The following is a 451,432-nucleotide window of genomic DNA, read 5'->3' as shown; positions in this document are numbered from 1 at the left end:
CAGGAGCCGGTCCAGCGGGTGCGCGGAGCGGGGGCCAGGTCCGCCGCCAGGGCGGGTCCGTGGCTCCGGAGGGCCAGGTGGAGTTCCAGCAGGTCCGCCAGCTCGGCCTGCCGCGCGGGGTCCTCGGGCCAGAGCTCGGGCTGGTCGAGGATCTCGAAGCACCGGGCCTCGTCTTGGAGGCGGGGGTCGGGGCGGTTGGGGTCGGGGGCGGGGGTCATGGCTGGGGTCCGAGGGTCTTGCGGAGCTTCTGGAGGCTTTGGAAGAGCGTGGCTTTGACGGTGCCTTCGGCGCAGCCCAGATCCAGGGCGATCCGCTTCACCGGATGTTCATGCACGTAGTAGGCGAGAACCATGGCCCGCTGGCGGGGGGTGAGTCCGTCCAGAGCCCCGCGAAGGGCCTGGAGCCGTCGGCTTTGGTCCACGGATTCCCAGGGTGAAGCCTGGTGGGGGTCCGGTGCGTCAAAGGTCTCGGGAGGGGATACCTCTCGCCCTCGTCTACGCAGATGGTCCGTCGCCGCATTAGCCGCCAGCGTAAAAAGCCAGGCGGCCACCGGACGACCGTCCTCAAACCGTTGGCAATGCTGGAGGCATTTGAGGAAAACCTCCTGGGCCAACTCCTGGACGACCCCGGCCTCCCCCTGGAGGCGGCGGTGCAGAAAGGCGCAGAGCGGCCGCTCGAAGCGGGCCATGAGGTGGGCCAGGGCCTCCTCGCGTCCGGCCTTGAGCTGGGCCATCCAGTATTCGGGGGACTCCGCCTCCGGCCCGGCGGGTTCGCCGCCGGGACCCGGAGACAGGGGCAGGACCGCGCTCATGCCGCCACGCTCATGCCTTGGGGCCTCCGGTCGGGAGGCGGAAGGAGAAGCCGGGCTGGCCGAGCTTTTCCATCACCAGCTTGAGCTGGTCGGGCGTAAGGGTGCAGCGCAGGCCCACCCGGCGCTTCTCCTGGAGAAGCTCGGGAGTGGAGCCCGGCGTGGCCTGGACCGCATTGGCGGCGGCGACCAGGCGCTGGAGCCAGGGCGTGACCTGGTTGATGCCCTCGGGGGTGCCGGCCAGGGCCAGCTCGAAGCGGATGGGCTGGTCCTTCTCGGTGGCTGGCGTGATGCTCCAGAAGAGGGCGTTGACACCCTGGGGCAGATCCTTGATGAAGGTGCTTTCCAGGTTCTGGCGCAACCCGCCCAGCAGCGTCTCCGGCTGGAGGTAGCCCTGGAAGGGTGCGCGGGCGCTGATCCACTCGGCGGCGAGGGCCGCATCGGGCTGGGCGGCCAGGCTGCCGCGCGTGGCCATGCGGTTGAGGGCCTCGAGGGAGCCGATCCAGACCTGGCCCTGCTCGTCGCTGGCGGCGCGGATGTGGGCCTTCGTCCCCTGGGCCTCGATGTCGAGGATCACATGGAGGGGCCAGTCCCGGCCCTGCAGGCGCAGGCTACCCTCCTGAGGGAAGGACTCGGCCAGGGCCGAGACCAGGGCGGTGGGGTCCTTGAACTGGTTGAGCTGGATGAGGACATGCTCCAGGCCCTTCTGGAGGTTGTCCTCGCCCTTTTGCGGCATGCCGATGACATGGAAGGTCACCCGCCCGGTTTCGTTGCGGGGATTGATTCGGGCCTTCTGGAGGAAGAGGTCCAGGGCCCGCTCCACCATGGGATCCCGGGAGATCAGGGACTGGACATCCTTGTGGGTCAGCACCCAGCCCGCCTCGCCGGAGAAGGCCGCGAGGCTGTCGGCCGGCGCGGCCTGCACCCAGCCCGGGACCCGGGGCTTGGGCCGGCAGGAGGTGGCGAAGGGAAGGCAGATCAGAGCCACCGCGGCGGGGATCAGAAAAGCGGCGGGGCGTCGCATGGGGGCTCCTGGACTTGGGCTACGGGATCGCACTGGGAGCGTTTACCCGAGGGTCCGAAGGGCGGCGGGAAGATGGGGGCTGCGGAGCAGCTGCTGCTGTTCCGCCTCGGAGAGGAGACCCCAGATGCGGACGGAGGCCTCCCGGGGGGTCTTCGGGTTGAGCAGCAGCTCCGACATGATGGCGGCGTGGGCCATGAGCACGGGATGGCCCGCGATCTGCTCCAGCACGGCGCGCGGGGTCAGCTTGTTGCGGGCGAGCCGGAGGAGGACGCCCGGGTCGAGCTGGCGGTCGGACACCATCCGGCGGAGCGTCTCCTCGTCCTGGAGCACCTCCTGGGGCAGATGGCGCATGAGTTCGCCGCCGGAGGTGCGAAGCGCCGCGATGCGGTCGGGGATGTCGAGGGAAAGGTAGAGGTTCCGCAGGGATTCCAGGGCCCGCCGCTTGACTTCGAGATGAAGGAGCCGCGGGTCGCGCAGGATCTCGAGGGCGGGCTTCAGCCCGGGGAGATGCGCCAGCAGCCGCAGGGCCGTGGCTTCCGTCAGGTGGGGCTGGTGGATCAGGGCCTCGGCCACCAGCGGCTCCTCGGACCAGGCCGGGTGCGCGGCCACGAGCTCAGCCCGGGCCTGGTCGAACGCGGGCAGGGTGGAGGCCAGCAGGCGGGGCGTGAGGGCCGGGTTTTCCAGGGCCAGGCGGAACACCTGGGGATCCGGATCCTTGAGGATCTGGCTGATCTGGTCCTCCTGGGTGGCCTGGGTGGCCAGGAAGACCCGCTCCTCCATGGTGGCCCAGCGGCCCTCCTCGCCGCGCTCCGGCAGGGCCGAGGAGAGCCCGGACTGCTGGCGCTGCAGGCGGTCGTAGAAATACTTCACCACCCGGAGCAGCTGGGGCGACTGCCGCTTGGCCCAATAGGTGATGAACTGGTACTCACTCTCCTCCAGCTGGGTGAAGTAGCTCACGATGCGGCGGAGGGCGGCCCGGTTGCGGGCCCCGTGCTCCAGGGCCGCCACCAGGTGTCCCGAGAGGGCCAGGCGCCGGGAGAGCTCCGGCGGGCAGCCCGGGGCCTCCTGCAGGCTGTCCCGCACGGGTTCCCGGAAATACCAACGGGCCTCGGCGTAGACCTCCTCGAAGAACCCGGGATCGGCGCTCTGGGCCAGGGCCCGGCACACCAGATCCTCGGAGACCAGCGGATTCTGGAGGGCCGCCAGGCGCAGGTCGGCATCGGGATCCACGAGGAAGCCCAGCAGCTCGTCCGGCTGGGCTGTCTGCTTGGCCCGGGCCAGGCGGTCCTCCTTGTGCAGGCCACGGCCTGACGCCTGGGGGGGCAGGGCGGCGGGCGGGGCCGTGAGGGCATCCCAGTCCGGGTGTTCCGGGGGAAGGGGAGGCAGCTCCTGGGTGTTCCCGGTGGCGGAGACGGTCTTGGCCAGCTGTTTGGCCAGGAGCTTGGCCACGGGCTTGAGGGGGGGGCTCAGCTGCGAGTAGAGCGTCTTCACGGCCTCCGAGCGCTCATCTTTCTCGGCGGCGGGGGCCTGGTCCATCTCGCGCATCTGGTCGAAAAGGGAAACCACCATCTCCAGGTCGCGGCGGATGGCTTCGGGGGTGGCCTCATTCTCGGCCAGGCCCAGGAGGATGGGCCAGTGGGCCAGCCAGTGGGGTGTGCGGGCCATGAGGGTCAGCAGGCGCGGCGAGGCCAGAGAGCGGGCGAGCCCCTCCAGCATGTGCACCTGGCTGTCCGTGGGCAGCTGGGGCCGCACCAGGGCCAGATGGCGGAAGTGGATCCGTTCGGATTCTGCGAGGCTGGCGAGGAACGCGCCTTCCGCTTCCGACACGATCCCTCCGTTCAGGCGCAGGCGGCTTGGAGGAGGGCCAGGAGTTCCGGATCTTCCCGGAAGAGCAGGGCGTCCACCAGAGCGCCCTTGAGCCCCTGGTGGGCATGGACCGCGGCGAGGTGGCGCGGGGAGGTGATGCTGCCGCCCATGACCACGGGCAGGCCCGTCGAGGAGGCCAGCAGCTGCGCCGTCTCGAAATCGGGATCCGAGCCGGGATCCTCGGGAATGTCCACGAACAGCAGCCGTCGGAAGCCGTAGGCCTTGGCCCGGAGAGCCAGGTCCTGGGCACTGAGGGTCGAAGCATCCACCCAACCCGAGCGGTGGACCTTGCCGCCCCGGGCGTCGATGGCCGCGGTGAGGAAGGGTTGGAACCGCGCCATCAGCTGCTCAGCCACCATGGGGGACTTGTGGAGGATGGTGCCGGCCACCAGCCAGGCCGCGCCCTGGTCGATGAAGAACTGGGCCTGGTCGGAGCTGCGGATGCCACCGGCCACCTGGATGCAGACCTTGCGGTCCCGGGCGTGGCAGCGCTGGAGGATCTGGGCGATGAGGTCGCGGTTGTTGCCCTTGCCCATGGCCGCGTCCACATCCACGAGGGCCATGCGGGTGGTGCCCTCGTCGAGGAGCCGGGCTGCGAGCTCCAGGGGCGCCTCGGCGCACGGATCTCCGTCCCCCGTGGTGGGGACCACACGGCCGTGCTGGAGGTTCAAAGTCGGGTAGATCTTCAAGCGTACACCCCGGTAGACCGGCAGAGGGGAGTGTAACGCAAGGCTTGGGCCTATGTGGATCCCGTGAGCAGATCCAGGAGCCGCCGGGCGGCATCCCCTTCGGCCCGCTTGCGGGAGGGGCCGCAGGCCTCGGCCTGGAGGGCGCCTACCTCGGCGCGCACCGTGAAGCGCGGCGCGTGGCCTGGGCCCGACTGGGACACCTGGGTGTAGACGGGCGCCGGACGGCCCAGGCGGGCGGCCGTCTCCTGCAGGGTGGTCTTGGGGTCCAGCCGGGCCCAGGCCTCGGGGGCGGCGGACCGGATGGGCTCAAGGAACCGCGCCTCCACCAGGGCCAGGACGACGGCCGTACCGTCCTGGCCCGAGGCCTGGGCATCCAGGAACAGGGCCGCGAGAATGGCTTCCAGGGCGTCGGCCAGGGGCTTGGGGCCCATGGGCGGGGCCTTGCGCGGGTGGGTGGCGGTGAGGGCGCGGTCCAGGCCCAGGTCGAGGGCCCACTCGTGCAGCGAGTCCGTGCGCACGAGGACGCCACGGAACTTGCTCATGGGGCCTTCCTGCCAGTCCGGGCGCTCCCGGTGCAGCAGGAACGCCACGGCGAAATTGAGGAGGGCGTCCCCCAGGAACTCCAGCCGCTGGTTGTCCCGGCCCTTGGAGGCGGAAATGTGGGTCAGCGCCTCCTGGAGCAGGGCGCGGTCCGCGAAGGGGTGGCCCAACCGGGCCTCCAGATCGCTCAGGCTGTCGGGGCGTCGGGCCGTGGTCAATTCGCCAGCTCCGGGGGGAGCTTCCGGTTGAGCCGGGCCTTGTTGAACGCGGTCCTGAACCGGATGTTGCGGGTCATCTGGCCCACGAGGCCCTGCTGCCGGGCTTCGCGGACTTCCTGGACGAACTCGGCCGTGCGGCCCTGTTCCCACAGCACCGCAGCCAGCCACGCACGGGCATTGGCATTATAGGGATCCGCCTTGAGGGCCTGCCGGAAGCCGTGGACGGCCTTGTCGGGCTGGCTGTCGGCCAGTTGGATGGCCTCGCTGAGGGACACATGCCCGAGGTTCATGCGCTCATGGGTCTCCAGCTTGTCGAGCTTCTCGGGCTGGTAGCGCTCGGGTTGGTCGATGACCCGGGGTTCCTCCGCCTTGCGCTCCGCCACGCGGGGTTCGGCGGATTTGGCGGCGGGACCGGGGGGCTCGCCGATCCCGGGACCGCCCCCGGGGCCGGCCTCGGAACCAGGCTTGGTCTGGAGCGCAGGGGCGGCCTTGGCGCCTGGTCCGGAGGTCGCCGCGCGGGTGGCCGGATCCGCCTTCGGATCGGCAGGGGCGGCGGAAGGCAGAACTACCTCCGGGGCCGAGGCCTCGGGGTGGCCGCTTCGCAGCGCCCACCAACCCGCGCCGCCGACGCCGGCCAGGACGAGGGCCGCGAGGCCGATCCAGAGGCCCCGCCTGCTGCTGGCAGCGGGGGGAGGCGCCGTCGGCGCAGAGGTCGGCGGGACCGAGGCCGGCGCGGGCGTGGTCAGGGTCACCGGTGCCTGGACGGTGGGGGCCGAGGTCGGGGAGGTCGCCGCGGCTCGGGCCGGAGCTGTGGGGGCGGAAGTCTGGAGGAGCGAAGTGGCCTCCTCCACCTGGCCCTGCCAGGAGGGATCCTTGGCCGAGCGCAGGGCCTTGGCCAGGTCCTCGGCCGTCTGGAACCGCTCATCGGGGTTCTTGGCGAGGGAGCGGTCCAGCACCGAGCGGATGGCGGGGCTGAGGCCGCGGAGCTTCTCGACCTCGATGGGCTCGGGCTCCTCGTTCACGATCTTGTACAGCACGGTGGGGGTGGTGTCGCCGGCGAAGGGCTTGCGGCCGCTCAGGCACTCGTAGAGCATCACGCCCACGGCGAAGAGGTCACTGCGGGGATCGGGCTTGCCGGTGCGGATATACTCCGGCGCCATGTAGCTCACCGTGCCCATGACCATGCCCGTGGCCGTCATGTCCGAGTTGCTGATCTTGGCCACGCCGAAATCCATGACCTTGGCGTGGAGCCGCCGCCCGTCCTGCTGCACGCGCACATTGGTGGGCTTGATGTCGCGGTGGACGATATGCTGGCGGTGGGCGAAACCGAGGCCGTCGCAGACCTGGGCCAGCACCTCGAGGGCCTCGGAGCGCGTGAGGGACTGCTCCTGGAGCAGCTCGTCCAGGTCGTGCCCCTTCACGAATTCCATGGCGATGTAGAGCACGCCCTGGTCCTCGCCGAATTCGTAGATCGTCACCAGGTTCGGGTGGTTGAGCACGCCAGCGGCCCGGGCCTCCCGGGCGAAGCGCTCCTTGGCCTCCCCGCCCTGCGCCGCCGCGGGCAGGATGGTCTTGATGGCCACCTCGCGGCCGATGGAGGGATCCACGCCGAGGTAGACCTCGCCCATGGCGCCATTGCCCAGCACGCGCTTGATCTCGAATTTGCCAAGCTTCTCGAACATGAGAGGAGACCCCTGGGCATGGAGTGGTTGGAGGGACAGCATAGGTCCACTCCTGATCCGGGCCAAGGGACTTGGGATATTTCGGCATCCCCCGGCCTGTTTCCGACTGGCATCCTGGCGCGGAACATGCAAACTTGGATGCAATCCACCCGGAGCCCCGGTGCCCGAAGTCCGTCTCCGCCATTTTCTGCCGGCCCTCATGGGGTCCCTGCATCAGCAGCGGGCCGAAGGGGAGCTTGTACTCGAGCAGAACGATGGCACGCGCCGGCTGTACTGGGCAGGGGGCGACCTGGTGAACCTCCGCAGCGATGCGGTGGGCGAGCAGTTCGGCAATTTCCTCATTCGGCGGGGCGTGCTGGACATGGCATCGCTCAAGGAGCTGCTGGCCGATGGCGAAGGCTCCCGCATGGGCGACCGCGTGGTGCAGTGGGGCCTTCTGACGGTCGCCGAGCGGGACAATCGCCTGCATGAGCTGATGGGTTCGGTGCTGCTCCACGCCATGGAGCATCCGATCCTGAAGATGACTTGGAACCCCGGGGCGCTCGACGAGAGCCTCACCGGCGAGTTCCAGTTCCGGCCGGACCATCGGCGGCTCGTGTGGGACACCTTCCAGAACGCCAAGATCGACCGTGAGCTGGTGGAGATGTTCCGCAGCGAACCGGATTGGCGCTGGGAGGCGCGGCCGGATCTGCTGGAGGCCCTGAGCGATCTGCCCCTGACGCCCACCCTCGCCTACGCGCTGTCCCTGCTGGGCCATGAGGCCCTGGGCTACGAAACCATCGGTTCCCTCTCGAGCCTGCCCGCGGACGAGGCCGCCCGTCTGGTGGCCACGCTTTGGGCCCTGGGGGGACTCACCCTCGTGAAGGGCGACCTGCCGCTCGTGCCCAAAGAGGAGCCGCCGCCGATCCCACCGCCGACGCTGATCGAGCCCGAGGTTGAGCCCATCCTGCTGGAGCAGGACGACCTGGTGTTCGAGCCCCACGCCGACCCCATGCCCCTCCCGCCCCCGACGCCTTCTTCGCTTCCCCCCTTGCCGGAGGCCCTGGACCTGACCTTCGCAGAGCCGGCGCTGAGCCTGCCGCTGCTCCCCTCCGCCGCGGAGGAGGAGGCCCTGTCGCCCGCCGAGCGGGCCCACCGGCTGGTGATCAAGGCGAAGTCCTACATGATGCAGGCCCGGACCAGCGAGGCGATCCGCGCCCTGGAGCAGTCCATCAAGCTGGATGGGGATTCGGGTTCGGCCTACGAGGCCTGGCTCCTGCTGGGACGGCTGCGGATCGGCAATCCCGCCTGGTCCACCCGCGCGGTCGAGGCCCTGCAGGTGGCCTCCCGCATCAACCCCCGCGCGGCCGAGCCCTGGGCCCTCATGGGCGAGCTCTACCACCGCAAGGGCTTCCAGGCCAACGCCCAGGGCTGCTTCCGGCGCGCCCTGGAGTTGGATCCCTCCGTGGCCGTGCCCTCGGACTACGGTGGCGACGATGGTTCCGGCCCGTCCGCTCGTGAAGGCCACGGCCTCATGGGCAAGCTGAAGGCCATGCTGGGGCGGGAGAAGGGCTGACGGCCTCCATGGGCCAGATTGGATCAGCCCTGGGCGAGGGATCGACGGGCCTGTGAGAACTTGAGCCCCGCCAGGCTGCAGAGTCCGGCGGTGGCTCCGCGGCCGGGGGGGATCGATTCGCGGATGAGGTAGGGCTTCAGGGTTCCCGCCAGGTCATCGCCGGGGCCGAGGATGAAGATGTCGGGGAAGTCCGCGCGGCCCATCTTCTGGGCTACCGCGACCACCCTTTGTTCCGCTTCGGCCACGCTGAGGCCCGGCCCCTCCGCCGGTGGGAGCAGGACGAGGGCCACGGGATCGCCCGGAGTGAAGGCCATCAGGTAACTCACCACCACTTCCACCCAGCCGGACTGGGTCCAGTCGGGGGTAAAGAGGAGCGCCGTGGCCACGGGGGTAGGAGGCGGTGACGCCTCGGCTCGGAAGCGCAGCGGCTGGCGTGTGGCGAGGATGCGGACCCGCTCGGCGACCCTTTTGACGGGCCCTTCCCAGCTGAGGTTCGTCTCTGCGTAGGCCCGGGCCAGGGCTCCCTTGGCCCGGGCTTCCTCAGGATGGAGGGCCACGCCGGACAGGCATTCGGCGAGAAAGGCCTCGTCGGGCTCTTCCAACCAGAAGCCGGCGGGACCGGGCAGGAGGTCATCCACGCGGGGGATGGCGAGGGGCTGGCTGGGAATCCGGTACGCCCAGTCGCCCTGGGTGAAATCCATGGCCGCCCCTCGGCCTGTCACGATCACGGGAAGGCCGCTGGCCATGGCCTCGGCGATGGGCAGCCCGAAGCCCTCGCCCCGGTAGGGCATCACGAAGGCGTGGCAGCTTCGGTAGAGGGCCGACAAGTCCGCCTCCGAGAGGTCCTGCTGGAGGAACTCCACCTCCGGAGCCAGGGGGTCGGTCCGGAGGGACTCCAGCTGGGCCTGGAGTTCTGAGCCACTGTAGACGCCTCCGCCCTGAGCCTTGATGACCAGGCAGACATCATCGGCCGCAGTGAAGGCCCGGCGGTAGGCCCGGAGGAGCACATCGAAGCCCTTGCGGTAGATGGCGCCGCCCACATACAAGAAGCGGAAGGGCTTTCGCGTCTTCAGGGCGAATCTGGGGCCTTCGGGGCAGAACCGGGTGGTGTCCACACCCAGGGAGATGACCACCACCTTGTCTTCCGGCACACCGCTTTCGAGATAGCGATCGCGCAACCAGGAGGTGTAGACCCAGATTTCGTCCACGGACGCCACCATGGGGCGGACCCAGGCCTGGGGGAGGCCGCCGAACTCCCAGGGCTGGATCATGACCCAGCAACCCGACCGCGGCGGGGAGAAGCGGGGCGGCCACTGATGGCGGACATGGACGCCCACTGGACCCGCCGGCGGGCGATTCACGCGTGCGGCCAAGGGCAGAAAGGCGGGGTGGTCCTCGGGACGGAACTGATCGGCTTCATAGGGAATCAGACACAGATCCAGGGTCTCCTCGCGCAGCAGGCCGAGGCTGATCTGACGGTTCACATGCGCCAGACTGTGCCACACGAACTGGGATCCTTCCCACACCACGGAGGGTGATGCGCCTCCCGCGGCGAGGCCCTCGCGATTCGTGGATGGGACCGATTCCCAGAGGCCCTTCCAGACCCTCAAGGTCTCCCTGGCCACGGATTCCCAGCTGAACCGGCCGGCCTGGGCCACTCCCCGGGCCTTCAGACCCTGCCGCAGGGACTCGTCCCCGAGCAGTGCGAGCATGCCCTTGGCCAGGGCCGCCGCATCGCCAGGGGGGATCATCAGCGCGGCATCGCCGGCCACCTCGGGCAGTGAACTCGAGGTGGTGGTGATGACGGGGCACCCGCAGGCCATGGCCTCCAGCACAGGGAGCCCGAACCCTTCATAGTCCGAGGGGAACAACAGGGCCGTCGCCGAACGATAAAGGCATTCCAATTCGGGCCTGGGCAGGAAGCCCGTGAAGACCACGCTCTGAACGCCCTGTGTGCGAAGTCGATCCCGCCAGGCCCGGGCGGCGGGGCTATCGAGGCTTCCCACCACGACCAGCTGTACCACCTGGGATCGGCGGACCTCCGCAAAGGCCTGGAGGCTGAGGTCGAAGCGCTTGTGGTCATCCAGGGCCCCCACCACGAGGAAGAAGGGATCCTCGAGCCCCCACTCCGACCGGACCCTTTGGATGGTTTCAGGGGAGGCCGGGGCCCCTGGGTGTTTATTGAGGCCCGCCAGGATGGAGTCCAGACGGGTCTCCGGCAGACTCAGGTGGGCAATGAGATCCTGACGGGTGTGTTCGGAACAGGTGAGGACCTGCGCGCGGCTCTGTTTCAGCGCGTCGAGACGCTCTGCATATTCATCCTGGAGATCCTGGGGCCAGCGATCCAGGTAGCGCTCCCGGAGGAGGAGGGGGATCAGGTCATAGAAGGTGACGGTGAGGGGCGTTCCCGCCGGGAAAGCGGGGCCCACCAGGATGGGGTTGGGCACGAAGAGGAGATCGGGTACATGGACGAGGTCGTGGTCCTCCGCCCGGAAGGCTCCGAAGGACGAGAACTCGATGTTGGGAAGGGAGCGGAGGCGGTCCAGCGCCCAATTCGAAAGCTCCGGCGTGTCCAGAAAGAGCCGGTAGCGCCAGCGGGGTGTGAGGGCGGCGAGTGCCTGGAGGTGGTGGACGGTGTAGTGGCCGATGCCCTGCTGGGTGGAGCCCAGGTTGGAGAGTGTGCGTCCATCCACGCCGATGGTGCGCTCCCAGGAGCTGGCCTCGACCCTGGGATGGGCGTGGACGGACCCCTGGGGCCGCCGGCCCGTCGCGACCCAGTGCCGGTACCACCGGCCTCCCAAGAGCACGGCCATCAGGTCGCGGGTGCTTTCTTCCCAGGTCAGGCGCCGGATCCCGCGTGAATCGGGTGCGCGGTTTTCCGCGGCGCGCGCCAGCCATTCCGCTACGCGATCGGCCAGGACCTCGGGATCCGGTCCCGCGAAGTAGAAGGCGCCGTCTCCTGCGACCTCACGGAACACGGGAATGTCCCGAGCCAGGATGGGGAGGCCGTGCTCGGCGGCCTCGATCAGGGGGAGGCCGAACCCTTCGCCTTCGCTGGCCGCGATGAGGCAGCTGGAGGCGTCGTAGAGCTGTTCGAGGTATTCGTCACTGGCACCTTCGATCCAGAACAGGCGCTGATTCCGCTCCGGGTGATGATGGCGGATGCGGTGGACCAGCTTCTCCACGGACCAGCCCTCGCCTCCCACAAACAGGAGGTTCGCGTCCACCCCTCGGGCCCAGAGCCGGTCAAAGGCCTCCAGCACCTGCCGGTGTCCCTTGCGTGGTTCCAGCGTGGCCACCATCAGGAAGGTGGGGCGCTTCCGGAGCTCCATGAGCAGTCCCTCGGCCTCTGGAGGGACCCCGCGGGTAGGCAGGAAGGCCCCCAGGTCCGCCCCCAGGTGGAACCACCCCACGGGAAGGGGGGTCTTCCGCCGGGGGCCCTGGACCTCGAGCCAGGCCAGCGTTTCATCTGCCACGGCTTTGGAAATGCAGATGAGCCCGTCCATCTCGGCCAGCCTCGAAAGCCAGGGGGCATGGAGGAGGGCCGAACCCTGGCCCGGGAAGGCGTGGGGGAGAAGGATGGGGAGCAGGTCGTAGACGAGAGAACAGACCCGGACCCCGGCCCGTCGAAGGGCCTGGAAGGTTTCAGGCTGGATCAGGACCGCCTCGTGGTTGAGGTCGAGCCCGAGGAAGACATCCCCGCGCGCGGCGGACATGGGTTCGTCCTGGACATCGGGCCCCTGGCCGAGGCGATGCAGGAACTGGCGCGCATAGAGGAACCCGGGCCGCTCGGGGTGGGCGTAGACGGGCTCGACCTGGAATCCGGCCGGGGGGTGCGCCAGTAGCTCGCGCATGACATTCCGCACGACCCGTTGGATGCCCGTTTTCCGGTCGTAGAGGGCCAAGTTGGTCACATCGACCAGCAGTTGGCGGAGGGCCGGCGGCGCCACCCTTCCCTCGCGGCGGGAGGCGTCTGCGCGGAGGCTGGCGGAATGGCGGGGCTTGGACATGAGGAACCTAATGGGTGGGGAAGGTGGACCCAGGCCGGACCATCGGATGGGGGGCACGCGCAGCTTGATTCATGGCCGGCGGGTTAGATCGTTTCGGAGGCGCAGGAGCCCCGCATGGTCCGGAACAAGCCGCAAACCCTGCTCCAGGAAGGCCAGGGCGGGCCCGGACTGGCCCTGGGCCAGCATCCCCACCGCCGCCAGCCAGTGCCAGATGCCTTCGCCCCCGTTGGGACAGGCCTGGAGCGCCTCCTGGGCGTCCCTGGAGGCCAGCTCGTTCTGTTGGGTGTCCAGATCCAGCTTGATCAGGGCCCGGTACAGGCGCTCGTTTGCGGGGCTGTGGCCGAGGCCCTCCCTCAGGGTCGCCCGGGCCCTGTCAGGCCAGCCCGCCTGGTGTTCGAGGCTGGAGAGCAAGTGCACAGATGGGGCGAAGCCGGGGTTGGAAGCGATGGCTTTCTTCAAGGCCTCCACGGCCTCCCTGGGGCGCTGAACCGCCGCGAGGGCCAGCGCCTGGACATGGCGCGCCAGCGTGTTGCGGGGCTCGGAGCGCAGCACACGCTCCAGGAGGGGCAGGGCTTCGGCGGGATTCCCCAGGTTCAGCCGGGCTTCCGCGGCGGCGATCAACACAAAGGCGGGAGGGTGTTTCTCCAGCTTTTGGAAGGCCTTGAAGGCCTTGAGGACCAGCTTCCAGTCCTCCAGCATCTTGGCTTGCATGAGCAGCAGAAATTGCGCGTGGGCATTGCCCGGCGTCCGCGCGGCTTCCTTCTCGGCGATGGCCAGGTACAGGGGCTGCTTGGACTGGTCGTAGTCCGTGGCGAGCTTCCCATAATGATGGATGACAGCGGGGCAGGTCCCCACGGGGAGCCCCTTCGCCTGGAAATACCCATCCAGGATCTCGTGGATGGCCCCTCGAAAGGCCAAGTCCGGGAAGTTTCGGCAGAGGCGCAGCAGGGGGACATCCACGAAGTAGGAACAGGAGGAGCCCTCTGTGTACGAAGATGTATTCCGGCTGGGCACTTGGTCGAAGCAGAGTACATCTCCCGTGGGCACATAGCTTCGGACGGGCAGGCAGAACGCCGGGGCACCCCCGGGCTGGAGGGCGTCCCGGATCACCGCGTGGTCCGCCCGGTCCACGGCCTCGTCGGCATCCAGCACCAGCACCCATTCCTGAGTGCAGAGGCCGAGGGCGGCGTTTCTCGCGGCGGCAAAGTCGTTGCACCATTGGAAGTGGCCGATTTTGGCGCCAAAGGATGAGGCGATCTCGAGGGTGCGGTCCGTCGACCCCGTGTCCAGGATCACGATCTCATCGACCAGGCCCTCGACCGAGCCCAGGCAGTGGAGGAGGTTGGCCTCCTCATTCTTGACGATCATGGCCAGGGACAGCGTGGACATGCCCCATTGGAGCCCGGCTGGCCCCCGGCGGCAATAGTGATGGAAGCCGTCCCACGAGCCCTTCAAAAAAAGTTAAAGGTTTTTCGACCCCGGCCCGAAAGGGAGAAAGTCGGGGGTTTCCCCCACACAACTTGGTGGCACGGATGCCGCCGTTTGCATCACGGAGGATGCTATGTCAGTTCTCAATAATGTTGCCGCCCTGGGCGCTGCCCGTCAGATCGGCGTCACCAGCCTCAACCTCCAGAAGACCGTGGAGCGCCTCAGCACCGGCAAGCGCATCAATCGCGCGAACGACGACGCCGCCGGCCTGTCCATCGCCAACACCCTGGGCGCTGACGCCCGGGTCGCCACCCAGGCCTCCCGGAACGCCATGGACGGCTACTTCCAGGTCCAGACCGCGGACTCCTACATGGAAGAGGCCACGGCCCTCGCCACCCGCGCCGCCGAGCTGGAATCGGCCTACAAGGGTGCCGACACCGCCGGCAAGACCGCCATCGACGCCGAGTACAAGACCATCGGCGATGCCATCACGAAGTTCGATGGCCAGCGCGCGACCATCACCGCTGATGCCGGCGTCTACGGTTCGGTCACCGCCACCAAGACGGCCGTCACCGCTCTCGCCGCCTCCGCGGCCAGCGGCAATGCTGCCACCGTCCTGGCGGACATCGCCAAGGAGCGCGGCAACTACGGCGCCGTCATGACGCAGCTGCAGAGCTACGGCAACTCGCTCGCGACGATCTCCGAGAACAAGACCGCCCAGTACGACCAGATCATGGGTGCGGATATCGGCGCCGAAGTGGTGAAGATGTCCAAGTTCCAGATCCTGAACCAGGCGGGTATCAGCGCCCTGAGCCAGGCCAATTCGGCCGGCCAGTCCGTCCTCGCACTCCTTCGCTAGTAGGGATGGCTGATCACTCGGGGGGGCAGGTCAAACCTGCCCTCCCGAATGTCGGCTGAGGAGGCTGAAATGGCCGATCTCATCACCCCCACAGGCAGCTTGGCGGCCGGCGTTCAGGCGGTTTTCTTCAACGCTCCGAAGGCCCAGCCGGTCTCAGACCGACCCGCCCAAGTTGACGAACCCCGGCCCGCACAGCCGGGAACGGGGAATCCAGGTGCACCCGCGATGACGCTTGATCGGGCCGTGGAGGCCCTGCAGGCGCATGTGCAGCAGTCCTCGTCGGAACTCCGGTTCCTGGTGGACAAGGGCACGGGAAAAATGTATTTCAAGGTCGTCGACCACTCCACCGGAGAGGTCATCCTTCAGATTCCCTCCGAGGAGGTTCTGGGGGCGGCGAGGAAATTGCGTGAGATGGCCGACGCCAAGACCGCCGCTGGCATCCTGGTGGACCAGAAGGGCTGAGCCCGGCTGGGAGGGAGGTATTCCATGGCATCGTCGTCGGTCAGCTTTTCGGGCATCTTCTCGGGCGTCCAGACGGATCAGCTGGTGACAGCCATCCTCCAGCAGGAAAGCCTTCCACTGCAGCGCTTGCAGGCCCGGCAGGCGGCCAACACCAAGCGCACGACTGCGCTGACCACCATGAGCAGCAACCTGGCGGCCCTGGGTTCCAGCCTGGCGGCCCTCAGCGCGACGAGTTTCGACGCCCGGAGCGTCGCGAGTTCGGATCCCAACGGCACTTATGTTTCGGCGACCGCTTCGGGGGCCGCCGTAGGCAGTTATGACCTCCGGGTCACCCAGGTTGCCACCAGGGCCCGGATCTCGCCGGCCCAGGGCCCGGATCTCGGGGGCCCCACCAACACGATGGCGGTCGCCAACCCCCAGACCACTGCGATCTTCGCCCCGGGGAGCACCGAGAGCTTCGGCATCCGGGGGACGGATGGCGTGGTTCATACCTTCTCGCTCACCGATCCGGCTCAGAACAACCTCAACGCCCTGCGGGATGCCATCAACGCCTCCGGCGCGGGCGTGACCGCCTCGGTGGTCAACACGGGATCGGGCTCCACGCCCTATCAGCTGGTGCTGACGGCCCAGGACACCGGGACGGGCTCCACGCAGGGGGTGATCACCCTGGCGGACCTGACGGCCGGGGGCTCCACGAACACCATCGGCATCACCGCCTCCGCCGACCCTGTGACGCTGGCGGGTGGGCTGCAGTCGCCCGCAGCGGTGGACGCCCTCTTCACCTTGAACGGCGTTTCGCTCACCCGGAAATCGAATGTGGTGACCGATGCGGTGGATGGGATGACCTTCACCCTCAAGCAAGGTGGCCAGACGGGCAGCACCACCCTGACGGTGAGTCAGGACAAGTCCGCCATCACGACGGCCATGCAGGATGTGGTGAGCAAGTACAACACCCTGCTCCAGGCCTACAAGGCGGCCACGGCCGTGACCAAGGACAGCTCCGGCAACAAGACCGCGGGTGTGCTGACCGGGGACGGACAGACCCGCGCCATCATGCAGCAGGTGCGGGCCGCCCTCACGGGGGTCGCCACGGGGCTGCCCGGTGGCGCGACGCTCACGGCACCTTCGGCCGTGGGCCTCAAGACCGGGGCCGACGGAACCCTCTCTCTCGATGTCACGGCTTTCCAGAAGGCCCTGGACACGGATCCGGCCGCCGTCAAACAGATCTTCACGAATGCGGCCGGTGGTGGTGTGGCCCAGGTGACCGGCAAGACCATCACCGACATCACGGCCGCCGTCACGGGCAGCCTGGCCCAGGACATGCAGCAGATCACCCTCCAGAACCAATCCCTGACTTCCCAGATCAGCACCTGGCAGTCGCGGATGGATCGCCGGAAGGCCGTGCTCACCGCGCAGTTCGCCCGAATGGAGTCGGCGGTGTCGCAGTTGCAAGGGTCCGCCACGGCGCTGTCCAAGCTGAGTTGAACTTGAGTTCGTCCGGGCTCGGACCGATGAGAATCTGAAGGAAGGCATTCCCCATGACTCCTTATAGCCGCGCCACTGATCAGTACCTTGCCCAGAAGGTCATGGGCGCTTCGCCGGAGCAGTTGGTCGCCATGCTGCTCGAGGCTGGGCAGCGGTACCTGCTCAAGACCGTGCAGGCCATGGGCCGGCGCGATTGTCCGGGCCAGGCACAGGCCACGGACCGGGTCTTCGCCATCCTCCAGGAACTGACCCTGCGCCTGAACCGGGAAGAGGGCGGGGAACTGGCCACCAACCTCCTCCGCACCTATGAATGGTGGGGCCGGGAATTGATGCAGGCGAACATGAAGCGGCAGCCCGAGAGGCTGGAGCGCATCAGTGAGCAGATGGGCGACCTGAAGCAGACCTGGGAACAACTGCATCAGATGAAGGTGGGCGCGGCTCAGGCCCAGACGCCCTTTCTGACCGGCGCCCTCGCGGGATGAGTGACGCCCTGGTGCTCGGGCTGGTAGAGGAGCTGGAAGGCATCCTTGCGGACCCGGCGTGGGTTCCCGACCCGGACTTCCTGCTCGGATGGAACCAGCGGTTCGCGGAAGCCGCGGCCCGCGCCGAGCGCGGTCCGGAGTGGCCGGAGATCCTCAAGCGCGCCCATGCGTTAGGGGACCGGGTGCCTTCAGTCGTCGACCGGTTGGCCAAGGAGATGGATGCGATCCGGCATGAGCTCGCGGGGCAGGAGCGGGGCCAGCGCGCACTCAAGGGATACGGCGCCAGCGCCCGCTAAGAGCGCCTAACACCCTTCCCGAGATCGCGCGGGGAGACGCGTAGCGGGGGCACTGCGCACGGCGTGCGTGACGCGGCATCGCGACGCCCGCCGGGGCTGTACCGAGGGTTCTAATGGGCCTAGGCCGTTCCGAACAGCCGGTCGCCCGCGTCGCCCAGGCCAGGGAGGATGTAGCCCTTGTCGTTGAGCTGGCGGTCGACGGCGCCCACGACGATTTTCAGGTCGGGATGGTCGGCGTGGAGGCGCTCGAGGCCCTCGGGGGCGGCGAGCAGTGCGACGAGGGTGAGGTTCACGGCGCCGGCGCTCTTGAGCTGTCGGACCGCTTCCGATGCGCTGCCGCCCGTGGCGAGCATGGGGTCGAGCACGAAGACGGGGCGCGCCTCGAGCATGGGCGGGAAGTTCCGGTAGTAGGGTACGGGCACCAGGGAATCGTGATCGCGGTAGAGCCCGAGGTGGCCGACCTTGGCCGTCGGGAGCAGCTGCAGGAAGGAGGGCAGCAGGCCGAGCCCAGCACGCAGTACGGGGACCAGCACCAGATCGAGGGACTTCAGGCGGAGCGTGGTGGTGCGCTCCAGCGGCGTTTCCACGACCACGGATTCGACGGGAAGGTCGCGCGTCGATTCGACCGCGAGGATCAGGCCGACCTCTTCGATCAGCGCACGGAAGAGGCTGCCGGGTGTCTTGCGATCACGGATGAGGGAGAGCTTGTGATGGACGAGGGGATGGTCAAGCACATGGATCGTCATGGGTGCCTCGGGCGTTTCGGCGGGGTTCCACGGGCCGCATTCACGGCGCCGCAGAGGTGATGGATGGCGCGAGTTGAAGCCTAACAGGAGGAGCCTGCGACCCGCGGCACGAAGCGGAACCACCCGCGCACAGGGCGTTCCGACGGTTCCAGGCCAGGATCGCGACGGAGTGTGGCCGAAGGGATCGCAGGCCGTGAAGCGCGCGATGGTGCGGGTTCCCAGGGGTCGGCGCGAACACGCGCATCGATGCGGCGTTGCTGGATCCAGCGGTGATCGCGTGGATCGGATGGAGGAGAAAGCGGTTCACCCGAGTGGGAAACGAATGGGCACCTGGGGGGGAGGTAGCGTCAAAAAAAATGAAGATTTTTCGTTTTTCTCTGTTGACCTCATCCAGATCGCTGGTTTTATGTTGAATCAGAGGAAAAACGACCGATCATCTTCCCCATAGGGCCAACAGCGAGGTATCTGAGATTTGGAGCGTGGGAAATGCTAAAGAAAGTCGCCATCTTCAAGGCCCTGGATGTGGAAATCAAGAAGCAGCGGGGCCCTGTGGCGGTGAAAGATGCCTACAAGGGTCATCATTCGTTGAAGGAAGAGCTTAGCCAGCCTGGAATCACTATCTTAGGTGAGGTGGCCGGGGGCGATCCCGGCCGTGGCCAGGTCCGGGAGTCGTACAAAGCCTCGACCCATGCCAAGAGCCTGGTCGAAAACGGAGCCCGGGCCCTGTCGGTGGCCACGGACAAGTTCCTCTACTACGGCGAGGACAAGCACCTCTCCGAAGTCCGGGGCCAGGTGAAGGTGCCCTTGATCCGCCGCGAGTTCATCTTCGAGGAGTACCAGGTCGAGGAGAGCAAGATCCTCGGCGCGGACGCCATCTTCCTGATGCCAGCCCTGCTGAGCGATGAGCGCCTCCAGGTGCTCCTGAAGTTCGCCACCAGCAAGGGACTTGATGTCGTGGTCGAGGTGACCTCGGAGGCTGAGTTGCAGCGCGCCGTGGAAGCGGGCGCCGACATCATCTGCGCCGTGGGGAGGAACCTCGATACATGGGCCGCCTCATGGGATCAGGCCGTGGCGCTGGTCAAGAAGGTGCCCAAGAGCTGCCTGAAGCTGGTCGAGGGCGGCATCCACCGGTTGGAGCAGATCAAGCAGATGGAGGCCCTGGGTGTCCATGGCCTGGTCATCGGCGATGCCCTTCTCGATGACTACTATCCCGGCAAGCGCCTGGCCCAGATCCTGGCTGGCGTGGAGCCCCCGAAAAAAGCCGCGAAGCCCAAGGGCAAGACCGGCTCTGCCGCTGAGGCGGCGCAAGCCCCCACGGCTGCATCTGCAGCCAAGGAACGCCCATCCACCCCGCGGAAAGATGTGTCCGCACCTGGCATGAAAGATGCTAAGGACAAACCATCTTTCCGTACGACCCCTTCCAACCTCGCCCAAAAGGGCGCAAAGGAGCCACCCATGGCCGAACTGACCAACCTGGTCGCCCCCACCGAACCCGTCGCCGCCAAGAAGCCGGCGAAGAAGGCTGCCCCCAAGAAGAAGGCCGCCGCCAAGAAGCCCGCCGCGAAGAAGGCCGCGCCGAAGAAGGCCGCCGCCAAGAAGCCGGCTGCCAAGAAGGCCGTGAAGAAGGCCGCGCCGAAGAAGGCCGCCGCCAAGAAGCCGGCTGCCAAGAAGGTCGTGAAGAAGGCCGCGCCGAAGAAGGCTGCTGCGAAGAAGGCTGCGCCGAAGAAGGCCGCCGCGAAGAAGGCTGCGCCGAAGAAGGCCGCTGCCAAGAAGACCGTGAAGAAGGCCGCGCCGAAGAAGGCCGCCGCCAAGAAGCCGGCCGCCAAGAAGGTCGTGAAGAAGGCCGTGAAGAAGGCCGCGCCGAAGAAGGCCGCCGCCAAGAAGCCGGCCGCCAAGAAGGTCGTGAAGAAGGCCGCGCCGAAGAAGGCCGCCAAGAAGTAGGGCCAATCGGCTCATCCAACCTGGCTAAGATCAGAGGGGCGCGCTGGCGCGCCTCTCTGAGCCGGGTGTCTCCATGATCATCATCGACCGCATTGCCGCCCTCGAAGTGCTCGACAGCCGGGGTAATCCCACGGTGCTGGCTCGAGTGCACCTTTCCGATGGGACGGTCGGTCAGGCCCTTGTTCCCTCGGGTGCCTCCACGGGGAGCCGCGAAGCCCTCGAGCGCCGAGATGGCGACAAGAAGCGCTACCTCGGGAAGGGCGTCCTCGGCGCCGTGGACGCCATCAATGTCGAACTGGCGGTCGCGCTGCAGGGCATGGATCCGCTCCAGCAAGCCGAGCTCGACGAGCTGATGTGCGACCTGGATGGGACTGAGAACAAGGCCCGCCTGGGCGCGAACGCCATCCTGGGCGTATCCATGGCCCTGGCCGACGCCGCGGCCCAGGCCTCCCGCATGCCCCTCTACCGCTATCTGGGCGGAGCCTCCGCGCGGCTGCTCCCCGTGCCGATGATGAACATCCTCAACGGCGGGGCGCACGCGGACAACAATGTGGACATCCAGGAGTTCATGGCGCTGCCGGTGGGTGCCCCGAGCTTCCGGGAGGCCCTCCGCTGGGGAGTCGAGGTCTACCATGCCCTCAAGGGCGTCCTGAAGGCCCGTAAGCTGTCGACGGGGGTCGGGGACGAGGGCGGATTCGCTCCGAACCTGGGCTCCAATGAAGAGGCCTTGGAGCTCATTGGCGAGGCCGTGAAGAAGGCGGGGTTCAAGCTCGGCAAGGATGTCTTCCTGGGGCTGGACTGCGCCGCCAGCGAATTCCACACGGGCAAGACCTACGCCCTGGACGGCGCCCACAAGACCCCGGCCCAGCTGGTGGCGTATTACGAAGGCCTGGTGGCCCGGCACCCCATCGTCTCCATCGAGGACGGCTTCGCCGAGGGGGATTGGAAGGGCTGGAAGGCCCAGACCGTCGCCATGGGCGCCAAGACCCAGCTGGTGGGCGACGACCTCTTCGTGACCAACCCGGCGATCCTCGCCAAGGGCATCCAGGAGGGCGTGGCCAATGCCATCCTGATCAAGCTGAACCAGATCGGGACGGTCACCGAGACCCTGAAGGCCGTGGACATGGCCCACAAGGCCGGCTACCGGGCCATCATCAGCCACCGGAGCGGCGAGACCGAGGACAGCTTCATCGCGGACCTGGCCGTGGCCACCGGCGCCGGGCAGATCAAGACCGGAGCCCCCTGCCGCACCGACCGCGTGGCCAAGTACAACCGCCTGCTTCAAATCGAGTGGGAACTGGGCGCCGCCGCCCAGTATGCGGGCCGCGAGGCCTTCGGATCCCGCCTTAGTTAGGAGAACCCGGGCATGAACGCCAACTGGCTCCTGAAGTCCTCCACCCTGTGGGGCGTGCTGGGAGCCTCGGGCCTGCTCTCCCTGATGGCGCTGCTCTTCTCGGAGGGCGGCCTGCCCGAACTGCGCAAGCGCGAAGCGGAGCTGGCCACCGCCCACGCCCGGCTGGTCGAGCTTAACCGGCGCAACCGGGAGCTGCTGGAGGAGGTCCAGCGCCTGGCGGCGAAGGACCCCGAGCTCATGGAAGCCCTGGCCCGCCGCCAGGGCTACGCGCGCCCCGGCGAGACGGTCTACACCTTCCGCAACCGGGAGCGGTAGCTTGGAACTGCATCTCGCCTCCGCCTCGGGCAATGTGTTCGGCTACCTCTGGGCTGATGAGGCTAAAGATTGTTCTGGCGAGGATTATGCGAAAATCTTCTGCCCGAGGGGCCACGGGTTCGGTTTAGATGGCCTTTTTTTGATGCAAAAGCCGGAATCGGGGTTCTGGCAGCTGGAGCACTGGGATACCGACGGCTCTAAATCCTTTTGTTCCAATGGAAGCCGGGCGGCCATGGCCCTCCCGGGAGCCCCGGAAGGCCCCCTGGTCGAAGCGCTCTCCAGCGGCGAGCGCATTCTCCTGCGCCGGGACGAAGACGGTGTCGGCATCCGCATGCCCGAGGGGACGGGCTTCGGCCTGCGGCCCGTTCCCATGGCCACGGAGGTACCCGCGGGCTTCGGCTGGATCGGCAACCCGCAGCTGGTCCTGCGCGTGCCATCCGTGGCGGCGGTGGACCTCCCGGTCCTGGCGCCGCCGCTCCGCCATCACGCCTCCCTCATCGGCGGAACCAATGTGAATGTGGTCGAGGTGCTCGGGCCGGGCGAGGCGCGCATCCGTTCCTGGGAGCGCGGCGTCGAAGGCGAAACGCTCTGCTGCGGAACCGGCAGCGCCGTCGCGGCGGCCTGGCTCGCCCGGACTGAAGGCCCCGGCACCTGGCGGCTCCACACGGCGGGAGGCGAGGTGGTCACCGTGAGCCTCGCGCTGGACGCGGAGGGCGCGTGGCACGACTTGTGGCTTTCCGGCCCGGTCCGGCGGTTGGGGATTGTTCATCCAGAACCCTCGCTCCTGCTGCGGATGCGCCACTGATCGCACCGGCACTTCGCCGTGGAACCCGACCTGCTAGACTGGCGTGTTCCACACCCGAAGGGATGCCGAGATGCGTGGTTTGTCCAGCGCCAGAGCGATGATGAGGGCCGCCTGATGCGAGCCCGGGTGGTGGCATTGGCCAACCAGAAAGGCGGGGTGGGCAAGACCACGACGGCCATCAACCTCGCAGCTTCGCTTGCGATGATGGAGAAGATGGTTCTGCTGGTGGACTTCGATCCTCAGGGCCACAGCACCACTGGTCTCGGGTTCCCCAAGCCGGACCACCGTGCGGGATCCTACGCGCTGATGAAGGGCGCCCCAGCCGAAGCCCTCGTGCTGAGCACGGAAGTGCCCATGATGCAGGTGATCCCCGCAGGCAAGGATCTGGCGCAGCTGGAGTTCGAACTCTTCGAGCTGCCCCAGCTCCAGGTGCTGAGGCAGGGTCTTGCGCCGCTCATGGACCGCTTCGACTACATCCTCATCGATCCGCCGCCCAGCCTCGGCATGATCACCCTGAACGCCCTCACCGCGGCGGACGAGGTCATCGTCCCCATGCCTTGCGAGTTCTTCGCGCTCGATGGACTGGCAGAACTCACCGAAACGCTCCGGCGCATCCAGGCCGGTCCGAACCCCCGCCTCCGGCTCGGTGGAATCCTGCTGACCATGGCGGAGGAGCGGACCAACCTCGGGGCGGCGGTCGCCGCCGAAGTGCGCCACGCCTTCCCGGGCAAGGTCTTCCAGACCATGATTCCCCGCAACATCCGGCTCGCCGAGGCACCCAGCCACGGCAAGCCCGTGGCCTTCTACGACCTGCGATCCAAGGGCGCCCAGGCCTACCTCAACCTCGCCAAGGAGTGGTTGGAGTTGGATGTGCCCGCGAGGAGGGAAGCTTGATGACCCAGCTGAAGCGCCCGGCCCTGGGCCGGGGACTGACCTCGCTCATGAGCCAGATGGCGCCGGACGATGCCAACCAGCGAGAGCTGCCCCTGGGCAGCCTGGTGCCCAACCGCGCCCAGCCCCGCACGCACTTCGACGAGACCGCCCTGGCGGAGCTGGCCGAAAGCCTGAAGCAGCACGGCATGGTCCAGCCCATCGTCGTCCGCAAGGTCGGCGAGCAGTTCGAGATCATCGCCGGCGAGCGCCGCTGGCGGGCGGCCCGGAAGGCCGGCATCGCCATGGTGCCGGTGGTGATCAAGGAGGTCCCGGACGACCGCCTGTTGGAATTCGCCCTGGTCGAGAACATCCAGCGCCAGGAGTTGAACCCCATCGAGGAGGCCACGGCCTACTGGCAGCTGGGGGAACACCTCCGGCTCACCCAGGAGCAGGTGGCGGACCGCGTCGGCAAGTCGCGTCCGCAGGTCGCCAACACCCTGCGCCTGCTGCGCCTCCCGGCGGAGTTGAAGGCGGATGTCTCCCACGGCCGTCTCAGCACCGGCCATGCCAAGGTGCTGCTCGGCGTGGCGGATCCCCGCCTTCAGGAACAGCTCGCCCATGAGGTCGTGGAACAACAGCTGAGCGTGCGCGCCCTGGAGGCCCGCATCCAGCACCTCCAGAAGCAGAGCAAGACGAAGGGCAAGAAGAAGCATCCCCAGGAGTTGTTTATCAAGGCCGCGGCGGAGGAGCTCACCCAGTCCTGGGGCACCCGCATCGAGATCAAGGCCAAAGGCAAGACGGGCACCCTGGTCATGCACTACGGCAGCGAAGGCGAGTTGGACCGCCTCTTCGAGGCCCTCAAGCACGGTCCGGCGAAGCGCCGCTAGCACCGTGTCCCAAGGTTAGGAGTCCCCATGTCGTCCTGGTTCGTGAAGAAGCGTCAGCAGAAGACCGCCGTCGAGGAGAAGACCGTCCGCGTGCCCGAGGGCCTCTGGATCAAGTGCGAGGCCTGCAAGGAGTTGATCTACCGCAAGGAGCTGGTCAACACCCACAATGTCTGCCCCAAGTGCGGCTACCACTTCCGCATCGGGGTGGATGAGCGGCTGGAGAACCTGATGGACGAGGGCTGGACCGTCCTCTTCAGCCACCTGCGGAGCGGGGACCCCCTCGGGTTCGTCTCCACCAAGAGCTACAAGGACCAGCTGAAGAAGCTGGAGCAGGCGGGCCAGACCGAGGATGCCGTGGTCGTGGTGGAGGGCACCCTCTCGGGCACCCCGGTGGTGGCCGCCGTCATGAACTTCGACTTCCTGGCCGCCAGCATGGGCAGTGTGGTGGGTGAGAAGATGCGGCTGGGGGCTGAGCGGGCCCTGGAGAAGCAGTGCGCCTTCCTCATCGTGAGCTGCAGCGGGGGTGCCCGCATGCAGGAGGGCACCCTGTCCCTCATGCAGATGGCCAAGGTCAGCGCCGCCCTGGCCAAGCTCGACAAGGCCGGCCTGCCCTACCTCAGCATCCTGACCGATCCCACCACGGGCGGTGTGAGTGCCAGCTTCGCCATGCTGGGCGACCTGAACATCGCCGAGCCCAAGGCTCTCATCGGCTTCGCCGGCCCCCGCGTCATCGAGCAGACCATCAAGCAGAGCCTTCCCGAGGGCTTCCAGCGCTCGGAATTCCTTCAGGCCCACGGCATGGTGGACAAGGTGGTGAACCGCGATCACCTCAAGGATTTCATCGCCGCCTGCCTGGTGTGGATGATGCCTTCGCCCAGGGACTGATGAACGGCGGCCTGGACCTCGTCAACATTCCGCGCCTTCAAGAGCGGGGACACCTCGGCATCAAGTGCGGGCTGGAGAACATCCATGCCCTGCTGGATGGGCTGGGCCGCCCCGACGAGGGCTACCCGGTCATCCTCATCGCGGGCACCAACGGCAAGGGCAGCACCGGGGCCTTCCTGGCGCACATGCTGAAGGCCGCGGGCTTCGTGGTGGGGTGGACCACCTCGCCTCATCTGGTGGATGTCACCGAGCGCATCTGGGTGGATGGCGAGCCCATCGGTGCCGGCGCCCTGGAGCTGTTGCTGGGAGAGGCCTTCGAGGCCGAGGCCCGGGCGGGCCTCCAGGCCACCTACTTCGAGTTGATGATCACGGCGGCCCTCTCGGCCTTCCGCATGACCGGCGTGGAAGTCGCCCTGGTCGAGGTGGGCATGGGCGGGCGCTGGGATGCCACCAATGCCACGGAACCCCTCCTCACCGTGCTCACCAGCGTGGGCCTGGACCACCAGCAGTACCTGGGCGACACCCGGGAGGCCATCGCCCGGGAGAAACTCTGCACGGCCCGCGACGGCCGTCCCCTCGTGCTGGGCCCCACCCTCGATCCCGCGTGGATCCGCCCCCTCCTCTCCAGCGAGCCCACCCTGCATCCCGCGCCCCACCTGGGGCCCGCCGACATCCGCTGGGACCACTCGCGAGTCGGCGGCAGGCGCGTGGGGCTGGCGGGGCTCCACCAGCTGGACAACCTGGCCACGGCCTTCGAGGTGGTGCGTCAGCTCCAGGCCCTGGGTTTCCCCATTCCCGATGACCGCCTGTGGCCGGGGGTGGCCGAGACCCGCTGGCCCGGCCGCCTCTGGAGGGTGCCTGGGCTCGAAGGCGTGTGGATGGACGGCGCCCACAACCCCGATGGAGCCCGGGTGCTCGCCGATCATGCCCTGGCTTGCGGCGTCCGGCCCCACCTCTCCTTCGGGGCCATGGGCGACAAGGACTTGGCGGGCGTGGCCGCGGAGCTGAAGCGGATGCGACCCCTGTCGGTGACCTTCATCCAGGGCGATGCCCCACGGTACGCCACGGCCTCGGCCCTGGGGCAGGCCTGGGGACTGGAGGCCCCGATGCTGACCCTGCGGCAGGCGGTGGCCCACCTGAAGGCGCCCTCCGATGCCCCGCGCCTGGTGACGGGCTCCCTCTACCTGGTGGGCGACCTGCTGCGCGAGTTCGGGATTCCCGCCCGCTGACCGGACCCAAGTTCCGGGGCGCGTCGGCCGATGAGATGGCGTGCGACGAATCCTGTTGATGGCCTGCCTCGCGGGTGCCCTGGGCGCCCAGGCGCCGCACCGCATCCTCGCGGTGGAGCGCAAGGGCCTGCCCCCCTACGAAGTCGCCGACCGCATCTACCGGCTGGAAGGAGGCCAGGACCGCGGGCTCCGGGTGGGCCACCGCCTGGCCTTCCGACATCCGGGCGAAGCCAGGACGCTGGGACATTTCCGGGTGGTCGAGGTGCGGGCCACCGAGGCCGAAGCGCGCTTCGAGCCCATTGGAGCCGCCTATCCGCTGAAGGGGGATCTGGCCTGCCGCGAGGATCTGGCGGGCCTGCCGGTCCTTGCCCTCCCGGAGCCCGGACCGATCCCCGTCCCGGTCCAACCTGACCGGCCGGCGGGGCCGCCGCCGCAGGAAGGGGTGATCTTCTTCCTGCCCCAGCGCGCCGACCTGAGTCCCGCCGGGCACCAGAAACTGAAGACCTGGGTGGAGGCCTGGGGCGCACCGGGCCGCTGGGTCGTGCAGGTCCCCGCGACCAAGGCCCTCAAGCCGACCCTTCAGAAACAGCGGACGGAGTCGCTGCTGGCCGGGCTGCGGGAGCTCGGCATCGAGCACCCGGTTGTGGAGACCGATCCGCGGACGGCGGACGGCAAGTACGATCCAGCCTGGATTCGCCACTGGGACTGAGGCGCTAACCTGGACCCATGTCCTCCGGTTCCGCTCGCGCCGTCGCCCTCGCCCTCGTCGCCAACGGGGGAATCGCCGTCTCCAAGTTCGGCGTCTTCCTGCTCACGGGCAGTTCGAGCCTCCTGACCGAAGCCATCCACTCCACCGCGGACTGCATCAACCAGGCCCTGCTCTTCCTCGGCATGCGCCAGGGCGCCAAGCCGGCCACGGCGAAGCATCCCCTGGGGCACGGCCAGGCAGCCTTCGTGGCCAGCTTCCTGGTGGCCCTGCTGCTCTTCAGTGTGGGCGGGCTCTACTCCCTGGTGGAGGGCCTCCACAAGATCCGGCATCCCGAGCAGCCGCACCAGCTCGGATGGGCCGTGGCCCTGCTGGCCTTCGCCCTCGGTCTGGAGGGTTGGTCCCTGCGCGGCGCCCTCCGCGCGGCTGGACCCGAGCGACGGGGGCGCTCCCTGCTGCGGTACCTGCGCCAATCCAGCAGCACCGAATTGGTGGTGGTGCTGGCGGAGGACATCGCAGCCCTCCTGGGCCTGCTGTTCGCCCTGGCCGCCGTGCTGCTGACCCTGGTCACGGGCAACCCCGTGTGGGACGGCATCGGGAGCGTGGCCATCGGCGTCCTCCTCATCGCCGTGGCGGGCTTCGTCGGCGTGGAGGTGACCAGCCTCCTCCTGAACGAGGCGCCGCCCCTGGCGTTGAGGGCGGCCCTCCGCGCCGCCGTGGACGAGGATCCGGCGGTGGACCGCGTGCTGAATCTGGTGGCCGTCCTCGTGGGGAGCGACCGTCTCATGGTGGCCCTGCAGGTGAAGTTCCGGGACCAGCCCAGCGGCACGGCCCTGGTGGCGGCCATCAATGCCCTGGAGCGCCGCCTCCACGAGCGTTTTCCCCAGATCCAGCACCTCTTCGTGGAGCCCGACGAGGTCTGAGGCCGATCATTCCCCGATGATCTTAATAAGGATGCGCTTGTCCCGCCGGCCGTCGAATTCGCCGTAGAAGATCTGCTCCCAGGTGCCGAAATCCAGGCGGCCGCCGGTGATGGCCACCACCACCTCCCGGCCCATGATCTGGCGCTTGTGATGGGCGTCGCCGTTGTCCTCGCCGCTGCGGTTGTGGAGGTAGCCTCCCTGGGCGGGATCGGATCCCGGATTGAAGGGCGCCAGCCGCTCCAGCCAGCGGAGGTAGTCCTGCTTGAGGCCGGATTCCTCATCATTGATGAACACGCTGGAAGTGATGTGCATGGAGTTCACCAGGCAGAGGCCCTCCTGCACCCCGCTGTCCCGGACGGCGGCGGCCACTTCCTCCGTGATGTTCACGAAGCCGGTCCGGCCGGGGACATGGAGCGTGAGGACCTTCCGATGGCTCTTCATGGGCGAAGCATAACGAAAACCCCGGGCCGGAACCCGGGGTTCGTGAAATCGGGGGGATCAGTAGCCGACGATCTGGAAATCGTCGAAATTCATGCGGTTGGCACTACCATCGGTCTTGCGGACCTCGAACCGGATGCCGCCGGCCACATTGACGGTGAAGGTGGCGGTGGCGAGCGTGGTGGAGGAGGTGGTCACGGTGCTGCCGGCCTGGGTCCAGGTGGCGCCGCCGTTGGTGGAGTACCAGAGGCCCCAGGTGGAATTGCCGTCGGTGCCGTACTTGGCGTGCTTGAGGGAGACGGTCTTGGCCCCGGTGGGGAAGGTGAAGCCCATGGTCACCTTGCCGCTGTTGCGGACGCGCACACTCTGGGCGCCAGCCTTCCGGTCGCTGGTGGTATTGCCCAGGAGGGCGTCATCCAAGGTCCAGGTGCCGGTGGCCAGGGCCACGGTGCCGATGGCGTAGGCGCCTTTGGTGCCGGTGTTGAAGGACTCGGTCAGGCTGGATCCGGCGCTGGCGGTGAAGGCCGCCGCGATGGTGTGGTTGGCGGTCACATTGCTGAAGGTGTAGGTGCCGAGCGCCCCCTGGTTGACGCCATCCACGGTGACGCTGCTGATCACATAGCCCGCGGCCGGGGAGATGGTAAAGGTCTGGCTTCCGCCGTTCGCCACGCTGACGGCACCCGCCGGGCTGATGGCTCCGCCCGTGCCGGCGCTGGCGGTGAGGGTGAAGGAGGCGGCGTTCACGGTGATGGTGCGGGTGGCCGAAGCGGCCTGCCCCTGATTGCTGGTGGCCGTGAAGGTGGCCGTGTAGGTGCCGGCCGTGGGGTAGGCGTGGCTGACAGGGCCGAGGGCCGCGGCGGTGCCGCCGTCTCCGAAAGCCCAGCCGTAGCTCAGGGTGCTGCCATCCGAGATGCTGGCGCTGCCCTGGAAGGTCACGGCACCTCCGGCGGTGATCGTCGGATTGGAGGCGGGGGAGACGATGCCCACCACCGGGACCGGAGCGCTGGCCGCCCCCGCCAGGTAGGTGGTGGCGTTGAGGAAGAAGGCCCGGTTGCTGTTGAGGGTGTAGCTGTTGTGGAGGGCCTTGCCGGAAGTGCTGGTGGTGCCGTCATCGGCCGGGGCGCTGTCGCTGATGGCCACCACCCGGCCGGCCCCCACGGTGCAGGTCACGATGAAGGAGCCGGTGTCTCCCGACACCTGGGTATGGAGGATCTCCTGCACATTCGGGTTCTGGGCGGGGTTGAGGTTCAGGTAGGAGTAGGAATGGAAGTCCATCAGGCCCAGCGAGCCGTAAGTCCCGCGGATGATGGCCTGCTCGGCGGGGCTGGTGCCCAGGGCGAAGGCCGTGCTGGTGGTGTTCGCCAGCGCATCGCCCGGCCCGTGTCCAGGCACAAACGAGAAGCCGTAGGGATTGCCGCCGTTCACTGTCACCAGATCGTTGAACACCGTGTAGGCGTCGGTTCCGCCCGTGCCGCTGTAGCGGACGGCACCAGGATGGTTGCCGACCATGAAGAGGCCGCCGCCGTTCTGCACGAAGGTGAAGATGGCCTGCTTCTCAGCGGTCGTGAACTTCAGATACGGCTCAGGGATGACATAGACCGCGTAGTTGCTCAGGTCCTGGGGATTGGTGGCATCGCCATAGGTCACACGCCCCGTGGGCGGGAGCGTCTGCACCGCATACCCGGCCTTGAAGAGGTCGAAGCCCCAGGCGCTGATGCCGCCGTTCCAGTCCGCTTCGGAGGCAGGCGCGGCCGGGCTGGGGTTGGGCTCGCTGGCGGAGCAGATCACCCACTCGGCCGAGGTGCCGGCCTCTTCGTGCCGGGTGTGGTCGAAGAGGATCTTTTTCGGGGTCTGGGCCCTCAGGCCCAGACCCAGGCTCAGGGCCAGGATCGGGATCAACAGGATGCGGAACGCGCGCATGGTCACCTCGTGGAAAGGAAGGATTCCACCCCATTCCACCCGCCCCGGGCGTGACCGCGAGGTGAATTCGGCGGTCTTAACAACAATTAACATCCGGGTCCTCTCGGCGCCTCCAGGGCACACTGGTGGGACCCTTCCAGGACCCGACATGCTCCTCGTCTCCGCCTTCCTCCTCCTGCTGCAGACGCCGGTACCCGCCCCGGCCACGACCCCGCCCCCAGATCCCGTGCCGCCCGCGCGCATCGAGCTGACCACGCCCTTTCCGGTGCACCTGGGAAGCGTGGGGCCGCGCGAGATCCGCGAGGCGGTCTACGGCATCAAGAGCACCCACGACCGGCCCTTCCACCTCCGCGTGCTGGACCTTTCCCTCGGCCTGAGCCTGGAGGGGGACCAGCTGGCCGCACCCCTGCAGCCGGGCGAGGTCCGTCGGGTGAAGGTGAAGGTGGATCCGTCGGGCCTGCTGGGGTTCATCAAGGGGGCGGTGCGCCTGGGCACGGACGATCCCGGGCAGCCCAACTACATCCTGCGCTACGACATGATCGTGCGGCCCGAGGTGTCGGTGGATGCCGAGCGGAAGACCTTGGGCGAGGTGGCACCCCACGAGAGCCCGGAGCTCCGCTTCCATTTTCGCCGCGAGGGTGGCGACCCCCTCAAGCTGGTGCTGGCCTCCGAGCTCCCGCCCCACCTCGAGGCAGACCTGATCCACGAGGGCGAGACCGGAGACTTGCGCCTGACCCTGCGGCCTGGTCGGCTCCAGCCCGGCGTGGCGGCGGGGCTGGAGGTGCTGAAAGTGGCCACCAACGCCCCCCAGCAGCCCCTGTTCACGCTGTATGTGGACTGGCGGATCGTGCAGCCGGTGATGGCCAGCCCCTCGCGCCTGGTGTTCACGGACCCGAAGACCACGCTCCTCAGCGTGGAGCTGACGGCCCGCGATGGCCGCCCCTTCCGCATTCTGAAGACTGAGATCGAGGGGCAGGGCTTCAGCCTGCTGGACGCCCCGGGGCCGGAGGCTGCCCGCCAGGTGCTGCGGATCCGCCGCACGGGCCGCACGGCCGAAGCCATGCTGGTGCTCCGGTGCTCCAACCTGGAGGCGTCCCTGAAGGTGCCCCTGCGCTATCTGGATCCGAAGGCACGGCCCGCGAAGGGGGCCGTGCCGGCCCCATCCCCCGTGGAAGAGGCGGGACCGCGGCACACGCATTGATCCAAACCCGAACTCGGGTCTGAACTTGGGCCTGAACTTGGATCTGGGCGCCGGGTCCGGGAATCAGAGGCTGGCCGGGGCGGCTTTGCTGCCTTTGAGGCGGAGGGTCACCTTGATGACCTGGCCCTCCCGCAGGACATCGAAGACGACCTCGTCGGCGGGGGGCTCGAGCTCGAGCATGGCCAGGAACTGGCCCTCGTTCTCGATGACCCGGCCCTGGTAGGCCAGCAGGATGTCGCCCATGGTCTTCACGCGCCCATCCGCATCCACTTCCAGGGGGCGGAGCCCCGCCCGACCGGCGGGTGAATCCGCATCCACCTCTTTCACCACCAGGCCACGGGTGATGCCGAAGACCCGGTGGGCCTCGTAGGCGAGAAGGGCGACGAAACCCATGCGGGGGGGTTCCAGGCGGTCCCGGGCAATGAGCTTGGGCACGATGTCGTTGAGGGTATCGACGGGGATGGCGAAGCCGATGCCCACGGAGGCCCCCGTGGCCGCGGCGATGGCGGTGTTCATGCCCACTAGGCGCCCCGTGCTGTCGAGAAGCGGGCCGCCGGAGTTGCCGGGGTTCACCGCGGCGTCCGTCTGGATGGCGTTCAGGATCCGCGTGTTGTAGCCCGTGTCGATCCCCCGGCCCAGCGCGGAGATGACGCCCTTGGTCAGCGAGTGGTCCAGGCCGAAGGGGTTGCCGATGGCCATGACGGACTGGCCCACCTGGAGGTCGTGGCTGCGCCCGATGGGGATGGGGCGCATGGCCTCCAGGGGCGCGAAGACCTGGAGCACGGCGATGTCGAGGGCGAAGCTGGTGCCGATGACCCGGCCTTTGTAGGTCTTCCCGTCGGCCAGCGTGACCTCCACCTCGTCCACATCGCGGACCCGCCGCCCACCCTCCTCCACGGTGATGACATGGTGGTTGGTGACCACATGGCCCCACTCATCCCACACGAACCCGGTGCCCGTGCCGGTGGGGACCTTGGTGATGTCCAAAGTCCGGAGGTCCTGCACGGGGGCGATGGCCGAGACATACACCACGCTGGGCTTGGCCTCCTTGAAGCGCCGGATCGTGTTCTTCTCCTCGGCCCCCAGGGGTGCCCTCTGAGTCACGGTTCGGGGCTTCGCGTGGGCCCGGAAGCGCTGGATCGTCGCATCCTCCGTGGGGGCGGATTTGGGAGGCTCCTGGCCCTGGAGGAGGGCGGTCAGGAGGAGGAGGGTGCAGGACAGGCGGATCATGGGGGCTCCCTCCGAGATTATGCGGCCTTGCCTCCGTCTGCGCCTTCACCGCGGTGAGCCGCGCCAAACCTTGTAACCTGGAGCCACCCCATGTCTGACTCCACCCGCTCTCGCCACTCGACGCTCCTGCTGGGCCTGGCCTTCCTCCTCCTTCTGGGATTGGGATCGGGCGCGGCCTGGCTGATCGCCCGCGGCAACCTCCGCGGTCCCTTCAGGGTGCTGCTGATCTCACCGCCTCCGGGCGCCGGTTCAGGCCTGGACGCCGCCCAGTGCCGCGCCATCGGGGCCCTGGTCCAGGACCACCTGGAGCAGCTCGGCGGTCTGGCCATCACGAGCGCCACCAGCGTGCCCGAGGATCTGGAGAGCCTCCGGACCCATCCCCACACCTTGGCCATCCTGCTGGAGCCGTCCCGCCAGGGGGAGTTGCTGACGCTGGCCTACCGCCACGCCGGAGTGGAACGCCCGGCGGGGACGCCCCTCGCCTGGGTCCGGCACGAGGCCCAGCCCCTGAGCCCTTCCGCATCCTTCGAGGGTTTTCTCCGCGGGTTCCCGCGGACGCTCCAGACCCAGGGTCCCCGGTTGTGCCCCCAGGCGCCGGCGGCCTTCTGGGACCTGATCCAGGCCGGGGCCTGGCGCCTCCAGAACGATCACCTGGATGAGGCCATGACCCTCGCGGATCGGGTCGCGGCAAGAGAACCGGATTGCGCCAGCGCCTGGATCCTCGTGGGCAACCTCCGGTACCGCCGAATGCTCAACAATCCGGCAGCCTTCCGGCAGGAGCAAGCGGAGGCGGAGGCCCTGCTCCAGCGCGGCCTCGAATTGGCCCCGGGCCATCCGCGGGCCACCTTCCTGCTGTCGCTGCTCAAGGCCGACAGCGGCAATCAGGCCGACGCCCTCAACCTGCTCCTGCAGGCCCGGCGGCGCCAGCCGCACAATCCGACCCTCCTGACGGGCGTCGCCTACGCGGCCCGGGGGGCGGGCCTGCTGCCCTTCTCCCGCCGGGCCATGGCGTTGCGGGACGAGCTGGCCCTCGCCAAGATCCAACCCCAGGCCGTGGACATCACCTGCCTCTACACGGGTGAGATCCAGCGCTTCGAGGCGAGCCTCCAGGAGCAGCCGGGCCACCTGCGCAGCACCTCCGGGGTGCTCCCCTTCTACCGCGGGTACCTGGCCCTGGTGCGGGGTGACCGGACGCTGGCGCAGCTGGAGTTCCGGGCGGCCGCGGCCCTGTCCAGGGGCTACCCGAACATCCTCCGGCTGAGCCAGATCTACGATCTGATCCTCTCGGACCAGAAGGATGAAGCCTGGAAGAAGCTGCGGGAGTACGACCAGGAGCGCATCGGCATGCGTGAACCCGATGGGGAGTTCACGCTGCGGCTGGCGGAGGCCTACGCGATGCTGGGAGACCGGGCCAGCGCCATGGACATGGCGGGCCGGGCCTTTGCCCGAGGCTTTGGCTGCACGGCCTGGTACGAGCGCAGTCCCATGCTGGAGCCCCTGCGGGGGCTGCCGAAGTGGAAGGCCCTGCTGCAGCACCTGAGGGAGCGCCAGTCCCTCATGGAGGAGCGCTTCCCCATCGGGCTGCTGGAGGACAACTGACCCCGGGGAAAGCATCGCTTCGGCAGGATCAAGGGCCCCGGTAGACTGAGATTTCGCCCGACTGGGGGGTTCATGACCACACTCACCGCATCCGAGACCGCCGCCGTCCTGCCCGAAGGCTACCTGCCCCGACACAAGGTGCGCTTCGTCACTGCCGCCAGTCTCTTCGACGGGCACGACGCCAGCATCAACATCATGCGACGCATCCTCCAGGCCACGGGCTGCGAGGTGATCCACCTGGGCCACAACCGCTCCGTGCTGGATGTGGTGGAGACCGCCATCCAGGAGGATGCCCAGGGCATCGCGGTGTCCAGCTACCAGGGCGGCCATGTCGAGTACTTCAAGTACATGGTGGACCTGCTGCGGGAGCGCGGCGCGGGCCACATCCAGGTCTTCGGCGGCGGCGGCGGCGCCATCTCGCCCGAGGAGGTCCGGGAGCTGGAAGCCTATGGCGTGGCTCGTCTCTACAGCCCCGAGGATGGCCGCCACATGGGCCTGCAGGGCATGATCGACGACATGGTGCGCCGGTGTGACATCGACCCCCGCACCACCCCCGAGTTCCATCGCCTGGCCCGCCGCATCACCCGGATCGAGCTCGGCGATGCCAGCGCGCTTCCCGCAGGCCACCCACCCCAGGCGACGGCGGTCCTCGGCATCACTGGCACGGGCGGCGCGGGCAAGTCCTCGCTCATCGACGAACTGTTGCGCCGCTTCCTGGTGGATTTCCCGGACAAGCGGGTGGCCGTGCTCAGCGTCGATCCCACCAAGCGCAAGACCGGCGGCGCCCTGCTGGGCGACCGCATCCGCATGAACTCGCTGTACCACCCCGAGCTGCGCGACCGGGTCTTCATGCGCAGCCTGGCCACCCGCAGCGCGGCTCACCGTGCCACCAGCGAGGCCCTGGTGGCCAGCATCGCCGCCGCCAAAGCCGAGGGATTCGACCTGGTGATCGTGGAGACCGCGGGCATCGGCCAGAGCGATAGCGAGATCTCGGACCTCGTGGATCTGTCCATGTATGTGATGACGCCGGAATATGGCGCCGCCAGCCAGCTCGAGAAGATCGACATGCTGGATTTCGCCGACCTCGTGGTGCTGAACAAGGCGGACAAGCGCGGCGCCGAGGACGCCCTGCGCGATGTGCGCAAGCAGTACCAGCGGGCCCACAAGCGCTTCAGTGAGCCGGCGGAGGAAATGCCGGTCTATGCCACCTGCGCCAGCCAGTTCAACGACCCCGCCACCAACTGGCTCTTCGTGAATCTGGTGAAGACCATCGCCGCGAAGACCGGACTGGCTTGGGTCTCGAGGCTCGAGGCCGTGGCGGGGAATCCCCGGCGGGCCGCCATCATCCCCCCGGAGCGCGTGCGCTACCTGGCCGAGATCGCCGACGCGGTGCAAGGCTACAAAGCCTGGGCCCGCCGCCAGATGGAGACCGCGGAGCTGGCCCACGCCCTGTGGACGAGTCTTGTGGCCCTGGGCGACAAGGTGCCGCCAGCAGGGAGCTTCTACGATGCCGCACACCTCGTGGAACCCGCCGAAGGGGATCAGGGCGTGGCCATCCTGCTGCTCCGCCAGCGTTACCAGGAGCACCTGGGGGAACTGCACGCCGAAAGCCGCCGCCTCATCCGCGACTGGTCGGAATTGAAGCGCAGCTATACCGAGCCTGAGAATGTCTATGTGGTACGAGGCAAGGAGATCCGAACCGCGAACTACACGGTGTCTCTCAGCGGTACCCTGGTGCCGAAAGTCGCCCTGCCGCCCCATTCGGGGTGGGGCGAGCTGCTGCGCTGGCAGCTGCTGGAGAACCTGCCGGGACGCTTCCCCTTCACGGCCGGCGTCTTTGAGTACAAGCGCGTGGGCGAGGATCCCACCCGCATGTTCGCGGGCGAGGGCACGCCCGAGCGCACCAACAAGCGCTTCCACTTCGTGAGCAAGGGCCAGCCCGCGGTCCGTCTCAGCACGGCCTTCGACAGCGTCACCCTCTACGGGGAGGATCCCCACGGCCGCCCCGACATCTACGGCAAGGTGGGCAACAGCGGCGTGTCCGTCTGCACGGTGGACGATGCGAAGAAGCTCTACTCGGGCTTCGACCTGCTCTGCCCCACCACCAGCGTGAGCATGACCATCAACGGCCCCGCGCCCACGATGCTCGCTTTCTTCCTCAATGCGGCCATCGACCAGCGGGCCGAGGCCTGGCTGAAGGAGCATGGCCAGCTCGAAGCGGCCCAGGCGAAGATCGAGGGGATGTACGCGGCGAAGGGCCTGTCGCGCCCCCGCTACGAAGGCGCCCTGCCCGAGGGCAACGACGGCCTCGGGCTCGCCCTGCTGGGCGTCACCGCGGACGAGATCCTGCCGCCGGAGGTCTACGCGAAGCTCCGTACCGAGGCTCTGCAGACCGTGCGGGGCACGGTGCAGGCAGACATCCTCAAGGAAGATCAGGCCCAGAACACCTGCATCTTCAGCACGGAATTCAGTCTCAAGGTCATGGGGGACATCCAGTCCACCTTCATCGAGGAGAAGATCCGCAATTTCTATTCGGTGAGCATCAGCGGCTACCACATCGCCGAGGCCGGGGCGAACCCCATCAGCCAGCTGGCCTTCACCCTGGCCAACGGCTTCACCTTCGTCGAGTACTACCTCTCCCGCGGCATGCACATCGACGACTTCGCGCCGAACCTCAGCTTCTTCTTCAGCAACGGGCTCGATCCGGAATACAGCGTCATCGGCCGCGTGGCCCGGCGCATCTGGGCCGTGGCCATGAAGGAGAAATACGGCGCCAACGACCGCAGCCAGAAGCTGAAGTACCACATCCAGACCTCGGGCCGCTCGCTCCACGCCCAGGAAATCGACTTCAACGACATCCGCACCACCCTGCAGGCCCTCTACGCAATCTACGACAACTGCAACAGCCTGCACACCAACGCCTACGACGAGGCCATCACCACGCCCACGGAAGAAAGCGTGCGCCGGGCCATCGCCATCCAGCTCATCATCAACCGCGAGCTGGGCCAGGCGAAGAACGAGAACCCGCTGCAAGGCGCCTTCTACATCGAGCAGCTGACGGAGCTGGTGGAAGAGGCCGTGCTGCTCGAGTTCCGCCGCATCGCCGACCGCGGCGGCGTGCTGGGGGCCATGGAGACCATGTACCAGCGGGGCAAGATCCAGGAAGAATCCATGCAGTACGAGCACCTCAAGCACAGCGGGGAACTGCCCATCGTGGGGGTGAACACCTTCCTGAATCCCCAGCCGCCCGAGCTGGGCACGCCCGAACTGATCCGCAGCACTGAGGCGGAGAAGCAGCAGCAGATCCGGAACCTCAGCGCTTTCCATGCCCGCAATGCCGACCGGGCCCCCGCGGCGCTGAACCGCCTGAAGGACCTGGCCCGCGCCAACGGCAACCTTTTCGACGCCCTGCTCGATGCCGCCAAGGTCTGCAGCCTCGGCCAGATCAGCCAGGCCCTCTACGAAGTGGGCGGCCAGTACCGGCGGAACATGTGAGCGACCGCCGGGTGGTGAAGCAGGCTGCGGGGCAGCCTGCGAAGCCGGGGCCCGGCGAGGAGCTCATGCCACGAGCCACCAGGGGATCGGGAGAGCCTTATCATGGGGTTCAGATGGTCCGCGCTGCCCTGATCCTCGCCCTCGCCGCCCTGGCGCCAGCTCAGATGCTGGGCGCCAGGGCGCCGAAGGCCGGGCGGGCGTCCACGAAGCCCGGCGTCACCTACCTCTACACCTACTACGACCGGCAAGGCCGCCTGGTGATCAACAACCTGCCCCCCAGCTACATGAAGGGGCAGGGGCTGGTGCTGAAGCATGTGGGCGTGGGCAAGGTGCGGCTCGCGATCACCACCGCGGAGATGGCCCGGGCCCTCAAGAGCCCGGAACTCATCGCGATGGTGGACGAGATCGCCTCCGCCGAAGGCGTGGACATGCACCTGGCCCGCGCCATCATCCAGGCCGAGAGCGCCTTCAACTACAAGGCCCGCTCCAAGGCCGGGGCCCTGGGCCTCATGCAGCTGATGCCCTCCACGGCGGAGCGCTTCGGCGTCGTGGATCCCTTCGATCCGCGCCAGAACATCTCCGGCGGCGTGAAATACCTCAAGTGGCTCCACGACTACTACCAGGGGGACCTCACGCGGGTGGTGGCGGCCTACAACGCCGGCGAAGGCGCGGTGAACCGCCACAAGGGCGTCCCGCCCTTCCGCGAGACCCGGGCCTATGTCCCGAAGGTGCTGGATCTCTACCAGCGCAAGGCCGTGCAACCTGATCCCAAGCTGGCGGGCAGCATGGGGCTGCTCCAGAAGGGCCGGGGCGGCTTCAAGGTCGAGGAGCAGAAGACCGTGCCGGAGCCCACGGTTCAGCAGCGGGCGGCCACGCGCATCTACCAGTGGACCGATGCCAACGGCCGGGTCCAGATCAGCGACCAGCCCCCGCCCAAGGGCACCGCCAGCGTGAAATCCTTCGGGGAGCCCTGATCTCGCCTTGGTGAGGGTGCCCGTGAGGGGGATGGATCAGGTCCGATTCGCCTCGCCGTCGCGCACGAAGCTCTCCAGGGCGGCCAGACTCGCCTGGAAGGCCGCCTCCAGCCGCACCGGCAGGTCTGCACCGGCATCCACGGAGCCGCCGCGGCCCAGCTGCTCGAGCTCCGCGCCCAGGGTGCGGAGGGTCTTGGCGCCCAGGGCTCCGGCGCCCCCCTTGAGGGCGTGCCCGGCCCGGGAGAGCGCCTCGGCATCCTGCTGGGCGATGGCCTGGAGGATGGCCTGGATGCGACGGGGCGTGTCGTCCTGGAAGATGCCGATCATTTCCGACACCAGGCCATGGGCGCCATCGTCCAACTCCACCAGGTTCTGGAGGGTGGTCAGGTCGAGGAGGTCGGATGAGACCATGGGAGACTCCAAGGTCCCATGCTGAGGCAGGCGGATCCGTTCGTCCAACGGGATCCCAGGTGGCCCCGGGAACGCTTGGGGTTACGCTGGAAACATGACCGAAACCGCACCCATGACCCCGGCGGAGACCGCCCTCTCCCTGCTGTTCCGCAAGCTCCACCCGCACCTGGAGGATGCCGCGCACGCCCTGGCCCAGGGGGCCGCCCGGCGCGACCTGGAGCGCCTGCACCTGAAGCTGATCACGGCCCGTCTCAAGACCGTGGAGCTCCTCGAAGCCGCCGCCGAGACCCTGCCGGAGGATGCACCTCTGGCCGAGACCCTGGATACCCTGGCGGCCAACCTCACACCCGTGGGGGAGAGCTACCGGCAGAGCCTCGTGCTCACCCAGCTCTGCCTGGAGGAGGCCCCGGCGGAACTGCTGCCCCACGCGCCGGAAGGTTGCGTGGCCGGGTCGACCTGGGGAGCGCGGATGACGGACTTCCTGGCCCACCTGAGGGACCCCGACTTCCAGGCCCGGCGGCGTTGGGAGGCCGTGGCGGAAGACATCGGGGAGACCGAGGAGGAGTAATCCCTTTCCGCCGATTCCATAATTCATACTAATTTAGTCAAGATTGTGATCCCCCTCACCGGTGAGGGATTCCAGAGTGGAAGTCCGGCCCGTCGGCCGACCCTGGGGGATCCATGAACCTCGACCGCTACCATGAGCAGCATGCGGACATCCGCCAGCAGGTGAAGGACCTGCAGCAGCGGATCGAGCCCGAGGCCCTGGCCGCCGACCCCGGTGCCGCGCGGCAGAGCCTGGTGACCCTCGGAGCCCGGCTGAACATCCATCTCGCCTTCGAGGACACGGCCCTCTATCCGACGGTGCTCAAGCACCCCGACCCCCGGGTCCAGCAGCGGACCCGCCAGTACATGGAAGAGATGGGCGGCATCAAGGCGGCCCTGAAGGACCACCTGCAGCGGTGGCTGTCGACGGGGCGCGTCCAGGCGGAGGCGCCGGCCTTCCGGAAGGAAACGCTCGCGATCCTGCAGGCTCTCCGGACCCGGCTGGAAGCCGAGGACCGCGACTTCTACCCGATGCTGGAGACGCTGGCGGTCTAGCTAGACTTCGGCGATGAGCTCGATCTCGACCTTGGCGCCGCGGGGGAGCGCCGCCACCTGCACGGTGCTGCGGGCGGGCTTGGCGCCGCCGAGCGCCTTCTCGTAGACGGCGTTGAAGGCGGCGAAGTCAGCCATGTCCGTGAGGAACACGGTGGTCTTCACCACGCGGTCCCAGCCGGTGTTGGCGGCGGCGAGGACGGCAGCGAGGTTCTTCATCACCTGCTCGGCCTGGGGCTCGATGGAGCCGGTGACCATCTCCATGGTCTCGGGCACGAGGGGGATCTGGCCCGAGGTGAAGAGGTGGCCGCCGGAAATCTGGGCCTGGCTGTAAGGGCCGATGGCGGAGGGGGCGTTCGGGGTGCTGATGGTGCGCATGGGAACTCCAGGAGAGCCAGTCTAGCCCTGACCGTTCTTTTTGCCCCAGCGCCGCTTTTTGTGGCGCCAGTTGCGGTTGGGGCGGGTGACAGAGGGGATGGGGGCGTCGAAGGGGGAGGCGGGCTGCTCGGGTTCGTCCTCGCCCTCGCCGTCATCCAGCCGGCGGGGGCCCTCCTCGATCTGCTGCAGCACCCACTGGGCCGTGCGGTGCATGAGGGCCGCGAGGCAGAGGCTCGTCTCGATGCGGGCGTGGGGCAGGGGTCCGAGTTGGGTGAACACGGAGGGATCCGGCGGGATCACCCGCGGGATGCCGACTTCAGGCAGGGGCATGGGCAGCGCGTCGTAGGCCTCGTCGGGCAGGCGGCGCCAGGGTTCGGGCTGGGCCTGCTCGCGGCCGAGGAGATCCGCCACGGTCTGCCGTTTTTTGGGCGGACGGCCCCGCTTCTTCGGGGCGGCCACGGCGGCGGCATCCAGGGCCGACTGGAGGGCCTGCATCACCTCGTCGCGGGTCTTGCCCCGCAGATCGAAGAGCAGCCAGGGGTCGCGGTCCAGGGCTTCCGCCATCACATAGCAGACCGCCGCCACATGCTTGCAGGGATTGGCCCAGTCCGGGCAGTCGCAGTGGGTCTGCAGTTCCTTGGGCACGCGCGGGTAGAGGCTGGCGCCCGCCTCGCGGAAGGTCTCGTCCAGGCCCTGGGGCATCTCGCCCGCCAGCAGGGAGGCCACGAAGCGGCTCTCCTGGGCGATGCGGTCCAGGGCCTTCTCCCACTGGGTGGGGGTCAGGGCGGGCAGGCCGAGGGTCACATTGTAGGTCTTGCGGCCGTGGACGCGGGCCTGGATCTCGCCGGGCTGCACGCCGAAGTGCGACACATGGCCGTCCTCCGCGTACTTCTTGCCGCGAGGCAGCCGGTTCTCGTAGTCGTCCCCCAGCTTCTCGAGGCCCTGGATCCAGAGGCGGCCCCACCAGGTGGCGCCGAAGCGGTCGGCGTGGCTGATCATGGCGCCACCTCCTTGACCTTGCGCCGAACGGGCTTGGGCTCGGACTTGGCCTCGGGCTCTTCGCCGTTGCCTTCATCGGGATCCAGCAGCTCGGCATCGGGATCCAGGGCGACCAGGCGGCGCAGGGCGTCGTCGTCCAGTTCCGTGAGCCAACCTTCGCCGGTGCCCACCACGCGGTCCGCCAGGTCCCGCTTGGATTCCAGCAGGGCGTCGATCTTCTCTTCCAGCGTGCCGATGGTGACGAGCTTGTGCACCTGCACATTCTTCGTCTGCCCGATGCGGTAGGTGCGGTCCGTGGCCTGGTCCTCCACGGCGGGGTTCCACCAGCGGTCAAAGTGGAAGACATGGGTGGCCGCCGTGAGGTTCAGGCCCACGCCGCCGGCCTTGAGGCTGAGCAGCAGCACCGGGGAGGAATCCGGGTCCTCCTGGAAGCTGCGGACCAGCTCGTCGCGGCCTTCGCGCGTGGTGCCGCCGTGGAGGAACGGGGGCTCGAAACCAAGAGCGTCGTGGAGGTGGATCTGGAGCCGGTCGCCCATCTCCTTGAACTGCGTGAAGACGATGGCCCGCTCGCCGGCCTCGACCACTTCCTCGAGCATTTCCGTGAGGCGGTCCAGCTTGCCGCTCCGGCCCCGGTAGGGCCCTTGCGCCTTGAGGAACTGGCTGGGGTGGTTGCAGATCTGCTTGAGGTGGGTCAGCAGGGCCAGGATGCGGCCCCGACGCTCGATGCCGCTGACGGCGTCCAGCTCCTCGTCCATCTTCTCGACGCGGTACTGGTAGAGCTCGGCCTGTTCGCGACTCAGCGTGGTGAAGACCTTCATCTCCTGCTTCTCGGGCAGGTCCTGGATGATGGTCTTGTCGCTCTTGAGGCGGCGGAGGATGAAGGGGCCGATGCGCTGGCGCAGCTCGGCGGCGGCGTCCGGATCGCGGTACTTCTCGATGGGCGTGGCGAAGTGCTCCTTGAACTGGGATTCGCTGCCGAGGTAGCCGGGCAGGCCGGCGCTCATGATCGCCCACAGCTCCGTGAGGCGGTTCTCGATGGGCGTGCCCGTCAGGGCCAGCCGGAAGCTCCCCCGCAGCTTGCGGATCGCCTTGGCCTGGGCCGATCCGGCGTTCTTGATGGCCTGGGCCTCATCGACCACCACCATCCCCCAGGCCCGAGAGGCGAAGGTCTCCTCCTCGCGGCGGACGACGCCGTAGGTGGTGAGCACCAGGGTGTGGGGCTTGAAGGTGGCGGGCAGGCGGTTCCGGTTGTTGCCGTGGTGGACGAAGACCGGGACGCTGGGGGCGAACTTGGCCAGCTCGCGCTCCCAGTTGCCCAGCAGGGAGGTGGGGCAGACCAGCAGGGTGGCGGGGCCGTGCTGAGGGCTTTGCTCCTGCCGGTGCAGCAACAGGGCCAGCACCTGGATGGTCTTGCCGAGGCCCATGTCGTCGGCGAGGATGCCGCCCAGGCCCAGGCGGGAGAGGCCCTCCAGCCAGGCAAGGCCCCGCAGCTGGTAGGGGCGCAGCTGGCCATGGAAGGTGGCGGGCTGGGTGATGGGCTTGTCGGGGAGGACCTTCAGGTCGTTGAGGGCCGCGCCGAAATCGCCGGCGACTTCGACCTCGATGGCCTCGCTGACGCCGGGGATGCGGGCCGTGCCCGTGAGGGCCGCGGCCAGGGCCTCGCCCTTGGTCATGCTCTCGAAGCCCGCACCCCGGCTGGCCTGGATGACCGTCGAGATCTGCTTGAGGGTCTCGGGATCGAGGGCCACCCACTTGCCCTTCCAGGCCACCAGCGGGTGCTTGAGGCTCGCCATCTGGGCGAAGTCCTCCACGCTCAGCGCGTCGTCGCCCAGCATGAGCGACCAGTCGGCGCTGACGCTGCCGTCGAGCCCGGCCTGGGCCAGGGGCTCGTCCTCCTCCACGCTGCGGGCCCCCAGGCGGACCTTCGCGCGCAGGCGCTTGGCCCCGCCGAAATCCGCCAGGTCCCCGGGGATGTGGACGAGGAAACCGGCTTCCTTCAGCTGGGCGGCACCGCGGGTGAGGAAGCTCCAGGCCTCCGTGGGCCGGAGGACCAGATCTTCGGGGCGCTGGCCGGAGAGGGCGCGCTCCAGGGCGGGGAAGAAGGGGACGGCGCGGGCCAGGCCGCGCAGCAGGGTCTGGCGGGCCTGAAGCACCTCGGGCTCGGTGGACGGCTCCCAGAGCCGGGCCACGCCCAGGTCGGTGCCGGCTTCCGTCTCCAGGCCCACCTTCAGGATCCAGCCCTCTTCCGCCAGCCGGTCCGCATCCTGCACGGTCTGATCGGCCGCGGGCACGGGCGGGGCCTCCAGCCGCAGGCTGGGGCGCACCCACTGGGGCCGCGCGCCCTCGCTCCACTGGGCCAGCTGCTCGCCCAGGGTGCGCTCGGTGATGCCGATGGTCGGGAATTCGGGCAGCTGGTGGGACAGGGCCACCATCAGGCGCTCGTCCCAGGGCAGCCGGTCGCGCTTGTGGCCGCGGAGCCGGTGGATGAGGCCCAGGCGGGGATCGTCCCCGGCCCGCAGGCCCCCGGCCACGAAGCGCATGATGAAGTCCGCGCCGTCCTCCAGGAAGGCCGTCAGCACGGCGTCGGCGGCGGGGGGCATGGCCAGGTCGTCCTCGATGTCGAAGGCATCCAGGTCGCCCAGGGCCACGGTCTTGGTGAAGGCCCAGGTGTCGTTCTCGGGGAAGGCCAGGGCCGCCGGGGGCATGGCCTCGGCGAGCTGGCGCAGGGCGGCCCGGTCGGAGGGGCTGGTGAGGCTCACGCCCCAGCGGGCCTTCCAGGGCTGGCCCTTGGTGTCCAGCTGGGGCAGGATGGCCCCGCGGACCACCAGCGACTGGAGCAGGCGCAGGGCCGTGGCCCAGTAGCGCAGGGTGGGACCGGCATTGCCCGGGTGGAGGGCGAGGGACGACAGCCAGGGATAGGCCCGCTGCCACCGCAGGGGCACGGCGTGCATCTCCACCAGGGTGGCGTCCGGCAGGAAGATCTGGGCCTTGGCCGGGGTGAGGCGTTCGCGGCCCTGGAGCTCGCCCGGCAGGGTGCGGAGGGCACGCACCCACTCCGCGGCCCCGACGGCCTCGGGCATGCAGAGCAGGAAGCCCCGATCTTGGGGGCGGTACTGGATGAAGGGGTTCAACATGAAGGGGCTGTAGGCTGTAGGCAGCAGGCTGTGGATGAAAGGGTTGAAGGATGAAACTCGGGTTTGCAAGCGATCATGCGGGGTTCGACCTGAAAGAGCGGCTCAAGACCTGGGCCCTGAGTCAGGGGCATGAAGTGGTGGATTTCGGCACGGATGGAACCGCCTCGGTGGACTACCCGGATTTCGCGCATCGGGCGGCGGAGGGCCGGGACCGGTGGGAGCGCCTGGTGCTGGTCTGCGGATCCGGCATCGGCATCAGCATCGCGGCAAACCGCCATGCTGGCATCCGCTGCGCACTGGTGACCTCCCCTGAGCACGCGGCGCTGGCTCGGCAGCACAATGACGCGAACGCCATCGCTTTCGGCCAGCGGCTGACGGATCCGCTCAAGGCGGAATACTACCTCAAATCGTTCCTGGAAACACCTTTTGAAGGAGGGCGCCACCAGGGGCGGGTGGACAAGATCGAATGGAAGGGCTGCTGATGCGCGGGAATGGCGAGCTTCGAAGCCTGGCCTTTGAGACGGGCGTGCAGCTCCACGCGGCCGGCTCCTGCCTGGTGAAAGTGGGCCGGACCCATGTCCTGTGCGCCGCCAGCCTGGAGGCCAAGGTGCCGGGGTGGATGAAGGGGCGGGGCACCGGCTGGCTCACGGCCGAGTACGGCATGCTTCCCGCAGCCACGAACACGCGGTCAGACCGCGAGGCCACCAAGGGGAAACAGCAGGGGCGCACCGTGGAAATCCAGCGGCTCATCGGCCGCAGCCTGAGGCAGGCAGTGGATCTGGCCGCCCTGGGCGAGCGCACCCTCTCGGTGGACTGCGATGTGCTGAACGCCGATGGCGGCACCCGCTGCGCCGCCATCACCGGCGCCTGGGTGGCCGTGGCGCTGGCGCTGCGGTCCCAGGGGCTGGAGGCGGCCCTGATCCGCCAGTTGGCGGCCGTGAGCGTGGGTCTCGTCGAGGCCGGTGAGGGCCGCCGGGGCCTGGTGCTGGACCTGGAATACGAGGAGGACCATCGGGCTGCCGTGGACTGCAACTTGGTGGCGGCCCGCCCGACGATGGGGGCGGGCGGGGACTTGATGCTGGTGGAATGGCAGGGCACGGGCGAAGGCCGCCCGTTCAGCCGGGCCGAGGCAGATGGCCTCGTGGACCTGGGGCTGGCCGGGTGCGCCACGCTCATGGAGGTTCAGCGGGCGGCCCTCGCATGAGGAGGGTGCGGCTGGCCCTGGCCCTGGGGCTTCCAGCCCTGCTGGCGGGCCAGGCTGCGCCTGCAACGCCCCCTTCGGCGGCACCACCCACGGCGCCCCGGCGCATCGAGGTCACGGTGCAGCCCCCGGACATGGTGTTCCGCTTCGCGCCCCGGGTGGTGATCCCGGGGATGCCCAAGGTGGCCCTGGCCCTCAGCGGCGGCGGCGCCCGCGGGCTGGCCCACATCGGCGTGATCCAGCGCCTGGAGGAGGTGGGATTTCCCCTGGGCAGCGTCACGGGCACCAGCGCCGGAGCCCTGGTGGGCGCGCTCTACGCCAGCGGCTTCTCGGGGCGGGAGATCGAGGAGCTCTTCCGCAGCCGGGACCTCACCCGGGCCTTCCTGGAACCCCTGCTCCGCAACCCGGGTGAGACCCTGGGCGAGCAGGAGGAACACGAGTCCACCTTCCTGTCCATCGAGCGGCAGAAGGGCCAGACCACCCTGGCCCAGGGGCTGCGGACCGGCGCCGAGGTCCAGCGCACGCTCCAGGGCCTGCTGGCCCGGGGCGCCTACTTCTCCGGCGGGGACTTCGACCAGCTTCAGCGGCCGCTCCGCATCCTGGCCACGAACCTGGAAACCGGGCAGGGGCGGGTGTTCGGCAACGGCGACCTGGTGGAGGCCGTGCGCGCATCCATGGCCGTCCCGGGAGGCTTCCGGCCCGTGATGATCGATGGCCAGCAGTATGTGGACGGCGCCCTGGTGGAGAACCTGCCCGTCTTCACGGCCAAGGAGGCCTTCCACCCGGATGTGGTCATCGCCGTGGACATCAGCTCGCCCCTGGAGCGCCGGCAGGCCACCAGCATCTTCTCCGTGGCCACCCGCAGCCTGGATCTGGTGGTGGAGCGCCGCCAGTGGGAAAGCCGCGCCGAGGCCGACTTCCTCATCCGCCCCGAGATCCGGGATGCGCCCTTCCTGGAGTACGGGGGCCTGGCACCCAAGCTCGTCCTCCAGGGGCGCGAAGCCTTCGACGCCCGGCTGGAAGAACTGGGCGCCCTCCTGCGCCGGAAGGCCGGCGGGCAAGAGCTCGTGGCGGCGACCCGGGTCGTCTTCGAGAGCCCCTACCCCATCGACGCGTCCCTGGAAGGGCTGCTGGCCGCCACCTTGAAGCCCGGCGCCGAAGGCTACCGGCTCCTGGACATCCAGATCCTCCTCCAGCAGATCCTCGTCCACGGGTTGGCCCAGGACGCCTGGGCCACGGTGGATGCAGGCCAGGTGCTGACCATCCACATGCGGCCCTACCCGGCCATGACGGAGCTGCAGGTGGACGCCCCCGCCGCCTGGCTTCCCCTGGTTCACCAGGCCCTGGCCGAGGAGGTGAAGCTCGGCGCACCCTTCAACCCCCAGGTGTTCGGCGGCCAGATGTCCCAGCTGGTCTACCGCCTGCTCATGGAGGGCAGCCCCTTGGTGGATGCCCGGGGGTCCAGCTTCGATCCCGCGACGGGGCGCCTCCGGGTGGTGCTCCAGGAACCCCTGATCTCCCAGGTGGAGGTCTGGGCCGTACCTGGCCCTCCCGTGGATGAAGTCCGCCTGCGCCGGCTGCTGGGCGAACTGGAGGGGCGGCCCTTCCGGCCCAGCGAGCTCCAGAACCGCATCGCCCTGGCCGAGCACCGCCTATACCTCTCCGTGCTGCACTACCTGATCCGCCCGGACGGCAAGGGCGGCTGCATCCTCACCCTGGTTCCCGTGCCCCAGCAGCGGGATCGGCTGGACATCTCCCTGGGTTACGAGAGCACGCTGGGCAGCCAGCTGGGCCTGTCCTACCGGGCCCTCAACCTGGGCTTCCAGGGCACCGAGCTGAACCTGAGCGCCGCCCGCAACCGACTGCAGGAGCAGGCGAGCCTGTCCCTGCGCAGCCCTTTCGGCTTCGCCCCCGGGGCGGGCGTCGAACTGACGGGGAACTACTGGCAGCAGCGCCTGGAATTGCCCTTGAACTGGACGGCCCCGGAACTTCCCAACGGGGGCGCGGGCGCCCGGATCAGCGCGTCGGATCTGATCCTGCGGACCTATGCCGGGTTCAGCAATCTGGGCACAGGCAAAGTCAGCCTGGACCTGGGCCGCCGGGATGCCGCCTACCGGGAGACGGGGCTGCGCCGGACCCAGGCCCAGAACACCGCCTACCTGTCCGCCGAGTGGGACAACTTCGACCGCCATACCTTGCCCCGGGAGGGTCTGCTCCTGAGGGGGCGCTTCGGATTGGGCGAGACCCGGGCCGGGGCCCTGCCTGCGGGGGACTTCCAGCAGGTCTATTTCCGGGCCCGGGGCGTCCACCCCTTCAGCGAATTCCTGGGGGCCGACCTGGATCTGGAATGGAGCCAGGGCCGCCACCTGCCCCTGGACCGCTGGTGGGCCCTCGGCGGCCCCTCCTTCGTCATCGGCTCCCGGGCCGTGGGCTACCTCGCCCCCAACTTCGCCGCCCTGCGGTTCGGGGTGCCCTTCCGGGTCTATGCCGGGCTGGGGCTCACGCTGGAGGCGGTGCCGCGCTTCGACATGGCCTGGCTGTCCCGGGAGGCGAGCAGCCTCTTCCGTTCGGACGCGAACCTCCGTCCCCAGGGAGCAGGCCTCATGCTGCGCACCACCCTGTCCAATTTCTATGTGGAAGTGTCCTACGGCTTCCTCCGGCAACGGTCACCCCAGGAAACCGGACAGGTCTCCGGCAGCTTCAATGTGCTCATCGGAACCCAGCCCTTCGATCTCTGGAAGCGGCGGTAGCCGCCTACCCGGGCTCCCACCTGGGCTTCGGGGCAGGTTCTTGGAGCGGGCGGTCTGCACCGGGTGGTCTGTGATCCCCTGCACAGGGGCCCCCGGCGCCCCGGGCTGATAACCTGAAGTGCTGCGATTCACGCGCTCTTTGCCGAGGCCGCCATGCGCTACCTGCCCTCTTCCCCTGTCGAGGATCGTGCCCTCCTGGACACCATCGGCGTCGCCCGCGCCGAGGAGCTGCTGGCGGGCATCCCGGAGGCCCTGCGGTTGAAGAGGGACCTGAACCTGCCCACCCAGGGCTCCGAGCAGGAGGTGGCCTGGGAGATGGTGGGCCTGGCCAACAAGAACACCCGTTTCTGCGCCCAGTTCCTGGGGGCCGGCGCCTATGACCACTTCGTGCCCTCAGCCATCGACGCCATGGTGAGCCGCCAGGAATGGTTCACGGCCTACACGCCCTACCAGCCGGAGATCAGCCAAGGCACGCTCCAGCACATCTTCGAATACCAGACCCTCATCTGCGACCTCACCGGCCTGGATGTGACGAACGCCAGCCTCTACGACGGCGGCACGGCCTGCGTGGAGACGGCCCTCATGGCCGTCCGCGTGGCGAAGAAGCGCAACACCGTCCTGGTGAGCCGCGGCCTGCACCCGCTCTACCGCGAGGTGCTCAAGACCAATTTCGCGCCCCATGACGACCTCCAGCTGGTGGAGGTGGGGCTCAAGAACGGCGTCACCGACCTGGCCGACCTGCAGGCGAAGCTGAATGGCGATGTGGCCGCCGTGATGGTGGGCTACCCCAACTTCCTGGGCGCGGTGGAGGATCTGACGGCCCTGGCCGGCCCCGTCCACGCCGCCGGCGCCCTGCTGGTGAGCGTCACCCAGGAGGCTTTCGCCTTCGGCTGGCTGGAGGCCCCCGGCAAGGCCGGCGCCGACATGGCCTGCGGCGAGGCCATGTCCTTCGGCAACAAGCCCACCTTCGGCGGACCCTTCCTGGGCTTCCTCGCGGTGAAGGACGCCCACAAGCGCGAGATCCCGGGCCGCGTGGTGGGCCAGACCAAGGATCTGGAAGGCCGCACGGGCTATGTGCTCACGCTGACGGCCCGCGAGCAGCACATCCGCCGCGACAAGGCCACCAGCAACATCTGCTCGAACCAGGGGCTCGTGGCTCTGCGCGCCAACATCTTCCTCCAGCTGGCGGGCCCGCAGGGCCTGCGCGGCCTGGCGGAGCAGAACGCCGCCAAGGCCCAGTACCTGCGCCAGCGCCTGCTGGAGCTGCCGGACATGGAGCCGGTCGATGACCCGCCCTTCTTCAACGAGTTCGTGCTGCGCTACCGGGGCGACATGGCGGCGCTGCAGGAGGCCTGCCTCGCGGAGAGCCTGCTGCCGGGCCTGGACCTGGGCCGCTTCTACCCCGAATACGAAGGCTGCATCCTCTGGTGCGCCACCGAACTCCACACCCGCCGGATGATCGAGAGCCTCGTCGAAATCCTGGCCCGCGTCCCTGCCACCGTCTGAGGAGATGGCCATGTTTCTGCGTCAGCGCGAACCCCTCTCTTTCGAACGCTCCGTCTCCGGAAAGCGGGGCATGGATCTGCCCAAGCTCGATGTGCCCGAGGCCAAGGACACGCGTCCCACCCACCTCAAGCGCAGCGGCTTCGACGCCCTGCCCGAGCTGAGCGAGGTGGAGGTCATCCGCCACTTCACGCGCCTCTCCAAGTGGAACTACGGCGTGGACGACGGCATCTACCCGCTGGGCTCCTGCACCATGAAGCACAACCCGCGGCTCAACGAGAAGGTCGCCGGCCTGCCGGGTTTCACCGACAGCCACCCCATGGCCCCCGATGCGCTGGTGCAGGGCAACCTGGAGATGATCTACACCCTCCAGGAATGGCTGAAGGAGATCACCGGCCTGCCCGGCGTCACGCTCCAGCCCAGCGCCGGCGCCGCCGGCGAGCTGACGGGCGTCATGCTCATCCGGGCCTACCATGTGTCCAAGGGTGCCAAGCGCCGCGTGATCCTCATCCCCGACAGCGGCCACGGCACCAACCCTGCCACCGCCGCCATGGCCGGATATGAGGTGGTCGAGCTGCCCTCCCTGCCGGATGGCACCATCGCCTTCGACGATGTGACCGATCCTGTGAATGGCAAGGTCCGCAAGGGCCTCAAGACGCTCGTGAGCGAGCTCGGCACCGAGATCGCCGGCGCCATGATCACGAATCCGAACACCGTGGGCGTTTTCGAATACCGCTTCAAGGAAGTCAGCGACCTCCTGCACAGTGTGGGCGCCCTGGTCTACATGGATGGGGCCAACATGAACGCCCTGGTGGGCGTGGCCCGGCCTGGGGATTTCGGCGTGGATGTCATGCATCTGAACCTCCACAAGACCATGTCCACCCCGCACGGCGGTGGCGGTCCCGGCGCCGGCCCCGTCTGCTGCGGCGAGAACCTGATGCCCTTCCTGCCCGTGCCCGTCGTGGTGCGCGACACCGTGAAGGTGGGCGAGGGCGAGGTGCCCAGGCACTCCTACCGCTGGGACTGGAAGCGGCCCCAGAGCATCGGCAAGGTGCACACCTTCTACGGCAACTTCGGCATCCTCGTCCGGGCGCTCACCTACTGCCTGAGCCACGGCTCGGACGGGCTGAAGGAGGCCACGCTGCGGGCCATCGTGAACGCCAACTACATCCGCGCCCGGCTCAAGGGCGCCTATGCCCTGCACATCGATTCCCCGAGCCTGCATGAGGTGGTTTTCAGCGACACGCTGCAGGCCAAGCACGATGTCCACACGCTCGACATCGCCAAGCGCCTCATCGATCACGGCTACCACCCGCCCACGATCTACTTCCCCCTGATCGTGCCCGGCGCGCTGATGATCGAGCCTACGGAGAGCGAGGACAAGGGCGAGCTGGACGCCTTCTGCGACACGATGCTCGCCATCGCGAAGGAGGCCGAGACCGACGCCGAGGCCCTGCACCAGGCGCCGACCCTCGCACCCCTGCGGCGCATGGACGAGACCACCGCCGCCCGCAAACCCGTGCTGCGGTGGGCGAAGGGCTGAGCCGCGCCGCTTATGTTGGGAAAGGGACTGGCGCTTCTGCTTCTTCTGTCCATGGCTGCGCCTGCGGCCACCGCAGAGGAGCGGAAGAAAGCCCCTGTATCGTCCATCACCCAGGATGAGAGTGGCCTTCTGATCGTGTCGGTGACGCTCCACTCCATGAAGAGTTGGGACACCACGAGGACCTTCCGGTTCCTGCTAGATACAGGAGCCAGCTGCTGCATCGTGGATTGGTCCGTGCCCTCCGAATTCTTCTGGGACGAGCCCCAAACTGAAACCACTGCTAAGGACATCGCCAACCAGAGCATCGTGGCCCCGACTGTGCTGTTAAAGCGAGTGGAAGTGGGCACCGTGATCCGAGATGGGGTGTTTGCCACACGCATGGACCTCCGAAACCAGATCGGACGGTTCCAGGACCAACCAGTGGACGGCATCCTGGGCATGTCGTTTCTGCGTGGCACCCGATTCGTAATCGATCCAAATACCAACCGCCTGATTTGGTGGGGTTATCACTTCAGTCCTGGTGTGGCGGTTCCCTTGTCCGAGTCCCCGGGCGGTCCCTGGATCCACATTCGTCTCGGAAATCAGGAGGTGTTGGCTACGGTGGATACCGGCATGAGTGGTGGTGTGGATCTTCCCATGGCTCTTAAGCCCAAAGGGGAAGGTGGGGCGACCGTATCCATGGGCCTCTCGGGGGTCCTAGTCGCAGGTTCGGATGTAATGGTGAACCGCCTGGAAGCTGGATCCTCGGCCTGGGTCAACCTAACGGTGGGTTTTCAGAGCGAGGACAAAATGGGCCGCATCGGTGTCGATGTCTGGATGGCAGCACCGGTCTGCTTTGATTTCATCACCAACCACCTGACCTTCTCTCAGGATGCGGCGGGAAACCTGCCCATCCGCCGCGAGTCCAACCGGAATCTGCCCCTGCAGTGGGACCGGAACGGCCGTGTACCACGGCTCCTGGTCTTCCTGGTGAAACCCGGAAGTGCCATGGAAAGGGCCGGATGCAAGCCTGGTGATGAACTGATCCAGGTAGGCAGCCTCCAGGGCCCAATGCTTACGCGGCGCGCGGTCCAGGATCTGGTGGCCTCTGGAGTTCAACACATTTGGATCATTCGCCGGAATGGGGTGGAACTGAAGCTGAACTTCGGACCGGTCTGAACCCCTCAGGCCAGCCTTCACCGATTTCAACGGTTCAGCGCCGGTCGAAGCGCGGGGCCATCACGAGCAGCGTCTGGGTGGAGGCGATGCCGGGGAGCCGGGCCACCTCATCCCGGATGCGGTTGAGGTCCTCCAGGTGCTCCGCCTCCAGCTGCAGCACCAGATCGATGTCTCCGCTCACGCTGTCGGCCACCCGCACCTCGGGGAAGGCCTCCAGCATGCGCAGGGCCCGCTCGTGGCTGGGCCCGCTGCCGCGCACCAGGAGGTAGGCCCGTACACCGGGCTTGGCCTCGAAGCCCAGGCGCAGCGTGTAGCCCAGAATGACGCCCTCGCGCTCCAGGCGCTTGAGGCGCTCCTGCACGGCCGACCGCGAGAGGCCCACCCGCGCCGCCAAGGCCACCTGCGTGAGGCGGGCGTCGGTTCCCAGCTCCGCGAGGAGGCGGCGGTCCATGTCGTCAAGGTCGGGCCTGGGCATGTCCCCATTCTGGCAGTTTGCCGGTGTTCCGGCACCCTGCCGTCTACACGGCGGCAGGCGAACCGCGAACCCTGGAAGTCCGCCGGGCCGAGAAGCGGTTTAGAGGAATCCGGCCGGGTCGTTCATCACATCCCCCTTCGACCACTCCCTTTCCCACGGAGGCCCCATGCGCCTGAAAACCACCCTCATCCTCTCGGCCCTGGTGGCCGGGCTCGCCGCGCGCGAAGTCGCCAAGGATTCCCCCCTGACCCGCCAGGAGCAGCAGCAGGCCCTTGCGCGGATCATCGAGCTGGTCCGCGACGAGTATGTTTTCGCGGATGTGGCGGCCAGGGCCGCCGAAGCTTTGGGTGAGCGCGCCTCGGCCATCGTGGCCGAGGGGTCCGCCGAGCGGTCGGCCTTCATCGCCAGGGTCAACGCCGAACTCAAGGATCTGACCCGCGATAAGCATGTGAGCGTGCGGAAGGCGATCCCCAACTTCGACAAGCCCGTGGGGCGACACGGCATCGAGAAGGTGGAGCGCCTCAGGGGCGAGGTGGGCTACCTCCGGGTGGACCGGTTCTTCCAGGCGGACGAAAGCCGCCCGCTCTTCGACCAGGCCATGGATCAGCTAGCCGGCAGCAGGGCGATGATCATCGACCTCCGGGAGAACCGCGGCGGCGGCGATGCCCTCGCGCTGCTGGCCTCCTACTTCCTTCCCGAGCGTGTGCTCCTGAACAGCCTCGTCTTCCGGAAGGACGAGACCATGGAAGTCTGGGCAGGTCCTTCCACCCGCGCGGCCTTCACCAAAGTGCCGGTCTATGTGCTGGTGAGCGGCACCACTTTCTCGGCGGGCGAAGCCTTCGCCTACGGCCTGCAGCAGCGGGGCCGGGCCGTGCTGATCGGCGAGCGCACCAAGGGCGGCGCCAACCCGAACCGCTTCTTCCCCGTGGGGCAGGGCCTGGAGTTGTCCCTGTCCGTCGGGCGCACGGTGAACCCGGTCAGCGGCACCAACTGGGAGGGCGGGGGCGTGCAACCGGATGTGCTGGTCCCAGCGGACCAGGCGCTGGACAAGGCCCTGGAGAAAGCGCTGGAAAAACTGTCTGCCACGGCGGCCAGAGCCTGAGGTCTTCCCGCCCGCGCCGTTCCGGCTGCGGCGAGGTTGAGTGGCCCCCTCGATTTGTCTGTTCCAGGAATCCCATGCCCCTGCCTCGACTTTCGCTCCGTACCTCCCGATTCCGCCGGGGCCCCGGCCCGGATGCCGGCCGCCGGGTCCTGGCGGGGCTGCTTGGCCTGGTCGCGGTGGCAGGTTGCGGGGGGGCCGCCGGCCAGAGGAGTGGGCCGACTCCGGCTCCCCGGCCGCCGGCCGCCTACGACCTGCTGTTCGACGGCCAGAACCCTGAAGGCCGGCGCCTGCTCTACCGGGTTCGCCTGGAAGGTGGCGAGCCGGAGGTGCTGGGTCCCGGCTACGAAGGCACCCGGCCCCAGGCCCGGCCCGACGGCCGGACGCTGGTCTATGCCTCGATCCCCACGGCGGAGGACCCCGCACAGCTGATGCTGGTGGATGACTTCGCCCGGCCTGCCGCCCTCCTGTCGCCGCCCGGAAGCCCCACTGAGCGGGAGGGCGCCTGGTCGCCGGATGGCACACGCCTCGCCTTCCACTCGCAGCTGGAGGACCCGGCTGGCGACATCTTCACGGCGGATCTGCGGGGCCGGAGTCTGGAGAACCGGCGCAACCTCACGCCACACCAGGCCGGGGACCCGATGATGTCGCCCGATGTCACGCCCGCCTGGTCGCCGGACGGCACGCGCCTCGCGTTCACCTCGTATCGCCAGGGCAGTCCAGCCCTGTGGCTGATGAATGTCGACGGCACCGGGGCCCGCCAGCTGACGCCCACCAGCAGCGTGTCGGGCGACTACTTCCCCACCTGGTCGCCGGATGGCCGCTGGATCGCTTTCCAGCGCCTCACGAGCGAGGGTGCCCAGATCGGCATCCTCCCGGCCGCGGGTGGGACGCCCACCTTCCTGCCCTTCGCGGGCAAGGCCTACGCGCCAGCCTGGTCCCCCGATGGCGGCTGGATCGCCTTCAGCGGCCTCGTGGACGGGGAGTACGACATTCACCTCCAGACGCCGGACGGCCGGGGCCTGCGGCGCATTCCGCGGACCGGCGAGGATCGGGGCCCCAGCTGGATCCGGCGCACGGGCCCCTAAGCTCCGGCAACCTGCCGGCCATCCGGCATCCTGCCGCCTAGACCGGGCGGCCCCCCGGCCGAAACCTGAAGGACTCAGGAGGTTCCATGCGTCGCGCCCTGTTCGTCCTGCCTGCCCTGGTCCTGACCCTCGCCGCCCAGGAGGCCGCCCCCATCGCGCCCCCTGTGACGGCCGATCAGCGGAAAGCCGTGGTGGAGACCCTCGCCAGGGAACTGAAGGCCCGCTATGTCTTCCCTGAGGTCGCCGAGACGACCAGCGCCGCGCTGAAGGCCAAGGCGGCCCAGGGCGCCTACGATGGCGCCGTCACGGCCCAGGCCTTCGCCGAAGCCCTCTCCAGGGACCTGCGGGAGGCGGGCCGGGACGGCCACTTCCGGGTGCGCTTCGATCCGGCCTTCAAGCCCGCGAGCGACGATGACGACAAGCCGCCCACGCGCGACGAGGTGGCGCAGATGCGGCAGTTCTCCCAGCGGCGGGGCTTCGGCATCGCCAAGGTGGAGCAGCTCCCGGGCAATGTGGGCTACCTGGACATCCGGGGCTTCGGCCCCACGGAGTTCGTGGGACCGGCCTTCTCCGCGGCCCTCTCGCTCCTGTCAGGCACCGAGGCCCTCATCCTCGACCTGCGCCAGAACGGGGGCGGCGATCCCGAAAGCGTGGCCTACCTGGTGAGCCACTTCTTCGAGGAGGGCGACACCCGGCACCTCAACTCCATCTACAACCGGCCGAAAAACACGACGCGTCAGTACTGGACCACGGCGACCGTTGCCCCGCGCTACGCGAAGCCCGTCTATGTCCTCACCTCGGCCCGCACCTTCTCCGGCGGCGAGGAGTGCGCCTACGATTTCCAGACCCAGAAGCGCGCGACCCTGGTGGGCGAGACCACGGGCGGTGGCGCCAATCCCGGTGGCGCGGTGCTTTTGGGGCATGGTTTCAACGCCTTCATCCCCACGGGCCGGGCCATCAACCCCGTCACCGGCACCAATTGGGAGCGTGTGGGGGTGAAACCGGACCTGGCCGTGCCCGCCGCCGAGGCGCTGAAGGCGGCTCATGGGGCGATCCTCCGGGGCATCCTCGAGAGGGAGAAGGATCCCGACTACCGCAAGCGCCTGGAGGGCATCCTGGCCCGCGTGGAGAAGGGTGAGGCGGAACCCGTCCGCTACGCTCGGTAGGTCTCCTCGGAGACCACGCGACCCTCTTCCAGCTCGACGAGGTGCTCGCCGAAGGCCTCGGCATCGCCGGGATCGTGGCTCACCACCACCAGGGGCAGGTTCTCCTGGGCGGCCAGATCCTTCAGTTCGAGGCGCAGGCGGTCCCGCATGCGGTGGTCGAGGGCGGAGAAGGGTTCATCCAGCAGCAACAGGCGGGGCCTCGCAGCCAGGGCGCGGGCCAGGGCCACGCGCTGGCGCTGGCCGCCGGAGAGCTGGCCCGGGTGGGCCGCGGCGAAGCCCCCGAGGCCCAGACGGTCGAGCCAGGGCAGGGCCTGCGCCAGCGCGGCGCGGGAAGGGCGGCGCCAGGTGCGCGAGAAGCTGAAGGCCACATTCTCCGCGGCCGTGAGGTGCGGAAACAGCGCGTAGTCCTGGAAGAGGTGGCCCACATCGCGGGCCTGGGGCGGGAGGTGCAAGCCCGTGGCGCTGTCGAAGAAGGCGCACTCGCCCAGCTGGATGCACCCGGCCTCCGGGCGCAGAAGGCCCGCGATGGCGCGGAGGGTGAGGCTCTTGCCAGCACCGGAGGGGCCCGACAGCACCAGCGACCGGGCCGAGGTGGCGAAGGCCACTTCCAGGTGGAAGGGCCGCTCCCGGCCCCGCAGGGTGCCCCGAATGTCCACGCGCAGCTTCATGGCCAGGGCTCCCGCCCCGCGCTGCGGGCGTCGTGGCCGCGGAGCAGCCGCGCCGCGACGAGGAGGACCAGCAGGCAGGTGGTGGAGGTCACGATCACCAGCGTGGTCGCCAGACCGTCCTGGCCCGCCTGCACGGCCTCGTAGACCGCCACGGACAGCGTCTGCGTGCGGCCGGGGATGCTGCCCGCCACCATGAGGGTGGCGCCAAATTCGCCGAGGGCCCGGGCGAAGGCCAGGAGGGTGCCCGCCAGGATGCCGCGCCAGGCCAAGGGAAGGGTGACGCGGAAGAACACGCCCAGGTCGGACACGCCCAGGGTACGGGCCGCCCGCTCGTATTGCGGATCCACCTGCTCGAAGGCCGCGCGGGCGGCCTTGAGGGCCAGGGGGAAGGAGACGATGGAGGCCGCGATCACGGCCCCCTGCCAGGTGAAGATGAGCTGGATCCCGAAGGTGCGGTCCAGGAATCCCCCCAGCGCTCCGCGTCGTCCCAGCAGCACCAGCAGGTAGTAGCCGAGCACCGTGGGGGGCAGCACCATGGGCAGCGTGCAGAGGGCGTCCAGCAGCTCCCGTCCGGGGAAGGGGCGGCGGGCCAGGAGGAAGCCCAGGGCCGTCCCCGCCAGCAGCACCAGCAGCGTGGCCAGTCCCGCCACCTTGAGGGACAGCAGCAGGGGGATCCATGCCTGGTCCATCAGGGCCCGATCCATCAGGGGGCGGTGAAGCCGAAGCGGGTGAGGACCGCCCGGCCTTCCGGCGAGAGCACCAGGGCCACGAAGGCGCGGGCGGCCTCGGCCTGGCGGGTGCCCGTGACCACGGCGAGGGGATAGGTGACGGGGGTGCGGGTGGGCACGGTGGCGACCACCCGCACCTTGCGAGTCTGGATGGCGGCATCCGTGGCGTAGACGAAGGCGGCGTCCACTTCGCCCCGGGCCGCGTAGTCCAGGCACTGGCGGACGCTCTGGCCGAAGACGGCCTTGGCCTCGACGGCCCGCCACAGCCCCAGGGCCTCCAGGGCCTCACGGGCATAGCGGCCTGCGGGCACGCTGGCCGGGTTGGCGATGGCCACGCGGCGGACCTGGGGCTGGAGCAGTTCAGCCGGGGTGGCGGGGCCCCGTGCCTCGAGGGGGACGATCATCACCAGCGCGTTCCCCGCGAAGGTCGCGCGGGAGGCCGCATCCACGGCCCCCTGGGCCACGGCCCGGTCCATGGCGGTCTGATCCGCGGAAGCGAACACATCCACGGGGGCCCCGGCGAGAATCTGCTGCAGCAGCTTGTCCGAGGCGCCGGTGTTGAGCACGACCTTGGTGCCCGGATGCCGCGCTTCATGGCGTTGGGCCAGCTCCTGGAAGGCTTCGGCAAGGCTCGCGGCGGCGGAGACCACCAAGTCGCCCGCCCGCCCGGCGGTGGCCAGGGACAGGGTGAGGAGGAGGCAGCGCAGCAGAGGGGGTCGGGCGAGGGGCATGAGACCTTCCGGGGGTCCGCTATATCCCACTGAATATATCGGACCCGAAAGGCCCCGGTCAAAGGCCGTCCTGCCCCGACAGCAGGGTGGTCAGCGCCTTCAGGTCCGCCGCGGCTGCCCGGGCCGCCTTGGCCTCCAGGCTGCGGTACCGGGCCAGGACCTTGATTCCCAGCGGCGTGAGCGTAGCTCCGCCCCGGGTTGCCCCGCCCTTCTCGGTGGCGACCAGGGCCTCCCGGAAGCAGCGGTTCATGGTGTCCACCAGCAACCAGGCCCGACGGTAGCTCATGCCCATCAGGCGCCCCGCCGCCGCGATGGAGCCCGTCTCCTGGATGGCCTCCAGCAGGTGCGCCTTCCCGGGGCCCAGGGCGATCTCGCCGCCCAGGTAGAACCGGACGCGGAGATCGAGGGAGGGGGCGGGCTTGGACATGGGGGCTCCGGCGGTGGCGCGTCCCCATGATCCCCCCGGGGACGCGATCCGTGAATCCACGGATCGCGCAGGAAACCGAATCCCGTCGTTCGGGATTTCCGTCATGCTGCAAGGCGAACCACGCCATCAGTCGGACCCACCCCTGGATGTGCCCATGGTCTCCTTCCTGAGTCGAATCCGGATTGCCGCCAAGCTTTGGCTCGGCTACAGCATCGTGGCGGGCATCCTCGCGGGGCTGGCCCTGATCCAGCTCGGCGTGTTGCACGACGAAGAGAACCAGGCCCTGCGCATTTTCGAGAAGCGCATGGTCCCGGTGCGTCAGCTCAAGATCGTGTCGGACGCCTACAGCATCCGCATCCTCTTCGCGGCCCGTCAGGTGCGGGGCGGGACCCTGGAACCCGCCGAGGGCCTGGCCCAGGTCCGGGCTGCGCGGAGGGAGGCGGGGGAGCAGTGGGCCGCATTCAAGGCCACCGCCCGGGACCTGTCGAACCCGGAAACCGTGGCCCGCGTGGATGCCCTCTCCACCTACCTGATGAGGGATCTGGACACCCTGGAGCAGCTCCTGGCGGAAGACCGGCTGCCGGCCCTCGGGCGCTTCGTGGACGATGATCTCCTGCCTCAGATCCTGCCCCTCACGAGCCTCATCTCCGGCCTCGTCCAGGTTCAGGAGGACGCCGCCCAGCGCAGCGTGGAGGCCATGTCGGCGCGGGCTTGGCGGACGCGGACCTGGTCCTACATCACCATCCTGGGGGGGCTGACCGCAGCCCTGGTGCTGGGCTATCGGATCGCCCGCGACCTGTCCGGCAGCATCCGGCGGATGGTGGAGCAGGTGCGTCGGGCGGCCGAGGGTGACCTGGAAGTCCGGGTCCACATCGGCGGTCGGGACGAGCTCGCCGACATGGGGCGGGAGCTGAACCGCATGATTGCGCGGCTGAGGGACACCATCCACGCCCTGGCGGAGCGCGAAGCCAGCGAGCGGGCCGTGCTCCACAGCGCCCAGGTGGCCATCATCGCCCGCGACAACGACGGCACCGTACGGCGCTTCAATCCCTACGCGGAACAGCTCCTGGGCTTCCGGGCCGAGGATATGGTCGGCCAGACGGCTGCGCCTTGGGTCGACGCGGAGGAGATGGAGGCCTGCGCCCGGGTGCTCTCAAGGCAGCTGGGTCATCCGGTGACCTCGGGAACTGAAGTGATCCGGCTGCTCACGGAGGCGGGTCCCGATCAGCGGGAGTGGACCTTCCTGACCCGGGACGGGCGGCGCGTACCCATGCTGGTGGCCCTTTCGACGATCAGCGGGGCCCGGGGCGAGCGGGTGGGATTCCTGAGCATCGGCTCCGATCTGACGGAACGCAAAGTCCTGGAGGCCGAACTCCGGGCCAGCGAGGCCCGAGCCCAGGCCGCGAACCACGCCAAGAGCGCCTTCCTGTCGAACATGAGCCACGAGCTCCGCACCCCCCTGAACGCCATCCTCGGCTACGCCCAGTTGATGAATCGCCGGACGGAGCGCAGCCCCGAGGACCGCGACCAGCTCGGGCGCATCCTGTCGGCCGGCGAGCATCTGCTCTCTCTGATCAACGATGTGCTGTCCCTCAGCAAGATAGAATCCGGGGGCCTGGAGCTGCGCCTGGGATCTTTCCGCCCCCTCACCCTGATCGAGGGCTTGGTGGACCTGCAGCGGATCCGGGCCGAGGCCAAGGGGCTCGAGCTGAAACTGGAGGCGGACCCCTCCCTCCCGGCCTACCTGGAGGGCGACGAGGCCAAGCTGCGCCAGGTCCTGGTGAACCTGGTGGGGAACGCGGTCAAGTTTACGGCCAAGGGATCCGTCACCCTGAGCGCCCGCTACGCGGCGGGTCGGGCCGCCTTCAGCGTGACGGACACGGGGGCGGGGATCAGCGAGGAGGATCAGCGCCAGCTGTTCCAGCCCTTCTTCCAGGCAGGCAGCCAGGCCGGGAACGCCGAGGGTACGGGGCTCGGTTTGCACATCAGCCGATCCCTGGTGCACCTCATGGGGGGCGACATCGCCCTGGAAAGCCGGGTGGGGCAGGGCAGCTGCTTCACCTTCAGCCTGCCTCTCCCCGAAGGGGAGCCGCCCCTGGAGCTGGAGGACCGGGGGCAGGTGGTCGGCCTGGAGCCCGGCCAGCGGAAGGTCTCCATGATGGTGGTGGACGACCGGCTGGAGAACCGCGATCTGCTGGCCCGGCTGCTGGGTTCCGTGGGGTTCCAGGTCTACAGCGCGGCCGATGGCGCCGAGGCCGTGGAACTCTGGGAGCGCCACCGGCCGGAGCTCCTCTGGATGGATCTCCGCATGCCCCGGATGAGCGGCTTCGAAGCGCTCCAGGTGATCCGGGGGAAGGAGCTGGAGCAGAACCTGCCCCACACCTTCATCGTGGCGATCTCCGCCAGCGTCATCGATTTGGATCGCGAGACCCTGCGCAAGGCAGGCTTCGACGACTTCATGGGCAAGCCCTTCCGGGAGTCGCAGCTCTTCGAGCTGGCGGGCCGCCTGCTCGGCCTCCGCTTCCTGACCCGGGAACCCGAGGTGGGGCTGTCGCCGCCCGGGGCCCTGCTGGACTGCCTGCATCTTCAGTCCGCGACTTGGCGCGCCGATCTGAAGGAAGCGGTGTTGATCGGAGACACCGAGGCCGCCTTGGCCCTGGTGGGCCAGTTGGGGGCCGATCCCGTCGCCGAGGGTCTGCGCCAGCTGCTCAAGGCCTACAAGCTCCAGGAACTGCTCGACGCATTGAACGGATGAGGAGGGAGACGACCATGCTGGTGCCCCAAGGCGACATTCTCATCGTCGACGACAACCCCGACAATCTGGACCTGCTGAGTGCCGTCCTGCGGGAGCGGAATTACCGGGTGCGCGCAGTCCCCTCGGGGGCGATGGCCCTCGAGGCGGCCCGCCGCCACCCGCCGGAGCTGGTCATGCTGGATGTGAACATGCCCGGCATGGATGGCTACCAGGCCTGCCAAGCCTTCAAGGCGGATCCCGTGCTCCAGCGGATCCCCATCATCTTCATCAGCGCCCTCGACGATCCGCTGGACAAGGTGAAGGCCTTCCATGTGGGAGGGCGGGACTATGTCACCAAGCCCTTCAGCGCTGAGGAGGTGCTGGTGCGGGTGGAGCACCAGGTGAACCTCGGCCGCCTGCAGCGCGAGCTGGAGATCCAGAACCAGAACCTGGTGGACGCCAACCTCAAGCTGAAAGAGGTGAACACCCTCAAAACCAACTTCACTTCCATGCTCGTGCACGACCTCCGCTCGCCGCTCACGGTGCTGGGGCTCGTCTTGGAAAAAATAAAAAACGGCGGGACCGTTCGCGAGGAGGCCATCGAGAAGGCGGAGGAATCCTGCACCCGGATCAAGACGCTGCTCGACGAGATGCTGGAGATCTACCGCAGCGAGAGCGGCCAGCTCCCCATGGAGTTCTCGGAGATCGACACGACTTCCTGGTTGTCGGCCCTGCTGGCCCCGTACAACCTGCGTGCCGCCGCCACCGGGGTGGAGTTCCAGCCGGCCGTTCCCGAGGGCCTGCCCGTGATCCAGGGAGACCGCCTGAAGCTGGACCGCGCACTGGTCAACCTGGTGGACAACGCCTTCAAGTTCACGCCCCGGGCCGGGGCGGTGCGCGTGGAGGCGGGAGTCGAGTTCGGATCCGGCGTGGAGGCCGGCATGCGCTTCCTGAGGCTGTCGGTGATCGACACAGGCCGGGGCATCCCGGCGGGGGACCTGCCCTTCATCTTCGATCCCTTCCGTCAGGCCGAGCGCAGCGACGCCGCCAGGGGCGTAGGGCTTGGCCTCGCCATCGTCCAGCGCCTGGTGGCCGCCCACCGGGGCCAGATCCGGGCGCAGAGCCAGCTGGGCTTCGGGTCGAACTTCACCATCCTGATCCCCTGCTGACGATCCCGTCGGCCGAAGGCACAATAGAGGGTTCCCTGGAGCCCCCATGCGCATCCTTCCAGCCCTGATCCCCAGCCTGGCGTTAGGCATCCCCCTGGTGGCCCAGATGACCGCTCCCGTGCAGGCCCAGTACCAGGAACGGGCGGACCGCTTCCTGAAGCTCGTGAATGCGGGCTACCAGGCGCTCTACTATGTCAATTCCGAGGCCACCTGGGCGGCGGCCACGGATGTGAAGCCCGAGCACGATGCCGCCGCCGAGTGGGCGGGCAAGGCCTTCGCCGCCTTCAACGGCAATCCCCTCGTCATCACCGAGGCCAAGGAGCTCCTGAAGCACCGCGCCCAGCTCGACGAGAAGACGGTGCGGCAGCTGGAACGCGTGCTGCTCATGCCCTACGGTGCCGAGGGCCCCATGACCCAGCCCAAGCTGGTGGCCGACCGCATCGAGGCGGAGACGAAACAGATCTCGCTCATGAACGGGTTCCAGTTCAAGGTGGCCGGGAAGCCCGTGACCGCCAACGACATCGACAACAAGCTCTCCTCCAGCCGCGACCTGGCGGAACGCCAGCTGTGGTGGGAGGCCAGCAAGGAGATCGGCCTTCCCCTGAAGGACGGCCTGGTGCGTCTGCGGGACCTCCGCAACGGGGTGGCCAAGGAGCTGGGCTACCCCGACTACTTCGCGCTCCAGGTGGCCCGCTACGGGCTGACCAAGGACGAGATGGCGGCCTTCAACCGGAAGTTCCTGGCGGAGCTGAAGCCCCTTTACCTTCAGCTGCATACCTGGGTGAAGTACGAGATGGCGAAAAAGTACGGCCAGCCGGTGCCCAAGGCCATTCCCGCCCACTGGATCAACAACCGCTGGAGCCAGAACTGGACCGGCTTCGTCAGTGCCGTGGACTTCGATCCCTACTTCAAGGGCTGGCAGCCCGAACGCATCGTGAAGACCGCCGAGGCCTTCTACACGGGCCTGGGCTTTGAGGCGCTGCCCGCCAGCTTCTGGGTCAAGTCCGACCTCTACCCCGTCAAGGCCGGCGATCCCCGCAAGAAGAACGCCCACGCCTCCTGCTGGCACCTGGACCTGGACAAGGACATTCGCTCGCTCATGAGCGTGGAACCCAACGCCCAGTGGTTCGAGACCGTGCACCACGAGCTGGGCCACGGCTACTACTTCATGAGCTACACCAACCCGAATGTGCCGCCCCTCCTGCGGGACGGGGCCAACCCCAGCTTCCACGAGGGCGTGGGCGAGCTCATCGCCATGGCCACCCGGCAGATCCCCTACCTCAAGGGCGCAGGCGTGCTGCCGGCCGACTACAAGGTCGACCAGATGCAGGTGCTGCTCAACGACGCGCTCGAGGTGGCCATCCCCTTCATGTACTGGGCGTGCGGCACCATGCCCGAGTGGGAGGCCGAGTTCTATGGCGGCATGCCGGCGGACCAGATGAATGCGCGCTGGTGGAAGCAGGTGCGCGACCTGCAGGGCGTGGAGCCGCCGAGCCCCCGCGGCGAGCAGTTCTGCGACGCCGCCACCAAGACCCACATCAACGACAATCCCGCCTATTACTACAGCTACGGCTGGGCCACGGTCTTCAAGTTCCAGATGCACGACCACATCGCCCGGAAGATCCTCCACCAGGATCCCCGCGCCTGCAACTACGCGGGGAACAAGGAGGTCGGCGCCTTCCTGAAGAAGATCCTGGCCAAGGGCGCCACGGAAGATTGGCGGAAGGTGCTGAAGGAGGCCACCGGCGAGGACCTGTCCACCCGGGCCATGATGGACTACTTCAAGCCCCTGATGGCCTGGCTGGAGCAGCAGAACAAGGGCCGGCAGATCGGATGGGATTGAGCATGGCGGATCGCTCCCAGGCCCAGGTTACCAGGGCCCTCACGCGGGACCACCAGGTCCGGTTGTCCTCGCTGGATGCCAGCCCCCTGTGGGATGGCGTCCGGCGCGCCCATCCCCACCTGGATCCGGAGGCCTGTGCCTGTCTGACGGAGCTGCTCTCGGCCACGGCCCTGCTGCAGGGGCGGACCCTCTTCGCCGAGCGCCTGCAGCTCCTGGTGAAGGGCTCGGGTCGTGCCAAGGCCGTGGTGACCGACTGCTGGCCCGACGGCACCATCCGGGGTGTGCTCGACCTGGGGAAGCCCGAGGCCCCGTCGTGGATCGCCGGGCCCGGCGTGTTCCAGGTCATGCGCTCCAACACCTCGGGTCAGCCCTATGTGGGGCACCTGCCCCTGGTCGAGGGTGGGATTCAGATCCAGGTGGAGCACTACCTTCAGCAATCGGAGCAGATCCAGGCCAGCCTCACGCTCTGGTGCGACCCGGGCACGGGCGAGGCCGGGGGGATGCTGGTGGAACCGCTGCCGGACTGCCCACCCGCCCGCCTGGCCCGGCTGGTCCAGGCCATCGAGGGCCTGGAGGTGGTGCCCTTCTGGGAGCGTACGCCGGGCTTCCTGGCTTCTTGGGTCTCCCAGGGGGAGGGCGTCGAGGAATTGGCCTCCTCGGATCTCTTCTACCGCTGCCGATGCACTCGGGAGGCCCTGCTGGAGACCCTGCGCCGCTTCCCCGCCGACCAGAAGGCGGACCTCTTCAAGGAGCCCGGGCCCCTCGAGGTCCGCTGCGATTACTGCGGCACCCTCTATCCCATCACCCGCGAGGATCTGCTGGCAGGGGAGGCCTGATGGCCGTTCGCGTGGCCATCGCCGGCCGGGGGCGGCCCCTGGGCTCACCGGTCTCGGTGTGGGTTGCCTTCCGCGCGGTGCCCTTCCTGGTGGCGGGGATGACCAAGCTCTGGTCCTACACCCTGCGGGTGCGTCGCGAAGGCTTCGAGGCCGTCGAGGATCTCGTGGCCCGGGATGAACGCGTCATCCTGAGCTTCTGGCACCGGCGCCTCTTCATGATGCCCCTGGCCTATCCCTTCCGCCGCCGGAACGCCGCCGGCGAGGTGCGGGGCGTGGCCATCCTGTCGAGCGACAGCAAGGATGGCGAGCGCAGCGCGGCCACCTGGCGCTGGTTCGGCATCCATGCGGTGAGGGGCACCGCCAGCGACGACGGCGCCAAGGCCCTGGTGCGGATGATCCAGGCCGTGAAGCAGGGCTGGGACTTCGGCATCACGCCCGATGGCCCCCGGGGCCCCCTCATGGCGCTGAAGCCTGGCACCCTCGCCCTGGCCCGCAAGACCGGCGCCTGGATCGTGCCTGTGAGCCTGGCCTTCGACCACAGCTTCCAACTGAAGACCTGGGACCGCATGGTGATCCCGTTTCCGTTCGCCACCTGCGTGATCAAGTACGGAAGGCCGTACCAGATTCCGCCGAAGGCGGATGACACTGCGGAGGCCGTGCGGCTCCAGCGGGAGATGGATCTTCTGGAAACCTGGGCTGAAGGGATCTCCCATGCCTGAACTCGCCGTGGTCTCCCTCTCTGGCGGCATGGATTCCTGCGTGACGGCCGCCATGGCGAAGGCCCAGGGCTTCGAGCTGGCCCTGCTCCACGCCGACTACGGGCAGCGCACTCAGGAGCGCGAGAAGCAGGCCTTCCGTGACATTGCCGAATTCTACGGCGTGCCCGCGCATCGGCGCTTGATCATCGGCTTCGACACCCTGAAGACCATCGGCGGTTCTGCCTTGACGGACGCCTCCATCGCCCTGCCCGAAGGGGAGTTGGACCGGCCCGGTGTGCCCGTGAGCTATGTGCCCTTCCGCAACGCGCACCTGCTGGCCACCTGCGTGAGCTGGGCCGAGGTGCTTGGCGCCACGGCCATCTTCGTGGGCTTCGTGGAGGAGGACAGCAGCGGCTATCCCGACTGCCGCGAGGCCTTCCTCCGCAGCTTCGAGCAGACCGCCAACCTGGGTACGAGGCCCGAGACGAACCTGGCTTTCCACGCGCCGCTCCTCCACCTCCGCAAGGCCGAGATCGTGACGAAGGGCCGGGAGCTCGGCGCGCCGCTGCACCTCACCTGGTCCTGCTACCAGGGCGAGCAGGAGGCCTGCGGTCACTGCGACTCCTGCCACCTGCGGCTGCGGGGCTTCCAGCAAGCGGGATTCCCCGATCCCATTCCGTACGCGTTCATCCCCGATTCCCTGAAGGTGTGACCATGGCCATCAAGAAGAGCCCCCAAGCCTCCCTCCCCGAACAGCTGCCACAATTCGTGGTCACGCGGCCCACGGGGAAGCTCGATACCTTCGTGAGCCCCCGGCCGGGACGGCCCTTCACCATCACCTTCGAGACGGAGGAGTTCACCTGTCTCTGCCCGCTCACGGGCCAGCCGGACTTCGCGAAGCTGCGCATCCTCTACCAGCCGGACCAGCTCTGTGTGGAATCCAAGTCGCTCAAGCTCTACCTCTGGAGCTTCCGCGACCGGGGCGCCTTCCACGAGGCGGTCACCAACCAGATCCTCGACGATCTGGTGGCGGCCCTTCAACCCCAGTGGATGCGCATCGAGGGCGACTTCCTCATCCGCGGCGGCATCCGGACCGTCGTCGTGGCGGAACACGGGACGAAGCAGTAGGCGCCCCCATGAAGGCCGTCATTGCGCTCGGTTCGAACCTCGGTGACCGCCGGGCGCACCTGGAGGCGGGGTTGGCCGCTCTGCGCACGCTCGGCCCGGTGGTGCCTTCGCCCCTGGTGATGGAAACGCCGGACGAGTCCGGTCGGGGGCCCGCCTACCTCAACACCGTGGCGGTCCTGGTGACGGGGGAGACGGACCCTCGCCGCCTGCTGGAGGCCCTGCTGCGCCTGGAGCTGGGCGAGGGGCGGGATCGCAGCGCCGGACGGAACGCGCCCCGCACCCTGGACCTGGATCTCATCACCACGGACGGTCCGCCGGGAAGTTGGACCTGGGCGGCGCCGGAGGACCTGCGCGCGCTGGGTCCCGAGCTGAGCCTGGACCTGCCCCATCCCCGCGCCTTCAGCCGGCCCTTCGTCCTCGAACCCTGGCGTGCGCTGTCCGATCCCGGGGCATGCGGCGGAGTGATCCCAAGAAACTGATCAGCACCAAGACACCAAGGCACCAAGAACAGGCGATGCCGTTCTTGGTGCCTTGGTGGTTCAGCCTTGCTCTTTACTTGGTCCAGCGCTCGCACCAGCCGAGCACGGTCTCATACCAGAGCTTGCTGTTCTGGGGCTTGGCCACGAAATGGGTCTCGTCGGGGAAGTAGAGCAGCTGGCTGGGGACGCCCCGCACCTGGAGGGTGTTGTAGAGCTGGAAGGCCTCGGTGACGGGCACGCGGTAGTCCAGCTCGCCGTGGATGACGAGCATGGGCTTGGTCATCTTCGCGATGGCGCTGCTGGGGCTCTGGGACTGCCAGCGGGCCTTGGTCTCGGCACTCTCCCAGGGCCAGCCCTTGAACTCCCAGTGGGGGAACCAGAGCTCCTCGGTGCCCAGCTGCATGGACTCGGTGTTGAAGATGCTGGCGTGGGTCACGAAAGCGGCGAAGCGCTCGGGATAGTGGCCGGAGATCCAGTTCACGGCGTAGCCGCCATAGCTGCCGCCGGCGGCCACCACGCGCTTGGCATCGGCGTTGGGGTACTGCTTGAGCACGGCATCCAGGGTGCTCATGAGGTCGGTCATGACCGCGCCGTTCCAGTCGCCGCTGATGGCGTCCGTGTAGGCCTGGCCGAAGCCCGTGGACCCGCGGGGATTGGGCAGCACCGTGATGAAGCCGCGGCCGGCCCAGGCCTGGGCGTTCCACCGGGGATGCCAGGCATCGGCCCAGGCGCCCTGGGGGCCTCCGTGGATGACGAAGGCCACGGGATAGGTCTTGTTGGGGTCGTAGCCCACGGGCTTCACCACGAAGGCGTGGGTCTTGGCGGGCTTGCCGTCCACGGCCACGGTATCGATCCACAGCTCTTCGCCGGGGTTCAGGCTCAGGTCCTTGGCCAGGGCCTCGTTGTGCGTCGTGGCGCGCACGGCCTTGCCGGTCCTGAAGTCCACGGTGTAGAGGTCCTGGGGCGTGGTGAGGCTGGTGGAGACGACGATGGCCTGGCCCTTGGCCAGCGCGAAGCCCTCGATGTGGAGGCCCGTGCTGAGGCGCTGGAGGGCCTTGCCGTCCCAGCGGAAGAGGTCCGTGTGGCCCTGCTGTTCGGAAGTCCCCACGAGGTCCTGGCCCTGCCACTGATAGTCGCCGAAGCTCTGGTCGAAAGCCTGGGTGGTGCGGACCACCTGGCCTGTGGCCCGATCCATGACCCAGAGTTCCCACTTGTCGGCCTCGAAGCCGGGGCGGCGCTGGGCGCGCCAGGCCAGGTACTTGCCGTCCGGCGAGTAGCGGGGCGAGTTGTCCATGGCCTTGTTGGTGGAGAGCAGCTTCGCGGGGCCGCCCGTGAAGGCCACCTCGTAGATCTCGCCGTTGGTGCTGGTGGCCTTGGTCTGCTCGGGGGCGGATTCAAAGGCCAGCGCCTTGCCGTCTGGCGCCCAGGCGAAGCCATCTCCGGCGGAGACATCGGCGTAGTTTGGGACATCGGTGGTGAAGCCGGCCGTGAGATCCCGGGGCGCGGCGCTGCCGTCGGCGGGCACCACGAAGAGGTGGCTCACCTGCTGGGGATCCTTCCACTCGTTCCAGTGCCGGTAGCTCAGGGTCGTATAGAGGCGCCCCGAGACCTTGGAGGCCTCCTTGGCCTTGAGGTAGGCCGCGTTCTCCGCATCGACACCGCTGGGGACGGTGGTGCTGAGGAAGGCCAGCCACTTGCCGTCCGGGCTCCAGACCTGGCCCGAGGCGCTGCCGCTCAGCTTCGTGACCTGGTGCTTGGCTTTCGTGCCCAGGTCCACCACCCACACCTGGCCGCCGGACTGGTAGGCCAGCCGCTTGCCGTCGGGGCTGAAGCGGGGGCGGCTCTGGCTGCCCGGGCCGAGCTCCAGTTCCTTCGCCTCGCCGCCGGCGGGCTTGAACCAGATGCGGCTCACGGACTTGTTGGCCGCGAAGTCCACGGCGCCCACCTGGTAGGCCAGGTCGCCGGAGGCCGACAGCTGGGGTTCGGTGACGCGCTTGACCTTGAACAGGTCATCCACCTGGAGGGGGCGGCTGGCCAGCAGGGGCAGCGCCGCGGCGAGAAGGAGGATCGGGGTCTTCATGGGTACTCCGGACATCAGTATTCGGATTGCAGGTAGCGGGCGATGACGGTGCGCTGGATCTCGCTGGTGCCTTCGCCGATGGTGCAGAGCTTCACATCCCGGTAGTACTTCTCCACCGGGTAGTCCTTGGTGTAGCCGTAGCCGCCGAGGATCTGCACCGCCTCGTTGGCCACGCGGCAGGCCACCTCGGAGCTGTAGAGCTTGGCCATGCTGGCGGCCTTGGCGTAGGGCAGACCCTGGTCCTTCAGACCAGCGGCGCGGTAGATGAGCAGGCGGGCGGCCTCGATCTCTGTGCCCATGTCCGCCAGCTTGAATTGGATGCCCTGGTGATCGGCCAGGGGCTTGCCGAAGGTGTAGCGGATCTTGCTATAGCGCACGGCCTCCTCGAAGGCGCCCTGCGCCATGCCGAGACCCAGGGCTCCGATGCTGATGCGTCCGCCGTCGAGGGTCTTCATGGCCTGCTTGAAGCCCAGGCCGTCCTCGCCCAGAAGGTTGGCCTCGGGCACTTTCACATCCTCGAGGATCAGCTCGGAGGTGTCGCTGGCCCGGAGGCCCAGCTTGTTCTCCTGCTTGCCGGCCCGGAAGCCGTTCATGCCCTTCTCCAGCACGAAGGCGCTGATGCCGTCGGCGCTGCTGCGGCCGGGCTCGGCGGGGCGGGTGCGGGCCATCACCACGAAGATGTCGCCCACGGTGCCGTGGGTGATGAAGGTCTTGGTGCCGTTCAGGATGTAGTGCGAGCCTTCCTTCTTGGCGGAGGTGCGGAGCGAACCCGCGTCGCTGCCGGAGCCCGGCTCGGTGAGCCCCCAGGCGCCGAGGGCCTGGCCGCTGGCGAGGGGCTTCAGATACTTCTGTTTCTGAGCCTCGCTGCCCATCGCGAAGATGTGGTTGCTGCACAGGCTGTTGTGCGCGGCGATGGTGATGCCCACGGACCCGTCCACCCGGGAGAGCTCCTCCACCACCACGGCGTATTCCAGGTAGCCCATGCCGGCGCCGCCGTACTCCTCGGGAAAGATGATGCCCATCATGCCCATCTCACCCAGCTGCTTCACCACGGCCATGGGGAAGGTCTTGGCCTCGTCCCAGGTCATGACATGGGGGCGGATCTCCTTTTCCGCGAACCTGCGCACTTCCTGGCGCAGGGCTTCAACATGCTCGGGGAGCGTGACATCCATGGGGGCCTCGCTTCAGCGGAGGGTGGCGACCGTCGTGGGGGTAGCGCGGGTGGTGAGCTGCTTCTTGTGGAGCAGGGCCTCGGCCTCCGGCATCACCTCCAGGGCCCGGAGGATGGCGGGGTCCTTCTCGCACTGGATCTTGAAGCCCGCCTCGATGCCGAAGGCCACATTCTGCATCTCGATGGAGAGCTGTTCCTGCATGGCGGCGAGGTTGGCCTCCCACTCCTGATCGGTGATCGGCAGCTTCTGTTCCAGAGCCCAGGCGCGGAAGCGGGCCATGACGATCTCGTCCGCATGCTGGCCGGGCTTGATGCCGAAGTGCTCCTTCTCGTGCACGGCGTAGCGGAAGAAGGCCGAGTGGCGGAAGCGGAGGTTGACCATGAAGTCGCTGAACTTGACGGAGGGGATCGAGTAGTCGGGGTTGATGCCGCCCCCGCCGTAGACCGTGCGGCCCAGGTCGGTCTTGAAGGCCGGTCCCTGAGGCTTGGTGTCCTTTTCGTCCTCGGGATTGTAGTAGTCGTCCAGGCCGTGCGTGTAGTCCCGCTGGATGCTGCGGCCTGAAGGCGTGTAGTAGCGAGCCGTGGTGAGCAGGAGGCCCCGGGAGCGGTTGATGGTCACCACGCTCTGGACGAGGCCCTTGCCCCAGCTGGTCTGGCCCACGACGAGGCCCCGGTCGTGATCCTGCACGGCGCCGGTGACGATCTCGCTGGCGCTGGCCGAGCCCCGGTTGATGAGGATGACCAGGGGGAACGGGTCGAGCTGGGCGCCCTTGCTGGTGCGGGTCTGGTTCTCGTCCCGGCCGTCACGGCCCTTCTGGCTCACGATGAGCTGGTCGGGGCCGAGAAGCTGGCGGCAGATGCCGATGGCCGCATCGAGCACGCCTCCGCCGTTTTGCCTCAAGTCGAGGATGAGCTGCTTCATGCCCTGCTTCTTCAGGGTGGTCACGGCCTTCTCGAACTCCTCCGAGGTGGTCTCGCCGAAGTCCTTGATGAGGATGAAGCCCGTGGTGGGGTTCAGCATGAAGCTGTAGTAGACGCTGTTGGTGGGCACCTCGGCCCGGGGGATGGAGAAGCGGAGCAGGTCGGGGACGCCGGTGCGCTGGACGGCGATCTCCACCAGGGTGCCCTTTTCGCCGCGCAGCTTCTGGAGGGCCGCATTGGAGCTCATGCCCTCCGTGTTGGCGCCGTCGATCTCCTTGATGATGTCGCCGGAGCGCACGCCCAGGCGCTCGGCCGGGCCGCCCTTCATGGGGCTGATGATGGCGATGCCCTGGTCGTGCTGCTGGATGATGGCGCCGATGCCGAAGAAGGAGCCCTTCTGCTCTTCGCGGAGCAGGCGGAACTCGCTCTCGTCCATGTAGTTCGAGTGGGGATCCAGCGTGTGCAGCATGCCCTGGATGGTGGCGTGGGTGAGCTGCCGGGGGGCGGGCGGCTCGGGGCTCTGCTTCTGCACCAGATCCATGACTTCGGTCAGGGTCTCGAGGCTGCGCTGCCGCGCGCCCTCACCGTTGGTCCGGGCCAGCAGCGGGCCCGCCACGGCGACGGTGACCGCCATGACCATCCACATCCAATTGCGCTTGACGAAACGGGCCATGAGGCTCCCGGGGAGAATGCCTCCAGGATACCCCTGCTCCGGGCTAGAAGCCTTCCAGGATCCTCTGGGCCACGGGGGCCATGCGCTCCCGGCTGGTCCGGGTGGCGTAGACGATGCTTTCGAACTGCCGGTAGGCGAGCTCGAGGTCATCATTCATCACCAGGTAGTCGTAGGCGTGGTAGAGCTCCATCTCGTGCCGAGCGTGGCGCATGCGGATGCCGATCTGCTCGTCGGAATCCTTGCCGCGGCTGCGCAGGCGCTGCTCCAGGGCCGCGGCTGAGGGCGGCAGGATGAAGATCATGCGGGCATCAGGAATGGCCCGCCGCAGGTTCAGGGCGCCCGTGGTCTCGATGTCCAGCAGGACATCCAGGCCCGTGGCCAGCACGCCGTTCAGCCAGTCCCGGCCCGTGCCGTAGCGGTGGCCGTAGACCTGCACCCACTCCACGAAGCCGCCCTCGCGCACCATCGCGTCGAAGCGGTCTTCGTCGATGAAGAAGTAGTCCCGGCCATCGACTTCGCCCGGCCTCGGCTTCCGCGTGGTGAAGGAGATGGAGAAGATCAGGTCCGGCACGCTCTGCACCAGCCGCTGGGCCAGCGTGGACTTGCCCGCCCCCGATGGGGCGGAGACCACGAATACATTGCCGGGATGGTGGATCAAGGGCCCCTCCAGCTTCCACTTTAACGGAAGGAAACCTTGGAAGGTCATGGGGATGGAGGGCCCTGGCTACAACCCGTCCTCGGCCTCCGGCGGAACGGGCTGGGGCGCCTGCTTGAAGATCGCCGAGGCGCTGCGCCGGCCGTCCATGACGATGTGGACGGGGGCCTCCACCCGGCTGTGGACGAGGCAGCCCGAGCGCCAGATCTCAGGCTGCCGGCGAAGCCAATCCCAGTCCAGGAGGCTGGAGCCGCGGGGGTAGGGCACGGTGAAGTAGCCGATGTTCAGCGAAGTCACATTGTGGAAGAAGTGGGAGCCCAGCGAGGCGTCCGCCTGGAAGTTCTCCATGGCGTACTCCACGATCACCTGGGCGCAGGAGATCATGGACCACTGGATGGGGATGCCCAGGTGGCGGTCATTGCTGCCCCAGCGCCCGGGGCCGAGGAGGACATACTTCCCGGCCTCCGCCCGAAAGCGGTCGTTGAGCTTTTCCAGTTCCGCGGCGAGCGCGGGGGTCTCGAACTTGTCGAAGCCCTCGGGGTCCACCCAGACGATGTCCCGCAGGCCCTCCACGATGCCGTTGCCCACGCAGCGTTCCGAGAAGAGGAAGAGCTCCGCCGGATCGAGGTCCGCCGTCGAGAGGTTCACATCACCGCTCTCGAGCAGCTGATGCTTGATCTGCAGGAGGGTGAAGGTGGGCTTTCCAGTCTGGGGGTCGGGATCGAGGTTCACCGCGAACTCGATCTCCACGGGTGTCTCCATGGCTTCCCGGACAAGCTCGAGCAGGCGCTGGAGGATCTGAGCCAGGGGGAACTGATCGTACTTGAGGATGTTCCGGAAGTTCACGATGCGCGGCCCCGGCGCGTCGAGTCCATCGTGGATGCGGTCGTCGTTCCAGTCCCAGACGGAGGCGCAGTGGTGCAACGCGCCGTCCTTCTCCGCTTCCTGAATGTCGAGGTGGAGGAGGGTTCCATCCTCGCCGCCGTAGAGGTCGACGGAGGTCCGGCTCATGTCCAGGGCATAGAAGTGCTTCTGGGTGGTGCGCAGCTGCTCCTTGGGCGGGAGCATGTCCATCTCGGGGTAGGGCGGCGCGAAGCGGTAGGCCTTCCCGCCCTCGACCACATACTTGCCCAGGCCCACGGCGATGTTGGCGATGCCGTCCTGGGGCTGGGTGTAGGCCACGGGGTAGTAGTTGAAGGATTGGGCCACCCCGGAGAGGTGCGGATAGAAGCGGTCGCCGAAGCGGCTGCCCGACACCTCCTGGATGAGGATGGCCATCTGCTCCTCCTCGATCTTGTAGTCGATGGCCTGGAAGTAGGAGCGGGAGGCCTTGGAGTAGACGGAGGCGTACACCAGCTTGATGGCCTCGGCCAGCTGCGCTTCCCGCACGGCGGGATCCGGGTGGTTGTTGGGCAGGAAGAAGGTGTTGTAGAGGCCCGCGAAGGGATGGGAGAGGCTGTCCTCCAGCAGGCCCGAGGAGCGCACGGCCAGGGGCACCGTCGCGTGCTTGGCAAGGAAGAGGCGCAGCTTGGCCATCAGCTCCGGGGTGAGGGAGCCTGCGAGGAACCGGCGTTTGATGACATCGTCGTCCGCCTCCTCCTGGAGCATCTGCCGGAGGTCGTGGCGGTTGATGAAGTCCGTGAACTCCCCGGTGCCGATGATCGCCGACCGCGGGATGCGGATGGTCGCCCCGGGGATCTGGCTCTCCAGGTCCAGGCGCGAGAGCAGGGAGTGCGTGAAGGCCACACCGCGGCCCTTGCCGCCCATGGACCCGGCGGCCAGGCGGAGGATGTTGGGCTCGTCCTTGGGGGTGGAGTCCGTGAGGGGCACCACCTTCCCGAGGGTCTTCATGCGCTGCACATAGTCGCCCACATTGATAAGGAAGGTGCGCATCTCCTCGGGGTCGCGGTAGTCCGAGATGCGGAACTTGGCGAGCACCTTGGCCACCTGGACCTCGCCGCGGGCCATGATCCACGCCGAGAAGTGGTTGCGGGAGGCGTGGTAGACCAGGGTTTCCACGGGCACGCTGCGCAGCTTCTCCCGCAGGTCCTCCATGTTGGTGGCCCGGGCGATCTCGGCCCCCTGCTTGTCGCGGAAGATGAAATCGCCGAAGCCCAGCCGCTCGTAGAAGAAGCTGGAAAGCTCGGCGCCCAGCGTGTACGAGTTCTTGTTCAGAAAACCGCTGTTCAGGGCCGTGGCCCAGGATTCCTTGAGGGGATCCGAGGACTGCAGCAGGGTGGGCAGGTCGGGGATCCGCTCCTTGAGGGCGCGGATCAGCTTGATGCCGGCCTCTCGGTCCAGCACACCGCCCTTGGGGTACTTGCGGTCGGAGATCACACAGAGCAGGCAGTCCTGGAACTGGTCGCAGAAAGCCATGGCCTCCTCGTACGAGGTGGCGAGGATGACCTTGGGCCGGACGCGCATGGCCAGGGTGCGGGCCATGCGGTCCACATTCTGGTCCTTGGCCAGGCGCGTGGTCTGCTTGAGGATCTCGCTGTAGAGGATGGGCAGGTACCGCGAGTAGTAGCGGATGCTGTCCTCCACCAGCAGGATCACGCGGGTGAGGCCGACCCGGGTGTCGTTGAGGACATTCGCGCTGTCCTCCATGAACTTCACCATGGCCATGAAGATCTCGGAGTTGCCGTTCCACACGAAGATCTGGTCGTAGTGGCGCAGCAGATCCTGGCGCCGCCGGTCCATGACGCCCACCTCCACATTGTCGTTCAGCAGGAGGTAGATGGGGATCTTGGCGTCGGCCTTGCGCAAGGCACGGGACAGCTCGATGTGGCCACCCTGGCCCAGGCGGCTCATGACGATGATCATGTCGAAGTGGCGGCTGGCGCACTTTTCCAGGGCCTCATCGACGGTGGACACATTGGTCACCCGCGGCGGGTTGCTCATGTTGAGCTGGTAGTACCCCTCGAAGAGGATCTCCGTCAGCAGGCCGTCCTGCTCCAGCGTGAAGGCGTCGAAGGCCGGCGCCACCAGCAGGATCTCCCGCGCGCGCAGGGGCATCAGGTCATGGAAAATTTCCTTGTCCGTGGCGTATTTGTGGAAGATCTCGTTGAATTCGCGGCTGATCATTGGGGCCCCGGCGATTTCAGGCAGTGTAGCGATCTACACAGAAAAGGGGGGCCGCATGCGGCCCCCCTTTTCTGTGTACGGGAAAGAACGGGAACTACACGAGCCCCTGGTCGATCATGGAGTCGGCCACCTTGATGAAGCCGGCGATGTTCGCGCCGTTCACATAGTTGCCGGGGGTGCCGAAGCGGGCAGCCGCGTCGGCGCAGGACTTGTGGATGTTGATCATGATCTGGTGCAGGCGGGCATCCACTTCCTCGGCGGTCCAGCCCAGGCGCATGGAGTTCTGGCTCATCTCCAGGCCCGAGGTGGCCACGCCGCCGGCGTTGGAGGCCTTGCCGGGGGAGAAGAGGATCTTGCCCGTGTTGGCCTGGAAGAACTCCACCGCATCCAGGGTGCTGGGCATGTTGGCGCCTTCGATGACGGCCTTGCAGCCGTTGGCCATCAGGTTCTTGGCCTCGTCGAGGTTCAGCTCGTTCTGGATGGCGCAGGGCAGGGCCACATCGACCTTCTGCTCCCAGGGGCGCTTGCCCGCGTGGAACTGGGCGGTCTTGAACTTCTGGGCGTAGGGGGCCACGGACATGCGGTCGATGCGGAGCATCTCGGTCATGTACTCGATCTTCTCGCCGCTGATGCCGTCGGCGTCATAGATGTAGCCGTCGGGGCCGGAGATGGTGACGACCTTGGCGCCCAGCTGGGTGGCCTTGGTGACAGCGCCCCAGGCGACATTGCCAAAACCGGACACGGCCACCTTCTTGCCCTGCATGCTGTCGCCCTTGGTCTTCAGGGCCTCTTCGGCGAAGTAGACCACGCCGTAGCCCGTGGCTTCGGGGCGCACGAGGCTGCCGCCCCAGTACTGGCCCTTGCCGGTGAGCACGCCGGTGAACTCGTTGGCGAGCTTCTTGTACATGCCGAACATGTAGCCGACTTCGCGGCCGCCCACGCCGATGTCGCCCGCGGGCACATCCGTGTCGGGGCCGATGTGGCGGAAGAGCTCCATCATGAAGGACTGGCAGAAGCGCATCACTTCAGCGTCCGACTTGCCGTTGGGATCGAAGTTGGAGCCGCCCTTGCCGCCGCCCATGGGCAGGCCGGTGAGGCTGTTCTTGAAGATCTGCTCGAAGCCCAGGAACTTCAGCGTGTCGAGGGTGACATTGGGGTGGAAGCGGATGCCGCCCTTGTAGGGCCCGATGGCGCTGTTGAACTGCACGCGCCAGCCGTTGTGGATGCGGATCTGACCCTTGTCGTCCACCCAGGGCACGCGGAAGGAGATGGCGCGCTCGGGCTCGACCATGCGCTCGAGGATCGCGTTCTTCTTGTACTTGGGCTCCTTCTCGAGGACCGGGGCGAGGGAGTGGAGGATCTCGGTGGCCGCCTGGATGAAGAGGCTTTCCCAGGGGGCCTTCTTCTTGAGGCCCTCAAGGACTTCGTTGACATACTGGCTCATGGTTCCTCCGGTGAAGGAAGGGGGGTGAAACCGGCGCCGGAGCACCGGTCGGAAGGGGGCATGAAGGGAAGGTCCGCGGTGCCCGTCCCGAGGCCGCGCGGCATGGTTCAAAGGCCGGAAACAGGACGACATGACTCTAGCCGCAGGAGCCGGACCCGGGGAGGGGCAGGTCTCAAGAGGTGATGGGAAGCACTAAATCGGGGGCTATTAGCGGGGATTTGATTCGATTGTTTGACGGAATGTCAAGCGGCTCTCCGAAGGGAATCTCACCCCGGGGCCGTCGTAGGTACCGATCCTGAGGGGCCCCATCGATCAAGTGGTGAGATGAAAGATGCTCAGAAGTGCATGGCCTCGCCAGCTGCCAGCCCAGGACCACCTTCCGTCTCCGCAAAGGCATGGAAGGTGTCCCGGAAGCGGTGGTGATGGCTTCGGAAGGCATCGAGGATCATGGGGTCGAAGTGGCCAGGACGGGTCCGGCCATCCCCCTGCGTGATGATCGTCATGACCGTCGGGTGGTCGAGGGCGGGCTTGTAGGGGCGACGGCTGCGCAGGGCATCGTAGACATCACAGATGTTCATCAGCCGCGCCGCCAAGGGAACCACCGCCCCCCTGGCGCCACTCGGGTATCCGCTGCCATCCCAGCGTTCATGGTGATACAGGGCGATCTCGGCCCCCATCTTGAGGTAGGGGGAGAGGCTGTTCCCCAGGATGTCCGAGCCCATCCGGGGATGCTCCCGCATGAGGGCCCACTCATCCAGGGAGAGGCTGCCCCGCTTGAGCAGCACCTGATCCGGGATGCCGATCTTCCCGATGTCATGCATGGGACTGGCGAAGAAGATCTGGTCGATGAACGCCTCATCCATGCCCAGCACGCCAGCCAACTCCCGGCAGTAGTAGCTGATGCGCTGGACATGGGCACCGGTCTCCTTGTCCCGATGCTCCGCGGCGCGGGTCATGGAGAAGATGGCTTCCAGGTAGCTGTGCTGCAGCTCCAGGGTCCGCTCGGCCACCCGCTGTTCCAGCACCTCGTTCTGCCGGCCCAGCTCCTTATGCAGCAGGCGCACCTCCAGGAAGTTGTGGACCCGGGCCAGGACCTCGGCGAGATCGAAGGGTTTGGTCACGAAGTCCTTGGCGCCGGCCTTGAGGGCCCGCAGCTTCTGATCCGGTTGGGCGGTGATGACCAGTACGGGCAGGTAGCCGCCCGGGGCGTCCCGCTGAAGCGCTTCCATGACCTGGAAGCCGTCCATCCCCGGCATCCGGAGGTCCAGGAGGATCAGGTCGTAGGCCCATTGGGCATGCAGGTCACGCACCCTGGTCGGGTCCATGGTCGAGCTGAGGGAACCGTATCCTGCATCCCGGAGCATGCGCTCCAGCAGGAGGACATTGGCCTCCTGATCGTCCACGATGAGGATCTTGCCCTGGAGGATCTCGGAGAGCTTGATCATGGCCACCGGCCCGTGACGGGATGACTGGTCGGCTGCCCATTCCGCCGTACGACCACCCGGGCCCATTCGCGAGGCCCCGCATTGGCAGCGACCGTGAGGACGGGAGTCGGCCGTTCTTTGAAGGCCTTCTTCCCGGGGCCATGATCGGCGAGGGCTCGCATGGTGGATCCTCTCTTCTGGCCCGGTTCAGCCGGGCAGATCGTCCACCGAGATCGGGTGGCCGCCCTTCGCGTCTGGGGTATGCCAGACATAGGTTCGGCGCGGCCGTGGATCAGGCCCGAGAAGCTCCCTGGCGACCCGATGGCCGCGAGCCCGGCCTCGGTTGGCCAGGCCCTTCAAGTCTCGGCGGAGGCGGGGACCCGACTTGGGTGTGGTGAGGGCCACCACAACGGCGCCGAGTGCTGCGCCCACCAGGAATGTGATCAGGGATGGGAGGGCGGATGGGTGCGGGTTCTGGCTCATCAGGAAGACTCCGGAAGGGGTGCAGAGGATGAGTGGAGCCGGGGGGCCTTTCGGCTTGGCCCGGCCCGGAATCCGGCCTATTCCCAGTAAGGGGAGTGGCCGTAGTAGGTGTGGAGATCCCGGTTCCACTTCTCGTCCGACATCGAAGGCCAGTGGTCCGCATCGAAGCCGGGGGCCCGCTCCAACCGGTCCTTGGGAACCTGGAGGACATACTGGTTGTTCGTCAGGTCGTACTCGAAGGAACTGAAGGGAATGGCGAACAGCTTTTCCCCCAGGCTGAGGAAGCCCCCGAAGCTCATGACCACATAGGCCACTCGGCCGGTCCGGGGGTCGAGGACGATCTCCTTGATGCTGCCCAGCGTCTCCGCATGAATGTCCACCACACGGGTGCCGAGGATGCTGGAAGCTTTCACGGGCGAATTGGAAAACAGAATGAGCTGGCTCATGTCACTGCCCCTGGGACGCATGAAATGGAAAGACGGGCCTCAAGGATTGGTGGCCTTGAGGCCTTGAGGGGGAGACAATTCAAGGCTTCTCGCTGGACCGGTGGAATTCCGAACTGAAGCGGGTCCAGGCCTTCTCCGTACCCAGCTTCAGGCTCTCCCAGGCCTCCTCACTCGCCTCCTTGAGGCTGCTCAGCCGGTGGCCCGCATCCTCGTGGAGGCGTTGAAGGTGATCGATGGACTGGTCGTAATGAACCTTGGCGGCCACTTCTGCGCGGCTGGCCTTGGCCTTGATGACATCGATATCGGCCTTCCACTGCGCCAACTGCGCCTCCAATTGGCTTTCATAGTTCTTGCGGTGCTCTAACATGGGGGCCTCAAAGAAAAGGGCGGAGGCCCGGCGGACGGAAGAAATTCGCCTGCCGGGGGCGCGGGTGATGGGTTACTTCTTCGTCGTGTCGAGCGGCGTCTGGTCATCCCTGCCGGGCGTGCCACCGGGCTTGACGGAGCCACGGTCCTTCTCGCGGGCATTGAGCTTGGGCTCGTGCTTCGGGGGCAGGTCGTGATTCGACTCGTGGCGGGACAGGTCATCGACTTTCTTAGAGGCCGTGGTCTCCCGTGGTTTGGGGGTGTCGCCGATCTGGGGATCCAGCCCCGGGGGGGGAGTTTGGGGATTCGGGGTGGGGCGGGACTGGATCAGGGGAATCTCGTGGATCGTCATGGTGGCTCCTAGAACGGGGTGGGATTGGGAGGGTGCATGGAGGTGTCGACCCGGTGGCTCGCCTGCCGACCCTCGCGGGTCGAGCGACAGGCAAACTGCAGGCTGAAGAGGGCGAGGCCCGTCAGCCAGGCAAGCCCGAATGCAACTCGGCGGACGAGGGTAGTGGGCACGCTCAAGGCAGGACTCCTCTGGGTGGAGTCTCTCTGCGCACGATTCAGGCCATTTCCTAAGGCGCTATTTATAAGTGGTTAAGTCATCTCGGGGTCGAGGCAGGGGTGATTTCTTCCATCAAGATGAAGGACCCATCCTTCAGTCCGGAGGGAGGGGGGCTCACCCTCAGAAGCGCATGGCGTTGCCGACGGTGAACTGCCAGCGCGCCTGGTAGGGCTCACGGTTCAAGGGCACGGCCACGCTGAGCAGGATGACGCGACCCAAGCTGCTCTTCAGATTGCCCAGGCGGAGCCCCAGACCCGCATCCGAGTAGGTGCGGGACCAGCCCAGCCCGTCCAGGCGGCGCACCGAACCCAGATCCACGAAGGCGCTGTAGCCCAGTCGGACGAGGCCCCACCACCGCTGATCCGTCAGCAGCCGGTAGTTGAACGAGGCGGTCCACCGGGCATCTCCCGGGTGCAGCTGGTTCGGAAACCCTCGCAGACCCTGATCGCCGCCGAGGTAGTACCAGGTCTCGGGATCGGGTCGCTGGGCCCGGTCCACGGTCACCATGCCCGCCAGGATGTGGTCGGGTGCCAGCTTGTGGTATCGGATCAGCGAAACACCCAGGTGGCTGTTCTCCAGGCCTGTGGCGGGCCGCCGACCATCCCAGGAGAGGGCGACTAGAGTGAGGTCCTCGCTGGAGCTGGACCAGCCCCGGGCGGCCTGGACCTTGAAGAACGGGGCAGCCAGGGAGGAGCCCCAGGCCCGACTGTAGGTTCCCAGCTCCGCATCGCCATTCCAGGCCAGGTTGTAGTCCTCGGGGGTGTCCATGCCCTGCAGATCCAGGAAGCTGTCGAAGGCATCCTTCTGGGTGGAGAGGGTGAGGGCGGGACCTCGCAGGCGGCGATTGGTCAGGGTGGGCGCGAGGAGAGGGCCGGGGAGTGCCGTACTGGTGATGGAGCCATAGGTGGTGTCGGCGCGATGCAGGGCCAAACCCAGCCGCCACGCCCGATGATTGGCGGCATAGACAGCCTTGGCGCCCATCAGGCGGATCTCATCCTGGATGAAGGGGGCCTGGAACACCTGCTTGCCCTGATCGTACAGGTAGAGGCTGGCGTGGATCTGGGACAGCGAGGCCCCCGTGGACCAGGGCGTGTCCAGGGCGAAGAAGGGTCTCTCCAGCTTCAGGCTGCGCGTGTAGCCATCGGTGAGGTACTGGGTGTGGAGGGCCAGGGTCCAGCGGCTGCCGAAGACCTGCGGGTCGCCGTAGGCCAGGCCCCAGGTGCTGCGCTCGTGATCCTTCGAGAGGTCGAAGGCGACGCTCTTGCCCCTGCCCATGAAGTTCTTCTCGTCGAGGCCGAAGTCCATGGCCCGCTGGCCGCCCACCTGGGAGTAGCCCCCATTGATCTGGGTGGTCCAGGCATCGCGGACCCGCACGCGGGCCGTGAGGGTTCCATCGGGCTGAACCTCGGGATCGATGTGGGCATCCTTGACGAAGGGCAGGGCGCGCAGCAGTCGCTCGGTCTCATAGATCCGCCGCTCGTGCACCCGCTCCCCTTCGGAAAACAGGAGCGCCCGACGGATCACCGCTTCCCGCGTGGAGGCGTGAAGATGGTTGGCCGTTCGGCCGATCCAGGTGTTCTCGTCGGGCTTGCTGAGGTCGAAAACATCACCGATGTCCACGACGATGCGCCCGATGCGGGCCTGGCTGGCCTCGTAGCCCTGCCAGGCCCGCGGCATGGAGGCAGCCGCGAAGGCCAGGCTCGCCGTCGCGGGAACCATCCAAACTCCAAGCCAGCGGAGGTGTGACGATCGGTCGTCCATGGCGCTGGCCTGGCTAAGGGCGGCCGCTGATCTGCTGGAGCATCAGCACCACCATGGCGATTGGAAAACTCCCGGGCATGTCGATCTCCTAGGGTGTCCGCTTGCTTCCCACCAGCAGCAGGCCCAGACCGCCGAGAATGGCCGCGGCCCCGAGGATGGGCGGCCACCGAACGGCGTGAGTCCGATCCGCGGTCACATGGATGGCTCCCAGCTCGGCCACGGTCTCGCGGGTCGTGAAGGTGATGCCCTGGTACATGATGGCTGCGATGCCGATGACGATCAGGCCGGCCGCGAAGGTGAGGTTCATGCGCATGGGGTCATCCAAGGTTGATTTGTGCAGGCGCAGGACGGACAGTCCCCGTCGCCGGCCCGCAGCGGTTCGGTGGTTGTCATTCGAGAAGCGGCTCATCGATGCCGGTCCCCGCCCCGCATTCGGGTCTCGTGGGACTCGTGGGTGCGGGCCACCGCCCTGCAGGCCGCAAGCGCGAGCAGGGAAAATCGGGAACTGGGAGCCTGTCGGTTCATGGGTCACTCCAGGGGGGCCTGCTGTCAGACGGTGCTGTCTCCCCGATCAGGAAGGAACCCCGGTCATTCGTGATCCCCAGGGCTGAGCCCGGGCGTGTCTGATCTAGGCGGAGCAGGTTCCGGGCCATGGCTCATGTCCCCTTGGTGCAAAGGTTGGCGCTCGCCGTTCCGCCGGTGACCCCAAGGCTTCCATCAAGTTGATGGGATCCGCCTTCAATACGAAGGGGGCTCCATCCCCGCGTCCAAAAAAAAGTGGCGCCCCCCGCCGTGGCTACCCATCTTGATACGCCAATACATCAAATCAAACCAACCAAGGATGTGACCTATGGCCCCTCTCACCCACCTCCGTCGCAGGGTCCTCGTCCTGGTGGCCGGCGCGCTGCTCCAAGGCGCGCTGGGCGCCCAGGAATCTGCTGCCAAGGCGGCGCCTTCCGAGCTCTCCCGCTACCGGGCGGCGGAGAAGCTGGGCAGGGCCCACCTTGCCAAGTTCGACACGCTGGACTTCGATGTGTACTCGAACCAGAGGTGGGATCGCTTCCCGGAGAGCCACGCCCCGGACATCCTCGTGCACTACCCGGACGGGCATACGACGAAGGGGCTCGAGGCGCACATCGCCGAGCTGAAGCCGATGTTCGTCTTTGCCCCGGACACCCACATCAAGGTCCATCCCGTGAAGATCACCCAGGGCGAGTGGACCAGCGTCATCGGCGTGATGGAAGGCACCTTCACCCAGCCCATGCCGATCGGCGACGGCAAGACCATCGCACCGACGGGCAAGGCCTTCAAGCTCATGATGTCCACCGTGGGCCACTGGAAGGGCGGCACCATGGATGAGGAATACCTCTTCTGGGACAACCAGGCCTTCATGAAGCAGCTCGGCCTGGCGCAGTGATGAATCCGGACTCGAATTTCCAATCCATTCCCCACGGGTGCCGTGTTGTCGCGAAAGGACCATCCATGAAACGACTTGTCCTGGCCGTTCTGTCCGTTGTCGCCTTCCCGATCTTGGCCCAAACAAGCACCTGGACCATTGACCCCAACCACACGCGGCCGTCCTTCGCGGTGCGGCACCTCTTGATCAGCACCGTCCGCGGCGATTTCGGGCATACGGAGGGTCAGATCAAGATCGATGAAAAGGACATCACCCGATCAAGTGTCGAGGTCACGATCGATGTCACTTCCATCGACACCCGGGTGGCGGCACGCAACAAACACCTGCTCAGCCCGGACTTCTTCGACGCGGCCAAGTTCCCGAGCATGACATTCAAGTCGACCAAGGTTAGCCACGCGGGCCCGGGCAAGCTGAAGGTCACCGGCGACCTGACCATGAAGGGCGTGACTCAGTCCGTGGTGCTAAATGTGGTGGGACCGACCAAGGCGGTCACGGACCCCTGGGGCGGTACTCGTCGAGGCTTGGCTGCCACCCTCACGGTAAGCCGCAAAGCATTCGGCATTGCCTTCGACCCCGTCGGCATCAGTGATGAAGTGATGATCATCATCGACACGGAGTTCACGAAGGTCCAGCCGACTACGGCCAAGTAGAAGGCCGCGGGTCCTGGCTAACCCTTGAAGGCCACCTGCCGGTGCGATCCATCGCAGAAGGGCTTCCGCCCGGAGGCTCCGCAGCGGCAGAAAGCCGTGGTCCCCACGCAGGCCTGCTCACCGCCATCCGGCAGCGCCAGGGTCAGTTCTCCGCGGAGGACCAGGGGACCATCCGGCACCAGCTCGGCCCGGACACCGACCGGGGGCGGCCCAACCTCGTTCCGCTTGATGCTGAGCGCGCCGGAGGGGCATTTCGAAACTTGATCGAGGATCTGCTCCAGGTCAGCCGCATCCAAGTCCACCCAGGGGCGGCGAGACGGATCGAACACGGCGGGGAGGCCGTGGAAGCAGCGGCGGGCGTGAATGCAGACACCAGGTCGCCAGACGATGGTGACGCCGTCACGGGTGTAGTGCTTGACGATCCCACGCCGCATGGGCTCCTCCTCGGGCCCCAGCATACGAGGGCCGATGGGATTTGAGCGAACCACCAGCCAGGCGCTCCGGCAGGGTGCAGGACACCGCTTTGTGAAATGTAAAAAGCAGATGCCAAAGTCAATCGCAACCCATTGCCCGTCTGTCGCTACAACCTAGCTTCTACGCTGTACCGCCCATGGGTCGAGTTCACCATCCACCGTTCATAGACCACAGGGGAGTCCGACATGAGCCGCTACCCCATCGCCGTGATCGTCGGCAGGCTGCGCAAGGAGTCCTTCAACCGCAAGCTGCGAACGCCATCGTCAAATTGGCGCCGTCCGATTTCGTATTCAAGCAAGTGGAGATCGAGGATCTGCCTCTCTATAGCGAGGAGGATGATGCCCATCAGGCCGCCTTGGTACTGCGCTTGAAGGCCGAGATCGCCGCAGCCCAAGGCCTGCTGTTCGTAACCCCGGAATACAACCGTTCGATCCCCGGTGTCCTCAAGAATGCCATCGACCATGCCTCGCGCCCGTACGGCCAAAGCGCCTGGACGGGCAAGCCCGCAGGGGTGCTGGGCGCCTGCCATCGACAGCATTGGTACCCCCTTTGCGCAGCAGCATCTGCGCAATGTCCTCGCGCACCTGGATGTGCCCACGCTCGGCCAACCGGAAGCCTTCATTCCTGCCAAAGAAGGGCTGCTTGACGCCCACGGCAACATTGGGGCGGGCAGCCGAGGGTTCCTGCAGGACTGGATGAATGCCACGGATGGCCGTGAAGGACTCGCCTCTGAGGGACGGCGCGCAATAGGTCATGGACAACCGAAGTGACCGGAATCCTTCAGGCGGCCTAGACAGAGGGATCTTTCGAGGATCACCCGTCGCCGCGTGAGGTATTAACAAAATCCTAACGCCGCGCGTCCAAACCCTAACGCCGCCCTAATGTCCTGAAGCTCATTCTGCTTCGACTGGCTGGTGAGCCAGGCTTGGAGCCTCGATGAAAGCCTCTCTTCTCCTGTGTGCATGGGCAGGCTTGCCGGTGCTGGCTCAGATTACATCTCCAGCTCCTGTCGGCCCCGGGCCAGCAAAGGCCGCGGAGCCCTTCGCCTTCGCCGACTTCACCTGGCTCAATGGGAATGCCCGCACCAAGGAGGCCGTGCTCGATTCGAAGTATTTCACGGGCGAATTCCGGGCCGATGTCAACGCGATCTACAGCTTCAACCACCCGCAGGACCACACGCTCGTGGGTTCCTGCGAGACAGGCCGGACCAATGAGATCCAGGTGCAGCAGGTGGGCCTCGGCGGAGACTTCCACTGGGACAATGTCCGGGGCCGAATCATGACGCAGTTCGGGATGTACTCCACGATGACGCCCCGCAATGACGCAAGCCCGACCCGGGGCCAGTGGCAGGCGGACAACGCCTACCGCTATCTCTCCGAGGCCTACGGGGGATACCACTGGGATGTGATGAACGGCATCAACCTCGATGCGGGCATCTTCATGTCCTACATCGGCCTCTTCAGCTACTACAACTTCGACAACTGGGCCTACCAGCCCTCGTATGTTTCCGCCAACACGCCCTGGTTCTTCAACGGCATGCGCCTCCAGGTCTTCCCCACGGACAAGCTGAAGTTGGAGCTTTGGCTCATCAACGGCTGGCAGTCCTACAACACCTTCAACAACACCCCCGGCATCGGCGCCTCCCTCAACTGGCGCCCAACGGGCAGCCTGAATGTCATCTCGAACAACTATTTCCTGGGCGCGGACACGCCGGGTAACCCGAAACGCACCCGCCGCCACACGGACAACAGCATCCAATGGAAGTACTACGACCAGCCCGAGTCCCTCCTGAGCAAGATGGCCGCGACATTCACCTTCGACCTGGGTGACGAACAGGGCGGCGGAGTGAGTCGTTCGGGGACTGCGGCCGAGCCCAAGCAGTATTTTGCCGGCTGGATGCTCTACAACCGGTTCTGGTTCGCCCACGACCGCCATGCCATCACCATCGGCGGCGGCGCCATCACGAACCCCGGCCGGTACCTTGTCCTGGTGCCCCCAGTCAACGGGGCCACCGCGGCCTCGGGAACCCCCTATTTCACGGCCAACCCGGGTGATCCCTTCCATGCATGGGATTACTCGGTGACCTACGATTTCATGCCCAGTCCATACATCACCTTTCGCGGCGAGTTCAACAGGCGTGGTGCCAGCGTGCCCTATTTCGCCGGAGCAAACGGCGTCACACCTCCGGGAGGCAATCAGGGCCCTCTGGGTTCTACCGTGGCTGGCTGGGCGCCCGATCTCCGCCGGACCGAAAGCCGTATCAACCTGGCCCTGCTTGTGAAGCTCTGATCTTGGCCCCTCCCCATGCGCCTGCTCATGCCGTGGTCCCCCCCTCTCGCCGCCTTCATCGGGTGGTTGGGAACCCGGATTGCACTGGAGATGGGGTCTCACGACTCGAAACGAATAGGGGAGGTGGTCTTGGCCTTGGCAATCATGTGGTTCCCCTTGGTGGCCTGGCTCCTCACTCAATGCTTTGGGGACTAACCATGGAGCAGCCATGACACCTGCTTTGTTCATCGCCGCCCTGCTGGCATTGGGCCTGCTCGCCTACCTCGCCTTCGCCCTTCTCAGCCCGGAGTCCTTCCAATGAGCTACGCCTGGGCCCAGAACCTCGTCTTCCTGGTCGTCCTTCTCGCCTTGGCCTTCCCGCTGGGTGCCCACATGGCCAAAGTCCTGGAGGGGGATCGGACCTTCCTGCATCCATTGCTGGGCCCGGTGGAGCGTGGAATGTATCGCGCCATGGGCCTCCGTTCTCAGGAGGACATGGGCTGGAAGGCTTATGCCTGGTCCATCACGCTCATCAAGCTGATCGGACTTGGCGCCGTGTTCCTGCTGCTGAAGACCCAGGCAGCCTTGCCGCTGAATCCTGAAGGGATGGGCAATGTCGCCACCGATCTGTCCATCAACACGGCTGTGAGTTTCATCACCAATACCAATTGGCAGGCCTACAGCGGCGAGAGCACCCTCAGCTACCTCACCCAGATGCTGGGCCTCGCCGTGCAGAACTTCCTGTCTGCTGCCACGGGCATGGCCGTGTTGACGGCGTTCATCCGGGGAATCACTCGGCGAAACGCGACGGGCCTGGGCAATGCCTGGGTGGACCTGGTTCGAAGCACCCTCTATATCCTCCTGCCCCTGTCGTTTGTGTTCGCCCTGTTCCTGGTATCCCAAGGTGTCATCCAGAATTTCAGCGCCTATGTCCACACCAGCGGCGGGCAGGTCCTGGCCATGGGGCCAGCCGCCTCCCAGGTCGCCATCAAGATGCTGGGGACCAACGGGGGAGGCTTCTTCGGCATGAACGGTGCGCATCCATTCGAGAACAGCACGCCCCTGTCGAACTTCGTACAAACCGTGAGCATCCTGCTCATTCCCGCCGGCCTTTGCGTCACCTTTGGACGCCTGGTCAAGGACCGCCGCCAAGGATGGGCCCTCCTTGCGGCCATGAGCGCCATCTTCATTCTGGCCCTGACCGTCTGCACACAGGCAGAGTTGAAGGGGAATCCGTCCCTGTCGAACGCGGGCGCCACTCAAGCCGCAGCCCTTTCACAGACCGGCGGCAACATGGAGGGCAAAGAGGTCCGCTTCGGTGCAGGCGCGTCGGCCCTCTGGGCCACGGCCACCACCGCCGCCTCGAACGGATCCGTGAATGCCATGCACGATTCCTTCACCCCCCTGGGGGGACTCGTCCCCATGCTGCTCATGCAACTTGGCGAAGTGGTGTTCGGAGGTGTCGGTTCGGGTTTGTACGGAATGCTGATGTTCGTTCTGGTGGGCGTCTTCATCAGCGGGCTGATGGTGGGTCGCACCCCGGAATACCTGGGGAAGAAGGTGGAGGCCTTCGACATGAAGATGGCGGCCCTCGCCATCCTCCTCCCCTGCGCCGCGGTGCTGATGGGTTCCGCCATCTCCGTGCTGTCGCCTGCGGCCACCGCTTCCGTCAGCAACCCGGGGCCTCACGGGTTCAGCCAGATCCTCTACGCCTGGAGCAGCGCCGCCAACAACAACGGAAGCGCCTTCGGCGGGCTGAATGCCAACACCCCCTTCTACAACTACGGACTCGCCATCGCCATGCTCCTGGGCCGATTCGGCGTCATCTGGCCGGTTCTGGCGATGGCTGGATCCCTTGTCCAGAAGAAGCACACACCCGAAGGCCTCGGGACCCTGCCCACCCACACGCCCCTTTTTGTCGGCGTGCTGATCGGGGTGGTGCTTCTGGTCGGTGCCTTGACCTTCATCCCAGCCCTGGCGCTTGGCCCCATCGCCGAGCACCTGTCCCTGCGTTGAGGTGCGGCATGGATGGTTCACATTCCCTTGTCTCGATAACCGAACCCTCATGAAGGAGGGCATGGTGGTTTCCCATTCCCGGCAGGACATCCAGGCTCGCCCCCTTTTCAAATCCCTCATCGTGCGCCGGGCGGCAGTCGACGCCTTCCGGAAGCTCAATCCGCTTCATCAGCTCCGCAATCCGGTCATGTTCACGGTGTGGGTGTGCAGCGCCTTCACCACCGGGCTGTGGATCCAGGCACTGGGGGGCCATGGCGAGGGGCGGCCCTCCTTCATCCTGGCCATCACCTTGTGGCTCTGGTTCACCCTGCTCTTCGCCAATTTCGCCGAGGCCATGGCGGAAGGTCGGGGCAAGGCCCAGGCGGATTCCCTCAGGAAATCGAAGAAGGATGTGAAGGCCCGCCGGCTGCTCGGGAAGGACCGGACAGGACCTTCCGAGATGGTCGGCGCTACGGCATTGCGCATCGACGATCTCGTGCTCGTGGAGGCTGGCGAGACGATCCCGGGAGATGGCGAGGTCGTGGAGGGCGTCGCGACCGTCAACGAGAGCGCTATTACGGGCGAGAGCGCACCGGTGATCCGGGAGAGCGGCGGGGATCGCTCCGCTGTCACAGGAGGAACCCTGGTGCTTTCGGACTGGCTGCTCATCCGCATCGCCTCCAACCCCGGCGAGAGCTTCCTCGACCGCATGATCGCCATGGTGGAAGGCGCCAAACGCCAGAAGACACCCAATGAGATTGCGCTGGACATCCTTCTCGCGGGACTCACGATCATTTTCCTCCTGGCCACGGCCACCCTGCTGCCCTACTCGATCTACGCCACCCGGGCGGCGGGCCAGGGCCACCCGGTGAGTCTGACGGTTCTCGTCTCTCTGCTGGTGTGCCTCATCCCCACCACCATCGGCGGGCTCCTGAGTGCCATCGGCATCGCTGGCATGGATCGCATGATTCAGGCCAATGTCATTGCCACATCCGGCCGAGCCGTGGAGGCGGCGGGGGATGTGGATGTGCTGCTGCTCGACAAGACCGGCACCATCACCCTGGGTAACCGGCAGGCTGTGGCGTTCATTCCGGCGGAAGGCATCGAGCCGGAGCATCTCGCGGATGCCGCACAGCTCTCCTCCCTGGCCGATGAGACACCCGAGGGACGAAGCATCATCGTCCTGGCCAAGGAACAATATGGTCTTCGCGAGCGGGATCTCCACGCCCTGGACGCCCACTTCATACCTTTCACGGCCCAGACCCGGATGAGCGGGGTCAATCTGGGCGACCGCCAGATCCGCAAAGGTGCGGCGTCGGCCATCGAGGACCATGTTCAGGGCCTGGGCGGCAGGTTTCCGGAGGATGTGCGACGCGCCGTCGACCAGGTATCCACGGCGGGAGGGACTCCGCTCGTCGTGTCGGAAGGACCACGCGCCCTGGGCGTGATCCAACTCAAGGACATCGTGAAGGGCGGCATCAAAGAGCGCTTCGCCGAACTGCGCGGCATGGGCATCAAGACCGTCATGATTACCGGTGACAACCCCCTGACGGCCGCTGCCATCGCGGCCGAGGCGGGCGTGGACGATTTCCTGGCCCAGGCCACCCCCGAAGCCAAGCTCAAGCTCATCCGGGAGTACCAGGCCGGCGGCCGGCTGGTGGCCATGACGGGCGACGGCACCAACGATGCACCGGCCCTCGCCCAGGCCGATGTGGCCGTGGCCATGAACAGCGGCACCCAGGCGGCCAAGGAGGCCGGAAACATGGTGGACCTCGACTCGAACCCCACCAAGCTCATCGAGATCGTCGAAATCGGCAAGCAGATGCTCATGACCCGGGGATCGCTGACCACCTTCAGCATCGCCAACGATGTGGCCAAGTACTTCGCCATTCTCCCGGCGGCCTTCGTCGCCACCTATCCCGCCCTGGGAGCCTTGAACATCATGCGGCTGCACAGCCCGGAGAGCGCCATCCTCTCAGCGGTGATCTTCAATGCCCTCGTGATCGTCGTGCTCATTCCGCTGGCGCTCCGCGGCGTGACCTACCGGCCGGTGGGAGCCGCCCAACTGCTTCAGCGCAACCTGCTGCTCTACGGCGCCGGCGGCCTCGCCGTTCCGTTCGTGGGCATCAAGCTCATCGATTGGCTGCTCGTCACCCTTCACCTTGCCGCCTGAGGCTCACCCATGAACCTGCAACTACGACCGGCCCTGATCTCCTTCCTGGCGCTGAGCCTCCTGACGGGAATCGCCTATCCCCTGGTGGTCACGGGGCTCGCCCGGCTTCTGTTTCCCCGTCAGGCCGCAGGGAGTCTCATCACCAAGGATGGCCGTGTCCTCGGCTCAGAGTGGATCGGCCAATCCTTCTGCTCGCCCGGAGAGTTCTGGGGCCGCCCCTCGGCCACCGTGGATGCCGCAGGAAAACCGCTTCCCTATAACGCGGCCAACAGCGGCGCGTCGAACCTGGCCCCCAGCAACCCGGCGCTGGGGAAGCTCGTCCAAGAACGGATGGCAATCCTCCGAGCCGCCGATCCGCAGGCCACGGGCCCCGTGCCGGTAGACCTGGTCACTACATCAGGAAGCGGCCTGGATCCCCACATCAGCCCGGCCTCGGCCGAATTCCAGATCCCCCGAGTCGCCCGGGCCCGCGGACTGGAGGTCGCGCAGGTGAGGGCGCTGGTGGCCGCTCACACGGAAGGCCGGCAGCTCGGCTGCCTGGGGGAGCCCCGCGTGAATGTCCTCAAGCTGAATCTGGCACTAGCAGAGCTGAGGTAAAAGGCAGGACACTGCGGTGACTGCGCTGCGATAGCCTCCCCATGCCCGAACCCCGCCGGCCCGACCCCGATCAGCTGCTCCGACAGGTGCAGGAGGCAGAGGCCATCCAGCAGCGTGCGAAGCTGAAGGTGTTCTTCGGGGCGGCGCCCGGTGTCGGCAAGACCTACGCCATGCTCTCCGAGGCCCAGGAGCGCCGGGCAGAAGGGGCGGATGTGGTCATCGGTGTGGTGGAAACCCACGGCCGCAGCGAGACGGCCGCCCTGATCGAGGGCCTCGAGGTGCTTCCCCGGAAGGAGCTCGCGTATTCCGGCCAGTTTCTTCCGGAGTTCGATCTGGAGGCGGCTCTGGCGCGAAGGCCGAGCCTGATCCTCATGGACGAGTTGGCCCATGCCAATGTGATGGGCTCCCGCCACGCAAAGCGATGGCAGGATGTGCTCGAGCTGCTGGATGCGGGCATCGATGTCTACACCACCATGAATGTGCAGCACCTGGAGAGCCTCAAGGATGTGGTGGCCCAGATCACGGGCATCATCGTCCGCGAGAATGTTCCGGACACACTCCTCGAACGGGCCGATGAGATTGAACTGGTGGATCTGTCGCCGGATGATCTGCTGGTTCGCCTCAAGGAGGGGAAGGTCTACCTGCCCGATCAGGCCCGGCATGCGAGAGATCACTTCTTCCGGAAAGGGAACCTCCTGGCACTTCGGGAGCTTGCCCTTCGCCATACCGCGGAGAATGTGGATGTCCAGATGCGGCGCTACATGGAATCCGAGGGCATTCGGAAAACCTGGGCCGCGGGTGAACGGCTGCTGGTCTGCGTGGGCCCCGATGGCCTCTCCGAGCGGCTGATCCGCGCCACCCGCCGAATGGCCGGCGCTCTCGGAGCCTCCTGGATCGCCCTTTATGTGGAATCACACCGGCATCTCCGGTTCAGCGAGGAGGAACGCAGCCGGGTGGAGGCCAACCTGAGGCTGGCGGAGAAACTAGGGGGGGAGACGGTCGTTCTCGAAGGCTGCGGACGGGCGGAGGAAGACATCCTGGCCTTCGCCCGGGACCGCAACATCACCAAGATCGTGGTGGGGAAGCCCACCCGTTCTCGCTGGCTCGATGTGCTGACAGGCTCTCCGGTGGATGACCTGATCCGGACCAGCGGCGATATCGACATCTATGTCATCACGGGCGAAGCCGTGGCCTCCAACCCCAAACCCAGCCTGCGATCTCACATTACCAGCCCGCTGCGGAACTACCTGTTGAGCGTCCTGGCGGTCGCCGTATCAACGGCCGTCGCGGGGCTCGTCTTCCGGCGCGCGGAATTGGCCGACATCGTGATGGTCTACCTGCTGGGGATCCTCATCGTGGCGACCCGGTTCGGTCGGGGGCCTTCGCTGCTCGCCTCCCTGCTGAGCGTGGCCGCCTTCGACTTCATCTTCATCCCACCCTATTTCACCTTCGTCGTTTCCGACTTCCGCCATGTGGGAACCTTCTCGGTGATGCTGCTGGTGGGGGTGGTCATCGGAAACCTCACCGAGCGGATCAAGGCCCAGGCCCGCCTGGCCCGAAGCCGCGAACAGCGCACCCAGGCCCTCTACCGGCTCGGGCAGGAGCTGGCCCAGAGCGCCAGCTCCACGGCCCTCGTGGCGACCGCCATCCAGACCGTGGCGAACCAGTTCCATAGCCATGCGGTGGTCCTCCTGCCGGAACCCAGTGGAAGCCTGGCTGCCCTCGTCCACTCCCAGGGATTTCCATTGAGCAGCCAGGAACATGGGGTGGCCCAGTGGGTTTTCGAACACGGGGAGCCCGCGGGCCTCGGGACGCTGACGCTGCCCGGTGCCCGCGCCACCTACCTGCCCCTTCGGGGCACTCGCGGCACCCTGGGGGTGATGGGGGTTCTGCCCGATGGCGCGCCCCAGTGGAGCGAGCCGGATCAGCACCAGCTGCTGGAAGCCTTCGCCAACCAGACGGCCCTGGCCCTGGAGCGGGCCATTTTGGCCGAGCAGAGTCATGCGGATCGCCGACGCGCCGACGAGGAACGCCTGAGAAATGCGTTGCTCAGCTCCGTCTCGCATGATCTGCGGACCCCGCTCGGCGTCATCACGGGTGCCGTCAGTACCGCCCTGGAGACCCCCGACCTGCCGGAATCCACCCGCCGGGACCTGCTGACCACGGCCCAGGAGGAGGCCCAGCGTCTGCACCGGCTGGTCAGCAACCTCCTCGACATCACCCGCCTGGAGTCGGGGGCGCTCGACCTTCAAACGGAATGGATCCCCGTGGAGGAGTTGATCGGGGCCGTGCTCAACCGCCGGGAATTGGGTTCAGATGCCGCCCGTGTCAGGATTCACCTTCCGGAGGCTCCGCCTCTCGTCTCCATGGACCCGGTCCTCATGGAGCAGGTGCTCATGAATCTGCTGGACAACGCCATGAAGTATTCCCCGGCCGGATCTCCCGTGGACATCAAGGTCTGGACGACCCAGCACACCCTCACCATCTCGGTGACGGATCAAGGGCCGGGCATCGCCGAAGGTGAAGCGGAGCGGATCTTCGAGAAGCTGGCCCGGGGCGAAGCCGCCGCCAGCCGCCCCGGCGCCGGCCTGGGCCTGGCCATTTGCAAAGGCATCGTGACGGCCCATGGAGGGCGCATTCAGGCGGTCAACCACCCCCAAGGCGGGGCCCAGTTCCTGGTCACCTTGCCCCTGGGAGCGCCGCCGTCCCTGCCGGAGGAAGGTTCATGACCGCTCCGGCCCCGCTTGTCCTGCTCGTGGAGGACGAACCTCAGATGCGGCGTTTCCTCCGGGTCGCGCTTGAGGGCGGTGGCTACCGTTACCTTGAGGCCGGTACGGCCAGGGAGGGGCTTGAACAGACGGCCCAGCACCAGCCCCAGGTCATCCTGCTGGACCTCGGCCTACCCGACCTGGATGGGCTGGAAGTGCTGGCCCGCTTGCGGGAGTGGAGTCGGATTCCCGTGATCGTCATTTCGGCCCGGGGTCAGGAGGCCGACAAAGTGAAGGCCCTGGACCTGGGTGCGGATGATTACCTCACCAAGCCATTCGGCACCAGCGAATTGCTGGCCCGGGTCCGGGTGGCCCTGCGCCACGCGGATCCGAGCTCCCAGTCCGATCCGGTCTTCCTGCTGGATCGTTGGCGCGTCGACTTGGGCAAGCGCCAAGTATGGGTCGCGGGAGAGGAGATCCACCTGACGCCCTTGGAATACAAACTCTTCACGACCCTGATCCGCCACGCGGGCAAAGTGGTCACCCAGCGGCAGCTGCTGAAGGAAGTTTGGGGTGGCGTCGCGGCGGCCCAGCCGCTTTACCTGCGCGTCTACATGACCCAACTGCGGCACAAACTGGAAGTCGATCCATCCAGACCGACCTATCTCCAGACCGAACCGGGTGTTGGCTATCGCCTGCGGACCGATGAATAGGAGTAACTCTCAACGCTTCTCGGTTCTTCAGCCTCGTTCAACACCTGGGACAGCGGGAGGTGGATATCTAGGCCATGCGGTTCCTCCTTCGAAAAAGGGAGGGCCGCCGACCTCCGGAGGGCCGTGGCGTCATTGCGGCGGATCTTCGGGGTGAGCGAATGGCGGGAGGGCCAGGTAGTGGACCTGCCGAGGTGCGTTTGCTGGTAGCTGATGAAGCTCCGACCTTGCGCTGATACTCGGGCTCCGAAATCCTGAGCCACTTCATCCTGTCCTGCCGGACCTCAGGTTTGGGTATCCAATATGCCCCGTTCAATACCTTCTCGGTAAAATCAGTAATTACACTCTCCTCAAAACCGGATTGGGCGAATTACGAATACCTTCGTCCCCGCCGTCCAATTTGAAGTTAGCTGCCCCCCATTGGAGCATTCACATGAGTAAGAACAAGTCAGTCGTCAAAAGGTTCAATCACGAAGTCATCGAAAACCTCGATATGGTTGCCTTCTCCGATCTCGTCTCACCAGAATTCATTAACCATTCAGCACCGCCTGGGGTCTCAAAAGGACCAGATGGATTTGCAGCATTCTTCACCAATGTCCTTCACCAAGCTTTCACAGATATCAAAGTTTTGATTCATGATCAGCTTGAAGAAAACGGTAAGGTTGCCACTCGAAAAACCATCGAAGGTACACATTCCGGGCCGTTCTTTGGTCATGCCAAGACTGGCAGACGAATCCTCATACAAGTAACCGACATCGTGCATGTGAAAGATGGTAAATACATTGAACACTGGGGAAGTGCCGATATTTACGGGGCCATTGCCCAAATTTCGAAAGCTTGATTGTCGTTCTCGTGGCGTCTAACCCTCAGCTCAACTCGGACCCCGCCTGCATTGCCTTCCGTTCTCTCTCAGCTTCTCGCTTTCTCGGCTCCGCTCCGCGCCTCGGTGCAGGCGGGGCCGGTTCGCTTCACTCGTAAGAGGCCTTTGGTCGGGGCAATTGGTCCAGTCATCCCAGTGCCACCAGGATGGTTGGGAAGCGTAAAATGTCCGTACCAGATTAGGAAGCATAAGGTGTCCATTTGGCGATCTTATGCTTCCCACCACCTCCACCAAACAAAGGGACCCTCACGGGTCCCTTTGTTTGGTGGAGGTGGTGGGAGTCGAACCCACGTCCAAGACATGCCGGTTGGCGGTTCATCCACAGGCTTGGTCCGTTCTTGGAGCCTCCCGGCGGGGAACGGACGAGCCGCTCGGGACGCTTGCCTCCTGGATTTCGGCCGCCGTCAGGGGGCGTCGCGGCAGCCTATCTGGTGCCTCCGTCCGGCAGGCCGAAGCCACCCTTTCGGAGGTTTAACGAGCCCGCTACCCAGAGATCGCGAGTACTCGCTCGGAGCCTAGGTTGCCCTAGGCAGCGAGAGCCAGTTCGAAGTTATCGTTGGCAGTTTGATGTGGGCGGCTTGATGAGGGGGCCAGCCGTCCAACCCCCGCCTGCACCGGACACCCGGATCACGACCTGTCGAAACCGGTCACCCCCGTGTGTGGTGTTGCTCCCCTTCGCCCCCTCGAGGGTTCAGTTGAAGCGGAGGTTGAGTATGGTGGGGGGCGGGGGGATGCACAAGCCCCGGGGGCTACTGCCCTCGCTTTCGCCGCACGGTGACGGACTCTCCGCCGATGCCCCAGTTGTCGGTCTCCACCTCGTCGATGACCACCACCGTGGTCTGGGGGTTCTTGCCGAGCACCTCCACCAGGAGCTGGGTGGCACCCTGGATGAGCCGGGCCTTCTGCTCGGAAGTGGCGCCTTCGCGGGTGATGCGGATGTTCACATAGGGCATGGCGGCCTCCTGGGGTGAAGGTTAGCCCGGATCGAGGGCCTTCCGCTGGAGAACGGCCCGGCTGTCCGCGTCGGCGAAGCGCCAGGGGCGGGCCTGGTCCCCGGGGGTGGCGAAGGCGATGCCGAGGCGGGGGCCGGCGAGCACCCGGACCGGCGGCGGCCCCGGGCGCAGCTCCAGGCCGCCGGGGATCAGCAGGTCGTGGCCGCCGAAGGTTCCGTCGAGGCCCAGGGCTTGGGCGACCTTGCCCGGCCCCGCGCAGAGCTGGGCCGTGGCCTGGCTGGCGCGCCGCCGCGCCAGCACCGTCTCCAGCCCCTCAAGGACTTCCGCGCCGCGGATGAGCACGGCGGAAGGCTCGCCTTCGGGCCCGGTCACCACATTCAGCATCCAGTGCATGCCGTAGCAGAAGTACAAGTAGGCATGTCCCGGCGGACCCCACATGGGCGCGTTGCGGGGGGTGCGGCCATGGCGCGCGTGACTGGCGCTGTCTCCGGGCCCGCCGTAGGCCTCGACTTCCGTGATGCGGAGCGTGACGCCCTCGCGCACCAGCCGTTGGCCCAGCAGGGCGCGGGCCGCAAGATCCACGGGGCCCTGGAGCCTCATCGCTTCAGCAGCTTCCGTTCCCGCAGGAAGGCCTCCAGGTCTTCGCCCGCGGGGGCCCCCAGGGCCCGCTCGGGCACCAGGACGGCCTGCGACCGGCTGATGCGGAAGATCCAGAACCCGCTGCGCCGCTGGATGTCCGCAAAGGCGGCCCAGGGGAGGCTGCCCTCGGCGGAGTCGGTGCTCAGGGTGAGGCCGTCGTCGTCGAGCCTCACTTCCATGGGCGTGTAGGCCTGGGCACCCCGGCGCAGCCGGGCCCAGCGGAGGACGGCTTCGGGAAGGACGACGAAGAGGAGGCCGTTGAGCATCATGAAGATGCTGAACCCCTGCTGGCCTTGGGAGGCCTGGGTGCCCACCAGACCCAGCAGGATCAGGACGAGGCCGGAGATCACGGACACGGCGTACCAGAGCAGCTTGAAGGTCCGGGTGCCCCGCAGGGCCTCGGCGGGGGTTAGGGTGTAGTGGGCCGTGATCTGCATGGGCATCCCCGTGGGTTCAGGAAAAGCATTCCATCAAAACGGGCCCGCACTGCGGGCCCGTTTGACAACTCGAATCGCGCCGCGATTCGGGACCCTACACTTCATCAAAGAAGTAGGGCTTCAGCACCTGGATGCGCTGCTCGAAATCGTCCGGGTGGATGAAGCGCAGGGCGGCAGACACGCTGGAGAGCAGGCTGTTGCCGTCCTGGGGGGTGAAGCAGAAGCCCACCACGCGGGTCTCGCTGGGCATGGTGAGGGTGCTGAGGGGAATCACGGTCTGGTTGAGGATGCGGCCGAAGTGGCCCTGGTCGCGGCCGAAGGAGAACACAGTGTTGGCGTCCTTCTTCTCGGTGATGGCGATGAGGTCGTTGGCCTTGATGCGGGCCTTGAGGGCCTCGAGGGTGGTGGGGCGCTTGAGCCGCAGGTCGAACCAGAGGCTGTGCATGTACTGGGTGGGGAGCTTCACGGCGCTGCTGAAGAGGTTCAGTTCCAGGCCCTTGGTCTGGAACAGGTGGTAGGCGTCGCGGGCGTGGTGGGTGCCGAACTTGCCGTCCTTGTGGGTGCCCACCTGGGGAGCGGGGCAGAAGTCCTTCACCTGGCTGATGTCGTTGGCCCGGCGCATGCAGACGAAGCTGCCTTCGACGAGGTTGTCGGCGCCTTCCTTGAGGGCCAGGGTGTCGATGATGCAGGACAGGTTGTGGGTGTTGCAGCTGACGACCTGCACATACTGGCCGCTGCCCTTCAGCACCTCGTCGTTGATGCCGCGGGCATACATGGTGCCGAAGCCGAACTCGCTGCCCTGGGCGATGAAGCCCTTGGTGTTGTGCTCGTACTTCGTGTAGAACTTCTCCTTCATGTCCATGCCCTTGGGGCTGCAGTCGATGACCACGGTGGCCTCGTCCAGGGCCTGGTCGTGGAGCATGGCGGGCTCGATGCCCCAGGCCTTGAAGCCCTCCACCTTGTCCGCGTCCACCACGAGCTTGGCGCCGCGCTTCAGCAGGGCCTTCACCTTGGGCCGGTCGCTGACACTGTTCTTGTGGAAGGTGACCTCGTCGATGCCCAGTTCCTTCTTGTATTCCGTCAGCAGGCCGATCAGCGGTTCGCCGATGGTGCCCGTGCCGACCACATGCACGATGTTCTTCTTGGACATGGATCCTCCGCGGCCGGTCTTCTTCGGGACGCCCCCACCAGCCCAACGGATGATTTTCCCAGCCCGGGTCAGGAAAGGCCAGCCGGGAAAGGCACCCATTCTCATCCGTAATGCAAAGCTTGATGGGAAGGCACCTACCAGCCACGCAAGGCATTGGCCTTCGTCACGCGCCCCAGGGCCAGGACGAGGGCGCCCACGCGCCAGGTGCAGCCGTGCTGCTGGACCCGCTCCTGCACATCCCGGAAGGACTGGAGCAGGATCTTCTCCTCCTTCTCGAAGACCTCAGCCTCGGTCCAGAAGAGTTGCTGGAGGTTCTGCACCCACTCGAAGTAGGAGACGATGACGCCGCCGGCATTGGCGAGGATGTCGGGGAGCAGGAGGATGCCCTTGTCCCGGAAGATCCGGTCGGCCTCCGGCGTGGTGGGGGCGCTGGCGCCCTCCACGATCAGCCGGGCCGTCACGGCCGGCGCCGTGGCCTGGGTCAGCACCCCGCTCAGGGCCGCAGGGATGAGGATATCGCAGGGCTGGGCCCAGATCGCCGCCGGATCGAAGGCCTCGCCGCCGGGGAAGCCCGCCACGGTGCCCTGGTGGCGCCGCGCGTGGTCCGAAAGGGCGGCCACCTCCAGGCCTTCGGTTCGCCGGACGGCGCCCCCGCGGTCGGCCACGGCCACCACCCGGGCCCCCATCTCATCCAGGAATTTTGCCGCGAAGCCGCCCACATTGCCGAAGCCCTGGAGGGCCACCCGGGCCCCTTTCAGCTCCTTGCCCAGCACCTTCGTCCAGGCTTCCCGGGTGCAGAGGGCCACCCCCTTTCCCGTGGCTGCCTCGCGGCCCTGGCTGCCTCCCAGCTCGACGGGCTTGCCGGTGACGCAGGCGGGCTGGTAGCCGTTCTTGCGGCCGTATTCGTCCAGCACCCAGGCCATGGTCTGGGCGTTGGTGTTCAGATCCGGGGCCGGCACATCGCGCGTGGGGCCCAGCACCATGGAGAGCTTGGAGATGTAGCGGCGGGTGAGCATCTCCAACTCATGCTGGGACATCTTCGCGGGATCGCACTGGATGCCGCCCTTGGCGCCGCCGAAGGGGATGTTCACCACGGCGGTCTTCCAGGTCATGAGGCTGGCCAGGGCGCGGACCTCGTCCAGGTCCAGGTCCGGGTGGAAGCGGAGCCCGCCCTTCTGGGGGCCGCGCACGCCGTTGTGCTGCACGCGGTAGCCCTTGAAGACCTTCAGGGTGCCGTCATCCATGCGGATGGGCATGGCGACGGTGATCTCGCGGTAGGGGATCTTGAGGAGCTCTCGGATGTCCTGGGAGAGCCCCAGGATGTCGGCGGCCTCATCGAACTGCCGGCTGACACTGTCGAAGAGGTTCATGGCCCCGGTCATGGGAACCCCCTGCGTCCGCTCGGGCCTGCGGCGGCCGGCCCAAGCGTCGGCCCAAGCATAGCGCGCCCCGGAATCCGTGGACTCCGGGGCGCGGCAAAAGAGCGGGAGGGCCTACTGCTTCAGGCTCTTGAGGGCCACTTCATAGCGCAGGTAGGAGACGCCCCAGGTGCCATCGGGCTTCTTGAGGCAGCTGACGGTGAGGACCTTCGTGCCATCGAAGCCGAGAGCCATGTCCTTCACGATGGTGGAGGACCCGAACTGGCGGGCGGCGGAGTTGTCGGTGATGCCCATGTGGCGCATCTTGCCCCAGGACTTGTCCGTGATGCCCTTCAGCAGGCGATAGAGGCCGGCATTGAAGGCCAGGCGGGCGTCCTTCACCGGGTAGTCGTCGGTGGGACCGCCCGGCAGCTCGTCGAGCCGCGCGGCCAGGTGCTCGATGCCCAGGCCCTTGAGCTCTTCGGGCGTGAGGGTGATGCCCAGCTCCTTGGCCTGCTTGTGGAAGTGCATGGCGGAGGGGTAGACCACATCCGGCGTGATGGGGGCGATGAGGGCGGCGTGCTTGTAGTCCTTGCGCACCACCAGGTACTGCAGGTGGTAGAGGATGTCGGCGGGCTCCTTCGCCGCGGCGGGCGCGGTGGTGGGAATCGAGTCGCCGCCGCACCCGATGAAGGCGGGTAACAGGAGCAGGCTGGCGAGGGGCAATGCGAGAGAACGACGCATGAAACTACCTCCGGGACGGGATGGTCAGGATGACAAGGATGGTGGAGCCAACCCGCTAGGCTGCCAAGGGAAATTCATCACAATAGGATCATGTATCCCATCTCCCTCCTTGCGTTCGGACGCCTGCGGCTGGATCCCTGCCGGGAGCTGGAGCGCCACTACCTCGACATGCTCCGACCCTTTGCGCGGCTGGAGGTGACGGAACTGACCGAGGGTAAGGGGGATCCGGCCCGCCAGCTGCGGGAGGAGGCCGAGCGCCTTCGTCCGAAGCTGAAGGCCGTGAAATGCCCGGTGCTCCTCACGCCGGAGGGAAAACTCCGGGACAGCGAGGCCCTCGCCAAGTGGCTGGGCGAGCGCATGGACCGGGGCGACAGCTTGGCCTTCGCCCTGGGCAGCAGCCACGGTTTCGATCCCGGCTTGAAGGCGGAGGTCCGGGAGCAGCTGAGCCTGTCGCCTCTGACCTTCCCCCACGAACTGAGCCGGGTGATGCTCCTGGAGCAGCTCTACCGGGCGTTCACCATTCTCCGGGGCAAGCATTACCACAAGTGAATGGGGCCCTCCGCGGCCAGCCTCCCCCAAAGCCCATTCGCCCTTTTTCCGCCTTTGTTCCACACTGGTCGGATGGCGCATCCCATGGACCGCTACTTCGCCCCGTCGGAGGGCCGGATCTTCGCCTGCTTCCCCGGGGCCGAGGACCGGCCCGGCCAGCGGCGCATGGCCGAGCTGGTGCACAACGCCGTGGTGGACGGCGCCGCCCGCTTCCAGAAGTGGCGCGACGGGGGCGGCGAGCCCGACGCCCGGCCGGAGGCCGTGATTCAGGCGGTGGAGGCCGGCACGGGCACGGGCAAGAGCCTGGGCTACCTGATCCCGGCCCTGGCCGCCGGCCGCCATCCCATCCTGGTGGCCACCCGCACCAAGCAGCTCCAGCGCCAGCTGCTGGAAGAGGATGTGCCCCGGGCGGCGGGCATCCTGGGCCGACCCATCAAGGCCGTGCTGGCCAAGGGCCGCGCCAACTACCTCTGCCGCACGGCCTGGGAGGCCGTCTCCACGGACGCCCACCTGGAGTTCAGCCGGGCCGACCAGCAGCTCTGGCTGGCCCTGCAGCGCTGGACCCGCGAGACCCAGGACGGGGACCGCGAGGGGCTGGGCCGCTTCGGGGAGGGCGAGTCGCCGCTGTGGGACAAGATCAACGCCCGGGCCGAGCGCTGCACGGGCCGCCAGTGCCCCCGCTACGAGGACTGCTTCCTCACCAAGCTGCGGGCGGAGGTGGCCGAGGCCGACCTCATCATCGTCAACCATGCACTGCTGCTGGCCGACCGCGTGCTGCGGGAATCCGCCTTCGGCCAGGTGCTGCCCGACGCGCCCGTGCTCATCCTCGACGAGGCCCATGACCTGGAGGAACAGCTCACCGAGAGTTGTGCCGAGGCCTGGTCCAGCCGCGCCATGAACCTGCTCTTCACGGATCTGCGGGACGCCGCCAAGGGGCAGGGCGCGGGTCTGGCGGCCCTGCTGGAACCCTGGGAGCGGGCCTGGACCGACATCCTCGCCTGGGTGCCGCTCGAAGGCGGCGTGCTGCCCCTGCTGAGTCCCGGCCCCGAGATGAAGGCCCTGGCGGATGCCGTGGGCGCCTGGGTGGAGGCGGGGCACCCCCTGTGGATGGAGGCGCGCCGCCTCGGTTCGGCTGACCCCGAGAACCCCCTGTGGATGCGCCTCGCGGAGCGGGTGGGCACGGCCTTCTCCCGCATGGAGCAGATCTTCGCCCAGCCCGAAGGCTGGGTCTCCACCCTCAACCGGGAGGGGCCGAACCTCGTCCACTTCAAGTCGAACCCCGTGGATGTCCGGCCATTCTTCCACCAGCATGTGCGCCGCGGCTTCGAGAGCGTGATCCTCACCAGCGCCACCCTGCGGGATGGCCGCGGCTTCAACGGCCTGGGGTTGCGCCTGGGGTTCACGCGGCCGGAGGTGGAAGTCGCCGAGCATGTGGAGAGCCCCTTCGACTTTGAAGCCCAGGGCCTGCTCTTCGTGCCGCCGGGCCTGCCCGAACGCCGCGCGGGCGGCGGGGGGGTGGGCGATCCGGCCTGGATCGAGGCCTCGCTCGCGGCCATGGAGCGCATGCTGCGGGCCAGCCGGGGCCGGGCCCTGCTGCTCTTCACCAGCCGCAAGATGCTGGCGGCCTTCCGGCCGCGACTGGAAGACGCGCTACCCGAGCTCACCTTCTTCGTGCAGGGCGATGGCCTCTCCCGCACCCAGCTGCTGGACCGCTTCCGCGCCACGCCCTCGGCGGTGCTGCTGGGCCTCGCCAGCTTCTGGCAGGGCGTGGATCTGCCCGGCGAGGCGCTGAGCCTGGTGGTGGTCTCCGCGCTGCCCTTCGCGCCCCCGGACGACCCTGTGCTGCAGGCCCGCATCCGCGAGGCGGACGCCCAGCGCGACGGCCTCGGCTTCATCGGCATCCAGGTGCCCCAGATGACGCTCAAGTTGAAGCAGGGCATCGGCCGGCTCATCCGCACCCGCACCGATCGCGGCGTGGTGGCGGTGCTGGATCCGCGCCTCATGCTGCCCAGCGAGGACCGCCTGGGCAAGCGCTACGCCGCCCAGGTCCGCGCCGCCCTGCCGCCCTTTCCCGTGACGCGGGACTGGGACCGGGTGGAGGCGTTCTTGCACCAGCTGTGAGAAGGGCCCGCATGGCGGGCCCTTCTCGCGGAACGAAGAAACCTCAGATCAGTGAGGGGGTTCCGCGGGCGGCGTGGGCGGGGCCGGGGGAGCCTCCGGCGCGGGCGGCGGTGGGGGCGGAGGCGGCGGCAGGGGCGCCATGGGTGTCATGGGCGTCATGGGTGCCAGCCGGGGCTGTTTCGTCGCCTTGGGGGTCTTCGGTGCCATGGCCATCTGCTTCTGCAACTGATCGAGGCGTTTCTGCATCGACTTCATGGCCGACTGTAGGGCCCGGATCTCCACCTGCGGATCGACTCCCGGATCCGGCGCCGAGCGCTTGAAGCGCATCCGGGGCATGGGGATGGGCGGGATGCGGACCTCCTTGTCCATGCCTTCGACGATCACGGTCTCCTCGTCGGAAGCATCCGGCCCGATGAAGGCCCAGGTGCCGCCTTCCTTGGGGTCGCCGCCCTTCTGGATGACCTTCAGCCGCTTTTCCACGACACCCTTGCCGTCCTCGTGGCGCCGGATCACCACGGTCCCTGGAGGACCGTCCTGATGTTTGCGAACTTCCACATGCACCCTGTGGCCCTCAGCCTCTGCCTTGGCGATGAGGGCCTGCATCTCCGGGTCGGCCTTGAGGCGTTCAGCCTCCACCTTCCAGCGTTCCCCTTCGACCTTCAGCTGTTCACCCTCGGCCTTCAGCCGATCGGCCTCCGTCTGAAGCTTGGCGCGCTCTTCCGGCGTCATGCCCTGGGCGCGGTGTTCCAGGTCCTTCGTCCTGATTTCCATGTCGCGCGAGCGGGCATCCAGCTCCCGCTCGCGGGCTTCCATATCCCGGGTGCGGTCCTCGAGGTGCCGAGTGTGGATCTCAATGCGGCGGGCCTTGTCGCGTCCTGCCTGCGCCTTGGCGGCTTCTTTCACGGCATCGCGCAGCCAGGCTTCACCTTCGGCGTCCAGGGCCTTCTCCTGGCCATCCACGGTGTAGGTCTTCTTGTCCTTCGTGGCGGCATAGGTCCGGAGCTTCCCACCCTTCTTTTCTTCGATGCGGAAGCTGCCGTCGCCGGGCACGGCCACGGGGTCCTGGGCGGATGGGTCGAGCTTGACCTCGCCGTTCAGGCGCACATCCATCTGGCGGTCGCCATCGAGGACCTTCACGCGGGTGCTGGGGCCGCCCTTGGGGGTGGTCTCCTTGTCCTTGTCCTGGAGGACGACACCCGCCGCGCCCAGCAAAGAGGCCGCCAGCAGGACGAGGGTCGTGGCGCGGACCCCGCCGGGGATGGGCAGGGAGGGTTGGAGCAGGTGGCGGATGCGATGCATGAGGGAGCCTCCATTGGCGGCCAGGGCCAGGTGAGTAGGGGATGTGGCGGCGGGCTCCCGCAGGGCCTCGAGGTCGGCGAGGGCCCGGGCCAGGATCAGGGGATCGCCGCAGAGCTCGGCGGCCACATCGTCGCAGCAGTGCTCACGCTCGGCGCGGATGCGGGCGGACAGCCACCAGACGGCGGGATGGTAGAAGAACAGGACCTCGACGAGGGACTGGAGCAGGTTCACCAGAAAATCACCCCGGCGGATGTGGGCCAGTTCGTGCGCCAGGATGGCCTCCAGCTGCAAGGGCGCCAGGCCCGACAAGGCGCAGGCGGGCAGCAGGATCACGGGGCGCAGCCAGCCCAGGGCCGTGGGCACTTCCACTGCAGCAGACTGGAGCAGCCGTACGGCGCGGGCGAGCTTCAGGTCCCGGCAGAGTCGTGACACGACCAGGTGCCATTCGGCCGGGACGGGTGTGGCGCCGAGCCGGCGCAGGCGCTGTACGCGGACCCAGCTTCCCAGGAACCGGGTGGACAGCAGCAGGACCCCGGCGGCCCATCCAGCCAGCAGCCAGGGCAGGATCGAATCCAGGGCAGCCTTGATCCTCTCGGGCAACGGCGCGTCCGGAACCATCGTCCCCGGCCTCGGAGCCGTGGCCGCCTCCAGGCTCAGCCGCAAGGGCTCGGCCAGGGCCGCCGCCGACCGCTGAAGCAGCAGGAAGGTCCCCGTGGGGGCGGCCACCATGAGCAGCAGGAAGGCGCAGGCCACGCCGTAGCGGGCCTTGGCGCTGGCGCCGCGCAGGAGCAGGAGGCTCATCCAGGCCAGCAGGCCCAGGGCTGCCCCCTGCCAGAGGAAATGGATCAGGGTCCAGCCCAGGGTCTGGGCCAAGGGGTACTGCATGAGCGACAGGAGCGTGGTCATCGCCTCCTCCCTTCCGCCTGGTCGAGCATCTTCCGGATTTCCGCCAATTCCTCCCGGCTGGCTTTGCGGGTGGCGAGTGCCTGCATCACCAGGTTCGAGGAGGACCCCCCGAAGGCCTTGTCCAGCAGATCATCGAGCATGGTCCGTTGGGTCTCGACCTGGGTCTGGGTGGCGGAGAAGACATGCGTGCGGTCCGTGGCATCCCGCTGGACCAGGCCCTTCTCGTCCATGATTTGCAGCATCTTGAGCGCCGTCGTGTAGCCGAGCTCCCGCTCCGCGGACAGCACCTCGAAGACCTGCCGCACCGTGCTCGGCCCCCGCTCCCAGAGGACCCGGAGGATGGCGAGTTCGGCGTCGGTGGGGCGGACGGAAGGCTGCATGAGAGGGGGCTCCGGAAGGGGAATGCCGAAAAGATACGATAAGTTTCGTAGTCGTCAACGAAAATCTTCGTAATTGGTTTAGGGGCGAATGGCCATTTTCCGGCAGACCCCGTCCAGGGCGGGCGATGCTCCCGGTCCCCGGCGGTTCAGGGCACTGGAATCAGGGTCCTGGAGGACGCCTCAGGCCTTCAAGGCGGCCAGCAGGTCGTCCAGGGGAACGCTGACGATGGTGGTGGCCCGGTCGCTCATGGCGAAGGGGAGGATGAGCTCCCGGCCGTGCAGCAGGGATCCGCAGCTGTAGACGACATTGGGGACATAGCCCTCCCGGCCGACGCCCTCGGGTCCCAGGAGGGGCTCCCGCAGGCGGCCGATGACCCGGGTCGGATCCTGCAGGTCGAGCAGGGCCGCACCGATGCAGTATTTGCGCATGGGACCAACACCGTGGGTCAAGACGAGCCAGCCGGCCTCGGTTTCGATGGGCGACCCGCAGTTGCCGATCTTCACGGACTCCCACATCTCCGCGGGCCGGAGGAGCACCTTCGAGTCGCTCCAGTAGTGGGGATTGTCCGAGAACATGATGAACAGGTTCTCGTCGTCCTGCCGGGACAGCATGGCGTAGCTGCCGTCGATCTTCCGGGGGAACAGCGCCATACCCTTGTTCTGCACGGCGGTGCCGCTGAGGGTCAGCACCCGGAAATGGAGAAAATCCTGCGTCTCGATGAGCTGCGGAAGGATGGCGTGTCCGTTGTAGGCCGTATAGGTGGCGTAATACATCACGGAACCGTCGTCCTCCACCATGCGGACGAAGCGTGCATCCTCGATGCCATTGCTCTCATTCGTCGAGACGGGAAAAATGACCCGCTCGCTCACGGCGAGCGTCGGCGCGAAGTTCATCTCGTAGTTGGAGTCGGCGAGCCACTGGATGCATCGGAGGGCGTTCTTCAGATCCTGCGTCAGCGGCCGGGTCTCGCGGCGGATGGCGAGGAGGCTGCGGTTCAGATCGCTTCGGGTGAAGCGGTCCGCCAGCGGCGCCATCACGGCGGTGGTGTGGCCGTTGTCGAATCCCATCTCGTGCAGTTTGACGATGAAGGCCGTCTTCTTGTAGCTGGGGTTGGGCGCGATCTCCGGCAGAGAGACGAAGCGCGAAATGGGGTCCAGCTGGAGGCCGCCATCGGCGGCGATGAGGCCGGTGCGGAACTCGATGGAGGACACATGCCCCTCGCCGGTGGCGCGCAGGCTCATGATGAAGCGCAGGGCCCCCGTGGGCACACCACTCTGATCAGGGTGGGCCACGATGGAGGGGTTGAAGAGCGCCGCGGATTCCAGCGCGTATTCCCCGGAAAAGAGTGCTCCGATGAGGAGCTTGCGGGCATGGGAGAGCGGCCGCTGCGTGAAGATGTGGGGCAGCACCCGGTCGTAATTCGCCAGCAGCGGGGTCTCGATGTCGAGGTGACGCGAATCGAACTCCGCGAGGACGGTCTGGAGGTCGCGTTCAGTCTCCTCCTCGCTCAAGGCGAGGGCGCGGCCGATGATGGTGGTGACGCGGTGGGAGCTGGACGGAATGAAGGGCCGGATGATGACCCTGGCGCTTTCGGGAACGAGCATCGTCTCGTGGCGGCGGAGGGGGATGGGGGTCATGAGGCATTGTCCGGCAGGGCTTCGATTGAATGTTCGGCAAAGTTCATTTCGGCCCGTGAAAGATGGAAGGCCAGCGTGGATTCGGCCCCCTGGTTCTCACTGACCCGGTCCTGGTGCAGGCCGTCCCCGCAGCCGCCGCTGCTGGAATCGTAGAGGGGAAGGCCGAGATCATTGCGGCCAAGGAACCATTCGAAGGCGCGCTTGGCCTCGCGGAGCCACGACTCGTCCCGGGTGGCCCGGTGGGCGGCGAGGCAGGCGGAGACCATCGCCTGGGCTTCCACCGGCTGCTGGTCGAAATAGGCATGGGCGCCATCCCGCTCGTAGAAGCCGTTGCAGCCGATGGGTCGGAAGTGACCGGACTGCGTCTTCTGGATGGAGGTGAGCCAACGCAGGGACCTGAGCCCGATCTCCAGGGCCTCCGGATTAGAAGTCGAAGGACCGCCGAGGATGAGGGCCTGGCAGAGGCGAGCATTGTCGTAGGTGGCGGTCGACTCGAACCAAGGCCAGTTCTCGGTCGCGCAGCCCTTCCAGAGACTCACGAGCCTTTGTACCAGACCTTCGCGCAGTGCCTTCACCTCCGCCTGCTCCGGGAAAGCGCTCAGGTACTCCTGGATGCCCAGCAGGGCGAAGGCCCAGGCCCGGGGGGAGGAGAAGGCTTCGAGCACGGGAAACCCGTGCTCGAAGAGATGGGCGGACAGCCGGCGGTGACCCGCGTTGCGGGAGCGCCCGGCCCCCGTGCCCACGGCCCACAGGCCCCGGGCGTGGCTGTCCTCGCTCCCCGCTTCTTCCAGCCAGCTCCGGCCGTGGCTCATGAAATTTCGGAACCGGCCGGTCTCACGATTCATGGCGGCAGACAGGAAGGCCAGATAGCTTGTGGCCAGCCGGTCGAGGTTTTCGGAAGGGGGCCGGCCCCCGAGTTCATCCAGCAGGTTGCACAGGATGAAGGCCCGGGCGTTGTCGTCGGTGCAGTAGCCCTCGTGGTAGTTCGGCACATTGAAGGACGCGTGCTGGATGATGCCGGTGGCATCGCTCATGCGCACGACATGATCCAGCCGCAGCGGAGGCAGGTCATAGGGTCGGCTGGCGAGTGTCCAGTTGGCGAAGGCCGATCTTGGTGCGGCCCGGCGCTCCGTGCGGGCGAGCTGGAAGGTTTCGAGGTACCGTTGCGCCACGGCAGGCCAGATCATCGCGCGCCCGAGCCCGTAGGCCTTCTCCCGCGTCCGCCTCAGGCAGTCAGGGTCGTCGAGGAAGGCGCACACGCCCTGGGCGATGGCCTGCGGATCGCGGAAGGGGACCAGGATCCCGCGATCCTCCGCGAGCAGTTCCTGGGCGTGCCAGTAGGGCGTGGAAACCACCGCCTTGCCCGCGCCAAACACATAGGCGAGGGTGCCCGAGGTGATCTGCGCCTCGTTGAGGTAGGGAGTCAGGTAGATGTCCGTGGCGCCGATGAACTCCTTGAGGTCCTCCAGCGATACGAAGCGATTGTAGAAGATGACATGGTCCTTCACCCCGCGGTCCTCGGCCAGGCGCTCCAGACCCAGGCGGTAGCTCTCCCCGTCGCGGGCGACCAGATGGGGGTGGGTGGCTCCCAGCACCAGATAGACCACATTCGGGTGGCGCTTCACGATCTCCGGCAGGGCTTCGATGGCATATTCGATCCCCTTGCCGGGCCCGAGCAGGCCGAAGGTGAGCAACACCGTCCGACCTTCGACACCGAACTGGGCTTTGTAGAAGCTCGAGTCGAGGTAGGGCATGTCCGGAATGCCATGGAGGATGATCTCCACCTTGGCGTCGGGCGCCCCGTAGGTTTCACGAAGGATCTCCGCACCCTTCCGGGCCATCACCACCAATCGATCACTGCGCCGGATCAGCTCTTCCATCACCTTCCGCTGGGCCGGGTTCGGATCGCGCAGCACGGTGTGGAGCGTGGTGACCACGGGCATCCGGACTTCCTTGAGGAGGGCCAGCAGGTGGCTGCCGGCGGGCCCCCCGTAGATGCCGAATTCGTGCTGGACGCAGAGGACATCGGCGTTGTTGAAGTTCAGGAAATCGGCGGCGCGCCGGTAGGAATCCAGATCCTTCTCATCCAACTCGAAGCGCACACGGGGAGGGTAGTCGTAGGCTTCGATGCGGTCGTTCATCGCCCCGGCATAGCACTGCGAGTCGGGCGCGGCGGCGGCCACCGCCTCGCAGAGGTCGTGCGTGAAGGTGGCGATGCCGCAGAGCCTTGGGAGATAGCCGCCCAGGAAGGCGATGCGGGGTGGGGTGGCATCCATCGAGCTCCCTCCTTCAGGCGGGCTAAAGCTGTTCGGGCGGTTGCCCATTCCGAACCGCGCAGGGCGGGCCGCCGAGAATCTGCCGAGCCTCGCGGGGATGGCACCGACCATCCCCCGCCTGGTTCGTGGTCGGAACCGGCTTGGCGGCATGCTTCATGGAGCCCCCGGGGTGGTTCCCAGGCTGGAAAGGCCATGCCCTGGGCCGGAAGAATCCGAATGGCTGTCCAGGACATCCACCCTTCCATGGTGCGCGCGAAACCCTCTTCCGCCTAAGGAATTTGACGGGTGTTCCGCCAAGTCCTTTCGAGGCGGCTCTCCGCAATCGGGACTACACTGCCGATGCCAGGAGGGTTTTGCCATGGCCCAGATCGACTCGACTCCCTCTTTCGTCAAGGCCGCCTACGAACGCATGGCCGCCCGCCTGAAGGTGGTGCGCCTGCGGCTGAACCGGCCCCTCTCCCTGGCGGAGAAGATCGTCTACGGGCACCTGGATCACCCGGATCAGGCTGAGATCCTGCGGGGGAAGAGCTACCTCGACCTGCGGCCCGACCGCGTGGCCATGCAGGATGCCACCGCCCAGATGGCGCTCCTCCAGTTCATGACTTCGGGGCTGCCCGAGGTGGCCGTTCCCTCCACGGTCCACTGCGACCATCTCATCCAGGCGGAGGTGGGCTCCAGCCCGGATCTCACTCGCGCCAACACCGAGAACAAGGAGGTCTACGACTTCCTGTCGTCGGTGTGCGACAAGTACGGCCTGGGCTTCTGGAGGCCCGGCAGCGGCATCATCCACCAGGTGGTGTTGGAGACCTACGCCTTCCCGGGCGGGCTCATGATCGGTACCGACTCGCACACCCCGAATGCCGGGGGTCTGGGCATGGTGGCCATCGGCGTGGGCGGGGCGGATGCGGTGGATGTCATGGCGGGGCTGTCCTGGGAGCTGAAGGCGCCGAAGCTCATCGGCGTGAAGCTCACCGGGGTGCTCAAGGGCTGGACCTCACCCAAGGATGTGATCCTCAAACTGGCCGGCATCCTCACGGTGAAGGGTGGCACGGGCGCCATCGTGGAGTACTTCGGCCCCGGCGTGGATTCCATCTCCTGCACGGGCATGGGGACCATCTGCAACATGGGCGCGGAGATCGGCGCCACCACCAGCCTGTTCCCCTTCAATGACCGCATGGCGGAATACCTGCGGGCCACCTCCCGGGGCGAGATTGCGGAGCTGGCCATGGGGTTCGCCGGACACCTGAAGGCCGACGAGGGCTGCCAGTACGATCAGGTTGTCGAGATCGACCTCAGCACCCTGGAACCCCACATCAACGGCCCCTTCACGCCGGACCTGGCCTGGCCCCTGTCCCGATTCGCGGCTGCCGTGCGGGAGAAGGGCTACCCCGAGGAGCTGAAGGTGGGCCTCATCGGAAGCTGCACCAACTCCAGCTACGAGGACATGGAGCGGGCTGCCAGCGTGGCGAAGCAGGCCCTGGCGCACGGCGTGAAGGCCAAGTCCACCTTCACCATCACCCCGGGCAGCGAGCAGATCCGGGCCACCATCGAGCGCGACGGGCAGATGGCGACCTTCACCCAGGTGGGCGGCATGGTGCTGGCCAACGCCTGCGGTCCCTGCATCGGCCAGTGGAAGCGGCACGACATCCAGAAGGGCGAGCGGAATTCCATCATCACGAGCTTCAACCGCAACTTCGCCGCGCGCAACGATGCCAACCCCGAGACCTGCGCTTTCGTGGCGTCGCCGGAAATCGTCACCGCCTTCGTCCTGGCAGGCCGCCTCACCTTCAATCCCGAGACCGATACCCTTCCGGGGGCGGATGGCAAGCCCTTCAAGCTGACCCCCCCCAGCGGCGACAGCCTCCCCAGGCGAGGCTACGACCCCGGGAAGGCCACCTACCAGGCCCCGCCGGAAGACCGGCACCGCATCGAGGTGAAGATCGATCCCGCCAGCCAGCGCCTCCAGAAGCTGGATCCCTTCAAGGCCTGGGAAGGCTCGGACCTCACAGATCTGACCATCCTCATCAAGGCCAAGGGCAAGTGCACCACGGACCACATCTCCGCCGCGGGGCCCTGGCTGAGGTTCCGTGGCCACCTCGACAACATCAGCAACAACCTCCTCATCGGCGCCACCAACGCCTTCAACGGAGCCATCAACCGGGTGAAGAACCAGCTCACGGGCGGCTATGACGAGGTGCCCAAGGTGGCCCGGGCCTACAAGGCCGCGGGCATCGGCTGGGTGGTCGTGGGCGATGAGAACTACGGCGAGGGCTCCAGCCGCGAGCACGCCGCCATGGAACCCCGGCACCTGGGCGGCCGCGCCATCATCGTGAAGAGCTTCGCCCGCATCCACGAGACCAACCTCAAGAAGCAGGGGATGCTGCCCCTGACCTTTGCGGACCCCAGGGACTACGACAAGCTCCTGGAGGACGACCGCCTGTCCATCCTCGGCCTGGCCGGCTTTGCGCCCGGCGTGCCCCTCACGCTGGTGGCCCGGCACGCGGACGGCAGTGAGGACCGGATCGCCCTGAGCCACACCTTCAACCAGAGCCAGATCGCCTGGTTCAAGGCCGGGTCCGCCCTGAACCTCATGGGAGGCAAGGCGAAGCAGCCCTAGCCGCCTCGGGCCCCCTCAGCCCTCCGAGCCCGCCTCACGCCGACCGAAGCGGGGCATGTTCCAGCTGAAGCGGAGCGACAGGTAGCGCAGCCCGAAGCAGGCCAGGAGGCCGGGCCAGGTGGCCCAGGCCGCGCCCCAGTGGAAATGATCCGCCAGCACCACCAGGAGGGCGCCCAGCAGGGCCGCGGAAGCGTAGATCTCCCGTTCCAGCACCACCGCCACCCGGCCGAGCAGCATGTCCCGGAGGATGCCGCCGCCCACGGCGGTGATCATCCCCAGGAGGATGGCGGTCTCGGCGTTGCGCCCCATCCCCAGCGCCTTCTGGGTGCCGGCCACGGCGAACATGGCCATCCCCAGGGCGTCGAAGAGGAGCACCGGGTAGCGGAGGCGCCGCACCCAGCCGTAGGCGCCGATGGTGGCCAGGGCACCCAGGGTGGCGATGGTGAGGTAGCGCCAGTCCGCCAGGCCGATGGGCGGCAGGGCGCCGAGGCAGAGGTCGCGCACGATGCCGCCGCCGCAGGCGGTGACGAAGGCCAGGGCCACGATGCCGAACAGATCCAGGTCCCGCTGCCGGGCGGCTGCGGCGCCGCTGATGGCGAAGACGAAGATGCCCGCCAGATCCAGGAGGTTGAAGAGGGCCCGTTCAGGCATGGCCGGTGGCCTCCGCCTCGCAGAGCCAGGCCCCGGCGGCGGTCAGCATGGCCTGGAGGCCGGTCTTCAGGGTGGGATGCAGCACGGGGGCGTACCTCGAGGAATGGTTGCTGGGGAGGCGGTTGATCTGACCTTCGGCCTTGGCCTTGGCGTAGGCCTCGGGGTCCGTGCCCCCCACGATCCAGAACACATAGGGTGCCTTCCAGGCGCGGCCGAAGAGGCTGAAGTCCTCGCTGGCCGCGGCGGGCGCTGTCTCGTAGGCCCCCGCTCCGAACTGAGCCCGGAAGGCCTGCGCCACCCGCACCGTGGCCGCGGCGTCGTTCACGGTCATGGGGTAGCTGTTCAGGGGCGTGAACAGGGGCTCCCGCGGCGCGTTCGAGGCCGCGCTCTCCGCGCAGCAGATCCGCTTGACGGCGGACAGGATGTGCTCCCGGACGCCCTCGTCGTAGGTGCGGATGTTCAGCTTGAGGGTGGCGTCCTCGGGAATGATGTTCTCCTTGGTCCCGGCCTGGAGGGAGCCGATGGTCAGCACCGCGCTGTCCAGGGGGCCGATCTCGCGGGAGACGATGGTCTGGAGCCGCAGGACCGTCGAGGCGGCCATGACCACGGGGTCGATGGCGGTCTGGGGTTGGGAGCCGTGGGAGCCCCGCCCGAAGAGCTGGACCTTCAGGCTGTCCCCGGCGGAGAGGATGGTGCCGCTGCGATGGCCCATGGTGCCCGCCGCCCCCACCATCACATGCTGACCGAGGATGACATCGGGTCGGGGGAAGCGGTCCATCAGGCCATCATCGAGCATGCTCTGGGCGCCGCGGGCGACCTCCTCGCCGGGCTGGAACACGGCCAGGAGGGTGCCCTTCCACAGATCCCGGCGCTCGCTGAGCGCCCGGGCCGCGCCCATCAGCCAGGTCACATGCAGGTCGTGGCCGCAGGCATGCGACACGCCCACTTCCACACCGTCATCGTTGCGGGCCTTGGCGGTGCTCGCGTAGGGCAGCCCCGTGGCCTCCACCACGGGGAGGGCGTCCATGTCCGCCCGCAGCATCACGGTGGGCCCGGCTCCGTTGCGCAGGAGGCCCACCACGCCCGTCCCGCCCACACCCGTGGTCACCTCGAACCCATACCGGACCAGGTGCTCCGCCGCGAGCTGCGCGGTGCGCACCTCCTGCATGGACAGCTCCGGGTGGCTGTGGAGGTCCTTGTAGATCGCCTCCAGGTCCGGCAGGAGGGCGTCGAGGTGGGAGTCGAGTGCCTTGGCCAGCGGGTCCATGGGGGTCCTCCTCCAGGCTGAGTGGGGTTTGGGTCAGGGCTGCCAGGCGCCGGAACTCCGACAGGGGCCCCGGCCGCTCGCGAGGTTCCGCGGACAGCATCATGCACCGGTTTCGGCTCTGGGGGGGAGCTGTCCCCCGGGGGAGGGCCGCGCCTGTCGTAACATCGTCCCTGGCTACCCATGCCCGACCTGGAGGAACCATGAAGCGAGTCCATGCGGGATTCCTGTCGATCCTCGGCCTGGTGACGGCCGCCGCACCAGCTCGGGCCTGCGGCGCCTGCGGCTGCACGCTGAACTCGGACTGGGTGAGTCAGGGCTATGCGGTGAGGCCCGGCCTCCGCTTCGATCTCCGCTACGACTACTTCAATCAGGACCAGCTGCGAAGGGGGACCCGCTCCGTGGACCGCGCCGCCTTCGAAATCCCCAATGAGCAGGAAGTCCAGGAGAAGACGATCAATCGCAACCTGACCCTGACCCTGGATTACAGCCCCAACTCCGACTGGGGCGTGACGGTGCTGGTCCCGGCCTTCAACCGCTACCACGCGACCTTGGCCGAAGGGGATGTGGATCCTTCCATGTCCCAGACCAGCGGTCTGGGTGATATCCGGGTGCTGGGCCGCTATCAGGGCTTTTCGGAAGCGCGATCCTTCGGCGTGCAGATGGGCCTGAAGCTGGCCACGGGCCGGTTCCACCAGCCGTTCCAGGCCGGCGCGCAGGTGGGCCAGCCGCTAGACCGGGGCCTCCAGCTGGGGACGGGCACGACGGATCTGCTCGTCGGGGCCTATGCCTTCGGCAGTCTGACTCCGGAGTGGGGCTGCTTCGGTCAGGTGCTCTTCCAGAAACCGCTGGGCGAGCGGGAGGGCTTCAAGCCCGGCGACGGCGTCAACGCCAACGCGGGAGTGCGCTACACGGGGTTCGCCGGCCTCACGCCGCACCTGCAGCTGAACCTGCGGGCCGAGGGGCGGGAATCGGGGCCCCAGGCCGATGTCGAGAACAGTGGCGCCACCCTCCTCTACCTCAGCCCGGGCCTCACGGTGGCGGTCACCCCCACCCTGCAGGTCTATGCCTTCGCCCAGGTTCCGGTCCATCAGCGGGTGACCGGCCTGCAGATCGAGCCGCGCTCCAGCGTGTCGCTGGGCCTGCACTGGAGTTTCTAGCCCTGGGAAGGGGCCGTCAGGTGGAAGAACTCCCGGTCCGCCTTGAGCATGTGCAGGGCCACCACATCCTGGGCCAGGAACTGGAAGAGCCTGCCACTGGAGAGCGTTCCAGACTGGAAGGCCCGCTGCAGGTCGAGGGCCTTGCCGATGAGCTCGGCGTGCTTCTGCTTGTGTTCCTGTAGCCCGCGGAAGCCGAGATCCGTCAGGATGGCCTCCTCGTCCTGGAAGTGCTGGGCCACTTCGGACAGGAGCTTCGTGACCAGCGCCGCAAGATCCTCGTCATCCCGCCCTGAGAGGACCGCATCAAGAAGGTCGTTGGCGAGGCGGAACAACCGTTCGTGCTGGGCGTCGATCAAGGCGTTTCCCGAGTGGAAGGAGGCACTCCAGGCCAGTTTCAGGAAGGTGCCTTCCGGGTGTTCACCGCGGGGCTCGATGCCGCTCTGCAGGGGATCGGCCTCCACCCGGTTCCGCCCCGCCTGCTTGGCCCGGTACAGGGCATGGTCGACACGCTCCAGCCAGGATTCGCGGGAAGCGTCGGGAAGGTACTCCGCCACGCCGAAGCTGGCCGTCACCGGCCCGATCCCTTCGATGGCGCACCCGGCGAGGCTCTCGCGGATGCGTTCGGCCAGGGCCTTCGCGTTCACGAGTCCCGTGTTGGGCATGAGGACGATGAACTCCTCGCCACCCCAGCGGGTGAGAGAGTCGGAGAGCCGGATCACCGCGCGCACCTGATCGGCGACCGCCTTGAGGACGCGGTCCCCCTCGGGGTGCCCGTAGGTGTCGTTGATCCGTTTGAAGTGATCGAGGTCCAGCATCAGCATCGACAGCGGGTGGCCATACCGGAGGGAGCGGTGCATCTCCCCCTCGATCGCGGCATCGAAGTGCCGGCGGTTCCAGGCATGGGTGAGGAGGTCTGTGCTGGCCGCCTGTTCAAGGGTCTCGAGGTTGCGGCGCAGCTGTTCCTCCGCCCGCCGCCTCGCCGTGATGTTCCGGCTCACGCCGAGGACCTGAGTCGGGCGGCCCTCGGCGTCCCCATGGAGCGTCGTCACGACCTCCGTGGGAACCAGGTGCCCGTCCTTGTGAGGCTGGTCCACCTCCACCACCCGGGGAGGGAGGGTAGTCCCCGCGTGCCATTCGGCCAGGGACTCGATCAGGATCTTTTGGACCCGGGCGGCCGATTCCGGGGTCAGGGCCTCGGCCACCGGCATGGCCAGGATCTCCTCGGGGGTGTAGCCCCGCAGCTGGACCACGGACGGGCTGACATAGGTGAACTTCCCACTGGGGAGATCCATGGTCCAGATGACATCGGCGGAATGCTCCGCGATGAACCGGAACTGCCGCTCACTCTCCCGAAGCCCACCGCTCATCTGGGCCTGCGCCCGGATTGCCCGTTCGAGGCGCCGGTTCATCCGCAGGAAGACGAGGACCGCCGCGCCGAGCACCAGGCCGATGGGGAGGGCGATGGTCAGCGCGAGCCTCAGATTCCGCCGGGCCTGACGATCTCCGGCGCCAGGATCATAGAGGAAGCCCTCGAGGGGGAAGCCGGCGGGCAGGAGGCCGAGCTGCGTGTAGGCATCCGCGATGCGCTGCCAGCGGTCGGGGTGCATGTAGCCCAGCTCGACCAGGTCCCGCTGCAGGAGGGGGACCATCTGGCTGGCCTCGTAGAGGAGGTGGTCCCGGCTGTGCCGTCCGCCGTAACGCGCGAGGATCAGGTCCGCCACTTCGTCCGGATGCTGCAGGGCATAGGCCCAGCCCCGGAGGCTCGCCTCGCGGAAGGCCTTCACCCGGGCGGGATGGGCGCGGATTTCCGCCTCGGTGGTGAAGAGGTTGTCGCCGTAGAAGTCGAGGCCGATGGCGCGGGGCGTGAAGGTCAGGTAGCTGAAGCCGGCCTGGTCCAGGAAGTAGGGTTCATCCGTGCTGTAGGCGCCGAGGGCGTCGACTTCACCGTTGAGCAGGGCCGACGGGTCGAAGCGATGCTCCTGGAGGCTGAGGGATGACACCGGCACGCCCTCTTTCCGCAGGAAGGCGAGGAGTTCATCGGAGTGACGGTCGATCATGAGGCGCCGGCCCGCCAGATCGCGGACCGAGTGGATTCCCGCCCCCGAGCGGGCGAGGAGGACGAGGGGGGAATGCTGGTAGATGACGGCCAGGGCCACCACGGGCAGGCCCTGCTGCCGGGCGAGGAGTAGGGCACTGTTGCTGACGCCGTACTGCGCGCGCCCCGCCACGACCTCCCGGGCCGGGTCCGTCGAGGGATCGGCTTCGAGTATGGAAACCTCGAGCCCGGCCTCCCGGTAGAACCCCTTCTCCTGGGCGGCGTAGTACCCGGCGAACTGGAACTGATGCCGCCATTTGAGCTGAAGGGTGATCGATTCGAGAGGCGGAGCGGCCATCAAGGTGCAGCCAAGCCCGATGCCGAGGGCGAGCCAGTGCAGCCTGGCGGCGATCCCCCTGAGACCGCTCGCGGCCTGGGACTGGCGGGAGACCGGGGCGGGGGTCGCGGCGGGCAGTGAGGTCATGGTGGGTCCGCTATAGGGGGCAAGCCATGGCAGAGATGACACTGGAGTCAGTCGATAGTAGACCACCCATGGATCGGTTATTCCCCGTCCAGCCTCAAGTTCCGGTGCCTTCCAGGGGGCGGAGCAGGGGAACCCGGGGTGGAGGGCTGCAGCTTTCCTTGTAGAATCAAGGGTTCTACCGGAGTTCTCCCATGCCGTTTCAGCCCCTGACCCAGGAACCCGAGATCCAGCGCCGCTGGCTCGAGTCGGGCGCCTTCCGCGCCAAAAGGGCCGGGGAGCTGCTGCCGGGCTCCAAGACCTTCTACATGCTGGTGATGCTGCCCTACCCATCGGGCCGAATCCACATGGGCCATGTCCGCAACTACACGCTGGGCGATGTGACGGCCCGCTTCCGCCGCATGAAGGGCTACGAGGTCATGCATCCCCTTGGTTGGGACAGCTTCGGTCTGCCCGCGGAGAACGCGGCCATCAAGCACGGCATCCACCCCGCCATCTGGACCCGCAAGAACATCGAGGAGATGAAGGGTCAGATCCAGAAGATGGGCATCAGCTACGACTGGGACCGCGAGATCGCCAGCTTCCAGGACGACTACTACCGCTGGAACCAGTGGCTCTTCCTTCAGATGTGGGAGCAGGGCGATGTGTTCCGCGCCATGCGCACCGTGAACTGGTGCGAGGCCCTGGGCACCGTGCTGGCCAACGAGCAGGTGGTGGACGGCAAGGACGAGCGCACAGGGCACCCCGTCACCCAGAAGCCCCTGGAGCAGTACTTCTTCAAGACCACGAAGTACGCGGACGAGCTGCTTGACTGCCTGGACGGGCTGGACTGGCCCGACAATGTGAAGACCATGCAGCGCCACTGGATTGGAAAGTCCGAGGGGGCGCGCCTCGCCTTCGACCTTGAGGTCAGTGGCCAGATCGAGGTCTTCACGACCCGCCTCGACACGCTCTTCGGTGTGACCTTCATGGCCCTGAGCACCGAGCACCCCGTCATCGAGAAGGCCGCCGAGGTGGATGCGGCGTTGAAGGCCTTCTGTGACCAGGTGGCCGCCGTGAGCCGCGAGGAGCGCCTCACCAGCGATGTGAAGCTGGGCCACCGCACGGCCCTGTCCGTGATCCATCCCTTTACGGGCGAGAAGGTGCCCGTCTTCGCCGCCAACTATGTGCTCATGGACTACGGCACCGGCGCGGTCATGGGCGTGCCCGCCCACGATGAGCGGGATCACGAGTTTGCCGAAAAATACGGCCTGCCCATTCCCAAGGTCATCGAATCGGAAAGCGAGTGGGACCTGGGCACGCTGGTGAACAGCGGCGAGTTCACGGGCCTGAAGAGCGAGGAGGCCGTCGCGGCCATGATCGCCAAGCTGGGCACGCGGGCCGAAAAGACGACGACCTACAAGCTCAAGGACTGGGGCCTATCCCGCCAGCGCTACTGGGGCACGCCCATCCCGACGGTGCACTGCCCGGACTGCGGCGTGGTGCCCGAGAAGGCCGAGAACCTGCCTGTGCGCCTGCCGGAGGATGTGGCCTTCACCGGGCATGGCCCCTCGCCCCTCACCACCTCCCGGTCCTTCCTCGACTGCGCCTGTCCGGCCTGTGGCAAACCCGCGCGCCGAGAGACGGACACCATGGACACCTTTGTGGACAGCAGCTGGTACTGGCTGCGCTACCTGGACCCGAAGAACACGGAACTGCCTTTCGCCAAGGCCGAGAGCGATGCCTGGATGCCCGTGGACCTCTATGTGGGCGGCATCGAGCACGCCACCATGCACCTCATCTACGCCCGGTTCTTCTACAAGGTGCTGCGCGACCTGGGCCTGGCCAGCGGGCCGGAACCTTTCCAGAAGCTCATCTGCCAGGGGATGGTGCTGAAGGACGGCTCGAAGATGAGCAAGTCCAAGGGCAACATCGTGGATCCCGACGAGGTGATCTCCCGGTACGGGGCCGACGCCCTGCGCCTCTTCATGATCTTCGCCGCGCCCATCGAGAAGGAGATCGACTGGACCGGCTTCGAGGGCATCGAAGGCGCCAGCCGTTTCCTCAAGCGCGTCACGCGCATGGTGGAAGACCATGCCGTCGCGGCCGATCCGCTGCCCGCCAAGGATGCCCTCAGCGCCGAGGAGAAGGCCCTCCTCCTCAAGCTCAACCAGACCATCGCCCGCCTCACGGACGACTTGGAACGCCGCTACCAGTTCAACACCGTGGTCTCGGGCCTGATGGAGTTGTCCAATGCCCTGGGCGACCTGCCCGCGGCTGCGCCCCACCGCGGTGCCGTGATGCAGCACGCCCTGGACGCCTTCGTGCGGATGATGTCGCCGGTGGCCCCCCACCTGGCGGAGCAACTCTGGGGCCAGCTTGGGAAGGTGGGCCTCTGCATGCAGGCCGCCTGGCCCGAGGCCGACGCCCAGTATCTGGAGGCCGATGAGGTGCTGGTCGTGGTGCAGGTGAACGGCAAGGTGCGCGGCCGCATCACCGTGCCCGCCGGCGCCACCGAGGAGCAGCGCCGGGCGGCTGCGTTGGCCTGCGCCGAGGCCCAGTCCCACCTGGCGGGCAAGGAGATCGTGAAAGTGGTGCTGCCCCCGGGCGGCAAACTTGTGAGCATCGTGGTGAAAGGCTGATCCCGTGACCCAACCCCTTCCTTCCGTCGTCGATTCCGTCCTGGAGCTGGTGGGCAACACCCCGCTGCTGCGTCTCACGCGCTTTGCGCCGGGCCTCCAGATCTTCTCCAAGCTCGAGTACCTCAACCCCGGCGGCAGCGTGAAGGACCGCGTCGGCGTGGGCATGATCAAGGCCGCCGAGGCCCTGGGCCAGATCCAGCCGGGCGTCAGCACCATCATCGAACCCACGGCGGGCAACACGGGCGTGGGCCTCGCCATCGCCGCGAAGGCCCTGGGCTACCGCTGCATCCTCTGCGTACCCACGAAGTACAGCCGCGAGAAGATGATGCTCATGAAGGCGCTGGGCGCGGAACTAGTGCTGATCCCCAAGGAAAAGGGCATGGTGGGCGCCATCGAGAAGTGCAAGGAGCTGGCGGCGAGCATTCCCCACGCGTTTGTGCCCCAGCAGTTCGACAATCCCAGCAACCCCGACAGCCACTACGCCACCACGGGTCCCGAGATCTGGACCCAGATGGAAGGCCGCGTGGACGCCGTGGTGCTCGGCGCCGGCAGCGGCGGCACCTTCACGGGCATCGCCCGCTACCTGAAGGAGAAGAACCCGAAGGTCCAGGCCGTGGTGGTGCAGCCCGTGGGCTCGGTCTACTGCGGCGCGCCCCTCAAGGAGTGGGTGGTGGAGGGCGTGGGCAATGGCTTCATCCCTGGCAGCCTCGACCTGTCCATCGCGGACCGGATCATGGATGTGGCCGATGCGGACAGCCTGGCCACCGCCCGGGAGCTCATCGCCACCGAGGGCTGCCTGGTGGGTGCCTCCAGCGGGGCCAACGCCTGGGCCGCCCGGGAACTGGCCAGGACCCTGCCTGCGGGATCCCGTGTGGTGACCCTCTTCCCCGACGGGGCCGAGCGCTACATGTCCAAGCAGCCCGTGGCGGATCTGGAGCTGTGATGCCGATGTCTCCTGGCGATCTCGCAGGCTGCCTTCTCCAGGTGGGGGCGGTTCGCCTGCAGCCGCTGGAGCCTTTCACTTGGGCCAGCGGATTGAAGTCACCGATCTACTGCGACAACCGCCAGCTCCTGGGTTATCCCGAGGTGCGGGACCAGATCATCGAGGCCCTGGTGGCTGGATCCGCGGCCCTTGAGCCCACGCTGATCGCCGGGGCCGCCACGGCCGGCGTGCCCTGGGCCGCCATGGTGGCCGATCGCCTGAAGCTCCCCATGGCCTATGTGCGCCCTACACCCAAGAACCACGGCATGGGCCGTCAGGTGGAGGGGCCGCTGGCCCGGGGCCACCGCGCGGTGCTCATCGAGGATCTGATCTCGACGGGCATGTCCAGCCTGAAGTGCGCCGAGGCCCTGCGCGCCGAGGGGGCCGAGGTGCCCTCGGTGCTGGCCCTCTTCAGCTATGGCCTGCCCCAGGCGGACCAGGCCTTCAGGGAGGCGGGCATCGGCCTGGGGGTGCTCAGCTCCTTCGAGGTGCTGTCGAAGGAAGCCGAGGCCCGGGGAATTCTGGACGCTGCGGGATCAGAGGCTCTGGCGGCCTGGCGTTCCGATACCGTGGCCTGGAGCCGCGCCCGCGGCGGGGCCTAGGCGCCGACCCACCCTGTCCCTGCTTTTCGAGGTCTGATCATGAAGCTCTACACCCGCACGGGCGACGATGGTTCCTCGGGGCTCTTCGGGGGCGACCGGGTGAGCAAATCCCACCTGCGGCTGGTGGCCTACGGGACGCTGGATGAGTTGAACAGCGTTATGGGCGTGGTCAGCCTGCATGCCAGGTCGGCCTGCGCCAGCCTGGACACCCTGCAGCGCATCCAGCACGACCTCTTCGTGCTGGGGGCCATTCTCGCCACGCCGGCGGCGCGCCTGGACCTGCTGGGCGCCCGCATGAGCAAGCCCACCTGGGATCTGGCGGACATGGAGGCCGACATCGACCGCCTGACGGCCCTGGCCCCGCCCATGACGGCCTTCGTGCTGCCCGGGGGCACCCCGGCCTCCGCCTACACGCACCTGGCGCGCACGGTCTGTCGTCGCGCCGAGCGCGAAGTGGTGGCCCTCACCCACGAGGAGCCCGTGAATCCGGCCGTGCTGACCTATCTGAACCGCCTCAGTGACTGGCTCTTCGCCCTCGCCCGTGCCGAGAACGCCGTGGCCGGGGTGGCCGACATCCAGTGGGTGCCCAAAGATTGAAGCTTTTCAATCCACAGAAAAGGGGCCCGAAGGCCCCTTTTCTGTGAGTGCACCGGGCTAGAACTTCAGGCGGAAACCCAGCTGGTAGCGCCGGGGCGCCTGGAAGGCGTAAGGCGTGTGCGCCACAGCGGCGTTGTAGAGGGTGGTGGTTCCGGAGCGGACATTGAGCCCTTCCGAAAGGCCCGTGGCCTCCTGGCGGTTGGTGAAGTTGATGATGTCGAGGTAGAGCTCGGAGCGGAGCTGCTTGTTCCACTTCCAGCCGTACTGGACGCGGAGGTCTCCCTGCCAGAAGTTGTCGGTCCGGAACTTTCCGGCCTGCTCGGTGAACACCTGGTTGATGTCGGTGGGCGCGGAGTTCAGGACGCGGGTGCCGACCTTCTCGCTGGCGCTGTAGTGGTAGCCGGAATTGGCGTTGAAGTTCATGCCGACCTGCAGGCCCATGTCCCAGTGGTAGAAGAGGTTGAACTTGGCGAGCCAGTCGACGGAGCCGTCCAGCTTGCCATTCATGTAGGGCAGGCGGGGATCGAACTGCGCCACATCGCCCTGATAGTCGGCGTTGCCGAGGCTGAAGCTGTTGCCCTGGGCATCCACCAGGCTGACGGAGGCGAAGCCGCCCCAGTTGTTCGCCTCGCGGCGGGTCAGGGAGAAGTCGAGGGTCTTGTACTTGCGGACGCCGCCGGGCAGGTTGGCGAGGGCGAAGTTGAGCTGGCCCGCATTGGCCCGCGCCAGGTTCTGGGCGCCGGTATAGCCGCCGCCGGCGAAGTATTCCACGGGCATGGCGAGCCCCCGGAAGTAGTCGACCACGCGCTTCTGGGGCGCGCTCAGGCTGGCGTAGGGCGTGGTACCCATGCCATAGAGGCCGCGGGCCTCGCCCTCGAGGTTGTCGGCGCTGGTGTAGAGGCCGATGTCCCAGTCCTCGACGATGTCGAAGTCGCGACGCAGGGTACCCACCACCTCGAAGGAGTAGATGCTGGCGAAGTCCGTGGCGTAACCGATGCGGAACTCATCGGTCTTGGGGAGCTTGAACTTGTCCACGAAGACCGCGTCCACCGTGCCCTTCGCGCCGCGGCTGATGGCGGTGATCCAGGTGTTGAACATCCGCACATCCTCGGTGGTGGACGAAGCCTGAAGGCTGCCGGTGAAGCGGACCATGTCCAGGCGGATGGGATCGATGTAGCGGCCCCAGTAGGCGTAGATCTTGGAGTGGCCATCACCTTTCACATCGTAGGTGGCGCCGACGCGGGGGGCGAAGTTGTAGTCGGTCTTGAAGAGGGACTGCCCGTTGTCCGCCTCATACTCGTACTTGTCGAAGCGGAAGCCGGGGCTCAGGGTGAACCGGCCGACCTGCCACTGGTCCTGGACATAGAAGCCCTGGGTCTTCTGCTTGGGTGTGGAGCTGGCCTCAGACACGAAGTTGTTCCGATAGCCGTAGTAGCCGCCCGCGGGATTGACCTCGTTGAAGACATAGGCGTTGAAGTCGGAGGACTGGAACGCGCCGCCGGTGCCGGTGGGGGTGTAGCCCGCGGCGATGGCGGTGGACTTGAGCGAGGGAGTGTTGTTGATGACACCCAGGACGCGGGTGCGCTGCGACTTCACATTGCCGCCGGGCAGGGCGCCCCAGCTGTAGGTGTTGGCGTCGAAGCTCTCGTAGGCCACATTCTGGTTGATGCCGGAGGTGCGGGTGAGGGTGTCCTCACCGCTCTGGGCACCGAACTTCATGGTGTGCTTGCCCGCGAGATCGAAGAGCCAGGTCAGGTCGGCCCGGAGCAGGTCCTTCTTGTAGACGCGCAGATCCCTCGTGGAGCTGTTGCCGAGGCTGGCCTGATCGGGTGTGAGGGGCGACAGGGAGACGATGTTGTTCTGCGGTCCGGCATTGGTGTAGAGACCCGTGACCTTGTTGTCCTCCTGGTGGTGGGAGTAACGCACATCCACGAACAGGTCGCTGAATTGGTGCGAATAAGCGGCGATCCAGCGGTTGCCGCCCTGTTCAGTCTTGGCGGCGCGGCGCGTCACCACCGAGGGGGTGGAGAGGTTGTTGAAATCGAAGGGGTTCGTGTTGTAGGTGAAGCTGAACAGGTCATTGGGGCTGATCTGCCAGGTGAGCTTGCCGAAGAAGCGCTTGCTGTCTTCGTTGAGGCCCGTGCGGGATTCGCCGCTGGGCAGCTTGACCGTCAGCTCGTCCTTCACCGTCTGGATGCTGCCGACGAACCAGAGCCGGTCCTTGATGATGGGGCCCATAAAGTAGGCGCTGTAGTCGCGGACGCTGCGTTCACCCACATCGTATTTGCCGTAGCCCACCTTGTCCTGGAGCGAGGCGCTCTGATAGTCGACGGTGACGCCGCCGGAGAACTCGTTGCCGCCGGCCTTGGTGGTGACGCTGGAGAACAGGCCCGCCCGGGCGGTGTATTCCGCCGTGATGGCCCCGGTTTTCACATCCTGGACCTGAATCAGTTCTGGGGCGATGGTGGTACGCAGGGTGCCGGCTTCAGGGCTGGTCACATCGACGCCATCCACCAGATAAGTGTTGTTGCGGCCGCCGCCGGAGCCGAAGTTGTCGCGGTTGAGGCCGGTGGCAAGGGTGGGGTTGCCGTTGGTGTTGCCGAAGGTGGCCACCACGCCGGGGGCCAGGCTCAGCGTGGAGAGCTGGGTGCGGCCGACGGGCAGGGTCTCCAGTTCGGCGGAGGTGATCTGGGTGCCGGCGGTCACGGTGGTGGTGTCCACGGTGGTCACCGTGGAGAAGACCTCAACGGTGGCGGAACCCACGGGCTGCAGTTTGAGGTTGGCAGAGGAGGACTGGTCCACCTTCACTTCGACCGCGGGCAGCGAGGCGGTCTGGAAGCCTTCCTTCGACACCTGCACCTTGAACTCGCCGGGGCTGAGCCGGATGAAGCGGGCCCGTCCTTCCCGGTCGGTGACCACCGTGCGCGCGCCGCCGATCTGGGTGGGGCTGGTGACGATCACGGTGGCCCCGGTGACCACCTGGCCCTTGGCGTCGAGCACGGTGACATAAAGGCTGCCGTCGCCGGCAGCGTAGGCCGTGGCGCCCATGGCGACGAGGATGGCGGCGGTGCGGGCCATCCGGAAGGAAGAGAGGTGCATGAAGCACTCCGGAGAAAAGGAGGCGGGAACCGCCTGGAAGGGAGATGGGTCCAGGCTCCGTCTGCGGACCGGGCCCACCGCGTGCGCGTTGAACCGAGTCTGAAAGGGCGGCCTGGAGTCGAAAGAGTGGGGAAGATCATGAAGGATATGTCAGGTTCCCGACCACCGTGGTCTTTTTCTTCTCTAATTCATCGACTACATCACACCGCGATATAAACTCGCGAATCCGACGAATACCTAGAATGCACAAGGAAATTGAGGGAAACTAAGCAAAAGAATTGATGATTTATGGATCATGTATGAACAGGCGCTGAGATCACTCCCTTGTCCCCCTATGGGGTGGCCTTCCCCGCCACGCAGGGCATCGCGATGCCTGCGAGATCGAAGCCAGCGATACGGGCCGGGTCATGGAATGAGTCCGGGCCCTTATTTCCCTCAAGTGCCTTTAGCGTGTCTTCCGGACCCGCAAGGTTCGCTCGGGTCCAGACATGAAAACGGGCCCTTGCGGGCCCGTTTCTTCTGCAACCTGCGTTCCGGTTAGAACTGGAACTTCAGGCCGAACCGGTAGCGACGGCCGATCTGCCAGTTGTTGGCCTGGCCGTAGTTGACCGCGGCGGTTCCGCTCTGGTCGGTGGCCTGCTCGAACACGCCAGTGGCGTAGCGGGTGTTGAACGCGTTGAACATGTCCACGCTGGGGATCAGCTTGTACTTCTTGCCGATCTTGTAGGTCCAATCGAGGTGCAGATCCACATTGTTGAGGGCGGGCGTGCGGCCGTACTGGCCCAGCTGGCCGTGGGCGGGCACCGCGTTGCCGTAGCCGCCGATGTCCAGGGAGCTGCCGCTGCCGGGGGCATTGCCTTCGCTCGTGGAGCCGTCGTCGAAGAGACTGACGGGGGTGCCGCTCTGGTAGGTCCAGTTGGCGCCCACATTCAGATCGCCGCCGAAGAAGTCGAAGCGGTGGCTGGCGAAGAGCTTGACCACATGGGTGCGGTCATTGGGCAGCAGGCCGTAGCCCACATAGGGGTAGTAGTCGAAGGAGGCGGTGATGTTGCCGTCCGCCTGGCCGTTGGAGCTGGAGACCACGCCCTCGTAGTTGCCTTCCAGGCGGCTCCAGGTGTAGCTGAAGCTGAAGACATCGCGGTCGGTCTTCTTATCCAGGGTGAAGTCCACGCTGGAGTACTTGTTGCCGGCCTTGGTGAAGCCGGTGTTCTGCACGGTGAAGAGCCCGGTGGCGGGGTTGTAGTACTGCAGCATGTTGATGCCGTAGTTGTTGTACCCGTAGCCATTGGGATTGGAGGCGCCCAGACCCAGGAGGTAGAGGGTCATGCTGGCGGGGTTGGGGCGCCACTGCTGGAAGGCACCGGGGTTGCCGATGACCGCCGCGCCGGCGCCGCCGGTGGGCAGGCCGCCGGAGTAGGAGAGGGTCGGACCCTCATCGTAGGGATTGCCGGCGTTGTCGGTGAACACCATGTCTTCCATGGGGTTCTTCAGCTCGCGGTACTTGGCGTGGACGCCCGCGGTCCAGCCGCTGGCGAAGGTGTGGTCGAGACCCAGGGTGTACTCGTTGCGCTGGGGCAGCTTGATGTTTTCCGCGATGGGATCGAAGCTGAAGGGCGTCGCGAAGTCCGTGATGCTGCTGGGCGTCGGGTTGGTGATCGCGTAGGCGCCGGTGGCCGGGTTGTAGGTGGACCGGGCGGTGCTGTAGCGGTAGCGGAGGTAGACCTCATTCGCATAGACGCGGATGGCCATGCGCTGGGGGATGGATTCGAAGTACCGGGCGTAGCTGCCGGAAACCTTCGTCTTGCCGTCCTGGTTCACATCGTAGGTGAAGCCCAGGCGGGGCTGGAGCTGGTCATTGAAGTTGCTGAACTTCATGAAGCTCTTGTCGTGCAGGTCGCGCTGGTCCTGGATCTCGTAGCGGGCGCCATACATCAGCTTGAGGCCGTTGCCGACATCCCAGGTGTCCTGGGCATAGAAGGCGGTGAAGATGGCCTTCACGGTGGCGTTGGTGCTGAGGAACTGACGGTCCACGCCGTTGAAGGCCCCGCCCGCGGTGGCGCGGATGGTGACGCGCTCGCCGCCGGAGGTGGAGGCGATCTCGGTGTACTTGGATTCCACCTGCGACACGCCGAACTTCATGTTGTGGGTGCCGAGGAACCAGCTCAGGTCGGCACGGAACTGGGTGGTGGCCACCTTGTCGAGGGTGGGGGTGTAGCCTGCGCCGCCGGAGCGGAAGGCCTGGCCCGCGAGGTCGGGGCGCGTGGCGCCGCCGGGGCCGCCGGGCTGGAAGTACATGTTGTCCGTCACCGCGATGTGGGTCGCGTCGGCGGGGGAGTAGTCATCCTTGAACTCGGTGGAGCCGAGCTTGGCGCTGAAGAACAGGGCCGGGGAGATGGTCCAGTCATAGTTGATGACGAAGTTCTGGACGGTGTTCTTGTCGGTGTAGCCCGTGTTCGCATCGCCCGTGACGGGCCGACGGGTGGGGTAGTCGTCCTTGGTGTCGTTGAGGTTGGCCGCGAAGGTCAGCTGGTGGTCCTGGGTGATGTACCAGTTGATCTTGGCCAGGGCCTGGAGGGCGTTGATCTTGCGGTCGCCGTCCCGCGATCCGGTATTGTTCGGCTGGCCGCTGGGCGCCTCGGTGACATTGGCGTCCACGCCGGCGAAGAAGAACAGCTTGTCCTTGATGATGGGGCCGCCGATTTCGGCGCCGATGTCGTAGCGGCTGTTCACATTCTGGGTGGTGGGCTGGGCATACTGGCTCTTCTTGGCGACGGCCTGGATGCCGATGGCGTCCCAGGTCAGCCAGGTGGAGCCCTTGATCTCGTTGGTGCCGGACTTGGTCACGGCGTTGAACACGCCGCCCAGGGCGCTGAACTCGGGCTTGAAGCCGCCGGTCTGGATTTCCACCTGATCGATGAAGTCCGTGACGAGCTGGGTGCCCTGGAAGCCGCGGCTGGAGTTCGTGGTGGACAGGCCATCCACGATGTAGGCGTTCTCCGCACCGGAACCGCCGCCGATGGACGGGTCATTGCGGCCGGCGAACCCGCCCGCCACCACACCGGGGGCCAGGAAGGCGATGGAGCTCATGTCGCGGCCCTTGGGGATCGCGGACAGGGTGTCCATGGAGGTGGTGAGGCCGGTCTGGGTGGTGGTGGTGTCCACGGTCGTCGTGGTGCCGAGCACCTCGACCACGGTGGCCGCTTCGCCCGCCATCTTGAAAGTCACGGGCTGGGTCTGGTTCACCAGGACGGAGATGTTCTGGGTGATCTTCTGGAAGCCGCCCTTGGTGACCTCGACGGTCCAGGCGCCGGGGTTCAGGAGGCCCATGCGGAAGCTGCCGTCCGTGCCGGTGATGTAGGTGCGGGAGGTCTGAGAGGAGCTCAGGCGTACCGTGGCGCCGGACAGAGGTGCGCCGCCCTTGTCGGTGACAATGCCTGACACCGCGCCGGTGGTGGCCGTCTGCGCATGCGCGACGATGCCGCCTCCCGCGACGATGGCGGCGGCGGTAAAGCCGAGCCGACTGAGGACTCGATTCATAGAGACTCCTTTGGAAATAAGGCGGCAAGGCCGCGCAGAACGGGATGGAAGGCGGAAATACAAATGTCGCTACAGCAACCTTGCTGTAGCGACGCGTTGGGAATTGAGATGGCCAGCCAAAGAACGGGGAAGTGTCGAAAGAATAGGGCAGGTTCCCCGGAGTTTACAAACAATTTCATCCTAGTCATGAACAAGATGCCTCGAATGATGAGGCTTTATGGGCCGGCCCCTTCCGGGGGTACATAAGAAAAGAGGCCCTTTCGGGCCTCTTTTCTTAGTACCGGAGCGCTTAGAAGCGGAAACCGGCGGAAGCAGTGATGGTGCGGGCCGTGCCGTAAGTGGAGGCCGACTTCAGGTCCGTACCGAAGGTGCTGGAGCGCACCCAGGGGGAGTTCACGCCACCGGTGGGGGTGCCGTAGGTGCCCGTGGCGGCCGCGTAGGCGGTGCCGAAGAGAACCTGCTGCTGGTGGTTGAACACATTGCCGATGACGATCTTCCCGAAGGCGGTCACATCCTTGCCGGCCACCTTGAAGAGCGGGAAGTCGTGGGTGACGGCCAGATCCAGGTAGGCCTGGGCGTTGTAGACGCCCGCGCCGCGGGTCTGATCCATGTACTGGGTACCGTTGGTGCCGAACTGCGAGGAAATGGTGGGGCCGCCCAGGCGCGCACGGGAGATGCTACGCGTGTTGCTGTAGTGGGCGCCGGAATCGAAGCGGTAGACGAGGCCCACGGAGGTCTTGCCCCACTGGTTGTTGCTGGTGCGGTTGCCGGTCAGGCGCATGCGGAGGGGGTTGTGGCCCGTCAGGTAGCCGTAGGGGGCCGTGTCCTGGTTGTTGTAGAGGGTCACGCCGTCCTGCACATTGAAGCGGTTGATGCCTTCACCGCGGGCGGGGGTGCTGGTGCCCTCACCCTCGTAGTTGCCCTTCAGCTCGCTCCAGGTGACATTGCCACCGAAGTTCCACTGGTTGCGGTTGAAGTTGCCTTCGATTTCCAGGCCCTTGTACTTGCGCTCGGCATCCGGGTTGTTATCCCAGACATTGAGGTAGATGGGTGTGCCCGTGGGATCGTTCACGGTGCCCATGTTGCCGATGCTGTAGTCGATGAGGTTCTTCCACTTCTTGGAGACCGCAGTGACCTTCACATAGCCGTCGCCGATGCCGGCGAAGTTGAAGCTGTAGGCGTAGTTCAGCTGGAACTCATCGACCGTGGGGGCCTTGAGCTTGTCGCTGAGGCGGACATTCAGCTTGGGATCGTTGTAGTAGACGATGCCGGCGGAGGTCATGTCGTAGTTGGCCAGATTCTGCAGGCTGGCGAAGCTCTGCGGGCCGGAGGCGCCAATGTAGGCGTAGTCGATCTCAGTCGGGTTGCCCTGGCTGGTGACCGAGTTGGTGATGCCCTCGAGCACCTTGGCGTTGTAGCGGGCGAAGCTGGCGCCCACGATGTGCTTGCTGTCGCCGAAGATGTCGTACTTGGTGCCCAGGCGGGGCGAGAGGCCGTCGGCGCCGGCGGTCTTGGTGCCGCCCTCGTTCTTGGCTTCATACTTGTCGTAGCGCAGGCCCAGCTGGAAGTTCCAGTGCTGGTCGAGGCTCCACTTGTCATTCACATAGAGGCCGTAGGAGTCGTTCTTGGCCGAGCCGGAGCCGCTCTGGTAGGCCCAGATGGCGGAACCCCAGGCGGTGCGGTTGACGAGGTTCATGCCGATGACTTCGATGATGTAGCCCGTGGGGGTCTGCTCATTCTTGGCCGTGCGGGTGCCCTCGTAGTAGTCGACGCCGAAGTCGGTCTGGTGGCTGCCGGCGGCATTCCAGAACAGGCTGGCCTTGAAGTTCAGCGTCTTGTTGTCGCGCTGATCGCCGCCGTCGGTGTTGTTGAAGATGCCGTTGTTGTAGAAGAAGCCGTTGTCCACGAGGTAGAAGGGGCTCTGGCCGTTGGCGGCGCCGCCGGCGGAGAGGTTCTGCTTCTTGCGGCCGATGCGGGTATCGGTGGTGAAGTTGCTGCTCCAGGCCGCGCGCCAGGCGACATTCGCGAACTCGGAGGTGCTGACCTGCGGCACCAGGGAGAGCAGCTCACCAGCGGAGTAGTTCCGGTTGGTGTCGTCGATGCGGGCGTTCATGAAGGAGGCGATGACCGTGTGGTCCTGGTTCACGGACCAGGTCAGCTTGGCCTGACGGCGGATTTCCTTGGTCTGGGCGACATAGCCGGCACCGAGGCCGTTGGCCGGGTTGTTGGCAGTGCCACCGACACCGAAGGCGTCCGTGATGTTCGCGGAAATGGTCCCGGCCGTCGACCGGTCCGTCTTGAAGAAGGAGGCCGCGAACCAGAGCTTGTCCTTGAGGATGGGGCCGCTCAGGAAGATGGTCTTCTCTTCGTTGAGAACATTGTTCAGGGCAGCGCGGTTCTGGTAGGGCTGGGTGGCGTTCCAGGAGGGATTGCCGAGTTCCCAGCGCAGGGAGCCGGAGAATTCGTTGCTGCCGGAGCGGGTGATCGAGTTGATGACGCCGCCTTCCACATCGCCGTATTCAGCGGACATGGCACCGGTGACGACCTGGGTCTCTTCGATGGCGTCATCGATGGTGCGGACGCCGCGGTTGTTGTAGGCGTTGTCGGCCACATTCTGGCCGTCCAGCAGGTAGAGGTTGCCGGAGGTCATGGCGCCGCGGATCTGCACGCGACCGCCCACGCCGGAGGTGACGCCGGGGGTGAGGAGGGCGACGCCTTCCATCGTGCGGGCGTTGGGGAGCAGATCGACGGTGTCGTTGCGGAAGTTGGTGGCGGTCTTGACATCCGTCTTGTCGACGGCGGGAGCGGCCGCGATCACTTCAACCACGGCGCCACCGCTCTTGGCGAGGGTGATCTTGGGGCTGAAGGTCTGGTCGATGCCGAGCTGCTGGGTGATCTTGCGGGCGTCCATGCCCTCCTTGGTCACATCGATGGTGTAGAAACCGGGAGGCAGCAGGCGGGCGATGAACTTGCCCGAGGCATCCGTGCTGTAGGTGCGGACGCCCTGCAGGGCAGGGGAGGTCAGACGGACGGTGGCGCCGGCAATGGGGGCGCCAGCGGCGTCCTGCACCGAGCCCGTGACATTGGCGGTCTGGGTGCCCTGCGAATACAGCGCTGCCCCGCCCAGGGCGATGAGGGCCGTCAGACGGCCCAGGCGGTTGTTCAAGAGATGCATAGCATCCTCCAGAAAGTCGGGGGCCCGAATGCGGGAAGCCCCGAGGTAAAAAAAGCAGTGCCTCAATCAAAAGATGTAGGCAAATCCACGACCAGGGGTGGGGGTGGGTGGCGGTTCTTGGATTGAAGCTGGAAAAGATCGAATGGGACAGTCGCGTAACATTAGCAGAACGGGCGGGGAAATTCTCGGGTGGCCGAAAATTCCGGGAACTATCCCCTCAGATGTAGCATTCGCGAATCATTGTCTGGGGCAACATCGGCTTGCGAGGGCTGCTTCCGGCCCCCGGAAAGCCAGTCTACGCCAGGAGGGACGGGTTGAAGCGCCCCGGGCGTGGCCATCGAGGCTGACGGGGACCTGGATGGGGCGTCCTTGACTGCAAACGCAAGACGAGGCCCTTGCGGGCCTCGTCTTGGCATGGGTACCGGGTCGCTTAGAAGCGGAAGCCGGCGGAGGCGGTAATGGTACGGGGGGTGCCGTAGTAGGTGTAGGCAGGAGAAGTCCCGAAGGCGGCGGAGCGGACCCAGGGGGAGTTCAAGCCACCCGTGGGGGTGTTGAAGGTGCCCGTGGCCGCGCTCCAGCTGGTGTTCCAGCTGGCGAGCTGCTGGTGGTTGAACACATTGCCGATGACGACCTTCCCGAAGGCGGTCACAGCCTTGCTTCCCACCTTGAAGAGGGGGAAGTCGTGGGTGATGGCCAGATCCAGGTAGGTCTGGGTGGGGAAGACGCCGGCGCCGCGCGTCTGGTCCATGTACTGGGTGGCCGAGGTGCCGAACTGGCTCGAGATGGTCGGGCCGGCGAGGCGGGCGGGAGTGATGGTGCGGGTGTTGCTGTAGTGGGCGCCGGAATCGAAGCGGTAGACCAAGCCGACCGAGGTCTTGCCGAACTCGTTGTTGAAGACGCGGCTGGCGGTCCAGCGCATGCGGATGGGCACATGGGTGGAGAGGTAGCCTTCGGGGGTCGTCCACTTGTTGTCGTAGAGGGCGACGCCGTTCTGGACATTGAAGGAGTTCAGGCCGGCGCCGGCGCCGGGGCTGCTGGTGCCTTCACCCTCGTAGTTGCCCTTGAGGGAGCTCCAGGTGGTGCTGCCCACGATGCTCCACTGGTTGATGTTGTAGTTGCCCTCGATTTCCAGGCCCTTGTACTTGCGGACGGTGTCGGAGTGGTTGTCCCAGGTGCGGACATAGATCACGGCGCCGAGGGGGTTGGTGACGGTGCCGTTGTTGCCGACGCTGTAGTCGATGAGGTTCTTCCAGTTCTTGGTGACGCCGGTGATCCGCACATAGCCGTCGCCATTGGAGCCGTAGTTGAAGGAGTAGGCGTAGCTGATCTGGGCCTCATCCACCGTGGGCGCCTTCATGTTGGCGCCGAGCCGGACATTCAGCTTGGGGTCGTTGTAGTAGGTGATGCCCGCGGCGCTGAAGTCGTAGTGGGAGAGGTCCTGCAGGTAGGTCAGGGACTGGGGGCCGGGCGCGCCGATGTAGGCGTGGTCGATCTCGGTGGGGTTGCCCTGGCTGGTCACCCGCGTGGTGATGCCTTCCAGCACCTTGGCGTTGTAGCGGGCGAAGCTGGCGCCGAAGATGTGCTTGCTGTCGCCGTTGAGGTCGTATTTCACGCCCAGGCGGGGCGAGAAGCCGCTGGCGCCTGCGGTGGAGCTGCCGCTCTCATCCTTGGCGTTGTAGCGGTCCCAGCGCACGCCCAGCTGGAAGTTCCAGTGCTGGTCGAGGCTCCAACGGTCGTTGACATAGATGCCGTCGGATTCGTTCTTGGCCGAGCCGCTGCCGCTGCGCCATTCCCAGATGTCGGTGCCGAAGGCCTGGCGGGTGTTCAGGTTGAGACCCCGGACGCCGACGGTGTAGCCGGTGGGGGACTGTTCGTTCTTGGCCTGGCGCTTGCCCTGGTAGTAGTCGATGCCGAAGTCGGTCTGGTGGCTTCCGGCGCCGTTCCAGAAGAGGCTGCCCTTGATGTTCAGGGTCTGGTTGTCGCGCTGGTCGCCGCCATCCGTGTTATTGAAGATGCCGTTGTTGCTGTAGCCGCCGATGCCGTAGGTGTAGAAGGGGCTCTGGCCGTTGGCGGAGCCGCCGGCGGAGAGGTTCTGCTTCTTGTTGCCCACGCGCACTTCAGAGGTGAAGTTCCCGGTCCAGGCCGAGCGCCAGGACACATTGAGGAACTCGGAGGTGCTGAGCTGGGGCACCAGGGCGCGGAGCTCCGCGGCGGAGTAGTTGCGGTTGATGTCGTTGATGGCCGCGTTCATGAACGAGGCGATGACCGTGTGATCCTGGTTCACGGCCCAGGTCAGCTTGGCCTGGCGGCGGATTTCCTTGGTGTTGGCGGTGTAGCCGGCGTTCAGGCCCTCGGGGCCGTTCAGGTTGGTGCCCACGGGCCAGAGGTTGTTGACATCCACCTGGTTGTAGGAGATGGCGCCCGAAGTGGAGGAGTCGGTCTTGAAGAAGGAGGCCGCGAACCAGAGCTTGTCCTTGAGGATGGGGCCGCTCACGAACAGGGTCTTCGTCTCGTTCAGGACATTGTTGATGGCCGTGCGGCTCTGCAGGGGGGCCGTGGCGTTCCAGGCGGCGTTGCTCAGCTCCCAGCGGAGGGAGCCGGAGAACTCGTTGCTGCCCGAGCGGGTGATGGAGTTGATGACGCCGCCATCCACATCGCCGTACTCGGCGGACATGGCGCCCGTGACGACCTGGGTCTCTTCGATGGAGTCGTCGATGGTGCGGACGCCGCGGTTGTTGTAGACATTGTCCTCGATGTTCTGGCCGTCCAGCAGGTAGAGGTTGCCGGAGGTCATGGCGCCGCGGATCTGCACGCGGCCGCCCACGCCGACGGTGACACCGGGGGTGAGGAGGGCCACGCCTTCCATCGTGCGGCCGTTGGGCAGCAGGTCGATGGCGTCAGCACGATAGTTGCTGGCGGTCTTGATGTCGGTCTTGTCGACGGCGGGAGCGGCCGCGACCACTTCCACCACGGCACCGCCCGCCTTGCTGAGGGTGACCTTGGGGCTGAAGGTCTGGTCGATGCCCAGCTGCTCGGTGATCTTGCGGGTCTCCAGGCCTTCCTTGGTGTACTGGATGGTGTAGAAGCCCGGAGGCAGCAGGCGGGCGATGAACTTGCCCGAGGCATCCGTCGTGTAGCTGCGCACGCCCTGCAGGGCGGGGGAGGTGAGGCGCACGACGACGCCGGCGAGGGGGGCGCCCGCGGCATCCACCACCGTGCCGGTGACATTGGCGGTCTGGGTGCCCTGTGAGTACAAGGCCGCACCACCCAAGGCGATGAGGGCCGTCAGGCGGCCCAGGCGGTTGTTGAGCAGATGCATCGCATCCTCCAAAAGGTCGGGATTGAAGGGGAGATCCCGAGAAAAAACAAATTTCCAGCCTGGTATCGGGCTAATGCAGCCCTCCAGAAGCGCTTGGCATCTGAGGCTGGGCTGAACTCTATGGATCAAGATCGAAGGGAACTGGGAGGTAACCTTACCAGAGTCGGGGTGTGAATTCCCGATTCCCTGAAAAAGTTGGGAACCATCCGTCTGGGCGGCGCACTCGCCCCGCCTCTAAAGCGGGCGACTCAGCAGCCGATGGCGTCCAGGAGCCAGGAGGTCGGAGCGGGTGGTTCCTGCGTCCACACAAGGGTTGACAGGTATAATTCCGGCTTAACGATCTGATTCGCTTTGGTAAGAACCTGGAACAGGGGATCGCCCTTGGCTACTTTTTGTCCGACGGCGACCTGTACTCGAATGCCAACCCCGAGGTCGAGAATATCGTGGCGATCCCTCCGGCCGGCGCCGAGATCCATGGCGAGGAGCCCGAGGGCCCGTCCGTCGATGGCCGAGATGTACCCGTCCCGATCGGCCCGGACCTCCACGGTCTGGCCAGGCTGGGGCAGGCGCCTGAAGTCATCCAGGGCCGTGGCGTCACCCCCATTGAGGGCCACGAACCGTCGCAGCGTCTCCAGGGCGGAGCCGTCCTGGATGCTGGCCTGGACCTTGGCTTGGGCCTCGGGCAGGGTCCGGGCGGCGCCGCCCATGATCAGCATCTCGGCGGCCAGCCGGAAGCTCATCTGGGCCAATTCGGATTCGGCGTGCTCGCCGCGGAGGATCTCCACGGACTCCATGACTTCCAGCGCGTTGCCGATGGCCCAGCCCAGGGGTGCGTCCATGCGGGTGATGAGGGCGCGGATCTGCATGCCGTGGGCCGTGCCGACATCCACCATGCTCCGGGCCAGGGTGCGGGCATCGTCGAGGGTCTTCATGAAGGCGGTGGCCCCGCACTTCACATCGAGCACCAGCGCATCGGCGCCGCCCGCCAGCTTCTTGGACATGATGCTGGCGGTGATGAGGGGAATGCTCTCGACCGTGGCCGTCACATCCCGCAGCGCGTAGAGCTTCTTGTCCGCGGGGGCGATGTCGCCGGTGGGGGCGGAGTTGGCGAAGCGGGTCTCCCGCAGGCTTCGGATGAACTCCGCGTCGGTGAGTTCGACCTTGAGGCCGGGAATGGCGGCAAATTTGTCGATGGTGCCGCCGGTGTGACCCAGCCCGCGCCCGCTGAACATGGGGCAGGGCACGCCGCAGGCGGCCACGATGGGGCCGAGGATCAGGGTGGTCTTGTCGCCGACACCGCCGGTGCTGTGCTTGTCCACCTTGATGCCGGGCACGGCCGACAGGTCCATCCGGATGCCGGAATCACGCATGGCCAGGGTGAGGGCCAGGGTCTCCTCGGTGGTCATGCCCCGCCAGCAGATGGCCATGAGGAGGGAGGCGCTCTGTTCGTCGGCGATGCTTCCATCGGCCGCGCCCTTCACCCAGAAGGCGATCTGCTCCTGCGACAGGGCTCCGCCCAGCTTCTTGGTGTAGATCAGGTCGTACATCCGCATGGGATGCCCCCTCTCGTGGTTCGCGTCAGATGCTCTGGACCAGGCGCTCCATGGCGTCCGCGTCCCCGCGGCCCTTGAAACGGGTCTTGTATTCCGTCAGATCCTTCAGGGCCTGAGCGCGGTCCCCGGCGAGACGATCGGTTTCCAGCTGGCTGGACCAGAATGCCTCGGCCCAGGGCTCGCTGGGCTGGGCCTTGGCGCGCAGGGGGTCGAGCTGGAGCCGGGCAGCGGGGGCCTGGCCCAGGGCAATGGCCCGCTGGGCCAGGCGGATGTGCGTCCAGGCATCGTCGGCGGTTGCCGGCGCGGGGGCCTTGCCGTCCAGAGCCAGGCGCCAGGTGGCCAGCAGGCCCGCCGAGGCAGCCTTGCGGGAGGAGGGGGCCTCCGCCACCAGGGTTTCCAGGCGGCCGAGGCGTTCGCGCATGCGCTTCTCCACCTCGGCAGGGGGCAGGGGGGTGATGCCATCGCCCTCGACTTCCATCTGGAGGGCGGACAGGGCGGCCTCGTGCTTTTCGGCGGCCTGGGTCCGGTAGGCGCTCCAGGCGCCGTAGATCAGGCCGAGGGAGATCAGCGAAACGGCGCCGATGAGGATGGGCTTCAGCAGGCCGCCGTCTTCCTTTTCACCCTGGCCCAGTTTGGTCTGGAAGTGGGCCAGGCTCTGCGCCGGCTTCTGGACCTGGATCTCGCGGTCTTTGGTGACACGGGCCATGGTGAACCTCTTCTTCCGAGCAGTACTCGAACCATAGAGGATGCACCAATCCCCTCCTTCCCCGCACTTGAAAATGCGCCCCTGACTGGTATCCTGGACCTTCCTGCCTGGGTAGCTCAGTTGGTAGAGCAATGGATTGAAAATCCATGTGTCGGCGGTTCGATTCCGTCTCCAGGCACCAATCGAACACCTCATGAGACCCTGAAGCCACAACGGTTTCGGGGTCTTTCGGTGTTGGGACCGCCTGACCTCAAAGAGCCTGTTTCGATACCCCTAATTCTAACCTCTGAGGGTGTCATTCCCCACAAAATTCACCACATCGACCATCAGCTAAAGCCCCGTCAGAACAAAGCGTTCGCAAGGATTGGGCACCCCAGGGAGGGGTTTTCCCTGAGCGTGCTGGGCGAGTGGTGGAAGGGTGGGGGTGGTTCACCTTCATCTCGACCTTCCGTCGGTGGGAGGAGACCCAGGGCGGGGATTTCCTAGCGGAGGAGCCTTGATGCCGCTGTGGAGACGGGACTCAGAGTTACGAACCGAACCCGCCCGCCGAATAAGCCGCCGCGCAGCGTCTGGCTGCCTTCAGCCGTTCCCTGAGGAATGCACCAAGGGAACGGGGTCGGATCGATTTATACTCCCCCTTGGTAATTTAGCGGACACGGAGCCGAGGGACAGGCGAGGTATCTAAGGGTGTTTCTGCACTCCTCTGGTTCCTCACACAGCCTTACCTTCAACCCCATCACCACACCCCGCTCCGAAGGGATGCCTTCTTCCTTCAGTAGCCGCCCAAGCCTTTGCTTCGTCACTGGAGGTTGCTCCTCGAACGCCAGGGCACGGTTCACGGCGTCGAGCAGTTCACCGAAGGGTAGGCAGGCAGCCCCGTCTGGTTCGTAGTAGGTGGCGAGGAAGGCTCGGATGTTGTCGTAGTCCCTCCTGCGGGTGGAGGCTTGTCGAGCGACCCTTCGTGCATTGGCTCGCTCGCCACGGGCACGCTCATGGGCAAGAGCGTTGGTGATGTCCACCTCGCCCCGGATCGTGTCCAGCGTCGAGTAACTGCCAGGCTGATGGGCAATCTCTATCGCCCACGCCACCTCATCCTTCCGCCAGGGATAGCGCCCGCCGTCCTTGTCTTGGCATCGTGGGTTGAAGTGATCCCGGATAATCTCCCAGGTGTTCTGATCGCTCATGCCGTAGTGGATGATGCAGCCCGAGCATGACCCTCACCATCACCCGCACATGAGGGTTCTTGGTGGCGTTATCGATGGCAGTCAGGAACTCATGCACCCGGCTGGCGGGCACGGTTGGGCGGGGCTTTCGCTGGACCCTCAGCAACTCCACCTTGATCGCCTTCCTGAGCCTTCCTCGCTTGACGGCGAAGTTCAGAAGGGTCCGCAGGGAGATCAGGACATTGTTGGTGAATACCGGAGACCTACCAGCCTCCAGCAGCGCATTGCGGAGCAGGTCCACCAGTGCTGCGTCGATCTTGTCTACGGGAATCTTGCCCATGCGAGGGGCAATCCAGACGCGCCAGTGCGCGGTGGCAGAGGTGATGTAGAGCGGACTAGCAGAGGCGGTCTTGGCTGCGAGGAACTCTTGATGGACCTCTTCTAGCAGGAGCACCCTGCGGGTGTCTTTGAGGGCAAGCCTGCCCCGTGCGATGTCCAGGCGAAGCTGGCTCAGAAACAAGGTGGCGGTCTTCAGGTCTGCCGTATGCGTTGTTCCGCGATAGCGGATGCCCTCAACGAGGATGTCGTAGTGCCAGATGGACCCATTCCGCCTCATGAGCCCCGGGGTTTTGCTTCGTGCCATTGCGTCCTCCCAACGGAGGCGCTTTGGGAGAGGCGGAGGAACGATTCCCCACAAAATCCCCACATCGGGCATTGGAGCGTGATCGAAAGCCTATGGATGTCATCGCAAGTGCTGCGATCAGATATCCTGGACCTTCCTGCCTGGGTAGCTCAGTTGGTAGAGCAATGGATTGAAAATCCATGTGTCGGCGGTTCGATTCCGTCTCCAGGCACCAGCAAACGCCCCGATCTTTCAACGATTCGGGGCGTTTCCATGTTCGGTGATGCTGCCTCAAAGGGCCCGGTGGGATGCCCTGATTCTGATATTTGCGGGGTTGAATCCCCGCAAAGGTCCCACATTCGGATCCGAGCCCGAACCCGCGGTGAGGCTGGGTCGTCGCTTCGGTTCAGCGCACGGCTGCCAGGGCGTTCACGCGACCCCGGCTCGAATAGGGATCCGCGCCCGGCGCGAGGATGTCCTCGGCGCTCTGCTCGATTCTCCGCTTCAGCTCGGCCGGCGGCAGCTTTCCATATTTGCCCACGATCAGGGCTGCCACGCCGGAGACATGCGGTGCCGCCATGGAGGTTCCAGCGGCGAAAAAGTAGCCGGTGGCGCTTCCCGGGCTGATCACCATGTCGAAGGGATAGCTCGAGGCGTTGACATAGTCGCCGCCTGGGGCGGCCACGCTCACCACGGATTGACCAAAGTTCGTGTAGGAGGCCGCCCGGTCGAAGTTGGCCAATCCGTTTGGTCCGGTGGCGGCGATTGCCATGCCGTTGCCCGACTGCGCTGGGATGGACCAGAGGCGGCTGTTGAGATCAACGCCGTCATTGCCCGCGGCGCTGACACACAGGGTGCCTGCGGCGGTGGCGTGGTTGATGGCCCGGTTGAGGGCGGCGATCAGTGGGCCAGCTCCACCGCCACCGGTGTTGATGCGATCGAACACGGTGCCCAGGCTCATGTTGATGACATCGGCTTGGACGAGGGGACCCGAGGCGTACATGAGCCCTTGGATCAGCCACGAGAACGATCCGCTTCCGGATTCCCCAAGCACCTTCACGGCCACAATCTCGGCCTCTGGCGCCACGCCCTGGATCCCGCGGTTGTTGATGGGGGCGGCGATGATGCCGGCCACATGGGTGCCGTGGTTGAAGCCTGCCAGCTTCGGGACCACGCCCTCCCCGGGAACGAAGGATGCGCTGAGGTCCCAATTCAGATTGGGGCTGATGTCTGGATGATCCTTCCAGATCCCGGAATCGAGCACTGCCACCCGCGCCCGTTTGATCCCGTGGCCCCGGTCCCCGTTGAGCGCCGCCTCATCGGCCTTGATCTGGCGGAGGTTCCATTGATAGCCCCAATAAGGCTCTGCGTTGACGCCCAGGGCCTGAAGGTCGGAGGCGGAAGCTTCGATGGCCTTCTCGTTGTTGATCCACTGCACCTCGATGTCCTCGGCGGCCTGCTGCACCCGATGATCGGCGCTGACGATGGTCAGGAACGCCGGGTTGTCGGAGGCTGCCAGCACCACGCCGATGTCGTGGATCCGTCCCGTGACCGTGGCTCCCGCGCGGGCCATCAGGTCGTCCAGGTCCGCGCTCCCGGGCCCCCGGCCCTTGGCCAGGATCAGATAGTTGTGCAGCGGACCCGCCGCGAAGGCAGCGTCACCCGACAGGGCAAGGACGCCCAGCAGTGCCATCGAGAACTTGTTCATCACCGATCTCCTTGATCGAGCCGCCGGCGAGCCGACCGCGTGGTTGGGTGGATGGAAACAAGAACTTGCAAAAGGGAAATGCAAACCAATCCTGATGATTGTTTTTTCTCATGTCAATTCATGACTTTCAAGTTTCCTATATGGTTTTGATTTGGCCTCAATGAGCATCGGACCCTCTCTCAATGCCGGCGCCCTGCCGGCCATCCCGGCGAAGCGAGTCCGCAGTCCATCCGCGCAGACCCGTGCCCCACGAGGATTCTTGGGGGGATTAAGCTGGGGGTTCCCGTTTCGGAGTTCTCGATGCTCTTGCTGTTGATCGCCCCACCCGCCTTGATGGCCCAGGTTCAGGCCCCTGCCACTCTGCAGGCCCTGGAGCAGGTTCAGGACCTGATGGAAGCCATTCCGGAAGCCCTGATCAACGGCAAGCCGGGCGCCATGCGCGGGTTGGTGGCCAAGGCGAAGGTCGGATGGGACAAGGCCCGGCCCGAACTCCGGAAGACGATGCCCGAGCCCGAGCTCATCTTCATCGACCGGCAGCTGAAGGCCATGCAGACGATGAAGCCCCGGGAGCAGGCGGTGGGCGCCCTGGGCATCTCGTCCACACTGAGCCGCTTCCAGGGGAAGTCGCGCCAGCAGGACCTGCTGGCGGCGGACCGGGCGACCATGCTGGCGTGGTGCGGCGTGGACGCGGGGCAGTGGAACCAGCTGCCCCGGGTGGCCGAGGCCTTCAAGCCCCTGATCGACCAGGACAAGGGCCAGCATCCCCTGGCCGTGGCGGGCATTCAGGAGGCGCTGAAGCGGTTCCAGGTCAGCCAGCAGAAGCACCAGGCGGCCGGGGCCAAGAAGGCCCTAAGGGACCTCCTGGGTTTCGTGGACATGCTCGAGAAGCCTTGAACTGCCGCTTCCCACGCAACGAGGCCCCCGATCGGGGGCCTCGTTGCGTGGGAAGGAGACTCCTACTCCCCTGCGGGCCGGTACTCATCAGCCAGGGTGACAGGCACCTTGGCCTTGATCTCCTTCTGGACTTCCTGGCTCATGGACTGGGCGCGCTGCTGCTTCCAGAGCTCCGGCAGCTGGGCCTTCACGGTTTCGAAGGGGGGGACGCCCTGGGCGCGGCCCGAAGCCTGGAGCAGGGCCACCCGCTCCTTGTAGAAGGCCAGGAGCTGATCGTCGGTGGGCTCGACCTTGGTCATGCGCTTCTGCATCAGCGCCTGGAAGTAGATGTTGGCCTGCTGCTGCTCCATCTGGCGCTTCACGGCGGGTTCCTGGTCCAGGCCGGTCTGCTTGGCGTAGACGGCGATGGCCCTGGACATGGCAATGCGGCTGGCCAGCTGGGCGCGCTCGTCCCGGGCGGCGGGATCGGTCAGGAAGGTCTGGGCATCCTTGGCATCGGGCGACAGGGTCTTCACCACATCCTGGAATTCCGCCTCGGTGATCTTCTCGCCGCCGACATTGGCGATGACGCGGCTGGTGTCGGCCTTGCCCTTGCCGCAACCCACGGACAAGGCCAGCGACAAGGCGAGGGCCGACCCGGCGAAGAGGGCGGCATGATGGGTCAGCTTGGACATGGAATCTCCCCGAAGAGCATCAAAGGATCCAGAATGACAGGTCCGGGAGGATCCCATGAGCCGAATCGAAGACCTGGAAGCCCTGGATCTGGCCGTCTACGGGGCCACCTGGTGCCCGGACTGCCGCCGCCTGGAGGCCTGGCTGGCCGAGCACGGGGTGGCCCATCACAAGGTGGACATCGAGACCGAGCCCGGGGCGGCCGAGAAACTGGAGGCCGAGACGGGCAAGCGGGCCATCCCGTTCGTGCTGGTGGACGGGAAGCGCTGGGTCCGGGGCTACCACAAGGAACTGCCCCAGCGGCTGGATGGGGATCTGCTCGTGGCGGAGCTGCTGGCGGCCCGGCATTGACGCTGGGTGGGTTAGGGCCCGGCCAGCTCTCCGCGGGTGGCCGGGGGGGCCGGTTCATGGCACCCTAGGAGGTTCTCCGGGAGCCGCCAGTGGCCAGCATTTTCTCCAGCCAGTTCTGGTCCAACATCTTCAATTCGGACCTTGCCATCGACCTTGGCACGGCCTCGACCCTGATCCATACCAAGCAGGCTGGCCGCATTGTCATCTATGAGCCCTCCATCGTGGCGGTGAACACCCTCACCCACGAAGTGGAGGCCGTCGGGGACGAGGCCAAGCAGCTGCTGGGCCGGGCCCCCCAGGGTGTCCGCACCATCCGGCCCATGAAGGACGGCATGATCTTCGAGGTGGATGCCGCCGAGAAGATGTTGGCCCAGTTCATCGCCAAGGCCCGGCCGAACCGTGGCATCGCCCGAACCCGCATCGTGGTGAGCGTGCCGCCGCGGGCCCACCAGGTGGCCCGCCGGGCCGTGAAGCAGGTCTGCTACGACGCCAAGGCCGGCGAGGTCTTCATCGTGGACCAGACCATGGTGGCCGCCATCGGCGCCGGGCTGGCCATCAACGAGAAGCGCGGCTGCATGATCGTCGACATCGGCGGGGGCACCACGGATGTGGCGGTCATCAGCTACAACGGCAAGGTCTTCTCGGATTCCATCCTCATCGCCGGCGATGAGATGGACGAGGCCATCATCAAGTACATCCGCGAGAAGTACAATGTGCTCATCTCCGAGGCCTCGGCCGAGGAGGTGAAGTGGACGCTGGGCTCGGCCTTCCCCTCGGAGCTCACGCGCACCATGGAAGTGAGCGGCCGGGACCAGTTCGAGGGCCTGCCGAAGACGCTCACCCTCAACGATGCCGAGATCCGCGAAGCTCTGGCCGAGCCCATCAACGCCATCATCGACCTGGTGCGCAAGGCCCTGAACGAGACCCCGCCCCAGCTGGCGGCGGATCTCATCGACCGCGGCATCTGCCTCACGGGCGGCGGGTCGCTGATCCAGGGGCTGGACGAGCGGCTGCGCAAGGAAACCCACCTGCCGGTCTTCCGGGCCGAGGATCCTCAGACCGCCGTGGTGCGGGGCACCGCGTTGCTGTTGGAGAACATCCCGCTCTTGCGCCGCATCCAGATCCTCGACTAGCCGGAGGGCCCTGACATGCCCGTCCGCGCAGCCAAGTGGGGATGGAGCCGCACGGGGTGGCAGCGTCTCCTCATTGCCCTCCTCTGGCTGGGGCACGGGGCCTGGGCCCTGCTGGGGCCCAACCCGGGGCGCCACTGGAAGACCGCGGCCGATGTGGTATCGCGGCCCTCCCAAGGGCTGGCCTCCCGCTGGCACGCCTGGCGGGTCGCACGGTGGGAGTCGGCCCGCAACCTGGCGGAGACCCGCGCGGAGAATGCCCGTCTGACCGCCGAGCTGGCGCAGCTCCGAACCTTGGCGGCCCAGGAGGCCCCGCGCCAGATGGAGGCCGAGGAGGCGGTGCGCCTGATGGGTCTGAAGCGCCAGATCCCCCTCGAACTGAAGGCCGCGCGCGTCATCTTCAGCACCCGGCCCGCGGCCTTCGGAGGTCTGATCCTGGACCGGGGCCAGGACCTGGGGCTCGTGCCGGACCAGGGGGTGCTGGTGCCCGAGGGCATTGTGGGTCGGCTCTGGTCCGTGGGCCCGACGCAGTCCAAGATCCTGCCCGCGGACGCCCCCAATGCCTCGGTGGCCGTCATGCTCATGCGGAGCCGCGCCACGGGTGTGCTTCAGGGGCTGGGCTCGGGCCGCGCCACGATCCGCTACATCAGCAACCAGGAGGTGGTGCAGGTGGGCGAGGCCGTGCTCACTTCGGGGCTGGACCGGGTGTTCCCCCGGGGCCTGCTGGTGGGCTATGTGGCGGAAGTGACCCAAGGCGACCTGGAGTTGCGGGTGGTGGTGAACCTCTCGGCGCCCCTGGATCGGGCCTCCCTGGTGCTGCTCCTGCCCTCCCAGCCGCCGCTGGAGGTGCAGCCGCCCTTTGTCGCACCCGAACAGAAGCCGCAGCGCAAGCGGGGGACGCCATGAGGCCATCGGAGCCGTCCCTCACCCGCCAGAACCTGCTCTGCGCCGCCGCCCTGGGGCTGGTGGTGCTGTGCGCACCCTTCCCGCCGCTGCAGGCCGTGGCCCACGCCATGCTGGTGTTGGCGCTGGCCCCTCGGGCCGGCTCGCCCCTCACCGGCGTGCTCTGGGCTGTCGCCGCAGGCTGGGCTCTTGAAGGCTCCCTGCGGCTGTATCCGCACCTCGGGGGAACGGCCTGGGCGGACCTGAGCGTGACGCTCCTGGCTGGCTGGATGGCCGGCCGCTGGCCGCTGGAGGGGCTGAAGGGCTGGCTGGCTCGGCTGGCCTCTCTGCTGGTCCTGCAGATCTTCCTGGTTCATGGGGCCGTGCGTCTGGCTGCGGGCCCCCACCCCTGGGGCTATGGTTGGCTTTGGGCAGCCCTGAGCCTGCCTCTGTGGGGCTGGGCGACCTGGCGACTCCTGCACGCCGGACCCTCGCCGCGGCTGCGCTGATGGACCCCCGGCAGCGCCCGACCCTGGACCGGCGCCTGGGCGTGTTCAAGGCTCTGGCCTGGGGCCTGGTGGCCCTGTTGGTGCTGATCTACGCCTGGCTGCAGCTGGTGCGGCACGGCGAGTTCAAGCAGCTGGCCCTCCAGCAGGCGGTGAAGGTGCGCCCCATCGCTGCACCCCGTGGCCTGGTGCTGGACCGCAACGGTCACCGCCTGGTGGACAATCGCCGGGCGCTCCATCTGGTGGTCCAGCGCGAGGACCTGCCCGCGCGGCCGGAGGTGGTGGAAGCCCTGGCCCAGGCGCTGGAGCTGGATCCCGCCGCCCTGGCCCGGAAGATCCAGATCTACCGCACCGCCGGCAAGGGACGGCCCCTGGTGCTGAAGGAGAACCTGGACGAGGCGGGCATCGCCCTGGCGGAGCGGGTCCGCGCCCGCTTCCCCTTCCTCAGCGTGGAAGTGGCGCCCCGCCGGGTGTATCTCGGGGACGAGCTGGCGGGCCACGCGCTGGGCTATGTGGGGGAAGTGGATGAGGAGCTGATGAAGGCCAAGCCTGGGCTCTTCCGCCTGGGCGAGACCATCGGCAAAGAGGGCTTCGAGGCCAGCGGCAATGACCGGCTGAAGGGCGTGGACGGCCAGAAGCGGATCCTGGTCGATCAGCTCGGCACGGAAGTGGCGAATTTCGGCCAGGAGGACGCCACGGCGGGCCGGAGCCTCTTCCTCACGCTGGATGCGGGTCTCCAGAAGATCATGCAGGAGGCCTATGGCGAGGAGGCCGGTGCCGCCGTGGTGCTGGACCTGCGGGATGGGGGCATCCTGGCGATGTACTCCAGCCCCTCGTACGACCCGAACCTGTTCCTCAACCGGCTCAGCCAGGACATGGTGGATCGCTACCTGAACAACCCCACGCGTCCCATGGTGAACCGGGCCATCCAGGGCATCTACGCGCCGGGCTCCACTTTTAAGCTGCTGGTGGCCCTGGCGGCGCTGGAGAAGGGCATCGCCACACCCCAGACGGCGGTCTACTGCGCGGGCAAGAAGAACTACTACGGCCGAGACTTCCGCTGCGACAAGCCCACGGGTCACGGCAGCCTCTCCATGGTGCAGGCCATCGCCCAGAGCTGCGATGTCTATTTCTACGAGTTGGCCTCCCGCATGGACATCGACGACATCTACGCCACGGCGGAGAAGTACGGGCTGACCGAGCGCACGGGCATCGACCTGCCCCGGGAGAAGCGGACCCGCATCCCGAGCCGGGCCTGGAAGCGCAAAGCCGTGCCCAAAGACCCCAAGTGGTATGCAGGCGAGACCATCAGCGTGGGCATCGGCCAGGGGGCCGTGGGCGTGACGCCCATCGGCCTGGCACGGTTCTACGCGCTCCTGGGTACCCGGGGCAAGCTCGTCACCCCGCATCTGTTCTACGGTTTCCGCGGAGACCAGACGAATGCGCTGGAGCCCGCGGCTCCGCCCCCCTTCAAGGACACTCCCTTGGACCCGAAGCACTGGGCCGTGCTCGACGAGGGGCTCCGCGAGGTGGTGCAGGGAGGGACAGCCGGCGCCAACCCCTTCATCCGTGAGATCGCCAAGCTGATTCCCTTCTCGGGGAAGACCGGCACGGCCCAGGTGGCCACCTTCGTCGACAAGGCCCACTACGCGCGGCAGGCGAAGAAGTTCAAGGACCACGCCCTCTTCGCGGGGTACGCGCCCGCGGACCGCCCGCAGATCGCCTTCGCGGTGGTGGTGGAGAATGCCGGTTTCGGCTCCACGGCCGCCGCCCCCATCGCGGCGAAGCTCGTGAAGTACTGGTTCATGGATCGCCTCAGCAACCCCCTGCCGCCGCCGCGGGGCCGCATGGTGGATCCCTTCGCTCCGGCGGCGACGCCGGCCGCGCCCGCGGCCGAGGGGGCGGAATGAAGGAGCGTCTGCGTGCCCTGGACCCGCGCCTGCTGTGGGTGATCCTGGCCCTCACGCTGCTGGGCACGCTGACGCTGTTCTCGGCGGGCCGGAACACGCCCCAGGCGGGCATCTGGCTCAAGCAGATGCTCTGGAACCTCATGGGCATGCTGCTCATGCTGCTGCTGGCCAACACCTACCCCCGCCGGATCTTCCGCTACAGCTTCCTCGCCTACCTGCTTGGCCTCGTGGCCCTGGCGGCGGTGCTGGTGGTGGGCAAGAAGATCGGCGGCGCCACCCGGTGGTTCGTCATCGCCGGTCAGACCTTCCAGCCTTCCGAGCTGATGAAGTGGGTGACGCTGCTCTATGTGTCGCAGCGGCTGGGCTCCCGCCCGGTGGATTCGGTGGGCCGGCTGGAGCTGTTCGGCGCGGTGGGCCTGGTGGTCTTCCCCATGCTGCTCATCCAGCGCCAGCCCGACCTTGGCATGGCCCTCAGCTTCCTGCCGATCCTGCTGATCATCCCTCTGATGAAGGGGCTGCGGGCCCGCTGGGTGGCGGGGCTCCTGCTGCTGATCGTCGTGGGCGGCTTCGGCGCCTGGAAGGTCGCCCTCAAGCCTTACCAGAAGCAGCGGGTGATGATCTTCCTGGATCCTTCCAGCGATCTTCAGGGCAAGGGCTATCAGGTGAACCAGAGCCGCATCGCCATCGGTGCCGGTGGGCTCATCGGGAAGGGCTTCACCAGCGGGTCCCAGACGCAGCTGAACTTCCTCCCGGTGAAGACCACGGACTTCGCCTTCAGCGTGTGGGCTGAGGAGCGGGGCTTCATCGGCGTGCTCATCGTCCTGGGGCTGTTCGGCCTGCTGCTCAGCCGGATTCTCGACGCCGCCAAGGCCGCGCACTCGAACGCCGAGGCCTACTTCTGCGCCGGGGCCGCCGGCATCTTCGCCCTGCACTTGATGGTGAATGTGGGCATGGTGGCGGGAGCCCTGCCCAACAAGGGCATGGTGCTGCCCTTCTTCAGCGCGGGCGGCAGCAGCACCTTGAGTTTCTTTCTGGCCCTGGGTCTGATCATGGGCATCCTGCATCGATCGAGGGTGAAGTGATGGACCTGCAGAGGCGCATGAAGGACTTGGCGGACCAGGTGCGGACGCACCGGCACCGCTACTATGTGCTCGACCAGCCCAGCGTCTCCGACGCGGAGTACGATGCGCTGGAACGGGAACTCAGGGCCCTGGAGGAGGCCCACCCGGATCTGGCCGATCCCAACAGCCCCACTACCCGCGTGGGTGCGCCGCCGGTCGAGGCCTTCGAGAAGCGCCGCCACGGCACCCCCATGCTCAGCCTCGACAATGCCTACTCCGAAGCCGAGCTGCGGGAATGGGAATTGAAATGGCGGAAGCTGGCGCCGGAGGCCGAGCCGCGCTATGCCGCCGAGCTGAAGGTGGACGGCCTGTCCCTGTCGCTGCGCTACGAGGGCCGCGTCCTGGTGGAGGCACTGACCCGCGGGGATGGGGAGACCGGCGAGCTGGTGACGGAAAATGCCCGCACCATCGCGGACATCCCCCTGACGCTGCCGGCAGAGGCGCCGGAGCGCCTGATCGTCCGCGGCGAGGTGTTCCTTTCCCGCAAGCGCTGGGAGGAGCTGAACCGCCAGCGGGACGCGCGGGCCGAGGCCCGCTTCGCCAATCCCCGCAACGCCGCCAGCGGCACCATGAAGCTGCTGGACAGCCGGGAGGTGGCGGCCCGCGGCCTCTCCTTCCTGCCCTGGCAGGTGCTCCGGGAGGCCGGTGATTCGGAAGATCACGCCTCTGCCATGGCCCGCCTCGCCACCTGGGGGTTCGGCAGGATGCCGGCCCACGCCGAGGGTGGCCTGGAGGCGGTGCAGGCTTTCATCGGCGACCAGGCCGAGGCCCGCTTGAAGCTTCCCTTCGATACGGATGGCGTGGTGCTCAAGGTCCTCGATCCCGAGGTGCAGAGGCGCCTCGGCGCCACGGACCGCGTGCCGCGCTGGGCCATCGCGTTCAAATACCCCGCGACGCAGGTGACCACCACGGTGCTGGGCATCACCTGGCAGGTGGGCCGCACGGGCAAGCTCACGCCGGTGGCAGAGCTGGAGGCAGTCGAAGTGGCCGGCTCCACCGTGCGCCGCGCCACTCTCCACAATGCCGACGAGCTGGCGCGCCTCGGGCTGAAGGTGGGCCACCGTGTGTTCATCGAGAAGGGTGGGGAGGTCATCCCCAAGGTGGTGGCCCTGGTGCCGGGCGAAGAGGATCGGGTCCTTCCCGCGCCGACCATTCCAGCGGCCTGCCCGGTCTGCGGAGGCGAGGTGGGCAAGGCGGACGATGCCGAGGTCGCCATCCGCTGCCTCAACCCCGAGTGCCCCGCCAAACTCACGGCCCGCATGCTCCACTTCGGCGGGCGGTCGGCCCTGGACATCGAAGGCATGGGGGAGGCTCTGGTGGAGCAGCTGGTGGCTTCGGGCCGCTTCGAACAGCCCTGGGAGATCCTGACCCTGCTGGACGAGCCTCTGCTCGGCTTGGCCTATCTCTCGGGCCTGGACCGCATGGCGGAGAAGTCCGCGCAGAACCTCCTGGAGGCCCTCGCCGCCACCCGGGTGAAGCCCCTGGCCCGCTGGATCCACGCCCTGGGGATTCCCATGGTGGGTGCCCGGACGGCAGAGCTGCTGGCCGAGGCTTACCCTTCCCTGGGGGCGCTGTGGGCCGAGGAGGAGGGCCGCCTGCAGGCCGTGGAGGAGGTGGGACCCAAGGTGGCCGCGGCCTTGCGGGTCTTCGCGGCGCTGCACCCGGACCTGCCCACGCGACTGGCCTCGCTGGGTGTGCAGCCCACGCCCCCGCCGGTGCGCGACCGGGGGGGCCTCCCGCTATCGGGCGAGGTCGCGGTGGTCACGGGCACCCTGCCCACGCTTTCGCGGGAAGACGCCGAAGGCCTGCTGAAGCAGCTCGGAGCCAAGGTCACGAGCAGCGTCTCGCCCAAGACCACGGTGCTGGTGGCCGGGGAGAAGGCGGGATCCAAGCTGGCCAAGGCCGAGGCGCTGGGCATCCCCGTGCGGGACGAGGCCTGGCTGCTGGGTCTCGGGATGGCGCCATGAAATCCCTGGACGGAATCCGCGCCTCCGTCCGATGATCGGGGGTCCATCGTCCTGGAACCCCCGTGTTGACGCGCCTTGGGAAGTTCGAAATCGTCCGGTTGCTCGCCCAGGGAAGCATGGGTGAAGTGTATGTGGGCCGGGATCCGATCATCGGCCGTGAGGTGGCCATCAAGGTCATCCATCCCTCGGCAGGCATGGGGCCGGAGGCCCGCGAGCGCTTCGCCATGGAGGCCCGCGCCGCCGGGGTGCTGAACCACCCGAACATCGTCACGATCCACGAAATGGGGGAGGAGCAGGGTGTGCTCTACCTCGCCATGGAGCTGGTGAAGGGGGAGGACCTGGGCACGCTCATCCGGGCCGGCACCATCACCCCCCAGGACGCGCTCGAGGTGCTGGCCCAGGTCTGCGATGGCCTTGCCGTGGCCCATCGCCAGAAGGTGCTCCACCGGGACATCAAGCCCTCGAACATCCGCGTGGTCTGGGACGGGAAGAACCTCCAGGCCAAGGTGCTGGACTTCGGCGTGGCCAAGGTCTTCAACTCGGATGCCACGGACGAGGGCACGGTGTTCGGGACCGTAAACTACATGGCGCCGGAGTACCTTCAGAGCGGCCGCTCGGATCCCCGCAGCGACCTCTTCGCGGTGGGCGTGATCCTGTTCGAGGCCCTGGCCGGCGTGCCGCCCTTCGACGGCCCCAGCCCCGGCGCGGTGATCTACCGGTTGCTCCACGAGACGCCCCCCCTGCTGTCCCAGCAGGCCTGCCGGGGCATCAGCCGGGATGTGCAGGGCATCCTGAATCGCGCCCTGGCGAAGGATCCGGCGAACCGCTTCCAGACGGCGGAGGATCTGGCGGTCGTGCTGCGTTCGGCCAAGGATCCCGCCTGGCGCTGGGATCAGGAGCGCCCCACCCAGGCCCACCAGGTCCGGCGCCCCGCGTCCGGATGGGTACCGGCTCCGCCGACGCCTCCCCGGGGCCTGCCGATTCCCCGACCTCCGGCGCCGCGGGCCCCGGGAGCTCCGGGGACGGAGGCTTCCCCCGCCCCAGCCGCCCGTGAGAGCGGCCGCGAGGCTCCCAGAAGCACGGACGCCTCCCAGGGCCGCGCCGAGGTCCGGCGGGATGTTCTCGAGACCACCCGCCGCCAGCTGACCCAAGCCCTCGAGATCGATCCCGGCAATGCGGGAGCTCACGCCCTCCTCCTGGTCACCCTCTACCGGCTGGGGCAGCTGGACGCGATGATGCAGTGCCTGCGCCGGGCCCGCGACCGGGGTCTCCCGGCCTCGACCCTGCGGGGGGTTCCCCGGTGCGCCCAGCTGGTGATCGACGAGGAGCGCGCCTATCGCCTGCCGCTGGAGCTGCACCAGGAGTTCATGAGCTACCTGGGCTCCTGACGCTCAGCGTTCCTGGATCCCGAGCAACCGCCAGTCCCCTCCCGCCTCCCGCCAGTGCAGCCGGAAGCTTCGGCGGGAGGCGTCCTGCGGCAGGAGGCCGCCGCTGCGCCCGGTGAGGACCAGGTCCACCTCCTGGAAGGCGTCGTTTCCCTTCACGGCGACCTGGTTCTGCATCACGGTGACGCCGACCCGCTCCTGGCGGAAGGTGCCCAGGAGGAAGGCCCGGGCCATGGCCTTGTCCATGCCCTCGGGGCCGCGGAAGGCGGCATCCAGGGGGGCGGTCGCGGCGGCGGCATCCCCGGCCTCCACGGCGGCGCGGCAGGCCTCGAAGGCCTTCCGGACCTGCTCTTCGGGCTTGTCGGAGTGACAAGCCAGGGAGGCCAGCGACAGCGAAACCGAAGCGATGCTTTTCCTCATGGCGGCACCCCATCACACTGAAGGATCACCGAAGGATGGTCCCATGAACACCGAAGGCCGTTTCGATACCCGCTGCATCCACGCAGGCCAGGCGCCGGATCCCACCAACGGCGCCATCATGACGCCGGTCTACTTCACCAGCACCTACATCCAGGAGGGGCTGGGCATCAACAAGGGCTTCGACTACGCCCGTGTGCGCAACCCCACCCGCGATGCCCTGGAGGGCAACCTCGCGGCGCTGGAGGGCGGCGCCCACGGCATGGCCTTCGGTTCGGGCATGGCGGCGGTGCAGGCCATCTTCGAGCAGCTCTCCAGCGGCGACCATGTGGTGCTGGGCGACAATGTCTACGGCGGCACCTTCCGCCTGCTGGACAAGGTGATGACCCGGTTCGGCCTCTCGTACACCCAGGTGGATACCGGCGATCTGGCGGCCTTCCAGGCGGCGCTGCGCCCGAACACCAAGCTGGTGATGCTGGAGACGCCCACCAACCCCATGCTGGGGATCACGGACATCCCCGGCGTGCGGCGCGTGATGACGCAGATGGGCTGCACGGCCGTGTTGGCGGTGGACAACACCTTCGCCACGCCGTACAACCAGCGGCCCCTGGAGCTGGGGGCGGACCTGGTCTTCCACTCCACGACCAAGTATCTGAACGGCCACAGCGACTCCATCGGCGGCATCGCCATCACCAACCGCGAGGACATCGCCGAGGGCCTGCGCTTTCACCAGAAGGCCGCCGGCGGCATTCTCTCGCCCATGGAATCCTGGCTCATCCTGCGGGGCACCAAGACGCTGCACCTCCGCATGGAGCGCCACAATGCCAGTGCCCTTCGCATCGCCCGCTGGCTCGAAGAGCGCAAGGATCTGAAGGCCGTCTACTACCCGGGCCTCGAATCCCATCCCCAGCACGCCCTGGCCAAGCAGCAGATGAAGGGCTTCTCGGGCATCGTGAGCTTCGACACGGGCGATGCCGAGCGCACGCGGCGCATGGCCTCCTCGTTCAAGGTCTTCTCCCTGGCCGAGAGCCTGGGCGGCGTGGAGAGCCTCGTCTGCCACCCTGCCAGCATGACCCACGGCAGCGTGCCCGAGGCCGACCGCCAGCGCCTGGGCATCAACGACAACCTCCTCCGCCTCAGCGTGGGCGTGGAGGATGTCCAGGACCTCATCGAGGACCTGGAGCGCGTGCTGAAGGCCTAGCAGGCTGGTCGCGGAAGGCGCGGAGAGAGGACTGGTTCTTCTCTCCGCGCCTTCCGCATCGATCCCGTCTTCCGCGACCAGCTTCTTCAGCCCAGGCCGTGCGCCTGGTACAGCTCGGGGTAGCTGCGGGGCTCGGCGCGGTCGGGGGCCAGGCCCAAGCCTTCCATGGCGACGCGGATGGCCTGGGGGTCGCCCTCTAGTTCGAGGTAGCAACCGAAGGGGGTCTCGTCGAGGCAGGCTTCGAGCTCCGCGCGCTCCCACACGGCCCGCACCTTCTCCATGCGCAGGATGGGCTCGAAGCCGAGGGCGCGGAGGATGGCCTCCAGAGAGGATCCATCCTCGATGCCGGTCTCATGCTCGGGGCGGATCTTCAGGATCGGATCGGGCACCTTGGGGCCCTTCCAGGTCAGGCGGTGGTGGCCCGCGTAGCGACGGGTGCGGAGGGCGGAACCCGCCGTCCGCAGCTCCCCGTTCCGGTCCCAGAGCACGCTGATTTCCGGCTGGGCGGGGACGGCCTCGCGGAACCCCAGGGCTTCCAACAGGGGGCGGTACGGGCCGGTGGCGGGGATGCGCAGTTTCAGCTCGGTCTCCAGGGCGGGTTTGTGCTTCATCTCGGACCGGCCTTCCGCGGGGATGGGGCATGATGGTGCAAAGGCACCGGACCCCTTGTGATCCCCCAACGGTACATCATCGCCAGCCTCTTCATCGCCGCCATGCTGCTGCTCTTCGCGGTGGTGCAGGCGCCGCGTCCTGTGAACGCGGGCGGGGTCACGGCGGTGGAGACGCCCGCACTCATGAACCTCGGGGGCTTCGAGGTCCTGGCGGAGTGGCGCCTGGAGGATGGCTGGTCCCCCCGCTTCCAGGGCGCACAGGATCCCGACCAGTCCGAGCCCTGGCCCTTCGAGGGGGGCTTCGGCACGCCCTGGGAGCCAGCCTCGCCCTACCTCGCGGACCAGGGCCTTGCGCTGAACGGCCCTGGAGGGCGCAGCGAAGTGGTGCTCTGGCGCGGCCTGGAATGGCGCCGGTACCGGTTTGATGCGCCGCTCTGCTCGGCGCGGCTCGATCCCGCCAAGGGCAGCCGTCTGCTGGTGACCCTGCAGATGGGTCCCGCGCGCTTCGAGACCCGGCTGCTGGAGGTACCGGAGGGCCGGGTGATCTGGTCCACCCAGTCCGGTCCCTGGAGCCGCTTCAGCTGGGATGGGCGGGCGGCGCTCCTGGGACTTCCCGAGCCCGCCGAGCCCAGGACGGAGCCGGCCCTGCTGCTCACGACCCTCCCCTTGGAAGGGGAGGCCACCGAACCCACGCTCGCGGCCTGGGATGAACCCGGCCTGCCGGCCCCGCCGCGGGGCCTGGCCACCAAGGTGGAGGCCCTGTCCGAGGATGGCCGGGACCTGCCCGGTGCCCGCCTCGACCTCCCCTGGCACGCCGGCGACCGGCTCTGGTTCCCCCGGGGGGACCGGCTGTGGCATGGCGGCATCCAGGGCTGGACGGCCTGGTGGCTGGAAGGGGGACGGTGGCGCCGCCAAGCTGCGGGGCCGGGCCTGCTCACCGCCCATCCGCCGCAGCGCATGGCCCTGGTGGCGCCCCTGCCCGAGGAGGGCATGGCCCGCCGCACCAGCCCACCAGCCAAGGTGGAATGGAGCCCCGTGCCGGAAGGAGCGCTGCCCTGGCCCGCCTGGGATCCCGCCTGGGCCTGGCGGGAGAATGGCGCCATCGATGCTTGGGACCAGCGGTGGAATGAGAGCGCTCTGCCACCCGAGCGCCAGCGCCAGGCCCTTTTCGAGGCGCATCGCCCCGATTGGCGCGCCGCGGTGAGCCTGCGGGCCTCCGTGAAGGGGTGGCTCCCGCGGGGGCCCGAGGTGGCGCTGAGGGAGCCCCTGGGGACGGCCTGGGTCTGGGTGGGCGACCGCGTGCTGCTGGTGCGCCTGGTGGAGGTGGAACGGCTGCGCGTCCTCAAGAAGCTGCTGCGCTGAATCCTTAGGTTGCCGCGTCGATCGTTTGCGTTGGAAGTGCACATTTCTGGTAGCGTTGTGCCCAGCCACCTCTTTCTTCCTCCCGGCTTCCCGAGGTAACCGATGCCACGTCTCCTCCTCGTGGACGACAATCCGAGCATCCACCGCATTGCCGAGTCCCTTCTGGCCCACACGGATGTGGAACTGGTCTGCGTCGATTCCGCGGCGGAGGCCCTGGATCGCATCGCGCGCGGCGAGCGGTTCGATGTGGCCCTGGTGGACACTGCCATGCCTGGCATGGACGGCTGGACCCTGCTGGGTCGCCTGCGGGCCATGCCGGAGACCGCCCATCTGCCCATCGCCCTCATGGCCGGGGTCCTCGATCCCGTGGACCCCTCCAAGCTGGCGAAGGCCCCGGTGCAGGGCTTCCTGAAGAAGCCCATCGAATTGCGGGAACTGGGCGACCGCGTGAAGGCCCTCCTGGCCACGCCGGTGGTGAGCACGCCCGAGCCCTCCGCCTTCACCACGGTCCCTGCCACCTCCGCCAAGGACCTGGTGCGGATGGCGGAAGCCTCCCTGCCCGAGTTCCGGCCGGAAGCGGCGCCCGTGGAAGCTCATCCGACCCAGGACCTGGACCTGCCCGCCACCGAAGACGATCTCCTGGTGCTCACCGCCGAAGACCTCTGGCCGGAGGAGGCTCCCGTCGCTCCTGGGGCTGGCGAGGTCGATGCCGCGGCGCCGGAGATTCATCTGGAACTCGAGGAACTGGACCTGGAAAGCCTCCAGGATCTCGCCGCCGAGCCCGTGATGCCGGTTCCCGAGGTGGTCGAGCCCTTGGCGGCGCACCCGGAGGACCCCGCGGCGCCTGATGCGGCGGCCTTGGTCGAGCTGCCCGTCGACGAGGACACCGTCACCCTCTCGGGACTCGAGGCGCTGGATGTCTTCCCGACCGACATGGACCTGCCGCCCCTGCCTGAGGTGGAGCCTCCCGCGAAGGCGGCGGGCTTCTCTAGTGGCATGGCGGCCATGGGGGCCACCGGCCTGGCCGCCGCAGCGGCGGCGCTGTTGGGCGAGACGCACGAGCCGGTCTTCCCGCAGGCTGTGGCACCGGTTCCGGCGATCCCAGAACCGGCACCCGAGCCGGTCGCCGAGCCCGCTCCCGAGGCCGCCATCATGGCAGCCCCTGCCGCAGCCGGGCAGGCGCCTGCCGTTGCCGGTCAGCCCGCCGTGCCCTCAGAGCAGGCGCAGGCCCTCGTCCAGGCGCTCCTGGCGGACCCCGTTCTGGTGGATGCCCTGGTCAAGGCGGTGGTCGCGCGCATGGGCGATCAGGTGGTCCGCGAGATCGCCTGGGAAGTCATGCCGGATCTGGCGGGAAGATTGCAGAGGTAGGCCCATGATGCGCCCGGCCTCTCCGTCCCCCAGGTCCCTCCCATGATCACCGGCTACAACACGGATGTACGCCACGGGAACCGGGTCTACCATGTGCAGACGGAGGACAAGGGGCTGTCCAACCCCCGGATCGAGACCCTGATCTATGTGGGGGGCGAGATCCTCGACAGCTACCGCTCCTCGTACGAGGACCTGCTGAACAGCCCCCCGATGGCAGAGTCCGCCATCCAGAGCCGCATGGACGAGCAGCACCGGGCCATCATCCGCGACATCAAGAACGGCAAATACGACCAGACCCCGCCGGACCTCCTGGAGCAGCAGGCTTTCAGCGAGCGGCCCCTGGACCAGGCCATCCTCGAGTTCCTTCAGCAGGAGGGGGATGTGGACACGCTGGAGCTGGTGCTGGACCAGCCCTTGAAGCCCGCCTTCGGGGAGTTGTTCCGGGTGCAGGTGGCCGCCCGGTTGTGCCAGAGCCAGAGCCCCGTGACCGGGGCGGAAGTGACCGTCAAGCTGGTGTCCAGCCTCAAGAAGGCCACCGCCCTGATCTCCGGGCGGACCGATGAGGCGGGTCGCTTCGCCGGTCAGGTCCAGCTGCCTTCCAGCCAACCCGGGCACTGCGCGGTGGTGGTGAGCTGCGCCAGCGACCAGGGCTTCGACGAGGTCAAGGCGGCGGTGGTGGCTGTTTAATTGGCCAAGAAATGATCTAGACATTTTCTCCTTGAGGCCTGATCTTCAACCCCTGGACAGGGTCCGGGAGGGGCGATGGGGAAAGTGGAACCGGACCTGCTGAGCATCGGGGACATCTGCTCGGAGACGGGCCTCTCGGCCGATGTGGTGCGGGTGTGGGAGCGCCGCTACGGCTTTCCGATGCCCCTTCGGCTGCCTTCCGGCCACCGCCGCTACCGGCGGGAGGATCTTCACCGCCTGAGGCTCATGGCCGAGGCGGTGGCCCAGGGGCACCGCCCGGCCGTCGTGGCGCGGTCTGCGGAAGCAGAGTTGAAGCGCCTGCTGGCGCCCGAGGGCCACCCCGTGGTGGAGGCGCTTTTCCTGGCCGTGGTGGCCATGGATACGGAGGGCATCCGGCGCCTGCTGCGGGAGGCCCTGGGCCGGCTGCCCTGGAAGCCTTTCCTCCAGCAGGTGGTGTCGCCGCTGCTGGATCGGGTGGGCATGGCCTGGGCCGACGGGAGCCTTGGCGTCCACCAGGAACACCTGCTCACGGAGATCCTCGAAGACTTCCTCCGGGAGCTGAGGCAGGGCTGTCAGCCCCGGCCCGGCCAGGGGATGGTGCTGCTGGCCACCCTGCCCGGTGAGCGCCACCGGCTGGGATTGCTCATGGCGGCCCTGGCCTATGCTGCCTCAGGCCTCCGCACGGAGCTGCTGGGGGTGGACCTCCCGGTGGCCAGCATCGCCCATGCGGCCCGCACCCTGAAGGCGGACCGCGTGGCAGTGAGCCTGTCCATCCAGAGTTCCGGAGAGACCGCCCGGCGCCTCCTCATGGACCTGAAGGACCGGCTGCCCAGGGAGTGCCGGCTGCTCATCGGCGGGCAGGGCGCGGCGCGGACCCGGAAGATCGAAGGGGTGGAACGCCGGTCGGGGCTCGAGGTGAGTTAGCCCGCTGTCAGCGTGCTTCAGTCGGACAAGCCGGAGTCGTCGGGCGACCACTGGCGGCGGAGACGGTGCAGGAGCAGGCGCAGCTCCAGCAGCAGGGGCCGGGCCGCCAGGAAGCAGACGAAGCCCGCCAGGGGCACCGTGACTTTGAAGCCGATGTGCCGGAAGCCCAGGGCACCCACCACGCCGCCCGCCAGGAAGGAGGCCAGGATGAGCAGCAGCAGCCGCAGCTTCTGGCGGTTGGCGACGATGCGCTCGCGACCGTGGCGGTGGTGGACATTCACATAGGTGAGCCGGCTCAGCTCGATGCCGATGTCCGTCACCGTGCCCGTCAGGTGCGTGGTGCGCACGGCGGCCCCGGAGATGATGGAGGTCACGGCGTTGTGCAGGCCCATGATGAAGCAGAGCAGCATCACGGTGCTGGGCAGGGTGAAGCGGATCTCCTGCTGCAGCTGGTTCCCCATGAACCCGAACACCAGCATCAGCACGGCCTCCAGCACCAGAGTCAAGGCATAGCGGCTGCGCATGCGCCGCCGCTGGCCGAAGCTGATGAGCGTGGTGCAGACGAAGGCCCCGGCGAAGAAGCTCAGCATCATGGCGAGGGCGGCGAGGGCGGTGGTGAGGTCGCCATCGGCCAGTTCGTCCGCCATGGAGGAGACCACCCCGGTCATGTGGGAGGTGTAGTGGCTGACGGCCAGGAAGCCGCCGGCGTTCACCGCCCCGGCCACAAAGGCCATGGCCCAGGCCAGCTGGCGATTGAGGGCCTCGGATCGAAGCGCTCCCTCCCGCACCAGCAGCTTCTCTTGGATGGGCAGGGTGGCCAGCGCGGTTTCCACCGCCGCCTGCAGCTGATGTCCGGCCAGGCGATTCCTCAGCAGCCGCCGGATATAGCGGGCAGCGATCATCTGGATGTAGCGGGGGATGCGGCGCATGGCGGAGGGAAGTCCTCCTCCAGTAAATCATCCGGACGGGCCTCTGACGAATCCTGCCGAGCCGCCTCGGCTGGAGCGGCCCGTCCGGTTTGGATAGGGTGGAGGCATGCGTACGATCCTGCTCCTCCATACCGGCGGCACCCTGGGCATGGCGCCCAGCGGGGATCCGGCCTCTCTCGCGCCGGGGCGGTTCCTGGATCACCTGCTGGAACAGGTGCCGGAGCTGGGCCAGATGGCGAAGCTGTCGGTGGAGGTGCCCTTCAACCAGGACTCGGCGTGTCTGGAACCTTCGGACATCCTGACCCTGGCGGCCCGCATCCGCGCCGCCGCGCGAGATTTTAGCGGCTTCGTCATCATCCACGGCACGGATACGATGGCGTTCACGGCCTCCTGTCTGGGCTTCCTGCTGGCGGACCTGGGCAAGCCCGTGGTGCTGACGGGCAGCCAGCGGCCCCTGGCCTTCGTCCGCAGCGACGCCCGCAGCAACCTGGTGAACGCCGTCGACCTGGCCTGCCGCGGCATCCCCGAAGTGGGCATCTGCTTCGGCACCCACTGGATCCGCGGCGTGGCGGCCGACAAGCTCAGCGTCCACCAGTTCGAGGCCTTCCAGAGCCCGAACCTGCCGCCCCTGGCCGAGATCGGGGCGGAGATCCGTCTGCATCCGGAAGTGGGCCAGTTCGTCCGTCAGGTCCCCGCGGGGCTGGGGAGCGCGTTCGACCTGAACATCCACACGGTCACGCCCCACCCGGGCATGGCCTGGAGCCCCGCACCGGCGGGCGCCAAGGCGGTGCTGATCCAGGCCTTCGGCGCCGGCAACCTGCCCACGGGCCGCGCCGACCTGGAAGCCCTCTTCCGCGATGGCGAACGCCGGAAGCTGCCCGTGGTGGTGATCTCCCAGTGTCCCTATGGTGGCGTGGACCTCTCCGCCTACGAGCTGGGGCAGAAGATCCAGGCGTGGGGCGCCATCTCCGGTGGCCTGCATACCCGCTGGGCCGCCCTGGCCAAGCTCGGACTGGTGCTGGGCGCCGGGGGGGGGATCGCCGAAGCGCGGGAGGCCTTCGGGGTACCGTGGGCCGGAGAGCCGATGCCTGAAGGATCGTGGTCGCAGGTCTGATCGGCGCGTGATGCCCTCCCGGTAGGGCCCGCTAGAATGAGGGTTTCCGGGGTACCCACCACATGCTCGACGCCAACCTCCTGCGCAACGATCTCGACGCCGTGGCGGCACGGCTGGCGGAGCGCGGCTACACGCTGGACCGGGCCCGCTACCAGGAGCTGGACCAGCGCCGCCGCGCGGCCCTGCAGGAGGCGGAGGCACTGAAGGCCGAACGGAACCGCGTCAGCGAGGAGGTGGGCCGCCTCAAGCGGGCCAAGGAGAACGCGGACCACCTCATCGCCCAGCAGCGCGAGGTGGGGGACCAGCTCAAGGCGCTGGAAGCCGCCGAGCGCGAGATCGAAGCGGCCTTCAAGGATTTCCTCGCGGGCATTCCCAACCCGCCCCACGCCAGCGTGCCCAGCGGCCGCGACGAGCACGCCAATGTCGAGATCAAGCGTTGGGGGCAGATCCCCAGCATTGATGCACCCCGGGATCATGTGGAGTTGGGCACCACCCTGGGCATCCTCGACCTGGACCGCGCGGCCAAGATCAGCGGCGCGCGCTTCTCGGTCCTGAAGGGGCAGGGCGCCAGGTTGGAGCGGGCCCTCATCTCGTTCATGCTCGACCGCCAGACCGGCGCGGGCTACACCGAGGTCATCCCTCCCTACCTGGTGAACGCGGAGAGCATGTACGGCACGGGCCAGCTGCCGAAGTTCGAACAGGACCTCTTCAAGACCCCCCATGGCGACGGGGCGCTGTATCTGATCCCCACGGCGGAAGTGCCCGTCACGAACCTCTACCGCGACGAGATCCTGGCTGCGGAATCGCTGCCCCTGCGCCACTGCGCCTTCACCCCCTGCTTCCGCAGCGAGGCGGGCAGCTACGGCAAGGACACCAAAGGCATCATCCGCCAGCATCAGTTCCACAAGGTCGAGCTGGTGACCTTCGCCGCCGCTGAGCAGGCGGAGGCTGAGCTGGAGCGCCTCACCGCGGACGCGGAGGCCATCCTCGAGGCCCTCGGCCTGCCCTACCGCCGGATGCTGCTCTGCACGGGCGACATGGGCTTCAGCAGCCAGAAGACCTACGACCTGGAGGTGTGGCTGCCCTCGCAGAACACCTACCGGGAGATCAGCTCCTGCAGCTGGTTCGGCGACTTCCAGGCCCGGCGCGCGAACATCCGCGCCCGCGGCAAGGAGGGCAAGCCGGCCTTCGTGAACACCCTGAACGGCAGCGGCCTCGCCGTGGGCCGCACCTGGGTGGCCATCCTCGAGAACTACCAGCAGCCCGACGGCAGCATCCGGGTGCCCGAGGTGCTGCAGCCTTATGTGGGTGCGGCGGTGATCCGCTGAATCCGGCGCCCCTCCTCTGCGCGGAAGGTCTTGGCCTTCAGCGGGGCGGGCGCTGGGATCTGAGGGAGGTCTCCCTAGCCATGGCGCCGGGCGAGGCCTGGGGTGTCGTGGGGGAGAGCGGGGCCGGCAAGAGCACCCTGGTGAACCTGGTGCTGGGCCTGCTCGATCCCACCGAGGGCCGGATCACGCTCGAAGGCCGCCCCTGGTCGCCCCTGGTGGAGTCGGAGCGCCGGCCCCGCCGGCCACGCGTCCAGGCCGTGTTCCAGGATCCGCTGGCCAGCCTGCCGCCCCACCGCACGGGTTGGGAGATCCTCCAGGAGCCCCTGGACATTTGGCGTCGCGGATCCGAATCGGAGCGGAGAGGGGCGGCGGCCCGCATGGCGGCCCGGGTGAAGTTCCCCGAAGCGGCCCTGGCCCAGCGCCCCGCGGCCTGGTCCGGCGGGCTGGCCCAGCGGCTCTGCCTGGGGCGGGCCCTCATGCTGGAGCCGGTCCTGCTGGTGCTGGACGAGCCCTTCTCGGCGCTGGATCCCACCCTGGCCGGGCACCTGCTGAACCTGCTGCTGGAGCTGAAGGCGGAGGGCACCGCCCTCCTGCTCGTGAGCCACGACCTGCCTTCGGTCCGGATCCTCTGTGACCAGGTGCTCATGCTTCAAGGCGGCCGGCCGGTGGGGCAGGGGACCGCCGGACAGCTGCTGTCCGGCCCTGCGGATCCGGAGGTACAAATTCCGGGGGCTGTCGGCTTCCAGCCTGCAGCCCCCGGCGTCTGACGGTCGTCGCCTACTCTTCCACGGGCACCGAGACGGCACTGGCGTTCACATAGATGCCACTGAAGTGGCCCCAGAAGCTGCTGAAGCCGGGGCGCTGGCGACCCTGCTGATCGAGGGTCTGCAGTTCCGCCGAAAGGAGCTTCTGGGCTTCGGTGGTCTGGACTTCCTGGATCAGGCCGCGGCGGCTTTCGAAGGTGAGGGCGGGGGCGGGATCGCGGGAGGTGATGCGGGCCACCCAGAGCTTGCCATCCTGGGTCCAGAGCAGGGGCGTGGTCTGGCCCACGGGGGTCTCCAGCAGGGCCTTGCGGATGCCCGGATGGGCCACCAGGTCGCGCATCCCGTTGAGGGGCGCGGCCGCTTGGTCGCTGATGGGGCCCACGGCCTGGAGGCCGCCGGATTGGAGGGCCTGCTGGGCCTTGGCGAGGGTCTGCTTGCGGGCTTCTTCGAGGCGATAGGCCGCCAGGACCTTGGCGCGGACTTCCTTGAAGGGGGGCACGGCCTCGGGCAGCTCCTCCTGCACTCGGAAGATCAGGTGGCGGTCGCCGATGCGCTGGGGCTTGGACACCTCGCCGACCTTCAGGCGGAAGGCCTCGCTGGCGAGCTGAGGCAGCTCGGGCAGGCCCTCGGACTGAGCGCCGGGCTCATTGGCGAAGGGCTGGCTGAGCTGGGCCTGGCTGCCCAGGCTCTTGGCGGCCGCGGCCAGGTCGCCGCCGTTGGCGCGCTTGCGGATCTGCTCCAGGCGCTCCTGGGCGCGGGTGTTGAAGCGGCCGTCGGAGATCTCCTGGGCCAGCTCGGCCTTCACATCGTCGAAGCGCTTCTCGCGGCGACCCTCGAGCTTGATGAGGTGGACGCCATACTGGGTGCGCACGGGCTGGCTGATCTCACCGGGCTTCAGGGCGGCGGCGGCGTCCGAGAACGGCTTGACCATCCTCGCGGCGTTGAACCAGCCGAGATCGCCACCATTGCCCTTGGCGCTGGGATCCTCGCTGAGCTCCTCGGCGGCCTTGCCGAAGTCCTGGCCCTTGACCAGCCGCTCGCGCAGCAGCTGGGCCTTGGCGGTGGCCTCCTGCATCTGGGCGTCGCCCTCGGCCTTGAAGAGGATGTGGCGGGCCTTGAACTCGATGTAGTCGCTCTTGCGGGCCTCGAAGGCGGCCTTGAGGGCGGCTTCGTCGGTCTCGGCGGCCTTGCCCAGGGCGGCGCGGTCTACGGCCACGAACTGGATGATCCGGCGGGGGGGCTGGAGGAAGCGCTGGCTGCCGGCCTTGTAGATGGCCTCGAGGGCGGCGTCGCCGGGATCGGCCACCATGGTGGCGTCCACGGCCAGGGTGGCCTGCTGGAAGCCCACCTTCTCGTTGCGCAGGCGATGCTCCACCGCCAGCCAGGCCTCATCCACGGGCACCTGGAGGGCCGCCTGCTGGATCAGCTTGGTCCGCAGCAGCTCGTTGCGGAGATTCCGCTCCTGCAGGGCGGGGTTGAACCCGGTTTCCTGGAAGATCTGCTTGAGTTCCGCCGTGGACTTCAGGTTGCCTTGGGGATCCAGCAGGACGGGGTACTGGCGCAGGAAGGCCCGGAGGCGGGCGCCGACTTCCTCGTCGGTGACCACTACCCCGTGCCGGTCCGCCAGCTCCTCCATGAGCTTCTGGTTCATCAGGTCGCGCAGGGCCTGGGACTGGATGAAGGGCTTGAGGGCCTCGGGGTTGCCCTGCTTGCCGAAGCGCTGGTAGAGCTCCTGCATGTGCTCGGCCATGTCCCGCAGCAGCACCTCGCGCCCGTAGACGCGAGCCACGACCGTATCTGGGGTGTCCACCCGGCCGGAAGGGGCCAGGTAGGCCACTAGGCCCAGGAGGACCACGATCATCACCGCCGCCATGGGCGTGCGGTTGGATTTGAAGACCTGACGGAAGGAACGCAGCATGCGGGGCTCCGGGACGCGGACCTCCCAGATTACCCCGGGAATGGGGATGCATTACACTGGAATGCTGGAGCGTTTGCATGGCCGTCTTGCCCGTGATCACCTGGGGGGATCCCCGCCTCAAGAAGAACAGCGAGGATGTGGGTGAATGGACCCCCGAGCTGGAGCAGCTCTCGGAGGACATGTTCGAGACCACCCTCTTTGAAGAGGGCGTGGGGCTCGCGGCCCCCCAGATCGGCCGGAACCTGAACCTGGCGGTGATCGACTGCTCCTGTGGCGAGGATCCGGCCCAGAGGATCATCCTCATCAACCCCGAGATCATCCTGGAGGAAGGGGTCCAGGTCGGGCCCGAGGGCTGCCTGTCCATCCCGGGCGTCCGCGAGGTGCTGGAGCGCCCCCAGAAGGTGACGATCCGGAACCGGGCGAAGGACGGCAGCTGGCACGAGCTGGTGGGTGAAGATCTGATGGCCCGGGCCTTCTGCCACGAGATCGACCACCTGCGCGGCCGGCTCTTCGTGGAATACTTCGGCCCGGTGAAGCGTCAGGTCATCCAGCGCAAATACCAGAAACAGGCCCGGTCATGACCCGAATTGCCTTCCTCGGCACCCCCCGCGCGGCCGTTCCGTCGTTGAGGGCCCTCGCCGAGGAAGGCATCGAGGCCGTGTTCTGCAATCCCGACCGGCCCTCGGGCCGGGGGCGCCATGTCGAGGCACCGCCTGTGAAGGCGGCCGCCCTGGACCTGGGCCTGCCCGTCCACCAGCCCCTGAGCTGGCGGGTGCCGGAGGTCCGGGAACTCTGGGAATTCCTGCAGATCGACCTGGCCATCGTGGTCGCCTACGGCCACCTCCTCCCGCGTTGGATGCTGGACTCCTGCCCCCGGGGCGTGTGGAACCTGCACTTCTCCCTGCTGCCCCACTGGCGCGGCGCGGCCCCGGTGAACCACGCCCTGATGGCCGGCGACGAGGAGACCGGCGTCAGCCTCATGCGCCTGACCGAAGGGCTGGACGAGGGGCCCGTGCTGGCCCAGTCCCGCCGGCCCATCGGCCAGGAGGACACCGCCGAGAGCCTGCTGGCCGCCCTCTCCAAGGATGCCGCCGACCTGCTCATGGACCAGCTGCCCCTCCTGCTCTGCGGCTGCGGCAAACCCGCGGAGCAGCGGCACGAACTGGCGACCTACGCCTCGAAGCTCCGCAAGGACATGAGCCCCCTGGACTGGCGCCGTCCCGCAGCGGACCTGCACCGCCAGGTGCGGGCCCTCTGGCCCTGGCCCGGCTCCGAACTGCAGATGGAGGGCCAGGCCCTCAAGGTCTGCGCCGTGGGAGCCCTGCGCACCTGCTACCGCGATCCCGGCCAGCTGCTCTGGGGCAAGGAGGGCGCCTGGCTCACCACGCCGGAAGGCGCCCTGGAACTCACCCAGCTCCAGCGTCCGGGCAAGCCCGTCCAGCCCGCCCTGCAGGCGCTCCAGCCCTGGGGAGCCAGCGGCAACCGGATCCTCGGCTAGGGTCAGTGATTGCTTCCCGCGGCACCGCGCGGGAATCAGCCCTTGGCCCGGTGCTTGAAGTGGTCGTAGAAGAACCACACCACGCCCGCCACGATCAGCACGCCGATGACGGCATCCAGCTTGTGGAAGTACTGCCCGAGGGTGTTCCACTTCTCGCCGAGCTTGTAGCCCACCCAGGCCAGGCCCAGGCACCAGGGCAGGCTGCCGGCGAAGGTGTAGAGGTGGAAGCGGGTGCGGTCCATGCGGGCGATGCCGGCCGGCAGGGCGATGAAGGTGCGTACGACGGGCAGCAGGCGGCCGATGAAGATGGCCCAGGGGCCGAACCGCTCGAAGAAGCGGTGGGCCTGATCCAGGTGGCCCGTGTGCAGCCAGATGTAGCGGCCGTACTTCTCCACGGCGCGCCTCCCGCCCCAGGCGCCCACCTCGTAGGCGGGGACGCTGCCCAGGTTGCAGCCGATGGCGCCGAAGATGCCCGCGATCCAGATCTGGGCCACGGGATTGCCCGCGCCGAGGCCGAAGAAGGTGAGCTGCCCCTTGTAGGCGAGGTAGCCCGCGAAGGGCATGATCACTTCGCTGGGCAGGGGGATGCAGGCGCTTTCGATGGCCATGAGCAGCATGACGCCGAGGGGCCCCATGGCGGCCATGACGGCCACCATCCAGGCGACGATCGGGGCGAGGATCTTCTGCAGCATCGGGGCGTCCCAAAAGCGCCAGTGTACCGGGACGCTACACTGTTCCGATGTCCGAAGATCTCGTCCGCAACCGCAAAGCCTTCCACGACTACCATGTCCTCGAGACCTGGGAGGCGGGGATCGCCCTGCAGGGCACCGAGGTCAAGTCCCTCCGGGCGGGCCTGGGCCAGCTTCAGGATGCCTATGTGGATGCCGTGGGCGGCGAGCTCTGGCTGAAGCAGGCCCACATCTCTCCCTACGCGTTCGGCACGGATGCCAACCACGAGCCCCTGCGGCCCCGCAAGCTGCTGCTGCACAAGGCCGAGATCACCAAGATGACGGCCAAGGTGGTGCGCAAGGGCCTGACCATCATCCCCCTGGCGATCTATCTGAACGACCAGGGGATGATCAAGGTGAAGGTGGCCCTGGCCGAGGGCAAGGCCCACAGCGACAAGCGCGAGGCCCTGAAGCAGCGCGAACAGAAGCGCGAGATGGACCGCATCCGCAAGGGCGCCCGGGAGTAGCGCCGGGCTTGGTGACGACCTCTCAGTACGAGCTCTCGTCCTTGGCGGGCGGGTAGTCCTGGCCGAACTTGTTCTTGTGGGGCTCGACGGCGGGCAGGGTGGCGCTGAGGGTCCAGTCGCCGCGGGTGGTCCCTTCGCCGATGCTCACCATCCACACCTTCTCCCCGGTTTCCGGGTGCCAGATCCTCAGCCGGTAGGGACCGGGGGGGAGCTCCCGGAAATCCAGGCCGGTGCGCGCGTCCAGGGGCTGCACCCAGGGCGTCTCGACCACCCACAGGAAGGCGTTCATGCCGTTGTGCACATTGCAGTAGAGCTTCACGAGGCCGGGCTTCTGCACGGTGATGCGCGGCGAGTCGCCCGGCTGGTAGAGGCCCGTGTCGAAGGGGTTCGCGCAACAGGGGCTGAACACATTGTGGAGGATGTGATCCAGGTTGGGGAACGCCACCTCGCTGCCCGGCGTGGTCCAGGAGACCCGGGGGATGAACCGCTTGCCCAGCGTGCGGATGCGGGTGGGGGGACGCTTCTCCACCTTGGGCTTGGGCCCCAGGGGCTCCAGCATGGCCAGGCCGTCCACGAGGGTTTCGAGGCGCCGGCCGTCCTTGCGCAGGATCGTGACCGGGCCCTTCAGCTCGCCGGCCAGGATCGGCCAGGCCGCGGCCAGCAGCAGGAGGCTCCGGATCCGGCTCATGCGGAGGGCCCACCGAGGACCGTCTGGAGGCTGTGCCGTTCGTTCATGGACCTCCTCGGGTTCCGCCCGGGGGCCGCCGGGACTCCGCGAAAGGCGGATTCGGCCGGTGGCCCATCGGAGGTAAGGGTAAGATCGTCCACCAATCTACCTCGAAGGACCCCCGATGGCCCCGGTGCGCTGGCCCCATTCCCTCGCCTGGAAGTTCTTCTTGCGCACGGCGCTCCTGGTGGTGCTGGTGGTGGGGGCGGTGCTGGGCGTGGCCTACCAGCAGGCCCAGAAGGGGGCGCGGGACGCCGCCGAACGGGGGCTTCGCACGGCGGGCCGCGTGCTGGACAAGCACATCCCCCAGGAGGCCCGCGTGCTGGACGCCGGGTTGGAGGTCTTCGTCGCCCAGAGCACCAACAGTGCCTATCTCGACAGCGCCGCCAAGCGCGGGGACGAGGCCAGTGTCCGCGATCACCTGCTGCAGAGCCTTCCGAACCTCCAGGCGGATGTCGCCGCCATCGTCCGCCCGGATGGGCGCCGCCTGTCCTGCACCACGGATGGCGGGCGTCGGGACTACGGCGATGTGGCCATCGCCCAGATGGCCCTGGATCCCGAAGGCGCCCGGGCCGCGGGCATCGAGGGCCCCTCGTACGCGGGCTTCCTCGAGTTCCCCTCGGGCACCCATGCGGGCTTCTACCTGGCGGTGGCCCGCCCCCTGCGGCTGCCGGGCGGTGACCTCATCGGCGCCATGCTGGTGGGGATCCGGCTGGGGGACCGGGCCGCGGCGGACCTCCGGGACACGGCCGTGGGCCGGGCCGAGCCTCCTTCCCAGGTGGCCCTCCTCAGCCGGGGTCGCATCGTCGGCAGCACCCTGGAGCCCGCTGCCCAGGCAGGCTTGGCGGCGGCCCTGGAGGGCGTCCGCTACGCCCCCATCCGGGCGGCCCTCCTCCAGGGCCAGCCTTCGGGGCTGCTGGCGTTCCGGATCCACGGCGCGGACTACCTGGGCCGCATTACGCCCCTGCGGGGGACGGATGGGCTGAAGCACGAGCTGGCCACGGCCCTGCTGCTGCCCCTGGATCCCTTCATGGCCCCGTTCCGGCGGCTGCAGTGGATCATCCTCGGAACCGGCTTCGGGGGCCTGCTGGTGGCCCTGGCCTTGGCGCTGCATGCAGCCCGGAGCGTGACGGCCCCCCTGGCTCGGCTCACCGAGGCCACGGCGGAGCTGGCGTTGGGGGGCCGCCCCGGCCTGCCCCCCGGCCCGGCCGGAGGCGAGGTTGGGGACGAGGTCGGGGCCCTCACCTCGGCTTTCCGGGCCCTTCTCGGCGAGCTGAAGGCCAAGGATGACCTGCTGGCCGCGCTGGCCCCGCTGCGCGCTGCCCCCGGCCATCCGGGCCCCGGCACCGAAGACCTCGCCGTGGTGGACATGGAGGCCACGGTGCCGATGCCCGGTGAACGGCCGGCCCTGACGGGCGAGGCCGTGGGCTCCCAGCGGCGGCTGGTGCTGAAGGAGGGCGATCTCTTTGCGGGCCGCTATCGCCTGGAGTCGGTGCTGGGCCGGGGCGGCATGGGCCTGGTGCTGAAGGCCCGGGATCAGCAGCTGGACGAGGAGGTGGCCATCAAGATCCTCCGCCCCGAGCGCGGCCTCGATCCGGCCTTTCTGGGCCAGCTCAAGCAGGAGATCCGGCTGGCCCGTCGGATCACCCACCGCCATGTGCTGCGCACCCATGATTTCGGGGAAGCGGACGGGGTCCCCTTCGTGACCATGGAATACCTCAAGGGCGTGACGCTCAAGCAGCTGCTGGACGACCGCGGCCGCCTGCCCCTGCCCCTGGCCCTGCGCATCGGGCGCCAGGTGGCGGAAGGGCTGGAGGCTGCCCATGCCGTGGGCGTGGTGCACCGGGACATCAAGCCCCTCAATGTGCTCTTCGATGCCCGGGGCGACGCCAAGCTCATGGATTTCGGCCTGGCGGCCCCCGTGGCCGCGACGGGGGCGACCCGCGAGGGCCTGATCTTCGGCACGCCGCGCTACATGGCGCCGGAGCAGGTGCGGGGTGAACGGGCGGATCCCCGCACGGACCTCTACGCCCTGGGCGTGATGCTCTACGAACTCAGCGCGGGGCGCCCGCCCTTCGAGGGCGGCGAGGTCCAGGACATCCTGCGCCACCAGCTCGAGACGCCGGCTCCGGATGTGCGGACCGCCGTTCCGGAGCTGCCGCCGGTCTACGCGGATCTGCTGCAGCGCCTCATGGCCAAGGACATCGCCGCCCGGCCGGCCTCCGCCGCCGAGGTGGTGGAGCTCCTCAAGGGCATCGCCTCGGGGGACCGGGGGAGGGCCTGACCGGGAGGTCCGGCGGCCCGGAGCAACCCGGCCGTCAGCGGCCCCAGCCCCCCTGGGCGAAGCGGGTCAGCTTCTCGTCGCTGCCCCGCAGGGCCAGGGCCCGGGCCACGAAGCGGCCGATGGGATCGGCTTCCAGGTTGACGGCGGTGCCGGGGCGCAGGTGGTGGAGGGCCGTGCGGGTCACGGTCTCGGGGATGAGGGCCACGGTGAACCAGTCGGTGCCGCAGTCCACCACCGTGAGCGAGATGCCGTCCACGGCCACGGAGCCCTTGGGCGCGATCATGGGCGCCAGGGCCGGGGCCATGGCGAACCGCCAGATGCCCTCGTCGAGGCCGCCCTGGCCCTGGGGGCGCGACAGCAACTGTCCGAGGCCGTCGACATGGCCCGAGACCAGGTGGCCGTCCAGCGGATCGCCCACCCGCAGGGCGGGTTCGAGGTGCAGGGAAGCTCCCAGGGGCAGGCGGCCCAGGGTGGTCTTCTCCAGCGTCTCTTCGCTGAGGTCCGCCTCCCAGGCCCGCCCATCCACAGCCACGCTCGTGAGGCAGGCGCCGTTCACGGCGATGCTGGCGCCCAGCTCGGCGCGGGTCAGGAGGTCCGCCGGGGACGCGATGCGCAGCCGGGCGCCGCCAGGCCGGGAGGTGCGGGATTCGAGCGTGCCGAGATGTCTGATCAGGCCGGTGAACATGGCGCCAACTCCACGCTTATCATGACGCAGTCGGCGTCCCCAGGCGGCTCTTGCGGGAGCCGTAGAAGAAGTAGACCACCAGGCCGATGGCCAGCCAGGCGAAGAAGCGGTACCAGGTAATGGCCGGCAGGCCCCGCGCGATCCAGACGCAGCCCAGGATCCCCAGGGGGGCGATGACCCAGGCGAAGGGCATGAGGAACTTCCGCGGGGCCTCGGGGCGGCGCTTGCGCAGGACGAGGACGGCGACGCAGACGATGACGAAGGCGAACAGGGTGCCGATGTTGGCCAGCTCCACCACCTCGTCGATGTTGAGCAGGGCCGCGGGAATCGCCACCAGGAAGCCCGTGAGCACCGTGGCGTGGGAGGGGGTCTTGAACTTGTCATGCACCTTGCCGAACCAGGGCGCCAGCAGGCCGTCCCGGCTCATGCTCATGAAGATGCGGGGCTGGCCCACCTGGTAGACCAGCAGCGCGGCGGTGGTGGCGATGACGGCCCCGAAGCTGATGACCGCTGCGATCCCGCCCATCTTGTGCTCGGTGAAGATGTAGGCCAGGGGGTCGGCGATGCCGCCGAGCTTCGTGTAGTGCAGCATGCCCGTCACCACCAAGGCCACGGCGGCGTAGATCACCGTGCAGATCAGCAGGGACCACAGGATGCCGCGGGGCAGGTCCTTCCCGGGGTTGCGGCATTCCTCCGCGGTGGTGCTCACGGCGTCGAAGCCGATGAAGGCGAAGAAGATGATGGCGGCGCCCGCCTGGATGCCCCGCCAGCCGTGGGGCACGAAGGGGTGCCAGTTGTCGGGGCTCACGAACCGGATCCCCAGCCCCACCACCGCGAGGAGGATCGCCACCTTGATGATCACCATGACGCTGTTCACCCGGGCGCTCTCCTTGATGCCGATGTAGCAGAGCCAGGTGATGAGGGTCGTGATGACCACCGCCAGCAGGTTGATGGTGATGGGGAAGCCCGCCACGGTGGGGGCCGTCCTGATGACCTCCCAGTTCAGGAAGATGGCAGCGCCTTGGACCAGCCCCGCCTTGGCCTGGGCCAGCGCCTGGAGCTTGGCGGCCAGGTCCATGGCGGGCACCCCCTCCGCCAGCTTCAGTGCGCTGCGCGGATCCATGCCCAGCCAGCCGGGGATGTCCACATGGAAGACCGTCGAGAAGAAGCTGCGGGCGTAGTCGCCCCAGGAGATGGCCACGGCCACATTGGAGATGGCGTACTCCAGCAGCAGGTCCCAGCCGATGATCCAGGCCATCAGCTCGCCCAGCGTGGCGTAGGCGTAGGTGTAGGCACTGCCCGACACGGGGATCATGGAGGCCAGTTCCGCGTAGGCGAGTGCCGTGAACCCGCAGATCAGGGCCACGATGAGGATGCTCAGGACCAGCCCCGGCCCTGCCGGGAGGCGCCCATCGGCCATGTTTCCAGCAGCGGCGGTGCCGATGCTGGAGAAGATGCCGGCCCCGATGATGGCCCCGATGCCGAAGGTGGTGAGCTCGAAGACGCCCAGGTTCTTCTTGAGCTGATGTTCCGGTTCCTCGGCGCTGGCCCGCAGCTGCTCCAGGGTCTTGGTTCGGAAGAGGCGGGTCAGCATGGGTGCCTTGGGGAAGAAGGTCATGCTAGCAGGCAGGCCCGGGCGGTAGGCTGGGGGCCATGAGCACGAAGCGGGAGCAGAGGGCCACTTGGGCGAAGCCGAAGCCCGAAGGGCGCGGCGCAGGGAGGCTCCACCTCGGCAAGCGGAGCGCGCCGGAGCATGCGCAGCATGCGTTAGGTGGAGGCGCCGCGTGAGGCCGGAGCAGGAGCGGAGGGCCACCTTGGCGAAGCCGAAGCCCGAAGGGCGCGGCGCAGGAGGCGCTGCGTGAGGCTCTGGAGCGACCGCCGGCTGCGCCTGTCCCTCACGGGGCTGGGCGGGCAGTATTTGCTGGCGCTGCTGGCGGTGGGGGCCTTCTCGGTGAACACGGGCAACAACCTGCTCTACCTCGTGTTCTCGCTGATGCTGGGCCTGTTCCTGGTCTCGGGGGTTCTCAGCCGTCGGGCCCTCCAGGGCCTCAAGGTGAAGGAGCTGGAGGAGGGCAACCTCTTCGCCCGGGTGCGGGGCGGCTTGCGCCTCCGGTTGCAGGATCCGGGGCGGGGACGGGTCCGCGGCCTGGAGCTGCTTCTCTCGATGGAGGATGGCGAAGTCCAGCCCAGCTTCCTGGGCGCCGCCAGCCGCAGCGGCGAGACCTCGGTGGTATTCCAGGTCCGGGCGGGGCACCGGGGCTGGACCCGGCTCCGGCGGCTTGAGCTGCGCACCCGCTTCCCCTTCGGTTTGCTGGAGAAGTCCCGGTTCATCGATCTCGATCAGCCCTTGCTCGTGCTGCCCCATCCCCGGACACCCCCCGCACCACCCACGAGCTGGCGCGGAGAGGGCCATCGCACCCTGGCCCAGGAGGGCGTCAGCAGCCCGGAGGGGGCGCGGCCCCTGCGGGTGGGCGATCCCCCGGGCCGGGTCCACTGGAAGCGCACGGCCCAGCGCAGTCAGCCCTGGGTGCGGACCTTCGAGGAAGAGCGGCCCCTGGGGCTCCATCTGCGGATCGACCTGTCGGCCTGGGCACCGGGCCGCCCCTTCGAGCGGGAGCTTGAGCGCTTGTCCGGGGCCATCCTCCAGGCCCGCCTCCAGAAGCGGGAGATCAGCCTCGAGTTCCACGGGGCCTCGGGTGCCCACGAGGCACGGGGCTACACCGCCTGCTGGCGGATTCTGGCCCAGGCCCGGGCCGAAGGCAGCACGGATCGGGCGGAGGCCGCGGAAGGTCCGCTAAGCTGAAGGCTCCTCAGGAGGCACTGGTGTTCGACGATCCCCAATCCCCCGCCTGGACTCCGCTCCTGGAGGCGGCCTGGAGGGCCCGCTCGAACGCCTACGCGCCCTACTCGCACTTCCAGGTGGGCGCGGCCCTGCTCACGGCCTCGCACGGGATCGTGGGGGGCTGCAATGTGGAGAACGCCGCCTACCCCGTCACCCTCTGCGCCGAGCGGGGAGCCCTCAGCGCGGCCGTGGCCGCGGGGCTCCAGCCTGGGGATCTGGTGGCCGCGGTGGTGGTGACGGACTCGCCGAAGCTGACGCCGCCCTGCGGCGCCTGCCGGCAGGCCCTGGCGGAATTCGCGGAGGGCCTGCCCGTACTGCTTGCCAATCGCAACACCCGGATGCTGCACCGCCTGGAAGATCTGCTGCCGCACAGCTTCACGGGCCGGAATCTTCAGTAGGCCTTTCAAGCCCGCCCGCCCGCGCCTACACTTTCCGAACCCCGCCAGGCATCCTGAGGCAAGCGAATGGCCATTGATCGCGTCAAAGTCAAAAAGGAAGCCGACAAGCTCTTGACGGCCGGGAAGGTCGAGCGGGCCATCGAGGAATTCCAGAAGCTCGTCGAGGACAACCCGAAGGACTACTCCACGCTGAACCAGATCGGCGACCTCTGCGTGCAGACCGGTCGCGTGAAGGAAGGCGTCGAGATCCACAAGCGGCTGGGCGGCGCCTACGAGCGGGACGGCTTCAATGCCCGCGCCGCCGCTATCTTCCAGAAGGTGGTCCGCAACGCCCCCGAGGACATCGACGCGGCCCAGCGCCTGGCGGACCTCTACCGCCAGATGAACAAGGTCGGCGATGCGGTGAAGGTCCACCTGCAGGTGGCTGAGCACTTCCAGAAGAAGGGCCTCATCAAGCGGGCTCTGGAAGAGTTCAACAAGGTCGTCGATCTCGATCCCAAGAACCTGAAGATGAAGGTCAAGCTCGCGGACCTCTACAACAAGGAGGGCATGAAGGACCGTGCCGCGGGCATCTACCTCGAGGTGGCCGAGTCGCTGGCCATGGAGCAGATGCACGGCGAGGCCAACCAGATCCTCGAGCGCGCCAAGTCGATGATCTCCACGCCCCAGGTCTACCTCACCCAGAGCCGTCTGGGCGTGATCCAGGGCGACTACACCACGGCCGCCCAGCACCTGCGGGAGGGACTGGGCAACAACCCGAGGAATACCGAGCTGCTGGAGGCGCTGGCCGAAATCGAACTGCGCAGCGGCCACCCCGATCGCGCGCTGGAGGCTCTGGCCGAGATCGCCCAGCTGCCGGACAAGACCCTGCCCCTCTGCGAGAAGTCTCTTCGCAACCTCGCGAACGCCGATCGGGCGGAGGAGGGCCTCCGGCTCTTCGCCCCCATCGCCCGCGAGCTGGCCCGGAGAGGGTCGGGCGACATGGTCGCCCGCGCCCTGCGGAACGCCCTGCAGGATCACATGGGCAGCGAGGCGTGGATCCTTCTCGCGGAGATCGCCCACCAGAGCGGCAACCGGACGGAACAGGTCCAGGCCCTCCAGAGCGCCTACGCCCTGGCCACCCAGGCCAGCGACCAGGCGCTGATCGGGCATCTGTCGAGCCAGCTCCAGGCCCTGGGCGCCGTTCCCGGAGTCGTCCCGGCCCCGCCCACGGCGGGATTCTCCGTCCCCGGCAGCGCCAGCGGCTTCCAGGCCCCGCTGCCCCAGGAGATCACGCGCCACGGCGGCGAGACCGAAGTGGATCCCGTGCGGCGCCTCCGCATCGAGCAGCTCTCCCGCGAGGCCGAGGCCCTGCTCCGGGGGGGCAGCCACGACCGCGCCGTGGAGACCTTCAAGAAGGCCCTCGAGCTGGATCCTGCGGACCTCACCATCATCGAGGCCATCGTCGCCGTGCACCGCACCACCGGGCACCTCACCAAGGTGCAGATGCAGTATGTGCAGAGCGCCCAGGCCCTGGCCCAGCTCGGCAAGAAGCGGGAGGCCGGCCATCTGCTCGACATGGCGGAGCAGCTGTTCCCCGGCTCCACGCGGATCCACCGCCGGGCCATGGGCCTGCCCGAACCCGGGGCTGGCCGCCCCCCCGCGCCCATCGCGCTGCCATCGCCCCCCAGCGACCTGGATGCGCTGATCGCGCTGGATCTGCCGAGCTTCGAGCCGACGCCCCCTGGCGAGGCGGCACTTGGATCTGCACCTGCGCCGGCGCCGGCGCCCAGCCGGGCCTTCGAGCCCATTCCTCTGGGGGACGGGCTTCCGGTGCTGCCGGATCCCTTCGCGCCGCCCGCAGGTACTCCGGTGCCCCCGGCCGTGCCCTTTACCTCGCCGGTGGAGCCCGCAGCCCTCGATGCCTCCGATCTGAGCTGGATGGAGGACACGCTCACCGACATGATCTCGGAAGGCGGGGCCTTCTCGGCCCCCACGACGCCGCTCCCGCCCATCCCCACCCAGATCCTTGCGCCGGAAGTGGTGGCCGGTCTACCGCCTCTCTCGGCCGACCTGGAGCCGGCGTTCGGAGACCTCGCGCCGGAAGGGAAGTCGCTGCCGGAACCGTTGCCGGAACCCCTGTCGGAGCCAGTATCCGAAGAGCTGGCCAGCCTCCTCGGCGACATCGATTTTCAGATGGATTACGGCAGTCCCGAGGAGGCCAAGGCCGAGATCGAGACCGCCCTCCGGCAGTTCCCGGGGCATCCCGAGCTGCAGGCCCGTCTGGAGCGTGCGGAGAGCGCCCTCCAGAAGCTGGGGCACATCGCCAAGGCCAGCGCCCTCGACGAGAACGACTTCGCCAATTCCTTCTTCGACCTCACCGATGTGCTGGGCACGGCCCTCATGGATACGGGCGAGGGCGAGGAGATGCACGACGCCACCCACATGGTGGAGAAGATCCAGAGCGTGGACGAGCTGTTCAGCGCCTTCCGCGAGGGTGTCGAAAAGCAGGTCAAGGGCGACGACTACGACACCCACTACAACCTGGGCATCGCCTACAAGGAGATGGCCCTCATCGAGCCCGCCCTCGAGGAGTTCAAGATCGCCATGGGCGACCCCGAGCGCACCCTGGAGTGCTGCTCCATGCTCAGCATCTGCGAGCAGGATCGGGGCGATCTGAACGCGGCCGTGGAATGGCTCCGACAGGGCATCCTGGCTCCGGGCTTCCCTCCCGAGGACAGCATCGGCCTCCGCTACGACCTCGCCGAGATCTACCTCCAGCAGGGCCACACGGCCATGGCCGCCGAGGAGTTCAAGGCCGTCTACGAGATGGATCCCGACTACCGCGATGTGGCGGCGCGCCTGGCCTAGGCTGGGCACCGGGCCGGGGGGAGGACGGAGCAGCTGCTTCCGTCCTCCCCCCGCCATTCACCCCGCGAAGCGGTCCGTGGCCGCCACCAGGGCCCGGGAGATGCCGGGCTCGTAAGCGCTGTGCCCGGCATCGGGAACGATGACCAGGTCGGCTTCGGGCCAGGCCTGGGACAGGGCCCAGGCACTTTCGATGGGGCAGACCATGTCGTAGCGGCCTTGGATGATGGCACCGGGAATGCCCTTGAGCCGGGTCGCGTCCCGCAACAGCTGACCCTCCTCCATCCAGCCCTTGTTCAGGAAGTAGTGACACTCGATGCGCGCGAAGGCCAGGGTCGTGGCCTCGTCGCCGTAGGAGGCGATGAAGTCGGGGTCGGGGATGAGCTTGCTGGTGGCGCCCTCCCAGATGCTCCAGGCCTTGGCCGCCGGCAGGTTCAGGGCGGGGTCCTCGCTCAGCAGGCGCTTGGCGTAGGCCTGCAGGAAGTCGCCCCGCTCGGCGGCGGGGATGGCATCGCGGTAGGGTTCCCAGGCGTCGGGGAACACGCGGCTGGCCCCCTCCTGGTAGAGCCAATCCACCTCGCGCTGCCGCAGCAGGAACACGCCGCGGAGGATCAGTTCCGTCACGCGCTGCGGGTGGGTCTCCGCATAGGCCAAACCCAGCGTGGCGCCCCAGGAGCCGCCGAAGACCATCCAGCGCTCGATGCCCAGGTGCTCGCGGATGCGCTCGATATCGGCCACCAGGTCCCAGGTGCCGTTCTCGCGGACCTCGGCGTAGGGGGTGCTCTGGCCGCAGCCCCGCTGGTCGAAGAGGATGATGCGGTACTTGGCGGGATCGAAGTAGCGGCGGTGCTTGGGGCTGGTGCCGCCGCCGGGGCCCCCGTGAAGGAAGATCACGGGTTTGCCCTGCGGGTTTCCGCTCTCCTCGACATGGAGCTCATGCAACGCCGAGACCTTCAGGCGGTGGGTCTGGCGGGGCTCGAGGGCCGGATAGAGCCAGCTGACGGGATCCTTGAGCAGGGACATGGCAGCTCCTAGACGAAGAACAAGGCCGCGGCGCCCGCGAGGGCCAGCAGCGTTCCGAGGATCGCATGGCCGCCCACCTTCTCCTTGAAGACAAAGTGGGAGACCGGCAGCAGGATCACCGGGGAGAGCGACATCAGGGTGGCCGCCACGCCCATGGGGGCCTTGGCGATGGCGATGAGCGAGAGCACCACGCCCAGCACAGGGCCCGTGAGGGCGCCAAGGCCGATGAAGGCCGTGGCGCGGCCATCCCGCAGGCTGCCCAGGCTGCCCCGCAGGCGTCCCGTCGCGCCGAAATAGAGCAGCAGTGCGGCCAGGCCCGCGGTCACGCGGATGAGGTTGGCTGAGATGGGCGGAAAATCGCCCGCCAGGCCGAACATGCTGAACACCAGGCCCACGGACTGGCCCAGGGCGCCGCCGATGCCCAGCAGGACACCGCGCCACAGGTGGGGATGGGCCTCGTGGTCACCATCGCCCCACACCACCCAGGCGATGCCGCCCAGGGTGAGGGCCATGGCCATGATCTTGGCGAGGCTCATGCTCTGCCCCAGGAACAGCCAAGCCAGAAGGGCGCTGAAGATGGGCGAGAGGGTCATCAGCAGCATGGCCAGCCGCGGCCCGATCAGCAGAAAGGCCTCGAAGAGCACCGCGTCGCCCAGGGCGAAGCCAATGAGCCCGGACAGGCCCAGCCAGCCCAGGCGGGCCCCTCCGGCCTGCAGGGGAAAGAGGCTGCCATAGAGCGCCAGGTGCACCAGGATCAGCACCCCCCAGGCCATGAGCAGGCGCCCCAGATTCACCGAGGCCGAGCCCACCCGGCGCCCGGCCACGGTGAAGCACACGGAGTTCAGCGACCAGCAGAGCGAGGTGAGGAGGGCGGCGCCTTCGCCGAGGTAAAGCACGGGGACTCCATGGCGTTCCCCGGGGGCGGGTCACTCACATCATGATACGAGGCTAGACGAACATCTGGAGGATGCCGTTGCTCAGGAGCATCCCGCGGGGGCTGAGGCGCACCTGATCGCCCTCCCACACGACGAGTCCTTCTTTGGCCAAGTCGTGCAGCCTCGCTTCCCACCCGTCGCAGAGGGGCCGCAGGTGGCGGGCATCGGCTTCGCCGCGGAGCGCGCCCCAGGCCACGCCCCGGTGCAAGCGCAGCCCCAGGAGGGGGATTTCAGCCAGGATCTCAGCGGCATCCAGCTCCTGGACATCAAGGGCGCCGCGCCCATCGGCCCAGGCCGGAATCACGGCGGATTCGGTCCAGCGGAAGGCGCCCAGCTGGGAGGCGGCGCTGGGACCCAGACCCAGGTAGGGCCGGCGCTCCCAGTAGCGGGTGTTGTGGATGGACTCCGCACCGGGCCGGGCGTAGTTGCTGATCTCGTACGGCGCGAGCCCCAGGCCCGGCAGGGCGTCCTGCAGGGCCTCGAACACATCGGCGACCTCGTCCTCGGAGGGGAGCGACAGCCGTCCCGCATCGATGTCGGCGCGGAGGGGGCAGGCCTTGTCCAGGTCCAGCAGGTAGATGCTGAGGTGGTCGATGCCGGTAGCGGCAAGCACCCGGGCGTCCTCGACCACCTTGGCCAGCGACTGGCCGGGGATGCCCACCATGAGGTCGGCGCTGCGGCGATGGAATCCAGCGCGGCCCGCCAGGTCCAGGGCCTCCAGGGCCTGGGCCTCGCCGTGGATGCGTCCCAGCCGTCCCAGCAGCCCATCGTCCAGGGCCTGCACGCCGAGGCTGACGCGATCCCAGCCCAGCGCGCGCGCCTGCTGGAGCCAGGCCAGGTCCACGGTGCCGGGATTGGCCTCGAAGGTGGCCTCGCGCAGGGGCGACAGGTCGAAGGCCCCCCGCACAGCGGCGGTGAGTTCCGCCAGCTCCGCCGGTGTCAGCAGCGACGGCGTGCCGCCGCCCAGGTACAGGGTGTCCACCCGGGGGCAGCCGAGGGCCTCGCCCCAGGCCTGGACCTGCGAGATCAGCCGGCGGATCGTCGCGGGTTGGAGCTCGCGGTCCCGGGTGGTGGTGAAGGAGCAGTAGGTGCAGCGGTCCAGGCAGAAGGGGATGTGCAGGTAGAGGCCCAGGGGCTCCGCCTGGGCGGCGGATCTGAGCGCCGGAAGCCGCTCCGCCAGGACGGGCGGAAGGTCAGGGCTCAACCATCACCCGCTTCATGACCTCCCGGAGGGTCTGGACTTCCTCCGGGAAGCGCCAGGGTGCCTTCGTGGGTTCGGCGGCCTGTTCCAGGGCCAGGTAGCGCTGCTGGAGCAGGGTCCGGTGCTCGGGGCGCAGGGTCCGGCCCGTCCCCATGTGGAGTTCGAGCAGCTCGAGGTTCTGCCGCAGGCGGACGGACTGGGGATGGTAGAGGAAGGTGCCTACGAGCAGGTGGCCGAAGGCCAGGCCCAGGACCAGGAAGCCGCCCACCAGGGGGATCCGGAGGTCGGTCCGCAGCCCCAGGGCCAGCCACCAGCCCATGAGGCCCATGAGCAGCAGGGACAGGACGGGGAGGGCTGGCATGGCCCAGAGCCCGTTGCCCCACAGGCAGTCGTGGATGAGGGAATCGGTCACGGCCTCCAAGGTCCGTCGGTCCCCTTCGCTGCGCGCCTTGGCCAGGTGGGCGTCGAGGGTGCTCCAGGCCTGCTGTTGGGCGGGGTTCAGCACCACGGGCTCGCGTCCCCCCCGGCTGTCGCTCTGCCGGATGGGCACCACGCGGGCGCCCGGCCTTCCCGTCTCCACGCTCGGCGGGGGCGGAGGATCGAGGATTTCGGCATCTGCGGGCGGGGGCGTGTTGGTGATGTGGGTCTGACCGGCGGCATCGCGCCAGTAGTAGGTTCGCGGCTGCTGGCCCAGGAGGACCAGGAGCAGCAGGCCGGCGGCCGCGTTCACCGCGGGGCCTCAGAACTCGGCATCAAGGGCCTCGCACCAGAAGTGGTAGATCATCTGGTGGACCTCCTGGATGCGCGCCGTCACTGGAGAAGGCACCACCAGGGCATCGTCCATCAGGCCGGCCAGCTTCCCGCCATCCCGGCCCAGCAGGCCCAGGGTGCGGATGCCGAGCTCCTTGGCGGAGGCTACGGCGCGGATGACATTGGGGCTGTTGCCGCTGGTGCTGATGCCGATGAGCAGGTCGCCCGGCCGGCCCAGGGCCTCCACCTGGCGGGAGAAGATCTGGTCGAAGCCGTAGTCGTTGCCGATGGCCGTCAGGGCCGAGGTGTCCGTGGTGAGGGCGATGCCCGCGAGGGCCCGGCGCTCCTTGAGGTAGCGGCCGCTCAGCTCGGCGGCCAGGTGCTGGGCGTCGGCGGCGCTGCCGCCGTTGCCGCAGACGAGGATGCGCCCGCCCCGCCGGAGCCGTTCGGCCATGTCGTCGGCCTGGGCGAGGATGTGGTCCAGCTCCCGGGCGAAGAAGGCCTGCTTCAGCTGGACGGACTCCTGGACATGCTGGAGAAGGGTCTGCTTCATGGACGCGATTGTGACAGGAATTCCTCTCCCAGGATTTCCCCGGGGCTGGCAGACTGCGGGAAGCCTTGCATCCGCTCAGCGTGGGTCCCATGGAATGGATTGCCCTCAAACACGCCCTGCTGTCCCACCTCCCGGTGGCGACCGGACTGCTGCTGCCCTGGGTGCTGCTCTCGTCCCAGCGCTCCGGACGGGGCATCCGTCCCTGGTGGACGGTGGCCCGGTACCTGGGCTGGGCCGGGGCGCTGGGCCTCCTGGCGGCCATGGTCAGCGGACTGGCCGCTGGCAGGATGCACGGCCTGATCCCGGCCACCCGGTTCTTCCCCGTGCCGGCGGCGGGCCCGGGGGCCGATGGCCTCCTCTTCCGCCACGCCGTGCTGGCAGCCGCGACGATCCCCCTGGCCGTGGCCGCCCTCTGGGCCATGAACCGGCCGCGGAAGGATCACCAGAGCCTCGGCTTCCTCGCCCTGCTGTTCGGTCTGGGCTGGTGCGCCCTGCTGCTGGCCACGGGGCAGAGCGGATTCAGCCTTGCCCACCCCAAAGGCCAGGCCCCGGTTTCAGCGCCGCCACCGCTCGTTGCTGCGCCTGCGCCGGTTCCGGCCGCCGCCGCCGCACCGGCCCCGTCGGATCCCGAGGCCTCGGCTCCCCTCCGGGTGCTGGACTATGGCGCCCTGGAACCCATTCACACCGAGCCGGTGAAGTCCCCGGCCCATGGCGGGCGCTGGATTCGCGCCTGGGCCAACCCCGCGGCCGCCGCGGCCTACCGGGCGGGCCAGACCCTCCCCCCCGGGGCGCTGGTGGTGCTGAGCACGCTGGAAGACCGCTGGGGCCGGCCGGGCACCGAGCCCGGGCCGCTGTACGCCCTGGAGATGAAGGAGGGCGGCCCCTCGCTCACCTTCTACTGGGCCCGGGTTCCTCTGGAGCAGCGCCGCGAGGTGGGCGGCGAGGCCCGCGCCTACTGGCGGAGCCCAGACGCCCACCTGGAGGCCTGCCAGAGCTGCCACGCCAGCGGCATGGCCGAGTTCGCCAAGCGCAGCCGGTGGCGGGTGCCGAAGAAGGTGGTGGCGCCCGAATGACGGGCGTCCTCAGACCTTGAAGCCGTCCACCACCTTCCGGAGCCCTTCGGCCACACTGGCCAGGTCATCGGAGGTCTTGGTGATCTCGTGGACGGTGGCGGAAAGCTCCTGGGTCGCTGAGGCGTTCTGGGCAAGCTGGTCCGTGGTCTGATTCATGCGCCGGGTGACCTCCTGGCTGGTGGTCGCCTGTTCCTGGCTGAGGGCGCCGATGTCCCGGATGCTGGTGGCGATGTGGCTGATCCGGTCCCGGATGGCCTGGAGGTTCTTCAGGCTGAGGCTGACCCCGTCCACACCACCCGCCACCGCTTCCTGGGCACGCTGGTTGAGCTGCTCGATTTCAAGGGCGGCGCTGCGGGACCGCTCGGCGAGCTTGCGGACCTCCTCAGCCACCACGGCGAAGCCCTTGCCCATGGAGCCCGCTTTGGCCGCCTCGATGGCCGCGTTCAAGGAGAGCAGGTTGGTCTGGCGAGCGATGTCCTGGATGACCTGGACGGCCTTCACGATCTGGGAGGTGGCGTCCTGGATCTGCTCCATGCCCTGGGCCGCGCTCTGGCCCGCCTCGGCACCCCGGGCCGTGTCCTGGACGGCCTCTCCGCCGGCGGCCTCGGTCTGCTGGGTGCGCTCGCGCATGGTCCCGGCGTTGCCGCTCAGGCGCTCCATGGCGGCCGTGACCTGCTCGCCGGATTTCTTCAGCTCCTCACTCACCCTCGCGATGTCATCGACCGCGCGGGCCATTTCCTGGGAGGTGGCGGCCAGCTCCGAGCTGCCGGAGGCCACCCGATCGGCATAGGACCCGATGGTCTGGACCGTGCCCCGCATGCGCCCGTTGTAGGCGTTGAAGGCCTCGGCCGCTTCGCCGATCTCATCCTGGGTCTCCACCTCGATCCGTTTCGAGAGGTCGCTTTCGCGAAGGCCCAGGACCAGCTGCTTCAGGGGTTTCACGGCCGACCGGGAGCGCTTCTGCGAAATGAAGGCCACCAGGATGGCCACGGCCAGGGTGGCGCCGAGGATGGCCCAGCTGATCCGGCGCATTTCCGTATCGACATCATCCAGGTAGACGCCCGCCCCGACGACCCAGTCCCAGGCCTCGATGCGCTTGGCATAGGCCGACTTGGGGAAGAGGCCCTCTTTGCCGGGCTTGGCGTAGGGGTAGTCGTAGAATCCCCCGGTCGTGGGCGCGGACACTTGCCGCATGGCCTTGACGATTGCCAGGGTGGCCGGGGGCAGCTCCTCGCCGGCCTTGCCTTCCAGCTGCCGGGCAACGGGCAGGAGGAGGACGCTGTGGTTGGGCCCGTGGATGTAGACATAGTTGCTGCCGTCGAAGCGCAGGGCGCCCACGAGGTCCTTGGCCCGGACCTGGGCTTCCTCCTGGCTCAGGCGGCCGGCCTTGGCTTCCTCCACCAGGTGGCTCACCTGGGAGTGGGCGCTTTCGACCACATGCCTCAGGCCCTCCTTTTTGGCGTTCAGCAGGAGGCTGTGCACCGTCGGGAGCATGTAGCCGGCGATCAGCACGATGAAGAAGAGCACGGGGGTCATGGCCGTGGAAAAGACCTTGCCGCCCAGGGACTGGAGATAGGTGCGCAGTGCCTTCATCCACATGGCTTCGCCTCCGCGGGCATGCAGGAGAACCCGTGTCTCGTCATCGGCCCCCGCCGGGCGGGATTGAGTTCCGGAGCCAGGAATGGCGGAGAGGGGCCAAAAGCCCCTCCCTCGCTAGTCGATGGTGAAGTCGCCGGTGTCGATGATGGTGATCTCCGTGGGGAGGAACCGCACCTCGAAGCCCTTCTCCTTCAGCAGGTGGTAGGCCAGCTCAGCGCGGATGCCGGTGGAGCAGTGGCAGAGGATCTTCGCGCCCTTGGGGAGCTCGGCGAGGCGGGCCAGGAGCTGGGGCTCGGGAATCGTGAGGGCACCCTTGATGGTGCCGTTCTTCGTCTCGTCGGGGTTCCGCACATCGAGAATCACGGCGCCCCGCTCCGCCGGGGCCAGTTCGGCCACCTTGGCGAACTCGGCCGGGGAGATGGCGCCCGGGCGGGGCTTGGGCACGAAGCTGGCCTTGGCGGCCAGGGTGCCGGTCTCCACGGGCAGGGCCGCGGTCTGCCAGGCCTTGAAGCCGCCGGAAAGGAGGTTCACGCCGCCATAGCCGGCCTTGATGAGCTCTGCGGCCACGGCTTTGGCAGAAGCACCGCCCGTTTCATCCACCACCACGATGGGGGGCTTCAGCTTGGGGGCGGGGAAGGTCTTGAGCAGGTCGGCGAGCTTGGCGGGATCGGCGGCCACCGCCCCCTTGATGAAGCCCTTGGAAGCCTCGGCCGTGGGACGGGCATCCAGGATCACCAGCGGGGTGCTGGTGTCGACGAAGGCGGTCTTCAGGGCCGCGGGGCTCAGCACGCCATAATTCTTCTTGGTCCAGGCGGGCATGCCGTCGATGAACACCTTGGCGTTGGTGTAGCCCAGCTTCTTGGCCTTGGCCAGCGAGCCGGGGCTCATGTTGCAGGTCTTTCCGCTGCAGTAGAAGATCACCAGCGCCTGCTTGTCGGCGGGAAGCTTGTCCGCGTTCTTGTCGAAGGCGGGGAAGGGCAGGTTCACGGCCGTGGGGATGGCACCTTCCAGGAAGCGGGGCGTGGGACGGGAATCGAAGAGGAAGTATTTCCCCTTCTCCGGGCCCATGGCCACCAGCTTCTGGATCTCGTCCAGGGTGACGGTCTCATGGGCCGCCAGCTTCACCGGGGGCTTGGCGAACACGGCCACGGCGGTCTTCACGCCGTCCCTCTCCGTGAACTGCACGCGCACTTCGTGGCCCCTGGCGATGCTCTTGAGCGCTGCGTCCACATCGGCGGCGGGTTCGGGCGTCACGACCTTCACGGTGGCCTTGTCGAAGCGGAGCACCTCGGTGCGCTCGTCGATCTTGAGCTGGAAGGAGTTGTTCTTCAGGGCCAGGTTGTCGAAGTGACCGCGGAGGTTGTCGGGGGCGGTGGTGTGGCAGGTGGTGCAGATCTTGGCGGAAGCCGGCTTGGCAGGGGCGTCCGCGGCGACCAGTGTGGTGCTGGCGGCGATGCAGGCGAGCAGGAGGGGGAATCGGTTCGGACGGTTCATAGGTGCTCCATGGGTCGTGAACGATTGGAGTCTATGGTTGTTTGCCTATAAATCCAGAAAGATGTGATCCCGGTCTACGGCCACCCCAGTGGCGACATCACGCCACCTGAAGGGGGTCTATTTCGGATCCTCACTCGGCGGGAGCGAAGACTTCGCGGGGCTTTCCCGCGCCGCGGTCCGGGCCGACGATGCCTTCCGATTCCATGCGGTCGATGATCCGTGCGGCGCGCCCGTAGCCAAGGTTCAGCTTGCGCTGGAGCAGGCTGGTGCTGGCCTTGCGTTCGCGGGTCACCACGGCGATGGCGCGCTGGTAGATGTCGTCCCCGCCGACGGCCGCGGCGTCGGGATCCTCGATGAGCGCCTCCTCCTCGGCCTCCATGGCGCTGATGAGGGCCTGGTTGTAGTCGGGGCGGCCCCGTTCCCGCAGCCAGGTCACGAGGCGCAGCGTCTCGTCTTCGCTGAGGAAGGGGGCATGGATGCGCTTCGGATGGCTGGCGCCGTTGGGGAGGAAGAGCGCGTCGCCCGCGCCCAGCAGCTGCTCGCCGCCGCCGGAATCCAGGATGGTGCGGCTGTCGATCTTGGTGCGCACGCGGTAGCTGAGGCGGCTGGGCAGGTTGGCCTTGATGACGCCCGTGACCACATCCACGCTGGGCCGCTGGGTGGCCAGGATCAGGTGGATGCCCACGGCGCGGGCCTTCTGCGCGATGCGCGCGATGCTGTCCTCGACTTCGCTGCGGGCGACCATCATGAGGTCCGCCAGCTCGTCGATGACCACCAGCACATAGGGCAGGGGTTCGAGCACCGAGGGGCGATCGGGCCAGCGGGGATTCGGCGTCCGGTCCGTGAGATCCATGGAGCCGCCGGCATCCGCGATCTTGGCGTTGAAGCCCTTCAGGTCGCGGACGCTCAACAGCGCCAGGCGGCGGTAGCGGTCCTCCATCTGGGCCACCACCCACTTGAGGACCCGGCCCGCCTCCTTCATGTCGGTGACCACCGGAGCCCACAGATGGGGGATGTCCTCGTAGACGCCCAGCTCCACCATCTTGGGATCCACCAGGATGAGCTTCACCTCATCGGGCATGGCGCGCACGAGGCAGGAGCAGATCATGGCGTTCACGCCCACGCTCTTGCCGCTGCCGGTGCTGCCGCCGATGAGCAGGTGCGGCATCTTGTTGAGGTCGGCCACGACCGGGCGGCCGGCGATGTCCTTGCCGAGGGCCAGCTGCAGCAGCCCGCCGGCATCCCGGAAGGCGGGGCTGTCGATCACTTCGCGGAAGGTGATGATCTCCCGCTTGGGGTTAGGCACTTCGATGCCCACCAGGTTCTTGCCGGGAATGCGGTCCATGCGCACGGCCTCGGCCTGGAGGGCCAGGGCGAGATCCTCCTCCATGCCCAGGATGCGCGACAGCGGGATGCCGGCGTCCGGCTGGAATTCGAAGACCGTGACCACGGGTCCGGGCTGCATGCCGGTGACCGCACCCTTGATCTTGAATTCGGACAGCTTCTGTCCAATGCGCTCCTTGATGGACTCCAGCATGGCCAAGTCGGCCTTGGCGTGCTGGCCCGGCGGATCGAAGAGGCGGCGGGGCGGCAGGGTCTCGCGCTCGGCGACGGAGGGTTTCAACCGCTCCGCGGGAACCGGGGCGGGAAGCGGCGGCAGAGGCTTGGCGGGGGTGGGTTCGGTGAGGGGGAGGGGCGGCTGCACGCTCTCGCGGCCGAAGCGGTCCTTCGCCACCTGGGCCTTGGCCACGGTGGGTTTCGGCGGCGGCTGAGTGGGGGCGTCCACCAGCAGCTTGGCGCGGAAGGGGGCCGTGGGATCGGCGGAAATGGGGCCCGCGGCCGGAAGCGGCTGCGCGTCGATGACGGCCTGCGCGGCATCCAGGTGCAGGGAGTGGATGGGGGGCAGCAGGTCCTCGGCGCGGATCTGGGGCTGCTTCTTCCGGGCTTCGGCGGTCTCCAGTTCGGCCTTGAGCAGCGACTCGCGCTGCGCCTCCAGCGCCTGCTGGCGCATGGCCAGGGCCTTGAGGGCGGCGCCATCGGCGGCATCGAGCTCAGGCTGCTCTGGATTCCGCCCGCGGAGGAATGGGCGCTTGACCATGGTGAGGAAGCCCTGGAAGCCCTTGGCGGGCATGGGTTTCATCCAGGGCCAGGCCTTCTCGCCGAGCCAGCGGTGGAGCAGGAGGCCCAGGGCGCGGGTGAGGGAGGGGGCCAGCACCAGGGCGCAGACGAGGCCCACGAGGGCCAGGAGCAGGGGCAGGCCCACGGGACCCAGCAGGCGGCGCTGGGCGGGCCAGAGGGCGCTGCCGAGCCAGCCGCCCCAGCGGAGCTGCACGGTGCCGCCATCCGCCAGGCCCGTCCAGAGGCGGGGGGCGAAGGCGCCGAGGGCGGTCCAGAAGGCGAGGGCCAGGCCCAGCCAGGCCAGGCGTCCAGGCCAGTGGCGGCCCTCCCGGGGCCACGCCTCCCAAAGGAGGTAGGGCGGCACGATCCAGGCGCCCACGCCCATCAGGGTCTGCAGCAGCCCGGCCAGGGTCGCGCCCACGATGCCGCAGAGGTTCTGCACGGCGGCCACCGCCGGACCCTGGGTGAAGGGATGCGGATCCAGCGGATTGAAGCTCACCAGAGAGAGCAGGAGTACCAGGGCCACGAAACCCAGCACCGCCCTCAGCATCCAACGGCCGATCCCCTGCAACGCGCCTCCACGGTGTCCTGGCATCAGTGTAGCCCAGCGGCACGGGCGCTAGCGCGCGGGGACGGCGGATCCCGGGGCCTGGAGCAAGGAGAGACGCTGCTGCGGATTCCAGGTGGGCTTGCCCAGGTCCCGGAGGTAGGCGCTCACGGGGACGAAGGTCCAGCCCTCGTTCCGGGCCCGGTCCATGAAGGCGCCGAGGCCCGCGGAGGGGCGATCCGCCTCGGCGCGCCCCGAGCCCAGGTGCATGAGCACGATGAGGCCGTCGCCATCCCGGTTCAGGCGCTGCTGGAGGCGCTGGAGGATGGCGTCGCCGCTGCGGTAGAGGCGGCGTTCCTTCGGAGTGGCCCAGTCCAGCGTGTCGGCCCCCTCGCTCCAGCCCACATGGCGATAGCCGAGCTCCTCGGCCCAGCGGCGGATTTCCGCCGTGTGTTCGCCATAGGGTGCGCGCCAGAAGGGATCCATGGGGCGGCCCAGGAGGCGCACCAGGGCGGCATCGGCCTCCAGCAGCTCCTTCTGCACCCGCTCCCGGGTCCACTGGGGATCGCGCTTCATCCCCGGCGCGAAATGCGGGTGGTGCATGGTGTGGTTGCCCAGCTCGTGGCCTTCCGCAGCCATGCGCTTCACCAGGGCCGGGTACCGTTGGATGAAGGCGCCGGTGAGGAAGAGGGTGGTCCGCACACCGCGGGCCTTCAGGGCATCCAGGATCTCGGCCGCGACTTCGGACGAGGATCCGCCGTCGAAGCTGAGGAGCAGTCGCCGCTGTCCGCCGGGGCCGCGGGTGAGGTTGAGGGCCTCGCCCATGCCGGGCCAGGGCGCCAGGTTGATCCCGGGTGTGTTGGTCCCGGGCGAGATAGGGAGGGCCAGTCGGGGGACCGCGGTGCGGGAGGCGGCCTTGGGAGCGGGCTCCAGATCGGGCGAAAGGGGAAGTGTCACCGGCCTGCGCCCGGTCAGGGGCGGCGTGGGGGTGCCTCCAGGATGAACCAGGGTCCAGGTGCGGGCGGATTCGGGTGCCGCTGGTTCCGGTCGGGTCGGTTCCGAGGGCTGGGCGTGGGGCAGCCCCCCGGCCTTCCGTCCGGTCAGCGGAGGCACCGGGGTGGGCTCCAGGCGGGCCACACTCTGGGGGGAGGCCGCCTCGCGGGCTGGGGGCGCGGGTGGCGCCTGTTTCGCCAGGCGCAGGGGCCGGGGCCGTGCCGGTTGCGCCACGGGGGCCGGGGTCCGGGCGGGCGTCAGCGAGAACTCGAAGCGGGCCAGCTCCCGGCCCTCCGCGGTGCGCAGCACGGCCGTCTCGTCCGGGGGCGGGCGGAAGAACTCCCAGCGCACGGGCCCGGTTTCGGCGTAGCGCGTTTCGCGAATGGAACGCCCCTCCAGCACCAGCTGCGTGGGTTCGGTCACCTCGCCTTCCACCACAGCCAGCCCGCCCAGGGGATACCAGGTCCAGGGAACCGCCGGAGCGGCCACCGTCACGCTGGAAGCCAGGACCGGTGGCGCCTGGACCGCCTGCCGTCCACAGGAGACCAGGACCGCGACCAGGGCCAGGCCTGGGATCAGGCCCCGGACCAGGATGGCGGTGCGGGGGCGGTTCATGAGGCCCCGTCCCCCCGGCAGAGGGCCCAGTAGTTGGCCTTTTCGCGGATCCTCACCCAGCGGGGCCGCAGGGCGGCCGCCTGCAGGTGGCGGAAGGCCATCTCGGCGAGGGCCTCGGCCGTGGGGTTCCGCTTCGACAGGGCCTCCAGTCCGTTCAGCAGGCGGTAGTCCACGCCCTCGGTCCAGGCCTCCAGCGCCTTCGCGAACGCGGGTTCATCGGCCTCCGAGGCCAGCTCCACGGCCGCCTCCACCTCCCAGTTGTGGCCGTGGCGATCCTCCTGGAAGCCGGGAAGGTCGTGGAAGTGGTCGGCCACGAAGGGACGCCGGAGGGAAAGGGTGAAGGCCATGGGGAAGTATAGCTATCCGTGGTCGCCGGCAAGCTCGGCCCGGAGGGCCTCGAGGTAGGCGAGCAGGGTCCGCTGGCGGCCCTCGGCGAGCCGCCGCCCCGCCGCGGTCTTCATGCCAGCGGCGAGCTTGAGGAGCTTTCGCTCGAAATGGTCGAGGCTCCAGCGCTTGTCGTCGAGTTCACGGCTCGCGGCCCAGGGATCCTCGGAATGCCAGAGCCCGGCTCCGAAGCTGGCGCCCGTGGCGAAGACCCGGGCGATGCCGATGGCGCCCAGGGCCTCCAGACGGTCCGCATCCTGCACCACGGCGGCCTCCAGGCTGGTGGGAACCAGACCCCCACTCCAGCTGTGGCTGGCCACCGCCGCGGCGATGGCCTCGGCCTTCGCCTCCAGGCCGGGTGTCTCCCGGCACCACTGGGGTACGAGCTCCGCGGCCAGCTGGGCCGTGCGGGGGGATTCCGGGTGGTTTTTGGGGCGGTAGACCAGGTCGTGGAGGAGGGCGGCGGCGACGCAGATGTCGACCTCCGCATGCTCGGCCTCGGCCAGGGCCTGGGCCAGGCGGGCCACCCGCAGGATGTGACCCAGGTCGTGGGCCGCGTCCCGGGGGAAGGGTTCGCCGGCCAGGTGGGCGCGCAGGCGCGCCAGCAGCGGGTCGGACCAGGGGAAGGGCTGCGTCACGCCGGGCCTCCGGGCTCCGGTTCCGACAGGATGGTGCCTCGCTTCGGCGTTCTGCTCATGGCTCCAGGCTACCGGTTGTGCTGGAAATCACGATTTTTAATATTGAGACTCTATCGCACTATTCTAAACTGGATCTCTGAGGTTCGGGCATGTTCCTTTGCGTCTGCAACGCCATCACCGATGACCAGGTCCAGTGGGCCGTGCGGGAGCGCGGCGCGGAATCGGTCGACGAGGTCTTCGAGGCACTGGAGGCGCGACCCGACTGCCGGCGCTGCCTGGGGTTCATGGCGGAGGCCGTCCTGGCCATTCGGGCGGGAGAGCCCGTGCGCGTGGGGCACGATCCCCTGGCCACGCCCTGGGGCTGCCGTGGCCGCTGCCGGCCGGCCTGGGGCGAAGCCACCGAAGTCGCCAAGGCGAGTTGAAAAGTCATTGTGAAGAATCGGCAAAAGTCGCTATCGTGAGCCCCTTTCCCGGGGAGGCTCCATGCAAGGCGATGCAACCCTCATCCAGCACTTGAACCGGCTCCTCCGCAACGAACTCACGGCCATCAACCAGTACTTCCTGCATGCGCGCATGTGTCGCAACTGGGGCCTGAAGGAGCTGGGCGAGCACGAGTACAAGGAATCCATCGACGAGATGAAGCATGCGGATCGGCTCCTGGAGCGGATCCTCTTCCTGGAAGGCCTGCCGAACATGCAGGACCTCCACAAGCTCCGCATCGGGCAGAACCCCAAGGAAGTGCTGACGGGCGATCTGGCGCTGGAGATGGACGCCATGAAGGACCTGCGGGAGACCATCGCCTACGCCGAGGGCATCCGGGACTATGTGAGCCGGGACCTCGCCCGCGAGATCCTCGCCAGCGAAGAGGAGCATGTGGACTGGCTGGAGACGCAGCTGGACCTCATCGAGCAGATGGGTCTGCCGAACTTCGTCCAGCGCGCCGCCGGCGGGCTCTCTTAGCGTCTTCTGAGACTCCAGGTTCCACCGGGGTGGCCGGTGGCCGGTGCTGAATCCGGCCGTGGCGCGCATGTCGATGGCTTAAGATGGGCCTTCCGGGAGGATCCATGCGGAGCCTGAAGACGCTGCTGATGAGCCTGCTGCTGGCCTTGACGGCCTGGGCCCAGAGGGCGGACCCGGCCTTCGATCCGGTGAGGCAGGTGGACCTCACCTTCCAGAAGGGCGCGGTGGTGCTGACGGTGCCGCCCGGTGCGCACCTGAAAGCGGCCTTCATGGAAGTGGTGAAGAAGGGAGGCCCCGGCACCCTCCAGGCGGGCCCCGTGCCGCCGACCCAGGCGAAAGATGAGATCGGCGACGGCATCTGGCATGGCACGGTGCGGATTCCTGTGCGCGGCGAAGGCCTCCGCGGCACCGTGACGCTGGCCGTGACCTACCAGCCCTGCACCGAGGGCGAGGGCGGGGTCTGCTTCCCGCCCACCACGCGAACGCTCGAGGTGAAAGCGTCCGAGATTCCTGCTGGCGCCCCTGCGGTCGTTTCACCGGAGAAGCCGGTGGCTCCTCCGGTCGAAGAAAAGGCTGAGGAAGCACCGAAGGCGGTCGCCGCCGATCCGGTGGTGGCGCCGGCGCCTGCGACCGGGCAGGAGCACTCGGGTCTGGTCTGGTCTCTGCTCCTGGTCTTCCTGGCCGGCATGGGCGCCTCCCTGACGCCCTGCGTGTATCCGATGATTCCCATCACCATGGCCATCGTGGGGGCGAAGGGCGGCGGCAAGGCCCGGGGCTTCGCATTGTCGGCGGTGCTGGTGCTGGGCATGGCGGTGACCTACACCACGCTGGGCGTACTGGCCGCCAAGAGTGGGGCAGCCTTCGGCGCCTTCGCCCAGAAGCCGGCCTTCCTGGTGCCGGTATCGCTGCTGTTCGCGGCCTTCGCGCTTTCGCTCTTCGGCGCCTTCGAGATCGCCCTGCCGCCGAGCCTGGCCATGAAGCTCCAGGGTGACGGTTCCCGCAAGGGCTTCGGCGGGGCCTTCCTCATGGGCCTGGTGCTGGGACCGCTGTCGGCGCCCTGCGTGGGGCCGGTCATCGGCGCCGTGCTGGTGGGGATCGCCCAGCAGGGGGTCGTGTGGCTGGGCGGCCTGCAGCTCTTCGTCTTCGCCCTGGGCATGGGTGTGCTGTTCCTGGCCGTGGGCACCTTCTCGGCGGGCCTTCCCAAGAGCGGCGAGTGGCTCACGCGCTTCAAGCAGGGCATGGGGCTCGTGGTGCTGGGCTTCGCGGCCTGGAATGTGCGGCTCGTGGTTCCGGGCTGGCTGAACTTCGCCCTGTGGACCGTGGTGATGCTGGCGGGTGCGGCGGTCTTCGGCGCCTTTGAGGCGGCCGCGGGCCTGGTGGGACAGCTGCGGAAGGGCTTCGCGCTGCTGCTGCTGGCCCTGGCCCTGCTGCTGGGCGTGCGGACCGTGGAGACCTTCCTGGGGGTGGACCTGCTGCCCAAGGGCAGTGCGGTGGTGGCGAAAGAGGAGCATGCCGGCTGGCTGGAGCAGGATCTTGAAGGCGCGCTGGCCAGGGCCAAGGCCGAGCAGAAGGTGGTGCTGGTGGACATCTACGCGGACTGGTGCGCCCAGTGCAAGGAGTTGGACGAGAAGACCTGGCCGGATCCGGCCCTGAAGGCCTGGATCGCGCAACACGCCATCCCCATCCGCATCGACACCGACGCCAAGCGGAAGGACCTGGCGGCGAAGCTGCAGATCCGCAGCTACCCGACGGTGCTCCTGCTGGATGCCGAGGGCAAGGAACTGCGCCGCATCCTGGGCTTCCAGAAGCCCGGGACCATCCAGGCCTGGCTCGAGGGAAAATGAGAAACGGCCCGCAGCGCGGGCCGTTCTCCAACTGAAGCCGCGAGCGGCTTCAGTCCCCCAGGAACTTCGCCAGGGTCTTCTCCAACTGCTCGCCGCGCAGCTGGGCGCCGCTGGCCACGATCTTTCCGTCGGGGCCGATGAGCAGGGCCTTGGGGATGCTCATCACGCCGTAGGTGGCGGCCACGGGGCTCTGGAACCCCCCCTCGATGAAGGCGTGCTTCCAGGGCATGGGGCTCGCCGCCAGCTGGCGGTAGGGGGCGATGTGTTCGACCCTGCGGTCGAAGGACAAGGACAGGATCTCGAAGGGCTTGGCCTTGAACTTCGCCCAGGCCGCGTGCAGGCCGGGCATCTCGACGCGGCAGTCCGGGCACCAGGTGGCCCAGAAGTCGATGAGCACGAACTTGCCCTTGAAGGTCTCCAGCCCATAGGTGACCTTCGGCTGATCCAGGGCCTTCAGGCTGAAGGCCGGGGCGGGACGGCCCAGGCCGGTCTTGGCCTCGGCATCCAGGAAGGCCTGGGCCCTCTGAACCAGGGGGCCGTCCGGGAACTGGACGCGGATGGCCTTGAAGGCCGCCTTCCAGCCGGCCTCGTCGCCGGCTTCCAGCCGCCCGAGGAAGTGGTCGAAGAGCAGGGTCCGGCGCAGTCCCGCGTCGGCATGCTTGGCGCGGGCCTCGGCCACATAGGCGTTCCAGCCCTTGGGATCGGCCGCGGCGCGGGTTGTGAGCAGGCCGGGATCCAGGCTCCAGGCGGCGGCGGTGGGAGGCACTTCCTTCTGGACCTGGGCCAGGAGGGCCGCGGTGGGTTCCGTCTTGGCCAGCTGCAGGTGGAAGAGGGTGCTCACCAACAGGGCTTCGCGCACCTCGGCCTGCGTTTCACTGGCGAGGCGCGCCTGGAGGTCCGCCAGCTCCTTCGCGCAGTCACCACGGAAATCCTTGGTGTTCTTCCCGGCCTGGATGTGGGCGGTGCGCGCCGCCGTCACCGACCTGGCCTTGGCGCGGGCCGCCTCGAGCACGGCCTGGGCCCCGGTCGCGGGAGCCGGCGCCTGCAGCGCGGGCAGGGCCGTCATCAGGCAGATCAGGGGCAGGGGCATGGATCCTCCGGCAGGCGGTTCGGCCTCGCCGGACAGAATACCTCGAAAGGTGAGGTCTTTCCCGGGTCAGGGTTTGACGGGTTCCGTCGCTGGGACTGCTGGGGGAGCCGGGGGCAGGGGCCGCTCCCGCAGGGCCCACTGGATGGCCTCGCCCACGAAGCCGTCCTTGTAGCCGATGTGGAGTTGGGCCAGGTTCCCTTCGCGGTCGATGACGAACAGGGCCGGGAGGGAATGGACGATGTCCATGAAGTTGGAGGGGCCCTCCTTGCCGAGGCCGGGCGTGTAGACGGGCATCTTCGACGCCTCGAAGAACTGGCGGTTCTTGGCCATGAAGGTGTTGATGGCGCGCCACCCGCCCTGGATGCCGCCGCCGTCCTGCTGGTTCTCGTCGAAGTTCACGGCGAGGATGTCGAAGCCGAACTGATCGCGCTTGGGGTAGAGCGAGGCGAACTCCATGAGCATCTTCGCGGAGGGATCACAGCGGACGCTCCAGAGGCCGACGAGGACGATCCTCCCCTTCAGGGCGGCCACGGAGGTGCCCTTGCCCTTGGCGTCGTAGGCGGCGAAGGCGGCCACGGACTTGCGCTGACCCTGGGGGAAGAACTGGCGGCCCTGCTGGTAGGAGAGGAGGCCCGTGCTGTCGGCGCCGACCTGGCCGCCGGTGGTGCCCGGAGCCGCGGCTCCGTAGTTGAGGGCCGTCTTTTCCCGGCTCACCCTCGGACAGATGGGATCGGTGGGCGAGTTGGCGTTCTTGTAGATGCCCTGGGCGCTCAGGCCCAGGGACGCCAGGAGAAGGCTGCAGAGCAGGCGCGGCATGGGGACCTCGTGGGGAGTGCCCTCACGCTACCGGAAGCTCCGCACCAGGTCGAGCCCCGCCTCGGTGCGGCTCAGGTACCAGGTCAGGGCCTGACCATCCACGAGCCGCACGGTGGCCGCCGGGAACCGTTTCTGCAGTTCCGACTGATGGCGGCGGTTGAAGGGGTAGGGCTCCGTGGGCAGCAGGATGAGCTCCGGGGCCAGGGCCGCCAGATCGTCATCGGACAGCACGGGATAGCGGTCCGGCCCCGCGGGCGTGAATCCCCCCTGGCGCAGCAGGTCGGCCAGGTAGGTGTCGGGCCCTGAGCTCATCCAGGGCTCTCTCCAGATGAGGGCGAGGGCGCGGGGGCCCTTGCGGCGGCGGCCTTTGAGGGAGGCCTCCAGGACCGCGGCGCGGGCCTCCCCGGCCTCGGGAACGCCCAGCCGCCTTCCGAGCTCGCGCCAGGCCGCGGCGCAGTCCTTCAGCGTGCGGATCTCCAGGGCCAGCCAGGGGATGCCCAGGGCCGTGAGGGCGTCGGCAACCCCTTTGGGGTTCTCATCCCGCTCAAGGATCACCAGGTCCGGGGCGAGGTCCCGGATGCGGTCCAGGTCGGGATCCTTGGTGCCGCCCACGGCGGGAACGGTGTTGCGGATCCACCGGGGCTCGATGCAGTAGCGGGTGCGGCCTGCAATCCGCGTCGCCAGGCCCCATTGCACCAGCAGCTCCGTGACGGAGGGGACCAGGCTGATGATGCGCAGGGGGCCCTCCACGGGAGCCATCGTGCCGGTTTCTGCTCCCTGAACACGGAGGGCGGAAGGCTGAGGACTGGCGGCCGGCGGAGCCAGCCGGACTCCCAGGTGCGGATCCTTCATCTGCCCTTGTCCCGTGGGGCAGAGGTCCAGGAGGGGGCAGGCCCCGCAGTCCGGCCTCCGGGCATCGCACACCCGGCGGCCGTGGAAGATGAGCTGGTGGTGGAGCTCGATCCAGTCCTCCCGCGGGAAGAGGCGGCAAAGATCCGCTTCCACCTTCTCGGGGGTGGCGGCCTTGGACAGCCCCAGGCGCCGGGCCACGCGGAAGATGTGGGTATCCACGGCCAGGGCGGGCACCCCGAAAGCGTTGGCCAGCACGACATTGGCGGTCTTTTGGCCCACGCCCGGGAGGGCCCCGAGGGCCGCGGGATCCGAGGGCACCACGCCGCCGTGGCGGGCCATCAGGGCCTGTCCCAGGCCGATGAGGTTCTTCGCCTTGTTGTGGTAGAAGCCCGTGGATCTGATGAGGGTTTCCAGCTCCGCCGGGCGCGCCTCGGCCAGGGCGGCCGCGTCGGGATAGCGGACGAAGAGGGCGGGTGTGGTGAGGTTCACGCGGGCATCCGTGCACTGGGCACTCAGGATGGTGGCCACCACCAGCTGGAACGGATCGGCGTGATCCAAGGCGCAGTGGGCATCGGGGTAGGCGGCACGGAGCCGGCGCTGAAGCTCGGCGGGGTCGGGTCTGGGCGGGCGCATGGGACCAGGATAGATCGGCGCCCCCGCCGCGGGAGTCGACGGTTTCGATAGACTGGAGGATGAGGTGCCAGATGCCCACCGCCCTTACGGGAAAGCTCAACTGCCAGGAAACCGCCCGGCACTACCTGGAGTTGGTGCGTTCCAATGTGAAGAAGCTGGGCTTCTCGCCGGGCCTGGGGGTCATCCTCGGCAGCCACGACCCCGGCAGCGTCACCTATCAGCGCTGGCTCATGAAGGACTGCGAGGACCTGGGCATCGCCGCGGCGGACCTGCGGGTGGAGAACGGCATGCAGCTGGTGAAGCTCATCGCCCGCCTCAACCAGGATGAGAAGACCCACGGCGTGTTCATCTTCTATCCCCTGCGCTATCCCGAGATCAAGGACGACGAGGTGATGGATCTGGTGGACCCCAGCAAGGACATCGAGGGCCTGCACGCCATCAACATCGGCTTCCTGACCAAGTACCGGAAGCGCCTGGATGACGGATCACAGCACCGGTGCATGACGCCGTGCACCGCCCGGGCCATCGTGAAGACCCTCAAGCGGGGCTTCGGCGACCACTGGCTGGCGGGCAAGACCGTGCTCGTCATCAACGACAGCCTGCGCATTGGCCGCCCCCTGACGGCCATGGTGGCCAACCTGAAGGGCACGCCCATCCTCTGCCACGCCGCCACCAACCAGACGCACCTGGAAGGCTTCATCCGCATGGCTGATGTCATCGTGAGCGCCGTGCCGGCGCCCGGGTACCAGATCCGCACGGACTGGATCAAGGATGGGGCCCTCTGCTTCGACCTCAGCGGCGATGGGAACTTCGACTACGAGGCCCTGGACCGCCGGGGCATCCCTTATACCGACACCACCAAGAACAGCGTGGGCAAGGTCACCCGCGCCATGGCCCTGCTCAACCTCACCTACGCGGCGGGCGTGGAGTAGCGGACGCCGGCCCGGGTTCCTAGAACCGGGTGGTCAGGGCCAGGCCCAGGTTGCTGCGGCGGCGGGGGCTGAGGCCGTCCGTGAAGGGTCGCTCCAGGTGCTCGCCTTCCAGGCTGAGGGCCCAGGCCGGGTGGAAGGCCCAGCCGATCCTCAGGCGGGGGCCGATGAAGCCCCCCTCTCCGGGCGGCACCTCCACGATGGCGCCGAGGCCGATGAAGGTGCGATGGGCGGTGGCGTTGGCATCGACCACGAAGCGGAGGGCATTGTCGCCGTCGTCCCAATGGCGCAGGCCCAGGCCGACGCCCAGGTGGAGGTGGGTGAGGTCGCCTCGGTCCCGCACCTGGAAATCGGTGATGGGCACCGTGAACTCCGCGGCGGTGGCCCGAGGCTGGCGGATGACCGACACCAGGACCGACTGCGCCATCAGGGGCAGGGCAGACAGGGACAGGGCGAGGAGGAGGCGTCGCATGGAGAGGCTACCGGGCGGATCCCAGCCGGTTTAGCGCCGGCGCCATTCCGAGGCCAGCAGCCCGTACACGGCGTGGTCCACGGTGCGGTCCGCCAAGTGCTCCGCCTGGCGCAGGGTGCCTTCGTGGCGGAAACCCAGGCGCTTGGGGATGGCGCGGCTGCGGCGGTTCCAGACCCCGGCGCGGATCTCGATGCGGTTGAGCTTCAAGGTGCGGAAGCCATGGCGGAGCAGGGCCGCCACGGCGGCGGTCATCAGGCCCCGCCCTTCGGCCGCCCCCGTCAGCCAGTACCCGATGGCGGCACTGCGGTTGGCGGCGTCGATCCAGTTGAAGCCCGCAACGCCCACGAGCCCGCCTTTCCACCAGAGGCCGAAGGACTGGCCGATCCCCGCCCGCACCTGGGCGCGCATCTTCAGGATGTAGGCCCGGGAGTCCGCGGGCGACTGATTGGCGTCGGGCCAGGGCAGCCAGCGGCGCAGCCGGTCGCGGTTGGCGTCCACCAGAGCGAACAGGGCCGGGGCGTCGCGGAGGTTCAAGGGGCGCAGCTCCAGGCCAATCGCGGCCTTCAGCACCTCGGCCATCGCGTCCCCCTCACTTGCCCGCGGCATCCTGCAGCACCGCGGCCCGGCCCGCCCTCCACAGGATGAGCAGCTCGTCCAGCAGGGCGCCGAACTGCTCCAGCCGCATGGCGTTCGGCCCGTCGCTCCAGGCCTTCTCGGGGCAGTCATGCACTTCAAAGAAGAAGCCGTCCACGGCCGTGGCGGCGGCCCGGGCCAGGCTGGGGATCATCTCCCGGGCCCCGCCGGTGGCATGGCCCAGGGCCCCGGGTTTCTGCACGCTGTGCGTGGCATCGAAGACCACGGGGCAGCCGGTCTTGCGCAGGTGCGGGAAGCTCTGGAAGTCCACCACCAGGTTGCCGTAGCCGAAGCTGGAGCCCCGCTCGGTCACCCACACGGGGCCGTGGCCCGGCACGGACTGGAGCTTCTCCACGCCGTGCTTGAGGTCCCAGGGCGCGAGGAACTGACCCTTCTTCAGGTTGACGGTGCGGCCCGTGGCGGCGGCGGCGAGGAGCAGATCCGTCTGGCGGCAGAGGAAGGCGGGGATCTGGAGGACATCCACGGCCTGGGCCGCCGGGGCGCACTGGTCGCTTTCGTGCACATCGGTCAGCACGGGCACCCCGTAGCGGCTGCGGATCTCGGCGAGGATGTCGAGGCCGCCTTCCATACCAGGCCCGCGGTGGCTCTCCCGGCTGGTGCGGTTGGCCTTGTCGAAGCTGGATTTGTAGATGAAGGGGATGCCCCGGGCCTCGGCCAGGTCCCGCAGGCTGGAGGCCATCAGGTGGGCATGCTCCCGGCTCTCGATGACGCAGGGCCCGGCGATGAGGAAGAAGCTCTGGTCGGTGAAGGGTCGGGCAAAGTCCATGGGCACCTCTTTCCACATTTTACCGCCTTCGAGGCCATTGACGGGTCGTCATGCTTATCGTGGGTTCTACTGTCATAATGTCCAACTGAAGCCTTCCCCCTTTTGTCCGGAGCCCCCATGGCGAAGCTGCTGATGGAAGACGACCTGAACCGGCGCCTGGTGGCCCTGCTCCAGCAGGAGGGCCGCATGAGCCACGCAGAGCTGGCCGAGCGGCTGGGCGTGAGCCGTCCCACGATCATCGACCGGGTGAAGCGCCTGGAGGCCGATGGCGTGCTGGCAGGCTACGGGGCGCGGGTGACGCCCGCGGCCGTGAACAAGCCCAATGTGGCGTTCGTGGCCGTGCGCTACAAGGACAACAACGAGGCCATCGAACAGCGGTTCATCAAGGCCCTGGAAGATGAGCCCGACATCCTGGAGGCCCACACGGTGGCGGGCGAGGACGCCCTGATGCTGAAGGTCGTGGCGGACACGCCGGCGGGCATCGCCGAGCGCCTGCGCCGCATCCGGGCCCTGGGCCCGATGGTCACCACGCGCACCACCATCGTGCTGGAAACGCACTGGGAGAAGGCCGGGCCGAGCCCCTTCCCCATCGAAGGGTCGGGGAAGAAGGCCAAGAAGTGATCGCAGCCACCCCGCGGCCACCGTACTTCGCGGTGATCTTCAGCAGCCAGCGGACCGAGGGGGACCTCGGGTACGGGAGCATGGCCGACCGCATGTTGGAACTGGCCAGCGCCCAGCCGGGATTCCTCGGCGTGGAAAGCGCCCGGGACGCGCAGGGCTTCGGCATCACGGTCTCCTACTGGAAGGACGAAGCCTCCATCGCGGCCTGGAAGGCGAATGCGGAGCATGCGGTAGCCCAGCGCCTGGGCCATGAGCGGTGGTACGAGGCTTTCCATCTGCGGGTCTGCCGCGTGGAGCGCGAGGCCGGCAAGGGGACCGACTGATGCTGGCCTGGCTCGCCTACCTCACGGTGGCTGTGGTGTGGGGTTCCACCTACTTCGCCATCGCCCTGGGCCTGGAGTCCTTCACGCCCTATGGCATGGTGGCGGCGCGGTTCTCCGTGGCCTCGCTCCTGGCCCTGGGGCTCGGGAGGCTGCGCCGTGAGGCGTGGCCGCCCCTGAACGAGGTTGGCCATCTCATGGTCGTGGGAGCCCTGTTGTTGGGCTGTTCCAACGCCCTGATCTCCTGGGCCGAACTGCATGTCTCCTCGGGGCTCGCCGCCGTCCTGGCCGCGCTGGTGCCCCTCTGGCTGGCGGTCTTCTCGATGGCGAAGGACCCCCTGGGCGCCAAGGGCTGGGTGGGCCTCCTGCTGGGCTTGGCGGGCGTCTGCGTGCTGGTGTGGCCCACGGGCGGCCTGCGGATCCATGGCGGAAGTCTGGCGGCGCTGATTGCGGCACCCTGCATCTGGTCCTGGGGCACTCTGCATGGCAAGCGCTTCGTCCACGGGGGCAGCCTGCTCACCAATGTGGGCATCCAGATGGCCACGGCCGCCGTCATCGGGCTGGCCCTGGCGCCGCTCACGGGCGGGTTCCTGCGGGGGCCCGTCACCCCGAAGGCCCTGGGTGCGGTCGCCTATCTGGCCCTCTTCGGTTCGGTGCTGGCCTTCTCCGCCTACATCTACCTGGCCAAGGCCTGGCCCCCCGCCAAGATGGGCACCTATGCCTACCTGAACCCCCTCGTGGCCGTGTTACTGGGAACCCTGATCCTGCACGAGGCCTTCGGCCCGCGCGAGATCCTCGGCATGGCCGTCATCCTGGCGGCGGTGGCCCTGGTGCAGCTGCGGCCAAAATCCGCCCTGCGGGAAACCCCGACGGAGGCCTGATTCGCGAAAAAGGCCGGGACCGTCTCTGGTCCCGGCCTTCGGGCCTGTCATCTGAGGGGCGGGCCACCCCTCAGCCGACAGCCCGTTTCGTCAATTCCGCGTAGCGCGGGGGGGCGATCCTCGCGGCTTCCCCGAGCTTGGCGGCTGCCCGCCGGGCCGCGGCCCGCCGCGTGGCCAGGCGCACCACATGATCGGTTCCGACGAAGGCGAGGAACAGGAACATGACGAGCAGGACGGTCATGGCGGCTCCCTTGGTTAAAGCTTGGCGATTGGTTTATGACCGGCCGCCACATGCTCGTAGATGGCGGAACCGCAGATCCAGACGATCAGCCCCACGGTGACGAGGCCGAGAATGCCGTTCGTGATGTTCAACATGAGCGTTTCGGGATTCCGCCAGTTGGCGAGATCGAACATGTCAACCTCCTTCGAGAATGGGGTGGGGGAGCGTGGCCGCTTACGAAGGGTGGGGGTCTTCGCACTCGGGAGGCGCGAACAGGGGTTCCTTTTCGACGCTCTGGGCAGCGTCCTGGCGGGGACCGGCGCCTGCTTCTTCGACGGTGAACACGGGAAGGTATTCGGCGATGAACGAGAAGGCGCAGAAGCCCACGGCCGTGATGCCGAGCATGATGAAGATCTCGATGATGGACGGGAAATAGGTCTGGCTCGGATAGCGCTCCAGCCCGGTGATGGCCGTGTTCATCCGGTTGAAGGCGAAGCCGAGCACCACCATCAAGCTCGCGTAATAGAGGCCTGTCTGCGAAGTCCTGACCTTCTCGAAGACCAGCAGGGCGAAGGGAATCACGAATCCGACCAGCAGCTCGGCGTAGAACGCCACGCTGTAGTAGGTCAGGGTGGTCATGTCGTGGAGTGCGCCCCGGGTCAGGAGGTCCTGGATCCGCACCACGAAGTAGACCGCCAGCGCCAGGGCGATGGCCTTGGCGAGGTTGGCCCGGAGCCGCGTGGGCAGGAAGGGCCGTCCGTTCCTGGAGAAGATGAGTGACTCCAGGACGACCATGGAAAGCCCAGAGGCGATGCACGAGATGAAGAAGAGGACTGGAAGCAGGGGCGTGTACCAAAGGGCGTGCAGGCGGTTCGGGACGATCAGATAGAGCGATCCGAACGAGGACTGGTGCAAAGTCGACAGCAGGACGCCGAAGATCATGAACGGCAGGGATACGGCGTGAATCCACTTGATGGGCGAATGGATGTTGAATTTCTCCAGGATGATGGGCGCGAATTCCAGCGACAGCACCGTGGTGTAGAGCATCAGGCACCAGCTGATCTCGCACATGACGGAGTGGGGATTCCACATGACCAGCGGATGCCAGAAGTGATCCGGCCGCCCCAAGTCGATGATCAGCACCAGGACCACGAGGAGGTATCCGATGAAGGCCGTCAGAATGGCGGGCCGGACGATGGGCTCGTATTCCTTGGCGTGAAAGAGATGGACGGCAGCCACGATCGTGAAGCCCGACGCGGCGAGGCCGATCCCCAGGAAGTCGAAGCCGATCCAGAGACCCCAGGGGAATTCGTCGCTCAGGTTGGTGGTGGCGCCGAGCCCGAGGGCGAAGCGCGCCACGGCGGCGAGGGCTCCGGCCAGGATGAGGATGATGGCGATGGGGCGCCACCCGGTGACATGCGGCACGCTCAGGGTTCTCATTCGTCGTCCTCGCGCTCTTGGTTCTTTCCCTTCTTCAGGGACGATTCGTAGGCCTGCACCTCGGTGCGTCGGTTGGTGATCCACCAGACACCCGCCAGCAGGACGCCCCCCACGGAAAGCACATTGGGGACCTTGGACAGGGCGCTCATCGTCAACATGGGCATGGGGGCCTTCCCCAGCCGTGAATCAAAGCCCAACTGTTCGAAGGGAACGGGGCTTAGATACAGCATCGAGGTGCCGCCGACATCCTGCTCACCGTAGATCTGGGGCACATATTTCCCCGGCTCGGCCTTGATCCTGAGAGCCGCTTCGGCCAGCAACTCATCGCGGTCGCCGAACTTCGTGGCCCCGGTGGGGCAGGCCTCGGCACAAGCTGTCGGCCGTCCGCTCGCGATCCGGGACGGACAGAATTTGCATTTGCGGATGGAGGGCTTGGTACTGCTCCACTCGTATTTGGGAACATGGAACGGACAGGCCTGGAGGCAATAGCGGCAGCCGATGCACTTCTCGCCGTCGTAGGACACCGGACCGGTGCTGGACTTGGTGAGCGCGCCCACGGGGCAGACCGAGACGCAGGTGGGTACATCGCAGTGCTGGCACATGCGACGGACATAGAGGTCGTTGTACTTGGTGAGCGCGGTGTAGGCCGTGAGGGAAAGGTATTTCTCCTCTTGAGGCGGAAGCCCGTTCTCCTCTTTGCATCCCGACTGGCAGGCGTTGCAGCCCACGCAGAGGGAGATGTCAATCAACATGGCCTTTTTGCTGGTCATGGCCCAGTCCGATCAGGAGGTAGGTTCAAAATAAAAGATGATTTAAAAAGAGTTAAAAACAACTGCGAACCATATGTGTCAAGTTGCGTACCAAAAAAAAAGAGACACAAACGGAGCCATCATCTCGTTTCAAGGATTGGAGTTGAGGCTTCCCTGACCGGAGCCATGGGTGAGGCCGCCACGCCGCTGCCCACCGCGCCATGGCGCGGAACCGTCAAATGCGACGGGCAGGAGGGTGGCCGCGGCGGAGGAAGGCCATCGGGAAATTTTTTGGGGATTTGAACTTCGGGGGGTTCCCTTGATGGAGAAAGGCCTACACTCATTAATGACCGTTGAGTAATCAACGGATCTGTTGAGGCATTGATGCTTACGCAGCCTGCCCCCTACACCATTCGTCGAGCCGTCAGGGCCGAGGCTGGGATCCGGTCGGAGGTGATCCAGGTGAAAAAGCGGAGGCTTTTCTCAGCGCATGTTTCCGCGCTCCTATTAAAGCGCACGGAGATAAACGCCATTCTGGACACCACGCCGAATGCCGTTTTCATCTTCACCAGGGATGGGATCACGCGCTGCAACAACGCTGCTGTGCGGATGCTCGGCGTCTCCTCCATCAACGAGCTGCGGAGCCGATACGGCAGGAGGGGTGAGGGATTCCTGCTGCGATGGCCGAAGAATCTGCTCCCTCTCCGTGAAGAGGAGCACCCGGTCACGCGGGCCTTCAAGGGCGAAAAGGTCACGGAGGTTCTGCTGGCCGTTCACGCCGGAACCGGAGAAGAGATCACGGTCCGGGCGACGGCGGCGCCGATCCTGGCGAAGGGGAAGATCATCGGTGCGGTCAGCATCCACTCGGACATCACCTGGGGGAAGCGGATCTGCCCGTGCCCGGCCGCGGCCGATCCCGGTGGCGATCTCCTCACGCAGGAGATGACCCTCCGGCGGAAGGCGGAAAACGATCTGCACAAGGCCGAGGTTGAAATCCAGGCACTGAAGGACCGCATCCAGTCCGCGGACATCTATCCGTTCCACGAGATCAATCACACCTACCACTTCGGCGAAGTGATTGGACACAGCCGCTGCCTGGAGAATGTGTTCTTCCGTGTGGAGGCCGTGGCGCCGCAGGATTCGACGGTGCTGCTCCTTGGGGAAACGGGCACCGGCAAGGGGTTGGTGGCGCGCGCCATCCACAACCGCAGCCTGCGGAAGAACCGCCCGCTCGTCATGGTCAACTGCACGGCCCTTCCCGCAAGCCTCATCGAAAGCGAGCTGTTCGGGCGGGAGAAGGGGGCGTTCACGGGCGCCAGTGCGCAGCAGCTGGGCCGCTTCGAGATGGCCGACAAGGGAACCATCCTGCTGGACGAGATCGGAGACCTGCCCTTCGAGCTGCAGGCCAAGCTGCTGCATGTAATTCAGGACGGCGAATTCAGCCGCCTGGGAAGTTCCAGGACCGTGAAGGTGGATGTCCGCATCATCGCGGCCACCAACCGGGACCTCTACGAGGAGATGCGGCTGGGGCGCTTCCGCGAGGACCTGTTCTACCGGCTCAACATCTTCCCCATCACCATCCCGCCGCTCCGAGATCGGAGGGAGGACATCCCCCTGCTCGTGGAGTATTTCCTGGAGAAGTTCAACCGGAAGCTCGGCAAGAACATCCGGAATGTCACGAGCGAGACCATGGACCGCCTCATGGCGCACGCCTGGCCCGGCAATGTCCGGGAACTGGAAAGCGTGATCGAGCGGGCCACGATCGTCTCGCAGGGCGCGACCCTGCAGGTGCTGGATCACTTCAATGCGCCGGATCCGGCCAGGGGCCAGGATGAGATTCAAGAGCAGGGCGGGACCAGAGCTCTGGTGGAACTGGAGCGTGACTACATCAGCCAGGTGCTGCGGAGAACGAACTGGCGGATCGAGGGGGACAATGGGGCCGCCCACATCCTCGGCATCAATCCGAGCACCCTCCGCGGTCGAATGCGCAAAGAGGGCATCCGCCGCCCCTGACCGGAAACGCGTCCGTCACATTTGACGATTCCGCTTCATGGCGCGGTGGGCTGTTTCGGACGGTAAAACCACCGCCCGGGGCAGTGCTGTCCAATGTCAGTCTACTGAGCGAAATACGGCTCGTCGTATCGCCCGATGCGCTTTGGCATGTGACTTGAACTCTCTCCCCGGAGATGAAGCCATTCACAGGACGCCGCTTCAGAATCGGGAGTCGGCGCAGACCTTCCTTGCATCGAGAGAGCGGTATGGTGCCGCGAGGGAAAGGGGCCGTTCATGCACACATCCGAAAAAGCCCTCCCGCCCAGCACGACGACCGCGTCGAGTCGACGGGCCGATCTCGAACGGTTTGAAGCGCAGCTGGCGGAATGGACCGCGCTGATCGGCCAGTATCGGGCTAACGCGCGGCGAGTGGAGGCTTCGGCCAGGCTGGAACTTGATCGCATCACGGATGAACTGCAGCTACAGAGAAACGAGGCCAGCGCCCAAGTCATGCGCCTGAAAAGTTCCGCCGACTTCGAATGGGAACACGAGAAGTTGCAGCTGGAGCGGGCCTGGCAAGCCGTCCGGTCCGCCTTCCAGAAAGCCGAGATCGCGTTCTGAAGGGGCGCCCGTCTACTTCATCCCGCCTGCCGGAAAACCGGGGATGGCTTCTAGGTCCTTGAACAGCTTGCCCATGGCCTTGCGGAGCGAGGCCTGCAGCTGGCGCTCGCGCCGGTTCTGCTCATTCGCGGGCAGGGCTCCCAGTTCCTTGCGGGCCCACAACACATAGTATGTCTCGTCCCACAGGGGCTTGTCTGATCCTCTGCGGGTGAAGCCCGCCTCCACTACGGCGGGGGAGGACCAGCGGCCCATGAGCATGGACCCGCCGATCCAGAAGGCACTTTCCTCCAGCAGCTCGTAGGTGCCAAGTCCCACTGCGAGGCGCGTGTCATGGGCGAGCAGGCCAACCCCGGCGCCCCAGGCCACGCCGCTGACAATGCCCCAGGCGATGTATTTGGCCCGAACTTCCCCCAGGCTGGTGATGGTCAGGTCCAGCTGAAGGTCCGCGCCGGGGTCCAGCCGAAGGCCACGCGCGGCAGCCTCAGCCCGGAGCTCGGCCTCGAAGGCCTGGCGGTGGCCTTCCAGGGCCGCCCGGCGGGAGGCGGGCGAATCCACCTGCCCGAGCGGTTCCTGCAGCCGCGCCAGCTTCCGGCTGTGGTCCTCGATCGCGACACTCAGGGAGAGGGCGGGCCTCTCCCGCTGGATCTGAAGGTCACTCAGCGGCGAGCGGCAGGCCAGTCCTGCCAGGGCCAAGCCCATCCAGAGGCAGGTGCGAAACTTCATGCTTGGGGGTGCTCGGCCCGCCCGAACAACCGCCAGGCGAGGCCTCCGAGGATCAGCATGGCGAGACCGGCGATCCAGGGCATCCAGGGCCGGGCGCGCTGGTCGGCCCCGATGCGGTGGGGAATGCCCTGATCGTCGGGTTCGCGGGGGCCCAGGGCGAGGGGCGCAGTGGCGGCCAGGACGCGGAGCGAGGGAAGGGCACCGAGGCTGCCAGGGGCGGGTTTGGCCTCGCCGCCGAGGTGCAGGGCGTAGGATCGGCCCGCTTCCGCCGGGAAGATCAGGGTCTGCCGCCGGACGAGGAGCCGCAGGCTCTGGGGCGCGGCGCCCTCGGGCAAGCTCACCGTGAGCGTCTTTGTCAGCACCGGTGCCAGAGCGATGCGGCTGGATCTCGTGCCGAGGGCCGGGAGGTTCCACACCAGATCCTGGCAGGCCCAGCCGCGCTCCGATTCGGGACCGTCCCCAAAACGGATCTCGGGATGAAGGGGGGCTGCCGGGGGCGCCAGCACCAGGTCCAGGCCCACCACACGCTCCGCGTCCGGCAGGGTCAGACGCCAGGTGCGCGGTCGGCCGGGCTCGGGCGCAAGGGTGCCCTCGAGGGCCAGTTCGGCTTCCAGGGCCTCGGGTCGCGTCTCGGCGTAGGCCTGCACGCGGCGGATGTGCGGGGCCGTTCCCTGGGAGGGGAGGAGGGTGAGGCGGTAGCGGTGGCCATCCCAGGGAAGGTTGAGGGTGCGGCGGCTGCCGGAGGGGGAGAGATCGTAGAGGTGGAGCGGCGCGGCGGGATCGTAGGCGATGAAGGCGCCCCCTTGGCTTCCGTCTTCGATCCGTCGTTCCGCTTGGACCTGGGCCACCCAGGGCGTCTGGCCCTCGAGATCGAGGTCGAGCCTGAGGGTCTCCCGCTCGCCCACCTTCCAGCCTTCGGGCAGCCGCAGCGAGAACTCCGCCGTGGGCTGGCCCTCGGCATTCCTGCCGGTGAGGAGGTTCTCCAGGGGCAGGGCCCGCGTGTCCCACAGGCCCTCGCGGGCCTCCTGGAAGGGGATGCTCCTGCCGGCCTCGTCGCCGATCCAGGCGCCCTTCATCTGCCGCTGGGCGTCGGCATCCAGGGAGAGCCGCGCCCAGCCGCTGCGGGGAGAAGGGGCCATGCTGCGGCGGTTCAGGGCCGCGCGGTCCTCCCGGGCGCAGGCCAGGACCAGGCCCAAGCCCAGGCCCAAGCACAGGCATCGGCTCACCAGCCGCAGGGCGGTTCGGTTCCTGGGGGCGGGGTGGTTCATGACGGCTCCCCAGAGCGCTTGCGATTCGCGAGGATGGCCGCGGCCATGCCGATGCCGCCCACGCCCAGGAAGGCGAGGGCGCGCAGCGGGGTGTCGGCGCGGTCGAGGTCCGAGGCGATGAGCTTGAAGCTGGCGAGGCCCATCCAGGCATAGCCGGCGATCATCAGCGCACGCCGGGCCTCGTCGCGGTGGCTCAGGCTGCGCATCCACTGCCAGGCGCCGGAGAGGGCCCACACCAGCGTCATGGCGATGGAGGCCGCGCGGGAGGGTCCCCAGCCCGGAGTCGAGGGCGTCTGCAGGTGCTGGACGAGCCGGGCGGCCTCGAAGGCCAGGGTCACATTGGCGGTGACTTCCAGGGCCAGGAACGAGATCAGGCCCAAGGGGCCGCCGCGCCGGGTCAACAGCCACCAGGCGGCCGAGGCCAGGGCACCCTCCGCGAAGGCGGGATTGAGAAAGGGCGTCATGGCACGGGTGTGGAACAGGAAGCCATCAAGGCCGTGGAAGGCCCACCGCAGGGTGGTCAGCAGCGCCAGGGCCGCCGCCAGCCAGCGAAGGGCTGTGGCCTCCTCGGCGTAGTCGCCCGCCTCGGCCTTCAGGGAGGCCCAGGCCAGGCCCAGGGCGAAGGCGCCCCAGATCGGCCCCACCCAGCGCCAGGCCAGGGCCACGGGCACGGCCAGGGCCAAGTGCCCTGCGGCGAGGGCCAGCAGGCCCCAGTCCGCTCGGCGACTCTCCATGCGGCCTCGCAGCGGCTGTACCAGGGCCAGGTTCAGCGCGGCTGCGGCGAGCACGGGCAGGGCGAAGGCCTCGGGCGCAAGCCCCAGGCGCTTCCACAGCAGCCAGGCATAGGAGGTGGCCAGCATCGAGGCCACGAGCCAAAGCGCGGTCGGCGTGCCGGGCTTTTCCTCGCGGCCCGGCAGCCAGGCCCAGAGGCCCGCGAGGGCCAGGTGGAGGCCCAGCAGCAGGGCGAGGGTGGCTGCATCCGCCTTCGGCACCTCGGCACAGGCCGGCAGGAGCAGGAGCCAGACGCCGAGGAGGGCCGTCCAGCGGGTCCCATGCCACGAGGCTCCCGTGCGGGAGAGGTAAGGCACGGCCAGAGAGGCGGCCATGAGCACGGCGAGATAGGCAGCCAGGGCCACTTCATGGTGACCGCCCTGGCTGAAGACCAGGGGGGCCGCCAGGCCGGAGACCAGCGTCACGGTGAGCGCGCCGCCGCTGGCGCTCCGGGCGGCGAGCCCGCCCGCGAGCAGGGTGACGAGGGCCGCGGCGGCGAGGCCCAGGGGGGCGGCGTAGAAGTGGTATTCCATGGCCCCGGCCCGGAAGGTGAACTGCAGGGTGCCGAGGCCCGCCAGCAGCAGGGCCACGCCCAGGCGGCGGCTGTCACCCAGGATCAGCTTCGCGGCCAGGGCGGAGATCGCGCCGCCCGCCAGGAGGCCCAGGATGAAGCGCAGCTCCGCCCCCACCCAGCCTTGCTGGATGGCCCAGCGGAAGAAGAAGATCGCCCCGAAGAGGAAGATGGCCGCGCCGATGCCCGCGATCCAGACCACCGGAGACAGCTCCTTCCGGGGTGCGGCGGGGCGAGGCGCCACGGGGGCGATCGGCCGTGCTGGAGCCGGCGCAGCGGGTGCGACCGGCACCTGCTGTCGCTGGAGGAGCCAGGCCACCTGGGCCTCCAGGCGGGCCACCCGCTCGGCAAGCTCCTGCGAACCGGCGTGATCCTTCGAGGCGTCGGGATCCATGGTGTCTCCATACGGAAGCGTATGGAATCATGAAGCCGGGGGCCGAACCCTGTCAAGCGGCCCCAGGGGAATTACCCGACGACCCGATTCCGGCCTTCGGCCTTGGCCTGGTAGAGGTTCTTGTCGGCCCTGGACAGCATCCGCTCCACGGTGTCCTCGGGCCCTTCCCAGCTGGTGAGGCCGATGCTCAGGGTGACGCGGTCCGAGGCCGGCAGGCCCGGGATGGGCTCGAGGGCGACCTGCTCCCGGAGGCGGTTCGCCAGCGCGCGGACGCCGTCCAGGTCCGTCTGGGGGCCGTAGGCGAGGAACTCCTCGCCGCCGATCCGCCCGACCTGGTCCACCTTCCTCAGCCCGAACGACATGCGCTGGGCCATGACGCTGAGCACCTGGTCACCGGCGGCGTGGCCGAAGCGGTCGTTCACGGATTTGAAGTGGTCGAGGTCGATGAGCATCAGCGCCAGGTTCTGCCCGAAGCGGCCGCACTGGTCGACTTCCATGTCGAGCATGTCGAGGATGTGGCGCCGGTTGTAGAGGCCCGTGAGGGGATCGCGGATGGCCTGGTGGTACAGGCGCAGGCGGGAATCTTCCAGGCTGAGCAGGCGGCCCAGCTCCTCGGCGGCGATCTCGAAGAGCCGCTCGTAGTCCTCGGCGGCCCGGCGCTCCGTGAGGAAGCCCAGGGCACTCACGGCCGGGTGTCCGGGCGTGACGGCCGGCAGCACGCGGAGGACCGGGTCCCGCAAGCTGCGGCGGCGCTCCTCGTCGTCGGCCACCGGGTGCCAGTGGCACTCCCCGTTGGCGTCCGCCAGGGTGTGTTGCCGGATGGCCTTCTCGAGGTCGCGGCGATCCTCTTCGCTGGCAGAGGAGCCGTGGACGCCGTAGCACCAGGTCCCGTCTTCGCCGAGGTAGGCCACCAGGAGGGCCCCCGGCAGCACGAGCTCCTGGAGGATCTCGATGAAGCCCCGGATCAGCCGGAGGGTGTCGTGCTCGGCGGTGTAGAGCCGGGCGATGGAGTCGCGCAGGGCCGTTTCCACGAGGCGCTGCTCCAGGGCCTGGGCCAAGCGGCGCTGGATGGCGTCCACCCCGAAGTTCTCCTGGGCCAGGCGGGGCACGGCATGGGCGGCGCGGGGATGCCCGGACTGCTCCACCAGGGCGGCAGCGGCCTCCACCACATGATCCAGGTCCCGTCCCTTCACCAGGAAGCGGTCCGCGCCGCAGGTCTTGGCCCAGAAGCGGGCCAGCCCGGCCCCCTGCGCCGTGAGCAGGAGCACCGGCAGGTGGCGGGTGGCGCGGTCGTCCTTCAGCAGACGGCAGAGCTGGTAGCCGTCGAGCAGGGGCATGACGCAGTCGCTGACCACCACATCCGGGGATTCGGTGGCCAGGATGATGAGGGCCTCCGCCCCGTTCTTGGCTTCCAGCGTGGTGTGCCCATGGCGCTGGAACAGGTGGCGCAGCAGGCTCAGCTGGATGGGGTTGTCATCCACCAGGAGGATCTGGAGCGCCTTGGAATCCTTTGGTAGGGCAGTCGTCATAGCTTCCAGTATCGATGATTTCGGGAAGGAGCATGAACCCTGGCGCCGACGACGGCCAGTCGGACCATGGGATGCTGAGGTTGGAGGGTGTCCCATCATGACGGGCGCAGGCGGGAAACAACAACGGAGGGGGGGGCGGTGGACGCGCCCCTGATCCTGGCCCTGGGCCGCGCCTGGCTGCGGGAGCGGGGTGAAATCCCCGTGGAGGTCGTCTGGGTGTCGAACCGGGCGCTGGGACTGCGCTGGGCCGGCCGGAAGGCGGCGGAAGGGTGGGTGCTGCTGCTGCAGCCGAAACCGGAACTCTGGCTGCTGGATACCGCTCACCCGGCCTGGGTGCGCCTCCAGGCCGAGGCCACCCGGGACAGCGGTAAGCTTTGGGGGCCCTGGTTCCAAGGGGCCCGCCTGAGGGCCGTGGAGGGGGATCCGCGCGAACGCTGGATGGGCCTCTCCTTCCAGCGCCGGGCGATCACAGGGCGACTGGAGACGCTGCGCCTGGCCTATCAGGCCATTCCGGGCCGCGCCGGCATCCGGGTGGATGGCCAGGATGTGCAGGTCCCCCGGTTGGGCCTGGGCTCCCCCTTTCCCCTCGCCGCTCCCGAACCCGCCGGGGAGGATCCGCCGCCGCTCCGCCGCTGGCGGGAACGCTGGGGGGCGGACATTGACCGGGCGCTGGCGGGGGAGATTCCCGAGGTCCTGGAAGGCGAGGGCGGGCTGCTCACGCGGCACCGGGTCTGGTCCGAGGCCCGGGCCGAGGCGCTGATCCTGGGGCCCGCCAAGGCCGCTGTGGAGCGGACACGCCAGGCCGAAGCCGCGCGCCTGGAGCGCCTGGGCCTGGCCCTGGCCCGGGACCGGGCGCGGCACCAGGCGAGCCTGCCTTTGAAGCGCCAGGCCCAGCAGATCTCCGCCGAGCTCTACCGGCTCAAGGGCGCCACCCGGGAGGTGGTGCTGCTGGATGGCACGCGGATTCCGTTGCCGGAGGGCGCCCAGGCCGAAGATGCGGCCCAGGCCTGGTTCGCCGCGGCCAAGAAGGCCGAGCGGGGCCTGGCCCGGCTCCATGAGCTGGAAGCGGAACTCGCGCGGGAACGGGCCGCCTGGGCGAAACGGGCGGAACGGGAGGCCGGGGGCCTTGCACCCGAACCGCCGTCCGCGAGACAACCAAAGGGCCAGGGCGCAGGGAAGGGCAGCGGCCCCGCGAAGGGGAAGGGGACGAAGCGGATGCAGGCGGAGAACAAGCGCAAGGACGGCAAGGGCGCGGCCTTCCGCAGCGTCATGGTGGATGGGTTCGAGGTGCTCATCGGCAAGGGCGATGCCGAGAACGATCAGCTCACCTTCAAGGTGGCCGACAACACCGATTTCTGGCTGCATGTGGCCAGTGTGCCCGGCAGCCATGTCGTCATCCGGAACCCTGACAAGCTGAGCGAGCTGCCGAGGACCGTGATCGAGCGCGCCGCGGAGCTGGCCGCCTACCACAGCAAGGCCCGGGAGGGCGGCAAGGTGGAGGTCCACCTCGCCCGCATCGCCGACATCAGCAAGCCCCGCGGCTACGCGCCCGGAAAGGTGATCCTGAAGAAGTGGACGGGCATCCGCGTCTATCCCAAGCCGTAGCCCCAATCGAAGCCGGACAGGTTGGACTGGAGCGGGGTCTCGCGTATCGCCGCAGGCGATGCCGAGAGGAAGTGGACGGGCATCCGCGTCTATCCCAAGCCGTAGCTGGATCCTGCCTCGGCGCTACTCCACCTTCACGGCGAAGGGCTTCATGCCGGCTTTCGTGAGCTTGGCGGCGGCCTTGTCCATGGCCGCGCGGTCGGCGGGTTTCGCGAGGCGCACCTTCACCTGGCCCTTGTCCTTCAGGGTGGTGGTGGCGAAGCCCGCGGCCTTGGCTTTGTCGGCCACCCGCTTGGCTTCGGCCGGGTCGGCGGTGGCCACCAGCTGAAGCGTCCAGGCGCCTCCCGTCTCGGCGGGCTTCGGCTCGGGTTTCGCCTCGTCCCGGGGGGGGGCGGTGGCATCGACCTTCGGCGTGGGCACCAGCTTGTCGGGGCCGTCGCCCTCGAAAATCTTGAGCTGGTCCACCAGCGGTTCGGGCAGGTCCTTCAGCTCCTCCTCGACGCCCTTCTGGAGCGGGCGGCGCAGGGCCGCGCTCTGCTTGCCCACCTGCACACCCAGGACGAAGGCGAGGGTCAGCAGGCCCACGCCCACGCCCGCCACCCAGAGGATGGACTGGCTGCCGATGCTGATCTGATCGCGGGTCGTCATGGCCGATCCAGCCTAACGCCTTCGAGGAGCGCCGCGAACTGGGCTCCGGAACTGGCGGGGGCGCTGACGAGCACTTGCTCCGCCGGCTCCAGCAGGGCCGCGGCCAGCAGCTGGCCGCCCGACCCGCCGAACTCGCCCCAGAGCGCCTTGGGATGAACTGCCGCGGGCCACTGGGGGTGGGCCTTGGCCAGCTGCGACTCCAGCGCGTCGAGGCGCCGCAGGCCGTTGCTGCCTCCGATCCGCCGCGCCACGACGCGATCGCCCAGGGTCAGGGCCGCTTGGGCCAGGGCCCCGGCCCGCTCCGCTTCCCCCGGTCCGGGCGTGGACCGGCAGGCCAGGCCGCGCAGGGTCGCCCGGGGGTGGGCGCCCCGGGCCTCTGCGCTGGACCGGGTCTCCAGCAGGAAGGCCTGTGCCCCCTCACCCGGCAGGAAGCCCTGGTTCGAGCCCGGAACGGGATCTCCATGGCGGCTCAGCAGCCGAGCGCCCCGGCAGATGTCGAGGAGCAGGGGGAAGAGACCATCCGTGCCGAGGACCAGCGCGGCGTCGGCCAGCCCGGCGTGGAGCCAGCGGCCCGCCTGTTCCAGGGCGGTGAACGCGGCGTTCTCCCGGTCCACGAAGGTGGCGCTGGGGCCCTTCAATCCGAAGGCGAGGGCCAGGTGGCCGCTGGCGGCGTTGGCGACGCAGTTGGGAAAGACCATGGGCGACGCGCCTTCGGGCCCCCGCTGGAGGTAGGGCCGCATGAAGGCCTCGCTGGCCTCGCTGCCGCCCGTGAGGGTGCCCACGGCCACGGCGATGCGCTCCCCCGCGCCCAGGGTGTCGGATTTCGGATCGAGCCCCGCGTCCAGGAAGGCCTGATGGGCCGCCACCCAGGCGAAGCGCGAGGCCCGGTCCAGGCGCCGCAGCTGCATGGGCGGGATGATGCCCGTGGGATTGAAGGCGGTGCAGGCCGCACCGCGTCCCAGGCCCAGGGTCTCCGGCAGATCCGCGAAGCAGGGCTGGCCCGAGGCCAGGCTGGCGCGGGCCGGGCCGAGGCCATCTCCGCAGGGCAGGACCAGGCCCAGGCCCGTGATGACGAGGTCCGTCCGCTCCGGGCTCACGAGCCCTCCCAGCGCGCCAGCAGGAGGCTCACATTGTTGCCCCCGAAGGCGAATGCGTTCACCAGGGCGGCGCGGATCCGCCGTTCCTTCGCCGACAGCGGCGTGCAGTCCAGATCGCAGGCGGGATCAGGGTCGTCCAGGCGCAGGGTGGGACTCACCACCTGGTCCCGCAGGGCCAGGATGGCGGTGCCGGCTCCGAAGGCCCCGGCCGCGCCCAGGGTGTGGCCGAACTGGCTCTTGGTGCTGGTGACCGAGACCGCCTCGGCGGCCGCGCCCAGGGCCCGGCGGATGGCCCGGCACTCGGCCCCGTCGTTGGCGGGGGTGGCGGTGCCGTGGGCCGAGACGAGATCCACCCCCGAAGGCTCGAGACCGCCCACGCGGAGGGCCATGGCGAGGGCCCGGGCGGCGCCCTCGCCTTCGGGGTGCGGCGCCGTGGGATGGTGGGCGTCCATGCTGGCGCCATAGCCCAGCACCTCGGCGTAGATCGTCGCCCCCCGGGCCCTGGCGCGCTCCAGGGGCTCGAGGAGGATCTGCACAGCCCCCTCGCCCAGGTTCAGGCCCGCCCGGTCCCGGCTGAAGGGGCGGCACTTGCGGGCGTCCACGGCCTTGAGGCTGGAGAAGCCGGCGTAGGTGGTGCGGCAGAGGCTTTCGGCGCCCCCGGCCAGGGCCAGGTCCAGCTCGCCCGCGGCCAACCGCTCCCAGGCCTGGCCCAGGGCCAGGAGGCTGGAGGAGCAGGCGTTCATGATGGTGCCCCGAGGCCCGGTGGCCCCCAGGCGGTCGGCCAGGGCATCCGTGACGGTGCAGGGGCTCTGGTAGGCGGGCCCCGTCGCCTGGCCGCGCCGGCCGGCGAGGCGGTCCTCCAGGTAGGCCTCGGCGATCGGCAATCCGCTGGTGCCGGCGCCCTGGAAGACCCCGATCCGGGCGGGGTCGCCCTCCGGCCGCAGGCCGTCCAGGGCCTCGTCCAGGGCCCGCAGCGCCATGCGGTCGCACAGGGTCTGGTGCCGGGTGGGCTCCAGGGCCACCTGGCCGGCGATCTGGGCGGGCTCGGCGGGGAGGTGCAGCCGCGTGAGGCGGTCCAGGCCATCCCGTCCCGCGAGCATGGCGGACCAGGTGCCCTCCCGATCCAGGGCCAGGGAGGAGACGATGCCGAGGCCCGTGACGACGACGCGGGAGCGGGTCATAGGCGCTTCACCAGCAGACGGGCGGTGCAGAGCTCCCGGCCCTCGCAGCTCACGGTGCCCTTGAGCTTCATCAACCCGGCGAAGGCGCCCTCCGGGGTCACTTCCAGGCGGAGCCGATCCCCCGGGAAGGCCGGGGCGCGGAAGCGGGCGTCCTGCACCCCGGCCAGGAAGATCGCCGCGCCATGCAGGGGCTCGGCTTCCAGGAATCCCCCGGTCTGGGCCAGCATCTCCAGCAGCAGCACCCCGGGCACCAGCGGGCGCTCCTCGAAGTGGCCCTGGAGATGGGGCTCGCCGATGGTGACGAGCTTTTCCGCCACCACCCGCACACCGGGCTCCCGCTCCAGGATCCGGTCCACCAGGAGGAAGGGATAGCGGTGCGGCAGGTGGGCCGGGATGTCGGCCGGGACAGTGGCCGGGGCGGGAGTCATGGGCGGCTTCAGGCCTTGGCGTGCTCGGCGATGAAATCGGTCAGGGCCTGGACGGATTTGAAGGCCTTCATGCCTGCGGCTTCGTCTTCGATCTTCACCCCGAATACCTGCTCGATGCCCAGCACCAGCTCCAGGGCATCGATGGAATCGAGCCCCAGCCCCTCGCCGAAGAGGGGGGCCTGGTCCTCGATCTGGTCGGGCGTCATCCCCTCCAGCTTCAATCGCTCGATGATCATCTCTTTGACGCGCAGCTTGAGGTCGCTCATGACAATCCCGGCAGAAGGGTGGAAAGGCCGATTCTATCCCTAACGGGAGGCCCCGGTGGGGTTGTGATATTGGCACGGTTTCCGGATTCGCAAAGAGCGCTAAGCTGGATCCTCGCGGAACCCTCCGCCCGAGAGCGCCATGGCCCATCCCGCATCGCCCTTCCTGCCGGTCCTGATCCTGCTGCTGGTCGCCGCCGTGGCGGCCATCGCCATCCTCTTCCTGTCGGGCAAGGTGCTGAGCCTGCTCAAGCCCGCCAACGCGCAGGAGGCCAAGCTCCGGCCCTACGAGTGCGGCGTGCCTCCCCTGCAGCAGGGTGCCCGGCACAAGTACTCCGTGAAGTTCTACCTCACGGCCATGCTCTTCATCCTGTTCGATGTGGAAGCGGCGTTCCTGCTGCCCTGGGCCGTGAACTTCAAGCATGCCCTGTGGACCTTCGGAGCCATGTTGAGCTTCATGGCCACCCTTCTGGTGGGCTTCATCTACGCCTGGGGCAAGGGCGCCTTCGAGTGGGAGCGCTGACGATGGCCGAGATGAACATCAACGACGCCGTGCTGACCACCCGCCTGGATGCGGTGGTGAACTGGGGTCGCAAGAACAGCCTCTGGCCTCTGCCCTTCGGGACCGCCTGCTGCGCCATCGAGTTCATGAGCATGCAGGCCTCCAAATACGACATGAGCCGCTTCGGCGCCGAGGCCATGCGCTTCAGCCCCCGCCAGAGCGACATGCTGATGATCCTGGGCACAGTCACCAACAAGCTGGCCCCGGTGCTGCGCACGATCTACGCCCAGATGGCCGAGCCCAAATGGGTGATCTCCCTCGGCGTCTGCGCCTCGTCGGGCGGCATGTACCGCACCTACGCCACCCTCCAGGGCGTGGACCGGGTGATCCCCGTGGATGTCTATGTCCCCGGCTGCCCCCCCCGGCCCGAAAGCATGCTCTACGGTGTGATGAAGCTGCAGGAGAAGATCGAGAAGGAATCGCTCTCCATGCGCAAGGATCACATCGCCCGCTTCTACGAAAGCCTGGCCCGGCAGGATGCCCTCCAGGCCGAAAAGGGCCTCACGAGCCAGCAGACCATCCGCGAAATGCTGATGGACGCCGCGGACCGCGGCGCGGGCACGATCTTCTAGGCGGGGCGGACCATGATCATCGAGCACATCGACGCACAGCTGCCGGGTACCGTCACGGACCGGCACGCCTTCCGGGGTGACCAGACCATCGTGGTGGCGAAGGAGAACCTCCTCCCCCTGGTGGACCTGCTCCATCGCGAGGGCTTCCAGCTGCTGGTGGACATCACGGCGGTGGACTGGCCAGAGCGGGCCGAAGCTCAGGGGCTGGCGCGCTTCGATGTGGTCTACCACTGGCTCAACCTGGCCAGCCAGGAACGCCTCCGGGTGAAGCTGCCTGTGGCCGACGGCGAGACCGTGCCCAGCCTGACCAGCCGCTTCAAGACCGCCGATTGGTTCGAGCGCGAGATCTTCGACCTCTTCGGCATCGGCTTCGAGGGGCACCCCAATCTGAAGCGCCTGCTCACCTGGGACGACTTCCCGGGCCACGCCCTGCGCAAGGACTTCCCGCTGGATGGTGGGGATCCCTTCTGCATGGAAGGCTGCACGGCTCCCTACAACAACGGCGAACGGGCCTGAGGACACGACCATGGAATCCATCGCCATGACCCGGCAGCAGCTCGACGGCGATCACATGATCGTCAACCTGGGACCGTCGCACCCCACCACACACGGCACCCTGCGCATCATTCTCGAACTTGAGGGCGAGACCATCCTCAAGGCCACCCCGGAGATCGGGTACCTCCACCGCGGCGTGGAGAAGCTGGGCGAGAACCTGAGCTACCAGCAGTTCATTCCGCTCACGGACCGCCTGAACTACTGCAGCTCCATCATGAACAATGTGGGTTACGCCTGCGCCGTGGAGAAGCTGCTGGGCATCGAGATCCCCAAGCGGGCCCAGCAGATCCGGGTGCTGGTCTCCGAGCTGGCCCGCATCGCGGACCACATCGTCTGCGTGGGTGTGAACGCCGTGGACATCGGCGCCTTCACGGCCTTCCTCTACCTTTTCAAGCAGCGCGAGACGGTCTACGATCTCTTCGAGATGGCGGCCGGGCAGCGGCTCCACACGAGCTTCACCCGCATCGGCGGCCTCTTCCGGGACATTCCCGAGGCCTTCGTGCCCCTCACCGAGCGCTTCCTCGTGGAGTGCGAGGCCGCCGTGGACGAGTGCGAGCGCCTGCTCACCCACAACCCCATCTGGTACGACCGGACCAAGGGCATCGGCGCCATCAGCCCTGAGGATGCCGTGAACTGGGGTTATACCGGGCCCTGCCTCCGCGCGGCCGGAGTGCCGCAGGATCTCCGCAAGGCCCAGCCCTACCTGGGCTACGAGACCTACGACTTCGATATCCCCGTGGGCACCACGGGCGATGTGTTCGACCGCTACCTGGTCCGCATCGAGGAGATGCGCCAGAGCCTGCGCATCATCCGCCAGGTGCTGGACCGCCTCGAACCCGGCCCGGTCAATGTGGACGATCCGAAGGTGGCCCTGCCGCCCAAGGAAAAGGTCTACACGCGGATGGAGAGCCTCATCCACCATTTCAAGCTGATCATGCACGGCATGGAGATGCCGGTGGGCGAGATCTACAGCGCGACGGAAGCCGCCAATGGCGAACTGGGCTTCTACATCGTGAGCGACGGGGGCAAGAACCCCTACCGCATCCGGGTTCGTCCCCCCTGCCTTCCCATCTTCAGCAGCTTCCATGACCAGGTGAAGGGCTGCCTGATCGCCGACGCCGTCGCCGTGCTTGGCGCGATGAACATCATCGCGGGCGAGCTGGACCGCTGAGGTGCCGAGGGCGGGAACCGGGCGAAGCCAGGTTCCCGAGCCCTCCCAGGGAAAGGACCGCGTGAAGCGCACAGCCGTTCTGAAGAGCGTTTCCGCCAGGCGCGCCCGCCATCAGATGCACCTCTCCGGTCCAACCCTCGAGGGGGCATTGGAGCAGCTCATCGGTGGTCAGCCAGGGGGACCGACGGCGGGGAAGGCTCTGGATGCCGGTTTCGAGCAGCGCCTGCGGGCCGAGGTTCGCCTGGCCGCCCAGGGGCGCCGCCACGCCAGCGATGGTCTTTCGTACCTCCAAGTGGCTGCCGGAGGCATGCAGAAAATCACCGCCCTGTTGGCCCGCGCAGCCAAGCTCGCGGAGCAGGCCCCTGGGGGAGCGCTGGGGCCAGGCTCCGCCGGGCCGAAGAAAACGGGCGGGGCCCCATCCGTCCTTGACGAGGAATTCCGGGAGATCCTGACGCTCATCGACGAGATCAACGCGAACACCCGGTTCAACGGCGAGCTCGTCTTCGGGTCAGAGCTGGGCATCGTCATGGACGATCACCTGCGGGTGACCATCGCCGTGGGTCCGGTGGGCTCCCTCGATCTGATGGGGAAGTCGGAGGCTGCCGATGGGCCTGCCGCGGACCTCGGTGCCATCCACCAAGGCCTGGAGATCCTTTCCGCACGACGCAGCGTCCTCGACGCCGGGCAGCGGCACCTGAGTGCCGCCTCGAATGCCCTGGGTATCCAGGCGGAAACCCTCGCGGCGGCCGCCCGTCCCATTCGCGACGCGAGCCTCGCCCGGGAGGTGGTGGCCCTCAATCAATTCCAGGTGCTGAACCAGTCCGGACCCGAATCCCTCCGCCAGGCCCATCCGGAAGACGGCGCGATCCTGCGGCTCCTGCATTAACCGGCTGCCGTTCGAGGAGGGGCTACCGGCCCAGGGCTTCCACTTGGGCACGGTGGTCGTTCCGGAGGCGCTCCAGGAGTGAGAGCAGCTGGTCGCGCTCCCCGGGGGCCAGGCAGCGGTCCACCTGCTGGCAGAGGGCCTGGTGCTGGGCGTGCATGCGCGCCTCGAGGGCCAGGCCTTTGGGGGTGATCTGCACGCGGCTGCCCCGACGATCGGCCGGATTCTCGCAGCGTTTCACGAGGCCGCGGGCCTCGAGGCGATTCACCAGGCGGGGCACATCGGCGAAGCGGTAGATCATCCTGCAGCGGAGCTCCTTCACCAGGTAGCCGTCCTTGGGCCCACCCTTGAGGATGCGGAGCACATTGAACTGCTGGTCGGAGATGTCTTCCGGTTCGTAGAGGGCCTGGTCGAAGAGGCGGGCCACATATTCGCGGGTCAGGAGGATGGCCAGGGCCACCTCGTGACCCGGCTCGAGGGGTTTGGTGATCTGAAGCTCTTCGCGGATGTGCATGGTCCTGCTCCTGCAGGTCAAGGGTGACATATTTTCGAATAAAGGTGTTGCAACTTCTTAAAAACGGCCTAGACTTGAATGCATGGTGAAACACCTATTTCCAGGAGGCTCCATGCGCCACCCCTTCCGCGTCCTTCTTGCTTCCCTCGCTCTGGCGGCCCTGCCTGCCCTGGCCGGTGAGGACACCTACAAGATCGATCCCGTCCACAGCGAAGTGAGCTTCAAGGTCAGCCACCTGCTGGCCAAGGTGAGCGGCCGCTTCACGAAGTTCGAGGGGACCATCAAGGTGGATACGGCCGACATCAGCAAGTCCAGTGTGGAGGTCGTCATCGATGCCGCCAGCCTCACCACCGACAACGAGGCTCGGGACAAGCACCTGAAATCCGCCGACTTCTTCGATGTGGCGAAGTACCCCACCCTGGCCTTCAAGAGCACGGCCGTGAAGGAAGTGGCCAAGGGCAAGCTGGAAGTCACCGGCGACTTCACCCTGCACGGAGTCACCAAGCGCATCACCTTCCCGATCACCAACGCGGGGACGCAGCCCGGCATGGCCCCCGGCAGCGTGGTGGCCGGCTTCATCGACGGTGCCCTCAGCCTCAACCGCAGCGAGTACGGCATCAAGTTCATGCCGGGCATCATCGGCGAGACCGTGGCCGTCAGCCTGAATGCCGAAGCCGGCAAGGTCGCGCCCACGGCAAAGAAGTAAGCCCCGAATCCCGGTTCGTGATGGGAGGCACCCGGTTTGACCGGGTGCCTCCTTTCCATTTCGAGCTAAACTGGCCGTTCATGCGAGCGCGCCCATGAATCATCCTCTGCCTCCCGAGACCGCGAACGAGCCCATGGCCCCGGGCCTACGGCTGCCGGAATCCGAACGAAAGGAATTCAGCCCGGAGGCCCTGGCGGAGATCCAGGCCATCATGGCCAAGTTCCCCGACAAGCTCGCGGCCACGCTGCCGGCCCTGCACATCGCCCAGCGCGAGTTCGGCTTCGTGAGCCTCTCGGCCATGAAGGCCGTGGCCAAGGCCATCGGCATCCCCGAGGGGCATGTCTTCGGCGTGGCCACCTTCTACACGATGTATCAGAAGGCGCCGGTCGGGAAATTCCATTTCTCGGTCTGCACCAACATCAGCTGCGCCCTGCGCGGCGCCGCCCAGCTGCTGGAGAAGGTCTGCGAGAAGACCGGCGTGCAGCCGGGGCAGGGCCCCAGCGCCGACGGGATGTGGAGCGTGGAGGAGGTGGAGTGCCTCGCCGGCTGCGGCAGCGGTCCCTGCGTGCAGGTGAACCACGATGTCTACGACGAGTTCGTGGATGAGCAGAAGCTCATCGAGGTCATGGAAGCCTGCAAGCGCGGTGAATACCGCCCTTGGGCGCAGTAGGGGGAAGCAATGGCCGCCATCCGCACCAAGCCCGATCCCCAGATCTACACCTTCCCCGGTTTCGGCACGGACAAGTTCCCGAACCTGATGCTCCGCGGCGCGGGGGATCTGGACAACTGGCACCTCAAGACCTATGAGCAGAAGCATGAGGGCTATGTGGCCCTGAAGGCCGCCCTGAAGCTGGAACCCGTGGCCGTGGTCGAGGAGATGAAGACCTCCGGCATCCGGGGTCGTGGCGGCGCGGGCTTTCCCTGCGGCCTGAAGTGGTCCTTCATGCCCAAGGACACCCCGGAGCGGAAGTTCACCCGCTACCTGGTCTGCAACGGCGACGAGGGCGAGCCCGGCACTTTCAAGGACCGCGCCATCCTCGAGTACAACCCCCACCAGCTCATCGAGGGCATGATCATCGGCGGCTGGGCCATGCAGTGCAAGCTCGGCTTCGTCTACATCCGCGGCGAGTTCCTCTGGCTCATCGAGAAGCTCGAGGCCGCGCTCCAGCAGGCCCGCGACGCCGGCTACCTCGGCAAGAACATCCTGGGCACGGGTTGGGACTACGACATCCTGGTCTACCGCGGCGCCGGTGCCTACATCTGCGGCGAGGAAACGGCCCTGCTGAACTCGCTGGAGGGCCGCCGCGGCGAGCCGCGCGTGAAGCCACCCTTCCCGGCGGCCAAGGGCGCCTTCGGCCAGCCCACCACCGTGAACAATGTGGAGACCCTGGCGGCCGTGCCGCCCATCCTCCGCATGGGCGGCGCCGAGTACGCCAAGCTGGGCACGCCCAAGAACACGGGCACCCGCATCTACGGCGTCAGCGGACATGTGAAGCGTCCGGGCCTCTTCGAGTTGCCCCTGGGCACGCCCATGGACTTCGTGGTGAACGAGCTGGCGGGCGGTTCCAGCACCGGCAAGAAGATCAAGGCCATCATCCCGGGCGGCGCCAGCGCCCCCATGTTCGACGAGAAGGACTTCGACTGCCCGCTCGACTTCGACACCGTGAAGGCCCGGGGCTCCATGGCGGGTTCCGGCGGCCTGATCTGCATGGACGAGGACACCTGCATGGTGCAGGCCACGCTGCGCCTGATCCGTTTCTACGCCCATGAGAGCTGCGGTCAGTGCACGCCCTGCCGCGAAGGCTGCAACTGGATGGAGATGGTCCTCTACCGCATCGAGCATGGCCAGGGCCGCATGGAGGACCTGGACCTGCTGGCCAGCCTCACGCCGCGCATCGGCATGCGGACGCTGTGTCCCCTGGGTGATGCCGCCTGCGGCCCCATGGACTCCGCCCTCCAGAAGTTCCGCCACGAGTTCGAGCATCACATCACCCACAAGACCTGCTACGCCACTGGCTCCCGGCTGCTGTCCACCGCAGGCGCGCACTAGTTTTTGGCTGTTCTTTCTCATTAGAAACGGGCGCCCCGGGGCGCCCGTTTCTGGCGTACAGGGATAATGCGTCATGCGCACCCTGCTGCTCGCCCTGCTGACCACGCTGCTTCCGGCGCAAGAGGCCTTCCTGGTGAAGCCCTACCTCCAGCTGGGCGACGCGCCGCGGCCCGCCGCCCAGGAGCGCCTCGAATTGATGTGGCATGCGGAGGATCGGGACAGTGCCTGGACCGTGGAGGTGCAGGGGGGGCGGGGATGGATCCTCCAGTCCGCGCCCACATTCCGCCGCCTTGAGGTGCCGCCGCTGCCGGCGCACCGCATCTATCGCGCCGCGTTGAAGAACCTAAAGGCGGGCGCGCGAGTGCCCTACCGCGTGAAGCTGAACGGGGCGGTGGTCTTCGCGGCCGAGGCGCAGACCCGCCAACCGGGCGCCCACCGGATGATCGTGTTCGGGGATGCGGCGGACGGCTCCGCCCCTCAACGGAGCATCGCCAAGGCGGTGCTTGCGGAGCGGCCGGATGCGGTGCTCCTCGTCGGAGATCTCGTCTACGGCATGGGGCTGGCCTCTGAGTATCGGAAGCGTTTCTTCCCGAGCTACAACTCGGAAGACCTGCCGCTCATGCGGGGCGTGCCCTTCCTGGGCCTTCCCGGCAATCACGATGTCCCGTTCCGCCGGTCGGCGGAGGCCGCAGCCTACTTCGCCTACTGGTCCCTGCCGCTGAACGGCCCCGGACTGCAGGCGGGGGAGGCGAATGCTGCGCCCGCGGTGATGGGCATTCACGATGCCGTGGTGGCGGCCGCAGGCCCGGCCTTTCCGCGCATGGCCAGCTACAGTTTCGACTATGGCCCGGTCCACTGGACGGTGCTGGATTCCAACCCCTACGCCGACTGGGGCAGCCCCGTGCTGAAGGCCTGGCTGGAGGCCGACCTGAAGGCCGCCCAGCGCGCCGCCTGGCGCATCGTGGCCCTGCACCATCCCTTGTTCCAGAGCGCGCGCAGCCACTTCGACGATCAGTGGATGCGTTCCATCAGTCCGATCCTCGAAAAATACGGCGTAGATATGGTCCTCGCGGGCCATGTCCACAACTACCAGCGCACAGCACCCCTGCGCTTCCGGCCCGGCCAGGTCGGCCTTCGCGGCAAGCCGGTCGCGGGCGAGTTCACGGTGGACGATGCCTTCGATGGCAAGACCGTCACCCGCGCCAAGGGCATCGTCCACATCGTGACGGGCGCCGGGGGCGCCGAGCTCTACGACCCCTGGCAGACGGACATCCGTGCCAGCTGGCAGCCCTGGACCCGCGCCTTCATCTCCGACAAGCACTCGTTCACGGTGCTGGATGTGGACGGCCGCACCTTGAAACTCCGCCAGATCGACGCCGAAGGGCATGAGCTGGACGCCATCACGATGACGAAGCCGTCGCCGGTAAGGCCGCCTTCAGGTCGGTGATCTCATCCGCGTCCTGAACAGGAGGGGCGTGCTTCAAGGATTAGTCGGAGGGTTGATAATATTGTATAGATTTTGCATTCTCATATCGATATCGGCAATCTCTTCGGCGCAGGCCTTTATGTCATTTGCGATGGACATGGTCTCTCGATCCGCAAGTTTATAACTTAGCTGATGTTCCAGCGTTGCCCAAAAATCCATGGCGATGGTGCGGATCTGGATTTCGACATGGACGATTTCGACACTTTTCGATAAAAATACGGGCACAGTCACAATGTGATGAAGGCTTCGGTACCCATTTGGTTTGGGGTTCTTGATGTAATCAGAAGTGCGAACGAGGGTGATGTCGTTCTGTGACAAGAGCATATCTGAAATGAGGTAGATATCGTTGAGATAGGAGCAGATGACGCGAACGCCCGCAATATCGGTCAAGTTCTTCCTGGCCGATTCAGATGTAAGCTCGAACCCCCTCCTTTCCAATTTCTTGAAAATGCTCATGGGGGTTTTGACCCGGGTTTGGATCTGGTGGATGGGATTTCTTTCGCTGCTATATTTCAAATCATTATTTAAATTTTCAAACTTGGTTGCTATCTCGCGAGTCGCAGATAAATAGAGATTCTCCGTGGCGATAAAGCTTCGGATGGAGCGCATGGCTTCTTCGGATACAACACTGGAAGTGATGCCATCAAATAGGTAAGATGTTTTCGTATAGCTCGGTGTATTCATCTTTTGACCAGCCTTTCGCATCGCGTGGGTAGGGTCTGAAACCCGAGAAGGCCTCCCTGATTGAGGGGTCGTGGCGTGCGGGCCTGATCTTGCCAGCACCCCTCCATTTTGCCGCTGTCCGGGACTCGCAGCGACCTGCCGTCCATGGGCGGGGATTGCCGGGAAGGTCCCTATCCGCTCGCGGATGCGGGAGCAAAGCCTCCAGACACCCCGGAAGTCCAGGCGCAAACTCGGCCCGTGCATCCGCGAGCGGTTGGGCATTCATGTCGTCCCTGCGGACGGTGAACCGCAGCGTGGGCCTACAGGCCGGACTCCCGGGCGGAGGACAGGACTTCTAGCGCCCGAAGCTGATGGAATAGGTCAGCGGCTTGGGCAGCTGGGGGCTCTTCACCGTGGCGGTGAGCCGAAGGGACCTGCCGTCGGGGCTCAGCTGGAAGACATTGGTCCGCTCGCCGTCTTCGTTCTTGAAGGTCTGCACCAGCTGCCCCTTGGTCACCTGGGCGGCCACCTGGAACTTGTCACCATCCTCGCGGGTCCAGGGGGCGGATTTGCCATCGGCCGGCATGTGGATGGGTTCGCGCTCGTCAAACTTCACGAGCACTTCCTTGTCCGTCAGGGTGATGGCCACCTTCTTGTAGGCGGGGTTGAGCTTGGTGAGGCGGCCCCGCGCGATGGGTCGCTTGATGAAGTTCATGTCCGCCACCGTGACCTGGATGGCCGCGGCGATGTCATCGGCCTTGGTTTGGTTCCAGGTGCCCGCCAGCGTGGGCTCCTGGGCGGCCAGCGTGAGGCTTGCGAGTACAGGGACGAGGAACAGCCGGGGCAGGCGCATGGGGTCTCCGGAGGATTGAGTGGTCCCACCATAGCACTCCGTACGCAGAAATGGCCCCGCCGGGGCCATTTCTGCGTACGGCAACCCCTCATCCGATGGTGGCCACCATGACCGCCTTGATGGTGTGCATGCGGTTCTCGGCCTCGTCGAAGACCACGCTGTGCCGCGAGCGGAAGACCTCGTCGGTGACTTCGCGGATGTCGTGGCCCAGGGCCTTCTGCTCCTTGGCCAGCTTGGTCTCGAAATCGTGGAAGGCGGGCAGGCAGTGGAGGAACTTCACATCCGGATTGCCGGTCTTCTGGAGCATCTCCAGGGTGACCTTGAAGGGCGTGAGCAGCTTCACGCGGGCGGGGATCTGGTCCTCCTCGCCCATGCTGGCCCAGACATCGGTGTAGATCACATCGGCGCCCTTCACGGCCTCAGCCACATTGTCGGTGACTTCGATGGTGGCGCCGGTCAGCTTCGCGGCCTCGCGTGCGGTGGCGAGCACGGTCGGATCCGGCGCCAGCTCCTTGGGGCCGAGGGCCACCATGTGCATGCCGGTCTTGGCGGCGCCGTACATCAGCGCATAGCTCATGTTGTTGCGGATGTCGCCGCAGAAGACCAGCTTCACCTTGTGCAGGGGCTTGGCCACATGCTCTTCGATGGTGAGGAAGTCCGCCAGGATCTGGGTGGGGTGGTCCGTGTCCGTGAGGCCGTTCCACACGGGCACGCCGCTGTGCTTGGCCAGGGCCTCGACGACTTCCTGCTTGTAGCCGCGGTACTCGATGCCGTCGTAGAAGCGGCCCAGCACCTTGGCGCTGTCCTCGATGCTTTCCTTCTTGCCCACCTGGGAGCTGGCGCTATCCAGGAAGGTCACATGGGCGCCCTCTTCCAGCGCGCCGACCTCGAAGGCGCAGCGGGTGCGGGTGCTGGTCTTCTCGAAGAGCAGCACGATGTTCTTGCCCTTGAGCAGGTAGTTGAACACGCCCATGCGCTTCTTGGCTTTCAGGTCCCGCGACAGGTCCAGGAGGTAGCGCACCTCCTCGGGCGAGAAGTCCATCAGGGTGAGAAAGCTGCGCCCCTTCAAATTGACGGCCATGATGTCCTCCAAGACAAATGCAGGGCCCAGAGTAGCGCTGAGGCTGGATTCCAGCGGCTGGAAATGGGGTAAAGGGTCCGCTCCTTGACGGATTGTCACTCGAAGGAGGCGGGGAGTACTCCCTGCCGCTTGAGCAGGCGGATCTCCTCATCGCCGTCGTCGAGCAGGCGCTCCCATCCCTTCGGTTGAACACCGAGGCTGCGCGCGGCCGAGATGAGGAGGCTCTGGCCGGGCGAGGGGCGCTGGGGGTCTAGGGCGTAGACGACATCCTGGAAGGCCGCCTCCGGCCGGATGGGAGTCCAACCCAGGTCCTTGAAGAGCTGGATGGCGTCCTCCAGGAACAGCGCGTTGAGGAGGTTGTGATGCAGCAGCAGCACCTGGGGGATGTCGCGCCCGAAGAGCTGCCGGGAGATCTCCCGGTAGGCCTCGGCCCGCTGGCGGAGGTGGGCCAGGTAGGCCCCCCGGATGGGTGCCACATCGGCCCCGGGATGCTGGGTCAGGACGGCGATCAGGGCTGCGTTCAGGCGCCAGTCCGAGGTGTCCAGGCTGACCTGGGCATTGCGAAGGCCCTGGGCCTTCAGGAAGGCCTTCATCCCGTCGCGTTTCTCAGGTGTATTGCCCTCTCGGAGGAAGGTGAACCGGAACCAGGGCCGGTAGCCGGGAAGCGCACGGAGGACCCGGTCACAGGCCAGGATCTCATCCTGGTACTGCTGAAGGGTGGTGCCCTTCGCGTTGAGATCCAGGTGGGTGACGGTGTGGTTGCCGATCGCGTGGCCGGCCTCGCCCCAGGCCCTGGCCAGGGCCGCCCCCTCGGGCCGGTCCGCGCCGTTCCCGAGGGTGACGAACAGGGCGGCACTCACCTGGTGTTTCTTCAGGGCCGCCAGGATTGCGGCATTGCGCTCCTGGGGGGAAAGGCGGGGCGTGGCCGTCAGGCTGGGCCCATCGTCGAAGGTGAAGGCCACGGATTGTGCCTGCCCCATGACGCCGAAGCACAGCGCAGCGAACCAGGCGCGAGCGGCCACAGGAAGCATGGAGGACTCCAAAAAGGTGAGTGCGGTTGGGGCAGGGCAGGCAGAATCCAGGAGTATATACACAAAATTGTGTAATGCTCTGGACCCGCCGTCGAGGCCCCGGCCGTGCTGAAAGGGAGAACCGGGCGCCGGCCCAAACCGGCTATTCGAACTCCACCAGCAGCTGGCCCTTGGCGACGGTGTCTCCGACGGTCACATGCAGGGCTTTGACGGTGCCATCGTGATGGGCGGTGATGCGATTCTGCATTTTCATGGCTTCCAGCACCACGATTCCCTGGCCTGCGCAGATCCGGTCTCCGGGCTGCACGAGGACCTCCAGGATGAGGCCCGGGATGGTGGCTGTTCTCCGCCGGGGATCTTTGGGCACATAGGGTTTCCGGTGGGCGTACTTCCGGGTGAGGGTCGTTTCGTACACCGTGTCGTTCAGGGTGAGGGTCTGCCGGGGGGTCATGGGAGCTCGCTCAGAAGGGCGGAACGCCGTGCTTCCGCGCAGGCCGCTCCTCGGTCTTGTGTTCGGAGATCTCGAGGGCGTGCAGCAGGAAGTCGCGGGTCTGGTGGGGGGCGATGACGGCGTCCACATGGCCGTTGGCGGCGGCCACATAGGGGCTGGCGAACTTGTCGGTGTATTCCTTCACCTTCTCCTTGCGGAAGGCCTCGGGATCCGCCGCGGCGGCGATCTCCCCCTTGAAGATGATGTTGGCGGCGCCCTCGGGGCCCATGACCGCGATCTCGGCGCAGGGCCAGGCGAAGACGAAGTCGGCGCCCAGGTGCCGCGAGCACATGGCGATGTAGCCGCCGCCGTAGGCCTTGCGCAGGATCACGGTGATCTTCGGCACCGTGGCTTCGCTGTAGGCGTAGAGCAGCTTGGCGCCGTGGCGGATGACGCCCGCGTGCTCCTGGTCCACGCCGGGCAGGTAGCCCGGCAGGTCCACGAAGGTCACCAGCGGGATGTTGAAGGCATCGCAGAAGCGGATGAAGCGGGCGGCCTTGTCGGAGCTGTCCACATCCAGGACGCCCGCCAGCACCATGGGCTGGTTGGCCACCATGCCCACCGTGCGCCCGTTCATGCGGGCGAAGCCCACCACGATGTTGGCGGCCCACAGCGCCTGGACCTCCATGAAGTCGGCGCCATCGCAGACGCTGCGGAGGACATCCCGCACATCGTAGGGCCGGTTGGATTCGGAGGGGATGATGCGCTCCAGGGCCTCGGCCTCCGGGGGCTGGGCGGCGAAGGCGTCGGCCCGCTTCCGGTTGTTCCAGGGGATGTAGGTCACCAGGCGCTTCACCTGCTCGAAGCACTCCGCCTCGCTCTGGGCGTAGAAGTGCGCGTTGCCGGAGAGCTCGGCCTGGACCCGGGCCCCGCCCAGATCCTCCATGGAGATCTCTTCGCCCAGCACTGTCTTGATGACCTCGGGTCCCGTGATGAACATCTTGGAGATCTTGTCCACGACGAAGACGAAGTCCGTGAGGGCCGGCGAGTAGACCGCGCCGCCCGCGCAGGGACCCAGGATGATCGAGATCTGGGGGATGACGCCGGACGCCAGCGTGTTGCGGTAGAAGATCTCACCGTAGCCTGCCAGGGAGTTCACGCCTTCCTGGATGCGCGCCCCGCCGGAATCGTTGATCCCGATGAGCGGGATGCCCAGCTTGATGGCGTGATCCATGATCTTGGTGATCTTCCGGGCGTGGGCCAGGCCCAGCGATCCCCCGGCCACGGTGAAGTCCTGGGCGTAGATGGCCACGGGGTGACCCAGGATCGTACCCGTGCCGGTGATGACGCCGTCCCCCGGCAGCTGTTTCTTCTCCATGCCGAAGTCGGAGCACTTGTGCTCCACGAAGAGGTCGTATTCATGGAAGGAGTCCGGATCGAGAATGGCCGTGATGCGCTCGCGGGCCAGCAGCTTCCCCTGGGCGGCCTGCTTCCGGGCCGCCTCCGGATGGGGTTCCGTGGCTTCGGCATGCTTCCGGGCGTGGGCCTTCATCTTCCTGGGCAGGGACATCGGGTGATCCTCGGCGGGGTTCCATGGCGGGGTGGGGTGGGTCGTTCAAGCGGCTGGGATTAAAGACGACCCATGCATCACGAATAGACTATGCCAGGGGGATCCTGCGTCATTGATCACGGTTCCGATGACCCGGCCTCGGATTCATTGGCCCATCCGCCCCGTCTTGGCCGTATAGTCAGGGCCACGATTCCCGAACCATCCAACCAGACCAGCAGGGAGGCATCCATGCGGCCACTGAAACAGCTCGTCGAGGGCAAGCGCGCCCTGGTATCGGTGGGGCCCGATGATTCGGTCTTCACGGCGCTGACCCTCCTCGCCCAGCACGACATCGGCGCCCTCCTGGTGCTGGAGCACGGGAAGCTGGTGGGGATCTTCTCCGAACGGGACTACGCTCGGAAGATCATCCTCAAGGGGAAGACCTCGAAGGACACCCTGGTGCGGGAGATCATGAGCGAGAAGGTCAGTTGCGTGACCCTCTCTCAGTCCGTCGAGGAGTGCATGGCACTCATGACGAACAAGCATGTCCGCCACCTGCCCGTGCTCGGGGCGGGTGACGAGGTGCTGGGCATCCTCTCCATCGGCGACCTGGTGAAGGAGACGATCTCCGACCAGACCTTCACCATCGAGCAGCTGGTGCACTACATCCAGAACTGACAGGGCCCCGCGGAGCGGGGCCCTGGATCAGCCGAGGGGGCCGGTTTCCCCGGGGCTTACTTCTTGGCCTTGGAGGCCTCGCGCCAGGCGGCGATGAGCTTGGCTTCCTGCTCGGCGGTGGGGCCCGCCAGCTTGTTGCGGCCCTTCTCCGCCTTCTCCTGAGTCTTGAACCAGGCGAGGGTGTCCTTCACGGTCTGCTCGGCGGGACGGAACTTCAGGCCGGCCTTGACGGCGCGGGCGTTGCTCCAGGTATGGAACCCCTTGGTCTCGCCCAGGTAGGGGGCCCAGATGGGGAATTCGAGGCCCTCCTGCTTGGTCACGAAGTCGGCGGGAATCCAGACGGGCTTGGCGTTCGGGTTCCCGGCCTTCTGGCAGGCCTCGACGAGGCTGCCCCAGGCCAGGCGCTTGTCGGGACCGCAGGCGTTGAAGACGCCGGTGGTCCCGCGCTCGACCAGATGCACCAGCCAGGCGGCCAGGTCGCGCACATCGATGATCTCGACGGGATCGGCGGGCGCGCCCGGCACGGCGAGCTCACCGCCCTTGTCGAAGCGCACAGGCCAGTAGGTGAAGCGGCCCGTGGGGTCGTCGGGACCCACGATGTAGCCAGGGCGGATCACCGCCGTGCGGCCGGGCATGGCCTTCTGGGCGGCCTGCTCGCACAGGGCCTTCAGGGCCCCGTAGTTCGCGTAGTCCTTCCCCATGGACTCGACCGTGGGGTCGGTCATGGTGGCCAGGGGCGCATCCTCGGTTCCGTTCTCGGGGTTCGGCTCCTTGTAGGCGCTGATGCTGGAGATGATCAGATACTGCTTCGCGTGCGGGGCCAGCAGGCCCGCGGAGGCCGCCACCATCCTCGGGTAGTAGGCGCTGTTGTCGATGACGGCATCCCAGCTCCGGCCCTCGAGCGCCTTCAGGCCCTCGCCCTTCTTGGGATCACGGTCGCCGTGCAGCTTCTCCACGCCGGGGAAGAGGTCGGGCCGCGTCTTGCCGCGGTTGAACATCGTCACCTGGTGACCGCGGGCCTGGGCGGCTTCGATGGTGGCGGGGCCGAGGAAGCCTGTGCCGCCCAGGATGAGGATCTTCTTGGGGGCGGCCTTCTCGGCGGGCGCGGCGGAGAGGTCGAGCCCCGTGGCCGCCAGGGCGGTGGCGGCGGCGGACCACTGGATGAACTCACGGCGGGTGACGGTCATGGGACCTCCGGTCGATGGGCTGGGATTGATACCTCGTGAATCGATATATACTCTTTTCAGACATCCATGCAACTGCCTTTTCCGGACCGCCCATGACGCCCGCCCGCCTCCTCCGACGCCTGGTGATGCTCGACGAGGGTGAAGCCCCGGCTCTGCTCTGGTCGACCCTGTATTTCTTCCTGCTGCTCTTCGGCTTCTACCTGCTGCGGCCCGTCCGCGAGGCCATCGGCATCGCCCGGGGGGCGGACAAGCTGCCCTGGCTGATGACGGGCACCCTGCTGGCCATGGCGCTGGCGAACCCGGCCTTCGCGGCCCTGGTGTCGAAGCTGCCGCGCCGGCGGTTCATCCCATGGGCCTACCGCTTCTTCGGGCTGAACATGCTGGCCTTCTTCCTGGCCTTCCGCTTCCTGCCCCACCGCGGCGGCGCGGCCCTGGGCTACGCCTTCTACATTTGGCTCAGCGTCTTCAACCTCTTCGTGGTCTCGGTGTTCTGGGGCCTGATGTCGGATGTGTGGACCCAGACCCAGGGCAAGCGCCTCTTCGGCTTCATCGCCACGGGCGGCACCCTGGGCGCCATCGCCGGGGCCGCCCTCACGGGGGCCCTCACCAAGGGCTTCACGCTGGGGGGTCTCCCCCTGAAGGTGGATCCCCTGTCGCTGCTGCTGCTGTCGATGCTGACGCTGGAGTTGGCGGTGCAGTGCGTGGGGCGCCTGGCGGCCATCTTCCGCCTGGGCGACCAGGCCCACGGCGAGCGGGAGCCCGGACCCGGCCCCCTGGAGGGGCTCAAGCTCATCGCGAAATCGCGCTACCTGCAGCTCATCTGCGCCTACATGCTGCTCTTCACCATCACCAGCACCTTCCTCTACCTGCAGCAGGGCGCCATCGTCGAACGGACCTTCAGCGGCACCGCCGCCCGCACGGCGGCCTTCGCCCGCATCGACCTCTGGGTGAATGTGCTCACCCTGGCGACCCAGGTCTTCCTCACCGGCCGCCTCCTGACGGGACTGGGCATCCCGGTGGTGCTGTCCATTCTCCCCGTGCTGAGCCTGCTGGGCTTCGGCGCCCTGTGGATCTGGCCCACCTTCGGCATGATGGCGCTCTTCCAGGTGCTGCGCCGTGGCCTGCACTATGCCGTGGACCGGCCGGCCCGCGAGATCCTCTACATTCCGCTGGGCCCGGAAGAACGCTACAAGTCGAAGCCCTTCATCGACACTTTCGTCTACCGGGGCGGCGACCTGCTGGGCGTGTGGGCGCCCACGGCCCTCGTGGCGCTCGCCATTCCGGTGGGATTGGCGGCCGTGGGCTGCTCGGGCCTCTGGCTGGGCAGCAGCCTGGCGCTGGGGCGCCGGGTGAAGGGCCGGCCGGCGGGGGAACAGGGTTGACATTCAGGCGGCTTCCAGGAAGATGTCGGACATGACGATTTCGATGAACCCCACGGCCTTCGGGCCCGCCGGCACGACCGGCGTGGGGTCCGTCCACTTGTTTGCCATGACCGGCATGACTGGCATGACCAATACGCCCACCGGCGTGCGGGGCACCTGACCTGATTTCCAACCCTCAGACTCAGCCCCGCGTATCCCACGCGGGGCTTTTTTGTTCTTCCCCGGAGCCCTCATGCCCGCCCCCGCCATCAGAGTCATGAAGTTCGGCGGCACCAGCCTGGCCGGGGCGGGCCGGTTCCGCACCGTGGCCGACCTGGTGGCCGCCGCTCGCGCCACCCACCGCGTCTGCGTGGTGGCCTCCGCCATGGCGGGGATCACCAACCTGCTGCTGCACGGGGGGCGCGTGCCCGACCGGGAGGAGGCGGATCGGCTCATCGCCACCTTCCGGGCGCGGCACGCCGAGGTGGTGACGGAGCTGGCGGGGGATCTGGGACCCGAGGCGGTTCCGGTGCGTGAGGAGCTGGACGCCCTCGAAGGGCTCGGGCGCCGCCTGTTGCAGGGCATGGCCCTGCTGGAGGAGGGCCCGCCCTCGGTGCTGGCGCAAGTCTCCAGCCTGGGTGAACGGGCGGCCGGCGCCATTTTGCTGGGGCTGCTGAAAGCCCGCGGCCTCGCCCCCCGGTACCTCGATCCTGTGGCGCACATCAAGGTGGAGGGCGATCCGCTCCAGGCCCGGCCGCGCAGTGCGGACATCGAGGCGGGCTTCGCCGCCGTGAAGGCCGCGGAGGGCGGGCTCTGGGTGCTGCCGGGCTTCTTCGGCGGCGATGGGCAGGGGCGCATCCTCTCGTTGGGCCGGGGCGGCTCGGACCACAGCGCCGCCCTGGCCGCCGCCGCCCTCGGCGCGGAGCTGCTGGAGATCTGGACCAATGTGGCCGGCCTCTACAGCGCCGATCCCACCCTGGTGCCTGAGGCCTTCCCGCTGCCGGAGGCGAGCTTCGAGGAGGCCATGGAGCTGTCCTTCTTCGGGGCCAAGGTGCTGCACCCGAAGACCATTCCCCCGGTGCGGGAACGCGGCATCCCGGTGCGGGTGTGCAGCAGCTTCGACCCGGCCCACCCCGGCACGGTGATCCGCGGCGAGGTGCCGCCGCCGCCCAGTGGGGTGCGGGGGCTGTCCTTCCTGCGCGACCTCTCGGTGGTGAACCTGACGGGCCCCGGCATGCCCGGCGTGCCGGGCATCGCCGGGCGCGTGTTCGGCGCCCTGGCCCGCAGGGGCATCTCCGTCGTGCTCATCACCCAGAGTTCGTCCGAGCTCTCCATCTGCTTTGCTGTGCGCCGGGCGGATGGTCCCGCCGCGGTGGCCGCCATCGAGGAGGCCTTCCCCGCGGAATTGTCGGCGGGCTTCATGGATCCGGTGGCCCTGCGCGAGGGCCTCGCGGTGCTGAGCATCGTGGGGGATGGCATGCGCACCCGGCCGGGGGTGGCTGGCACCTTCTTCGAGGCCCTGGCCGAAGTGGGCTGCAATGTGGTGGCCATCGCCCAGGGTGCCAGCGAGCGCATCATCTCGGCGGTGGTGGAGGAGGGCGATGGGGCCCGGGCCCTGGCCCACATCCACCGGCGCTTCTTCCAGACCCGGGTGGTGGTGGATGTCCATCTGCTCGGCGCCGGGAATGTGGGCGGCAGCCTGCTGGGACAGATCCACCGGCAGCATGAACGGCTGCTGGCCCAGGGACTGGATCTCCGCGTGACGACCATCGCCACCAGCCGCCGCATGAAAATGGATGCGGCGGGCCTCGACCTCACACGCTGGCGCGAGGACCTGGTCCTGGGTGAACCGATGGATCTGGAGCGGCTCATCGAGACCGTGCGCGGGGGGCCTCCGGCCCTGTCGGTGCTGGTGGATTGCAGCACCAGTGGCGAGCTGGCAGCCCGGTACCCGGATCTGTTCGAGGCCGGGTTCCATGTGGTGGCCGCCAACAAGAAGGCGAACAGCAGCTCCCAGGCCTTCTACCGCGAGCTGCGTGAACGGTCGTCGCGCCGCGGCTTGCGGTTCCTCTACGAGGCCAATGTGGGCGCGGGCCTGCCCATCATCGACACGGTGAAGAACCTGGTGCTCACCGGCGACCGCGTGCTGAGGGCGGAAGGCATCCTGTCGGGCTCCATGTCGTACATCCTCGGCCTGCTGGGCGAAGGCGTGGCCTTGTCCGAAGCCGTGCACCGGGCCAAGGACAGCGGCTTCACCGAACCTGATCCCCGCGACGACCTCAGCGGCATGGATGTGGCGCGCAAGCTGCTCATCCTGGCCCGGGAGCTGGGCCTGGAACTGGAGCTCGAGGATGTGGCGGTGGAAGGCCTGCTGCCCGCGGACTTCGATGCCAGCGGCGACATCCCCGCCTTCCTGGCCCGTCTGCCCCAGCTGGACGCCCCCTTCCGCGAGCGGCTGGCGGCCCTGAAGGCTGAAGGGAAGACCCTCCGCTATGTGGGTTCCCTGTCGGACCAGGGGTGTCGTGTGGGCCTCCTGCCCGTGGACGCCGAGCACCCCTTCATCGCCATCAAGGGCGGCGAGAATGCCCTGGCCCTGCTGACAGAGCGCTACCAGCCCCATCCCATGGTCATCCGCGGATATGGAGCCGGCGCCGAAGTGACGGCCGCCGGCGTGCTGGCCGACATCCTGCGCCTGGTGCCCCCCGGGGCCCGCCCGGCCCGGAGGCGCTGATGACGAGGTCCTCTGATCCATCTTCTGAAGGCGTGGTGGCCTTCGCCCCTGCCAGCATCGGCAATGTGGCCGCGGGATTCGACCTGCTGGGCGCGGCGCTGGCGCCGCTGGACGGCAGCCTGCTCGGGGACCTCGTATCCATCGCGCCCGCCGAGAACGACTCCTTCCGGGTGACGGGTCCCTTCGCCACCGCGTTGGCGGACGATCCCCGGCCCAACCTCGCCCTGAAGGCCCGCGACCTCTTCCTGGCGGCCCTGCGCGCGGGGGGCGGCGGGGCCGGACCCTTCGCCATCACCCTGGAGAAGTGCCTTCCCGTGGCCAGCGGTCTGGGATCCAGCGCCAGCTCCATCGTGGCGACGCTGGTCGGGCTCCAGGCCCTGTGCGGCGATCCGCTCAGCGTGCCCGAGCTGCTGGACTTGGCGGGGCAGGCGGAGGGTTCCACCAGCGGCGGCATCCACCTCGACAATGTGGTGCCCTCGCTGCTGGGCGGGCTCCAGCTGGTGGTGCCGGGCCGGGAGGGGAAAGCCGCCGCCCGGCGCCTGCCCTGGCCCGCGGACCTGCTGATGGTGGTGGTGCATCCCGAGCTCCGGCTGTCCACGGCGGACAGCCGTCGCGTCCTGCCCGAGCACCCGGGGTGGCCCGAGACGGTGGCCTTCGCGGGCAACCTCACCGGGCTGGTGCAGGCCCTGCACAGTGGGGACCGTGCGCTGCTCGGGCGGTGCCTGCGGGATCCCCTGGTGGAGGTGCACCGCGCGCCGCTGGTGCCGGGCTTCCGGGCGGCGCAGGCAGCGGCGAGGCGCCTGGGCGCCCTCGGCTGCAGCCTGTCGGGGTCGGGGCCCTCCGTCTTCGCGGTGGCCGAGGATGAAACCCAGGCCCTGGCCATCGCTGAGGCCATTCGCGGGGCCTTCGAGGGGGCGGGGCTGGCCAGCCAGGGCTGGGTCTGCGCGTTGGATCCGGAAGGGGCCCGGGTGCTGCCGGCCGGGTTCCGGTCCTCGCGGTGCGAGGTCCGGCCATGAAGCTCGTCAGCACCCGCACCCCCGGGCTTCACGCGACCTTCATGGCGGCCGTGCAGGCGGGCCTGGCTCCCGATGGCGGCCTCTTCGTGCCGGTGGAGCTCCCGCGCTTTCCGGATGTTTCCGAGCTGCTGAAGCTGGATTTCCCCTCGCGCGCGACGGAGATCCTCCATCGCCTGCTGGGCGAGGAATTCCCCCGTTCCGTGGTCGAGATGCTGGCGCGATCCGCCTTCACCTTTCCCGCGCCTCGGGTGAAGGTGGGCGATCGCCTCTCGGCGCTGGAACTCTTCCACGGGCCCACGCTGGCCTTCAAGGATTTCGGCGCGCGCTTCCTGGCGCGGGTGCTGGCCCTGGGCGCCGGGGACCGCCCCCGCACGGTGCTCACGGCCACCTCCGGCGACACGGGCGCTGCCGTGGCCCAGGCCTTTCAGGGATTGCCGGGCGTGCGGGTGGTGGTGCTCTATCCGGCAGGCCGTGTGTCCCCCCTGCAGGAGCGCCAGTTCGCCACCTGCGGCGGCAATGTGCTCGCCCTGGCGGTGGCCGGTTCCTTCGACGACTGCCAGCGGCTGGTGAAGGGGGCCTTCGAGGACGCCGAGCAGGTGTCCCGATTGGGCCTGACCTCGGCCAACAGCATCAACATCGCGCGGCTGCTGGCCCAGACGCTGTACTACTTCGAGGCTGTGGCCCAGGCCGACCCCGGGCCCCTGGTGGTGTCCGTGCCCAGTGGCAACTTCGGCAACCTTTATGCGGGCCTGATGGCCCAGGCCATGGGCGCCCCCATCCACGCCTTCGTGGCCGCCACCAACGCCAACCGCGTGGTGCCCGACTACCTGGACACCGGCACCTACCGGCCCCGACCCTCCGTGGCCACCCTCTCCAACGCCATGGATGTGGGCTCGCCCAGCAACTGGGAACGCATCTTCACGCGGTTCGGAGGCGACCACGGGGGCATGGTGGCGGCCCTGCGCTGGGGCAGCTGCACGGATGCGGAGACGATGGCGACCGTGGTCGCCTTGGATGGCGCGGGCTACCTGGCCGATCCCCACGGCGCCGTGGCCTGCGCCGTGCTCCGGGCCCACCTGCGCCCCGGGGAGCAGGGCCTCTTCCTGGCCACAGCCCATCCGGCGAAATTCCGCGAAGCCCTGACCCCGGCCCTGGGTCGCGAGATCCCCCTGCCCAGGACCCTCAGCGACCTGCTGGCCAAGCCCCTGCTCAGCGAACCCTTGGCGGCGGAGACCGAGGCCTTGAAGCGACGGTTGGCTTAGGGCACCTCATCCACCTTTCCAACGGCTCTAAAATCAAACATCTGCAAACAAAACCATTCTGGACGGCGATTATCCGTTCGAGCGGCCTATACTTGCCCACCTTGGGACATGCCGAGAGGTCGCGATATGTCTGTTTTGGATGCCAAGACGGGCCCTCCCGACCCGGATTTCCGGCTCTTGTTCGAGTCGGCGCCCGGTCTGCTCCTGGCCCTGGACCCAGACTTGACCATCGTGGCGGTCAGCGAGGCCTACCTCTCGGCCACCCGGACCCGCCGGGAGGACATCCTCGGCCGGGGCATCTTCGAGGTGTTCCCGGACAATCCCGAGGACCCGAGCGCCACGGGAGTGGCCAACCTCCGGGAATCGCTCCACCGGGCCCTCGCCCTCAAGCGCCCCGACACGATGGCCGTTCAGAAATACGACATCCAGCTGCCGCCCGCGGAGGGAGGGGGCTTCGAGCGCCGCTACTGGAGCCCCATGAATACCCCGGTCCTGGCCCCGACCGGCGAGGTCCGCTATGTGCTCCACCGGGTGGAGGATGTCACGGAGTTCATGCGCCTGAAGGAGGCCCACCGGGCCCAGGGCGACTTGGCGGAGGAGCTGAGGGATCATGCGAGCCAGGTGGAAGCCGAGGTCTTCCAGCGCGCCCAGGAGATCCAGGAGGCGAACCGGAAGCTGCGGGACCTCCAGGCCCACCTCGAGGCGCGGGTGGAGGCGCGCACGGCGGAGCTCCAGGCGGCGAACGAGGCGCTGCGGCACAGTGAAGAGCAGCTCCGTCAAACCCAGAAGATGGAGGCCGTGGGTCAGCTGGCCGGCGGCATCGCCCACGACTTCAACAACCTGCTGACCGTGATCTTCGGCGCTTCGGAAGTGCTGGAGATGCACCTGGACGGGAACGCCAACCTGGCGGCGATCCGCCAGGCCTCCGAACGGGCGGCCGGGTTGACGCGTCAGCTCCTCACCTTCAGCCGCCGGCAGATCCTGGCCCCGGAGTCCCTCGACCTCAACGCGTCGCTCACGGGCCTCCACCCGATCCTGCAGCGCCTCCTGGGCGAGAACATCGAGATTCAGGCCTTCTGCTCTCCCGATCTGCGGAAGGTCTTCGCGGATCCCAGCCAGATCGAGCAGGTGATCCTGAACTTGGCCATCAACGCCCGGGACGCCATGCCGGAAGGGGGGAGCCTGATCCTGGAGACTGCCAACATCGATCTCGACGAAGCCTATGCCCGCGAGCACCCGGGGGTGACACCGGGCTCCTTCGTCATGCTGGCGGTCAGCGACACGGGCCACGGCATGGACAAGGAGACCCAGGGCCGGATCTTCGAACCCTTCTTCACCACGAAGGAGCGGGGGAAGGGGACGGGCCTCGGGCTCGCCACCGTCTTCGGGATCGTGAAGCAGAGCGGGGGCCACATCTGGCTCTACAGCGAACCTGGCGTGGGAACGACCTTCAAGATCTACTTCCCGGAGATCCAGCGGGAGCACCAGTCCCACGCGGGTCCGGAACTCCCTGCCGCGGCCGACGAGGGCGGCTCCGAGACCATCCTGCTGGTGGAAGACGAGGACCAGGTGCGCAGCGTCACGGGGACCATCTTGCGGCAGGCGGGCTACACGGTCCTGGAGGCGCGGAACGGCGCGGAAGCCGAGGCCCTCTGCGCCCAGTGCATGGATGAGATCCACCTGCTGCTCACGGATGTGATCATGCCCGGGATGAATGGGCGCCAGGTCTCGGAGAGGGTCACTTCGGCCCACCCCAACCTGGCGGTCCTGTTCATGTCCGGCTACACGGACGACGCCATCCTGCGCCATGGTGTCCTGGAGGCGAATGTCCCCTTCCTCCAGAAGCCGTTCACGCCGGCCAAGCTCAGGATGAAGGTCCGGGAGGCCCTGTTGCGGGCGGCCCCGAAAGGCTGACGAGACGGTTGGGCCGGAGTCTCACCAGAAAGCGTAGGGGACCTCGCGATGCCACTGGGCGCCGGGGAGGACATGGCGCGTGATCTCGTTAGAGGCCACATCGAAGGTGTAGGCCTGCCGAAAAGGTTTGAAGCGACTGACGCAGTAGAGGCGCAGGTAGCGGGCCCGGTCCAGCGCCGCCCCGCGCATCTGGATCCAGGTTTCATCGAAGCAAGCCGCATGGATCAGCACCTGCTCCCCCAGGGCCGGGGCCTGATCCACCAGCCGGTAATGCGGGTCGTTGAGAATGGCCTGGAGCACCTGGGTGTAGGGCTGCGTACCCTTCAGGGCCTCGTGGTCCTCGACCGCCTGCCTGGCCTGCCTGCGGCCGGCCTCGGTGTCCGCCAGGGTGGAGAACCAGAGATTGCCGAGCCAGCCGAAGAACCAGAGATTCGCCAGGCTGCGCCAGACCAGTGCCAAGCCACCGCCTGACGCCGCCTCGCTGAACGGGATTTCAGATCCCATCGACGATCAGCACGGCAGGCGCGAAGGGCAGAGCCTGGGCCTCGGCGGGTGTCTTCATGCCCCAGAGGGCCAGGCGGTCCGCGTAGGGCGCCCAGAGGTCGGGCTTGGCCTTCACGGCCTTGAGGGGCGGATGGAACCATAGGGCCCCAGGCAGGTCGGCGAGTTCCTCGGCTGTGAGGTCCAGGGCCTCGTCGGTCTCCCACAGGAAGCCGCAGCGGGCGGTCTCGCAGGCGGCCCAGAGCTGGAGCACTTCGCTGGGCTCGAAGCTGCTGAACAGCACGCGGTCCAGGGCTTCGGCGGCCTCCACGGTGGCCAGGGCCTGCTGCCAGCCGGGCTCGCCCTTCAGCTCGACATTGATGAGCTTCGCGGGCAGCTCCAGCACATCCGCCAGGCGGGGCAGGGGCTCCCCGTTTTTCAGGGGCGGCAGCTCCGCCGACTTCATTTTGCGGAGGAGGCCCGACCCCTGGGCCGTGCGGGCGAGGTCCTCGTCGTGCAGCACGGCGCAGACGCCATCCCGGGTGGGCTGCACATCGAGCTCGAAGCCGTCCATCCCCGCGGCCAGCGCCGCGCGGAAGGCCTCCATGCTGTTCTCCAGATGCTTCGACGACAGGCCGCGGTGGCCGAGGACGAGGGGCTGCTTGGACATGGGAACTCCCTTCAGATCACTTTGCCCGGATTGAAGATCCCCTGGGGATCCAGGACCTGCTTGAGGGCCCGCAGGGCCTGGATCTGTCCGGGATCGCTCAGGGCCAGGAAAGCCTCCCGCTTGGCAAGGCCGATGCCGTGCTCGCCGCTGAGGGTGCCGCCGAGGTCCAGAGCCAGTCGGAAGAGGTCCATGAGCTGGCGCTCGAGCTGGGCGGGCTCGGTCTCGCCCGCGGCCAGCAGGTTCACATGGAGGTTGCCGTCGCCCAGGTGGCCATAGCTGACGCTGGGCAGGTCCAGGCGCTCCAGGCCCGCGAAAAACTCGCGGAGGCGGCTGCGGGGCACGACGATGTCCTCACTCACCTTTTTGGGATGCCGTTCCTTGAGAAAGGCGCTGGTCATGCGGCGCACGGCCCAGATGCCCTGACGCTGGCGCTCGCTCGAAGCAATCTCCAGGCCTTCGGCCACAGGCCCCAGCAGATCCATCAGACCACTTAGGAAGGCCTCGGAGGTACAGCCCCGGTCGTCGAATTCAAGGATGGCCAGGGCCTCGCCGGGCAGACGCCGGGCCTCCTCCGGGCCGTGGGCCCGCAGTTCCGCCAACACGGCGGGATCGAAGAATTCGAAGGCGCTGGGCAGGTAGCCCGCGCCGCAGAGGCGGCCGGGAAGATCCAGAAGGTCCTCCCAACGCTTCACCGGGAGCAGGAGTGTGGCGAATTCGCGGGGCAGGGTCGTGAGGCGCAGCGTCGCCCCCACGATGAAGCCGAAGATGCCCTCGCTGCCGATGAACAGCTGCCCGAGGGCGGGACCCGCGTTGGCCTTGACGCTGTGAATGCCGAAGGTGTGGATCTCGCCATCTTCCAGCAGGGCGTCCACGGACAGCACCCAGTGGCGGGTCATGCCGTACTTGCAGGCGTTGGGCCCCCCCGCGTTGGTGGCCAGGGTGCCGCCCAGGGCGCAGCTCTCCCAGGAGTTGGGGTCGGGGGGGTAGAACAGCCCATGGGCTTCCGCGGCGGCCTTCACTTCGCGCAGGGGCGCACTGGCGGGGGCGCTGAGGCAGAGGTCCTGCGGCGAGACATGGAGGTCGCCGGGCCAGGTGGAGAAGTCCACGACCACCGTACGGGCCGTGGGCACGCAGCCCCCGGCCTTCCCCGTGCCCGCCCCGCGCGGGACCAGGCCGAACCCTTCCGCCTTGGCCAGCCGGACCAGTTCCTTCAGGGCGGCGGCGCTCCGGGGGCGCACCGCGGCCAGGGGAAGGCTCCCCCGGACATGGGACTCGTCCCGCAGGTAGGGTTCCAGCGCCTCCCGGTCCGTGAGGACCGCGGCATCGGGCAGGTTCCGCAGGAAGTCCATGCCTCCAGTCTGACGGATTTAGATCTGAAACTGGCGAACCGGCTTCACGCCAGCGGCCGATCAGCTGACGAGTGTGCCCACGGGCTCGCCCTTCACGGCGGCGACCAGGTTGCCGGGCTTGTTCATGTCGAAGACCAGGATGGGCAGCCGGTTTTCCATGCACAGGGCGATGGCGGAGGCGTCCATGACCCTCAGGCCCTTCTCCAGCACATCCTGGAAGCAGATGCGGTCGAAGCGCGTGGCCGTGGGGTCCTTCTTGGGATCGGCGGTGTAGATGCCGTCCACATTGGTGGCCTTCATCACCACCTCGGCGCAGATCTCGTTGCCACGCAGCGCCGCGGCAGTGTCGGTGCTGAAGTAGGGGTTGCCGGTGCCCGCGCCGAAGATCACCACGCGACCCTTCTCCAGGTGGCGGGTGGCCCGGCGCCGGATGTAGCTCTCGGCCACCTTGGGCATCTCCAGGCCCGAGAGGGTGCGGGTATGGACATTCTTGTGCTCGAGCGCGTCCTGGAGTGCCAGGGCGTTGATCATGGTGGCCAGCATGCCCATGTGGTCGGCCGTGGTGCGGTCCATGCCCTTGGTGGCGCCCGCCACGCCGCGGAAGATGTTGCCGCCGCCGATGACGAGGCCGACTTCCACGCCCAGTTCCCGGATGGCCTTCACCTGATCGGCGATCATGTTGACCACGGCCGGGTCGATGCCGTACTTCTGATCGCCCATGAGGGCTTCGCCCGAGAGCTTGAGGAGGATGCGCTTGAATTTCATGCCGACTCCCGTGGTTTCACTGACATGCCATTCCCACCTACAAAAGAGGCGGCCGAAACGGCCGCCTCTTTTGTAGCAGCAAAAAACGCTACTTGGCGGCGGCGACTTCGGCGGCGAAGTTCTCGCTGCGCTTCTCGAGGCCCTCGCCCATGATGTACTTTGTGAAGCGGCGGATGCTGAGCTTCTCGCCGATCTCCGCGGTCTTCTGGGACAGGTACTGCTGGATGGTGAGGTCGGGATTCATGATGAAGGGCTGCTCGAGGAGGCAGACCTCCTTGAAGATGCTGTTCATCTTGCCCTCGACGATCCGCTCGACGATGTTGGCGGGCTTGCCGGTGGCGAGCGCCTGCTCGGTGGCGATGCGCTTCTCGGTGTCGAGGAAGTCCTGGGTGACCTCTTCCTTGGTGACGAAGCGGGGCGCGGGGTCGGCGGCCGCGATGTGCATCGCGATTTCCTTCACCAGGCGCTGGAAGGCCTCATTGCGGGCCACGAAGTCGGTCTCGGAATTCACTTCGACCAGCACGCCCACGCGACCACCGGGGTGGATGTAGGCTTCCACGATGCCTTCGGCGGCGATGCGATCAGCCTTCTTGGCGGAAGCGGCGAGGCCCTTCTTGCGGAGCCATTCGATGGCCTGCTCCATGTCGCCGCTGTTCTCTTCCAGGGCCTTCTTGCAGTCCATCATGCCGAGACCGGTCTTCTCGCGCAGCGTCTTCACATCATTGGCGGTGAATGCCATGGGATCTCCTGAAATCGGGTGGGGTCTTCAGACCATCAGCCATCAGCGGGCGGACCCTCTGATGGCTGACGAATGGGGGGTGGGGTCTAGCCCTCGACTTCCATTTTTTCGGCCATCATCTTCTTCATGTCCTCGCTGTCGCCCTTGTCCTGAAAGCGCTGGCGGCCCTCAAGGATGGAGTCGGCCACGCGCTCGGAGAAGAGAAGGATGGAGCGGATCGCGTCGTCATTGGCGGGGATCACATAGTCCACCATGTCGGGATCGCAGTTGGTGTCCACGATGCCCACGACCTTGATGCCGAGCTTCTTGGCCTCGGTGACGGCGATGTCCTCACGGTGCGGATCGATGACGAAGATGACTTCGGGCAGCGAGCGCATGTCGCGGATGCCGTGGAAGGAGGCTTCCAGCTTCAGGCGGGTGCGGTTCAGGGTGAGCAGTTCCTTCTTGGAGAGCAGGGCCGTGCGGGCGGGATCCGCCAGCGTGGCTTCGATCTCGCGGAACTTCTCGAGGCTCTTCTTGATGGTGGAGAAGTTGGTCAGCATGCCGCCCAGCCAGCGGTTGTTGACATAGAAGGCGCCGCAGCGGGCGGCCTGCTCGGCGATGAGCTCCTGGGCCTGGGGCTTGGTGGCCACGAAGAGGAAGTTCTTCCCCTCGCCGGCGGCCTTGGTGAGGAAGTTCGCGGCGGTGTTCCAGAGGCGCAGGGTCTTCTGGAGGTCGATGATGTAGATGCTGTTGCGCGCCCCGAAGATGAACTTCTTCATCTTCGGATTCCAACGCTTGGTCTGGTGTCCGAAATGGGCACCGGCTTCGAGAAGTTCCTTCATCTGGATGGCAGCCATGCTGGCCTCCCTGTTCAAGCGGCGAAGGACGCCGCGGGTGGGATGAAAGGCTCGGGGGTTGATCCCCTTCGCCCGAATCGCCCGCTCCAGAAGGTGTCCGGCGCGGACCGGGAAAACAGAAGGGGGAACCGGTTGGCCCCCCCTTCCAGAAACGGACTAGCGCTTGCTGAACTGGAAGCGGCGCCGCGCGGCCCGGCGACCGGGCTTCTTGCGCTCCTTCATGCGGGGGTCGCGGGTCAGGAGACCGGCGCCGCGCAGGAGGGACTTCAGCTGCTCGTTGTAGCCCAGCAGGGCGCGGGAGATGCCCATGCGGATGGCCGAAGCCTGGCCGGCAGGGCCGCCGCCGCACACGCTGATGATCATGTCGAACTTACCGTCGAGGTCGGCCAGCACCAGGGGCTGGTGGACCATCATGCGGAGCACGGCGTTCGGGAAGTAGCTCTCGAGGCTGCGACCGTTGACGGTGATCTTGCCGGTGCCGGGGCGGAGGAAGGCGCGGGCGGCCGCGCTCTTGCGGCGACCGGTTCCGTAGTTCTGGGAAATGGCCATGGGTTCCTCGCCTCTACTTCTGGATGGTCAGGATCTGGGGCTGCTGGGCGCTCTGCTCGTGCTCGGGGCCGGCATAGACCTTGAGCTTGCGGTACATCGCCCGGCCGAGGGGGCCCTTGGGCAGCATGCCCTTGACGGCGCTCTCGATGATGCGCTCGGGGAAGGTCGCCTTCATCACCTCGGCGCGGACTTCCTTCATGGAGCCGGGCTGGGTGGTGGTGCGACGGTAGAACTTCTGTACGCCCTTCTTGCCGGTCAGCACGGCCTTCTCGGCGTTGATGACGATCACATGGTCGCCCGTGTCGAGGAACGGGGTCCAGGTCGGCTTGTTCTTGCCGGACAGGACATCCGCCACGGCGGTGCTGAGGCGGCCCACGGGAATCCCGGTGGCATCCACCAGGAACCACTGGCGCTTGAGATCATTGGCTTTCGGGAAGTAAGTGCTCATGGCCTGCTCCGGAATCGCGGTCGCGCTGCGAAGACACCACCCCAGGGGCGGCGAGTTCACAGAAGGGAAAGCTTATCGTTGAGGGCCCGTGGGGTCAAGCCGGGATTTCTAGGCGGGGCACTCCACCAGACGCCACAGCTCCTGGGCCACGCGCGAGGCAGCCAGGCCATCCACCAGCACCATGCCGTCGCGGACCTGCTCCTGACGGTTGTCCTGACCTTCGGGGCCCAGCCATTGGGCCAAGGCCTCCCGCACGATGGCCAGGTCGGCTTCGGGCCCCACCCCCAGGTCGAAGCAGCCGTTGGCCAGGGCCAGGTCCGCCAGGATGGTGTGCTGTCGTTCGTTCTGGCCCCAAACCGTCGCCGGGATGCCCATGCACAGGGCCTCGGCGAGGGTCACGCCCGCCGAGCACCAGATGGCGTCGAACTCCGGAATGCGGCGGGTGAGGCCGGGCAGGCTCTTGACCACGGTGCAGCCCGGGAAGGGGGTGCCCTGGATGCCGTTGGGGGCCAACAGGGTGCAGGCGCCCCGCCAGCGGTCCTCCACCGCCAGCTGGGCCAGGGTGTCGAAGGCCTTCTGCGCCAGGTTGGGGCCGTCGCTGCCGCCGAAGGTGACCAGCAGCTTGTGGACCGCCAGGGGCTGGAGGGGCACGCGCTTGGGGCGCAGCTCCAGGGCCGCCTTGTCCACCACGATGAAGTTGGAGCCCCGCACCACGCGGCAGGCGCCTGAAACCGTCTCGTAGGGGCGCACCTTCCGGCCGCCCACCACTTTCACGGGATGATCCGGCCAGCGTGCGCCCTCCAGGAAGGGCTGGAAGAGGAGATCCGCCGTCTCATGAGCGTCGGTGTCGTCCTCCATCACGGCGACCTTGAGGGGGCGGAGCGCCTGCAGGAACGGGGCGCTGGTGTCCCATTGGTCCACCAGCACGGCGACGGCGCGGGCCTTCAGGTCCGCCGGGAGCGGCGCATGGATCGCCTCACCCAGGTACACGGCCTCGCAGGGCAGGGGCTGGTCCAGGAAGGGGTGGCGGCCCCCGCCCACCCGGCGGGCGCGGTCGTCGCCGGAGACGGCGATGCAGGCCTCGCCGCCGAGGGCGCGCCAGGCTTCCTGAAGGGCGAGCGCCCGGGCCACATGGCCCAGCCCGAGGCGCAGATCGGCGTGGACGCGGAGGATCAGCAGGGGGGACATGATCCCGAGAGTCTAGCCGAGGGTGTCAAGAGAGGGGAGGACTGAATCTAGGGATACGGGTGTCCCTCGGCGAAGCCGGGCTGCGGGTCTTCAATCGCCGGGGCCTCGGCGAGGGGCCAGCCGTCGGCGAAGTAGGCCTCCTTGTACCGCACATAGCGGGTCCAGACGCTGGCCACGAGGCCGCGCTGCTTCTCGCTGAGGGGGCCCTTCACCTCCGCGGGCCAGCCTGCCACGAGGCTGTGGGGCGGGGCCTGGAAGCCTTCGCGCACCAGGCTTCCCGCGGCGACAAGGCAGCCCTCCCCGATCTCGGCGCCATCCATGATCGTGGTGCTCATGCCGATGAGGGCGCCCTTGCGGATGGTGCAGCCGTGGAGCATCACATGGTGGGCGATGCTGACCTCGTCCTCGATGAGCAGCGGCCACTTCCCGTTGGTGACATGGAGGCAGCAACCATCCTGGATGTTGGTGCGGGCCCCGACGCGGATCCAGTTCACATCGCCGCGGAGAACGCAGTTGAACCAGATGCTGGCATCGTCGCCGAGGGTGACATCCCCCAGCACCAGGGCGCTGTCCGGCACGAACACGCGGGCGCCGAGCTTGGGGACCATGCCTTGGAAGGGGCGGATCATGGGCATCTCCAGCGGGAGAGTCTACCCCACCGACAGCCACCCCAGCTTCACGGCCCCGAGGCCCAGGGAGCCTACGGCCAGCCACAGCAGCAGCCCCTGGAGGAAGGGCCGCAGGCCCACGCTGCGGACGGCTTCCCGGCTGAGCCCGGCGCCGATGAGGAAGAGCGTCAGCACCAGCACGCGGCGGGCGGTCACGGCGATGAGGTGGCCCGGCGCGTGAAGGGCCGGTACGAAGGTCACGAGGGCAGCCATGGCCAGGAAACCGGCGATGAACCAGGGCTTCTTGACGGGAGGCGCGTCGGGGGCGGCCGGTTGCCGCCGTGCGAGGAACCAGCCGAGGCCCAGGGTGAGTGGCACGATCCACAGGGCCCGGGCCAGCTTCACGGTGGTGGCCACTTCCAGGGCCCGGGGCCCGTAGGCCAGCCCTGCGCCCACCACCGAGCTGGTGTCGTGGATGGCCAGGGCCGACCAGAGGCCGAAGGCGTCCTGGCTCAGGCCCGCGGCGTGCCCGAGGGGGGGGAAGATCACCAACGCTGCGGCATTCAGCAGAAAGACGGTGGCCAGGGCCACCGAGATGGCCTGCTCCCGGGCCCGGATCACGGGTGCCACGGCCGCGATGGCGCTGCCGCCGCAGATGGCCGTGCCCACGGAGATCAGCAACCCGGCTTCGGCGTCCACCTTCAGCCAGCGGGCCAGCCAGAGGCCCAGGGCGAGAACCAACGCGAGGCTGAGCGCCGTGTAGCCCAGGCCGTGCAGGCCCGCCTTCGCCACGGCCCGCAGGTTCATGTCCGCGCCCAGGCCCACGACGGCGAGGGGGAGCAGGCGGTGCGTCCAGGTGCGCGTGAGCGCCTGCAGGGGGTTGCCCAGGGTCAGTGCCAGCAGCGCGCCACCCACCAGGGCCGCGGCGGCGGGCGTGAATGGCGCCAAGGCGAGGAGAGCTCCGAGCATCAGCAGGGGCTTGGCAATCCAGGAGGCGGGCGCGGACGGACTCATGGCCTCAGAGTACTCTGGGGTCATGACCGACCAGCTCATTCCCACCCGGCGTGCCTTTCCGGCGGACGATCCCATCTTCGCCCTGAACGCGGAGGCCCTGGCCCGGCAGACGGCGGGCGAATCGATCCTCAACGCCACCGTGGGCGCCCTGCTGGACGAGTCCGGCCAGCTGGTGGTGCTGGAGTCCGTCATGGAGCTCTGGCGCGAGCTGACTGCCCTGGAGGTGGCGCCCTACGCGCCCATCGCGGGCGATCCCGCCTTCCTGAAAGCCCTGGTGCAGCGCCACTGGCCGCTCCTGGATGCCGCGGGCGCCGCGTGTGCCACGCCCGGCGGCAGCGGGGCGCTCGCCCTGTCGCTGCGGAATTTCCTGGAGCCGGGCCAGACCCTGCTCACCACCGCGCCCTTCTGGGGGCCCTACGCCACCCTGGCTTCGGAAAACGGCATGCACCTGGCCACCGCGCCCTGGCCCAAGGTGGGAGAGCCGCTGGACACGGCGACCTGGGCGGCGACGCTCGGGAAACTGATGCAGGCTCAGGGCCGCATCCTGCTCTGGCTCAACGACCCCTGCCACAACCCCACGGGGCGGAGCCTCTCGGCCGCCGACCGGGCGAGCCTGGCGGACCTCCTCCGCGACCTCTCGACCCGCGGCCCCGTCACGCTGCTCCTGGATTTCGCCTACCTGGACTACACCCGGGAGCCCGAGGCCGTGGCGGCCGCGCTGAAGGACTATGCGGCCCTGGGGGCGGAGGGCCGCGTGCTGGTGGGGGCCTCGATGTCCCTGTCGAAGGCCATGACGCTGTATGGCGCCCGCGGAGGCGCCCTGGCCTTCCCCTGGTGCGGGGACCCGGGCCTGCAGGCGGCGCTGACGCAGTCCTGCCGGGGAACCTGGTCCAACTGCGCCCGGGCGCCCCAGGCCTTGATGCTTCGCTTCGCGAGGGACGGCAAGGCCCAGGCGCGCCTCGCGGCCGAACATCGCCACTGGTCCGAGGTGCTGGCGGCCCGGGCCTCGGCCCTGGATGCGGCCCTGGCTGCCGAAGGCCTGGAGACCCTCCACTGGCAGGGTGGGTTCTTCGTCATGGCGCCCGCGGCGGATCCCGACGCTGCCTGCCAGCGATTGAAAGCCGAGGGGGTGTTCACGGTGCCCCTGCCCGAGGGACTGCGGGTGGGCCTCTGCGGATTGCGGGTCGCCGAGGCGCCCCGGTTCGCGCGAGCCCTGCGGAAGGTGGCCGCCCCTTGATTCGGGCTTGGATTCAGCCATGTGATTCAGGCTTGGAAACGGAGTCATCCTGGGGTAATCTGATCGACCGCGGGCGTATAACTCAGCGGTAGAGTGCTACCTTCACACGGTAGAAGTCCCAGGTTCGAATCCTGGTACGCCCACCACTCCAAGCCAAGGCCCTGATCGTGATCGGGGCCTTTTCTTCTTCCAGCCCGTCCTCTTCATTCCTTCGGGAGTCTCCCATGCCTCTGATCCTCGCCACCCAGGTCCGCGCCGGGATGATCGTCAACTTCGAGAACGAACTCTGCCGGGTCATCAGCGTCGAGCACCAGACCCCCGGCAACCTGCCGGCCCGGGTCCAGGTGAAGATGAAGCGCCTCAAGGACGGCATCAATCGGGAGAACCGCTTCGGCAGCTCCGACAAGGTGGACAAGGCCAGCCTCGAGCAGCACCTGCTGGAATACCTCTACGACGACGGCAACCACCTCGTCTTCATGAACAACGAGACCTACGAGCAGCTCGAAGTCAGCAAGGACATCCTCGGCGACGACATGGTCTTCCTCGAGCCCAACATGCAGGTGGAGATCGAGTTCTACGAGGGCCAGGCCATGGGCGCCACTCTGCCCCCCAGTGTGGTGCTGGAGATCGTGGAGACCGACCCCGTCATGAAGAACGCCAACGCCACGGGCTCCTACAAGCCCGCCAAGCTCGACAACGGCATCACCGTGGGCGTGCCCCCCTACATGGAGGCGGGGCAGAAGATCCGCGTGAACACCGTCGACCGCACCTTCATGGAGCGGGTGAAGTAGTCTCCCCATCGATCAAGAGACTCAATGGAGGCCCCGGTAGGCAGATGCCGCCGGGGCCTTGTTCCATGTGAATTCTCCCAGACGAAATTCCAACCCCGCGGTAAAGTACTGGTCGCTCGGTCCCGGGATGCGTGACCGGAATCACAATCCGATGGAAATGTGCGATAACTGATCTAGTGCCTTGGTGGAGCCCCATGCCTCAAGCAGTCCTCAACCTGAGAAGGATCGAGTTCCTGGCCGGGCTGCCGATGAATGCGGCCGAGGAGCTGGCCAGCATCGCCGAATTGCGCCGGTTCCCTGACGGTGCCCGGGTCTACACCCAGGGGGACCAGGTTCAGGGCGTGTTCGTGGTGGTGAAGGGGGGCCTCAAGGTCTTCCGCACGGATGGCCGGGGCCGGGTCCAGGTGCTTCAGTTCCTGAAAGTGGGCGATTGCGTGGGGGAAGTGCCCGTGTTCGACGGCGCCTCCATCGCCTCCAGCGCCGAGTCCCATGGCGAGACCGAGTGCTGGCTGATTCCCGCCGCGCCGCTGCGCCAGATCGTCCACCGGCACCCCGAAGTGGCCGAGATGCTCATCCAGCACTTCGCCGCCAAGGTGCGCCACCTGGTGACCCTGGTGGAGACCCTCAGCCTGCACAGCGTTCCCGAGCGTGTGGCCCAGCTCCTGCTGGAGGCCCACGAATCCAACCCCATGCGGTCCATTGTGGAGTTCCAGGAGACCCAGGAGGATCTGGCCCAGTGCATCGGCGCCAGCCGCGAGGCCTTCAGCCGCGCCCTGCGCCTGCTGACCGACCTGGGGCTGATCCAGAGCACCTTTCCCGTGGTGCGCATCCTGGATCTGAGCAAGCTCCAGCGGTACGCCAAGGGTTGAGCGGCGGGCTGAGCAGCGGCTACACCATCGTGAGGTAGCGAACCTCGGCCCCGGCCTCCAGGCCGCCGGGATCGACCCAGGCGAAGGCATCCGCCTGGGCGAGGGTGACCAGGTCAGCGGAGCCCCTGCCGGCCAAGGGATGGAGCTGGCTGCCGGAACGGCGGCACGGAACCATGAAGGGCCGGTCGCCCTTGGTTTTCACGGCGGCCATCAGGCGGCCCCAGTGCCAGGGATCGGGCATGGCCCGGCCTTCCAGACGGGCCAGGGCCACCGGCAGGAAGATCAGGGCGTTCAGGTAGGCCGACACGGGATTGCCGGGGAGGGCGAGCACCAGCAGATCGTCCAGCTGGGCGGCCAGCATGGGCTTGCCGGGCTTGAGGCGGATCTTGTGGAAGAGGATGGTGGCGCCCAGGTCCTTCAGCACCGAAGGCAGGTGGTCGTGCTCGCCCATGCTTACGCCGCCAGAAGTCAGCAGGATGCGGGCGCCGCCGGCATCCCGCAGGGCCCGGCCCAGGGCCGCGGGATCATCCGGAAGCGAGGGCCGGCGCTCGACCTCGGCGCCCAGGGTGTGGGCCAGGGCGGCCAGCATGGGACCGTTGGAATCGCGGATCTGATGGGGCGCGGGGTGGGCCACCAGTTCGTCCCCGGTGGAGGCCACGGCCACGCGGATGCGGGCGAGCGGCGGCACGGGCTGGCCCACCCAGGCTTGCAAAGCCACGCGGACGGCACTGAAGGGGCGATCCGCGGACAGCAGCCGGTCTCCGGCCCGGGCCTGCTCGCCCCGGGCGCGCGTGTGGTCGCCGGATCGTGGCGCCTCCAGCGGATGGATGAGGCCCTCTGCTTCGCGCAGCTGCTCCACCGGCAGGATGGCGTCGGCCCCTGGGGGAAGGGCCGCGCCGGTCATGATGCGCACGGCCGTGCCCGGCGCCACCCTGAAGGCCGCGGGGTCATCCCCGGCGTAGAGGGTGCCCAGCAGCCGCCGGGGAGCCCGGCCCTCCTCCGCCCGCAGGGCCACGCCATCCATGGCAGCAAGGTCTGAGGCTGGATCATCCCGGTCCGCCCGCAGTTCCGTGACGGGCGGGGCCGGGAGCGCCGCCCACAGCCGGGCCAGAGCCTCGTCCAGGGGCAGCAGGTCAGGATGATCGCAACTCATGGCCATGCTCTCTTATGCCGTCCTTCCGGCCTGATTGCACCGATGTTTTTAGGCGGCGGTCGAATCAGGGAGCAGGCGAAGGCACCCGCTTGGCCCAGAGCGGGTAATCAATGCCCGCCAGGCGGTTGAGGACGACGGCTTGGACCGTGAGCAGCGCCACGGCCAGCAACATGATGGCCAGATGCTGCGGCTTGGTGATGATGCCCAGCGAGATGATGAGCGTCGTGGCTCCGGCAGGCGGATGGGCGGCCCTGAACAGGATCATCAGGGCACCGGTGGCAGCCAGGGAAAGCGCCGCAGCTCCGATGCGCGCCAGGTCGACGCCCATGACCATGGCGGGCGGTGCGTGGTGCAGGCCCATGAGCCAAAGGGCCCCATAGCCGCAGGCGATGCCGATGATGTGGCCGTAGATGGTGTTCCGGGGGCTGGCGGTGGGGAGCGTCGGGGTGAAGAAGAAGAGGAAGGCCGTGGGCCCCAGGGAGGGGAACACCATGGGGGTGTGCGTGAGCATGGCGAGCCCGGCCAGCAGGCCGATGCTGACGAGGCCGTTGATGAACATGAAGGCGGCCCAGACCTGGCGTTCCGGGAAGTGGCCCAGGAGGGCGGTGAGGCGGAATCTCGCCACCAGACCGCGGGTGACATCGGGCTCCAGCAGTTCCAGAGGGCGGCGGTTGGGGGTCATGGCGCCTCCATCGGGGCGGAGATCGAGGATCTGGAAGACATCTCAGGCCTTGGGACCGGCGTCGATGCGGGGCGCTTTGAAGGCCAGGAAGAGGACCACGAAGGTGAGGGCGAGCGAGGCGGCGAAGGCGCCCGGAAGGAGGGCCCGATGGCCGTCGAGCACGGACTGGAGGACGGTCTCGAACAAGTAAAGCTGGATGACCAGGGCGAGCAGGGCCACGCCCAGGGCGACATCCGAGAGCAGGCCCCGGCTGGGGTGGGCAGGCTGGTTCATGACGGCACCTCCGTTCGGGCGTCCCGGGGACAGGTGGCGGCCCTCCGGGTGAGATCCGCGGATTTGGGCAGTTCGCTCACGGCCCAGAGGCTGCCGTCGGCGCGCACCTCCAGCTCGATGCCCGACAGGGGCCGTGTCGGGGGGCCCTGGATCGGAAGGCCCCGGTCCACCTCGAAGAACCCCTCGTGGCAGGGGCACTCCAACCGCTCGTCGCGGAACCGCACGGCGCAGCCCAGGTGGGTGCAGGTCTGTCGGTAGGCTTTCAGTTCGCCCTTGGTGGTGCGCAGGAGGATGCAGGCATCATGGGCGTCGCGGAACTTGAAGAGACGGCTCTGGCCGGGCAGCAGGTCCGAGGCCAGGCCCAGGGCCACGGGATGTTCGATGGGGCCGGGCTCGGGATTTGACCCTCCTTCCAGGGGCTTTTTCCGCAGCCACAGAAAGCCGATGCCGGCGGTGAACCCGGCGCTCACCACGGCCAGGAACCGGGCGAACTCCCGGCGGGAAAAGCGGCTCTCCTCGGCGAGGTCCAGGGGGAAGGCGCGGCGCCACCAGGTCATCAGAGGCCTCCGTCGATGAGAAGGGCCGCGTCCAGGTGCAGGGGCGTCTCCGGATCGGGCACCATGATGGCGTTCTTGGTCTTCACCCGCACGCTGCCGATGAGGAAGTCGCGCAGGGGCTTGTTGTGGCGCAGGTTGGCGACCTCGTCCTTGCGGACGAAGAGCAGGGCCTGGCTGGGGCAGACCGTGGCGCACATGGGCTTGTGGCCCACGGAGGTGCGGTCGTAGCAAAGATCGCACTTGAGCATCTGCTCCAGCCCCGAGAACACGATGGGCACGCCGAAGGGGCAGCTCAGTTCGCAGTTCTGGCAGCCGATGCAGCGGGGTTTCTGGGCGGCGTGCACCACGCCGTCCTCGCTGCGCTTGATGGCATCTGAGGGGCAGACCTGGGCGCAGATGGGATCTTCGCAGTGCATGCAGACGGTGGGCACGGTCTGGGGGCTGTCGAAGCGATCCATCTCGTCGAGGTGGATCATGGAACGGCCGCGGTGGGTGCCGCACTCGGCGCAGGCGCCTACGCAGGAGCGGCAGCCGATGCAGCGCTGGGGATCAATGAAAAAACCGTAGTCCTGGGGCACCATCAGAACACCTGCTCGGGCATCTGGGACTGGGTGCTGCGGGCTTCAAAGGCCATGCGCTGGAGCTCCGCCAGCTCGGGAGAGAACTGATCCTTGGTGGTCTTCTTCAGCCGCACGGCACTCACCTTGAACTCGGGGATCTTGGAGACCGGATCCAGGTGCCGGGCCGTGAGGCGGTTGGCGGACAGGGCCCCGGCCCAGTGGTAGGGGATGAATACGGTGTCGGGACGGATGGTCTTCACCACCTTGGCAGGCAGCACCATGACGCCACGCCGGGAGGTGATCTCCACGGCGTCGCCTTCCGCCAGGCCGTACTTCTCCGCGAGGCGCGGGTGGATCTCCAGGTAGGGGTGGGGGCACTGCTCCACCAGGAAGCCGATGCGGCGCGTCTGGGTGCCGCTCAGGTAGTGGAAGACCACGCGGCCGGTCGTGAGCCAGATGGGGTAGTCGTCATCCACGACCTCCATGGGCGGGCGCCAGGGCGTGGGGATGAACCTGGCCTTGCCGTCCGGATGGAAGAACTTTCCGCCCTCGAAAAGCCGGGGCGTGCCCGGGTGATCCTCCGTGGGGCAGGGCCAGAAGATGCCCATGTTTTTGACGATCTTCTCGTAGGAGATGCCCGCGTAATCGGCGGTGCCGCCCTTGGAGGCCACCCTCAGCTCGTTGAAGATGGCCTCGGGGTTCGTGAAGTGATCGAAGAACTTGCCGCGGCCCAGACGCTTGGCCAGCTCCACCATGATCTGCCAGTCCGGACGCGCATCGCCGGGGCACTCCACGGCCTTGTTGATCTTGATGACGCGGCCCTCAGCGCTGGTGGTGGTGCCCTCGTCCTCCTCGTGCAGGGCGGAGGGGAACACGATATCGGCGTGCTGGGCGCTTTCGCTGAGGAAGAAATCCAGGCAGACGAAGAACTCCAGCTTGTTGAGGGCCTCGCGGGTGAATTGCGAATCCGGCAGGGAGACCAGCGGGTTGAAGCAGAGGAGCATCAGACCCTTGATCTCACCTGCATGGATGGCGTTCATGATCTCCTGGGCGCTCTGGCCCACGCCCGGAAGCTCTTCGTCGGTGCAGCCCCACACGCTGCAGATGTACTTCCGGTGCTCGGGATTGCTGATGTCGCGGTTGCCCGGAAGCTGGTCGCACTTGTGGCCGTGCTCCCGGCCGCCCTGGCCGTTGCCCTGGCCCGTGATGGTGGCGTAGCCACAGCCGGGCCGACCGATGCGCCCCGTGGCCAGCACCATGTTGATGCAGCCGAGGACATTTTCCACGCCCTTGCTCTGGTGTTCGATGCCGCGGGCGTGGAGCAGGAAGCTGGTCCTGGCCTCACCCCAGATGCGGGCGGCCTTCTCGATGGCCTCCACGGGCAGGCCCGTCATCTGGCTGGTCCACTCGGGGGTGCAGTCCTTCACCGCCTCGAGGGCCTCCTCGAAGCCCTGGGTGTGGGCGTTCACGAAGTCCCAGTCGATGAGCTTCCACTTGTGGAGCAGGTGCAGGATGCCGTTGGTCAGCGCGGAATCCGTGCCGGGCTTCAGGGGCAGCACCAGGTCCGCGGTGCGGGCCAGGGGGGTGATGCGGGGATCCACCACGATGAGGAGGGCGCCGCGGTCGCGGGCCCGCCAGATGTAGTCCGTGGTGATGGGCGAGCACTCGGCCACATTGGACCCCGTCACCCAGATCACCTCGGCCAGCTCGATGTCGGCCCAGGAATTGGCGGCGCGGTCGACGCCAAACGCCTTTTTGTTGCCCGCACCGGCGCTCACCATGCAGAGGCGGCCGTTGTAGTCGAGGTTCTTGGTCTGGAGGCCCAGCCGGGCGAACTTGCCCGCCAGGTAGCTCTTCTCGTTGGTGAGCGACACGCCCGACAGCAGCGCGAAGGCGTCCTTGCCGTGCTCCTGCTGGATGCGCTGGATCTCAGCTGTCGTGCGCGCCATGGCCTCGTTCCAGTCCATGGGCTCGAAGCCGTTCTCCGTGCGCTTCATGGCCCTGGTGAGACGATCCGGGTGGTTGCCCTGGAGGTAGCGCTTCACGCCCTTGGGGCAGAGCTTCCCCTGGTTGAAGGGGAACTCCTCCCAGGGATCGAAGCCGATGACCTTGTTGTCCTTCACCTTGAGCTTGATGCCGCACTGCTGGCCGCAGAAACAGCAGTGGGTCTCCACCACCTTGTCCGGCGTGGGGTCCGCCAGCCAGCCCCCCGGCGGGGCCAGGTTGAGGTGGGGGCCGAACTGGGCACGGAGCTGGTCCTGGGAGAGGGGAAGCGTGCTCATGGGGACCTCAGGCTTTCATGCTCGTGGGATCGGGAATGGGCTCGGCGTACACGGGGACCGTGGCGAAGGGATCGAAGGCCCCATGGAGCCGCACGCCCTGGGCCTTGGCCACGAGCCGCCGCTTGCAGCGGGGGCAGAGGTCGAGGTGGTGGACGCCGCCTCCGCCTTGGGTGCCGTGCCGCGCCCCATCCAGGTCGAGCTCTTTCCACAAAGCCACCAGATCGCGGTGCTGATTGGCCCGGATGAAGGGCGTGCCGCAGCCTTTGCAGGCCCGGCGGCCCTCCGCCTCGCCCTCGGCTTTGTAGATCGTGGCACCCACCTGGGCGGGCCGCTGGACGATGTGGAAAAGCTTGCCAAAGGGCAAGCCCAGCAGCAGGAGGATCACGGTGAGTTCGTGCAGAAAGGCCAGGGTGCCGAAGTTGCGGCCCTGGAGCCACTTCTCGGAGGCGGTGAGCAGCAGGCCCGTCACGCTCACGGCGATGAGGAGTACCAGAGGCGCCAGGTCCAGATCGAAACGCTGGGTTGCCGCATCGCCCTCGTCGCCCCCGCGGCGGACGAGGCTGAGCACGCAGCCGGCGATCACCATGACGGCCGCCAGGTCCAGGACATGGAAGCTGATGAAGGCCACGAGGCTGTCGAGGGGGAAGGAACCTGCCGGGAAGCCGAAGAGCCAAGTCTGGTAGCGGGTGGCGTCCAGGCCTTCACTGGTGAAGCGGATCCACCCGAAGACCAGCGGCAGGGTCACCGCAAAGCCCAGCATGCACCCCCAGGCCAGCAGGGCGTGGGCCCCCCAGCGCTTGAGGGAGCGCTTTTCGATGAAGCGCTGCAGGAAAATCTGGTCCAGGGTGAGCAGGGCCATCCGGGGCAGCGCGGCCAGGACCTTGCGGGAAAGCAGGGTGCGGACCGTGTGGCGGAAGTACATTCGCGTGGCTGGGCGCTCGATCCAGGAAAAGTAGCGGTAGGCCACGCCGAAGCAGGCGAAGAGGGTGGCGAGCAGGTAGCCCAGGAGGGCGGGGTCCAGCCAGCGGCCGCCCCGGCTGCCCAGGGCCACCATGCCGCCGAGGGCCAAGGTGGCCAGGGCGGCCCGGATCAGGGGGCGGGCTTCAAGGTCGAGATCCCTGGTGAGGCGCATGGGTGGACTCCGAAAAGATCGGGAGGTCGATTATAAATGGATATCAGAGTCCTAAATTAGGGCAAAAAAGGGGAGGCATCAAGCCTTCCCCTCCGGGTTCCTCGCCTTGGATTCCTTCAGGTTCCGCAAGTCCATGAGTTGCAGGTCCCGGATGGTGGCCTCGGTCATGGAGGAGGCCACCTGGGCCTTCACGGCACCCCAGGCATCGTGAAGCGGGCAGGGGTGGTCACCGCTGCAGGTGGGGAACCCCATGACGCATCCGTCCATGGAATTCGGACCTTCGAGGGCCACAACCACTTCGCCCACCGTGATCCGATGGGCGGGCCGCACGAGCCGGAAGCCGCCCTTGGGGCCCCGCACGGATTCGAGGATGTCCGCCTGCACCAGGCCCTGGAGGATCTTCGCCAGGTAGGGGCCGGGCAGCTCCAGGCTCGAGGCCAGGTCCTTGGCCAGGCAGTAGCTCCCGTCCTCGGGAAGGGCCGCGAGGGCGCGAAGGGCATAGCCGGTGGCCGTGGTGAAGAGCATTCAGGAATCCTTTTTCTGATTATCAGGATCGCGGCAGGGGATTCCGGAGTCCAGCCCTGTTGTGATGGAAATCCGACGCAGCGCCCAGGCTCCGCTCGATCACGGTGGACCCCAGGCGGCCTCGCGGGCGAATCGGGCCGATGGTCCCTGCGGATCAGGCCAGCGCGCGCCAGAGCAGCAGCAGGCCCACGGTGCTGAGGGCCCCTTCCCGCCAGCCGAGGGTGCGGGCCGGGATGGGCCGGTAGGGCAGGGCCGCCCGGAGGTAGAGCAGGGCCGTCCAGCCGGTCCAGGTCAGTCCCGCGACCCCCCGGGGGGCCAGCAGAAGGGCCGAGGCGCCCAGGAGCGCGAGGTGGAGCAGGTGCACGGGGAGCCAGCGGCGGCGCAACTCCGAGGCCTCGAGCCGGTGGGCGTGGCCCAGGAGCCGGCGCACATGGGCGAGGTTGGCGCCGCCCAGGAGGGTGGCGAAAAGCCAGGCCCGTCCCGCCTGGGTCCCCGTGGCGCCGCCGGCGACGAGCAGGATCGCGGCCAGGCCCGCGAAAGCCGCCTGGGCGGTCAGTTCCACCGCCAGGGAGCGGACGGCCCGGGCCAGATCGGCCCGGAGTGCCAGCCCCACCAGGGGCGCCGTGAGGGCCAGGGGGATCAGAAAACGGGGACCGGCCAGGACCAGGGCGCCGAGGCCGAGGCCGCCGGCCAGGCCCGCAAAGAGCAGCAGGGCCCGCCGCTGGAGGGGGTCCCGCTGGCCGCTCAGCACCCGCCGGAGCGGCGGCCGGGCCAGGAAGACCGCCAGGGCGGCCAGGGCCACCAGGCCTCCGGCGAGGCTGGGGCGTACCAGCAGACCCAGCACCAGGGGGAACCCCAGCATGAACCAGCTGCCGTGCTCAGCAGGAAGGAGGGTGCGCCAGGGGGGGAGGATTCGGGACATTTCGGGCCTCGTTGGTCCGAAATAGAGTCTGCCCTCAAAACCTGTTTCAGGCCATGGCGCCGGTCACAGCTCGGACGCGATGAGCTGCAGACCCTCCAGAGCCTCCTCCATGGTCAGGAAGACGGGCAGGCCCGCCTCACGGAGCCCCTGGCGATAGGCGTCGTAGAGGTGCCCGCCCTCCACGGCCACGCCCACCCACTTGCCGTGCTGCCGGGCCAGGTCCGCCAGGGCCCGGGCGAAGGGACCGAAGACGGCCGGATCCGCCGTGCCCAGGCGCCGGGTCAGAGGCACCAGGCCCACCACCAGCACATCGGCCTCGGAGGCCAGCAGCAGGTCGGCGCTGGCCAGGTAGGCCGCTTCGTCGGCCATGGGCGTGAGGTCCAGAGGGAGCCGAGGGCTCACGAGGCCCGTCAGGCCGTGGGCCTCGATGGTGGCGGTCAGGGCGGCCGTCTCGGCTTCGGTGAGCTTGGCCCCACGGAAGGGCCCGCCCAGGAGGTCGGCGGAGACCACGGACTCGAAGCCCGCGTTGGTCATGATGGCCACGCGGCGGGGCCTTCCCTCGGCAAAGGCGCCGAGCCAGGACAGGGCGGCGTCGAAGGCCTCGATGCGCTCGGCCAGCATCGCGCCCGCGCGCCGCAGAACGCTGGCCTGCAGGGCGTGATCGCCCGCGAGGGCGCCCGTGTGGCTGCTGGCGGCAGCCATGCCCTCCTGGCTGCGGCCACCCTTGTAGAGCAGGACGCGGCGACCGGCGGCACGGAGCCCCCGGGTGGCCTCGGCCGTGGCCTTGAGATCCCCGGGGGCGAAGCCTTCCAGGTAGGCGCCGGCCACCTTCACAGCCGGATCCGAGGCGAAGCCGGCGAGGAAGTCCGAACAGCGCAGGTCCATCTGGTTGCCGATGGCGATGGCGGCCCGCAGCCCCAGGTCCGGTCGCCGACTGAGGCGGGTGATGAGGAAGGCGCCGCTCTGGCTCACCAGGGCCACATGGCCGGGCTTGGGGCGCAGGGGCAGCTTTTCGTCGGGGATGAAGAGGGTGTTCAGGTGCTGGTCCGGGCTGTAGAGGCCCAGGCCGTTGGGCCCCACCAGGGCCGGCGTCCACTTGCCTTCGCGCCGGTGCGCCTCCAGGCCGGCCACGAGCCGCTGGCCGAGGCCCTCGGTGTCGGCGCCGTCGCCCAGGCCGCCGGCCACCACATAGACCACGGTGGCGCCGCCGCCCTGGCGGCAGAGCTGCTCCACCAGCTCCAGGGTCTGGGCCGCGGGCAGGGAGACGATGAGCTGGTCCGTGGGCGCCAGCGCCAGCTCGGCCACGGAGGGCAGGCAGGGCAGGCCCAGGAATTCGGTGGCGCCGGGCTTGATGAGGCGGATGGAGCCCTCCGGCAGCGTGGCCTTCTGCGCGTTCTCCAGGATGATGCGGCCCACCGTGCCCGCGCGGCTGGAGACCCCCGCGATCACCAGGTCCCGGGGGCTCACGAGGGCCTGGTACCAGGCGGGATCCGGGGCGGCCGCCGGGGCCGGGGCGGCGGCGCCCAGGGTGCCCACGCCATCCAGCGCCGTGGGCAGGCCGTCACCATCCAGCACCACGGGATTCAGTTCGAGCAGGGTGACCCCTTCGCGTTCGAGCCCTGCGGCCGCGCGCCAGAGCCCCTGAAGGAAGGCCAGCAGCTTGGCTTCGTCCGTGAGGGCCTCGGCGCCGCGCTGGTGGCCCAGCCAGGTGCGGCCCAGCCAGTGGACGCGCAGGTCGGCGAGGGCCTGCTCCGGTGTGCAGAGGGCCAGGGGCCAGATCATCGGGGGGGCCAGGGCGGCCCAGGCATCGGCCTGGAGGCCGCCGATGCCGCAGACCGCGAGCCAGCCCGCGTCGGGATCGCGCTTCAGGGAGACCAGGGCTTCCGTGGGCAGGCCCGCCAGGCGCTTGAAGGCCACCTTCTCGCAGACCAGGCCGCCGATCCAGGGATGCTCCGCGACCCGCTGCCGCATGGCCGCGGCTTCGGCCTTCAGGGCCTCGGCGTCGAAGGCGCCGAAGTGGACGGCGCCCTTGTCGGACTTGTGCCAGAGCTGGTCGGCGATGCCCTTGAGGACGATGGGCTCCCCGGGGGCGAAGGGCAGCGGCCCCGTCTCCAGGAACCCGTGGCGCGGCACCCGCAGGCCCGCGGCGGCGAGCAGGCCGTAGGCCCGCCCCTCGTGGAGGAATCCCGTCGCGTCGCTCATGTCAGACTCCCACCGGTTCCTTGATCAGGCCCCGTCCGGCTTCGAAGGCTTCGAGGTTCTTCTCGGTCACGCGCGCGCCCTTGGACTCGAAGCGCTGGGTGATGACTTCGCGCCAGATGCCGTCATTCACGGGCAGGAAGCGCGAGGCCATGCCCAGCAGGACCATGCCGCCGGCCTGGCGGTGGTTCAGGCGCCGGGCGAGGTCTTCCGTATCCACCAGGTGGGCGCCGGGCACGGCCTTGAGGGCTGCGTAGATGTCGTCCAGCGGAGGATAGCCCTCCATGTCGGTCTGAGGCTCCTCGGACACCACGAGGGCGCCGCTCACGCGCAGCATGGACACATACCGCAGGGCTTCCAGGGGCTCGAGGGCGATCAGGAGATCGGCACAGCCCTCGTCGATGATGGGCGAGCTGAGGGGGCCTTCGGCGTAGCAGACCTGGGCGTGCACGCTGCCGCCCCGCTGGCTCATGCCGTGGATCTCGGACTGGAGGGCATGGAGGCCGCTGCGCCGCAGGGCCTCCAGCAGGATCTGGGCGAGGGAGAGCACGCCCTGGCCCCCGACGCCGGACAGGACGATGCCGTGGATGCGGGACGCGTTCATGAGCAGGCCTCGCTGACGCAACGCTCGCGTTCCTGACGGTCGTGGTCCTTCAGGACGCCGCGGCGGATGGACTGGATGCACTCCCGGCGGAACACCACCACCGAGGGGCCGGGATGCCGCAGCGCGGCCTCCATGGCCGCCACATTGGCTTCGTGCTGCTTGGGCACGGGCAGGAGCACCTGGACCTGGGCTTCGGGGATGCCCATGCCCAGCACCATGCGCTCGACCTGATCGAGGGCCTGACTCGGCTGCTGACCGGTCATGCCCACCACGCGGTTGTCGAGGATGACCACCGTGACATTCACGCCGGCGTCGGCGGCGGTCAGCAGGGCGGGCAGGCCGCTATGGCCGAAGGTAGAGTCGCCGATGACGGCCACGGAGGGCGTTTCGCCGGCCAGGGCCGCGCCCACGGCCATGCTGATGCTGGCGCCCATCTCGACCACGGCATGGATGGCGGCCATGGGTTCCTGGGCCGCCAGGGTGTAGCAGCCGATGTCGCCGAAGACGCGGGCCTCGGGGGCGCCGACCTTGGCGAGGGCCTCCTGCATGGCTTCGTAGGCGTCCACATGGCCGCAGCCGTCGCAGAAGCGCGGTGCGCGGATGGGCAGGTCCAGGCGGGCGGCGGCCTTCCCATCGGGCAGCTTGAGCCCGAGGGCGTCCTTCAGGAGGCGCGGGGACAGCTCGCCCGTGCGGGGGAGGGCCCCGTCAAGGCGTCCGTGGACCTTGGCCGTGCCGCGGAGGCCGAGACGCTCCTCGATCACCGGGTAGTCCTCTTCAAAGACCACGACCTCATCCACCTGGGCCAGGAAGGCCTGCTCCAGGGCCGGGTCCACGGGGTAGGCGGCGATCTCCAGGCGGGGCAGGGCGGCCAGGGCCGGGTGCTCCAGGGCCAATTGACCGAAATAGGCCCGGCCCATGCCGGCCAGGGCCACGCCCCGGCGTCCGGTTCCGGGGACCAGGTGGTTGAGGGTGGCGGCCTCGGCCTTCAGGCGCGGCTGCTTGGCCAGCAGATCCACATAACGCCGCCGGGCGTTGGCGGGAATGAGCACCCAGTCCTGGATGGAGGCCTTCGGGGCGACACCCAGGCCGGTGGGGGCCAGGGTCTCGCGACGGACCAGAGCCGCCCGGCAATGGGCCAGGCGGGTCACGATGCGCAGCATCACGGGCACCTGGAGGGTCTCGGACAGTTCAAAGGCCCGGAAGGTGAGGTCGTAGCATTCCTGCACGGTGCTGGGTTCCAGGCAGGGCAGCCAGGCAAATTCCGCCAGGCGGCGACTGTCCTGCTCGTTCTGGCTGCTGTGCATGCCCGGGTCGTCTGCCACCAGCAGCACGAGTCCGCCGCGGACGCCGGTGAGCGCCGAGTTGGCGTAGGCATCCAGGGCCACATTCAGGCCCACATGCTTCATGGTCACCAGCGTGCGGTGGCCGGCGTAGCTCATGCCCATGCCCAGGTCGTAGGCGACCTTCTCATTGGCGGCCCACTGGGCCGCCCGGCCATCGCCGGCCTGGTGGATGAGGGCCTCGACGAACTCGAAGCCTTCCGTGGATGGCGTGCCCGGGTACCCGAACGCGCCCTTGATGCCGGCATCGAAGGCGGCGCAACCGACCGCCTCCACGCCCAGCGCCAGGGTGCTATCTGCCATGAAATCCTCCAACCTTTTCCAAGTGGGAAGTATGTTCAGCGCCGACAGTGCCTAGGGTCACACGGCGGCACCCGGGGCCCGGGCTGTGCCCGGCATCACAGCGGTCCGGGGCGGTCGTAACTCCGGTGAGAAATCCGGGAACCTTTCCCAGTGCCCCCGGTCACAACTTTGTCCGTTGGGACAGGTTTTGATGAGATCCGGGAGGGTTTTAAAACAGGATTTTTTGAGATTTCAAAAGTGCTAATTCATTTAATATTAATTTTTATGAATGCAGTCAAAGTGTCATGGTTCCATGTTTAAAACATTCTATAGAACTATTTGATTAAGAAAGAAAAGTGCATTTGCACTCTTGAGGTCGGCTGAGTTCAGGCCTAGTGTCGTTGCTGATACGAACATCGGCTTAGCACTCGATGTCCCTCGTCCAGCCCAAGGAGGTCCCGCATGACTCACGAAACTGTCACGAGGGATCCGGCCACCGCCCCCAGGGATCATTCGTCTAGAACGGCCAACCCACCGCGCACTGCGAGATGAGGCGAATCATGAAGCGACGCAACCATGTGGTCCTCCTTGCCACACTGATGTCTGCCACCGCGGCCACCGCGTGGGGCCAGGAGGTCAGCCTCTACGGCACCACCATGGCCCAGATGTGGAAGCAGGACACCCCCGGCTTCGACAAGGCCACCTTCACCCCCGCGACCCAGTACCTCGGGATCGACGCCACCAAGCTGGGCACCGACAACCTGTCGCTGCACCTCTTCGGCTGGGGCCGGACGGATCTGTCCGACGCCTCCACGCTGGAAGGGAAGTCGGGCGGCTACCTGAACTACGGCTACCTGCAGTACCGGTTCGACCGGGCCAACGCCGAGATCAAGGCGGGCCGGATGACGGTCAACCAGAGCACCGGCTTCGAGCAGATCGACGGCGTCAGTGTCCGGACCGACCTGCGGGGCGGGTTCTCCGTGTCGGCCTTCGGTGGTCGCCCCGTCTACTACAAGACGGTGGATCCCCGGAACCAGACGGATTACGAGTTCCAGCGGGATGCCATCTTCGGTACGCGCCTCGGCTGGCGCCTGCCCAAGGTCGGCGAGATCGGCGTCTCCTTCCTCCAGGACGGGACGAAGGCCGCCAAGGACCTCGACATCCCCTCCCCCATCGACTACACCCGCAAGCAGCTGGGCGTCGATGTCCTGATCACGCCGGCCACGATCTTCGATGTCCGCGGCCGGACGGTGTTTGACCTCGCCGACCACGCCCCCGCGGCGCCCGGTGCCCCGGACCGCAACAAGATCGCCGAGCACGACTACACCGCCAGCCTGAAGCTGGGCGGCCAGTTCGTCCTGTCCGGGAACTTCGCAGAACGGAACTTCTTCGCCTACTTCGCCGGGACGAACCTGCCCTCCCTCTTCCGTCAGGACGAGAAGGACATGTTCCGCGGCTTCGGCGGCAGCATCACCTGGAACGCGCCCTCGACGGTGCAGATCGTGGCCGACTACCGCCACATGCACCGGGAGAGCTTCGGCGATGTGAACCGGGCCGGCGGCGAGATCCGCTGGGCTTCCAGCGAGAAGACCTTCCAGGCCGGCGTCGGCGGCCACTGGGTGAACGCCGCGAACACGAAGTTCGTGGATCCCGCCACGCCCTACCGCAGCCTCTCCCACAAGGAGGCCCGCGCCTGGATGATGACCGTCAAGGGCAAGTTCTCCGCGAGCCTGGACGGCATCCTGCAGCGCTACGACAGCGGCAATCCGTACCTGGCAGGCATGAAGAATGTCTATGAAGCGGTCGCCTCGCTCGGCTTCCAGGCGACCACGAACCTGAAGATGTCCGGCGATGTCAGCTATGGCACCAACCCCGTGGCCAAGCATGAAACCCGGGGATTGCTGCGGGCCGAGTATCGGTTCGGCTTTGCTAAGAAGGGAGGTCGCTAATGGCCCGGAATACGGTCTTCAAGTTCATCGGCGTGGCGCTGGGCCTCGGGTTCCTCATGGCCTGCAGCCTCATCTCGCCTGAGACGAGCTACGCCCCCTCCCATCCGCAGGAGCTGAGCGCCGGCCGCCCCATGTGCTCCGAGTGCCACAGCACCGATGTGGCCAAGGGCGCCCTCAAGCCCTACGCCTCCTTCGACCACACCGCCAATTTCGTGAAGGACCACCGCTTCCAGGCCAACCAGGATGCGAACACCTGCGCTTCCTGCCACGCCCAGTCCTTCTGCACCGACTGCCACGGCGGCAAGGTGCCCATGAAGCCCTCGATCCGGCTGAGCGACCGCCCGGACCGCGACACGCCGCACCGCGGCGACTTCATGACCCTCCACCGCCTGGAAGGCAAGATGGATCCATCCAGCTGCTACACCTGCCACGGCCGAGCCAACAACGACAAGTGCAAGGCTTGTCACCGGTAGGCATCCGTTTAAGCCTTGAAGGGGAACACCATGAACAGAGCTAAGCTGGTGATGGGAAGCTGTTTTGCAGTGGCCCTCGCCCTCCTTGCCTGGGGATGCAGCGGGACCGCCGGTCCGGCGACCCAGCTGAGCCCGACCAAGGCCGAGCACCAGGCCGGTTGGATCCAGATCCACTGGGCTGAGTATGTGAAGACGCCGGACCAGTGCCGCACCTGCCACGGCTCCACCTCGGACCCGGCGGCGGCGGGCGGCATCTCCAAGGTGAGCTGCTTCACCTGCCACCCCAAGGGCATCAACCATCCCGCGGGTTGGGCCGACCCCGCCCAGCACGGCCGCCTCGGCGCCCAGCTGGCGCCGAGCACCGATCCCACGGCCATGGCGGGCTTCGCCCACTGCGCCAAGTGCCACGGGTCGACCTACGACAATGGCCTCACCACCTCCTGCAAGAGCTGCCACACCAAGGCGCCGCATCCTGACCGGCCCTGGCTCGGCGCCACCCTGGCGACGCCCAGCCATGTGAACACCAATGTGGCCAACGCGCCGGAATGCTTCAAGTGCCACGCCAACGGCGCCAACTCGGTGCTGAAGCCCGCGACGCCCGCTCCGGCGGGAACCGCCCCCGGCTGCTTCAACGCCACCATGTGCCACGGTCGGACCGTCAACTAGAGCCCTCGTCCCAGCCTTTCGGGGCAGGCCCGTGATTGCATCGAAACTACTGATGTAGAAGGAGGTTCATGGCCGAGTTGACCCCAGGGGACCTCCCTTATCCGCTTTTTTAGTCGTCACTGCTTTTGTTAGCCCCTTTTTACGAATAGTTCCACCCACTCACAACGGAGAAAAGAACCATGAAGCAACCACCTCTCAAACAGCTCTGCGGGCTCATCGCCACCGCAGCGGTCGCCCTGGTGCTGATCGGGTGTAACGGGAAGGCCGGTCAGAACGGTCTGAACGGCACCAACGGCACCAATGGCACCAACGGCACCAACGGGACCAATGGCACCAACGCCACCATCACCGTGAACGCCGCCCAGATGACCCCCGATCAGTGGGGCGACCTCACCCTGAAGGGCACCATCACCAGCGCCACCGTGACCAACGGCAAGCCCGTGGTGAACTTCACCGTGACCAACGGCACCGGCACCCCCGTGGTGGGCCTCGGCTTCACCACCAAGGCCTCCAACGCCCTGGTTCCCAGCTACGCCAACATGTCCTTCGCCATCGCGAAGCTGGTGCCCGGCACGAACGGCAGCCCCAGCAAGTGGGTCAGCTACATCGTGACCTCGATGCCGAACACCACCACCGCCACGGCCCCCGCCAAGCCCACCACCGACAACGCGGGCACCCTGGTCGACAACGGCGACGGTTCCTACAAGTACACCTTCTACCGCGACATCACGGCCGCCCAGGGCGTCCTGGATGCCGCCACCTACACTGGCAACAACCTCAAGGCTGACCTGGGCGATGTGACCTACCAGCCGGCCCTGACCCACCGCATTGCCCTGCAGATCAGCGGCAACGCCCGTGGCACCAGCACCAACACCCCCGATGCCACCAACTCCGGGATCGCCGGCGTCACCGTCAAGACCCCGGCCAACATGTGGTACGACTTCATCCCTGCCACCGGCAAGGCTGTCGCGGCCACGGACGAGCAGCGCAACATCGTGGACACGGCTTCCTGCAACCGCTGCCACACCAAGTTCAACGGCTTCCACGGCAGCAGCCGCATCAGTGCCGAATACTGCGTGGTCTGCCACACCGACCAGCGCAAGTACGGCAATGCCGAAGCCACCAAGACCGCCACGGGCTACTCCGGCAGCACCAGCAAGATCAACGGCCTGGCCGTGGGCGATTTCCCCGCCTTCATCCACCGTCTCCATGCCGGTGAAGAGCTGAGCAAGGACGGCTACAACTATGCCGGCATCCCGTTCAACGAAACCACCTATCCCCAGGACCTGCGCAACTGCGCGATGTGCCACACGGCTTCCATCGCTGCCACGCCCCAGGGCGACAACTGGAACACCAAGCCCAGCCGCATGGCCTGCGGCGCCTGCCACGACAAGATTGACTGGGCGACCGGCGCCAACCACGCGGGCGGTGCTGCCACCTCCGATGTGAACTGCTCTTCCTGCCATGGTGCCGCCGGCATCAAGCTGAACCACATCCCCGTGGCTCCGCCGAACCCGGCTTTCGCCACCGGTGGCTACACCAACGGCTCGGCCCTGGCCGCCTACACCAACAACCTGCCCGCCGGCGCCATCAAGGTCACTTGGGATCTCAAGAGCGTGACCCTGAACGCCAGCTCGCAGCCCGTCTTCGAATTCCGCTTCCTCCAGGACGGCGCCCGCGTTGACTTCAATGTCGCCAGCGCCACCAAGACCGAGATGTGGGACAACTTCGTGGGCGGCCCCAGTGTCTACCTGGCCTACGCGGTGCCCCAGGATGGCGTGGCCACCCCCGCCGACTGGAATGCCACTGCCAGCGGCTACATCAAGAAGATCTGGAACGGCACCGCCACCGGCGCCGCTGCGGGCACCATGACCGGGCCTGACAGCTCCGGCTACTACAAGATCACCCTCACGGGTGTGAAGGTCCCCACCACCGCCACCATGATCACCGGCGGCATCGGCTACACCTACAACAAGAACAGCCAGTCCATCACCCAGACCAATGTCCCGGGCTACGCCTACGACACGACCACGATGATGGGTGGCCTGAGCGTTCCTCCCCCCAATGTCACCAAGCTCGTCAGCGGGACCCTGCCCACCGGCTTCGCCGCGCAGGCCGCTCGCCGCACCATCGTCACCAACGCGAAGTGCAACGAGTGCCATGTGGCCCTGGGCGTCTTCACCGCCTCGGCCTACCACGCTGGTGAGCGGAACGATGCCTACAGCTGCACCTTCTGCCACTCCGTCAACCGGGCCAACAATGGCTGGAGCGTGAATGCGAAGGATGCCATCCATGCCCTGCACGCCTCTTCCGTGCGCGAGAACAAGTTCTCCTGGCACGCGGATGTCGCCCAGTTCTGGAAGCCGACCTACCCGGCCATCCTGAACAACTGCGAAGCCTGCCATGTGTCCGGCACCTATGACTTCACCGCCAGCGGCTCTGCTGCGGCCCTCCCGAACCTCCTGGCCTCCACGACCGCCTATGGCGATTACAAGAAGGCTGTGGACGGAACGGTGCTCCCTGCCGGTTCCACCCTGCCTGTGGTCACCACTGGCAACGAGGCCTTCGGCAACTACTACTCCCCCTATGTCGGCTGGGGCAACTACGGCACCACCTTCGCCGTGTCCGCCGCGGGTGTCACCACCCCCGCGACCCTCACGACCCTGGTCACCTCGCCGATCACCGCCGCCTGCTGGGCCTGCCATGACAGCAAGCCTGCCGTCGCTCACATGCGCGGCAACGGCGGCACCATCAACGAGACCCGCGACCTCCTGGCCGTCCGGACCGAGCAGTGCATGATCTGCCACGCCTCCGGCAAGACCGCGGACATCAAGGCCGTGCACATGAACTTCAAGTAGCCATCCAACCGGAGCGCGGTTCGCCGCGCTCCGGACGCACCACCCGTACGATGAAAGGACCCGGCGCTTTCGAGCCCGGGTCCTTTCTTTTGTGCGTGCGCCCTTCGGGGGGGTAGCCAGCCAGGCTGGGGTCGTTGCAACGGGGGAGGTGCAGGTGGTCCATCTGCCCTTTGGAATTAGTCGGGGCCTCCGGTTGATGGGCCGTCTCAGTTTTGTCATGGGGCCCGTGACAAAGATCACAAGGCTGGTTGACGCGTTAAATTACCGGCAGATCCTCATTGAAGAAGATCCGAGGAACGCTCCTCCTGAGGATGCCGCGTGCTTCTCTCCATGCCTGGTCCCGCCCCCATGCGCTGCCTTCGGCAGGCTGGGGCCGAGTTGAGCCTGGGCTGGGTGACCACCTTCGGATCGGCCCAGGGCTTCTGCGGCACCGCCAACCAGAGGGTGCGGCGGCGGCGGGCCTACGGCTAAGGCGCATCCCAACTCCCCCATCTGGCTCTTCAACCGCAGTTCGATTTCCCGAAAGGAATGAAACATGGAACACCGACCTCTCAAACAGCTCTGTGGGCTCATCGCCACGGCCGCCGTCGCGCTCGTCCTGATTGGCTGCAACGGCAAGGCCGGCCAGAACGGTGCCAACGGCACAAACGGCACGAATGGAACGAATGGCACCAACGGCACCAACGGCACCAACGCCACCATCACCGTGAATGCCGCCCAGCTCAGCCAAGACGAATGGGCGAAGCTCTCCCTCCGCGGCTCCATCACCAGCGTCACCATGGGCGGCGCGCCGGTCGTGAACTTCTCCATCACCGATGCCCAGGGCATCCCGGTGATCGGCTTGGCCCAGAAGAGCTCGACGGGCGCCTACTCGAACTTCGGCTTCGCCGTCGCCAAGCTGGTCCCGGGCGACGCCACCTCGAAGAGCCCCAGCCGCTGGGTCAATTACATGGTCGTGACCACCCCCGCTGCGGGCAAGGCGGCCGTGCCCGGCTGGCCCCACACCGAGAATTCCGGAACCCTGAAGGACAACCTGGACGGCACATACACCTACACCGCCGCCCTGGATCTCACCAAGGCCAAGGGCTATGTGGATGGCGCCACCTATGACGCCACGCACTTGAAGGCGGATCTCGGCGATCTGACCTACGAACCGGCGTTGACGCATCGCGTGATCGTCACCATGGGCGGTTACCAGATCGGTACCACCACCACGGCGAAGGATACGGCCAACCTCACCTACGACCTCATCCCCTCCACGGGCAAGGCCGTCGCGGCCACGGATGCCGAGCGCCTGATCGTCGACACCGCTTCCTGCAACACCTGCCACACCAAGCTGTCGCTGCATGCTGCCCAGTTCCCGCCCATCCAGGACGCGAAGCTCTGCGCGGTATGCCACACCGATCAGCTGAAGTACGGCAGCGGCGAGTCCCTGCCTGCCACGGGCAACACCCTGGTGGCCGCCGGCCTGTACGGCAGCACCCAGCGGCTCCAGGGCATGGCGTTGGCGGATTTCCCGAACATGATCCATAAGATCCACACCGGGGAACTCCTGTACTACCAGGGCTACAACCAGTTCCTGGCCTACAACGAGGTGACCTATCCGCAGGACCTGCGGAACTGCACCAAGTGCCATACGGCCTCCACCGCCACGCCCCAGGGCGACAACTGGAACCTGGTCCCCAGCCGCCTGGCCTGCGGCGCCTGCCACGACAACATCGTCTGGGCCACCGGCGCCAACCACGCGGGCGGCGCGGCCACTTCTGACGCCAACTGCAGCTCCTGCCACGGCGCGGCCGGCGTCAAGCTGAACCATGTCCCCGCGGTGCGGCCTGACCCGAACAATGTCTGGAACGGCGGCACGGGCACCAACACCAATGCCTCCTATGTGGCGGCCTACACCGGCAACCTGCCCGCCGGCGCCGTGACGCCCACCTGGGATCTGAGCAGCGTGACCATCAACGCCAGCCAGCAGCCCGTCCTCAAGTTCCGCTTCCTCCTGGATGGCAAGGCCGCGACTTTCAACGCGCAGCCTGCGGCGGCGGACGCCACCGTGGAACTGCTGCCGAACTTCGTGGGCGGCCCCAGCGCCTATGTGGTCTTCGCCGTACCCCAGGATGGCATCGCCAAGCCCGCGGACTTCAATGCCTCGGCCAGCGCCTACATCCGCAATGTCTGGAACAAGACCGTCACCACCAGCGACATGACCGGCCCCGATGCCAGCGGCTACTACACGCTGACCATCAAGAGCGTGAAGATCCCCACCACCGCCACGATGATCACCGGCGGCATCGGCTACAGCTACGGCATTCCCAACACCCAGCCCCTCACCCAGACCAATGTGGCTGGCTACGCCTACAACGCCGACGGCAAGCGGCAGGGGGGCGTGAGCGTTCCCGCGCCCAACACCTTCAAGGTTGTTAGCGGCACGCTGCCCACCGGCTTTGCCGCCCAGACGGCCCGCCGCACCATCGTGAGCAACGCCAAGTGCAATGACTGCCACGCGGCCCTCGGCGTCTTCACCGAGAAGGTCTACCACGCTGGTCAGCGCAACGACGCGCCCACCTGCTCCTGGTGCCACACCGCCAACCGCGCCAACAGCGGCTGGAGCGTGAACGCCAAGGATTCCGTCCACGCCCTGCACGCCTCCGCCGTCCGCGAGAACAAGTTCTCCTGGCACGCGGATGTCACGCAGCTCTGGAAGCCGACCTACCCGGCCATCCTGAACAACTGCGAAGCCTGCCACATCTCCGGCACCTACGACTTCTCCCTCAGTGGCTCCGCGTCCGCCCTGCCGAACCTCCTGGCCTCCACGGCCATGAGCGGCACCACGGCCACCCCCGCCACCCTGGCCGTGGTCACCACCGGGAATGAACCCTTCGGCATCTACTACGCCCCCTGGGTGCAGCCCAACACCATCTACGGTGCGGGCTTCAGCTTCACCGCGGCCACCGGTGCCTATGCGGATGGCGCGGGGACCAACATGGTCATCTCACCCATCAGCGCGGCCTGCTTCGCCTGCCATGACAACACGGCGGCGATCGCCCACATGAAGGGCAATGGCGGCACCATCAACGAGAACCGCAGCCTGCTGTCCACCCGGACCGAGCAGTGCATGATCTGCCACGGCACCGGCAAGACCGCGGACATCAAGGCTGTGCACATGAAGTTCTAGTCGCTGTTTCCCGGAGTCCGGCTTGCCGGCTCCGGGGCGCACCACCCCGCCCTGACGAAACGGCCCGGACGCTTTGCGTCCGGGCCGTTTCGCGTGGATCCCACGGCGGCCTGCCCACCGTCGGCGCGGGAGCCGGCCGTTGACGATTGTCAGCCCACCGCCTGACAATCAAGCCCCGACTGGAGTGAGCCATGATGAACCGAGCCCTCAAGACCACCCTGCTGACCCTGGTGATGACCGCTGCTGCCGTGGCCCCCGCGCAGGATCCTGCCCAGGACCAGCGCCTGACGCCGAAGAAATCCAGCAGCACCGCGGCGAAGGCCAAGGCCCGGGCCGCGCGCATCAAGGCGAAGGAGAAGGCCAAAGCCGAGGCGGATGCCAAGCGCATCGACCTCAATACGGCCTCCAAGGAGCAGCTGAAGACCGTCCCGGGGATCACAGACGCCTATGCGGACAAGATCATCGCCGGGCGCCCCTATCTGACGAAGGCGCACCTGGTGACCAACGGGGCCCTGCCTGAGGGGGTCTACCTGGCCATCCGGGACCGGGTGGCCGTACGGAACCCGGCCGCCAAGCGCTGAGGGAAACCCGCGGAGCCCGGCGGCCCGCCGAGCCGCCACGATCGCGCCAACGACCTCGCCACCTCCCCGAAGAAGCCGCTGCACCCAGGACCCGGAGCCGACCCGCTCCGGGTCCTTTCGCATGGGGCCGGGCTCGAGTGGCAAAGGTCACAACTTTGTCGCAAGTGGGAACCTCTGGTCGCCGATTCTTTTTTCAAGCCTCCTCCGTCGGATAAAGCGGGAGAGGCTGAAAGGCATCATCCGCGTGATCTTGCAGATAACAAAAGGTCTAGACACCCAATTTGTATTGGCATCTTTTTAAGCATGAAGGCATATGCATGAGGATCATATCCACCTTTGAGGTGATCAAAGGGATGGCTATCCTTTGGGTGATTTTTGACATAGGCATCAGCTTTCTGTGGATTGAACATCAGCGCCTTGCCGGCGCACCGGACCCACAGATGCATTCCTTCGCGCTGGCTTCCTTGGGAATCCCGCGCCCGCCCCACCCAGTTCCACAGGGGGTGCGTGATCCGGTTGCTCAGTCCCAGGACCCCTCCACGCGTCTCATGACTCTTAGTTCCACCTCCACCAAGGGAGAAAAGACATGCAACACAAACCCCTCAAACAGCTGTGCGGCCTGATCGCCACCGCCGCCATCGCGCTGGTGCTGATCGGCTGCAATGGCAAAGACGGCAACGCCGGCCTGAACGGGACCAATGGCACCAACGGGACCAATGGCACCAATGGCACCAATGGCACCAACGGCATCACCATCGTCGATGCGGATCGCCTGACCACGGATCAGTGGGCCAACCTCAAGGCCACGGTCAAGGTCACCAGCGTCACCATGGGCGCTGCCCCGGTGGTCAACTTCCAGGTGACCGATGCCGCCGGCATCGGCATCCGGGGCCTCGGTGGCTTCACCTCCAAGAGCTCCACGGCTCTTGTCGCCAGCTATCCCAACCTGGCCTTCGCCATGGCGAAGCTGGTGCCCGAGGATGCCGCGACCAAGGCTCCCAGCAAGTGGGTCAGCTACATCGTGACCAGCACCCCGACCACCACTGCCGCCGCGGCCCCCACCCGGCCCACCACCGACAACACCGGCACCCTGGTGGACAACGGCGACGGCACCTACAAGTACACCTTCTACCGCGACATCACCAAGGTCCAGGCGGCCCTGGATGCGGCCACCTACACCGCCCCTGCCGCCAAGGCCGACCTGGGTGATGTGACCTACGCGCCCAACCTCGTGCACCGCCTCAGCATCCAGTTCTCGGGCGCCGCCCGCGGGACCGGCAGCAACACGGCCAACGGCGTGACTGTCACGCCTTCCGTCAACATGACGAACCCCATCAATGTGATCTACGACTTCGTGCCGGCCACGGGCGCCCCCGTCACCGCCACGACGGACATCCGCGATGTCGTCTCCATCAACAACTGCAATGAGTGCCATGACAAGCTCGCCTTCCATGGCGGCGGCCGCGTGGAAGTCCGCTACTGCGCCGTGTGCCACACCGACCAGCGCAAGTTCGGCTACGCCGAAGCCACCACCACGGCCACGGGCTACGATGCCGTCGCCGGGCAGCGCAAGATCAACGGCGGCGCCGTGGGCGATCTGACGGCCATGGCCCACCGGATCCACATGGGCTCCGAACTGACCAAGACCGGCTACAACTACGCCAATGTCAAGTTCGAGACCCTCGGCTACTCGATGCTCGACGGTGGTCAGCGCATGTGCTCCAAGTGCCATGACGGCGTGGCCCAGGCCCAGAACTGGAACCTGAAGCCCAGCCGGCTGGCCTGCGGCACCTGCCACGACGCCGTGGATTTCGCCACGGGCGCGAACCACATGCCGGGCACCAATGTCCCGCAGCTCAACGATCTGGCCTGCACCATCTGCCATGACTCGGCCGCGATCAAGACCTACCACATGACCGCCAATGTGACGCCCCACAACCCGACCGTTGCGGCCGGCCTGGTGAACTTCACCTACGAGATCAAGTCCGCCGCCGTCTCCGGCACCACCGCCACGGTCGTCTTCAAGATCAAGGCCGACGGCAAGGACACCACCTTCCTGCCCGCCGCTGCCGGCCCTTTGAACACCAACAGTGGCAGCATCCTTACTGGTTTCACCGGCGCTCCCAGCTTCCTGTTCGCCTACGCCCAGGATCAGGACGGCATCACCGATCCCGCCGACTACAACAACCTCGGTCTCAAGAACGGCCAGCCTCAGTCGGTTTCCCTGATCACCCTTCGGGACAATAGCAAAGCTGCGGCTAGCGGAACGATTTCCGCCTCAGTCGATGCCAGCGGCTACTACACCGCGACCGTGCTGAACGCCTTCCCCGCCACCGCCAAGCTCCGCTCGGTTTCGCTGCAGGGCTACTTCACCCAGGTCAGTCCCGCCGCTGCCCGCCACGCCATCTCCGTGGTCAAGGCCGTCACGGGTGATGCCGTCCGTCGCACCGCCATCGATTCGGCCAAGTGCGCCAAGTGCCACGAGTGGTTCGAAGGCCACGGCGGCAACCGCGTCTATGAAGTCCAGGTCTGCGTCACCTGCCATGTCCCCGGCCTCACCACCAGCGGCCGCGGCACCTCCGATGCCCAGATCAACGCCTACTATGTGCCCTCGAACAAGTTCTCCGCCAAGGACCTGGTCAGCCTGAAGAACTGGACGGGCATCGACTTCACCACCAACCCCGTTCCGACCAACCCGAATGTGGCCCTGAAGTTCCCCCAGACCACCAACAACTTCAAGGACATGATCCACGGCATCCACGCCGGCGCCGATCGCACCAGCCCCATCGCGATCACCCGCAACCGCAGTGGCAACATCACCATCGTGGACGGCGCCCGGGTCGGCTTCCCCGGCATCCTGAGCAACTGCCAGAGCTGCCACACCTCCACCGGCTACAACATGCCCACCTCCGGCAAGCTGCTGGCCAGCCGCGAACTGGCGGACAACGGCGCCATCCTGACCACCGCGGACGCCCAGACCTCGATCGACACCGTCAGCGCCACGGACAAGATGATCACCCCGTTCACCGCCGCCTGCGTCACCTGCCATGACAGTGCCGCCGCCAAGGCCCACATGGTCACGAACGGTGGCCAGATCAAGGTGAACCGCAGTGCCCTGAACATGACCAGTGAAGCCTGTGGCGCCTGCCACGGCGCGGGTTCGCAGTTCGGCCCCACCGCTGTTCACAAGTAAAGAAATAAAAAGGGAAGGGTGGTGAAAATCCACCCTTCCCATCCATAGAAGACGACCCGGGTATGTGACCGTACCCGGGTCGTTTTTGTGTTCTCCTGGGTCGGGGTTTCATGCACCCCCACGGAGACCACCCATGACGATCCGTACCCTCAGGACCTGCCTGGCTGCTGCGTTGCTCCTGCTGACGGCCGCCGCTCCGCTGGCCGCCGAAGACCAGCCGGCCGCGAAGGGCAAGGCGGCCAGGGCGCCCAAGGCGCCGGCGATCGCCCCCAGGACAAAGGGCAAACTGAAGCCCGTGGACATCAACGGCGCCGCCAAGAACGAACTCAGTTTCATGCTGGGTATTCCTGAGGAGCTGGCGGCCAAGATCATCGCAGGGCGGCCTTACCACTCGAAGGCGCACCTCCTCACGCGCAACATCGTGACTCCCGAGGTCTACGCGCGGATCAAGGACAAGGTCGTCGCCAAGCAGTCAGGCGCGATCCGCTAGCCACTCAGTCGAACCCTCCTTCCTTAACCAGGATCGGATCCATGAAAAAACTGTTCGCGTTTCTCGCTTCCCTGAAGCTGGCGGTCATCCTGCTCATCCTGCTGCTGGTCGGCCTGTCCGTGGGGACCATCGTCGAGACCCGCACCGGCGCGGAAACGGCCGGCCGCCTGGTCTATTACGCGTGGTGGTTCCTGGGGCTGCAGGGGCTGTTCGCCCTCAACCTGGCCCTGTCCATCGCCGACCTGTTCCCGTGGACGAAGAAGCGCATCGGCTTCGTGGTGGTCCACGCCTCGCTGCTGCTGATCTTCGCGGGTTCGGCCGTCACATATTTCTTCAAGATCGAAGGTAACCTCAGCCTCTGGGAAGGGGAGAGCGCCTCGGTCATCGAACAGCACATCCACGCGAACGGACAGCACCAGGAGAGCGAGACGGTGGTCCGCCACCAGCTTCCGTTCACGGTCAAGCTGGACGACTTCGTGCTGGACACCTACCCGGGCACCATGCGGCCGGCCGGATTCTCCAGCCAGGTCCAGATCACGGATCATGAGACCGGCAAGACCTTTCCGGCCAAGATCTGGATGAACAACGAGCTCCACCACCGGGGCTACGCGCTCTTCCAGTCGAGCTACCAGCAGATGGCCGGCCGCGAGGCGACTGTGCTCGCGGTGTCCAAGGATCCGGGTCAGTCCATCGTCTTCACCGGGTTCATCACCCTCATCCTGGGCATGATCATCGTACTGGCCACGCGCGCCTCCCAGAGCCGGAATGGTGCCCTGGCGAAGCCCACGGCGCCGGGAGCGGGCCGGACGGCGCTGTTGGCGCTGGCGTTGCTCGGCGGTGCGCTCAGCGCCCAGGCCGCCCCGGCCACGGAGTCTCTGCGACGCCTGCCGGTGCAGCATGATGGCCGCGTCATGCCCTTCGACACCCTGGCGCGGGAGATGGTGTGGACCGTGACGGGAGCCTCTTCCTGGAAGGGGGAGGATCCCGTGGCGACGGTCTCGGTGTGGCTCTTCAATCCCAATGTGGGTGCCGAATCGCCAATGGTCCTGGTGGGGTCGGATGCCCTGGCCAAGGCCCTGGATTTCCCGGCCTCCACCACCCATGCCTCCTTCGTGCAGTTCGTCCGCAACCCGAAGCTGGTGGGGCTGCTGCAGGCCGCCCATCAGGCCGAGGCGGAGCGGAGGCCGCTCCAGGGCCTGCTGCAAGACGCGCAGAAGCTCGAACAGCGCCTGCTCGCCATGCAGTCCATCGGGCTCAACCAAGCGGTGCGGCCGCTCCCCGTCTCCGTGGATCCCAAGGCCCGCTGGCGGGCCATTCCCGAGCCGACGCCCGAGGGCATGGAGCGCCTGATGCAGGGACCCCGCCAGGAAGGCTGGCCTTCGGTGGAGGCGATCGATCGCGAGATCTTCTACAACCGGCTGAACCCCGTCCGTCTGTCCTGGATCATCCTGCTGGCCTCCCTGGCCGCGTCCATCGTGGCCTGGAAGCGGCAGAACCCGATGCTGGACCGGGTGGCCTTCGGATTGCTGATCGGCGGCTTCGCCATGATGACCTGGGGCATCCTCCTGCGCTGGAATGTCGGCGGCCGGATCCCCGCGGCGAACATGTATGAATCCATGCTCTTCCTCGCCTGGGGCGTGGGATTGTTCGCGGTCATCGCCTATGCGCTGCTGCGGAACCGCCTGGTGGTCCTGAACGCGGCGGTCATGGCCGCACTGACCATGGCGCTCACCGACCTGCTGCCCATCGACCGCTTCATCCACCCCATCGCGCCGGTGCTCGCCGGCACGCCCTGGTTGGCCATCCATGTGCCCATCATCATGGTGGGCTACGCCATCCTGGCGCTGGGCCTCGCCGTGGCCCACATGCAGATCGGTGTGACCGCCTTCGCCCCGCGCCGGACGGAACTCGCCGACCGGATGTACGACCTCCTCTACTGGTACATGTTCGTGGGCTCCATCTTCCTCATCGCCGGCATCATCACGGGCTCCATGTGGGCCGCCTCGTCGTGGGGGCGCTACTGGGGATGGGACCCCAAGGAAGTCTGGTCCCTGGTCGCCTTCCTGGCCTACATGGCCATCCTGCACGCCAAGATCGACCGGATGCTCGGGAAGTTCGGCGTGGCGGTGGTCAGCATCCTGGCCTTCCAGACCATCGTGATGACCTACCTGGGTGTGAACTTCGTCCTGGCCACGGGCATGCACTCCTACGGCATGGGCGATTCGCCGGTGGTGATGTGGATGGTGCTGGTGGCCCTCGCCGAGGCCGCCTTCCTGGCCTGGGGCATCTGGTCCTTCCGAAAGAACCGCGCCCTCACGGGTGGAGGGGCCTGAGGCTCACTTGATCTGGCTGTTTCGGGGCCCTGCTTCAGGGCCCCGTTTTTTTCCTCCCCGAGACATCCGTGACGAAGATCACAAGGGTGGTTGACTCGTTAGATTACCGACTGATCCTCATTGAAGAAGGCCACTGTGAAACCCTGAGTACAGGAGGCGCGCGTGTTGCCCTTATCCCAAACCACTGGTTACGCGCTGCGCGCCATGCGCTGTCTTCAGGAGCCGGGTGGGCAGCCGGTCCTGGTGGAGTCGGTGGCCGATTACACGGGGATCCCGCGCTCCTATCTGTCCAAGCTGGTTCACAAGCTGGCGAAGAAGGGACTGGTGACCGCGCGGCGGGGGCACCACGGGGGGGTGGTGCTGGCCAAGCCGGCGACGGAAATCACCCTGGAGGATCTGTCAGAGGCCATCGATGGCGTGACCTGGCGGAACCGCTGCCTGGTGGGGCTGGCCGGCTGCTCGGACGAGACGCCCTGCGTCCTCCATGAATTCTGGGGAGAGACGCTGGACATGATCCTGGCCCGCCTGAGGGGCGTCACGCTGGCGGACATGGCCCGCCACCAGGACCCGGGCGTCGAGCGATTCCGGGCGGACCACGGGCTCAACTGATCGTTCCACCCAAGCCCGTCGACGGGAATCGAGAGCGCCTGCCAAAACCCAGACGGCCGGGTTTTGGCAGGCGCTCTCAAAAGGTGGGCTAGGCCTTCTTGGGGGCGGCCTTCTTCGGCGCGGCCGGCTTGCGGGCCGCGGCGGCAGGCTTGGCGCCGGCGGGCTTGGTGGCCTTCTTGGGCTTGGGCTTGAGCTTCTTCTCGGGCAGGGCATCCGCCAGGCGCCAGGTGCGGCTCTGCTGCTCGAAGGTGCGGATCTCCTCGAGGGAGATGTCTTTCAGGCAGCGGTGGATGTGATCGCGCTCGGACTTCCAGAAGGTGTGGGCGGGGCAGGCGCGCTCGTCGGTGCACTCCGAGAAGCCCAGCAGGCACTTGTTCCGCCATTCGGAACCGTCGACGGCCTCGGCAATGAGATCGAGGGTGATCTCCTTGGCCGGCAGGGCCAGCACCACGCCGCCCTTGTTGCCGCGCTTGGCCATCACCAGGCCCACCTTGGCGAGCTTGTGGATCATCTTCGAGAGGTAGGGGCGGGGGAAGCCCGTGCGGGCCGCCACATCCACCACCAGCGTCGGCTTGCCGCCGGGATCCTCAAGGCAGCTCATGGCCAGAACGGCGTAACCGGAGGACTGGGACAGAGGAAGCATGGTCACCTGCGCAGGTTATGGGCGGTTGTCGATTCTGAATGATAGACGATCTTTAGGTCAATCACAGCAAAGAGTGTACTTTCTTTCACAATGCGCGAGACCCCCGGAGAGCCGGGGGTCTCGTTGGAAAAACAGGGTTTCAGGCCCTCCAGCCGTTCAGGATGCGCATGTAGTTCGCGCGGGTGAAGGCCTGGGCGTTCGGGCACTTCTGAAGGCTCATGCTGCCGCGGGCCTGGGCCAGGGACTCGTACTCATGCTCCTCCAGCCACTCGGCCAGGGTGGCGCGGGACTGGGCCAGGCGCTCGGGGCCGTGGATCAGGAGGGCGGATACCATCTGCACGGCGTCGGCGCCAGCCATCACGGCCTTGAGGGCTCCGATGCCGTCGTGGACGCCGCCGGAGACGGCGAGGCTGCCCTTCATGTGGTGATGCAGCACGGCCAGCCAGCGCAGGCGGAGCAGCAGGTCCTCGGGCCCGGACAGCTGCAGGCTGGGCTCGGCGGTCAGCTCCTCCACATTGATGTCGGGCTGGAAGAAGCGGTTGAAGAGCACCAGGCCATCGGCGCCAGCCGTCTCCAGCTCCCCGGCGAAGTGCGCCAGGGAGGAGAAGAAGGGCGAGAGCTTCACGGCGACGGGGATCTTCACCTGCGCCTTCACGGCGCGCACGGCGTCGAGGGTGCGCTTTTCCACGGCGGCGGCGGTTTCCGTGGGATCCGTGGCCAGGTAGTAGACATTCAGTTCGAGGGCGTCCGCGCCGGCCTGTTCCATGAGCTGGCCATAGTGCAGCCAGCCGGCCGGAGTGGTGCCGTTCAGGGAGGCGATGACGGGCACGGCCACGGCCTGCTTGATGCGACGAAGCTGCTCGAGGTACTTCTCAGGGCCGAGGCGGAACTCATCAGGCTGGGGGAAGAAGGAGATGGCTTCCGCGCTGGAATTGGAGCTCAGCTCCATGTCCATGATCATGCCCTGCTCTTCGCGGGTGATCTGCTCCTCGAAGAGCGAGTGCATGACGATGGCGGAGGCGCCGGCATCTTCGAGGCGCTTGACCATGCCCATGTCATCGACCAGGGGCGAGGCGCCCGCCATCAACGGATGGGCCAGCTTGAGGCCGAGGTAGGTGGTCGAGAGGTTCATGTCGTCTCCCTCAGCTTTCCTTGGCCGTGACGGACAGCTTGGCGAGCTGTTCGTAGACGGAGTAGCGGTTGGTGGTGTCGAGCTGGGCCTGGGCCATGAGCTTCTGGAAGTGCTCGGGGTTCTGCTGCTCGATCATGCGGTAGCGCGTCTCGTTGCGAACATACTGGAGCATGGGCACCTTGGGCGCGCCGGAATCCATCTGCAGCGGCGCCTCACCCTTTTCCAGGCGGCGGGGGTCGAAGCGGAAGAGCGGCCAGTGACCGGAGTCCACGGCCAGCTTTTGCTGGTCGCAGCCGTGGGCCAGGTCGTAGCCGTGGGCGATGCAGTGGCTGTAGGCCAGGATGAGGCTGGGGCCGTTGTAGGACTCGGCTTCCTGGAAGGCCTTCACCGTCTGCGCGTCGCGGAAGCCGAAGGCGACCTTGGCCACATAGATGCCGCCGTAGCTCATGGCGATCATGCTCAGGTCCTTCTTGGGCATGCTCTTGCCGGCCATGGCGAACTTGGCGCCGGCGCCCATGGGCGTGGACTTGGAAGCCTGGCCACCGGTGTTGGAGTAGACCTCGGTATCAAGCACCAGCACATTCACATTGCGGCCAGAGGCGAGCACATGATCGAGGCCGCCGTAGCCGATGTCGTAGGCCCAGCCGTCGCCACCCACGATCCAGACGCTCTTGTTGACCAGGTAGTCGGCCAGGTCATAGAGCATCTTCGCTTCGGGCTCGTTGAGCCCGGTCAGCTTCTGCTTGAGGATCTCGACCCGCTCGCGCTGGGCCTTGATGCCGGCTTCGGTGCTCTGGTCGGCGGTGGCGATGCCGGTGATGAGTTCATCACCGAGCTTGGCGACGAGGCGGTGCATCAGCTCGAGGGCGAACTCCTGGTGCTTGTCCACGGAGAGACGCATGCCCAGGCCGAACTCCGCGTTGTCTTCGAAGAGGCTGTTGGCCCAGGCGGGACCGCGGCCATCCTTGTTCACGGCGTAGGGGGTGGTGGGCAGGTTGCCGCCGTAGATGCTGGAGCAGCCCGTGGCATTGGCGATCAGCGTGCGGTCGCCGAAGAGCTGGGTGAGCAGCTTGATGTAGGGGGTCTCGCCGCAGCCCGAGCAGGCGCCGCTGAATTCGAAGAGCGGCTCGAGGAACTGCGTGCCCTTCACATCGAGCTTCACCTTGGTGCGATCAGCTTCGGGCAGGTCGAGGAAGAACGAGAAGTTGGCGGCCTCGGCTTCGCGGAGCGGGGCCTGGGCGACCATGTCGATGGCCTTGTGCTTGGGGTTGCTCTTGTCCTTGGCGGGGCAGACTTCCACGCAAAGGGTGCAGCCCGTGCAGTCCTCGGGGGCCACCTGGATGGTGTACTTCTGGCCCTTGAACTCGGGGCCCTTGTAGTCCACGCCCTTGAAGGTCTCAGGGGCGCCGGCCAGGGCCGCGGGATCGTAGACCTTGGCGCGGATGGCGGCGTGGGGGCAGACCATCGCGCACTTGTTGCACTGGATGCAGAGGGCGGCATCCCACTCGGGGATCTCCAGCGCGATGTTGCGCTTCTCCCACTTGGTGGTGGCCATGGGCCAGGTGCCGTCGATCGGGAAGGCGCTGACGGGCAGCAGGTCGCCCTTGCCCTCCATCATCACGGCCGTGACGCGCTGGACGAAGTCCGGAGCCTCGGCAGCCACCGCGGGGGGCCGCACGCGGGTGGAGGAGACCGTGGCGGGCACCTTCACTTCATGGAGGTGGGCCAGGGTTTCATCCACGGCCACGAAGTTCTTCTGGACGATGGCGTCGCCCTTCTTGCCGTAGGTCTTCTTGATGGCCTTCTTGATCTGGGCGATGGCCTCCTCGCGAGGCAGCACACCGGAGATGGCGAAGAAGCAGGTCTGCATGATGGTGTTGATGCGCACGCCCATGCCGGTGTTCTTGGCCACTTCGTAGGCGTCGATCACATAGAACTTGAGCTGCTTCTCGACGATGGCCTCCTGCACTTCCTTGGGCAGGGTGTCCCACACCGTCTCGCTGTTGTGGGGCGTGTTCAGCAGGAAGGTGGCGCCCTTCACGGCGGTCTCGAGCATCTCGTATTTCTCGAGGAAGCTGGTCTGGTGGCAGGCGATGAAGTTCGCCTTGGTCACCAGGTAGGCGCTCTTGATGGGCCGGGGTCCGAAGCGCAGGTGGCTGATGGTGATGGCGCCGGACTTCTTGGAGTCGTAGACGAAGTAGCCCTGGCCGTAGTTGTCCGTCTCTTCCGCGATGATCTTGATGGAGTTCTTGTTGGCGCCCACGGTGCCGTCAGCGCCGAGGCCATAGAAGAGGGCGCGGGTCACATCGGCAGGTTCCACATCGAAGCTGGCGTCGTAGGTCAGCGAGCTGTGGCTGATGTCATCCATGATGCCGATGGTGAAGTGGTTCTTCGGCTTGTCCTTGGCCAGGTTGTCGTAGATGGCCTTGACCATGGCGGGGGTGAATTCCTTGGAGGACAGGCCGTAGCGGCCGCCCACGACGATGGGGTCGAGGGTGGTGTGGCCTTCCTCGCGGCCTTCGCGCAGGGCGGAGATCACATCCATGTGCATGGGATCGCCGGGGCACCCGGGCTCCTTGCAGCGGTCCATGACGGCGATCTTCTTCACGGAGGCGGGGAGGGCGCGGACGAATTCCTCGATGGCGAAGGGCCTGAAGAGGCGGACCTTGAGGACACCCACCTTCTCGCCCTGCTTGGCGGCCCACTCCACATACTCGTGGGTGACATCGCAGCCGGAGCCCATGATGACCACCACGCGCTCGGCCTCGGGGTGGCCGTAGTAGTCGTAGAGGCGGTAGTTGCGGCCGGTCAGGGCGCCGAAGCGGTCCATCTCCTGCTGCATGATGGCCGGGAAGGCCTTGTAGTAGGGGGTGCAGGCCTCGCGAGCCTGGAAGAAGGTGTCGGGGTTCTGGGCGGTGCCGCGGATCACCGGGTGATCGGGCGTCAGGGCGTGCTTGCGGAACTTGGCCACCAGCTCGTCGGGCACCATGTGGCGGAGGTCCTCGTCGTTGAGGATCTCGATCTTGGCGACCTCGTGGCTGGTGCGGAAGCCGTCGAAGAAGTGCAGGATGGGCACCCGGCTGCGCAGGGTGGCCGCATGGCAGATGGCGGCGAAGTCATGGGCCTGCTGGACGCTCTCGGAGGAGAGCATGGCGAAGCCGGTCATGCGGCAGGACATCACATCCGAGTGGTCGCCGAAGATGCTCAGCGCGTGGGCGGCCAGGGTGCGGGCGCTCACATGCATGCAGAAGGGCGTCAGCTCGCCGGCGATCTTGTACATGTTCGGGATCATCAAGAGCAGGCCCTGGGACGCCGTGAAGGTCGTCGTCAGGCTGCCGGCCTGGAGGGCGCCGTGGACCGCGCCGGCGGCACCACCCTCGGACTGCATCTCGATCACCGAGGGGATGGTCTTCCAGACATTGGTCTTGCCCTGGGAGCTCCATTCGTCGGCCCACTCGCCCATGTTCGACGAGGGCGTGATGGGATAGATGGCGATGACCTCGCTGAGGCGATGGGCGACTGAGGCGGTGGCCTCATTTCCATCGAGGGTCTTCATCACTCGCTGGCTCATGGTTCACTCCTTCCGGGGTCCTTGGGGGCGTTGCCGGCAATGGGCATCAAGACAAAAATCACACTTTGAACATCATATGTGATGAGCGGGTCGATTTGATCACAAAGGGTCAGGTGGTCAGACCACAGCCTGAGCTTCCCCCAAAAGGCGTTTGTGGATGGCGGCGGCGGCCCGGCGGCCCTGACCCATGGCCAGGATCACCGTGGCGCCACCGGTGATGACATCGCCGCCTGCGAAGACGCCCGGGAGGGAGGTCTCGCCAGTTTCATTGTCGACGACAACAACCCCCCCCTTGAGGGTCCGCAATCCCTTTTCCGTCATGGCCAGGAGGGGGTTCACATCGAAGCCCAGCGCGACCACCAGGGTCTCGCAGGGGATCATGATGCGCTCGTCGGTCATCTTGGGGCTGCGGCGGCCGTCGGGGCCGGGCTCGCCCAGCTCCATCACGGCGCATTCGGCGTGGGTCATCCAGCCCTTCTCGTTGCCGTGGAGCTGCACGGGGGTGGTGAGGAACTTGAACTCGACCCCCTCCTCCATCGCGTGCTCGAGCTCTTCCTTGCGGGCCGTGGATTCATTGATGGTGCGGCGGTAGACCACCGTGACCTTCTCGGCGCCCATGCGGCGGGCGGCGCGGGAGGCGTCCATGGCGGTGTTGCCAGCGCCGACGATGATCACATTCTTGCCGATGGTCACGGGCGTGGAGTATTCGGGGAAGAGGTCGGCACGCATGAGGTTGATGCGGGTGAGGAACTCGTTGGCGGTGTAGACGCCTTTGAACTCCTCGCCGGGGATCCCCATCATCTTGGGCAGGCCGGCGCCGGTGCCCATGAAGATGGCGTCGTTCTCCTGGCGGAGATCCTCCAGCGTCATGCTGCGGCCCACCAGGGTGTTCATGACGAACTTCACGCCCAGGCGGCGAAGGGTGTCCACTTCCTGATCCACGATCTTGTTGGGCAGGCGGAACTCGGGGATGCCGTAGAGCATCACGCCGCCGGGCTTGTGGAGGGCGTCGTAGACGGTGACCTGGTGGCCCTTCTTGATGAGCTCCCCCGCGACCGTGAGGCCCGCGGGGCCCGCGCCGATGACAGCGACCTTCTTGCCCGTGGCCGCCTCGACCGGGGGCAGCTCCTGGGAGCCCAGCATGGAATCCGAGGCGAAGCGCTCCAGGCGGCCGATGGACACGGGCAGGCCCTTGATGCCCACCACGCACTTGATCTCGCACTGCTTCTCCTGCGGGCAGACACGACCGCAGACGGAGCCCAACGAGGAGCTTTCCTTGATGACGCGGGCCGCGGCCTGGGGATCGTCATTGACGATCTGCTGCAGGAAGGCCGGGATGTTGATGCTCACCGGGCAGCCTTCGATGCAGGCGGGGTGCTTGCACATGATGCAGCGGGCGGCCTCCAGCTTGGCCTGTTCGGGCGACAGGCCCAGGCTCACCTCGTCGAAGTTGCACACGCGCAGCTCGGGCGGCTGGCAGGCCATCTCCTGGCGGGGGATCTTCATCTTCTGGCTGGGCTTGATGGCGCCCAGGTCCAGGTTCTGCCAGTCCAGCTCCGTCACAGGCTCGTTGAGGTACTGCGAGTAGTCCACGGGGCCGGTGGCGGCCACGCGGCCGATCTTGCATTCGGAGGGATCGCAGATGTCCTTCTCCTCCTGCTTGTACCAGTCCTGGCGCATGCGGAGCATGTTGAAGTCCACCTGGTGGCCGTCGAAGTCGGGACCGTCGAAGCAGGCGAACTTGGTCTGCCCGCCCACGCTGACGCGGCAGCCGCCGCACATGCCCGTGCCATCGACCATGAGGGCGTTGAGGCTCACGAGGGTGAAGATGCCGTGGGGCTTCGTCAGGTCGGACACGGCCCGCATCATGGGCAGGGGGCCCACCGCCACCACCTGGGCCACCTTCTCCCGGGCGATGATGTCCTTGAGGGCGTCCGTCACCAGGCCCTGGCGGCCCAGGGTGCCGTCATCGGTGGTGATGATCAGTTCGGCGGAGGCCTTGCCCAGCTCATCGGCCAGCAGCACGCGCTCCCGGCTGCGGCCGCCCAGGATGGTGATCACGCGGCGGCCCTTGGCGTGCAGCTCCTCGGCCGCGGGCAGGATGGCCGCAGACCCGTAGCCGCCGGCCATCAGGACGATGGTGCCTTCCTCCACCAGCTCCGTGGGGGTGCCCATGGGGCCGGCCACGGCGTAGAGGCGGTCGCCCGCGCTGAGCTTGCCCATGGCCTGGGTCGTGGCGCCCACCTCCTGCATGATGAAGTGGATGTAGCCTCGGCGGGCATCGCCGCCGGCGAGGGTGAGGGGGATGCGCTCGCTCTCGGGGAAGGGGGCCACCATGAAGAACTGGCCGGGCTTGCGGCCCCGGGCCACCTGGGGGGCCTGCACGATGAAGGACCAGGTCTCGGGGGCGATGAGCTTCTTCTCGAGGATCAGGTAGCCGTCCTGGGTCTCGTCGTCGGACCAGTAGAGGGTCTTGCCCTTGAGCAAGGGGAGCATCAGGTGCTCTTCCGTCTCGATGTGCTCGCGGATCAGGTCCACCAGTCGCTGGCCCAGCAGGGTGAGGGAGCGGGGGGCGCGCACTTGGCCGTCGTTGATCTCGGCCAGCAGCTGCAGGTTCAGATCCCACATCTGGCGGTGATCCTCGTGCAGGCGCTGGTGCAGGGACTCGGCGCCGATCTCCTCCAGGAGGGGGAACAGTTCCCGCTCCTCGGCCTCGTTGTGGACGCGCAGCACCTCGAAGATCCACCGGGCGCCCCGGTCCACGCCCTTCCAGTCGCCCGCGCCCAGGGCTTCGGACATGCGCGTCAGCTGGCCCTGGGCCTCTTCATGGGTGGCGTGCCAGTTCGGCGTGGGAAGATTCCCAGCGCTGATCAGGTTCGTGGCCGCTTCGGACTCAGACATGGAGGCCTCCAGATCCGTTCAGCATGCGATGACGGGAGGGGGAATTCTGTGTCTAAAAACCTAATTGGGAACACTTGTGACCCATGCCACAGGACGCTGGAATCGCAAGGACTTAGCTAATGGAAAAGGCATTCCGGATTAATCATTCAGGCGTTCGTCTCCGGGGTGAATCGGTGAGAATGTCCCGAATTTTCGCCACCAGCTCCCTCACCTGGAAGGGTTTCTGGAGGAAGCCGTCCGGGGGGAAGTCCTCCAGGGACTCCAGGGACTCTTTCTGGGTGTATCCGCTGGTGAGGAGGACCCGCATGCCAGGAGCCAGTTCCCGGATCTTCCGGAAGGCCTCCGCGCCGCCCATGCGGGGCATGGTCATGTCGAGCAGCACCAGATCCACGGAGGTCCGGCCCGCCTGGATCACCTCCACGGCCTCCAGGCCGTCCCGGGCTTCCAGCACCTGGAAGCCCGCGTTCTCCAGGGCGGTCCGCGCGAGGTCACGCAGGATGGCCTCGTCATCCACCACCAGCACGGTCCCCGACACCGCGGGCCGGGGCTGGGCCTCGGGGGGCGGGATGGTGACGGTGGCCTCGCCGGCGGGGAAGAGCAGGATGAAGGTCGTACCCTCGCCCGGCGTGCTCTCCACCCGGATGCCCGCCCGGTGGCCCCGCACGATGCCGAGCATGGCGGAGAGGCCCAGGCCCCGGCCCGTGAACTTGGTGGTGAAGAAGGGGTCGAAGATGCGGCCGATGGTCTCCGCGTCCATCCCGCTGCCGTCGTCTTCCACCTCCATGCGGACATAGAGGCCGGGCTCCAGCACCTGGCCCGGGAAGGCGGCGGAGAGCTGGGCCTGGGTGTATTCGGCCGCCCGCGTGCGGAGGATGATCTTCCCGGGCCGATCGCCGATGGCCTCGGAGGCGTTGATCACCAGGTTCATCACGACTTGCTGGAACTGTGCGCTGTCTGCTTCCACGGGCGGGAGGCCAGGCTGGAGGTCCCGGCGCAGGACCACCTTCTTGGAGATGGAGACCGACAGCAGGTCGCCCATCTCGACGATGATGCCGTTCAGATCCAGGGGCTGGACCGAGAAGTGGGCCTTGCCCGCATAGGCCAGCAACTGGCGGGCCAGGTCGGCACCGCGCTGGGTGGTGGCCTCGACGCGCTGGAGGGCGTGCAGGAGGCGGGGATTGCCCTTGGCGAGGTCCAGGGCCACTTCGGTATTGCCCAGGATGGCCGTGAGGAGGTTGTTGAAGTCATGGGCGATGCCCCCGGCGAGGACGCCCAGGCTCTCCAGCTTCTGGGCCTGGCGCAGGGCGCTCTCGGCCCGCCGGCGCTCCGTGACATCGTCGGCCATGAAGATGGCGCCGAGGAAGCGGCCCCGCTCGTCGCGCAGCGCCGTGTTGTACCAATCGCAGAGGATCCGCTGGCCGGTCCGGGTGAGGTTCTCCATGGTGGCCCGGATGCCATCCGTGCCGCCGAGCAGGGCCTCCCGGTGGGCGGCCACCCCTGCCTGGCCTTCCTTGGGAACGAGGTCCCGGGTGTCCTTGCCGAGGGCCTCCTCCCGGGTGTAGCCGAAGATCCGCTCCGCGGCTGGATTCCACTCGCGGATCCGGAAGGCGCCGTCGGTCTCGATCACGGCCAGGGGCGTGGATTCCAGGTGGCTGCGATTCCGCTGGAGGGCCTCGAACAGCGTCGCATTCATGTCGTGGGCCAGGGCGAGGGCGCGCACCCGCGTGCCGGCCAGGGACCAGACCACGGCCGCCAGCGAGAGGCTGATGACGAGCCCGCCGATCAGCAGGTGCAAGGGCTGGTTCCGTCCCTCGGTGCGGTAGAAGCCCGGCTTGACCGCGTAGCGGAGCTGCCAGCCGCGGCCCCCGGCCTCCAGCTTCTGGATCGCTTCAGGTGTCCCGCCCTGGGGCCAGCCCTCACTGGCCATCAGCTGCTGGGGGCCCTGGGGCGCGAAGGCGTCCACGAGGCTGAGGGCCACACCGGCGTCTTCGCCCCGGAGGAGGTCTTCCAGGAGCGGCTGGAGGAGGATCCCCGCGGAAACCCAGCCCTTGAGGTGGCGGTGGCGCTCCTCCGGCGTGCCGGGCAGGCCGGGCCCCGAATAGACGGGCATGAACAGGGCCACGGCATCCTGACGGCCCTCCTTGAGGGTGAAGTAGAGCAGCCCGGACAGCGTGGGCTGGCCCGTCTCGGCCGCGCGTTCCGCTGCGAGGCGCTGGGTGGGGCTGACGCCGACATCGAGTCCCAGGGCGGCCGCCCCCCGGGCGCCCGATTCGCAGAGCTCGATGATGAGGTGGTCCGCATCCTGGCCCGGGTGTCGAAGGGGCAGGGGATCCGAGATGGGTCGATGGTAGCGGTCCCTCAGCTGCGGCCGGTCCCGCAGAAAGCCATCCAGGTCGGCGGCCGGAACGCGGCGGATGAAGGCGAGGCTCGACAGGCCCGGGTGCCGCTCCTGGAGGGCCAGCGAGCCCACGAAGGCCCGCCATTCCTCCACGCCGGGCTCACCCCGGTCCGCGGCGAACATGCCCTGGGCCCCCCGAACGATGTCCTCGTAGCGGCCCAGCCGGTTCTTCAGGCTCTGTTCGGTGCGGCCCACGAACCGGTTGAGCCGGGCCAGGTCCCGCTGTTCCTGATTGCGGCGGGCGACGCTCCAGGACAGCAGCGTCGCGCCCAGGCTCACCAGCAGGACGGCCAGAGCAAGCAGGGACGGACCCCGGGGCGAGGTGAGCGGAGGGGTGGATGGGAGTGGGGGCGCCGTCATGGGAGGGATGGAAACCGGCCCCATGGTAGCCACCTGGGCCCGGTTGCACCCTCGGGATCTTCCATGCGGTAGGGTGGATACTGTTGGAGAGTTGCCGTGGACCTGCTCGATGAATTCCTGCCCTACGCCCAGAGCTGTCTGAAGCACCCTTCAGAGCGGGCCCGCCTGGCGGTCCTCCTCACCCACTGGGTGGGCAAGTGGCGCGGCAAGCACCGGGTGTTCGACTACTCCCGCAGCCACCACGGGGCCTTCCTGCACTTCAACCAGCTCATGGACGGGAAGTGGGTCCAGGCCTTCACCTTCGTGGCCACGCGACGCGAAGGCGTCTGTCTCCGGGGGCCCGAGCCGGACCGGGCCCGGAAATCCCACAAGTTCCGCCACAACCCCCTGGATGCCGCCCCCCTGGACGCCCTGTTCGAGGCCTGGTCCCAGCATCCCGAGGCCCGGCCGGCGGGCCGCGCCGTGGAGTTCTTCCTGGAAGAGACTCCGGACGAGGTGTGGGCGGCCTGCCTGGCAGAAGTCATTACCCATCTCGGCGCCTGACGGCTTGCGGACCTGCCCGGCTTTCGGGCATGGTGTCAGGACCGTCATGCCGACTCCCCGCTGCTTTTTCGCCTTCAGCTTTCGCACCCCGGGTGCGGGGGTGGACGGCTTCTAGACCTGAACCGCTTCCGCCATCGCCCCCGAGACCTCACGGCTCGGGGGTTTCTGCATTTCAGGAGCTCTCGTGATCCCGACGCCATCCGATCCCCTCCAGGGCCTCCGCCAGGCCATCGACCGCGTGGACGACGAGCTGCTGACCCTGCTGAACCAACGGGCCGCCCTGGCCGCCGAGGTGGGCCGCCTGAAGACGGCCGCCGCGCCCGAGGGGATCTTCCATGCCCCGAAGCGCGAGCGGGAGGTCCTTGCGCGCCTCGAGGCGGAGAACGGCGGGCCCTTTCCGGCTCCGGCCGTGCGCACGATCTTCCAGGAAATTATGAGCGCCTGCCTCAGCCTGGAGAAGCCGCTCCGGGTGGCCTTCCTGGGGCCCGAGGGCACCTTCACCCACCTGGCGGCCCGCCACCAGTTCGGCGGCTCCAGCCAGTCCCTGCCCCAGGGCACCATCCAGGCCGTGTTCCAGGCGGTGGAGCGGGCCCGGGCCGACTACGGCGTGGTGCCTGTGGAGAACGCCACTGAAGGGGCGGTGGACTCCACGCTGGACGCCTTCCTCGACAGCCCCCTGCGGATCTGCGCGGAGATCCTGCTGCCTGTGGATCAGGCGCTGCTGCTGCGACCCGAGCTCGATCTGGGGGCCGTGCGCCGGGTCTATTCCCATCCCCAGGCCCTGGGTCAGTGCCGCCGCTGGCTGGAGGCGCACCTTCCCCAGGCCGACCGCATCGAGGCGCCATCCACCTCCGAAGCGGCGCGTCTGGCGCGGGAGGACGCGGAAGGGGCTGCCGTGGCCTCGGAGCTGGCCGCGGAGCTGTTCGGCCTCAAGGTGGCCGAGACGCGGATCCAGGATCTGGCCGCCAACGCCACGCGCTTTCTGGTGCTGGGCCCGAAGGCCGCCGAGCCCACGGGGCGAGATCGCACCACCCTGCTGGCCATGGCCCAGGATGGCCCCGGCGCCCTCCTCCACCTGCTGGAGCCACTGGCCCGCCGCGGGTTGAACCTCAGCCGCATCCAGAGCCGCCCCACCCGCCGCAAGCTCTGGGAATACGCCTTCTTCCTCGACATCGAAGGCCACGCCGCCGACGCCCTTATGGCCGAAGCCCTGGCCGAGCTGAAGGGCGCCTGCGCCTCCATGAAGGTGCTGGGCAGCTACCCGAGGGCGGGGGAAATGTGAGGGCCTACTGCGCCGCGCTCCACGCCATCTGGTTCCGGTAGTCCGTCCCGAACTGCTTCTTCTCGGCAGAGTAGTTGCAGCCGCCGCCGGTGCTGGCGGGACCGACGGCGACGAGGCCCAGGTCGATGCGGGCGGGGAAGGCGGCGAGGGCGCGGTCCACGGCCTTCTGGGCGGAGAGGCCCTTGGCCAGCAGGTCGTAGGTGGTCTTGGCCACCAGGTGCTTGACGATGTCCTCGCCGTTGCCGGTGCAGGCCACGGCGCCCTTGGGCCCGGCATAAATGCCCGCGCCGTACATGGGCACATCGCCCACGCGGCCGTAGAAGGTGATGGTGGTGCCCCCGGTGCTGATGGCGGCGGCGAAGCGGCCCTGGGCATCCCGGGTGACGCAGCCCACGGTGTCGGGAGAGCCCAGGGCCTCCTTCAGGGGCGTGGGGAAGTTCCAGGCCTTTTTCCAGTCGTAGCGCTTCCAGGCCTCGATCTGGCGCGGATCCGAACCCTGGAGGATGCTCTGCACGCGCTGGAAGCGGGCCCGGTTCTCGGCGCAGGTGGGGTCGTAGTCGGGAAATCCCATGGCCCGGGCGAAGCGCGTGGCGCCCTCACCCACGATGAGGAGGTGGGGCGTGTCCATGACCTTGCGGGCTACGAGCACGGGGTTCTTCACGCGCTCGATGGCGGCCACAGCTCCGAAGCCGCCGGTGGCGCCGTCCATGCAGGCGGCGTCCATCTGGATGGTCTTGCCGTCGAGGCGGATGTTGGCGCCGGTGCCCGCGTTGAAGCGGGGATCGTCCTCCAGCACCATCACGCCGGCCAGGGCGGCGTCCAGCGCGGAAGCGCCGGTTTTCAGGGCGGCCAGGGCTTTCGCGGCAGCCGGATCAGTGCCATCCATGCGGGTGCGGGGACTGCCGGCCCCGCCATGGACGACCGCGGCTGGGGGCGCGGCCAGCAGGCCCGTGGTGAGGAGCAGGGCGGCGAATCGGGTGGGGATGCTCATGGGACTCCTGGACTCAGCCGCCGATGCGGGACATCTCGACCTTGGGCAGGCCGGGGGTGGCGCCGTGCCGGAGCTCGGAGTAGTGGTCATCCCGCCGCTTCCAGTGGAACGCCAGGAGGGAGGCGAGGTCCGCGTCGGTGTGGCCGCTGCGGAGGAAGGCCTTGAGATCCAGCCCCTCGCCCGCGAAGAGGCAGGTGTAGAGGTGGCCGTCGGCGGACAGGCGGGCCCGGTCGCAGCCCCGGCAGAAGGGGGCCGTGACGGAGGCGATGAGGCCCAGCTCACCCTGGCCGTCGCGGTAGCGCCATTCCCGGGCCACGGCACCGCGGGGCGCGTCCACGGGCTCCAGGGGCCAGCGCTCGTGGAGGCGGCGATGCACCTCGGCGGCGGGCACCACGGATTCCATGCGCCAGCCGTTGGTGGTGCCCACATCCATGAACTCGATGAAGCGGAGGGAATGACCCCGCTCCCGGGCGAAGGCGGCGAGATCCAGGATCTCGTCCTCGTTCACGCCGCGCTGGAGCACGCAGTTGAGCTTGAGGCGGCTGAAGCCGGCCGCCCGGGCGGCGGTGAGGCCCTCCAGCACCCGGGACAGGGGCAGGTCCGTATCGCTGAGGGCGCGGAAGCGGTCCGGACGGAGGGTGTCCAGGCTCACGGTGAGCCGCTTCAGGCCCGCGTCGTGCAGGGCCGCGGCCTGATCCGGAAGCAAGGCGCCATTGGTGGTGAGCGCCAGGTCCTCGATGCTGGGCACCGCAGCCAGCATGCGCACCAGGCTGGCGAGCTCCCGGCGCATGAGGGGTTCGCCCCCGGTGAGGCGGAGCTTGGTGACGCCGAGGCCTGCGAAGATCCGCACCAGCCGGGTGATCTCCTCAAAGCTGAGGAGGGCCTCCCGGGGCAGGAAGGGGTAGTCGGGCCCGAAGACCTCCTTGGGCATGCAATAGGTGCAACGGAAGTTGCACCGGTCGGTGACCGAGATGCGCAGTGCCCTCAGGGGGCGGCCCAGGGTGTCGAGGGGCTCCATATCCCAAGCATAAATTCCTTTCCTGCGTCAGAATGGACTGTTTGATTGGATCTCCAAAAATGGGCTTTTTCGATCGATTCCGTTCTCGCGCCGAGGAGGCGCCCCTGCCTGGGCTGGCGGCCCTCCTGGAGGCCAGGGGCGTTCCGTCGTCCCTGCCCGGCCTGGAAGGGTTGGCGTCCGGGTTCGAGGCCCATCGGAAACCGGAGGAGCGGGAGGCCTGGGCGGATGCGGTGGCCGAGCTCCACCAGCAGGGCCTGCCGCTGCCCGAGCCCTGGATCGACGCCCAGGACCACCTCCTGCCGGAGCTGGTTCCCGCCTGGCAGGCGGAGCGGGAGGGCCGCTGGAGCCGCGGGTTCATCGACGGCCTGCGCCAGCGCATCCGCGTGGGCGAGGTGGTGATGCCCAGCGCCTGGCTGAAGCTCTGGGACCAGCCCGCCGACGATGTGCTGGAGCTGGCCCTGGATCACCTGCGTCACCGCAGCGGCGGCGCCTTCGAGCGCCTGCCTTCCGGCATCTACCGCGGTCCCTGGCGCGACGGGTTCGACGCGGCCCGCCTGCTGCTGCCGGAGATCTGGCATGGGCTCTTCAAGGACCAGCATCCCTTCCTCGCCATTCCCGCCGCCGACACCCTGCTGGCCACACCGCAGATCCTGCTGCCCAAGCTCATGGACGAGGTGGGCCGCATGATCCAGGCGGGGCGTCCAGCGCTTCAACTGGCCGTGCTGGAGCGCATCGACGACAAGCTCATGACCGCCCGGCTTCAGGATCCGCACCCCATGTCCGCGCCCCAGCGGGAACTGAAGCACCTGGACCTCATCGAGGCGTTGCGCATCCAGGAGAAGGATCTGGATCCGGCCCTGGGCCGTCCCGCTTCCGTCGCCATTGTGAAGACCACCCAGGGCAAGCCGCTGACGCTGGCGTCCTGGGAGGCCGGCACGCCCGTGCTGCTGCCCGAGACGGACCTCATCGCCTTCTCCGCGGCGAATGGCGAGCCGCTGGCCATCTGCTGGCGCCAGACCCTGCCGCGCATCCAGGAACTCCGGGGCGAGGCCGTGGCCATCTGGGGGCCCCGCCGGGTCCGCTACGAAGGCTTCCCCACCGAAGAACAGCTCTCCCGCCTGGAGCGTTTCGCCACGGCCGAGCAGATGCGGGCCATGCTGGCCCAGCCCGGCAACCGCCCCGCGCCCGCAGCGCCGCGGCCTGCCACAGGCGGAACGGGTGGCAACGCCCTGAGCAGCCCAGGCGCCACGACCCTCCCCCGCCACCTGCAGGGGGCCGGGCTCGGCGTGCAAGACCCGGAATGATCCTCCCCGGGGTGGCGCTGCCGGCGGTTCAGGAAGCCGCGCCTCCCTCGGCCATCCCCCTGCTGCGGCGGGCCCAGGAGTCCGTGCTGCTGGTGCGGAGCCCCCTCGGGGGAATCCAGGCCCACCAGGGCAGCGGCGTGGTCGTGGCGCCCGGCCTCGTGGCGACCAACGCCCATGTGGCGGAAGGGGGGCACGGGCTCGTGGTGTACCGGGGCTCCGAGGCCTGGCGGGTGACCCGGGTGCGGATGGACCGGGCCCGAGATCTCTGCCTGCTCACGGTGCCGGGATTGACCGTGCCTGCAGTGACGCTGGCCCCGGCGCCCGCGGAGGTGGGACAGGCCGTGGTGGCCATGGGATATCCGGGCGGGCAGGACCTCGTGGTATCCCGGGGGCGGCTTCGGGGCATCTGGCACTACGAAGAGGGCCGCCTGCTCCAGAGCGATGCCATGGCGCTGCCCGGCAACAGCGGCGGCGGCCTGTTCGACGCGGAGGGGCGCCTGCTGGGGCTCACCAGCTTCACCTTCGCGGCCAGCCCCCGGCTGAGCTTCGCCGTGCCCGTGGACTGGATCCGGGAACTGGTGGCGCGGCCGGACCTGGCCGACACGAGCCACCCGGGGACGGGGCCCGGAGTCCAGGACGCGGATCTTCTGGGGGCGCTCGCGGCGGACCCCCGCAACTGGCCCGCCTGGGAGACGGCTGCGCGCCAGTGGGTCCGGGACCTGCCGATGGATCCCAATGCCTGGCTGGCCCTGGGGCTGGCCCTCGACCGCTCGGCCCGGGCCTCGGCGGAGGCCGGCCAAGGCGTGCCGCCCGTCGTGCTCCAGGAAAGCGTCGGAGCGTACCGCCGGTCCCTGGAACTTCAGCAGAAGCCCCGGGCCTGGAACAACCTCGGGACGACCCTGGACCAGCTCAACCGGTTCGATGAGGCCGAGCGGGCCTTCCTGGAAGCCCTGGCCCTGGAGCCCGGCTACGCCCTGGCCTGGATGAACCTGGGCTGCGCCCGGATCAATGCCCGGCGGTTCGCCGCGGGAGCGGAGGCCTTCCAGAAGGGGCTGGCCCTCCGTCCCGATGATGCGGAGGCCTGGATGCGTCTGGCCCACTGCCAGCAGATGCTGGGCCAGCGCGAAGCCGCCGTGGCCACGCTCCAGACCACCCTCCGCTACCGCCCTCTGGCGGCGGAGCTGTGGCTGGACCTGGGGCTGCTGCTGGTGGATCTCGGACGCCGGGAGGAGGCTCTGGCGGTGCAGGTCCGGCTGGCCGATCTGGATCCCCAGGGGGCGGCCCGCCTCCAGGGCGCCCTCAAACGGGTCAGATCAACCCGATCTCCCGCAGGCGCTGCAACAGGAAGGCGTGGGCGGTGATGGGCTCGAAGCGCTTGGCTTCGCCCGGGCCCAGGAGCGATCCGGGGCAGTCGAGGAGCACCTCGGGCCGCGGGTGGCAGAAGAAGGGCATGGAGTAGCGCACGGCCTCGGGGCTGTCGGGGTTGACCACCCGGTGCGTGGTGCTGGGGATCTTCAGGTTCACATGGCGGCTCAGCATGTCGCCCGCATCGGCCACGATCTCGCCGGCCAGGCCATCCACGGCGCGCCAGGTCCCGTCGCGGCCCAGCAGCTGCAGGCCCGAATCCGTGGCGGCGGGCAGCAGGGTGATGAGGTTGATGTCCTCGTGGGCGGAGCTCCGCACCCCGCCTTCGAGGTAGCGATCCCGCAGGGCCGGATAGTGGATGATGCGCAGGATGGAATTCCCGTCCACGATCATGTCCGCCAGGCTCCGTTCGGGCAGGCCCAGGTAGAGGGCGAGGGCCTCCAGCAGGGTGCCTGCGCAATCCTCCAGGGCCCGGTAGAGCGCCAGGGTGTGGCCCTTGAAGCCGGGGACCTCGGTCTCGGGCCAGAGGTTGTCGCCGTAGAGGGCCTTGAGGGGGTGGTCCGCCGGCAGCTCCTGGCCCACATGCCAGAACTCCTTGAGGTCGCCCACGGGGTTGTCCTTGGCATGCTCGCTGCCGAAGGGGGTGAAGCCCCGGGCGCCACCGGAGCCTGGCACGAGGTAGCGGCGCTTGACCTCCTCCGGCAGGGTGAAGAAGGTCCGGGCCGCCTCGTAGGCACCGTCCACATCAGCCTGCCGGACCCGGTGCCCGGCCACTTTCACGAAGCCCGTGTGCCGGAAACTGTCGCCCAGCACCCGGATGAACTCGGCGCGGTCCCGGGCGCTGCCCTCACGGAACTGGGACAGGTGGACGGTTTCGACCTGGAAGGTGGGATGGGCCATGGGGCCTCCGGGGACCGGCCATGATAGCTGGCGTGACAGGAATCTCCAGCGGCCGGTCGATCCGGGTGGAAGCCAAAAAAACGGCGGCAGCCTGGGGGCCACCGCCGTCTGCCGACCCCTTCCAAGGGCGCGCAGTCGAGGATCTCTAGGCTTCCACGGTGGCCTTCATGCCGAGGCGCTCGCGGATGAGGGTCTCAACCTCGTCCGCCAGTTCAGGGTTGTCCATGAAGAGCTTCTTCACATTCTCGGCGCCCTGGCCCAGGCGGCTGTCCTTGTAGCTGTACCAGGAACCGCTCTTCTGGATGATCTCCAGCTGGGTGCCCAGCTCCACCAGTTCGCCGGTGCGGCTGATGCCCTCGCCATACATGATGTCGAAGGTGGCGACCTTGAGGGGCGGGGCGACCTTGTTCTTGACGACCTTCACCTTGGTCTTCTTGCCGATGACGGAGGAGTCCTCGTCCTTGGCGGCCACCAGGGGATCGTTGGTGTTGCCCTTGATGCTCTGGATGCTGCGGACATCGAGGCGCACGGAGGCGTAGAACTTGAGGGCGTTGCCGCCGGTGGTGGTCTCGGGATTGCCGAACATCACGCCGATCTTCATGCGGATCTGGTTGATGAAGACCACGCAGGTGTGGGTCTTGCTGATGGTGCCGGTCATCTTGCGCAGGGCCTGGCTCATGAGGCGGGCCTGGAGGCCCACATGGCTGTCGCCCATCTCGCCGTCGATTTCGGCCTTGGGCACCAGGGCTGCCACGGAGTCCACCACGATGATGTCCAGGGCACCGCTGCGTACCAGCTGATCGCAGATCTCCAGGGCCTGCTCGCCGCTGTCCGGCTGGCTGATGAAGAGGTTGGCCACATCCACGCCCAGCTTCTGGGCGTATTCGGGATCGAGGGCGTGCTCGGCGTCGATGTAGGCGGCCAGGCCGCCCTTCTTCTGGGCCTGGGCCACCATGTGCAGGGCCAGGGTGGTCTTGCCGCTGGCTTCCGGGCCGTAGACCTCGACGACGCGGCCCTTGGGTACGCCGCCCACGCCCAGGGCCGAGTCCAAGGCGATGGAACCGGTGCTGATGACCTCGATGCCCTCGGCGCTGTTCATCCGATCGCCGAGCTTCATGACCGAGCCCTTGCCGAAAGCCCGGTCGATGTCGGCCAGGGTGCGCGTCAGGGCTTTCAGGCGTTCATCTTGCTCGGCCGCGGCCATGGGGTCCTCCAAAGGGGTGCTTTCCAGGATGGGGCAAAAAGCGAAAAAAACAAGAAATCTTTTTTCACGCTCCGGCCCAGGTCCGCCGAAGAGGGAGGGGCATGCCGACGGAAGCCCACCCCCCTTTTCCCTCCCTCACCCCCGCTTCGGGCGGGCCGCCAGCCCCCATCCAGGGGGAGGCCGACCGCTACCGGGCCCTGGTCGACCACTTGAAGGAGGTGGTCTTCCAGATCGATCGCCAAGGGCACTGGTCCCTGCTGAACCCGGCCTGGACCCAACTCACGGGCTTCGGGGTGGCGGAGAGCCTCGGCCGCCCCTTCCTCGATTTCCTGCACCCCGCCGACAAGCCCCGCTACCTCAACATGCTGACCTACGCGGTGGACACCGGGCAGGATGCCTTCGAGGGGGAGTTCCGCATCCCCCGGGAGAACGGCGAAGTCAAGTGGGTGGAGGCCTACCAGCGCATCTCGTTCGATGAAGCCGGGGTGGTGCGGGGCGTCACGGGCACCTTCAGCGATGTCACCGAGCGGAAGCACACGGAAATCGTCCTCCGGGTGGCCACGAGCCGCCTGCGGACCCTCATCGAGAACATGCAGGCGGGCATCCTGGTGGAGACCGAGGGGCGCCGGATCGCCCTCCTGAACGAGACCTTCTGCTGGATGTTCCAGGTGCCCGTGCCGGCCCATGTGCTGGTGGAGAGCGAGACCCGTGATCTGCTGGAGGAGTGTCTGCCTCTGCTGGAGTCCCCGGAGGCCTTCCTGGCGCGCCAGGAGGAGGTGGCAGCCGCCCGGTTGCCGGTGACCGGCGAGGAATGGCGTCTCAAGGATGGGCGCATCCTCTCCCGCGACTTCGTGCCCATCCAGGTGGGCGAGGACTACCTGGGCCACCTCTGGCAGTACCACGACATCACGGACCGCCGGCGGGCGGAGCTGAAGCTGGAGGAGGCTGCCCAGGAGCTGGCCCGGGCCCGTGACAAGGCCCTGGAGCTCTCCGGCCTCAAGAGCGAGTTCCTGGCCAACATGAGCCACGAGATCCGCACCCCCATGAACGGCATCATCGGCATGACGGGCCTGCTGCTGGACACGCCCCTGGGCGCTGAACAGCGTCAGTACGCCGAGACGGTGCGCTCTTGCGGCGAGTCCCTGCTGACGCTCATCAACGACATCCTCGATTTCTCCAAGATCGAGGCGGGGAAGCTCGAGATGGAGATCCTCGACTTCGACCTGCTGAGCGTGGTGGAGGATGTCATGGCCGTCCTGGCCATGAAGGCCCAGGCCAAGGGGGTGGAGCTGGGGGTCTTCGTGGATCCCGCCACGCCCCTGTCCGTGACGGGGGATCCGACCCGGCTGCGCCAGGTGCTGACGAACCTCATGGACAACGCCCTCAAGTTCACCCATGACGGGTCGGTGGAGGTCCGCGTGCGCCCCGAGGTCGAGGGCCGCGCTGGCGGGCTTCTGCGCGTGGAGGTCCGCGACACGGGGATCGGCATGCGGCCGGAGGTGGTCGAGCGCCTCTTCACCTCCTTCTTCCAGGGCGACAGCTCCACCACCCGGAAGTACGGCGGCACGGGCCTGGGGCTGACCATCTGCAAGCGGCTGGTGGAACTGATGGGCGGGGAGATCGGTGTGGAGAGCCTTCCCGGGGAGGGCAGCACCTTCTGGTTCACCCTCGGGCTCGGCACCCGTGGCTGCCAGGCGCCGCTGCGGAATCCGGTCAACGAGGTGCTCCTGGCGGGGCTTCCGCCGGCCACGACTCGTCTGCTCGAGGAGCAGTTCCGCGTCTGGGGTCTGGATTCGCACCTGATGCCCAAGGGGGCGGATCCGGCCTCGTGGTTGCAGGGCCTGCGGCGGCCCGGCGCCCTGGTGCTGGCGGGCTCCGCCTGCATCGAAGCCATCCAGGGCGCAGCGGGGGACTGCACCGTGGCCCTCGTCAGCCCGCTCTACCAGCCCGAGCTGAGGGAGGCGGCCGCCCGCCACGGCGTGCAGGCCTTCCTTCCCCTGCCCATCCGGCCCAGCCAGCTCCGCGCCCTGCTGGAACCCGCGGGGCCGGCCGCGGGGGGGCCGGCCAAGGCGGCTGCCGCCGGGCCTTCGGGCGGGCCCGTGCCGGTCCGGGTGCTGCTGGCGGAGGACAACCTGGTGAACCAGAAGGTCGCCCTCACCCTGCTTTCCCGGTTCGGCATCCAGGCGGATGTGGTGGCGACCGGCGTGGAAGCCCTGGATGCCCTGGTGGGCGTGTCCTACGACCTGGTGCTCATGGACTGCCAGATGCCGGAAATGGATGGCTACGAGGCCACCCGGCGCCTGCGGGAGCGCGAGCGGGGCCGGCGGCGCCTGCCCGTGGTGGCGATGACGGCCAACGCCATGGTGGGCGACCGCGAGCGCTGTCTCGAGGCCGGCATGGACGACCACATCCCCAAGCCCGTCCGGGTGCCCGACCTGCACCGTGCCCTGGCCCGCTGGCTCCCGGCCGGTGCCGTGCCCCCGGTGCCCGACGCCCACTCCCTCACTGGCGAGGTCTGACATGGCCAAGGCAGCCGTGCTGCTCGAGGACGACACCCTGATCCGCATGGCGCTGCAGCGCCTCTGCCTGGCCGGAGCCCGGCTGGAGGTGGCCTACAAGGACCAGCGCGCCGCGTTCCCTATCCTCACGGAGGATGGGGAACGCCTGGCCTTCCGGATGCCGTTCGAGGACATCGCCGCCTGGGGTCTCAAGCCCGGCGAGAACCTGGCCATCAAGCTGAAGGACCGCGGCCTTGAGTACGAATGCGTGGTGACTCAGGCCGGGCAGGAGATCCTGGAGGGCGTGGAGGCCTGCTACACCACCCTTCCGCGGGTGCTGCGCCGGTCGGACCTGCACCGCCTGGCGGATTTCATCCCCGACCGCGCCCATGGGCCGGCCCACGCGGCGACCTTCACCAACACCCGCAACGCCCTGCTCGACGGGACCGTCCAGAGCTTCGGCGAGGAGGGTCTGGAGCTCGTCCTCCGCAACACCAAGCAGGACATCCGTGAGCTGCTGCGCATGGGGGAGGAGTCGCTGCTGGATGTGCCCCTGGACGGCAGCCTGCGCCTTCGGACACCCACGACTGTCGCCTACTTCGGCGAGAACCTGGTGGGCCTCCGCTTCACCAAGCAGGCAGACGGCCCGATGCTGGAGCGATACCGGACCTGGATCCAGGATCAGCAGGTCCTCCAGGCCCAGCAGGACAAGGACGACTTCGCTCCCCGGGGCTTCCTGGAGGCCACGGCGCGCATCAACCGGGCGGCGACCATGCCCACCGTGAAGGTGCTGGTGGACCGGGATCCGATCCTCCTGCTGCTCACGGAGAAGGAGGATTTCGCCCGGCGGCTGGCCGAGGCGCTGAGCCGCAAATTCGGGCTGGCCGTGCTCGACCACATCAAGGGCCCGGTGAAGACTCAGCTCCTGGATCTGGGGGGCGGGGAATCCGGCTGGGGCCGCATCCGCATGGTCCTCGTCCACAACCAGCTGCGGCTCGCCAGCCCGCTGGAGCTCTGCCGCCAGCTGGTGTCCCAGGAGGGGTGCCCCGTGCCCGTCCTCCTGGCCGGCACCGAGGAGGACGAGGCCCTGAAGCGCCATCGCGCGGTCTCGGCCGGGGCGGTGGACTACCTCGCCGTGGAGCCTTTCCGCATCCTGTCCATCCTGCGCAAGCTCGACGATACCCTCAAGCTCTTCGAAGGCGTCTGAGCAGGGCTCCTAGCGCAGCTTCACATCCCGCCCCCGCCAGTGGTTCACGCCCCGCAGGCGGTCCGTGAAGGCCCAGGCCGTGCCCGCGGCGAAGACCAGCACATTCAAGGGCCACAGGGCCCACAGGAGGTCCATGGGCCGCCCCGTCAGGCGCTGCTGCACATCACCCGCCATCGCGGGGACCAGCAGCCAGAGCAGGAGCGCGAGTCCGGGGTGACCGGCGAAGGGCAGCCAGACCGGCGCCAGACCGATCAACAGGGCGGGCGGCAGGGCCAGAGGCAGCAGCCACCAGGCGGGCAGGGCGGCGGCATTCTTCCGCATGGCCCGTACCAGTTCGCCCAGGCCATGGTACATCCGCAGGTGCAGATCCGGACCTCCCCTCGCCACCCGGTTGACGAAGCCCGCCGCCTTCATCCGTCGGGCGAGCATCATGTCGTCGATGGCCTCCAGGGGAGCGGCCGCATGGCCGCCCGCCGCGTCGTAGGCCTGGCGCCGCACCAGGGTGAAGGCACCCACGCCGCAGAAAGCCGGATGGCGCGGCAGGGGCACCCGGTGGGGCGGTATCAGGACCAGAAAGGCGGAGGCGGCCAGGGGAAGGACGGCGCGCTCCGCCCAGCCTACGGTATCCACGCCGGGGAGAAGCGCGAGGATGTCCGCGGGGTGCGTGGGGTGTGCGGTGGCGAAGGCCAGGGCCCGCCGGAGCAGGTCGGGGGCCGCCTGGACATCGGCATCCGCGAAGAGCAGCCAGTCCGCCACCCGCGCCTCGGGCTGCTCACTGGCCAGATGCAGGGCGTAATTCTTCCCCAGCCAGCCGGGGGGGAGATGGTCGTTGCGGAGGACGCGCAGGCGACCCGGATGGGCTTGCTCCTGGGCGCGGAGCACCGCCGTGCTGCCGTCCGTGGAGCCGTCGTCCACCACCACGATCCGCAGGGCCGGATGGTCCTGGGCCAGCCAGCCCTCCAAAGCCGCCGCCACCTCGAGGATTTCGTTCCGCACGGGGATGCAGAGGCACACGGAGGCCACGGGCTGCGGTGGCGGATCCGCCGGCAGCATCGGCAGCCGCGCCCAGTGGCGGCGCAGCAGCACCAGGCCCGCGAGCAACGGCATGGCGGCGGTCCAGGTGGCGAGATCGATCCAGGGCATGAGTCCAGGCTAGCCCGAAGGATCGATCTGGCAGGGTGGGATACCCTGGACGCAGATGCTTTTTCGAGTGGGGGCCATGGGCGGATTCTCCTCAGACAAGCCGATCCTCCGTCTCCGCCGGCCGGATGATGTGGGGGAGATCCGGGACCTGATGGTTCGCGTCTATCCGGCACCCCACGGGCCCGAGGCCATCTGGTCCGCCGAGAACCTCGTGCGGCACATGGCGTGCTTCCCCGAAGGCCAGCTGGTGGTGGAAGTGGGAGCGCGCATCGTGGGCACGGCCACGGCCCACCGCGTGCCCATCGTCTCGGCCCTGGCCCCCCATACCTGGTCCCAGATCACCGGCCGGGGCACCCTGTCCACCCATGATCCCGAAGGCGAAGCGCTCTACGGCGTGAACATCGCCGTGGATCCCGATTGGCAGGGGGTGGGCATCGGAAGCCTCCTCTACCGAGCGCGGGTGGATCTGGCCCGGCGCCTGGACTGCCGGGCCTTCGTGGCCGGGGCACGGATTCCCGGTTACCACCGCGTCGCCTATGAGATGGAGCCCGAGGCCTATGTCGAGGCCGTGGTGGAGGGACGGATCTTCGACCCCACCCTCTCGAAACAGCTTCGCGTGGGTTTTCAGGTCCGTGGCGTCCTGCGGGACTACGCGCCCGATGTGGAAACCTTGGGTCACGCGGCCCTCATCGTGCTGGAACTCTGACGGCCGGGCCGTCCAGGAGCAGACATGCGGTTCACGGCCCCCACTCCCTTCCTCTCCCGCCCCGTGCGGGTCTGCGGCATCCAGTACGGCCTGCGCCCGGTGGCGGACTTCTCCGCCTTTGCTGAGCAGGTGGAGAACTATGTGGATGTCGGCGACGACTACGACTCCGATGTCATCGTGTTTCCGGAACTGCTGGCCGTGCAGCTGCTCAGTTGCATCACCCGGGACTTTGCCCCCGCCGAGGCCATGCGGCGCCTGGCGGAGCAGTTCACGGACGGATTCGAGGATCTCTTCCTCCGCCTCTCGACCAAGTACGACCGCATCCTGGTGGCCGGCACACACCCCCGCTTCGTGGACGGCAAACTTCAGAATGTGGCGTCCGTCTTCGTGCCGGGCCACAGGCCCGTGCACCAGCCCAAGCTGCACCTCACACCCACGGAACGGAATGTCTGGCACTTCGAGCCCGGCCACGAGATCCACATCATCGACACGGACTTCGGGCGGATGGGCGTGTCCATTTGCTACGATGTGCAGTTCCCGGAGGTGGCCCGCATCCAGGCCGAGCAGGGCGTCCAGCTGCTCGTGGTGCCCTACCTCACCGATGACCGGCGCGGCTACAGCCGCGTGACCACCTGCGCCCGGGCCCGGGCCGTGGAGAACCAGATCTATGTGGTCACCGCGGGCATGGTGGGCAGCCTGCCCCTCATCACGGACCTCACGGCGCAGTACGCCCAGAGCGGCGTCTACACGCCCTCGGACTTCCCCTTCCCCATGGACGGCATCGCCACCGAGGCCGCCCCCAACTCCGAGATGGTGCTGGTCGGGGACATCGACCTGGCGGTTCTCGATCAGACCCGCGCCAAGGGGTCGGTGCTGAACCACCAGGATGCCGCCCAGGACGGCCTGCATGTGACCTTCGACGGGCGGATCTGCATGCACCGCCTGCCCTGGCTCAAGCAGACGGACGAGCCCACGGTCCCTCCTGACTGAGGCCGACCTTCTTCATTCCGGGCCTGAGGCCTGATAGGCGGCGACCGTGGCCACCAGAGCGGGGACCACCAGGGCCGCCTGGCCCGTGGTTTCCGCCAGGAAGACCACTGGGGTGAGCAGGCTGCGATGGACGGCACCCGTGAAGGCGCTGGCGCCCACAAGCACGAAGAGGCCGGGCTGGCCGAGGCCCGCCCAGGCTTCGAAGGCCGCACCCAGGGCGGCGCCCATGGTGACGGAGGGCAGCCAGGTGCCGCCCACGCCGCCCCCGGCGAAGGTGAGGGCCGTGGCCGCCAGTTTCAGGGCCAGGAAAGCCAGGGCTTGGGAAGGCAGGGTGCCGCCGCGGAGCAAGTGGGTCACCAACTCAATGCCGCCGCCCTGGGTCACCGGCAGTCCGGGCCAGAGCCAGGCACCGGGCAAGGCAAGGATCATCAGGCCCAGCCCCGCCAGCCCGGCGCGCGCCGGGAGGGGAAGGCGGCTGAGGTGGTGGCGTCCGAAGCGCAGCAGGCGCCGGTAAAAGGAGGCGGCCACGGCGCAGCCGAGCCCCAGGGGCAACGCCCACAGGATCTCGCGGGCCACCAGGTGGTACGAACTGGCTGCGCCAAGAAGAGGGGTGCCGCCGCGGATGGCGATGAAGGCCAGGAAGCCCGAGGCGGAGGCCGCCAGGGCCGGCGCCAGGCGGTCCGTGCTGAGGTCGCCATCGTGCTCCGTGGCGAGCAGGGCCCCGGCGATGGGTGCGCGGAAGACCGCGGCCAGGGCCGCCGCCGAGCCCGCCATCACGACCACGCCTGGTTGGGCCAACAGGCGCCGGGCCCAGCGGAACCGCCGGGCCAGGCGGCGGAAGAGCCGATGGAACTGCGCGCCCACCGCAGCGCCCAGCCATCGGGCAGGGCCCTCCACCCCCGCGCTGCCGCCGAAGCCGATGGTCAGGGCGCAGGCCGCGGCCTTGCCCAGGCTGGGGAGGAACCGGAAGGTGCCCAGGGGATGGTGGCGGGCCTCCGCCAGATCGTGCCCCAGCGAAACCTCTCCCAGCCCCGAAAGCTGGAGCCACAGGCCGGTGAGCAATAGGCCGACCAGGGGTGTGGCCACCATCGCCGCGGTGCGCAGGCCCTGTCCCTGGAGCAGTGCCTCGAACCGTTCGATCCCCGTCAGGGCGAGGGCCGCCACGACACCAATGCAGGCCCCCAGGGGCAGCACCGCCAGCGCCAGGCGCCGCGCCTGGGCCAGCACGCGAAGGCTCCGCACGCGGGTTGGCAGGGTCAACGGAGAAGGCGAGGGCGATGGAACTGGGGAAGCCAAGGGGTTCTCGTCGCCGGGTTCCGTCTCGATCTCGGGGGCCATGAGGCAGTGTGCACCTCGCCCCGCGAGCGTGTCCAGGACGCGGCCGGCCCCATGGCCAGCCAGGGATGCTTGAATGGAGGTCGCGTCTGCGGTTTTCCGAGGCTTCCATGTTCCTGGCCTTTCTGGTCCACGATCCCCTGGCGGGCACGCTGATGCTGCTGGCCCTGCTGTGGCTGTCGGCGAAGCTGGGCGGGGAGCTGGCGGTGCGCCTGAAGCTGCCCGCCGTCACGGGGGAACTGGCCGTGGGCCTGGCCCTCACGGCCCTGCACCGGGCCTGGCCCCTGTTCCCGGAGGTGGCGGCCTCGCCGGCCGCGGAGCTGCTGGGGGGCCTCGGCGTCGTGGTGTTGATGTTCGCCGTGGGCCTGGAATCGACGGTGCCGCAGATGCTGAAGGTGGGCGTGGCCTCCCTGCGGGTAGCCCTCATCGGCGTGGGAGTGCCCATGGCCGCAGGCTTGGCAGGCGCCTGGCTGCTGCTGCCAAAGGGCTCGCCCTTCGTGCTCGACCTCTTCATCGGCGCCTGCCTCTGTGCAACCAGCATCGGCATCTCCGCCCAGGTGCTGCGGGAGAAGGGAGCCTCCGATTCCATGGAAGGCCGCATCATCGTGGGAGCGGCCGTGGTGGACGATGTGCTGGGCCTGCTGGTGCTGGTGGCCGTCTCGGGCATGGTGGCCAGTGCCGCTCCCGCCGCCGAGGGTTCCATGGGATCCAGCCTGGCCTGGACGCTGCTCCTGGCCCTGGGCTTCCTCGTCGCCGCGCTGACGCTGGGCCGGCTGGTCACGCCGCGTCTCTTCCAACTGGCCAGCCGGTTCCGCGGCGAGCAGGTGCTGCTGCCCCTCGGCCTCGGATTCGCCTTCCTGCTGGCCTGGCTGGGCAGCCTCGCCGGTCTGGCCTCCATCGTGGGGGCCTATGCCGCGGGGCTCATCCTGGAGCCCGCCCACATCGAGGATCTGGAGCGCCGCGAGCGGCACACGCTGGAAGAACTGGTGCATCCCCTCGTGACGGTGCTGTCGCCCCTCTTCTTCGTGTTGATGGGGGCGAAGGTGGATCCGTCCGCGCTCTTCAGGCCCGCCACTTTAGGCTTCGCCGCCGTGCTGGCCCTGCTCGGCGTGGCCGGGAAATACATCGCAGGCTATGGCGGCGGGGCCGGTACCCGCGCCGCCGTGGTGGGCTGGGGCATGGTGCCCCGCGGCGAGGTGGGCCTCATCTTCGTCGCCGCCGGCGCCCAGCTCCAGCTGAATGGCGCGCCCTTGCTGAGCCCCGAGATCCAGGCCGGCATCATCGGCGCCCTGCTGCTCACCACCGTGGCCGGCCCCGTGGGATTGGGGTGGGTCCTGGGGAAGCAGGCAGGGCGGTGAACGGCACCCGCACGGGGCGGGAGCGGCCGAAGTTCTATTCCACGATGGGCGTCTGCTTGTCGCGGATTTCCACATTTTCCGATTTGGTCTTGATGTCGATCTCAACCCGTCGGTTCATGGCCTGGTCGGCCTTGGTCACTTCCTTCACCCGGGGCTGGGAGAAGCTCAACCCCTCGGTGCGGATGTCGGCGGCGGGAATGCCCGCATCCACCAGGACCTGGGCCACGGCGGCCGCGCGATCCTTGCTTAGCTGAAGGTTGAAGGCGGGCCGGCCCACCTTGGAAGTGTGGCCGCTGATGACGAGCTGATAGGGGGCCTTGATCTCCTTGAGTTCACTGGCGATTTTGTTCACGGCCTCGCGGCCTTCGGGGCTGAGGATGGCCCTGCCGTTGGCGAAGTGGAGGGTGGCCTCATCCAGGACGATCTTGCGGGGAGCCACGGGTGCGGGCACATAGACCACTTCCGGGGGAGGGGCGGGCGCGGGCACGAGGATCACCTGGGGCGGAGGTGCAGGCGCCTCGATCACCACGGGAGGAGGGGCCGGCGCCTGGGTGGCGATGACCTGCGGCTTGTTGCCCCAACGCAGGCCGATGCCCGCCAGGGCCTGGCCTTCCTTGCGGCTGACCTTGGTCTCGACCTGGACGACCCGGCCTTCGAGGCTGGCGAACATCTGGTTGCCCAGGAGGACCTGGACACCCAGGCCCACCATTCCGCTCAGGCGGGTGGTGTGGGAACCACTGTCTGAGACAGGGCCCCCGATGGTGGTGCCACCGACGCCCAGCCGCAGGAAGGGGCGGAGGTTCGAAGGCGTGGAGAAGGGGTTGAAGAGCACCGAGCCGGTGGCGTGGGCCTCTTTGGCCTTGCCGTGTCCATAGTTGACGAAGGTGCCGAGACCGGAGGCCTCCAGGCCCACATGGCCGTTGAGCCAGGTGCCCACGCCGAAGCCGATGGCTGGCTGCATGTGATCCGGGTTCTTGGTGCGGTGATCGGTGATGCCGCCCTGGAACTGGAGCCAGCGGAAGTCGTCCTGGGGATCCGAGGCGACCAGAGCGCTGGAGACCAGGACAAGAGGCAGGAAGGCGAGAAGGAGGCGCATGGATAACTCCAGAAAATGCACAAAGGTGCATAGGTTGGGTAACCGAGGGGAGACCCCGGGGGTGACGGCGACCTAGATGCAGGCAAGGCTCCAGCCGCACGGGCGAATGGGTTCAACCATTCCGATACGCACCTGGCGTGGCGGTTAATGGGCTGCACGATTGACAGGGCAGGTTTTAGGCCAATGATTAACTAATATTATAATCAATAATTTATGACTAAATCAAAAAAGAGAGTCGTGATCGAGTCAATCACTATGAAGGGGTATCCATGTCATATCGAAGGCGCGGCACCGAAAGGGGCTATGCCCCCGGCAGCTCCGGCACCAGGCTCTCCACGAAGGTCGCCTCCACGCGGAAGACCTCACGGATGAGGGCGGCGGTCAGCACATCGTGGGGCTTCCCGTTGCCCACGAGGCGGCCCCGGTCCAGCACGAGGACGCGGTCGAAGCGGTAGGCGGTGCGGAGATCATGGAGGCTCACCACCACGGTGCTGCCTGCATCGGTCAGGCGCCGCGCCAGACGCATCACTTCAAGGGCATGGCGGACATCCAACTGGGCCACGGGCTCGTCCCAAAGCTGGATGGGTGCCTCGGTGGCCAGGGCCCGGGCCAGGCCCACGCGATGGCGTTCGCCTCCGGACAGGCGCGTGGCGGGGCGGTCTGCGAGGTGCGTGAGATCCAGCTCCGACAAGGCCTCGGCCACGCCCGTGAGGTCGTCACCCCAGGCGTAGCGGCCCTGGGCCACCACATCACGCACGGGGAAGGCGAATTCGAAATGGGCCTCCTGGCTCACCCAGGCCAGGCGGCGGCCCCGCTCAGCAACGGGGACTCGCGACAGTGGCTGTCCATTCCAGTGGATGGTGCCCTCGGCGGGCAGCAGTCCTGCCAGGGCCTGAATCAGGGTGGACTTGCCCGCGCCGTTCGGGCCCACCACGGCCACCAGCTCGCCGGGGCCCAGCGTCACCGACACGGCCTCCAGGCGACCGGGCACCGTCAGGCCGGAGGCCTGGAGGGCGGGAGTATTCGCACCCGTCATCGCGGCCTCCGGAGCAGCCACAGGAAGAAGGGACCGCCAATGAGGGCGGTGACGACGCCGAGGCGCATGCCGAGGGGGAAGGTCCGCGTGACGAGGTCGCAGGCCAGGAGGAAGGCGGCCCCTCCGATCATGGAGTAGGGCAGCAGGCGACGATGGTCCGGGCCGAAGGCCAGCCGCAGGACATGGGGAACCACCAGGCCCACAAAGCCGATGATGCCACCCACGGCCGTGGCCAGGGCCGTGAGCACAGTGGACAGGATGATGAGCTGGCGTCGGAGGCGGCGCACATCCACGCCGAGGCTCTGGGCGCTCTGCTCGCCCAGGCTCAGCAGGTCCATGGGGCGGCCCAGGGGGAGCAGCAGCAGGCAGGCGCTGAGGATGGCTGGAACGCCCATCCACACATGCTCCCAGCTGCGGCTTTCCAGGCCACCCATGAGCCAGAAGAGGATCTGGGCGTTCACCTCGAAGTGCCCGGCGGTGGTGGTGAGCAGGAAGCTGGTGCCGGCGCCCAGCAGGGCATTGAGGGCCACGCCGGAGAGCAGCAGGCGCTCCGTGCCCGCGCCGCGCTGGGCCAGCATGAGCACGGCGCCCGTGGCGGCAAAGGCCCCCAGGATCGAGGCCAGGGGCAGGGCCCAGAGGGTGGCGGCGGCGAAGCCGGTGGCCGGGGCCAGGGCCAGCACCGCCACGGCGCCCAGGGCGCCGCCGCTGCTGACGCCCAGCAGGCCCGGGCTGGCCAGGGGGTTGCGGAAGAAGGCCTGCATCACCACGCCGCTGGCGCCCAGGGCGGCCCCCGCCGCGGCCCCCACTAGGGCCCGGGGCAGGCGGAAATCCCGCACCACGGTGCGGGCGATCTCATCGCCGCCGCCCGTCAGCGCGCCGAGCACCTGGCCAAAGCTGAGCCTCAGCTCGCCGAACGCCAGCGAGGCCAGGAAGGCCAGGACCAGCAGCGCCAGGAGCGCGGGAAGGGCGAGGCGGGATTTCACCGGAACCGCTCGGGATGCAGGGCCCTGGCCAACCGTTCATAGGCTTCGATGCGGTGATGGGACACGGAGGACATGAGGGCCCCCGGGATCACCGCGAAGCGCCCGGCCCGGAAGGCGGCCAGGGCCCGGTAGTGGGGGATCTCCGCGAGGCGCGCGCGGATGTCGGCTCCGTCCGGCCGGTCGCCGGAGACGACCAGGACCTCGGGGTTCCAGGTGAGCAGCTTTTCGGAGGGCGTCGGCGCGTGCCCCTTGAGCCCGGCCTCCGCCGCCACATTCAAGGCGCCGGCGTGATCGCAGAAGTCCTGGAAGGTGGTGCCGGTGCCCGAGGTGAAGGGATAGGCCCCGGCGGTGAGCACACGCACGGGACGGACGCCCTTCAGCCGGGCGGCCAGGGCCTCGACACGCCCACGGCAGCTGGCGATGAGGGCCTCGGCACGCGCCTCCTGGCCCAGCTCGCGGCCCAGGATCCGGAGGCTGGCGTAGACATCCTCCAGCGTGTCGAAGCGGTCCAGGACCACCAGCCGGACCCCGGCCCGCCGGAGCAGGGCCAGGGTCTCGGGGCGGGTGAAGCTGGCGGCCAGCACGAGGTCGGGACGGAAGCGCAGCACGCTTTCCGCGTCGCTGTCCTTCAGCGATGGGAACCGCTTCGCCTCGTTGGCCACGACGCTGAACCGGCCATCCCGGCCGATGTGGCTCAGGGCGGCGATCTGGCCGGGGTCCGCCAGGGCCAGCAGCAGCTCGTCCGTGCCCACGGCCTGGCTCACCACCCGCTGGGGATGCGCCGCCAGCAGCGGCAGGGCGAGCAGCAGGAGGAGGGTGAGAAGGCGCGGGACGGACGAGCGGGACATCACCACCTCCAGGTCGCGACCAGGGTCCAGCGGGGGCCCGGGGCGGGGAAGCCGTAGACCAGCGCGGCATCCCCCTCCTGATCGTAGCGACCGCTGAGCCAATCCTGGGCGGTCTGCTTCTTCTGGAGCAGGTGCTCACCCCGCAGGGCCAGGGTGAGGTTCTTCACCGGTTCATGGGCGAGGCCCAGGCTGAGGTCGCGGAAGGCCTTCCCGGTGGAGATGACCTGGTAGGTGGTGTCGTTCAGGTCGTAGCGGGGTCCCACGCGATCCAGACGGAAGCTGGCGCGCCAGCGCTTCGACTGGGCGAAGGCGGAGATGGCGGCGGTGAAGAAGGGGTGCCGCAGGATGGCCGTGTTCTGCTGGCCGAAGCGGTCGGTCCCGGTGTTGTGGTCCAGGTCGCGCGTCTCCTGGCTGCGGAGGATCAAGTCCCAGCCGCAGGCCACCTCCGTGCCGCCCCGCCACCCGAGGGCGCCCTCGAGGCTCTGGGCGCGGATGGCGCCCTGGTTCGCATAGTGGGAGGTGAACAGGGCGGGCCACGCGAAGCTGGTGTCGTAGACATAAGCCAGCAGATCGGAGATGCGGGTGCGCTGGGCTTCCAGGCGGTACTCCCAGTGACCGGCGAGCTGCCCCGTGGCGCCGACCTGGAAGGTGCGGCTGCGCTCAGGAAGGATGGGGTAGGTCCTCCCGTCCTGATTTTCGGCCTGGGCGTTGAGGGCGAACTCCGTGGTGCTGGGCATGCGGAAGCCCTGGCCCGCGCTGGCATAGAGGCGCAGCTCCGGGGCGAGGGTCCAGTTGAGGCCCGTGCGCCAGGTGCCGGCCTCGGCGCTGCCGGCCCGGCTGCGGAGCAGGGAGTCGTAGCGGGTGAGGTCCCGGTGGCCCGCATCGCGGCGCAGTCCGGCCACCCAGTCGAGGCCTTCCACGATCGTCCAGCGGGATTCGAGGGCCCCGGCCAGGTCCCGGCCTTCGCCCCGGTAGCGCACGGCGGCGTAGGTGGAGGGGTCGTAGTAGTTCTTGGCGTGGCTGGTGTCTTCGCGGCCTTCGAGGCGGCCGGAGAGGCGGAAGGCGCTCGAGGGGGTCCAGTGCAGGGTGAGCTGGTCCTCCACGCGCCGGAAGTCGCGGTCTGTCTGCTGGCGCAGGGGGCCGCTGGGATCGCCCGTGCTGCCCGACAGGACCTGGAGGGTGTTCTCCAGCAGGAGGGTCGGCGCCAGGTTCCAGCGGAGGCTGGCGCCCCAGCTTTCCTGGCGGGCCCGGGTCTCGCGGCCCGGCTCGTAGCTGCGCGCGGCGGGATAGCCCGCGGTGGTGAAGGGCACAGAAGCGGTCTGCCCGCCGTTGCGATAGAAGCCCGTGAGCTCCATCGCGCCGAGGCCTGTCTGGAGCTTCGTCCCCAGGCGCAGGAAGCCGCCCGCCTGACGGAAGGCATCGTTCGGGAAGCTGCTTTCCTGCTTCTGGGCCTCGGCACCGGCGGCGATCCAGCCCCGGTCACCGGCCATTTGAACCTGGGCGGAACCGCCCAGCTGTCCATCCGTGCCGACTTTCAGGCCTGCCTGGCCGTGGAAGCCGCTGGCGCCGCGGCCCAGGCTGGTCAGGGCGATGACGCCGCCGATGGCATCGCTGCCGTAGAGCACGGAGGCGGGCCCCAGCACCAGCTCCACGCGGGCGATGCCCACCAGGCTGAGGGCGCCCAGGTCGGGACTGGTGGCCGTGGGGTCGTTCACCCGCAGGCCGTCCAGCAGCACGACCACATTCCGGCTGAGGGTGCCGTTGAGAAAGGCGGAGCCCTGATTGCCGGGGCCGCCGGTGGTCATCACGGCGCCGGGCTGGAGGATCTCCAGCAGCTCGGCCAGCGTGCGGCTGCCCAGGCGGGCCAGCTCCTCGGCCTCCAGGATGCGCACGGGGGCCGGGGTGCGGGTGACCTCCACGGGCTGGGCCTCGGCGCTGACGGTGACCGTCGCTTCTGCCGGCTTCCGGTCGGCCTCGGCAAGGCCGGCGCGGGCTGCCGCGGGGAAAAGAGCGGACATCGCCGCCAGGGAGAAGAGAACTCGGGCAGAACCCATCATGCCTCCACGCATGGTGTCGCGGCGGCTGGGCGGATCCCGGGAAAAGTCGGAGACCATGGCCCAACCCGGTCCCGCGACGGGGGGTGAGGTGCAGGACCGGTCTCCGGGCTCGCACGCGACAGGAACCTTTCGGCGCCCTCCGAGCCTTCCCGGGACGATTCCCAGTGACTCGGACTTGAGGTCTCACAGGCCCAAGGGGCTGGCCATGTGGTGCATACCGTTGCGGGGCAGCGCAGGATTCACACCTGCTTCCCGTGCATCCAGCACGAATTGTCAGAACCTCAAGGGAAGCACGGCGCCCGGCGGGACCGCAAGTACAATGGGGGCATGAACGCACCCATCGGCATCATCGGCGGCAGTGGTCTCTACCGGATGGAGGGCCTGGCCCTGGACCGGGCGGAGCTGGTGGATACCCCCTTCGGCGCGCCCTCCGGGCCCGTGCATCTCGGTACGCTGGATGGCGCCCCGGTGGCCTTTCTGGCCCGCCACGGCGAAGGCCACCGCTTCACGCCCAGCGAGGTCAACTACCGCGCCAACCTCTGGGCCCTGAAGTTCCTGGGCGTGGAGCGCCTGATCTCCGTGTCCGCCGTGGGCAGCCTCCAGGCCCGCCACCGGCCCGGCGACCTGCGGCTGGTGGGCCAGTTCATCGACAAGACCAAGCACCGGAAGGACACCTTCTTCGGGGAGGGCCTGGTGGCTCATGTGAGCTTCGCGGAACCCACCTGCGGCCATGTCTCGAAGGCGCTCATGACCGCTGGTCGGGAGCTGGCCCTGCCCCTGGAGGAGGATGCGCTGTATGTCTGCATGGAGGGGCCGGCCTTCTCCACCCGCGCGGAAAGCCGCCTGCATCAGAGCTGGGGTGCCGACCTCATCGGCATGACCCAGGTGACCGAGGCGCGCCTGGCCCGTGAGGCTGAGCTCTGCTACGCCTGCATCGCCCTGGTGACAGACTATGATGCCTGGCGCGAGGAGGAAGAGGGCGTGGACGCGGCCTCCGTGCTGGAAGTCATGCACGCCAATGTGGACAAGGCCCAGCGCCTGCTCCGCGCCACCGTGCCCGGCCTCGCCGCCGCCCCGCGCGCCTGTGCCTGCGGGGAAGCCCTGAAGGCCGCGCTCTACACCGCGCCGGAACAGGTGTCCGGCGACGCCTTGCAGCGGTTGGGTCTGCTGGTGGCCAAGTACGGCTACGGGACGCCCTGATGGCTCTGGCCGCCCCCAGCGCCAAGCTCCAGGCCCTGCTGAAGGACTTCCAGCAGATCGCCAGCATGTCGGGGTATCTGAACCATTCCTTTGATCCGCCTCAGCTGCGGCTGTTCTTCACCCTCTACGGCCGGGTGATGGTGACCTCGCCTGCGGAGGGCCTGGCCCACACGCCGAAGCTGCAGGCCTGGTGCGAGGCCCTGTCCGTGCGCCTCCGCGAGGGCAGCTCGTCGGCCATCATGCCGCCCCAGGTCCAGGTGAGCGCCCCCCAGACCCTGCCCGACGGCCGCGACTACCTCGTGGCCACGCTCACCTTCAACACCAAGGTCACCGAGACTTCCTACCTCCGCATCCGCACCGCCGTGCTGGCCGCCTACCAGGACGCCGTGAAGATGCGGGAGGCGGGGATGGGCCCGGAGGCCCCGGACCCGGCTCCCGTCTCCACGCCCGAATTGGACGGGCCCTCTCCCGAGGGCGAGACCCCCCACCCCGCGTGAAGGCCTGAAGCGCGTCGGCCGGTCCCGGTATGCTGGGGCCCCGCTCGAGAGGATGTCCGGATGTCTCTTGTTCCTTCCTTGGCCCGGCGCCCCGCGGCCCTGCTCCTCACCGTCCTGTCCGGAGGCCTTCTCGGCGCGAAGGCCCCGGCCCTTCCGTTCCGCCCCTCTCCCGTTCCCGGCGGCGTGGCGGTGGTCGCGCTCCCGGGAAAGGCCTCGCCCCGGGTGACCTACCACGGCGAGCCGGTGCTGGTGCGGCGGAGCGGCCAGGGGTGGGTGGCGGTGGTGGGGATCCGGCTGAGCGCGAAGCCCGGGGTGGACCATGTCGAGGTGGAGGGCCGCGAGGTGCCGTTCACCATCAAGCCCAAGCGCTATCCCGAGCAGCGGGTCCAGCTGAAGGATCCACGCAAGGTGACGCCCAATGCCGAGGACGAGGCCCGGATTGCCCGGGAGCAGGCCCTCATCGAACCGGCCTGGAAAGCCCATCCAGAAGGCTCCATCCCCTCCCTGGCGTTCCAGCGCCCCGTGCCCGGTGCGCTGACGGCCTCCTTCGGCATGCGCCGGATCTTCAACGGCATTCCCCGTTCGCCCCATGCGGGGCTCGACATCCGGGCGCCCCAGGGGCAGCCTGTGCGGGCGCCCGCGGCCGGCACCGTCGTGCTGACGGGCGACTTCTTCTTCAGCGGCAACGCGGTATTCATCGCCCACGGCGAAGGCGTGGTCAGCCTGCTCTGCCACTTGTCCAAGATCACCGTGACACAGGGCCAGACCGTGAAGGCCGGGGACCTGGTGGGCGAGGTGGGGATGACGGGGCGGGCCTCGGGCCCCCATCTGCACTGGTCCCTCAGCCTCAACGACGCCCGGGTCGACCCGCGGCTCTTCCTGTAGCGCGGCGTCGCGGAATCTGAAAACAGGCCCTAGTGGGTGGCCCTGGCGAGCAGCCCCTCCCCGATCTGCTTGAGCTCCGACACCATGGCGTTGATGGCCTCGGTGGCCCGGCCCTGGTCCTGGGCCGCGAGCATGGACTGCTCGGAGAAGGCGATGACCTGGGCCATGGATTCGTGCAAACGGCCGTGGGAGGCCTGGATGTCGTCCGCGGAGCTGCTGCTCTGATCGGCGAGCTTCCGCACCGCTTCGGCCACGATGGTGAAGCCCCGGCCGTGCTCTCCGGCGTGGGCGGCCTCAATGGCCGCGTTCAGCCCCAGCAGGTTCGTCTGGTCGGCCATGGCCTGGATGGTCGAGATCATGTTGCCGGTACCCTCCACATCCCTCGAGGAGGTCTCGAGGAGGGTCACGACGCGCCGCATGGTTTCGGTGAGTTCTCCCTGGGAAGCCAGGAGCTTCTCCACGGAGCCGGCGATGACCGCGATGGATCGCTCCAGCTGCGAGGCCTGCTCCACCAGGTGGGCGTTGTTCTCCGCCTCCTGCAACTCCTTCCCGATGATGCCGGCGGCGATCTTCGCGATGGGGGCGGTGTTGCCCAGATCCCCGCTGATGCCGAAGGTGCCGATCCAGTCGCCCTTGTAGATGATGGGCAGGGTGGTGCCCATCTTGACCAGGCCACCGGAACGCTCCTCTTCCTCGGCCGTGATGGTGATCTGCGGGAGCTTCTCCGCCAGCATCCGCTGGGCACCGGCATGGGGATTCCCCACCCTGGAGGCGACCTTGGCCGCCACGATGATCCCCCTGTCATCGCACACGATGGTGTACAGCCCCGTCTCGGCAAAGATGAAATTGACGATCCTGTCGGCGATGACGGCATCCATGGCTCACCTGTGGCTTCGGGTTGATCAAAGGTAACGGATGTATCGATTATCGAGAGCCAGGGGAGAAAGATTGAGTCCCGGCAACCCGGGGCTGCCAGCCTCGGGATCTCAGGTACCCTGCTGAAGGAGGGGCCATTCATGATCCGGAGGCGATCCGAGCTGGTGGAGGAAACCAAGGCCGGCATCCGCGGCGGCCTGGGTTCGGGCCGGGGCGTTGAATTCCTGAAAGCCGGCGAAATGGCGGGCGTGCTCAGCGTCGGCCGCACCACCCTGGAACCCGGCGCCACCATCGGGGAGCACGCCCATCCCAACACGGAGGACCTCTACCTGATCCTGGAGGGGCGGGGCACGGGAATCCTCGATGGGGAGCGCTTTCCCGTGGTGGAGGGCGACCTGTTCCTGGTCAAGGCGGGGGGCACCCACGGCCTGATCAACGATTCGGAGGCCCCCCTCACCTTCCTGGGGCTGCTCACGCGGAAGGACGAGACCGCCTAGCGACCACCTGGCCTTATCCGCGGGCGTGGCCCCGGGTCTGCACGACGATGACGCCGGCGATGGCGATGCCGCCCCCGAGGACCGTGAGCGGGGTGGGGACTTCCCGGAGCCACACCCAGGCGATGAGGCTGGCGATCACGGGCGAAAGGTAGAGAAAGCTCGAGAGCAGTCCGGCGGGCATCCGGGCCAGGGCGTAGTTCCACAGGACATAGGCGATGGCGGCGGGGAAGATGCCCAGGTAGACCACGGCCAGCGTGGCGGCCGGTGCGGCCTGGGGGGCTTGCCGGACGAGCCCGGGCAGGAAGACCAGCATGGGCAGCGTGCCGGCCCAGATGGCGTAGCTGGTGAACTCGATGGCCGCATAGCGCCGGAGATCCTGCTTCGACAGGATGGAGAACACGGCCGCGACGGCGGCGGAGAGCAGGATGAGCAGAGCGCCGGGCGTGAACCGCAGCCCCTTGCCGCCGCTCAGGGCGATGAGCGACACACCGGCGAAGGCCAGCAGGATGCCACCCCATCCGATCCGCGTGAGGCGCTCGTGCAGGAACAGCGCCGACAGCAGCGCCGTGAACACGGGCGCTGCGGAGATGAGCAGCGAGGCGGCCCCGGCCTGGACCGTCACCTCGCCGAAGTTCAGGGCCACATGGTAGACGCTGATGCCCAGAAATCCCGCGAGGCCGATCCGCGGAAGGTCGGCACGCGCCGGCAGCCGCATCCGCGTGGCCAGGGCGTACAGGGCCAGGACGGTGGAAGCCGTGCCGAACCGCAGCAGCGCCAACTCCCCGGGGCCATAGCCATCGGGGCCGGGGGCCCCCGCCGGAGTCAGCCGCAGGCCCGCGCGAATGCCCGCAAAGGCCGAGGCCCAGAGCAGCAGTACGCCCGCGATGGCGGTCCAGGTCCGAGGTTCGCGCTTCCAAGTCATCCTTCCACCCTATCGGAGAACCCCGGTGGCGCGCGGCTACCGGTTCACTCCCAGCCGCTCGAGCAGCGCCGCGCAGGCCCGCGCCCGGTGGCTGAGCGTGTGCTTGACCTCGGCGGGCAGCTCGCCGAAGGTGCGGTCATGGCCATCGGGAATGAAGATGGGGTCGTAGCCGAAGCCGCCGTCGCCGCGGTGGGCGTAGGCAAGCTCACCTTCCACGGCGCCGCTGACGGTGAAGGGCCCGCCGTGCGCCCGCCCGGGCATGGGCGCGAAGGCCAGGACACACACGAACCGCGCCGTGCGATCGGCCCCTTCGGGCAGCATGGCCAGGAGGCGGCGGTTCTTGTCGGGGTAGGCGGGCAGGTCCGGCGCGAAGCGGGCGCTGAGTACGCCGGGCCCGCCCCAGAGGGCCTCCACGCAGAGACCGGAATCATCCGCCAGCACGCCGTCCACGGATTCCGTGCCGTGTTCCAGCCACCAGGCGAGCGCGCCCTCCGCCTTCTGCAGTGCGTTGTCCTGGAAGAAGGCCCCCGTTTCGGGGAGCTCCGGCGCGTTCGCGGGCCACGGCACGAAGTGGACCTCCGGGAGAAGCTCCGAGAATTCGCGCAGCTTGCCGGCGTTGCGGGAGGCGAGAACGACCTTGAGGGGAGACGAGATCATCAAGCATTCACCTGAATGAGGGGGGAATCATGGGTGGGCGGTGAGGTCTTGCCCGCCCTGGGGCAGGGCCACGGGAAGGCAGGATTCAGGCGACCGGGCGGGTTCATCGGTGTTGGCCTGCCACCCGGCCTCTGCGTTCTCTGGGGTTCATCGGCCGTTCAGCATCCCACGACCTCGGTGTACCAGCTCCGCGCCCGCTCGGGGGTCATGGGGCCGTGGACGAGGGCGCGGCCGTCGGCGAAGAGGGTGATCTCGTCGGCACCGTCCTGACCCTTGAGCATCATCCCGGCCTGTTTCCAGGGACTGCGGGTGCGGGTTTCGAGGCGGGCCTTCAGGGTGGCCAGATCCAGCTTCCCGGGCGGATTCACGCGGATCTGCACCCCCTCCAGCCCGCAGAGGGCGCTGGCCTTCAGGCTCCAGCGGGCATCCAGGAATTCCGTGATCTTGTTCGTGCAGAAGCGGCAGCGGGTTTTCGGCGGCTTCAGGAACTGGCGTTCGTCGTGCCAAAAATCGAAGCGGACCAGGTCGGCGTGAGGTGCCCTGCCGGTGAGCACTTTGAGGGCTTCCAGGGCCGCCCAGCTGGCGATGACGCCCACGGCGGGGCCCAGCACGCCGGCGCTGTCGCAGGTGTCCACATCGCCACCCGCGGGGGGCTCCTCGATCAGGCAGCGCAGGCAGGGCGTGTGCGGCGGGTTCAGGGGCCAGACGACCCCTTCGCCGCCGATGGCGCCGGCGTAGATCCAGGGCGTGCCCGTGAGAAGGGCCACATCGTTGATGAGGAAGCGGGCCTCAAAGTTGTCGGTGCCGTCGCAGACGAGATCGAAGCCTGAGAGCAGTTCCCGGGCGTTGCCGCTGGTCAGGTCGGCCACGACGGGGTTCAGCTCGAGGGTGGAATTGGCCTCCGCCAGGCGTTCCGCCGCCACCTCGGCCTTGGGCCGGCCCAGGTCGGCTTCCCCGTAGAGCAACTGCCGCTGAAGGTTCGAGGCCTCCACCAGGTCGCGGTCGATGAGCGTGAGGTGGCCCACGCCGGCCCGGGCCAACCAGGGCGCGATGACCGAGCCGAGGGCTCCGAGGCCCAGGACGGCCACGCGCTTGGTGCGCAGGGCCTCATCCGCCTCGCGGCCGAGAAAGATGCGTTGCTTGGCATACCGGTCGTTGGACATGCCTGGGCCTAGGTGAGGGCTGGGTGGCTGGATGTGGAGGTCTCGCGCATCGCCGCAGGCGATACCGAGAAGATGCGCTGCTTGGCGTAGCGGTCCGACAAGGGAAGTCCTCAGGAGTCAGTCTTCAGTCCTCAGTCTAAAAGCAACGGCGCCCCATGGGGGCGCCGCACTGAAGACTGAAGACTCGGGACTGAAGACTTGGCTCAGTTCCCGGCCTGCGCGCCCTCGGCCATGGCCTTCTCGTACTCGGCCTGGAGGCGGCTGGCATCGGAGATGGCGAACTTGTAGACATACTCGAAGCGGTCGGCGCCCTTGGTCAGGGAGATGATCACTTCGTAGACGCCCTCGCCGCTCACCTCGAAGGGGCTCGCGATGACATTGAAGGTGCCTTCCTTGGCGCCATCGGGGATCTGCACATCGCTGTCGCGGATCACATCCTTGCGCTCGCCGGTGGGGCTCACGATGGAGAAGCCGAACTTGAACTGGCCATCCATGCGGGAGAAGCGGGTGTAGAAGCACACCTTGGGCAGGGTGAAGGGCACCTGGGGCACCACGATGTGGTGGTCGTACAGACCCATCAGCGAGGTCTTGCCGCCCATTTCCTGGCGGATGTCGTCGCAGAGCAGCGTGAATTCGTGCTTGGGGGCCTTGATCTGGACTTCTTGCATGAGGGCTCCGAAAGAGGGGGCATCCTTGGGTGAAGGGAAAGTTTACCCTTGAAGACGGTCCCTTCCAATCACAGGTTGGCGGGCGGCCCCGGAGGCTGCATGAAGCATTGGTTCTGGATCCTGTTGATCGCCCTGGGCGTCCAGGCCCAAGAGGCCCGGATTCAGATTCTTGGCACCACGGACCTGCATGGTCGCGTGATGGCCGAAGAGACTTTCAGCCTCCAGCCCGCGAACCTGGGCTGGGCGAAGATCGCCTCCCTGATCCGCCGCCAGCGGGCCCTGAACCCGAACACGGTGCTGGTGGACTGCGGGGACACCATCCAGGGCGAACCCCTGAACTATGTGCGCAATGTGCTCCGCCGCGACCTGCCCGAGCCCAGCATGGCCATCATGAACGCCCTGGGCTACTCGGCCATGGCCGTGGGCAACCACGAATACGACTTCGGCTTGGAGGCGCTCCGGGAGATCGAGAAGCAGGCCGGTTTTTCCTTCCTGTCCGCCAACACCGTGGATGCCAAGGGCAAGCGGCCCTTTCCGGCCCAGGTCCTGCTGACGGTGGCGGGGGTGCGGCTGGCCCTGGTGGGCTTCACCACCCCCAGGATCCCGGCCATGACGGAACCGGCCAACTATGCGGGCCTGCGCTTCCAGGACATCGTGGCCTCCGCCCGGGAGCTGGTACCCCGGCTCCGCGAGAAGGAGAAGGTGGATGTGGTGGTGGCCCTGGTCCACTCGGGCCTGGGGGCCGTGGATGGACGCGAGGGCGATGAGAACGCAGCCCTCCGGCTCGCGGACCAGGTGCCGGGGATCGACGCCATCCTGACGGGCCACACCCACCAGGCGGTCCAGATCGAGCACAAGGGCATCCCCATCCTCCAGGCCATGTCCCAGGGCCGCGCCCTGGCGGTGGTGGACCTGAACCTCCGGATGGAGAAGGGCCGCTGGCGCGTGGTCGCCACCTCAGGCCGGCTCCTCCGGCCCGAGGCGGACGCCCCGGTGGATGCGGAGGTGCTGAGCCTGACCGCGCCCCTGCGCGCCGCCACGGATCGCTACCTGGATACGGCCGCGACCAACCTGCTGGTGGATCTCGACACCCGCTGGTCCCGCATGGAGGACACCCCGGTCATGCAGCTTCTCCACCAGGTCCAGCGGCAGGCCACGGGAGCCCAGCTGTCGGCCGCCGCGGTTCCTGGGACCCGGCTGTTCATTCCCAAGGGGCCCACAAGCGTGCGGCAGTTCTACGCGCTGCTGCCCTACGAAAACCAGGTGGCGCGCATCCGCATCACCGGGGCCCAGCTCAAGGCCTACCTGGAGCACGCCGCCCGGCACTACACCTACAGTTGGGAACCGGAGCTCTACGATCGCGATGTCCCGTTCTACAACTTCGACACGGTGGACGGCGTGACCTATGCGCTGGACCTGGGCAAGCCCGTGGGCAGCCGGGTCGTGAACCTCGGCTTCCAGGGGCAGCCGGTGAAGCCCACTCAGACCTTCACCCTCGCGCTCAGCACCTACCGGCTGCGCGGCGGGGGCGGCTACATGGCGGCCATCGGCTTCACCGGGACGCCCGAGCTCGTGACGGCGGCCTCCCAGCGCAACCTGCTGCTGGAGCATGTCCTGGCCCGCCCCAGCCTCAGTCCCGCGGCCACGAACGCCTGGCGCACCATCCCCTACCTGGACCGCGAGCGGGTGCTGAACCTGGCGCGTTGAAGCTGCGTGGACGCGCGGTTCCCCGGGCTACTTGATCTTCACCAGCATGAGGCCGCCCTTCGGGCCGGCGAAAACGGCATCCGCGTCCAGCACGCCCACGAGCAGGTAGCTCTCATCGAGCCCGGTGGGCAGGAACTCGAGGCGGGACTGGGCGAGGTCGAGGCGGGCCAATGCGAGGCCCTGCAGGGTGCCGCGCTGCGAAGCGGGCACCTGGGCGGCGGGCACGGCCGCGAAGGCCACGCTCTTGCCGGGCCACAGGGCCAGCGGACCCCGCTCGGCGGCGTTGCCCTCCAGGGCCGGGACCGGCGCGCCGCCGAGGGTCAGGTTGGTCTCGGACAGCTTCCGGCCGGTGGTGCCGTCGAGGATGCTGAGGTTGAGGCTGTTCCCATCCGCCAGCAGCACATTCCCGCTGTCGTCCGACACGATGGGCCGGCGGTTCACGGGGGCGGAGCCCTCCCGCTTGGGGGGCTTGGCGCCGAAGGACCACAGCACCTCGGTGCCCTTGAAGTCCCGTTTCTCGAGGTAGGGTTCCACAGTCCGGTACGAGATCACGAAGCCCTTGGCATCCCAGCAGACATCGCCCACTTCGGCCGGCAGCTTGACCGAAGTGGTGAGCCGCCCGCTCCGGTCCACGAGCGTGAGCGTGGTGCCGTGGGCCACCCAGGCGTTGTTGCGCGGATCCACGACCCAGCGGTCAGGCTCGGCTTCCAGCTTGGCGAGGGAGATGCTCCGCATCAGCCCGCCGTCCCGCACCCAGGTGTGGAGGAACCGGCCCTGCGCATCGTAGAAGGTGAAGGAATCGTCCTTGTCCTGCTTGGCCCAGCTGGCGGCCCGGCCCGCGGCATCCCAGGCCTGGGCGGACGCAGGCATGGAAAGGGTCCAGGCGAGGGCGCACAGAAGGAACGCACAGATGCGGGATGACTTCACGGATGCCTCGGAAAAGGTGTCTCGACCAGGGTGGGTTGGGACCAACCTTAGGAATTTCCGGGGACTTTCGCAAGGTTTTACTTAGATCTGGTGGACGAAATTCCGAATCCGGGCTTCCAGGATGTTCGGACTGAGCCCCTCTTCTTCCAGCAAGCGCTTGGGATCGCCGTGGTGGACCAGGTGGTCAGGTACGGCGCAGCGGAGGAGGGGGCGGACCAGGCCCGCATCGGCCAGGGACTCGGCCACGGCGCCGCTGAACCCGCCCGGGGCGCAGCCCTCTTCCAGGGTGACGACGCCGCGGCAGCGGCGGGCCCAGGTGTGGAGGAGCGTTTCGTCCAGGGGCTTGATGAAGCGGGCGTTGATGACAGCGCAGTCGATGCCTTCCGCCGCCAGGGATTCCGCGATCCGCAGGGCCGGTTCCACCAGGGCGCCCAGGGCGCAGAGCACCAGGTCACCGCCTTCGCGGAGCAGTTCCCCCTTGCCGATGGGCAGGGCGGTGATGGGCTCCTCCAGGGGCACGCCGAGGCCGTTGCCCCGGGGGTAGCGCAGAGCCGCCGGATGGCCGCAGTAGACGGCTGTCATGAGCATTCGGCGCAGTTCGTTCTCGTCCTTGGGGGCCATGAGGATGATGTTGGGGAGGCAGCGCAGGTAGGCCAGGTCGTAGAGCCCGTGGTGCGTGGGGCCGTCCGCCCCCACGATGCCGGCGCGGTCCAGAGCAAAGGTCACGGGCAGGTCCTGGATGCAGACATCGTGCGCCACCTGATCGAAACCGCGCTGCAGGAAGGTGCTGTAGATGGCGGCCACCGGCCGCATGCCCTGGGCGGCGAGACCTGCGGCGAAGGTGACGGCGTGCTGCTCGGCGATGCCCACATCGAAGCAGCGATCCGGGAAGGCCTTCTGGAGGAAGTTCAGTCCCGTGCCATCCAGCATGGCGGCGGTGATGCCGACGATCTTGTCGTCCTTCTTCGCCAGGTCCACCAGGGCCTTGCCGAAGACGCTGGTGTAGCTGGGGGGCGCGGGCTTGGCGGGGTCCGGCTGCACCTTGATGATCTCGCCGGATTCGGCGTCGAAGGCGGTGACGCCGTGCCACTTCAGCGGGTCCTGCACGGCGGGTTCGTAGCCGTAGCCCTTCTTGGTCTGCACATGCAGCAGCACCGGGCCGTCCTTCATCTTCTCCTTGGCCTCGGCCAGGGCCTTCGAGGTGGCGTTCACATCATGGCCGTTCACGGGGCCCAGGTAGCGGAAGCCCAGGTCCTCGAAGAGCAGTCCGGGCACCATCAGGCGCTTGAAGCTCTCCTCGCTCCACTTGGCCGCCTTGGCCACGCCCTTGCTCAGGCCCTCGAGGGGGATGGATTTGATGGCGTGCTCGATGCGGTCGCGCCAGCGCTGGTAGTACTGGCCCGACATGATCTGGTTGAGGTAGCCCTGCAGCGATCCGACATTGGGATTGATGCTCATGTCGTTGTCGTTGAGGATCACCAGGAAGTTCTTGGCCTCCAGGTAGCCCGCCTGGTTGAGGCCCTCGAAGGCCATTCCGGCGGTCATGGAGCCGTCGCCGATGACGGCGATGCAGGTGTGGTTCTGCTTCTGGAGATCCCGGGCCTTGGCCATGCCCAGCGCCGCCGAGATGCTGGTGCTGGCGTGGCCCGCACCGAAGTGGTCGTAGGGGCTCTCGTCCCGCTTGAGGAAGCCGGAGAGGCCGTGGTGCTGGCGCAGGGTGGGGAAGCGGTCCATGCGGCCCGTGAGGATCTTGTGCGGATAGGCCTGGTGACCCACATCCCACACGATGCGGTCCTGGAGGAAGTCGAAGTGGTGGAAGAGGGCGACCGTCAGCTCCACGGTGCCGAGGTTGGAGCTGAAGTGACCCCCTGTTTCCGACACGGAAGCGATGACGAAGGCCCGCACCTCGGCCGCGAGCCGTTCGAGCTGGCCTGGGGTGAAATGGCGGATCTGCTGGGGGGCGGCCAGGGAATCGAGCAGGGGATAGGGGTGGGCGGAAGAATCCACGCGGGTCCCTACTTCGCCCGCTGGGCCAGATAGCGGGCCCAGGCTGCCAAGGAACTGCGATTGGGAAGGGAGGCTAGGTGACATAGGGCGGTCTCGGTGGCTTCACTCAGGGCGTTGCGGGCGCCGTCCAGGCCCAGGAGCGAAGGGTAGGTGATCTTACCCCTGCCCGCATCCTTTCCGGCGCGCTTGCCCAGATCCGCCTCGGTGGCGGTGGCATCCAGAATGTCGTCCTGGATCTGGAATGCCAGGCCGATGGCCTCGCCATAGGCCCGCAGGGCGGCCCGTTCCGCGGGGGCGGCGCCCCCGAGCACGGCGCCGATCTCCAGGGAGGTCCGCAGCAGGGCGCCGGTCTTCAGGCGGTGGATGAGGCGGAGGTGGTCCAGGTCATAGGTGGCGAGCGTTTCGCCCTCCAGGTCCAGGGCCTGCCCGCCAACCATGCCGCGCCAGCCTGCGCCCTCGGCCAGCAGCGCCAGGGCCTGGGCCCGACGGACGGGATCCAGCTCCGCGGCCGCCAGCACGCCGAAGGCCTCGGTCAGCAGGCCGTCGCCCGCCAGGATGGCGTGGCCCTCGCCATAGACCTTGTGGTTGGTGGGCCGGCCGCGGCGGAGGTCGTCGTCGTCCATGGCCGGCAGGTCGTCGTGGATCAGCGAGTAGGTGTGGATGTATTCGAGCGCCAGGGCGCCGGGCAGGGCTTGGGCCGCGGTGCCACCCACGGCCTCGGCGGCCAGCAGGCAGAGGATGGGGCGCACCCGCTTGCCACCGGCTTCCAGGCTGTAGCGCATGGCCTCGCCCAGGCGGGCGGCCTCGCCCTTCTGGAAGGGCTTGGTGAGGAGGGCGTCCAGCAGGGGCAGCAGGCGGTCCAGGTCGGCCTGGACCTGCGCGGCGGCGCTCACCGGGATTCCTTCGCGTCGTCCAGGGGATCGGCCCGGTATTCGCCGCCGAGGCCGGCCTTCAGGACCTCGACCCGGCGCTGGGCCTCGGACAGCTGCTTCTGCAGGGTCTGGCTCAGCTGCACGCCCTCCTCGAAGCGCGCGAGGGCGTCCTCGAGGCTGAGGCTGCCCGACTCCAGCTGTTGCACCAGGGCCTCCAGCCGGTCCAGGCCATCGTCGAAGGAGGGTTGGGCGCTCATGGGGTGTCCGAAGGAAGGGGCCCCGGAAGGGGCCCCGCCCAGTCTACCGCTTCCCCTTCAGGCTTTCCTTCATCTCCTTGCCGCCATCCTTCAGGGCGTAGCCGGCGGGCAGGGCCCAAGTGCTGTCGGGAATGGGCGTCGAGGCGATGGCGGTGGCCTCGGTGGTCACATCCATGCCCATGAGCCCAGTGATGCGGGTGCGCAGCGGCACGCCCTTGAGCTTGGCCGTCTCCTGATAGACGCGCTTGAAGAGCGCGCCCATGGGGCCGGGCGCCCGGTTCAGCATGGCCATGGATTTCGCATAGTCCTTGATTGGGAACTGGAGGGAGGGATCCACGCTGAGGTCCTCTACCATCTTCCCGAGGGTGATGCGCACCTTCTTGCAGGGGCGGCCCATGACCGTGTCGGGGCCAAGCTGCTCGACCTTCACCTCGGAGACATCGCCGAACATCATCTTCGTCACCATCTCCGGCATGCCGGCCATCTGGTCCTCCAGGGCCTGCATGGTCTCCTGCATGTCCTTGAAGGTGAACTTGGTGGTGACCTTCTTGCCGTGGTCGATGCTGTAGATGACCTCCTGGCCGTAGTCCACCAGGCTGTCGGTCTTCGACCCGGCGTGGTTCACGCGCATCCGGGTGGCGCTCAGGTACTGCACCTGGGAGCCATCTTTGGCGAGGGCGCCCTTGCCCGTGACCTGGGAGGTGATGGTGAGGTCGCCAGCGAGGAGTCCGGCTGCGGACAGAATCATCCCGAGGGCAAGCACCAGAAGCTTCGGCATGGGAATTCTCCGTGGAAGGGTGGCCCGAGCATACGCCCAGTCCCTGTTCGCGACCAGGGCAGTCTGGGATACCTTCAGAAGGGGGTACCCATGGCCCGTGTGCTCGTGGTGGACGACAGCAAGGAGACCTGCGAGTTCCTGGAGGAGCTCCTGGGCACCATGGGCTTGGAGGTCGCCAAGGCCACCCATCCCGACAAGGCCATTGACCTGCTGCACAAGGAGGCCTTCGACCTGCTGCTCTCCGACATCAACCTGGAGGCCAAGAAGGACGGCCTGGATCTCCTGCGGGAGGCCAAGCCCCTTGGGGTGGACACCATCCTGCTGTCGGGCTTCGGAACCCTGGAGACCGCCATCGAGGCCGTGCGCGAAGGGGCCTTCGACTTCCTGAGCAAGCCCTGGAACAACGAGGAGTTGAAGGCCCTGGTGTCGCGGGCCCTGGCCCGTCGCCAGTCCAGCGGCCAGGGCGCGGTCCAGAGCGCCTCGCCCAAGGGCAAGCGCAGCCTCATGATCGGCTCGAGCCCCAAGATGATGACGGTCTACAAGACCATCGCGAGCCTGCAGAACAGCCGCGCGACGGTGCTCATCACGGGAGAGAGCGGCACGGGCAAGGAACTGGTGGCCCGGAGCATCCACCTGTCCAGTGACCGGCGGGACCGGGCCTTCGTGGCGGTGAACTGCGGCGCCCTGACGGAAACCCTGCTGGAATCCGAGCTCTTCGGGCATGTGAAAGGCTCCTTCACCGGCGCCGTGGGGGAGAAGCCGGGCCTGTTCGAAGAAGCCTCGGGGGGGACCATCTTCCTGGATGAGATCGGAGAGACCAGCCCGAGCTTCCAGGTGCGGCTGCTCCGGGTGCTTCAGGAGCAGGAGATCCGCCGGGTGGGGGGCAACAAGACCATCAAGGTGGATTCCCGCGTCATCGCAGCCACCAACCGCGACCTCCAGCAGATGGTGAAGGCGGGAACTTTTCGCGAGGATCTCTACTACCGCCTCGGCGTGGTGGAACTGGCCGTGCCCCCCCTGCGGGAGCGCCGCGAGGACATCGGACCGCTGCTGGATCACTTTCTGGCGGAGTTCGGGCAGAAGGATCAGCAGGCCTATCAGCTGCACCCCGAGGCCCGGCGAGTGTTGGAGAGCTACTCCTGGCCCGGTAATGTGCGTGAACTCAGCAACGCCGTGGAGAACCTCACCCAGCTGAGCCGGGGCCGGGAGATCACCGTGGACGACCTGCCGGCCAAAATCCAGGCCGACGCGCTCAAGAAGGCCCTGCGCCGGCCGGAAACGGGCGAGGGAGTCCCCTCCCTGATCGAGGATTGGCCCTCTCTGGACGAGCTTGAGCGCCGATATATCCAGATCCTGGTTGGGAAGCACAAGGAAAAACAGCGCATTGCCGAGATTCTGGGGGTGGATCGGACCACCCTCTACCGCAAGCTCAAGAGCTACGGGCTTCACGAGGGCGAGTAGCGAACCGGTGACCGTCGCAGGCTGCCACGAGTTGCAGTTTGCAACAGGTTTGGGGGATTTTGTTGTTTGCTATTTATTGTTTTAGCTGTAGTTGTTGGTTGGCCCAAATGCTGCTTTCTTTCTGCCACTTCCGGCCGTGCCGGATCACCCCAGGGAGAACCCCCATGAAGAAGCTTGCTGCGCTGCTCGTCGCCGCCGCTCTGATCAGCCCCGTGTTCGCGGAAGAGGTCAAGAAGCCTGAAGCGAAGAAGGTCGAGACCAAGAAGGCCGAGAAGAAGGCCGAGAAGAAGGTCGAGCCCAAGAAGGAAGAGAAGAAGGCTCTGAACGCCGAAGAGAAGAAGGCTGAGCCCAAGAAGGCCGAGAAGAAGGCTGAGAAGAAGGCCGAGCCCAAGAAGGAAGAGAAGAAGGCCCTGAACGCCGAAGAGAAGAAGGCCGAGAAAAAGGCTGAGAAGAAGGCCGAGAAGAAGGCCGAGCCCAAGAAGGAAGAGAAGAAGGCTCTGAACGCCGAAGAGAAGAAGGCCGAGAAGAAGGCTGAGCCCAAGAAGGCCGAGAAGAAGGCCGAGCCCAAGAAGGAAGAGAAGAAGGCCATGACCGCCGAGGAGAAGAAGGCTGAGGCCGCTCCCAAGGCTGAGAAGAAGGCCAAGAAGCACGCCAAGAAGGCCGAGAAGAAGGCCGAGGCCGCTCCTGCCGCCGAGAAGAAGGCCATGACCGCCGAGGAGAAGAAGGCTGAGGCCGCTCCCAAGGCTGAGAAGAAGGCCAAGAAGGCTGCCAAGAAGGCCGAGAAGAAGGCTGAGGCTGCTCCCGCCGCCGAGAAGAAGGCCCTGACCGCCGAGGAGAAGAAGGCCGAGGCCGCTCCCAAGGCTGAGAAGAAGGCCAAGAAGCACGCCAAGAAGGCTGCCAAGAAGGCCGAGGCTGCTCCCGCCGCCGAGAAGAAGGCCCTGACCGCCGAGGAGAAGAAGGCTGAGGCCGCTCCCAAGGCTGAGAAGAAGGCTGCCAAGAAGGCCGAGAAGAAGGCTGAGAAGAAGGAAGAAGCCAAGAAGTAATCAGGCTTCCATTTGAACGACCGGAAAGCGGGCTTCGGCCCGCTTTCCGCGTACGGCTTTCCCGCACTCGACGCAGCGGCCATGATGGAAGGCATGATCGATCCCCTCCTCGACCTCACCGCTGAACTCCGGGCCCGCCTGCAGCCCCTGGCGGGTGATGCCAGGCCCCAGCTCTTGGGCTGCGTGGAAGAGATGTGCCTTTTCCGCGATGGTTCGGGTCAGCACCACCGGGTGGCCGCCCAGGTGGCCCCTCCCGCCGGGCCCTGGGACCTGTCGCCCCTCATCGACCACACCCTCCTGAAGGCGGACGCCACGGGAGCTCAGGTGGAGGTCCTCTGCGCGGAAGCCCGGAAGCATGGCTTCGCCTCGGTCTGCGTGAACCCCCTGTGGGTGCCCCTGGCCGCCTCCCTGTTGAAGGGCAGCGCCGTCCGGACCTGCACCGTGGTCGGCTTCCCCCTGGGGGCTTCGGCCCTCCGGGCCAAGGCCCGGGAGGCCGAGCAGGCCCTGCACGACGGGGCCCAGGAGGTGGACATGGTGCTGGCCATCGGCGCGGCCAAGGGCGGCGACTGGGATACCGTGCGCCGGGATCTGGAAGGCCTGAGGGCCTCGGTTCCGGCCCCCGCGGTCCTGAAGGTGATCCTCGAAACCTGCCTGCTCTCCGAGGAGGAGAAGACGCGGGCCTGCACCTTGGCGCTGGAGGCCGGTCTCGACTTCGTGAAGACCTCCACGGGGTTCTCCACCGGTGGGGCCACCGAGGCCGATGTGGCACTCATGCGGCGCACCGTGGGCACCGGCATGGGCGTGAAGGCTTCCGGCGGGATCCGCACCTACGAGGGCGCCCTGCGCATGGTCCTGGCTGGCGCCACGCGTCTGGGCCTGTCCGCCTCCGTGGCCGTGGTTCAGGGCGAGGTCGGGTCGGGGTCCTACTGAAATAAAGTGCGGTATCCTCCAGGAAGCAGTCCCCCGGAGGTTGTTGTGGCCAAGCTGGATCTCATCATGTTTGAGGAGGAGTACAAACTCCTCCAGGAGATCATCGGCCGCCTCCAGAAAGATGCTTCCGCCAAGGTGGTGTTCCTGGTGGACAAGAACGGCCAGCAGATTGCGGCGGCAGGGGATGTGAAGAGCATCGATGCCACCAGTCTCGCGTCCCTGACCGCCGGCAATGTGGCGGCCACCGACGGCCTGGCCAAGCTCATCGGGGAGAAGGAATTCAGCCTGCTCTTCCACGAAGGGGAGAAGGACAACCTGCACATCTCCATCGTGGGCAAGCGCGGGATCCTGGTGGTGATCTTCGATCAGAACTCCAGCCTCGCCCTGGTGCGCCTGCGGGTGAAGAAGGCCAGCAAGGAGCTCCAGGAGATCTTCGATCAGGTGGAGCAGCGGGCGCAGAAGGAATCCGACAACGGGGGTCGCTTCGAGAGCCCCTTCTCGGAGATCACGGATGAAGACATCGATCGCCTGTTCGGCGACTGAGGCCGGGCGGCGACATGACCTTCATCAACTACGCGTCGCGCGAGATCAACTGCAAGATCGTCTATTACGGTCCCGGGCTCTGTGGGAAGACGACGAACATCCAGTGGATCTACGAGCAGGCGAACCCGGACAAGCGCGGCAAGCTGGTCAGCCTCGCCACTGAGACCGACCGGACCCTGTTCTTCGATTTCCTGCCCCTCGACATGGGCATGGTCAAGGGCTTCAAGGTCCGTTTCCATCTCTACACCGTGCCCGGTCAGGTCTTCTACGACGCCAGCCGCAAGCTCATTCTTCGTGGCTGCGACGGCATCATCTTCGTGGCCGACAGCCAGAAGGCGCGGATGGAGGCCAACATCGAGTCCATCGCGAATCTGGCCACGAACCTGAAGGAGAACGGCTTCGACATCCGGTCAATTCCGTATGTCCTCCAGCTGAACAAGCGCGACATGCCTTCCGCCGCGGCGGTGTCCGAGATGGAACGGCTGCTCCGGTTCCGCGGCGAGCCCATGATCGAGGCCGTAGCCAGCAAGGGCACCGGCGTCATCGAGACCCTCAAGGCGGCCGCCCGCCAGATCCTCATGGAACTGCAGCGGAATTAGCCCGGCGCGACGCGGATCACAGGTCCCGCAGCCCCACGCTTGAATCTCCGCCCACCTCCGGTAGAATGGACCCTTGCCCTTTCCGGAGTAGCTCAGGGGTCAGAGCGGGTGACTGTTAATCACTAGGTCGGGGGTTCAAATCCCTCCTCCGGAGCCAAAACAAGAAGAGGTCCCGCGGGACCTCTTCTTGTTTTGATTGGGGCCTTGAGACTTGAACGCCCGAGTGGTTGTCAGCCATGGGTTCAAATCCTCCCCACGACAATAAAAAGCCGATCGAGGTCCCGGGGTGCGAATCCCCTACGGTTTTTTGAGACGGAATCCAAAAAAAGCGTCACGCCAAAGCGGGACGCTGCACCCCACTGGCTGACGACCTGACCACCCTGTGTTCCCGCCCGATCGTCGGGCCGGACGGGTCATGTCCGATGATCGGGGCTGCCCTGCGGCCCCTGGCGCGGCCTTGGCCGCCAGGAGGATTCCATGATCACGAAACTCGTCGGTGTCGCCACGCTCTTCGCCGCCGGCTCCCTGATGGCGGGCGGGTCCACCACCCTTGGCGCCACTCCCGTCGGCTCCTTTGGGGCGGACGCGGCCCTGACCCAGGCTGGGGACTGCGGCTCGAAGGACCCGAAGGAGGGCGAGAAGGCTCCCGCGAAGGCCAAGGAGGCCAAGGGAGCCAAGGGCGCCAAGGACAAGGCCAAGGAGGGGGGCTGTGGAGGGGGCGGCGGCTGCGGCAGCCAGGATATGAAGAAGGACAAGAAGGACAAGAAAGAAGGCAGCTGCGGCAAGGAAAAGAAGTAAGCCACGCGGGGATTCCATGACGCAGGACGGGCTCGGCGGCTTTGGCCGGTTCGCGGGTGTGGGCCTGGGCCTCCGCCGCCCCCATCTGGAGGCGGTGGCAGCCCTGGCGGAGCATGGCGTGCCCTTCTGGGAGACCTGCCCCGAGAATGTGATCGGGGATGGCGGCCGACCCCACCGGGACGCGTGCGCCATCCTCGACCGGGACCCGGTTCTCACCCATGGCCTGGCCATCTCCCTGGGCGGTTTCGATCCCTGGGATGAGGTTTATTTGCAGGAGCTGGGGCGCTTCCTGGTCCGCACGGAAACGCCCTGGCACTCCGAGCACCTCTGCTTCACGAGCGTGGACGGCAGCTGCCTTCATGAGCTGCTGCCGATCCCCTTCACGCGGGAGGCCGTCCGGCACACGGTGGCGCGGGCCCGGGATCTCCAGGCCCGACTGCCGGTGCCGCTCCTGCTGGAGAACATCACCTACTATGCCGAGCTGGGTCGGGCCGAGATGGACGAGGCGACCTTCATCACGGAGGTGCTGGAGGGGGCGGATGTGGGCTGGCTGCTGGATGTGAACAATGTCTATGTCAACGCCCTCAACTTCGGCTTCGATCCCAAGGCCTGGCTGGCGCGCATGCCCCTGGACCGCGTGGCGCAGCTGCACATCGCAGGGCACAAGCGCTTCGGGACGCTCACGGTCGATACCCACGGGGCGGCGGTCATCGACCCGGTGATCGAGCTGATGCAGTGGGCCCTCGCGCGCCTCGGGCGCCCCGTGCCCGTGCTGCTCGAGCGCGACAACCACATCCCGGCCCTGGAAGAGCTGCTCCTGGAGCGAGACCGCATCCAGGTGGCCTATGACCAGGTGCTGGCGGCGCCCGCGCGGGAGACGGATCATGGCTGAAACCCTTGCCGGGGCCGAGCCCCGCACCCTCATCCTGCAGCGGGCTCTGGCGGGGCTGGTGCTCGACGCGGAGGGCGAGGCCTTCGAGGGGGATGCCGTGGGTTTTGCCCAGCGACGAGGGCTGGGGGAACCGGACCAGCAGGCTTTTCTGGCGTTCCGCGAGGGCCTGTCGGCCTATCGGGAGCTGGCCCGCCTCAGCCTCGTGGATCCCATCGAGACCATGTTCCCGATCACCCGGGCGCTGCTGGAGCGGGAGGGGGTCTGGGAGGCCTGCCTCCAGGCGTTCCTGGAGGCCCGCTGCGTTCGGAGCTCCCACTACCGTGACATCGCGCCCGCCTTTCTGGGCTGGTTGGTGGAAAGCGCGTGGGGGCGGAGCCGGTGGCCCTTCCTGCCGGAACTGGCCCACGCCGAAATCCTGGAAGTGCTGGTGAGCCGGTTTCCCGAGGCGGAGCTGCCTGCGGACCTGCGACCCGAGCCCCGGGTGGGAGATCGCATCGTCCTCCACCCCGCGACCCAGGTGGTGGCCTACGGGCATGCCGTCCACCGGGTGAGCGAAGACGGGCCCGTGCCCGAGGCAAGACCCACACACCTGCTGGCGTTCCCGGATCGGGAAGGGGCCTTCCAGCTGCTTGAGCTGACGCCCGCCACGGCGGCGCTGCTGGTCCGGGCCCAGTCGGCGCCGCTGGCCGAGGCCGCACGGGAACTCGGCGTGTCGGACCTTCCGGCCCTGTGGGTGTTGCTACAGGATCTCCAGGTTCGGGGCGCCATTGCCGGATTCCAGGCCTTCTCCTGACCCACGGGGTGCCCCGCACGCGCCCTTGGCGTAGACTCGAAAGCCTGGAGGCATCATGAATCGCAGATCCCTCGCCTTGGCCGCGCTCGTGCTGGTGGGGCCCCTTGCCGCCCAGAAAGCGTCAGAAAAGCCGAGTCCGAAACCGACCAAGACCTCCAAAGCGAAGGCGCCCGCCATGATCACGACCGCCACCGGCCTGCAGTATCTCGATGTCCAGGTGGGCACTGGACCGGCTCCCGTGCGCGGCCAGCGCTGCCTCGTCCACTACACGGGCTGGCTGTCGGACAAGGGCCAGAAGGGGAAGAAGTTCGACAGCTCCCTGGATCGTGGTAAGCCCCTGGTTATCCCCATCGGCGTGGGCCGCGTCATCAAGGGCTGGGACGAGGGGCTGATGAGCATGAAGGTGGGCGGGAAGCGCACCCTGCACATCCCGGCGCATCTGGGCTACGGCGTCCGCGGCGCCGGCGGCGACATTCCGCCCAACGCCGACCTGATCTTCGAGGTGGAACTGCTGGGCGTCGAGTAAGCCGTTCCATGGGCGAAGCGGCCCCGCTGGATGGCGGGGCCGCTTCGTCTGTACCGTGGTCTATAGCGTGATGCGGGTTCCGAGCACCTGCAGGAACTGGGCGAGCCAGGCGGGATGGGCGGGCCAGGCCGGCGCAGTGACGAGGTTGCCATCGGTGACGGCGCCATCGATGGCGATGTCGGCGTACTTGCCTTTGGCGATCTCCACCTCGGCGCGGCAGGCGGGGTAGGCCGAGCAGGTGCGCCCCTCCAGCACGCCTGCAGCCGACAGGATCTGGGCGCCATGACAGATGGCCGCCACGGGCTTCTTTGCGGTGAAGAAGTGGCGCACGATCTCCAGCACCTTCGGGTTGAGGCGCAGGTACTCGGGTGCACGACCGCCGGGCACCACCAGGGCGTCGTACTGGTCCGGCTTGATGTCCGCAAAGGTGGCGTTGAGGGCGAAGCGGTGGCCGGGCTTCTCGGAGTAGGTCTGGTGGCCTTCGAAGTCGTGGATGGCCGTGGCGACGGACTCGCCAGCCTTCTTGTCAGGGCAGACCGCGTGGACCGTGTGCCCCACGGCCAGCAGGGCCTGGAAGGGCACCATGATTTCGTAGTCCTCTCCGAAATCGCCCACGAGCATGAGGATCTTCTTTGCAGCCATGACGGCCTCCTTGGGGTGGTGAGAACGCTCCGATGATACGCGCACGCCTTTGAAAAAGCCCCGCCAGCGGCGGGGCTTTTTCGTAACACCTGGCGGCGGGGATCAGGCCTTCTGATAGACCTCGGCACCCTTCTGCACGAAGGTCTCGGCCATCTCCTCCATGCCCTTCTTCAGGGCCTCCTCCTCGTTGTAGCCGTGGCTCTCGGCGTACTGCCGCACATCGTCCGAGATCTTCATGGAGCAGAAGTGGGGCCCGCACATGGAGCAGAAGTGCGCGGATTTGGCGCCCTCGGCGGGCAGGGTCTCGTCGTGGAACTCGCGGGCGGTATCGGGGTCGAGCGCCAGGTTGAACTGGTCCTCCCAGCGGAACTCGAAGCGGGCCTTGCTCATGGCGTCGTCCCAGATGCGGGCGCCGGGGTGGCCCTTGGCGAGGTCGGCGGCATGGGCGGCGATCTTGTAGGCGATGACGCCGTCTTTCACATCCTTCTTGTTGGGCAGGCCCAGGTGTTCCTTGGGGGTGACATAGCACAGCATGGCGCAGCCCCACCAGCCGATCATGGCGGCACCTATGGCCGAGGTGATGTGGTCGTAGCCCGGGGCCACATCCGTGGTGAGGGGCCCCAGGGTGTAGAAGGGCGCCTCGTCACAGACTTCCAGCTGCTTGGTCATGTTCTCTTGGATCAGGTGCATGGGCACATGGCCGGGGCCCTCGATCATCACCTGGACATCGTGCTTCCAGGCGATCTTGGTGAGTTCGCCCAGGGTTTCCAGCTCACCGAACTGGGCCTCGTCGTTGGCGTCGGCGGTGCTGCCGGGACGCAGGCCGTCGCCCAGGGAGAAGGCCACATCGTAGGCCTTCATGATCTCGCAGATGTCCTCGAAGTGCGTGTAGAGGAAGTTCTCCCGGTGGTGGGCCAGGCACCACTTGGCCATGATGCTGCCGCCTCTGGAGACGATGCCCGTGACGCGCTTGGCGGTGAGCGGCACATAGCGCAGCAGCACGCCGGCATGGATGGTGAAGTAGTCCACGCCCTGCTCGGCCTGCTCGATGAGCGTGTCGCGGAAGATCTCCCAGGTGAGGTCCTCGGCCTTGCCGTTCACCTTCTCGAGCGCCTGGTAGATGGGCACGGTGCCGATGGGCACGGGGCTGTTGCGCAGGATCCACTCGCGGGTCTCGTGGATGTTCTTGCCGGTGCTGAGGTCCATCACCGTGTCGGCGCCCCAGCGGATGGACCAGGCCATCTTCTCGACTTCTTCTTCAATGCTGGATGCCACGGCAGAGTTGCCGATGTTGGCGTTGATCTTCACCAGGAAGTTCCGGCCGATGATCATGGGCTCGGTTTCAGGATGATTGATGTTGGCGGGGATGATGGCGCGGCCCCGGGCCACCTCGTCGCGTACGAACTCAGGCGTGATGCGGCTCTTGAGGCCCGCAGCCTCGCGGCCCAGGTTCTCGCGGATGGCGATGAACTCCATCTCGGGCGTGACGATCCCCTGCTTCGCATAGTGCATCTGGGAGACATTGCGGCCGGCCTTGGCGCGCAGGGGCTTGCGGTCGGCGTGGAAGCGGATGGCGTCCAGCTCCTTGTCGCGCTCGCGGAGCTTGCGGTAGAGGCTGGTGGCGCCCGGCAGCTCCTCCACATCGCCCCGGCCCAGGATCCAGTCCTGCCGGAGGGGCTTCAGGCCTTTCGCCACATCGATGGTGACGGTGGGGTCGGTGTAGGGGCCGGAGGTGTCGTAGAGCACCACCGGCTCGTTCTCGGTGAGCTGGTCCTTGAAGTCACGGGTGGGGTGCAGCTGGATCTGGCGGAGGGGAACCTGGACGCCGGGCAGGGTGCCGGCCACATGGATCTTCTTCGAGGCGGGGAAGGGCTTCAGGCAGGCCGCCAGGGCCGTGCCGTCCATGGGGACGGCCCGGGGATCGGCCATGGGGTCGGGCGCGGAATTCGACTGCATGGTCATGGAAACTCCAGACTTGAGAAAATCGGGCCGGAATTGATCCCCGAATTAGAAAGTTTATCGCGGGGGGGCTGGAGCGACGAATTCAAAGATTTGAGGGACCCGGCCGATAGGACAATCACGGAGTCCGCCCATGCAGGACAAACCCAAGGAAAATCAGGCCATTCCCGATCAGCTCATGCAGATCCTCCAAGAGCAGGAGGGCGGGGCGGACCGGGTGCTTGGCCAGATCGAAGTGGTCCAGCACAGCTTCGAGGAGATCCAGGCCCTGGCCCGGGACTGCCAGGAGGTCCTGCGGGGCCTGATGCCGCCCTCGGAAGAGCTGGCCTCCCTCACGGCCAAGCTGGAGGCCATCGGGTTCCACGCGGACAACGGCGCCTACAACATCCAGGGCGCCTTCGACCTGTACCAGTACCAGGATGTGGTGCGGCAGAAGCTGGAGCGCGTGGGGCGCAGCCTCATTGAGGTCTCACACTATGTCCTGTCCCGCCTCCAGCCCACCGAGGACCATGTGCCCAAGATGGCCCCGGCCGGCCGCGACATCCTGCATCGGGAGCCCCAGATGGCCGACATGACCAAGGCCGATGCCGATTCGGTGGTGGCCGAGTTCTTCGCCAAGGCCATGAAGGAGAAAGCGGCCAAGAAGCAGGAGGGCTGATCCTGGACGGATGCGCGATAATCGATTCCCCGGAGGGATCATGCCGCGACGCGTCCTGTTCATCAGCAGCCTGGCCCTGAGCCTGGTGGCCGCGGGGCGGCCCCAGGAAGATCCCGTCATGCGGGCCCGGGCTCAGCGCGCCTCGGCCCAGGGGATCTCCGAGGGGGACCTGCCGCCCGTGCCCCGGGGCATCGTGGAGCCGCCCCCGCTGCCTCCTCCGGAAGCCCATGTGAAGGACACCCGGAAGGGGAAGAAGGCCAAGGGCAAGGTCACCCGGAAGAAGGGCAAGGCCACGGCGAAGAAGGCGGTTTCCCCCAGGACGAAAGCCCCCGCCAAGCGGAAGGCGAAATGAGGCTCGGCGTCCTCACCTCGGGCGGGGACGCACCAGGCATGAATGCCGCGATCCGGGCGGTGGTGCGTCAGGCCGACGCCCTGGGGCATGAGACCTGGGGCATCCGGCACGGCTACCAGGGGCTGCTGGACAAGGACTGGGCCCCCATGCCCACCCGGGCCTGCGCCAACATCCTGCAGCGGGGCGGCACGGTGCTGCACACGGCCCGGTGCCCCGAGTTCCTGCTGCCGAACCGGCGCGCCGAGGCAGCCGAGAACCTCCGGACCGAGGGCATCCAGGGGCTGGTGGTGATCGGGGGAGACGGCAGCTTCCGGGCGGCCGAAGCGCTTCAGCGGGAGCATGGCATCCCCTGCGCCGGCATTCCCGGCACCATCGACAACGATCTACCGGGCACCGAGCGGACCCTGGGGTTCGACACGGCCCTGAACACCGCCGTGGAGGCCATCGACCGCATCCGGGATACGGCCTCCAGCCATGGGCGCCTGTTCCTGGTGGAAGTCATGGGGCGCAGCTCCGGCATGCTGGCGGTCCACACCGCCCTAGCCTGCGGCGCGGAGGCGGTGCTCTATCCCGAATCACCCGACGACTCCTACGAGACGCTCGTGGCGCGCCTCTACGCCAACTGGCTCCGCGGCAAGCGCAGCTCCATCGTGGTGGTGGCCGAGGGGGATGGCCTTGGCAGCGCCGTGGCCGTGGGCGACCGCCTGCGGCGGGACCACGGACTGGATTTGCGGGTGGTGGTGCTCGGGCACATCCAACGCGGCGGGAGCCCTTCGGCCTTGGACCGCATCTGGGGCAGCCGCTGGGGCGCCGAGGCGGTGCGCCGCCTGGATGCCGGCGAGTCGGGCTTCTACCTCGGCGAGGTGGCGGGGGCCTTGGCCCTCCTGCCCCTGGCTCAGGTCCTGGATCCGCACCCCTCCCCACCCGGCGACCTGAGCGAGCTGGTGGGCATCCTCTCCCGCTAGATCCGGCCCCGCGGCTTGTGAGGGACGCGGAGGCCATGTTTTCCTGGAGCAGCCGCAGAACGGCAGGAGGTCGGCGATGTCGGACAATCACAAGGATTCCCTGGTGGCCGTGGTGATGGCCGGGGGCCGAGGGACCCGATTCTGGCCCCGCAGCCGCAACGCCCGCCCCAAGCAGTTCCTGGCCATCGTGGGGACCGAGACCCTGCTGCACCAGACCGTGCGGCGGCTGGATGGGCATGTGCCCCCCGAGCGCATCTTCGTGGTGACCACGGCGGATCTCGCGGACGAAACGCGGCGCATGCTGCCTGAGCTGCCTCCGGACAATGTGATCGTGGAGCCCGAGGGCCGGAATACCGCGCCCTGTCTGGCCCTGGCCCTGGTGGAGATCGAGCGGAAGTTCCCCCACAGCGTCATGGCCGTGCTGTCGGCAGACCACTGGATCGGGGACCGGGAAATCTTCCTGGAGGATCTGGATACCGCCGTGAAGCACGCCGCCTGGGAGCGGGAGCTGGTCACCTTCGGCATCAAGCCCACTTATCCGGAGACGGGCTACGGCTACATCGAGTCCGAGGGCCATGGCCCCGTGCTCAAGGTGAAGGCGTTCCGAGAGAAGCCACCTGTGGAGGTGGCCGTGCAGTACCTCGAATCCGGGCGCCACTACTGGAATGCGGGCATGTTTGTCTGGACCCTGGCGGATTTCCGCGAGGGCCTGCAGAAGCATGCGCCCGAGGTGCTGGCACCCCTGGACGCCTGGGTGAAGGCCGGGGCGGACCCTGCGGCCCTGACGGCCGCCTACCGCCAGCTGCCCAAGGTGGCCATCGATGTGGCGCTCATGGAGAGGGCCGAGACGGTCGCCGTGGTGCCCACGCGCTTCCGCTGGTCCGATGTGGGTTCCTGGCCGGCCGCCATCGAGTTCCAGGAGACCGATTCCGACGGCAATGTGAGCCAGGGCGAGACCCTGCTCCTGGACACCCGGAACAGCGCCTTCTTCGGAGGGAAGCGCCTCATCGCTGCCAGCGGCGTGGACGACCTCATCGTGGTGGACGATGACGACGCCCTCCTCATCTGCCGCCGCGACCGGGCCCAGACCGTCAAGCAGATCGTGGAACGCCTCAAGGCCGAAGGTCGCGAGGATCTGTTGTAAGAATGAAGGCCGAGGATTGATTCCATGAACCGACCCGACACCCTCCATGTGGACAAGCCCTGGGGCTCCTTTGATCAGTACGCCCTCAACACGCCCTGCACGGTGAAGATCCTCACCTGCAATCCTGGGCAGAAGCTGAGCCTTCAGCGGCACAGCCATCGCGGGGAATTGTGGATCGCCCTGGATCCGGGCGTGGTGGTGGATCGCAACGACGAGGAGCTGCGCCCGGCCGTGGGCGAGGAGATCTGGCTGCCGCTCGGGAGCACCCATCGCCTGCGCTGCGATGCGGTCACGCCCCGCCCGGTGCGGGTGCTGGAGGTGAGCTTCGGCACTTTCGACGAGGCTGACATCGAGCGGCTTCAGGACGACTACGGGCGCCGCTGATGCGCGCCGCGATCCTGCTGGCCGCCGCCCTGCCGGTCTTGGCCCAGAACCCGGCTCCCCATCGGAGCGGAGAGGAGATCCTCGCCCGGGTGGATCGCCTGCGCCATCCCTGGCCCGTCTTCACCATGGAGTTGACGGTGAAGGATCCGAAGGCCAGCCAGCGCTGGAAGGTGTCGGCCCGGGACAACGGCGACGCGCGCCTGGATGGCCTGTCGGACAAGGAGAAGGGCCGGGCCGTCCTGGTGCGCGGCGATCAGATGTGGTTGCTGCTGCCGGGCTCGAAGCGCCCGCTGAAGGTTACCCCCCAGCAGCGGCTCCTGGGGTCCGCGGCGGGCGGAGATGTGGCCCGTACGCGCTTCCGGGAGGACTACTCGGTCCAGGCCATGGGAGACGACACCCTGGAAGGGCGCAGCTGCTGGCGCCTCGAGCTGGCCGCGAAGCGCCCGGCCCTCAGTGCCCGGCAGGTGGTCCTGTGGGTGGCCAAGGAGGGTTCTCTGCCGGTGAAGGCGGAGTTCCGCCTGGCTTCCGGCCGGCTGGCCCGCACGGCCCGGTTCGGCCCGCCCGTGCCGGTCCAAGGTCAGCTCGTACTCTCGGGAATGGACCTGGAGGAAGCGGGGGGGCTGCGGATCGAGCTGTCCTTCGGGGGCTGGTCCAAGGGCGGGGTGGATCCGTCCGTTTTCGAGCTTCCCAGCCAGGGGCCCCATCCAGGCCCGAACCCCGGTCCGAATCCAGGTTCCAGGCAGGGTGCCGATCCCGGTCGGTGATATGCTGGCAGGCGAGGTGCCCGCAAGGGCTTCCCGCCACCAATCATCCCACCTATCGACACCAGTCCCGCTCGCGGGGCTCCCGCTTCCACTCCCCACCACTCGAAATCCCGCCAACCTAACCCTCACGAAGCGTCCGCACCTCCGGGCGCTTCTTTTTTGCCCCGGATCGGCGGAGGGGCGGGGCGGTCAGCGCTTGTCCTTCTCCCGGGGCTGGGCCTTCTGGTGCCTGGATTCGGCGGCTTCGGAGGCGGCGGATACCACCACGATCGAGATGCGGCGGTTCTGGGGATCCTTGGGGTCCTTGCCCTCGAACGGAATGGTGTCGGCATAGCCCGTGACGCGGCGCACCTGGTTGGGCCGCAGGCCCCCGGCGGCGCTCTCCATGACGCGGCGGGCGGCGTTGGCGCGCTCGGCGCTGAGCTCCCAGTTGGTGTAGGCCCGGTTGGCGTACTGGGCCGCATCCGTATGGCCTCCGACGACGATGCGGTTGGGGAGCTTGCCCAGCTCCTTGGCGATCTCCTTCAGGATGGAGAGCGTGTAGGGCTTCAGCTGGGCACTGCCGGAATCGAAGAGCACCTGGGCGGCCTTGTCCTGGATCTGGATGCGCAGGCCTTCGTCCGTGAAGTCCATGGTGATCTGGTCCTGGAAGGCCTGGAGCAGCTCATCCTGCTGGAAGGCCTTCTCGATGGCCTCGGCCGTGGCCTCCATGGCCTTGTGTTCCTCCTCGGCGGAGCCGGGGGCCTCCACGGTCGCATCGGTGCCGCCATCTCCATCCGGGCCCGGCGCCATGCCGCGCCCGCCCGGCAGGATGCCCTTGCCGTGGTTGGCGAGGATCTCCTTGCCCCGTTCGGTGTTGAAGAAGTTGGCATCCTGGAACATGCCGGCGATGCCGGCCTTGGTGTTCTTATCAGCGCTGTTGAGGAGCCACATCAGAAGGAAGAAGGCCATCATGGCCGTCACCAGGTCGGCGTAGGCCACTTTCCAGGCGCCGCCGTGGGCCGCGGCATGGCCGCCCTTCTTCTTGACGATCCGGATTTTGACTTCCGGTTGCTGCTCGGCCACAGGGCGCTACCTCGGTTTGATCTGCCGGACCACTTCCTCCAATTCGCCGGAGCCCGGGCGTTCGGTGGAAGGGATGTTCCGGCGGGCGAACTCCACCGCGGTGACGGGGGCTGCGCCATTGCCGAAGCTGGTAAGGCCGGCCCTCATGCAGTTGAAGTAGAAGGACTCGGCGGTATTGACCGCATCGATGTTCTTGGACAGGGGCTGGAACACACCGTAGGCGAGGAGGATGCCGAGGAAGGTGCCCACAAGGGCGGCGCCCACCTTGCTGCCGATGACATTGGGGGGTTGATCCAGGAAGCCCATGGTGATGACGATGCCCATGACGCAGGCCACGATGCCGAAGGCGGGGAAGGCGTCGGCCATGGTGCCCACCGCCGCACCCGGCGCCGCGTTCTCCGCGTGGTGGACATCAAGGTCCGCGTCCATCACGAGGTCGATCTCGTCCATCTTGGCGCTGCCGTTGATGAGCAGCTTCATGGAATCGCAGAAGAAGTCGAGGGCGTGGTGGTTGGTCGTGAAGGCGGGGTATTTCTTGAAGATGGCTGAATTGTGGGGGTCGTTGACATCCTGCTCCAGGGCCAGCAGTCCGCCCTTCTTGATGTTCACATAGACCTCGTACTGCATCATGAGGACTTCCATGTACACGGCCTTGGTGTAGGGGCTGCCCTTCAGGGGCTTGGAGATGTCGCCCACCACCCGCTTGATGAGGTGGGGGGGATTGGAGGCGAGGAAGGCGCCCACGGCTGCGCCGAAGATCATGATTCCTTCGGCGGGCAGTGGATGCAGGAGCGTGGGGATGCTCCCGCCCTCCAGCAGGAACCCCGCGATGATAGAGGCGAAGACCACCACCAAGCCGATGATGAAGAACATGCTGCAGCTCCTGCCTGTTTCATCGGCCCGCAGGGGCCTGGACTGAATTCTGGACTCGGTGCCGGGCCATTGCACTGGCACAATGAAAGGATTCGGAGGATTTATGAGCCCTTCCACCCCCATGCTCGGCCCTGTCGGCAGCTATGTGAAGCACCATTTCCGGCACTTCAATGCCGCGGCCCTGGTCGACGCCGCCGAGGGCTACCGGGTCTATCTGGAGCAGGGTGGCAAGATGATGGTCACCCTGGCGGGGGCCATGAGCACCGCCGAGCTGGGCCTCTCCTTCGCCGAGATGATCCGCCAGGACAAGGTGCACCTCATCGTCTGCACGGGCGCCAACCTGGAAGAGGACATCTTCAACCTGGTGGCCCACGACTTCTATGAGCGCGTGCCCCACTACCGCGACCTCACGCCCCAGGACGAGGCGGACCTCCTGGGCCGCCACATGAACCGCGTGACCGATACCTGCATCCCCGAGATGGAGGCCATGCGCCGCATGGAGAAGGCCATGCTGGATGTGTGGACCAAGGCCGACCAGGCCGGCGAGCGCTACTTCCCCCACGAGTTCTTCCAGCAGGTGCTGAAGTCCGGCGTGCTGAAGCCCTCGTACCAGGTCGATCCCAAGCACTCCTGGATGCTGGCGGCCCTCGAGAAGAATGTCCCCATCGTGGTGCCGGGTTGGGAGGACAGCACGCTGGGCAACATGTACGCCGCCGCCGTCATCCGCGGCGAGGTGAAGAATGTCCATACCGTGCGCACGGGCATCGAGTACATGACCTGGCTGGCGAAGCACTACCAGGAGGTTACGAAGACCTCGACCCTGGGCATGTTCCAGATCGGCGGCGGCATCGCCGGCGACTTCCCCATCTGCGTGGTGCCCATGCTCCACCAGGATCTGGAGCTGACCGAGGTCCCGCTCTGGGGTTACTTCTGCCAGATCAGCGACTCGACCACCAGCTACGGTTCCTATTCCGGGGCCGTGCCCAACGAGAAGATCACCTGGGGCAAGCTGGGTGTGGACACCCCGAAGTTCATCGTCGAAAGCGATGCCACCATCGTGGCCCCGCTGATCTTCGCCTACCTGCTGGGCTGGTAAATCCGTTCTCTTTCAGAGATCCCAAACCAATAATCGCGCCCCATCGCGCCCCTTCACGGGGACTACGCGGTGGGGCGTTTCAAAGGGCACCTCGAAGCTGTGGCTGATGAAGCGGCCGCCGGGTTGCATCTCGCGGCGCACCTTGGCCCAGAGGGCGGGCATGGGAACCGGGGAGAGGAAGGCGTAGGCCACATCGATGGTCGCGAGGTCCGTACGCCAGAGGCTGCCCAGGCGGATGCGGGCATTCCGATGGGGCAGGCAGCGCAGCCAGGCCACGAGCCAGGTAAAGGGGGAGGCCTCCACACCGAGGAAGGTCGCCTCGGGCCGGAGCCGGGCGAGGTGCGCGACCGGGCCGCCGAAGCCGCAGCCCAGGTCTGCAAAGCGCAGACCCGGCTGATCCGGCACCAGGCTTTCCAGCTTCTCCCAGGCGTCCTGGCTGGCGTGGTAGAGGGGCACGCGGCTGAGCAGTCCCCCCCCGAAGACCAAGGCCAGGGCGAGGAAGAGGACGAGGTAGATCCAGGCCGGGATGGCTGCTCCCCACAGCGCCCGGACGAGGAAGGGCAGGGCGGCCTGCATGAGGATCCAGCGGGGAGGGAGCGTCAGCCACCGGGAGAGGAAGACCGCCAGCACCGCCTGCAGGAGCACCCAGATCAGGGGCGGGAACCGCAGCCCCAGCCGCACCAGCGCCACCAGCACCGCGAAGCCCAGGGCCTGGGCCAGCAGGGCCCGGAGAACCGGAGGCCAGGAGCGGATGGACATCCCCTTATCCTAGACCGATGCTCCTTGGCCGCTTCGCCCCCTCGCCCACCGGCGCCCTCCACCTGGGGAACCTGCGCACGGCCCTGGCCTCCTGGTTGTCGGCGCGGGCGGCGGGGGGGCGGTGGCTCCTCCGCATGGAGGATGTGGATGGCCCCCGCTGCCGCCGAGACCTGGGTGAGGCGCAGCTGAGGGACCTGGCGACCCTGGGGCTGACGCCCGACGAACCGGTGGTCTGGCAATCGGATCGCAGCGCGATGTATCGCGAGGCCTTGGGGAGGCTGCACGGGGCCGGGAGCCTGTACCCCTGCGCCTGCACACGGAGGGACCTGCAGCTGCTGGCCTCGGCGCCGCACTCGGAGGATGGCCTGCGCCCCTACCCGGGCCGCTGCCGGGATCGGAGCTGGGAGGGGTTCGAGCGTGCCCTGAGGGTGCGGCTTCCCGATGGGGTCGTGCCCTGGGAGGACCGGCTGGTCGGGCCCCAGGTGGACGACCCTGCGGCCCTCACGGGCGACCCGCTGCTGTTTCGGAGGGATGGCTGCTTCGCCTACCACCTGGCGGTGGTGGTGGATGACGGCGCCCAGGGGGTGACCGAGGTCGTGCGCGGGGCCGACCTGAGATCGGTGACGGCCACCCAGATCCGGCTGCAGGAGGCCCTGGGCCTTCCGCGTCCGACCTACGCCCACCTCGGTTTGGTGATGGCCCCGGACGGGAGCCGCCTGGGCAAGCGGGCCGGAGCGCTGGGCGTCGAAGCGCTTGGGGCGCGGGGGGTTTCCCCGGGGGAGATGCTGGGCTGGCTGGGCTGGAGCCTGGGCTGCCTGGACCAGCCCGAGATCTGCCGCGCCGGGGACCTCATCCCGCGCTTCGACTGGGCCCGCGTGCCGGCGGGCGAGATCCGGGTGCCCGGAGCCTGGACCTGACCTACCGGGCCGCTTCCATCCGCTTCAGCTCGGTCCAGAGCCAGTCCCGCGCGAGCACCGTGCGACCGTCCTTGAGCCTCATCTCATAGGGCTTCCCGCTCACGGAACTCCCGCTGGCGCAGTAACGGATGAACTCTGGGGCTGTCTTCACGCGGCGGCCGGCGTTTTTCCACTTCAGGCGCAGGTGCTCGGCCGCGGCCTTTGGGGTGTGCTCGGTGCCATTGCGGATGAACACGGCGCCCTCGAGGTTCGCCACGGCCTGGATCAGGGCCTCGATCGTCTGGGCCTCGAGGCTTTGGGGGACGGTGGGGGCGGGCGCCACCACGGGGGCGGGGAGGAGGAACATGCCCCCAGCATCCCAGGGAAGCCGATAAACACGAAGGACCCGGCTCTGCGGGTCCTTTGCTCAAGAGGGTTGGTTCGTTAGGCCAGGTTGTTCACCTTGGCGGCCAGGCGGGACTTGGTCCGGTCGGCGGCGTTCTTGTGCATGACGCCCTTGCGGCAGGCCTTGTCCACCAGGCCCTGGGTCAGGGGCAGCTGCTTGGCCGCTTCGGTCTTGTTGCCCTCGGCCACGACGGCCAGGAACTTCTTGACGGCGGTCTTCAGCGTGGAACGGTTGCTGCGGTTGCGGAGGCGAGCCTCGGCATCGCGGCGGGCCTTCTTGGCGGCGGACTTGTGATTGGCCATGGGTCGGATCTCCAGCTTCCGGGGCAGTCCCCCTCGCAGGGGCTTGGGGAAGCGCGAAAGACCATCCTATCGCAAACGGCCCTTAGGTCAAGGGCAAAAGGCCAGCCCCAGGGGGACATTGCCCCTTCCGAAGTGGCCCTCCCCACGGCATCCTAATCGGAGGCGAATGGCCTCCCGGGAAGGATGGGGTCATGTCGCAGCAGAAACTGGAGTCCGTCGTGGATCTGGCGGCGAAGGCGAAAGCCTTGCGGCGGGATGTGCTGCTGCAGGTCTACCGGGCCCAGAGCGGCCATCCGGGCGGGAGCCTGAGCTGGATCGACATCGGCGTCGCGCTTTACTACCACGAGATGACCGTGTTTCCAGAGGATCCGGCCAATCCGGCCCGGGACCGCTTCGTGCTCTCCAAGGGCCACGCCTGCCCCGCGCAGTACGCCATCCTCGCCGACCAGGGCTTCTTCCCCAAGGCCTGGCTGGAGACCTTCCGCCAGTACCCCACGAAGCTCCAGGGCCATGCCGAGAACCACTACACGCCGGGCGTGGAGGTCACCACCGGCAGCCTGGGCCAGGGCCTGCCCCAGGCCGTGGGCATCGCCCTCGGCCTGAAGGTCCAGAAGTCCGACCGCCGCGTCTACTGCGTGGTGGGGGATGGCGAGAGCCAGGAGGGCGTGATCTGGGAGGCGGCCATGGCCGCGCCCCACCACAAGCTGGACAACCTCTGCGTCTTCCACGACCTCAATGGCCTGCAGATCGACGGCGATGTGAAGAAGGTCATGAACATCAACCCGGTGCCCGACAAGTGGCGCGCGTTCGGGTGGGCCGTGAAGGAGATCGACGGTCACGATTTCACGCAGATCCTGGAGGCCCTGGCCTGGGCGCGCACGGTGAAGGGCCAGCCCGCGATGATCTGCGCCCGCACCGTGAAGGGCAAGGGCGTGAGCTTCATGGAGAACCAGGCCGGTTGGCATGGCGTGGCCCCCAAGCAGGACGACTACGAGAAGGCCTTGGCCGAACTGGCCGACTGACCCCCGAAGAATGAAGACTGAGGATTGACCCGGATGGACGCTTTGCGACGCATTTTCGAACAGCAGCTGGGGGAGGCCCTGCCCGGCGTGGACATCACGCTGGAACGGCCGAAGTCCGGTGAGCTGGGCGACCTGGCCTTCCCCTGCTTCCGCGCCGCCAAGCAGCTGGGGAAAAACCCCGTGCAGCTGGCGCAGGAGTTGGCCGCCGCGATGAGCGTCCAAGGCGCCAAGGTTGTGGCCACGGGTCCCTACCTGAACCTGAAGCTGGCGCCGGGAACCCGCGCCCAGGCCGTGCTGGGAGCGATCCTCGAAGCACCGCCCGATCGTCCCTACGGCGCGCGCCCGGCCCAGGGCCGGAAGGTGATCGTCGAGTACAGCTCGCCGAACATCGCCAAGCTCTTCACCATCGGCCATCTGCGCTCCACCATGATCGGCCACGCCCTCGCCCAGACCCATCAGTTCCTGGGCTACGAGGTGGTCCGCCTCAACCACCTGGGCGACTGGGGCACCCAGTTCGGCACCCTGCTGGCCGCCTACACCCGCTGGGCCCAGGGGGGGAACACCGCGCTGGAAGCAGACTTCGACTGGGCCGAGCCGGCCCCGGAGAAGCGCCGCACCCCCCTGTTCCGGCTCTTCCAGCTGTATGTCCGCTTCCATGCGGAAGAAGAGAACGATCCAGCCATGCGCGACGAGGCGCGGGACTGGTTCAAGCGCCTGGAGGCCGGGGATGCCGAGGCCCGGCGGTTCTGGAGCTGGTTCCGCGAGATCTCATTGAAGGAGTTCCAGCGCATCTACGACCGGCTGGGCGTGCGCTTCGACACCCTGGAACAGGGCGAGGCCTTCTACGAGGATCAGCTCGCCTCCACCCTGCAGCGCCTGGAGGAAGCGGGTCTTCTGGTGGAGGGCGACAAGGGGGCCCGCATCATCAACCTGGAGGATGTGGGCATCACCACGCCCTGCCTGGTCCAGAAGGGGGATGGCACGAGCATCTACGCCACCCGCGACTTGGCCGCCGCCCTCTACCGCAAGGAGGCCTACGGCTTCGACCGTTGCCTCTATGTGGTGGGCACGGATCAGGTGCTCCACTTCCAGCAGATCTTCGCCGTACTCGACAAGCTGGATCCCTGGTTCAAGGGCCGGATGCTGCACACGCCCTTCGGCATGATCAAGCTGCCCGAGGGCAAGATGAGTACCCGCAAGGGCAATGTCATCTTCCTGGAAGATGTGCTCGACGAGGCCCGCGAGCGCGTGGCCGCGATCATCGAGGAGAAGAACCCCGACCTGAAGGGCAAGGCGGAGGTGTCCGAAATGCTCGGCATGGGCGCCGTGGTGTTCTTCGACGCCATGAACGACCGCGTGAAGCCCATCACCTTCACCTGGGACCGCGTCATCGCGCTGGACGGCGACACCGGGCCCTATGTGCAGTACGCCCATGCCCGCATCCTCAGCGTCCTGCGCAAGGCTGGCGGGGATTGGGCGATGAAGGCACAGGTCCAATCAACCCATGGTCCCTTCCTTTCCTACCCGGACGCGCCGCTTCCGAGCCAGCTCACCGGTCTGGATGCACCCGAAGCCCAATCCCTGCTCTTCGAGCTGGCCGGTCTTCCGGGGGCGGTGGCCGCGGTGGCCGACGGCTGCATGGCCACGCCGCTCGCGCGTCAGCTGGTGGCCGTGGCGCGCTCCTTCAGCGGCTTCTATACCAATTGCCCCATCCTGGCCCCGGAAAACGCCCCCGAGGTTCGCGAGGCCCGGCTTGCCCTGTGCGTCGCCACCGCCCGCGCCCTCCGCCAGGGGCTCTTCCTCATGGGCATCCAGGCCCCCGACGAGATGTAGGAGATTCCATGACCAAGTATGTTTTCGTGACGGGCGGCGTGCTGAGTTCGCTGGGCAAGGGGATTGCCGCGGCCAGCCTGGGCGCGCTGCTGGAGGCGCGTGGCCTCAAGGTCACGCTCATGAAGATGGATCCCTACCTCAATGTGGACCCCGGCACCATGTCGCCGTTCCAGCACGGTGAAGTCTTCGTCACGGACGACGGCGCCGAGACCGACCTGGATCTGGGGCACTACGAGCGGTTCACCTCGGTGCCCACCACGCAGAACCACACCATCACCACAGGACGCATCTACAACACGGTGATCCAGAAGGAGCGCCGCGGCGACTACCTGGGCAAGACCGTGCAAGTGATCCCGCACATCACAGACGAGATCAAAGCCGTGATGAAGAAGGTCGCCAAGGACATGGATGTGGTGATCGTCGAGATCGGTGGCACGGTGGGCGACATCGAGAGCCAGCCCTTCCTCGAGGCCATCCGACAGTTCAAGCTCGAGGCCGGCCTGGATTCCCAGATGAAGGCCAACGCCATCAACATGCACCTCACCTTCGTGCCCTACATCAAGGCGGCGGGTGAGCTGAAGTCGAAGCCCACCCAGCACAGCGTGAAGGAGCTCCGGGCCCTGGGCATCCAGCCCGATGTCCTGCTCTGCCGCGCCGAACAGGACATCCCCCGGGACCTGAAGGACAAGATCGCCCTGTTCTGCTCCGTCACGCCCGACGCGGTGTTCAGCTGCCGGGACGCCCACTCCATCTACGAAGTGCCGCTGAACCTGCACCTCGAAGGGCTGGACGCCAAGGCCGCGGCCCTCCTCGGGCTCGGGGAGAAGGAACCCGACCTGAGCGCCTGGCAGAGCCTGCTCCGCCGCATCCGCAACCCCAAGGGCAGCGTTCGCATCGGCGTGGTGGGCAAGTATGTGGAGTTCAAGGAGAGCTACAAGAGCCTCATCGAGGCCCTGCATCACGCCGGCTACGGCCTCGAGACCCATGTGGACCTCAAGTGGATTGAGGCGGAGGAGCTGGAGAACCAGGATCCGGCGACCTTCCTCCAGGACTGCCAGGGCATCCTGGTGCCCGGCGGCTTCGGGGTCCGCGGCACGCGCGGCATGATCAAGTCGATCCAGTACGCCCGCGAACACCGCATCCCCTTCTTCGGCATCTGCCTGGGCATGCAGATGGCTTCCGTGGAGTTCGCCCGGAATGTGGCGGGTCTGGACGGCGCCGACTCCACCGAGTTCGACGACGCCCCGAAGCACAAGATCATCTTCAAGCTTCGGGAACTGGTGGATGTGGAGGAACTGGGCGGCACCATGCGCCTGGGCGCCTATCCCTGCCGCCTTGCACCGGAGAGCCAGGCCGCCACGGCCTACGGGGCCACGGAGATCAGCGAGCGCCATCGCCACCGCTACGAGTTCAACCACGAGTACAAGAAGGCCCTGGAGGACAAGGGCCTGGTGTTCACGGGGATGAGCCCCGACGGCGTCTTCGTGGAGATCGTGGAGCTGAAGGACCACCCCTACTTTCTGGCCTGCCAGTTCCATCCCGAGTTCAAGAGCCGCCCCCTGAATCCGCATCCTCTGTTCACGGCCTTCGTCAAAGCCAGCGCCCAGGCCCGAGGCTGATCGGTTTACCAAGCCAGAAAAACGGCGGGCCATCTGGCCCGCCGTTTTTCTGAAGGCTGAAGACTGGCGCTATTTCCGGCCGCCCTTGGCTGCCCACTCTTCGAGCATGGCGGTGGTGACGGACTTGGGGCGCTCCAGGGGGTAGCCCAGGGCACGGTCCCAGGTGATGTTGGCCAGCACGCCCAGGGCGCGGCCCACGCCGAACAGCACGGTGTAGAAGTCGTACTCCTTCAGGCCGTAGTACCACTGGATCACACCGCTCTGGGCATCCACATTGGGCCAGGGGTTCTTGGTCTTGCCCTGCTCGGTGAGCACGCCGGGGGCCACCTTGTAGATGGTGTTGACGAGCTTGAAGAGGGGATCGTTGGGCAGGTGCTTGAGGCAGAACTCCATCTGCGCGGTGTAGCGGGGGTCGGTGCGGCGCAGCACCGCATGGCCGTAGCCGGGAATGACATGGCCGGAGTTCAGCGTGTCCCAGAGGGCCTGCTTCACATTCTCCTCGGTGGGCTCGGCGCCGTTGAGCTTCTTCTGGAAGCCCATGATCCAGTCCAGCACTTCCTGGTTGGCCAGGCCGTGCAGGGGGCCCGCCAGGCCGTTCAGGCCGGCGCTGAAGCTGTAGAAGGCATCGGACAGCGCGGAGGCCACCAGGTGGGTGGCGTGGGCGCTGACATTGCCGCTCTCATGGTCGCTGTGGAGGATGAAGTACATGCGGGCCACATCGTCGTAGGGCTTGGCGATGCCCATCATGTGGGCGAAGTTGGCGCCCATGTCCAGGCCCGGCTTCGGCGCGATGATGTCGCCGTTCTTGTACTTCAGGCGGTAGATGAAGGCCGCGATCTCGGGCAGGCGGGCGACGAGGTTGCTGGCGTCCTCGTACATCGTGTCCCAGTAGTCGTTCTTCTTCGTCTCGTGGTATTTCGAGGCAAAGATGCTGTCCTTCTGCATGGCCAGCACCGCCGTGGACAGCATGGCCATCGGGTGGCTGTCCTTGGGCATGGCCCGGAGGACTTCGAAGACATAGGGGGGCACCTTGGCGCGGGCCTGGAAGTCGGCGAGGACTTCGTCGGTCTCGGCCTGGGTAGGGATGTCACCCGTGAGGAGGAAGAACCAGAAGGCTTCCACCGTGGGGTATTCGCCGCCGGCGGCCTTGGGCAGGGCGGCGAAGGTCTCGGGGATGTTCTTGCCGCGGAACCGGATGCCCTCCTGGGGGTCCAGGTAGGAGATGTCGGTTACGAGCGAGTGGATGTCGCGGGCGCCGCCGATGGTCTGGCTGATGGTCACCTGGTCGATGACCACATCCGCGAACTCTTTGGTGAGCTTCTGGATGCGGGGACGGTGTTCCTGGATCTTCTCCAGGAGGAGGGATTTCAGGCGTGTCATGGCTGGCTCCAGAGAAGAGGGGCGTTGGAGGATGGGGCTATGAAGGAGCGGGGTTGGATCATCATACGGGCATCGTCTACCGATGGGTCGTCATTATTTGATGACCATCGTGGAATTAATCGAGCTGGAAAGACCCGCGCATGATGCGAGATGCTGAAAGAGAGTATGGACGGGAACAATGGGAGGTGCCGTGACCTGCGTCAATCTATGGGTGTTGGGAGTTGCAATGATGGCCGGCGGGCTCATGGCCCAGGAGACTCCGCGCCCCAACCGCGTGGCCTGGTTTGAGGGTTTCCCCGAGCCGCTGCCTGAAGGTACCAGCGAGTTGGCCATAGAGGCCACCAGCCAGATGCTGCGCCCGGATCTGGAACGCAGCGCCGACGGGCGCAGCTTCGCGCGCCTGGACGGCGAGGAATGGCAGCTGATGGCGGACTGGGCGATGAAGGCCGGCTCCTCGCGGATCAATGTCCGGGCCCGTCTGGCCTCACGCTCCGCAGGCATCGCCGACCAGGCCATGTGGAACTGGCATCAGATGTTCAACATGCCCCAGGGGGGCCGGGAGGATGCGCCGAAGAACCGGCTCGTCTACCACCTGGAGCGCGATGGCCGCGTGATCGGGGACCTCACGCGCCCGGGACTGACGCTCATGGACCTGGATGTGGCCTGGATCCGGCCCTTCGGCACCGCCGAGGCCGGCGGGCGCTTCGGCGCCTCGGTGCAACTGCCCACGGGCAAGCAGTCCGATTTTTCCGGCACCGGCGGCACCGACGGTCTGGTGGGCGCGGCCCTGTGGCGGCGCTATGGCCGCTGGCGGCTCTTCGGTCAGGCGGAGCGGGTGATTCTGGGGCTGCCGAAAGACAGTCCCCTGAGGGCGGTCATGGACAAGACCTCGTTCAGCCGGGCCTGGGCCAGCCTGGGCTGGCAGGGCGAGGGGGCGGGGCTGATCTCTGGCATCGGTATCGAGGTCAGCCTGGGCTACGCCGGGAGTCCCTACCGCACCGGCTTGGCGCGCCTCGACCGCGCCGGCTGGCAGCAGCACTGGACCTTCCGCCACACGCGCCTTCCCCAGTGGCGTTTCGGGTTCAGCGAAGAGGCCGGCACCTTCACGGCCCCGGATGTGACAGGCTTCGTGGCCTATCGCTTCGGGCATTCCTGAGCCTCCGCTAAACTAGACAGTTCCGTGCCGGAGTCCCCATGCAGCCCAACCAGTATCGCGATGTGCGCCTTGAGAAGCTCGAGAAGCTGAAGGGCCTGGGCCTCGAGGCCTGGCCGCGGAAGGCGAAGCGCACCCACGGCATTGCCCAGCTGGCCGCGACCTACGCCGACGCGGAAGCCTGGCCCAACGAGAAGCTGGAGGGCCTGGGCCTCACGGTGTCGGTCATGGGCCGCGTGCTCGCCATTCGCGAAATGGGGAAGAGCGTCTTCGCCCACCTCACGGAGAACGGGGAGAAGATCCAGGGCTTCTTCCGGATGAACGACCTGTCCGAGACCAGCTGGGAGGTCATCAAGCTTCTGGATATGGGCGATTTCATCAGTGTCACCGGCCCCCTCATGCGCACGAAGACCGGCGAGCTGAGCGTGCGGGTGAAGGAGATCCAGTTCCTCTCCAAGGCCCTGCTGCCCCTGCCCGAGAAGTGGCACGGCCTGCAGGACAAGGAGCAGCGCTATCGCCAGCGGTACCTGGATCTCATCTCCAACGGCGAGGTGCTGAAGACCTTCCAGACCCGTTCGCGCATCGTCAGCGCCGTGCGGCGGTTCATGGAAGAGCAGGGCTACCTCGAAGTCGAGACCCCCATGATGCAGCCCATCCCGGGCGGCGCCACTGCCCGACCCTTCATCACGCACCACAACGCCCTGGACATGGACCTCTACCTGCGCATCGCGCCGGAGCTGTACCTCAAGCGCCTCATCGTGGGCGGCTTCGAGAAGGTCTTCGAGATCAATCGCAGCTTCCGCAACGAGGGCATCAGCGTCCGGCACAATCCTGAATTCACCATGATGGAGATGTACGAAGCAGGCAGCGACCTGCGGGACATGATGACCCTCACGGAGAACCTGTTCCTGACCGTGACCCGCGAGGTCATGGGCTCCCAGCAGCTGCCCTGGGGCGAGGAGATGATCTCCTACGCCGCGCCCTTCCGGCGCCTCACCATGAAGGATGCCATCGCCCAGTACGGCGCCATTGACCGGCATCTTCTGGAAGACGGCGACAGCGTGCGCGCCCTGGCCAAGGCCGTGCACATCGAGGATGTAGAGAAGAAAACTGTGGGCACCCTGCTGGGCGATCTCTTCGAGTATCACGCCGAGAAGCAGCTCATTCAGCCCACCTTCATCACCGACTACCCCATCGAGCTGTCCCCCCTCACCAAGACCCTGGAAGGTGACGACCGCTTCGTGGATCGCTTCGAGCTGTTCATCGGCGGCATGGAACTGGCCAACGCCTACTCCGAGCTGAATGACCCCATCGACCAGATGGGCCGCTTCCAGGCCCAGATGGACGAGCGGGAGGCGGGCAACGATGAGGCCATGCTGCTGGACCAGGACTTCGTGACCAGCCTGGAGCACGGCCTCCCGCCCACCGGCGGCGAAGGCATCGGCATCGACCGGCTGGTCATGCTCCTCACCAACAGCGCCAGCATCCGGGATGTCATCCTCTTCCCGCTCATGCGCCCCACCAAGCCTGCCGAGACTGAAGAAAAGGAATAGCTGGCCGCGGAAGGCGCGAAAAAGGGAAGAAGATCCTGCTTCTGCGCCTTTTGCGTGAATTCTCAGCCTTCCGCGATCAGCCTCTTGATAAGTCTGATGTGACTGAATCTGGCTTGACGCGCTGCCATACTTGCCATTCGCAAATGGAGGCCCCCATGCCCGTCCCGATGCTCGAGCTCGCGCCGCAGAATGCCGCCGTGAAGACCAAGGTGCTGGAAGGGCTGTCGGGCCTCATCGATCGCTCGTCGTTCATCCTCGGCGAGAATGTGAAGGGCCTTGAGGCCGAGATCTCCGCCTACGCCGGTGCGGCCCACGCCGTGGCCATGTCCAGTGGCACGGACGCCCTGCTGGCGGCCCTCATGGGCCTCGGCATCGGGCACGGCGACGAGGTGATCGTCCCCAGCTTCACCTTCTTCGCCACGGCCGGCGTGGTCTCGCGCCTGGGGGCGAAGCCCGTCTTCATCGACCTCGAACCCGCCACCTTCAACGCCACGGGTGCCCTCGTGGAGGCAGCCCTCACGCCCCGCACGAAGGCCATCATCCCCGTGCACCTCTTCGGCCAGCTGGCGGACATGCCCGGCATCATGGCCGTGGCGAAGAAGCACGGCATCCCCGTCATCGAGGATGCCTGCCAGAGCCTCGGCGCGAAGGGTTGGGGCAAGTCCGCGGGCGAGTTCGGCGACATGACCGCCTACAGCTTCTACCCCACCAAGAACCTCGGAGCCTTCGGCGATGCTGGCATGACCGCCATTCGCGACGATGCAGCTCTCGCTGCGCGCGTCCGCCGCATCCGCGTGCATGGCATGGAGCCCGTCTACATGCACCATGAGGTGGGCATGAACGGGCGCATGGACGAGTTCCAGGCCCTGGTGCTGCGGGCCAAGCTGCCCATGCTCGACGGCTGGCACGAGGGCCGCCGGAAGCACGCCGCCTGGTATCTGGAGCGCATGAAGGCGCTGACCGCCGATGAGGCGGTGCTGCCCCTCGAGGTGGTCCCGGACGGCCGCCACATCTACAACCAGTTCACCATCCGGGTGAAGGGCGGCAAGCGCGATGCCCTGCAGGCCCACCTGAAGGAACGGGGCATCGGCAGCGCCATCTACTACCCCATCTGCCTCCACGAGCAGCCCTGCTTCCAGTCCCTCGGCTACAAGGCCGGCCAGCTGCCGGAATCCGAGCGGGCCGCCAAGGAAGTGCTGAGCCTGCCCGTCTATCCCGAGATGACCGGGGCCATGCGCGAGGAGGTCGCCACGGCCATCCTCGGCTTCTTCGGGAAGAAGTAGGCCCGGTCCGCCCAGGTCGCTCCGCCCGGCTCCCCTCCCCGGCTTAGACCTGCTGGGAGGCCTCGGCCGCGTCCACCCAGGCGCACAGGGCCTCCTGAGCGGCCTCGTCCATCCCCAGGAACTGAATGCCGATGCCCACCATCTCCAGGGGATCGGCGCCCGGCCGGCCCCCCAGCACATAGGATACGGTGGCCAGGATGGGGGCCTTGGGCAGTTCGGGGTGGAGGAGCGTCAGGCCCTCCAGCACGGCCCCGCGGTCGAACAGGCGGGCATCCCGCGCCCCCACCAGGGCGAAGCAGCCGCCGGTGCTCAGGTTGGTGATGCGCACATCGTGGTAGGCGTGGCCCTTCAGGGCGAACGAGATGCCAAATTCCGGCCCGATGATGATGCGTCGGGTATCGCGGCGATCGGCCTGGCTGCTCATCCGGCCTCCGTGGGATCGGAAATCCCTGCTTGGGTATCGGTTGCTCCCAGGATAGACTGGATTTTCTGTTTGGCCTGAACCCACCGGGGGACAGGGCGGATTCCTGAGGATCCGGCCCTGACGGCGCAGGACGCCGTCTCACCCACGAGGGGACAACGCGAGCACTGGGCGCTGGCCGCACTCAAACCTACCTACCTCTGGAGTTCCCATGGAAATCCTCCTCATCGAGAATGTGACCCACCTCGGTGTCCGCGGCGATGTCGTCAATGTGAAGGACGGCTACGCCCGCAACTTCCTCCTGCCCCGCAAGATGGCCCTCCCCGTCACCGCGGGCAACAAGCGCCAGATCGAGCTGGAGAAGGTCCGCGCCGAGAAGCTGCGCGCCAAGGAACTGGCCGACGCCAAGAGCCTGGCCGAGAAGATCGAGGCCGTGAGCCTGGCCGTGACCAAGAAGGCCGGCGAGAACGGTCACCTCTTCGGTTCCGTCACCAACGCCGATGTGGCCGAGCTCTTCAAGGGCAAGGGCTTCACGCTGGATCGCCGCGACATCACCGTGCCCCACATCAAGGATGCCGGCAGCTACACCGTGGAAGTCCGCCTCTACAGCGGCGTCCACGCCAAGGTCACCCTCGAAGTCTCCGCGGCCGCCGCGGAGTAACTGCCTTCCAAGTCTTCACCTCAAGGCCGGCCCCGCCGCGGGTGCCGGTCCTGCCGGGGTTCCGCATGGCCGGTGACCCCCTCCACCCCATCCCAAGGAGTCCATCCATGGCGAAGTCCACCGCCAAGCCCGACACCCTCGGCATCGCCGAGCTCGCCGCCACCCTCGCCGAGGCCCAGGACCTGTCCAAGGCCCGCGCCAAGTCCATCCTGGATGGCGTTCGCGATCACATCGTCGAGACCCTCCTGACCGGCAACCGCGTCAACCTCTTCGGCCTCGGCACCTTCGAAGTGCGCGCGACCAAGGAGAAGATGGGCCGCAACCCCAAGACCGGCGAAAGCATTCAGATCCCCGCCGGCCGCAAAGTCGTCTTCAAGACGGCCAAGGGCCTCAAGGATCAGATGTAATCACCGGAAGAGAACGGTGCAGAAGGCCGCCGCAAGGCGGCCTTCGTCGTATAGGAGCGACGGCTTTGCGGCCGTGCAAAGTCGTCTTCACCATCCGACCGAAGCCGGAGGCGAAGGGAGGGTGGGACGGAATCGGCGCAGCCGATTGCCGCCCGGAGGGCGAGGCGCGGAGCGCCGAGTCCGGACGGCCAAGGGCCTCAAGGACCAGATGTAATTCAAGTCAGACAACGACTGAGAAGGCCGCCGAATGGCGGCCTTCTGCTTTTGGGAACAACCCTTTTTATGCGCCACCGACCTAGGAGCCGAACTCCGCCGGACTCAAGGACTGAAGGTAGCGCGTGAGGAGTTTCTGCTTCTCATGGTTGGCCCGCACCTTCTTCTGATAGATGGAGAAGCGGTCCTCGGTGGGGCGGATGCCGGGGAAGAGGGCCACCAGGTCGCCCCGTTCCAGTTCCTCCAGGACGCTGTAGCGGGGCACCAGCAGGGCGCCCATGCCCTCCACGGCGGCGTGGATCATGGCCCGGATGTGGTTCACGGCGATGAAGCGATCCAGCTGCGGCTGGTCCCGGTCGGGCATGGCCATGAGGAACCGGTTCCACCAGGCGCCGGCCTTGTCCAGGGACAGGACCGGGCTGCGGGAGAGATCCGCCGGGACGCGCAGGCGATGGGCCCTCCGGAAGGCCGGCGCACAAGCCACCACATAGGTCTCGCGGAAGAGCGGCACCTTCTTCAGGGTAGGGAAGGGATGCTCCTGGCAGTCGATGACGAGGTCGAGGTCGTCCCGCAGCAGGGGCGAGAGCAGATCCTGGCTCAATGTGAAGTCGATCTCCAGATCCGGGTTGGCCGCCAGGAAGGGCTGCATGTGCTTCATGAGGATGCTGCTTCCGAATTCGACGGTGGCCCCCAGGCGCAGCCGGCCCTTGGCCTGGGTCTGGTGGCGCTTCAGGTCCTCGGCGGCGGCATCCAGGGTGGCAAAGGCCCGCTCGCAGGCCTGGTAGAGGCGCCGACCCTCCTCCGTGAGGCCCATGCTGCGACCCCGGCGGTCCAACAGGGTGACGCCGGTGAGATCCTCCAGCTTGGCCATGGCATGGCTGACGGCGGACGGCGTCCGCCCCAGGCGCGAGGCGCAGGCGGTGAAGCTGCCCGCCTGGGCGAGGGTGTAGAAGGTGCGGAGCTGGGGAAGATCGAGCAGGGCGTCCATGCATGAATGATATTCATGCATGGTGTGAATCGAATGAATTTCATAATTGATACAAAAAACGATACAAATGGAACAGGGAGGTGGGTCATGCAAGAAACCCTCAAATCATTGGGCATGTCGGAGTCGAACCTGGGTGGGTTCTCGGGCGCCTGGGTGGGCAGCGGCAAGGCCCAGTCGGTCCATTCGCCCATCGACGGCCAGTTGCTGGCCACGGTCGCGAATGTGACCCCCCAGGAGTTCGAAGACACCCTGGCCCGGTGCCACGCTGCCTTCGCCAGCTGGAAGCTGGTGCCCGCCCCCAAGCGGGGCGAGGTGGTGAAGGCCCTCGGGGACGAGCTGCGCCGGAACAAGGCGGCCCTGGCCGAGCTGGTCACCCTGGAGATGGGCAAGACCCTGCGCGAGGGCCTGGGCGAAGTGCAGGAGATGATCGACATCTGCGACTTCGCCGTGGGCCTCTCCCGTCAGCTCTACGGGCTCACCATGCCGAGCGAACGGAAGCAGCACCGGCTCCAGGAACAGTGGCATCCCCTGGGCGTGGTGGGTGTCATCACGGCCTTCAACTTCCCTGTGGCGGTGTGGAGCTGGAATACGGCCCTGGCCCTGGTCTGCGGCGACACGGTGCTCTGGAAGCCCTCCTCCAAGACGCCGCTGACGGCCATCGCCTGCACGAAGATCGCCGAGAAGGTCCTTCGCGACTTCGGCTACGACCCGGCCATCTGCAGCCTGGCCATCGGCAAGGGCAGCGAGATCGGCGATCTCATCAACACTGATCCGCGCGTGGCGCTGGTGTCCTACACCGGCTCGGTGCCCGGCGGCCGCCATGTCGGAAAGCTGGTACAGGAGCGCTTCGGCAAGCACATCCTCGAGCTGGGCGGCAATGGCGCGGTCATCGTGAGCGAAAAGGGCGACCTGGGGGTGGCGCTGAGCTCCATCTACTTCGGCGCCATCGGCACCTCCGGCCAGCGTTGCACCTCCACCCGCCGGGTCATCGTCCACGAGTCCATCTACGGAACCTTCCGGGACCGCCTGCTGGAGCTCTACCGCAAGACCCCCATCGGCGACCCGAGGAAGGATGAGATCCTCATGGGCCCCCTGGTCGATGCCGCGGCCGTGGACACCATGCGGACCGCCATCGAGACGGTGAAGGCCCAGGGCGGGAAGATCCTCACCGGCGGGGAGAAGCTCCCCAACCCCGGTGGGTGCTACATCACCCCCTGCATCGCCGAAGTCCCCGGCAACCTGCCCATCGTGCAGGAAGAGACCTTCGCGCCGGTGCTCTACCTCATGCCCTACCGGACCATCGAGGAGGCCATCGCCCTCCAGAACGGCGTGCCCCAGGGCCTCTCCAGCGCCATCATCACCAACGATCAGCGCGAGAGTGAGCTCTTCCTCTCGGTGGCCGGCAGCGACTGCGGTCTGGCCAATGTGAACACGGGCACCAGCGGCGCGGAGATCGGCGGGGCCTTCGGCGGCGAGAAGGAGACCGGCGGCGGCCGCGAGAGCGGGTCCGACGCCTGGAAGACCTACATGCGCCGCCAGACCAGCGCCATCAACTTCAGTGGCCGCGTGGAACTGGCCCAGGGCATCACGCTGGAGCTTTGATCGCGTCCGGGCGTCAGGAAGAAGGCCGCCTGCGGGCGGCCTTCTTCGCGTTCAGCCTCCGCTGATGAGGTGGATGACCTTCACCACGGCGCCGTCGGGGACGAGGGTGGTGTCGTAATCCTTCTTCGGCACCAGGGCCTCGTTCACATGGATGACGAGCATGGGGAAGCGGTAGTTCCGGGCCCGGAGGATGTCCCGGACCGTCATGCCCTCGTGCCAGCCCAGCGGTTCTTCATTGACCAGGATCATGCGCGCATTCCGCCTTTGCATTTCATCAAGAGAATCGGCCGCTTTCGCGGCCGATTCTCTCAGAGGTGCTGCTTCACGACCTCCACCACTTCGGGGAAGGCATCGAGGCCCAGTTCCTTCAGGCGCTCCAGGGTGGGCACGCCGTCCAGGGTCCAGCCGCGCCGCGTGTAGACGCTGTCCATGAGCTTGGAGAAACGGCCCGTGCGCCATTCGCGGTGGAGGGCCATCTTCTCCTCGGTGGTCTTGCCGGCGGGATCGAGGCCCATTTCGGTGACGATCTGCTGGTCGTAGCGCTCGGCGCGGGACTCGTATTCTTCCTTCGTCACGGGGCCCAGCGAGCGGTAGGGGGCCGCGTCGTGCAGGCGGAGGCCCTTACCCATGCGAATGTTGAACACGCGCTGGAAGTTGTAGACCTTCGCGGACTGCAGGATCAGGTCTTCCTTGGTGATCTTGATGCCCGTGGTGGCGGTGAAGAGGTCCACATAGTTCTGCACGTGCTCGGGTACCTTGTGGGGCTCGGGCTGGGAGGCGTTGTCGGCGGGGACCACATCGTTCCAGGGCAGCTTGCAGAAGCCGTTGAGGCCGAACCAGGTGCGGAACAGGGGGAAGTAGTAGAGCGCCTCGGCCTTGTCCTCGAAGGTGGGCAGCTGCTTGTTCACCATGTCCATGAAGATCAGCCAGGCCTCGTCGTGCTGGGGGCCCTTGTTGGTGAGGGCGTAGCCGCCCTGCTGGGCCAGGGACTCCTTGGACATGTACTGGGAGTATTCGAGGCCCTTGTTCTCCATGCCGATGTCGTTGATGAGCTGCGGATCGCCCCAGCCGTTCTTGATGAAGTATTCCTTCATCTTCTTCACGCCCAGACCCGCGATCTTGCCGAAGCCTTCACCCCGGGCCATCTGGTGCATCATCTCCAGGTCGGCCGCGGCGTTTCCCCAGGTCATCTCCAGGCCACCGGTGCGCTCCTTGTTCAGGATGCCGCGCTGGTAGCACTCCATCACAAAAGCGGTGAGGGTGCCGTAGGTGATGGTGCAGATGCCGTAGGTGTCGCAGTAGAAGTTCAGCTCCAGCAGAGCATCGGGGTCGAAGACGCCGCAGTTGGAGCCCAGGCCCGCCGCGTTCTCGTACTCAGGACCGTCCACGGTGACCATGTGGCCCTGGTAGGGGCCGGTCTTCAGCACGAGGCCATCGGCACCCTTGGCGCAGGCCATGGAGCAGCCGTACCAACAGCCGTCCACCGTGTGCTGGGTGCAGCGCTGCTGCCAGTAACTGGAGTCGATTTTGTGGACATCCGGATGCGAACCGAACTGGAAGTTGTGGACGGGCAGCAGGTCGTAGGCATCCATGATCTCGACGATGTGGGCCGTGCCGTTGCGGCGCATCATGCACTGCGTGCCGTCGTTCTCGCGGATCTCCTTGTGGTACTTGATGCCGGTCTTGGCGATGGTCTCGGGATCCGCCGGATGGTTGAGGTCGCCGGCCACCTTGGGCCCGCGCACCACGAGGGCGCGGATGCGCTTGTCCCGGAACACGGTGCCGATGCCGCCGCGGCCCGCCTGCTTGAAGCGGACGCACTTGCGACGGCGGTCGTAGAAGGAGAAGTTCAGCATCCCGATGAGGCTGTGCTCGGCGGCCGCGCCCGTGGACACCACGGAGATGTTCGGCAGGTCCTTCTCGTTCTCGGCATACATGTGCGTCAGCACTTCCGCGAGGACATGGCTGTCCACGGGATCGGCCGGCGCCTCTTCGATGCGGATGATCCCCTTCACGCCATCGATGAACAGGATGATGTCCTTGTCAGACTTGCCCTGGAGCTCGAGGGCGTCGAAGCCCGAGAATTTAAGCAGGGGGCCGTAGAAGCCGCCCACATTGGAATCGATGGGGATGTCCGTCTGGGGCGAGAGGCTCACCACCAGCGACTTGCCGGTGCCCGCGTACTGGGTGATGCCCGCCACGGGGCCGGGGCTGATGACGATCTCGTTCTCGGGATCGTTCCAGCGGGTGGTGGGCTTGACCGCGTTCCAGAGGTGGTAGAGCCCGAACCCGCGGCCGCCGATGAAGACATCCTTCATCTGCTGGGTGACGGGCTTCTCGGTGATCTCGTGGGTGCCCACATTCACATAGAGCGTGCGGTTGGTGTAGCCCTTGTCCGGCAGGCTGGGCGTGTAGGTGATCTCCTTCAGCACCTTGTGCGCGGCCTTGATGGCTTCGAGGCCCTCGAGGTACTCCGTGCGCTGGGTGTAGTCGATGTCCATCACTTTGCTGGGGTCGAAAACGAGCTGGCTCATGGGTCGCTCCTAAGGCTCAGATGATCCGAACGGCCGGCTCGGGGACTTCCACGATGGAGAGGGCGCCGTGGGGGCAGACCTTCACGCAGATGCCGCACGAGGTGCACTTGTGGGGCACGATCCAATCGGGATTCCGCATGAAGGCTTCCTTTTCGCAGAAGCCGATGCACATGTAGCAGCCCACGCAGAGCTGCTTGTCGATCATCACCACACCCAGCTTGTTGCGCTTCAGGGCCTCGGTGGGGCAGACCACCACGCAGTCGCCGCACTGGTCGCAGAGGACGGCCTTGCCGCCGCCCTCCTCGTAGGCCTTGATCTGGAGGGCCGCCTGGGCGGGATCGTCCACCTTGAAGACCTTGATGGCGCACTCCATTTCGCATTCGTGATTGCAGTTGCGCCCTGCATCGCACTTCTGGAAGTCGATCACCAGCTGTTTCATGGCTCGGGAGCCTCCGACATTCGGATCCATTGACTACACGTCAATCCGGAGTGGCCATGCCACCCCAGGTGTGAGGCTAGTCCGCGCCCAGGACCCCCGCAATGGACGCGGTCACACTTCGGCGTGGAGCCCTTCCCGGCGGATGAGGTGGGCGGCGGTGGCCTTGAAGGAGGCCACCACCTGGCGCCCCGGTTCAAGCCCAAGCTCTGTCAGGGATTGCGAGGTGACGAAGGCTGCCAGGAAGAACCCGCAATCCAGCTCGACCTTGAAGAAAGGGCCCCGGGGAATGACCTTCGTCACAGTCCCCTGGAAGGCATTTCGGGCGCTGCTGGATTTGTCGGTCTGTAAAGAAAGGGCCACATGTTCAGGTCGGATGCCCACCAGGGCGGTCTGGCCAGGCTGGGCTTCGCCCATGGCCAGCACTTCATGGTCCCCGGCGCCCTTTCCGAGCCGCAGGGTCAGGAGGCCCTCGCGACAGGCCGTCACCCGGCCTTTGAGCAGCGTCTCCATCCCCACGAAGGTGGCCACGAAGGGATCCTGGGGGTGGTTCATCACTTCACGGAGGCCCCCGGTCTGGAGGATGGCGCCCTCCTTCATCACCACGAGGCGGTGGGCAAGCCGGGCGGCCTCCCCGTGGTCATGGGTGGAGAAGACCGCCGTGCAGCCGGCCTCGGCGAGGATGCGCCCCAGGTCGTCCAGGAGGCCTTCGCGGGTGTGGGCGTCCAGGGCGCTGAAGGGCTCGTCCAGGAAGAGGATCTCCGGTTCCAGCACAAGGGCCCGGGCCAGGGCGGTGCGCTGGGCCTCGCCCCCGGAGAGGCGCCGGGCCGACCGGTCGAGCAGGTCCCCGATGCCCAGGCGCTGGGCCCACGCGCGGACCCGGGGCCCACGCTCCCCAGCGGGAAGGCCCCGCAGCTTCATGCCGGTGGCGATGTTCTGGGCCACGGTGGCGTCGAAGAGCAGGGGATCCTGGAAGACCATGGTCATGCGACGCCGGTAGGTCTCCCGGTCCGAGCGGGATCGCAGCTCGGTGCCATTGAAGCGGAGGCATCCCTCGGACAGAGGCAGAAGGCCAGCCAGGGCCAGCATCAGGGTGCTCTTTCCGGCGCCGTTGGGACCCATGAGGGCCAGAACCTCGCCCGCGCGCAGGTCCAGCTCGGGGACGGCCAGGACCTGGACGCGGCCCCGATGGACCTGGAGGTTCCGTGCCTCCAGCAGGACCGCCCGGCTCATCGGGGCCGGTCCCGCTGCTGGAGATGGGTCAGTACCGCGTTCACGGCGAAGGCCAGGATCAGCAGGATGATGCTGAGGGCGAAGGCCACTTCGAAATTGCCGCGACCCGTCTCCATCACGGTGGCCGTCGTCAGCACCCGCGTCTGGCCCTTGATGTTGCCGCCCACCATGATGGAGGCGCCCACTTCGGAAATGACGCCGCCGAAGCCCGCCATCACGGCGGCCAGCAGGGGCAGGCGGGCTTCCTTCAGCAGCAGCCACACCATCTGAGGGCGGGAGGCGCCCAAGGCCAGGACCTGCAGGCGCAGGCCCGGCGGCAGGTGCTGGAGGGCCGAGAGGCTGATGCCTGCGATGATGGGCGAGGCGATGACGGCCTGGGCGAGGATCATGGCGCTCGGCGTGTAGAGGATCTCCAGGAAGCCCAGCGGCCCGCTCCGCCACAGCAGCACGGTCACGAAGAGGCCCACCACCACGGGGGGCAGGCCCATGCCCGTGTTCAGCAGGGCGATGACCAGGCGCCTGCCTGGGAATTCGTTGAGGGCCACGGGCACGGCGATGCCCAGTCCGATGACCAGGCTGATGAGCGTGGCGGCGCCCGAGACCTGGAGGGAGAGCAGGGTGACCCGGAGGACTTCCGGGTCCAGCGTGAGCAACAGCTCCAGCGCTTTCCGGAGGCCCTCCCAGATCAGATCCATAGCCCCCTATTGTTCTTGGTCATTCCGCTTCGAGGAAGGGGAACTTGATGTCGGCGGGCGGCGTGAAGCTCTCTTTGATGGTGCGCGGGGAGGTCCAGCGGATCAGGTTCAGGAAGCTGCCGGCCTTGTCGTTGGTGCCCGAGGCCCGGGAGCCGCCGAAGGGCTGGTGGCCGACCACGGCCCCGGTGGGCTTGTCGTTGATGTAGAAGTTCCCCGCCGTGTTGGCCAGGGCCTCGGTGAGGTGGTTGATCACATAACGGTCGCGGGCGAAGATCGCGCCGGTGAGGGCGTAGGGCGAGGTCTCGTCCAGGATCTTCAGCGTCTCGTCGAGCTTGTCGTCGTCATAGACGAAGATGGTGACCACGGGGGCGAAGATCTCCTCCTCCATGCTCACGAACTTGGGATTGGTGGTGAGGATGATCGTGGGCTCAATGAACCAGCCCTTGGACTTGTCGCCCTTGCCGCCGGCGAGGATCTCGGCGTCCTTCGCATGCCGGGCCAGCTCGATGTACTTCATCGTGTTGTCGAAGGCGGCTTCGTCGATGACAGCGTTGAAGTAGTTCCGGAAGTCGCGCACATCGCCCATGCGGATCTCGGCGAGCAGGCCGAGGAGCCGCTCCTTCAGCTCGGGCCAGCGGGAGGCGGGGGCATACACCCGGGAGCAGGCCGAGCATTTCTGGCCCTGGTATTCGAAGCCCGCGCGCACGATGGCGGCGGCGGTCTGGGCCACATCGCCGGACTGGTGCATGAAGACATAGTCCTTGCCGCCAGTCTCGCCCACGATGCGGGGATAGCTGCGGTAGCGCTCCAGGTTGCCGCTGATGGTCTTCCACATGCTGTTGAAGACGCCCGTGGAGCCGGTGAAGTGCAGGCCCGCGAAGTTCCGGTCCTCCAGCGCGACCTTGCCGATCATGGAACCGCGGCCGGGGACGAAGTTGATGACGCCATCCGGCAGCCCGGCTTCCTTGTAGAGCTGCATGAGGTAGTAGTTCGACAGGATGGAGGTGGAGGCGGGCTTCCACACCACCGTGTTGCCCATGATGGCGGGGGCCGTGGGCAGGTTTGCGGCGATGGCGGTGAAGTTGAAGGGCGTCACGGCGAGGACGAAGCCCTCCAACGCCCGGTAGTGGACGCGGTTCCACACATGCGGATCGGAGATGGGCTGCTGGCGGTAGATCTGCTCCATGAACCCGGCATTGAAGCGCAGGAAATCGGCCGTTTCGCAGGTGCTGTCGATCTCCGCCTGGAAGGCGCTCTTCGACTGGTTCAGCATCGTGGCGGCGTTCAGGATGTAGCGGTACTTCGAGGAGATGAGGCTGCCCATCTTGTGGAAAATGGCCGCGCGATCCTCCCAGGGCGTGGCCTCCCAGGCCTTCTTGGCGGCCATGGCGGCGTCGATGGCCATGCGGACTTCCGCTTCACCGGCCTCGTGGAAGCGCGCGAGGACATGCCCGTGGTCGTGGGGGCAGACGGCCTTTTGGGTCTTTCCGGTGCGGATTTCCTGGCCCCCGATGATGAGCGGGATGTCCAGCTCGAGGTGGTACTGCCGTTCCAGTTCGGCCTTCAGAAGAGCGCGCTCCCGGGTTCCGGGGGCATAGGGGTTGATGGGTTCATTGACGGATTCGGGAAGACAGAAAATGGCATTGGACATGGAAACCCCTCCGTCTGGCAGGCCTACTCCGGCTTGCCGGCATCAGGAAAGAATAGCGGGGAGCCATAAGTGCCAATTCCGAAATCTTTGATCACGGCCTGCGCATCTTTCGATACCAGAAAGTCAGCAAAGGCGCGGGCTCCGACGGCATTCACCTTGGAAAACCGGGCCGGGTTTACCTCGATGACATGGTAGACATTCAAGAGCGAGGCATCGCCTTCGCTGAGGATCTCCAGTCCGAGTTTTTTCCGCAGGGCCAGGTAGGTGCCCCGATCTGACAAAGTGTAAGCCCGCTTCTCGGAGGCCACGGACAGGGTCTGCCCCATGCCGAGGCCCGTCTGCTGGTACCAGGCCTTACCTTCGGGATCGAGGCCAGCGGCCTTCCAGAGTTTCTTTTCCTGGGCGTGGGTGCCGGAGTTGTCGCCCCGGGACACGAAGAGGGCCGATCCCGCTCCGATGGCCTGCAGGGCCGCGACCGCGGGTTTCCGCCGGACGCCTGCGGGGTCCGTGGCGGGGCCCAGGAGGATGAAGTCGTTGTGCATGACGATGCGGCGGTTCACGCCGGGACCTTCGGCCACCAGGGCCTTTTCCGCCTCCGGGGAGTGCACCAGCAGGACATCGGCCTCGCCCTTCCTTCCCATGGCGATGGCCTGCCCGGACCCTACGGCGATGGTCTTCACCACGAAGCCGGTCTGCTGCTCGAAGCGCGGGATGAGGGCGTCCAGGAGGCCCGAGTCCTGGGTGCTGGTGGTGGTGGCCAAGAGGATGACCTTGGAGGCCGGCGGTGCCGCCGGCAGGGCCGCGCCGGTGAGGGCCGCGATGAGAGCCAAGGTCCAACCAAGGAATGAACGACGATGCATGGCGTCCTCCGGAAGGCCAGTTTCGCACGCCGGATCCTGCCGGGCGACGCCGGTGCTGGTACAACGGGGGGATGGATCCCCTCTCTGGCCATCCCGGGAAGCCGGGCCCCCTGCGGGCCCTGCTGTTCCCCCCGAGGCCGCGCAACTTCCCCTGGGCGCGGCCCGTCCAGCTGGTCCTCCGCAGCCTCCACATCGCCGCCATGGCCCTGGTGCTGGGGGCGATCCCCTTCGGCGCTGGGTACCCAGCCCTCCGCCTGCCAATCCTCCTCACGCTGGGCAGCGGGATCCTGCTCCTGGTCATCGACCTGGCCCGGGATGCGGCCATCCTCACCCAGGGCAGCGGTGTGGCGGTGCTGGTGAAGCTGGCCCTGCTGGGCATGGGCGCCCTCCAACCCGAGGCCCGGCTGCCCTGGTACCTGGCGGCCACCCTGGTGGCCTCGGTGGGCTCCCACATGTCGGGCTCCTGGCGGCATTTCTCGTTCCTGCACTGGAAGGTCCTGCGGTACCCCGACTGAGGGGCGGCTCGGAAGGATGGAAGCGGGAGATCATGGATCAGGGCAAGTCCCCCTGGAGGAGGTGCCATGGCCATTCGGGTGGTTCGTCTGGGTACACCGCGGACGCCGGGGGAGGGCCTTCGGCTCGGTACCGTGCGGCGGCCTCCCCGGGGGGTGCCAAAGGCGGAGTTCGCCTCCCGGGACTTCTATGATCTTTGGCTGCCCGAGGCCGCGCCCAGCGAGGACCTGGTGAAAACGGCCCAGGCCGCCACCAGCGACCGGGACTGGGCCGCCTTCCGGAAGAAATACCGCGCGGAGATGGGGCAGCCCGAGAAGGCGCGGCTCCTGGACCTGCTGGCGGCGCTGTCGCACCAGACGGACCTGGCCGTGGGATGCTACTGCGAGGACGAAGCGCGTTGCCACCGCTCCGTGCTGCGGGAGCTGCTGGGGGAGCGGGGCGCGGTCATCCGCTGATGCAAGCCCGGAGGCATGCCACACTAAGGCGACCCTGAGGTATCCATGACCCCCGAGCCTTCCTTCCGCGAGAAGTACCGTTTCCCTGCCAGCTACTGGAACGCGAACCTCACCGAGCTGTTCGAGCGGGCCGCCTACTATTCGATGGCCAGCTTCATCGTCATCTACCTCGGGCGGCTGGGTCTGGGCGACTACTGGCCCAGCACGCTCAACGGCGTCCTCTGGTTCCTGGTCTACTTCCTGCCCATCCTCAGCGGGACCATCGCCGACCAGATCGGCTTCCGCCGCAGCCTCCTCATGGCCTGCGTGCTGCTCGTGGGCGGCTACTTCCTCATGGGCTATCCGGTGTGGTTCGGGGGCCAGACCTTGGCCCTGCAGGCGGGCAAGGAGGTCACGGCCGGCCTCGGCGTGATGGTGCCGGTGGCGGCGGCCATCGTGCTGATCGGGATCGGCGGCTCCTTCGTGAAGCCATGCATCGCGGGCACCGTGCAGCGCACGCACCTGGGCAAGGCCACCCTGGCCTTCGCCATCTTCTACATGGTCATCAACATCGGCAGCGTGTTCGGACGCCTTACGGCCTTCTTCGTGCGGACCAAGCTCGGCAAGCTCGACACCATCTTCGTCGTGTCCATGGTGGCGGCGGTGCTGGCCTTCCTGGTGGTGGCACTGCTCTACCGCGATCCCGAGTCCGCGGTGGATCCCAACAAGCCCAAGCGGAGCGTGTCGGAGGTCCTCCTCGGGATCTTCAAGGTGCTGCGCAGCGGTCGCTTCACGATGTTCATGGTCGTGAGCAGCGGCTTCTACTTCATTTACAACCAGGTTTACAATGTGCTTCCACTCTATGTAAAGAAAACGGTTGAGTTGTCTCCTGCCATGGACCTCTACACCATGGCCAACCCCATCACCATCGTGCTGTTCCAGCTGCTCATCACGAAGCTGTTCGGCAAGCTGCCGCCCATCAAGTCCATCATCGTGGGCACGGTGATCATCGGCCTGTCCATGCTCATCAATGTGGCCCCGCTCTTCATGGCCGGTGGCGTGACGGCGAAGCTGCTGCTGCCCATGGGCAGCCTCTTTGTGGTGATGACGGTGGCGTTGATCGCCTTCGGCGAGCTGTTCGCCTCCAGCCGCCTCTACGAGTACATCGGCTCCCTGGCGCCGAAGGGGCAGGAGGGGCTCTTCCTGGGCTACGCCAACCTTCCCATGGCCATCGGCAGCCTGGTGGGCGGCCCTGCCGGCGCCTGGCTCTTCAACAAGGTGATGTGCGCGGGGGCCGTGACACAGGCAGACGGCCTGCTGAAGCTGGATCCCAAGGCGGCGGCCACGGGCTGGATCATCCTCACCCTCTTCGGCCTGGGCAGCGCGTTCAGCCTGTGGATCTACAACCGCTGGCTGCAAAAACAGCCTTGATCGCCAGGCTGAAGGAGCAGGCCTGATCAGCTGCCCGGCAGGATCTCGGCGAAGGCGGCCTGGAGCTCCCGGAAGCTGAAGGGCTTGGCCAGGATGGTGACGCCGGGATGGGCGTGGGCCAGGTCGATGGCCTGCTGATCGGCCCGCCCCGTGGACAGGAGGATGGGGACTTCCGGCAGGGCCGCCCGCAGCCTGGGCAGGGTGCCGGTGCCTCCCCAGCCCGGCATGTTCATATCGAGGATGATGACGGAGGGCCGCAGGCCCCGGTCCAGCATCGCCATGGCCTCCTCGCCGCAGGCCGTCAGCGTGGCCTGGTGGCCCATGGCCTCCAGCTGGGCCGAAACCGCGGACCGGATGAGTTCATCGTCGTCCACCAGGAGGATGTTCAGGGGCGTGGCCGAGGCGCTCGGTCCAGAGGCTCCCGGACCCGCCGGCTCGCTCCGGGTTTCCGCCGCGGGAAACCGCATCTCGATGCTGGTTCCATGGCCAGGCCAGCTTTGGATGTTCAGTTCCCCGTGGTGCGCCTTCACCGTGCTGTAGACCAGCGAGAGGCCCAGGCCCGTGCCCTTGCCCTGGGGCTTGGTGGTGAAGAAGGGTTCGAGGGCGCGCTCGAGGGTCTCGGGGGCCATGCCGCTTCCTGAATCCGCCACAGTCACCACCACCTGTCCGTCATGGAGCCGGGTGCTCAGGGTGAGCCGCCCCCCGCTTTCGGCCATGGCATCCACGGCGTTCACGCACAGGTTCATCAGCATGAGGCTGAGCGCATCGGCATCGCCGAGGATGCCTCCCACCTCGGGACCGAGGTCCAGCGTGATGGCGATGGACGGCGGGATGGTCCGCTCCAGGAGGCGGGCCTCCTCCTGGATGAGGCGGTTGATGGGCACGGAGCGTTCCCCCGCCATGTCCTTCCGCGCGAAATCCAGGAGGCTCTTCACCATGTTCCGCCCCCTCAGGCAGGCCTTGGTGATGGTCTCGAAGGTGGCATGGAGCCGGGTGCCCTCGGGCTGGAGGTCGAGGTGCGTGGTCGCGAGCCCGAGGATGGCCCCCAGCACATTGTTCATGTCGTGGGCCAGGCCGCCGGCCAGGTTGCCGAGGCTCTCCATCTTCTGGGCCACGCGCAGGGCCTCCTGGGTCTTGAGCTCTTCCGTGACATCGCGGAAGACCGCGAGGCTGCCGGTGAACTGGCCCTCGGCATCGCGCCTGGGCGTGGCGGTGAGCTGGAGGATGCGCCGGATCCCATCGGGGCGCCGGATCCGGACCTGGTAAGAGTCCGTGTGTCCGTCCAGCCTCCGCAGGGTGTGGTCCACCACCCGCAACCAGTCGGATTCATCCAGGTACGGCCGAAGATTCTGGCCGACCAGCTGATTGCGATCGACGCCGAAGATGCGGTCGGCTTCGCGGTTCGCCATGACGACGGTCTCGTGGCGGTCCGTGATGGCCACGCCTTCGCCGAGGATCTCCACGAGTTCCCGGTGGTGCGCCTCGCTGGCGCGGAGGGCGGATTCGGCCGCTTCCCGCTCGGTGAGATCCCGGATGAAGCCGATGATCAGGTTCCGGCCGGGAACGAAGGTCGTCGATACTTCCACCGGGTAGGTCGTCCCGTCCTTGCGCCGGTGCAGGGCGCGGAAGCGGTCCGAGCCTTCCGACTTCATCTTCTCGTTGCGGTCGTCGGTCTCCTGGCGGGATTCGTTCGCGTCCATGTCGGTGATGTGCAGGGTCCGGATTTCGTCGAGCGAGTAACCCGACATCTGCAGGTAGGCTCCATTGGCATCGAGAATCCGGCCGTCGCCTGCCACTACGAGGAATCCGTCCAGGTTGGTCTGCAGGAGGGCCTGGTACTCCTCAGCCTGGGCCAGGACCTTCGCCTCCTGGGATTCGAAGTGGAGGGTGTTCCGCAGAATGAGGGCGAAGACCGGCGAAAGCACCGTGAGCAGGCGGACGACATCATCGGAACGATTGAGGTCGAGATGGTCCAGCGCGAAGAGTGTTCCGACGCGTCGGTCGCCCACCCGAAGGGGGGTCATGCTCAGGGATTCGAGGCCGAGCCCTTCCAAGAGGGCTGCGTAGCGGGACTCGGCGGTGCGCTTGACGAGGAAGGTGGCCTCATGGGCGTTTGGGTGGAGTTGGACGAGCTGGTCCAGGCCGCCGAGCAGGGCGGGGGTCCGGGCCCGTTCGGGCTTGAGGGCCACGATCCGGGCGGGTCCGCTCTCGGGGCCGGGGCCATGCTGCAGGAGCACCACGATGCGGGCGCCCATCACCTCGCGAAGCTGGCGCGTCAGGAACTGTCCCATCTCCCCGGGGCTCTCCGAGAATTTCAGGATCTCCTCGAGGAAGTCCAGGATCATGAACTGGACGGCGGCGCTGTCGGGGGATCGCATGGCGTCACTGGCCGTCATGATGGCTCGCGGAGCGGGCCGCTTCCCGCAGGCTGGCGAGAAGCGGGTCGAGGGACACGGGCAGGACCTCCACAGGCAGGCCGAGGTACTCGGAGGCCTCGTTCAGGGCTTGCCAGGGCACGGGCTGGATGCCCGTGTCGAGGTAGATCAACCGGGTGTGCATCTCCTGCATGAAGGTCTTGGCATTGGAACCCAGGAGCCCGAGCTGGCTCATGAACACCTGCCGCCAGGCCAGGGCCCATTCGGGCATGAGAAAGAAGGCCCCTTCGCGCCGGAGCCGCCGGTAGGCCTCCCGGCCGAGGATGATCTCACAGCAGTTGATGCCTTCCGTGCGGTCGATGCCAGGCTTCGCCCGGAAATCCTCCATGTGGCCGCAGCAGTCCCCGAACGCGATCAAGACTTTCTGCCCTTGGGCCTCGGCCTCGGTGAGCGAGGTGGTCAGGCGAGCGTCCAGGCGGTCCGGGGCCATGTGAAGCATGGAGGGCAGGTAGTCCACGGCCAGGTCCAGCGCCCCCGAGGCCTGCAGCGATTCGATTTCCCGCCGGAAGATCGAGCAGGCGATGCAGCGCGGGGGCCGGGAGTCCGTCGTCACCGCAGGCCTCCCCCAGCCAGGCAGATGGATTCGGTGATGGCCTGAAGGCATTCGGGCGGGGTTCCCAGAGGCACATCCGCGCCGGAGGTTGCGAGGATGAACTGGGGGTCCCGGGAGCCCGCGGCCAGGGCCCGCTCGCAGAGGACGCGGACCTGCCCGGGAGTGAGGTCCGCCAGGCCGGGCCCGTCGAGGTTCCCCAGCAGCAGGGGGCCGGGGCCAAGGGTTGTCCGGGCCGCGGCCAGATCCTCTCCGGCATCCACCAGGAAGCCCACGACCTGGGGGAGGCCGGCGAAATCCGCGAGGTGGGGGACGAGGGGGCAGCCGCCGTGGTGGACGATGATGGGTCCGGGAATCTGGCCGAAGGCCCGCTCCAGCGCCGGCCTGGAGATGCCGGCCACGACCTCGGCGGGCACCATGAACCGGTTCGCCAGGTTGGCCGTCAGGGCCAGGGCGGTGGCGCCGTCCTGGAGCATGGCCGTCCCCAGCTGCACGAAAAAGGCCGTGCAGCGGTCGATGAGCGCGCGGGCCTCGTCCGGTCGGAAGAGCAGGGCATCCAGCCAGGCCTCCAAGCCGATGATGAGCGGAGGCAGGTCGAGGGGGCTCACCAGAAGCCCGATGACGGGAACCTCGCCTTCGTATTTTCGGGAGAGGATCCGGATGGTTTCGCGCAGGTAGAGCAGCCTGGGGTGGCCGTCCACATCGGGCAGCGGCAGCCGGAGCGCCGCCGAGGCGGAGTCTGCGGCGAAGGCCCTGACATTCGGGGCCTGCTCGGGAGGGCCGCCGGCCCGGCTTCCGAAGGCCTCCCCGAGCGCCGATACCAGGAAGGGGCTCAGCAGCAGGTCCGGGCCGAAGACCTCCCGGACGGCCATCTGGCCCTCGGCGAAGATGGCAGGGTCGGCGAAGTGCGCTTTCACCGGAGCTCCGGTGAGCTGGGATCCGTAGAGACTCAGGTTGAGCAGGAATGGGGGTCGGTCGGAGGGCTGCCCCTGAAGCGCGGCGAGCACCCGTTCGAGGCTGTTCATGGGCGCACTTCCCCGGAGACGGGCTCGAAGGTCAGGGACTGCTGCCACAGGCGCTCGAACAAGGCGGGCGCCTCGGCGGCGCTGGCGGCGGTGCCGTCCCCGCCGAAGGCCTCGACGAGTTCGGGCCGGAGCTTGAACACCGCCCCGCCGACGGCGAGCTGAAGCCGGCCCCGGAGCCCCCGCCGGTCGATCTCCTCCCGGAGCTTTTCCACATTCTTCGCCGTGGTGAACATCATCGCCGAGGCCCCGATCACGCGGGCGCCGGTCTCCTCGGCCTTGTCCACGAACTGCTCGGGACCGATGTCCACGCCCAGGTCATGGACTTCCCATCCGGCCGCGCGGAGGAAAGCCGCGACCATCTTCCGGCCCAGGGGGTGGAAGTCATCTTCCACATTCCCCACCAGCACCGGCCCCTTCGCCGGCAGGGCGGGAGCCTCACGGGAGGCGGATTCCAGGAGCAGGCGGGACAGGACATCCTCGGCCACCTTGGAGGCCACATAGCCCGTGGCGAGCGACACCCCGCCGGAGCCCTGCGCCCAGAGCTTGCCGAAAGTCTCCAGAGTCGGGGCGAGGAGCTCCGGGATGACCTGGTGGAAGGACCGGCCCGCGGCCCACGCATCGACCACCGCGTTGGCGCCCGCCCGGTCGGCCTTCTGAATGGCCTTGAGCAGGTCCCGGGAGTAGTTCCGATCCATGACGCCTCCGGTGGAAGGAGCGGGCATGAGGGGGGGCGGGGAGTGACCGACGGGCGCCTTGTCTTTTGCCGAGCCCGCACCGTTGATGTATCGGCTGATCACGGGATCCTGTGAATTCCAAGGCAGAACGAATGCAGGTATCCCGCGGATCGGGGGAGAGATGACCGCGCATTTTCTGCAAGTCCGCTAATTGTTAAAATCTGTGATCACAGTTTCCCGTGATAATGGGAGACCCTCCCGAGGTTGTCATGTCCAAGAAGGAAACGCCGCTCTTCCCCCTGCGCAAGGGCCTGCACACGCGTCAGGCCCATGTGGACCTGCCCGCCGGCACCTTCGAGGAGGAGCATGCGCGGCAGGGCTTCTTCGGCCGCACCACGCACCTCTACCGCCTGCATCCCGTCACGGACTGGACGCGCATCGAAGGCCCCCTGCGCCCCCACAGCTATGATCTGAACCCGCTGGCGGACACCGCCGATGCCAAGGTGAAGGCCTCGATGTTCGGTTCCACGGAGGCTGCCTTCGCCCCCATCTGCATCCTCCACAACGGGGATGTGGCCCTGCACTGGGTGGCGCCCGCGGCCATGGACTTCTTCTACCGCAACGCCGACGGGGACGATGTCTACTACATCCATGCGGGCGGCGGGAAGCTGGAGACCACCTTCGGGGCCCTTACCTACGCCACCGGCGACTACCTGGTGATTCCACGGGGGACGACCTATCGCTTCCTGCCGGGCGAGGGCCCGCAGCGCTACCTGCTCATCGAGAGCTTCAGCGAAGTGACCATCCCCGACCGCAACCAGCTGGGACCCAACGCCATCTTCGACCCCGCCATGGTGGATACGCCGGAGCTGGAGCCCTACGATGCGACTCCGCGCGAGTGGGCCGTCCACATCAAGCGCGAAAGCCAGATCACCAAGGTGTTCTACCCCTTCAATCCGCTGGATGTGGTGGGCTGGAAGGGCGACCTCACGGTGTGGCGCATCAATGTGAAGGACATCCGGCCCGTCCTCAGCGCCCGTTACCACCTGCCGCCCAGCGCGCACTCCACCTTCATCGCCAATAACTTCGTCATCTGCTCTTTCCTGCCCCGGCCCTTTGAGGAAGAAGAAGGCGCGATGCGCGTGCCTTTCTTTCACTCCAACATCGACTACGACGAGGTGCTGTTCTACTCGGCGGGCCATTTCTTCAGTCGTGATGGCATCGGCGCCGGCATGATGACCTGGCATCCCCAGGGGATTCACCACGGGCCGCACCCCAAGGCCATCCCCCTCAGCCGCACCAAGGAGCGCACGGACGAGGTGGCCGTCATGGTGGATGCCTTCCGTCCCCTCAAGGCCACGCCCGCGGCCGAGTTGATGGAGAACCTCAACTACTGGGCGAGCTGGAAGTAGGGTCAGGCCCCTCGGCCCAGGCCCAGATACCGGCGCAGGAACGACCTGAAGTCCATGTAGAGGAACCGGAAGGGGCCACGGTGCTTGCGCCGGTCGATGGTCACGGGACCTCCTGCGGACTGGATGGCGTGATTCGACTGCCCAGCATGATCGGGTTGAACCAGAATTGCCATCCATGAATTTTACAAATCAAACCTTGGCCATGATGACTGCTTTCGATGAATGTCTGATTTCGAAAGACCAATCTTTGGAACCCTCGAAGCCGCGCCCGCGGCCCTGATACGCTGACGCTCTGGAACCGACATGCCCATCCTTGCCACGACCCTGCAGACCTTCGCCTTCGCCACCCACGGCCTCTGGGAGAGAGCCCAGAACCTGGGCCTGGTGCTCCTGACCTGCCTGGCGTTGCTGTGGGGAGTCTCCCTGGTGGTCCGCGCGGTGCGCCGGGCCGTGGATGACGGGAACGATGGCGTGACCTCGGATGCCGAGCGGCGGGCGGAGACCCTGGGCTCGGTGCTCACCAATGCGGCCCGCGCCCTGGTGGTGGCCTTCTTCCTGCTGATGACGCTGCAGGAATTCGGCGTGAACATCGGGCCCCTGGTGGCCGGTGCGGGCGTGGCGGGCGTGGCCCTGGGCTTCGGCGCCCAGAGCCTGGTGAAGGATGTCATCAGTGGGTTCTTCCTCCTGCTGGAAAACCAGTTCGGCGTGGGCGACATCATCAATGTGGACGACAAGCACATCGGCACTGTGGAGCGCATGACCCTGCGCGTGACCCAGGTGCGGGACGCCGAGGGCCGCGCCCACTTCGTGCCCAACGGGTCCATCGTGCGCGTGGTGGTGCTGTCCAAGGACTTCGCCCGGGCCCGGGTGGAGGTGGAGGTGGGCTACGACACGGACCCCGACCGGGCCTTCGAGGCGCTGAAGGACATCGGCCGGAAGCTGCACGCGGACCGCCCCGACCAGGTGCTGGAGCCGCTGGAGGTGAAGGGCATCGAGACCCTCGGGGCCAGCGGATTCACCATCCTGACCCTCACCAAGACCGCCCCGGGAGCCCAGTGGGAGGTGGCCCGGGAACTCCGCCACCGCATCCTCCTCGCCTTCCGGGAGGCCGGCATCGAGATCCCCTATCCCCAACGGGTGGTGCACCACCGGAGTGAAGGGGCTGTCCCGGGAATGGAATCCGGCGACTGACCGGCTTAGCGGATGCCCACATGGCCCCGCACCGACTCGATGAGTTTGGCCGAGTCGTAGCCGAGGCCGTCCTTGAAGACCGTCACCACCTGCTCGATGTCCTCGATCCGGGTGGTGGGATCGCCCTTCACCACCACCAGGTCCGCCTGCTTGCCCGGTGCCAGGGTGCCGATGCGGTCGAGGCGGCCCAGGAAGGCCGCGCCATTCGCCGTGTAGATGCGGATGGCCTCTGCGGGCGTGAATCCGGCTTCCACCAGCAGCTCCAGCTCCCGGTGGTCGCCGAACCCGGGCAGCACGCCGCCCATGCCGGTGGGGTCGGGACCCGCCAGTAGCAGGCCGCCGGCCTTCACGAAGGCCCGCTCGAAGGCCATCTCCTTCTTGAGCAGCTGCTCGGGCGTGCTGTTGGGAACCACACGGACCTTGGCGCGGGCCGCCAGGTAGCTGGCCCTGGACTCGGCGGACATGGCCGCCAGCACGCGGGGCTGGAGCGGCGGCCGGCCGGGCACCATCATCTCGAAGACCGGCAGGGTGGAGGTGATGGCCACCTTCTTCTCCACCAGATCGCGGATGAGCTTCTGGACCTCGGCTCCCTCCAGGTCGGCCTTGAGCCAGGCGCCCCAGGAGGCCGCGACCGGCGGGCAGATGTCCGGCGTCTTGCCGGGTGCGAACTCCGCGTCCGTATAGATGGGGCCGTGCTCGAAGTTGTCGATGCCCAGGACCATGGCCTCGGGCCAGGTCACGGAGCCCAGGTGCCCGGTCACCTTGAGGCCCCGGGCGTGGGCGGCCTGGATGGCCGCGCCCAGATCAGCCCGGTGGATGTTCATGTAGGCCTTGAAGGAGGTGACGCCCGCATCGGCCCAGAAGTCCACGAAGCGCCGAGCCTCCTCGGGGTTCCGCAGGCCATGCATCTGCGGCGTCATGGGTTCGAGGCCTTCGAGGTAGGGACCTGTCACATCCATCTTGGGTCCGGGGAGGAGGCCCGCATCGATCTGCCGCTTGATGTTGAGGTCCGTGTAGGGCTCCAGGCTGCCCGTGGTGCGGATGGTGGTGACCCCGCAGGCCAGGTAGAGGCGCGGCGCCGAGTGGGCGATCTCGGCGAAGAGCCGTCCCGGCGCCACGGCGGCGCCCTTCTCGTCGCTGTGGATGGAGTGGGTGTAGAACAGGTGGTTGTGCATGCCCACCAGGCCCGGGAGCACTGTGTGACCCGTGAGGTCCAGCACCTGCGCGCCCTTGGGCGCCGCCACGGTGGTGGTCGCGCCCATGGCCTCGATGCGGCCGTCGCGGAGGACCAGGGTCTGGTCCTCACGGGCAGGGGCGCCGGTGCCATCCACCACGCGGGCGTGCACCAGGGCCACCACCGGCGCGTCCACCTTCAGGAAGGCGCGGACTTCGGCCGAGCGCGCAGGCTGGGCTGCCAGAGCTGTTCCGAGGGCGAAGGCCAGAATGGCGAGTCGTGCGTGAACGGACATGCAAGCTCCTGTGGGCCGTGAGTGCCACGCTACTGCCGGGCTTTGGCCCCCGGCAAGGGGAATCGGGCCGGGCACCGCTCCTGCGAGCGCGGGTCAGGCTTGCAGGCGCAGCCCCACCAGGCGCCAGGCCTCGGCCAGGTCCCCCGAGGCCAGGGCCTGGCGGATCGCCTGCTCGAGACCGAGGGGCGCGGCCGGATCCCCGGGCTGACGCGCCAGGTCTGAGAGGTCCGGCAGGCCCGGGCTGTTGGCCAGCTGGCCGAGGTCGTTGGCGGTGAGGACTCGGCTCTGCTTCAGGACTTCGGGCAAGGCGTCGTAGCCCAGGGGTTTCCCGGCGGGCTTGGGCACTTCGAAGACGGCCGCGCCGCTGGCGCGGGTGTAGAACGCTCCGCCGTTGCGGCCGATGAGATCCAGGGCATCGGGGTGGGGGACGCCGCCGCTGAAACAGTCTTCGCGCACATGAAAGGCGAGCACCTCGCCGATGAGCATGAGGCCGGATCCCGGACCGTGGCCGAGCTCGACCACCTGCTGCAGGCGGCACTCCATTTGGAAGGGGCTCTCGGCCACCAGGGCGGGCGTCACGAAGCGGGCGGGAAGGGGCGTGAGGCCGCTCTTAGGGAATTCGTCCACGCCGTCGGGCCACTCGGCGCTGGCCACATTCATGGGATGCAGCATGGCGTGGCTCACGGCGGCGATGACGAACTCGCCCGTGGCCACGGCGTTCAGGTAGGTGTGCTTCACGGTGCCGTCCCGGCCCCGGCGGTTGGGCGCGAAGGCCACCGTGGGCGGGTTCGAGCCGAAGGCGTTGAAGAAGCTGAAGGGCGACAGGTTGCGGATGCCCTCCTTCGAGACCGTGCTGGCCAGGGCGATGGGCCGGGGGGCCACACCGCTGCAGAGCAGGGCATTGGTCTCGATGGGCGAGAGGTCTGTGGGGAGGATGGTGCGCAGGGTCATACGCTGACTCATGGCTTCCTGAAGGTGACCGTCTTCCGGCCCGCGTCCGTTTCTTTCAGGAAGCGGATGAGGCCTTCGCAGTAGGTGCGCTGGTCGTCCCACATGGACATGTGGCTGCCGTTCGGGCAGAGCAGGAAGCTGCCGTGCTGAACCTGAGTCGAGACCCACTTCATGTGGGCAGGATCCATGGTGTCGTAGGTGCCGCCGATGACGAGCGTGGGCATGCCGAGCTTGGGCAGGTCGGCCTTGCGGTCCCACTTTTCCAGCCGCCCCGAGGCGCCGAATTCACTGGGACCCTGCATGAGGACATAGATGTCGTTGTTGGCGTGCGCCGAAGACCGCTTGAAGGCATCGGGCCACTCCGGCAGACGGCAGAGGTGCTTGGCATAAAAGTGGGGAAGCAGCAGCTCCATGTAGCGGGGGTTCTCGTACTGGCCCTTGGCCTCGAGGTCCTTCACCTCCTTCACCACGGCGGGGTCCATGCCCTTGGCCAGCACCTCAGCCGCATAGCGGTTGTAGTCGGGGATGCTCATCATCATGTTCGAGATGATCAGGCCCTTGAGGTTGGCGCCGTACTTCAGCGCGTACTCCGCGGCGAGGATGCCGCCCCAGGAGTGGCCCAGCAGGTAGAAGTTGGACCGGTCGAGGCCCAGGGCCCTGCGGACCTGCTCGACCTCCTCGACGAAGCGCTCCGTGGTCCAGAGGTCGTGATCCTTGGGCTGGTCCGAACGGGCCGAGCCCAGCTGGTCGTAGTAGATGAACTCGATGCCCTCGGCCGGCAGGAAGCCTTCCAGGGACTCGAAGTACTCGTGGGTGGAGCCGGGGCCGCCGTGGAGCAGCAGCAGCTTGATGCGGGGGTTGTTCCCGAAGCGCTTGGTCCAGACCTTGAACGGGCCCTTGGGCGTCTGGATGGAGATGACCTTCACGCCGCCTTCGCGCACGGCCGAGGGATCCTCAAAATAGGAACGCAGGCTGGGCGCCTTCTGGGCAGAGGCTTCTGCCGATCCGAGCACCAGCGCAAGGAGAAGGACGAAGAGGCGTCGCATGGGTGCTCCAGGCATGGGGGATGCCTCAGTCTAGTCAGTCCCCGGCCTCGCCGGAGGGTGTCCCGGCATAGAGGTCGGGGAGGATGCCGCCCACCAGGGACGCGGGCATGTCCACCAGCCGCTCGGGCACATGGGTGATGGTGTTCACCAGGCGGCCCAGGCCCTCGATCTCGAGCACCACCTCGTCGCCGGCCTTGAGCCAGAGGTTGTCGGTGATCTTCGAGCCATTCAGTTCCAGCAGGCAGCCTGTTCCCACCGTGCCGCTGCCGATGACCTCACCGGGGTGCATCTGGATGCCATAGCTGGTGCGCTGCAGGATCTGGGCGAAGGTCCAGTTCATGCTGTCGGCGTTGCCATCGGACAGGCGATGGCCATTCACGGTGCAGGTCATGGCCGCGTGGAGAACCTCGCCGTGGCCCGACTGCTCGAGCTTCAGCTCGTCCTTCGTGACCAGCCAGGGACCCAGGCTGGTGGCGAAGTCCTTGCCCTTGCAGGGGCCGAGGGAGAGCTTCATCTCCTCCATCTGGAGCATGCGGGCGCTCCAGTCGTTCATCACCATGTAGCCGAAGATGGCGTCGTCGGCCTCCGCCAGGGTGGCGTTCTTCAGGGGCCGCCCCGTGACGATGGCCACTTCCAGCTCGAAATCGAGGCGCACGAGGTGGTGATCCTGCACCCGCACCTCGCCGGGGCCCGTCACGGCCAGGTGGTTGGTGAAGTAGGTGACGGGGAAGAGGTCGAACTCGGGGATCATCTCCAGCCCGCGGTTGCGCCGCGCCGTGGCCACATGCTGGCGGAAGGCGTAGCCGTCGCGCATGGAGACCGGGCGGGGCAGGGGCGCCAGCAGCTGGATGGTGGCGGGGTCGATGAGGGCCGCGGTGGGCGGCGCCGTGGCGAGGGCCCGGGCCAGGGGCATCAGCTCGTCCTGGCGCCGGATGAGGGCGAGCATGTCCACGGCCAGGCGGGGTTCGGCGGCGGCGAAGTCGAGGAGTCGGCCTCCCGGCATCACAGCGCCAATCTTCTCGTTTCCAGCCTGCAGGAAAGTCACCAGCTTCATCGTGCGCTCCAGGGTAAAAGGCCAGTGTACCGCCGGAAAAACACTACTCAGGCATCGTCATTCAGGCGCTGAAGCCCAGGCACCTTTGTCGCGGCCTCAGCGCGGCAGAAGCTCGACCAGGGTGGCCGCCGCCTCCCGGATGCGGGCCGGGGGCGTGTTCAGCGGGGGCATCAGGTAGAGGCAGTCCCCGATGGGCCGCGCCAGCAGACCGTGATCCAGGGCCCGGCGATGCAGGTGCCAGCCGAAGCGGTCGTCGGAGGGGTGGGCCTCGCCCGTGGCGGGATCCACCAGGCGGCACGCCCCGATGGTGCCGAGGACGCGGGCTTGCCTTACAGCCGGATGGGCGGACAGAACCGTCAAGGCGTCCGTCATCGCGGCGTGCATGGTTGCAGCATGGGCCAGCACCGGTTCCTCTTCGAAGAGGGCGAGGCTGGCGCAGGCCACGGCGCAGGCCGTGGGATTGGCGGTGTAGCTGTGGCCGTGGAGGAAGGCGCGGCCGGAGGCAGGGTCACCCCAGAATTGCTCGTAGAGGCCCTCTGTGGCCCAGGTGAGGGACAGGGGCAGGGTCCCGCCGGTGAGGCCCTTGGAGAGGCAGAGCAGGTCGGGTGCCACGCCGGCCTGCTCGCAGGCCAGGAAGGTGCCCGTGCGGCCGAAGCCCGTGGCCACCTCGTCGAGGATGAGGTAGACACCATGGGCATCGCATTGCGCACGGAGCTCCTGCAGCAGCTCCGGCGGCCACATGCGCATGCCGCCGGCGCACTGGATCAGGGGCTCGGCGATGAAGGCCGCGAGGCGTTCCCCGTGGGCGGCGAAGAAGGCGCGAACCGCCTGGCGGGCGGAGGCCAGCCGCTCCGGCCAGCCGGCCAGGTCGGGTTGGATCTCGCGGCGGGGATCCTCGGGCACCTCCAAGCGCTCGCAGGCCAGCAGCAGGGGCCGGAAGAGGCCCGTCATGAAGTTCTCCAGTTCGCCCACGCCCACGGCGCCCAGGGTGTCACCGTGGTAACCGCCCCGCAGGGCACCGAAGCGGTCGCGGCCCTTCTCGCCGCGCTGCAGCTGGGCCTGGAAGGCCATCTTCAGGGCGACCTCCACGGCCGTGCTGCCATCGTCGGAGAAGAAGGCCCGGGTGAGGTTGGCGGGCAGCTTCGGTTTCAGCCGCGCCACCAGCTCCAGGGCGGGCTCGTGGGTGAAGCCGGCGAACATGACATGGTCGAGCCGGGCGGCCTGGCGCTCCAGGGCGCTCACCAGGCGGGGATGGCCGTGGCCGTGGAGGCAGGTCCACCAGCTGGAGACGCCGTCCAGCACGCGCTCGCCGTTGGCCAGCAGCAGGTCGCAGCCTTCGCCGCCCACCACCGGCACCGGTGGGTCCGCCTCGTGGATCTTCATCTGCGTGAAGGGGTGCCAGAGGTGGGCGCGGTCAAAGGCCAAGCGGTCAGACCAGTCGGGGGGAAGGGGCGTGGGCATCCGGATAGTCTAGGCCGGCCCGGATCGACCCTCGGAGCTTTTGGGCCGCAGCCCAGGGTAGAGGCGTTCCGAGCACTCCGGGCAGATGCCGTGGGTGAAGTCGGCGTCCGTGTGCTGGGAAATGTAGGTCTCGAGCTGGTTCCAGGAACCATGGTCGTCCCGGATCTTCTTGCACGAGGCGCAGATGGGGATGATCCCGTGGAGGGTCTTGATGGTGTCGACGGCCTCCTGGAGTTCCCGGGTCCGGGTCGCCACCCGCTCTTCCAGGGTGTCCTTGAGGGCATTCAATTCGTGGAAGGAGGACCGCAGGGCGTCGGCCATCTGCTGGAAATGGCCGTTGAGCCGGTGCATCTCCTCGATGCCGCTGGGCGGGAGGGCGAGCGGCGTGCCGGCATCGGCCTGAAGGAGCAGGGGGAAGGCCCGGGTGGCCGCTTCCAGCTTGCTGATGGAGTCCGTGAATCTCTGGCTGAGGGTCTGGGCCAGGGCCGCGGTGCCGAGAATCAGGAGATAAAGCGTTCCCAGGCCGAACAGGCTGATCCGCGTGAGCGAATCGAGCATGGGCACCAGGGGCAGTTCCACCCGCACCTTCCAGGGGAACTGCGGCGTGAGGAGCCCCTCCCGGACGAGGAGGGAGCTTCTCCAGCGCTGCATGCGGCTGGTCCCTGGCTTGAGCCTGGGGATCCATTGCCAGGCCCCTTCGCCCAGGGGCCTCGTTTCCGCGATGGGCGGGTGGAATTCGGACATGACCGCCAGTTCCCGCCGGGTGCTGCTGATGACCCGCTGATTCCGGTCCAGGAGGGTGAGCTGGGCACCGCTCTGGCCGGCGAGGGTCTGCAGGAGCTCCCGGACATGGTCGAGGTTGGTGACCCCGATGCAGTAGCCGTCGTAGCGGCCCTCCCGGAGGATGGGCGCCAGGAGGGGCAGCATGGGCTGGGTGGGGCCGATCCGTCCCATGACCAAGTCACCCACGAGGGGACGGAGCGAGGCCCGCAGAGCCGGGAGATAGGGCCGGTCCGCGAAATTCCTGCCGAGGACCGGGCGCCCCTCGTCGTCGTTCAGGGGGCTGTAGGCGATCACATCCGCCCTGGCATCGAGCACGCCCACCCGCCGGAAGGCCGGGGTGGCCGCGCGGATGATCTCCGTGGCCTCCTGCAGGCGCTCGCGTGGCGCTCCTGGCCTGGTGGCCAGGGCTGCGAGGGTGGTCACGCCCTGGTGCTTGTCTTCGATCCACTCCCGCAGCGCCTGGCGGGCCACCTGGTCGAGTTCGGCGCTGTGGCGGACCAGCAGCTGCTCCTCTTGGTGGATCCCGCGCCGGACATAGACCACGAGGAACAGCAGCGCCGGGAAGGCGACCATGGCCACCATGGTGATGAAGAACGCGGGGCGGAGGGCCGGTCGGATCCCGGTCCCAGGCCGCGTCCAGGCGCGCCAGGCCACATGGATGAGATAGGCCAGGATGGTGTTGATGATCCCGTTGACGGCCTGCTTCAGGATGATCAGGGTCGTCGTCTGGACCGAGGTGTGGAGCAGGTGGTGGTAGAACACCCAGACCAGCGGCGCGCCCAGGACGGTCCAGAAGAGGATGTCCGCCAGCAGGAGGTCCCAGGATCGGCGCCGGACCAACCAGCCGACGCAGATGGCTTCGGCGGCGAGGATCACCAGGGCCCAGGGATGGTTCCAGAGCACCCAGGTGGCGCTGCCCGCCAGCAGGGCGGCGGCCACGCCGGGGCCGAGGCCGGCATGGAGGATCGCGAACATCACGAAGGCCGACCCGAAGATGAAGTCGACATTGAAGAAGATCTCGACGCGCAGCAGGTTGGCCAGAAAACCCGCCACCCCGAACAGAAGCGAGGCCAGGACCGCGTGGCGCGAGAGGGCGTCCGACATGGGCTCCTCATCGGGTGTTTGCGCGGGACAGATGATTTAATTCACGACACGGATGTGGATTGGAAGGAACCCTCGCAGGATGCGGGCGTTCTCCTCGGCCGTGAGGGGGTCCGTGCCATCCGCGCCGGGGTTGAGCAGCACGGCTTCGATGCGCCAGCCGCGGAGCATGAGGGCCTCGGCGGACAGCAGCGTGTGGTTCAGCGTGCCGAGACCGCCCAGGGCCACCAGCACGCAGGGCACCTTCAGATCCGTGGCCCAGCCAAGGAAGTGGGTCCTCGGAGCCAGGGGCACCATGAGGCCGCCGACGCCTTCGAGCAGCACGCGCCCTTCGGTGGGGCGCAGGCACCAGCGGGCAGTGGCGTCGAGGTCGAGGATTCGGCCTTCGTGTTGGGCCGCGGCCAGCGGGGACAGGGGTTCCTTCAGCAGGACATGGTTCTCGGTGGCGATGCCTGGACCGCGCACGGCCGTGGCGTCGGCGTCAGGGTGGTCCGCCCTGTCCACGCCCGTCTGGAAGGGCTTGCGATAGGTGACGGGGCCGTGGGCCGCCCAAGCTTGCGCGATGCGGGCGGAGACATGCGTCTTCCCCACCCCCGTGCCGGTGCCGAGAACCCAGAGGGGATGGGGAAGGGAATCCAGATCGAGCATGGCTTCAGGATCGCAGGAAGGGCCGACGCCCGTCGGGGGCAGGGCCGGGCTACTTCTTCAGCTGGCTGAGCTGCTGCCGGGCCTGGGCGGCCTGCTCGCTGTTCGGCGCGAGGACCAGCACCTTGTTCCAGGCCTTGGTGGCCTCGTCGGGCTTCTGCAAGTCGTGGGCGTAGACCACGCCCAGGTTGAAGAGGCTCTGGACATGGGTGGGGTCGAGCTTGGCGGCCTTCTGGAAGTTGGCGACGGCCTTGTCGAACTGGTTCAGCTGGCGGTACATCACGCCCTGGTCGGTGAGGACATTCGGATCCTCTGGCTTCAGGGCCAGGGCCTTGGCGTAGGCTTCCACGGATTTCTGCGGCTGGTGGGTGTCGAAGTAGTCGTTGCCCAGGCTCACCCAGGCATCGTGGTTCTTCGGGTCGGCGGCCACCATGGCCTGCAGGCGGGCCATGCGGTTCTGGGTCTCCGCATTCGGGAGGACGGCACCCGGCATGCCTCCCGGGGTTCCGGGGGCGACGGCGCCACCCAGGGAGGGGGCGGGCATGATCGGAGCGGCGGCGGTGGGGGCGGCGACCACGGGGCCGGCCTCCCTCTGGCTGCTGGCACCGAAGAAGTAGCCCACGAGGGCTCCCACGGCGAGTCCTCCCGCCAAGGCGAACATGATGTTCCGGTTCAAGCCCCACCTCCTGATGACCCAGCGGTCCCCTGTTATTGTCCCACAGGTCATGCTCTGGACTGGAAAGCCGATGAAAAAAGGACGGGGTTCCCCAAAGGGAAGACACCCTGTGAGGATGATCCACCTTCCCCCGAAACGCATGCCGAGGTATTCGTGACCGAGCCCCGGGCTCCCATTGCAGGTCGATCGCGCGCAGTGTTGGTGCTGCTGGCTGGCGTGGCCCTGTCGCTGGCGGGGTTCTTCCTCGCCCGGGATGCCCGCCGTCGGCAGGTGGAAGCCGAATTCCAGGCCGCGGCCAGGGACCGGGCTGAGAGCGTGATCCAGGGGTTCCGCCACGGGCTGGAGGATGTCCTCGTCCTCCGGAGCTACTTCGAATCCAGCGACCAGGTGACCCGGGAGGATTTCGACGCCTTCACCTCGCTCACGCTCTCCCTGCACCCCTACATCCAGGCGCTCCAGTGGCTGCCGGAAGTGAGTCCCGGGAACCGGGCCGCCCTCGAGGCCGAGGCCCGGCGCAAGTACTCCGGATTCCGATTCTTCAACCGGGATGCCGCGGGGCAGGAGGTCATCCTCCCGGCCGATGCCCGGTTCCACGGCGTGGCCTTCGTGAGTCCCTACAAGGGCAACGAGGTGACCCTGGGCTTTGCCGCCGAGCACCTGGCCACCCGGCAGCAGGCTCTGGAGCGGGCGCTGCGCACGGGGGAGCTCTCCGCCAGCGGGCGGATCCGGCTCATCCAGGAGCAGGGCAACCAGTTCGGGCTCCTGGTGATGGCCTCGGTGCGCAGTCCCCATGGCCCCTCCCGCGGCGTGGTCCAGGGCGTCTTCCGCGCCGGAGACCTGGTGCAGAAATCCCTGGCCATCCTGGAGCCCCGGGGCGTGGAGCTGCGGCTGCTGGATGCCAGCGCCCCGCCCTCCGAATCCGTCCTGCACGCGGAGCCATCTCCGCTTCCTCCCGAAGGTCCGGCGAAGTCGTCGCCGCTCCGCCTCACCCGCGAGTTCGAGCTGGCAGGTCGGCGCTGGGTCGTGGTGGTGACGCCCGGACCCGGGCACTATCCCCTGGCGGCCGGCTGGCGGGCCTGGGGCGTCCTCGCCGGAGGCCTGGCTTTCAGCTTCCTCCTGGCGGGCTATGTGCGGACGCTGCTGGCCGGCCAGGCGCAGATCCGGGCCCAGGTGGAGGCCCGCACCCATGAGCTGGCGGAAGAGGTGGAGAGCCACCGGAAGGATGCCCGGGCCCTGCGGGAGAGCGAGGCGCGGTTCCGGCAACTGGTGGAGGTGATGGGCGAAGGCATGTGGGTGCTGGATCCCGACGGGAACACCACCTTCGTCAATCGCCGCATGGCGGAGATGCTGGGGTACCCGCCAGCGGAGATGATCGGACGGCCACTGACCGATTTCGAGTTCGACGACGACATCCCCGCTTCCCGGCGCAACATGGCCCAGCGCCGGGAGGGCATCAGCGCCCAGCACGACTTCCGGTTCAAGCGGAAGGACGGCTCGGAAGTCTGGACCATCGTCACGGGCAACCCCGTCCTGGATGACGAAGGCCGGGTGGTGAGCGTGCTCGGCATGATCACGGACATCACCGAGCGTCGCCGGGCGGAGCAGGCCCAACTCCAGAGCCAGAAGCTCGAAAGTCTGGGCGTTCTGGCGGGGGGCATCGCCCACGACTTCAACAACCTGCTGACGGCCATCCTCGGGAACATCAACCTGGCGCAGATGTGCATCCCGCGCCTGTCGCCCGCCCAGCTCTACCTGGAGAACCTGGAGAAGACCGTCCACCGCGCGACGAGCCTCACGCGGCAGATGCTGGCCTATTCGGGCAAGGGGCGGTTCGTGGTGGCCCCGCTGGATCTGAACCAGGCCGTGGAGGAGATGTCGCACCTGCTGGGAGTCTCCATCTCCAAGAAGGTGAGCCTCCGCTTCCAGCTTCAGACGGGCCTTCCGGCCCTCATGGCCGAGGCGTCCCAGATCCAGCAGGTGGTGATGAACCTGGTGACCAATGCCTCCGAGGCCATCGGTGAAGCGGAAGGGATCGTCTCCATCCGGACGGGGCTCCAGGTTTACTCCGAAGCGGATCTGACGCGGGACTTCCCCGGCCAGGACATCGCACCGGGCGCCTTCCTCACGCTGGAGGTCGCCGATACCGGCCAGGGCATGACGCCCGAGGTCCAGGCGCGCATCTTCGAGCCTTTCTTCACCACGAAGTTCACGGGGCGCGGCCTCGGCCTGTCGGCCATGCAGGGCATCATCCGCGGCCACAAGGGCGGCATCCGGGTCTACAGCGAGCCCGGCAAGGGGACCACCTTCAAGGTGATCTTCCCGGCCGGCACCCGGGCCGTGGACTTCGAGCCAGAAGAAGCGGAAGTGGATGCCTGGCGCGGGTCGGGGACCGTTCTGGTCGTGGACGATGAGGACGGTGTGCGCACCGTCGCCGAGGCCCTGCTCCGCTCCATGGGCTTCGAGGTGATCCTGGCCAAGGATGGGATGGAGGCCCTGGAACGGTTCCGCAGCGCCGCCGGCGCCATCCGGGCGGTGCTCCTGGACCTCACCATGCCCCACATGGGAGGAGTCGAGACCTTCCGGGAACTGCGCCGCATCGACCCGGGCTGCCGGGTGGTGCTCACCAGCGGCTACAACGAGCAGGAGGCCATCCAGGATTTCCTGGGCAAGGGGCTGGTGGCCTTCGTCCAGAAACCCTTCCAGAGCACCAGCCTGGCGCAGGCCATGAAGAAGGCCCTGGAGGGCTGAATCAATCCTTCAAGGCTTCCCGAAGGGCCGCCAGGAGGGCTTCGACCTGGGCCGCCTCCAGGTGCGCACCGGTGGTGAGCCGCAGCCGGGCCGACCCCTCGGGCACGGTGGGGGGTCTCACGGCCCGCACATCGAAGCCGCGGGCCTGGAGGACCGCGGCAAGGCGCACGGCCTCGGCATCGGGTCCGATGGTGACCGGAACGATGGCCGAAGGGTGATGGGGCTGGTCCAGGCCCGATCTCAGACGGTCCGCGAGGGCCAGGGCCTTCTCCCGGCGCCAGGGCTCGGCCTGGGCGATCCGTACCGCCGCCAGGGCCGCCCCGACCGAGGGTGGGGGCAGGGCTGTGGAGAAGATGAACCCCCGGGCGGTGTTCACCAGGTGGTCGCGCATCAGGTCCCCGCAGCAGATGAACGCGCCGAAGGAACCCAGGGCCTTGCCCAGGGTGCCCATCACCAGGGGCACTCGGCCGTGGACGCCCTGCTGCTGCGCCAGTCCTGCGCCGCTGCCGCCGAGCAGGCCCGTGGCGTGGGCCTCGTCGATGAGGAGCAGGGCGCCATGACGCTCGCAAAGCTCCACGAGCGCCGGCAGGTCCGCAGCGTCGCCATCCATGCTGAAGACGGCGTCCGTGGCCACCAGGGCCAGGGCATCGGGGGAGGCGGCGGCCCGCCAGGCGGCCATCTGCCGTTCGAGATCCGCCGGGTCCAGATGCCGGTAGATGCCCAGGTGGGCTCCCCCGGCCCGGGCCATCCGGCAGCCGTCCACCAGAGAGGCGTGGTTGAGGGCATCGGAGAAGACGGCATCCCCGCGGCCCACCAGGGCGGGGATGAGCGTGGCGTTGGCCTGGAAGCCGGTGTTGAAGAGGAGGCAGGCCTCCGTGCCCTTCCACTGGGCCAGGGCGCCTTCCAGCTCATCGTGCAACGCCGTGGTCCCCCGCAGCAGGCGCGCCGCCCCGGTGCCGGTGCCGAAGGCCCGGGCGGCCGAGGCGGCGGCTTCCGCGAGCCGGGCATCCCGCCGCAGGCCCAGGTAATCGTTGGAGCAGACATCGACCGTTGCGGCGGGCCGGGCGTCGGGCTGGATGGCCCGGTCCCGGCCCAGGGCCCGGCGGCGTCCGGCCTGCTGCTGAAGGCGTTGCTGCCAGGCGGGCGGGATCACGGAACCTCGGGGGCCTTCGGGGCAGGGTAAGGGTGGGGGAATGTTAGGATCTGAGAGGGATCCATCGCGGATCCCCCTTGGAGCGTGGCATGGATCAACAGCAGTCGTGGCAGGGGACTTCGGCCGGGGTGCAGCCCCGCATCGATTTTGTCCGAAGCGTCTACCTCTGGCTCATGGGCGGATTCGCGGTGGCGGCATTGGGTGCCTTCAGCGCCCCCTTGGTGGCTGCGGCCCTCGTGCCCGTGGCAGGCCGTTTCCTGGGCTGGGTGCTTTTCGGGATCCAGTTCGGGACGCTGCTGTTCGCCTCCTCGGTGAGCCGTCGCAAACCTTTGAACCGCCTGGCCTATGGGCTCTTCACCTTCGTTTCCGGTGTCATCGCGGGCATCGTGGCCCTGGTGATCGCTCAGGGAGCGGGCTTCATGCCGGTTTTCGGGGCCCTGGGCCTGACCGGCGTGGTGTTCCTGACCCTGACCGTCACGGCCTTCGTCTCCAAGAAGGACTTCAGCTTCCTGCGGAATTTCGTCATCGTCGGCATCGCCGTGATGTTCTTCGGCAGCCTGGCGGCGGCCATCTTCCACCTGGAGACCTTCAGCCTCATCATCTCCGGCGTGGCGGTCATCGCCTGCTCGGCGAAGCTGCTCTGGGACACTTCCGCCATGCTGCGCACGGATGATCTGGGCGATCCCGCGGGTTTCGCCCTGGCCCTGTTCGTGAGCCTCTACAACATCCTCATCGCCCTGATGAACCTCCTCGGCGGTCGGCGCCGCTAGGGGCCGTCCGGAAACGACATGAGCCATTCAGGTTGTTTCCACTCCGGCCCTTTGGGCCGTCGAAGATGCGACACTGACAAATGGTTTTTAACCGCGGCCTAGCGCCTTCCCGGCATCTAAGGAATCCCATGCTCCGTGCCTCCCTGATCTCCCTGATCGCCCTCGGCGTCGTCGCCCAGGAGCCGGCCAAGGTCACGCCCAAGTCCCTGCCCAAGCCGGCGAAGGCCGTGGCCAAGGCCAAGCCTGCGGCCAAGGCCGCGTCTGCGCCGACGGCCTCGGCGGACAAGCCCGTGGTGCTGGCTCGCGTGGGCGGCGCCGCCATCACCGAGGCCGATTTCCAGTCGGCCTTCGCCCTCCTCGGCCAGCAGGAGCAGATGCAGGTCCTCATGGTCCAGGGCGGCAAGGAGGAGTTCGTCAAGCGGATGGCCGAGAGCAAGCTCCTGGCCGTGAAGGCGAAGCGCCTCGGGCTGGACAAGACGCCGGGCTTCCAGTTGGCCCTCGAACGCGCCAAGGACGACTTGATGGCCCGGGAATTCCTGGCCAAGGAAGGGGACAGCCTCCAGAAGAAGCTGGCCGTGTCCGAGGCCGATGTGAAGGCCTACTACGAGGGTCACAAGGACCGCTTCAAGCAGCCCGAGCTGGTCAGCGCCCGCCATATCCTGGTCTCCGTGAAGCAGGATCCCAAGGCCGAGGCCGGGTTGACGGACGAGGAAGCCAAGGCCCGGATCGCGAAGATCCAGGAGGAGCTGAAGGGCGGGGCCAAGTTCGAGGACCTGGCCAAGAAGTACAGCGACGATCCCGGCAGCAAGGAGAACGGCGGGCTGTATGCCGATGCCGACCCCTCGGCCTGGGTGCCCGAGTTCGGCGCCGCCGCCCGGACCCAGCCCCTGGGCGAGGTGGGCGCTCCCGTGAAGACCATGTTCGGCTACCACCTGGTGAAGGTGGAGGAGCGCAAACCCAGCCGCCAGGTGCCCTTCGAGGAGGCCAAGGCGGCCGCCGACCAGGCCGCCCGGCGAGACCGGCAGGTGACGGTCTGGAACGATCTGATGGATGGCCTCCGCAAGGAGATCCCCTTCGAGCTGCTCAAGCCCGCACCCTCCGATGCGGCTCCCGCCCAGGTCGCGCCCAAGCCGGCGGAAACCCCCAAGCCCGCCGAGACTCCCAAGGGAGGTGCCCAGTGAAGGCGCTGAATCCGATGCTCGCGGCGGCCCTCCTGGCGCCGATGGCGCTGACGGCCACCGATGTCCGCGAGGAGATCCTGGTCATCGTCAACAACCACATCATCACCCGCCGCTCCCTGACCCAGGCCGTGGAGCAGCAGCACGCGGCCCTCTACCGCCAGTTCTCCGGGAAGGAACTGGACGAGAAGCTGAAGGATGCCCGGGAGAAGACCCTTCAGGGTCTCGTGGACGCCTTCCTGCTGGAGGACAAGGGCGCCGAGCTGGGCTCCCCTATCACGGACGACTATGTCCGGGCCAGCATCGATGGCATCAAGAAGGAGAACAACTTCGCCACGGATGCGGACCTGGAGCGGGCTCTGAAGGGCAGCCTGGGCATCGGCCTCCCCGAGTTCACCAAGCGGCAGAAGCAGCAGGCCACCCAGCAGTTCGTCCTGCAGCGCGAGGTGTTCTCCAAGGTGGCGGTGGAGGACAACGAGCTGCGGGCCTACTACGAGGACCACAAGGACGAGTACCGCCTGCCGAGCCGGTTCCGCATCCGCGAACTGGTGCTGGCCAAGGGTGCGACGGCCGAAGAGCAGGCCGAGGCCCGGAAGAAGCTGGAGGCGATCCAGGCTGAATTGAAGGGCGGGAAGTCCTTCGAGGAGCTGGCCCGCCAGCACTCGACCAGCCCCAGCAAGGCCACGGGCGGGGATCTGGGCTGGATGAACAAGGGCTTCCTCCGGGCCAGCATCGAAGACGCCGCGGTCAAGCTCAAGCCCGAGCAGGTTTCGGCGCCCATCGAGACCGACAAGGACCTCTACCTGATCCAGCTCGTCGCCCTCGAGGATGCGCCCGTGAAGGCCTTCGCCGAAGTCCGCGAGAAGATCGTGGAGAAGCTCCAGGAGCCCAAGGCCCAGAACGCCATCGAACAGTATCTGGCCGGGCTCAGGATGCGCGCGAACATCCGCTACCTGGTGCCCAAAGACCAGATCCTGAAAGGCTGACCCGTTGCGACTCGATGCCTTCCTCAAGAAGAGCCTGCTCATCAAGCGGCGCGAGCTGGCCAACCAGCTATGCGACGAGGGCATGGTGCGGGTGAACGGCACGCCCCGGAAGGCCAGCCACGAGCTGAAGGTGCAGGACGAACTGGAATTCCCGCTCTACAACCGCGTGCTGAAGGTGCGCGTCCTGGCGCTGCCGGAAGGCAATGTGCGGAAGGCCGACCAGTGGTCGCTCTTCGAGGTGTTGGAAGACAAGCGCCTGCCGTTGGACCTGGGCTACGGCGACGAGGACCCCTTCGCCCCGCCCCCGAAGGCGCCGCGCAATCATTGACAGCCGCTGTCGCATCGACCCGCCGAGGCTGATGAGGCGCATGGAGATCCGATGTCCGATCCGCAGAGCATCCGGCAATTGAAGGAGGGCGATGCCTTTCTGGGCTTTCTCCTGGCCCAGGAAGCCGCCTACAAGATCAGCGCCAAGGGCAGCGAGTACCTCGAGCTGAAGCTGGCGGACGCCTCCGGGGACCTGAAGGCCTTCCTCTGGGATGTGCGCGCCATCGAGGGCGACATGGAGGCCATCCGCGCCGACGCGTTCCTGTGGGTGAAGGGCTCGGTGACGAGCTACAACGGCCGGCTCCAGCTGAAGCTGGACAAGGTGCGTTTCGCGGCGGATGCGGAGGTGGGGGACTTCTCCCGGTTCTTCCCCGTCAGCGCCCGGCCTGTGCCTGAAATGCTCGCGGAGCTCGACGGGCTTCTCGCCTCGGTGAAGGATCCCTGGATCCGCCGGCTGCTGTCGGATCTCTTCGTGGAGGATGCGGAGCTGCGGGCCGCCTTCACTCAGGCGCCGGCCGCGAAGTCCATGCACCATGTCTGTCTGGGCGGCCTGCTGGAGCACACCCTGTCCGTGGCGGGCATGGCCGAGCGCGCCTGCGGGCACTACCGGGACCTGAACCGCGACCTGGTCCTGGCGGGCGTGCTGCTGCACGATGTGGGCAAGACGGCCGAGCTCAGCTACCAGCGGAGCTTCGGCTACACCGATGCGGGCAACCTGCTGGGCCACATCGCCATGGAGACGGAATGGATCAGCCGCGCCGCGGGCCGGATCCCCGGATTTCCCGAGGAACTGCGCCTGCAGATCCTGCACATCGTCCTCAGCCACCACGGCCGCCTGGAATTCGGCTCGCCCGTGCTGCCCAAGACGCCGGAAGCCCTGCTCGTCCACTACCTGGATGACCTGGACGGCAAGCTGGAAGTCATGTTCCGCGCCCAGCGGGACGAGACGGGGGGAGGGGCCTGGAGCCCCTTCAGCCGGGCCCTGGAGCGGATGATCTACCGACGGCGATGGCCTGCGGCAGAATCTGTCGAAAAGTGATCAAAAAGGGTGTTGTTCGTCCGTTTGTGGACACACGCTGGTCCTGCACCGAGGATTCTGGGCAGGTCCGACTCGGCAGAAGCGATGGGGAAGTCCTGATAATTCAAGGCATGTGCTAAACCTGCCGGGGTAGAAAATTCCTGGCACGGCTCTGGCTCCTTGAGGAAGTCCGCTCCCTCGAGGTACCTCATGAAGCTGTCCCGCAAAGCCAAGCGCTACGACGATTCGGTCCTTCCGGGCGAGTTCCAGGGTTTTGAGGCCTTCCACCAGGCTGACCTCGAGCTGGACGGCACCCTGGACGGCTTCCTGCGCCGGGGGGACGGCTGCGTGCAGCTGGGCGAGATGGTGCTGGAGCGCAATGCCCCGAAGAAGCTGAGCTTCGCCAAGCTCAAGACCAAGGCCGAGAAGCTGTCCGAGCAGGTGAACTACCTGAAGGAGCGCCTGGAGATCGTGGATCACGACCGGCGCGGGATGTACATCCAGCTCCGCAGCCTGCCGCCCTATAAGGACGAGACCCAGATCCAGTTCAACGAGATCAGCATCGGCAAGAACAAGATCGTGGTGAAGCGCATTGCCTTCTACCGCAAGGAGGAGGTGAAGCAGCAGGTGCCCCTCCAGCTCTCGGAACTGGAGTTGAAGCGCCTCCTGTTCGATATTCGACAGGCCATTGCGTAGGGCGTGTCTGGTTCTTTAAGTCCTGCTTTGACACAAAAAAGGCGCCCTTGGCGCCTTTTTTGTGCCCACCGCGCCGAACGGGCGCAGCCTCCTTACAGCATCGCCATCCAACTGCCGCTCTCCCCCCCGCGGATGGGACCGTCCGGCAGGTCGCTCTCCTTGAAGAGGAAGTGGTTGCTGTTCCAGCTGCCGCAGCTCTCGCAGCGGTCGGCGTAGTCCTGGGTCTTGTGGCCGCAGACGGCGCACTCGAAACGCAGCTTGAGGACGCCCAGGTTCCGCAGCAGCTGGCGGTATTCGTTCAGGGCGGCGTCCAGGCGGGCGCGGCGGCTGTGGATCTTGGCCATGAAGAAGAAGAGGATCGGGCTGTAGACCACCTGGCTGCGCACCTCCTGGAAGAGGTCCAGGGCCTCGTCGAGGATCTCCAGGCGGTAGAGCATCTTGCCCAGGAAGAACTTGGCGGTGGTGGCGTGCTTGGAGGTGGCGGCCACGCGGCGCAGCAGGGCCAGGCCATCTTCAGGACGGCCGGCCTGGATGAAGTAGTCCTCGATGTCCTGGAGGAAGGTGCCCTCGCCGGTCTTGCGGAAGCCCTCGATCCAGATCTCCAGGCCCTGAGCCTCCTGGTCCTGCAGGATCATGCAGCGGCCCAGGCTGAGGTAGGCGGGCACGAATTCCGGCTCGTCCTTGATGACCTGCTGAAAGACCTGGGCGGCATCCTTGAACTGATCCGCCTCCACCTTGGCCATGCCCACCTGATAGGCCAGGGCTGCCCCCTGGGCCTTCTCCCCCTGGGAGAGTTCGCCCGCGAAGTAGGTCTGCAGCTTCTTGTGGGCCTCCATGGCCTCATCCCAGCGCTGGGCGTCCATGTGGAGGGCCCTCAGGCGCCGCCAGGCCCGCAGGGCCTTCTTGGGATGATCCGCGGCCAGCTTCTTCAGGACGCTGATGGAGGCATCGGGATTCCGCACGGCCATCAGGGCCTCGGCCAGCTGGTAGCGGGCCTCGACCTGCTCGGGATCGTCCTCGCAGAGGGCCTGGAAGAGCTTCACGGCCTCCTCGGGGCTGCCGGTCTTGATGAGGATCTCGCCCATCAGCATGCGCGCCGGCACATGCTCCTTGCGCTGTTCCAGGATCTTCTCGAGGATCTCCTTCGCTTCCCGCGGAAGGCCGTGGGCCACGAGGTCGCGGGCATCCTGCATGCGCTCGGAGATGCGCTTCACCAGGCGGTTGTCGGCCGAGTCGTTGAGGCCGCGCACCAGCCGGACCAGCTCCATGATGCCGGTGTAGAGGATGTTGAGCAGGAAGCCCAGGAGGAAGGCCAGGAGGATGACGCTCTGGATCTTGATGTTCTCGCCGAAGATGACGACTTCCCGCACCAGCAGGTCGTGGTTGGTCAGGTACAGGTTGCCCAGTACGAACAGCACGAAGGCCAGGAGCACAAAGAAGAACACATTCACTAGACGCATGGGCCGACCTCAAAAGCTGGGCCTAGCATGACATGACCGTCCCCAGTCTTCATCGTTCGGCGCAGGCGCCCCACGATATCGATGGTCCGTCCTCCGTCCTCCGTCCTCAGTCTTCCGATCCGGCGGGACGGTCGATCCACTCCTTCGCCGCTTTAAGATCCGCCCAGACGGCGCGGCGCACATCCTGCGTGTACTGGCGCAGCACATAGGCAGGGTGGAAGGTGGGCATGACGGGGATCTCCCGGCCGCCGACCTGCACGCGTTTCCACTGGCCCCGCACCCGGGTGATCCCTTCGCTGATGCCCACCAGCTCGCGCAGGGGCGTGGCCCCCAGCGTGACGATCACGGCGGGGCGGATGAGCTCGATCTGGCGGTGCAGGTAGCCCAGGCAGGCGCGGGCCTCCTCGGGCATGGGCGTGCGGTTGTCCGGGGGGCGGCACTTGACGACATTCGCGATGTAGGTCTCTTCGCGTTTCAGGCCGATGGCCCCGATCATCTTGTCCAGCAGCTCACCGGCCTTGCCCACGAAGGGCCGGCCCTGCAGGTCCTCGTCGCGGCCCGGGCCTTCGCCCACGAACATGAGCCTGGCGTGGGGATCGCCCTCGCCGAAGACGAACTTCAGGCGGCCTGGGCCCAGGGGGCAGGCCAGGCAGCCCTGGATGGCCTGCTGCAAGGCCGTCAGATCGTTGGCGGTGGCCACGGCCTCGGGGGGCGGGCAGCCGATGGGATCGACCGGCGGTGCATAGGCCGAGGGCGCGGGGGGGGCTGGCCTGGGTGCCCGTTTGGCTTCGGGGCTGGCCGTGGCGCGGACCGGCACCGGCCGTGCGGAGGGCGAGGAGGACGGCACACCCGCCTGGGGCTGGGCCGGGACGGGTTCCACCGGTTCGCGCACGAATCCCATCACCCCCAGATCCTCGAGGGTGTCCCGCCAGGCTCGGAGAGGCTCGTCCATGGCTTCCAGCCTAGCCCGGAACTTCCGCCCTGCATCGGGCATCCTAGATCGTCGGAGCCCGTGCATGGAGCAGTCCCCCCAAGAAACCCCATTCGGCACCCAGGAGGCTTTCCATGCCGCCTTTGCCGAACTTTATCCAAGGCTCGTGAGCTATGCACGGCGTTACGGGGCGACCTTTCCGGAGGACATCGCCCAGGAGGCCTTCGTCATCCTCATGCAGCGGGAGGAGCGGGTGGAGCATCCCACCGCCTTCCTGTACGGCACCGTGCGAACCCTGTCCCTGACCGAGCGCCGCCCCATGAAGAACCAGAACCTCAGCCTGGAATCCGTTGCCGAGCCCGGCCTGGCCGGGGGTGCGGACGATCTGGTGCTGAACCAGGAGGTCCGGGAGCGGATGCGGCTGCTGTCGCCCACCTTCCGCGAAGCCCTGTGGTTGTTCGTGGTCGAGGGCCTCGCCATCCGGGAAATCGCGGACATCCTCAACATCCCCGAGGCCACCGTGAAGACCCGCATCCACCGGGCCAAGGCCCAACTCAAAGATCAGCTCAACCCCTCAGGAGGCGTGCATGTCCTGGTCTGATCCCGCTCGGCGATTCGAACCTGCCGAGGATGTTCAGTTGCGGGCCGAGCTCCGCGACCTGCTGGGCCTCGGCCCCGTGGCCGCCAGCACCCCCGCGGTGCCCAGCGCCGGGCCCAGCCCCGAATTGACCGCCCTGGCGGATGACCTTCGCCGCGAGGCCCTGCGCCGCCGCCGCACCGAACGCAAGCGGCCCTCCTGGGGCCTCCTGGCTGCCGCCGCCCTGCCGCTCCTGGCCGCCCTGGCCGGCATGGGCACCTGGGGCTTCCAGCAGAAGCAGCGGGCCGATGGCCTCGCGGCCCAGGCCCAGCAGCAGTCCCGGGAACTGGACCGGCTGGCCGCCGCCCACGCCTCGGATCTGGCCAAGGAGCGCCAGGCCAAGGAGGAAGTCCAGCAGCAGCTTCAGCTGGCTTCCAAGAAGGGGGGAGGGCGGAAGGCGGATCCCTATCTGGTCATCCCCGTGGAAAAGCCCCTGAAGTTCCAGGGTGACGATTATCAGCGGGTCAAGCAGAAGCCCCAGCAATAGCCCCCACCGCAGCGGCACGATCCTGGCAATCTGAAGGGCAAGGTGTGCCCATGGCCAGCAATCCATTGCTTCTCCTCATCCTCCTCCTTTCGGCCCTCGCCACGGTGTTGGCCGGGATGGGCGTGTTCAGCAACAACCGCCCGCCCGATCCCCGCCTGAACAACCTGATGAACGAGCTCGACGACATCAAGGGCATGCTTTCCCAGCTCCAGAAATCCGTCCTTCAGACGGAGCGGAAGCTGGAAAAGGAGATCCAGACCAACCGGAACGAGAACCGGGAGGTGGTCGAGAAGCTGGCCGATGTGCTCGACAAGCGGATGAAGGAGCTGGTGGGCTAAGGCTGGGTGAGGACCGCGTATCGCGGCCCTCACCCAGCCTGGCTGTGGTTGGCGGGGGTCCAACCGCGCTCGTTGAGGAGCTTCACACCCTGAATGCGGGTGAGGCGGAAGGCCATCTCCTCCTGGTGGAGGTGGCAGAAGGCCAGCAGGTGGTCCTCCTGGATGGTGCGCGGTGACACGCGGCGAAGCTGGGTGCGGTGGGCCGCCGGGGGCAGGTAGGTGAGCTCCACCATGAGGGTGTGGCCGCCCGCGTATTCGAGGATGCGCTGCACCTCTTCGGCCAGCTGGTCCTCGCCGCCCAGGTGCAGCATGGGGATGCGGCGCTGGACTTCCTGGTAGAGGAAGGGGTCCTCGTCGTGGAGGCGCTGGAGCGACGAGCGCACCATCTGCTGCACCGGCTCCAGGTGGTGGTTCATGCCCTTCTCGTCGACGAAGGCGAGGGCGGCCAGGGCCCAGAGGTAGAGCTTTTCGTCGGCATCCAGGCTCAGGGCCAGGAAACGGCCGGGTTTGGGCATGAAGCCCGCCTGCTTGAGGAGGGCGTGGGCATTGCCGTCACCGCGCACCTCCAGCACGGTGTCGGAGAGCGAGCCCAGCTTGAGGGGGGCCAGCTCGGGCCGCAGCTTCAGTTCATCGGCCAGGTGCGGCGTGCGGGCCCGGACGAGCCTCACGCCCTGGTGCACTTCCACCTCGCCCACGCGGCGGGAGAGATCCTCCAGCAGCTGAAGCAGGGGCTGGGGCAGGGTCTGCGTGGAGGCGCCCAGGCGCTGGCCCAGGTCGTCGAGGGGGACGCCCGCGTCGAGGGCCCGCACCAGGGTGGCGTGGCTCACGCGGAAGGTGCCCATGGCGTCGAGGGCCTCCACATCGGCCAGCTGGGCGAGCTGGAGCAGGCGGTGGGGGTTCTGGAGCAGAGGGGTCAGCAGCTCGAGCGTGGGCTGCAGGACCATGGGCTGATCCAGCGCCAGGGGTTGCCAGTGGGCGGCGGTGGCCTTGAGGTCGCGCAACAGGTACTCGTGGGCCAGGGCCTCGCCATGTTCCGTGAGCTGAAGGTGGGCGAAGTCCGCATCGCCCCGGATGATGCCCATGCGGCTGAGGAAAGGCAGGAAGACTGACCGCGTGCGCTCCTCGTCCAGGGGGTGCAGGGTCTTGAGGAAGGCGAGGAAGGGCTGGACGGCGAGCACCTGGCCCCGGCGCTCCAGCAGGTGCTGCATGAGGAAGTGGCGATCCTCGGCGGGAGGCATGCCCCAGGCCTTGAGATCGTGCTCGAGGAGGCTGGCGAAGGCCCGCTCGGCCACCCAGCGCGGCGGATGGCTGGTCACGGCGGGGAGCAGCGTCTCCACGCGTCCATCGCGGTTCCAGAGCAGGCCCAGCCGGTGCAGCAGCGTGAAGAGCAGCGTGGCGTCCTGCTCCTCCTGGAGCATGGCGTTGCGCTGCATGAGCTGGCCCAGCTCCTTCTTGGCGGGGAGGCCACCCTTCAGCACGCGCAGGCCGGGCACGCAGCGGAGCAGGACGCTCGTGAGGGCCAGGGAGAAGCGGAAGGGTTCGGCGGCCCGCAGCTTGACCTCGGCAGGGGCCTGGAAGCTCAGGGCACCGTCGTCGAAGTCATCAAGGGCATCGGCCACCCGCTCGGCCACGCCCCAGCCCTCACCGTCGGGCAGGATGAGGCCGAGGTCACGCAGGGCCTCGAGGGTGCCGGTCGCGGGCAGGATGCCTTCGCTGGCGAGGTGCTTGAGGGCGACCAGGGAGCCGCTGTCGAGATCCGCCAGGGTGTCCGACAGCCGCTTGTGGTCCTCCAGGTGGAAGACCATGGTCTTCAGCAGACGCACACGGCCCTCGGCGCCATCTTCCCACCGGATGGGAATGGGCAGGCGTCGGCGTTCACAGATGGTCCTGAGCTGCTCATCCGAGCAATTCGAAAGGAGCTGGTAGTGCGTGAGCGTCATGGGCACCTGGGTACAGACGATCGTCCAGTGTCCCACGAATCCTCAGAGCGCTCACGCACAAAAAAAGCGCCCGGGGGGTCCGGGCGCCGGGATGAGCGGGGGGGCCTACTGGGCCGTGAGGGTGCCCACGCTGACGGTGATGGCCGTGGGATTGGAGGCCTTGTCGGTCAGGACCTGGCATTTGGCCGCATCGGCACTGAGGGTGATGGCGGTGCCCTGGGCCAGACCCAACCCGGATTTCAGATCGAGGGCCACCCGGAGCAGCGGGCCATTGAGAGAGGCCGGGGCCGTGGGGTCCTTCTGGGCGATGGTGGCCTGGAGCACCCCGCTGGTGGCCTTGGCCTTCTGGATGGGGGTGCCGCTGCCGAGGGTGAACTGGGTGCCGTTCTGCATCAGCACCGCCGTGGTGCCGCCGGCGGGGACATCGACCCAGGTGGCCTTGGCGGCATCGGTGCTGAGGGTGATGGAAACCCCCATGGCCGTGCCGGTGCTGGGGCCGACGAGGTCGAGTACCAGGTGCGACCCGGAGCTGGAGGCGTTCTTCACCAGCTTGTAGGTGCCGCTGGCGGGATCGACATAGGCGAGGCTCGTGGCGGTGGCGGGCGGTGCGGGCGCGGGAGTGGAGGAGCCGCCGCCCCCGCCGCCGCAGCCCAGGAGGGTGGCCAGCGCCAGGACAGCGGAGCCGGAGAGGAGCTTGGTCATCGGGGTCATGGTCATCTCCATCACAGGCCGGCGAGCAGGAGGGTGAGGTCGGCGTCGTCGACCTTCCCGTCCCCGTTGAAATCACAGGCCACATTGGTGCTGCCGTAGTACTTCGCGAAGAAGAGCAGATCGCGGAGGTCCACCACGCCATCGCCGTTCAGGTCCATGGTCGTCACGGTCACCGTGGCCGTGCCGGCCGTGGTGCCGGGCCAGACGCTGGTGGCGGTGATGGTGTAGGTCCCGGCGGTGGCGGGGGCGGTGTAGGCGCCTGCCGATGTGATGGCGCCTCCGCTGGCCGTCCAGGTGACGGCCTGGCTCGGCGCATTCGCCACGGCGGCGGCAAAGGTGAAGGTGCCGCCCGTGAGAAGGGTCTTCGTCGTGGGCGTCACGGACACGGTCACGGCGGCCGGCGTGTAGACATTGACCGTGGCCGTCGCGCTGGCCGAGGAGGCCTCGTTGCTGGTGGCCGTGACGGTGTAGATTCCGGGTGTGGCCGAGGCGGTGTAGGTGGTGGCGCTCCCGCTGGCGGTCTGGGCCGGGCTCACGGCCCCGCCGCTGGACGCGGTCCAGTTCACCTTGTTGTCCGCCGTGAAATTGGTCACGGTGGCCGTGAAGGTCGTGGTGGCCGACGGGTTCAAATTGAACGAGGTCTTGTCGAGGGTGACGGCGGTCTGGTTGGCCGTGGTCGTCTGCAGCTCCCACACGCCGCGGCCGTAGGTGGCGGCGCGGAGGAAGCTGCCGTCCGGCGCGATGTAGAGATCGCGCACGGCGACCATGGGCAGGTTGTTGCCGTAGCGGGCCCAGGTGGTGCCGCCGTCGGTGCTCTGGTAGACGCCGAAATCCGTCCCGGCGAACAGGGTGTTGAGGCTGCCGGGGAGGTTCTGGACGACATGGACCGGGATGCCGAAGGGCAGGCCGTTGCTGGCGCCGGCGGCTCCGTCGATGGAAGTCCAGTTGGCGCCACCATTGACGCTCTTGAAGAGGTGGTGGGCGGTGGCGTCCGGCGCGACGGTGGCGCCGTAGACGATCTGGTCGTTCTGGGTGTTGAACCAGATGTAGCTGGTGTTGAGCTTCCCGGCCGTGATGTCGCCAGAGTCGGTCCAGGTGGCGCCATCGTTGTAGGTGGTCCAGAAATGGCCGCCGCTGCTGGCCGCGCCGACGGCGTTGGAGCTGCGGGAGCCGTTCACATTCCGGAGCGTCCGGCCCGAAGTGGAGAAGCCGGTCATGGTCATGGCGGACCAGTTGCTGCCGAAGTCCGTGCTCTTGTAGACCTTGCTGTTGACGAAGGTGTAGACGGTGTCCGGCGAGGCCGTGGGGCCGAGGGCGATCTTGGGGGCGAAGGGGGCCGAGCTGGAGTTGTTCGACTCGCTGATGCCGGTGGACGAGGCCGTGAAGGGCGTGGCACCGCCGTCCGTGCTCTTGTAGATGCGCGTGTAGTAGATGGACCCCAGCATCAGGTCCCCATTGGCCGGGTGGATCAGGGTGCCGAAGCCATCCCCGCCGATCATGTCCTCGAAGACCCCGCTGGTCTGCAGACCCGAGCCGCTGCCCTGGCGGACGCGCGTGCCGTTGTCCTGCATGCCCAGAGTGATGCGCCACTTGGCGTTTGCCGGCGTGGCGGCCGTCGTGGACCCCAGGTTGTAGACCATGTGGGTGCTGAGGCCCTTGTTGCGCCGGTTGTCGATGAACGAGAGGTCATCCGTGGCGGTGGGCACGGTGACGCGCCAGGGGTCTCTCAGAATCGCCAGGCCACCGTCATTGGCCACATAGAGGGTGCCATTGGACCAGGCCGTGGCGTGGTTGTCGGCGTGGGTGTAGGGGTGGCCGTTGCCATACCAGTGCGTGAGCTGGGTCCAGCTGGTGCCGCCGTCCATGCTGCGGTAGAGCGCCAGATTGGAACCCACCACGATCCGCAGGGGGTTCGTGGGGTCCACGGCGAGGCCGTGGTTGTACCAGCCCTGGCCGCCGTCGCTGGTCATCTGCGGCCCGGTGCCCTGGAAGAGCCCGCCGCTGATGGTGGGGGCGGCCACCCAGGTCCAGGTGAGGCCCTTGTCGGTGCTCTTCAGGACGCCCCGGGCCACCTTGGTGCTGGCGGCCGTGGTGTCCTCCACGATGCCGTAGGCCGTGGTGCCATCCCCGCCGGCAGCCAGGGTGATGCGGCCCATGGGGAAGGTGACGCCGGTGATGGTGGCCAGCGTCCAGGTGGCCCCGGCATCGGCGGAGGTGTAGATCTGGCCGGCCGTGCCCTGGATGGAGCACGCGAGATCGGTGCCGGTGAACTTCTGGATGGACCAGGCATCTCCCGTTGCCGGGGCACCGGCGGCCGGGGCGAAGGTGGCGCCGCCATCGTTGGAGACCTTCAGGCCATCGTTGGTGGCCCAGAGAACGCGGGTGGCCGTCAGGGGGAGGATCGAGTGCGAGCGGGTGGCGTTGCCCAGGCCGGCGGTGGCCGCGGTCCAGGTGGCGCCGCCATCGGGGGTCTTGTAGAAGCCGCGACCTTCGGCGTCGAAGGGATCGCCGAGGCCCACATACAGGACCTTGGCATCGGCCGGGCTCATGGCCAGGGCGCCGATGGACACATTGCCGCCGGAGCCGCTGGCGGGCAGGTCATCGGTGATGGCGGTCCAGGTCCAGTCGCCCGTGGCATTCAGATCCGCGTTGGTGCACTTGAAGACGCCGCCGCCGCTGGTGGCCAGGTAGAGGGTGGTCGCCGTGGTGGGGTGGGGCACAACGGCCACGGGGCGGCCGCTGTCGATGCCGCTCCAGGTCGCGTCCACGAGGTTGGAGGTGGGGCCGAGGTTGGTCCAGGAGAAGCCGCCGGTGCCGCTGGGGGCGGGCAGGATGGCCGCCAGGGCGCGGTCGGTGCTGGCCTTGGGTAGGAGGTGGCCCCACTTCCGGATTTCCTCGGCGGCGGCGCGGTTCTTGAAGTCCATGTAGTCGGGCGTGAGCTTGCCGCCGAACCAGTAGAGGTCCCAGTCCCGGCGGAGGTCGGCGCGGTCGTGGCCGTTGAGGGCATCCGGCCCGACCCGGGCGGGGAGCGACCGGCGGCGGAGCACCGGGTTGGTGGGCGCCTGGGCCTCCAGGCCGCAGGCCACCACCAGGGCCAGAGAGGTGAGGACTCGAGTCATCGGCATGCCCATGGGGCGCTCCAAAAAATGAGAATCCCGGCGAGGCGGGGAGGGGCTTCGGGGGGTCCCCAACTATACGCTTCGAGGGGGCTTCTGATCGTCTGACTTTTCCTTAATGAACACCTCGGATGCCGAGGGAATCCGGCCCCTTCCCAACCGCTTCATTGACCCCTCCGGCCCAGGCTTCTAGGCTGAAAGGTTTGAGCCTGCTGACGCCGTGATCGCCCTCCGACCCGACAATCCCCTGATCGTCCAGAGCGATCGCACCCTGCTGCTCGAGGTGGCGCACCCTGATTTCGAGCAGGTGCGCGATGAGCTGGCGCGCTTCGCCGAGCTGGTGAAGAGCCCTGAGCACATCCACACCTACCGCATCACGCCCCTGAGTCTCTGGAATGCCTCGGCGTCGGGTGTGGCCTGCGCGGACATCCTCGACACCCTGAACACCTGGTCCAAGTACCCGGTGCCGCAGAACTTGCTGCAGGAGATCGAGGACCACGGCACGCGCTACGGCAAGTTGCGTCTGGTGGCCAAGGGGGATCGCCTGGCACTGGAGATGGATGACCGGGGCCTCTTCTGGGAGCTGGAGAACCAGAAGTCCCTGTTCGGGCTGCTGGCGGAGCCCTATCCGGACGAGAAGGGCATCTTCCTGCACACGGGGATGCGCGGCGAGGTGAAGCTGCAACTCATCCGCTTGGGCCACCCCGTTCAGGACATGGCCGGCTACAAGCCCGGCGATCCGCTGCCCTTCGAGCTGTCGCCCATCACCAAGCAGAATGGCAAGCCCTTTGGCCTGCGGCACTACCAGCAGGCCGCGGTGGATGTCTTCCACGCGGGGGGAGGGCCCGACGGCGGCGCGGGCGTGCTGGTGCTGCCCTGCGGCGCGGGGAAGACGGTCATCGGCATTGGCTGCATGGGCAGCCTGCAGACGCACACCCTGGTGCTCACCACCAACGGCACTGCCGTGAAGCAGTGGAAACAGGAGCTTCTGGACAAGACCACCCTCACCGAGGACCAGGTGGGCCTCTATACGGGCGACACCAAGGAGATCAAGCCCGTCACCATCGCCACCTACCAGATCCTCACCTACCGCCGAAGCAAGACGGGACCCTTCGAGCACTTCAAGCTCTTCGAGGCCGCCAACTGGGGCCTGGTGATCTACGACGAAGTGCACATGCTGCCCGCGCCGGTGTTCCGTGCGGTGGCTGAGCTCCAGGCCAAGCGGCGCCTGGGCCTCACAGCCACCCTGGTGCGCGAGGACGGCAAGGAAGAAGATGTCTTCAGCCTCATCGGCCCCAAGCGGGTGGATGTGCCCTGGAAGATGCTGGAGAAGGACGGCTTCATCGCCACGGCCCACTGCCTCGAGATCCGGGTACCTCTGCCGACCGACGAGCGCATGGAGTACGCCGTGGCCGACCAGCGCCAGCGCTTCCGCATCGCCTCGGAGAACAGCCTGAAGCTGGCGGTGATGGACGAGCTGCTGGCCGGGCACCCCAAGGACAACATCCTCGTCATCGGCCAGTACCTCGAGCAGCTCCGGATCATCGGTGAGCGCCTGGGGGCGCCGGTGCTCACAGGGCAGACCCCCGAGAAGGAACGGGAGGTGCTCTTCCGGCAGTTCCGCGAAGGCCAGCTGCGGGTGCTCATCGTGAGCAAGGTGGCCAACTTCGCCATCGACCTGCCCGACGCCTCCGTGGCCATCCAGGTGAGCGGCACCTTCGGTTCGCGCCAAGAGGAGGCCCAGCGCTTGGGCCGCATCCTGCGTCCCAAGGGCGAGCGCAATGTGAGCTACTTCTACTCACTCATCAGTAGCGAAACCACCGAGCAGGAATTCGCCCGCAACCGCCAGCTGTTCCTCACGGAGCAGGGCTACCGCTACCTCATCGAGAGCCGCCGTTTCGACGACACGGGCCACCTCAATGAACCCGCCGTCTGGAAGCGGCTGCTGGAAGAAACCGCAGGCTAGCGCCACAGCTCCGGGTGCAGCAGCGACTGGGCACCCAGCCACTGGTCCAGGGGCCACACGAGGAGGGCGGCGAGCAGGCCTGCCAGCACATCGTCCATGACCACGCCCCAGCCCCCGGGCAGGCGCTGGGCGGTGTCCACGGGGCCGGGCTTCCAGATGTCGAAGAGGCGGAAGAGCAGGAAGGGCGTCACCAGCCGGGCGGTCCACAGGCTCCAGGGCTGGGGCTGGATCGTGACCATGAGGAGCAGCGGGGTGAGCGCGAACCAGAGGCCCGCCCACTCGTCGATCACGATGAACGAGGGGTCCTTCTGGCCCGTCTCCGCCACGACACATCCCGCCGCCCAGGTGGCCAGCAGGGTGAGGGCCAGGGGGGCCGCCAGCAGGAGCCAGGGTCCCCCGGTCCGGCCGCGCAGGCTGAGCACCAGCATCAGCCAGGCGCCCAGCCCGGCCAGACTGCCCCAGGTGCCCGGAGCCGGCCTCAGATACCCGCTGCCGAACCCCGTGGCCAGCCACCAGGCGACTCGCGGCGCCTTCTTTCCTGAGGACTGAGGACTGAGGACTGAGGTCTGTTCTTCAGACATGTCTCAGCGCCTCCACGATGCGCAGCCGAGCGGCCTTGAGGCCCGGGAAGAGGGCGCTCACCTGGAGGGTCGCCTGCAGACCCAGGGCCACGATGGCGTAGACGGCGGGGACGAAGTGGATGTTCAGTTCGTAGCCGTGGCTGGTGCCAGGAGGGGCGGGCATCTGGAGGTGGAGGGCGTTGAGCCCCGCCCGCAGCAGCAGCGTGGCCGCCAGGCCCAGGGCACTGCCCATGAAGCCCAGGAAGGCCCCCTCCCACTGGAGCAGCTTCAGCAGCTGCCCCGGCTGAAGGCCCATGGCCCGCAGGACGCCGAACTCGCGTACCCGCTCCATGACCGACATCAGAAGGGTGTTGACCGTGGCCAGCAGCACCACCAGGAACAGCACCAGGCCCATGAAGCCGAAGATGGCGAAGTAGAGCAGCTTCACCTGCCGGTAGAAGGAGGCCAGCTCGAACCAGGGCTTCACGGAGGTTTCCGGAAGCAGGGCCTGGATCCGCCCCTGCTCGGCGGCGGTGTCCTGGGGGCGCTTCAGGACGACGGACAGCCGTGACCGGGCCGCCCCTGCATCCAGGAGTTGCCCCGCGGTGCCCAGGCTTGCGGTGAGGACCCGATCGTTGAGTTCGCGAAGCCCGAGGTCCTGGAGACCCACGACCTCCACATCCACGGCGTTCAGCGCGCCGTCCCGGGTGGTGGACATCAGGGTGAGCGAGCTGCCCACCGAGGCACCCAGGGCCCGGGCCAGGCCCGCGCCGAGGACCACCTCCCGGGCGGAGGGATCGGCAGAGAGCCACCGGGAACCGGTGCCGCCGGGCGCTTTCGCACCATCCTTCAGCGAATCGAGGCAGGCCATGTGCTTCGGCTCCAGCACCGGATCCACGGCCGTGCCGAGGAAGGCCACGCTCTTCGCACCGCTGGACAGCAGGCCCATGAACTGGATGCGGGGCAGCACCTCGGCCACGGCCGGATCCTGGCGCAGCTTCAAGGCCAGCGCCTCCCCGTCGGGCAGGGCCCGCTCCAGACTCTGAGCCTCGTCGCCCTCCAGGGGGCCAGGGGGCATGACCTGGAGGTGGCCCAGGCCCCCGCGGATGGCGGCATCGGATAGCCCCTGGAAGGTCTGGGCCATGAAGCCCCCGGCCAGGCTCAGGGCGAGGAAGCCCGCCACCACCACCATGAGCGTGAGGGCCGTGCGTCGCCGCTGACGCAGCAGGTTGCGGAGGGCCAGGCGCGCGAGGATCACCGGTTCTCCTCGCCGACGAGCTTGCCATCCATGAGGCGAAAGATGTGGTTCGCCCGGGCGATGACGGCGGGGTCATGGCTGGCCACGAGGAAGGTGGCGCCGCGCTCGGCGGCCAGGTCCGCCATGAGATCCATGAGCGGCCCGCCATGGGCGTGATCGAGGCTGGCAGTGGGTTCGTCCGCCAGCACCAGGAGCGGATCCGGGGCCAGGGCGCGGGCGATGGCAACCCGCTGCTGTTGGCCGCCGCTCAGCTGGCCGGGGCGGTGGTGCAGGCGGTCCGTGAGCCCCACGCGGTCCAGGGCAGCGGCGGCGCGGCGGCGGGCCTCTGTCTCGGCGATGCCCTGGAGCTGCAGGGGCAGCATCGCGTTTTCCAGGGCAGACAGCACCGGCACCAGGTTGAAGGCCTGGAACACGAAGCCCAGGCGCCGCAGGCGGAGATCGCAGCGCTCCCGCTCAGAGAGGCTGGACACCTCCTGTCCATCCAGGAGGACGGCGCCCTCGTCGGGCTGATCCAGCAGGCCCGCCAGCTGGAGCAGGGTGGTCTTGCCGCTTCCGCTGGGCCCCGCCAGCACAGCCAGGCAGCCTTTCGGCACCGCCAGCGTCACGCCGAACACGCCGGCGCGCTCGCCGCCGAGTTCGTAGGCGCGGGTCAGGTTGCGGAACTGCAGCATCCGATCAGTGTAGCCTTCCCTTCGATTCAGAACTGCATGGCCCAGGCCAGTTTGGCGAAGAGCCCCCGCTCCACCATCCGTTCGGTGGGGAGGATGGCGAGGGGATCCCGACGCCGCTGGCCGGACCAGCCCACATAGGCGTTGGTGAAGGCATTGGGCTGCCAGCCCAGGAAGGCCTTGAGGAACTTGTCCACGCCGTCGATCTCCGAGCCGTCGTACCGCACCACGAAGGCCTGGGCCTTCAGGTAGAAGAAGCGCGGCATCTGGTAGGTGGCCGTGGTGGTCAGCTTCCGGGCCCGCACGAGCCGCAGGTCGTCGGATTCGCGGTTCAGCTCCGTCCTCTGGGCTGTCAGGTCGTAGCAGACATCCCCCACGGCGCCGCGGGAGCTGAAGCTGGTGGTGTGGATGCGCGCCGGGGCGCCGGTGGCCAGGTCGATGGTGCGCCCCTGGATGACCCGCGCCAGCAGCTGGGCCCAGCTGAGCTTCTTCCAGCTCAGGGCCATGTTGATGTTGCGGGTGGCGTTGGAGGTCACCTCGTCATCGGCCCAGGTGCGCCCCGCGATGTCCCAGTCCACGCTCCAGGCCCAGCGATCGGCCGTCTCCACATAGGCGCTCAGGCCCACGGCGCGGTCGAAGGGATTGCCGTTCCACCAGGTGAGGCGCCGTCCACGCAGGCTGGCGTTGGCCTGGGAGAATCGTCCGCCATTCCAGGTGCCTTGCCACCCGAAGGTCCCGGTCTGCTGGCGGTAACCCCGGAGGTCCGTGAAGCCCGATACCAGTACGAGGCCGGGGCTGGTGGTCTGGTTGACGGCTGAGGCGAACCAATGGCGGGTGTTCCAGTCCAGCTCGGCCGAGGTGGAGGTCCCTCGCTGGGAGAGGATGCCGCCGTCGGCTTGGGGCAGGCGCGAGGTGGCGCTCATGGCGCTGCCGATGACATGGAACTCGGAGCCCAGGTACTGATCCAGGTAAATGCCGCCGCTCTGACCTCCGGTGCTATCCGGCCCGCCCTGCAGGCGCTTGTCGGTGCCGAGGAAGGACAGGCCCGAGCCCCGCCCGTCCAGCTGAAGGCGCAGCGCGGCCGCCGTGTCGCGGGTGGGCAGCCCGTCCACGCCCCGGGCACCGTTGGCGCTCAGCATGAGGCCACCATCCTGATCCTTGGCGTGGAGCACGGTCCAGCTGGCCAGCGAATCCTGGCCTGAAACCTTGAGGCCGTAGAGGGGGCTCTGGATGGAGCGGCTGAAGAACTGCCGCTGGGCGGAGGGCGGGGAGAGGAGATCCATGCCCTCCAGGAAGAAGGGCCGCCGCTCGGGGTAGAACACCCGGAAGCGGCTGTTGATCTGGAGCGGGTCCACATCCGCGTCCGCCGTGGCGAAGTCAGGACGGTAGGTGCCCTCAAAGGTCAGGGCCGTGGTGGCGTAGCGGAGATCCATGCCCAGGCGGGTCTTGGATTCGGGGCGCGCGGCCGGGTCGGTTTCCAGCGACTGCGTGCGGGCATAGGTGGCGAAGGGGATCAGCAGGAAGGGGGAACCGGGCTTGTCCACCGGAGCACCGGAGACCCGGGCCATCTGGCAGATGTCGCACTGCACATCCTTGCTCATGCGGGGCCAGGAGATGCCGTAGCGCCGCTCCCGGGGGATGACGCGCAGGATGCGGAAGGCCCAGTCGCCCGGCCGCCGGCGCAGGCTGCTGTAGGGGATGCGCATCTTCACGACATAGCCGTCCGGGGTCAGCACGCCGGTGGAATCCCAGAGACAGTCGTAGGAGGCGTTCTCCCCGGTGCTGTCGGTCATGATCTCGTCGATCTGGCCACCCAGAGGTGTCACGAAAAAGCGGGCGATGCTCTGGCCCTTGCCGGAGGGATCCAGGTCCACGCCCACGAAGTCGAAGTCGCCGTTGTTGGTGTCGCGCATATGCCGGGCGGCATGGATCTTCGCGGGTTCAGGGTCCTTGGCCTCCACGGCCACATAGAGCGCATCGGGGCCCCAGCCCACATGGACGATGGTGGGCCAGCGGTTCTCGCCCTTGTCGTCCGGCATGATCATGCCGAACTCGGTGAGGACCAGGGCCTCCTTCCAGGTCGAGAGATCCGCGTCGCGGCCCATGGAGGGCGCCTGGGCCAGCCGGGGGATGGCGAGGCGGGGCGGGTTGGGCGCCTGAGCGGCCAGGAGGGGCAGGCACAGAAGGGTCAGGGCCGGAACACGCATGAAGGGATCCCCGAATCATAGAAGGACTCGGGTGGGCCTACGAGGGCTTTCGCAGATCCGTTTAGGCTCCGTCTGGCTTTTCCTCCGGCGCCATGGTCAAGTGATCCCACCTCACGCCTGGATCCCAGATGACGGAAGCCCCCAGCCCCGCCGTGCCTGCCCCTGACGCCCACCGCGTCAACCGGGCCTTCGCGGGCGTGGGGGCGGCCTCGGGTCTCGCAGCGTGGTACTACCTGTTCACCTTCCCCCTGGGGCTGACCTCCACCATCGTCATGAAGGCGCACCCCCGTCTGGGGCTCTTCCTGGGGTTTCTGGCCCTTCTCGCGGTGGTGCCCGGGGTCCTCTGGGTGGCGACCTCCGCCTGGGGTGGGCAGTGGCGGAAGGCGCTTCCTCTGACGGCCGTGAGCTGGGGGGTCCTGATCTGGACCGCCCTGTGCGTCCTGGCTCTCATTCCGCTGGTGGTGGGCTGGGCGCTGATCGTGGATCGACTCGTCGGCCTGCCCAGCCTTCCCAACCCCATGACCTCGGTCGGCCTGCTGGGCCTGGTGTTCGGAGCACCCCTCGCGGAGGAAGTCCTGTGCCGGGGTTACGGCCTGGCGCGAATCCGGGAACTTGCCGGGGATCGGCGGGCCCTGCTGTTCACGGCCCTCGTGTTCGCGCTGCTCCACGGCAGTTGGGTCAAGTTGCCGGGAACCTTCGCCATCGGGCTCTTCCTCGGCTGGCTGGTCCTCCGCACGGGGTCCCTGTGGCCCGCCCTCGTCGGACATGCCACCAACAACGGGGCCGTCTTCGTGTTGAGCCGGTGGGGCCCGGCGGCCGCCCTCGAGACCGGGCGCGCGAGCTGGCTCCTCATCGTCATGCTCGGGGCCGGGGGCCTGGCCTGCCTCGCCTTCCTGGGATCGGCCCGGGTCCGCGAGCGGATCAGCGGGTTGAGCGCCTCGTCTTGAAGGCGGCCTCGTAGGCGGCGGTGCTGGCTTCCAGGCCACCCTCCTCGACCTCGCCGATGAGGTCGTAGGCGTGGGCCTTCACGATGCGCACCCTCTGGATGGTGTTGACCTTCGGGGCACCATCCACCAGCAGCACATTGCCGTCGATGTCCGGGGCCTGGCCCGCGTGGCGGCCCTTGACCAGGAGATCCGTCTCCTCGTGGGCGCCCTCCACGAGCACCTCGATGACCTGGCCGACCTTCTCCTGGTTCTTCTCCCGGGCGATCTTCTGCTGCATCTCCAGGATGCGGCGCTTGCGGGATTCCTTGGTGCGCTTGGGGATGGGGTCGCCCAGGCCGAAGGCGGAAGTCCCCTCCTCGGGGCTGTAGGTAAAGACGCCCACATGGTCGAAGCGGGCCTCCTTCACGAAGGTCTTCAGCTCCTCGAAGGCGGCGTCGTCCTCGCCGGGGAAGCCCACGATGAAGTTGGACCGAATGGCGATGCCCGGCACGATGCGGCGCACCTTCTCGAGCAGCTTCAGGAACTGGGCGCGGCTGCCGCCGCGGGCCATGGCCTTGAGGATGGCGGCGTCCGCGTGCTGCAGTGGCATGTCCAGGTAGCGGGCGCAGTTCGGTGTCTCGGCGATGGCGTGGAGGAGGCCGTCCGTGAGGCGGTTCGGGTAGGCGTAGTGGATGCGGAACCAGCGCAGGCCCTCCACCTGGCCCAGGGCGCGCACCAGCTTCTCCAGGGCGTCGGGATCGCCGAAGTCGCGGCCGTAGTCCGTGGTGTCCTGCCCCACGAGGCTGATCTCGAGGACGCCCTGGGCGACGAGGTTCCGGGCCTCGGCGACGACGCTCTCGATGCTGCGGCTGCGCTGGCCGCCGCGGAGCTGGGGGATCACGCAGAAGGCGCAGGCGTGGTCGCAGCCCTCGCTGATCTTCAGGTAGGCGCTGGCCTTCGGCGTGGTGAGCATCCGGGGGCTGGCCTCGGTGTAGAGGTAGTCGGGGTTGGGATTGAGCTCGAAGGCGGCCCCGGCGCCGATCACCTCGGCGATCTGCTCGATGTCCCGGGTGCCGAGGCAGGCGTCGATCTCGGGCATCTCGGCCATCAGCTCGTCCCGGTAGCGCTCCACCAGGCAGCCCGCCACGATGAGCTTCTCGCAGGCGCCCTCCTTCTTCATGGAGGCGGCCTGGAGGATGGCCTCGACGCTCTCCTGCTTGGCGGCATCGATGAAGCCGCAGGTGTTCACCACCAGCACCTGGGCCTCTTCCAGCACGGGGGTGATCTGGTAGCCCTTCAGGCACAGGTGGCCCAGCATGACTTCCGAATCCACCAGGTTCTTGGGGCAGCCCAGGGACATGAAACCGACTTTGGTCAACGGACCTCCGACCACCTGCTGGTGGAACCTCATAGAATACCGCGCCCTGCCGATACCGTCAGCAGCGCGTGATAAACTCACCACCCTTCCGGAATGCCCATGAAGCTCACCCTCCAGGTAGATGGCGCCTTATACCCCGTGACGCTCACGGAAGACGGCGTGACCATCGGCCGGGGCGACCAGGCCACCATCCGCATCCAGGCCAATGCCGTGAGCCGGGTCCACGCCCGCATCTTCCTGAAGGACGGCCAGCCCCATGTGATGGACATGAAGTCCCTGAACGGCACCTCCCTCAACGGGGTGACGCTGTCCGGGCCCGAGCCGCTGCATCCCGGGGACACAGTGCTGCTCGGCGAGGCCATGGTGGTGTGGGTGCCCGAGGGCGCCCCCGCCGCGCCCCCGGTGCCGGGCCTGAACATGACCCTCGCCCCCAAGGCGGGCATCTCGAGGATCTCGCTCGAGGACCGGGCTTTCGACGCCTCCGGTTCAATCCTCGTGCCCCACGCCAGCCTGGAGGCCATGCTGGCCCAGGCCAGCGGCCAGCACCCGGCGGGGGAGGCCGTGACCCTGTTCCAGCGCCTGGCGAGCATGGCGGGCACCCTGCTCCGGGCCGCCGGCCTCACGGAGCTGCTGGAATCGGTGATGGGCCTGGTCACGGCGCAGATTCCTTGCCAGCGGGGCTTCATCCTCCTGGCCGATGCCGGAGGCGAGCTGGTGCCCGAGCTGGTTTGGGAAGAGCAGCCGGGGCTGCACGCCAACCCCATCAGCCGCACCATCGCCCATACCGCCATGAAGGACCGCGTGGCGATCCTGACCACGGACGCCCGCATGGACCCCCGGTTCAGCGCCGGCGAGAGCATCAAGATCCACGGCATCACCTCGGCGCTCTGCGCCCCGCTCATCGTGGAGGACCAGGCCTTCGGCGTGATCTACCTGGAAACCAGCCTCAGCAAGGGCGGCTTCAAGCGCGAGGACGAGCACCTGCTGAGCGCCATGGCCAACTTCGCCGCCGTGGGCATCCAGCGCGAGCGCGAGGCCAAGTTCCGGCAGCGCCTGGAGCGCTACCACAGCCCGGCGGTGGTGGACCAGATCCTCAAGTCCAGCCAGAACAAGGAGGCGCCGGCGCTCCAGGCCCAGCGCTGCCAGATCAGCGTGCTCTTCGCCGACATCTCGGGCTTCACGCGCATGAGCGAGGGCATGGAGCCCCTGGTGCTGGCGGGCATCCTGAACCGCACCTTCGAGGCCATGACCGACCAGATCTTCAGCCGGGGCGGCACCCTCGACAAGTACATCGGCGACGCCATCATGGCCTTCTTCGGCGCCCCCAGTCCCGATCCGGACCACGCGCGCCATGCCGTGGAGGCCGCCACGGCCATGCAGCAGATCCTCCAGGCCCTGAACGCCGCCCGGCCGGAAGGCTATCCCGAGCTGAAGATGCGCATCGGCATCAACAGCGGCGAGGCCTTCGCGGGCGACATCGGCTGCGAAAAACGCATGGACTACACGGTGATGGGCAGCACCGTGAACCTGGCGTCGCGCCTGGAGAGCAGCGTGGCCAAGCCCGGTCAGATCGTCGTCGGTCCGCGCACGGCGGATCTGGTGGGGAGAGACCGGCTGCGCCAGCTGGAGGGCTTTGCCCTCAAGGGCATCGAACAGGAGGTACGGCCCTTCGAGGTGCTCTGGGCACCGGAAGGGACCGCGACCATCCCGGATCGGGGTTAGGATCCCCACCGACGGACGAAGGCCCCGGGATCTGGATCCCGGGGCCTTCGCGCCTTGAGTGCGGTCAGTTCCTCTGGCCGGCGGGCCAGGTTCCGAAGGCCAGGATGCACAGGACGATGATCATGCCGATGCCCGGGATGAGGCAGAGCAGGGCCATGGCGCCGTTGTAGCCGGCCTTCTGGAAGATGCGCCAGAAGCAGAAGATGGGGAAGATCACCATCGCGAGGAGGACCACGAGCCAGACCATGCAGCCGGCGGCGGCCAGACCCGCCAGGGCGGCATCATTGGTGTGGGGCTGCAGGAGCCCGAGTAAAGGAAGCGCGGCCGGAATCGGCATGAATCACCTCGAGGTTGGGTTGAGGTGATTCTATGCGATCGATTTCATGCCGCCACTACTCTTTGATGAAATCCTTCCACAGCATGGACGGCTGGATGCCCGAATTGCGCTGGTATTTGCCCGAGTCGTAGCTGTCGTAGTCGCCGCTGACGGTGTGGTAGAAGATCTGGCAGATGCCCACGCCCGCGTAGATCCGCACGGGCTGGATGCAGCTGATTTCCAGGGTCCAGAAGCCGCAGAAGCCGATGTCGCCGAAACCAGCCGTGACATGGACGAAGAGGCCCAGCCGGCCCACGCTGCTGCGGCCCTCGAGCATGGGCACCATGCCGTGGGTCTCCGTGTATTCCAGGGTGCGCCCCAGGTAGAGCGTCCCCGGCTTCAGCAGGAGGCCCTCGGCGGGGATCTTCAGGAACTCGATGCCGTTGGGCTTGGCCATGTCGAGCTCAGTGTCGGTGTAGACGGCCAGATCCTCGCCCAGGCGCAGGTTGTAGCTGTTCGGGTTCAGCTGGTCGTCGCGCCAGGGATCGATGCGGATCCGGCCCTGGGCCCGGGCCTCGAGGATCTGACGGCCGGTGAGGATCACCGTCAGCGGTCCACTTTCAGGACTTCCGATTTCGCGAGCATGTCGCTGAGGCTGGTGCGCTCGTCGCCCTTGACGGCCAGCACGATGAGGTTCAGGGCGAGGATGTTGCCGATCTGGCGCAGGATCGCGGGGCCCAGGTCGAGGCGACCCTGGGGGTTGCCTTCGGGCACCACCCGCAGCTTCATGACCTTCTTGCCGATGCTGGCGCCGTACTTCGACACGCACCAGGGCACGAAGAACCAGTAGTAGGCGAGCTGGGCGACGATGTTGAGGGGCAGCAGGATGCAGCCCACATAGGGCACGATGCCCAGGATCGTGAAGGCGATGGAGAGGAGGATCGCCGGGACCACATCGATGAGCACCGCCAGCAGGCGCGTGACCAGATCGCCCCGTTCGCCTGTGGGCACGGCATCGTCGGGGATGGCCGGCAGGAGCGAGCCCAGGAAGGACTGTTCGGCCGGGCCGGCGGGTTGGCCAGTGTGCGAGACGGGCCTGGGGGCGGGCGGCGGCGCCACTGGGGGGATGCCCTTGGGCGCATTGGGGATGGGGCCGGTGATGATCTGGTCCGAGGCAGGGCCCTTCGGCGCCGGATCACCGGCGGGCGGCTTGCCGGTGTGGATGGCCGCCAGCTCGTCGGCGGACATGCGCACGGTGCCGGTGGGGGCGGCCGGAACCTCGTCCCGGTGGATGGCCACGGTGGCGCCTTCGGGCCGCGGGTCCTGGAAGGTGAGCTGGACCTGGCCCAGGGTGACGCGGTCTCCATCCCGCAGCGGAGAGGACTGGACGCGGTTTCCGTTGACCAGGACTCCGTTGCTGCTCTGGAGGTCCTGGACTTCGTAGCCGCCGCCCACCTTCCGGATCACGCAGTGGTGGCGGCTGATGCTCGGGTCGGGAAGACGCAGCGTGTTGTCCAGCTCGCGCCCCATGTGGACTTCCTCGTCCACGATCTCGAACTCTCGGATGCCCGCGCTTTCGTGCACCAGCAGCTTGGCCATAGAAACCCTCGGGGATGGTGGGATGGCCGGAAGTGTAGCGCACCCGTGGGGAGGACGGGGCCTCGAACCGGAATCTCGGTTCTTTCTTGACGGGGTTCCGCAGACCCGCCAATCTTCCCCGGAGATCGCGAAGGTGCAGGCATGGTGCTTTTCAATGCGGCCACGAAGGAGTTGACGGCCAAGATCGTCTACTACGGCCCCGGCCTGTGCGGGAAGACCACCAATCTCCAGCATGTCTACGACACCCTGCCCGGCGAGGGGCGCGGCAAGATGCTGTCCCTGGCCACCCAGACGGATCGCACGCTGTTCTTCGATTTCCTGCCCATCGACCTCGGCACCATCCGGGGCATGAAGACCCGGGTCCAGCTCTACACCGTGCCTGGCCAGGTCTTCTACGACGCCACCCGCAAGCTGGTGCTGCGGGGCGCCGATGCGGTGGTCTTCGTGGCGGACTCTCAGGCCCCGGCCCTGGAAAGCAACAAAGAGAGCTTCCAGAACCTCATCGTCAACCTCAAGGACCAGGGCGCCGATCTGTCGAAGATCCCCCATGTCATCCAGTGGAACAAGCGGGATACGCCGAACGCCCTGCCCGTGGAGACGCTGGACCGGGAGATCAACCTCTTCGGGGCGCCCACCTTCGAGGCCTGTGCCATGCGGGGCGAAGGGGTCAAGGAGACCCTCACGGGCGTGGCCCGGCTGGTGCTGAAGAGCCTGGCCGACAAATACGGCGGCGGCGTGGTCGAAGAGCCCCCCCCGATCCTCGCGGGCGCCACTCCCCCGCCGCCTCCCTCGCCGGCGGCGGACTCCACGAAGCCCCTGGAGGTCGAGGAGCTGTCCGCGGGTGAGCTGCTGGAGGAGATCGAGGAGATCCCCGCAGAAGCCAGCTCTGCCCCCCATGTCGCCGCCCCGATCCACATGCCGCACAGCAGCGTGGTCGAGGTCCCGGTGGTCCTGGATCGCAGCCTCTTCAACGGGGAAAACCCCGTCGAGATCAAGCTGAAGCTGTACATCAAGTGAGCCTTGAGTCCTCGGTCTTGTGAACTGGAGCGGGGCCGGGCCTGAAGACTGAAGACTGAGGACTGAAGACCGAGGACCGATTCGGGCACACTGGAGCTTTGGATTCAGAGGCTCCCCATGTCCCGTCAGGTCGTCACCCGCTTTGCCCCCTCCCCCACCGGCATGCTCCACATCGGCGGGGTGCGCACGGCGCTGTTCTGCTGGCTGTTCGCCCGCAGGCACGGTGGTCGCTTCATCCTGCGCATCGAAGATACGGATCTCTCCCGCAGCACGGACGACAACATCCGCATCATCGAAGAGGGCATGGCCTGGTGCGGGTTGACCTGGGACGAGGGTCCGGTGGTGGGGGATCCCAGCCAATGGAAGGGTCCCCACGGCCCCTATCGCCAGATGCAGCGCATGGACCTCTACCGGGGGAAGATCCAGGAACTGCTGGACAAGGGGCTGGCCTACCGTTGCCGCTGCTCGCGGGAGGCGCTGGACGAGCGGCGCAAGGCGGTGGAGGCCGCCGGCAAGGTCTTTCAGTACAACCGCGGGCTGGACGCCGGGAAGGGCTGCGCCGAGGCGGGTCACGACGCCAGCCAGCCGGCCGCCATCCGCTTCCGCATGCCCAGGAGCGGCGACATCGTGGTACCCGATCTCATCAAGGGCGAGACCCACTTCCCCGCGGACAGCCTGGATGACTGGATCATCGCCCGCACCGGGGAGGGGCCCGGCGAGATCGGCGTGCCCACCTACAACTTCTGCGTGGTGGTGGACGACACCCACATGGAAGTCACCCATGTGATCCGCGGCGACGATCACCTGAACAACACGCCCAAGCAGATCCCGCTCTTCGAGGCCCTGGGCTATGAGCTGCCGGCCTTCGCCCATGTGCCCATGATCCTGGGCGCCGACGGCGCGAAGCTGAGCAAGCGTCACGGCGCCACCAGCATCACGGAGTACCAGGCCATGGGCCTGCTGCCCTCTGCCGTACGCCTGGCCCTGGCGCGGCTCTCCTGGACCCCCAAGATCGACGGCAAGGCCGTCGAGAGCGCCGAGGAGGAACTGCTCACGGACGAGCAGATGATCCAGCTCTTCGACCTGGCGGACTGCCAGAAGAGCGCTGCCCGCTTCGACATGGACAAGCTGCAGTGGCTGAACCAGAAGCTCATCCAGCGGGCCTCCTGGCAGGAACTGGAGCCCCACCTCCGGCCCTTCGTGCCCGCGATGTGGGACCAAAAGCCAGAAGCCTGGCGGGCCCAGGCCATCCAGTCCACCCAGAAGGGCAAGTCCCTGACCGACATGGCCGAGGCCCTGCGCTTCGCCTTCGAGCGCCCCACCACCTTCGACGAGAAGGCCGTGGAGAAGTTCATGACGCCGGCCATCAAGCCGGCCTTGGCTGAGGTCTGCGCGCTGACGGATTATGGCCACGACGCCCTGCAGGCGGGCATCGACGCCATCCTGGCCAGGCACGGCCTCAAGACCAAGGATCTGGCCCAGGCCCTCCGCGTGGCCCTCTGTGGCAAGCCCGTCAGCCCGGGCATCTTCGACACGCTCATGCTCGTGGGCCGCGACGAGGTGGTGGCGCGGCTGGAGCGGTGGCTCTGATGGACCTGGAGGAATTCACCCACCTCACGCTCGCGGTGCTGGAGGACCAGGGCGCCGCTGTCTATGCCCCCACGATCGTTGCCGGCGAGACGGTCCAGGTGATCCAGGGCATCCCGGACGGGATGGACCACCGGACCGCCCTCCAGGAGACGGTGCTCCGCCTGGGGCTGGAGCAGTCCGACTTCTTCTTCGGCGTGCGCTCGGGTCCCAGCGAGATCACGACGGGCTTCCACTCCCCCACCTGCACGCAGTTCCAGCGCATCTCCGCGATGCGGCAGGGCTTCGTGGTCTCCCCCCTGGACGACTGCGCCTGGTGGACCCTGGGGCAGGGGCGAGACCAGTAGCCGGAGCTTTCCGGTCGCCTGAAATCTCCCACTCGGCCCCAGGCCCGGCTATGCTGGGTGCCATGATCCTCCGTCCTGTCGTCGACCCGCGCCCTAGCACCTCAAGTGCGGGGGGGAGACGCACGCGGCACTGACCCGGTCACCCGGGTTCCGACATCCTCCCCCGCCCTTGCGCGGGGGTTTTTGTTTTAAGGAGCGCCCATGAACATGCATCCCGACCTGGCCATCCTGGGCTTCGGCACCATGGGGCAGGCCATCAGCGCCGGCCTGGTGGAGGCCTCCGGCTATCCCGCGGCGCGCATCCGGGTCGCTACCCGGCACCCCGTCGGAGCGGCCCGCGCCCGGGCCGAGGCCCTGGGCATCACCCTTTCGGGGGACGCCACCGCGGTGGTCAAGGCGGCGGAGGTGGTGCTGCTCTGCGTGAAACCCAAGGAACTGAAGGGCCTCCTGGCAGGCCTCACCGCCGCCGGCGCCCTGGACCATCGCCCTCTGGTGGTCTCCATCGCCGCGGGCACGACCCTGGACTTCCTGGCCACCCACACGCCCAAGGGCACCCCCCTGGTGCGGGCCATGCCCAACACCCCCTGCGCCATCCGCCGAGGCATGACGGTGCTGGCGGCGGGGCAGGGGGTCACGGAGGGCCAGTTGGCCCAGGCCCGGGCCCTGTTCGAGCCCCTGGGCCGGGTCATGGACCTGGACGAGAAGCACATGGACGCCGTCACGGGTCTCAGCGCCAGCGGCCCGGCCTTCATGTTCGTGATCCTCGAGTCCCTGGCCGAAGGCGGCGTCCAGTGTGGCCTGCCCCGGGCCGTGGCGCTGGAACTGGCCGCCCAGATGACGCTGGGGGCCGCCTCCATGGTGCTGGAAACCGGCCGGCACCCTGCGGCCCTCAAGGATGAGGTCACCACGCCCGCGGGTTGCACCATCGCCGGTTTGATGGTCCTGGAGGACGGCCGCATCCGCTCCGTCGTGGCCCGCGGCATCGAGCGCGCGACGCAGGTGGCGGCGGGGCTGGGATGACCATTACCGGGGGGAGCCGGCCAGCGGGTATCTTTGAGGTTTGCATCCTGTGAGCCCCGATGTCCGCTGACCTGCCGATTCCCGAACCCAAGAAGCTCCACTTCATCGAGGAGATCGTCGAGGCCGACCGCGCCTCGGGCAAGCACGGGGGGCGGGTGCTCACGCGGTTCCCGCCGGAGCCCAACGGCTATCTGCACATCGGCCACGCCAAGAGCATCTGCCTGAACTTCGGCCTGGCGAAGGCCTACGGCGGCGCCACCAACCTGCGCTTCGACGACACCAACCCCGTGAAGGAGGATGTCGAATATGTGGACTCCATCCGCGAGGATGTCCAGTGGCTGGGCTTCCAGTGGAAGGGCGAACACTACGCCTCGGACTACTTCCCCTTCCTCTATGACTACGCGGAGTACCTCATCCAGCAGGGCAGGGCCTATGTCTGCGATCTGACGGAGGCGGAGATCCGTGAGTACCGCGGCAACTTCCATGTGCCGGGGCGGCCCAGTCCGTACCGCGACCGCAGCCCCGAGGAGAACCTGGACCTCTTCCGCCGCATGAAGGCGGGCGAGTTCCCGGACGGCTCGAAGGTGCTGCGCGCCAAGATCGACATGGCGAGCGGCAACATGAACCTGCGCGACCCGCTCATGTACCGCATCCGCCGGGCCCACCACCACCGCACCGGCGACACCTGGTGCATCTACCCCATGTACGACTACGCCCACGGCGTGTCGGACGCCCTCGAGACCATCACCCACTCCATCTGCACCCTGGAGTTCGAGGACCACCGGCCCCTCTACGAGTGGTTCCTGGAGCAGGATGTCGAAGGGAAGTTCTTCCAGCGGCCCCTGCCGCGCCAGATCGAGTTCGCGCGCCTGAACCTCACCTACACGGTGATGAGCAAGCGCCGCCTCCTCCAGCTGGTGCAGGACGGCGTGGTCCGAGGCTGGGACGACCCCCGCATGCCCACCATCTGCGGCCTGCGCCGCCGGGGCTACACGCCCGAGGCCGTGCGGGCCTTCGCCGAGCGGGTGGGCGTGGCCAAGCGGGACATGGTGGCCGACGTGGGCCTGCTGGAGTTCTGCATCCGGGAAGACCAGGAGAAGCGGGCGCCCCGCCGCATGGCCGTGCTGCGCCCCCTGAAGGTGGTCATCACCAACATGACGGATGCTGAGGCCTTCGAGGTCGAGGTGGCCAACCATCCGGATGACCCGGCCATGGGGACCCGCCGGCTGCCCTTCACCCGGGAGCTCTTCATCGACCAGGACGACTTCCGCGAGGAAGCCCCCAAGAGGTGGTTCCGCCTGGCCCCGGGCGCGGAGGTGCGCCTTCGCGGAGCGGCCCTCGTGACCTGCCGCGAGGTCGTCAAGGACGCCGCCGGGAATGTGGTGGAGCTGCGCTGCGAGTGGGATGCCGCCAGCAAGGGCGGCAACGCGCCCGACGGCCGCAAGGTGAAGGGCACCCTGCACTGGGTGAGCGCGCCCCATGCCGTGAAGGCCGAAGTGAGGCTCTACGAGCCCCTCTTCACCCAGGAAGATCCCATGGATGTGGCCGAGGGCCAGGACTGGAAGGCCCTCTTGAACCCGGCCAGCCTCGAGGTGCTCACCGATGCCCGCCTCGAACCCAGCCTCCGGGACGCCCGTCCCGGCGAGCGGTTCCAGTTCGAGCGCACGGGCTATTTCGCGGTGGACCCGGACGGCCGGCCCGGCACGCCCGTGTTCAACCGGACCGTGGGATTGAAGGATTCGTGGAGCAAGATCGAGGCGAAAGGCTGAGAAATCGCAGGCTGCACCTGGAATTTTCCTGAGGCGGCCCCGCTGCGGGAGAACCGGACCACCGATTCTTTTACCTGCGGCTCAAGCGCGGGCCTTGACCGGGGCTGTGACCCAGGTCGCATCGGCGCCGCCCGGGTTCTTTCCCTCCGTGTCGGGAAGGGCGTTGGTCTGATAGGCTCGATGGGTTGGGCCTCCCCGCGGGTGGCCCTGCCGGGAAGCCGCCCATGGACAAGCTTGCGAGCCTGCTGCATACCACGCCTGCCACCGCCTGGATGGTGGCGAAACTCGTCATCGTCTTCGGTGGCGTCTTTTCGCTGGCGGCCGTCTGGACCTGGGTGGAGCGCCGAGGCGCGGCCATGATCCAGGACCGCATCGGTCCCAACCGGGCGGCCCTCTTCGGGAAGATCAAGATCATCGGCCTCGCGCAGCCCGTGGCAGATGGCATCAAGTTCTTCTTCAAGGAGGATCTGGTCCCCCACGACGCGAACAAGGCCCTCTTCTGGCTGGCGCCCTTCCTGGCCTTCGTGCCGGCCCTCATGGGCTTCGCCGTGATCCCCTTCGGGCGCAGCTTCGTGAGCGGCGGCCAGACCTACCACATGGCGCTGCTGGATCCCGGCAACGGCATGGGGATGCTCTATCCCCTGGCCATCGGCGGCATGGCGGTCTATGGCGTGCTGGTGGCGGCCTGGTCGAGCAACAACAAGTGGTCGATCCTCGGCGGCATGCGGGCCTCCGCGACCATGGTCAGCTACGAGATCGGCATGAGCCTGGCCGTGGTCACCATCTTCATGACCGCCGGCGGCTACGACCCCTCCGACATCATCACCTCCCAGGGCCATCTGCCCTGGGCCTGGAACATCGTCCGCCAGCCCCTGGGCTTCGTCGTGTTCTTCACCTGCATGTTCGCCGAGACCAACCGCCTGCCCTTCGACTTCGCCGAGGGCGAGAGCGAGATCGTGGCGGGCTTCAACACCGAATACGGCAGCATGAAGTTCAGCCTGCTGGCCCTGTCGGAGTACTGCCACTTGATGACGGCCTCGGCCCTCATCGCCACCCTCTACTTCGGCGGCTGGCAGGTGCCCTTCGTGAAGGACCCGGCGGTGATGCTGTCCGTCGCCAGCTTCCTGCTGAAGATGCTGTTCTTCGCCTGGGTCTTCGTCTGGATCCGGTGGACGCTGCCGCGGTTCCGCTACGACCAGCTCATGCATCTCGGGTGGAAGGTGATGCTGCCGCTCTCCATGGCCAACCTGGTCTTCCACGCCTGGCGCATGAGCCAGGGACACTGAGGAGTTCGCGATGGGTGTCCTGGTCAAGAAGGTCGAGCTGAGCTGGCTGGACCGCACCTATGTGTGGCCGGTGCTGAAGGGCATGGGCATCACCTTCCAGCACTTTCTCCGGCAGCTCTTCACCTCCACCGCGAAGCGCTACACGATCCAGTACCCGGACATGAAGAAGGAGATGCCCGCGGGCTACCGAGGCCTCCATGAGTTGAAGCGGTTCGAGGACGGCGCCATCAAGTGCGTGGCCTGCTTCATGTGCCAGGAAGCCTGCCCCGCCCGCTGCATCAGCATCGAGGCCGAGGAATTCAGCGACCTGACCTACACCCAGGGCTTCGAGGAGAAGCGGCCGGCCAAGTTCAGCATCGACATGCTCCGCTGCATCTACTGCGGCATGTGCGAGGAGGCCTGTCCCAAGGATGCCATCTGGCTTCGCAACGACTACGAAGTGGCCGCCTACGACCGGCTCTCCATGAAGTTCGGCAAGTGGGACCTGATGAACACCTACGCCGAAACCGACGGCAAGGAAGCCATCAGCCAGGACCCCACCCCCTCCGTGCCGCGCCGCACGATCGCGATGTAAGGAGAGGCCATGTTCATCACCTTCGCCCTCATCACGCTCCTGGGTGCCCTGGGGATGCTGCTCCAGAAGAATGTCGTCATGGCAGGCCTCTGCATGGTGGCCGCCTTCTTCGGCGTGGCGGGCCTCTTCGTGCTGCTGGCCAACCCCGTGGCTGCGGCCTTCCAGATCATCGTCTATACCGGCGCCATCATGGTGCTGGTGCTCTTCGTGATCATGATGCTGAACAGCCATGAAGAGGAGAAGGCCGAGGTGGCCCACCCCATCCAACGCTGGCTGTCCCTGGCCCTGCTCGCGGCCATGGCCTTCGGCGCCGTGAAGCTGGTACTGGCCTCCGGTGGCCTGAAGGACCTGGCGACGAGGGGCGGGGAGCTGCCTCGAGCCATGAGCCTGCAGGCTGTGGGCTCGACGCTCTTCGCCGACCACCTGCTGGGGTTCGAAGTGGCGGGCCTGCTGCTGCTGGCGGCCATGATCGGCGCCGTGGCGCTGACCAAGCGGAATCTGTGAGGAGCCAGCGATGACCGGCATGGACGCGATCCTCCACGGCGGCCTCCAGGGATACCTGGTGGTGGCCCTCCTGCTCTTCGCCCTGGGGCTGGCCACGGTGCTGCTGCGCCGCACCCTGATCATGCAGTTCATGGGTGTCGAGCTGATGCTCAACGCCGCCAATGTGGCCCTGCTGGCTTTCGCCCGCTTCCGGAGCGGGGATGCCCAGGCCACGGTGTTCTACCTCTTCATCATCGCCGTGGCCGCCTGCGAAGCGGCCATTGGTCTGGCGCTGATCATCGGCCTCTACCGTCACCGGGACACCACCGACTCGGACCGGGCCGCCAGCCTGAAGCAGTGAGGATGCGATGAACAAGTATTACTGGCTCATTCCGATCCTCCCCCTGCTGGGCGCGGCCTTCAACGGCCTGCTGGGCAAGCGCGCCGGCAAGGGCGCCGTCACCGTCGTCGGCCTCGGCGTGGTGCTGGGCTCCCTGGTGCTGGCCACCTCGGCCTTCTTCGCCATGAAGAGCATGCCGGACCACCGCCTCGCCCTGAGCTACGGCGAGTGGATGGCCACCGGGACCCTGAGTGTCCCCTTCGGCTTGGTCATCGATTCCCTCAGCGGCACCATGATGCTTATCGTCACGGGCATCGGCTTCCTCATCCACCTCTACTCCGTGGGCTACATGCACGGGGATGAGGGCTACGCCCGGTTCTTCAGCTACCTGAACCTCTTCGTGTTCTTCATGCTCACCCTGATCATGGGCTCCAGCCTGCCGCTGATGTTCGTGGGCTGGGAGGGCGTGGGCCTCTGCTCCTACCTGCTCATCGGCTACTACTACGAGACGGACTTCGCGCCCCAGGCGGGCCTGAAGGCCTTCCTCACCAACCGCGTGGGCGACCTGGGCGTCTCCATCGGCATGCTGGTGCTCTTCGCCGCCTTCGGCACGCTGACCATCTCCGACATCCTGACCCAGTCCGGCCACCTGGCCCCCGAAGTGGGCTTCGGCGTCCTCACCTTCGCCACCCTGATGCTCTTCGTGGGCGCCACAGGCAAGAGCGCCCAGTTGCCCCTCTATCTCTGGCTGCCGGACGCCATGGCGGGCCCGACGCCCGTCAGCGCCCTCATCCACGCCGCCACCATGGTGACCAGCGGCATCTACATGATCTGCCGCCTGGCGCCCGTCTTCACCCTGGCCCCCATCACGATGACCGTGGTGGCCTGGGTGGGCGCGGCCACGGCGCTCTTTGCGGCCACCATCGGCCTCTTCCAGCGCGACATCAAGAAGGTGCTGGCCTACTCCACCGTCTCCCAGCTGGGCTACATGTTCCTGGGCCTGGGCGCGGCGGGCTTCGCGGCGGGCTTCTTCCATGTCTTCACCCACGCCTGGTTCAAGGCCCTCCTCTTCCTCGGCGCCGGCAGCGTGATCCACGCCATGCACCACGAGCAGGACCTGTTCAAGATGGGCGGGCTGAAGACCAAGACGAAGATCACCTTCCTCACCATGGTGGCCGGCACCGTCGCCATCATGGGCTTTCCGGGCACTTCGGGCTTCTTCAGCAAGGACGAGATCCTCTATCTGGCCTACCTGAAGTCCCCGATCCTCTGGGTGATCGGCGTGATCGGCGCCTGCTGCACCAGCTTCTACATGTGGCGCCTTATGGCCCTGACCTTCTGGGGCGAGCCCCGCGATCACCACGCCTATGAGCACGCCCACGAAAGCCCGCTCACCATGACGGTGCCGCTCATGGTGCTGGCCGTGGGCTCCCTGCTCTGGGGCTTCTGGGGCGTGCCCGAGGCCTTCGGCGGCCACTTCCGGATCGGCGAATGGCTGAACTCCGCCCTGACTTACGGCCAGACCCATGGCGCCCACGGGCACCACGAGGGGCCGGCGGTCCTGCTCGCCCTTATTTCCACGACCCTGGGCCTGCTTTTCGGTTTCCTGGGCTGGTCGAAGTATAAGGACGGCCCGGCCTGGGAACTGGCCTTCGCCGCGAAGTTCCCCTTCGTCCACAGCCTGCTGCTGAACAAGTACTTCGTGGATGAGGGCGTGGAGCTCTACCTGCTCCGCCCCATCCGCTGGTTCGGCAATGTGCTGTGGAAGCTCTTCGATGTGATCATCATCGACGGCGTGGGCGTGAACCTGCCGGGCGCGCTGGCCCGGGTGTTCGGGGACTTCACCGCCCTCTTCCAGACCGGCCGGGTGCGCAACTACGCGCTCAGCATGGCGCTGGGGGCCGCGGTCCTCCTCTATGTCTTCCTGAAGTAGGTGGGGCGATGACCTGGCTGAACTCCCATCCCCTCACCTTCCTGGTCTTCGCGCCGACCCTGCTGGGGTTCGTGCTGATGGCCCTGCCGCACTCCCTGGGCAAGCTGGCCCGGCTGCTCGGGTTCCTGGGCGCCCTGGGCGTCTTCATCCTGAGCCTCGCCTGGCTGCTGGGCCACGGAGCGACCGGCGCGGTCCTCGTCGAGCGCGCCCCCTGGTTCACCCTCGTGAACCTGCCGGTGGACTACTCCCTGACCGTGGATGGCCTGAACCTCTGGCTCGTCATCCTCACGACCTTCCTCGTGCCCCTCACCATGCTGGGCACCTGGAACAGCCTGAAGGACCGCATCGGCACCTTCGCGGCCCTGTTCCTCCTGCTCGAGACCGGCATGCTGGGCGCCCTGATGGCCCAGGACCTGTTCTTCTTCTACCTCTTCTGGGAGGCCATGCTGATCCCGATGTACTTCATGATCGGGGTCTGGGGCGGCGGTGAGCGCCGCTACGCCGCCAACAAGTTCTTCCTCTACACCCTGAGCGGTTCGCTGCTCTGGCTGGTGGCGCTGCTCTACCTGGCCAACAAGGCCGGCGGCTTCAATCCCGCCGTGATGGCCCAGGCCGCCTCGGCGCTGCCCTTCGGCGTCCAGTGCTGGCTGTTCGTCGCCTTCGCGGTGGCCTTCGCCATCAAGGTGCCCCTCTTCCCGCTCCACACCTGGCTGCCGGACGCCCATGTGCAGGCGCCCACGGCCGGTTCGGTCATCCTCGCTGGCGTGCTGCTGAAGCTGGGCGGATACGGCTTCATCCGCTTCGCCATCCCCATGTTCCCCCAGGCGGCGATGCACTACGCCCAGCCCATCGCCCTCCTCAGCGTCGTCGCCATCGTCTACGGCGCGCTGGTGGCCATGGTGCAGCGCGACATCAAGAAGCTGGTGGCCTACTCCTCCGTGAGCCACATGGGCTTCGTGATGCTGGGCCTCGCGTCCATGACCGTCATCGGCACCCAGGGCGCCATGCTCCAGATGCTCAACCACGGCATCAGCACCGGCGCGCTCTTCCTCCTGGTGGGCATGCTCTACGACCGGGCCCACACGCGCATGATCGCCGACTTCGGCGGCGTGGTGACGAAGATGCCCGTGTTCACCACCTTCTTCATGATCGTCACGCTGAGTTCCATCGGCCTGCCGCTGACCAACGGGTTCGTGGGCGAGTTCTGGATCCTCAACGGCACCTTCCTCTCCGGCTTCGGCTGGGGCCGGCTCTATGCCTGCCTCGCCACCTCGGGCGTGCTGCTGGGCGCGGTCTACATGCTCTGGATGTTCATGCGGGTCTTCTGGGGCCCCGAAAACAAGGACGAGGACAGCGGCACCCACCACCTGCACAGCGACCTGAATGCGCGGGAGATCGCGGTGATGCTGCCCCTGGTGGTGCTTATCGTGTGGATGGGCGTCCATCCGAAGACCTTCATGGTCGCCAGTGAAGCCCCCGTGGCCTCGCTGCTGCAGGACATCAAGGCTCCGGCGCCCCGGACCTTCGTCCTGAGGCCGGCCGTCCATGAAGCGCCGGCGCCCGCCGGGGCCCAAGCCCATGAAGCTCCCGCGGCTTCTGAATCCTCCGCCGCCCACGAGGTGCACTGATGAGCCTCACTCCCAGCCAGTGGGCGGCCCTGCTGCCGCTGATCCTCCCGGCCCTCGGCGCCTGCCTGATCCCCCTCATGTCCCTCGACAAGGATCAGGCCACCGCCAAGTGGATCCGGGCCGTCATGTACGGCACGGCCCTGTTGGCCGTAGGCGCGAGCTTCTGGTACCTGACTGACCTCTGGCAGACCGGCGCCCAGCCCAGTTTCTTCCAGCTCCGCATGGACCGCCTGTCCCAGTTCACCGGCATCTTCCTGCTGGTGGCCGCGGCCCTCACCATCCTCCAGAGCTGGGACCACTTCCACCAGGAAGGCTGGGTGAAGGGGGAGAGCCTCTCCCTGCTGCTCTTCTCCGTGGTGGGCATGATGCTCTTCGCCTCCACGACGCACTTCGTGGCCCTGTTCCTGGGCCTCGAGCTCTTCAGCGTGCCGCTCTACGCCCTGGTGGGCACCGTGCGGGCGCGGCCCCAGAGCGCCGAAGGCGGCATGAAGTACTTCATCACCGGGGCCGTGGCCTCCAGCTGCTTCCTCATGGGCGGCGTGCTGATCTACGGCCTGAGTGGCAGCCTCGATCTGACCACCGCCGCCGTCATCCTCAAGGCCCAGGGACTGGCCCTGGATCCGCTGGTGCTGGCAGGCGCGGCCCTCCTGCTGCTGGGCTTCCTCTTCAAGGTTTCCGCCGTGCCCTTCCATCAGTGGACGCCGGACGCCTATGAGGCTTCGCCCCATCCCATCGCCGGCTTCATGTCCGTGGCCACCAAGGGCGTGGCCTTCATCGCCCTGCTCCGCATCTTCCCCGGCAGCCTGGCACCCCTGAGCGCCGTGGGCGTGAAGATGCAGGCCGTGGTGGCCGTGCTGGCCGTGGCCACCCTGGTGGTGGGCAACCTCACCGCCCTGGTGCAGTCCAATGTGAAGCGCATGCTGGCCTATTCCAGCATCAGCCACGCAGGCTACCTGATGCTCGGCTTCGTGGCCGGCACCCCCGCCGCCCACACGGGCGTGCTGTTCTACCTGGTCATCTACCTGGCCATGAACCTGGGCGCCTTCGGCCTGCTGACGGCCTTCGGCCTGGTGGGCGAGCACACCACCTTCGAGGATCTGCGGGGCCTGGGCTGGAAGCGGCCCGCCATGGGCTTCGCCGCCGCCGTGTTCATGCTGAGCCTGGCGGGCATCCCGCCCCTGGGTGGCTTCTACGGCAAGTACATGATCTTCCGTGAGCTGGTGGGCACGGGCCATGTGGGCCTGGCCATCCTGGGCGTGCTGGCGAGTCTGGTGTCCGCCTATTACTACCTGCGCTTCCTCGTGGCCCTCTTCCTCCAGGCCCCCAGCGCCGAGGCGGAGCGCCTGGCCTCGGATCGCCCGGCCGTGCACGCCCCCCTGGCCGGCGCCACGGTGCTGGTGGCCGCCGGCATCGTCCTTGCTGGCGGCTTTCTCCAGTATTTCCTTGCAGATGGGTTCGCCCGACGCGCCCTGGTCGAGGGGCTCGGCCTGATTCGCTGATTCTGGAATTTCCGCCTCAACCGGGAACCTGATCTGGCGGTCCATACATCGTTATGCGAAGGTTTAAGGCTGGGCCCTGCCCGGCCCTTTGAGATTCGGAGCGCGGCGCATGAAGCGGAACACCTGGATCGTTCTTGGCATTGGCGTCGCGGTGGTGGCGGCGGGAGCCGGCTACGCCCTCACGCGGCCCAAGGATGAAGTGAAGTGGCGTCAGGCCAAGCTGGACAAGGGCAACATCACCCAGCGGATCAATGCCACGGGCGCGGTGAGCCCGGTGGTGCAGGTGGCCGTGGGCACCCAGGTGTCCGGGGTGATCTCGGCCCTCTATGTGGACTACAACAGCATCGTGAAGAAAGGCCAGCTCATCGCCCAGATCGATCCGACCATCTGGGAGACCCAGCTGAAGGACGCCGAAGCCGGCATGGACCGGGCCAAGGCGAGCATGGATGACGCCCGGCGCCAGTACGAGCGCGCCAAGCGCCTGGCGGCGGAAAAGCTGCTGGCGGACCAGGATCTCGAGGCCAAGCAGGTGGCCTACCAGACTGCCGTGGCCAGCTACGAGAACGCCAAGGCCTCCCTGGAGCGCGCCAAGGCCAACCTCGGCTACTGCAACATCACGGCTCCGGTGGATGGCGTCGTCATCTCCCGGCTCGCGGATGTGGGCCAGACCGTGGCCGCCAGCTTCAGCACGCCCAACCTCTTCCAGATCGCCCAGGACCTGTCGAAGATGAAGGTCCAGGTCTCCATCGGCGAATCGGACATCGACGAAGTGAAGGTGGGGCAGCGCGCCTTCTTCACGGTGGACAGCCTGCCCGACCGCCAGTTCGGCGCCACCGTGAGCCTGGTCCGGCAGGAGCCGATCACGACCCAGAATGTCGTGAACTATGTCGTGGAGATGATCGTTCCCAACGAGCCTCTTCCCGGCTCCGGCGAAGAGGCCCAGGGCTCTGCCCAGGCCGCCGGCGGCCATGCCCGTGGCGCGGAATCCGCCGTGGCACCTGCCGCGGGGCAGGGTGCCCCCGACCCCGAAAAGGCCTGGGAGCGCATGAAGGACCGCCTGCCGGCGGGTACCACCAAGGCGGACTTCCTGAAGCGGTTCAAGGAGCGCCAGGCGGGGCAGGGCAGAACCGACCAGGTGCGTCCCACGGCTGCCACGGCCCAGGCTCCTGTGGGCGATCCGAAGGCCCTGGCCCGGATCCCCGGCGGCGCCAGCCAGCTCGGCGGCCCGAAGTTCACCGGCACCCTGGCCCTGCGCTCGGGCATGACGGCCAATGTCACCATCGTCACCAACCAGCGCAAGGATGTGCTGCGGGTGCCGAACTCCGCCCTGCGGTTCAACCCGTCGGCCTTCATCAAGGATGAGAAGAAGGCCGATGGTCCGCGCCTGGGCCAGCCCATGACGATGGGCGGTGGTCCCCGGCCCGGTGCCCAGAGCACCACCGGCAGCAAGGGCGGCCTGGTGGCCCGGCGGGAGGACCGCATCTGGGTGCTGGAGAACGGCAAGCCCAAGGCCCTGGTGGTGAAGGCCGGCATCACCGACGGCCAGTTTACCGAAGTGACCGGCGAGGGCCTCCAGGAGGGCCTGCAGATCCTGGTGGGTGTCGAAAACACCAAGCAGGCCAACGGCGCGGCGGCCACGCCGGGCGGCCAGGGCGGACGGCGCTAGCCGGGAGGATCCATGCGGTTCCTGGAGTTCATCAAGCTCGCGCTGTTCGCCATCACGCGCAACAAGATGCGCGCGTTTCTCACCATGCTCGGCATCATCGTGGGCGTGGGGGCGGTCATCGCCATGATCGGCATCGGCGAGGGTTCGAAGCGGGCCTCCATCGCCCTGATCCAGAACATGGGCTCCAACATGCTGACCATCTTCCCCGGCAGCGGCGGAAACCGCTTCGGCCCGTCGGCCATGGGCAGCGCGGACATCCTGCTGGAAAGCGACCCTCCCCTGATCCAGCAGGAGCTCGCACAGAGCAGCGTGGTGGCGGCCTCCGCCCAGGTCCAGACCACGCGGCCCATCATCTTCCAGAACAGCAACTATGTCACCCAGGTCCAGGGCACCGGCCCCGAGTTCCTCCAGATCCGGGGCTGGGAAGTTGAGAACGGGCGCTTCTTCACCGACACCGAAGTCCGCGGCATGGCCAAGGTCTGCGTCATCGGCCAGACCGTGAAGGACAACCTCTTCCCCAATGGCGAGGACCCCGTGGGCCAGACCGTGCGGGTGGGCGCGCTGCCCTTCCAGGTGGTCGGCGTGCTGGAGAAGAAGGGCGCCGGCATGTGGGGCGACCAGGATGACCTCATCGTGGCGCCCTACACCACGGTCATGCGCAAGATCATGGGGCGCGACAAGATCCAGCGCATCATGGTCAGCGCCCAGGAGGGAAAGGCCGAGCTGGCCGAAGCCGAGGTCACGGCCCTTCTGCGCCAGCGCATGAAGGTGGCGCCCAAGGACGACAACCCCTTCCAGATCCGCAAGCAGGACGACATCGTGCAGATGCAGAGCCAGCAGGCGGGCATCCTCACGGCCCTGCTGGCCGTGGCCGCCAGCATCTCTCTGGTGGTGGGCGGCATCGGCATCTCGAACATCATGCTGGTGAGCGTCACTGAGCGCACCCGGGAGATCGGCATCCGCCGGGCCCTGGGCGCCACCCAGCGGAGCATCCTCTGGCAGTTCCTCATCGAGGCCATCGTGCTCTCCGTGCTGGGCGGCGTCATCGGGATCGGATTCGCGTACACGGCCGTGTTCATCCTCCAGAAGTTCCAGGTGCCCGCCGTGACCGAAACCTGGGCCGTGGCCCTGGGCCTGGGCTTCTCCGGGGTGGTGGGCGTGGCGGCCGGCTTCCTGCCCGCCGTGAAGGCCGCGAAGCTGGATGTGATCGACGCCCTGCGGTACGAGTGAACCGTGGCTGAGGCCGGCACCCCCCACGACCCCTACGCGGCCCTGAGGGACGGAAGCTACCGCTGGTTCATCGCCTCCATGGGTCTCGTCACCCTGGGGCTTCAGATGCAGGGCGTGGTGGTGGGCTGGCAGGTCTACGACCGCACGGGGGATCCCTTGGCGTTGGGGCTGGTGGGGCTGTCCGAAGCGCTGCCCTTTCTGGCCCTGGCGCTGTTCGGCGGCCACGCGGCGGACCGGATGAACCGCCTGCGCCTCTGCATGGCCTCGACCCTGGGGCTCGCCCTCTGCTCGGCCCTGCTCTGGGGGTTCAGCTGGCAGTTCCAGGTCGGGCCCCTGGCCAAGGCGGTCGGGCCCATCTACGGGATCATCTTCCTCACGGGCATCATGCGGGCCTTCTACCGCCCGGCCAATGTGGCCCTGGGCACGGACCTGCTGCCCAAGGAACTCTATGCGAACGGCTCCACCTGGCGCGTGGCCGTCTTCCACTCGGGCATGGTGCTCGGCCCGGCCCTGGGAGGACTGGTCTATGCCTGGCGCGGCCCGGTGACGGCCCATTTCCTGGTGATGGCGCTGATGACGGGTGGGCTCCTGGGCATGTTCGCCGTCCGCTACGCGCCGCGGATGGTGGCGCCGCGGGTGGGGTCCATCCTCCAGAGCCTGGGCGAGGGCCTGCGTTTCGTGTTCTCGCGGCGTCTGCTGCTGGGGGCCATCAGCCTCGACCTCTTCGCCGTGCTCTTCGGCGGGGCAGTGGCCGTGCTGCCCGTGTTCGCCAAGGAGATCCTCCAGGTGGGACCTCAGGGCCTCGGCATCCTGCGCGCCGCCCCGGCCGCGGGTTCGGTGCTCATGGGCATCACCCTGGCCCACCGGCCGCCCCTGCGCCGGGCGGGGCGGACCCTGCTGCTCTGTGTGGGCGCCTTCGGCGTGGCCATGATCGCCTTCGCGCTGAGCCGGAGCTTCCTCCTGAGCCTGCTGGCGCTGGCCGCCAGCGGGGCTGTGGACAATGTCAGCGTGGTGCTGCGGGCCACCCTGGTCCAGACCCTCACGCCGGAGCACATGCTGGGCCGGGTGTCCTCGGTGAACCAGGTCTTCATCGGCTCCAGCAACGAGATCGGGGCCTTCGAGAGCGGTCTGGCCGCCCGGCTCCTGGGCCTGGTGCCCTCGGTGGTCTTCGGCGGCTGCATGACCCTGCTGGTGGTGGCCGCCACCGCCTGGAAGGTGCCCGAGCTCCGCAGGATGGACCGCATCCAGTAACAGAAAGGGCGGCCTCGGGGCCGCCCTTTCTGGAAGCGGAAGGGTGCCTACAGCACGGCGAGTGCGGCGTTGTAGTCGGGTTCCTGCGCGATCTCGGGAACGAGTTCGGTATGCACCACCTTGCCGGCGCCATCGACCACCACCACGGCGCGGGCGAGCAGGCCCTTGAGGGGGCCGTCCGTCATGGTGACGCCGTAGGTCTTGCCGAAGTCGGCGCTGCGGAAGGTGGAGGCGGGCACCACATTGTCCAGGCCCTCGGCACCGCAGAAGCGCTTCTGGGCGAAGGGCAGGTCGGCGCTGATGCAGAGGATGGTGGTGTTGGGCTTCTCGTTGGCGCGGGCGTTGAACTTGCGCACGCTGGCGGCGCAGGTGGGCGTGTCCAGGCTGGGGAAGATGTTCAGCACCACGCGCTGGCCGGTGAGGTCCTTGCCGGAGACTTCAGAGAGATCGGTGCGCACCAGCGTGAAGGCCGGAGCCGCGGACCCCACCTTCGGCAGCTCGCCGGAGGTGTGGAGGGGGGTGCCTTTGAGGGTGATCTGGGCCATGAGAGCTCCTCGTTGAGAACTCTCAGTTTACGCTTCCGAAGTTACTTCGGCGGGAACTTGGCGAGGATGTCGCGAACCGCCCTCGGCACGACCTCGTCGGCATCCTCGGGGTTGTCCAGGCCCGTGAGGGCGCCCGCCGCGGCGCCCTGCCAGATCATCTGGTTGCTCTTGAAATCCACGATCTCGATGACGATGCTGCCTTCCTTGTAGTGGTGCACCTGGCTGGTGGAGGTGCCGATGCGCCCGTAGATCGGCCGGTAGCCCCAGCCCCAGCCGACATGGGTGGTGGTGCGGTACCTCCGTTCCTGCACGATGGGGTAGTAGGTCACGAGGAAGTCCGGATCCGCCTTGGTCTCCATGGCGAAGCCCTTGGCCTGGAGCTCCTTCTCCACGGCGGCGCGCACCCGCTTGTCCATGAGGCTGGTGGTGCCGCCCGTACCCTTCTTGGAGGTGTAGTAATCGAAGGTCCGGTAGCGCCCATAGGACGCAGTCACATCGTAGTCGTAGGTCACCTGGTAGCTGCTGCAGGCCCCCAGCAGGGCCAGGGAGAGCAGGGCGGCGGGCAGTCTGAGGGGGCGCATGGAACCTCCGGGGCACCATTATGGACGCCCAGAACGGGCGGAGGTTGAGGCCGGTGACTGGTCTACGGTGGTCTAGGGAGGGAGCGGAACCCTCGAACCCCCGGCCAATGGTCTGTTCTGGACTGTGAATTTCGTCGTCTTTCTTTGAAACAGCTTGGGGATCGGCCCATCCTGATGGGGATGGTTCTCGATCCCACCCTCGACCCGGGCGCCTCCAGCCCCTTGTATCTGCAGCTGCAGCGGCGGCTTCGTGGCCTCATCCAGCAGGGCGAGTGGCGGCCCGGCACACGGCTGCCCGCCGTCCCCGAGCTGGCCCAGCGCTGGGGGGTCCATCGCCTGACGGTCCTGAAGGCCCTGGCGGGGCTCAAGCGCACGGGCTGGATCCAGACCGTGCAGGGGCGGGGCAGCTTCGTGGCGCCGCGTCTGCCGGAAGCCCCGGGCCTGCGCTCCACCAGCGAATTCCCCTTTGAGGGCTCTCCGCTGCTGGTCCACGACGGGGAGCTGGGCTCTTGGTTGGGCGAGACCCTGGAGCGGGTCCAGGACCGGCATCTGGTGAGCTTTTCCGCGGGCTTCATCCCCTCGGACTTGCTGCCTGGCGAACAGCTCCGGCGCATCACGGCCCAGGTGCTGAAGGACCTCGGCTCCGAGGCCTGGGTCTACTCCGCCCCCGCGGGCTACGCGCCCTACCTGGACGCCGTGGGCCGCTGGCTGGCCTCGGAGGGCGAGCCCATCGACGAAGGCTGGGGCATCCGCGCCATCCCCGGGGCGCAGTCCGGCCTGGCCCTGGCCCTGGAATCCTTCACGGTGCCCGGCGACCGCGTGCTGGTGGAAAGCCCCTGCTATGTGGGCATCCTGGCCCTCATCCGCGCCCTGGGCCGCGAGGCTGTGCCCGTACCCGTGGACCGTCAGGGCCTGGATCCGGAGCGCCTGGCCTCGGCCCTCCAGCGCAGCGAGGCCAAGCTGCTCTTCACGGTGCCCAGCTTCCACAACCCCACGGGCATGACCCAGTCCAAGGCCCGCCGGGAGCGGGTGCTGGCGCTGACGCGGGCCCACGGCGTGATTCTCGTGACGGATTCGGCGTATGGCGATCTGCGCTTCTCCGGAAACTCCCTGCCGCCCTTCCGGCGGCTCGAAGGCGCCGACCATGTCATCCACCTGGGGAGCTTCTCCAAATCGCTGGCGGCCGGCCTGCGCCTGGGCTACCTCATCGCCAGGGACGACCTGCTCCGACGCATGGCCCCCATCCAGGAAGTTCAGACCATCGCCCAGCCGCCGCTCATGCAGGCGGTGGTGGCCCGCTTCCTCGACACGGGTGGCTTCCGCCGCCATCTGGCCCGCGTGCGCCGCGCCCTCAAGGAGCGCCGCGACGCCATGGTCGAGGCCCTGGCCGAGCATTTCCCCGGGGGCACCCAGGTCTCCGAGCCGAAAGGCGGCATGCACCTGTGGGTGGTGATGCCCGAAGGCTACTCGGCCCTCGATCTGCACCGCGATGCCCTGCAGCACGGCATCGGGTTCGCGCCGGGCCCCCTCTTCTTCGCCGACGGCCGGGGCACCAACTGTCTCCGCCTGAACTTCTCCACGCACGACCCCGCGACCACCCGGGACGCCATCGCGCGCCTGGGTCAACTGATCCACCGGGCCTGACCCGGACCTGGCCATCCCCCTCCAAGGAGCACCCATGAGCACTGCGATGTCCACTCCCACCCTCGAGATCCGCCCCTCGGATCATGCCGCCAGTCCCGAGCAGCGCGCCAAGCTCATGACCAACCTCCGCTTCGGGCAGGTGTTCTCCGACCACATGGTGGTGATCCCCTACAAGGAAGGCCAGGGCTGGGGCAAGGGCGTGCTGAAGGCCTACGGCCCCATCGAGATGTCTCCGGCGTCTTCCGTGCTGCACTACGGCCAGGCCATTTTCGAGGGCTTCAAGGCCTACAAGCAGAAGGACGGTAGCATCGCCTCCTTCCGGCCCGAGGCCAATGCCCAGCGCTTCAACAAGTCCGCCGCCCGCCTGGCCATGCCCGAACTGCCGGAGGCCCGCTTCCTGGAGGCCGCCAAGGCCCTGATCACGCAGGACCAGGCCTGGGTGCCCGGCGCCGTGGGCGAGAGCCTCTACATGCGCCCCCTCATGATCGGCACCGAGGCCGCGCTGGGCGTCCACGCCAGCAACGAGTACCTCTTCCTTCTGATGGCCTGCCCCAGCGGCGCCTACTTCCCCGCCGGCGTGAAGCCGGTGACGGTCTGGATCTCCGATGAATATGTCCGCGCCGCGCCCGGTGGCACTGGCTTCGCCAAGTGCGCCGGCAACTACGCGGCCAGCCTCGTGGCCCAGAGCCAGGCCAAGGATCAGGGCTGCGACCAGGTGGTGTGGCTCGACGCCATCCACCGCGAGTACATCGAGGAGATGGGCGGCATGAACATCTTCTTCGTCTACCAGGAGAAGGGCGAGACGGTCGTGGTCACGCCCGAGCTCACCGGCACCCTGCTGCCCGGCATCACCCGCGACAGCCTGCTGCAGCTGGCCCGCGAGCAGGGCTTCCGCGCAGAGGAGCGCAAGATCAGCGTGGCCGAGTGGAAGGCCGCCGTGGCTGAAGGCCGCATGACCGAAGCCTTTGCCTGCGGCACTGCTGCCGTCATCACGCCCGTGGGCCAGGTGAAGTCCCGGCAGGGCGAGTGGACCATCCACAACGGCGAGACCGGCCCCGTGGCCGCCAAGCTCCGCGAAGCCCTCCTCAACCTCCAGCACGGCCTCGCGCCCGACCCCCACGGCTGGATGAAGAAGATCGTCGGCTAGCACCGATCGTCGAGCACGGAAACGCCCGCCGCAAGGCGGGCGTTTCTCTGGTTGCTGCCGGGACTTCAGGGGTAGGTGAGTACGGTGCTTGCGGTGCCGCCGGCGCTCACCAGCAACTGGGTGGCGCTGGTCTTCATGACCGGCGCGCCCCCCGAGGTGCTGCGCTGGGCCGTGACGCCGTAGGCGCCTGGGGCGAGGCCGAGGAACCCGGCCTGGTCCTGGGCCACGCCCGTGGCCACGGTCTGGGAGCGGACGATGAGGACCTGGGAACCCCCCAGGCCCGTCGCAAGCGTCTGCCGCAGCTCGCCCCAGGTGCCCTGGGTGGCGGTGGAGGCGGGCGTGACCGTGAGGGTGAGGGAGCCGGGGGTCTGAGGAGTGCTGAAGGAGAGGTCCGCGGCGTAGCTGGTGGCGGCCGTCGCGTTCACGGAAGTCGCAGCGGCGGGGTAGGCGCTGAGGGAGCCCACAGGCTGGGCCACGAGGAACCAGAGGCCGCCGGCGGGCAGGGCCTCGAGGGCGTAGTTGCCGGCGGCGTCCGTGAAGGCCCGGCGCTGGAGCGTGGCCAGGCCACTGCCATCCACCGTCTCCGCGAACACCTCCACGCCGGTCAGCGGGGTAGACCCGGCACTGAGGTGCCCCGTGATGCGGGCCGTGGCGCCCATGTCGAAAGCGCGGCCCGTGGCCTGGAAGGTATAGGTAGAGGCACTGCCGGCGTGGGATTGCACCATCTGCTGCCCGTTCAGCATGATCTGGGCCGTGACATTCCCGTTGGCGGGCACGGTCACGGGGCCGCTCACCACCGTGGCGGCGGGCATGGCGAGGGATTGCTCGATTCCGCCACTCGAGATGAGGTATGCCGCCACATGGGAGACGGACTGATAGTTGACGGTGGCCCAGGTGAGCCGGAACTGCGCGTAGGTGGCGGCCGTCACGGACTTGGCCGGCAGGACCAGGGTGCTGCCTCCGCCCTGCAGGGCCAGGAGGTCGAAGGTGGCCTTGATGTCGCCGAGGGGGACCCAGGTGCCGCCGTCGACGGAGGCCTCCACCTTTTCAAGGCTCACGATGGCCTGACTGAAGCCGGGGAAACTGTCGGCACCGAGGCGGAGGGTCAGGGTGCCGCTGGGGGAGGTCCGGTTGCCGCCGCCGCCGCCACCGCCGCAGGCCAGCGTCAGTCCCAGGGAAACGAGGGCGACCAGGATGGGGCGTAGGCGCATCGGAGGCTCCGGAAAGGGGGTCCAGTCTCCAGTCTAGACTGGGCTGCCCTTTCGGCAGCATTACCGACCTGTCGGTTGGGTGAAGATGCGGAGCCGGTGGCGTAGTCTGAGGGCCTCTTTCCGAGGAGGAATCCATGGTTCCGATCCGTTCTCTGCTGGTGGGCTTCGCGCTGGGCGCCTGTGTGCTCTCGGCTGCAGGCCCGACTCCCATTGGGGCCGCTGCCTGCAAGATGTGCCACAAGGTCCAGTTCGAATCCTGGAACGCCTCCAAGCACGCCAAGCTCAACCCCGTGCTGGATTGCGAGGGCTGCCATGGCCCGGGCAGCGAGTACAAGGCCGTGAAGGTGATGAAGGACCCCGCCGCCGCCAAGAAGGCGGGCCTGATCATGCCGGACAAGGCGCAATGCACCACCTGCCACGGCAAGAAGAAGGTGTCGGTCTTGACCGATGCGATGTTCGCGAAGGTGCACGCGCACAAGAAGAAGTAGGCAGGCCCACCTGCCAACAGGTCTGTGATTTCGAACCCCGCTCCCCATTGACGAAAGAAGCCGCCTGGCGGCGGCTTCGATGGCGGAGGGAGCGGGATTCGAACCCGCGGTGAGTTCACACCCACGACGGTTTTCAAGACCGTTGCCTTAAACCGCTCGGCCATCCCTCCGTGCCTTCATCTTGAAGGCGGGACGCGGTTCCCGGCAAGAAGCCTTGTGCCGGAACCGACCCAACGGTAATCTGGAAAGCCTTGGAGAGATGCCGGAGTGGCCGATCGGGCTCGCCTGCTAAGCGAGTGTATTGGGTAAACCAGTACCGGGGGTTCGAATCCCCCTCTCTCCGCCACTGAAGCCGCCGCCAGGCGGCTTCTTTTTGTGGCAGCGGGAGGGCGATCCGAAATCACGGAATCGCCGGCTTGGCCGTCAGCCTCGCTGGTCCCACCCCTCCGCCGCCCGGAAGCTGTGGTAGCGGTCGTGGCCGAGGATGAGGTGGTCGGCGAGGGGTACGCCCAGGGATTCGCCGGCGGCGAGGAGGCGGCGGGTGAGCTGGGTGTCTTCGCGGCTCGGGGTGGGGTCGCCGCTGGGGTGGTTGTGGAAGGCCAGGGCGGTGGTGGCGCCGTAGCGCAGCGCTTCGCGGAAGAATTCCCGTGGGCTGATGAGGGTGGCTGTGGCAGTGCCCTGGCTGAGGATGCGTTCCGCCAGCAGGTCGCCCTTGGCGTTCAGCGCGAGCAGGCCGAAGCGCTCTTCCGTCCAGCCGCGGCAGCGGGGCAGCAGGTAGGTGCCCGCGGCCCGGGGGCTGGTGATGCGCAGGCGCTCGGCGCTGCGGGAACCTCGGCGGGCGAGCTCCAGGGCGGCCCAGAGCTGCCCGGTTTTGGCGGGGCCGAGGCCCGGTTGGATCAGCCAGTCGCTGAGGCCCAGGGTCAGCAACCCAGCCAGGCCGCCCGTGCGGCCGAGCACCGCCTGTGCCAGTTCCACGGCGCTCTGCCCCTGCCGGCCCGTACCCCAGAGCAGGGCCAGGAGGTCGGCATCGGACAGCCCTTCGCCATGGCCCGCCAGCAGGCGTTCCCGAGGACGCTGGTCAGGGGATAGATCGAGGATTCGCATGCAGGGCTCCGGTCGATGGGGGCGGTGTTTGGTGGGTGCTGCGGGGCGGCGTTCCTCTGGGAGGACCGACCCTCAGCACCGGGTCCAGGCCCGCAGCAGGGGGCGGTACCGCAGGAGCTCCACGGCTCCCGAGAGCTCCAGGCGCAGGCAGAGGGCCTCCTGGCCGTGGTGGAGGAACCAGACATTGGCCGCGGCCCGGCGCTGGGGCATCACCGTGATGGGTCGCGGGCGGCCATCCCGCCACCCGCTGTCCGCCAGGCTCGGCGGGAGGGGAACAGCCGGGGGGCAGCCCCAGTCCACCCCGGCGGGGAGGCGCACGGAGATCCGCCCTTCACAGGGGCCCTGGCAGGGCTCCAGCACCACCACGCGGCGGTGGGTGGAGGCCAGGCGGAAGGCCAGATGCAGGCTGCGGCACAGCTCCGTCCGGGCGGTCCGGAGGGGCGGGCAGAGGGGCGCCGGCAGGCAGGAGGCCAGGACTTGAAAGAAGCGGGGGAGGTGGGACAGCGGCGCCGGCATCAGGCCCTCGTCCACTTCTGGCGGTCGCGGCGCCAGCGCAGCACCTGCAGGCGCCCGTGTCCCGACAGGCGCATGCACAGGGCCTCCTGGCCGTCGTTCAGGAACCAGGCACCCGCCAGCGCCGTGCGCCGGGGCGTCACCGTGAACAGCGCATGGGACTCGCCCGTGGCGGCCGCCACGCTGTCGGCATCCATGTCCGGGGGGAGGGGGATGTGGGCGGGCTTGCCCCACTTCACCCGGCGGCCGAGATGCACCGGCAGGTGTTCGCCGACTCCGCCGGCCCGGCCAAGGGCTACGGTGACATTCGTGCCCCGGGCGCGGGCCAGGGTGAAGGCCTGATCCAGGCTGCCGCGGATCTCTTGGTGCGCCGCCGCCAGCTCGGCAGCACCCGCGTCCAAGTGGAAGAGTCCCACCGCGGCCAGCACGGCGGCCACGCCCATGGCGACGGTGAGTTCCAGCAGGGAGGAGCCCTGCTGGGTGCTTCGGCGGCGGCCCGGGATCATGGCGGCCCCCTACTTTTTGGTGGCCGCGGGGCGCGGCGCGGGAGACAGGGCCAGGAAGGGCTTGAGCTTGGCGTAGGACTTCTCGCCGATGCCCTTCACATTCATCAGCTCCTCGGGCCGCTGGAAGCCACCGTGCTGCTTGCGGAAGGCCACGATGCGCTCGGCGGTCTTCTGCCCGATGCGGGGCAGCTGCATGAGCTCGGTCACCGTGGCGGTGTTGAGGTTCACCGGCCGCTGGGGGGCCCGGGGGGCGCGATCCGGCGCGGCGGAGAGGGGAAGGACCAGGGCGAGTGCCAGGGCCAGGGTGGTGAGAGGGTTGGACATGGTTGCCTCCTTTCAGGCAGGCCATTCCAATCGAGGGTTGTGCCATCTCATAAATTGTTTATTTGTATGTACATAATTTTTTACTTTAAAAAATTATGTATTGAATAAATGACAAAATTTAATACATATTAATTAATTCAAATAATTTTAATATTTATTTTTTGTCATAAAATTTCAATTAAATTATAAAATGTGACAGGTAGAGAGACTGCGAAAAATCCCCCGTGAACCCCTGTCGGAACCGCTTATCCTGGATGAGTCCGAGGAGCGCTGCAGGACTCCGCCCGCATGGCGAGGGATCTCAGGCTCGGACGCTTCCGATTCTGGAACGGCGCTCACCTCACCCCGTCCGGGGTCGATGAGGTGGGTTGCCCCGCCCGTCGTTCCCGCCCCTCGTGGAGGTCCCATGACCGTCGCCACCCAAGACTTCATCGTCGCCGATCTCGGCCTTGCCGCCTGGGGCCGCAAGGAGATCGCCATCGCCGAGGGCGAGATGCCCGCCCTCATGGCCATCCGCAAGGAATACGCCGCGAAGCAGCCCCTCAAAGGCGCGCGCATCGCGGGTTCCCTGCACATGACCATCCAGACCGCCGTGCTCATCGAAACTCTGAAGGCCCTGGGTGCCGAGGTGCGCTGGGCCAGCTGCAACATCTTCAGCACCCAGGATCACGCCGCTGCAGCCATCGCCGCGGGCGGCACGCCGGTCTTCGCCGTGAAGGGCGAGACCCTGCCCGACTACTGGGACTACACGCACCGCATCTTCGATTTTGAGGCCGGCGCGAACATGATCCTGGACGACGGCGGTGACGCCACCCTGCTGCTGCACCTGGGCGCCCGCGCCGAGCAGGACATCCATGTGCTGGATCACCCCGACAGCGAGGAGGCCACCGTGCTCTTCGCCGCCATCCGCAAGCGCATCGCCGAGAAGCCGGGCTGGTACGCAACGCAGCTTGCCAAGGTCCAGGGCGTGACGGAAGAGACCACCACCGGCGTGCACCGGCTGTATGAGATGGCCAAGAAGGGCGAGCTGAAGTTCCCCGCCATCAATGTCAACGACAGCGTCACCAAGAGCAAGTTCGACAATCTGTACGGCTGCCGCGAATCCCTGGTGGACGCCATCAAGCGCGCCACCGATGTGAT

398 protein-coding genes, 6 tRNA genes, 1 other RNA gene, 3 pseudogenes and 2 riboswitches (2 of these 410 only partly in view) are annotated in these 451,432 nt (G+C 67.6%); of the genes and pseudogenes, 204 read left to right on the top strand and 204 right to left on the bottom strand.

Annotated elements, in window-relative coordinates:
- The 7 genes in view from QZ647_RS14495 to QZ647_RS14465 are tightly spaced (at most 50 nt apart) and all read right to left on the bottom strand, a layout consistent with a single transcriptional unit that may run on beyond the window.
- Positions 1-218, bottom strand: the 5' end (the start) of a protein-coding gene (locus QZ647_RS14495) for a hypothetical protein (RefSeq protein WP_291272839.1). It extends 475 nt beyond the left edge of the window; 218 of the gene's 693 nt are visible here — the first part of the coding sequence; its start codon is at positions 216-218; its stop codon lies off the left edge, out of view.
- Positions 215-811, bottom strand: coding sequence for an RNA polymerase sigma factor (locus QZ647_RS14490; RefSeq protein WP_291272838.1), 597 nt, complete (start codon positions 809-811; stop codon positions 215-217). Before QZ647_RS14490 ends, QZ647_RS14495 begins: the two co-directional genes overlap by 4 nt.
- A gap of 10 nt (positions 812-821) precedes the next feature.
- Positions 822-1,832 (bottom strand): hypothetical protein, encoded by a 1,011-nt coding sequence (locus QZ647_RS14485; protein WP_291272837.1) that lies wholly within the window; start codon positions 1,830-1,832, stop codon positions 822-824.
- A 42-nt stretch (positions 1,833-1,874) separates the two neighbouring features.
- The gene (locus tag QZ647_RS14480; protein ID WP_291272836.1) at positions 1,875-3,659 is read right to left on the bottom strand and encodes a hypothetical protein; all 1,785 of its coding nucleotides are present in this window, start codon (positions 3,657-3,659) and stop codon (positions 1,875-1,877) included.
- Positions 3,660-3,670: 11 nt separating this feature from the next.
- The gene (locus QZ647_RS14475) at positions 3,671-4,387 is read right to left on the bottom strand and encodes a HisA/HisF-related TIM barrel protein (RefSeq protein WP_291272835.1); all 717 of its coding nucleotides are present in this window, start codon (positions 4,385-4,387) and stop codon (positions 3,671-3,673) included.
- A gap of 50 nt (positions 4,388-4,437) precedes the next feature.
- Positions 4,438-5,145: a ribonuclease III domain-containing protein gene (locus QZ647_RS14470; RefSeq protein ID WP_291272834.1), complete on the bottom strand. Its 708-nt coding sequence runs from the start codon at positions 5,143-5,145 to the stop codon at positions 4,438-4,440.
- Positions 5,142-6,827: a serine/threonine-protein kinase gene (locus QZ647_RS14465; RefSeq protein WP_291272833.1), complete on the bottom strand. Its 1,686-nt coding sequence runs from the start codon at positions 6,825-6,827 to the stop codon at positions 5,142-5,144. The genes QZ647_RS14470 and QZ647_RS14465 overlap by 4 nt, the downstream gene beginning before the upstream one ends.
- A 160-nt stretch (positions 6,828-6,987) precedes the next feature.
- On the opposite strand from QZ647_RS14465, the gene QZ647_RS14460 reads away from it, so the two are divergent.
- Positions 6,988-8,382 carry a hypothetical protein gene (locus tag QZ647_RS14460; RefSeq protein WP_291272832.1) on the top strand — a complete coding sequence of 465 codons (1,395 nt, stop codon included), beginning with the start codon at positions 6,988-6,990 and terminating at the stop codon, positions 8,380-8,382.
- 23 nt (positions 8,383-8,405) lie between these two features.
- Here the strand turns inward: QZ647_RS14460 and QZ647_RS14455 are convergent, their stop codons facing one another.
- Positions 8,406-12,392, bottom strand: a complete 3,987-nt coding sequence (locus tag QZ647_RS14455) for a glycosyltransferase (RefSeq protein ID WP_291272831.1) — start codon at positions 12,390-12,392, stop codon at positions 8,406-8,408.
- Positions 12,393-12,461: 69 nt separating this feature from the next.
- On the bottom strand, positions 12,462-13,781 hold the full coding sequence (locus QZ647_RS14450) for a TPR domain-containing glycosyltransferase (protein WP_291272830.1): 1,320 nt from the start codon (positions 13,779-13,781) through the stop codon (positions 12,462-12,464).
- 172 nt (positions 13,782-13,953) lie between these two features.
- On the opposite strand from QZ647_RS14450, the gene QZ647_RS14445 reads away from it, so the two are divergent.
- From QZ647_RS14445 to QZ647_RS14425, 5 genes are read left to right on the top strand one after another with little or no spacing between them, the layout of a single operon-like run.
- Positions 13,954-14,679: a flagellin gene (locus QZ647_RS14445; protein ID WP_286354598.1), complete on the top strand. Its 726-nt coding sequence runs from the start codon at positions 13,954-13,956 to the stop codon at positions 14,677-14,679.
- 48 nt (positions 14,680-14,727) lie between these two features.
- Complete coding sequence (locus tag QZ647_RS14440; RefSeq protein WP_366526179.1) at positions 14,728-15,141, top strand: flagellar protein FlaG; 414 nt, start codon at positions 14,728-14,730, stop codon at positions 15,139-15,141.
- Between the two features lie 24 nt (positions 15,142-15,165).
- Entirely contained in the window at positions 15,166-16,626 is a 1,461-nt protein-coding gene (fliD, locus tag QZ647_RS14435; RefSeq protein ID WP_291272829.1) for a flagellar filament capping protein FliD, read from the top strand.
- A 53-nt stretch (positions 16,627-16,679) separates the two neighbouring features.
- Positions 16,680-17,108: a flagellar export chaperone FliS gene (fliS, locus tag QZ647_RS14430; protein WP_286354601.1), complete on the top strand. Its 429-nt coding sequence runs from the start codon at positions 16,680-16,682 to the stop codon at positions 17,106-17,108.
- On the top strand, positions 17,105-17,404 hold the full coding sequence (locus tag QZ647_RS14425; protein WP_291272828.1) for a hypothetical protein: 300 nt from the start codon (positions 17,105-17,107) through the stop codon (positions 17,402-17,404). The genes fliS and QZ647_RS14425 overlap by 4 nt, the downstream gene beginning before the upstream one ends.
- Before the next feature lie 119 nt (positions 17,405-17,523).
- Here the strand turns inward: QZ647_RS14425 and upp are convergent, their stop codons facing one another.
- Positions 17,524-18,150: a uracil phosphoribosyltransferase gene (upp, locus tag QZ647_RS14420; protein WP_286354603.1), complete on the bottom strand. Its 627-nt coding sequence runs from the start codon at positions 18,148-18,150 to the stop codon at positions 17,524-17,526.
- Between the two features lie 486 nt (positions 18,151-18,636).
- On the opposite strand from upp, the gene QZ647_RS14415 reads away from it, so the two are divergent.
- The 10 genes from QZ647_RS14415 (at position 18,637) to QZ647_RS14370 (ending at position 28,068) form a co-directional block, all read left to right on the top strand.
- On the top strand, positions 18,637-20,091 hold the full coding sequence (locus tag QZ647_RS14415; protein ID WP_291272827.1) for a hypothetical protein: 1,455 nt from the start codon (positions 18,637-18,639) through the stop codon (positions 20,089-20,091).
- Between the two features lie 73 nt (positions 20,092-20,164).
- Positions 20,165-21,445 carry a phosphopyruvate hydratase gene (gene eno / locus QZ647_RS14410; protein WP_291272826.1) on the top strand — a complete coding sequence of 427 codons (1,281 nt, stop codon included), beginning with the start codon at positions 20,165-20,167 and terminating at the stop codon, positions 21,443-21,445.
- A gap of 12 nt (positions 21,446-21,457) precedes the next feature.
- A complete protein-coding gene (locus tag QZ647_RS14405) occupies positions 21,458-21,760 on the top strand; it encodes a septum formation initiator family protein (RefSeq protein ID WP_286354606.1) in 303 nt (100 codons plus the stop codon).
- Positions 21,761-21,992: 232 nt separating this feature from the next.
- Positions 21,993-22,565: a hypothetical protein gene (locus QZ647_RS14400; RefSeq protein ID WP_291272825.1), complete on the top strand. Its 573-nt coding sequence runs from the start codon at positions 21,993-21,995 to the stop codon at positions 22,563-22,565.
- Between the two features lie 114 nt (positions 22,566-22,679).
- Positions 22,680-23,459: a ParA family protein gene (locus QZ647_RS14395; protein WP_286354608.1), complete on the top strand. Its 780-nt coding sequence runs from the start codon at positions 22,680-22,682 to the stop codon at positions 23,457-23,459.
- Positions 23,459-24,325, top strand: coding sequence for a ParB/RepB/Spo0J family partition protein (locus tag QZ647_RS14390; protein WP_291272824.1), 867 nt, complete (start codon positions 23,459-23,461; stop codon positions 24,323-24,325). Before QZ647_RS14395 ends, QZ647_RS14390 begins: the two co-directional genes overlap by 1 nt.
- Before the next feature lie 27 nt (positions 24,326-24,352).
- On the top strand, positions 24,353-25,210 hold the full coding sequence (accD, locus tag QZ647_RS14385) for an acetyl-CoA carboxylase, carboxyltransferase subunit beta (protein WP_291272823.1): 858 nt from the start codon (positions 24,353-24,355) through the stop codon (positions 25,208-25,210).
- On the top strand, positions 25,210-26,439 hold the full coding sequence (locus QZ647_RS14380; RefSeq protein ID WP_291272822.1) for a Mur ligase family protein: 1,230 nt from the start codon (positions 25,210-25,212) through the stop codon (positions 26,437-26,439). The genes accD and QZ647_RS14380 overlap by 1 nt, the downstream gene beginning before the upstream one ends.
- A 40-nt stretch (positions 26,440-26,479) precedes the next feature.
- Entirely contained in the window at positions 26,480-27,148 is a 669-nt protein-coding gene (locus QZ647_RS14375; protein ID WP_291272821.1) for a hypothetical protein, read from the top strand.
- Between the two features lie 17 nt (positions 27,149-27,165).
- On the top strand, positions 27,166-28,068 hold the full coding sequence (locus QZ647_RS14370) for a cation diffusion facilitator family transporter (protein WP_291272820.1): 903 nt from the start codon (positions 27,166-27,168) through the stop codon (positions 28,066-28,068).
- Positions 28,069-28,074: 6 nt separating this feature from the next.
- On the opposite strand, the gene QZ647_RS14365 is transcribed toward QZ647_RS14370, so the two are convergent.
- Both QZ647_RS14365 and QZ647_RS14360 read right to left on the bottom strand, forming a co-directional pair.
- Positions 28,075-28,509, bottom strand: coding sequence for a secondary thiamine-phosphate synthase enzyme YjbQ (locus tag QZ647_RS14365; RefSeq protein WP_291272819.1), 435 nt, complete (start codon positions 28,507-28,509; stop codon positions 28,075-28,077).
- 57 nt (positions 28,510-28,566) lie between these two features.
- The gene (locus QZ647_RS14360) at positions 28,567-30,426 is read right to left on the bottom strand and encodes a PKD domain-containing protein (protein WP_291272818.1); all 1,860 of its coding nucleotides are present in this window, start codon (positions 30,424-30,426) and stop codon (positions 28,567-28,569) included.
- A gap of 148 nt (positions 30,427-30,574) precedes the next feature.
- Between QZ647_RS14360 and QZ647_RS14355 the strand changes: the two genes are divergently transcribed.
- Positions 30,575-31,627, top strand: a complete 1,053-nt coding sequence (locus tag QZ647_RS14355; protein WP_291272817.1) for a hypothetical protein — start codon at positions 30,575-30,577, stop codon at positions 31,625-31,627.
- A 63-nt stretch (positions 31,628-31,690) separates the two neighbouring features.
- Here the strand turns inward: QZ647_RS14355 and QZ647_RS14350 are convergent, their stop codons facing one another.
- Positions 31,691-32,857: a trypsin-like peptidase domain-containing protein gene (locus tag QZ647_RS14350; protein WP_291272816.1), complete on the bottom strand. Its 1,167-nt coding sequence runs from the start codon at positions 32,855-32,857 to the stop codon at positions 31,691-31,693.
- A 90-nt stretch (positions 32,858-32,947) separates the two neighbouring features.
- Between QZ647_RS14350 and QZ647_RS14345 the strand changes: the two genes are divergently transcribed.
- The 3 genes from QZ647_RS14345 to QZ647_RS14335 all read left to right on the top strand — a co-directional run bounded on the left by QZ647_RS14345 (position 32,948) and on the right by QZ647_RS14335 (position 38,925).
- Positions 32,948-34,456, top strand: coding sequence for a hypothetical protein (locus tag QZ647_RS14345; protein ID WP_291272815.1), 1,509 nt, complete (start codon positions 32,948-32,950; stop codon positions 34,454-34,456).
- 72 nt (positions 34,457-34,528) lie between these two features.
- Positions 34,529-37,951, top strand: coding sequence for a methylmalonyl-CoA mutase family protein (locus tag QZ647_RS14340; RefSeq protein WP_291272814.1), 3,423 nt, complete (start codon positions 34,529-34,531; stop codon positions 37,949-37,951).
- A gap of 113 nt (positions 37,952-38,064) precedes the next feature.
- The gene (locus QZ647_RS14335) at positions 38,065-38,925 is read left to right on the top strand and encodes a transglycosylase SLT domain-containing protein (protein ID WP_291272813.1); all 861 of its coding nucleotides are present in this window, start codon (positions 38,065-38,067) and stop codon (positions 38,923-38,925) included.
- 36 nt (positions 38,926-38,961) lie between these two features.
- On the opposite strand, the gene QZ647_RS14330 is transcribed toward QZ647_RS14335, so the two are convergent.
- On the bottom strand, positions 38,962-39,336 hold the full coding sequence (locus QZ647_RS14330; protein WP_291272812.1) for an Hpt domain-containing protein: 375 nt from the start codon (positions 39,334-39,336) through the stop codon (positions 38,962-38,964).
- A 94-nt stretch (positions 39,337-39,430) separates the two neighbouring features.
- On the opposite strand from QZ647_RS14330, the gene QZ647_RS14325 reads away from it, so the two are divergent.
- Both QZ647_RS14325 and QZ647_RS14320 read left to right on the top strand, forming a co-directional pair.
- Entirely contained in the window at positions 39,431-39,904 is a 474-nt protein-coding gene (locus QZ647_RS14325; RefSeq protein WP_291272811.1) for a hypothetical protein, read from the top strand.
- Between the two features lie 113 nt (positions 39,905-40,017).
- Positions 40,018-40,437: a hemerythrin domain-containing protein gene (locus QZ647_RS14320; RefSeq protein ID WP_291272810.1), complete on the top strand. Its 420-nt coding sequence runs from the start codon at positions 40,018-40,020 to the stop codon at positions 40,435-40,437.
- On the opposite strand, the gene QZ647_RS14315 is transcribed toward QZ647_RS14320, so the two are convergent.
- Genes QZ647_RS14315 through QZ647_RS14305 form a run of 3 tightly spaced genes read right to left on the bottom strand, consistent with a single transcriptional unit; the run spans position 40,438 to position 44,945 of the window.
- The gene (locus QZ647_RS14315; protein WP_286354624.1) at positions 40,438-40,812 is read right to left on the bottom strand and encodes a Rid family detoxifying hydrolase; all 375 of its coding nucleotides are present in this window, start codon (positions 40,810-40,812) and stop codon (positions 40,438-40,440) included.
- Positions 40,813-40,833: 21 nt separating this feature from the next.
- Complete coding sequence (locus tag QZ647_RS14310) at positions 40,834-41,811, bottom strand: SWIM zinc finger family protein (protein ID WP_291272809.1); 978 nt, start codon at positions 41,809-41,811, stop codon at positions 40,834-40,836.
- Positions 41,808-44,945 (bottom strand): DEAD/DEAH box helicase, encoded by a 3,138-nt coding sequence (locus tag QZ647_RS14305; protein ID WP_291272808.1) that lies wholly within the window; start codon positions 44,943-44,945, stop codon positions 41,808-41,810. The genes QZ647_RS14310 and QZ647_RS14305 overlap by 4 nt, the downstream gene beginning before the upstream one ends.
- Positions 44,946-44,995: 50 nt before the next feature.
- Here QZ647_RS14305 and QZ647_RS14300 point away from each other — a divergent pair, with 50 nt between their 5' ends.
- The 6 genes from QZ647_RS14300 to QZ647_RS14275 all read left to right on the top strand — a co-directional run bounded on the left by QZ647_RS14300 (position 44,996) and on the right by QZ647_RS14275 (position 53,100).
- Positions 44,996-45,427 (top strand): RpiB/LacA/LacB family sugar-phosphate isomerase, encoded by a 432-nt coding sequence (locus QZ647_RS14300; protein ID WP_286354627.1) that lies wholly within the window; start codon positions 44,996-44,998, stop codon positions 45,425-45,427.
- Positions 45,427-46,149 (top strand): ribonuclease PH, encoded by a 723-nt coding sequence (gene rph, locus QZ647_RS14295; protein ID WP_291272807.1) that lies wholly within the window; start codon positions 45,427-45,429, stop codon positions 46,147-46,149. The genes QZ647_RS14300 and rph overlap by 1 nt, the downstream gene beginning before the upstream one ends.
- Before the next feature lie 5 nt (positions 46,150-46,154).
- Positions 46,155-48,896 (top strand): patatin-like phospholipase family protein, encoded by a 2,742-nt coding sequence (locus QZ647_RS14290; RefSeq protein WP_291272806.1) that lies wholly within the window; start codon positions 46,155-46,157, stop codon positions 48,894-48,896.
- 153 nt (positions 48,897-49,049) lie between these two features.
- Complete coding sequence (gcvPA, locus tag QZ647_RS14285; protein ID WP_291272805.1) at positions 49,050-50,402, top strand: aminomethyl-transferring glycine dehydrogenase subunit GcvPA; 1,353 nt, start codon at positions 49,050-49,052, stop codon at positions 50,400-50,402.
- 10 nt (positions 50,403-50,412) lie between these two features.
- On the top strand, positions 50,413-51,942 hold the full coding sequence (gene gcvPB / locus QZ647_RS14280) for an aminomethyl-transferring glycine dehydrogenase subunit GcvPB (protein ID WP_291272804.1): 1,530 nt from the start codon (positions 50,413-50,415) through the stop codon (positions 51,940-51,942).
- 12 nt (positions 51,943-51,954) lie between these two features.
- Positions 51,955-53,100, top strand: a complete 1,146-nt coding sequence (locus QZ647_RS14275; protein ID WP_366526178.1) for a retropepsin-like aspartic protease — start codon at positions 51,955-51,957, stop codon at positions 53,098-53,100.
- Positions 53,101-53,134: 34 nt separating this feature from the next.
- Here the strand turns inward: QZ647_RS14275 and QZ647_RS14270 are convergent, their stop codons facing one another.
- The gene (locus tag QZ647_RS14270; RefSeq protein ID WP_291272803.1) at positions 53,135-53,575 is read right to left on the bottom strand and encodes an Lrp/AsnC family transcriptional regulator; all 441 of its coding nucleotides are present in this window, start codon (positions 53,573-53,575) and stop codon (positions 53,135-53,137) included.
- A 166-nt stretch (positions 53,576-53,741) separates the two neighbouring features.
- On the opposite strand from QZ647_RS14270, the gene QZ647_RS14265 reads away from it, so the two are divergent.
- From QZ647_RS14265 to QZ647_RS14255, 3 genes are all read left to right on the top strand, one after another.
- Positions 53,742-54,677 carry a S41 family peptidase gene (locus QZ647_RS14265; protein WP_291272802.1) on the top strand — a complete coding sequence of 312 codons (936 nt, stop codon included), beginning with the start codon at positions 53,742-53,744 and terminating at the stop codon, positions 54,675-54,677.
- Between the two features lie 74 nt (positions 54,678-54,751).
- Entirely contained in the window at positions 54,752-55,762 is a 1,011-nt protein-coding gene (locus tag QZ647_RS14260) for a hypothetical protein (protein ID WP_291272801.1), read from the top strand.
- A gap of 86 nt (positions 55,763-55,848) precedes the next feature.
- Positions 55,849-56,928, top strand: coding sequence for a S41 family peptidase (locus tag QZ647_RS14255; protein WP_291272800.1), 1,080 nt, complete (start codon positions 55,849-55,851; stop codon positions 56,926-56,928).
- Here the strand turns inward: QZ647_RS14255 and QZ647_RS14250 are convergent.
- From QZ647_RS14250 to QZ647_RS14235, 4 genes are read right to left on the bottom strand one after another with little or no spacing between them, the layout of a single operon-like run.
- On the bottom strand, positions 56,916-57,596 hold the full coding sequence (locus QZ647_RS14250; RefSeq protein WP_366526177.1) for an ATP-binding cassette domain-containing protein: 681 nt from the start codon (positions 57,594-57,596) through the stop codon (positions 56,916-56,918). The genes QZ647_RS14255 and QZ647_RS14250 overlap by 13 nt on opposite strands.
- Positions 57,593-58,285: a molybdate ABC transporter permease subunit gene (gene modB, locus QZ647_RS14245; protein WP_291272799.1), complete on the bottom strand. Its 693-nt coding sequence runs from the start codon at positions 58,283-58,285 to the stop codon at positions 57,593-57,595. The genes QZ647_RS14250 and modB overlap by 4 nt, the downstream gene beginning before the upstream one ends.
- Before the next feature lie 14 nt (positions 58,286-58,299).
- Positions 58,300-59,055, bottom strand: a complete 756-nt coding sequence (modA, locus tag QZ647_RS14240) for a molybdate ABC transporter substrate-binding protein (RefSeq protein WP_291272798.1) — start codon at positions 59,053-59,055, stop codon at positions 58,300-58,302.
- 58 nt (positions 59,056-59,113) lie between these two features.
- Positions 59,114-59,482: a LysR family transcriptional regulator gene (locus QZ647_RS14235; protein WP_291272797.1), complete on the bottom strand. Its 369-nt coding sequence runs from the start codon at positions 59,480-59,482 to the stop codon at positions 59,114-59,116.
- 103 nt (positions 59,483-59,585) lie between these two features.
- On the opposite strand from QZ647_RS14235, the gene QZ647_RS14230 reads away from it, so the two are divergent.
- The 8 genes from QZ647_RS14230 to folK are packed head-to-tail and all read left to right on the top strand — an operon-like array spanning position 59,586 to position 68,369.
- The gene (locus tag QZ647_RS14230; RefSeq protein WP_291272796.1) at positions 59,586-62,237 is read left to right on the top strand and encodes an ATP-binding protein; all 2,652 of its coding nucleotides are present in this window, start codon (positions 59,586-59,588) and stop codon (positions 62,235-62,237) included.
- A gap of 14 nt (positions 62,238-62,251) precedes the next feature.
- Positions 62,252-63,385: a hybrid sensor histidine kinase/response regulator gene (locus QZ647_RS14225; RefSeq protein WP_291272795.1), complete on the top strand. Its 1,134-nt coding sequence runs from the start codon at positions 62,252-62,254 to the stop codon at positions 63,383-63,385.
- A 46-nt stretch (positions 63,386-63,431) separates the two neighbouring features.
- A complete protein-coding gene (locus QZ647_RS14220) occupies positions 63,432-65,228 on the top strand; it encodes a M2 family metallopeptidase (protein WP_291272794.1) in 1,797 nt (598 codons plus the stop codon).
- 2 nt (positions 65,229-65,230) lie between these two features.
- A complete protein-coding gene (locus QZ647_RS14215; protein WP_291272793.1) occupies positions 65,231-66,064 on the top strand; it encodes an Hsp33 family molecular chaperone HslO in 834 nt (277 codons plus the stop codon).
- Positions 66,064-66,783, top strand: a complete 720-nt coding sequence (locus QZ647_RS14210; RefSeq protein ID WP_291272792.1) for a lysophospholipid acyltransferase family protein — start codon at positions 66,064-66,066, stop codon at positions 66,781-66,783. The genes QZ647_RS14215 and QZ647_RS14210 overlap by 1 nt, the downstream gene beginning before the upstream one ends.
- Complete coding sequence (gene queC / locus QZ647_RS14205) at positions 66,776-67,474, top strand: 7-cyano-7-deazaguanine synthase QueC (RefSeq protein ID WP_291272791.1); 699 nt, start codon at positions 66,776-66,778, stop codon at positions 67,472-67,474. Before QZ647_RS14210 ends, queC begins: the two co-directional genes overlap by 8 nt.
- A 56-nt stretch (positions 67,475-67,530) precedes the next feature.
- The gene (gene queF, locus QZ647_RS14200) at positions 67,531-67,890 is read left to right on the top strand and encodes a preQ(1) synthase (protein WP_366526195.1); all 360 of its coding nucleotides are present in this window, start codon (positions 67,531-67,533) and stop codon (positions 67,888-67,890) included.
- Between the two features lie 8 nt (positions 67,891-67,898).
- Entirely contained in the window at positions 67,899-68,369 is a 471-nt protein-coding gene (folK, locus tag QZ647_RS14195) for a 2-amino-4-hydroxy-6-hydroxymethyldihydropteridine diphosphokinase (RefSeq protein ID WP_291272789.1), read from the top strand.
- 73 nt (positions 68,370-68,442) lie between these two features.
- Here folK and QZ647_RS14190 read toward each other — a convergent pair whose 3' ends face one another.
- The 12 genes from QZ647_RS14190 to QZ647_RS14135 all read right to left on the bottom strand — a co-directional run bounded on the left by QZ647_RS14190 (position 68,443) and on the right by QZ647_RS14135 (position 83,758).
- Entirely contained in the window at positions 68,443-70,449 is a 2,007-nt protein-coding gene (locus tag QZ647_RS14190) for a S9 family peptidase (protein ID WP_291272788.1), read from the bottom strand.
- A gap of 14 nt (positions 70,450-70,463) precedes the next feature.
- Positions 70,464-71,621: an acyl-CoA dehydrogenase family protein gene (locus tag QZ647_RS14185; RefSeq protein WP_291272787.1), complete on the bottom strand. Its 1,158-nt coding sequence runs from the start codon at positions 71,619-71,621 to the stop codon at positions 70,464-70,466.
- Positions 71,622-71,633: 12 nt separating this feature from the next.
- Positions 71,634-73,214, bottom strand: a complete 1,581-nt coding sequence (locus QZ647_RS14180) for a S41 family peptidase (protein WP_291272786.1) — start codon at positions 73,212-73,214, stop codon at positions 71,634-71,636.
- Positions 73,215-73,257: 43 nt separating this feature from the next.
- Complete coding sequence (gmk, locus tag QZ647_RS14175) at positions 73,258-73,872, bottom strand: guanylate kinase (protein ID WP_291272785.1); 615 nt, start codon at positions 73,870-73,872, stop codon at positions 73,258-73,260.
- A 66-nt stretch (positions 73,873-73,938) separates the two neighbouring features.
- A complete protein-coding gene (locus QZ647_RS14170; RefSeq protein ID WP_291272784.1) occupies positions 73,939-76,953 on the bottom strand; it encodes a PEP/pyruvate-binding domain-containing protein in 3,015 nt (1,004 codons plus the stop codon).
- Between the two features lie 94 nt (positions 76,954-77,047).
- Positions 77,048-78,397, bottom strand: a complete 1,350-nt coding sequence (gdhA, locus tag QZ647_RS14165; protein ID WP_286354652.1) for an NADP-specific glutamate dehydrogenase — start codon at positions 78,395-78,397, stop codon at positions 77,048-77,050.
- Positions 78,398-78,732: 335 nt separating this feature from the next.
- Entirely contained in the window at positions 78,733-79,842 is a 1,110-nt protein-coding gene (locus QZ647_RS14160; protein WP_291272783.1) for an HD domain-containing phosphohydrolase, read from the bottom strand.
- A 539-nt stretch (positions 79,843-80,381) separates the two neighbouring features.
- The gene (locus tag QZ647_RS14155; RefSeq protein ID WP_291272782.1) at positions 80,382-80,750 is read right to left on the bottom strand and encodes a PRC-barrel domain-containing protein; all 369 of its coding nucleotides are present in this window, start codon (positions 80,748-80,750) and stop codon (positions 80,382-80,384) included.
- Positions 80,751-80,829: 79 nt separating this feature from the next.
- Positions 80,830-81,117: a hypothetical protein gene (locus QZ647_RS14150; RefSeq protein WP_291272781.1), complete on the bottom strand. Its 288-nt coding sequence runs from the start codon at positions 81,115-81,117 to the stop codon at positions 80,830-80,832.
- A gap of 72 nt (positions 81,118-81,189) precedes the next feature.
- Positions 81,190-81,468 (bottom strand): hypothetical protein, encoded by a 279-nt coding sequence (locus QZ647_RS14145; protein WP_291272780.1) that lies wholly within the window; start codon positions 81,466-81,468, stop codon positions 81,190-81,192.
- 336 nt (positions 81,469-81,804) lie between these two features.
- Positions 81,805-83,403 (bottom strand): BamA/TamA family outer membrane protein, encoded by a 1,599-nt coding sequence (locus QZ647_RS14140; protein ID WP_291272779.1) that lies wholly within the window; start codon positions 83,401-83,403, stop codon positions 81,805-81,807.
- 130 nt (positions 83,404-83,533) lie between these two features.
- Positions 83,534-83,758: a hypothetical protein gene (locus tag QZ647_RS14135; RefSeq protein WP_291272778.1), complete on the bottom strand. Its 225-nt coding sequence runs from the start codon at positions 83,756-83,758 to the stop codon at positions 83,534-83,536.
- Positions 83,759-84,295: 537 nt separating this feature from the next.
- On the opposite strand from QZ647_RS14135, the gene QZ647_RS14130 reads away from it, so the two are divergent.
- Positions 84,296-84,862, top strand: a complete 567-nt coding sequence (locus QZ647_RS14130) for an ester cyclase (protein WP_291272777.1) — start codon at positions 84,296-84,298, stop codon at positions 84,860-84,862.
- Between the two features lie 65 nt (positions 84,863-84,927).
- Positions 84,928-85,512 carry a YceI family protein gene (locus tag QZ647_RS14125; protein ID WP_291272776.1) on the top strand — a complete coding sequence of 195 codons (585 nt, stop codon included), beginning with the start codon at positions 84,928-84,930 and terminating at the stop codon, positions 85,510-85,512.
- A 17-nt stretch (positions 85,513-85,529) separates the two neighbouring features.
- On the opposite strand, the gene QZ647_RS14120 is transcribed toward QZ647_RS14125, so the two are convergent.
- Entirely contained in the window at positions 85,530-85,946 is a 417-nt protein-coding gene (locus tag QZ647_RS14120; protein WP_291272775.1) for a (4Fe-4S)-binding protein, read from the bottom strand.
- Between the two features lie 225 nt (positions 85,947-86,171).
- Here QZ647_RS14120 and QZ647_RS15660 point away from each other — a divergent pair.
- From QZ647_RS15660 to QZ647_RS14075, 9 genes and pseudogenes are all read left to right on the top strand, one after another.
- Positions 86,172-86,756, top strand: a pseudogene (locus QZ647_RS15660) (NAD(P)H-dependent oxidoreductase).
- Positions 86,757-86,922: 166 nt separating this feature from the next.
- Complete coding sequence (locus QZ647_RS14110) at positions 86,923-88,275, top strand: outer membrane beta-barrel protein (protein WP_291272773.1); 1,353 nt, start codon at positions 86,923-86,925, stop codon at positions 88,273-88,275.
- A 208-nt stretch (positions 88,276-88,483) separates the two neighbouring features.
- A complete protein-coding gene (locus QZ647_RS14105; RefSeq protein ID WP_286354657.1) occupies positions 88,484-88,576 on the top strand; it encodes a potassium-transporting ATPase subunit F in 93 nt (30 codons plus the stop codon).
- Positions 88,573-90,270, top strand: coding sequence for a potassium-transporting ATPase subunit KdpA (kdpA, locus tag QZ647_RS14100; protein WP_291272772.1), 1,698 nt, complete (start codon positions 88,573-88,575; stop codon positions 90,268-90,270). The genes QZ647_RS14105 and kdpA overlap by 4 nt, the downstream gene beginning before the upstream one ends.
- 64 nt (positions 90,271-90,334) lie before the next feature.
- Complete coding sequence (gene kdpB / locus QZ647_RS14095) at positions 90,335-92,422, top strand: potassium-transporting ATPase subunit KdpB (RefSeq protein WP_291272771.1); 2,088 nt, start codon at positions 90,335-90,337, stop codon at positions 92,420-92,422.
- A gap of 9 nt (positions 92,423-92,431) precedes the next feature.
- Complete coding sequence (kdpC, locus tag QZ647_RS14090) at positions 92,432-93,019, top strand: potassium-transporting ATPase subunit KdpC (RefSeq protein ID WP_291272770.1); 588 nt, start codon at positions 92,432-92,434, stop codon at positions 93,017-93,019.
- A 41-nt stretch (positions 93,020-93,060) separates the two neighbouring features.
- Positions 93,061-95,748 (top strand): sensor histidine kinase KdpD, encoded by a 2,688-nt coding sequence (locus QZ647_RS14085; protein WP_291272769.1) that lies wholly within the window; start codon positions 93,061-93,063, stop codon positions 95,746-95,748.
- Entirely contained in the window at positions 95,745-96,440 is a 696-nt protein-coding gene (locus QZ647_RS14080) for a response regulator (RefSeq protein WP_291272768.1), read from the top strand. Before QZ647_RS14085 ends, QZ647_RS14080 begins: the two co-directional genes overlap by 4 nt.
- Before the next feature lie 430 nt (positions 96,441-96,870).
- Entirely contained in the window at positions 96,871-97,278 is a 408-nt protein-coding gene (locus QZ647_RS14075) for an ester cyclase (protein WP_291272767.1), read from the top strand.
- Between the two features lie 302 nt (positions 97,279-97,580).
- Here QZ647_RS14075 and ssrA read toward each other — a convergent pair.
- From ssrA to QZ647_RS14040, 7 genes are all read right to left on the bottom strand, one after another.
- Positions 97,581-97,972, bottom strand: a transfer-messenger RNA (tmRNA) gene (gene ssrA, locus QZ647_RS14070).
- 94 nt (positions 97,973-98,066) lie between these two features.
- On the bottom strand, positions 98,067-98,270 hold the full coding sequence (locus QZ647_RS14065) for a 4-oxalocrotonate tautomerase family protein (RefSeq protein WP_291272766.1): 204 nt from the start codon (positions 98,268-98,270) through the stop codon (positions 98,067-98,069).
- Between the two features lie 21 nt (positions 98,271-98,291).
- Positions 98,292-98,870, bottom strand: coding sequence for a DNA-3-methyladenine glycosylase (locus QZ647_RS14060; protein WP_291272765.1), 579 nt, complete (start codon positions 98,868-98,870; stop codon positions 98,292-98,294).
- Complete coding sequence (locus QZ647_RS14055) at positions 98,867-99,346, bottom strand: YcxB family protein (RefSeq protein WP_291272764.1); 480 nt, start codon at positions 99,344-99,346, stop codon at positions 98,867-98,869. The genes QZ647_RS14060 and QZ647_RS14055 overlap by 4 nt, the downstream gene beginning before the upstream one ends.
- 94 nt (positions 99,347-99,440) lie before the next feature.
- Positions 99,441-100,496, bottom strand: coding sequence for a hypothetical protein (locus tag QZ647_RS14050; protein ID WP_286354667.1), 1,056 nt, complete (start codon positions 100,494-100,496; stop codon positions 99,441-99,443).
- Between the two features lie 134 nt (positions 100,497-100,630).
- The gene (locus QZ647_RS14045; protein ID WP_291272763.1) at positions 100,631-101,878 is read right to left on the bottom strand and encodes a Glu/Leu/Phe/Val dehydrogenase dimerization domain-containing protein; all 1,248 of its coding nucleotides are present in this window, start codon (positions 101,876-101,878) and stop codon (positions 100,631-100,633) included.
- A 111-nt stretch (positions 101,879-101,989) separates the two neighbouring features.
- Entirely contained in the window at positions 101,990-102,598 is a 609-nt protein-coding gene (locus QZ647_RS14040; RefSeq protein ID WP_291272762.1) for a hypothetical protein, read from the bottom strand.
- Between the two features lie 90 nt (positions 102,599-102,688).
- Here QZ647_RS14040 and QZ647_RS14035 point away from each other — a divergent pair, with 90 nt between their 5' ends.
- The gene (locus tag QZ647_RS14035) at positions 102,689-103,147 is read left to right on the top strand and encodes a 23S rRNA (pseudouridine(1915)-N(3))-methyltransferase RlmH (RefSeq protein WP_291272761.1); all 459 of its coding nucleotides are present in this window, start codon (positions 102,689-102,691) and stop codon (positions 103,145-103,147) included.
- An 84-nt stretch (positions 103,148-103,231) separates the two neighbouring features.
- The gene (locus tag QZ647_RS14030) at positions 103,232-105,268 is read left to right on the top strand and encodes an ATP-dependent DNA helicase (protein ID WP_291272760.1); all 2,037 of its coding nucleotides are present in this window, start codon (positions 103,232-103,234) and stop codon (positions 105,266-105,268) included.
- A gap of 48 nt (positions 105,269-105,316) precedes the next feature.
- On the opposite strand, the gene QZ647_RS14025 is transcribed toward QZ647_RS14030, so the two are convergent.
- From QZ647_RS14025 to QZ647_RS14010, 4 genes are all read right to left on the bottom strand, one after another.
- Positions 105,317-107,473, bottom strand: a complete 2,157-nt coding sequence (locus tag QZ647_RS14025) for a M56 family metallopeptidase (protein WP_291272759.1) — start codon at positions 107,471-107,473, stop codon at positions 105,317-105,319.
- On the bottom strand, positions 107,470-107,853 hold the full coding sequence (locus tag QZ647_RS14020; protein ID WP_291272758.1) for a BlaI/MecI/CopY family transcriptional regulator: 384 nt from the start codon (positions 107,851-107,853) through the stop codon (positions 107,470-107,472). The genes QZ647_RS14025 and QZ647_RS14020 overlap by 4 nt, the downstream gene beginning before the upstream one ends.
- A 180-nt stretch (positions 107,854-108,033) precedes the next feature.
- Entirely contained in the window at positions 108,034-109,491 is a 1,458-nt protein-coding gene (locus QZ647_RS14015; RefSeq protein ID WP_291272757.1) for a glycoside hydrolase family 130 protein, read from the bottom strand.
- On the bottom strand, positions 109,488-111,767 hold the full coding sequence (locus QZ647_RS14010; RefSeq protein ID WP_291272756.1) for a glycosyltransferase family 4 protein: 2,280 nt from the start codon (positions 111,765-111,767) through the stop codon (positions 109,488-109,490). The genes QZ647_RS14015 and QZ647_RS14010 overlap by 4 nt, the downstream gene beginning before the upstream one ends.
- A 358-nt stretch (positions 111,768-112,125) precedes the next feature.
- On the opposite strand from QZ647_RS14010, the gene QZ647_RS14005 reads away from it, so the two are divergent.
- The gene (locus QZ647_RS14005) at positions 112,126-114,384 is read left to right on the top strand and encodes an aconitate hydratase (protein ID WP_291272755.1); all 2,259 of its coding nucleotides are present in this window, start codon (positions 112,126-112,128) and stop codon (positions 114,382-114,384) included.
- 15 nt (positions 114,385-114,399) lie between these two features.
- On the opposite strand, the gene QZ647_RS14000 is transcribed toward QZ647_RS14005, so the two are convergent.
- The gene (locus QZ647_RS14000; protein WP_291272754.1) at positions 114,400-115,035 is read right to left on the bottom strand and encodes a trimeric intracellular cation channel family protein; all 636 of its coding nucleotides are present in this window, start codon (positions 115,033-115,035) and stop codon (positions 114,400-114,402) included.
- Complete coding sequence (locus tag QZ647_RS13995; RefSeq protein WP_291272753.1) at positions 115,028-116,302, bottom strand: amidohydrolase; 1,275 nt, start codon at positions 116,300-116,302, stop codon at positions 115,028-115,030. The genes QZ647_RS14000 and QZ647_RS13995 overlap by 8 nt, the downstream gene beginning before the upstream one ends.
- A gap of 200 nt (positions 116,303-116,502) precedes the next feature.
- Here QZ647_RS13995 and QZ647_RS13990 point away from each other — a divergent pair, with 200 nt between their 5' ends.
- Positions 116,503-117,459, top strand: coding sequence for a hypothetical protein (locus tag QZ647_RS13990; RefSeq protein WP_291272752.1), 957 nt, complete (start codon positions 116,503-116,505; stop codon positions 117,457-117,459).
- On the opposite strand, the gene QZ647_RS13985 is transcribed toward QZ647_RS13990, so the two are convergent.
- On the bottom strand, positions 117,456-119,978 hold the full coding sequence (locus QZ647_RS13985) for an ABC transporter substrate-binding protein (RefSeq protein WP_291272751.1): 2,523 nt from the start codon (positions 119,976-119,978) through the stop codon (positions 117,456-117,458). The genes QZ647_RS13990 and QZ647_RS13985 overlap by 4 nt on opposite strands.
- A gap of 191 nt (positions 119,979-120,169) precedes the next feature.
- Here QZ647_RS13985 and leuS point away from each other — a divergent pair, with 191 nt between their 5' ends.
- Genes leuS through QZ647_RS13965 form a run of 4 tightly spaced genes read left to right on the top strand, consistent with a single transcriptional unit; the run spans position 120,170 to position 124,777 of the window.
- The gene (gene leuS, locus QZ647_RS13980) at positions 120,170-122,596 is read left to right on the top strand and encodes a leucine--tRNA ligase (protein ID WP_291272750.1); all 2,427 of its coding nucleotides are present in this window, start codon (positions 120,170-120,172) and stop codon (positions 122,594-122,596) included.
- 4 nt (positions 122,597-122,600) lie between these two features.
- Entirely contained in the window at positions 122,601-123,539 is a 939-nt protein-coding gene (locus tag QZ647_RS13975; RefSeq protein ID WP_291272749.1) for a PLP-dependent cysteine synthase family protein, read from the top strand.
- A complete protein-coding gene (gene pyrE / locus QZ647_RS13970; RefSeq protein ID WP_291272748.1) occupies positions 123,539-124,180 on the top strand; it encodes an orotate phosphoribosyltransferase in 642 nt (213 codons plus the stop codon). Before QZ647_RS13975 ends, pyrE begins: the two co-directional genes overlap by 1 nt.
- Before the next feature lie 39 nt (positions 124,181-124,219).
- Positions 124,220-124,777, top strand: coding sequence for a cob(I)yrinic acid a,c-diamide adenosyltransferase (locus tag QZ647_RS13965; protein ID WP_291272747.1), 558 nt, complete (start codon positions 124,220-124,222; stop codon positions 124,775-124,777).
- Between the two features lie 57 nt (positions 124,778-124,834).
- Here QZ647_RS13965 and QZ647_RS13960 read toward each other — a convergent pair whose 3' ends face one another.
- The 6 genes from QZ647_RS13960 to QZ647_RS13935 all read right to left on the bottom strand — a co-directional run bounded on the left by QZ647_RS13960 (position 124,835) and on the right by QZ647_RS13935 (position 140,166).
- The gene (locus QZ647_RS13960; protein WP_291272746.1) at positions 124,835-127,876 is read right to left on the bottom strand and encodes a TonB-dependent receptor; all 3,042 of its coding nucleotides are present in this window, start codon (positions 127,874-127,876) and stop codon (positions 124,835-124,837) included.
- A gap of 537 nt (positions 127,877-128,413) precedes the next feature.
- The gene (locus QZ647_RS13955) at positions 128,414-131,413 is read right to left on the bottom strand and encodes a TonB-dependent receptor (RefSeq protein WP_291272745.1); all 3,000 of its coding nucleotides are present in this window, start codon (positions 131,411-131,413) and stop codon (positions 128,414-128,416) included.
- A 289-nt stretch (positions 131,414-131,702) separates the two neighbouring features.
- The gene (locus QZ647_RS13950) at positions 131,703-134,588 is read right to left on the bottom strand and encodes a TonB-dependent receptor (RefSeq protein WP_291272744.1); all 2,886 of its coding nucleotides are present in this window, start codon (positions 134,586-134,588) and stop codon (positions 131,703-131,705) included.
- A gap of 430 nt (positions 134,589-135,018) precedes the next feature.
- Positions 135,019-137,907, bottom strand: a complete 2,889-nt coding sequence (locus QZ647_RS13945; protein WP_291272743.1) for a TonB-dependent receptor — start codon at positions 137,905-137,907, stop codon at positions 135,019-135,021.
- A 248-nt stretch (positions 137,908-138,155) separates the two neighbouring features.
- The gene (locus tag QZ647_RS13940; protein ID WP_291272742.1) at positions 138,156-139,460 is read right to left on the bottom strand and encodes a thymidine phosphorylase; all 1,305 of its coding nucleotides are present in this window, start codon (positions 139,458-139,460) and stop codon (positions 138,156-138,158) included.
- Between the two features lie 25 nt (positions 139,461-139,485).
- Positions 139,486-140,166, bottom strand: coding sequence for a hypothetical protein (locus QZ647_RS13935; RefSeq protein ID WP_291272741.1), 681 nt, complete (start codon positions 140,164-140,166; stop codon positions 139,486-139,488).
- Between the two features lie 105 nt (positions 140,167-140,271).
- Between QZ647_RS13935 and QZ647_RS13930 the strand changes: the two genes are divergently transcribed.
- Positions 140,272-140,347: transfer RNA gene (locus tag QZ647_RS13930), tRNA-Phe, on the top strand.
- Positions 140,348-141,255: 908 nt separating this feature from the next.
- On the opposite strand, the gene QZ647_RS13925 is transcribed toward QZ647_RS13930, so the two are convergent.
- Positions 141,256-141,972: a hypothetical protein gene (locus QZ647_RS13925; protein ID WP_291272740.1), complete on the bottom strand. Its 717-nt coding sequence runs from the start codon at positions 141,970-141,972 to the stop codon at positions 141,256-141,258.
- Positions 141,973-142,110: 138 nt separating this feature from the next.
- Here QZ647_RS13925 and QZ647_RS13920 point away from each other — a divergent pair.
- Positions 142,111-142,186: transfer RNA gene (locus tag QZ647_RS13920), tRNA-Phe, on the top strand.
- A gap of 171 nt (positions 142,187-142,357) precedes the next feature.
- Here the strand turns inward: QZ647_RS13920 and QZ647_RS13915 are convergent.
- Complete coding sequence (locus QZ647_RS13915; protein WP_291272739.1) at positions 142,358-143,659, bottom strand: S8 family serine peptidase; 1,302 nt, start codon at positions 143,657-143,659, stop codon at positions 142,358-142,360.
- Positions 143,660-143,959: 300 nt separating this feature from the next.
- Here QZ647_RS13915 and QZ647_RS13910 point away from each other — a divergent pair, with 300 nt between their 5' ends.
- Positions 143,960-144,553 carry a hypothetical protein gene (locus tag QZ647_RS13910; protein WP_291272738.1) on the top strand — a complete coding sequence of 198 codons (594 nt, stop codon included), beginning with the start codon at positions 143,960-143,962 and terminating at the stop codon, positions 144,551-144,553.
- Positions 144,554-144,615: 62 nt separating this feature from the next.
- Here QZ647_RS13910 and QZ647_RS13905 read toward each other — a convergent pair whose 3' ends face one another.
- A complete protein-coding gene (locus tag QZ647_RS13905) occupies positions 144,616-145,227 on the bottom strand; it encodes a SurA N-terminal domain-containing protein (protein ID WP_291272737.1) in 612 nt (203 codons plus the stop codon).
- Between the two features lie 55 nt (positions 145,228-145,282).
- On the opposite strand from QZ647_RS13905, the gene QZ647_RS13900 reads away from it, so the two are divergent.
- The 8 genes from QZ647_RS13900 to QZ647_RS13865 all read left to right on the top strand — a co-directional run bounded on the left by QZ647_RS13900 (position 145,283) and on the right by QZ647_RS13865 (position 154,480).
- Positions 145,283-145,576, top strand: coding sequence for a glutaredoxin family protein (locus QZ647_RS13900; protein WP_291272736.1), 294 nt, complete (start codon positions 145,283-145,285; stop codon positions 145,574-145,576).
- An 89-nt stretch (positions 145,577-145,665) separates the two neighbouring features.
- Complete coding sequence (locus QZ647_RS13895) at positions 145,666-146,709, top strand: rod shape-determining protein (RefSeq protein ID WP_286354710.1); 1,044 nt, start codon at positions 145,666-145,668, stop codon at positions 146,707-146,709.
- Positions 146,710-146,724: 15 nt separating this feature from the next.
- Complete coding sequence (gene mreC / locus QZ647_RS13890; protein ID WP_291272735.1) at positions 146,725-147,612, top strand: rod shape-determining protein MreC; 888 nt, start codon at positions 146,725-146,727, stop codon at positions 147,610-147,612.
- On the top strand, positions 147,609-148,097 hold the full coding sequence (locus QZ647_RS13885) for a hypothetical protein (protein WP_291272734.1): 489 nt from the start codon (positions 147,609-147,611) through the stop codon (positions 148,095-148,097). The genes mreC and QZ647_RS13885 overlap by 4 nt, the downstream gene beginning before the upstream one ends.
- Positions 148,097-150,004 (top strand): penicillin-binding protein 2, encoded by a 1,908-nt coding sequence (gene mrdA / locus QZ647_RS13880; protein ID WP_291272733.1) that lies wholly within the window; start codon positions 148,097-148,099, stop codon positions 150,002-150,004. The genes QZ647_RS13885 and mrdA overlap by 1 nt, the downstream gene beginning before the upstream one ends.
- A complete protein-coding gene (gene rodA / locus QZ647_RS13875) occupies positions 150,001-151,086 on the top strand; it encodes a rod shape-determining protein RodA (RefSeq protein ID WP_291272732.1) in 1,086 nt (361 codons plus the stop codon). Before mrdA ends, rodA begins: the two co-directional genes overlap by 4 nt.
- On the top strand, positions 151,086-153,092 hold the full coding sequence (gene ligA, locus QZ647_RS13870; RefSeq protein WP_291272731.1) for an NAD-dependent DNA ligase LigA: 2,007 nt from the start codon (positions 151,086-151,088) through the stop codon (positions 153,090-153,092). Before rodA ends, ligA begins: the two co-directional genes overlap by 1 nt.
- Positions 153,093-153,154: 62 nt before the next feature.
- Complete coding sequence (locus QZ647_RS13865; protein WP_291272730.1) at positions 153,155-154,480, top strand: serine/threonine-protein kinase; 1,326 nt, start codon at positions 153,155-153,157, stop codon at positions 154,478-154,480.
- A gap of 3 nt (positions 154,481-154,483) precedes the next feature.
- Here QZ647_RS13865 and QZ647_RS13860 read toward each other — a convergent pair whose 3' ends face one another.
- Positions 154,484-154,897 carry a hypothetical protein gene (locus QZ647_RS13860; RefSeq protein ID WP_291272729.1) on the bottom strand — a complete coding sequence of 138 codons (414 nt, stop codon included), beginning with the start codon at positions 154,895-154,897 and terminating at the stop codon, positions 154,484-154,486.
- A gap of 43 nt (positions 154,898-154,940) precedes the next feature.
- On the opposite strand from QZ647_RS13860, the gene QZ647_RS13855 reads away from it, so the two are divergent.
- On the top strand, positions 154,941-156,095 hold the full coding sequence (locus QZ647_RS13855; RefSeq protein WP_291272728.1) for a PLP-dependent aspartate aminotransferase family protein: 1,155 nt from the start codon (positions 154,941-154,943) through the stop codon (positions 156,093-156,095).
- 86 nt (positions 156,096-156,181) lie between these two features.
- Here the strand turns inward: QZ647_RS13855 and QZ647_RS13850 are convergent, their stop codons facing one another.
- Entirely contained in the window at positions 156,182-156,706 is a 525-nt protein-coding gene (locus QZ647_RS13850) for a class IV adenylate cyclase (protein WP_291272727.1), read from the bottom strand.
- A 57-nt stretch (positions 156,707-156,763) separates the two neighbouring features.
- Between QZ647_RS13850 and QZ647_RS13845 the strand changes: the two genes are divergently transcribed.
- The 4 genes from QZ647_RS13845 (at position 156,764) to QZ647_RS13830 (ending at position 161,047) form a co-directional block, all read left to right on the top strand.
- A complete protein-coding gene (locus QZ647_RS13845) occupies positions 156,764-158,068 on the top strand; it encodes a hypothetical protein (protein ID WP_291272726.1) in 1,305 nt (434 codons plus the stop codon).
- Positions 158,069-158,170: 102 nt separating this feature from the next.
- Positions 158,171-159,436, top strand: coding sequence for a response regulator (locus tag QZ647_RS13840; protein WP_291272725.1), 1,266 nt, complete (start codon positions 158,171-158,173; stop codon positions 159,434-159,436).
- A 42-nt stretch (positions 159,437-159,478) separates the two neighbouring features.
- Positions 159,479-160,123: a hypothetical protein gene (locus QZ647_RS13835; RefSeq protein WP_291272724.1), complete on the top strand. Its 645-nt coding sequence runs from the start codon at positions 159,479-159,481 to the stop codon at positions 160,121-160,123.
- Positions 160,124-160,198: 75 nt separating this feature from the next.
- A complete protein-coding gene (locus QZ647_RS13830) occupies positions 160,199-161,047 on the top strand; it encodes a MerR family transcriptional regulator (RefSeq protein ID WP_291272723.1) in 849 nt (282 codons plus the stop codon).
- Between the two features lie 17 nt (positions 161,048-161,064).
- Here the strand turns inward: QZ647_RS13830 and QZ647_RS13825 are convergent, their stop codons facing one another.
- Entirely contained in the window at positions 161,065-161,976 is a 912-nt protein-coding gene (locus QZ647_RS13825; protein WP_291272722.1) for a YoaK family protein, read from the bottom strand.
- Between the two features lie 106 nt (positions 161,977-162,082).
- Here QZ647_RS13825 and QZ647_RS13820 point away from each other — a divergent pair, with 106 nt between their 5' ends.
- From QZ647_RS13820 to QZ647_RS13810, 3 genes are all read left to right on the top strand, one after another.
- Positions 162,083-163,090 carry an asparaginase gene (locus QZ647_RS13820; protein WP_291272721.1) on the top strand — a complete coding sequence of 336 codons (1,008 nt, stop codon included), beginning with the start codon at positions 162,083-162,085 and terminating at the stop codon, positions 163,088-163,090.
- Between the two features lie 62 nt (positions 163,091-163,152).
- Positions 163,153-164,418, top strand: coding sequence for a serine--tRNA ligase (serS, locus tag QZ647_RS13815; protein WP_291272720.1), 1,266 nt, complete (start codon positions 163,153-163,155; stop codon positions 164,416-164,418).
- Entirely contained in the window at positions 164,322-165,185 is an 864-nt protein-coding gene (locus QZ647_RS13810; protein WP_291273035.1) for an ATP-binding cassette domain-containing protein, read from the top strand. Before serS ends, QZ647_RS13810 begins: the two co-directional genes overlap by 97 nt.
- Positions 165,186-165,195: 10 nt before the next feature.
- Here the strand turns inward: QZ647_RS13810 and QZ647_RS13805 are convergent, their stop codons facing one another.
- On the bottom strand, positions 165,196-167,100 hold the full coding sequence (locus QZ647_RS13805; RefSeq protein ID WP_291272719.1) for a peptidyl-prolyl cis-trans isomerase: 1,905 nt from the start codon (positions 167,098-167,100) through the stop codon (positions 165,196-165,198).
- Between the two features lie 77 nt (positions 167,101-167,177).
- Here QZ647_RS13805 and def point away from each other — a divergent pair, with 77 nt between their 5' ends.
- The gene (gene def, locus QZ647_RS13800; RefSeq protein ID WP_291272718.1) at positions 167,178-167,681 is read left to right on the top strand and encodes a peptide deformylase; all 504 of its coding nucleotides are present in this window, start codon (positions 167,178-167,180) and stop codon (positions 167,679-167,681) included.
- On the top strand, positions 167,678-168,598 hold the full coding sequence (gene fmt / locus QZ647_RS13795) for a methionyl-tRNA formyltransferase (RefSeq protein WP_291272717.1): 921 nt from the start codon (positions 167,678-167,680) through the stop codon (positions 168,596-168,598). The genes def and fmt overlap by 4 nt, the downstream gene beginning before the upstream one ends.
- 35 nt (positions 168,599-168,633) lie before the next feature.
- Here the strand turns inward: fmt and QZ647_RS13790 are convergent, their stop codons facing one another.
- Positions 168,634-169,290 carry a DedA family protein gene (locus tag QZ647_RS13790; RefSeq protein ID WP_291272716.1) on the bottom strand — a complete coding sequence of 219 codons (657 nt, stop codon included), beginning with the start codon at positions 169,288-169,290 and terminating at the stop codon, positions 168,634-168,636.
- A 47-nt stretch (positions 169,291-169,337) separates the two neighbouring features.
- Between QZ647_RS13790 and smpB the strand changes: the two genes are divergently transcribed.
- Positions 169,338-169,793, top strand: a complete 456-nt coding sequence (smpB, locus tag QZ647_RS13785; RefSeq protein WP_291272715.1) for an SsrA-binding protein SmpB — start codon at positions 169,338-169,340, stop codon at positions 169,791-169,793.
- A 22-nt stretch (positions 169,794-169,815) separates the two neighbouring features.
- Here the strand turns inward: smpB and QZ647_RS13780 are convergent, their stop codons facing one another.
- Positions 169,816-170,481 carry a hypothetical protein gene (locus tag QZ647_RS13780; protein WP_291272714.1) on the bottom strand — a complete coding sequence of 222 codons (666 nt, stop codon included), beginning with the start codon at positions 170,479-170,481 and terminating at the stop codon, positions 169,816-169,818.
- A gap of 208 nt (positions 170,482-170,689) precedes the next feature.
- On the opposite strand from QZ647_RS13780, the gene QZ647_RS13775 reads away from it, so the two are divergent.
- Positions 170,690-172,804: a serine/threonine-protein kinase gene (locus tag QZ647_RS13775; protein ID WP_291272713.1), complete on the top strand. Its 2,115-nt coding sequence runs from the start codon at positions 170,690-170,692 to the stop codon at positions 172,802-172,804.
- Positions 172,805-172,838: 34 nt separating this feature from the next.
- On the opposite strand, the gene QZ647_RS13770 is transcribed toward QZ647_RS13775, so the two are convergent.
- Both QZ647_RS13770 and QZ647_RS13765 read right to left on the bottom strand, forming a co-directional pair.
- A complete protein-coding gene (locus QZ647_RS13770) occupies positions 172,839-173,489 on the bottom strand; it encodes a riboflavin synthase (RefSeq protein ID WP_291272712.1) in 651 nt (216 codons plus the stop codon).
- A 19-nt stretch (positions 173,490-173,508) separates the two neighbouring features.
- Positions 173,509-175,083: an amino acid permease gene (locus tag QZ647_RS13765; protein WP_291272711.1), complete on the bottom strand. Its 1,575-nt coding sequence runs from the start codon at positions 175,081-175,083 to the stop codon at positions 173,509-173,511.
- A 264-nt stretch (positions 175,084-175,347) separates the two neighbouring features.
- Between QZ647_RS13765 and QZ647_RS13760 the strand changes: the two genes are divergently transcribed.
- The 3 genes from QZ647_RS13760 (at position 175,348) to QZ647_RS13750 (ending at position 179,579) form a co-directional block, all read left to right on the top strand.
- Positions 175,348-176,292 (top strand): DUF58 domain-containing protein, encoded by a 945-nt coding sequence (locus QZ647_RS13760; RefSeq protein ID WP_291272710.1) that lies wholly within the window; start codon positions 175,348-175,350, stop codon positions 176,290-176,292.
- A gap of 20 nt (positions 176,293-176,312) precedes the next feature.
- Positions 176,313-176,729: a cytidine deaminase gene (locus QZ647_RS13755; RefSeq protein WP_291272709.1), complete on the top strand. Its 417-nt coding sequence runs from the start codon at positions 176,313-176,315 to the stop codon at positions 176,727-176,729.
- A 66-nt stretch (positions 176,730-176,795) separates the two neighbouring features.
- Entirely contained in the window at positions 176,796-179,579 is a 2,784-nt protein-coding gene (locus QZ647_RS13750; RefSeq protein WP_291272708.1) for a tetratricopeptide repeat protein, read from the top strand.
- Positions 179,580-179,636: 57 nt separating this feature from the next.
- On the opposite strand, the gene pip is transcribed toward QZ647_RS13750, so the two are convergent.
- Genes pip through gmhA form a run of 5 tightly spaced genes read right to left on the bottom strand, consistent with a single transcriptional unit; the run spans position 179,637 to position 184,038 of the window.
- On the bottom strand, positions 179,637-180,599 hold the full coding sequence (gene pip / locus QZ647_RS13745) for a prolyl aminopeptidase (RefSeq protein WP_291272707.1): 963 nt from the start codon (positions 180,597-180,599) through the stop codon (positions 179,637-179,639).
- Positions 180,600-180,607: 8 nt separating this feature from the next.
- Positions 180,608-181,495, bottom strand: a complete 888-nt coding sequence (locus QZ647_RS13740; RefSeq protein ID WP_291272706.1) for a DMT family transporter — start codon at positions 181,493-181,495, stop codon at positions 180,608-180,610.
- A 52-nt stretch (positions 181,496-181,547) separates the two neighbouring features.
- Positions 181,548-182,738: a coproporphyrinogen-III oxidase family protein gene (locus QZ647_RS13735; protein ID WP_291272705.1), complete on the bottom strand. Its 1,191-nt coding sequence runs from the start codon at positions 182,736-182,738 to the stop codon at positions 181,548-181,550.
- Positions 182,728-183,465 carry a DUF4124 domain-containing protein gene (locus QZ647_RS13730; protein WP_291272704.1) on the bottom strand — a complete coding sequence of 246 codons (738 nt, stop codon included), beginning with the start codon at positions 183,463-183,465 and terminating at the stop codon, positions 182,728-182,730. The genes QZ647_RS13735 and QZ647_RS13730 overlap by 11 nt, the downstream gene beginning before the upstream one ends.
- Positions 183,466-183,474: 9 nt before the next feature.
- A complete protein-coding gene (gene gmhA / locus QZ647_RS13725) occupies positions 183,475-184,038 on the bottom strand; it encodes a D-sedoheptulose 7-phosphate isomerase (RefSeq protein WP_291272703.1) in 564 nt (187 codons plus the stop codon).
- 89 nt (positions 184,039-184,127) lie between these two features.
- Between gmhA and QZ647_RS13720 the strand changes: the two genes are divergently transcribed.
- Positions 184,128-185,111 (top strand): hypothetical protein, encoded by a 984-nt coding sequence (locus QZ647_RS13720; RefSeq protein ID WP_291272702.1) that lies wholly within the window; start codon positions 184,128-184,130, stop codon positions 185,109-185,111.
- Between the two features lie 9 nt (positions 185,112-185,120).
- Here the strand turns inward: QZ647_RS13720 and QZ647_RS13715 are convergent, their stop codons facing one another.
- From QZ647_RS13715 to QZ647_RS13690, 6 genes are all read right to left on the bottom strand, one after another.
- Entirely contained in the window at positions 185,121-186,710 is a 1,590-nt protein-coding gene (locus QZ647_RS13715; protein WP_291272701.1) for a methyl-accepting chemotaxis protein, read from the bottom strand.
- 114 nt (positions 186,711-186,824) lie between these two features.
- Positions 186,825-188,204, bottom strand: a complete 1,380-nt coding sequence (locus tag QZ647_RS13710) for a rhodanese-like domain-containing protein (protein ID WP_291272700.1) — start codon at positions 188,202-188,204, stop codon at positions 186,825-186,827.
- Between the two features lie 130 nt (positions 188,205-188,334).
- The gene (locus QZ647_RS13705; RefSeq protein WP_291272699.1) at positions 188,335-190,893 is read right to left on the bottom strand and encodes a DNA translocase FtsK 4TM domain-containing protein; all 2,559 of its coding nucleotides are present in this window, start codon (positions 190,891-190,893) and stop codon (positions 188,335-188,337) included.
- Positions 190,894-190,941: 48 nt separating this feature from the next.
- On the bottom strand, positions 190,942-192,477 hold the full coding sequence (locus tag QZ647_RS13700) for a polysaccharide deacetylase family protein (protein ID WP_291272698.1): 1,536 nt from the start codon (positions 192,475-192,477) through the stop codon (positions 190,942-190,944).
- Positions 192,474-192,824, bottom strand: a complete 351-nt coding sequence (locus QZ647_RS13695; protein WP_291272697.1) for a 6-carboxytetrahydropterin synthase — start codon at positions 192,822-192,824, stop codon at positions 192,474-192,476. The genes QZ647_RS13700 and QZ647_RS13695 overlap by 4 nt, the downstream gene beginning before the upstream one ends.
- A 12-nt stretch (positions 192,825-192,836) precedes the next feature.
- Complete coding sequence (locus QZ647_RS13690; protein ID WP_291272696.1) at positions 192,837-193,499, bottom strand: HD domain-containing protein; 663 nt, start codon at positions 193,497-193,499, stop codon at positions 192,837-192,839.
- Positions 193,500-193,648: 149 nt separating this feature from the next.
- Between QZ647_RS13690 and QZ647_RS13685 the strand changes: the two genes are divergently transcribed.
- From QZ647_RS13685 to QZ647_RS13675, 3 genes are all read left to right on the top strand, one after another.
- Positions 193,649-193,921, top strand: a complete 273-nt coding sequence (locus tag QZ647_RS13685; RefSeq protein ID WP_291272695.1) for a (2Fe-2S)-binding protein — start codon at positions 193,649-193,651, stop codon at positions 193,919-193,921.
- Between the two features lie 61 nt (positions 193,922-193,982).
- Positions 193,983-194,459, top strand: coding sequence for a bacterioferritin (gene bfr, locus QZ647_RS13680; RefSeq protein WP_291272694.1), 477 nt, complete (start codon positions 193,983-193,985; stop codon positions 194,457-194,459).
- Positions 194,460-194,563: 104 nt separating this feature from the next.
- Positions 194,564-196,303 (top strand): cytochrome c biogenesis protein CcdA, encoded by a 1,740-nt coding sequence (locus QZ647_RS13675; RefSeq protein WP_291272693.1) that lies wholly within the window; start codon positions 194,564-194,566, stop codon positions 196,301-196,303.
- A 49-nt stretch (positions 196,304-196,352) separates the two neighbouring features.
- On the opposite strand, the gene QZ647_RS13670 is transcribed toward QZ647_RS13675, so the two are convergent.
- The 3 genes from QZ647_RS13670 to nth form a co-directional block, all read right to left on the bottom strand.
- Positions 196,353-197,393, bottom strand: a complete 1,041-nt coding sequence (locus tag QZ647_RS13670) for a TlpA disulfide reductase family protein (RefSeq protein ID WP_291272692.1) — start codon at positions 197,391-197,393, stop codon at positions 196,353-196,355.
- A gap of 66 nt (positions 197,394-197,459) precedes the next feature.
- The gene (locus QZ647_RS13665; RefSeq protein WP_291272691.1) at positions 197,460-198,209 is read right to left on the bottom strand and encodes a TlpA disulfide reductase family protein; all 750 of its coding nucleotides are present in this window, start codon (positions 198,207-198,209) and stop codon (positions 197,460-197,462) included.
- Positions 198,210-198,236: 27 nt separating this feature from the next.
- The gene (gene nth, locus QZ647_RS13660; protein WP_291272690.1) at positions 198,237-199,694 is read right to left on the bottom strand and encodes an endonuclease III; all 1,458 of its coding nucleotides are present in this window, start codon (positions 199,692-199,694) and stop codon (positions 198,237-198,239) included.
- A gap of 71 nt (positions 199,695-199,765) precedes the next feature.
- Here nth and QZ647_RS13655 point away from each other — a divergent pair, with 71 nt between their 5' ends.
- Positions 199,766-200,626, top strand: coding sequence for a bifunctional 5,10-methylenetetrahydrofolate dehydrogenase/5,10-methenyltetrahydrofolate cyclohydrolase (locus tag QZ647_RS13655; protein ID WP_291272689.1), 861 nt, complete (start codon positions 199,766-199,768; stop codon positions 200,624-200,626).
- Between the two features lie 19 nt (positions 200,627-200,645).
- Here QZ647_RS13655 and QZ647_RS13650 read toward each other — a convergent pair whose 3' ends face one another.
- Genes QZ647_RS13650 through kdsA form a run of 3 tightly spaced genes read right to left on the bottom strand, consistent with a single transcriptional unit; the run spans position 200,646 to position 202,515 of the window.
- Positions 200,646-201,095 carry a hypothetical protein gene (locus QZ647_RS13650; RefSeq protein WP_291272688.1) on the bottom strand — a complete coding sequence of 150 codons (450 nt, stop codon included), beginning with the start codon at positions 201,093-201,095 and terminating at the stop codon, positions 200,646-200,648.
- A gap of 30 nt (positions 201,096-201,125) precedes the next feature.
- Positions 201,126-201,674 (bottom strand): GNAT family protein, encoded by a 549-nt coding sequence (locus QZ647_RS13645; RefSeq protein ID WP_291272687.1) that lies wholly within the window; start codon positions 201,672-201,674, stop codon positions 201,126-201,128.
- 10 nt (positions 201,675-201,684) lie between these two features.
- Positions 201,685-202,515, bottom strand: coding sequence for a 3-deoxy-8-phosphooctulonate synthase (kdsA, locus tag QZ647_RS13640; protein WP_291272686.1), 831 nt, complete (start codon positions 202,513-202,515; stop codon positions 201,685-201,687).
- Positions 202,516-202,632: 117 nt separating this feature from the next.
- On the opposite strand from kdsA, the gene QZ647_RS13635 reads away from it, so the two are divergent.
- The 3 genes from QZ647_RS13635 to QZ647_RS13625 are packed head-to-tail and all read left to right on the top strand — an operon-like array spanning position 202,633 to position 204,337.
- Positions 202,633-203,136, top strand: coding sequence for an Lrp/AsnC family transcriptional regulator (locus QZ647_RS13635; RefSeq protein ID WP_286354761.1), 504 nt, complete (start codon positions 202,633-202,635; stop codon positions 203,134-203,136).
- Positions 203,133-203,459 carry an antibiotic biosynthesis monooxygenase gene (locus QZ647_RS13630; protein ID WP_291272685.1) on the top strand — a complete coding sequence of 109 codons (327 nt, stop codon included), beginning with the start codon at positions 203,133-203,135 and terminating at the stop codon, positions 203,457-203,459. The genes QZ647_RS13635 and QZ647_RS13630 overlap by 4 nt, the downstream gene beginning before the upstream one ends.
- Complete coding sequence (locus QZ647_RS13625; protein ID WP_291272684.1) at positions 203,459-204,337, top strand: EamA family transporter; 879 nt, start codon at positions 203,459-203,461, stop codon at positions 204,335-204,337. Before QZ647_RS13630 ends, QZ647_RS13625 begins: the two co-directional genes overlap by 1 nt.
- 70 nt (positions 204,338-204,407) lie before the next feature.
- Here QZ647_RS13625 and QZ647_RS13620 read toward each other — a convergent pair whose 3' ends face one another.
- The 4 genes from QZ647_RS13620 to QZ647_RS13605 are packed head-to-tail and all read right to left on the bottom strand — an operon-like array spanning position 204,408 to position 206,767.
- Positions 204,408-204,578, bottom strand: a complete 171-nt coding sequence (locus QZ647_RS13620; RefSeq protein ID WP_291272683.1) for a hypothetical protein — start codon at positions 204,576-204,578, stop codon at positions 204,408-204,410.
- Positions 204,579-204,592: 14 nt separating this feature from the next.
- Positions 204,593-204,751 carry a hypothetical protein gene (locus QZ647_RS13615; protein ID WP_291272682.1) on the bottom strand — a complete coding sequence of 53 codons (159 nt, stop codon included), beginning with the start codon at positions 204,749-204,751 and terminating at the stop codon, positions 204,593-204,595.
- 40 nt (positions 204,752-204,791) lie between these two features.
- Complete coding sequence (gene nrfD / locus QZ647_RS13610) at positions 204,792-205,997, bottom strand: NrfD/PsrC family molybdoenzyme membrane anchor subunit (protein WP_291272681.1); 1,206 nt, start codon at positions 205,995-205,997, stop codon at positions 204,792-204,794.
- Positions 205,994-206,767 (bottom strand): 4Fe-4S dicluster domain-containing protein, encoded by a 774-nt coding sequence (locus QZ647_RS13605; protein ID WP_291272680.1) that lies wholly within the window; start codon positions 206,765-206,767, stop codon positions 205,994-205,996. Before QZ647_RS13605 ends, nrfD begins: the two co-directional genes overlap by 4 nt.
- Positions 206,768-207,130: 363 nt before the next feature.
- Here QZ647_RS13605 and QZ647_RS13600 point away from each other — a divergent pair, with 363 nt between their 5' ends.
- Both QZ647_RS13600 and QZ647_RS13595 read left to right on the top strand, forming a co-directional pair.
- Positions 207,131-208,759 (top strand): sigma 54-interacting transcriptional regulator, encoded by a 1,629-nt coding sequence (locus QZ647_RS13600; RefSeq protein ID WP_291272679.1) that lies wholly within the window; start codon positions 207,131-207,133, stop codon positions 208,757-208,759.
- A 273-nt stretch (positions 208,760-209,032) separates the two neighbouring features.
- Complete coding sequence (locus QZ647_RS13595) at positions 209,033-209,359, top strand: hypothetical protein (RefSeq protein ID WP_291272678.1); 327 nt, start codon at positions 209,033-209,035, stop codon at positions 209,357-209,359.
- A 12-nt stretch (positions 209,360-209,371) separates the two neighbouring features.
- Here the strand turns inward: QZ647_RS13595 and QZ647_RS13590 are convergent, their stop codons facing one another.
- The 4 genes from QZ647_RS13590 to QZ647_RS13575 all read right to left on the bottom strand — a co-directional run bounded on the left by QZ647_RS13590 (position 209,372) and on the right by QZ647_RS13575 (position 214,615).
- Positions 209,372-210,082 (bottom strand): hypothetical protein, encoded by a 711-nt coding sequence (locus QZ647_RS13590; RefSeq protein WP_291272677.1) that lies wholly within the window; start codon positions 210,080-210,082, stop codon positions 209,372-209,374.
- Positions 210,079-211,350 carry a hypothetical protein gene (locus QZ647_RS13585; protein WP_291272676.1) on the bottom strand — a complete coding sequence of 424 codons (1,272 nt, stop codon included), beginning with the start codon at positions 211,348-211,350 and terminating at the stop codon, positions 210,079-210,081. The genes QZ647_RS13590 and QZ647_RS13585 overlap by 4 nt, the downstream gene beginning before the upstream one ends.
- Positions 211,347-213,086, bottom strand: a complete 1,740-nt coding sequence (locus tag QZ647_RS13580) for a DUF2339 domain-containing protein (RefSeq protein WP_291272675.1) — start codon at positions 213,084-213,086, stop codon at positions 211,347-211,349. The genes QZ647_RS13585 and QZ647_RS13580 overlap by 4 nt, the downstream gene beginning before the upstream one ends.
- 71 nt (positions 213,087-213,157) lie before the next feature.
- On the bottom strand, positions 213,158-214,615 hold the full coding sequence (locus QZ647_RS13575; RefSeq protein WP_291272674.1) for a diguanylate cyclase: 1,458 nt from the start codon (positions 214,613-214,615) through the stop codon (positions 213,158-213,160).
- A 138-nt stretch (positions 214,616-214,753) separates the two neighbouring features.
- On the opposite strand from QZ647_RS13575, the gene QZ647_RS13570 reads away from it, so the two are divergent.
- A complete protein-coding gene (locus tag QZ647_RS13570; RefSeq protein WP_291272673.1) occupies positions 214,754-216,220 on the top strand; it encodes an NFACT RNA binding domain-containing protein in 1,467 nt (488 codons plus the stop codon).
- 123 nt (positions 216,221-216,343) lie between these two features.
- Here the strand turns inward: QZ647_RS13570 and QZ647_RS13565 are convergent, their stop codons facing one another.
- The 5 genes from QZ647_RS13565 to QZ647_RS13545 are packed head-to-tail and all read right to left on the bottom strand — an operon-like array spanning position 216,344 to position 219,840.
- Positions 216,344-216,868: an SPOR domain-containing protein gene (locus QZ647_RS13565; RefSeq protein WP_291272672.1), complete on the bottom strand. Its 525-nt coding sequence runs from the start codon at positions 216,866-216,868 to the stop codon at positions 216,344-216,346.
- The gene (locus tag QZ647_RS13560; protein WP_291272671.1) at positions 216,865-217,965 is read right to left on the bottom strand and encodes a beta-ketoacyl synthase N-terminal-like domain-containing protein; all 1,101 of its coding nucleotides are present in this window, start codon (positions 217,963-217,965) and stop codon (positions 216,865-216,867) included. Before QZ647_RS13560 ends, QZ647_RS13565 begins: the two co-directional genes overlap by 4 nt.
- Positions 217,962-219,146 (bottom strand): beta-ketoacyl-[acyl-carrier-protein] synthase family protein, encoded by a 1,185-nt coding sequence (locus QZ647_RS13555; protein WP_291272670.1) that lies wholly within the window; start codon positions 219,144-219,146, stop codon positions 217,962-217,964. The genes QZ647_RS13560 and QZ647_RS13555 overlap by 4 nt, the downstream gene beginning before the upstream one ends.
- Positions 219,143-219,574, bottom strand: coding sequence for a 3-hydroxyacyl-ACP dehydratase FabZ (gene fabZ / locus QZ647_RS13550; RefSeq protein ID WP_291272669.1), 432 nt, complete (start codon positions 219,572-219,574; stop codon positions 219,143-219,145). Before fabZ ends, QZ647_RS13555 begins: the two co-directional genes overlap by 4 nt.
- Positions 219,575-219,582: 8 nt before the next feature.
- Positions 219,583-219,840 carry a phosphopantetheine-binding protein gene (locus tag QZ647_RS13545; protein ID WP_291272668.1) on the bottom strand — a complete coding sequence of 86 codons (258 nt, stop codon included), beginning with the start codon at positions 219,838-219,840 and terminating at the stop codon, positions 219,583-219,585.
- Positions 219,841-219,979: 139 nt separating this feature from the next.
- Between QZ647_RS13545 and QZ647_RS13540 the strand changes: the two genes are divergently transcribed.
- From QZ647_RS13540 to QZ647_RS13520, 5 genes are all read left to right on the top strand, one after another.
- On the top strand, positions 219,980-220,360 hold the full coding sequence (locus tag QZ647_RS13540) for an NADH-quinone oxidoreductase subunit A (protein ID WP_286354779.1): 381 nt from the start codon (positions 219,980-219,982) through the stop codon (positions 220,358-220,360).
- A 2-nt stretch (positions 220,361-220,362) separates the two neighbouring features.
- Positions 220,363-220,971: an NADH-quinone oxidoreductase subunit NuoB gene (gene nuoB, locus QZ647_RS13535; protein WP_309568513.1), complete on the top strand. Its 609-nt coding sequence runs from the start codon at positions 220,363-220,365 to the stop codon at positions 220,969-220,971.
- A gap of 12 nt (positions 220,972-220,983) precedes the next feature.
- On the top strand, positions 220,984-221,487 hold the full coding sequence (locus QZ647_RS13530) for an NADH-quinone oxidoreductase subunit C (protein WP_291272667.1): 504 nt from the start codon (positions 220,984-220,986) through the stop codon (positions 221,485-221,487).
- A gap of 10 nt (positions 221,488-221,497) precedes the next feature.
- The gene (nuoD, locus tag QZ647_RS13525; RefSeq protein WP_291272666.1) at positions 221,498-222,697 is read left to right on the top strand and encodes an NADH dehydrogenase (quinone) subunit D; all 1,200 of its coding nucleotides are present in this window, start codon (positions 221,498-221,500) and stop codon (positions 222,695-222,697) included.
- A 61-nt stretch (positions 222,698-222,758) separates the two neighbouring features.
- Entirely contained in the window at positions 222,759-223,583 is an 825-nt protein-coding gene (locus tag QZ647_RS13520; protein ID WP_291272665.1) for a flagellin, read from the top strand.
- A gap of 22 nt (positions 223,584-223,605) precedes the next feature.
- Here the strand turns inward: QZ647_RS13520 and QZ647_RS13515 are convergent, their stop codons facing one another.
- A complete protein-coding gene (locus QZ647_RS13515) occupies positions 223,606-224,094 on the bottom strand; it encodes a MarR family transcriptional regulator (RefSeq protein ID WP_291272664.1) in 489 nt (162 codons plus the stop codon).
- 112 nt (positions 224,095-224,206) lie between these two features.
- On the opposite strand from QZ647_RS13515, the gene QZ647_RS13510 reads away from it, so the two are divergent.
- The 4 genes from QZ647_RS13510 (at position 224,207) to QZ647_RS13495 (ending at position 228,297) form a co-directional block, all read left to right on the top strand.
- Positions 224,207-224,800, top strand: a complete 594-nt coding sequence (locus tag QZ647_RS13510; RefSeq protein ID WP_291272663.1) for a YceI family protein — start codon at positions 224,207-224,209, stop codon at positions 224,798-224,800.
- 94 nt (positions 224,801-224,894) lie between these two features.
- Positions 224,895-225,470, top strand: coding sequence for an NAD(P)H-dependent oxidoreductase subunit E (locus QZ647_RS13505; protein WP_286354785.1), 576 nt, complete (start codon positions 224,895-224,897; stop codon positions 225,468-225,470).
- Between the two features lie 9 nt (positions 225,471-225,479).
- Entirely contained in the window at positions 225,480-226,850 is a 1,371-nt protein-coding gene (gene nuoF, locus QZ647_RS13500; RefSeq protein ID WP_291272662.1) for an NADH-quinone oxidoreductase subunit NuoF, read from the top strand.
- Between the two features lie 73 nt (positions 226,851-226,923).
- On the top strand, positions 226,924-228,297 hold the full coding sequence (locus QZ647_RS13495; RefSeq protein WP_291272661.1) for a metallophosphoesterase: 1,374 nt from the start codon (positions 226,924-226,926) through the stop codon (positions 228,295-228,297).
- Positions 228,298-228,330: 33 nt separating this feature from the next.
- On the opposite strand, the gene QZ647_RS13490 is transcribed toward QZ647_RS13495, so the two are convergent.
- The 6 genes from QZ647_RS13490 to QZ647_RS13465 all read right to left on the bottom strand — a co-directional run bounded on the left by QZ647_RS13490 (position 228,331) and on the right by QZ647_RS13465 (position 233,946).
- On the bottom strand, positions 228,331-229,281 hold the full coding sequence (locus tag QZ647_RS13490; RefSeq protein WP_291272660.1) for a GTP pyrophosphokinase family protein: 951 nt from the start codon (positions 229,279-229,281) through the stop codon (positions 228,331-228,333).
- A 73-nt stretch (positions 229,282-229,354) separates the two neighbouring features.
- Positions 229,355-229,852 (bottom strand): hypothetical protein, encoded by a 498-nt coding sequence (locus tag QZ647_RS13485; RefSeq protein ID WP_291272659.1) that lies wholly within the window; start codon positions 229,850-229,852, stop codon positions 229,355-229,357.
- A gap of 88 nt (positions 229,853-229,940) precedes the next feature.
- Positions 229,941-230,933: an ornithine carbamoyltransferase gene (gene argF / locus QZ647_RS13480; protein ID WP_291272658.1), complete on the bottom strand. Its 993-nt coding sequence runs from the start codon at positions 230,931-230,933 to the stop codon at positions 229,941-229,943.
- Between the two features lie 95 nt (positions 230,934-231,028).
- Entirely contained in the window at positions 231,029-231,964 is a 936-nt protein-coding gene (locus QZ647_RS13475) for a polysaccharide deacetylase family protein (protein ID WP_291272657.1), read from the bottom strand.
- 142 nt (positions 231,965-232,106) lie between these two features.
- Positions 232,107-232,415 carry an acetyl-CoA carboxylase biotin carboxyl carrier protein subunit gene (locus QZ647_RS13470; RefSeq protein WP_291272656.1) on the bottom strand — a complete coding sequence of 103 codons (309 nt, stop codon included), beginning with the start codon at positions 232,413-232,415 and terminating at the stop codon, positions 232,107-232,109.
- A 10-nt stretch (positions 232,416-232,425) separates the two neighbouring features.
- Entirely contained in the window at positions 232,426-233,946 is a 1,521-nt protein-coding gene (locus tag QZ647_RS13465; protein WP_366526194.1) for an acyl-CoA carboxylase subunit beta, read from the bottom strand.
- Between the two features lie 246 nt (positions 233,947-234,192).
- Here QZ647_RS13465 and QZ647_RS13460 point away from each other — a divergent pair, with 246 nt between their 5' ends.
- Entirely contained in the window at positions 234,193-234,621 is a 429-nt protein-coding gene (locus QZ647_RS13460; RefSeq protein ID WP_291272654.1) for a CBS domain-containing protein, read from the top strand.
- Positions 234,622-234,677: 56 nt separating this feature from the next.
- Here QZ647_RS13460 and QZ647_RS13455 read toward each other — a convergent pair whose 3' ends face one another.
- Positions 234,678-235,808: a twin-arginine translocation signal domain-containing protein gene (locus QZ647_RS13455; protein ID WP_291272653.1), complete on the bottom strand. Its 1,131-nt coding sequence runs from the start codon at positions 235,806-235,808 to the stop codon at positions 234,678-234,680.
- Between the two features lie 92 nt (positions 235,809-235,900).
- Here QZ647_RS13455 and QZ647_RS13450 point away from each other — a divergent pair, with 92 nt between their 5' ends.
- The 6 genes from QZ647_RS13450 (at position 235,901) to QZ647_RS13425 (ending at position 244,092) form a co-directional block, all read left to right on the top strand.
- On the top strand, positions 235,901-237,190 hold the full coding sequence (locus tag QZ647_RS13450) for a hypothetical protein (RefSeq protein ID WP_291272652.1): 1,290 nt from the start codon (positions 235,901-235,903) through the stop codon (positions 237,188-237,190).
- Positions 237,191-237,221: 31 nt separating this feature from the next.
- Positions 237,222-237,350, top strand: a complete 129-nt coding sequence (locus tag QZ647_RS13445; RefSeq protein ID WP_291272651.1) for a hypothetical protein — start codon at positions 237,222-237,224, stop codon at positions 237,348-237,350.
- Between the two features lie 72 nt (positions 237,351-237,422).
- Positions 237,423-239,900: a bifunctional aspartate kinase/homoserine dehydrogenase I gene (gene thrA, locus QZ647_RS13440; RefSeq protein ID WP_291272650.1), complete on the top strand. Its 2,478-nt coding sequence runs from the start codon at positions 237,423-237,425 to the stop codon at positions 239,898-239,900.
- Positions 239,900-240,916: a homoserine kinase gene (locus QZ647_RS13435; RefSeq protein WP_291272649.1), complete on the top strand. Its 1,017-nt coding sequence runs from the start codon at positions 239,900-239,902 to the stop codon at positions 240,914-240,916. The genes thrA and QZ647_RS13435 overlap by 1 nt, the downstream gene beginning before the upstream one ends.
- Complete coding sequence (gene thrC / locus QZ647_RS13430; protein ID WP_291272648.1) at positions 240,913-242,178, top strand: threonine synthase; 1,266 nt, start codon at positions 240,913-240,915, stop codon at positions 242,176-242,178. The genes QZ647_RS13435 and thrC overlap by 4 nt, the downstream gene beginning before the upstream one ends.
- Positions 242,179-242,304: 126 nt before the next feature.
- On the top strand, positions 242,305-244,092 hold the full coding sequence (locus tag QZ647_RS13425) for an ATP-binding protein (protein ID WP_291272647.1): 1,788 nt from the start codon (positions 242,305-242,307) through the stop codon (positions 244,090-244,092).
- 21 nt (positions 244,093-244,113) lie between these two features.
- On the opposite strand, the gene QZ647_RS13420 is transcribed toward QZ647_RS13425, so the two are convergent.
- The 11 genes from QZ647_RS13420 to QZ647_RS13370 form a co-directional block, all read right to left on the bottom strand.
- On the bottom strand, positions 244,114-244,551 hold the full coding sequence (locus QZ647_RS13420) for a hypothetical protein (RefSeq protein WP_291272646.1): 438 nt from the start codon (positions 244,549-244,551) through the stop codon (positions 244,114-244,116).
- 34 nt (positions 244,552-244,585) lie between these two features.
- A complete protein-coding gene (locus tag QZ647_RS13415) occupies positions 244,586-245,242 on the bottom strand; it encodes a glycerophosphodiester phosphodiesterase family protein (protein ID WP_291272645.1) in 657 nt (218 codons plus the stop codon).
- An 11-nt stretch (positions 245,243-245,253) separates the two neighbouring features.
- Positions 245,254-246,591 (bottom strand): FAD-binding oxidoreductase, encoded by a 1,338-nt coding sequence (locus tag QZ647_RS13410; RefSeq protein WP_291272644.1) that lies wholly within the window; start codon positions 246,589-246,591, stop codon positions 245,254-245,256.
- 60 nt (positions 246,592-246,651) lie between these two features.
- Complete coding sequence (pyrH, locus tag QZ647_RS13405; RefSeq protein ID WP_291272643.1) at positions 246,652-247,356, bottom strand: UMP kinase; 705 nt, start codon at positions 247,354-247,356, stop codon at positions 246,652-246,654.
- An 88-nt stretch (positions 247,357-247,444) separates the two neighbouring features.
- Positions 247,445-248,095 carry a translation elongation factor Ts gene (gene tsf, locus QZ647_RS13400; RefSeq protein ID WP_286354805.1) on the bottom strand — a complete coding sequence of 217 codons (651 nt, stop codon included), beginning with the start codon at positions 248,093-248,095 and terminating at the stop codon, positions 247,445-247,447.
- A gap of 86 nt (positions 248,096-248,181) precedes the next feature.
- Positions 248,182-248,934, bottom strand: coding sequence for a 30S ribosomal protein S2 (rpsB, locus tag QZ647_RS13395; protein ID WP_291272642.1), 753 nt, complete (start codon positions 248,932-248,934; stop codon positions 248,182-248,184).
- Positions 248,935-249,090: 156 nt separating this feature from the next.
- Positions 249,091-249,483: a 30S ribosomal protein S9 gene (gene rpsI / locus QZ647_RS13390; protein ID WP_257306876.1), complete on the bottom strand. Its 393-nt coding sequence runs from the start codon at positions 249,481-249,483 to the stop codon at positions 249,091-249,093.
- A gap of 13 nt (positions 249,484-249,496) precedes the next feature.
- The gene (gene rplM / locus QZ647_RS13385; RefSeq protein ID WP_286354808.1) at positions 249,497-249,931 is read right to left on the bottom strand and encodes a 50S ribosomal protein L13; all 435 of its coding nucleotides are present in this window, start codon (positions 249,929-249,931) and stop codon (positions 249,497-249,499) included.
- Positions 249,932-250,039: 108 nt separating this feature from the next.
- Entirely contained in the window at positions 250,040-251,119 is a 1,080-nt protein-coding gene (locus QZ647_RS13380; protein ID WP_291272641.1) for a hypothetical protein, read from the bottom strand.
- Positions 251,120-251,166: 47 nt separating this feature from the next.
- Entirely contained in the window at positions 251,167-251,748 is a 582-nt protein-coding gene (locus QZ647_RS13375) for a gamma carbonic anhydrase family protein (protein ID WP_291272640.1), read from the bottom strand.
- A gap of 21 nt (positions 251,749-251,769) precedes the next feature.
- Positions 251,770-252,741 (bottom strand): putative sulfate exporter family transporter, encoded by a 972-nt coding sequence (locus QZ647_RS13370; protein WP_291272639.1) that lies wholly within the window; start codon positions 252,739-252,741, stop codon positions 251,770-251,772.
- Positions 252,742-252,763: 22 nt separating this feature from the next.
- Here QZ647_RS13370 and QZ647_RS13365 point away from each other — a divergent pair, with 22 nt between their 5' ends.
- From QZ647_RS13365 to QZ647_RS13350, 4 genes are all read left to right on the top strand, one after another.
- Positions 252,764-253,978: an aminotransferase class I/II-fold pyridoxal phosphate-dependent enzyme gene (locus tag QZ647_RS13365; protein WP_291272638.1), complete on the top strand. Its 1,215-nt coding sequence runs from the start codon at positions 252,764-252,766 to the stop codon at positions 253,976-253,978.
- Positions 253,979-254,049: 71 nt separating this feature from the next.
- Positions 254,050-254,124 (top strand) — tRNA-Val (locus QZ647_RS13360).
- A gap of 78 nt (positions 254,125-254,202) precedes the next feature.
- On the top strand, positions 254,203-254,769 hold the full coding sequence (efp, locus tag QZ647_RS13355; RefSeq protein ID WP_286354814.1) for an elongation factor P: 567 nt from the start codon (positions 254,203-254,205) through the stop codon (positions 254,767-254,769).
- Between the two features lie 194 nt (positions 254,770-254,963).
- Entirely contained in the window at positions 254,964-255,638 is a 675-nt protein-coding gene (locus QZ647_RS13350) for a Crp/Fnr family transcriptional regulator (protein ID WP_286354815.1), read from the top strand.
- Positions 255,639-255,657: 19 nt separating this feature from the next.
- Here QZ647_RS13350 and QZ647_RS13345 read toward each other — a convergent pair whose 3' ends face one another.
- The 12 genes from QZ647_RS13345 to QZ647_RS13290 form a co-directional block, all read right to left on the bottom strand.
- Entirely contained in the window at positions 255,658-256,797 is a 1,140-nt protein-coding gene (locus QZ647_RS13345; protein ID WP_291272637.1) for a molybdopterin molybdotransferase MoeA, read from the bottom strand.
- A gap of 58 nt (positions 256,798-256,855) precedes the next feature.
- Positions 256,856-257,473, bottom strand: coding sequence for an HPP family protein (locus QZ647_RS13340; RefSeq protein ID WP_291272636.1), 618 nt, complete (start codon positions 257,471-257,473; stop codon positions 256,856-256,858).
- Between the two features lie 42 nt (positions 257,474-257,515).
- A complete protein-coding gene (locus QZ647_RS13335; protein WP_291272635.1) occupies positions 257,516-257,746 on the bottom strand; it encodes a hypothetical protein in 231 nt (76 codons plus the stop codon).
- Entirely contained in the window at positions 257,743-258,303 is a 561-nt protein-coding gene (locus QZ647_RS13330; RefSeq protein ID WP_291272634.1) for a Rieske (2Fe-2S) protein, read from the bottom strand. Before QZ647_RS13330 ends, QZ647_RS13335 begins: the two co-directional genes overlap by 4 nt.
- Positions 258,303-258,884, bottom strand: coding sequence for a 4Fe-4S dicluster domain-containing protein (locus QZ647_RS13325; RefSeq protein ID WP_291272633.1), 582 nt, complete (start codon positions 258,882-258,884; stop codon positions 258,303-258,305). The genes QZ647_RS13330 and QZ647_RS13325 overlap by 1 nt, the downstream gene beginning before the upstream one ends.
- A complete protein-coding gene (locus QZ647_RS13320; protein ID WP_291272632.1) occupies positions 258,884-261,145 on the bottom strand; it encodes a molybdopterin oxidoreductase family protein in 2,262 nt (753 codons plus the stop codon). The genes QZ647_RS13325 and QZ647_RS13320 overlap by 1 nt, the downstream gene beginning before the upstream one ends.
- A gap of 7 nt (positions 261,146-261,152) precedes the next feature.
- On the bottom strand, positions 261,153-262,277 hold the full coding sequence (locus QZ647_RS13315) for a hypothetical protein (RefSeq protein ID WP_291272631.1): 1,125 nt from the start codon (positions 262,275-262,277) through the stop codon (positions 261,153-261,155).
- A gap of 78 nt (positions 262,278-262,355) precedes the next feature.
- On the bottom strand, positions 262,356-262,802 hold the full coding sequence (locus tag QZ647_RS13310) for an Rrf2 family transcriptional regulator (protein WP_291272630.1): 447 nt from the start codon (positions 262,800-262,802) through the stop codon (positions 262,356-262,358).
- Positions 262,803-262,956: 154 nt separating this feature from the next.
- The gene (locus tag QZ647_RS13305; RefSeq protein WP_291272629.1) at positions 262,957-263,724 is read right to left on the bottom strand and encodes a YwiC-like family protein; all 768 of its coding nucleotides are present in this window, start codon (positions 263,722-263,724) and stop codon (positions 262,957-262,959) included.
- Between the two features lie 63 nt (positions 263,725-263,787).
- Positions 263,788-265,926, bottom strand: a complete 2,139-nt coding sequence (locus tag QZ647_RS13300; RefSeq protein ID WP_291272628.1) for an acetate--CoA ligase family protein — start codon at positions 265,924-265,926, stop codon at positions 263,788-263,790.
- 1 nt (position 265,927) lies between these two features.
- Positions 265,928-266,527, bottom strand: a complete 600-nt coding sequence (locus QZ647_RS13295) for an indolepyruvate oxidoreductase subunit beta (protein WP_291272627.1) — start codon at positions 266,525-266,527, stop codon at positions 265,928-265,930.
- Positions 266,524-268,170, bottom strand: coding sequence for a thiamine pyrophosphate-dependent enzyme (locus QZ647_RS13290; protein ID WP_291272626.1), 1,647 nt, complete (start codon positions 268,168-268,170; stop codon positions 266,524-266,526). The genes QZ647_RS13295 and QZ647_RS13290 overlap by 4 nt, the downstream gene beginning before the upstream one ends.
- Positions 268,171-268,709: 539 nt before the next feature.
- Here QZ647_RS13290 and QZ647_RS13285 point away from each other — a divergent pair.
- The 11 genes from QZ647_RS13285 to QZ647_RS13235 all read left to right on the top strand — a co-directional run bounded on the left by QZ647_RS13285 (position 268,710) and on the right by QZ647_RS13235 (position 284,476).
- Positions 268,710-270,098, top strand: a complete 1,389-nt coding sequence (locus QZ647_RS13285; RefSeq protein ID WP_291272625.1) for a hypothetical protein — start codon at positions 268,710-268,712, stop codon at positions 270,096-270,098.
- Positions 270,098-270,571 carry a hypothetical protein gene (locus QZ647_RS13280; protein WP_291272624.1) on the top strand — a complete coding sequence of 158 codons (474 nt, stop codon included), beginning with the start codon at positions 270,098-270,100 and terminating at the stop codon, positions 270,569-270,571. The genes QZ647_RS13285 and QZ647_RS13280 overlap by 1 nt, the downstream gene beginning before the upstream one ends.
- A gap of 30 nt (positions 270,572-270,601) precedes the next feature.
- Positions 270,602-271,237, top strand: a complete 636-nt coding sequence (locus QZ647_RS13275) for a hypothetical protein (RefSeq protein ID WP_291272623.1) — start codon at positions 270,602-270,604, stop codon at positions 271,235-271,237.
- A gap of 179 nt (positions 271,238-271,416) precedes the next feature.
- Positions 271,417-274,095 (top strand): OmcA/MtrC family decaheme c-type cytochrome, encoded by a 2,679-nt coding sequence (locus tag QZ647_RS13270; protein ID WP_291272622.1) that lies wholly within the window; start codon positions 271,417-271,419, stop codon positions 274,093-274,095.
- A gap of 318 nt (positions 274,096-274,413) precedes the next feature.
- Complete coding sequence (locus QZ647_RS13265; RefSeq protein WP_291272621.1) at positions 274,414-274,566, top strand: hypothetical protein; 153 nt, start codon at positions 274,414-274,416, stop codon at positions 274,564-274,566.
- Between the two features lie 64 nt (positions 274,567-274,630).
- Positions 274,631-277,270, top strand: coding sequence for an OmcA/MtrC family decaheme c-type cytochrome (locus tag QZ647_RS13260; RefSeq protein WP_291272620.1), 2,640 nt, complete (start codon positions 274,631-274,633; stop codon positions 277,268-277,270).
- A gap of 191 nt (positions 277,271-277,461) precedes the next feature.
- Positions 277,462-277,851 (top strand): helix-hairpin-helix domain-containing protein, encoded by a 390-nt coding sequence (locus QZ647_RS13255; RefSeq protein ID WP_291272619.1) that lies wholly within the window; start codon positions 277,462-277,464, stop codon positions 277,849-277,851.
- Positions 277,852-278,437: 586 nt separating this feature from the next.
- A complete protein-coding gene (locus QZ647_RS13250) occupies positions 278,438-281,044 on the top strand; it encodes an OmcA/MtrC family decaheme c-type cytochrome (RefSeq protein WP_291272618.1) in 2,607 nt (868 codons plus the stop codon).
- Positions 281,045-281,177: 133 nt separating this feature from the next.
- The gene (locus QZ647_RS13245; protein ID WP_291272617.1) at positions 281,178-281,534 is read left to right on the top strand and encodes a helix-hairpin-helix domain-containing protein; all 357 of its coding nucleotides are present in this window, start codon (positions 281,178-281,180) and stop codon (positions 281,532-281,534) included.
- 41 nt (positions 281,535-281,575) lie between these two features.
- Positions 281,576-283,867 carry a cytochrome c biogenesis protein CcsA gene (ccsA, locus tag QZ647_RS13240; protein ID WP_291272616.1) on the top strand — a complete coding sequence of 764 codons (2,292 nt, stop codon included), beginning with the start codon at positions 281,576-281,578 and terminating at the stop codon, positions 283,865-283,867.
- Between the two features lie 162 nt (positions 283,868-284,029).
- Complete coding sequence (locus QZ647_RS13235; RefSeq protein ID WP_291272615.1) at positions 284,030-284,476, top strand: Rrf2 family transcriptional regulator; 447 nt, start codon at positions 284,030-284,032, stop codon at positions 284,474-284,476.
- An 88-nt stretch (positions 284,477-284,564) separates the two neighbouring features.
- Here the strand turns inward: QZ647_RS13235 and QZ647_RS13230 are convergent, their stop codons facing one another.
- From QZ647_RS13230 to QZ647_RS13210, 5 genes are all read right to left on the bottom strand, one after another.
- Entirely contained in the window at positions 284,565-285,119 is a 555-nt protein-coding gene (locus tag QZ647_RS13230; protein WP_291272614.1) for an Rrf2 family transcriptional regulator, read from the bottom strand.
- 139 nt (positions 285,120-285,258) lie between these two features.
- Positions 285,259-286,251: a dihydroorotate dehydrogenase-like protein gene (locus tag QZ647_RS13225; RefSeq protein ID WP_291272613.1), complete on the bottom strand. Its 993-nt coding sequence runs from the start codon at positions 286,249-286,251 to the stop codon at positions 285,259-285,261.
- Between the two features lie 10 nt (positions 286,252-286,261).
- Complete coding sequence (nifJ, locus tag QZ647_RS13220; RefSeq protein ID WP_291272612.1) at positions 286,262-289,822, bottom strand: pyruvate:ferredoxin (flavodoxin) oxidoreductase; 3,561 nt, start codon at positions 289,820-289,822, stop codon at positions 286,262-286,264.
- 117 nt (positions 289,823-289,939) lie between these two features.
- The gene (gene gltA / locus QZ647_RS13215) at positions 289,940-292,723 is read right to left on the bottom strand and encodes an NADPH-dependent glutamate synthase (protein WP_291272611.1); all 2,784 of its coding nucleotides are present in this window, start codon (positions 292,721-292,723) and stop codon (positions 289,940-289,942) included.
- 142 nt (positions 292,724-292,865) lie between these two features.
- A complete protein-coding gene (locus QZ647_RS13210) occupies positions 292,866-295,505 on the bottom strand; it encodes a CHASE domain-containing protein (protein ID WP_291272610.1) in 2,640 nt (879 codons plus the stop codon).
- Positions 295,506-295,577: 72 nt separating this feature from the next.
- Between QZ647_RS13210 and QZ647_RS13205 the strand changes: the two genes are divergently transcribed.
- Together QZ647_RS13205 and pheA are read left to right on the top strand one after the other, a co-directional pair.
- Positions 295,578-296,024: a hypothetical protein gene (locus tag QZ647_RS13205; RefSeq protein ID WP_291272609.1), complete on the top strand. Its 447-nt coding sequence runs from the start codon at positions 295,578-295,580 to the stop codon at positions 296,022-296,024.
- A gap of 184 nt (positions 296,025-296,208) precedes the next feature.
- Positions 296,209-297,306: a prephenate dehydratase gene (gene pheA, locus QZ647_RS13200; protein ID WP_291272608.1), complete on the top strand. Its 1,098-nt coding sequence runs from the start codon at positions 296,209-296,211 to the stop codon at positions 297,304-297,306.
- 4 nt (positions 297,307-297,310) lie between these two features.
- On the opposite strand, the gene QZ647_RS13195 is transcribed toward pheA, so the two are convergent.
- Together QZ647_RS13195 and moaA are read right to left on the bottom strand one after the other, a co-directional pair.
- Positions 297,311-298,297 (bottom strand): isoaspartyl peptidase/L-asparaginase, encoded by a 987-nt coding sequence (locus QZ647_RS13195; protein ID WP_291272607.1) that lies wholly within the window; start codon positions 298,295-298,297, stop codon positions 297,311-297,313.
- A 13-nt stretch (positions 298,298-298,310) separates the two neighbouring features.
- The gene (moaA, locus tag QZ647_RS13190) at positions 298,311-299,315 is read right to left on the bottom strand and encodes a GTP 3',8-cyclase MoaA (RefSeq protein WP_291272606.1); all 1,005 of its coding nucleotides are present in this window, start codon (positions 299,313-299,315) and stop codon (positions 298,311-298,313) included.
- A gap of 59 nt (positions 299,316-299,374) precedes the next feature.
- Here moaA and QZ647_RS13185 point away from each other — a divergent pair, with 59 nt between their 5' ends.
- Both QZ647_RS13185 and QZ647_RS13180 read left to right on the top strand, forming a co-directional pair.
- A complete protein-coding gene (locus QZ647_RS13185) occupies positions 299,375-300,619 on the top strand; it encodes a hypothetical protein (RefSeq protein WP_291272605.1) in 1,245 nt (414 codons plus the stop codon).
- A complete protein-coding gene (locus QZ647_RS13180; protein ID WP_291272604.1) occupies positions 300,616-301,980 on the top strand; it encodes a tetratricopeptide repeat-containing serine protease family protein in 1,365 nt (454 codons plus the stop codon). Before QZ647_RS13185 ends, QZ647_RS13180 begins: the two co-directional genes overlap by 4 nt.
- Here the strand turns inward: QZ647_RS13180 and QZ647_RS13175 are convergent.
- Positions 301,928-302,884, bottom strand: coding sequence for a 2-oxoglutarate and iron-dependent oxygenase domain-containing protein (locus tag QZ647_RS13175; protein ID WP_291272603.1), 957 nt, complete (start codon positions 302,882-302,884; stop codon positions 301,928-301,930). The genes QZ647_RS13180 and QZ647_RS13175 overlap by 53 nt on opposite strands.
- 145 nt (positions 302,885-303,029) lie before the next feature.
- Entirely contained in the window at positions 303,030-304,088 is a 1,059-nt protein-coding gene (recA, locus tag QZ647_RS13170; RefSeq protein WP_286354850.1) for a recombinase RecA, read from the bottom strand.
- A 101-nt stretch (positions 304,089-304,189) separates the two neighbouring features.
- On the opposite strand from recA, the gene QZ647_RS13165 reads away from it, so the two are divergent.
- Together QZ647_RS13165 and QZ647_RS13160 are read left to right on the top strand one after the other, a co-directional pair.
- Complete coding sequence (locus tag QZ647_RS13165) at positions 304,190-306,607, top strand: ATP-binding protein (protein WP_291272602.1); 2,418 nt, start codon at positions 304,190-304,192, stop codon at positions 306,605-306,607.
- Position 306,608: 1 nt separating this feature from the next.
- Positions 306,609-307,793 (top strand): hypothetical protein, encoded by a 1,185-nt coding sequence (locus QZ647_RS13160; RefSeq protein ID WP_291272601.1) that lies wholly within the window; start codon positions 306,609-306,611, stop codon positions 307,791-307,793.
- 9 nt (positions 307,794-307,802) lie between these two features.
- Here QZ647_RS13160 and QZ647_RS13155 read toward each other — a convergent pair whose 3' ends face one another.
- Positions 307,803-308,936 carry a glycosyltransferase family 2 protein gene (locus QZ647_RS13155; RefSeq protein ID WP_291272600.1) on the bottom strand — a complete coding sequence of 378 codons (1,134 nt, stop codon included), beginning with the start codon at positions 308,934-308,936 and terminating at the stop codon, positions 307,803-307,805.
- 55 nt (positions 308,937-308,991) lie between these two features.
- On the opposite strand from QZ647_RS13155, the gene QZ647_RS13150 reads away from it, so the two are divergent.
- Positions 308,992-309,642, top strand: a complete 651-nt coding sequence (locus tag QZ647_RS13150) for a GNAT family N-acetyltransferase (RefSeq protein WP_291272599.1) — start codon at positions 308,992-308,994, stop codon at positions 309,640-309,642.
- Between the two features lie 24 nt (positions 309,643-309,666).
- Positions 309,667-310,632: a carbon-nitrogen hydrolase family protein gene (locus QZ647_RS13145; RefSeq protein WP_291272598.1), complete on the top strand. Its 966-nt coding sequence runs from the start codon at positions 309,667-309,669 to the stop codon at positions 310,630-310,632.
- Positions 310,633-310,644: 12 nt separating this feature from the next.
- Here QZ647_RS13145 and QZ647_RS13140 read toward each other — a convergent pair whose 3' ends face one another.
- Positions 310,645-311,970 carry a chloride channel protein gene (locus QZ647_RS13140; RefSeq protein ID WP_291272597.1) on the bottom strand — a complete coding sequence of 442 codons (1,326 nt, stop codon included), beginning with the start codon at positions 311,968-311,970 and terminating at the stop codon, positions 310,645-310,647.
- Between the two features lie 107 nt (positions 311,971-312,077).
- Here QZ647_RS13140 and QZ647_RS13135 point away from each other — a divergent pair, with 107 nt between their 5' ends.
- Positions 312,078-313,325, top strand: coding sequence for a cation:proton antiporter (locus QZ647_RS13135; protein ID WP_291272596.1), 1,248 nt, complete (start codon positions 312,078-312,080; stop codon positions 313,323-313,325).
- Positions 313,326-313,359: 34 nt separating this feature from the next.
- Here the strand turns inward: QZ647_RS13135 and QZ647_RS13130 are convergent, their stop codons facing one another.
- From QZ647_RS13130 to QZ647_RS13110, 5 genes are all read right to left on the bottom strand, one after another.
- Positions 313,360-314,421, bottom strand: a complete 1,062-nt coding sequence (locus tag QZ647_RS13130) for an OmpA family protein (protein ID WP_291272595.1) — start codon at positions 314,419-314,421, stop codon at positions 313,360-313,362.
- A gap of 301 nt (positions 314,422-314,722) precedes the next feature.
- Positions 314,723-315,457: an ABC transporter ATP-binding protein gene (locus QZ647_RS13125; RefSeq protein WP_291272594.1), complete on the bottom strand. Its 735-nt coding sequence runs from the start codon at positions 315,455-315,457 to the stop codon at positions 314,723-314,725.
- A complete protein-coding gene (locus QZ647_RS13120; protein ID WP_291272593.1) occupies positions 315,454-316,440 on the bottom strand; it encodes an iron ABC transporter permease in 987 nt (328 codons plus the stop codon). Before QZ647_RS13120 ends, QZ647_RS13125 begins: the two co-directional genes overlap by 4 nt.
- Complete coding sequence (locus QZ647_RS13115) at positions 316,437-317,288, bottom strand: ABC transporter substrate-binding protein (protein ID WP_291272592.1); 852 nt, start codon at positions 317,286-317,288, stop codon at positions 316,437-316,439. Before QZ647_RS13115 ends, QZ647_RS13120 begins: the two co-directional genes overlap by 4 nt.
- Positions 317,288-319,342 carry a TonB-dependent receptor gene (locus QZ647_RS13110; protein WP_291272591.1) on the bottom strand — a complete coding sequence of 685 codons (2,055 nt, stop codon included), beginning with the start codon at positions 319,340-319,342 and terminating at the stop codon, positions 317,288-317,290. The genes QZ647_RS13115 and QZ647_RS13110 overlap by 1 nt, the downstream gene beginning before the upstream one ends.
- 79 nt (positions 319,343-319,421) lie before the next feature.
- A riboswitch (cobalamin riboswitch) is annotated at positions 319,422-319,644 on the bottom strand.
- Positions 319,645-319,672: 28 nt separating this feature from the next.
- Between QZ647_RS13110 and mtnP the strand changes: the two genes are divergently transcribed.
- Genes mtnP through QZ647_RS13095 form a run of 3 tightly spaced genes read left to right on the top strand, consistent with a single transcriptional unit; the run spans position 319,673 to position 321,927 of the window.
- Complete coding sequence (gene mtnP / locus QZ647_RS13105; protein WP_291272590.1) at positions 319,673-320,545, top strand: S-methyl-5'-thioadenosine phosphorylase; 873 nt, start codon at positions 319,673-319,675, stop codon at positions 320,543-320,545.
- Positions 320,545-321,042, top strand: coding sequence for a hypothetical protein (locus QZ647_RS13100; protein ID WP_291272589.1), 498 nt, complete (start codon positions 320,545-320,547; stop codon positions 321,040-321,042). Before mtnP ends, QZ647_RS13100 begins: the two co-directional genes overlap by 1 nt.
- Before the next feature lie 60 nt (positions 321,043-321,102).
- A complete protein-coding gene (locus tag QZ647_RS13095; protein WP_291272588.1) occupies positions 321,103-321,927 on the top strand; it encodes a peptidoglycan DD-metalloendopeptidase family protein in 825 nt (274 codons plus the stop codon).
- Between the two features lie 29 nt (positions 321,928-321,956).
- Here QZ647_RS13095 and QZ647_RS13090 read toward each other — a convergent pair whose 3' ends face one another.
- A complete protein-coding gene (locus tag QZ647_RS13090) occupies positions 321,957-322,805 on the bottom strand; it encodes a sugar diacid recognition domain-containing protein (protein ID WP_291272587.1) in 849 nt (282 codons plus the stop codon).
- 138 nt (positions 322,806-322,943) lie between these two features.
- On the opposite strand from QZ647_RS13090, the gene QZ647_RS13085 reads away from it, so the two are divergent.
- Complete coding sequence (locus QZ647_RS13085; protein ID WP_291272586.1) at positions 322,944-323,300, top strand: cupin domain-containing protein; 357 nt, start codon at positions 322,944-322,946, stop codon at positions 323,298-323,300.
- 13 nt (positions 323,301-323,313) lie between these two features.
- Here the strand turns inward: QZ647_RS13085 and QZ647_RS13080 are convergent, their stop codons facing one another.
- The 4 genes from QZ647_RS13080 to QZ647_RS13065 all read right to left on the bottom strand — a co-directional run bounded on the left by QZ647_RS13080 (position 323,314) and on the right by QZ647_RS13065 (position 326,710).
- A complete protein-coding gene (locus tag QZ647_RS13080) occupies positions 323,314-324,222 on the bottom strand; it encodes a DMT family transporter (RefSeq protein WP_291272585.1) in 909 nt (302 codons plus the stop codon).
- 36 nt (positions 324,223-324,258) lie between these two features.
- Entirely contained in the window at positions 324,259-324,879 is a 621-nt protein-coding gene (locus tag QZ647_RS13075) for a non-canonical purine NTP pyrophosphatase (protein WP_291272584.1), read from the bottom strand.
- Between the two features lie 158 nt (positions 324,880-325,037).
- Positions 325,038-326,042, bottom strand: a complete 1,005-nt coding sequence (locus tag QZ647_RS13070; RefSeq protein WP_291272583.1) for a ThiF family adenylyltransferase — start codon at positions 326,040-326,042, stop codon at positions 325,038-325,040.
- Between the two features lie 203 nt (positions 326,043-326,245).
- Positions 326,246-326,710, bottom strand: a complete 465-nt coding sequence (locus tag QZ647_RS13065; RefSeq protein ID WP_286354871.1) for a hypothetical protein — start codon at positions 326,708-326,710, stop codon at positions 326,246-326,248.
- 99 nt (positions 326,711-326,809) lie between these two features.
- Here QZ647_RS13065 and QZ647_RS13060 point away from each other — a divergent pair, with 99 nt between their 5' ends.
- A complete protein-coding gene (locus QZ647_RS13060) occupies positions 326,810-328,417 on the top strand; it encodes a bifunctional UDP-sugar hydrolase/5'-nucleotidase (protein WP_291272582.1) in 1,608 nt (535 codons plus the stop codon).
- Between the two features lie 27 nt (positions 328,418-328,444).
- Here QZ647_RS13060 and QZ647_RS13055 read toward each other — a convergent pair whose 3' ends face one another.
- From QZ647_RS13055 to QZ647_RS13035, 5 genes are all read right to left on the bottom strand, one after another.
- Complete coding sequence (locus QZ647_RS13055) at positions 328,445-329,287, bottom strand: hypothetical protein (RefSeq protein ID WP_291272581.1); 843 nt, start codon at positions 329,285-329,287, stop codon at positions 328,445-328,447.
- A 138-nt stretch (positions 329,288-329,425) separates the two neighbouring features.
- Entirely contained in the window at positions 329,426-331,351 is a 1,926-nt protein-coding gene (dxs, locus tag QZ647_RS13050) for a 1-deoxy-D-xylulose-5-phosphate synthase (RefSeq protein WP_291272580.1), read from the bottom strand.
- A gap of 8 nt (positions 331,352-331,359) precedes the next feature.
- Positions 331,360-332,196 carry a polyprenyl synthetase family protein gene (locus QZ647_RS13045; RefSeq protein ID WP_366526193.1) on the bottom strand — a complete coding sequence of 279 codons (837 nt, stop codon included), beginning with the start codon at positions 332,194-332,196 and terminating at the stop codon, positions 331,360-331,362.
- Positions 332,197-332,240: 44 nt separating this feature from the next.
- Positions 332,241-332,480, bottom strand: coding sequence for an exodeoxyribonuclease VII small subunit (gene xseB / locus QZ647_RS13040; RefSeq protein ID WP_291272578.1), 240 nt, complete (start codon positions 332,478-332,480; stop codon positions 332,241-332,243).
- A gap of 43 nt (positions 332,481-332,523) precedes the next feature.
- Positions 332,524-333,258 carry a DUF4412 domain-containing protein gene (locus tag QZ647_RS13035; RefSeq protein ID WP_291272577.1) on the bottom strand — a complete coding sequence of 245 codons (735 nt, stop codon included), beginning with the start codon at positions 333,256-333,258 and terminating at the stop codon, positions 332,524-332,526.
- Between the two features lie 90 nt (positions 333,259-333,348).
- On the opposite strand from QZ647_RS13035, the gene QZ647_RS13030 reads away from it, so the two are divergent.
- From QZ647_RS13030 to QZ647_RS12985, 10 genes are all read left to right on the top strand, one after another.
- Positions 333,349-334,719 carry a sigma-54 dependent transcriptional regulator gene (locus QZ647_RS13030; RefSeq protein ID WP_286354878.1) on the top strand — a complete coding sequence of 457 codons (1,371 nt, stop codon included), beginning with the start codon at positions 333,349-333,351 and terminating at the stop codon, positions 334,717-334,719.
- Positions 334,720-334,883: 164 nt separating this feature from the next.
- Positions 334,884-335,762, top strand: a complete 879-nt coding sequence (locus QZ647_RS13025) for a hypothetical protein (RefSeq protein ID WP_291272576.1) — start codon at positions 334,884-334,886, stop codon at positions 335,760-335,762.
- A 93-nt stretch (positions 335,763-335,855) separates the two neighbouring features.
- Entirely contained in the window at positions 335,856-336,692 is an 837-nt protein-coding gene (deoC, locus tag QZ647_RS13020; protein ID WP_291272575.1) for a deoxyribose-phosphate aldolase, read from the top strand.
- Between the two features lie 45 nt (positions 336,693-336,737).
- Positions 336,738-337,235 (top strand): roadblock/LC7 domain-containing protein, encoded by a 498-nt coding sequence (locus tag QZ647_RS13015; RefSeq protein WP_286354881.1) that lies wholly within the window; start codon positions 336,738-336,740, stop codon positions 337,233-337,235.
- A gap of 14 nt (positions 337,236-337,249) precedes the next feature.
- Positions 337,250-337,834, top strand: coding sequence for a GTPase domain-containing protein (locus tag QZ647_RS13010; protein WP_291272574.1), 585 nt, complete (start codon positions 337,250-337,252; stop codon positions 337,832-337,834).
- Between the two features lie 81 nt (positions 337,835-337,915).
- A tRNA-Asn gene (locus QZ647_RS13005) sits at positions 337,916-337,991 on the top strand.
- 320 nt (positions 337,992-338,311) lie between these two features.
- A complete protein-coding gene (locus QZ647_RS13000; RefSeq protein ID WP_291272573.1) occupies positions 338,312-338,632 on the top strand; it encodes a hypothetical protein in 321 nt (106 codons plus the stop codon).
- A 16-nt stretch (positions 338,633-338,648) separates the two neighbouring features.
- Positions 338,649-339,524: a DUF692 domain-containing protein gene (locus tag QZ647_RS12995; RefSeq protein ID WP_291272572.1), complete on the top strand. Its 876-nt coding sequence runs from the start codon at positions 338,649-338,651 to the stop codon at positions 339,522-339,524.
- Positions 339,517-340,317 carry a putative DNA-binding domain-containing protein gene (locus QZ647_RS12990; protein WP_291272571.1) on the top strand — a complete coding sequence of 267 codons (801 nt, stop codon included), beginning with the start codon at positions 339,517-339,519 and terminating at the stop codon, positions 340,315-340,317. The genes QZ647_RS12995 and QZ647_RS12990 overlap by 8 nt, the downstream gene beginning before the upstream one ends.
- 175 nt (positions 340,318-340,492) lie before the next feature.
- On the top strand, positions 340,493-340,843 hold the full coding sequence (locus tag QZ647_RS12985) for an FKBP-type peptidyl-prolyl cis-trans isomerase (protein WP_366526192.1): 351 nt from the start codon (positions 340,493-340,495) through the stop codon (positions 340,841-340,843).
- Between the two features lie 60 nt (positions 340,844-340,903).
- Here the strand turns inward: QZ647_RS12985 and QZ647_RS12980 are convergent, their stop codons facing one another.
- Positions 340,904-341,485, bottom strand: a complete 582-nt coding sequence (locus QZ647_RS12980; RefSeq protein ID WP_291272569.1) for a DJ-1/PfpI family protein — start codon at positions 341,483-341,485, stop codon at positions 340,904-340,906.
- A gap of 102 nt (positions 341,486-341,587) precedes the next feature.
- Positions 341,588-343,414 (bottom strand): phosphomethylpyrimidine synthase ThiC, encoded by a 1,827-nt coding sequence (gene thiC, locus QZ647_RS12975; protein WP_366526191.1) that lies wholly within the window; start codon positions 343,412-343,414, stop codon positions 341,588-341,590.
- Between the two features lie 163 nt (positions 343,415-343,577).
- Here thiC and QZ647_RS12970 point away from each other — a divergent pair, with 163 nt between their 5' ends.
- The 5 genes and pseudogenes from QZ647_RS12970 to QZ647_RS12950 all read left to right on the top strand — a co-directional run bounded on the left by QZ647_RS12970 (position 343,578) and on the right by QZ647_RS12950 (position 347,711).
- The gene (locus QZ647_RS12970) at positions 343,578-344,102 is read left to right on the top strand and encodes a hypothetical protein (protein WP_286354897.1); all 525 of its coding nucleotides are present in this window, start codon (positions 343,578-343,580) and stop codon (positions 344,100-344,102) included.
- A 40-nt stretch (positions 344,103-344,142) separates the two neighbouring features.
- Complete coding sequence (locus tag QZ647_RS12965) at positions 344,143-344,454, top strand: hypothetical protein (RefSeq protein ID WP_291272567.1); 312 nt, start codon at positions 344,143-344,145, stop codon at positions 344,452-344,454.
- Positions 344,451-345,419: an ATP-dependent 6-phosphofructokinase gene (locus QZ647_RS12960; protein ID WP_291272566.1), complete on the top strand. Its 969-nt coding sequence runs from the start codon at positions 344,451-344,453 to the stop codon at positions 345,417-345,419. Before QZ647_RS12965 ends, QZ647_RS12960 begins: the two co-directional genes overlap by 4 nt.
- 76 nt (positions 345,420-345,495) lie before the next feature.
- Positions 345,496-346,947: pseudogene (locus QZ647_RS12955) on the top strand (mannose-1-phosphate guanylyltransferase/mannose-6-phosphate isomerase).
- Positions 346,947-347,711, top strand: a complete 765-nt coding sequence (locus tag QZ647_RS12950; protein ID WP_291272565.1) for an outer membrane lipoprotein-sorting protein — start codon at positions 346,947-346,949, stop codon at positions 347,709-347,711. The pseudogene QZ647_RS12955 and the gene QZ647_RS12950 overlap by 1 nt, the downstream one beginning before the upstream one ends.
- Before the next feature lie 189 nt (positions 347,712-347,900).
- On the opposite strand, the gene QZ647_RS12945 is transcribed toward QZ647_RS12950, so the two are convergent.
- Complete coding sequence (locus QZ647_RS12945) at positions 347,901-348,776, bottom strand: flagellar motor protein MotB (protein ID WP_291272564.1); 876 nt, start codon at positions 348,774-348,776, stop codon at positions 347,901-347,903.
- Between the two features lie 6 nt (positions 348,777-348,782).
- Positions 348,783-349,649, bottom strand: coding sequence for a flagellar motor stator protein MotA (gene motA, locus QZ647_RS12940; RefSeq protein WP_291272563.1), 867 nt, complete (start codon positions 349,647-349,649; stop codon positions 348,783-348,785).
- Between the two features lie 103 nt (positions 349,650-349,752).
- Here motA and QZ647_RS12935 point away from each other — a divergent pair, with 103 nt between their 5' ends.
- Entirely contained in the window at positions 349,753-350,745 is a 993-nt protein-coding gene (locus QZ647_RS12935; RefSeq protein WP_291272562.1) for a deoxyhypusine synthase family protein, read from the top strand.
- A gap of 12 nt (positions 350,746-350,757) precedes the next feature.
- Here the strand turns inward: QZ647_RS12935 and QZ647_RS12930 are convergent, their stop codons facing one another.
- Positions 350,758-351,504: a class I SAM-dependent methyltransferase gene (locus tag QZ647_RS12930; RefSeq protein ID WP_291272561.1), complete on the bottom strand. Its 747-nt coding sequence runs from the start codon at positions 351,502-351,504 to the stop codon at positions 350,758-350,760.
- A 17-nt stretch (positions 351,505-351,521) separates the two neighbouring features.
- Here QZ647_RS12930 and gluQRS point away from each other — a divergent pair, with 17 nt between their 5' ends.
- Entirely contained in the window at positions 351,522-352,421 is a 900-nt protein-coding gene (gene gluQRS, locus QZ647_RS12925) for a tRNA glutamyl-Q(34) synthetase GluQRS (protein WP_291272560.1), read from the top strand.
- 1 nt (position 352,422) lies between these two features.
- Here gluQRS and QZ647_RS12920 read toward each other — a convergent pair whose 3' ends face one another.
- On the bottom strand, positions 352,423-352,767 hold the full coding sequence (locus QZ647_RS12920; protein WP_291272559.1) for a DUF5329 domain-containing protein: 345 nt from the start codon (positions 352,765-352,767) through the stop codon (positions 352,423-352,425).
- Positions 352,768-352,844: 77 nt separating this feature from the next.
- Positions 352,845-353,108 carry a 30S ribosomal protein S20 gene (gene rpsT, locus QZ647_RS12915; protein WP_286354907.1) on the bottom strand — a complete coding sequence of 88 codons (264 nt, stop codon included), beginning with the start codon at positions 353,106-353,108 and terminating at the stop codon, positions 352,845-352,847.
- 191 nt (positions 353,109-353,299) lie between these two features.
- Here rpsT and QZ647_RS12910 point away from each other — a divergent pair, with 191 nt between their 5' ends.
- From QZ647_RS12910 to QZ647_RS12900, 3 genes are read left to right on the top strand one after another with little or no spacing between them, the layout of a single operon-like run.
- On the top strand, positions 353,300-354,130 hold the full coding sequence (locus QZ647_RS12910; RefSeq protein WP_291272558.1) for a transketolase: 831 nt from the start codon (positions 353,300-353,302) through the stop codon (positions 354,128-354,130).
- 42 nt (positions 354,131-354,172) lie between these two features.
- Positions 354,173-355,963 carry an arginine--tRNA ligase gene (argS, locus tag QZ647_RS12905; RefSeq protein ID WP_291272557.1) on the top strand — a complete coding sequence of 597 codons (1,791 nt, stop codon included), beginning with the start codon at positions 354,173-354,175 and terminating at the stop codon, positions 355,961-355,963.
- Positions 355,964-355,971: 8 nt separating this feature from the next.
- Entirely contained in the window at positions 355,972-357,582 is a 1,611-nt protein-coding gene (locus tag QZ647_RS12900) for a CTP synthase (protein WP_286354910.1), read from the top strand.
- Positions 357,583-357,651: 69 nt separating this feature from the next.
- Here QZ647_RS12900 and QZ647_RS12895 read toward each other — a convergent pair whose 3' ends face one another.
- Positions 357,652-358,962 (bottom strand): citrate (Si)-synthase, encoded by a 1,311-nt coding sequence (locus QZ647_RS12895; protein WP_291272556.1) that lies wholly within the window; start codon positions 358,960-358,962, stop codon positions 357,652-357,654.
- A gap of 229 nt (positions 358,963-359,191) precedes the next feature.
- Here QZ647_RS12895 and QZ647_RS12890 point away from each other — a divergent pair, with 229 nt between their 5' ends.
- From QZ647_RS12890 to QZ647_RS12880, 3 genes are all read left to right on the top strand, one after another.
- Complete coding sequence (locus QZ647_RS12890; protein WP_291272555.1) at positions 359,192-360,118, top strand: DUF3187 family protein; 927 nt, start codon at positions 359,192-359,194, stop codon at positions 360,116-360,118.
- Between the two features lie 38 nt (positions 360,119-360,156).
- Positions 360,157-361,668, top strand: a complete 1,512-nt coding sequence (lysS, locus tag QZ647_RS12885) for a lysine--tRNA ligase (RefSeq protein WP_291272554.1) — start codon at positions 360,157-360,159, stop codon at positions 361,666-361,668.
- Positions 361,669-361,823: 155 nt separating this feature from the next.
- On the top strand, positions 361,824-362,951 hold the full coding sequence (locus QZ647_RS12880) for a DegT/DnrJ/EryC1/StrS family aminotransferase (protein ID WP_291272553.1): 1,128 nt from the start codon (positions 361,824-361,826) through the stop codon (positions 362,949-362,951).
- 43 nt (positions 362,952-362,994) lie between these two features.
- On the opposite strand, the gene QZ647_RS12875 is transcribed toward QZ647_RS12880, so the two are convergent.
- The gene (locus QZ647_RS12875) at positions 362,995-363,375 is read right to left on the bottom strand and encodes a hypothetical protein (RefSeq protein ID WP_291272552.1); all 381 of its coding nucleotides are present in this window, start codon (positions 363,373-363,375) and stop codon (positions 362,995-362,997) included.
- Positions 363,376-363,583: 208 nt separating this feature from the next.
- On the opposite strand from QZ647_RS12875, the gene rplI reads away from it, so the two are divergent.
- Together rplI and QZ647_RS12865 are read left to right on the top strand one after the other, a co-directional pair.
- A complete protein-coding gene (gene rplI / locus QZ647_RS12870; RefSeq protein WP_291272551.1) occupies positions 363,584-364,033 on the top strand; it encodes a 50S ribosomal protein L9 in 450 nt (149 codons plus the stop codon).
- Positions 364,034-364,140: 107 nt separating this feature from the next.
- Positions 364,141-364,440, top strand: a complete 300-nt coding sequence (locus QZ647_RS12865) for an HU family DNA-binding protein (protein WP_286354917.1) — start codon at positions 364,141-364,143, stop codon at positions 364,438-364,440.
- 295 nt (positions 364,441-364,735) lie between these two features.
- Here QZ647_RS12865 and QZ647_RS12860 read toward each other — a convergent pair whose 3' ends face one another.
- Positions 364,736-365,641, bottom strand: coding sequence for a LysR family transcriptional regulator (locus QZ647_RS12860; protein ID WP_291272550.1), 906 nt, complete (start codon positions 365,639-365,641; stop codon positions 364,736-364,738).
- Between the two features lie 87 nt (positions 365,642-365,728).
- On the opposite strand from QZ647_RS12860, the gene QZ647_RS12855 reads away from it, so the two are divergent.
- Positions 365,729-367,243, top strand: coding sequence for an aldehyde dehydrogenase family protein (locus tag QZ647_RS12855; RefSeq protein WP_291272549.1), 1,515 nt, complete (start codon positions 365,729-365,731; stop codon positions 367,241-367,243).
- Positions 367,244-367,294: 51 nt separating this feature from the next.
- On the opposite strand, the gene thiS is transcribed toward QZ647_RS12855, so the two are convergent.
- From thiS to QZ647_RS12820, 7 genes are all read right to left on the bottom strand, one after another.
- A complete protein-coding gene (thiS, locus tag QZ647_RS12850) occupies positions 367,295-367,492 on the bottom strand; it encodes a sulfur carrier protein ThiS (protein WP_291272548.1) in 198 nt (65 codons plus the stop codon).
- A gap of 59 nt (positions 367,493-367,551) precedes the next feature.
- On the bottom strand, positions 367,552-369,777 hold the full coding sequence (locus QZ647_RS12845) for an aldehyde ferredoxin oxidoreductase C-terminal domain-containing protein (protein ID WP_291272547.1): 2,226 nt from the start codon (positions 369,775-369,777) through the stop codon (positions 367,552-367,554).
- A gap of 16 nt (positions 369,778-369,793) precedes the next feature.
- Positions 369,794-370,216, bottom strand: a complete 423-nt coding sequence (locus QZ647_RS12840) for a 4Fe-4S binding protein (protein WP_286354922.1) — start codon at positions 370,214-370,216, stop codon at positions 369,794-369,796.
- Between the two features lie 111 nt (positions 370,217-370,327).
- Positions 370,328-371,446 (bottom strand): ABC transporter ATP-binding protein, encoded by a 1,119-nt coding sequence (locus QZ647_RS12835; protein WP_291272546.1) that lies wholly within the window; start codon positions 371,444-371,446, stop codon positions 370,328-370,330.
- Entirely contained in the window at positions 371,443-372,141 is a 699-nt protein-coding gene (locus QZ647_RS12830) for an ABC transporter permease (protein WP_291272545.1), read from the bottom strand. The genes QZ647_RS12835 and QZ647_RS12830 overlap by 4 nt, the downstream gene beginning before the upstream one ends.
- A gap of 19 nt (positions 372,142-372,160) precedes the next feature.
- On the bottom strand, positions 372,161-373,792 hold the full coding sequence (gene pruA / locus QZ647_RS12825) for an L-glutamate gamma-semialdehyde dehydrogenase (RefSeq protein ID WP_291272544.1): 1,632 nt from the start codon (positions 373,790-373,792) through the stop codon (positions 372,161-372,163).
- Positions 373,793-373,815: 23 nt separating this feature from the next.
- Positions 373,816-374,652 carry a substrate-binding domain-containing protein gene (locus QZ647_RS12820; protein WP_291272543.1) on the bottom strand — a complete coding sequence of 279 codons (837 nt, stop codon included), beginning with the start codon at positions 374,650-374,652 and terminating at the stop codon, positions 373,816-373,818.
- A gap of 71 nt (positions 374,653-374,723) precedes the next feature.
- Between QZ647_RS12820 and QZ647_RS12815 the strand changes: the two genes are divergently transcribed.
- From QZ647_RS12815 to QZ647_RS12805, 3 genes are all read left to right on the top strand, one after another.
- Positions 374,724-375,167, top strand: coding sequence for a hypothetical protein (locus tag QZ647_RS12815; protein ID WP_291272542.1), 444 nt, complete (start codon positions 374,724-374,726; stop codon positions 375,165-375,167).
- Positions 375,168-375,233: 66 nt separating this feature from the next.
- Positions 375,234-375,620, top strand: coding sequence for a DUF488 family protein (locus tag QZ647_RS12810; RefSeq protein ID WP_291272541.1), 387 nt, complete (start codon positions 375,234-375,236; stop codon positions 375,618-375,620).
- Positions 375,621-375,665: 45 nt separating this feature from the next.
- Positions 375,666-377,030, top strand: coding sequence for an MFS transporter (locus tag QZ647_RS12805; protein WP_291272540.1), 1,365 nt, complete (start codon positions 375,666-375,668; stop codon positions 377,028-377,030).
- A gap of 26 nt (positions 377,031-377,056) precedes the next feature.
- Here the strand turns inward: QZ647_RS12805 and QZ647_RS12800 are convergent, their stop codons facing one another.
- From QZ647_RS12800 to QZ647_RS12785, 4 genes are read right to left on the bottom strand one after another with little or no spacing between them, the layout of a single operon-like run.
- Positions 377,057-379,426 (bottom strand): PAS domain S-box protein, encoded by a 2,370-nt coding sequence (locus tag QZ647_RS12800; protein ID WP_291272539.1) that lies wholly within the window; start codon positions 379,424-379,426, stop codon positions 377,057-377,059.
- The gene (locus QZ647_RS12795) at positions 379,413-380,018 is read right to left on the bottom strand and encodes a DUF1638 domain-containing protein (RefSeq protein ID WP_291272538.1); all 606 of its coding nucleotides are present in this window, start codon (positions 380,016-380,018) and stop codon (positions 379,413-379,415) included. Before QZ647_RS12795 ends, QZ647_RS12800 begins: the two co-directional genes overlap by 14 nt.
- Positions 380,015-381,040 carry a uroporphyrinogen decarboxylase family protein gene (locus QZ647_RS12790; protein WP_291272537.1) on the bottom strand — a complete coding sequence of 342 codons (1,026 nt, stop codon included), beginning with the start codon at positions 381,038-381,040 and terminating at the stop codon, positions 380,015-380,017. Before QZ647_RS12790 ends, QZ647_RS12795 begins: the two co-directional genes overlap by 4 nt.
- A complete protein-coding gene (locus QZ647_RS12785) occupies positions 381,037-381,735 on the bottom strand; it encodes a cobalamin-dependent protein (RefSeq protein ID WP_291272536.1) in 699 nt (232 codons plus the stop codon). Before QZ647_RS12785 ends, QZ647_RS12790 begins: the two co-directional genes overlap by 4 nt.
- A gap of 248 nt (positions 381,736-381,983) precedes the next feature.
- Between QZ647_RS12785 and QZ647_RS12780 the strand changes: the two genes are divergently transcribed.
- Positions 381,984-383,126, top strand: coding sequence for a homogentisate 1,2-dioxygenase (locus tag QZ647_RS12780; RefSeq protein WP_291272535.1), 1,143 nt, complete (start codon positions 381,984-381,986; stop codon positions 383,124-383,126).
- A 303-nt stretch (positions 383,127-383,429) separates the two neighbouring features.
- Positions 383,430-384,317: a mechanosensitive ion channel family protein gene (locus QZ647_RS12775; RefSeq protein ID WP_291272534.1), complete on the top strand. Its 888-nt coding sequence runs from the start codon at positions 383,430-383,432 to the stop codon at positions 384,315-384,317.
- A gap of 5 nt (positions 384,318-384,322) precedes the next feature.
- Here QZ647_RS12775 and QZ647_RS12770 read toward each other — a convergent pair whose 3' ends face one another.
- From QZ647_RS12770 to QZ647_RS12735, 8 genes are all read right to left on the bottom strand, one after another.
- Positions 384,323-385,786, bottom strand: a complete 1,464-nt coding sequence (locus tag QZ647_RS12770; protein WP_291272533.1) for an amidohydrolase family protein — start codon at positions 385,784-385,786, stop codon at positions 384,323-384,325.
- 93 nt (positions 385,787-385,879) lie between these two features.
- Complete coding sequence (locus QZ647_RS12765) at positions 385,880-386,737, bottom strand: flavin reductase family protein (RefSeq protein WP_291272532.1); 858 nt, start codon at positions 386,735-386,737, stop codon at positions 385,880-385,882.
- A gap of 8 nt (positions 386,738-386,745) precedes the next feature.
- Complete coding sequence (locus QZ647_RS12760) at positions 386,746-387,783, bottom strand: proline iminopeptidase-family hydrolase (protein ID WP_291272531.1); 1,038 nt, start codon at positions 387,781-387,783, stop codon at positions 386,746-386,748.
- 34 nt (positions 387,784-387,817) lie between these two features.
- On the bottom strand, positions 387,818-388,837 hold the full coding sequence (locus QZ647_RS12755; RefSeq protein WP_291272530.1) for a fumarylacetoacetate hydrolase family protein: 1,020 nt from the start codon (positions 388,835-388,837) through the stop codon (positions 387,818-387,820).
- A 96-nt stretch (positions 388,838-388,933) separates the two neighbouring features.
- A complete protein-coding gene (gene bioA, locus QZ647_RS12750; protein WP_291272529.1) occupies positions 388,934-390,298 on the bottom strand; it encodes an adenosylmethionine--8-amino-7-oxononanoate transaminase in 1,365 nt (454 codons plus the stop codon).
- A 9-nt stretch (positions 390,299-390,307) separates the two neighbouring features.
- Entirely contained in the window at positions 390,308-392,185 is a 1,878-nt protein-coding gene (locus QZ647_RS12745; RefSeq protein ID WP_291272528.1) for a sensor histidine kinase, read from the bottom strand.
- Between the two features lie 36 nt (positions 392,186-392,221).
- The gene (gene bioD / locus QZ647_RS12740) at positions 392,222-392,830 is read right to left on the bottom strand and encodes a dethiobiotin synthase (RefSeq protein ID WP_291272527.1); all 609 of its coding nucleotides are present in this window, start codon (positions 392,828-392,830) and stop codon (positions 392,222-392,224) included.
- 49 nt (positions 392,831-392,879) lie between these two features.
- A complete protein-coding gene (locus QZ647_RS12735) occupies positions 392,880-393,503 on the bottom strand; it encodes a tetratricopeptide repeat protein (protein ID WP_291272526.1) in 624 nt (207 codons plus the stop codon).
- 153 nt (positions 393,504-393,656) lie between these two features.
- On the opposite strand from QZ647_RS12735, the gene QZ647_RS12730 reads away from it, so the two are divergent.
- Positions 393,657-396,251 carry a PAS domain S-box protein gene (locus QZ647_RS12730; protein WP_291272525.1) on the top strand — a complete coding sequence of 865 codons (2,595 nt, stop codon included), beginning with the start codon at positions 393,657-393,659 and terminating at the stop codon, positions 396,249-396,251.
- A 1-nt stretch (position 396,252) separates the two neighbouring features.
- Here the strand turns inward: QZ647_RS12730 and QZ647_RS12725 are convergent, their stop codons facing one another.
- On the bottom strand, positions 396,253-397,404 hold the full coding sequence (locus QZ647_RS12725) for an 8-amino-7-oxononanoate synthase (protein ID WP_291272524.1): 1,152 nt from the start codon (positions 397,402-397,404) through the stop codon (positions 396,253-396,255).
- An 89-nt stretch (positions 397,405-397,493) separates the two neighbouring features.
- Between QZ647_RS12725 and QZ647_RS12720 the strand changes: the two genes are divergently transcribed.
- The 6 genes from QZ647_RS12720 to QZ647_RS12695 all read left to right on the top strand — a co-directional run bounded on the left by QZ647_RS12720 (position 397,494) and on the right by QZ647_RS12695 (position 402,379).
- A complete protein-coding gene (locus tag QZ647_RS12720) occupies positions 397,494-398,174 on the top strand; it encodes a Bax inhibitor-1 family protein (RefSeq protein ID WP_291272523.1) in 681 nt (226 codons plus the stop codon).
- Between the two features lie 128 nt (positions 398,175-398,302).
- Entirely contained in the window at positions 398,303-399,355 is a 1,053-nt protein-coding gene (locus tag QZ647_RS12715; RefSeq protein WP_291272522.1) for a peptidylprolyl isomerase, read from the top strand.
- Positions 399,352-400,338 (top strand): peptidylprolyl isomerase, encoded by a 987-nt coding sequence (locus QZ647_RS12710; protein WP_291272521.1) that lies wholly within the window; start codon positions 399,352-399,354, stop codon positions 400,336-400,338. Before QZ647_RS12715 ends, QZ647_RS12710 begins: the two co-directional genes overlap by 4 nt.
- 4 nt (positions 400,339-400,342) lie before the next feature.
- On the top strand, positions 400,343-400,666 hold the full coding sequence (locus QZ647_RS12705) for an RNA-binding S4 domain-containing protein (RefSeq protein ID WP_286354950.1): 324 nt from the start codon (positions 400,343-400,345) through the stop codon (positions 400,664-400,666).
- Between the two features lie 51 nt (positions 400,667-400,717).
- Complete coding sequence (locus tag QZ647_RS12700; protein ID WP_291272520.1) at positions 400,718-401,704, top strand: HD domain-containing protein; 987 nt, start codon at positions 400,718-400,720, stop codon at positions 401,702-401,704.
- Between the two features lie 189 nt (positions 401,705-401,893).
- Positions 401,894-402,379, top strand: a complete 486-nt coding sequence (locus QZ647_RS12695) for a hypothetical protein (protein WP_291272519.1) — start codon at positions 401,894-401,896, stop codon at positions 402,377-402,379.
- A gap of 92 nt (positions 402,380-402,471) precedes the next feature.
- Here QZ647_RS12695 and QZ647_RS12690 read toward each other — a convergent pair whose 3' ends face one another.
- Together QZ647_RS12690 and QZ647_RS12685 are read right to left on the bottom strand one after the other, a co-directional pair.
- On the bottom strand, positions 402,472-403,839 hold the full coding sequence (locus QZ647_RS12690; RefSeq protein WP_291272518.1) for a tetratricopeptide repeat protein: 1,368 nt from the start codon (positions 403,837-403,839) through the stop codon (positions 402,472-402,474).
- A gap of 106 nt (positions 403,840-403,945) precedes the next feature.
- A complete protein-coding gene (locus QZ647_RS12685) occupies positions 403,946-404,791 on the bottom strand; it encodes a uracil-DNA glycosylase (RefSeq protein ID WP_291272517.1) in 846 nt (281 codons plus the stop codon).
- A 64-nt stretch (positions 404,792-404,855) separates the two neighbouring features.
- Between QZ647_RS12685 and QZ647_RS12680 the strand changes: the two genes are divergently transcribed.
- The 3 genes from QZ647_RS12680 to QZ647_RS12670 are packed head-to-tail and all read left to right on the top strand — an operon-like array spanning position 404,856 to position 406,232.
- Positions 404,856-405,371, top strand: coding sequence for an RNA polymerase sigma factor (locus QZ647_RS12680; RefSeq protein WP_286354955.1), 516 nt, complete (start codon positions 404,856-404,858; stop codon positions 405,369-405,371).
- Positions 405,358-405,894 carry a hypothetical protein gene (locus tag QZ647_RS12675; protein ID WP_291272516.1) on the top strand — a complete coding sequence of 179 codons (537 nt, stop codon included), beginning with the start codon at positions 405,358-405,360 and terminating at the stop codon, positions 405,892-405,894. Before QZ647_RS12680 ends, QZ647_RS12675 begins: the two co-directional genes overlap by 14 nt.
- A 50-nt stretch (positions 405,895-405,944) precedes the next feature.
- Positions 405,945-406,232 carry a hypothetical protein gene (locus QZ647_RS12670; protein ID WP_286354957.1) on the top strand — a complete coding sequence of 96 codons (288 nt, stop codon included), beginning with the start codon at positions 405,945-405,947 and terminating at the stop codon, positions 406,230-406,232.
- 29 nt (positions 406,233-406,261) lie between these two features.
- On the opposite strand, the gene QZ647_RS12665 is transcribed toward QZ647_RS12670, so the two are convergent.
- The 3 genes from QZ647_RS12665 to QZ647_RS12655 all read right to left on the bottom strand — a co-directional run bounded on the left by QZ647_RS12665 (position 406,262) and on the right by QZ647_RS12655 (position 412,008).
- Positions 406,262-408,208 carry a helicase-associated domain-containing protein gene (locus tag QZ647_RS12665; protein WP_291272515.1) on the bottom strand — a complete coding sequence of 649 codons (1,947 nt, stop codon included), beginning with the start codon at positions 408,206-408,208 and terminating at the stop codon, positions 406,262-406,264.
- Positions 408,209-408,277: 69 nt separating this feature from the next.
- A complete protein-coding gene (locus QZ647_RS12660) occupies positions 408,278-408,883 on the bottom strand; it encodes a hypothetical protein (protein ID WP_291272514.1) in 606 nt (201 codons plus the stop codon).
- Positions 408,884-408,894: 11 nt separating this feature from the next.
- Positions 408,895-412,008 (bottom strand): dockerin type I domain-containing protein, encoded by a 3,114-nt coding sequence (locus QZ647_RS12655; protein ID WP_291272513.1) that lies wholly within the window; start codon positions 412,006-412,008, stop codon positions 408,895-408,897.
- A gap of 211 nt (positions 412,009-412,219) precedes the next feature.
- Between QZ647_RS12655 and QZ647_RS12650 the strand changes: the two genes are divergently transcribed.
- The gene (locus QZ647_RS12650; RefSeq protein WP_291272512.1) at positions 412,220-413,965 is read left to right on the top strand and encodes a DNA repair helicase XPB; all 1,746 of its coding nucleotides are present in this window, start codon (positions 412,220-412,222) and stop codon (positions 413,963-413,965) included.
- Here QZ647_RS12650 and QZ647_RS12645 read toward each other — a convergent pair.
- The 4 genes from QZ647_RS12645 to QZ647_RS12630 are packed head-to-tail and all read right to left on the bottom strand — an operon-like array spanning position 413,962 to position 418,658.
- On the bottom strand, positions 413,962-414,546 hold the full coding sequence (locus QZ647_RS12645) for a phosphatidylglycerophosphatase A (RefSeq protein WP_291272511.1): 585 nt from the start codon (positions 414,544-414,546) through the stop codon (positions 413,962-413,964). The two genes, QZ647_RS12650 and QZ647_RS12645, sit on opposite strands and share 4 nt — an antisense overlap.
- On the bottom strand, positions 414,539-415,783 hold the full coding sequence (locus QZ647_RS12640; protein WP_291272510.1) for an FtsX-like permease family protein: 1,245 nt from the start codon (positions 415,781-415,783) through the stop codon (positions 414,539-414,541). Before QZ647_RS12640 ends, QZ647_RS12645 begins: the two co-directional genes overlap by 8 nt.
- The gene (locus QZ647_RS12635; RefSeq protein ID WP_291272509.1) at positions 415,780-416,454 is read right to left on the bottom strand and encodes an ABC transporter ATP-binding protein; all 675 of its coding nucleotides are present in this window, start codon (positions 416,452-416,454) and stop codon (positions 415,780-415,782) included. Before QZ647_RS12635 ends, QZ647_RS12640 begins: the two co-directional genes overlap by 4 nt.
- A gap of 26 nt (positions 416,455-416,480) precedes the next feature.
- Positions 416,481-418,658, bottom strand: coding sequence for a DUF5916 domain-containing protein (locus tag QZ647_RS12630; RefSeq protein ID WP_291272508.1), 2,178 nt, complete (start codon positions 418,656-418,658; stop codon positions 416,481-416,483).
- Positions 418,659-418,786: 128 nt separating this feature from the next.
- Here QZ647_RS12630 and QZ647_RS12625 point away from each other — a divergent pair, with 128 nt between their 5' ends.
- Positions 418,787-419,605 carry a CPBP family intramembrane glutamic endopeptidase gene (locus QZ647_RS12625; RefSeq protein ID WP_291272507.1) on the top strand — a complete coding sequence of 273 codons (819 nt, stop codon included), beginning with the start codon at positions 418,787-418,789 and terminating at the stop codon, positions 419,603-419,605.
- On the opposite strand, the gene rimO is transcribed toward QZ647_RS12625, so the two are convergent.
- Positions 419,580-420,962, bottom strand: coding sequence for a 30S ribosomal protein S12 methylthiotransferase RimO (rimO, locus tag QZ647_RS12620; RefSeq protein WP_291272506.1), 1,383 nt, complete (start codon positions 420,960-420,962; stop codon positions 419,580-419,582). The genes QZ647_RS12625 and rimO overlap by 26 nt on opposite strands.
- A 99-nt stretch (positions 420,963-421,061) precedes the next feature.
- Here rimO and QZ647_RS12615 point away from each other — a divergent pair, with 99 nt between their 5' ends.
- Positions 421,062-422,684, top strand: coding sequence for an adenylate/guanylate cyclase domain-containing protein (locus tag QZ647_RS12615; protein ID WP_291272505.1), 1,623 nt, complete (start codon positions 421,062-421,064; stop codon positions 422,682-422,684).
- Between the two features lie 64 nt (positions 422,685-422,748).
- On the opposite strand, the gene QZ647_RS12610 is transcribed toward QZ647_RS12615, so the two are convergent.
- The 3 genes from QZ647_RS12610 to QZ647_RS12600 are packed head-to-tail and all read right to left on the bottom strand — an operon-like array spanning position 422,749 to position 424,599.
- Positions 422,749-423,021 carry a hypothetical protein gene (locus QZ647_RS12610; RefSeq protein ID WP_291272504.1) on the bottom strand — a complete coding sequence of 91 codons (273 nt, stop codon included), beginning with the start codon at positions 423,019-423,021 and terminating at the stop codon, positions 422,749-422,751.
- A 55-nt stretch (positions 423,022-423,076) separates the two neighbouring features.
- Positions 423,077-423,604 carry a dCTP deaminase gene (dcd, locus tag QZ647_RS12605; RefSeq protein WP_291272503.1) on the bottom strand — a complete coding sequence of 176 codons (528 nt, stop codon included), beginning with the start codon at positions 423,602-423,604 and terminating at the stop codon, positions 423,077-423,079.
- A gap of 2 nt (positions 423,605-423,606) precedes the next feature.
- The gene (locus tag QZ647_RS12600; protein ID WP_291272502.1) at positions 423,607-424,599 is read right to left on the bottom strand and encodes an FHA domain-containing protein; all 993 of its coding nucleotides are present in this window, start codon (positions 424,597-424,599) and stop codon (positions 423,607-423,609) included.
- Positions 424,600-424,740: 141 nt separating this feature from the next.
- Here QZ647_RS12600 and QZ647_RS15655 point away from each other — a divergent pair.
- From QZ647_RS15655 to QZ647_RS12525, 15 genes and pseudogenes are all read left to right on the top strand, one after another.
- Positions 424,741-425,304: pseudogene (locus tag QZ647_RS15655) on the top strand (gliding-motility protein MglA); the annotation flags it as partial.
- A 429-nt stretch (positions 425,305-425,733) separates the two neighbouring features.
- Positions 425,734-427,206, top strand: coding sequence for a glutamate--tRNA ligase (gltX, locus tag QZ647_RS12590; RefSeq protein ID WP_291272500.1), 1,473 nt, complete (start codon positions 425,734-425,736; stop codon positions 427,204-427,206).
- A complete protein-coding gene (locus QZ647_RS12585) occupies positions 427,206-427,550 on the top strand; it encodes a hypothetical protein (RefSeq protein ID WP_291272499.1) in 345 nt (114 codons plus the stop codon). The genes gltX and QZ647_RS12585 overlap by 1 nt, the downstream gene beginning before the upstream one ends.
- Positions 427,551-427,751: 201 nt before the next feature.
- On the top strand, positions 427,752-428,570 hold the full coding sequence (gene proC / locus QZ647_RS12580) for a pyrroline-5-carboxylate reductase (protein WP_291272498.1): 819 nt from the start codon (positions 427,752-427,754) through the stop codon (positions 428,568-428,570).
- Between the two features lie 59 nt (positions 428,571-428,629).
- Positions 428,630-430,339 carry a glutamine--tRNA ligase/YqeY domain fusion protein gene (locus QZ647_RS12575; RefSeq protein WP_291272497.1) on the top strand — a complete coding sequence of 570 codons (1,710 nt, stop codon included), beginning with the start codon at positions 428,630-428,632 and terminating at the stop codon, positions 430,337-430,339.
- Positions 430,340-430,563: 224 nt separating this feature from the next.
- Entirely contained in the window at positions 430,564-431,625 is a 1,062-nt protein-coding gene (gene nuoH, locus QZ647_RS12570) for an NADH-quinone oxidoreductase subunit NuoH (protein WP_291272496.1), read from the top strand.
- A gap of 10 nt (positions 431,626-431,635) precedes the next feature.
- Positions 431,636-432,199, top strand: coding sequence for an NADH-quinone oxidoreductase subunit I (locus QZ647_RS12565; protein ID WP_291272495.1), 564 nt, complete (start codon positions 431,636-431,638; stop codon positions 432,197-432,199).
- Between the two features lie 9 nt (positions 432,200-432,208).
- Positions 432,209-432,703, top strand: coding sequence for an NADH-quinone oxidoreductase subunit J (locus tag QZ647_RS12560; protein WP_291272494.1), 495 nt, complete (start codon positions 432,209-432,211; stop codon positions 432,701-432,703).
- Positions 432,704-432,722: 19 nt separating this feature from the next.
- Positions 432,723-433,043 (top strand): NADH-quinone oxidoreductase subunit NuoK, encoded by a 321-nt coding sequence (gene nuoK / locus QZ647_RS12555; RefSeq protein WP_366526190.1) that lies wholly within the window; start codon positions 432,723-432,725, stop codon positions 433,041-433,043.
- A gap of 7 nt (positions 433,044-433,050) precedes the next feature.
- Positions 433,051-434,955, top strand: a complete 1,905-nt coding sequence (nuoL, locus tag QZ647_RS12550) for an NADH-quinone oxidoreductase subunit L (RefSeq protein ID WP_291272493.1) — start codon at positions 433,051-433,053, stop codon at positions 434,953-434,955.
- Between the two features lie 8 nt (positions 434,956-434,963).
- On the top strand, positions 434,964-436,583 hold the full coding sequence (locus QZ647_RS12545) for an NADH-quinone oxidoreductase subunit M (RefSeq protein WP_291272492.1): 1,620 nt from the start codon (positions 434,964-434,966) through the stop codon (positions 436,581-436,583).
- Positions 436,583-438,082 (top strand): NADH-quinone oxidoreductase subunit N, encoded by a 1,500-nt coding sequence (locus tag QZ647_RS12540; RefSeq protein ID WP_291272491.1) that lies wholly within the window; start codon positions 436,583-436,585, stop codon positions 438,080-438,082. The genes QZ647_RS12545 and QZ647_RS12540 overlap by 1 nt, the downstream gene beginning before the upstream one ends.
- A gap of 109 nt (positions 438,083-438,191) precedes the next feature.
- A complete protein-coding gene (locus tag QZ647_RS12535; RefSeq protein WP_291272490.1) occupies positions 438,192-439,748 on the top strand; it encodes an efflux RND transporter periplasmic adaptor subunit in 1,557 nt (518 codons plus the stop codon).
- A 12-nt stretch (positions 439,749-439,760) separates the two neighbouring features.
- Entirely contained in the window at positions 439,761-440,978 is a 1,218-nt protein-coding gene (locus tag QZ647_RS12530) for an ABC transporter permease (RefSeq protein ID WP_286354985.1), read from the top strand.
- Between the two features lie 3 nt (positions 440,979-440,981).
- Complete coding sequence (locus QZ647_RS12525; protein ID WP_291272489.1) at positions 440,982-442,229, top strand: MFS transporter; 1,248 nt, start codon at positions 440,982-440,984, stop codon at positions 442,227-442,229.
- A gap of 47 nt (positions 442,230-442,276) precedes the next feature.
- Here QZ647_RS12525 and tpx read toward each other — a convergent pair whose 3' ends face one another.
- Both tpx and QZ647_RS12515 read right to left on the bottom strand, forming a co-directional pair.
- A complete protein-coding gene (tpx, locus tag QZ647_RS12520) occupies positions 442,277-442,774 on the bottom strand; it encodes a thiol peroxidase (RefSeq protein ID WP_291272488.1) in 498 nt (165 codons plus the stop codon).
- A gap of 41 nt (positions 442,775-442,815) precedes the next feature.
- The gene (locus QZ647_RS12515) at positions 442,816-443,355 is read right to left on the bottom strand and encodes a DUF4136 domain-containing protein (RefSeq protein ID WP_291272487.1); all 540 of its coding nucleotides are present in this window, start codon (positions 443,353-443,355) and stop codon (positions 442,816-442,818) included.
- Between the two features lie 180 nt (positions 443,356-443,535).
- Between QZ647_RS12515 and QZ647_RS12510 the strand changes: the two genes are divergently transcribed.
- Together QZ647_RS12510 and QZ647_RS12505 are read left to right on the top strand one after the other, a co-directional pair.
- Positions 443,536-444,999, top strand: coding sequence for a PLP-dependent aminotransferase family protein (locus QZ647_RS12510; protein WP_291272486.1), 1,464 nt, complete (start codon positions 443,536-443,538; stop codon positions 444,997-444,999).
- 46 nt (positions 445,000-445,045) lie between these two features.
- On the top strand, positions 445,046-446,146 hold the full coding sequence (locus QZ647_RS12505) for a branched-chain amino acid aminotransferase (protein ID WP_366526189.1): 1,101 nt from the start codon (positions 445,046-445,048) through the stop codon (positions 446,144-446,146).
- 65 nt (positions 446,147-446,211) lie between these two features.
- Here the strand turns inward: QZ647_RS12505 and QZ647_RS12500 are convergent, their stop codons facing one another.
- Entirely contained in the window at positions 446,212-447,357 is a 1,146-nt protein-coding gene (locus QZ647_RS12500; RefSeq protein ID WP_291272484.1) for a DUF4382 domain-containing protein, read from the bottom strand.
- A 134-nt stretch (positions 447,358-447,491) separates the two neighbouring features.
- Between QZ647_RS12500 and QZ647_RS12495 the strand changes: the two genes are divergently transcribed.
- A complete protein-coding gene (locus QZ647_RS12495) occupies positions 447,492-447,845 on the top strand; it encodes a cytochrome c3 family protein (protein ID WP_291272483.1) in 354 nt (117 codons plus the stop codon).
- Between the two features lie 80 nt (positions 447,846-447,925).
- Here the strand turns inward: QZ647_RS12495 and QZ647_RS12490 are convergent.
- Positions 447,926-448,015 (bottom strand) — tRNA-Ser (locus QZ647_RS12490).
- 83 nt (positions 448,016-448,098) lie between these two features.
- Between QZ647_RS12490 and QZ647_RS12485 the strand changes: the two genes are divergently transcribed.
- Positions 448,099-448,191: transfer RNA gene (locus QZ647_RS12485), tRNA-Ser, on the top strand.
- A 77-nt stretch (positions 448,192-448,268) separates the two neighbouring features.
- Here the strand turns inward: QZ647_RS12485 and radC are convergent.
- From radC to QZ647_RS12465, 4 genes are all read right to left on the bottom strand, one after another.
- Entirely contained in the window at positions 448,269-448,949 is a 681-nt protein-coding gene (gene radC / locus QZ647_RS12480) for a DNA repair protein RadC (RefSeq protein WP_291272482.1), read from the bottom strand.
- A gap of 72 nt (positions 448,950-449,021) precedes the next feature.
- Positions 449,022-449,465 carry a hypothetical protein gene (locus tag QZ647_RS12475; protein WP_291272481.1) on the bottom strand — a complete coding sequence of 148 codons (444 nt, stop codon included), beginning with the start codon at positions 449,463-449,465 and terminating at the stop codon, positions 449,022-449,024.
- Positions 449,465-449,968, bottom strand: a complete 504-nt coding sequence (locus tag QZ647_RS12470) for a hypothetical protein (protein WP_291272480.1) — start codon at positions 449,966-449,968, stop codon at positions 449,465-449,467. Before QZ647_RS12470 ends, QZ647_RS12475 begins: the two co-directional genes overlap by 1 nt.
- Positions 449,969-449,977: 9 nt before the next feature.
- The gene (locus QZ647_RS12465) at positions 449,978-450,292 is read right to left on the bottom strand and encodes a helix-hairpin-helix domain-containing protein (protein ID WP_291272479.1); all 315 of its coding nucleotides are present in this window, start codon (positions 450,290-450,292) and stop codon (positions 449,978-449,980) included.
- A 256-nt stretch (positions 450,293-450,548) separates the two neighbouring features.
- A riboswitch (S-adenosyl-L-homocysteine riboswitch) is annotated at positions 450,549-450,636 on the top strand.
- Positions 450,637-450,698: 62 nt separating this feature from the next.
- On the opposite strand from QZ647_RS12465, the gene ahcY reads away from it, so the two are divergent.
- Positions 450,699-451,432 carry the 5' portion of an adenosylhomocysteinase gene (gene ahcY, locus QZ647_RS12460; RefSeq protein WP_291272478.1) on the top strand. 664 nt of this gene lie beyond the right edge of the window, so only the first 734 of its 1,398 coding nucleotides appear in the window; the start codon lies at positions 450,699-450,701; the stop codon falls past the right edge of the window.

Source organism: Geothrix sp. (assembly GCF_020622065.1).
In the GTDB taxonomy this organism is placed as follows: Bacteria; Acidobacteriota; Holophagae; order Holophagales; family Holophagaceae; genus Geothrix.
The sequence above is the reverse complement of the archived record's forward strand: the minus strand, read 5'-3'. Positions and strand labels throughout refer to the sequence as shown.

Excerpts from the sequence above, each read along its gene's own strand:
- QZ647_RS14490 (WP_291272838.1), bottom strand. The coding sequence starts at position 811 with ATGAGCGCGGTCCTGCCCCTGTCTCCGGGTCCCGGCGGCGAACCCGCC.
- QZ647_RS14485 (WP_291272837.1), bottom strand. The coding sequence starts at position 1,832 with ATGCGACGCCCCGCCGCTTTTCTGATCCCCGCCGCGGTGGCTCTGATC.
- QZ647_RS14465 (WP_291272833.1), bottom strand. The coding sequence starts at position 6,827 with ATGTTCGAGAAGCTTGGCAAATTCGAGATCAAGCGCGTGCTGGGCAAT.
- QZ647_RS14455 (WP_291272831.1), bottom strand. The coding sequence starts at position 12,392 with ATGTCCAAGCCCCGCCATTCCGCCAGCCTCCGCGCAGACGCCTCCCGC.
- QZ647_RS14450 (WP_291272830.1), bottom strand. The coding sequence starts at position 13,781 with ATGTCCACGCTGTCCCTGGCCATGATCGTCAAGAATGAGGAGGCCAAC.
- QZ647_RS14445 (WP_286354598.1), top strand. The coding sequence starts at position 13,954 with ATGTCAGTTCTCAATAATGTTGCCGCCCTGGGCGCTGCCCGTCAGATC.
- QZ647_RS14440 (WP_366526179.1), top strand. The coding sequence starts at position 14,728 with ATGTCGGCTGAGGAGGCTGAAATGGCCGATCTCATCACCCCCACAGGC.
- fliD (WP_291272829.1), top strand. The coding sequence starts at position 15,166 with ATGGCATCGTCGTCGGTCAGCTTTTCGGGCATCTTCTCGGGCGTCCAG.
- fliS (WP_286354601.1), top strand. The coding sequence starts at position 16,680 with ATGACTCCTTATAGCCGCGCCACTGATCAGTACCTTGCCCAGAAGGTC.
- QZ647_RS14425 (WP_291272828.1), top strand. The coding sequence starts at position 17,105 with ATGAGTGACGCCCTGGTGCTCGGGCTGGTAGAGGAGCTGGAAGGCATC.
- upp (WP_286354603.1), bottom strand. The coding sequence starts at position 18,150 with ATGACGATCCATGTGCTTGACCATCCCCTCGTCCATCACAAGCTCTCC.
- QZ647_RS14415 (WP_291272827.1), top strand. The coding sequence starts at position 18,637 with ATGCTAAAGAAAGTCGCCATCTTCAAGGCCCTGGATGTGGAAATCAAG.
- eno (WP_291272826.1), top strand. The coding sequence starts at position 20,165 with ATGATCATCATCGACCGCATTGCCGCCCTCGAAGTGCTCGACAGCCGG.
- QZ647_RS14405 (WP_286354606.1), top strand. The coding sequence starts at position 21,458 with ATGAACGCCAACTGGCTCCTGAAGTCCTCCACCCTGTGGGGCGTGCTG.
- QZ647_RS14400 (WP_291272825.1), top strand. The coding sequence starts at position 21,993 with ATGGCCCTCCCGGGAGCCCCGGAAGGCCCCCTGGTCGAAGCGCTCTCC.
- QZ647_RS14395 (WP_286354608.1), top strand. The coding sequence starts at position 22,680 with ATGCGAGCCCGGGTGGTGGCATTGGCCAACCAGAAAGGCGGGGTGGGC.
- QZ647_RS14390 (WP_291272824.1), top strand. The coding sequence starts at position 23,459 with ATGACCCAGCTGAAGCGCCCGGCCCTGGGCCGGGGACTGACCTCGCTC.
- accD (WP_291272823.1), top strand. The coding sequence starts at position 24,353 with ATGTCGTCCTGGTTCGTGAAGAAGCGTCAGCAGAAGACCGCCGTCGAG.
- QZ647_RS14380 (WP_291272822.1), top strand. The coding sequence starts at position 25,210 with ATGAACGGCGGCCTGGACCTCGTCAACATTCCGCGCCTTCAAGAGCGG.
- QZ647_RS14370 (WP_291272820.1), top strand. The coding sequence starts at position 27,166 with ATGTCCTCCGGTTCCGCTCGCGCCGTCGCCCTCGCCCTCGTCGCCAAC.
- QZ647_RS14365 (WP_291272819.1), bottom strand. The coding sequence starts at position 28,509 with ATGAAGAGCCATCGGAAGGTCCTCACGCTCCATGTCCCCGGCCGGACC.
- QZ647_RS14360 (WP_291272818.1), bottom strand. The coding sequence starts at position 30,426 with ATGCGCGCGTTCCGCATCCTGTTGATCCCGATCCTGGCCCTGAGCCTG.
- QZ647_RS14355 (WP_291272817.1), top strand. The coding sequence starts at position 30,575 with ATGCTCCTCGTCTCCGCCTTCCTCCTCCTGCTGCAGACGCCGGTACCC.
- QZ647_RS14350 (WP_291272816.1), bottom strand. The coding sequence starts at position 32,857 with ATGATCCGCCTGTCCTGCACCCTCCTCCTCCTGACCGCCCTCCTCCAG.
- QZ647_RS14345 (WP_291272815.1), top strand. The coding sequence starts at position 32,948 with ATGTCTGACTCCACCCGCTCTCGCCACTCGACGCTCCTGCTGGGCCTG.
- QZ647_RS14340 (WP_291272814.1), top strand. The coding sequence starts at position 34,529 with ATGACCACACTCACCGCATCCGAGACCGCCGCCGTCCTGCCCGAAGGC.
- QZ647_RS14335 (WP_291272813.1), top strand. The coding sequence starts at position 38,065 with ATGGTCCGCGCTGCCCTGATCCTCGCCCTCGCCGCCCTGGCGCCAGCT.
- QZ647_RS14330 (WP_291272812.1), bottom strand. The coding sequence starts at position 39,336 with ATGGTCTCATCCGACCTCCTCGACCTGACCACCCTCCAGAACCTGGTG.
- QZ647_RS14325 (WP_291272811.1), top strand. The coding sequence starts at position 39,431 with ATGACCGAAACCGCACCCATGACCCCGGCGGAGACCGCCCTCTCCCTG.
- QZ647_RS14320 (WP_291272810.1), top strand. The coding sequence starts at position 40,018 with ATGAACCTCGACCGCTACCATGAGCAGCATGCGGACATCCGCCAGCAG.
- QZ647_RS14315 (WP_286354624.1), bottom strand. The coding sequence starts at position 40,812 with ATGCGCACCATCAGCACCCCGAACGCCCCCTCCGCCATCGGCCCTTAC.
- QZ647_RS14310 (WP_291272809.1), bottom strand. The coding sequence starts at position 41,811 with ATGATCAGCCACGCCGACCGCTTCGGCGCCACCTGGTGGGGCCGCCTC.
- QZ647_RS14305 (WP_291272808.1), bottom strand. The coding sequence starts at position 44,945 with ATGTTGAACCCCTTCATCCAGTACCGCCCCCAAGATCGGGGCTTCCTG.
- QZ647_RS14300 (WP_286354627.1), top strand. The coding sequence starts at position 44,996 with ATGAAACTCGGGTTTGCAAGCGATCATGCGGGGTTCGACCTGAAAGAG.
- rph (WP_291272807.1), top strand. The coding sequence starts at position 45,427 with ATGCGCGGGAATGGCGAGCTTCGAAGCCTGGCCTTTGAGACGGGCGTG.
- gcvPA (WP_291272805.1), top strand. The coding sequence starts at position 49,050 with ATGCGCTACCTGCCCTCTTCCCCTGTCGAGGATCGTGCCCTCCTGGAC.
- gcvPB (WP_291272804.1), top strand. The coding sequence starts at position 50,413 with ATGTTTCTGCGTCAGCGCGAACCCCTCTCTTTCGAACGCTCCGTCTCC.
- QZ647_RS14275 (WP_366526178.1), top strand. The coding sequence starts at position 51,955 with ATGTTGGGAAAGGGACTGGCGCTTCTGCTTCTTCTGTCCATGGCTGCG.
- QZ647_RS14270 (WP_291272803.1), bottom strand. The coding sequence starts at position 53,575 with ATGCCCAGGCCCGACCTTGACGACATGGACCGCCGCCTCCTCGCGGAG.
- QZ647_RS14265 (WP_291272802.1), top strand. The coding sequence starts at position 53,742 with ATGCGCCTGAAAACCACCCTCATCCTCTCGGCCCTGGTGGCCGGGCTC.
- QZ647_RS14260 (WP_291272801.1), top strand. The coding sequence starts at position 54,752 with ATGCCCCTGCCTCGACTTTCGCTCCGTACCTCCCGATTCCGCCGGGGC.
- QZ647_RS14255 (WP_291272800.1), top strand. The coding sequence starts at position 55,849 with ATGCGTCGCGCCCTGTTCGTCCTGCCTGCCCTGGTCCTGACCCTCGCC.
- QZ647_RS14250 (WP_366526177.1), bottom strand. The coding sequence starts at position 57,596 with ATGAAGCTGCGCGTGGACATTCGGGGCACCCTGCGGGGCCGGGAGCGG.
- modB (WP_291272799.1), bottom strand. The coding sequence starts at position 58,285 with ATGGACCAGGCATGGATCCCCCTGCTGCTGTCCCTCAAGGTGGCGGGA.
- modA (WP_291272798.1), bottom strand. The coding sequence starts at position 59,055 with ATGCCCCTCGCCCGACCCCCTCTGCTGCGCTGCCTCCTCCTCACCCTG.
- QZ647_RS14235 (WP_291272797.1), bottom strand. The coding sequence starts at position 59,482 with ATGTCCAAGCCCGCCCCCTCCCTCGATCTCCGCGTCCGGTTCTACCTG.
- QZ647_RS14230 (WP_291272796.1), top strand. The coding sequence starts at position 59,586 with ATGCTGCAAGGCGAACCACGCCATCAGTCGGACCCACCCCTGGATGTG.
- QZ647_RS14225 (WP_291272795.1), top strand. The coding sequence starts at position 62,252 with ATGCTGGTGCCCCAAGGCGACATTCTCATCGTCGACGACAACCCCGAC.
- QZ647_RS14220 (WP_291272794.1), top strand. The coding sequence starts at position 63,432 with ATGCGCATCCTTCCAGCCCTGATCCCCAGCCTGGCGTTAGGCATCCCC.
- QZ647_RS14215 (WP_291272793.1), top strand. The coding sequence starts at position 65,231 with ATGGCGGATCGCTCCCAGGCCCAGGTTACCAGGGCCCTCACGCGGGAC.
- QZ647_RS14210 (WP_291272792.1), top strand. The coding sequence starts at position 66,064 with ATGGCCGTTCGCGTGGCCATCGCCGGCCGGGGGCGGCCCCTGGGCTCA.
- queC (WP_291272791.1), top strand. The coding sequence starts at position 66,776 with ATGCCTGAACTCGCCGTGGTCTCCCTCTCTGGCGGCATGGATTCCTGC.
- folK (WP_291272789.1), top strand. The coding sequence starts at position 67,899 with ATGAAGGCCGTCATTGCGCTCGGTTCGAACCTCGGTGACCGCCGGGCG.
- QZ647_RS14190 (WP_291272788.1), bottom strand. The coding sequence starts at position 70,449 with ATGAAGACCCCGATCCTCCTTCTCGCCGCGGCGCTGCCCCTGCTGGCC.
- QZ647_RS14185 (WP_291272787.1), bottom strand. The coding sequence starts at position 71,621 with ATGGATGTCACGCTCCCCGAGCATGTTGAAGCCCTGCGCCAGGAAGTG.
- QZ647_RS14180 (WP_291272786.1), bottom strand. The coding sequence starts at position 73,214 with ATGGCCCGTTTCGTCAAGCGCAATTGGATGTGGATGGTCATGGCGGTC.
- QZ647_RS14170 (WP_291272784.1), bottom strand. The coding sequence starts at position 76,953 with ATGATCAGCCGCGAATTCAACGAGATCTTCCACAAATACGCCACGGAC.
- gdhA (WP_286354652.1), bottom strand. The coding sequence starts at position 78,397 with ATGAGCCAGTATGTCAACGAAGTCCTTGAGGGCCTCAAGAAGAAGGCC.
- QZ647_RS14160 (WP_291272783.1), bottom strand. The coding sequence starts at position 79,842 with ATGATCAAGCTCTCCGAGATCCTCCAGGGCAAGATCCTCATCGTGGAC.
- QZ647_RS14155 (WP_291272782.1), bottom strand. The coding sequence starts at position 80,750 with ATGAGCCAGCTCATTCTGTTTTCCAATTCGCCCGTGAAAGCTTCCAGC.
- QZ647_RS14150 (WP_291272781.1), bottom strand. The coding sequence starts at position 81,117 with ATGTTAGAGCACCGCAAGAACTATGAAAGCCAATTGGAGGCGCAGTTG.
- QZ647_RS14145 (WP_291272780.1), bottom strand. The coding sequence starts at position 81,468 with ATGACGATCCACGAGATTCCCCTGATCCAGTCCCGCCCCACCCCGAAT.
- QZ647_RS14140 (WP_291272779.1), bottom strand. The coding sequence starts at position 83,403 with ATGGTTCCCGCGACGGCGAGCCTGGCCTTCGCGGCTGCCTCCATGCCG.
- QZ647_RS14135 (WP_291272778.1), bottom strand. The coding sequence starts at position 83,758 with ATGCGCATGAACCTCACCTTCGCGGCCGGCCTGATCGTCATCGGCATC.
- QZ647_RS14130 (WP_291272777.1), top strand. The coding sequence starts at position 84,296 with ATGGCCCCTCTCACCCACCTCCGTCGCAGGGTCCTCGTCCTGGTGGCC.
- QZ647_RS14125 (WP_291272776.1), top strand. The coding sequence starts at position 84,928 with ATGAAACGACTTGTCCTGGCCGTTCTGTCCGTTGTCGCCTTCCCGATC.
- QZ647_RS14120 (WP_291272775.1), bottom strand. The coding sequence starts at position 85,946 with ATGCGGCGTGGGATCGTCAAGCACTACACCCGTGACGGCGTCACCATC.
- QZ647_RS14110 (WP_291272773.1), top strand. The coding sequence starts at position 86,923 with ATGAAAGCCTCTCTTCTCCTGTGTGCATGGGCAGGCTTGCCGGTGCTG.
- QZ647_RS14105 (WP_286354657.1), top strand. The coding sequence starts at position 88,484 with ATGACACCTGCTTTGTTCATCGCCGCCCTGCTGGCATTGGGCCTGCTC.
- kdpA (WP_291272772.1), top strand. The coding sequence starts at position 88,573 with ATGAGCTACGCCTGGGCCCAGAACCTCGTCTTCCTGGTCGTCCTTCTC.
- kdpC (WP_291272770.1), top strand. The coding sequence starts at position 92,432 with ATGAACCTGCAACTACGACCGGCCCTGATCTCCTTCCTGGCGCTGAGC.
- QZ647_RS14085 (WP_291272769.1), top strand. The coding sequence starts at position 93,061 with ATGCCCGAACCCCGCCGGCCCGACCCCGATCAGCTGCTCCGACAGGTG.
- QZ647_RS14080 (WP_291272768.1), top strand. The coding sequence starts at position 95,745 with ATGACCGCTCCGGCCCCGCTTGTCCTGCTCGTGGAGGACGAACCTCAG.
- QZ647_RS14075 (WP_291272767.1), top strand. The coding sequence starts at position 96,871 with ATGAGTAAGAACAAGTCAGTCGTCAAAAGGTTCAATCACGAAGTCATC.
- QZ647_RS14065 (WP_291272766.1), bottom strand. The coding sequence starts at position 98,270 with ATGCCCTATGTGAACATCCGCATCACCCGCGAAGGCGCCACTTCCGAG.
- QZ647_RS14060 (WP_291272765.1), bottom strand. The coding sequence starts at position 98,870 with ATGAGGCTCCAGGGCCCCGTGGATCTTGCGGCCCGCGCCCTGCTGGGC.
- QZ647_RS14055 (WP_291272764.1), bottom strand. The coding sequence starts at position 99,346 with ATGCAGATCACGGCCCACTACACCCTAACCCCCGCCGAGGCCCTGCGG.
- QZ647_RS14050 (WP_286354667.1), bottom strand. The coding sequence starts at position 100,496 with ATGTCCAAGAAGAACATCGTGCATGTGGTCGGCACGGGCACCATCGGC.
- QZ647_RS14045 (WP_291272763.1), bottom strand. The coding sequence starts at position 101,878 with ATGACCGGGGCCATGAACCTCTTCGACAGTGTCAGCCGGCAGTTCGAT.
- QZ647_RS14040 (WP_291272762.1), bottom strand. The coding sequence starts at position 102,598 with ATGCGTCGTTCTCTCGCATTGCCCCTCGCCAGCCTGCTCCTGTTACCC.
- QZ647_RS14035 (WP_291272761.1), top strand. The coding sequence starts at position 102,689 with ATGTATCCCATCTCCCTCCTTGCGTTCGGACGCCTGCGGCTGGATCCC.
- QZ647_RS14030 (WP_291272760.1), top strand. The coding sequence starts at position 103,232 with ATGGACCGCTACTTCGCCCCGTCGGAGGGCCGGATCTTCGCCTGCTTC.
- QZ647_RS14025 (WP_291272759.1), bottom strand. The coding sequence starts at position 107,473 with ATGACCACGCTCCTGTCGCTCATGCAGTACCCCTTGGCCCAGACCCTG.
- QZ647_RS14020 (WP_291272758.1), bottom strand. The coding sequence starts at position 107,853 with ATGCAGCCTTCCGTCCGCCCCACCGACGCCGAACTCGCCATCCTCCGG.
- QZ647_RS14015 (WP_291272757.1), bottom strand. The coding sequence starts at position 109,491 with ATGACCCCCATCCCCCTCCGCCGCCACGAGACGATGCTCGTTCCCGAA.
- QZ647_RS14010 (WP_291272756.1), bottom strand. The coding sequence starts at position 111,767 with ATGGATGCCACCCCACCCCGCATCGCCTTCCTGGGCGGCTATCTCCCA.
- QZ647_RS14005 (WP_291272755.1), top strand. The coding sequence starts at position 112,126 with ATGGCCCAGATCGACTCGACTCCCTCTTTCGTCAAGGCCGCCTACGAA.
- QZ647_RS14000 (WP_291272754.1), bottom strand. The coding sequence starts at position 115,035 with ATGCCTGAACGGGCCCTCTTCAACCTCCTGGATCTGGCGGGCATCTTC.
- QZ647_RS13995 (WP_291272753.1), bottom strand. The coding sequence starts at position 116,302 with ATGGACCCGCTGGCCAAGGCACTCGACTCCCACCTCGACGCCCTCCTG.
- QZ647_RS13990 (WP_291272752.1), top strand. The coding sequence starts at position 116,503 with ATGAAGCGAGTCCATGCGGGATTCCTGTCGATCCTCGGCCTGGTGACG.
- QZ647_RS13985 (WP_291272751.1), bottom strand. The coding sequence starts at position 119,978 with ATGACCTCACTGCCCGCCGCGACCCCCGCCCCGGTCTCCCGCCAGTCC.
- leuS (WP_291272750.1), top strand. The coding sequence starts at position 120,170 with ATGCCGTTTCAGCCCCTGACCCAGGAACCCGAGATCCAGCGCCGCTGG.
- pyrE (WP_291272748.1), top strand. The coding sequence starts at position 123,539 with ATGCCGATGTCTCCTGGCGATCTCGCAGGCTGCCTTCTCCAGGTGGGG.
- QZ647_RS13965 (WP_291272747.1), top strand. The coding sequence starts at position 124,220 with ATGAAGCTCTACACCCGCACGGGCGACGATGGTTCCTCGGGGCTCTTC.
- QZ647_RS13960 (WP_291272746.1), bottom strand. The coding sequence starts at position 127,876 with ATGCACCTCTCTTCCTTCCGGATGGCCCGCACCGCCGCCATCCTCGTC.
- QZ647_RS13955 (WP_291272745.1), bottom strand. The coding sequence starts at position 131,413 with ATGAATCGAGTCCTCAGTCGGCTCGGCTTTACCGCCGCCGCCATCGTC.
- QZ647_RS13950 (WP_291272744.1), bottom strand. The coding sequence starts at position 134,588 with ATGCATCTCTTGAACAACCGCCTGGGCCGTCTGACGGCCCTCATCGCC.
- QZ647_RS13945 (WP_291272743.1), bottom strand. The coding sequence starts at position 137,907 with ATGCATCTGCTCAACAACCGCCTGGGCCGCCTGACGGCCCTCATCGCC.
- QZ647_RS13940 (WP_291272742.1), bottom strand. The coding sequence starts at position 139,460 with ATGCGGATGTACGACCTGATCTACACCAAGAAGCTGGGCGGAGCCCTG.
- QZ647_RS13935 (WP_291272741.1), bottom strand. The coding sequence starts at position 140,166 with ATGGCCCGTGTCACCAAAGACCGCGAGATCCAGGTCCAGAAGCCGGCG.
- QZ647_RS13925 (WP_291272740.1), bottom strand. The coding sequence starts at position 141,972 with ATGGCACGAAGCAAAACCCCGGGGCTCATGAGGCGGAATGGGTCCATC.
- QZ647_RS13915 (WP_291272739.1), bottom strand. The coding sequence starts at position 143,659 with ATGAACAAGTTCTCGATGGCACTGCTGGGCGTCCTTGCCCTGTCGGGT.
- QZ647_RS13910 (WP_291272738.1), top strand. The coding sequence starts at position 143,960 with ATGCTCTTGCTGTTGATCGCCCCACCCGCCTTGATGGCCCAGGTTCAG.
- QZ647_RS13905 (WP_291272737.1), bottom strand. The coding sequence starts at position 145,227 with ATGTCCAAGCTGACCCATCATGCCGCCCTCTTCGCCGGGTCGGCCCTC.
- QZ647_RS13900 (WP_291272736.1), top strand. The coding sequence starts at position 145,283 with ATGAGCCGAATCGAAGACCTGGAAGCCCTGGATCTGGCCGTCTACGGG.
- mreC (WP_291272735.1), top strand. The coding sequence starts at position 146,725 with ATGCCCGTCCGCGCAGCCAAGTGGGGATGGAGCCGCACGGGGTGGCAG.
- QZ647_RS13885 (WP_291272734.1), top strand. The coding sequence starts at position 147,609 with ATGAGGCCATCGGAGCCGTCCCTCACCCGCCAGAACCTGCTCTGCGCC.
- mrdA (WP_291272733.1), top strand. The coding sequence starts at position 148,097 with ATGGACCCCCGGCAGCGCCCGACCCTGGACCGGCGCCTGGGCGTGTTC.
- rodA (WP_291272732.1), top strand. The coding sequence starts at position 150,001 with ATGAAGGAGCGTCTGCGTGCCCTGGACCCGCGCCTGCTGTGGGTGATC.
- ligA (WP_291272731.1), top strand. The coding sequence starts at position 151,086 with ATGGACCTGCAGAGGCGCATGAAGGACTTGGCGGACCAGGTGCGGACG.
- QZ647_RS13860 (WP_291272729.1), bottom strand. The coding sequence starts at position 154,897 with ATGAGGAAAAGCATCGCTTCGGTTTCGCTGTCGCTGGCCTCCCTGGCT.
- QZ647_RS13855 (WP_291272728.1), top strand. The coding sequence starts at position 154,941 with ATGAACACCGAAGGCCGTTTCGATACCCGCTGCATCCACGCAGGCCAG.
- QZ647_RS13850 (WP_291272727.1), bottom strand. The coding sequence starts at position 156,706 with ATGAAGCACAAACCCGCCCTGGAGACCGAGCTGAAACTGCGCATCCCC.
- QZ647_RS13840 (WP_291272725.1), top strand. The coding sequence starts at position 158,171 with ATGCCACGTCTCCTCCTCGTGGACGACAATCCGAGCATCCACCGCATT.
- QZ647_RS13835 (WP_291272724.1), top strand. The coding sequence starts at position 159,479 with ATGATCACCGGCTACAACACGGATGTACGCCACGGGAACCGGGTCTAC.
- QZ647_RS13830 (WP_291272723.1), top strand. The coding sequence starts at position 160,199 with ATGGGGAAAGTGGAACCGGACCTGCTGAGCATCGGGGACATCTGCTCG.
- QZ647_RS13825 (WP_291272722.1), bottom strand. The coding sequence starts at position 161,976 with ATGCGCCGCATCCCCCGCTACATCCAGATGATCGCTGCCCGCTATATC.
- QZ647_RS13820 (WP_291272721.1), top strand. The coding sequence starts at position 162,083 with ATGCGTACGATCCTGCTCCTCCATACCGGCGGCACCCTGGGCATGGCG.
- serS (WP_291272720.1), top strand. The coding sequence starts at position 163,153 with ATGCTCGACGCCAACCTCCTGCGCAACGATCTCGACGCCGTGGCGGCA.
- QZ647_RS13805 (WP_291272719.1), bottom strand. The coding sequence starts at position 167,100 with ATGCTGCGTTCCTTCCGTCAGGTCTTCAAATCCAACCGCACGCCCATG.
- def (WP_291272718.1), top strand. The coding sequence starts at position 167,178 with ATGGCCGTCTTGCCCGTGATCACCTGGGGGGATCCCCGCCTCAAGAAG.
- fmt (WP_291272717.1), top strand. The coding sequence starts at position 167,678 with ATGACCCGAATTGCCTTCCTCGGCACCCCCCGCGCGGCCGTTCCGTCG.
- QZ647_RS13790 (WP_291272716.1), bottom strand. The coding sequence starts at position 169,290 with ATGCTGCAGAAGATCCTCGCCCCGATCGTCGCCTGGATGGTGGCCGTC.
- smpB (WP_291272715.1), top strand. The coding sequence starts at position 169,338 with ATGTCCGAAGATCTCGTCCGCAACCGCAAAGCCTTCCACGACTACCAT.
- QZ647_RS13780 (WP_291272714.1), bottom strand. The coding sequence starts at position 170,481 with ATGAGCCGGATCCGGAGCCTCCTGCTGCTGGCCGCGGCCTGGCCGATC.
- QZ647_RS13770 (WP_291272712.1), bottom strand. The coding sequence starts at position 173,489 with ATGTTCACCGGCCTGATCAGACATCTCGGCACGCTCGAATCCCGCACC.
- QZ647_RS13765 (WP_291272711.1), bottom strand. The coding sequence starts at position 175,083 with ATGCTGACCCGCCTCTTCCGAACCAAGACCCTGGAGCAGCTGCGGGCC.
- QZ647_RS13750 (WP_291272708.1), top strand. The coding sequence starts at position 176,796 with ATGGCCATTGATCGCGTCAAAGTCAAAAAGGAAGCCGACAAGCTCTTG.
- pip (WP_291272707.1), bottom strand. The coding sequence starts at position 180,599 with ATGTCCCTGCTCAAGGATCCCGTCAGCTGGCTCTATCCGGCCCTCGAG.
- gmhA (WP_291272703.1), bottom strand. The coding sequence starts at position 184,038 with ATGAAGCAGACCCTTCTCCAGCATGTCCAGGAGTCCGTCCAGCTGAAG.
- QZ647_RS13720 (WP_291272702.1), top strand. The coding sequence starts at position 184,128 with ATGGAATGGATTGCCCTCAAACACGCCCTGCTGTCCCACCTCCCGGTG.
- QZ647_RS13715 (WP_291272701.1), bottom strand. The coding sequence starts at position 186,710 with ATGTGGATGAAGGCACTGCGCACCTATCTCCAGTCCCTGGGCGGCAAG.
- QZ647_RS13710 (WP_291272700.1), bottom strand. The coding sequence starts at position 188,204 with ATGAACCGTCCGAACCGATTCCCCCTCCTGCTCGCCTGCATCGCCGCC.
- QZ647_RS13700 (WP_291272698.1), bottom strand. The coding sequence starts at position 192,477 with ATGAACCGCCCCCGCACCGCCATCCTGGTCCGGGGCCTGATCCCAGGC.
- QZ647_RS13695 (WP_291272697.1), bottom strand. The coding sequence starts at position 192,824 with ATGGCCTTCACCCTTTCCCTCCGGCGTCCCTTCGTGGCCGACCACTTC.
- QZ647_RS13685 (WP_291272695.1), top strand. The coding sequence starts at position 193,649 with ATGTTCCTTTGCGTCTGCAACGCCATCACCGATGACCAGGTCCAGTGG.
- bfr (WP_291272694.1), top strand. The coding sequence starts at position 193,983 with ATGCAAGGCGATGCAACCCTCATCCAGCACTTGAACCGGCTCCTCCGC.
- QZ647_RS13675 (WP_291272693.1), top strand. The coding sequence starts at position 194,564 with ATGCGGAGCCTGAAGACGCTGCTGATGAGCCTGCTGCTGGCCTTGACG.
- QZ647_RS13670 (WP_291272692.1), bottom strand. The coding sequence starts at position 197,393 with ATGCCCCTGCCCCTGATCTGCCTGATGACGGCCCTGCCCGCGCTGCAG.
- QZ647_RS13665 (WP_291272691.1), bottom strand. The coding sequence starts at position 198,209 with ATGCCGCGCCTGCTCTGCAGCCTTCTCCTGGCGTCCCTGGGCCTGAGC.
- nth (WP_291272690.1), bottom strand. The coding sequence starts at position 199,694 with ATGCGCCCGCCCAGACCCGACCCCGCCGAGCTTCAGCGCCGGCTCCGT.
- QZ647_RS13655 (WP_291272689.1), top strand. The coding sequence starts at position 199,766 with ATGCCCACCGCCCTTACGGGAAAGCTCAACTGCCAGGAAACCGCCCGG.
- QZ647_RS13650 (WP_291272688.1), bottom strand. The coding sequence starts at position 201,095 with ATGCGACGCCTCCTCCTCGCCCTGTCCCTGTCTGCCCTGCCCCTGATG.
- QZ647_RS13645 (WP_291272687.1), bottom strand. The coding sequence starts at position 201,674 with ATGGCCGAGGTGCTGAAGGCCGCGATTGGCCTGGAGCTGCGCCCCTTG.
- kdsA (WP_291272686.1), bottom strand. The coding sequence starts at position 202,515 with ATGGACTTTGCCCGACCCTTCACCGACCAGAGCTTCTTCCTCATCGCC.
- QZ647_RS13635 (WP_286354761.1), top strand. The coding sequence starts at position 202,633 with ATGGCGAAGCTGCTGATGGAAGACGACCTGAACCGGCGCCTGGTGGCC.
- QZ647_RS13625 (WP_291272684.1), top strand. The coding sequence starts at position 203,459 with ATGCTGGCCTGGCTCGCCTACCTCACGGTGGCTGTGGTGTGGGGTTCC.
- QZ647_RS13620 (WP_291272683.1), bottom strand. The coding sequence starts at position 204,578 with ATGACCGTCCTGCTCGTCATGTTCCTGTTCCTCGCCTTCGTCGGAACC.
- QZ647_RS13615 (WP_291272682.1), bottom strand. The coding sequence starts at position 204,751 with ATGTTCGATCTCGCCAACTGGCGGAATCCCGAAACGCTCATGTTGAAC.
- nrfD (WP_291272681.1), bottom strand. The coding sequence starts at position 205,997 with ATGAGAACCCTGAGCGTGCCGCATGTCACCGGGTGGCGCCCCATCGCC.
- QZ647_RS13605 (WP_291272680.1), bottom strand. The coding sequence starts at position 206,767 with ATGACCAGCAAAAAGGCCATGTTGATTGACATCTCCCTCTGCGTGGGC.
- QZ647_RS13600 (WP_291272679.1), top strand. The coding sequence starts at position 207,131 with ATGCTTACGCAGCCTGCCCCCTACACCATTCGTCGAGCCGTCAGGGCC.
- QZ647_RS13595 (WP_291272678.1), top strand. The coding sequence starts at position 209,033 with ATGCACACATCCGAAAAAGCCCTCCCGCCCAGCACGACGACCGCGTCG.
- QZ647_RS13590 (WP_291272677.1), bottom strand. The coding sequence starts at position 210,082 with ATGAAGTTTCGCACCTGCCTCTGGATGGGCTTGGCCCTGGCAGGACTG.
- QZ647_RS13585 (WP_291272676.1), bottom strand. The coding sequence starts at position 211,350 with ATGAACCACCCCGCCCCCAGGAACCGAACCGCCCTGCGGCTGGTGAGC.
- QZ647_RS13580 (WP_291272675.1), bottom strand. The coding sequence starts at position 213,086 with ATGGATCCCGACGCCTCGAAGGATCACGCCGGTTCGCAGGAGCTTGCC.
- QZ647_RS13575 (WP_291272674.1), bottom strand. The coding sequence starts at position 214,615 with ATGACGACTGCCCTACCAAAGGATTCCAAGGCGCTCCAGATCCTCCTG.
- QZ647_RS13565 (WP_291272672.1), bottom strand. The coding sequence starts at position 216,868 with ATGACGACCCGCGATCAGATCAGCATCGGCAGCCAGTCCATCCTCTGG.
- QZ647_RS13555 (WP_291272670.1), bottom strand. The coding sequence starts at position 219,146 with ATGACCCGCTCCCGCGTCGTCGTCACGGGCCTCGGCATCGTCTCCTCC.
- fabZ (WP_291272669.1), bottom strand. The coding sequence starts at position 219,574 with ATGACTCCCGCCCCGGCCACTGTCCCGGCCGACATCCCGGCCCACCTG.
- QZ647_RS13545 (WP_291272668.1), bottom strand. The coding sequence starts at position 219,840 with ATGAGCGACCTCAAGCTGCGCGTCAAAGAGATGATCATCGAGCGATTG.
- QZ647_RS13540 (WP_286354779.1), top strand. The coding sequence starts at position 219,980 with ATGGCCCATCCCGCATCGCCCTTCCTGCCGGTCCTGATCCTGCTGCTG.
- nuoB (WP_309568513.1), top strand. The coding sequence starts at position 220,363 with ATGGCCGAGATGAACATCAACGACGCCGTGCTGACCACCCGCCTGGAT.
- QZ647_RS13530 (WP_291272667.1), top strand. The coding sequence starts at position 220,984 with ATGATCATCGAGCACATCGACGCACAGCTGCCGGGTACCGTCACGGAC.
- nuoD (WP_291272666.1), top strand. The coding sequence starts at position 221,498 with ATGGAATCCATCGCCATGACCCGGCAGCAGCTCGACGGCGATCACATG.
- QZ647_RS13515 (WP_291272664.1), bottom strand. The coding sequence starts at position 224,094 with ATGCACATCCGCGAAGAGCTTCAGATCACCAAACCCCTCGAGCCGGGT.
- QZ647_RS13510 (WP_291272663.1), top strand. The coding sequence starts at position 224,207 with ATGCGCCACCCCTTCCGCGTCCTTCTTGCTTCCCTCGCTCTGGCGGCC.
- QZ647_RS13505 (WP_286354785.1), top strand. The coding sequence starts at position 224,895 with ATGAATCATCCTCTGCCTCCCGAGACCGCGAACGAGCCCATGGCCCCG.
- nuoF (WP_291272662.1), top strand. The coding sequence starts at position 225,480 with ATGGCCGCCATCCGCACCAAGCCCGATCCCCAGATCTACACCTTCCCC.
- QZ647_RS13495 (WP_291272661.1), top strand. The coding sequence starts at position 226,924 with ATGCGCACCCTGCTGCTCGCCCTGCTGACCACGCTGCTTCCGGCGCAA.
- QZ647_RS13490 (WP_291272660.1), bottom strand. The coding sequence starts at position 229,281 with ATGCCCAACCGCTCGCGGATGCACGGGCCGAGTTTGCGCCTGGACTTC.
- QZ647_RS13485 (WP_291272659.1), bottom strand. The coding sequence starts at position 229,852 with ATGCGCCTGCCCCGGCTGTTCCTCGTCCCTGTACTCGCAAGCCTCACG.
- argF (WP_291272658.1), bottom strand. The coding sequence starts at position 230,933 with ATGGCCGTCAATTTGAAGGGGCGCAGCTTTCTCACCCTGATGGACTTC.
- QZ647_RS13475 (WP_291272657.1), bottom strand. The coding sequence starts at position 231,964 with ATGCTTCCTGTGGCCGCTCGCGCCTGGTTCGCTGCGCTGTGCTTCGGC.
- QZ647_RS13470 (WP_291272656.1), bottom strand. The coding sequence starts at position 232,415 with ATGACCCCCCGGCAGACCCTCACCCTGAACGACACGGTGTACGAAACG.
- QZ647_RS13465 (WP_366526194.1), bottom strand. The coding sequence starts at position 233,946 with ATGAAGGCCCACGCCCGGAAGCATGCCGAAGCCACGGAACCCCATCCG.
- QZ647_RS13460 (WP_291272654.1), top strand. The coding sequence starts at position 234,193 with ATGCGGCCACTGAAACAGCTCGTCGAGGGCAAGCGCGCCCTGGTATCG.
- QZ647_RS13455 (WP_291272653.1), bottom strand. The coding sequence starts at position 235,808 with ATGACCGTCACCCGCCGTGAGTTCATCCAGTGGTCCGCCGCCGCCACC.
- QZ647_RS13450 (WP_291272652.1), top strand. The coding sequence starts at position 235,901 with ATGACGCCCGCCCGCCTCCTCCGACGCCTGGTGATGCTCGACGAGGGT.
- QZ647_RS13445 (WP_291272651.1), top strand. The coding sequence starts at position 237,222 with ATGACGATTTCGATGAACCCCACGGCCTTCGGGCCCGCCGGCACGACC.
- thrA (WP_291272650.1), top strand. The coding sequence starts at position 237,423 with ATGCCCGCCCCCGCCATCAGAGTCATGAAGTTCGGCGGCACCAGCCTG.
- QZ647_RS13435 (WP_291272649.1), top strand. The coding sequence starts at position 239,900 with ATGACGAGGTCCTCTGATCCATCTTCTGAAGGCGTGGTGGCCTTCGCC.
- thrC (WP_291272648.1), top strand. The coding sequence starts at position 240,913 with ATGAAGCTCGTCAGCACCCGCACCCCCGGGCTTCACGCGACCTTCATG.
- QZ647_RS13425 (WP_291272647.1), top strand. The coding sequence starts at position 242,305 with ATGTCTGTTTTGGATGCCAAGACGGGCCCTCCCGACCCGGATTTCCGG.
- QZ647_RS13415 (WP_291272645.1), bottom strand. The coding sequence starts at position 245,242 with ATGTCCAAGCAGCCCCTCGTCCTCGGCCACCGCGGCCTGTCGTCGAAG.
- QZ647_RS13410 (WP_291272644.1), bottom strand. The coding sequence starts at position 246,591 with ATGGACTTCCTGCGGAACCTGCCCGATGCCGCGGTCCTCACGGACCGG.
- pyrH (WP_291272643.1), bottom strand. The coding sequence starts at position 247,356 with ATGAAATTCAAGCGCATCCTCCTCAAGCTCTCGGGCGAAGCCCTCATG.
- tsf (WP_286354805.1), bottom strand. The coding sequence starts at position 248,095 with ATGGCATTCACCGCCAATGATGTGAAGACGCTGCGCGAGAAGACCGGT.
- rpsB (WP_291272642.1), bottom strand. The coding sequence starts at position 248,934 with ATGGCTGCCATCCAGATGAAGGAACTTCTCGAAGCCGGTGCCCATTTC.
- rpsI (WP_257306876.1), bottom strand. The coding sequence starts at position 249,483 with ATGGCCATTTCCCAGAACTACGGAACCGGTCGCCGCAAGAGCGCGGCC.
- rplM (WP_286354808.1), bottom strand. The coding sequence starts at position 249,931 with ATGAGCACTTACTTCCCGAAAGCCAATGATCTCAAGCGCCAGTGGTTC.
- QZ647_RS13380 (WP_291272641.1), bottom strand. The coding sequence starts at position 251,119 with ATGTCCCCCCTGCTGATCCTCCGCGTCCACGCCGATCTGCGCCTCGGG.
- QZ647_RS13375 (WP_291272640.1), bottom strand. The coding sequence starts at position 251,748 with ATGATCCGCCCCTTCCAAGGCATGGTCCCCAAGCTCGGCGCCCGCGTG.
- QZ647_RS13370 (WP_291272639.1), bottom strand. The coding sequence starts at position 252,741 with ATGAGTCCGTCCGCGCCCGCCTCCTGGATTGCCAAGCCCCTGCTGATG.
- QZ647_RS13365 (WP_291272638.1), top strand. The coding sequence starts at position 252,764 with ATGACCGACCAGCTCATTCCCACCCGGCGTGCCTTTCCGGCGGACGAT.
- efp (WP_286354814.1), top strand. The coding sequence starts at position 254,203 with ATGCCTCTGATCCTCGCCACCCAGGTCCGCGCCGGGATGATCGTCAAC.
- QZ647_RS13350 (WP_286354815.1), top strand. The coding sequence starts at position 254,964 with ATGCCTCAAGCAGTCCTCAACCTGAGAAGGATCGAGTTCCTGGCCGGG.
- QZ647_RS13345 (WP_291272637.1), bottom strand. The coding sequence starts at position 256,797 with ATGGCCATGAGTTGCGATCATCCTGACCTGCTGCCCCTGGACGAGGCT.
- QZ647_RS13340 (WP_291272636.1), bottom strand. The coding sequence starts at position 257,473 with ATGACCCCCAACCGCCGCCCTCTGGAACTGCTGGAGCCCGATGTCACC.
- QZ647_RS13335 (WP_291272635.1), bottom strand. The coding sequence starts at position 257,746 with ATGAACCAGCCTGCCCACCCCAGCCGGGGCCTGCTCTCGGATGTCGCC.
- QZ647_RS13330 (WP_291272634.1), bottom strand. The coding sequence starts at position 258,303 with ATGACCTGGTGGCGCCGCGCCTTCCCCCTGGACCTCGCCGAGGAGAGC.
- QZ647_RS13325 (WP_291272633.1), bottom strand. The coding sequence starts at position 258,884 with ATGGTGCCCCAGGACTACGGTTTTTTCATTGATCCCCAGCGCTGCATC.
- QZ647_RS13320 (WP_291272632.1), bottom strand. The coding sequence starts at position 261,145 with ATGAGCACGCTTCCCCTCTCCCAGGACCAGCTCCGTGCCCAGTTCGGC.
- QZ647_RS13315 (WP_291272631.1), bottom strand. The coding sequence starts at position 262,277 with ATGCGCCTCACCAGGGATCTCGACCTTGAAGCCCGCCCCCTGATCCGG.
- QZ647_RS13310 (WP_291272630.1), bottom strand. The coding sequence starts at position 262,802 with ATGCTCTTCACCACGGCCACCGGCTATGCCCTTCGCGCCCTCGCGGCC.
- QZ647_RS13305 (WP_291272629.1), bottom strand. The coding sequence starts at position 263,724 with ATGTCCCGAATCCTCCCCCCCTGGCGCACCCTCCTTCCTGCTGAGCAC.
- QZ647_RS13300 (WP_291272628.1), bottom strand. The coding sequence starts at position 265,926 with ATGAGCGACGCGACGGGATTCCTCCACGAGGGGCGGGCCTACGGCCTG.
- QZ647_RS13295 (WP_291272627.1), bottom strand. The coding sequence starts at position 266,527 with ATGAACGCGTCCCGCATCCACGGCATCGTCCTGTCCGGCGTCGGGGGC.
- QZ647_RS13290 (WP_291272626.1), bottom strand. The coding sequence starts at position 268,170 with ATGGCAGATAGCACCCTGGCGCTGGGCGTGGAGGCGGTCGGTTGCGCC.
- QZ647_RS13285 (WP_291272625.1), top strand. The coding sequence starts at position 268,710 with ATGAAGCGACGCAACCATGTGGTCCTCCTTGCCACACTGATGTCTGCC.
- QZ647_RS13280 (WP_291272624.1), top strand. The coding sequence starts at position 270,098 with ATGGCCCGGAATACGGTCTTCAAGTTCATCGGCGTGGCGCTGGGCCTC.
- QZ647_RS13275 (WP_291272623.1), top strand. The coding sequence starts at position 270,602 with ATGAACAGAGCTAAGCTGGTGATGGGAAGCTGTTTTGCAGTGGCCCTC.
- QZ647_RS13270 (WP_291272622.1), top strand. The coding sequence starts at position 271,417 with ATGAAGCAACCACCTCTCAAACAGCTCTGCGGGCTCATCGCCACCGCA.
- QZ647_RS13260 (WP_291272620.1), top strand. The coding sequence starts at position 274,631 with ATGGAACACCGACCTCTCAAACAGCTCTGTGGGCTCATCGCCACGGCC.
- QZ647_RS13255 (WP_291272619.1), top strand. The coding sequence starts at position 277,462 with ATGATGAACCGAGCCCTCAAGACCACCCTGCTGACCCTGGTGATGACC.
- QZ647_RS13250 (WP_291272618.1), top strand. The coding sequence starts at position 278,438 with ATGCAACACAAACCCCTCAAACAGCTGTGCGGCCTGATCGCCACCGCC.
- QZ647_RS13245 (WP_291272617.1), top strand. The coding sequence starts at position 281,178 with ATGACGATCCGTACCCTCAGGACCTGCCTGGCTGCTGCGTTGCTCCTG.
- ccsA (WP_291272616.1), top strand. The coding sequence starts at position 281,576 with ATGAAAAAACTGTTCGCGTTTCTCGCTTCCCTGAAGCTGGCGGTCATC.
- QZ647_RS13230 (WP_291272614.1), bottom strand. The coding sequence starts at position 285,119 with ATGCTTCCTCTGTCCCAGTCCTCCGGTTACGCCGTTCTGGCCATGAGC.
- QZ647_RS13225 (WP_291272613.1), bottom strand. The coding sequence starts at position 286,251 with ATGAACCTCTCGACCACCTACCTCGGCCTCAAGCTGGCCCATCCGTTG.
- nifJ (WP_291272612.1), bottom strand. The coding sequence starts at position 289,822 with ATGAGCCAGCGAGTGATGAAGACCCTCGATGGAAATGAGGCCACCGCC.
- gltA (WP_291272611.1), bottom strand. The coding sequence starts at position 292,723 with ATGTCTGAGTCCGAAGCGGCCACGAACCTGATCAGCGCTGGGAATCTT.
- QZ647_RS13210 (WP_291272610.1), bottom strand. The coding sequence starts at position 295,505 with ATGGGGCCGGTTTCCATCCCTCCCATGACGGCGCCCCCACTCCCATCC.
- QZ647_RS13195 (WP_291272607.1), bottom strand. The coding sequence starts at position 298,297 with ATGAGCATCCCCACCCGATTCGCCGCCCTGCTCCTCACCACGGGCCTG.
- moaA (WP_291272606.1), bottom strand. The coding sequence starts at position 299,315 with ATGGAGCCCCTCGACACCCTGGGCCGCCCCCTGAGGGCACTGCGCATC.
- QZ647_RS13185 (WP_291272605.1), top strand. The coding sequence starts at position 299,375 with ATGGGCTTTTTCGATCGATTCCGTTCTCGCGCCGAGGAGGCGCCCCTG.
- QZ647_RS13180 (WP_291272604.1), top strand. The coding sequence starts at position 300,616 with ATGATCCTCCCCGGGGTGGCGCTGCCGGCGGTTCAGGAAGCCGCGCCT.
- QZ647_RS13175 (WP_291272603.1), bottom strand. The coding sequence starts at position 302,884 with ATGGCCCATCCCACCTTCCAGGTCGAAACCGTCCACCTGTCCCAGTTC.
- recA (WP_286354850.1), bottom strand. The coding sequence starts at position 304,088 with ATGGCCGCGGCCGAGCAAGATGAACGCCTGAAAGCCCTGACGCGCACC.
- QZ647_RS13165 (WP_291272602.1), top strand. The coding sequence starts at position 304,190 with ATGCCGACGGAAGCCCACCCCCCTTTTCCCTCCCTCACCCCCGCTTCG.
- QZ647_RS13160 (WP_291272601.1), top strand. The coding sequence starts at position 306,609 with ATGGCCAAGGCAGCCGTGCTGCTCGAGGACGACACCCTGATCCGCATG.
- QZ647_RS13155 (WP_291272600.1), bottom strand. The coding sequence starts at position 308,936 with ATGCCCTGGATCGATCTCGCCACCTGGACCGCCGCCATGCCGTTGCTC.
- QZ647_RS13150 (WP_291272599.1), top strand. The coding sequence starts at position 308,992 with ATGCTTTTTCGAGTGGGGGCCATGGGCGGATTCTCCTCAGACAAGCCG.
- QZ647_RS13145 (WP_291272598.1), top strand. The coding sequence starts at position 309,667 with ATGCGGTTCACGGCCCCCACTCCCTTCCTCTCCCGCCCCGTGCGGGTC.
- QZ647_RS13140 (WP_291272597.1), bottom strand. The coding sequence starts at position 311,970 with ATGGCCCCCGAGATCGAGACGGAACCCGGCGACGAGAACCCCTTGGCT.
- QZ647_RS13135 (WP_291272596.1), top strand. The coding sequence starts at position 312,078 with ATGTTCCTGGCCTTTCTGGTCCACGATCCCCTGGCGGGCACGCTGATG.
- QZ647_RS13130 (WP_291272595.1), bottom strand. The coding sequence starts at position 314,421 with ATGCGCCTCCTTCTCGCCTTCCTGCCTCTTGTCCTGGTCTCCAGCGCT.
- QZ647_RS13125 (WP_291272594.1), bottom strand. The coding sequence starts at position 315,457 with ATGACGGGTGCGAATACTCCCGCCCTCCAGGCCTCCGGCCTGACGGTG.
- QZ647_RS13115 (WP_291272592.1), bottom strand. The coding sequence starts at position 317,288 with ATGTCCCGCTCGTCCGTCCCGCGCCTTCTCACCCTCCTCCTGCTGCTC.
- QZ647_RS13110 (WP_291272591.1), bottom strand. The coding sequence starts at position 319,342 with ATGGGTTCTGCCCGAGTTCTCTTCTCCCTGGCGGCGATGTCCGCTCTT.
- mtnP (WP_291272590.1), top strand. The coding sequence starts at position 319,673 with ATGAACGCACCCATCGGCATCATCGGCGGCAGTGGTCTCTACCGGATG.
- QZ647_RS13100 (WP_291272589.1), top strand. The coding sequence starts at position 320,545 with ATGGCTCTGGCCGCCCCCAGCGCCAAGCTCCAGGCCCTGCTGAAGGAC.
- QZ647_RS13095 (WP_291272588.1), top strand. The coding sequence starts at position 321,103 with ATGTCTCTTGTTCCTTCCTTGGCCCGGCGCCCCGCGGCCCTGCTCCTC.
- QZ647_RS13090 (WP_291272587.1), bottom strand. The coding sequence starts at position 322,805 with ATGGATGCCGTCATCGCCGACAGGATCGTCAATTTCATCTTTGCCGAG.
- QZ647_RS13085 (WP_291272586.1), top strand. The coding sequence starts at position 322,944 with ATGATCCGGAGGCGATCCGAGCTGGTGGAGGAAACCAAGGCCGGCATC.
- QZ647_RS13080 (WP_291272585.1), bottom strand. The coding sequence starts at position 324,222 with ATGACTTGGAAGCGCGAACCTCGGACCTGGACCGCCATCGCGGGCGTA.
- QZ647_RS13075 (WP_291272584.1), bottom strand. The coding sequence starts at position 324,879 with ATGATCTCGTCTCCCCTCAAGGTCGTTCTCGCCTCCCGCAACGCCGGC.
- QZ647_RS13070 (WP_291272583.1), bottom strand. The coding sequence starts at position 326,042 with ATGTCCAACGACCGGTATGCCAAGCAACGCATCTTTCTCGGCCGCGAG.
- QZ647_RS13065 (WP_286354871.1), bottom strand. The coding sequence starts at position 326,710 with ATGCAAGAAGTCCAGATCAAGGCCCCCAAGCACGAATTCACGCTGCTC.
- QZ647_RS13060 (WP_291272582.1), top strand. The coding sequence starts at position 326,810 with ATGAAGCATTGGTTCTGGATCCTGTTGATCGCCCTGGGCGTCCAGGCC.
- QZ647_RS13055 (WP_291272581.1), bottom strand. The coding sequence starts at position 329,287 with ATGCCTGCGTCCGCCCAGGCCTGGGATGCCGCGGGCCGGGCCGCCAGC.
- xseB (WP_291272578.1), bottom strand. The coding sequence starts at position 332,480 with ATGAGCGCCCAACCCTCCTTCGACGATGGCCTGGACCGGCTGGAGGCC.
- QZ647_RS13035 (WP_291272577.1), bottom strand. The coding sequence starts at position 333,258 with ATGCCGAAGCTTCTGGTGCTTGCCCTCGGGATGATTCTGTCCGCAGCC.
- QZ647_RS13030 (WP_286354878.1), top strand. The coding sequence starts at position 333,349 with ATGGCCCGTGTGCTCGTGGTGGACGACAGCAAGGAGACCTGCGAGTTC.
- QZ647_RS13025 (WP_291272576.1), top strand. The coding sequence starts at position 334,884 with ATGAAGAAGCTTGCTGCGCTGCTCGTCGCCGCCGCTCTGATCAGCCCC.
- deoC (WP_291272575.1), top strand. The coding sequence starts at position 335,856 with ATGATCGATCCCCTCCTCGACCTCACCGCTGAACTCCGGGCCCGCCTG.
- QZ647_RS13010 (WP_291272574.1), top strand. The coding sequence starts at position 337,250 with ATGACCTTCATCAACTACGCGTCGCGCGAGATCAACTGCAAGATCGTC.
- QZ647_RS13000 (WP_291272573.1), top strand. The coding sequence starts at position 338,312 with ATGATCACGAAACTCGTCGGTGTCGCCACGCTCTTCGCCGCCGGCTCC.
- QZ647_RS12995 (WP_291272572.1), top strand. The coding sequence starts at position 338,649 with ATGACGCAGGACGGGCTCGGCGGCTTTGGCCGGTTCGCGGGTGTGGGC.
- QZ647_RS12990 (WP_291272571.1), top strand. The coding sequence starts at position 339,517 with ATGGCTGAAACCCTTGCCGGGGCCGAGCCCCGCACCCTCATCCTGCAG.
- QZ647_RS12985 (WP_366526192.1), top strand. The coding sequence starts at position 340,493 with ATGATCACGACCGCCACCGGCCTGCAGTATCTCGATGTCCAGGTGGGC.
- QZ647_RS12980 (WP_291272569.1), bottom strand. The coding sequence starts at position 341,485 with ATGGCTGCAAAGAAGATCCTCATGCTCGTGGGCGATTTCGGAGAGGAC.
- thiC (WP_366526191.1), bottom strand. The coding sequence starts at position 343,414 with ATGGCCGATCCCCGGGCCGTCCCCATGGACGGCACGGCCCTGGCGGCC.
- QZ647_RS12970 (WP_286354897.1), top strand. The coding sequence starts at position 343,578 with ATGCAGGACAAACCCAAGGAAAATCAGGCCATTCCCGATCAGCTCATG.
- QZ647_RS12965 (WP_291272567.1), top strand. The coding sequence starts at position 344,143 with ATGCCGCGACGCGTCCTGTTCATCAGCAGCCTGGCCCTGAGCCTGGTG.
- QZ647_RS12960 (WP_291272566.1), top strand. The coding sequence starts at position 344,451 with ATGAGGCTCGGCGTCCTCACCTCGGGCGGGGACGCACCAGGCATGAAT.
- QZ647_RS12950 (WP_291272565.1), top strand. The coding sequence starts at position 346,947 with ATGCGCGCCGCGATCCTGCTGGCCGCCGCCCTGCCGGTCTTGGCCCAG.
- motA (WP_291272563.1), bottom strand. The coding sequence starts at position 349,649 with ATGTTCTTCATCATCGGCTTGGTGGTGGTCTTCGCCTCTATCATCGCG.
- QZ647_RS12935 (WP_291272562.1), top strand. The coding sequence starts at position 349,753 with ATGAGCCCTTCCACCCCCATGCTCGGCCCTGTCGGCAGCTATGTGAAG.
- QZ647_RS12930 (WP_291272561.1), bottom strand. The coding sequence starts at position 351,504 with ATGTCCATCCGCTCCTGGCCTCCGGTTCTCCGGGCCCTGCTGGCCCAG.
- gluQRS (WP_291272560.1), top strand. The coding sequence starts at position 351,522 with ATGCTCCTTGGCCGCTTCGCCCCCTCGCCCACCGGCGCCCTCCACCTG.
- QZ647_RS12920 (WP_291272559.1), bottom strand. The coding sequence starts at position 352,767 with ATGTTCCTCCTCCCCGCCCCCGTGGTGGCGCCCGCCCCCACCGTCCCC.
- rpsT (WP_286354907.1), bottom strand. The coding sequence starts at position 353,108 with ATGGCCAATCACAAGTCCGCCGCCAAGAAGGCCCGCCGCGATGCCGAG.
- QZ647_RS12910 (WP_291272558.1), top strand. The coding sequence starts at position 353,300 with ATGTCGCAGCAGAAACTGGAGTCCGTCGTGGATCTGGCGGCGAAGGCG.
- QZ647_RS12900 (WP_286354910.1), top strand. The coding sequence starts at position 355,972 with ATGACCAAGTATGTTTTCGTGACGGGCGGCGTGCTGAGTTCGCTGGGC.
- QZ647_RS12895 (WP_291272556.1), bottom strand. The coding sequence starts at position 358,962 with ATGACACGCCTGAAATCCCTCCTCCTGGAGAAGATCCAGGAACACCGT.
- QZ647_RS12890 (WP_291272555.1), top strand. The coding sequence starts at position 359,192 with ATGGCCGGCGGGCTCATGGCCCAGGAGACTCCGCGCCCCAACCGCGTG.
- lysS (WP_291272554.1), top strand. The coding sequence starts at position 360,157 with ATGCAGCCCAACCAGTATCGCGATGTGCGCCTTGAGAAGCTCGAGAAG.
- QZ647_RS12880 (WP_291272553.1), top strand. The coding sequence starts at position 361,824 with ATGCCCGTCCCGATGCTCGAGCTCGCGCCGCAGAATGCCGCCGTGAAG.
- QZ647_RS12875 (WP_291272552.1), bottom strand. The coding sequence starts at position 363,375 with ATGAGCAGCCAGGCCGATCGCCGCGATACCCGACGCATCATCATCGGG.
- rplI (WP_291272551.1), top strand. The coding sequence starts at position 363,584 with ATGGAAATCCTCCTCATCGAGAATGTGACCCACCTCGGTGTCCGCGGC.
- QZ647_RS12865 (WP_286354917.1), top strand. The coding sequence starts at position 364,141 with ATGGCGAAGTCCACCGCCAAGCCCGACACCCTCGGCATCGCCGAGCTC.
- QZ647_RS12860 (WP_291272550.1), bottom strand. The coding sequence starts at position 365,641 with ATGGACGCCCTGCTCGATCTTCCCCAGCTCCGCACCTTCTACACCCTC.
- QZ647_RS12855 (WP_291272549.1), top strand. The coding sequence starts at position 365,729 with ATGCAAGAAACCCTCAAATCATTGGGCATGTCGGAGTCGAACCTGGGT.
- thiS (WP_291272548.1), bottom strand. The coding sequence starts at position 367,492 with ATGATCCTGGTCAATGAAGAACCGCTGGGCTGGCACGAGGGCATGACG.
- QZ647_RS12845 (WP_291272547.1), bottom strand. The coding sequence starts at position 369,777 with ATGAGCCAGCTCGTTTTCGACCCCAGCAAAGTGATGGACATCGACTAC.
- QZ647_RS12840 (WP_286354922.1), bottom strand. The coding sequence starts at position 370,216 with ATGAAACAGCTGGTGATCGACTTCCAGAAGTGCGATGCAGGGCGCAAC.
- QZ647_RS12835 (WP_291272546.1), bottom strand. The coding sequence starts at position 371,446 with ATGAGCCGGGCGGTCCTGCTGGAGGCACGGAACCTCCAGGTCCATCGG.
- QZ647_RS12830 (WP_291272545.1), bottom strand. The coding sequence starts at position 372,141 with ATGGATCTGATCTGGGAGGGCCTCCGGAAAGCGCTGGAGCTGTTGCTC.
- pruA (WP_291272544.1), bottom strand. The coding sequence starts at position 373,792 with ATGTCCAATGCCATTTTCTGTCTTCCCGAATCCGTCAATGAACCCATC.
- QZ647_RS12820 (WP_291272543.1), bottom strand. The coding sequence starts at position 374,652 with ATGCATCGTCGTTCATTCCTTGGTTGGACCTTGGCTCTCATCGCGGCC.
- QZ647_RS12815 (WP_291272542.1), top strand. The coding sequence starts at position 374,724 with ATGGATCCCCTCTCTGGCCATCCCGGGAAGCCGGGCCCCCTGCGGGCC.
- QZ647_RS12810 (WP_291272541.1), top strand. The coding sequence starts at position 375,234 with ATGGCCATTCGGGTGGTTCGTCTGGGTACACCGCGGACGCCGGGGGAG.
- QZ647_RS12805 (WP_291272540.1), top strand. The coding sequence starts at position 375,666 with ATGACCCCCGAGCCTTCCTTCCGCGAGAAGTACCGTTTCCCTGCCAGC.
- QZ647_RS12800 (WP_291272539.1), bottom strand. The coding sequence starts at position 379,426 with ATGACGGCCAGTGACGCCATGCGATCCCCCGACAGCGCCGCCGTCCAG.
- QZ647_RS12790 (WP_291272537.1), bottom strand. The coding sequence starts at position 381,040 with ATGAACAGCCTCGAACGGGTGCTCGCCGCGCTTCAGGGGCAGCCCTCC.
- QZ647_RS12785 (WP_291272536.1), bottom strand. The coding sequence starts at position 381,735 with ATGGATCGGAACTACTCCCGGGACCTGCTCAAGGCCATTCAGAAGGCC.
- QZ647_RS12780 (WP_291272535.1), top strand. The coding sequence starts at position 381,984 with ATGTCCAAGAAGGAAACGCCGCTCTTCCCCCTGCGCAAGGGCCTGCAC.
- QZ647_RS12775 (WP_291272534.1), top strand. The coding sequence starts at position 383,430 with ATGCCCATCCTTGCCACGACCCTGCAGACCTTCGCCTTCGCCACCCAC.
- QZ647_RS12770 (WP_291272533.1), bottom strand. The coding sequence starts at position 385,786 with ATGTCCGTTCACGCACGACTCGCCATTCTGGCCTTCGCCCTCGGAACA.
- QZ647_RS12765 (WP_291272532.1), bottom strand. The coding sequence starts at position 386,737 with ATGACCCTGCGCACCATCCTCCCCACAGACCTCTCGCCCATCGAGACC.
- QZ647_RS12760 (WP_291272531.1), bottom strand. The coding sequence starts at position 387,783 with ATGCGACGCCTCTTCGTCCTTCTCCTTGCGCTGGTGCTCGGATCGGCA.
- QZ647_RS12755 (WP_291272530.1), bottom strand. The coding sequence starts at position 388,837 with ATGAAGCTGGTGACTTTCCTGCAGGCTGGAAACGAGAAGATTGGCGCT.
- bioA (WP_291272529.1), bottom strand. The coding sequence starts at position 390,298 with ATGCCCACGCCCCTTCCCCCCGACTGGTCTGACCGCTTGGCCTTTGAC.
- QZ647_RS12745 (WP_291272528.1), bottom strand. The coding sequence starts at position 392,185 with ATGTCGGACGCCCTCTCGCGCCACGCGGTCCTGGCCTCGCTTCTGTTC.
- bioD (WP_291272527.1), bottom strand. The coding sequence starts at position 392,830 with ATGCTCGATCTGGATTCCCTTCCCCATCCCCTCTGGGTTCTCGGCACC.
- QZ647_RS12720 (WP_291272523.1), top strand. The coding sequence starts at position 397,494 with ATGGATCAACAGCAGTCGTGGCAGGGGACTTCGGCCGGGGTGCAGCCC.
- QZ647_RS12715 (WP_291272522.1), top strand. The coding sequence starts at position 398,303 with ATGCTCCGTGCCTCCCTGATCTCCCTGATCGCCCTCGGCGTCGTCGCC.
- QZ647_RS12700 (WP_291272520.1), top strand. The coding sequence starts at position 400,718 with ATGTCCGATCCGCAGAGCATCCGGCAATTGAAGGAGGGCGATGCCTTT.
- QZ647_RS12695 (WP_291272519.1), top strand. The coding sequence starts at position 401,894 with ATGAAGCTGTCCCGCAAAGCCAAGCGCTACGACGATTCGGTCCTTCCG.
- QZ647_RS12690 (WP_291272518.1), bottom strand. The coding sequence starts at position 403,839 with ATGCGTCTAGTGAATGTGTTCTTCTTTGTGCTCCTGGCCTTCGTGCTG.
- QZ647_RS12685 (WP_291272517.1), bottom strand. The coding sequence starts at position 404,791 with ATGGACGAGCCTCTCCGAGCCTGGCGGGACACCCTCGAGGATCTGGGG.
- QZ647_RS12680 (WP_286354955.1), top strand. The coding sequence starts at position 404,856 with ATGGAGCAGTCCCCCCAAGAAACCCCATTCGGCACCCAGGAGGCTTTC.
- QZ647_RS12675 (WP_291272516.1), top strand. The coding sequence starts at position 405,358 with ATGTCCTGGTCTGATCCCGCTCGGCGATTCGAACCTGCCGAGGATGTT.
- QZ647_RS12670 (WP_286354957.1), top strand. The coding sequence starts at position 405,945 with ATGGCCAGCAATCCATTGCTTCTCCTCATCCTCCTCCTTTCGGCCCTC.
- QZ647_RS12660 (WP_291272514.1), bottom strand. The coding sequence starts at position 408,883 with ATGACCCCGATGACCAAGCTCCTCTCCGGCTCCGCTGTCCTGGCGCTG.
- QZ647_RS12655 (WP_291272513.1), bottom strand. The coding sequence starts at position 412,008 with ATGCCGATGACTCGAGTCCTCACCTCTCTGGCCCTGGTGGTGGCCTGC.
- QZ647_RS12645 (WP_291272511.1), bottom strand. The coding sequence starts at position 414,546 with ATGTCTGAAGAACAGACCTCAGTCCTCAGTCCTCAGTCCTCAGGAAAG.
- QZ647_RS12635 (WP_291272509.1), bottom strand. The coding sequence starts at position 416,454 with ATGCTGCAGTTCCGCAACCTGACCCGCGCCTACGAACTCGGCGGCGAG.
- QZ647_RS12630 (WP_291272508.1), bottom strand. The coding sequence starts at position 418,658 with ATGCGTGTTCCGGCCCTGACCCTTCTGTGCCTGCCCCTCCTGGCCGCT.
- QZ647_RS12625 (WP_291272507.1), top strand. The coding sequence starts at position 418,787 with ATGACGGAAGCCCCCAGCCCCGCCGTGCCTGCCCCTGACGCCCACCGC.
- QZ647_RS12615 (WP_291272505.1), top strand. The coding sequence starts at position 421,062 with ATGAAGCTCACCCTCCAGGTAGATGGCGCCTTATACCCCGTGACGCTC.
- QZ647_RS12610 (WP_291272504.1), bottom strand. The coding sequence starts at position 423,021 with ATGCCGATTCCGGCCGCGCTTCCTTTACTCGGGCTCCTGCAGCCCCAC.
- QZ647_RS12600 (WP_291272502.1), bottom strand. The coding sequence starts at position 424,599 with ATGGCCAAGCTGCTGGTGCACGAAAGCGCGGGCATCCGAGAGTTCGAG.
- gltX (WP_291272500.1), top strand. The coding sequence starts at position 425,734 with ATGTCCCGTCAGGTCGTCACCCGCTTTGCCCCCTCCCCCACCGGCATG.
- QZ647_RS12585 (WP_291272499.1), top strand. The coding sequence starts at position 427,206 with ATGGACCTGGAGGAATTCACCCACCTCACGCTCGCGGTGCTGGAGGAC.
- proC (WP_291272498.1), top strand. The coding sequence starts at position 427,752 with ATGAACATGCATCCCGACCTGGCCATCCTGGGCTTCGGCACCATGGGG.
- QZ647_RS12575 (WP_291272497.1), top strand. The coding sequence starts at position 428,630 with ATGTCCGCTGACCTGCCGATTCCCGAACCCAAGAAGCTCCACTTCATC.
- nuoH (WP_291272496.1), top strand. The coding sequence starts at position 430,564 with ATGGACAAGCTTGCGAGCCTGCTGCATACCACGCCTGCCACCGCCTGG.
- QZ647_RS12565 (WP_291272495.1), top strand. The coding sequence starts at position 431,636 with ATGGGTGTCCTGGTCAAGAAGGTCGAGCTGAGCTGGCTGGACCGCACC.
- QZ647_RS12560 (WP_291272494.1), top strand. The coding sequence starts at position 432,209 with ATGTTCATCACCTTCGCCCTCATCACGCTCCTGGGTGCCCTGGGGATG.
- nuoK (WP_366526190.1), top strand. The coding sequence starts at position 432,723 with ATGGACGCGATCCTCCACGGCGGCCTCCAGGGATACCTGGTGGTGGCC.
- nuoL (WP_291272493.1), top strand. The coding sequence starts at position 433,051 with ATGAACAAGTATTACTGGCTCATTCCGATCCTCCCCCTGCTGGGCGCG.
- QZ647_RS12545 (WP_291272492.1), top strand. The coding sequence starts at position 434,964 with ATGACCTGGCTGAACTCCCATCCCCTCACCTTCCTGGTCTTCGCGCCG.
- QZ647_RS12540 (WP_291272491.1), top strand. The coding sequence starts at position 436,583 with ATGAGCCTCACTCCCAGCCAGTGGGCGGCCCTGCTGCCGCTGATCCTC.
- QZ647_RS12535 (WP_291272490.1), top strand. The coding sequence starts at position 438,192 with ATGAAGCGGAACACCTGGATCGTTCTTGGCATTGGCGTCGCGGTGGTG.
- QZ647_RS12530 (WP_286354985.1), top strand. The coding sequence starts at position 439,761 with ATGCGGTTCCTGGAGTTCATCAAGCTCGCGCTGTTCGCCATCACGCGC.
- tpx (WP_291272488.1), bottom strand. The coding sequence starts at position 442,774 with ATGGCCCAGATCACCCTCAAAGGCACCCCCCTCCACACCTCCGGCGAG.
- QZ647_RS12515 (WP_291272487.1), bottom strand. The coding sequence starts at position 443,355 with ATGCGCCCCCTCAGACTGCCCGCCGCCCTGCTCTCCCTGGCCCTGCTG.
- QZ647_RS12510 (WP_291272486.1), top strand. The coding sequence starts at position 443,536 with ATGGTTCTCGATCCCACCCTCGACCCGGGCGCCTCCAGCCCCTTGTAT.
- QZ647_RS12505 (WP_366526189.1), top strand. The coding sequence starts at position 445,046 with ATGTCCACTCCCACCCTCGAGATCCGCCCCTCGGATCATGCCGCCAGT.
- QZ647_RS12500 (WP_291272484.1), bottom strand. The coding sequence starts at position 447,357 with ATGCGCCTACGCCCCATCCTGGTCGCCCTCGTTTCCCTGGGACTGACG.
- QZ647_RS12495 (WP_291272483.1), top strand. The coding sequence starts at position 447,492 with ATGGTTCCGATCCGTTCTCTGCTGGTGGGCTTCGCGCTGGGCGCCTGT.
- radC (WP_291272482.1), bottom strand. The coding sequence starts at position 448,949 with ATGCGAATCCTCGATCTATCCCCTGACCAGCGTCCTCGGGAACGCCTG.
- QZ647_RS12475 (WP_291272481.1), bottom strand. The coding sequence starts at position 449,465 with ATGCCGGCGCCGCTGTCCCACCTCCCCCGCTTCTTTCAAGTCCTGGCC.
- QZ647_RS12470 (WP_291272480.1), bottom strand. The coding sequence starts at position 449,968 with ATGATCCCGGGCCGCCGCCGAAGCACCCAGCAGGGCTCCTCCCTGCTG.
- QZ647_RS12465 (WP_291272479.1), bottom strand. The coding sequence starts at position 450,292 with ATGTCCAACCCTCTCACCACCCTGGCCCTGGCACTCGCCCTGGTCCTT.